A 461,373-nucleotide genomic window follows, 5' to 3' on the forward strand; every position below is an offset into this window, starting at 1 on the left:
AAGCGGCCACCTGGTTGCCGGTGGCGTGCAGGATGCGCACAACCTGATCGCTGCGTAGCCCCAACGCCTGCACCACATGATCCAGGCCGCCGCCGGAAGCCTGATGCGGCACAAGGTAGCGCAGCTGCGCCGCGGTGAGGCCGGCATCGTGCAGCAAGTGTTCCCAGAACACCGGCAGATGGCGCGCCGCAAAGCGATAGGCGCTGCGCCCATCCATCCAGAACGCGCGCGACGCATCGGCTGCGCCGTGCTGGTCGTGCGCTGCGCGGGTACCGCCGCCGCGAATGCGGCACACGTCCGCGCCGTTGCCGTAGCTGGACAGGCGACTGGACAGCAATGCTGAGCCGTCATCGGCGCTGCTGCGCCCGACCACCACGGCCGCGGCACCATCGCCGAACAAACCGGCGGTGGCTGGTACGGCATCGTCCAGCCCGGCCGAGGCCACTTCGCTGGAGACGATCAACACGCGCCGATAGCGGCCCAGCGCCAGCGCATTGGCGGCCATGTCCAGCGCCACCAGGAAGCTCAGGCAGGTGGCATTGACATCGAATGCGGGAATGCCGGAATCGCCCAACCCCAATGCGCGCTGGATCAGCACCGCCTGGCAGGGAATCGGTTGCTCCATGACCGCACAGGCCGAGATCAGGCAGTCGATCTGGCTGCCGTCGATGCCGGCGTTGTCCAGTGCCTGGCGCGCCGCGGCCGCTCCCATCGACGATGCGGTTTCGCCCTCGCCCACGTAGTAGCGGGTGACAACACCCAGGCGTGCGGCCGTGGTGCCGGCCGGCAACTGCCAGCGCGCGTCCAGCTCGCCGGAGGTGACTTCGCGCGCCGGGACATGGCGTCCGGTGCCCAGGATGCGCAGCGGCAATGCGTTCAACACGGAGCTCTCGGCAAAGAAGGCGCGCAGGATACCTTGGCAGGAACGGCCGGCCTAACCCCAGCACGGACCGTCGCCCTGCTCGACCGCAGTGTCCTCCGGGCGGCGCGCGACATGGCTCCGGCGACCGGGCGCGGCAAGCACCGCTTCAAACGGCTGCAAGCACTGCACGATCCAAATCGCGAGCGACCGCGGCAGCCACTGGCGCGTGCAGACGTGGCTGGGACGCGTGCCGCCCCATGCGTCAGGCGATCAAGGCGCCTCCACCTCATAGCCGAGCGCCTGCAAGCGCGCCAGATAGCCGTCGGACGCGGTCAAGCGACTGATCGGCAGCACCGCGAAGGTGTTGCGATTGCGTTGCAGCGCAGTGGTGGCGATGCCGAGCCAATGCTCGCGCATGCGCCGCTCCAGATCGTCGATACCGCGCTTTCTGGCCGCTTCGGAACTGGCCATCGCACTCATGCACGCCGCCTGCGGATCTTCGCGCGGCAACTGGCGCAACGCCTCGATGTCGCCCACCGACCAGGCATTGGCGCGTTCGACCATGGTGGGGAGATCGCGCTCCACCGTCATCAGGATGCTGCGAAAGCAGGCAATGTCGTCCATGCCGCCGGCGCGAAACTCCTTGAGCGCCTGCCGCGGGTCGGTGATCTTGTAGTCCAGCGCGGTCGGCGTCGGCTTGATGCCTGCGCGCTTGGCGGCGCGCTCCACCACCGACCAGATCACCGGCGAGCGGGCCAGGCCCGACCGTTTCAACGCCGCCTGGTACAACTCGCCAGCGGCCAGGATCGGGCGCTTGCGCTCCACGCCGCGATCGTTGCCGATGTAGCGGGCCTTGGCCACGCTCCAGCGTGCGTAGAGATCGGGCGGCAGCACCTCGCGCAGTTCGCGGCCGTCGGCGTTCTTCATCGCCTTCATCGCCGACGGCAACAAGGTCAGCTTGCCGAAGAACCCCATATCGACATCGAGCTGTACGGTCGGCGCCATCAGTACCTGTTGGGACTGGCCGATGATGGTTTCCACTTCACTCGCCTGCCATTGCAGGCGCTTGGGCAACGGCGACTGCGTGCCCAGGATCCACAAGACATGCTCGCCCTTGCGGACCTTCCACAGGCCGGGCCCGGGCTGCACGCCGCGTACCACCATCGCTTCCAGATCCACTACCGGCGGTGGTACCGGCGCCGTCATCGGCGGCGCCGTTTCGCTGGCCGCCGCCAGCAGCGACACCAACATCAACCCCACGCCCCACCCCACTGCCCTGTGTCGCATCGTGCATCGCCCCCTGTGTGAGGCGGACATTACGTGAAGCCGGCACCCGCCGCGTTAGGGAAGCGTTGCGCTGGGGCAGGAGCGCATGACTGGCATCAGCGCGGGGCCAACGTGGCCAGATGCGCGGCCAACGGCGAAGCGGCATCGAGGAGCGCAAACCCTTCCCAGACGAAGCCCGGCGAGACCGTGCATCCCACCAGGGTGAAGTCGCCCAGCGAGCGTGCCGCCTGCCACTGTCCTGCGGGAACCACCTGCATCGGCTCGCCGCGTTCGGCCGCGTCCAGGATCAGCCGCTGCAGTTGCCCGCTGGCTTCGTCGTAGAGCAGCAACTCCAGGGCGTCGCCCTGCTGCCACTGCCAGGTTTCCTCGGCATCGACGCGATGCCAGGCGCTGCATTCGCCTGCGGCCAGCAGAAAACGGATGGCCGTCAGCGCCGGCCGGACGCGTCCATCGTCGATCACCTGACGGGCGGAGGCGTAGACGCGGCGGAAATGCCCGCCTTCCGGGTGCGGGGCCAGGTCGAGCGAGCGGATCAGGTCAGCGGCGGTCGGATGCATGCATGACATGCTAAGCCCGGAGGCCGCCGCGATGCATCAAGGCAGATGCTTGCCTGCGCGCAGACAGGTGCGGAAAAACACCAGCAAGTCCCAGCTATAGCGCTTGAGCAGGCGACGCGGCTCGTTGAGCAACCGGTACATCCACTCCATGTGCAGGCGGCGCACCCAGTCCGGCGCGCGCCGCGCCGTGCCGGACAGGAAGTCGAGCAGCGCACCGACGCCGAACACCAATGGGACACGCAGCGCGTGGCTGTGGTCCAGAATCCAGCGCTCCTGCAAGGGGTTGCCGAACGCCACCAGCAGCACATCGGCGCCGGAGCGGTTGATGCGCTCGGCAAGGCCGTCGCCGGCGGCGGCAAACTCTCCGTAGCCGTCGCACATGCCCACCACCTGCTGCCCCAACGTGCCGGTCAAGGTGGCAGCGGCGGTCTTGCCCACGCCGGGCCGTCCGCCAAGCAGGAAGAACTTGAGCGGTTGTGCGCTGTGGCGGCACAGATACGGAATCAGATCGGTGCCGTTGAGATTGCCGGCAAAGCGGCGGCCATGAATCAGCCGCGCCGCCAGATCCATCCCGATGCCGTCGTTGACGATGCGCACGCTGGGTTCGCGCATACGCATCCGCAACGCCTGACACTGCACCACGAAGTTGGTGTTGGCGAAGAACACCCGACGCGGCTGTTGCGCTGCCAGTGCGTGGAACAGATCCAGCGCGAAGGCTTCCTGGGTGGTGGACAACACCGGGAACCCGCCCAGCGGAATCACCACGCCCGGCGGTGTGTCGACAGCGGAGACGGTCGCTGTTTCGCTGTCCAAGTGCTGGCCCTGCATCATCGAATCACCAAAGGTCGTAGGGGAATGCAGCCAGCAGACCGGCCTGCAGCTTTTCCAGATCGAATGCGCCGTTGCCACCCAGTGCCAGACATTCTTCGACGTTGTTGCCCGCATGCCACTGCATGCGCCCGGTCCCGTGGTAGTAATCGTCGTACTTGAAACGGTCTTCGCCATTGCCCCAGTCCAGATACACCGCCGGGATGCCGTACGCCTCGGCAAGGATGAGGCCGTGCAGCGAACTGCTGACCACCAGTTCGGCACCCAGCAGCTGGCTCATGAAGGTTGCCGGCTTGACGTTGGGAAACACCAGGTGGTCTGCGTAGGCGCTGTACTTCTCGACCGGTTCGTTGAAATGCGGAACGATGGCGAACGGACGCTTCTCAGCCGTGCCCAATGCCTCGGCCGGGAAAAACATCGGGGTCAGCAGACCCGGGTCGCCATAGACTTCCGGCACCGCGATGCCGCGGTCCAGCAGAAATTGACGGGTCTTGGGCCCGCGCACCGCCCGCACGTCGAGCGTGCTGAAGGTATTGCGCTCGGCCGGAATCTTGCCGTTGATGCCGCTGCCCCAGACGGTGTCGCCATCCTTGGCAAAGTGCAGCACCGAACCGATCGCGATCAGCTTTTTGCTGAGATCGCGCTTCTCGATCAGCGTCTTGTCCTGCAGGGAAAGCACACAGGACACGATCACCTTGGACAGGTGATCCCCCATGTTGACGCCAGCGTTCTTCGGCTGCCACCAGAACAATGCGCGACGTTCTGCGTGTTCTATCCACTTCTGCAGCAAAGCGTTGGCCATAAAGGGAGGTCTCCTGTCTTGAACGGGCGAGGTGCGCTGCATCAATGCGAGAGCGCGGCCTCCGAGGAAGCACGCGCGGCTGCGCCGGTGTGCTGCGGATACAAACGGGTTTCCGGATACGCGGCTGGATCCAGTACACGGTCGGTGGTGTCGGACCAGTTCAGACACTGGCGGTAACGCACATGCGGCGCGTCCAGCGCCTGCCCGATTGCAGCGACGATCGAATCGGCATTGCCGGGCGTATAACCAAAGCGCGACTGCTGGTACGGCCCGACCACTGCATTCGGACACACCGCAGGCAACCCGAAAAAGTCGTACTGCAACAGCTTCATCGAGCTATCGGCCAGATACACCGGCACTTGTTCCGACGCATACGGCGCGATGCCGAACCGCGCGTGCTTGATATAGCCGATCGTCTCGACGTGCTTCATTTCACCATAGACCACGACATTGTCGCCATAGCCCGGGTGGCGCCCCATGCCCGACCCGATCACATGAAACGTGACCTGCGGAAACGCCTTGCTGGCAACGACGAAGAAGTCCGGATCGAACAGCATCGACCCCACCGCCACCGCATGGATTCCTTCGCCATACGGCGACGGATCGCCCAGCTGATCCAGGTTGTGATCCACGCCATGCCCGACGTGATAGACGTTATCGCGGCTTGCGATCTCTTCGGCCATGGCCGGCGACACCAGCGCGATGACGTCCAGGGCGGGCGCAACCCGGTCGAACTCGCGTTCGATATAGGACGCAACATTGATCGTGCTCAATCCATCGGAGGCGCGATACACCAGCTTGGCGGTGGGATTGGTGCGCTTGGCCAGTTCGATGAAGGCCACGGCAATGCCGCTTTCGAACACGATGACATCCGCCTCGCGCATCCAGTCCAGCAGTTGCCTGGGGGGATGTGCGGCATACCAGCGGAACATCGCGTCTTCGACAGACTGCAGCCACGCTCGACGCGTATTGAACGGATGCACGGTGGTGCGCCAGAGATAGCATTCCACGCCCTTGTGCGACACCACGGTGTTGGCGGTGTCGTCCAGCGGCAGCCGCATATCGCCCTTCATCCGCGACAACCGGCTGTAACGCAGCGAGAAAAATCGCGTCGTCCCGCGCAGCGCAAGCTGATCGGTGATGAAGTGGATGTTGGCGCGGCGCGGGGTGCGGTAATCGTGTGCGGACAAGACCAGATAGCAAGGCCGGCGAATGCCGGAAGCAGCGGCGGCGGGTGTGTCGCTCATGGGCCGTGTCCTATGAATGAGTGAGAGAAAGCATGCCCGAATGCAGGCGAAGACGATGTCGATCTCATCGACGCGCCTTGGCCTGGCTCAACAACTTGCGGATGTTGACGATGGAGATCACGTCGCGACGGAACGACGGCCAGATACCCAGCATCAGCAGGCAGACTGCAGCCATCGCCGCTGCACCTGCGGCCAATTGCTGCCATAGCGGGCCGCCGACGCTGATCGAGGCGTAATACGCGCAGGCGCCGGCGACGCCGTAAGCCACCATCGCGCGTACTGCATTGGTGAACAGCATGCCCACCGGCGTATCGGAAATCTTGCCGACCCAGACCAGCGACATCGGCCAGGTCACCAGCAGGCCGAACGAATAACCGATGGCCACCCCCATCGCCCCCCAGCGCGAACCGACGAAGATGCAGGCGATCAGCACGATGCGGCTGACCAGCGAGAACAGCAATTGCTCGCGCATCAAACCGCGCGCCAGGAACACCCAATACGTGGCGTAGGACGCAGTCTGGAAAATACCGCCCAACGCGAGCACCTGGAACAAGGGCACTGCCTCGCGCCATTGTTCGCCCAGTACCAGAACGATCAACGGCATCGCCACCGCACAAGCGAACGAGAACAGCGCCACGATCAGATGCACCATCACCGTCTGCCCGCGCAGCAGAAACGCACTGAAACGCTCGCGATCGTCCTGCAACTGCGACAGCACCGGCAACGCCACGCTGGTCGCCGGTGCATTGATCTGGTTCAACGGCATCATCAGCAGCTGGAATGCGCGGTTGTACAGACCCAGCGCATCGGGCCCGGCGCGCCAGCCGATGATCACCTGCCCCACATTGCGGCTGGCATATCCCAGCAACTGCGCCGCCATCAGGTTCCAGCCGAAACTCATGAAATCGCGCATCGGTGCGGAACGTTGATAGCCGCCGGGCAGCCAGCGTGCGCAGCTGCCCGCGATCACCAGGTTGACTACCGCCTGCACCACCTGTTGCACCACCAGCGCCCAATAGCCCCAGCCCAGCAGCGCGGCGGCCACGGCCGCACCCAGCCCCAACACCTGCGAGCCCACATCGCTCAGTGCCACCTGCCCAAAGCGCAGCCCGCGGCTCAGATGCGCGCGGTATTGGGTGGTCATGCCGTTGATCAGGAACGTCACCGCAAGCGCTTGCGAGATCGTGACCAGTGCCGGCTCTTTGTAGAAGTTGGCGATCAGATGCGCCGATGCGAACACCACCACCGACAACGCCAGGCCGATACCGCTATTGATCCAGAACAGGTTGTCGCGTTGTTCGCGGCTGACGTGCTTGGCCTGCACGGCAGCGGCAGACAGCCCGAAATCGCGCAGGATCTCGGCGGCACCGACAATCGCGGTGACCATCGCCATCAGGCCGTAGTCGTATGGCGTCAGCAGCCGCGCCAGCAGGATGATGCCGCCGAACTGCACGACCATCTTGGCCGACTGGCCGAGCATGGTCACCGCGGCCCCGCCGGCAGCGCGCGAGCCGAGGCTGCGCTGCGGAGGCGGTGTCGGAGAGGACGTCGTGGGGGGCTGGGCGGTCACAGTGCAGCGTCCCCATCCTTGCCCAGCGCGTCGAGGTAGGCGCGGTAGTGCAGCTGCCCGATGCGCGGCCAATCGCGTTGCGACAGATCCGGCGCCGGCCCGCGCGGTGCGCAGCGCACCGTATCCAGCATGCCGGTCAACAGCGCCGCGTCGAACTCGCCTTGGTAGAGAAACACCCAGCCTGGCCCCACTTCTTCGGCAATCGCCGCGTTGGATTCGCTCCACGGCGCCAGCACCGGGCGCGCCAACGACAACGCCAGCAGCAGCGTGCCGGAGTTGTGCATCTGCCGGTATGGCAACACCACCAGCTCCGCTTGGCTGACCTCGCGCGCCAGCACCAGCTCTTCGACATAGGCGAGCAATGCGCTGATGCGCGGATCCTGCGCGCTGGCCTCTTCTACCAGCGTGCGCATCTGCGGCGTGGCCGGGTTGCCGACGATGCGCAGGCTCAAGCGTGGGTCGCTAACCTCGCGCATGACCTCCAGCAGCGTTTCCACGCCCTTGTACGGACGGATCAGCCCGAAATGCAGCAGCCGCCCCGGTACCGTGCTGCCTTGGGGCATCGTCGCGAACCAGTCGCGGTAGTGGCCGTGCAGGATGGTGTCGGTAAACGGCGGGCGCGCCGGCGTGGTGGCGTTGATGCGGATCCAGCGACGCGTCAGGCGATCGACCCAGCGCAACAGGCTGCGCTCGCGCCAACCGCGATCTTCGTGCGGGGCCAGGTTGTGCAAGGTGCGCACCACCGGCGTGCCGGTGAGCTGCAACTTCAACAGCAGCAACGCTGCGCAAAACTGCTTGGCCAGCGTGCCCACGGCGCTGGGATGGCGCAGCAGGTATTCGGGCCAGTGCAGATGCAGCACGTCGTAGCGCGACAGCAAGGCAGCGCGCATCGAGAAGAAGCGCGGGTGCACCGCGTCGGGCAGCGCGTCGTAGAGCTGGGTCAGGTACGGGTTGGTGCTGGCGTTGGGCTTTTCGGTGGAAAACAACACCGTGACCTGCGGCCTTGCGGCCGCGCGTGTCGTCTGTGCGGATGCGAGCGCGCTCATCGCAGCGTCTCCTGCGGGCGCGGCGTGCCAAGTGCACTGTGGTACTCGTCGATGTAGCGACCCACCACATGCTTCCAGTCGTAGCGGCTCACATAGGCCATCGATGCCGCACGACGCGCTGCGAAGTCGCCATCGGCCGTCAGTGCGAGCGCCTGCACCTGGTCGGCCGCCGCCTCGATCCTGTCGCGGTTGACGATCACCCCCTGCCCCGACTCGCTGGCCAGCCGCACGAACGGCGGGATATCGCTGAGGATCGGAATCAGGCCCGCACTCATCGCCTCCACCGCAGCAATGCCAAACCCTTCATGGCGCGACAGACAGACGAAGAACTGCGCCTGCTGCATCAACGCGCGCAGCTGTTCCTGCGACGGCGACATGCTCAGCTGCACCTTGTCCTGCAACCCCCGTTCGGCGATCGCCTTGCGCAAGTCGGCCTCGTTCAAATCGTATTCGCGGCCGGCGATGATCAGCTGCCACTGCGGATCGCGCGCGAGCATCGCCTTCAGCAGTTCCAGCGTCTCGATCAGCCCCTTGTTGACCGACCAGCGTCCGAAGTAAAGCATCGTCCGCCCCGGCGCGGCCGCGCCCTGCCCCGCATATTTCTGCACGTCCACGCCGTTTTCGATCACCCGCAAGCGGGCCGGCGATACTACCTTGGCAAACAGGTCGCCATCGTTCTCGCTGGTTGCGATCACCCGCGCATACGCCAATGCAGAGGTGCGCGTGAGGGTCTGGAACCACAGCTGTTTCATGCGCGACGCATACGCGGTGTGGAAGAACCCACCGTGCGTGGACACCACCATCGGCTTGCCGTGCAGCGGCTTGGTCAACGCCAGATAATCGTAGAAAAAATCGATCCCGTGCAGATGCACCACATCTGCCGAACCAATCGCGCCCAGCACCGACGGCGCAAACGGATAGCGCGACGAACCGCGATAGCCGATCCGCCGGATCGGCAGACCTTGATGGGTCTCCTGCGGCGCAAGCTGCGCGTCCGGATCGGTGAACACCCGATCCAGCGTCACCACTTCCACCGTATCGGCGCTAGTGGCCTGATGCTGGCGGGCAACGTTGAGGACGACCTCTTCCATGCCTCCGATCGAGGGATGGAATTGGCGGACGACATGCACCACTTTCATTACGCCAATCTCCTGTACCAGCCGCGCGCACGCAGGTGCCGCGACAGCTGATGATTCTTGAACTGCGTCATTGACTCTTCAACCCCAACATCCATGGCGCGCTACGTACCAGCACAGCGCGCATCGGCACCGCGCAGGCGATCGCAACTGCGCTGAGCCCCATCGCCCACATCGGGGTTCCGACAAGGCCGCGATCGATCACCCCGGTGCGTGCAACCACGCTGGTGACCACCAGGAACACCAGCGTATGCGTGCACAAGATCAGCAAGGTGTTGGTGCCGATCCATTGCACCCATTGCCAGTCCCGGACGAAGTACGCGACGCACAGCGTCATCGCAGTCCCCAGCAGACTCACCAGCAGGAACAACGCGGCCGATTGCCCGAACAGCAGGTTATTCACGTCCACCTGCCCGTTCACTGAGGCCAGCAGCCACCATGCCGTTGCGACGACGGGTAGCCCCAGTGCCCACACCCATGCCCCGAGCGCGCGTAGCGTATCGGCAAAGCGCGACAGCCAGCCACCCACCGCGATGAAGAACAAGGCGATCGGCAACACGTCCAACGCAAGCGGCAAGCGCAACTGCAACGAGGGAAACCATCCCGCCCATGCCAATGCGATCGGCAAGCTGAGCGCCGCTACCACCGTCGTGCTCAAACGCGCACGCAGTGCAATGTAGGCCAGCGTTGTGACAAACAAGGCCGGTAAAAACCACAATGCCGGCAACACGTAGAGGCGCGTGCCGTTGGCCCAGAACACGCCGAGAAACGGGTCCCACCACGCGCGCGCGCCGGGCTGCCCGAACGCATGGTTGAGCACCGCCGTCCGGAGCCAGAGCCCATAGGCCACCAGGAAAAACGCCAGATACGGGATCAACAGCGTCCGCGCCAGCTTTTTCACCGTCGACACATTCAACCCGCGACGCCCGAAACGTTCGCCGACCCAGCCGGAGAGCACGAAAAACAACGGGACATGGAAGCTGTAGGCAAACAGCTTGTAGGCCGGCGGCATGCCGCTTGCGTGCCCCAGCACCACCAGCACGATGGCCAACGCCTTAGCCGCATCGATCTGCCAATCGCGGGCCAGCGCCGGCGCCCGACCGGGGGTTGCCACGCTCGTGTCGTGCTCGGCGCGCGGGAAAGAAGGAGCAGTCGTCATGCCGCGGCGCCGGTCATGCCGCCACCGTGCGCGCACCCAGGGCCCAGGGGGCAAAACGCATCAACACCCAGCGCATGGGCACGCAGGCGACCAGCGCAAAGACCGTCACGAAAAGCGCCCAACCCAGGCCCGGCCGCCCTGCACCGAATCCACCGGCTACTGCCGCAACGCCGGACAGAACGAAGAACACCAGCATATGCGTGCACAGGATCAGCAAGGTGTTGCGGCCGATCCACTGCACCCACGCCCAACTCTGCACCAGCCGCGCCGCGCAGATCACCATCAACGACCCCAGCACCGCACTGAGCAGAAACACCGCATGATCGCGCCCGAAGCCGAGCATGTTGACGTCGACACGCCCGTTGCGTTGTGCCAACCACGCAACCGCAACCGCCAATGCCAAGGTCACCAACGCACTGACCGGCAACGAGGTCGGCAGACGCGGCGACACGTAGATCAACAAGGCACCGAGCGCGTAGAAGCACAACGACACCGGTAGCACATCGAGACCGAAAAAAAGCCGCACTCCCTGCGCCGGGAACCAGTTCATCCAGAACCACGCCAGCACCAGTGATACAGCCGCAATCGCCAACGGGGGCAGTACGCGCCGCAGCACCACATAGCTCACCACGGTTACCAGCATCACCGGCAAAAACCACAGCGGCGGCTGCACATACAGGTCCGGACCGATCCCGGTGAACAACGAGACGATCGGCTCCCACCACGGATGACTTCCCCAGCGCGCGGCCTTCTCGCCGATATTGCGGGTCAACAGCCAGTACGCGTAGCCCAGCAGATAGAACGTGACATACGGCAGCAGCAGGCTGCGCGCCTGTTTGGTGATGGTCTGCGTCATGCTGGTGGTACGCGACGCATAGCCGGCTGCCAACCAACCCGACACCAGGAAAAACAGCGGCACGTGGAAGCTGTATGCGAACAAGGTCATGCCATGCGGCACGCCCTTGGCATGGCAGAACACCACCAGCAAGATCGCGATCGCCTTGGCCGCATCGATCCGTGGATCGCGTGCGCGCCCACCGGCCGCGATCCGCACGCCTGCATCAGTCGCAACCGACGACGACACCGTCGCCGCCGAGTTCATCGCCCCGCTCCCGCAGGCAATGGCAACTGCGCGCCATCAGCCGTTGGATCATCCTTGATCGAAGTAGTGGAGAGCGCCGACGCAGACCAGGTCGGATGCATATGCCACAGGCAGCCGCACACGAACCACCACAGCGCCGAGGTCTTGATCGAGAAGTAGCCGTTGGACACCAGCAAGCTCAGCGCAAACGCGAAGATGGCCAGGTTCTTGAACAGTTGGCCTTCCTTGCTCGGCATCAGCAACAGGAAGGAATACGACAACAGGAACGCCAGCACCCCGACGATCGACTGCGATGCGATGAAATACGAAATGCCGCTATCGAAGTAACGGTAGGCCTGCGCAAAATCCAGCCCCAGCCACGACTCGAACGACAGGTTGTTCATCGAGTAAACCGTGAAGAATATCCGGCCCATGGTGGTGTCCTGGTATGCCGTGATCCCGGTGATCCACACCAGCAGCCAAGCACTCATGATCACCAGCAAGAACACCAGAAACGCCAATCGCTGATCCAGCCGTTTCAATAGCGGCGTCAGCAACACCATCAGCACGCAGGTGCCGGCCGCCAATCGTCCATCCGAGGCGACGATCATGAACCCGATCAAGCCCACCGACAGCACCAGCGCCGCGGGCCGCATCCAACGCCAGAACACCAGCAGGATGGCGGTGAAGAAACAGATGTAGTTGCCCATCGTCACCGGCTCGATGAACATCGAGGAGGCGCGCGGGAGATTGGAACCGGGCAGGAAGTTGCGCTCGCCCGGACGCGTGGCGCTGACGAACAGGTTGCTGTCTTCGTTCCAGAACCCTTCGGCGCTCATGCCACGCGCATTGACGAAAAAGCTCTTGGGATTGACCAGATCGCCATACGCACTTGGCATTGCCAGCTCGAAGGCGGCAACCAGCGAGACGATGATGGTCATGCGGATGAACAACTTGGGCACCGAGCCGGTATAGGCAGAGCCCAGCACCACGAACGCGAACACCACCAGGGCATCGCGGAAGAATTTCGGATCGATCTGCCAGTTCACCAGGAACCGCACGAACATGAGCAGGACGATCAACCCGAGCCCGCTGACGATCAGGGCAATGCGCTTGCGGCTCAGCGAACCGAGGCCCAGCACGAAGCAGGCCGCGTAGACGATGAACTCCACTGCGTAGGTGATCACCGGACGCACGGTGAACACGTTCGCATTGATCAGTGCCAGCACCAGGTTGTAGCCCACGCCGACCAGCAGCGTCAGTTCGATCAGCAGGTTGTGCCAGCGAACGCGGGTTTCCTCGCTCATTCGAATCAGCATGCACATGCCTGCCTGAAAAGGGCGGCTGCGATGCAGCCGCCCGCGACGCCTGACGCGCCAGGTCGCACGCTCCCCGCCATCATCAGTACGCGGTCTTCTGTCCGAGCACGCGCACCGCCGTCAGCACGATGATGCGGATATCCAGCCACAACGACCAGCGACGGATGTAATCCAGGTCGTACTGGATACGCTTCTTCATCGTCCGCAGCTCCGGGGTCTCGCCACGGAAGCCATTGACCTGCGCCCAACCGGTGATGCCCGGCTTGACGTAGTGGCGCTGCATGTAATGGTTGATCAGCTTTTCATAGTGCGTGTTGTGCTGCGCCGCGTGCGGGCGCGGGCCCACGATCGACATGCTGCCGCCCAGCACGTTGAAGATCTGCGGCAACTCGTCCAGGCTGCTGCGACGCAGGAACGCACCGAAACGGGTGATGCGGGTGTCGTTCTTGGTCGCCTGCTGGATCGTGGTGCCATGATCGTCATGCACGCGCATCGAGCGGAACTTGAACATGTAGAACTCGCGACCGCCCAAGCCGTGACGGCGCTGGCGGAAGAACACCGGGCCCGGCGAGCTCATCTTGACGCCGACGGCAATCGCAGCCATCAGCGGCCACAGGCCCATCAGCGCGATCACGGCCAGGATCTTGTCCTGCAGCGCCTTGGCAACCACGAAGTAGTTGTCGCGGTCGACCCCGCCCTGGCGCAGGTTGATCACCGGCGTATTGCCGATCTGCTCACCGGACTGGTTCAACAAGCCGAAGTCGAACAGATCGGGCACCAGCTTCACGTTGATCGGGTAACGATCCAGACGTTGCAGCAGCTGCTTGATGTGATCGCGCTCGCCCAGCGGCAGCGAAATCCACACCTGCTCGACCTGGTTCTCCTTCAGGTAGTCGATCAGCGCTTCCGGCTCGCCCAGGCACGGCAGCGACTGGCGCTGTTCGGTCACGGCGATGTCGTAGGGCGTGCGGAAGTAGCCGACCAGATTCATGCCGACCCACGGATTGCGGCTCAGGTAGTGATTGATCTTCATCACCGGATGCCGCAGGCCGACCACCACCACGCGCTGGACGTCCACGCCCTGCGCACGCAGGTGGTTCAGGAAGCCGCGCAGCAAGGTACGCGCCGCCACCAGCGAAGCCAGCCCGCCGACGAACCACAGGCCGATCCAGCCGCGCGAGACCTGCTCGCCCACCTGCACGATCAGCGCATGCACCGCAAACAGCGCAAACACGCCGCCGAAGGCACCACCCAGCACCATCAACTCGCTCAACAGTCCGCGACCGCGCCAGCTGCGATACAGCGGGAACAGCGCGAAGCAGATCACCGAATACAACAGCGTCGTGGCGATCGCGACCCGATACGGCGCAGCAGGCACCCAGGAGCCGAACACGATGCGGTAGGCGATCAGGCCCGATACGACCACCATGGTCAGGTCGAACACACGCAGGACCAGGTCGGCGGCCGCCGAGTACTTGGACAACAATCGCGGCGAGGATGTCGTGTAGGTCGCGCTACTCAAGTCTGCCAAAAGCATGGGGATGTCCTCCAAACTCGATACGGCGCATGCGGGGGAACATACGAATCGCACGCGAGCTTTCAATCATCTCCGTCGAACGATCACCGCGGTAATACCTACCGACCCCAGATCGCACGACAGCCCTTTGTTTCAACAGAGACAAACTTTCAAAACGAGGGAGCCCGAAACATACGGGATCCCACTTTTTCTACGCTGAATCGGTTGTCACTTTAATTAACCACTGTTTTGCAACATCACGATGTCAGTTCAATCGTGTTTCCGGCCCAGTGCCCCGCAGGAAGTAACGCACAAGCGCCACAGCCAACCCAAGGAATACGCCAAAGATGAAGCCCAAAGCGAGGTTCAATTTGAGTTTCGGCGAAGTCTTCGACGTAGGCACATCTGCAGTGTCGACGATGGTCACGTTGTTGGCGCCGACATTGCTTGCCACACCGATTTCCTTGTAGCGCTGCAGGAGCGCATCGTAGAGCTGACGGTTGGTGTCGACGTCGCGCTTGAGCATGTTGTAGCGGATGCTGCGGCTCTGCAGGTCCAGTTCGTTGGTACGCAGACCGGCGATGCGTTCGTTGAGCAACTGCTCCTGATGTACCGACGCGTCATAGGTCGCCTTGAGCGACTGGCGGACGTTGACCACCTCACCATTGATCTGGCGGCGCGACTCTTCGATCTGCGCCTTCAGGCGCTGCATTTCCGGGTAATCCGGCTTGAAGGTCGACAGCTTCTGCTGATATTCGCTGGTCAAACGCACCTGCTCGCCGCGCAAGGTCTGGATCAGCGGGCTGCTCAGCACCTGCGGCAACGACATGGCATCGCCGCTAGCGGCCTGACGCCAGGCGGCCTCGGCCTTGATGCGTGCATCCTGTGCCGACGCCAGCATCGCGTTGAGGTCGGTCAGGTTCTGCGCCGGCAACGACGGCTTGTCGTCGCCCACCGATACGATCTGCTCATCGGTCGAGTACGCAACCAGCGTCTTTTCCGAATCTTCCACCTTGTCGCGCAACTGCTCCAGGCGCTCGGCGAGGAACTTGGTCGCGAACGAAGACGCCTTCATGCGGCGCTCCTGCGTGCTCACGATGAACACCTTCGGATAGGTGTTGGCGATCTTGGCCGCAAGTACCGGGTCCGGCGAATCGTAGTTGACGTAGACCAGGCGCGAATTGAGGATCGGCTCGACGACCAGGCCTGCCAGCAAGGTGTCGGTCAGGCTGCGCTCGATGATCGCCTGACGCGAATCCACCGACTTGCCTGCTTCCGGATTCTTGGCCGCCGCCTTTTCCAGCGCTTCTTCGACCTGCTGCTTGAACGCCGGCTCCTGATCGAGCTTGGCTTCACGAATCACCGCACGTGCCAGCGAACGGCTCTGCAGCAACTGGTACTGAGTCTGGTAGAAGTCGCGATCCTGCGGCGACTCGACCGGCATCAGGTTGTCGACGTTCACCACATTGAGCGAATCGCGCTCGATCTGCAGCGTGCTGGTGGCGCGATACTTTTCCGGCATCAGAAAGGTGATCACCAGCGCCAGTAGCACGGCGGCGATGGTGATCATGATGATCAGCCAGCGTTGCGACACCAGGGCACGCCAGTAGTCGAGCAAGCTGACGTCGGCCAGTTCGAGATGCCCGTGACGCTGCGACGGCGAGGAACGATTGTCGGAATTCATACTCATCGGTAAGCGCGCCACACCATCACTAAGGGGGTCAGTTCCAGCATGGTGCGCAACCAGACGCGCGCATCCGAGCGATACACCACGACGATATCGCCGCCATAGATCTCAGGGTCCGGATTGGTGCCCTTCTCGATCTCGGTCAGGTCGAAGCGGGCGATCATCTTCTGCCCGTTGACCATGCGGAACACGATGACGTTGCCGCGGCTTGCCACGGTGCTGACGCCCTTGGCCTGTGCCACGGCCTGTTGCAGCGTCAGATTGGCACCGATCACCGGATAGATGCCGGGCTCGGTGACGGCGCCGGTCACGGTCACCCGACGGCCATTGGATTCCTGCACGAACACCGACACCTGCGGATTCTGCAGGTAGCCGCTGCGGTAGCGATCGGCAACCATCTTTTCCAGCTCGCCGACACCCATGCCGGCGGCGTTGACGTCGCCGATCAACGGCAGCGAGATGTGGCCATTCTGATCGATGCGGACCTGCCGTTCCAGATCGTCGACCTGAAACACCTTCACCAGCAACAGGTCGCCTGGGGAGAGTCGATACTCGGGCTGCACCGCGGACATTGCCAGCGGATCGGGAAGCGGCAATGACCTCGCCATGTCCTTCCCGGTGCTGCAGGCACCCAGTGTCATCGAGCAGATCAACGCCAGGCTGAGGCCTTGGCAAAATCGTCCGATCAGTTTCTTCATGCGTGTGGCTGGCTGCCTCGGTTGGGTGGGACAGGAGCTCGCGCAGCATTCAACCGGCCAAACACGCCAGCACGAACGTACGACAGAGGGTTCATCCCGGAACACCGGGATCACGACGGGTATGACGTGTTGCACTGCACTATGGCACAGAACGATCGCATCGCAAGACGCGGCACGCCATTTTTTTGACGGCGTTGGCCTATTGATTCAAGTTCGTCGTTACCGCGTTAACAAACCGTGATCCACGTTCTAATCCGTTGCTAATGATTTGGAGCGTTTCCGGATACTTAGCATCGTTGTGTGACCTTCGTCCATAGCGAACTGAACCGAAAAAACTGACCGCTAGCCTTCGGTTCATGCTGCACTGCGATATGCCGATCTGCATATCGAGCGGACGCTGCCAGGACACAAAAATGCAATGGTGCGGCGCAACAAAAAAGCCCATGTCGAACCGACATGGGCTTGATGTTTGGTCGGGGTAGCCGGATTCGAACCGACGACCACTAGTCCCCCAGACTAGTGCGCTACCAGGCTGCGCTATACCCCGAAGATGCTGCATCCCGTCGCGAGGACGGCCTGCGATTATAGCGGCTTTGTGAAGCGTTTTCCTAGCGGCGCAGCAGTTGCAGCACTTCTTCCAGTTCCATGCGCACCTGCTTGATGATCTGATTGCTCAGCGCCGACTCGCTTTTGGCGCCATCGCCCTCCAACCGCAGACGCGCCCCGCCAATGGTATAGCCCTGCTCGTAGAGCAGGCCGCGGATCTGCCGAACCATCAGCACATCGTGGCGCTGGTAGTAACGGCGGTTGCCGCGCCGCTTGACCGGCTCCAGGCTCGGAAACTCCGTTTCCCAGTACCGCAGCACATGCGGCTTGACGTCGCACAGTTCGCTGACCTCACCGATGGTGAAATAGCGCTTGGCCGGAATCGGCGGTAGTTCGCGATTACTGCCCGGATCCAGCATAAGCCTCCACCCGCTCCTTGAGCTTCTGGCCAGGACGGAAGGTCACCACCGTCCGGGCCGAGATCGGAATTTCCTCGCCGGTCTTGGGATTGCGACCGGGCCGTTGGTTCTTGCGCCGCAAATCGAAGTTGCCAAACCCCGACAGCTTGACCTGACGCCCCTGCTCCAGCGCATCGCGCAGCACATCGAAAAACGCGTCGACAAATTCCTTCGCCTCACGCTTGTTCAGGCCGACCTCGTCGAACAGACGCTCGGCCATCTCCGCTTTCGTCAATGCCATGCCAATCCCCTGGTTACCGCCTCAACTCCGGATCCGGGCGCGGTGCTCGCGCTCGATCACGGCCACCACATCGGTAACGACCGCATCCACGTCCCGGTCGGTGAGAGTGCGCGAGTTATCCTGCAAAATCAAGCCCATAGCAAGACTCTTGAAACCTGGCTCGACCCCCTGCCCGACATAGCGGTCGAACAGCTGCACCTCGCGCAGCAACGGGCCAACCGTGGTCTGCACGCTGGCCGACAGCGCCGCCCAACTGACCGCCTCCGGCACCAGGAAGGCCAGATCGCGACGCACCGACGGGTACCGCGACAGCTCGCCGGCACGCGGCAGCGCCCGCCGCACCAGCGGCTCCAGCTGCAGTTCGAACGCGATCACCTCGACGTCGATCTCCAGCGCCTTGGTCAGCCGCGGATGCACCTGGCCGATCCAGCCGATGCACACGCCATCGCGATAGATATCGGCCGACCGGCCTGGATGCCCGAATGGCTGACTGGAAGACTGGAACTCCAGCACCGCGCCGCTGGCTGCTGCCAGTGCCATCAGGTCGCCTTTCACATCGTGAAAGTCCACCTTGCGCGCCGGCTCGCCCCATTGCAACGCCAGCGCATCGCCACAGACCGCGGCAGCGACATGCTGGGATTCCCGAGGGGCAGCGCCTGCCTGCGCGGCGGCGGCAAACACCTTGCCCAGCTCGAACAGCCGCACTCGGCCTGCCTGACGGGCAGCGTTGCGGCCCAATGTGGCGACCAGGCCAGGCAACAGGCGCGGGCGCATGATGGCCAGCTCGGCGCTGAGCGGATTGGCCAACGGCACCAGGCCGTCGGTCAACTGCCAGCGCTCCAGCAAGGCGGCATCGACAAAGGCGTAATTGATGGTTTCCTGCAGCTCGCGCGCCACCAGCTGGCGACGCACGCTGAGCTCATCGAGCTGGGTTTCGCTCGGCATCGCAATCCGGCTTGCCCCGCCCGGCAGCGTGGTCGGCACGCGGTCGTAGCCGTGGATACGCGCCAACTCTTCGATCAGGTCTTCTTCGATGGCGATATCGAAGCGACGGCTCGGCGCCATCACCTGCCAGCCTTCGGCAACTGCCTCGATCCGCATGCCGAGCGCGCCCAGGATGCGCGCGACCTCGGCGTCATCGATCCGGATGCCCAGCACGCGCGCGATCCGCGCACGCCGCAGCAGGATGTTTGCAGGCTGCGGCAGATGTTGCGGCAGTTGCGCATGCACGACCGGGCCCGGCGTGCCACCGGCCAGTTCCAGCACCAGCCGCGTCGCGACTTCAATCGCCTGCGGCGCCAGCGCCGGGTCCACGCCACGCTCGAAGCGATGACCGGCATCGGTATGCAGCCCGAGCTTGCGGCCACGGCCCATGATCGCGGCCGGATCGAAGTACGCCGACTCCAGGAACACGTTGCGCGTGGTCTCGGTGACGCGCGTGTCCAGCCCACCCATCAGACCGGCCAACGCCACCGGGCGGTCGGCATCGGTGATGGTCAGGAAGCTATCGTCCAGCGTGACCTGCCGCCCATCCAGCAGCGCCAGCTGCTCGCCACCGCGCGAACGGCGCACCCCGATCGGGCCCTGCAAGGTATCCAGATCGAAGGCATGCATCGGCTGGCCCAGCTCCAGCATCACGTACTGGGTGATATCCACCAGCAACGACACCGGGCGCACGCCGCTGCGGCGCAGCCGCTCGGCCAGCCATACCGGCGTTTTCGCGGCCGGGTCGATGCCCTCGATCACCCGCCCGCAGTAGCGCGGCGCTTCCTTGCCGGCATTCAACTCCACCGCGAGCGTGCGTGTGGACGCCGACGCAACGGCCCCGGCATCGAATGCCACCACTTCGCTGGCGCACGCTGCGGCCACGTCGAAGGCGATGCCACGCACGCTGAAACAATCGGCGCGATTGGGGGTGAGCTTGATTTCGATGCTGGCATCCGGCAAGCCCAGGTAGTCCGCCAGGGCCTGCCCCACCGGCGCATCGTCCGGCAACTCGAACAGCCCGGACGCATCGCCATCCAGGCCCAGCTCCTTGGCCGAGCACAACATGCCGTTGGACGGCACGCCGCGCAAGGTTGCGGCCTTGATCGTCAGCTCGCCGATCTGCGCGCCAACCAGCGCCAGCGGCGCCACCAGACCGGCACGCGCATTGGGCGCGCCACACACGATCTGCAGCAACTCGCCCTGCCCGGCATCGACACTGCAGACCTGCAGGCGATCGGCTTCCGGGTGTCGCACGGCGTCGACGATGCGCGCCACCACCACCTGACCAAGTGCCTCGCCCAACGGCGTGACGTCTTCGACTTCCAGGCCGATCGCCGTCAGCGTGGCGGCAAGTTCCTCGCGCGAGGCCTGGATCGGAACGTGGCTACGCAGCCAATTTTCAGAGAATTTCATGAGGGGCCGGGATTCGGGATTCGGGATTCGTAAAACCTGTTGACGGGGGTGATGCGAGACGAGGGCGCTGTTGCGAATCCCGAATCCCGAATCACCAATCCCCGCCGTCAGGCGAACTGCCGGAGAAAACGCACGTCGTTTTCGAAGAACGCGCGCAGGTCGTTGACGCCATAGCGCAGCATCGCAAAGCGCTCCACGCCCAGGCCGAAGGCAAAGCCGGTGTAGCGCTCCGGGTCGATGCCGACGCTGCGCAACACGTTCGGGTGCACCATGCCGCAGCCCAGCACTTCCAGCCAACGCGTGCTGCCATCGGGCTGCTGCCAGGCGATGTCCACTTCCGCACCCGGCTCGACGAACGGGAAATAGCTGGGACGAAAACGCATCTCGAAATCGCGCTCGAAGAACGCACGCACGAACTCGGACAACGTGCCCTTGAGATCGGCGAAAGTCGAATGCTCGTCCACCAGCAACCCCTCGACCTGATGGAACATCGGCGAGTGGGTCTGGTCCGAATCGGAACGATATACCTTGCCGGCTGCGATCATGCGCAGCGGCGGCTTGTGTGCGTCCATGTAACGCACCTGCACACCGGACGTATGCGTACGCAGCAGGCGCCCGTCGCCAAAATAGAAAGTGTCGTGCATCGCACGCGCCGGATGGTGCGGTGGGAAGTTCAGCGCCTCGAAGTTGTGCCAGTCGTCCTCGATTTCCGGGCCATCGGACAACTCATACCCCAGCCGCGCGAAGATTTCGACGATGCGCTCGAGCGTGCGCGTGACAGGATGCAGACCGCCACGTTCGCTGCGGCGGCCTGGCAGGGTGACGTCGATGCGCTCCCCGGCAAGACGCGCGTCCAGCGCTGCGGTTTCCAGGGTCGCCTTGCGCTCCGACAACGCTGCGGTCAGCGTATCGCGGGTCTGGTTGATCGCCTCACCGGCGGCCTTGCGCTGGTCGGGCGGCAACGTACCGAGCTGCTTGAGCTGGGCAGTGACGCTGCCGCTCTTGCCCAGCAAGGCGACCCGCAGGGCTTCCAGCTGGTCCGGCGTCTGCGCGGCGGCGACATCGGCCAGCGCGCGCTCGGTCAGGGATTGAATCTCACTCATTGCACTCGCGCCTCAACTGCTCAGCCGAACGGTGTTTCCGGATGCACCGGAATGCATTGCTACTCAAATCGCGTCCTGCCAGGCATCAACTCAACGATGCCGGCCATCTAAAAACGCAAAAGGGGAAGGACTCGCGCCCTTCCCCCTGCATATCTGCTTGCCCTCGCCGGAGGCCTGCACACGAATGCGCAAACCCCGACAAGAAACTACCCTTTCAAAAGTCCGCACATGGATGTGCGAGCTCTTGCAGAGGGACCTGCATTTACGCCGCCAGCGCGCCCTTTGCCTTCTCAGCCAGCGCGGCAAAGCCGGCGGCGTCGTGCACGGCGATATCAGCCAGCACCTTACGGTCCAGGGTGATGCCAGCCTTGAGCAGGCCGTTCATGAAACGGCTGTAGCTCAAGCCGTTGATGCGGGCAGCCGCGTTGATGCGGGTGATCCACAGCGAACGGAAATTACGCTTCTTCTGCTTACGACCAATATAGGCGTACTGCTGCGCCTTGATGACCGCCTGTTTGGCAACGCGGAACACCTTGCGGCGAGCGTTGTAGTAACCCTTTGCCAGGGTCAGAATTTTCTTGTGGCGGCGACGCGCCTGTACGCCACGCTTTACTCGTGCCATGGGTCAGTCCTCAGAGGTAGGGAAGCATACGGTCAAGACGGCCAGCGTCCTCGGCACGGACGTGATTCGTCTGCCGCAGGTTGCGCTTCCGCTTGGTCGCTTTCTTCGTGAGGATGTGGCTACGGTTGGCGTGGCCGCACTTGTACTTGCCGGAGGCGGTCTTGCGGAAACGCTTGGCCGCCGCCCGGTTGGTCTTGATCTTGGGCATTGCAATGTCCTTGATGGTGTTTTGTCACTGACACGGGCGGCAGTCTTGCGACCACACTTTCCATCCTTGCCCTTGCCTGCTTGTAAGTCCTTGATCGAACACGATCCGGACAGGTCCTGTACCGCTTGCGCGGCGCCCCGGCAAAACCGGGCCGCGCAGTCTACCCGTTGCCGGGACTTCTTGCAAATCGCTGCTGTCGCCAGTCGGACCGACCCTACCAGGGCCGGTCGCGGTGGAATCAGATCTTTTTCTTGGGCGCGATCATCATAACCATCTGCCGCCCTTCCAGGCGCGGACGGGACTCGATGACGATGTCTTCGCCCAGGTCGGCCTCGATGCGTGCCGCCATCTCGCGACCCAGCTCCTGGTGGCTCATTTCGCGGCCACGGAAGCGGATGTTGACCTTGACCTTGTCGCCCTCTTCCAGGAAGCGGCGCATGTTGCGCAGCTTGATCTGGTAGTCGCCCTCGTCCGTGACCGGACGGAACTTGAGTTCCTTGATCTCGACCTGCTTGGTCTTCTTCTTGGCCTCGTTGGCCTTTTTCTGCTGCTCGAACTTGAACTTGCCGAAATCCATGATCTTGCAGACCGGCGGATCGGCCTGCGGCTGGATTTCGACCAGATCCAGGCCTTCTTCCTCGGCCTTGGCGAGCGCTTCGTCGCGCGACAACACGCCGACCATCTCACCGTCACTGCCGATCACGCGGACGCGCGGCACACGGATTTCTTGGTTCTTGCGGTTCTGTTTGTTGTCAGGGGTACTGATATTGCAATCTCCCAGGGGAATCGAACCGGCGCATCCGGATCATCCAGACCGGCCGGGGTTGGCTCACGCTGCCTGCTCTGCCTGCAGGCGTTCGATGAAGGCGGAGACCGACATGGTCCCGAGGTCCTCCCCCGAACGCGTCCGCACAGCGACCGCGCCATTTTCCTTCTCGCGGTCACCGACCACGAGCAGGTAAGGCACGCGTTGCAGCGTATGCTCGCGAATCTTATAACCGATCTTCTCATTACGCAAATCGGCGTTGACACGGAAGCCTTGATTTGCAAGGGTTTTCCGAACCGAGTCCACATATTCAGCCTGAGCGTCGGTGATATTGGCGACAACGACCTGGACCGGGGCGAGCCAGGACGGGAAGGCGCCGGCATGGTGCTCGATCAAGATACCGATGAACCGCTCCATCGAACCGACGATGGCCCGGTGCAGCATCACCGGATGCTTCTTCTGGCTGTGCTCGTCCACGTACTCGGCGCCGAGGCGGCCCGGCATCATGAAATCGACCTGCATCGTCCCCAGCTGCCAGGTGCGGCCGATGGCGTCCTTGAGGTGGTACTCGATCTTGGGGCCGTAGAAGGCGCCCTCGCCCGGCAGCTCCTGCCACTCCACCCCGCACACGCCCAGCGCGCTGCGCAGCGCGGCTTCGGCCTTGTCCCAGGTGACGTCGTCGCCCAGGCGCTTTTCCGGGCGCAGCGCGATCTTGATCTCGATGTCGTCGAAGCCGAACGCGGTGTAGACCGCCAGTGCCTGCTGGTGGAAGGCGGTGACTTCGGCTTCGATCTGCGATTCCAGGCAGAACACATGCCCGTCGTCCTGGGTGAAGCCGCGCACGCGCAGGATGCCGTGCAGCGCGCCGGAGGGCTCGTTGCGGTGACAGGCGCCGAACTCGCCGTAGCGGATCGGCAGGTCGCGGTAGCTGTGCAGGCCCTGGTTGAACACCTGCACGTGGCCGGGGCAGTTCATCGGCTTGACCGCGTAGGTGCGCTTTTCCGACTCGGTGAAGAACATCGCATCCTGGTAGTTGTCCCAGTGGCCGGACTTCTGCCACAGCGACACGTCCAGGATCTGCGGGCAACGCACTTCGCCGTAGCCGCTGTCGCGGTAGACCTTGCGCATGTACTGCTCGACCACCTGCCACAGCGACCAGCCCTTGGGATGCCAGAACACCAGGCCGGGCGCCTCTTCCTGCAGATGGAACAGGTCCTGCTGCTTGCCGATGCGGCGATGGTCGCGCTTGTCGGCCTCTTCCATGCGCAGGATGTAGGCGTCCAGCTGCTTCTTGTCGGCCCAGGCGGTGCCGTAGATGCGCTGCAACTGCTCGTTCTTGGCATCGCCGCGCCAGTAGGCACCGGAAATGCGGGTCAGCTTGAAGGCCTTGAGGAAGCGCGTATTGGGTACGTGCGGGCCGCGGCACATGTCCACGTATTCCTGGTGGTAGTACAGGCCCATCGCGGTGATGTCCTCGGACATGTCCTCGATCAGGCGCAGCTTGTACTCCTCGCCGCGCTGGGCGAACACCTCGATCACCTCGGCGCGCGGGGTGACCTTCTTGATCACGTCGTAATCCTGCGCGATCAGTTCCTGCATGCGCTGCTCGATCGCGGCCATGTCGTCCGGCGTGAATGGGCGCTCGCTGTAGATGTCGTAGTAGAAGCCTTCGGCGATGACCGGGCCGATCACCATCTTGACCTCCGGGTACAGCTGCTTGACCGCATGCCCGACCAGATGCGCGCAGGAGTGGCGGATGATCTCCACGCCTTCGGCGTCCTTGGCGGTGATGATGCGCAGGCTGGCATCGTGGTCGATGACGTCGCTGGCGTCGACCAGCTGGCCATCGACCTGGCCGGCGATGGTGGCCTTGGCCAGGCCGGCGCCGATCGACTGGGCGACCTGCATCACCGAGACGGGGGATTCGAATTCGCGGCGGCTGCCGTCGGGGAGCGTGATATTGATCATGGGCAAGAATGGGGTCTGGGCTGGCTGCAGCGGTCCGCTGCCATGGGAGATCTGCCCACTGCTGGACAGGCTCGGAAAGAGAAGAACGAGAAGTGCTGCGGAAGACAACGGCACGCGGGCGCTAGCTGCGCAGGGGCCGGTCCGGGTCAACGGTGGGCGGTGGTAGTGCTCATGTCGCACGCTGGGCCGGCGCGGAGCGCGGGCCACCTTCTCGCAAGGGGTCTTGGGCATGAATGGTAAACCAATCAGGCGGCCACTGTGCAGGGCGGCACGGCGCCGCCGGGCGCGTGGCATGATGCCGGCCACTTGTCCTGCCGTTGCCGACCATGACCATCAAGGGTAAAGCCACCTCGCTGGATATCGCCTATCTGGCCGGTGTATCGCAGCCGACCGTCTCGCGCGCGTTGCGCGGCAGCCCGATGGTCAACGAGGAAACGCGCAAGCGCATCCTGCGCATCGCGCGCGAACTGAACTACAAGGTCGACAAGAACGCCTCCTCGCTGCGGCTGCGCAACGCCGGCACGCTGGCGCTGCTGTTCTTCGAAGACCCCACCGCCGACGATTCGCTGATCAACCCGTTCTTCCACTCGATGCTGGGCTCGATCACCCGCGCCTGCGCGCTGCAGGGCTACGACCTGCTGGTATCGTTCCAGCAGCTGTCCAAGGACTGGCAGGCCGATTACGAGGACAGCAACAAGGCCGACGGCATCATCTTGCTGGGCTATGGCGACTACCAGCAATCGCGCCAGCGGTTGCAGCTACTGGTCGAGCAAGGCACGCATTTCGTCCGCTGGGGCGCGGCGCTGCCGGGCCAGCCGGGCATTTCGATCGGCAGCGACAATTATCAGGGCGGGCTGGACATCACCGAGCACCTGTTGGCGCAGGGGTGTCGACGGATCGCGTTTCTGGGCCACGCGTCCAACCACTATCCCGAATTCGAAGAACGCTACCGGGGCCATGTCGCGGCACTGGCGCAGCAGGATCTGGTCGCCGATGCCGGGCTGCAGTTCGATGCGATCACCACCGAGTCGTCCGGGCATGCGGCCTGCCTGGCGCTGCTGGACAGCGGCAAGGCATTCGACGCGGTCTGCGCGGCCAGCGACCTGATCGCGATCGGTGCGATGCGTGCCCTGCGCGAACGCGGCCTGCGCGCGCCGCAGGACGTGGCGATCAGCGGTTTTGACGATATTGCATTGGCGGCATCGGTTGCGCCTGCCTTGTCCACCGTGCAGCAGGACACCAAGCAGGCCGGCACGCTGTTGGTGGAAAGCCTGGTCGCGCTGATCCGTGGCGAAGCGGCGCAGAGCCGCACGATCCCGGTGCGCCTGGCATTGCGCGATTCCTCGCGCAGCAGCGGGCTGCAGCCGCCGCTGGGTTGGACTCCGTCGCCGGCAACGGAGTCCGGTGACGCGATGTGCGGACAGGCGGCCAGCAGAGTTGCTGGGCGCTGAGGATCGGGAATCGGGAATCGGGATTCGGGAATCGTTAAAGCATGCATGGCTGGCTGCAGGATCGATCGCGATCCGCCGAACCCGTTGTAGGAGCGCGCTGGCGCGCGATGAAGCACTACCGGTGACGCCCCATCGCGCGCCAGCGCGCTCCTACCGGTTGCGAGGGTCGCGCGCAGCTTGCTCGGTGATCGGCGTATCCAAAGAAGATACGCCAATGCATGCGTGGCGGGCTGCAAATCTCGTCGCGGCCATCGAATGCTTCGTAGGAGCGCACCCGGGCGCGACGGGGCGTTTCCGGTAAGCCCCGGTGCGCTCCTACCTGTTGCGGGCGTCGCGCGCGGCTTGATCGGCCATCTGCGCGTCGAGTTGCTTGCGCAATGCGGGATCGGTGATCGGCGCATCCGACAGCAGTACGCGCACGCCGTGCGCGGTAACCGGAAGCCGCAAGCGCCCCTGCACCGGCACCTGCTCGCCGCTCATCGCGTCGCGCCAGGTACCAGGCTGCAGAAAGCGCGTCACTTCGATGTTCGCCGCCGCATCCCCCTTGTTCAGTAGCACCAGCGCGGTCTGGCTGGTACCCGCGTGCTGGTAGACGCGAAAGAACGCCGCCTGGTTTCCGCGTAGCAGCACATCCACCTGCACGCCGCGCTGCAGTGCCGGAGTGTCGCGGCGCAGGCGGGCGATCTGTTGCAGCGGGCCGAAGATCGGGCTTTGCGGTGCGGCCTTGATGCGCTCCACGCCGAAGTAATTACGGTTGCCCGCATGCTCGGCGCGTCCACGCATGAAGCCGATTTCCGAGCCGTAATAGATCACCGGGATGCCGCGCGCGGTGAACAACCAGTTATGTGCATCGATAAAACCGGTGTCGCTGGCGTCCAGCCGCGCCATGTCGTGGTTGTCGTAAAAGCTCATCAGCTCGTACGGGTTGGCGTAAGGCCCCTGACGCAGAAACAACGGCCCGGCGAGCTGTTCGAAGCCCGCCTGCGCGTGGCCGAAGACGTCCGACAGCTGCTGCTTCAACGGAAAATCCAGCACGCTCACGCCGGCGTTGCGTACCCAGGTGTGGCCGGCAATCTTGTCGGCGTCGTAATCGAACGCTTCGCCGAACATGAAAAATCCCGGGCGTTTTTCGCGGATGCGCGCAACGAAGGCATGCCAGAAGCGGTCCGGCATCCAGCCGATGGTGTCGATACGGAACGCATCGGCCCCTTGCTCCATCCATTGCAGATAGGCACCGGCCAGGTAATCCAGCACCGCCGGATTGTTCTCGTTGAGGTCGGACAATTCCGCCAGACCACCCCCGGTGTTGTAGAAGGCATGCAATGGGTTGTGCTGCGGGTCCAGTTGCGCGGGGGGCAGATTCTGATGGTCGGCAACCAGGCGACCGCGCGCATCGTAGAGCTTGCCGAAACCTGGCTGCGCCACCGGCATGGTGTAAGCCGGCGAGCCATGATTGCCGACGATATCCAGCACCACCTTCAGCTGGTTGGCATGCATGGCGCGAGTGAAGCCGGCAAAATCCAGGCCCGGGCTAGGAAGATGCTCGTCGAGCTTATAGAAGTTCACGCCCCAGTAACCGTGATAGCCGGTCTTGCCGTGGTCGCTGAGCGTGCTGCCGCAGGTGATCGGCTTGCCGCCGGTAAATGCCTGGTCCGGGTTGTCGACGATCGGCGTGATCCAGACTGCGCCGAACCCCAGGTCGCGAATGTAGTCGGCGTGATCGACGATGCCTTTGAAATCGCCGCCAAGGTAGCCGATGTTGTCGTCGCTGCCATCGGCGCACGGCGTGGGCACATCGAAGGTGCGATATGCCCCCCCCTGCTCGCGCTGATCGTTGCCCAGGTCGCCGTTGACGAAACGGTCGGTGACCACGAAGTACACCGCATCGGCGGCGAACGGCTCCAGGGTGCCGTAATACTCCCTGGAGGCAGGTGCGGCGCATGCCACGCCCGCATACATCGTCAACGCCACATAGATCGCACTACGCATCACTGCCCTCCCGAGGCGACGGGGACCCGCACCACGCATACGCCCGCGACCAACAGGCTGAGCCCGCCGATGGCCAATGCATAGATCGGCTGGCCGCCCAACCAGACGCGCAGCACAAAGCCCAGCGCACTGGCAGCGACCAACTGCGGAATCACGATAAAGAAATTGAAGATGCCCATGTACACGCCCATCTTGGCGGCGGGCACGCTGTCGGACAGCAAGGCGTAAGGCAGCGAGAGAATCGATGCCCAGGCAAAACCGACGCCCAGCATGGACAGCAGCAACCAGTGCGGGTCGCGGATCACCACCATCGACAACAGGCCGGCTGCGCCCAGCCACAGGTTGCACAGATGGCTCCAGCGCAGCCCGATCGCGCGGACCAGCAGGGGGATGACCAGCGCCGCCAGCGCCGCGAAACCGTTGTAGGCACCGAACAGCACGCCCACCCAGTTGGCCCCGTCGTTATAGGCCGCCGATGCGGTATCGATGGTGCCGAAATGCACCTGGGTCACTGCAGCAGTGGTGTAGATCCACATTGCGAACAGGGCAAACCAGGAGAAGAACTGCACCCAGGCCAGCCGGCGCATGGTGATCGGCATGCTGCACACATCCTGCACGATCGCCACCAGCATGCTGCCCGCCGGCAGCACCCGCACCAGCGCCAGCAGTGCGCCGTAGGCGATGCACAGGCCTGCCAGCACATAAAGCATGCGGTCGCCCTGGTGCCAGGCGATGGCGACAGCCAGCAGTACACCCGCGCCGCACCACACTGCACTGGCAGCGGGCGGCGGCAACAGGCCGGCCATCGCTGCGGTCGCAGCAGGTGGATGCGCATCGTCAAAGGCAGCCAGCTGGCGTGGGCTGTATTCGCGCGTGCGCAGCACTGTCCAGCCGATCGACAGGAACAGTACCGCCGCGCCCAGATAGAACGCATACCGCACGCTGTCGGGTAGCTGCCCCGCGGGCGCGGTGTTGGCCACGCCCCACTGGGCCAGCAGCCAGGGCAGGAAGCTGGCGACGATCGCGCCGATGCCGATGAAAAAGCTCTGCATCGCATAGCCGGTGGGCCGCTGCGCCGGTGGTAGCTGGTCGCCGACCAGGGCGCGGAACGGCTCCATCGAAATATTGATCGAGGCATCCAGCACCCATAGCGTGCCGGCAGCGATCCACAGCAGCGGCGCGTTGGGCATTACCAGCAACGCCAACGTGGTGAACACCGCGCCCACCATGAAATACGGGCGCCGACGGCCCCAGGAGGTCCAGGTGCGGTCGGACAGGTAGCCAATGATGGGCTGCACGATCAGCCCGGTCAGCGGTGCGGCGATCCACAGCCCCGGCACGTCGTCGACCTGCGCGCCCAGGGTCTGGAAGATGCGGCTGGCATTGGCGTTCTGCAGCGCAAACCCGAACTGGATGCCGAGAAAGCCGAAGCACATGTTCCAGATCTGCCAGAAGCTCAGGCGTGGTTTGGCGGTCATGGTGCGATCTCCCCGATGGCTGCCGGCCCGACGATCAACGCGCTGATCTGTGCCGTGTTGACCACCCCGTCGCGACCGCCACGGCCGCCGTTGTACTGCGCAAAGTGCGCCAGTGCGCTCATGTTGAAGCCATCGTCCAGCCGAAATGCGCAGGCCTGCCCGGCCACCACATCGAACGTCGCCTGCGTGGACACCTGCTCGCCCACGCTATGCGGCATCACGATGACGTGCGATTGCGCGGGTTTGCCCGGGCATTCCAGCACCAGCCGTTTCACCGCCGCAGTGACGCCGGTATTGATCGGGCCATTGTCGTTGCGATAGCGCAGCGACACCCGATGCGGGCCGCTACGCGACGGCTTCCATTTCCAGGCTTGGTTACCGCGCAGTTCCTGCGCCGGCCCGAGCGTCAACGAAGGACCGTGCAGCGATTCGATGCCTGCAGCACGTCGGGTCAGGCTGAGCACATGCAACACGCCGTCACCGGCAAGATCCCAGTGTTCACTTGCATCCAACGCACGGCCATCCATGTACAGCGTCGTGCCTGCGGGAATGGCGATGCGATGACCACCGCCCTGCCGTAGCGCAACCGGCAGCGCAGGCGTTTGCGGTGCAAACACCTGCACCGGCTGCGGCGGTGCGGCCAGATCGGCCTTGCGACCGACCAACTGCACCTGCGTTGTCTGGCCCTGCCGGGTAACGCGGCCGGCCACCAGCAAGTCGCCTTCTTCGTTGATGGGGCGCTGCAAGACATAGCGCCGTGCGCCCTGCTCCAGCACGATCTGCTGGCGCTCGCCGAACAGCAGCGGCAGCAGACTACCCGGCAATTTCGGGGTGACGCTGCCATCGGCAGAGACACCGAACACGCCTTCCAGCACTGCGGAGAGATAACCCGCAACCGACCACAGCTGACGTGGCGAATTCACCACCGGGCCGCTGCGTGCGCCATCTTCCACATGCACGGCCAGGCTTTGCATCTCGTAGTTTTCCATGTTGGAGCCGGCCAGCGCACTGCCGCGCATCAGCGATTGCAGCTCCACTGCGATGCGTGGCGCATCGTCCAGCGCACGCGCTGCACGCAAGGCGTAGGCGCTGACGAATGGCCAGATGGCGCGATTGTGATAAATCGGCTGCGCCGCCTCCTGCGGCCACACCACCGGGCTGCCACCGGTAACCATCGGATAATTGCGCAGCGCCGTGCGTGCCCGCTCTGCGGGGAACACATCGGCCAGCACGCCCAGCGACACACCCAGCAGATCGACCTTGGCGTAGCGCACCGGATGCGCCGCCGTGCCGAGATAACTCACATACTGGCTGCTGTCTGCATCCCAGAAGCGTGCATCGATGGCCCGACGCAAGGCATTCGCCCACTGCGCGTAATCGGCAGCGCGTGCGCCGCCATGCTGGCGTGCCAGCTGCTCGGCCAGACGTAGCGCCTGGTAATGCAACACATTGGTCGATAGCGCAAACGAGTCGGCGATGAAGCCTACGTTCTCGCGCGTCCACTCCGGATAGGTTTGCTCGCGCCAGTCCAGAAACGAGGTTTCTCCACGGTAGAGGCCGATCTGCGCATCGAACACCGCATCGCGATCCTGCGCAATGGTGGCCTGCAGCGCCTGCCAGACGTCTTGCGCAAAGTCCTTGTCGTCCAGCAATCCGCGCGCGGCCAGAAACCACACCACCCGGTCGCTGCTGATCGGCCAGCTGCCACCGGAGCCGGTGTCCTGCGCAACGAACACGCCAGGCGTGCGTCCGTCGCGTGCGGCCGACAGCTTGAAGCGCAGTGCATTGCGTGTGCGCTCCGGCTCCAGCCGCGCCAGCGCAAGATCGGCGGCAAAACTGACATCGCGGGTCCACACATACGGCCAGCGTTCGCCGGTCTCGAAGCACTTGCATGGCACCGGCTTGCCAGCGTTGAAGGCCGGATCGCGGATCGCATCGACACGGTCGTCGGCCAACTCCTGCTGGGCCAACGCGAACAAGGCGTCGAACATCGGGCTGGCGGTGTGCGTGCGCATCGGCTGCGCCGCAATGCGGCGCTCGCCCTGCGGCCATCGCAACACGAAACCGCCATCGTCCAGCGCCTGCGCCTGTGCGCGGCGCCCCTGAAATTCCAACTCATCGGCCAATACCGCCGAGCTTGCCGCAACGCCGAACGTTGCAGCCATGCAGATCATCTTCAGCATCGAAGCGGCGAGACGGCTCGCGCCGTCAGCCTTCCTCCCTCGTTGCACGCGTTGTGGTGCGCGGCACGGGCGTGCCACGGTCGCGGACCCTCCCAGGTGCCGTACGCCATGGTAGACGCGCACCCTGCCCCGGCGCACCACTGCATACGTATTCATGGCAGCAACGGGCATGCAGCACGGCGCTTGCACGGCGTAGCGCTGCATAGTCGCCGCTTCTGCATCGGTCGCCTTGGGAGGGGATATGCCGCTGTCTTCATGTCGAGCACGCTCGACGCTGGGCGCGCGCTGGATCGCGCGCCTGCTGTTGCTCGCCTGCATCGCGAGCGTGGCGCCAATGCTGCATGCCGAGGTCACCACGATCGATGTCGCCTCGCCCGGCAAGATCCTGCAGGTGAGCCTGGAGCTGGATGGCGGCACGCCGTACTACCGCGTGCAACGCCTGGGCCAGCCGGTGCTGCAGCGTTCACGGCTGGGTTTCAATCTGCGCGACGGACGCCTGGACCGCGGACTGGTGGTGCTGTCGCAGACACGCCAGAGTCATGACGACACCTGGGAGCAACCCTGGGGCGAAACCCGCCTGGTCCGCAACCACTACAACGAATTGCGTGTTCGCCTGGGCGAGCGTGACGGTGCGCAGCGTAGCTTCGAGGTCGTCTTTCGCGTCTACGACGATGGGCTGGGCCTGCGCTATCACTTTCCCGAACAAGCCGGCCTGCGCGAAGCGATCGTCGACGACGAACTCACCGAATTCGCCATTGCTCAACACGCCGATGCATGGTGGATTCCGGCGGGCGAACCGATCCATTACGAGTATCTCTACAACCGCACGCCACTGAATCAACTCACCCTGGCCCACACGCCGCTCACGCTACGTACCGACAGCGGGCTGCATCTCGCACTGCACGAAGCGGCGTTGGTGGACTACGCGGGAATGTGGCTGCGTCGCACCGACGACCAGCGCCTGCGCGCACAGTTATCGCCCGCAGCCGAAGGCTGGAAGGTGCGCCGCACCCTGCCGTTCGATACGCCGTGGCGCACGCTACAGATCGCCGATCAGGCCACCGGCCTGGTGGAATCCAACCTGATCCTCAACCTCAACGAACCCAATGCGCTGGGCAATGTGGACTGGGTCAAGCCGTCCAAGTACGTCGGTGTGTGGTGGTCGATGCATCTCAACCAACAGACCTGGGCCACCGGGCCCAAACACGCGGCTACCACCGCCACGACCCGGCGCTACATCGACTTTGCCGCCGCACACGGATTTCGTGGTGTGCTGGTCGAAGGCTGGAACCCGGGCTGGGACGGCGAATGGTTCGGCAACGGAGGTAGCTTCGATTTCACAAGATCCACGCCGGACTTCGACCTTCCCGCATTGAGCACGTACGCCGCGGGCAAAGGCGTGCATCTGATCGGCCATCATGAAACGGGGTGCGCAGTGGACCATTACGAGGACCAGATCGCCGAGGCGATGGACCTGTACGCACGCTTCGGCGTGGACTCGGTCAAGACCGGCTATGTCTGCGACGACGGCCAGGTGGAGCGACGCAACCCTGCAGGCGGCGCGCCGCTGCGCGAGTGGCACGACGGCCAGTGGATGGCGCGCCATCATCTGCGCGTGGTGCGCGAGGCCGCCGAGCGGCATATTGCGGTCAATGCGCACGAGCCGATCAAGGATACCGGCCTGCGCCGCACCTATCCCAACTGGATCTCTCGCGAAGGTGCGCGCGGCATGGAATACAACGCCTGGGGGCAGCCGCCCAATCCGCCGGAACACGAGGTCAACCTGGTGTTTACGCGCCTGCTCGCCGGACCGATGGATTACACGCCGGGTATCGTCAGCCTGAAGGGCCGCAACGGCCAGGCCATCCCCAGCACGTTGGCGCGGCAACTGGCGCTGTATGTGACGCTGTATAGCCCGATCCAGATGGCCGCCGATCTACCCGAGCATTATCTGCAGCATCGCGACGCATTCCGCTTCATCGAAGACGTCGCAGTGGACTGGGACCAGACCCGCGCATTGAATGGCGAAGTGGGCGACTACGTGACCATCGCGCGCAAGGATCGGCATAGCCGCGAATGGTTCCTGGGCAGCATTACCGACGAATACGGTCGCCTGCTGCAGGTGCCGCTGGGCTTTCTCGAACCCGGCGTGCGCTATACCGCGCAGATCTATCGCGATGGCGACGGCGCCGATTACGTGAGCAACCCGTTCGCTTTCGTGCGCGAAGAGCGCCAGGTCGGCAGCACCGACACCCTCGAGGTGCGCCTGGCCCCCGGTGGAGGCCAGGCCGTTCGCTTCGTACCGATGGATGGCAACCGTTGAGTGATGCCCCGCAACACGTTGCCCCGCATCCATCGCCATTGATTGCACGTCGCTGCGGCGCCGGGCTGCTGTAGATCCCGTGTCGCACGATGGGCGCCCGGCGGCGACCGTTTCGTGCGCGGGATATGCCGTGTGGAATCGATTTCATTGCCGTTGCGCGGGTTGAATACGTATGCAGCAGCCGTTTGCATGCGGGTGCGGTGTCTACCATACGTTGCAGTCGTGACGTCCGTCCGGGCGTGCGACGCATGACATCCAGGCGTCTGCCGGATCAAAAAATCAAAGAACAACATGTACCTGGGAGGGGAAAATGTTGAAGCACAAGCGCTCCGCGCTGAGTATCGCCCTGGCCGTTGCCATGGCACCGACGCTGGCTGCCGCGCAATCGGCAACGCCTGCACAAGCCACCGGCACCGAACAACCCGCGTCCGAGCAAGCAACCGGCGCAGTCACCGAGTTGGACAAGGTCCAGGTCACCGGCCTGCGCCGCGCGATCGAAGGCGCCATCTCGGTCAAGCGTGATTCCACCTCGATCGTGGAAGCCATTTCGGCCGAAGACATCGGCCGCCTGCCCGACGTCAGCATCGCCGAATCGCTTGCGCGCCTGCCTGGCCTGGCCGCGCAGCGCGTGGCCGGTCGCGCGCAGGTGATCAGCGTGCGCGGCCTGTCGCCGGACTTTTCCACCACCCTGCTCAATGGCCGCGAAGTGGTCAGCACCGGCGATAACCGCAGCGTGGAATTCGACCAGTATCCGTCCGAGCTGGTCAGCGGCGTTACCGTCTACAAGACCCCGGATGCCGGCCTGGTCGGCCAGGGCCTGTCCGGCACCGTCGACATGCAGACCGCACGCCCGCTCAGCTACAACGAGCGGGTGATCGCCATCGGCGGCCGTTACCAGCGCAATTCGCTGGGCAAGGCTGCCAATGTCGACCCCTACGGCAACCGCTTCAATGTCAGCTACATCGACCAGTTCGCCGACCGCACCATCGGCCTGACCATCGGCTACGCCCACACCGACATGCCGATCCAGGAGAACCAGGTGGGTTTGTACGAACCCTGGCAGCCGGTCAACGCACAGCGCCAGCGCCCCGGCGTCGCCGATGGCGTGTATTTCTCCGACGGCATCAAGGCGCTGCGCCGCACCGGCAACCAGAAGCGCGATGGCGTCATGGCCACGCTGCAGTATCGCCCGTCCAATGCCTGGACCAGCACACTCGATGCCTTCCACACCAAGGCCGAGCAGATCGACACGGCCAACCAGTTCGAGCTCAACCTGAGCAACTACAACGGCGGCTACACGCCGGGCCTGAACATCACCGACGTGCGCGTCAACGACCGCAACACCTTCCTGGGCGGCACAGCCAGCGGCGTCTATCCGCTGGTGCGCGGCATGTACAACAAGCGCGAAGACAAGATCGAAGCATTTGGCTGGAACAACGAAATCACTGCCGGTGCGGTCAAGATCATCGCCGACCTGAACTACTCCAAGGCCACCCGCGACGAACTGAACCTGGAGAACAACCTCCAGCGGGCGCCCATGCCGCAACTGGACACGGTGGGAGTGTCGGTCGCCGGCAACGGCTTCTCGCAGCTGGCGCCGGGCATGAATTATTCCAATCCGGACGAGCTGTTCCTCACCAACACCATCTACGGCTCCGGCTACGGCAAGGTGCCACGCGTGGAAGACGTGCTGAAGGGCGCGCGCCTGCAGGCAAGCTTCCCCATGCCCGAAGCGCTGCGCTGGTTTTCCGATCTGGACGTGGGCGTCAACTACGCCAATCGCGAAAAGCAGAAGACCCAGCCGGAAGGCAACATCACGCTGGGCGCGCAGGGCGAAGCCACGGTGGCGGCGGACCTGCAATACGCCCCGGTCAACCTCGGCTTTGCCGGTCTCGGATCCCTGCCAGCCTGGAACGTACCGGCCGCAGTATCGCGCTACATGCTGTTCAACCCCAGCGACGATGCCTCGTTCCTGGTGTCCAAGGCCTGGACGGTCGAAGAGAAGATCACCACCGCCTGGCTGCGCGCCAACATCGATACCGAATGGGGCGAGGTTGGCGTGCGCGGCAATATCGGCGTGCAGCTGCAGAGCGCCGACCAATCCTCGCAAGCCAATTACTGGGATGCCTCGCAACCGCCTGGCAGCGAAGTGCGCCCGATCGACGACGGCAAGAAGTACCGCGACTGGTTGCCCAGCCTGAATCTGGCCTTCCAGTTCCCGTACGAGCAGACGCTGCGCTTTGCGATGGCCAAACAGGTCGCGCGCCCGCGTGTGGACCAGCTACGCGCCTCGCTGGAGTTCGGCGTGGACACCTCCACCGGCCGCCCCGGCGCCAGCGGCGGCAACCCGATGCTCGACCCCTGGCGTGCAAACGCCATCGACCTCTCGTACGAAAAATATTTCGCCGAGCGCGCCTATGTGGCAGCTGCGTTCTTCTACAAGGACCTGAAGAGCTACATCTACACCCAGAGCCGCGACAACTACGACTTCTCCGCACTGGTTGCCGGTTACGTGCCGCCGCCGGGCTCGGCCCCGGTACTCACCACCGGCACCTTCAGCGCACCGTTCAATGGCAAGGGCGGCACGTTGCGCGGCGTCGAGCTCACTGCATCGCTGCCGCTGGACCTGCTGTTCGCACCGCTGGAAGGCTTCGGCATCCAGGCCAGCGCCACCTTCAACGACAGCGACGTCAAGATCCGCGACCCGGAAAGCGCCTCCAGCGTGGGCGATGGCGAAATCAGCCTGCCCGGCCTGTCCGAACGCGTGTACAACCTCACCGCGTATTACGAGCACAAGGGCTTCGAAGCGCGCGTCAGCCAACGTCGCCGCTCGGACTTCATCGGCGAGATCGGCAACTTCAACGGCAACCGCACCCTGCGCTACGTGGTCGGCGAAAACATCACCGACGCGCAGATCAGCTACAACTTCAGCGACAACAGCAGCCTGACCGGCCTGACCCTGCTGCTGCAGGCCAGCAACCTCAGCAACTCGCCGTATCGCACCTATGCAGAAACCAAGGACCGCCCGCTCGAATACATCGAATGGGGCCGCACCTTCGTGCTGGGTGTGAACTACAAGTTCTGATCTGCTGCAGCACCAAACAGTGGCGCTATAGCCCTTCTCCCCCGGGAGAGGGGTTGGGGCGAGGGTACGGGGTTCAGGGAAACACAATCAGCTCCAGGTGTACTGCTTTCATAATTCCCCAGATTATTCAGAAGTGGCTGCTCTCCAATCCGCGCAATGCAACCCAAAGCGCGCCGCTCCAGAACCTCAAGATGGTGCCTACTCAGAAGCCGCCGGTCAAAGACCCGCGGCTTTTCTTTTGAATGAGTACCACCGCCATTCGGGTAAACGCGATCACCACGGGAGCAGCTAGTAACAAGACCATGCATACGCCAAACGGGCGATACCGGAGCTCAAGAGGGGTATGTGCCGCTCGTGCACTCCGATTCAGAGTACCCCACCCACACCAATTGACGCCTGCTGGCTGCGTTCTGTCAGCCGCTTTCAATCGAGGGGATCGGGTGCTGAGCGCCACATGCGCACCTGACTTCTCGAAATTCCCATGCGCACCAGACGCCGTGACACGCGAGCCAGTGCGTCGACTGGCGATGTCGCGATCACACTCAGCTTCATCAGGCACCCGGCTCCTGCAGCTTGATCGGGCCGGCGCGCACGCATTGCCGTTTCCTGCAACAGCACCACCCATTTGACGCATCTTGAGTCGCTTGCCGGGCACAGCGCTCGGCGCAAGCACTGATTGGTAGCAGACACCGCATACAAAAAAAACGAGGCATCACGATGGAATGCCTCGCCTGTCTCACTCAATCACAGCTACCCGCCTGTGAAACGGTGCTATCGGCCCTCGCCCGTGGCGCACACCACCGCGTGCCCAGGCAAGCTCACGCGTCCATCCTCGATCACGCCCCGCTCCACCCCCGGGACATCGAGCTGTACCCATGCGCCTTCAGGCAGCGCAAGCTCGGCAACAGCGGACGACAAATTGAAGACCAACAGCATGACCCGGCCTGCATGCTCACGACGAAACATCAGCACCGGCTCGGCGGTGTCGTAGAACGTAATCGCTCCTTCGCACAAGGCCGGCATGCGCCTGCGCCAGGCAAGAAACGCACGCACCGCGCTCAACACCGACTGCGCGTCGCCCTGCTGCACACTTACCGCGGCCAGGCGATGCGGCTCGGCCAACGGCAGCCACGGCTTGCCACTGGTGAAACCCGCTGACGGCGCATCGGTCCACGGCATCGGCGTGCGGCACCCGTCGCGCCCCTTGAAGGTTGGCCAGAACGTAATGCCATACGGGTCCTGCAGATCCTCGAATGCCACATCCGCCTCACCCAGCCCAAGCTCCTCGCCCTGGTACAGGCAGACCGAACCACGCAGCGAACACAGCAGCGCCACCACCATCCGCGCCAATGCGGGCGACGCATCTTCGCCGCCCCAACGCGTCACCGCACGCACCACGTCATGATTGGAAATCGCCCAGCACGGCCAGCCTTCCAGCATGGTCGCCTCGAGCCGACTGACCGTCTCGCGGATATAGGCAGCGCTGTAATCCTGCACCAACAGCTCGAAGCTATAGCCCATGTGCAAACGGCCCTTGGCGGTGTACTCGGCCGTGGTTGCCAACGAATCTTCCGAAGAAATCTCGCCCAGGCTTACCGCATTCGGGTAGCGATCGAGCAACGCGCGCAGGCGCTCCAGGAACGGCAGATTCTCCGGCTGCGTGTTGTTGAAGTAGTGGTATTGGTACGCGTACGGATTGTCCGCACTGAAGCCACGCCCCACCCGCTTGTCCGCCGGCTTGGCCGGGTTGTCGCGCAGCTGCGCATCGTGGAAGCAGAAGTTGATCGCATCCAGACGGAAGCCATCGACCCCGCGATCCAGCCAGAACCGCACATTGTCCAGGGTCGCCTGCTGCACATCGGTGTTGTGGAAATTGAGATCCGGCTGATCCACCAAAAAGTTATGCAGGTAGTACTGCTCGCGCCGCGGCTCCCACTGCCACGCCACCCCGCCGAAGATCGATAGCCAATTATTGGGCGGCGTGCCGTCCTCGCGCGGATCGGCCCACACGTACCAGTCCGCCTTTGCGTTGGTCTTGTCCTGCCGGCTCTCCTGAAACCACGCATGTTCGATCGAGGTATGGCTCAGCACCTGGTCGATCATCACCTTCAGCCCGAGCGCATGCGCCTTGTCGAGCAGGCGATCGAAATCTTCCAGCGTGCCGAACAGCGGATCCACCGCCCGGTAGTCCGCGATGTCATAGCCGAAATCGGCCATCGGTGACTTGAAGAACGGCGAGATCCAGATCGCATCCACGCCCAAGCCGGCGATGTAGTCGAGCTTGGCGATGATGCCCGGCAGATCGCCCACCCCATCGCCATTGGAATCCAGAAAACTACGCGGATAGATCTGATAGATGACGGCCCCGCGCCACCATGGTGTCTGCGACATGTATACCCCCTCCCGGGCCACTGCGGGCAACCAACATGGCCGCCAGCCAAGGGAGTTAGCCTAGCGGCGCAATGCGCGACAGGCGCGCGCGTGCATACGTATTCATCGCTATTGCTGAGAGATCGCTAGGCGTTGATTACCCACCGCACACCTCTAATTTTAGTTGGAACTGAATTAAGGGAGTCGACACCATCGCTGCATACGGCGTAAACGCTCCAAGCGTTCCTTGGAAGAACATCGCAGCCATGGGAGGTGCGGTCAAGATCAATGTGGTCAGGATCAGGCCCATACCCCCTTGCCGCAGGGCTTGGCTGCTGATACTCGAGTTGAAATCCTGACCTAAAACACCCCCTATCAGCAAGAAGCCTCAATGGGCATATGACACCTTAGCAACCACTGCCAGCGCGGCTACGTAACAGCAGCGACTTAGCGGGCACTGTGAGGACGCCATCGGCAAGCAACCTTGGCTCCAAATTCAGTGAATGGCCACCCGTCTTAATCGACGGGTTAACAGGTTGACGAGATTTGACGCATATGCCGCCAAAATCCTTACCAATCATCAACAGATACTTTAAAAACCCACACGCATGGTTCCAAATTTATCGTTGATACGCTTACCCTCGCCTGTCGTTTCCGAGCTGCAGGAGTCTAGATATGCCTGCCGGGCATTTTTTGTCTTACTTTCACTGTAACCATGACGATCAAATCTGACGATCTTGAAGTAATCCGCCATGGGGCCGGCACAACTTTTACCGATACTTGCACCAACCAATTTTCCAGACATACACATCAATGTTGAGCATGAATCTCCCGCATAAGCTGGTCCAACACCAAACATTACTAATAAAAGCGCTACATGCAAAAGCCTCATAAGAAAAACTCCGAGTTTATATTCGTTATACCGAAAGCCCTGATGAAGTATTTTAATATTTAAAAAAAACAGGCTGACTACAGGCAGAATATATTACTTTGCAATCTCCACCACTCTCATTACAATTATCGATGGCACGGATCTTCGCATAATTTTCCTCTTTTGCCAGCCCGGTTGAAGCAGGCCTTCCCTTAACAGATGGCCAAGCTAGCGCAATGCATTGATTACTATAAGTTGTTATAAGCTTGCACTTTTTTGAATCTTCCACCGCACACGTGCTAATTGCTTCGGAAGCCGCAGCTGACTTACTTTTCAGGTCAAATGAAGTCCCGACACTTCCAGTCAGACTGTCGATAGCAATAGCACCCCAACGCGACTCCCACTTACCGGTAGGCACAGCCCTAGGAGCAGGCACCTCATTATTATCGTAACCACCGCCACCAGTTTCGGTAGGGCCGCACACTGCTGAGCCTGCTGCAGTGCCAATTGGACAAGCAGTTTGCGCGTCCGCATCACCAATTAAAAAGGCGCAAAAACCAATGATGCAAAAAAAACAAAAAAAACCATTCATATTAAACCACCGGTTTATGAAATTTTATTAAGCTTGATCATTGCGATTATAAACGCCTTTCGAACCAGCTAACATTTCCTGGCCTCCCTGTCGACCTCTAACGACTGGCGAATTCATTCCAGAGTTGACATTTCGCTCTTCTCGGCCCACATCAGCCGGCTGCTGGGGATTATAGCCATACGACCCCGGCGGTTGCCCCTGCGGACCCGGTCGACTTGCAGCACCAGAAGCTGCTCCCATCGCTGCATACGGCGTAAACGCTCCAAGCGTTCCTTGGAAGAACATCGCAGCCGGGAGGTGCGGTCAAGATCAATGTGGTCAGGATCAGGCCCATACCCCCTTGCTGCAGGGCTTGGCTGCTGATACCCGAGTTGAAATCCTGGCCTAAAACGCTGCCTATCAGCGAAGAGCCCCAGAAGGCCAAAGACACCTTGGTGACCATGTCCAACGCGGCGCCGTAACCGCAGCAATGTTAGCGGACAGGGAATCGCCTTACTCCAATCCCTAAGGCTCAATAGAAGGCTGTGGGGACGCAGACAAGCAACGTTCGCTCCGAATTGAGCAATTGGTCACCCACCGCGATCGACAGGTTGACGAGATTTGGCGGCCTATGCCGCCAAAATCCTTACCAATCATGAACAGATACTTTAAAAACCCACACGCATGGTTCCAAATTTATCGTTGATACGCTTACCCTCGCCTGTCGTTTCCGAGCTGCAGGAGTCCAGGTATGCCTGCCGAGCATTTCTGGTTTTATTTTCGCTATACCCGTGGCGATCAAATCGAACAATTTTGAAATAATCTGCCATCGGACCTGCACAACTGTTGCCCGTACTGGCACCAACTAATTTTCCTGACATGCACATTAGTGTTGCACAAGAATCTCCCGCATAAGCTGGTCCGACAGCAAGCATTAGTCCTAGAAAAGCTGGGCGCGAGAATTTCATCAGATAAGCTCCGAATTAATAAACAATAGGCTGAAAAAATTATTACCAGAAAATTCTAAAGACCTAGTATTTATGGAAAACAGGGCTACTACAAGCCGAATAAACATTCTTACACTCTCCGCCATGCTTGTTACAATTTTCAACCGATCTACTAATTGCAATTCCTTCGGATTTTCCAAGCCCAGTGGCAATTGCCTTATTCTGAACCGAAGGCCAAGCCAATGAGACACATTGATTGCTGTAAGTCGTTATCTCCTTACAACCTTTTGAGCCATCAGATGCGCATATTTTCTTGGCTTTTGCTACCGCGGTTGCTTTGTTCGGATTATTTTCAGAAGTACCCACTGCGGACGTCACTGGATCTAACCAGATTGAGCCCCATTTGGATTCCCACTCCCCTGTTGGAACTGCTCGAGGTGGAGGAGCTTCTTGCACTGCATCATACCCGCCCCCGGCCGGAGACGGACCGCATGTCGCGCCACCAGCAGCAGTACCTATTGGGCATGCTGTTTGTGCAGAAGCACCAACAATCGAGCATAAAAATAAAATTATAAAAACGAAAAATTTATGCGAGCCAAACATAAGTCATCTCCAATAGTGCCGGAATCACGGTTTAAATTTTTGCGCAAATATTCAATGGGGATCCAGCTGCAAAAAATCCAATCCAAATTAATTACACGCGATCCTTGTGAGCTCCCTTGGCGCCAGCTAGCATTTCACCTTGATTATTCAGAATCCGCGGCCCAGGACTAGAGACCCTAGTGCCACCAGTAGAATCTTCCCTGCCATTATCGGAAGGCATTGCAGGAGCGTAGCCATACGACCCCGGCGGTTGCCCCTGCGGACCCGGTCGACTTGCAGCACCAGAAGCTGCCCCATCGCTGCATACGGCGTAAACGCTCCAGGCGTTCCTTGGAAGAACATCGCAGCAATTGAAGGTGTGGTCAAGATCAAATTGGTCAGAATAAGGCCCATACTTCCTTGCTGCAGGGCTTGGCTGCTGATACCCGAGTTGAAATCCTGGCCTAAAAGGCTGCCTATCAGCAAGAAGCCTCAAAGGGCATAAGACACCTTAGCAACCACTGCCAGCGCGGCTACGTAACAGCAGCGACTTAGCGGGCGAATGTGAGGACACCATCAGCAAGCAGCCTTCGCTCCAAATTCAGTGAATGACTACCCGTCCTAATCGACGGGTTAACAGGTTGACATGATTTGGCGCCCATGCCGCCAAAATCCTTACCAATCATCAACAGATACTTTAAGAACCTACACGCATGGTTCCAAATTTATCGTTGATGCGTTTACCCTCGCCTGTCGTTTCCGAGCTGCAGGAGTCCAGGCATGCTTGCCGGGCATTCTTTGTTTTATTTTCACTATAGCCATGACGATCAAATCTGACGATTTTGAAGTAATCGGCCATAGGCCCGGCGCAGCTTTTACCGGTACTTGCACCAACTAATTTTCCTGACATGCACATTAGCGTGGCGCAAGAATCTCCAGCATCTGCTCCAAACGAGGTTGTGAAAAGAGCTATAAAAATAATTGCTACGCTTTTCATGTATGATCCTTTAAAGCTAAAAGCTTTTAAATTTTGGCTCAGAACAGTCTGAAAAAGTCAATTTACAGGCCCTTCCTGATTTCTCACAATGTTCACGAGCGATCTTCTCTGCAGTTTCTATAGACGATGCATTAGCAATTGCCCCACTCGCACTACCGTCAGTTGGGTTAACGGAGGCAATGCATTGATTCCTGTACGTCACTATAACTTTGCAGTCTACCGCCCCCCAATTTGCACACTTATTTAGCGCATCTACGGAAGCCTCTCTTTTTGAAAGAAATCCCTTACTTAAACCAGTATCCCCAGTACTAGCTTGCGCAACCGCCCCCCATGTCTTTAACCATTCACCGTTTGGCCTGGGTGCTGGAGCCGGAATAAAATCATTTGAATTTGAATTCGCGTCACTTCCCGACGTTGGGCCGCACATTGCACTACCAGCTGCGGTCCCAATCGGACATGCAGTTTGAGCAAGCACCGTGGACGTTGACGGTACCCATAATAAACAAAGGCATAGAAGAATTTTTTTACAAAAGATAAATTTATCCATTGTTACCTCCCGGCCGCTCCGATAATGGAGCGTTTGCAAACTTTCCGCTCCCTTGCTGAGAGAGACTTGGCGCATCACGCATTACCCTGGTGGGCGATACGGTGCCAGCTACCATATCAGAATTGGAATCCCGACTGATTTGGGGCGGTGAATACGTTTGTGGGGCATAAGATCCCGGCGGTTGCCCTTGCGGACCCGGTCGACTTGCAGCACCAGAAGCTGCTCCCATCGCTGCATACGGCGTAAACGCTCCAAGCGTTCCTTGGAAGAACATCGCAGCCATGGGAGGTGCGGTCAAGATCAATGTGGTCAGGATCAGGCCCATACCCCCTTGCTGCAGGGCTTGGCTGCTGATACCCGAGTTGAAATCCTGGCCTAAAACGCTGCCTATCAGCAAGAAGCCTCAAAGGGCATAAGACACCTTAGCAATCACTGCCAGCGCGGCTACGTAACAGCAGCGACTTAGCGGGCGACTGTGAGGACACCATCGGCAAGCGGCCTTCGCTCCAAATTCAGCTAATGACCACCCGTCCTAATCGACGGGTTAACAGGTTGACAAGATTTGGCGGCCTGTGCCGCCAAAATCCTTACCAATCATCAACAGATACTTTAAAAACCCACACGCATAGTTCCAAATTTATCGTTGATGCGTTTACCCTCGCCCGTCGTTTCCGAGCTGCAGGAGTCTAGGTATGCCTGACGAGCATTTCTGGTTTTATTTTCGCTGTACCCGTGGCGATCAAATCGAACGATTTTGAAATAATCTGCCATCGGACCTGCACAACTGTTGCCAGTACTGGCACCAACTAATTTTCCTGACATGCACATTAGTGTTGCACAAGAATCGGCCGCATTGGCAGACCCGCTAATAACTTGAAGAAAGAAGATAAAAATAATGCCGGATTTCATAGGATCTCCAGTGAACTTAAAAAATGCTTACGCAATCAATATTTATGAAAAATCGGCGAACTGCATGCTGAGTAAACACTTCTACACACACCTCCGAATTTATTACAATTAGAAACAGACCTCTCTATTGCGACGCTCTCATCGTCGTTTAGACCAGTAGAAAATTTCTTATTCTCTACTGAGGGCCACGCCAGTGAAATACACTGGTTACTATACGCGGCAACCGTTTTGCAATCTTTAGAGCCGTCAGATTCGCAATCTCTTTTTGCTCGAGATACAGCTTCTGATTTACTCCCTAGATTATTAGAGGTACCAACACTCCCTGTGGAGCCATCAACAGATATTGAACCCCATCTGGACTCCCACTCACCATTCGGCACCGCGCGCGGTGGAGGATTTTCTTCGACGCTGCCGCCTACCGAGCCAGGTGACGGGCCGCATGAAGCGGACCCTGCTGCCGTCCCGATCGGGCAAGCAGTCTGCGCCCAAGCATACGGGGTGCCTATGACGACAATAAAAAATATTAGAATCAACAATTTGAGATTTTTCATAGTATCTCCCATGCAACGAGTCCGCTACCGCACGCTGCGATTAAACAACTCCACGATCCTGATGCGCTCCCTTTGAACCCGCTAACATCTCGCCTGAAGATGTGGTGTTCATTCTAGGCACATTGACCCTAGTGTTGTTAGATTCTTCTCTACCTACATCAGATGGTTGAGACGGAGAGTATCCATAAGACCCCGGCGGTTGCCCCTGCGGACCCGGTCGACTTGCAGCACCAGAAGCGCCGGTGGCTGCTCCCATCGCTGCGTACGGCGTAAACGCTCCAAGCGTTCCTTGGAAGAACATCGCAGCCATGGGAGGTGCGGTCAAGATCAATGTGGTCAGGATCAGGCCCATACCCCCTTGCTGCAGGGCTTGGCTGCTGATACCCGAGTTGAAATCCTGGCCTAAAACGCTGCCTATCAGCGAAGAGCCCCAGAAGGCCAAAGACACCTTGGTGACCATGTCCAACGCGATGGACGTCATGACCGCCAGGACTGACATTGAGAAAAATGTGCCGATCCCATAGAACAACCACCGTTGAAACAAGGATTTTGTCTGCTCGAATAACAGGCACAAAATGAACAACGGCCCAAAGCCGACAAACAATGCCATCGCAATGCGATACAGCAACATCATGGAACCGGCAACGACCGCAGGCCCCCCGGTTCCAACACCGACCATCCACATTGCGCGGGACTTCTGCGAGTCCAATGTCGGGTCCTGTACAACGTCAAGCACGTCAATGCTAGACAGAGCTACCTGCATCCACCCCAAGCTTTCGTCGACCTGATCTTCCGGAGTCTTGTTTTCACCAGTGATCGCATACGCAATCTCTTTCTTGACATCGTCGTTGACGAACTTCTGGATAAAGGGACTCGACATGCCGATCGAAGCGGCTATCGTGACGATCAGTGCGCTTTTACACATCGTCACAATGAAGGCAGCCATCGATTCCCGACTACGGCCTGTGATCATATTGAAGCCTTGGATCATTACCCAAATCGTCAACACGATCATTGCAACGCCCGAGACCCAGAGGGTAAACCGCCCCAGAAGATCCGCCTCGAATTCGGAAATTCTATTCGTCAGATAACTCATGATCTGGCGATAGAAGACGAAGTCACCGACCGACGAGACACCAGGATAAGGACTGAGCGCTTGCACACTCAGATTATTCATCCATTGCCCAAAATTTGAAATTCCATTTGCCATTACAACACCTCAATCAACGATTCGGGCAACGACGAACATCTTGACAACTCCATTCACTAATCTTCAAGCGCTTTAGCAAGAGCGGCTGTTTTCACTACCGTACCCAATATATTCTGTTTTCCACGCAACATATCCTGCGTAAGTGCGCGCTGGTTATCTTCCAACGCAGCGATATACGTATCATAACCCTTGACTTGATTATTCACTTGCTCAAAAGTCTTGGTCATGCGCGTATTCGTATCATTTAGAGAATACATGGAAGCATTAAGATCACCTGGCTTCATACTTAAATTGCGCAGGGACATCAGCTTGTTCAAGCTCTGATCCATGGTCGGCATAGTTTCAGCCAGAAAGCCAACGACATAGTTATAACGCTGATTTTTCATATACTGAATAGCCACGCAAAGCTGCTTTTGTTGCTCACGCGGATTACTATTCGCAAATCCAGTAGAACTACTCAGCATGCTTGTGATGGACGACAAGCTAAAGCTGATACCGCCACCGCAACGCTCGAATCCAAAATTAGGCGACACCGGCTCAAGTTTAACGCCACTTGGCAGCCCGAACGTATTGATCATAGACTGCAACTGAACCAGGTTTTTCTGAAGAAGCTCAAATTGTGCAGTGTATTGACTGTACTCCACGCCCCACTGTTGAACTGTTGCAAGCATATTCTTGATCGACTCTCCGATCGCGGCTAGGTCTATGACCGGAACGCCACTAGCTCCAGCGTTAAGCGGCACCAAGGTCAGGCCGAGACTGGCATACAAGGAAACGGCCAAAATCCGGGCTTTTAGTTTTGGAAATCCAACTTTCAACTGACGACTCATGGAAATTCTCCTAGCATTCAGAGTTGCGACAACCGTGACAAAATCAAGCTACAAACGATCGATTACATTCTAAACTACTGCCTTTCTTTTACCAGAACCCTTTCTATTTTCGTAAAACGCGGGCAGCCACTCTTCAGGTGGTACATCGTTGGCGGACACATGCAGCCGGGAGGCAGCATCGTTGACCGATGCATGCATGATCTCGATATTGTCAGTGGACGCTGAGATAACCGCCAGCGCATCGTCCATTCCACGTAGGTTGAGCTGGCAGACGCTGGAAGCGTGCCCTTGCTTGACCAGGAAACACCGTGAGCGCTCGTCCAACCCAATCACAACCTGATACTCCGCCTCGCTCAACTTCAACCCATTGATGTAATCTTCGCGATCTGCGTTGGGATTAGGCAGAAGGATCAACGTCGCTGTCTGTTCGATCAACGCAGCCGAAATATCGCTTTTCAATGCATCTTCAGGACTTTGAGTCGCGAAGATACCTAGGCCGTTCTGCTTACGAATGGTCTTTTGCTTGTTCTTCGCGAACTCCTTCAAGGCACCGCCCCCATCAAGGATTTTCCAGAACTCATCCATAACGTAGATCAGCGGACGCCCATCGATCAGAGTCTCCAGCTTGTGAAGCAAATAATTAATCACTGGCACACGCACTTCAGGGTTGTCGATAACATCCGTATAGTCGAAACCAATGATATTGGCTCGGGACAAATCAATGGTATCGACAGGATTATCAAACACCCACCCAAGAGAATTACCGGAAGTCCATCGACGCATACGCGCAAACAAGCCATCATCCCCCATATTGGGCAAGCTTTTTTGGAAGTTAGTCATGCTGCGCAGATGCATTGGTGTGTCAAGCATATTCTCCACAGCACGGAAAATGTCCTCTTCTTCTCGCGAGCTGTATTCACGCTTACCCGCCAGCACCTTGATCAGATCTGCCAAAAATTGAACATTACTTTCATTTCTTTCGCATTGAAATGGATTGAAACCGGTAGGCATTCCGTTGTCGAGCGCCAAATAATTACCACCACAGGCACGCACAAAGATCTCGGCACCGCGATCTTTGTCGAAGAAGAAAATTGTCGGCGCAGGCTCATACTTTTGCACCTGACTCAGCAAAAAGTTGATAAGCGCAGTTTTGCCCGTACCAGACTTACCAATCACCATCGTATTGGCAATCGCCTTCTCTCCGAGCGAATTTTCGCCTGGGTGAGTCGCATGAAAGTTGAAAAAGTAAGGCTGACCATTCGTGGTCTGGAGCGTAGTGACACAATCTCCCCAGGGGTTATTGCTTCGTTTGCCCGTCGCAAAATTATGGAGTGGAGACAAACCGAGAAAATTCAATGAACTGACATTGGCAATGCGTGTGCGATACCGCCAGTTACCCGGCAGCTGCGAATAAAACGATGATGCGACTGCAAGATCTTCCTTGGCAGAAACAAACCCACCGTTCGACAGTTCCGCGCGCGTGGCAGCGATATTCTGCGTCAAAGAGTCCTGACTGTCTGCATAGACGGCCATTGTGAAATGATACTCGCCAAGGACAAAGTTACCGGAGGCAATCTGGTCCATCGCCATATCCAACTCTATGATCTGGCTAACAGCTTTATCTCCAGAGGAGATCATCATGCCCTTCGTCCGGTCCAGCACGCGTAGAGCATCCTGACGTCCAATCGGACTAAAGGAATGCGTAATCACATACTCGAAGTCCAAGTACTTCAGACCATTCAAAATTCCTGGGTATGTCCCCTCAGCATACTCTTTGACATTCAAAAGCGCACCAAAATGGTTAACGCCATTGGGAGTATTAATTACATAATCGCCACTTTTGGATGAAAACATATGCCGGCTGACAGGCAAGTATTCATTAACCGGCGCAGTCAAAACGGGAACCGGCTCATCAATCCTGTTGATAAGATAAGCAAAGAATTCAAGGGTCTCTGAAAAGACCACTCCATTTTTTGCTTCATAGATACCGAGGCGATAGGGAGCATAGTCACGAATGACCGCCTCAACGTTTCCCGCGAGCTCGATCAGCTTCGCTACTGCCTGTTCCTGCGCAGCCTGCAACCGTTTGATATCTTTAGATTTCTCTGCAAATCGCTTACCGGCAACCATTGGGCGATAAAGCATCGTCAAGTAGAGCTCATTCTGCATGAGCCGCTGCGACGACAGCATTTCAAAATACTTTTCAGATAATTGCTGGTTGAACAAGTTACTGTAGCTGCCTTTGTGCGTCAGTTTTCTTCTACGCCGCACGTCATGCACCCAGAAAGCAACATTTACGAAATCTGGCGCCCGCAAGGTCTGAAGTAACCTATTAAAGGTATTATGCCGATGTTCGAGCTCCCATTCATCACGACCAACAAACGGCAGACCTTCAAGGTGCCATGTCAGCAGATAGTCTCCCCCAGTCGTCTTGACTACATTCGCCGCAACGTGTGACGAGAAAGGAATAAATTCGCTTATGGAAGTATCTGGGTTAAACATCAGCTTGACCTGACCCCTGTGGGTAATCCTGAAAACACGAGGAAGTCGGCGTCTTGCGACGCCGACTCCTAGACTATCAAAAGCCAACCGATTTCACGGGGGCGGGCTTTTCCGATAACTGTTGGGTGAAAAAATCCATTTTCCTGAATTGGCGCGCACATTCCTGACTCTGAATTTGAACTGCCACCGCAACCCTAACAGGCGAAATATCATCTCATCACGCCGCGCCATTTGGCGCATTATGAAAATAATGACGGGAATGAGAAAAAGATATAGCAAATTTGTATACATGGAGAAAACAAGCGTCCCGCCTGCACCGATAAAAAACGGCACATAAGGCACCCCCAAAAACATTGCGGGCCTGGTGCAACCGCGGAAGACGACGTTTTTCTTCATGTCAGGCGGTCAAGAACGGCAGGCTGTGGGTGACAAAAGCGTTCACCGCTCCGCAGGAGCCACCAGCTCCCGTACCCAAGAGCATGCGGGCAATCTGACCAGCTGCTCCGATCAGTACGCCACCGATCAAGATCGGCGCTACATCACCAATCCGCTTATGTGCAAACGCGATTTGGTAACCTGCAAAAATCACCGCAATGGTGACCACTGCGATGGAAGCGATGTTAAGGAGCCCGGTGATACTTGTGAAGAATTCACAGGTCTTTGTGTCGGTGCCACCAAAATTTTGCGCGAAAGCTGAAGATGCAGACAAGGCCGCTACAAATATCGCAGACTTGAAAACGGTTTTTACTGTGCGCTGGATCTCGGGGGAAGTGAGTTTGGCATGCTTCATTGTAAATCTCCTTATTAAGGCCCAACATGGTGGTGCACCTACCGGATCGGCCATGCCGGAGGCTAGAAAACAAACGCCGAATCCCCTACTTGCACGCTTTGCTGCTGTGAAGGGGCGGCTGCAGGAGCTGGCTTGTTTGTGGCAGCTTGCTTTTGAGGAGCACCTAGTATCACCGGTACCCGTGAACTCATCAATACGGCAACTTCTCCGTCACTCGAGATATTTGGGGATGCTGGGGAGCCATTGGGCGATCGTGAAGAGTTTGCATGCTTTGAGTCAGACACTTGCGTGTCTCTCCCCGCGCTTCGGAGGACTTGGGGCATCGAGCCTAGTGGCCCACCTTGGCCTGAACGCATCGACCCGGCTTCCATGCCCGCGGCGCCTTGTGGAAAGACCTGAGCCGCATCTTGCTGCGACAGCGGGTTATCGTTCTGCAGACGGTCATCTATTACACGTGACAAGAGCCGATCCGGCAACGACTGGAGAGATGCTTTGACTGACTTCACCGGGTGACGGACTTGGGCCTGAGCTTCGCCTACCAAAGGAATAGGAGCAGCGCTCGGCTGCGCATTGGCTTGTGCCATCGAATTGAACACTTTTTGCACGTAGCCATGCCGAAAACCAGTTACAAAATTTCCTGAATAGTAGCAGCTAAGCGCTTTCCCCCAATCCTTCCCAGATCGCTGATAACATTCTGAAAGTATAGCGGAGCCAGCTTTCAGGTTTGGGCACTGCTGAAACGCTTGCTCATAAGATTGCAAACCATATTTCGACAGATTGTAGCGATTTACTTGAGCGAGTCCCAGTGAAAAGTTGTAGCCCTTTTCCTGAAGCATCTGAACAGTGGAAAGCGCTTCACCCAGATTCTTTGGCTGTCGCATAAGCCTGCCACCCACAACCCCAATAGCATAGGGATTATGAGAGGACTCGACGTGGACGACGTGCTGCATCACCGAAAGCGGAGCAGCCATTTCTCCACATGCCATCATTTCAATTCCGGGGAGCACGCTACACCCCTCTCTCTTCATCAAAATTCAAGCAAACCGTCGATTCACGCAAGGAAATATTTGAAGCGAATTCAGTCGAGGCCGGAAAAGGCGAGGTCCTTCTTTTGATCATGACTGAAAACCCCTCTCTGGATTAAAATCAATGCCTGTGATGTATCTACGACCTTCGTGTGCTTTAATATGGACCACGACATCGATTGTCATCATCAACAATCGTTTTATCACATTAAACTCCAAACCAGAACCCTCGGCTGAAGCCTTTACCATCAGCGCCAACTGGTCCCAAGTCTGCTCTGGACTACCGGCATGACAACTGGTTATGGATCCAGGATGTCCAGAAGCACAATTTCTTATGAAATAAAACGCTTCATCGCCGCGCAACTCAGCTAAGATGATGCGATCAGGCTTCATACGCAAGCAGGCCTCCATGCAGCTCTTGGCTGTCACGTTGCTAGCGCTCTGCCCGCCCTTTGAGTAGAGGAGATGAACTACATTCGGCTGCGAAATAAACAATTCGCGTGCGTCCTCGATCGTCACAAGACGCTCGCTTCCAGGAATGTGGTTGACCAGCGACTTCATGAACGTCGTTTTACCGCTACCGGTCGCTCCAGACACAACAATATTTTTCTTATAGAGAACAGCCTGCCTAAAAAACTCGGCATACTGCCGGCATTGGCGGAGCATTAGAAGCTCTTTGTCATGCTCACTGATCTCTCCGCAGTGCTCCAATATCTGATCGAAGAATCCATCCTCTTGATATTGAGATAGTGTTTTTGTGTGTTTCGAGGGCAGGCGAATTGTAATCGAGACTTTACCGGCATCACATGCGGGAGGAACCACAAATTGTGCGCGCTGACCCGTAGGAAAGGTTAGTGAAACAACCGGATCAGCGTCGGTGATGCGCTGACCCGTGTTACTTTCATTCACCACCGCTGTACAGAATTGACGCGCACGCTCGAACGTCAAGCTAGGCACCTCTACCCGCTCCCAACCACCACGGGTCTCCAAATACACTTCTCCCGGACGATTTATGCAGATCTCGGTCACTTCTGACGACAGCATATATTCCTGAATACCAAGCACACTGTACTGGTATTCAAGAAATTCGCTGGATGCCTTTGAGACGGGCGAAACTTCTACGTCCACGTGCGCTCTCGTTACCTTCTTGGCAATACGTTTGTAAAATCGACATCTTTGGCAACATACACATTAACCAGCGAACCCTGGTTGATAGTTACAGTGGCTGGCCGCCTCATGCTTTCTGTTGCCGCATCATTCGCAATACGCTCCATCGTTCTGGCGGTAGCGCTTTCATAAGGCGACTGAACTTCAACACCAGTCTGGGATACCGTGGTCTGTTCGGGGCCGTATTCAGCAGCAGCGTATTTGAAGGCATCTGCCAATAGGCTAATCATCAACGCCGAAGACAATCGCTGCCCCCAGTGCGCATCGTACTGCCCCGGATGTCCAGCACCACCCAGGCCGTCTATACCTGGGCTCGACATAGATACGTCGATGCCTGTTGGTGTTGTGATGCGATCCCAGATAACGGAAACACGCCGTCCGGTCGGACCTCCACTATAGCTACCGTAAATTTTTGAGCCCTTGGGCAGCAGCAACGTTCGACCATTTATTGAATAAACCGGTTCAGTGATAAGACACGACGTGAAACCCGGGATGTCGGTAATCACCCTCGTTTCCAAGATGCAGCGCAAATAAGTTCCACGCACAAGCAACGCATCCGGATGTCGAATGAATTGTGCGCTTGTTGCTTTCTGCTTGTCAGCCTCGCTACCGTCTTCCGAACCAGCCGCCCCTGCTTCGCCTGCAGGATTGAGACCAGCCAAGATCGAATTGGAATACTCCTCGGCACTCATCGGACTGCTGCCGCCAGAACCGGCAGCTCCAGCACCTCCAGCAGAGGCCATACGCCGCTCAGCAAGTGTCGGACCAGCTGGACGGTCATTTGCGGGATAAACTGGCTGCGGATAATCTGGAGTTTGCGGAGGCGGAAGGGGTGGCGGCGCGAGCGAAATGGGGGGAACGTCTTGTTGAACTTCCGCCTGCGCCGGGGCATTTGCCATTTTGGGAAGGCTGGGCGCGGTCACAGTAGCCGTAGGTTCCTTCTTCGCTTCCGCTTCATTTCGGTTAGTAGCGCTCTTGTAAAGAAAAAAAGCGAGCACAAGTAAAACCAGCACGATCGCACCAAGGAAAAACAGCGCTTTTCTATTCAGCCGCTGATCTTCTACCGAACGAAGCTCAGGCGCTGAAGCATCCAGATTTGGCAGCGGCTGCGCTTGAGTACGAGCAAAGTAAGGGTTATTGGGATCCTGACCGCTACTTTGGGCCTGGGGGCGATCGTTCTCGCCATTGTCCTGGCGACCTTCATTATTCTCGGGAGGATTATTCTGGCTCATTTCTTTACATTCCTCCGAAGACCGACGACATTACTTCCATGTCTGATAACCAAATAGGGATAGGTACCATGGACAATGAGTACATTCCCTTCGACTGTGGTGTTGACTACAAAATCTTCGCCATGCTCTTTCTCACGACCGAACACTGCCGGAAAATTTCCCGTCTGGAACTTGCTTGAATCAGTAAGCTTTAGGTACGTAAATCGACCGTCATCATATGCACTAACTGGTACAAGCCACCCCAGACGACTACGCGTGGCGTAGGAATAGTCGAAATAGTACTGCCTATCTTTAGATAGCTCAGTACTGAGCAAAGGCTTCGCATCTTCTTCAACTGCGTCTTTTGCGACCGAAAACTGCGAATCGCTAGGATAGTTGAAAACCACCTTGTACTGAACGCCAGCGCGACGCGCCTGCTCAAGTTCGCGCCAGTCAGTAGCAACAACCTTGAGCTCAAAAATATATGAGTGCGTTTCGGTTCTGACCATCATGTTGGTATCAACATCGACGTTCTTCGGCTTTAAATAAAAAACATTATCTCGCCGAGTCAGCTCCCAACCGCTACTGAAACCAGTACTGTAGTCGAGAATCTTCTCGTTAGGATTCAACTCGATCTGAGTTGTAATCCCCAAACCAGTGCGGATCGGATAGATCTGATCAGCTTTATAGTCGTAATAGTCGACCGCTTGCGCATGAACGCTAACCGACGACCCGACTGCTGATATGCCGGCCAAGAGCCACACTATCAATTTATTCCTATACTTCATTGACCTCTTGCTCCGTCAGTTCCAATCGAAATCCCTTCGGCCGACCTTGCCGCATCAGGCTCTGTCGTTGTCGGTACTGCAACGCCAATCGCCGGAGCAGCCAGGTCTGGACTCGGGGTTGCAATAACCTGAGGCTGGACGCCACTAGCCGACGCACTGGGGCCAGTAGCAGGCGACCCGACGTCTGGCGGGGCCTTGTCGTAGTCATTGTCGACGCGATACTCGGTCACTTGGAATCCTAGAGGATTTTGCAACCTATCTTGCTCATCCAATTTTAGATTATTATTGTAATCAAAAGCCAGGGTAATCAACTTGTTGTCGATAAAAGTCGAGATGCCAGTAGTTTTTTCATACAGGTTACGCTGTATTCTGACAGCAGCCCCCCTAAATCCGCCGGAAGCTCGCTGCCCCAGAGGAGTGATGCTGAGAATTTTAACGCGAATCGACTTTGCCTTTCCGTACTTCAGAAAAGGGTTATCCGGGTTATTTTCCATATACAATTGCTTATGCCCTGCGCCGACTTGCGTAGTAGACATGATAAAAACGAGATTCCAATCACGCAATGTCATAATCTCTGAGTCATAGGACTCGCGCGCCGTTACATATTGCGCAACATTACTCCGATTGATCGCCTCGCTAGATGTAATCTGCTGGTTATAGAAATCCCCCTGAAGTCTGGCAACAGTAGCAGTCCCGGTGGAAGCATCGGCCATTACAAGATACGGAACTTTTTCTTTAAGCGGCAGCATGTAGTAATAACCACCCGCCAACATGACAGACACCGCCAAAGAAGTAGTTGCAACCATCCAGGCACGCCGCTGGCTACGTTGCGCAAGATCTGCAATTGTCAGCTCATAGTTGACCGCTTTCGCAACCACTTGATCAACTTGGTGACTGGGTTCTTTCTTACGGAACATAAGTAATCCGCTTCCACCTATTTTACAAAGGTACTGCGTATTTTATTAGCGCAGAGACGAGGGCTAAAGCATCAACCAGCCGACTTAGAAACAGGCTGGACGACTATCTGGTTTCCAACAATCGCTACGTGCACTCCTTGTGTTGCATAAACAGCACTGAGCTCATCCACCGCTTGCTTTACGCTAGTTGTTTCTATTTTTGCGACTGCGGCGTATAGCGTGTAATCAGAGGTGATGTTGTAAGCAAGCGTCATATTGGAGTCCTTGACCCAACGCTCCAACATTGTTTTTAGCGTACCGTCCATCGGAGTAGCTTGATAAACGTAGGACGCATGCAGCGGCAACTCCATCGGCGTCTCTGCAAAACGATTCACTGGCTTCCATCGCCCGCCGAAATCCGCAGCAGGCTTTGTTGCACATGAAACCAGCGCGAGCATGGTCAGCACAAGACATGTAATTTTCAAGGTATGAACCTTCTTCACGCCCCAATCTCCATAACTAATAAGCAATTTTTGTTTCGCGCCTGCGACGTCATACATTTAGCGTCCAAAGGACTATTTCTAAAACCGAGGAATCGTCGAAATATTTCAGGCACAGCAAATCGCCCGCCAAGAAGGCGAACGAATTTGAGAGATCCAGGCAAGAATGTTCGTCACACATAAACATTTTTACGCTCCATGTAACCCCATTCCTAAGCAACCTGCAGATCAGACTATCGTCAGGGTGCCACTACATCGTGCAATCTGCCTCCTTGGCGACCAACAGTCAAGCTGAAAGTGATGCAAGTCTCTAATTTATGAGAATTTATCATAAAATCGTGATTTTCATCACACTTTTAGATCGAGAACTGGCGTCTTCACCTTGTCTAAAAGACGTGAAGTAAAGTGCTTATCTTCGTAGTACTTTATTTTCTGGCATTTGACCGGGTGCGGGATTCCTTCGTAGAGGAACACTTCATTGTCGTTCCCCATCGCTTTCAGCTCCTGCGGCAACATCAATGCACGCCGCTCCTCCGACACGCTGCGCGTTGTTTCGCGCCCCCTTGTGATGTTTTTCTTCTTGATCGTCGTGTAGCCCAACATCTCCGAGTAGTCGTTCGCGTCCTGTTGTTCGCGCGGTGCGTACAGGATCTGCAGGGCGTGGTTGGTGATGATGGTGCGCGACAGGTCCTTGCCATAGGTCGCGTCCAGCTGCGCCATGCTCTGGATGATGGGCAACAGACGGATGTTGTAGCCCGCCATGTAGGCTACTGCCGTCGCGATGATGTCCACTTTGCCGATCGAGGTGAATTCGTCCATGAGCAGCAAGCATTGATACTTGAGCTCGGGGTTGGACTTCGGCAGTTCGCGGGTGTTGAGGTTGATGATCTGGCTGAAGAGCAGGTTGATGATCAGGCGACTCTCGGCCAGCTTGTTGGGCTGGATGCCGATGTAGATCGTCATCTTCTTCTTGCGTAGATCCGTTAACATGAAGTCGTCGGCGCTGGTAGCCGCATCCAGCACGGGGTTGATCCACGCGTTGAGCGGTTCTTTCAGGGTCCCCATGATGGACGCGAAGGTCTCATCCGCCTGTGACAGCATGTTGGCAAAGGCCGACTTGGCGTTGCTGCTCAGGAACCTGCGCTCGGACAGCGACTTCAGGTATTTCTTAAGGTCGGTACCGTCGCCCGAAGACAGGCGGTAAATTCCGCCCAGCGTGGGCGCCCCTGCCCCGCCCGGGAAGCCAAGCGACAGCTCCTCATCCCAGTTCTCAAACAGATACAGAGCAAAAGCCAAGAATGCATTGCGCGCCTGGCTGACCCAGAATTTTTGATCGTCGGAGCCGTCCGGATACAGCATGGCTGCGATGCTCATCAGGTCCGACACGCGGAATGCGGGATCGTTCGACACGTAGGTCAGTGGATTCCAGCGATGGGTACGCCGATCTTCCGCAAACGGATTGAAGAGAAAGACCTCGTGCCCCTGGCTGGCGCGCCAGCCGCTGGTCAGATCGAAGTTTTCCTGCTTGATGTCCAGGACGACGATCGACTCCTGGTACTCAAGCAGGTTGGGGATGACAACACCCACGCCTTTGCCTGAGCGGGTAGGCGCAGCGAGGATCACGAATTGCTGCCCGCTCAGACGCACCAGCTTGCCGTTGAATTTACCGACGACGATGCCGTTTCCGCTTGGCTTGAAGAGGCCGTGCTTGGCGAGATCGGAAGCCCCGGCGAAGCGCGCGTCGCCGTGCAGTGCGCGCGCTTTGGGCTTGAGGATCAAGGCGATTCCGATGACCCAAACCAGCCCCGGAAAACCGAAGCCAATGGCGCCTGCCATCTTGATCTTGGCAACGTAGGGGGCAACTTCCGGCAATCCCAGCGCACTGTAGTAGCGATAGTAGGTATCCCAGCTATACAAGCTGGTCTCGAGCCGCAACAGGAGCAGGGTCACATAGCCGGACAACAGATATCCGGCGAGTAGTGCCACCACAGTGGCAATCGCGATAATTTTGGCTTTGGACATTCGCCCTTCTCCTTAGGCTTGCATCTGGACGGCGGTCTAGCGACGGACAATGGGCTTGTGGTCAATCAAGTCCGCCTTGCGCCCCCCATTCTCGCTCTCTACGAGAGAGTCGATCCAAACATTGGCTTGATCCAAGGAAAGATCCGGCGTGATTCGCGCCCCCGCATCGGTCACGACCGCATACGCCACCACCGCATCGGGCGCATACACCTCGTCGCGCGTGATCGCCACAATGCGATATCCCCCCCTGGTCAGCACGGTGTGCTGATACTCGTCCATCGCCAGCCTTCCTTTCCGTCAGCGCGGAGGCGATGCTAAAGCAAGACGTGTGATGGAGAAAGCGGTTTCGTAGGCGTCCGTGACTGTCCGCGTCGAGCCGCCCCATCTTTGAGCCCGATTCGGCGAGCTTGGTTTGGCCCTTCCGACGGTGCGGAGGCAGACAGATACGCGCTGGCCGATAGCTCCACTGCTGCCAGCACTAGATCCTTCATCGCCTGCGCCGAGCTATTGAGTGATGTCGCGAGCCAACGGCTGCCTGGGGCATGACGTGGGGTCGCGTGGCGAAAGGTGCGCCTTGGCTGGCGCTGCAGGCGACAGGGTTCGTGCCCAGAACATTCCGACACATCATCGCCACGTGGCTACGCAAGCTCGGTGTTGTCGCGAGAGTGTTCCACTTGCTCGGTCACCGTGCAGCAGGCACAACTGACCGCTACGCGAAGTTCGATCCGACGTATCCGCACCAAGCGAATGAAGGGGTTGGCGTTGATCGCCGAGGACTTGGCCAAGCACGCGCCCAAGTTGAAGAAGCTCCTCATTGGGGTCACTTTGAGTTATTGGCAGACATCGCTGCCGACCATGTAACCACTCAAGTCGCCGTGCCATCTGGACTTGGAGTGGTGGGCGGTACAGGGTTCGAACCTGTGACCCCTACCATGTCAAGGTAGTGCTCTACCGCTGAGCTAACCGCCCGAATCCTGCGCCAGCATTGCGCTGTGCAGGGCGCGCATTCTAGCGCAGGGTTTCGCCGACCACAAGCCCTCCCCCGCGCTTCGTACCACTTCGCCCTACCCCAGGCTTGCGGCCTTCAACTTCTGGATCTGGTCGCGAATCTGCGCCGCTGCCTCGAACTCCAGATCCTTGGCATGCTGATACATCTTCTGCTCCAGGCTCTTGAGCTTGCCGGCAATTTCAGCAGGCTTCATGGCGCGATAATCGGGGGTCTCTTCGGCGACCTGGCGCGACTTCGAGCGCCCCTTGCCCGCCTTCTTCTCGGCCGCATCCTCGCGCGCACCTTCCATGATGTCGGAGATCGGACGCGCCACCGACTTGGGGGTGATGCCGTGCTCGAGGTTGTACTCCACCTGTTTCTCGCGACGGCGGTCGGTTTCGTCGATCGCGGCCTGCATCGAACGCGTCATCTTGTCGGCATACAGGATCGCCTTGCCGCGCAGATTGCGTGCGGCGCGACCGATGGTCTGGATCAGCGAGCCGGTAGAACGCAGGAAGCCTTCCTTGTCCGCATCCAGGATCGCCACCAACGACACTTCCGGCATGTCCAGGCCCTCGCGAAGCAGGTTGATGCCGACCAGCACATCGAACTTGCCCAGGCGCAGATCGCGGATGATCTCCACACGCTCGACCGTGTCGATATCAGAGTGCAGATAGCGCACGCGAATGCCATGCTCACCGAGGTATTCCGTCAGGTTCTCGGCCATGCGCTTGGTCAGCGTCGTGACCAGCACGCGGTCGCCGAGCTTGATGCGCTCGTGCACCTCGGACATCAAGTCGTCGACCTGGGTACCGACCGGGCGAATCTCCACCACCGGATCGATTAGCCCCGTGGGACGCACCACCAGTTCGGTGATTTCGCCGGCAGACTCGCGCAATTCGTAAGGCCCCGGCGTTGCGGAGACATAGATGCTGCGCGGCGAACGCGCCTCCCACTCCTCGAAGCGCAGTGGCCGGTTGTCCAGCGCCGACGGCAGCCGGAAGCCAAACTCCACCAACGTTTCCTTGCGCGAGCGGTCGCCTTTGTACATCGCACCGATTTGCGGAATGGTCACGTGCGACTCATCGATGACCAGCAGCGCATCCGGCGGCAGGTAGTCGAACAGCGTCGGCGGCGGCTCGCCGGGCGCTTTGCCGGTGAGATGCCGCGAATAGTTTTCGATGCCGTTGCAGAAGCCCACTTCAGCCATCATCTCCAGATCGAACTGGGTGCGCTGCGCCAGACGCTGCGCCTCGACCAATTTGTTCTGCGAATACAACTGCTCCAGCCGCTCCTTCAACTCGTCCTTGATCGTATCCACCGCGCTGAGCGTACGCTCGCGCGTGGTGGCGTAATGGGTCTTGGGATACACGGTGTACCGCTGCAGCTTGCGCAGGGTTTCGCCGGTCAACGGGTCGAACAAGGTCAGCTGCTCGACGTCGCCATCGAACAACTCGATCCGCAACGCCTCGGTATCCGACTCGGCCGGAAACACGTCCACCACCTCGCCGCGCACCCGGAATGCGCCGCGTGTGAGCTCGAACTCATTGCGGGTGTACTGCAGATCGGTCAGATGGCGGATCAACTGGCGTTGATCGATGTGCTCGCCCACCGACAGGATCAGGCGCAGCGACAGATAGTCCTCCGGCGCACCCAGACCATAGATCGCCGACACCGTGGCCACCACCAGCGAATCACGACGCGATAGCAAGGTCTTGGTCGCCGACAGACGCATCTGCTCGATGTGCTCGTTGATCGAACTGTCCTTCTCGATGAAGGTGTCCGACGACGGCACGTAAGCTTCGGGCTGGTAGTAGTCGTAATAGCTGACGAAGTACTCGACCGCATTGTTCGGGAAGAACGACTTGAACTCGCCGTACAACTGCGCCGCCAGCGTCTTGTTGGGCGCCATCACCAGGGTCGGCTTTTGCACCTGCTGCACGACATTGGCGATGGTGTAGGTCTTACCCGAGCCGGTCACCCCCAGCAGGGTCTGCTTGGCCAGGCCGGCCTCGAAGTTGGCCACCAGCTTGTCGATGGCCGCTGGCTGGTCACCAGCTGGGGAATACGGGGATACGAGCTCAAAACGATCGGTCATGGAGCGGATCTCGGGGGGAAGGCTGCACGAAAAAACGGAGGTCACCTTTGGTAAAAATCTGACATCCCGCCACGTAGGGACAGACGTTACCTGAGATGTGATCACCTTAGAGACTGCTTGCTCCAACGAAGGAGCAGGAAGAATGCAAGCAGCGACTCGTTCGTGCGAAAAAGGGTACACCGCGCTTCAGTCACTGATCGTGATGGCGATCCTCGGCATCCTGACGACCATCGGCCTGCCCAGCTTCAGGGCGTTGATCGAATGGCAGCGCGCACAGGCGCGGGTCCACCTGCTCACCGCGCATCTGGCGACGGCCAGGAGTCTGGCAGTCACCCAGCGCCTGCCTGTCAGCATCTGTCCATCGGCCGATGGGGCGAGTTGCCGATCGGACAAGAACTGGAGCCAAGGATGGATCCTTTTCAAGGATCCGCTACGCGATGGGCGGCCCGCAGGCGCAGACTCGATCTTGCGAGCCGAACGCTATGCAGCGAGCGACAACATCAGCATCACCGGAACGACTGGCAGACCTGTGGTGCGCTTCCTTCCAAACGGTCGCAACAGCGGCACCAACATCACGATCAGCCTCTGTGCCGGCGCGCATCGCCTTGCGGACGTCATCGTCAACAACTCAGGACGAACGCGATCCGTACGCTATAAGCAGGCAACCAGCTGCTCGATGCACTGAGCTTTCGCCAAAAAAAGAGGCCGCGACTAGTCGCGGCCTCTTCAACATCTTGGCGCCCGAAGTTGGACTCGAACCAACGACCCCCTGATTAACAGTCAAGTGCTCTAACCGGCTGAGCTATTCGGGCGGGGTCCGCATTGTAGCCAGCGGCCAGCGAATCTGCAACCCCCCAAGTTGCACTCGATTGGCTACCAACATTCCGACCGAGCTGGTGTCTTGCGACTGGCTTGATCGATGGTCAAAGTTCCACACTTATCAGCTGACTGAGCGGCCCCCGGAGTAGCCGTTATCACGAACGTGGACTGAGTCTGCTGGGATGCGCCAAGGCTATACGCAGCCGTACCCCCCTCGCGAGGCGAGAACGTCTTAGGCAACTCGAACCCCACATACGTGTTCTGCACCGTATGGAATCGCTCAGCAAGCTGCATGTACTCCACAAGATCGGCCTTTGCCTGCGCCCTTCGAGACTTACGTACATAGTCGGTATAGCTCGGATAAGCAATCGCAGCGAGGATCGCGACAACCGCAACCACGATCATTAACTCAATCAGGGTAAACCCGTGGCTGGCTGATCGACTACTTCCTCTTAGCATCCCACGCCCGTAAAAAACTTGACCGAATACCATCATTGGATCTGCCTCCAAGACTGTCTGCCGCATGGATATGGAACATAAAGTGGCGCCGATCCCGCCGCCGTGACAACCATCCAGCACGAACTCCCTCCCGGCGGCGCACCTGCTGCATTTCCAGCCGGCGAGAGCCGAGGAATGGCAGAGATGCCAACGTCCTTGACCGGAGCACTTCCCGACGTCGCCAATGGAGTACCCGCGACACCGGAGTCAAAGCGCGCTCCAGTCGGCGACCCCTTGCGGGCATTGAACAATCCACCGTTACCGGTACGAGTATCAATGCCGAATAGCCAGTTTGTACCGTCCAGGGAGCAACCAGCACCACGAAGGCTAGGCGTATAAGTCGGCATAAAAACCACCCCCGACACTATTGCCGGATTACCTACCATGCGCTCCTTGGCCGGAAGATCCACAAACCATCCTTGAGCGTTTGAAGGTGCAGCACTGCGGCTCAATATCCTGTCACCATTTAGCGAGGAAACGGTGCTGCCCTGCAAATTTGCTCTTGTGAGCGTTGTCACTACTGCGCCGCGTGAGACATCATTGATCCCGTAAAGGGATTGAATCGCTTCATCGCCAGGGTCGCCGACAAAAGAGAAACTACCGGTGCCAAAGAAAAGCATTACACCACCCGAATCACCAGCGCTAGCAACAAGTCCACCCATAATTGGTTGACGATATGTTTTGTCAGCTTCCACTGAAGTTCGTCCGGTGAACAATGGCACGGTCACTGATCCAGCAGAGCTTCGGAGGTCAAATTTCCAGATTGCACCTTTTTGATCTGCACCATAGACAGTATCTGCATAGCCATCGCGGACCCCGTCCGTCAGCGACGCACCACCCCAACGATCTAGAACGACAATACTTCCCAAACCATTGCTACCAGCAACGACATTACTTGCCTCACCAGCTTCAATCATTGTTACAGTAGGCGTGCCAGTCTTGATATCCACCATAAACAAAACAGCCTTTCCGCTTTGACTGTTATAGCCGTTACCAAAAATAGCTTTCCAAGTAACAGTGCCAGCAGAATTCTTAACTGGAACAACCACGGGCTTACTTAAAACATGACCAATGTTATTTCGAATTGCCGACGATAAGCTGGAGTCAAGATCACTTATCTCCCAAAGCCTGCTAGATGGCGAAAAGCTTGAAGGATCAGACACGTCCAAGGCAAACACACTGCGCCCACCTGCACCTGCAGTGCCAACCGCGATAGTTTTCCACGATGCCCCGTAGTATGCATCGGCAGTAACAACAGGCCCGTCCACAAAGTAGCGATGCGCAAACTTTTGATCATTCAGTCTTGTGGGATCATTAGGAATAAGCAAATTCCCCAAGTGACCCAGGGCTGTAGAAGGTATATAAGCAAAACGCTCGGCACCCCCATTCACGTCCATCGCTCCCGTAGCACCCATACCCCCATCAAACGCATGCAGCATACCGTCATTTGCGCCCACATATACCATGTAGCGCTTTGATGCGGCTTTAGACGTTAGATAAGCATCATAACTTGTCCCAAGCACACCAGGCAAAGCACGATATCCAAAGTCGTCAGTCGGCGAACTAATTACAGGTGTTGAATTAACGATATCACCCAACACAGTCGTCCGATCTCGGAATTTGCCCTTCATTCGAACTTCACCACTTGAATCACCCTTTAGATATGCAATTGCCGTAGCGGCAGTTGCCCCCAAAGTAATTAGCCCAGATTCGCTACATAACGACATCCCGGGATAAAGCGAAGTGGGCTTAGTGCAAAGGTCAGCCAGAGAAACGTTTGCAGAGCTAAATATAGACGCGGCCCCGGCCTTATTAACCACGACATTACGTGAATTAAAGTTAGGCATCCGGGCGCTAGCCTCCCACGCGGCGGTTGTTGTTGCCAACCGCGTGATCGGATCAACAGCAACCTGACTTCCGACAAGGCGTCCGAACCAATCGGTACCGTCACCTTCAATTCGGTAGGACGGAGCAACAGAAAATGAGCCCGTACCAATGCGAGCGCCCGTCTGCGCCGCAGTTCCCGATGGGGAGTTTCCACTGGTAACGGACGTAAGCACTCGCCTCATTGCGGAAGTAATATCAGCCGGAGTACGCGCATTAATATATTCCCCCCTAGTATTCACTGCCGCATGCCATATATCATCAATCGTTGACGGATTATTATCCGAACGAGCTGGCCAATTATCATAAATAGAAGATGTGACATAAGGGTCTTGAACAACGTCGGGATTGAATAAATTCCCGCGCGCACCCAGTGTTACGCCATAGAAATTTATATGAAGATTCTTCTGGCAATCCAAACGGACACCTGGAGCGGAGGCACAAGCGGCCGCAACAGGAACCAATCCTGCCGGCAAGTCAGGACGAATAGGAGAAGCACCGTCAATGTTGTTGTAATACTTCGCGGCTATATCCGCCATCGTATTCGAGTAAGTGTCACTAAATGGCACCCCCATCCCGCCGTCACCTTTCTCATTATCCACAGTCGCGCCATTTCCATTACTATATCCATCAGTAAATAGCATGACTGCATTTTTTTGACATGCCAGTTGGACAGGGGCGGCAGAATCTGTTCTGGTGAACTGAATGCCAGCTGCATTTACTGCCTCGCGATTCGGCGTGCCGCCAGATGCAGTTAGCGCAATGAGATCCTTATATAGCAAGGACTTTTCTGAATCTGCCGCCATATTTCTCATTGGCAGCAAATCACTAGTTGAATCAAAACTTGCATTCTGATTAATACGGAAATATCCAACACGCAAATTACTAGTGTCCGCCAGAGAGCGAGTCATACCGGCGATCATTGCCTTATTGCGATTTCCGTAAAAAGAAAACCAATTGGCGAAATTTTGCAGGGCAGCAGTTGCACCTGTAGCGGGAATCGTATATTTCCAAAGATCACAACCCGAACCACAGGCATTAAGAACTCGCACGCGAGGCACCGAGCCATAGGCGTTAGACTCCCCCGGCAGAGAAGGCAGCGGGTCTGAATCCGATGTGTAGGGCGTAAAAAATACAGAACGCCTCGTTGAGATCAAAACGTCTACAACTCCACCATCCCAGGTACCGCCGTTCGAAGTCTGAATTGCACCATAATCAACCCTTCTAAGAGTTCCGTTATTGTTATAAACATAAGACACCGTTCTGAAAAGAACTCCCCGCGGGATAACCATGCCATTCTGCATTGTAGATGCATCAAACCAGTTACCCCACAAAGAGTCTGCGGTCAGATTCACAGTGTCAGTGTTCGTCGGCCTTGGATCGATTCGAGTAGCTGCAGTACTAGCGGCAGCATAAGACTGCCTATTCTCGTCAACCCACGGCTCATATCTGACCTGAGGATCATAATACGTTGGGTTATATGCCGAAGACCGCGCAAATCCGTACAAATCGATTGGGGGCACACCACTCCTTGTAGGATCAATACGAGGCCCCACTATAACGTGGTTATATCCGCAATCGCTGCCTGACGTATTTAACACTCCACGAGAAAGAAAGAAACTTTGCCGCGCGTTGCTCCAACATCCCTCACCATCCGAACCGGGAAATTGAGTCTGGAATGTCATTGAGCCAGAATCATCAACCGCCATAATGAAGGCGGGAGGAACTGTCACCTGGTTGTTTAGGGGCTCCTGCGCAAGATTCCCCTGCCCTTGAGCAGCCGTCAGGATATAAACCAATCCAAGCCCGATCAGACCGACGGCGCACGAGGCAATTGAAATTCTCGCTTTACGTGATGGCATTTGATTCATCCTCAAAGCTTAAAAACAGTATCGACTACCGATTTGGATGAACCGTTTGTCCGGTCGTCCATCGAAGAACCTGTAATCTGAAAGACAGGGGAAGCAGAATCTAATGGCTGGCCCATACCAATGTTTGCCTCTCCCTGAATGCACTGATCTATTTGCCGCACGTTAGTTGACTGATATGACGATTGCTGCTGCCCCCACTGCACTGGGTCAAAACCATCATCGCAACCTCTTTGAATGCTTCCAGATGAAACAACACTCCCATCGGGCAAGGTAGTTCTGTTAGAAATGGCTTCTACAGAGGCTTCGGCATTACGCACAACACCTTCAGCCAGTTGGAACGAACGGTTCACCACTCGATAATTAGAAGCCATTTTTTCTTGCATTCCCGCAACCTGCATTGCAGAAATCCCGATCAATGCGAGCAAAATTAACATTATAAGAGCAACATAAAGGACAGCACCACGCTGCGCTTTACGTGGATATAGAAACTTTCGGCTGCGAGGAGAAAAATGAATATAGATCATGGTCAGTTACCAAATAAACGATTACGAAGAGCAATTGTCAGCTCATAGCTTGCTCTATAACGATTATCTGAATTCGCCGGCTGGACAACAGTTACACCAAGGACACCAAGGCGGCTTTTTTCTACCGTAGATGGGGCGTTAGCGGGCAGCGGGCTACGCGCAAGGACCCCCACCTGCACCTGCCCTACCCGTCGCCACTGATTAGCCGCTGCAGCATCCGCCCCCGTTGTTACTGCAGACGCGATGCTTTGAGAAGTAATATTCCCAATGGGGGGCGATAAGCGAGAAATATCTGCCGTACTGTCCAAACCATAAAGAATTTGCAGGCTCTCTATCCCTTCAACTAACTCTTCATTCTGCGTGTACGCACCGTCGCTCCCAGCACGAGCGCGGCGAAGCGAGGGTTCACCTGAAGTTCCATTACCAATATAGTAAACAAGCGACTCAGCGCGATACAGCATCGTTTGACCGGTTGGCTGAGCGGTATATCTAGAGAGATCTACTGCTGCAGTCACTGACGAGTTAGTAGATGTTCCAGCAAAGACATCTGCATGAGAACAATCAGCAACTCCAAAAAGTGTTGGCGTAGCGACGCCATTGCTTGTCAATCTTGACCAACGACCTGCCTCCACGCTCACCACTGAATTTCCGCCGGTTACCGCTAGAGCTGTGACCGGCGCGCCCTCAGCGGAAAGGTAACGCAGGACGATGATGTCGCTGCCAGGACGAGGAGCCGGACTGAGTGCTTGGATCTCAGCGGGAAGCCCAGTAACCGCTCCCCAGGTCCCTCCTATTGTCAGCTGACTGCCTGGTGCGGTTCCGGCAGCTTCATAACCCTGAATCGAAACTGAGAAATCCAGCGGACTACCACTTCCAGTGGAAGTGGAAAGATTCACTTTAGGGTCGCCCTCACCCTTCACGAAATGCGCTTGATCGTTGATACAGCCGAAATGTCCTGCCATGCGAATGTCATGCGCAAGAAAATCCAATGCAAATCGAGCATTCTCTTGCGCTCGCGACGCTCCTTCCGAAAGCTGAAAAGCTGAGCGGGACGCTGAGAAAATCTGGATAACGCCCAACAAAAGAATTAGACCAATGACCAAGGCGATCATCATCTCGATAAGGGACAAACCCGCAACTTTGGTACGTGCAGTCATCAACTTAGATCTCAGTTTGCAATGCGAAAGTAGTGGAAGCATCGGGGTTATCCGAATTCCATCGCTGATCCCCCCAGCTTATCGACACCGACACTTGCCCTTTGACGTAAGTAACGTTTGCCGAAGCACGCTCTCCTAATGCTTTCGCTACCTGACATTTCCAACGAGTCACGTTATCGCTGACGGCGAGTGCTGCGCCCACCGGTCGATTGCATGCTCCGTCAACATTAACAGACCCTGCACTGAAAGTTGCGGCAGTATATTGGCTCGCTTGAAAACGATTCGACCTCATTTGATCGATCAAATCGTATGCCAGATTTGTTGCCTGTGTCCGATAGTTTGCACTCTGTACGAAGCGAACACTCATCGTTTGCAAAAGTGCAAATCCCAGCAGACCAAATGCAAGCACCAGAATTGCAATCAGAACCTCAAGCAATGTGAATCCCTGATTATGCCTCTTACTTAAATACCTCCTCATTGGCACGCATCCTTTCTGGTTCGCACTTGTCCAGAGGCATTAATCAGCAAGGTACGCATCACCTGCCCAGAACACTGATCAGGACGCACTGTGATTTGCTGATCTCCGGCTGACACACGCCTTCCACGTGAATCGAAAGCTATAACACCAGAAGAAGGCCCCTGAAGAATTAAGCGGGCATTGCCAAGCCAATAGCGCAGCACAGTCTCGCCACCATCCAATGCTCCATTCGCATTAGCGTCTCCCCATGCGAGTACTCCAGCATTCCAGTTGCCATCGCAAGAAGTTCCATTAGAGCTACCGCAGACTCCTCCACCCTGAGCACTTCGGAGTGCTTCACTTCTGGCTAGATTAAGTATTCCAAGCATTTCATTATTCGCGGACGCAGCGCGATTGGATCGAATAACGCCCTGAAAGCTTGGATATCCGATCGCAGTAACAATGGCAATGACCGCTACCGTAGTCATCAGCTCCAGCAACGTGAATCCGCGAGTACGACCTGCAAACATCAGTACGCTCCCCAGCGTTAGTACTGGGGAGCTTGAGGGGTCACACGCCTTCTATCAAGTGTTGGTCTGACAAACGGGGCTCTAGGCCGACAAGCGTCGAAAGGGCTGGCCTGACCTAGGTCACCACCCGATAACAAGGCCGGTAATCCCCAGAGATCTTCATCCGGCGTTGTTCGACGAAGCCGCGCAGCAGTTCGTCCAGAGCCTGCATGATGTCCGGGTCGCCATGGATCTCGAACGGGCCGAACTCCTCTATGCGGCGCATGCCGTCCTCCTTGACGTTGCCGGCGACGATGCCGGAGAAGGCACGGCGCAGGTCGGCCGCCAGGGCGGGCGCCGGGCGGCCGTGGTGCAGGTCCAGCGCAGCCATGGCTTCGTGGCTGGGCACGAACGGCTGCTGGTACTCGAGCGGGATATGCACCGACCAGTTGAAGTAATACGAGTCCTTCTGGTCCTTGCGGTGCGCGCGCACCTCGTGGATGCCTTCTGCCATACGGCGTGCGACGGCGACCGGGTCGCCGACGATGATCTCGTAGCGCGACGCAGCCGCCTCGCCGAGAGTGAGGCGGATGAAGCGGTCGATCTGTTCGAAGTACGGCGCGGCGATGGTCGGCCCGGTCAGGATCAGCGGGAACGGCAGGTCGGCGTTTTCTTCGCGTAGCAGGATGCCGAGCAGATAGAGAATTTCTTCGGCGGTACCGACGCCCCCCGGAAACACCAGGATGCCATGACCGATCCGGACGAAGGCTTCCAGGCGCTTCTCGATGTCCGGCATGATCACCAGGTGGTTGACGATCGGATTCGGTGACTCCGCCGCGATGATGCCCGGCTCGGTCACGCCGATGTAGCGGGTGTGGTGCTTGCGCTGCTTGGCGTGGGCGATGGTGGCGCCCTTCATCGGGCCCTTCATCGCACCCGGGCCACAGCCGGTGCAGATATCCAGGCCACGCAGGCCGAGCTCGTAGCCGACCTGCTTGGTGTACAGATATTCGTCGCGCGAGATGGAATGCCCGCCCCAGCACACGACCAGATTTGGGTCCGACGGCTGCAGGATGCGCGCATTGCGCAACTGGCCGAAAACGGCGTTGGTGATGCCTTCGCTGGTGTCCAGATCGGCGCGCTGCGCCTCCAGCTCGATCGCCATGTAAGCGAGATCGCGGACGACGGCAAACAGCAGCTCGGCAACGCCGCGGATGATCTCGCCGTCGACGAACGCCATTGCCGGCGCGTTGCTCAGGTCGATGCGGATGCCGCGATCCTGCTGATTCACCTGGATGTCGAAATCCGGATACAGGTCGCGCGCGGCGCGCGGGTCGTCCGAGGCGCTGCCACTGGTCAGCACCGCCAGCGCGCAACGGCGCAGCAATTCGTGCATGCCGCCGCTGGATGCATCGCGCAACCGGGCCACTTCCGCCTTGGACAATACGTCCAGGCCACCACGCGGATAGATCCGCGCATCCACCACCGGCAGCGCCCGTGCTGCCGTACTGCTGAGTTCCATAGCTTGCTCCTGTCGTATCTCAGAACTTTAGCGTACTCACCCCCACAAAAGAAAACGGCCGGGAGAACCCGGCCGTTTTTGCAAGCTTCGAGCCGCTAGCCAGCTTTAGAACTGGTAGCGGAAGCCCAGCTGCAGCGCCCAGCGGGAGATGCCGCGATCGTCATATACGGTGGATTGATCCGGCGTATTGAAGCGATACACGTATTTGCCGCTGGCCGCATCGATACCACCATACTCCGCGACACCGCGCATGCCGGGGAAGCCATACTCTTCGACGCGGCCCCACTTCTTGTTGAGCAGGTTGCCGACGTTCATGACGTCGAGCCACACAGATGCCTTGTTGTCCTTGAAGAAGCCAGGAATCTCCTGCTCGATGTGCAGATCGAACTGGTTGATCCAGGGGTTGCGTGCCCCGTTGCGCTCGGCAACCTGACCACGGCGGGCAGCCAGATACTCGTTCCCTTCGATGTAGTTCCAGAATGCCTGCTCTTCTGCCGCGCTACCGAACAGCACATCGCCACGACCGGCCGGAATGTAAAGCAGGTCATTCAGGCGACCATCGCCATTAGCGTCGTTATCGAACGTGTAACTGTACGGACGGCCATTGCGGCCTTGGTAGATCAGGCCCAACTTGGTCTCGTAGTCGCCAAAGAACGCGTGCTTCCAGTTCAAGGTACCGAGGATGCTGTTCTTGACTTCGTACGCGGCAGTCGAGGCGACGTTTTCATTGGCTTGGAAGACGGCGTTGTTACCCAGCTGCGAGCCTGAGGTCGAACTGGTCAGACCGCTGACTTCATCGGCATCGGTGTACGTGTAGTAAAGGCCCCAAGACCAGTCGCCGCCGTTGAACGGCTTGTTCAGGCCGATGGTGAAGCTTTCACTTCCGCCCTTGTCGGTTGGACGAGCAATCAGCGCATCGTTGTACCGGCGGTCACGATTACCGCGTGCATCCACCGAAACGCCGCTCGGCTGCAGGCCATTCCTATCCCAGCTGCTAGGACGAAGACCGTTCGCATTCCAGTAGATGTTGCGGCCATCCTGTCCGATTGCACTCGCCGCACCCAGGTTCAACTGCTGGTAGTAGATAGCCTCGTTAACCTGGGTCACTACGGCTTCGGCAGATGCAACGATGCCATACCAGGGAAGCTCGGTATCAAAGGCGAGGTTCGCTTTCCACACCGAAGGCTGGCCCAACTTGCCATCAACGAAATCGACAGACTGCGTGCTGCCCGCAACCGTCGTGCCCGTCGGCTGATTGTTGATATCCGGGGTGAAACGGATACCGTTATCACGCACCAGTGCTGGGCTGGAGAAGTTGTAATCCGTGTAGGCCAAACCGGTATTGGAATACGGATTCGAAAGCCACACGGTTGCTGCGGCGCCCTGGAACAGGCCGACGCCGCCACGCAGCTGCGTCGGGCGATCACTATCAAACGTGTAGTTGAAACCAAAACGCGGCTCGAACAGGCCATTCCCGTCAATGGTTTGATCGTTGCGGAAGCCAAACACGGACGATGCCGTCGCGTTATAGGCAGGGCTGTTTTTCACCATCGGCTCGTCGTAACGCAGACCGAAGGTCAGCGTCAGGTTGTTATTGACTGCCCAGGTATCCTGCACAAATACACCTACGTTACGCATACCCCACTTGGCAGCAATATCGTCAATGTTGCCGCTGTTGGAACGCGAGTAGCGATAATTCTGGGCAATATTGTTGCGGTAATCCGAAATCGAATTGAACGTATAAGAACCGAAGACACGCTGACCGAACAGGTTGAACAGATCGTTGTCTTCGTAGTCGAAGCCGAACTTGACAGTGTGATCGTTCAAAAACAGCGTACCTGCGAAGAACGCATTCCAGGTTTCGGTACGCAGCTCGTTGGCCTGGGTGCTCTGCTCGGTACCCAAATTGACGGTGTTGTTACCAATACGCACTGCTACGGCCGGCAGCTGCGAAGCTGCGGTACGCACTGCGGAGTAATCGCGATACGACACCTTCGCTTCGGTGGAGAACGTATCGGTCCAATCGCTGAACAACTGGGCGGTGTAGGTCTTGAGGCTGAAGTCGCGGACGTAGTGATACGAATTCAGGGACAGCGCCTGATTGCCAAAACCATTGAGGTTGGCGGTGCTCTGCTCGCTCTCGCCATAGCGGAACGAGCCGCGATGCTTGTCGGAGATGTTCCAATCGAGCTTGAAGCCCTTTTCTTCGGAATCAGAGTCCAGGGCCGGCAGAGCGAGAGTTCCCGGATCGAAGCCATAGACATTGCGCGAGATGTCGATGATCTCGTCGACCTGCGCCTGCGAGATCGGAACGATATTGCTCGCGCCCGAGCCAGTCGGGCCGTAGCCGGAAGCGCCGGTGAACACGCCTTTGCCCTTGTACTTTTCGTAGTTGGCAAAGAAGAACAGCTTGTCTTTGACGATCGGGCCGCCGAGGGTCAAGCCATAGGTGGACTCGTTATCGAACAGCTGCGGTCGAATATCGTTCTGGTTCTTGCCCGACCAATCGTTCTCGCGATAAGTGCCATAGACCGAACCGTGGAACTCGTTGGTACCGGACTTGGTGACCGCATTGATCACACCACCAGTGGCACCGGTAATGGTGACGTCGTAATTGGCAACGTCGACGGAGATTTCGTCGATGACATCCATCGAGAAGGGCTGGCGGGGCGTCGGCAAGCCATTGGACTCAAGGCCGAACGCGTCGTTGGTGCTGATACCGTCGACTCGGATCAGATTGAAGCGCGGATTTTGGCCACCAACGGAAATTTCATTACGCGCCTTGTCGGTCTGCGCAACACGCGGATCCAGACGTACGTAGTCCTGCAGGTTACGATTGATCGACGGAAGCGATTCGATCTGCTCGCGGGTCACGTTGGTGCCGGTACCCATCTTGTTGGCGCTGAACAGCGCCGAGCCGTAGTCGCCACCAATAGCCTGCACAGCACCCAGCGTGGTGACGTCGCCACCCAGGGAAGCATCGACGCTGTTGACCTGATTGAGGTTGAGGTAAACGCCCTCTTCGGTCTTGGTGCCTTCACCCGGTTTGGTGATGGTGATGGTGTACGGCCCACCCACACGCAGGCCGCGCGCGTTGTAGCGTCCGCTGGCATCGGTGGTGGCGCGGCTGACGGTACCCGATTCGACGTGGGTGATCGTGACTTCGGCATTCGGCACCGGCTGACCGCCGCTGCTGGTGACCAGGCCAGCGACGCCGGCGGAGGTGCTCTGCGCAAATACGGGAGCGGCGGCGAGTGCGGCAACGAGACCAAGCGTGAGCTTGGACATGCGGAGACAACGGGGGTGGGTCATTTCGGTGGCCTCGATACAGGTTGGGCAGTGACAAAAGCGCAGTCAGCCCAACCGTTCCCGGGGGTGGGCTGCCGATGATCTGGGGTCCCTCGCCGGGCGGCTGGTTGCTGCCGCAACGGTTAACAACAGATTAACACGCTAAGGCCTGATTGTGACGGCGGCGTGACAAAGTTCGCGCACTGCAACATGAACTTCGCATGTGAAGGCGCAATGGCCTTGTTGCGCAAGATCGCAGCGGGAGCGAGACCTGCGTCTCGACTGAGCCAAATTCGGTCGTCAAAAGCGGGCCGGACTGCGGCTGGACCCGGTTTGCGCAAAGGAGCGCGCGTCGCGCCAAGGCCAGTGCCAGCCCCTGATATGACAGCGCCCTTAAATCGACACCGGCAGCTTGAAGTACGTCCCCAACCCATCCAGGAACATCTGCACGGAAATCGCGACCAGCAGCATGCCCATCAGCCGCTCGATCGCGGTCAGTGCACGGTGGCCGAGCAGTTTGTACAGCAACGGGGCCGAGGCCAGGATCGTGGAGGCGCCGATCCAGGCGATCATCAGCGCCAGGCTCCAGTCCCACAGACGCGTGGGTTCGTTACTGCCCATGAGCATGACCGCGGCCATGCCGGACGGTCCGGCCACCAGCGGAATGGCCAGCGGCACGATGAAGGGCTCGCCGTCCGGGATCTCGCCCATCAGGCCTTCCGGGCGCGGGAAGATCATGCGGATGCCGATCAGAAACAGCACGATGCCGCCGGCGATCGCCACCGATTCCTGCCGCAGATGCATCAGTTCCAGCGCATATTTGCCGCCCCACAAAAACGCCATCAACACGATCAGGGCGATCAGCAGCTCGCGCGCGAGCACGAAGCGCTGCCGCTTGGGCGGCAACGGTTTGAGCACGCTGAGAAAGACCGGGATGTTGCCCAGCGGGTCCAGGATCAGGAACAGCAGCAAGGCCGCCGACAGAATGGTCATGCGCAAGGGCTCCAGATCGCACCGCGGTGCGGGGCACCTGCCATGGACAACAAGGTGACACAGGCAGACGCGTAACGGACGGGGTCGGCCGCCTCGCCGTCTTCCTGATGGGTAAAGGCGCGCGCGCGCAATGCGGTGCGCATCGGCCCTGGTTGCAGGCCATGGACGCGCACCGGGCCGGCTGCGGTTTCGTGATGCAGGCTGGCGATCACGCCGAGCTGCGCGTGCTGGGCGGCGCCGTAGGCGCCCCAGTAGGCCTGACCGACGCGCCCGGCATCGTCGACCACGAAGACCACGGCCGCGTCGTCCTGCTGTCGCATCAGTGGAAGGCAGGCCTGGGTCAACCAGGCGCGTGCGGTGAGATTGACGTGGATGCTGCGTGCGAAGTCCGCAGGTGCCGCAAGTTCGGCCGGCGTCAGCCCGCCGAAATCGGCGGCGCAATGCAGCAGCCCATGGACACCGCCCAATTCGGACTGCAGCCGTTGCGCCAACCCAGCGTAATCATCGGGTGTTGCGCCAGCCAGATCGAGCGGGTACAGCAACGGCTCCGGACCCAGCGTTGCCACCGCATCGTAGACGCGCTCCAACGGACGCAGCTTGCGCCCCAGCAGTACCACGGTCGCCCCTGCCGATGCGCATGCCCGTGCGGCGGCGGCGCCCAGCCCACCGGCCGCGCCGGTGATCAGCACCACCCGCCCGGCCAGCGACTGCGGCGGACCCTGGTCCTGCAACGCACTCACGGCTGATACGCTTCGGTGACGATGCGCTTGAGTTCGCCGGCTTCGAACAGTTCCAGCGTGATGTCGCAACCGCCGATCAGCTCGCCATGGATGAACAACTGCGGGAAGGTCGGCCAATTGGAATAACGCGGCAGGTTGGCGCGGATTTCGGGGTCTTCCAGCACATTGACCGTGCGCAGCTGATCGGCGCCGGCGGCGATCAACGCCTGCACTGCGCGACTGGAAAACCCGCACATCGGAAACTGCGGGGTGCCTTTCATGAACAGCACGATCGGGTGTTGTTCGACTTCGGCCTGGATCCGTTCCATCACCGGCATTGGACTCTCCTGACTGGGAGCGGCAGGCCCGACCGCCGGGTCGGATAGACTTCCGCAAAGGCGCGCATTGTAAGCCTTCACGCGACCTGCCGCCGGACTCCCTTCGCTGCCTTGCACATCATGCCGATCGAACACGCTGCACTGCCCTACTCCCGCGCCGCTCTGGAGCCGCATCTGTCTTCCGCGACCCTGGAGGCGCACCACGGCGTCTGTCATCGCGGCGAGGTCGAACGGCTCAATACGCGCATCGAAGGCAGCGAATTTGCCGAGCTGACGCTGGAAGAGATCATCGCGCAGGCGCAGGGCACGCTGTTCCATCTGGCCGCGCAGGTGTGGAACCACAATTTCTATTGGCAATGCCTGCGGCCACGCGGTGGCGGCGAGCCGCTCGGCAAGCTGGCCGACGGCATCGGCAGATCGTTCGGCGATTTCGTGCACTTCAAGCAGGAGTTCAATCGCGTCGCCCTGAGCAGCTTCGGCTCGGGCTGGGTCTGGCTGGTACAACGCCCGGACGGCGCATTGGCCGTTGTCGCCACGCCCAATGCGTCCACGCCACTGACCGGGCCGGACACGCCGCTACTGGCATGCGACCTCTGGGAACACGCGTACTACCTGGATTACCAGCAGGACCGTGCTCAGTACCTGGAGGCGTTCTGGAAGCTGATCAACTGGGATTTCGTAGCCAGCCGGCTGAGCTGACACGCGCACCTGGATGTCGATGGACCGCCGACCGGCGGACCGCGTCAGTGCTCTGCGCCCAAGTGCAGGCGACCATCGCGCCGCCTCACTGCTGCGTCGCGATGTCTCGGGATCGGCTGACAACTCAGCCTTCGCGCAGGCGCGCAATCACCGGTTCAACGTGCGCAGTGCGCTGCAGTGCCACCCCGGCTGCGACGAGCGCTTCGTCCAGCGCCTGCGGGGTATCGGCACGCAGCGTTGCGTGGCCCACCTTTCGGCCCTCGCGCGACTGCTTGCCGTAGTCGTGCCAATGCCCACCGGGCACTGCCAGAAATGCCGCAGCGTCCGGCATCGCGCCCAGCCAGTTGAGCATGCAGGCATGGCCACGCATCGCGGTGCTGCCAAGTGGCAGGCCGAGCACGGCGCGCACATGATTTTCGAACTGCGAGGTCTCGGCGCCTTCAATGGTCCAATGCCCGGAGTTGTGCACGCGCGGCGCCATCTCGTTGGCGAGCAACTGGCCATCGCGCACGAACAGTTCCAGCGCGAACACGCCCACGTAGTCCACGCGCTCGGCGATCGCACGCGCATGTGCCTGTGCGGTGGCCTGCAACCCGGCATCTACACGCGCCGGCGCCAGACTGGCCGAGAGCACGCCGTCCACATGCCAGTTCTCGGTCAGCGGCCACGCGCGAAATTCGCCATCGCGCCCACGCACGGCCACCACGCTGACCTCGCGCTCGAACGGCACGAAGGCCTCCACGATCAGCCCGACCTTCGCCGCCTGCGCGCCAAGCGCGTCCCACGCGGCATCGGCATCGGCCAGCGTCTTGATGCGGAACTGGCCCTTGCCGTCGTAGCCGAAGCGGCGCGTCTTGAGCACGCAGGGCGTACCGATACGCGCCAAGGCCGCGTCGAGCCCGGCACGGTCGTCGATGGCGGCAAACTCCGGCACCGGAATGCCGAGCGCGCGGAACAAGGTTTTCTCGCTCAGCCGATCCTGCGCTACCGCCAGGGCATCCGGGCGCGGCAACACCGGCAGCTGCGCGGCAAGTTGCTGCGCGCTGGCAGCAGGCACGTTCTCGAAATCGAAGGTAATTGCATCCACCTGCGCGGCGAATGCCGCGAGCGCGGCAACATCGTCGAACGCGCCCACCTGCAGCGGTGCCACCTGCCCTGCGCAGGCATCGGCCGCCGGGTCGAATACCGCAAACCGCAGCCCAAGCGGAACGCCGGCCAGCACCAGCATGCGCGCCAACTGGCCGCCTCCCAGAATACCGACCGTGGTCATTGGCGCGGGTCGTCGCTGGCCATCACATCGTCGGTCTGCTTGGCACGGAACTGCGCCAGCGCCTGACCGATCTGTACCTGCTCCGGCGCCAGCATCGCGGCCGCAAACAACGCCGCGTTGGCGGCACCGGCGTTGCCGATCGCAAATGTGGCCACCGGGATGCCGGCCGGCATCTGCACGATCGACAGCAATGAATCCATGCCGTTGAGCGCCTTGGACTGCACCGGCACACCCAGCACCGGCACCGCCGTCTTGGCCGCCAGCATGCCTGGCAGGTGCGCTGCACCGCCGGCACCGGCAATGATGGCGCGCAAGCCGCGCTCGCCAGCTTGTTCTGCGTAGGTGAACAACACATCCGGGGTACGGTGCGCCGAGACCACCTTGACTTCGTACGGCACGCCCAGCGCATCGAGCTTCTGAGCTGCGTGTTGCATGGTCTCCCAATCCGAACGGGAGCCCATCACGATGCCGACCAGCGGCGCGGAGTGGTTGGAGGTCATGGCCCTGCCCTGCGGTAAAGACGTATTCTAGCCAATCTCCACGCAAGACAAGACTTCGATGGATCGCAAACTGCTCGACCTGCTGTGCTCGCCCGACACCCGTCAGCCGCTTTCGCTGCTGGACGGCAAGGGCCTGGAAGCGCTCAACACCGCCATCGCCGCCGGAGCCCTGCAGCGCGCCGACGGCACCGCGCAAAGCCAGCCGCTGCGCGAGGCCTTGATCACCCGGGACCGCAAGCAGGTCTTCCGCGTCGACGACGGTATTCCGGTGCTGCTGGCCGAAGAAGCCATCGCCACCGCGCAGATCACCGACTTCCCCGAAAAGTGAGTTCGTCCGTGCGTACCGTGCCTGCGGCTCCGCCAGCGGCGTTGGTCGATGCCGATGTGGCGCGCGCGCTGGCCGAAGACATCGGCTCTGGCGATGTGACTGCCGCGCTGCTGCCCGATCAAGCCGACAGCGCCTATCTGTTGTGCAAGCAGGACGCGGTGATCGCCGGCCGACCCTGGTTCGATGCCACCCATCGTGCGCTCGACCCACAGGTACGCATCGACTGGCACGTACACGAAGGTCAGCACGTCAGCGCCGGCACGGTGCTGGCCATCCTGCAAGGCCGTAGCCGCAGCCTGGTCAGTGCCGAACGCACATCGCTGAACTTTCTGCAGACGCTCTCCGCCACCGCCACCGCCACCGCGGCCTATGTGGCGGAAGTGGCAGGCACCGGCGCCCACATCCTGGACACGCGCAAGACGCTGCCGGGCCTGCGCATGGCGCAGAAATACGCGGTACGCTGCGGTGGCGGCGACAATCACCGCATCGGCCTGTTCGATACGGTGATGCTCAAGGAAAACCATATCCGCGCCGCCGGCTCGCTCGGCGCAGCCGTGCATGCGGCACGTGCGCAGCAACCGCAGTTGCCGCTGGTGGTGGAGGTGGAAACGCTGGCGCAGCTGCGCGAGGCCTTGCAGGTGGGCTGCACGCGCATCCTGATCGACGACTTCGACCCGGCGATGCGTCGCGAGGCGGTGCGCATCGTTGCCGCACTGCCGGTGGATCAGCGCATCCCGCTGGAAGTCTCCGGCAGCGTCGACCTGGCCGGCATCCGCGCAATTGCACAGGACGGCGTGGACTGCATTTCCATCGGCGGGTTGACCAAGCATGTGCAGGCGGTGGATCTGTCGCTCAAACTCGGCCCGCCGCCGCACTGATTTCACGTCTGCGCGCAGGCCGCTCTGGCAGCCTGCTGCGATTGCTTTCGTGCAGGATGTTCGATGACCGTAAGACCCTGGCCGTGGATGTGCCTGTTGCTTGCAGGATTGGGAGGCGGCGCTGCGGCTGCGGAAGTGTGCGATGTGCCGCCGCGGTTCGGCACCAGCCCCGCCGCTATCGCCATCGTGCGCTCGGCCTGCAATGAGCATCGTCTGTGGCAACACCCGTTCATCGATGCCAAAGGGCGCCTTGCCAGCCTGGGCGTGACCGAAGCCGAATCGGGCTATCTCGCCGACCATGGTGTCGTCGCCTGGCAGCGCGTGGCAGGCTATTGGCGCGACAGCGGCACGCTTGCTTCGATGGGCGGCCGTCCCGGCGCGTCAAGTTGCGCTGCATTGGATGGCACCCGCTACACCGCCAGCGATTGTCGCGCGTTTCTGATCGACAACCCGTGGTCGGCCGCTTTCATTTCATGGGTGATGACGCAAGCCAGACTGAGCGGATTCCACCGTTCAGCGCGCCATCTGGACTACATTCGCAGCGCGTACAACGACGGTGCCACCGGCCCGTACCAGTTCGCCGACCCTGCCGTCGAAAAGCCTGCACCCGGCGATCTGCTCTGCCTGCTCCGCGGGCGCAGCGTGGCGCTTGGCTACGCAGGATTGAAGGCCGCGTTGGGCGGTAGCGCATCGATGCCATGGCAATCGCATTGCGATGTGGTGGTGGCTGCCAATGTCGGCGGCGATCGCACGCTGTATCTGATCGGCGGCAATGTGTTCAACACCGTGATGATGCGCAAGATGCCGCTGGACCGCGCCGGTCGGGTGGTATTGCCGACGCCGCAGTCCGACAACGCGCAGGACCAGAACGAAGACAGCCTTGGCGCCGCCAGCGAATGCACGCCGGCACACGAAGAACTATGCGACTTCAATCGTCGCGACTGGGCTGCGTTGCTGAAGCTGCGTCCTGATGCGGCGATGCTGGCGCCACCGCCGACCGAACCACTGCCTGCGCCCACCGCACCGCCTGCCGAGCAGACGATGCCACCAGGTTTTCCACGCGTGGTGCCGCCGCGCCCGGAAACGCAGCCTGCGACGCAGCAGCAGCCTGGGTGAGGCACGAATCAAAAGCCCCTCTCCCTGCGGAAGAGGGGTTGGGGTTGGGGTGAGGGTACGGACGCGTAGCCCTGGCGCCGTTTTACCTGCATGAGACTGCGACCGCACCCTCATCCGCCCCTTCGGGGCACCTTCTCCCGGTGGGAGAAGGAAAAACAGATGCGTGGCGTCACGCTCTAGCCCCTCTCCCTGCGGGAAAGGGGTTGGGGTGAGGGTACGGAGGCGTAGCCCCGGCGCCGTTTCATCTGCATGAGACTGCGACCGCACCCTCATCCGCCCCTTCGGGGCACCTTCTCCCGGTGGGAGAAGGACAGACAGATGCGGGGCGTCACGCTCTAGCCCCTCTCCCTGCGGGAAAGGGATTGGGGTGAGGGTACGGAGGCGTAGCCCTGGCGCCGTTTCACCTGCGTGAGGCTGGGCCCGAACCCTCATCTGCCCCCCTTGGGGCACCTTCTCCCGGTGGGAAAAGGAACAAGGCATGGGCTATTGCGAACCGACAACAAAAAAGCGGGCCGAAGCCCGCTTTTTCGTGACGTATCAACCAGCGGCGATTACTCGGCCGACGGCGGAACGCCCTCGCCTTCTTCCACTGCCTTGATCGACAGACGGATACGGCCCTGCTTGTCCACTTCCAGCACCTTGACGCGGACCAGATCGCCTTCCTTCAGCTTGTCGCCGACCTTCTCCACGCGCTCGCTGGAAATCTGCGAAACGTGCACCAGGCCGTCCTTGCCCGGCAGGATGGTGACGAACGCGCCGAAGTCCATGATCTTGGCGACCTTGCCTTCGTAGATGCGGCCCGGCTCCACGTCCGAGGTGATCTGCTCGATACGCGACTTGGCAGCTTGCGCGGCGATCGCGTTGACCGAGGCGATGATGATCGTGCCGTCGTCCTGGATGTCGATCTGCGTACCGGTTTCCTTGGTGATCGCCTGGATGGTCGAGCCGCCCTTGCCGATCACTTCGCGGATCTTGTCCGGGTGGATCTTGATGGTCAGCAAGCGCGGCGCGTAGTCGCTCAGCTCCTGACGCGGGGCGGTCAGTGCATGCGCCATCTCGCCGAGGATGTGCAGACGGCCGGCCTTGGCCTGCTGCAATGCCTGCTTCATGATCTCTTCGGTGATGCCTTCGATCTTGATGTCCATCTGCAGCGCGGACACGCCTTCGGCAGTACCGGCCACCTTGAAGTCCATGTCGCCGAGGTGATCTTCGTCACCCAGGATGTCCGACAGCACCACGAAGCGGTCGTTTTCCTTGACCAGGCCCATCGCGATACCTGCGACCGGGGCCTTGATCGGCACGCCGGCATCCATCAGCGCCAGCGAGCTGCCGCAGACCGATGCCATCGAGGAGGAACCGTTGGACTCGGTGATTTCCGAGACCACGCGGATCGTGTACGGGAATTCTTCCAGGCTCGGCATCACGGCGAGCACGCCGCGCTTGGCCAGACGGCCATGACCGATTTCGCGACGCTTCGGCGCACCGAAACGACCGCACTCGCCCACCGAATACGGAGGGAAGTTGTAATGGAACAGGAAGTTTTCCTTGTACTCGCCGCTGACCGCATCGATCACCTGGCCATCGCGGGCAGTGCCCAGCGTGGTGACCACGATCGCCTGCGTCTCGCCGCGGGTGAACAGCGCCGAGCCGTGGGTACGCGGCAGCACGCCGGCCTGCACCGCGATCGGACGCACGGTATCCAGCGCACGACCATCGATACGCACCTTGGTGTCGAGCACCGAGTCGCGCATGGTGTGGTATTCCAGCTCGCCGAATTCCTTCGACAGCTCGGCGCTGCTCCAGCCCTCGGAGGCGACGCGGCCGGCCAGCGACTCCATCACGTCCTTCTTGATCGCCGAGATGGCATCGCGACGCTGCAGCTTGTCGCGCACCTGGAAGGCGCTCGCCAGCTGCGTGCCGACGGCTTCCTTCAGCGCGTTGATCAGCGCGGTGTTCTTGGCAGGCGCAACCCAGGTGCTGGGCTTGGTGCCGGCTTCGACGGTCAGCTCGTTGATCGCATTGATGACCTTCTGCAGTTCGCGATGACCGAAGGTCACTGCGCCCAGCATCACTTCTTCGGACAGCAGCGCCGCTTCCGACTCCACCATCAGCACCGCATTGGCGGTACCGGCGACCACCAGCTCCAGCTGCGAATCCTTCAGCTCGGCGATGGTCGGGTTGAGGATGTACTCACCGTTCTTGTAGCCCACCTTGGCGGCGCCGATCGGGCCATTGAAGGGGGTGCCGGCCAGCGACAGTGCAGCCGACGCACCGATCAACGCGGCGATGTCGCCGTCGATGTCCGGGTTCATCGACATCACGGTCGCGATGATCTGTACTTCGTTCTTGTAGTCCTCCGGGAACAGCGGACGGATCGGACGGTCGATCAGGCGCGAGATCAACGTTTCCTTCTCGGTCGCACGTCCTTCGCGCTTGAAGAAGCCGCCCGGGATGCGGCCGCCGGCGTAGAACTTCTCCTGATAATCGACCGTCAGGGGGAAGAAGTCCTGCCCTTCGCGCGCGGTTTTTGCGGCGACGGCGGTGACCAGCAGTACGGTGTCGTCCATCTTGACGATGACGGCACCGCTCGCCTGGCGAGCGACTTCGCCCGTCTCCAGGGTGACGGTGTGCTTGCCGTACTGGAAGGTTTTGGTGATTTTTGCCACGGAGGTTTTTTCCTTAGGTGTAACTGTCTTCGTTGGACCGTCGTCGACCCATGCCGAGAACGGGCGGCCGGGAGGCTCCGGCCCATGAACTTGATAATGCGATGACGCGTTTGCGAACGACCAAAACAAAGCCGCGGCGCATCGCTGCGCCGCGGCGGTAGGACTCGATTAGCGGCGCAGGCCGAGCTTCTCGATCAACGACTTGTAACGATCGTTGTCCTTCTTCTTCAGGTAGTCGAGCAGGCTGCGGCGACGGTTGACCATCTGCAGCAGACCGCGACGGCTGTGGTGATCCTTCTTGTGGGTCTTGAAGTGGCCGGTCAGCAGCTCGATGCGTGCGGTCAGCAGAGCGACCTGCACTTCCGGCGAACCGGTGTCCTGGGCGCTGCGCTTGTTGTCTTCAATAACTTTCTGGGTGTCGACGGACATGATGTTTACTCGATAGATGCGTGGTCGACAGGAACGTGCATGACGCACCGTCGGACTCGCCGTTTGCTAGGGATGAGCGCGCTTGGCGCTGAGGTGCCCCGATCGGGGCCGCGAAATTGTACCGTCGCACGACGCCGGGAACAAGTTGACTAAACCTTAACAACCTGGAGTTTCGTTCAGTCCATTGAACAAGCGCTGCGGCGACAGCCGGCCGTCAGCGTCAACAAGGCCAAGGCCTGACGGGCTTCCATCCGGGCCGAAAACGGCGACCTGGCCGGCCGGAAACGCCGGATCGCGCAGCCTTTGTCCCATCCGGAAGCGGATCGCATGGGCGTGATCGAGGGTGATCTGCGCAAAATCGGCCAGCCCTGCCTGGATCGGCAGCAGCAGATCCTCCGCCCGCGCGCCCGATTCCACTGCTGCGCTCAACGCTTCCAGGGTCATCATCTGGGGCGAGCGGAACGGCTCTACCCAGAGCCGGCGCAGCGCGGCGATATGCGCACCGCAGCCGAGACTTTCGCCCAGATCGCGGGCCAGGCTGCGGATGTAGGTGCCGGAGCCGCAGGTCACGCGCAACTGCAGGCGCGGCGCGTGGTAGCCGATCAACTCGATCGCATGCACGTCGACCTCACGTACCGGCGCCTCGATAGCTTCGCCCCTGCGCGCCTTGGCATACAGCGGCTCGCCACCCTGCTTGAGCGCGGAATAGATCGGGGCCTGCTGCTGGATGCGCCCGATAAACGGGGCCAAGGCCGCGCGCACTGCCTCTTCGCTCAGCGCAGGCACCGCACGCTCGCGCAGCGGCTCGCCGTCGGCATCGTCGGTATCGGTGGTGACGCCCAGTACCACCTCGGCGTCGTACGCCTTGGCCGAACCCAGCAGCAAGCCGGCGATCTTGGTCGCCTCGCCCAGGCATAACGGCAGCAAGCCGGTGGCCAGCGGGTCCAGGCTGCCGGTGTGGCCGCCCTTTTCGGCACGCAACAAGCGGCGTGCGGCCTGCAATGCAGCGTTGGAACTGAGCCCGGCCGGTTTGTCCAGCAACAGGATGCCGTGCAGCGGGCGATAGACGATGCGGGGTTTCAAAAGATCGGTGCTCGAATCGGGCGCTGTGCGCATCCGCGGGAATCCAGGGGCGCGGCCATCTCGCCCAGCCGACACAGCGCTCAGCGCTGCTCGGCGTCCTCATCGCTGGACGTGGCCTGCGGACCGACATCGTCCAGGTCACGCAGCAGGTTGTCGATACGCTCGCCGCGGTCGACCGAGTCGTCGTAGTGAAAGTGCAGCTCGGGCACATGACGCAGCTTCATCGCGCGCGCCAGTTGCGTGCGCAGCTGACCGGCGATTTCCTTGAGCCCCTTGACCGCTTCGGCCGAGCGCTCCTGCTGCAGCGCGGTGACGAACACCTTGGCGTGCGCCAGATCGCGGCTGATTTCGACATCGGACACGCTGACCGACGGCAGGCCGTGGTCGCGCACGGCCGCGTGCACGATGGTGCCGAGGTCGCGACGCACCTGCGCAGAGACGCGGTCGGTGCGATGGAATGATTTGGTTGGCATGGTCGTGGACCTGGTTGATTCGGAGGGCCAGATGGCACCGAAGCCAAAAACGAACGCGGGCGGCCATGCCGCCCTCGCCTTGCAGAACTTGCGTGACGCCATGCGCCAGCGCGGTAAATCGGGGCCCGCAGGCCCCGATTTCCATTACAGCGTGCGGGCAACCTCGATACGCTCGAAGCACTCGATCTGATCGCCGGCCTTGACGTCGTTGTAGGCCTTCACGCCGATACCGCACTCGGTACCGTTGCGCACTTCGTCGACGTTTTCCTTGAAGCGACGCAGCGATTCCAGCTCGCCCTCGAACACCACGACGCTGTCGCGGAGCACGCGGATCGGCTTGCTGCGCTTGACCACGCCTTCGATGATCATGCAGCCTGCGACCGCGCCGAACTTGGAGCTGCGGAACACATCGCGCACCTGCGCGATACCGATGATCTCTTCGCGGATTTCCACGCCGAGCAGACCGGAGGCCACCTGCTTCACCTGGTCGATCACGTCATAGATGATCGAGAAGTAACGCAGATCGATGCCGTTGGACTCGACGATCTTGCGCGCCGAGGCATCCGCACGCACGTTGAAGCCGATCACCGTGGCCTTGGAGGCCGCTGCCGAATTGGCATCGGACTCGGTGATGCCGCCCACGCCGGAGTGGATCACGTTGATGCGGATGTCGTCGTTGGACAAGGCCACCAGCGACTGCTTGAGCGCTTCCACCGAACCCTGCACGTCGGCCTTGATCACCAGGTTCAACACCTGCTGGCCTTCGCCCTTGCCCATCTGGGCCAGGATGTCTTCCATGCGGTTGGTGGCCGAGGCGACCAGACGCGACTCGCGACGCTTGGTTTCGCGCTGCTGCGCCACGTCCTTGGCCAGACGCTCGTCGTCGACGACCACGAAGTCGTCGCCGGCTTCCGGCACGCCGGACAAGCCGAGCACCTGCACCGGGATCGACGGGCCCGCCGAGGCCGGCTGATGGCCGGTTTCGTCGAACAGCGCACGCACGCGGCCGTACTGAATGCCGCACACCAGGTAGTCGCCACGCTTCAGCGCGCCCTGCTGCACCAGCACCGTCGCGACCGGGCCGCGGCCCTTGTCCAGCGACGATTCGATCACGGTACCGCTGGCGCGGCCATCGGCCACGGCCTTGAGTTCCAGCACTTCGGCCTGTAGCGAAATCGCGTCCAGCAGCGTGTCCACACCGGTACCGACCTTGGCCGACACTTCGATGAACTGGGTATCGCCACCGAACTCTTCGGCCACCACGTTTTCGGCCAGCAACTCGTTCTTGACCCGCAGCGGATCCGCGCCGGCCTTGTCGATCTTGTTGACCGCCACGATCAGCGGAACGCCCGCCGCCTTGGCATGCGCCACCGCTTCCTTGGTCTGCGGCATCACGCCATCATCGGCTGCAACCACCAGCACCACGATGTCGGTGATCTTGGCGCCGCGCGCACGCATCGAGGTAAACGCGGCATGGCCGGGCGTATCCAGGAAGCTGATGACGCCACGGCCGGTTTCGACGTGGTACGCACCGATGTGCTGGGTGATGCCGCCGGCCTCGCCAGAGGCGATCTTGGTCCGACGGATGTAATCCAGCAGCGAGGTCTTGCCATGGTCGACGTGACCCATGATGGTGACCACCGGCGGACGCGAGGTGGTTTCGCCCTGCGCATCCTCGGCATGCGCCAGCAGCGCATCCTCGAAGTCGGCATTGTCGGCACGCACAGCCTTGTGGCCGAGCTCTTCGGTCACCAGCGCAGCAGTGTCATGGTCGATGCTCTGGGTGATGGTCGCCATGACGCCCATCTTGAACAGCGCCTTGACCACGTCGCCGCCCTTGAGCGCGAGCTTCTGCGCCAGGTCGGCCACGGTGATGGTCTCGCCGATCGCCACTTCACGCACCACCGGTGCGGTCGGACGCTCGAACCCGTGCGGGCCGCTATTGCTCTGGTTGCTGCCGCGACCGCCATCGTTGCCACGGCGCGACGACGACGAACCCGGACGGCCGGTCGGCTTGCCACGCACGTTGGAACGACGCGCACGATCGGCCGCAGACAGATGCAGCTGACCGGCAAAGCGCTTAGTCGCATCGTCGTCTTCGACGCCAGCCACCATGACGTGCGAACCGCGCGTCTTGTGCTTGGCGGCGTTGTTGCGGTCGTCCGGGCGGGCCGGCGTCGCCGGACGCGAGGCGGGCGACGCGCCAGCCGGGCGGGCCGGACGCGGTGCCGAAGACGGCGAGGACGGAGCACGCGCGGCAGGCGCAGACGACGGCGTCGGCGCAGCAGCAACCGGGGCCGGCGCACTGGCAGCCGCAGCGGCTTCCTCGGCAGCCTTGCGCTCAGCTTCTGCGCGGTCTTTTGCGGCCTGCTCCTCGTCGCGCTTGCGCTGGATTGCTTCATCGCGCACACGATCGCTTTCGGCCAGGCGCTGCTGCTCGTCGAGGTTGCGCTTACGCGACTCCTCGAGCTTGCGCAGGATGTCGGCGCGCTCTTCGTCCGGCGTCATCGGCGCGGCGCGGCCGCCGCCTTCGTTCTCGGACTTCACGTAAGTACGCTTCTGCCGCACTTCCACGTTGACCGTGGTCTTGGTGCGGCCGGCGTTGACCGTGACTTCCTGCAGCTTGCGCCGATTGAGCGTGATCTTCTTGGCTGCCTCGCTCGCCGCTTCGGCGGGCGTGTCGGCCTTGCCATGCGTGCGACGCAGGAAGCCAAGCAGTTTCATCTTCTCGGTGCTGGTCACGACCTGGTCGGGACCGCTGAACTTCATTCCGGCCTCGGCCAGTTGAACCAGCAGTTTATCGACCGGCGTATTGACCAGTTCGGCAAGCTTGCGGATGGTGGTTTGCTGCGACATTCGGATCCTATGATCTGGTTGGCGCCCCCTCGCCCAGAGCAAGGGAAACGCTGATTCTAAGCCCTGATGGGGTCAGGGCGCGGTTCATTGCCGGCTCATTCGCCGCGCTCCAAACGGGCGATCTCCTCGGCGCGGGCCGCCAGGATCAGCGCCGCGGCGCGCTCCTGGGTCATGCCCTCGATGCCGAAGTCGACGATCTCGTCCGCTGCCAGGTCGGACAAATCCTCGCTGGTGCGCACGCCGTGCTCGGCCAGAGCAAAGGCCGTTTCCTCGTCCATCCCCTCCAGCGCCAGCAGGTCCTCGGTGGGCTGAGTTCCTTCCAGGCCTTCTTCCTCGGCCAGCGCGGCGTTGAGCAACGCATCGCGGGCACGGGCACGCAGTTCTTCGACGATGTCTTCGTCGAAGCCTTCCACCGCCAGCAGTTCACCGACCGGGACGTAGGCGATTTCTTCGACCGTATTGAAGCCTTCGGATACCAGGATCGCGGAGATTTCTTCGTCCACTTCCAGGCGGTCCATGAACAGCTGCCGCGCCGATGCCTGTTCAGCCTCGGACTTGGCGGCCACCTGGTCGGCGGTCATCACGTTGAGCTGCCAGCCGGTCAGGCGGCTGGCCAGGCGCACATTCTGGCCGCCCTTGCCGATCGCCTGCGCCAGGCGGTCTTCGGCCACAGCCAGGTCCATCGAGTGCTTGTCTTCATCGACGATGATCGACTGCACTTCGGCAGGCGCCATTGCGTTGATGACGAAGTTGGCCGGGTTCTCGTTCCACAGCACGATGTCCACACGCTCGCCATTGAGCTCGTTGGACACCGCCTGCACGCGCGAACCACGCATACCGATGCAGGCGCCGATCGGATCGGTGCGGGTGTCGTGCGCGATCACGGCGATCTTGGCGCGATCGCCCGGGTCGCGGGCGCAGGCCTTGATCTCGACCAGGCCCTGGCCCACTTCCGGCACTTCGAGCTTGAACAGCTCGATCATGAATTCCGGCGCGGCGCGGCTGATGAACAGCTGCGGGCCACGCGGCTCGGAGCGCACTTCGGCCAGATACCCGCGCACGCGGTCGCCCGGGCGCAGCACGTCGCGCGGAATGCCCTTGTCCTTCGGGATGAAGGCCTCTGCATTGCCGCCCAGATCGACAAAGATGTTGCCGCGCTCGGCGCGCTTGACCACGCCGGTGATCAGCTCGCCCACGCGATCCTTCCAGGCATCGACCACCTGCTGGCGCTCGGCCTCGCGCACGCGCTGCACGATCACCTGCTTGGCAGCCTGGGCGGCGATACGGCCGAAATCCGGGTTTTCGATCTGTTCTTCGATGTAGTCGCCCACATCCACGCCGTCGGCCTCGTCGATGGCATCCATCAGGCGCACCTGGCGATCCGGCGACTCCATCACCACGTCGTCGGCCACCACTTCCCAACGGCGGAAGGTTTCGTAATTACCGTCCTTGTGGTCGATGGTCACGCGCGTCAGCACGTCCTGGTCGGGATAGCGCTTCTTCGCTGCGGAAGCCAGCGCGGCCTCGATCGCATCGAAGATCACTTCGCGCGGCACGCCCTTTTCGTTGGCCACCGCATCCACTACCAGCAAAAGTTCCTTGCTCATTTAGTCACTCCGCGCGCGGCTTGCCAGCCGCCGACTCGTTGGATGGTTTCTTCTTGTCGTGCCCGGGTTTTTTCGGGCCGGGCTTATTCGGTTTTTGCGGCGCAAGGCCCAAGGCGACCCAATCCGGCAGGATGCGCGCCTTGTCGATGTTGTCGAAGCCGATCTGCACGTCCTTGCCGTCGACCGAAAACACCACGGCATCAGCTTCCGGCTCGGTGCGCAGGATCTGACCCTGAAAGCGGCGCCGACCATCCTGCGCAAGCTTCAACACGATCTTTGCGGACTCGCCGACATGGCGCGCGAATTGTTCCAGGGTGAACAACGGACGGTCCACACCCGGCGAGGACACTTCCAGGGTGTAGTTGCCACTGATCGGGTCTTCGACGTCGAGCTGGGCGGAGACTTCACGGCTCACGCGCTCGCAATCGTCGACGTTGATGACACGCTCGGGCTGTTCGGCCAGCGGCACATCGATGTAAAGTCGCAACGTGGCGCCGCCTGGCGCGGGAAGATACTCCACGCCCAGCAGTTCCAAGCCCAGGGACTCAACCGTTGGACTCAGCAGATTCGCGATTTCGGTCGCTTTTTCGCTCACAGACTGCCCTGATCAAATGATTGCCAGTAGAACCCCGGCAACCGGCAGCAAACTTTCCGGTTCCGGAAAAAACAAGGGGCCCGATGGGCCCCTTGCGTGAAAAAAGCCCGACCTCTCAGGGTCGGCGCAAGGACGGGAACATGCGTCCTTACGATCCAAGAAGTTGAATCACTGCGATAAAGCGGTAATTCGAAACTTGGTAGCGGGGGCAGGATTTGAACCTGCGACCTTCGGGTTATGAGCCCGACGAGCTGCCAGACTGCTCCACCCCGCAGCAGAAGCGGAATTATGAAGAACTTGAGCGGCAATTGCAAGCCCTAAGTTTTTCATCTGTTGGACACTTTGGCGAGTGTCCAACGTCGCGGCGAATGATAACCGCAATGCAACAAAAACGAAACACCAATCACAACTTTATTTCATATCCGCGCCATGCGCGGGCAACAGGCGTCGCGACGAACGCAACACCTGACCGTGCCCGCTTCTTATGCGAGACCGGCAAACGCGCGCTGGCACCACACCATGATCGGGTTCCAGGCCAAGCCAAGCGCGAGCAACGCAAGTGCGTTGACGCCCAGCACGGTCCCCAGCACGCGGTCGTTATTGGCTGGCAACGGCTCACCGACCGGCTCATCGAAATACATGACCTTGATGACACGCAGGTAGTAGTACGCACCGATCACCGCGCAGATCACACCCACCAGCGCCAACCACAGCATGTCGCCGTTCACCGCCGCGCCCAGCACGGCCAGCTTGGTCCAGAAGCCGAGGAACGGCGGAATACCCGCCAGCGACGCCATGATGCACAACACCAGGCCGGCCATCCACGGATTGCGCGCGTTGAGGCCCTTGAAGTCGTCGATGTTCTCGGCTTCGAACCCATTGCGCGACAACGCGATGATGGCGCCGAACGACGCGGTCGACATGATGGTGTAGCTCACCGCATAGAACATCGCGGCGGCGTAACCCTCTTCGCCGCCGCCGGCGACGCCCATCAGCAGGAAGCCGATATGCGAGACCGTCGAATATGCAAGCATGCGCTTGAGATTGCTCTGCGCAATGGCCATCAGGTTGCCGACGACCAGCGACAGTGCCGACAGGCCGCCGATCAACAGATGCCACTGCGGCGACAACGGCCCCATGCCCACCTCCAGCAGGCGGTAGGTCATGCCGAACGCAGCCAGCTTCGGTGCGGAGCTGATAAACAACGCGATTGGTGCCGGTGCGCCCTGATAGACATCCGGCAGCCACATATGGAACGGTGCCGCGCCCAGCTTGAACGCCACGCCAGCGATCATGAAGATGGTGCCGGTCAGCAGCAGCGTACGCTCGCCGGAGCCTTCGATAGCTTCGTGGATGCCAGCCAGGCTCAAGGTGCCGGTAGCGCCATAGACCAGCGACATGCCGTACAGCAGCAGGCCCGACGCCAGCGAACCCAGCACGAAATACTTCATCGCCGCTTCGGTGGCCAGGCCGTTGTCGCGGTTGGATGCGACCAGCGCGTACGAGCACAGCGCCAGCAATTCCAGACCCAGGTAGACCATCAGCAGGCTGCCGGCCGACGCCAGCAGCATCATGCCGGCGGTCGCGAACAACACCAGTACCGGGATTTCGCCTTGATAGAGATTGCGCTCGCGCAGGTAGGTCCAGCCATAGACCAGGCTCAACCCGCTGACGAGCACGATCACCGTCTTCATCACGTCTGCGGCGGTATCGCGCACGAACATGCCATTGAAGATATCGCCCTGCCCGCCTGTGCCGGTGGCCAGCAACGCAAACACCACGGCGAGAACAGCGATGGAGAACAAGTGGGTCCAGACCTTGTTCCGCTGGCTCATGAACAGGTCGAGCATCAGCAATGCGAAGGCGCCGCCGATCAGCACCAGCTCCGGAACGAGCGGAGCCAGGTCAGCGGTGGTCAACGGCGCGAGCGTTGGCGTGGTCATCATCAAATCCTGAAAATCAAAACGTACGGCAAGCGGTCAAAGCTTGCTCGCGGCGATCTGGGTAGCCAGCTTGGCGATCGATGGTTCCATCAGATCGGTCAGCGGCTTCGGATACAGGCCCAGGGCCAGCACGCCAGCAGCGAACACCCCCAGCACGAAAGCCTCGCGGCCATTGATGTCCTTCAGCTCGGCCACGTGGGCATTGGCCACTTCGCCGAAGAACACGCGCTTGTAGAGCCACAGCGTGTAGGCGGCCGTGATCACCAGGGTCGTGGCGGCGGCGAAGGCAACCAGCGGATGCTTCTGGAAGCTGGCCAGGATCACCATGAATTCACCGACGAACCCGCTGGTACCCGGCAGACCGGCATTGGCCATGAAGAACAGCATGGAAAAGGTCGCAAACCACGGCATCACATTGACCACGCCGCCGTAATCGGCGATGCGGCGCGTGTGCATGCGGTCGTACAGCACACCGATGCAGGAGAACATCGCGCCGGACACGAAGCCGTGCGAAATCATCTGCACCATCGCGCCCTGCAAGCCGAGGCGTGCTGCGTCGGTGCTGCCGTACTCGCGCACCAGGGTGAAGGCGATGAAGGTGCCCAGGGTGACGAAACCCATGTGCGCGATGGACGAATACGCCACCAGCTTCTTCATGTCGTCCTGCACCAACGCCACCAGGCCGACGTAGATCACCGCGATCAGCGACAGCGTGATCACCAGCCACGCAAACTCATGGCTGGCATCGGGAACGATCGGCAGGTTGAAACGCAGGAAACCGTAGCCGCCGATCTTCAGTGCGATCGCGGCCAGGATCACCGAACCGGCGGTCGGTGCTTCGACGTGCGCGTCCGGCAACCAGGTATGCACCGGGAACATCGGCACCTTGACCGCGAACGCGATCAGGAACGCGAAGAAGATCCAGGTCTGCTCCTTGGCGGTCAGCTGCAGCGCATACAGGTCGGCGAGCTGGAAGCTGCCGCCCTTCAGATACAGATACACCAGACCCACCAGCATCAGCACCGAGCCGAGGAAGGTGTAGAGGAAGAACTTCATCGCCGCATAGATACGCCGCGGACCGCCCCAGACACCGATGATGAGGAACATCGGGATCAGCATGGCTTCGAAGAAGACATAGAACAGCATCGCATCGGTCGCGGCGAAGATGCCGACCGTGACGCCTTCCAGGATCAGGAAGGCAGCGACGTACTGATTGACGCGCTTGTCGATCGAGCGCCAGGCACCGATCAGTGCCAGCACAGTCACCAGCGTGGTCAGCACGATCAACGCAACCGCGATGCCATCCACGCCCAGGTTGTAGCCGATGTTGTAGGCCGGAATCCAGGCATGCAGTTCGATGAACTGCATCGCGTCATTGGCCGTGTCGTAGCCCAGCAGCGGCAGACTCAGCACAAAGGTCGCCACCGCCACCGCCAGGGATGCCCAGCGGGCAGTCTCGGCGTTGCGCAACGCAAGGATCAGGGCGCCACCGATAATCGGCAGCCAGATCAAGATAGACAGTAAAGGCCAGTTCGACACGTTTTCTTATTCCGTACAGGTCAACGCCAGAAATGCATCAGTACCGCCAACAAGGCGATCAAACCGATGATCATTGCGAAGGCGTAGTGATAGAGGAAACCGGATTGCGTGCGACGCAGCAGATTTGCAGCCAGGTCGATCAGTCGGGCAGAACCATTGACGGCCACGCCGTCGACCACATGGGTATCGATTGCGCGTGACGCCTTGCCAAGGACAACACCGCCACCGGCGAAGCCATTGATCCACAGCTTGTCGAAGCCGTATTTGTTTTCCAGCAGCCACACGATCGGCGCGAACGCCTTGCGCGACTTGGTAGCCAGTTCCGGCTTCCACAGGTAGAACAGAGCAGCGAGCACTAGACCGGCAAGCGTCAGGAAGAACGGTGCCGCCATCATGCCGTGCAGCGCGAACGCGACCGGGCCATGGAACTCCTCGGCCAGGGCACCCACGGTATCGCGTGCCGGGTCGTAGAAGTCAACGATGCCGGTGAAGAACGACACAGCCTGCCCTTTAAGCGCGTGCGCCGCGTGATGGCCCTGCCAATCGGTGCCGAACAACATCGGGCCGATGGTGAAGAAGCCGATCGCCACCGAGGGAATCGCCAGAAGGATCAACGGCAACGTCACCACCCACTTAGACTCGTGCGGCTCGTGTGCGCCATGGTGGCCGTGATCGTCGTGGCCATGTGTGTCGTGTGCATGTGCGTCGTGCGCATGGCTGTCGTGCACGTGGACCTGCGCCTCGGCGTCGGTGTGCGCGCTGTCGTGGTGGGCATGGGCGTCGTGCGCATGCGCATCGCGGAAGCGTTCCTTGCCGTGGAAGGTCAGGAACAGCAGACGGAAGCTGTAGAAGCTGGTCACCAGCACGCCGCCGAGCACCGCCCAGTAGCCATAGGTCGCGATCCAGCTATGCGACTCATGCGCGTGATGCGCAGCGGCCTCGATGATGGTGTCCTTCGAGTAGAAGCCCGAGAAGAACGGCGTACCGACCAGCGCCAGCGTACCGATCACACTGGTCCAGTAAGTCACCTTCATGTACTTGCGCAGGCCGCCCATCTTGCGCATGTCCTGCTCGTGGTGCATGCCGATGATGACCGAGCCGGCCGCCAGGAACAGCAGCGCCTTGAAGAAAGCATGCGTCATCAGGTGGAACACTGCGGCCGAATAGGCCGATACGCCCAGCGCCACGGTCATGTAGCCGAGCTGGGACAGCGTCGAGTACGCGACCACGCGCTTGATGTCGTTCTGCACGATGCCGATCAGGCCAGTGAAGAAAGCCGTGGTCGCACCGATGAACAGGATGAAGTTCAGCGCGGTTTCGGACAGCTCGAACAGCGGCGACATGCGCGCCACCATGAAGATGCCGGCAGTTACCATGGTTGCAGCGTGGATCAGCGCCGAGATCGGGGTCGGGCCTTCCATCGAGTCAGGCAGCCACACATGCAGCGGCACCTGCGCCGACTTGCCCATCGCACCGATGAACAGGCAGATGCAGATCAGCGTCATCACGCTCCACTCGTGGCCTGCGAACAGCTGCACCTTGGCACCGGCCATGGTGGTCGCGTTGGCGAACACGGTGGAGTAATCCAGCGAGCCGAACCACAGCAACACACCGGCGATGCCGAGAATGAAGCCGAAATCGCCGACGCGGTTGACCAGGAACGCCTTCATGTTGGCGAACACGGCGGTCGGGCGCTTGAACCAGAAACCGATCAGCAGGTACGACACCAGGCCCACCGCTTCCCAGCCGAAGAACAGCTGCAGGAAGTTGTTGCTCATCACCAGCGTCAGCATGGAGAAGGTGAACAACGAGATATAGCTGAAGAAGCGCTGGTAACCCGGATCCTCTTCCATGTAGCCGATGGTGTAGATGTGCACCAGCAGCGACACGAAGGTCACCACCACCATCATCATCGCGGTCAGGCGATCGACCATGAAGCCGACATGCGCGGAGTAATTACCGACGTCGAAGAAGGTGTACAGGTTCTGGTTGAACGGGCTGGCACCCTGCTCCACCAATTGGTACAGGGTCAGGCACGACAGCACGCAGCTGACCGCCACACCGAGGATGGTGACGTACTGCGCGCCCTTGCGTCCTACCTGGCGCCCGAACAGGCCGGCGATGATGCTGCCGACCAGCGGTGCAAGCACCACTGCGATCAACAGACTCTTGGAGAGAGTGATTTCCATCTACAGGTCAGCCCTTCAACGTATCGACTTCGGCCACATTGATCGTGCGGCGCGTGCGGAACAGAGTCACCAGGATCGCGAGGCCGATGGCGGCCTCCGCGGCGGCAACGGTCAGGATGAAGAACACGAACAACTGACCGGCGGTGTCGCCGAGCTCGCGCGAGAATGCGATGAAGTTGACGTTGACCGACAGCAGCATCAACTCGATCGACATCAGCAAGACGATGACGTTCTTGCGGTTGAGGAAGATGCCGGCCAGGGAGATGCAGAACAGCACCGCGCCAAGCCCAAGCAGGTGGCCCAAGGTAATCAAGACTTCGCCTCCTGTCCGTCGGCCGCGTCGATCTGCGGCGCAACCTGTACCGGCTTTTCAACCGCCATTTTGACCATGCGCAGACGGTCGCCCGCCTTGACCCGCGACTGCTCGCCGGCGTTCTGCAGCTTGATGCCGGTGCGCTTACGCAGGGTCAGCATCACTGCAGCCACCACCGCCACGGTCAGAATCACCGCAGCAAATTCGAACGGCAGCAGGAACTCGGTATACAGGCTCTTGGCCAGCCAGGTCAGGTTCGAGCTGTCGGCAGCCTGCGCTGCTGCATTGTCGACCGGGAACGGCGTGGCAGTGCGCGACTTGACCCCGATCAAGGTGACCATCTGCGCCAGCATCGCCACCGCAACGATCACGCCCAGCGGCATGTACTTGACCCAGCCCTCGCGCAGCCGGCTGGTGTCGATGTCCAGCATCATCACCACGAACAGGAACAACACCATCACCGCGCCGACGTAGACCAGCACCAGGGTGACGCCGAGGAACTCGGCCCCGACCAGCAGCCAGATGCAGGCCATTGAGAAGAAGGTGAGGATCAGGCACAACACGGCATACACCGGGTTACGCACGCTGATCACCGCACCGGCGGACACCACCGCGATTGCGGAGAAGGCGTAAAACGCAATAGAGACCCAGTCCATCATGACCTCAACGGAAGGCGGCATCGGCAGCGCGACGCTCGGCGATCTCGGCCTCTAGCCGGTCTCCGATCGCCAGCAGCTGCGGCTTGTTGACAATGTTCTCGCCACGCTTCTCGAAGTGGTACTCGAGGATATGCGTTTCGACGATCGAGTCCACCGGGCAGCTTTCTTCGCAAAAGCCGCAGAAGATGCACTTGAACAGGTCGATGTCGTAGCGCGTGGTGCGGCGCGAGCCATCCTCGCGCTTGGCCGAGTCGATGGTGATTGCCAATGCCGGGCAGACCGCTTCGCACAGCTTGCAGGCGATGCAGCGCTCTTCGCCATTGGGATAACGACGCAGCGCATGCAAGCCACGGAAACGCGGCGACTGCGGAAACTTCTCCATCGGATACAGCACGGTGTACTTGGGCTTGAACGTGTATTTCAACGTCAGCCACAAGCCTCCGAGCAGTTCGAGCAGGAGCAAGCTCTTGAAGTAATGGGTGATCTTGTTCATCAATTACACGCCCTTCTGGATCACGCCGTAAAACACCATCAATGCCGTCACTGCGATCCACACGATCGTGAGCGGAATGAACACCTTCCAGCCCAGACGCATGATCTGGTCGTAGCGGTAGCGCGGGAAGCTGGCACGGAACCAGATGTAGGCGCTGGCGAAGAAGAACACCTTCATCAGCAGCCACGGCCAACCGCCCTTCCACACCCAGTCAATCCACGGCGAGATGTCTGGGCTGCCCCACACCTGGGGCCACGGGCTCAACCAGCCGCCCAGGAAGAAGATCGAGATCAGGAAGCTGACCAGGATCATGTTGGCGTATTCGGCCAGGAAGAACAGTGCGAATGCACCGCCCGAGTATTCCACCATGTGGCCCGCGACGATTTCCGACTCGCCTTCCACCACGTCGAACGGCGCGCGGTTGGTTTCGGCAACGCCGGAGACCCAGTACACGATGAACAACGGGAACAGCGGAATCAGGAACCAGTCGAAGAAGCCGGAGTTACCCGCTTGCGCAAACACGATCTGGCTGAGGTTGACGCTGCCGGAAGCGATCATTACGCCGACCAGCGCAAAACCCATCGCAATCTCGTAGCTGACCACCTGCGCGGCCGAGCGCATCGCACCCAGGAACGCATACTTGGAGTTGGAGGCCCAGCCGGCGAGGATGATGCCGTACACGCCCAGCGAGGTCATCGCCAGCAGATACAGCAGACCGACGTTGGCGTTGGACAGCACCAGCTGCGCATCGAACGGCACTACCGACCATGCCGCGAATGCCGGCGCCAGCGTCAGCAGCGGCGCGATGATGAACATCGCCTTGTGCGAACTGCTCGGTTGCAGGATCTCCTTGAACAGGAGCTTGAACACGTCTGCGAAGGCCTGAAAGATGCCCATGCCCACGTACATGGGCCCGTGACGCACGTGCATCCAGCCGATCAGCTTGCGCTCCCAGACCACGTAGAAGGCCACCGATACGATCACCGGCACGGCGATCAACAGGATCTTCAACACGGTCCACAGCACGATGCCGCCATCGCCCAGTCCGAGGAACCACTGGTGCAGGGGATCGACCACGTTCAACAGCAATTCGTTCATGCAGCCACCACCGTTACGCGACCGGCGCCGAGCGGCGCGGTAGCGCCATGACCGGATTCGATCCACACCGTGCCCGGTGCGACGCGCTTGTCCAGCACCACCGGCAACGTCGCCTTACCAGCGTCGGTGCCGACCTTGACCATCTGGCCTGCGCCAATCTGCAGCTGTGCAGCCTGCTCCGGATGCATCGCCACGCACGGCGCGACGTTCAGCGGATGCGACTGCAACGCAGCGGCGCGACGCACCACCGCGTCGGTGCGGTAGATCGCGGCGGTTGCCGCAACCTCCAGCCCGTCGGTGGTCGCCTGCGGCTGGGCAGAAGCTACCGGGCGCACGTCGCGGTTCTGCATGCCGGCGCGCAGGCCGACCAGATCGATGAACTCGAAACCGGCCAGACCCAGCTCGCCGCCCAGCGCACGCAGCACACGCCAACCTTCGCGCGCTTCGACCGGCAGGCGGCCTGCGGCACGCGCCGTCTGCACGCGACCATCCAGATTGGTCAGCGAGGCGTCGATTTCCGGCAGTGCGCCGATCGGCAGGATCACATCGGCCACATCGCGCGTCGAAGCGCAGGCGAACTGGCTGAATGCAACGACCTTGGCACCGGCGAGCGCGCTGCGTGCAGCGGCGGCATCGGCAAAATCCAGACCCGGCTCGATGCCGTACAACACGTAGGCCTGACGCGGCTGCGCCAGCATGCCGGCCACATCGCGTGCGGTCGGCAGCACGCCTTGCGACACCAGACCCACCGCGTTCGCACCCTGCGGGATACGGCACAACGAGGCGCCCGTTGCGGCAGCGAAGTCACGTGCGGCAGCACGCAGTGCCGCAGCCTGCGGATGATTTTCAACCAGTGCACCAACCACGATTACGGCGCGCGTCGCGCCCTTGACCGGATCGCGCAGCGCGGCATCGTCGAGTGCAGCAGCCAGTTTCGACGGCGCGACGACGGTGCGGCTGGCCTGGGTAAATGCGAAATCGAAATCGACCGGATTGACCGAATGGATCTGTGTGCGGTTCTGAATGTGCGCCTTGCGCAGACGCGCATGCAGCAATGGCAGCTCGTGACGCACGTTGGTGCCGAACAGCACCACCACATCGGCCTGTTCGATCTCGGCCAGCGGCGTTGCAAACGTCTCGGCCACCGCAGCGTCGGAGAAATCGCGATTGAGCAGACGGTGATCCAGATTGCCGCTACCCAGACCTTCGGCCAGACGTGCGAGCAACGCGCCTTCCTCGTTGGAAGTGGACGGATGCACCAGTACGCCAAGCTGATCGCCAGCGTTGTCGCGCAGGATCTGGGTCGCAGCGGCCAGACCTTCGGTCCAGCTCACTTCGGTCCACTCGCCGTTGATCTTCTTCAACGGCTTGACCGCACGGTCTTCGGAGTACAGACCCTGATGCGAGTAACGGTCGCGATCGGACAGCCAGCACTCGTTGACCGCCTCGTTCTCGCGCGGCACGGTGCGCAGCACTTCGCCGCGACGCACGTGCAGGAACAGGTTCGAGCCCATCGCGTCGTGGTAGCCCAGCGACTCGCGCGCCATCAGCTCCCACGGGCGGGCACGGAACTGGAACACCTTGTTGGTCAGCGCGCCGACCGGGCACACGTCGATGACGTTGCCGGAGATTTCGGTGGTCAGCGGCTTGCCGTCGTAGGTGCCGATCTGCAGGTTTTCACCGCGATACATGCCACCCAGTTCGTAGGTGCCGGCGATGTCTGCAGTGAAGCGCACGCAACGGGTGCACTGGATGCAGCGGGTCATTTCGGTGGCGACCAGCGGACCGATGTCCTCGTCCGGCACCACGCGCTTGCGCTCGTTGAAGCGGCTGACCGAACGGCCGTAGCCGAGCGAGACGTCCTGCAACTCGCACTCGCCGCCCTGATCGCAGATCGGGCAGTCCAGCGGGTGATTGATCAGCAAAAATTCCATCACGCTGCGCTGGTACTTCAGCGCCTTTTCGCTACGCGTGGTGACCTTCATGCCGTCCATTACCGGGGTGGCGCAGGCCGGCGACGGCTTCGGGGATTTTTCGACGTCCACCAGGCACATGCGGCAGTTGGCCGCGATCGGCAGCTTCTCGTGGTAGCAGAAGCGCGGGATCGGGATGCCGGCCTTGTCGGCGGCCTGGATGATCATCGAGCCCTTCGGAACCACCAGGCTCTGCCCGTCGATTTCGACGGTGACATGATCCGGCGGTACGTTCGGGTTCACTGGTTGGGCGCTCATGCGGCCACTCCGACTTGCGTGTCGACGATCGAACGACCGTTGACGATGTAGTACTCGAATTCGTCCCAGAACTGGCGCAGGAAGCCTTGGATCGGCCACGCCGCCGCTTCACCGAACGCGCAGATGGTGTGCCCTTCGATCTGGCCGGCCACGGTACGCAGCTGGTGCAGGTCTTCCATCGTGGCCTTGCCGGCGACGATGCGCTCCAGCACGCGGTGCATCCAGCCGGTGCCTTCGCGGCACGGGGTGCACTGGCCGCAGGATTCCTTGTGGAAGAACTGCGAGATGCGGCAGGCAAAACGCACGCAGCAGACGCTGTCGTCCAGCACCACGATGGCACCCGATCCCAGACCGGTGCCCAGTGCACGCAAGGTGTCGTAGTCCATCTGCAGGCCGGCCACCTGGTCGGCCTTCAGCACCGGCATCGACACACCGCCAGGTACAACGCCCTTGAGCTTGCGGCCCGGACGCAGGCCACCGGCCATTTCCAGCAGCTCGTCGAAGGTGGTGCCGAGCGGCACTTCGAAGTTGCCGCCCTTCTGCACGCAACCGGACACCGAGAAGATCTTCGGGCCGCCGTTCTTGGTCTTGCTCAGCCCAAGAAACCACTCCGGGCCGTTGCGAATGATCGCCGGCACCGACGCATAGGTTTCAGTGTTGTTGATGGTGGTCGGCTTGCCGTACAGGCCGAAGTTGGCCGGGAACGGCGGCTTGTAGCGCGGCTGACCCTTCTTGCCTTCCAGCGATTCCATCAATGCGGTTTCTTCGCCGCAGATGTAGGCGCCTGCACCCAGCGCACCGTAGATATCGATATCCACGCCGCTGCCGAGAATGTTCTTGCCCAGCCAGCCGTTGGCATACGCATCGGCCAGCGCCAGCTCGAAGTTCTCGAACGGCTCGTGGTGGAACTCGCCACGCAGGTAGTTGTAGCCCACGGTCGAGCCGGTGGCATAGCAGGCGATCGCCATGCCCTCCACCACCGAATGCGGGTTGTAACGCAGGATGTCGCGGTCCTTGCAGGTTCCCGGCTCGGATTCGTCCGAATTGCACAGGATGTACTTCTGCATGTTGCCCTTGGGCATGAACGACCACTTCAGACCGGTCGGGAAGCCTGCGCCACCGCGGCCGCGCAGGTTCGATGCCTTGACCATCTCGATGACATCGGCCGGCGCGATCTTCTCTTCGAGGATCTTGCGCAACGCGGCGTAGCCACCGGTCTTGAGGTAGCTCTCGTAGGACCACGGCGTGTCGTAGTGCAGGGTCGTGTAGACGACCTGATGCGGCAACGGCGCCGGACCGACCGGACCTGTAGGTGCGTGATGATGTGCCATGTCTTATTCCAGCCCGTCCAGCAGCGCGTCGACCTTCTCTTTCGTCAGGTGCTCGTGGTAGTGGCCGTTGATGACCATCATCGGCGCTGCCGAGCAGGCCGCCAGGCACTCTTCTTCGCGCTTGAGGTAGACGCGGCCATCGGCCGTCGACTGCCCCAGCTTGCAACCCAGCTTCTTCTCGGCGTGCGCCAGCAGATCTTCGGCGCCGTTGAGCCAGCAGCTGATATTGGTGCAGAACGCCACGTTATGGCGGCCAACCTTCTCGGTCTCGAACATCGAGTAGAAACTGGCGACCTCGTAGGCCCACACCGGCGGCAGTTCCAGATACTTGGCCACGCCGACGATCAGCTCATCGGTCAGCCAGCCCTGGTTCTGCTCCTGCGCAGCATGCAGGCCCTGCAGCACCGCCGAACGCTTGCGGTCGGGCGGAAACTTGGCCAGCCAATGATCGATGTGCGCGCGCGTCTTGTCGCTCAGCACCACCTGCGGATCGACGTCGCGCGCCGCTTCGAAATTACCCGTCGCCTTCATCGGTCAACCTCACCGAAAACCAAATCGTAAGTACCGATCATCGCCACGACGTCGGCCAGCAAATAGCCACGCACCACCGCGTCCATCGACGACAGATGCGCAAAGCCCGGCGCGCGCAGATGCACGCGGAACGGCTTGTTGGCGCCATCGGACATCAGGTAGCAGCCGAACTCGCCCTTGGGCGCTTCGACCGCGCTGTAGGTTTCGCCGGCCGGTACGCAATAGCCTTCGCTGAACAGCTTGAAGTGATGGATCAGCGCTTCCATGTCGTCCTTCATGCCTTCGCGGCTTGGCGGAGCGACCTTGAAATTGGTGACCATGACCGGGCCGGGATTGGCCTTCAGCCATTTCACGCACTGCTTGATGATGCGGTTGGACTCGCGCATCTCGGCCACGCGGACCAGGTAGCGGTCGTAACAGTCGCCGTTGGTGCCGACCGGGATATCGAACTCCACCGCGTCGTACTTGGCATACGGCTGCTTCTTGCGCAGATCCCATTCGATGCCCGAGCCACGCAGCATCGGGCCGGTCATGCCCCAGGCGCGCGCCAGATCCGGGCTGATGATGCCCACATCCACGGTGCGCTGCTTCCAGATGCGGTTATCGGTCAGCAGCGTTTCGTACTCGTCCACGCGCGCCGGGAAGGTGTTGGTGAATTCCTCCAGGAAGTCCAGCAGCGTGCCCTCGCGACCGGCGTTGCGCTTCTTCAGCGCCCCACCCTTGTGCCAGCGGGATTCCTTGTACTGCGGCATGCGATCGGGCAGATCGCGATACACGCCACCGGGACGGTAGTAGGCCGCGTGCATGCGCGCGCCGCTGACCGCCTCGTAGACGTCCATCAATTCTTCGCGCTCGCGGAACGCGTACAGCATCACCGCCATCGCGCCCAGATCGAGTGCGTTGGAACCCACCCACATCAGGTGGTTCTTGATGCGGGTGATCTCGTCGAACATGGTGCGGATGTACTGCGCACGCTCGGGCGCCTCGATGCCCATCAGGGACTCGATCGCGCGCACGTAAGCGTGCTCGTTGCACATCATCGACACGTAATCCAGACGGTCCATGTACGGAACCGACTGGTTGAACGGCTTGGACTCGGCCAGCTTCTCGGTACCACGGTGCAGCAGGCCGATATGCGGATCGGCACGTACCACGGTCTCGCCGTCCATTTCCAGGATCAGGCGCAACACGCCGTGCGCCGCAGGGTGCTGCGGGCCGAAATTCATCGTGTAATTGCGGATTTCCTGCTTGCTTTCGACAGGATTGCTCGCGAAGGCATCGGTTGCCTGGCGGAACTCACTCACTTGGCAGTCTCCGACTTGCCCACTTCACCAGCGGCAGTCTCATAACGGGCATCGTCGCGAATCACGCGCGGCACACCGACGCGCGGTTCGACCGAGGTCACCGGCTCGTACACGACACGCTTGCGCTCTTCGTCGTAACGCACTTCGACGTTGCCGATCAGCGGGAAATCCTTGCGGAACGGGTGGCCGACGAATCCGTAGTCGGTCAGGATGCGGCGCAGGTCCGGGTGGCCGTCGAACACGATGCCGAACAGGTCGAATGCTTCGCGCTCGAACCAGTTCACGCCCGGCCAGATATCGGTCACCGACGCCACCACCGGCACCTGCTCGTCCGGTGCATAGCAACGCACCCGCAGACGCTGGTTGTGCTGATAGGAAATCAGCTGGGCGACCACCGCAAAGCGCTGCTTGGGCATGTGCTGCGGATGGGCGCCGGTGGAGCTTTCCTGGCTGGGAAACTCTCCCCAACCGAAGCGACCGACGGCCTTGCCTTCGACGCCGCGACTGAAGCCCTGCGACGACACGTCGGCGGTATCCCACTCGTCGCTGCCATAGCCCAGGTAATCGACGCCGCACAGATCGCTGAGCTGCTCGAAACCGAGCTCGTCGCGCAGCGCCAGACAGGTGGCGTGCCAATCTGCCGCAGCGACTTCCAGCGTCACTTCGCCGCGCGGCAAGGCCACGGCGATCTGCGCACCGGCGAAACGTGCCGCAAGTCGGTCAGTGAAGGAAGATGCTTGCTCTGCCATGGGGGCTTGGCTGCTCTCGTTAGGAGAAGACGGGTGTCAGCGCGCGATGGTCTGGGTACGCCAGATCTTCTTCTGCAGCTGCAAGATGCCGTAGACCAGGGCCTCGGCGGTCGGCGGGCAGCCCGGGACATAGATGTCCACCGGCACGATGCGGTCGCAACCGCGCACCACCGAATACGAATAATGGTAATAGCCGCCGCCGTTGGCGCAGCTGCCCATCGAGATGACCCACTTCGGGTCCGGCATCTGGTCGTAGACCTTGCGCAGCGCCGGGGCCATCTTGTTGACCAGGGTGCCGGCCACGATCATCACGTCGGACTGGCGCGGCGACGGGCGGAACACCACGCCGTAACGGTCCAGGTCCAGGCGCGACGCGCCGGCATGCATCATCTCGACCGCGCAGCAGGCCAGACCGAAGGTCATCGGCCACATCGAGCCGGTACGCGCCCAGTTCAGCAGTGCGTCGACGCTGGTGGTCACATAGCCCTTTTCGAGCAGCGGGTTTTCGCCGTCCGGGCGCAGGATGTCTTCCACCCGGCCTTCCGGCATCGGGTTGGTCATCAGACGATCCAGGGTCTGAATCACTCCCATTCCAGCGCTCCCTTCTTCCACACGTAGATAAAGCCGAGGAACAACATGCCGACGAACAGGCCCATGGTGACCAGCGAACGTGCGCCGATCTCCATGAACACCTGCGTCCACGGCACGATGAAGATGATTTCCAGGTCGAACACGATGAACTGGATCGCGATGAGGTAGTAGCGCACATCGAACTTCATGCGCGCGTCTTCGAAGGCCTCGAAGCCACACTCGTACGGAGAAAGCTTGCGCGCGTCCGGGCTGCGCGGAGCGAGGAAGCGACCAATCAACATCAGCACGATGCCGATGCCGGTGGCGACGATCAGAAACAGCAGACTCGGCAAATATTCGGCCAGCACAGCGATTCTCTCTTGCCTCTGCCCGCACGCGCCGCGTGCCGGCATGGGGTATAGGCAGACCCTGCGCGCGACACGTCGCGATGCGCAGAAACTGCAGCCAAACAATGGTGCCCAAGAGGGGACTCGAACCCCTACGACCTAAGTCGCTACCACCTCAAGGTAGTGCGTCTACCAATTCCGCCACCTGGGCATACGTTGCGCCGCTGGGCATCCCAGTGCGCAGCGTATTGTAACCGGCTTCAGCGTTTTTGTGCTGGTTCTGAAGCGTTTTCTTCGCTGGCGGCGGGCGCCGACGGCGCAGGCGCGGACTGTGCCGGTGCAGCAGCCGGCGCAACTGCAGGAGCAGGCTGCGACGGAGCGGTCGGTACCGCACCAGCGGCAGGCGCCTGCGGCAACGGCTTGGTCAACTCACCGGCTGCAGCCGGGGCCGGAGTGGCGGACTGCGACATCACACCCAGGTTCTGGTCGGTCGGACGGGCACCGTGGGTGGCGTACCAGGCCATGAACAGGCTGATGCTGAAGAACACCACGGCCAGCCACTTGGTCGACTTGGACAGGAAGTTCGACGCACCCTGCGAACCGAACACCGTGCCCGACGCGCCCGCACCGAAGCCGGAACCGGCCGCCGCACCCGCGCCACGCTGCATCAGGATCAGCGCAATCATCGCCAGCGCGACCAGCACGTAGACCACATTGAGGATCAACATCAGCATTTCGAAATCCGTCCCCGGACAAAACTTAATGGGTTAACAAGCGGCCGCCGCACGCGCAATGGCCAGGAAATCTTCGGCCACCAAGGAGGCGCCTCCGACAAGCCCGCCGTCGACATCGGGCTGTGCGAACAGCTCGCTGGCGTTGTCGGGCTTGACACTGCCCCCGTACAGGATGGGCAGAGAGTCGGCGATTCTAGCATCCGCCTTCGCGACTTCGCCACGCAGGAAGGCGTGCACGGCCTGAGCCTGGGCCGGACTGGCGGTCCGCCCGGTGCCGATCGCCCAGATCGGCTCGTACGCGAGCACGGCCCGTTCGAAGCCGTCGCTACCGACCAGGGCAATCACCGGCTCGAGCTGGGCACGTAGGATTGCCTCAGTCTGACCGGCTTCACGCTGCTCCAGCGATTCGCCCACGCAGAGCACCGGGATCAGCCCGGCATGGATGGCGGCGGCAAATTTGCGCGCCACCAGCTCGCTGCTTTCCTGGTGATACTGACGACGCTCGGAGTGGCCGACCAGGCCGTATTCGGCGCCGACATCCACCAACATCGTTGCCGAGACCTCGCCGGTGTAGGCGCCCTTCTCGTTGCTACTGACGTCCTGGGCTCCAAAGGACAGGTGATGGGCCTCGAAATCCTCGATCAGGTCGCCGAGGTAAGGCAGTGGCGGCAGGATGACGACATCGACACCCTCCAGGGGCATGTGCGCGGCGATCCGGTCCACCAGTTCGGTGGCGAAGGCGCGGCTGCCATGCAGCTTCCAGTTTCCGGCAACGATCTTTCGACGCATCAGGCGCAGGTTCCTGAGTTGAAGACAGGCGACAGAATAGCCCATGCCCTGTCGGCAACCGGCACACTTCTGTCTGCCGCATGTCCCATCCCTCCCCACCAGGAACCTGCCATGTCCGTTTCGCCTGTCTTCGCGCTGGTCACCGGCGCTTCCAGCGGCATCGGCCGCGAGATTGCGCGGGCGTACGCTAGGCGGGGGGGGCCGTTGATCCTGACCGCGCGCCGGGTAGATCGACTGCAGGCGCTGGCCGCCGAACTGGGCGCGCAGGTGCGGGTGGAAGTGCTGCCTGCCGACCTGGCCGAGCCTGCGGCGGTCCAGGCGCTGGTGACGCAGATCCAGCGCAACGGCTGGACGGTGGGCACGCTGGTCAACAACGCCGGTTATGGCGTGCCGGGGCGCTATCTGCACAACGACTGGGCCACGCATGCACGCTTCCTGCAGGTGATGATCGGCGCGGTATGCGAGCTGACCTGGCGGTTGTTGCCGATGATCCGTACCAGCGGCCAGGGCCGCATTCTCAACGTCGCCTCGTTTGCCGCACTCACACCCAGTGCCGACGGCCAGACACTGTATGCGGCGAGCAAGAGCTTCATGCTGCGCTTCAGCGAATCGCTGGCGCTGGAAAACGCCGACTGCGCGGTCAAGGTCTGCGCGCTGTGTCCTGGCTTTGCGTGGTCGGAGTTCCACGATGTCACCGGCACCCGCGCGGCGATGTCCACCCTGCCCGGCTGGGCCTGGCTGCAGGCCGATGCGGTTGCCGAGTACGGCATTGCCGCATTGGAGCGCGGCCAGGTGCTGGCGGTGCCGGGCTGGCGCTATCGACTGGTCAATGCCGGCCTGCGCCTGCTTCCGCATTCGGTTGCGCTGCGACTGATGGCGCGCGGCTCGCATCGGGTGAGACCGCTGGACTGAAACGCTGCCAGTTGGCCGTTGCCTCGCGACGCGCGTCCTAAACGGTCGCTGTCGATGGCATGCAGCTGTACGACTCAGTGATTGACGATCTCGCCGTGCATGGCGGCCAGCCGCGCCAACAGACGGTTCTGGGTGCGGCGCGGGATCTTTTGCTGGTCCATTGCCCAGTTGAGATCTTCGACCAGGGCGTTGAAGTCGCCCTCGCGGATGGCCAGATGCGCATGCGCCTGCTGCATCGATTTGGCCGTGTCCGGGCACGGGCCGTCGGCGACGTGGCAGAACTTCTGCACCAGGCGTGCGTTGAGCATGACGATGTTGACCCGTGCGAACTTGTCGACGATGCGTTGATCGTCGGCGATGCGCGACAACATGGTTTCCACCAGCGCCTCGATGCCGGCCTGCCCACCGAGTTCGTCATAGAGCGTCCGCGGCTGCGTGGTGGCGCAGGCACTCAAGCTCAGCGCGCACAGCAGGGACCAACGCAGCCATCGATTCATCAGAACGCTACCTGCAAGGAAAGATACGGGCCGCGCTGATCGGTCAGCGTGGCGATATCGCCAAGATCGGCCCAGGCGGCGGTCAGCGACACGTGCTTGTTGGGGAACCAGGCGACAAAACCGTCGGCCCAGGCCTGTTCGCGCGCAAAGCCCAGATTGTCCGGCTTGTCGCGATATTCCACACCGACCGCCCACGATGGCGACAGCACGACCGCAGCGCTGGCCTCGGCGACCAGCCGGTAGCTGTTGCGACGGTCGCCGCCAAAGCCGAGCAAGCCGGTCTGATTGGCACGGGTTGCGCGCAAGGTGCCGTTGAGCAGCAATTGATAGCCACCGGCGCCTTGCAGCAACAGTCTGCTGGCGCTGACAAAGACATCTGTGCCGTGGTCGTCGCGCGCACCGATCGCCAGCGGCAGCGTGCCATCGCGCAACCGTTTGTACTGCACGCCGACGCTGACTTGCGGGGCGCGCCCATAGACCAGATCGCCAGATACGCGCAGCTTGGCGCCGAAGACATCCTGGCCGAGCGCGCTCCATGGCAACGCAAGGCGATCCTGCAAGGTACCCAGGTCCAGGCGCTGACGCGCGAGCGACAGTTCCAGCCGGTTGCCGACTGTCAGCGCGGCGCCTTGCACGTCGAGCCGGTAATCGCCGCTGTCCACATGCGTGGCGAACAGCACGGTGCCGAGTTCGTCGCGCGTGCCATACCCGGACAACGTGGCCCACGGCACGATACCGCCACCGCTGCTGCCTTCGATCATCGACACGCCGCCGGTAGCGAGCAGTCGGCCGTCGCCGGCAACCGCAAGCGCTGGCATCAGTACGAAACTGCACACCGCAAAAGCCAGAGGAGCACGCAGACGATGCTTCATCCTTGCGCTCCTGTCTGCGCGGGCGAGGTCATTCCGAGCTGACGCATGCACCACGCAACGAAGGGGGCCTGCTCCAGCGGCGGTGCGTAGAGATAGCCCTGCACCATGTCGCAGCCGTAGCCGCGCAACAGATCGAGCGCGGTGTCGTTTTCGACGCCCTCGGCGATCACGCTCAGGCCCAGGTTGTGACCCAGATCGATGGTGCTGCGCACGATGAAGGCATCGTCGGTGCCTTCGGCCAGCTGCATGACGAAGCTCTTGTCGATCTTCAATTCGTTCACCGGCATGCGCTTGAGTTGGGCCAACGAGGAATAGCCGGTACCGAAGTCGTCGATGGACAGGCGCACGCCGACGTTGCGCAGTTGATGCAGCATGTGCAGCGCGGATTCGACATCGCGCATCAACGCGCTTTCGGTCAATTCCAGCGTGACCGACTGCGCAGGCACCGCATGCAGTTCCAACCGTGCCCGCACGTAATCGGGCAGCCCCGGATCGGCAAGATCCAGCGCCGACAGGTTGATCGCCATGCCCAGCTCCAGCCCTTGTGTGCGCCAGCGCGCCTGGCAGCGCAGCGCCTCGTCCAGCACGAAACGGGTCAATGGATGGATGACGCCGGAATGCTCGGCCAGCGGAATGAATTCGTCCGGACCGATCGGGCCCAGCGTCGGGTGATGCCAACGCACCAGCACTTCGACCTGTTCGACGCGATCGCTGCGCAGGCAGATCTTGGGCTGGAAGCGCAGGGTCAATTCGTTGCCTCCGATGGCCTGACGCAGATCGCCGGTGAGACGCAGCCGCCGCAGATGCTGTTCGTCCTGGCCCATGCGGTAGACGCTGGCGCCGATGGTGGAGACATCGTCCATCTGCCGGCGCGCGATGTCGGCACGGCGCAACAAGGTGTCCGGGTCGGCACCATGCTCGGGAATCAGGGCGATCCCGATACTGGCCTCGAGCTGGATGCGTGCCTGCGGCAGCACCAATGGACGGCGCAGTTGCAGCAGCAGGCGTTGTGCGTCCTGCTGCACGGTGGTCGCATCGGCGTGCGCCACGATCACCATGAACTCATCGCTGCCCAGCCGCCCGACCAGGTTCGGCTCCTGCACCACCTCGGCGAGCCTGCGACCGGCCTCGACCAGCACCTGGTCGGCGAAATCATGACCGAGGCTGTCGTTGAGTTCCTTGAAGCGGTCCAGATCCAGGATCAGTACCGCCGCAGCCCCGCCGGAGGCGACTGTCTGCTCGGTCACTTCCTTCAGCCGTTCCAGCAACCAGACCCGATTGGGCAGCCCGGTCAATGCGTCGTGCCGCGCCTGATGCAGGATGTGCTGCTCGCGGCTGGCGATCTGATGCTGCATGCGTCCGAAGCTGTCGGCCAGCTCGGCGAGCTCGCGACCGGGCGGGACGTCCACCGCCGTCTGATAATCGCCGCGCTGGATGCGGCGCGCCGCCTGCACCAGTTGCGCGACCGGCTTGCTGACGCCGCGCGCCAGAAAGATCGCCACCGCCAGCGCAGCAGCAGTGGCCAGACCGGCCAGCAGCAGGATGCGCAATTTGAGAATGCGATACGGTGCCACCGCGCGATCCAGCGATGCCTGCAACGCAACCCGCACATGACTGTCGCCCTGGATCGCCTGCAGTTTGACCAGGTAGCGCGACTGCCCGAGGTTGAGCGGAATCGCCGCCCCCGGCGTGTGCTCGGCAGCCGGCAACTGCTGCGCGAACTCACCACGCAGTGCCGGCTCCAGGGTGGATGCCAGCACGCGCACCGGCGGTCCATCTGCAAAAAACGTGGCATCCAATCCCGTCGTGCTGCGGAAATCCTGTGCCAGGCCGTCGCCGGATTCGTTGCCGATCGCGATCCAGCCAACGCGGCTGGGCGCCAGCACCTGCACCACGGCCAGGCGCACGATGTGTTGATCCAGGGCAACCACGCCGACCGCCCGCCCATCGCGCTGCGCCTGTTGCAACAACGCCTGTACCGCACGCAGTTGTTCGGCTTGCGGAAGGTCGGCCAGTCCGGTCAGGAATTGGCCATCTGGCGAGAGCAGCAAGGCGGTCTGCGCAGACATGCGCGCGGCATGGTTGCGCAGCGCCGATTGCATGGTGGGCACATCGCCGCTGGCCACTGCGGCACGAAAACCGAAGTCGTCTGCCAGCACCGACGCCGACTGCAGCAGTTGCTCATCGCGGCGCAGATTGATGCGCTGCCAGACGCGCTCGCCGATCTGCAGTTCTTCGCCCAGTTGCGCCTTGACGCTGCGCTCGGTCGCCAGCTGCACGGCGATGAAGGTCAACGCCTGCGTGGCCAGCACGACCAGCACCAGCAAGGCCGCGATGCGCGTATGCAGGCGCATCGCCCTCATGGGTGCGGCTTCTTGGGATCGGCGCGGCGGAACTTGTCCTGCAGCGCGCGCACGCGCTCGTCCGGCGACGCGACGACCGGGGCGGCGCCGGTAGTCTGCAAGGTGAGCTTGCGTTGCACGGCATCGCGCGCAATCACCAGCGGCTCGCCCACTGCAGCGCCCTTGATGCGTGGATGCCAGACGCGCAGCGTGTACGTTCCTGCCGGGGCATCGAGCTGCACGCGACCATCGCTGCCGGTCTTGCCGAAGTACGGCGTTTCCAGCACCACGATATAGCCCAGCATCCAGTCGTGGATATTGCAGCCCACCGTGACCAGACCGGCCTGATCGAACCGCACCGGCGCGGCGGTGGTGCCCTGAAACAGCGGCAATTCAAAGCGTTTGGCAGGCGAGAACGAATACACCTGATGGCGGATCTGATCGTTGTTCGGGAACCGCACCGAGGTCCCGGTGCGCACCACCAGGACCGCCGGCACGAATTGCGAGTTGACCTGATCCATCTCCAGCATCTTGCCCGCGCTGGCTGCGGCGGGGTGCGGCAGTTCCAGACTGACTACCGCATCGACCAGGACGCCGTTGGCATCGGTCACGGTGACGCTAACCGGCGTCGCTGCGGCAGGTGCCACTGCGCCACTAAGCGCCAGCAACGACACCGAACCTAGTTGTTGTAACCACCGCATCCGCATGCGCGCCCCCTACGTCGTGCAATCGGTAGCGGGCGCCAGGTGATCCGACGTCACGCTAGCGATCAGCCTGTGTTATCGGCGCCGGTGAACGCAAGCTTTAACCAGACAGGAGAGGAATTTTATGAACAGAACTGTGGGCTCAGTCATGGCGCATGTTGCGGACGCGGCCATGCGCGGCATGGGCAACGTGCGCGCATGGCGCGTTGGGCGATGAGTAACCCGATCGCCAACGCTCACGACATCGGAGTTACTTGAGCTTGATCTCGCGCAGGCGCTCTTCCAAGAATCCATGCGCGGTGATCGGCTCGGGATAGCGGCTGGGGTTGTCGGCGCTGATGCACGAGGGCAGCACGTCGATCAGGAAATCCGGATTGGGGTGCAGGAAGAACGGCACCGAATAGCGCGGCTTGCGCGCCGCTTCGCCCGGGGGATTGACCACGCGATGGATCGTGGACGGATACACGTGGTTGGTCAGCCGCTGCAGCATGTCGCCGATATTGACCACGATGGTGTCGGCGTCGGCGGTGAACGGCACCCACTCGCCGTCGTTGGAACGCACTTCCAGACCGGCAGCGCTGGCACCGACCAGCAAGGTGATGAAGTTGATGTCGCCATGCGCACCGGCGCGCACATTGGGAATGTCGTCGCTGGTGATCGGCGGGTAGTGAATCGGGCGCAGGATCGAATTGCCGTTATTGGTCTTGTCGACGAAATAGTCCTGCGGCAGGCCGATGTGCAGCGCCAACGCCGAGAGCACGCGCGAGCCCAGCTGGTCGAGCTGCTGATACAACTGGTAGCCGCGCTCGCGGAATCCGGGCACTTCTTCCGGCCACAGGTTCGGCGCCATCACATCGCGGTACGGCGAATCGTCCGGAATCTCGCGACCGATGTGCCAGAACTCCTTCAGATCGAAGTGCTTGGAGTCCTTGGCGGTTTCCACGCCAAAGGCGGTGTAGCCCCGTGCGCCGCCGCTGCCCGGCACGTGATAGCGGCGCTTGGCCTCATCGGGCAACGCAAAAAATGCCTTGAACACGTCGTAGGCCGCATCGATATCGGTCTGTGCGATGCCGTGATTGCGGATGCCGGCAAAGCCCCATTGGCGATAGGCCGCACCGAGCTCGGCGACGAAGGCGTCGCGATCGGTGTCGAAACGGGTGATGTCCAGGGTCGGGATGCGGGCGCTCATACGAATGTCTTGGTCGAAGTGAGGGAAGGCCTGCCGATCAGATCAGCAGGCGATACAACAGATAGAACGTCGCGGCCTTGGCAAAGACCACGCAGACGCCAATGATCAGCGACTCACGCCGCGTCACGCACCGCTCCGGACAGCCGGTCGAGCGTGTCCTGCATCAGCCCGGCGTCGTCGGCCTCCACGGTCACGCGTACCACCGGCTCGGTGCCGGACGGACGCAGGAACGCACGCCCACGCCCCTGCACGGCGGCTTGCGCCTGCTGCAGCGCCTGCTGAACGCCGGGCGCTTCGACGACGGCCTTGGCCGCGCCGCCATCCAGACGCACATTCACGGTCTTCTGCGGCACCTTGGTCAGGCCGCTCAGCGCGTGGCGAAGGCTGTGCCCATCGCGCCCCAGCGCTTCGAGCACCTGCAGCGCGCTGACGATGCCGTCGCCAGTGCTGGCGCGGTCCAGGCACAGCAGATGGCCTGACGTTTCACCACCCAGCGTACCGCCACCTTCGACCAGCGCCTGATGCACGTAGCGGTCGCCCACCTTGGCCCGCTGGAACGGAATCCGCAGCGCGGCCAGTGCCGGCTCCAGGCCGTAATTGGTCATCAAGGTGCCGACCACGGTGCCGGTGAGCCGGCCGCTGGCCTGCCACGAGCGCGCCAGGAGATACAGCAGATCGTCGCCATCGACCGGATTGCCCTGGTCGTCGGCCATCAGCACGCGGTCGCCGTCGCCATCGAAGGCAATGCCCAGATGCGCACCACTCTCACGCACCTTGGCGGCGAGATTGTCGATATGGGTGGAGCCGACACCGTCGTTGATGTTGAGCCCATCCGGCGCAGCGCCGATCACCACCACCTCGGCGCCCAGCTCGCGGAACAGCATCGGCGCGATGTGATACGTGGCGCCGTGCGCGCAATCGAGCACCATTTTCAGGCCGTGCAGGGTGAAGCCGCGCGCCACGCTGGCCTTGCAGAATTCGATGTAACGGCCGATCGCATCGCGGGTGCGGATCGCCTTGCCCAGGCGCTCGGATTCCACGGTGTGGAACGGCTCGTCCAGCGCGGCTTCGATCGCCGCTTCGGTGGCGTCGTCGAGCTTTTCGCCTTCGGCGGAGAAGAACTTGATGCCGTTGTCGTAATGCGGGTTGTGCGAGGCGCTGATGACCACGCCGGCATCGGCGCGCAAGGTGCTGGTCAGGAACGCGATGGCCGGGGTCGGCATCGGGCCGATCATCTGCACATCGGCGCCCGCAGCGACCAAGCCGGCCTCCAGGGCGGCTTCGAACATGTAACCGGAAATGCGGGTGTCCTTGCCGATCAACACCAGCGGACGCTTGCTGCGACCCTGGGTGAGCACGCGGCCGAGCGCATTGCCCAGCCGCAGCACGAAGTCGGCAGAAATCACGCCCTGCCCCACACGGCCGCGGATGCCGTCGGTGCCGAAATACTTGCGGGCGCTCACAGCGCAGGCACCGTGCAACGCGCGTCGCAACCGCGAGACTGCGCGCCGCTGGCGGACGTCCGGGCGCAGATCCGCAGTGCTGCGGTCATGACACCGCTCACGCCACCGCCTCTTGCGGACGTGCCTGACGCATCATCATCGTGGTCAGTTCGGCAATGCGGTCGCGCATTTCACGACGGTCGCAGATCTGGTCGATGGCGCCGTGATCGAGCAGGAATTCGGAACGCTGGAAGCCTTCCGGCAAGGTTTCGCGCACGGTCTGCTCGATCACGCGCGGGCCGGCGAAGCCGATCAAGGCATGCGGCTCGGCGATGTTGATGTCGCCCAGCATGGCAAACGATGCAGACACGCCACCGGTCGTAGGATGGGTCAGCACCGAGATGTACGGCAGGCCGGCTTCGCGCAGGCGACCGAGCGCCGCGGAGGTCTTGGCCATCTGCATCAGCGAGAACAGGCCTTCCTGCATACGCGCGCCGCCGCTGGCGGAGAAGCACACGAACGGGCAGCCCACTTCCAGCGCCACCTCGGCCGCACGCGCAAAGCGCTCGCCGACCACCGAGCCCATCGAACCGCCCATGAAGGCGAAATCGAAGGCGGCAGCGACCAGCGGATTGCCCTTGAGCGTGCCGCGCATGGCGATCAGCGCGTCGTATTCGCCGCTGGCCTTCTGACTGGCCTTGATGCGTTCGCCGTAGCGCTTCTGGTCCTTGAACTTGAGCACATCGACCGGGCCCAGCTGCGCGGCGATTTCGGTGGTCGCGGTTTCCGGGTCGAACAGCGAATTCAGGCGCGCGCGCGCGCGAATGGCCATGTGGTGGTCACACTTCGGACACACCTCCAGGTTCTCCTCAAGCTCCGGGCCGTACAGCGCGCTGCCGCAGTTGCTGCACTTTTCCCACAGACCCTCGGGAACGCTGCGCTTCTTGGCCGGGGTGTTCTCGGTGCGGATGCCGGAGGGCATCAATTTGCTGAGCCAACTCATGCGTGTATGACAATCCATGCAGGGCGGCGATGCGGGCCGCAGAGGGGCGACAGTCTAACGCGCCGCGGGAATGCCAAGGTAGCGGGCGTCATGAATGCACGCTCTGAGTCTGTGCCCGATGCCGGCGGGTTCGAGGGCAGGATGTTCTGTGGAATGCCAGATGCGGGGGTGATTGCCGGCTGCTTCAGCGCTTTTGATGATGCAGCGCAGTCTGATGGTTGCGTGTGGCTGCACCTCTATCCCTCCCCCGCCCGCGCCGCGCCCAGGCCCGCGCTTGCGACGCGGGCGCTCCAGGGCACGCGCGCCAGCGGTACCTTCTCGCCCCGCCGGGAAGGGGCTCTGTGTTCTTACGCCTGGTCCAGCGCCTGTCGCAGCGGAGCCAGGAAGGCTTCGGCGCGTTCGCGGGCGCTGCGTACATCCTCGGCGTCGGCCAGGGCCGCGACCAGGGCGCTGCCGACAACGACACCATCGGCATCGACCGCCATTGCAGCGGCACTGGCAGCGTCCTTGATGCCGAATCCTGCCACCACCGGTGCGCCGGCGCGTTGACGCAGCTGGCGCAGGCGGTCGCTGGCGGCATGGGTATCGAGCAGGTTCGAAGCGCCGGTCACGCCGGCAAAGCTGACGTAGTACAGGTAGCCCTGCGCGGTGCTGCACAGCATGTCCAGCCGCTGCTCGCTGGTGGTCGGCGAGGCCAGCGCGATCAGCGCCAGCCCGACCTCGGTAAAGATCTCGCGGGTCTCGTCGGCCTCTTCCGGCGGCAGGTCCACCAGCAGCAGGCCGTCCACGCCGGCGGCAACGGCGGCTTCGGCAAAGCGCCGCGTGCCGTGGATTTCGATCGGGTTGAGGTAGCCCATCAGCACCACCGGGGTAGCGCCGTCTTCGCGGCGGAATTCGTGCACCGCTTCCAGCACGTAGGCCAGGCCGGCGCCGCGACCCAGCGCGCGCTCGGAGCTACGCTGGATGGTGGGACCGTCGGCCATCGGGTCGGAGAACGGCACGCCGAGTTCGATGACGTCCGCTCCGGCGCGCACCAGCGCATGCATCACCGGCACGGTGGCTTCCAGCGATGGATCGCCGGCGGTAATGAAGGGGATCAGCGCCTTGCGGCCGGCCTGACGCAGGACGTCGAAACGCGTAGCGATACGGTCTGGCGCGCTGCTCATGCGCAACCCTCCACCAACTGCACGGCATCCCAGCTTCCCCAGTACATCGATGTCACAGTGCCTTCTCCGGTTTCGTAGCGAACGGCGAACTCGCTTTGCGGGTCGCGCCAAGTCAGATAAAGATCGTTGCCGCCGTCGCGGCCGTACTTATGCGGCTGGACGCTGTAGCCCGACGGCAGGCGCGCCCGCGCGGCAGCTTCGCTGTCGCCTACCTGGATGCCGAACGGGCCCACCGCGCCTCGGTCGCTGACATCGAACCGGACGATGCGATCGTCTTCGACCATCATCGACACCGCATCGGGTAGCAGCCCCGCTTCCACATAGCCGCACGGCCCCAACGGCCCCACATTCAGAGGTACCCAGCGCGCGCGTGCCTGCAACTCACTGAAGCGCTGGCCGACCCGCACGGCGCCGCTGCGATCCAGCTCGGGCGCAGGCGTCGCGGCCAGGGCGAGCGCAGACATGCACAGCAGTGCCGCACCGCCGCCCAGCGTGCGCAGCTGCGCCGCGATCACAGCACCATGCCTTCGCGTGCGGCGATGGTATGCACGTCCTTGTCGCCACGCCCGGACAGGTTGCACAGGATCAGCGCATCCCTGGGCAGCTCGCGCGCCAGCTTGATCGACTGCGCCACCGCGTGGCTGGATTCCAGCGCCGCGAGAATGCCCTCGGTGTGCGCAAGCAGATGGAACGCCGCCATTGCCTCGTCATCGGTGATGCCCTGATACACGGCGCGACCGCTGTCGGACAGGAACGCGTGCTCGGGCCCGACGCCGGGGTAGTCCAGGCCGGCGGAGATCGAATGGGTTTCGGTGATCTGGCCGTCGTCGTCGCAGATCACATAGGTGCGGTTGCCGTGCAGCACGCCGGGGCGGCCGGCGGCGATGGATGCGGCATGCCTGCCGGTCGCGATGCCGTCGCCGGCGGCTTCGGCGCCATAGATCCTGACGCCGGGGTCGTTGAGGAAGGCGTGGAACAGGCCGATGGCATTGCTGCCGCCCCCGACACAGGCGCTGATCGCGTCCGGCAGCCGGCCATAGTCCTGCAGCATCTGCTCGCGCGCCTCGCGGCCCACGATCGCGTTGAAGTCGCGCACCATGCGCGGGTACGGGTCCGGGCCGGCCACCGTGCCGATGATGTAGAAGGTGTCGCGCACATTGGTGACCCAGTCGCGCATCGCTTCGTTGAGCGCATCCTTGAGCGTGGCCGAGCCGGACGTCACCGGAACCACTTTCGCGCCCAGCAGCTGCATCCGGTAGACGTTGATCTTCTGCCGTTCGATATCGGTGGCGCCCATGTAGACCACGCATTCCAGGCCCAGCCGCGCCGCCACCGTGGCACTGGCCACGCCATGCTGGCCGGCACCGGTCTCGGCAATGATGCGGGTCTTGCCCATGCGGCTGGCCAGCAGGGCCTGGCCGATGGTGTTGTTGATCTTGTGCGCGCCGGTGTGATTCAGGTCTTCGCGCTTGAGCAGGATCTGCGCGCCGCCCACTTCGCGGCTGAGCCGCTCGGCGTGATAGATCGGGCTGGGCCGGCCGACGTAATGCTTGAGGTCCTTGTCGTATTCGGCGATGAACGACGGGTCCTGACGCGCCTGATCGTAGGCGGCAGACAGTTCCTGCAGCGGGCCGATCAAGGTTTCGGCGACAAACCGGCCACCGAACTTGCCGAAGTGGCCGGCAGCATCCGGATAGGCATAAAAGTCACTGATGGGCTGGGCCGACATGGAGATCCTCTGCAGCGATGCGGTCATACGCGAAGCCGCCACCTTACCGCAGCCGGGCGCCGCGATAAATCGATAAGATTGCCGCAACCTGTGATCTGGACTCACACATGAGTACCACTCTCCCGCCACTGGCGGCGTTACGCGCCTTCGAAGCCGCCGCACGCCTGCAAAGCGTCAGCCGCGCCGCGCAGGAACTGCACGTCACCCATGGCGCCATCAGCCGCCACGTCCGCTCGCTGGAGCAGGCCTTGGGTGCGGCGTTGTTCGCGCGCCAGGGTCGCGGCCTGGTACTGACGGCTGCCGGTACCCGCCTGCGCGATGCGACCGGCGAAGGCTTCGCATTGATCGCCGACACCTGGGCCGCGTTACGCCGCCCGGCCAGCGAGGCGCCGCTGGTACTGGGCTGCTCCGGCAGTCTGCTGGCGCGCTGGGTCATTCCGCGGCTTGGCCTGCTGCAGCGCGACCTGCCCGACCTGCGCCTGCACCTGTCGGCCAACGAACAACCGCCAGGCCCGGATCTGGATGGCCTGGACGCGGCCTTGCTGCTGGACACCCCGCCGTGGCCCGGCGAGTGGCAGGTGCATGAGCTGGGCGTGGAATGGATCGGCCCGGTGCTGAGTCCGCAGCTGGGCAGCGCCCTTCAGATCGAGGCAAAATCCCCAGCCGCCCTGCGCGATCAGCGTTTGCTGCACACCCGCTCACGGCCGCAGGCCTGGCCGGAGTGGGCACAGGCACATGGCCTCGCACCCGACGCGCTGCGCTTCGGGACCGAGTTCGAGCATCTGGTGTATCTGCTGGAAGCTGCCGCTGCCGGCCTGGGAGTCGCAATCGCCCCCTACCCACTGGTTGCCGCGGACCTGGCCGCCGGACGCCTGCTGGCACCCTGGGGCTTCGCCGCCACACGCGGGCGCTGGGTGCTGTGCGCTGCCAGGCGCAATCCGGACCCACGCATCGAACGCCTTGCCGGCTGGCTGGTCGATGCATTGGCCCGGGATCAGTACACGCCAACCACGCCGGATACGCGAGGCGCCTGAGCTTGCATCGCGCACCGGCATCGCCAAACAACGCTCACGCGCAGCGGACAGACAGTCACGCACGATCGTGCGAGATTGGTAGGGACGGTCCGTCTGGAAGCGGATATCACGCGTGTCACATGCCGCGACCAGGACCGGCCGCGCCAGCCCGACGGTGGACGCGGCCGCGTTGAAGGCAAGTGCCCGCGTTACAAGGCGGGCACGGCAGCGCAGGGGATATGCAGGGAGGCAAGCGTCCGGGCGAACCGCAGGGCGGCAAATGGACAGATACGTGGAGTACGTGGATGCAGCCGCTCGCCGGCCTTCAAAGACCGATCAACACGCGCGACCCGCTCGCAGCCATCCATAGCCAATCACAGCGCAGCAAACCCGCTCTTGCCACTGCCTAATCCCAACTCCCCAATCGCCAACCTACGCCATCTCGTGGCAGTCGGCCCGGCGCACTTCTTCCACGAATTTGCGCATCTTGTGGCCGTCCTTGATGCCGGGGGCAAGCTCCACCCCGCTGGACACGTCCACCCCCCACGGCAGCGTGGCGACGATCGCGTCGAACACGTTGTCGGCGGTGATGCCACCGGCGAGCAGGAACGGGCGATGCAGGCCGGTGGGCAGGCGCGACCAGTCGAAGGTCTTGCCGGTGCCGCCGCCTGCGCCAGGCGCGTGGCTGTCAAACAGGAAGCCGGCGGTGTTGGGATAGGCCAACTGCAAGGTGCGTGCGTTGGCGTCCTCGCCATTGACCCCGGCGCTGCCCATCGGCACCGCCTTGAGGTAGGGCAGATTGAAGCTGCGACAGAATGCGTCGTCTTCCTCGCCGTGGAATTGCAGCAGCGTCGGGCGCACGGTCCGTACTACTTCGCGCACTTCTTCCTTGGAATTGTTGCGGAACAACGCCACTACATCGACCATCGGCGCGGTGGCCTGGCGCATCGCGCGCGCCTCGGCCGGCGCCACGCGGCGCGGACTGCCGTGCGCAAAGATGAAACCCACCGCGTCCACACCCAGCTCCCCGGCCAGCCGGATGTCTCCGGCGCGGGTCATGCCACAGAACTTGATGCGGGTGCGGTACAGCGATCGATTCATTGGGTCACCTCGGCAGGCAGATGCCACTCTGCAGGATACAGAGGCCCGATAAACACCAGGCCTTGTGGCGGCGCTGTCGGCCCGGCAACCGTGCGGTCGCGCCCGGCGAGCAACGTCGCGATCCAGTCGATCGGCTGCTCGCCAGTACCGACCAAAATCAGCGAGCCCACAATATTCCGCACCATGTGATGAAGGAATGCATTGGCTTGTACCTGCACCTCCACCACCTCGCCGGTGCGCTGTACGGTGATGGCCTGCAGGTTGCGGCGCGCATGCAGGGCCTGACACTGCACGCTGCGAAACGCGCTGAAGTCGTTTTCGCCCAACAACGCCTGCGCCGCAGTGTGCATGGCCTCGGCATCGAGCGGCCGACGTTCCCAGCTCAGCGTTTGTCGATACAGCGCCGGGCGGATCTGCCGGTTCAGCAGGCAGTAGCGATAGCGGCGCGCGCGTGCGGAAAACCGCGCATGAAAATCGGCGGCGGCCGGCACGCACCAGCGTACCGCGATCGACGGCGGCAGCCGCGCGGTGGTGCCCAGCATCCAGCCACGCGGCTGCCGCAGCGCATCGCTGTCGAAATGCACCACCTGGCATTGCCCATGGACGCCGGCATCGGTGCGACCGGCGCAGACCACCTGGATCGGCGCGTCGGCGACCGACGACAATGCCGCCTGCAAGCTGGCCTGCACGCTCGGCCCGCCGTGCTCACCCAGCTGCTGCCAGCCCTGGAACTCGCTGCCGTCGTACTCCACGCCCAGCGCGTAACGCATCGGTACCTGCCTGTTGATCGAATCGGTGAAGCGTCTGCATCAAACGTCGCAAAGCGCAAATGCGCAATCGAACAGCGACACCGATAGCGCGCTACGCATGCTGCGACCACATGGTACAGCCGGCGAAGAAGATGCCGACAGCGCCTGCCGGCAACACGTCATCGGGCGTTGGCCTCAGGCCGCAGCGCGCTCGGACCACACCGCCAGCGTGCTGCCGCCGGGCTCGCGGAAATGAAACCGGCTGCCACCGGGAAAGCCGAAGACCGGCTTGACGATCTCGCCGCCTGCCGCGCGCACGCGTTCCAGCATCGGCTGCAGGTCGTCGGCATACAGCACCACCAACGGCCCGCCTTCTGCCGGGACGGGTACCGTGGCGCGATAAAAGCCCCCGTCCAGACGGCCATCGTTGAAGGCCAGATAGTCCGGGCCATAGGCCTGGAACTGCCAGCCGAACACGGTCTCGAAGAAGGCCCGGCTGGCATCGGGATCGATAGACGCGAACTCCACGTAATCGATCCGGCGTTCGCGCACCGCCATGCGCTCCATCGCGGGACTCACGCCAGCTGTTCCAGCAATTGGGCCGCTTCGGCGCGGGTGGCGTCGTCGCCGGTGGCGGCCACTTCCAGCAACAGACCGCGCGCGGTGTCCTTGTCGCCCAGGTCCATGTACGCAACCGCCAATTCCAGGCGATCGCGCCCTGCCGAGGCGAACTCCCTGTTGCCGACCGCCGTGGGCGACTCCACCGGGACAGCCGGCGCCTGCTCGACATCTTCGGGATGCTGCAACACATGCTCGAAGTCGAAGCCGTCCTGGACGGAGGCTGTCGTGGCGGGCGCCGGGCGCTCGCCAGGCGCGTGCTGCGGCTCGATCTGCTGCGACGGCAGCTCGGATTGCTGCGCAAGCCAGGATTGCGGGCCGTCCAGTTCGGGCCCCGTCGCGGGCGCCGGCGGGGCCGCGCGCAGCGCACGCCATTCGTCGCTATTGACCACCGGTGCTGCCACGACCGGTTCGGACGGCAACGGCTCGCGCCGCAACATGTCCGACAGCGGCGTGGGCGCGTCGTGGACGCGCTCGTCTTCGCGCAGGTTGGCGTGTTCGAACTCGGTTTCGTGCAGCACCTCGTGCTCGCTGGGCTCGGTCGCCTGCGGGTCGTCCTGCTGCCCGGCAGCCTCCGTCGCAGCGATCGGCGGTGCGAAGTCGAACTGGCGGCGCGGCAACGGCGGCAGCGGCGATGGCTTGCGACGACGCGCTGCCAGCCACGCGACCACCGCCGCCACGATCAACACCAGCGCCCCGATCAACCACAGCGGGAAGCCGCCGCCTTGCGGGGCAGCCTGCGGCGCCTCGGCCAGGCGCTTCTGCGCGGCTGCCAGGTCGGTGTCCTTCATGGCGATCAAGGCTTGCTGTTGCTGCTTGAGCTTTTCCAGGTCTGCCACGCGCGAGCGCAGGTCCTGCAATTCCGCATCGCGGGTGGCGATGTCTTCCTTGGCCTGTTGCAACTGTTGGTTGGCCGCCATCTCGCCCTCGCCTTCGGCACTGGTGCCGGACGTGGCGCCGGCGGTGTTGGTCTGAGTCGCCACTGCCGGGGCGATTTCGAGCCGCGCGCCGCTACCGGCCGCGGTGGACGCAGCCGGTGCGGCAGGCGTTGCTGCAGCAGCGGCACCGGCATCGGCCGGTTGCGGAATGGCCGAGCGCGCCTGCCGCCATTGGGCAGCCTGCTCGCGCACCATCACCGCCGCTTCGGCCGCGTTGACCTGCGCCAGCGCGTCTTCCTGCGGCGTGCGCAGCACGGCGCCCTGCTTGAGGCGATTGATGTTGCCGTTGACGAAGGCATCCGGATTGGTCCGCAGCAACGCCAGCATGGTCTGATCCAGCGAGTGGCCGCTGGAGCGGGCCAGGCCTGCTGCAATTTCCGACAGGGTCTGGCCCGAGCGGACGGCCGGCAATGCATCGCCAGCCTGCGTGGCGGCGGGTGCGGTTGCCGCGGCCCGCGTCGGCGCCGCAGCGCCAGCATCCCCTGCCGCGCGTTCTACCGCCGGAGCCGCCGCTGGTTCGCGTGCAATCGTGTTGCTGGCGCCGGCACGCGGCGCCTCGATGGCCGGTTCGGCCACGGCGGCAGCGGTGTTGGGCGCGTCGACCAGTGCGGCATACTCGCGCACCAGACGGCCCTGGCCCCACTCCACTTCGATCAGAAAATTGATCGCTGGCTGGTCCACCGGCTGGCTGCTGGTCACGCGGATCACCGCACGCCCGCGCGCGTCCTGCGCGAACTGGAACTGCAGGTTGCTGACCAGACCTTGCGGCCTCTCCAGCCCAACCCGCGCAAAGGTAGTCGCCGATGCCAGCGCCACGCGCGCGTTGTCGAGCTCGCCCGGCTCGTTGGAGATGACCGGAATCTCGGCCACCAACGGCTGCCCGGGTTTGGACAGCACCCGGATATCGCCCAAGCCCAACGCCATCGCGGCGCCGCTGCAAGCCATCAGCAGCAACGCGCCTATCCCTTGTATCGGACGCATCGCGCCCCTGCCCCTATGTCTCATGGGTAGCAATATAGCCGCTGAATGAGCGAAAAAGTCGTTCGCGCGTCGCACGCGCGCCGCCCCTGCGATGCCGCACCGCGACATCGGTGCACAGGCGCAGCTGTCGACCGCGAATCGGCAGCCCCACAAGCCCGGGACACGAGAACGAAGAACGCGTAGTGCAGCTGTTACGGAGCGCGCACGCGGAACCGGCTCCGCTGCTGGCGTGATCGCTATCGGCTCATGTGCAGATCGATCGTGGGAAGCGCCTTACGTGCCGGGCCAAGCTGCGCTTCATTGGAAAGGCACGCAGTGCAGGCGATCGGCCTTCGCAGGGAGACCGGTGACATACAAGCGCCCTTTACGGCAGGCACATTCTTGACCCAGGCACCAGGGAGTTCGACAGCCTCAGGCCATCGGCACGTGTAAGGCGCACCCGTGCGCGACGGGGCGTCACCGGGACAGCCATCGCGCGCAAGCGCGCTCCTACGCGGGACGTAAATCAGCCGTCCTGTGCGACCAGTTCGATCAGCTGGACGGCGTTGCCTGCAGTTGCAGGGGAAGCCCATGCCACCCGCAAGGCCCTTCCTGCGAAGGGCGCTTGGTGACTGCAGCGCTGCGCTTATCGCGAACGCGGGCGATCAGCCCTTGTAGGAGCGCACCCGTGCGCGACGACGGGGCGTCACCGGGACAGCCATCGCGCGCGAGCGCGCTCCTACGCGGGAGGTAGATCAGCCTTCCTGTGCGACCAGTTCGGTCAGCTGGACGGCGTTGCCTGCAGTTGCAGGGGAAGCCCATGCCACCCGCAACTCCTTCCTGCGAAGGGCGCTTGGTGACCACGGCGCTGCGCTTATCGCGAACGCGGACGATCAGCCCTTGTAGGAGCGCAGCTGTGCGCGACGGGGCGTCACCGGGACAGCCATCGCGCGCGAGCGCGCTCCTACACGGACGTTGATCAGCCTTCCTGTGCGACCAGTTCGGCCAGCTGCACGGCGTTGAGTGCGGCGCCCTTGCGGATGTTGTCGGAGACGATCCACAGATTGAGACCACGCGGGTGCGAGAAGTCTTCGCGGATGCGGCCGACGAACACCGCGTCCTTGCCCGAGGCATGCGTTACCGGCGTCGGGTAGCCGCCCGGCTTGCGCTCGTCCACCACTTCCACGCCCGGCGACGCTTCCAGCAGCGCGCGCGCGGCTTCGACGGTGATCTTGTCGCGGGTCTCGATGGCCACCGCTTCGGAGTGCCCGTAAAACACCGGCACGCGCACCGCGGTGGGGTTCACCTGGATGTTCTCGTCGCCCAGGATCTTGCGGGTTTCCCAGACCAGCTTCATCTCTTCCTTGGTGTAGCCGTTGTCCTGGAAGTCGTCGATGTGCGGGATCAGGTTGAAGGCGATCTGCACCGGAAAGCGCTGCGGGTCGATTTCCTGGAAGCTGAGCAACTCGCTGGTCTGCTTGCCCAGTTCTTCCATCGCCGAGCGGCCGCCGCCGGACACCGACTGGTAGGTCGCCACGTTGATACGTTCGATGCCGTACTTGCGGTGGATCGGGCCCAGCGCGACCAGCATCTGCATGGTCGAGCAATTGGGGTTGGCGATGATGCCGCGCGGGCGCTGCTTGAGCGCTTCGGGATTGACTTCCGACACCACCAGCGGCACGTCGTCGTCGTAGCGGAAGGCAGAGGAATTATCGATCACCACCGCGCCGGCAGCGGCAAACTTGGGGCCGTACTCCTTGGACACGCTGCCGCCTGCGGAGAACAGCGCGATGTCCACGCCGGTCGGGTCGAAGTCGGCCAGATCCAGCACGTCGACCTTGCCGCCATTGAACTCGACCTGCCCACCGGCCGAACGCGCCGAGGCCAGCGCGTACAGGTTGGCGACCGGGAAGTTGCGCTCGGCCAGGATGCTCAGCATGGTCTCGCCGACAGCGCCGGTGGCGCCCACGACCGCGACATTGAAACGACGGTTTTCGTTGCTCATGAGGATGTCTTTATCGAAAGAGTGAAAAGGGGAATGCGCTGCGCGTGGGTTCGGGGAACCTCCAATGCTGGCCGCGGAGGTTCCCTATCGTTTGGTCGCGCCGGTTTTGCCGGCGTCCACGATCGTGCCGCCGCGTTTGGCAGCTGCGATCGCATCGGCATTGAGCGCGCTCGGCGGACGCCCGGCGTCGGGGCCGTGGCCGAGTGCGGCAATCAGGTTATCCACCGCCAGCTGCACCATCGCGCGGCGCGTCGCCAGGCTGGCACTGCCGATATGCGGGGTAAGCACCACGTTGTGCAGCGCCAGCAGCTCCGGGCGCACCGCAGGCTCGCCTTCGTAGACGTCCAGGCCGGCGCCGGCAAGACGCCCATTGGCCAGCGCGTCGGCCAGCGCGAGCTCATCGACGATGCCGCCGCGCGCGATGTTCACCAGCGTGGCGGTGGGCCGCATCTTGCCCAGCGCGGCGGCATCGATGATGTGGTGCGAGCCCCTGTTGTACGGCAGCACCAGCACCAGGTGATCGGACTGCGCCAGCAAGCTGTCGATATCGACATACTGCGCGTTGAGGTCCTGCTCGATCTGCGCCGGCAACCGGCTGCGGTTGTGGTACAGCACGCGCATGCCGAAGCCGTGCGCGCCGCGGCGTGCGATACCCTGCCCGATCCGGCCCATGCCCAGGATGCCGAGCGTGCTGCCATGAATGTCGGCACCGAGCATGGTCTTGAACGACCACTGCCCCCACTGGCCGTCGCGCAACCAGCGCTCGGCTTCGGTGACACGGCGCGCGGTGGCCATCAACAACGCAAAGCCCAGATCGGCGGTGGTTTCGGTCAACACGTCGGGCGTGTTGCTGGCCAGGATGCCGGCAGCACTCAGCGCGTCGATATCGAGATTGTTGTAGCCCACGCCAACGTTGGCGATGGCGCGCAACTGCGGCGCCGAGGCGATTTCTGCCGCGCCCACGCGCTCGTTGAGCGTGATCAGTGCGCCATCGACGCCGGCCAGGTGCGCGGCCAGCTCGTGCGAGGAATACGCGGTGACGCGCTCGGTAGTGGTCAGCGCGAAATGCGCGCTCAGCTGCGCGACGACATCGTCGAACAGCGGCTGGCTGACCCACACCTTGGGGCGCGTTGCTTCAGACATCGAGTTGACCGGGAATGCGCGGCGACACTTCGCCAACATCGCCGCACTGGGCGCGATGACGCAAGGCCTGGTCCATCAGCACCAAGGCCATCATCGCCTCGGCGATCGGGGTGGCGCGGATGCCCACGCATGGGTCGTGCCGACCGGTAGTGATCACATCCACCACCGTGCCGTCCGCATCCACGGTCGCGCCCGGCAGGCGCAGGCTGGAGGTCGGCTTGAGCACCATCGACGCGGTGACCGCCTGCCCGGTGGAAATGCCGCCCAGGATGCCGCCGGCATGATTACTGAGGAAGCCTTCCGGGGTGATCAGGTCGCGGTGCTCGGTGCCCTTCTGCGCGGCGCTGGCGAAGCCATCGCCGATTTCCACGCCCTTGACCGCATTGATGCTCATCAACGCAGCAGCCAGCTCGGCATCGAGCTTGCCGTAGATCGGCTCGCCCCAGCCGGGCGGTACGCCACCGGCCACCACGTCCACGCGCGCGCCGACCGAATCGCCGGACTTGCGCAACGCATCCATGTAGGTTTCCAGCTCCGGAACCTGCTCGGCGTGCGGCCAGAAGAACGGGTTGTCTTCGACCGCATTCCAGTCGAAGCCGGTCGGGCGGATCTCGCCCAGCTGCGACAGATAACCGCGCACCAGCACGCCGTAGCGCTGCCTGAGCCACTTCTTGGCGATGACGCCCGCAGCCACGCGCATGGTGGTTTCGCGAGCGGACGAGCGCCCGCCGCCGCGTGGGTCGCGGATGCCGTACTTCTGCCAGTAGCTGTAGTCCGCATGGCCGGGGCGGAACTGCTGGGCGATGTTGCTGTAGTCCTTGCTGCGCTGGTCGGTGTTGCGGATCAGCAGCCCGATCGGCGTGCCGGTGGTGCGGCCTTCGTACACGCCGGACAGGATTTCGATCTCGTCGGCTTCGCGGCGTGCCGAGGTATGCCGGCTCTTGCCGCTGGCACGGCGCTGCAGGTCCGGCGTGAACTCCTCCGGCGCCAACTCCAGGCCCGGAGGGCAGCCATCGACAACGCAGCCGATCGCCGGCCCATGCGACTCGCCGAAGGTGGTGACCGTCAACAGGCGGCCGAAACTATTACTGCCCATATCGGCATCCTCTTAACATCGCAGCGGGTGGCGTGGCGCGAAACATGCGCAGCAGATGACGTACTGCCACCAGCATCGGCGCCATCGCAAACAACCCGCTGAACACCATGAAAAACACGTCCAGCTCGACTTTACGAATGAGCATCCAGTCGGCAAGCAGGTAGAGCGCAGCGCTGATCCCGCACAGCAAGCCGATTGTCACCACCAACGTACGCCGCTGATGCGTGCGCAGCGACGCATCCGAGCTGGCGGCCACGATCCAGGCCGAAACAAGGCCGAAAAACGCCATCAAGCCGAAGCCGATTTCTGCCGCTGCGCTCAACCAGCGCTGCGCCGTCGGGCCGCCGTACATCGGGTCGAACAAGCGAAACACCACGTCGAGCAAGCCGAATGGAATGGCCGCACCGAAGAGCGACACCGGCGCCAGCAGCACGATATCGATCAGCTGCGGACGCGCGGCGGGCGCTTCAGCGCGCACCGGCCAACTCGGCGATGCGCGCGCCGTGCGCGATCAGCTCGCGGCATTCCACCGCAAAGATGCCCATCTGCCCGACCTTGAACTCGACCCAGGCCAGGTCCACTTCCGGCAGCAGCTTGATCAGGTGCTGCTCGGACTCGCCTACCTCGCAGATCAGCAGGCCGTCTTCGCTCAGGTGCTGCGGTGCATCGCGCAGGATCTTCAGCACCAGGTCCAGACCATCGTCGCCGGCACGCAAGCCCAGCTCCGGCTCGTAGGAATACTCCTGCGGCAGCGCATCGGTCTCGTCGTTGGTGACGTACGGCGGATTGGTCACGATCAGGTCGTACTGACGCCCGCCCAACCCGGCGAACAGATCCGACTTGAGCAGGGTGACGTTGTCGGCATGCAGGCGCGCCTTGTTTTCGGCGGCCAGCGCCAGCGCGTCGTCGCTGATGTCCACGCCATCAACATCCCACTGCGGGTTGTAGTGGCCCATGGCGATGGCGATGCAGCCCGAGCCGGTGCACAGGTCCAGCGCGCGGGTGACCTCGCGGCCGCCCAGCCATGGCTCGAAGCCGGCCTCGATCAACTCGGCGATCGGCGAGCGCGGCACCAGGGCGCGCGCATCGCTCTTGAAACTCAGGCCGGCAAACCAGGCTTCACCGGTCAGATACGCCGCCGGCACGCGCTCGGTGATGCGGCGCTCGAACAGGCCCAGCACGCGTTCTTTTTCGTCGCGCAGCAGGCGCGCCTGGCCATAGGCCGGGCCCAGGTCGTGCGGCAGATGCAGGCTGTGCAGCACCAGTTGGGTGGCTTCGTCCAGCGCATTGTCGTAGCTGTGACCGAAGGTGAGACCGGCTTCGTTGAAACGGCTGGTGCCGTAGCGGATCAGGTCGATGATGGTGTGCAGTTCGTCGGCCGCGGCGGCAGTCATGGCAACAACTAAAAAGGAATCGGCCCCCGATTATAGAGGTCGGATCGGTATCATGAGCGTCCGTTGCACTGGAAACCGCCATGTTCAATCGCAATACCGGCATCGTGCTGCTGGTGGCGCTGGCCGCCGGTCTTGGGTTGTTGCTGGGCCAGAAGTTCTTCGGCGGAGCGCCCCGCTCGCCCTGGCCGCCCACCCAGACCATCACCTTCTACCCGCAGCCGCGCCCCTTGCCGCAGTTCAGCCTGCGCCAGTCCGATGGCACCCAGCTGGTGTCTGGCGAACTGAGAGGGCATTGGACGCTGGTGTTTCTGGGTTTCACCTTCTGTCCGGACGTCTGCCCGACCACGCTGACCGATCTGGCGGTGGCGCAGAAGCAGTGGGAAAGCATTCCCGACGGGCTGCGCCCGCGCGTGCTGTTCGTGTCGGTGGACCCGCAGCGCGACCCACCCGCACGGCTGGGCGAATACGCCCACGCCTTTCATAAGGACACGCTGGCGGCCACCGCAGACGTGCCGGCACTGGAGCGCTTTGCCACTGCGCTGGGCTTGGTGTTCCAGAAGGTGCCGGGCAAGAACTTCGATCAGAACCCCAACGACTACAGCATGGATCACTCGGCCGGCATTGCCTTGCTCGACCCGCAAGGTCGCCTGACCGGCCTGATCCGTCCGCCGCTCGACCCCAAGGCGATTGCCGCCGACCTCCAACAGCTGACCAAGGTAACCGCTCCGTGAGTTTCGTCACTTCCCTGACCTACGTTCTGCCGCATCGCTTGCTGTCCTCCATGGCGCGCGCGCTGGCGTACTCGGACACGCCTGCGACCAAGCAATGGTTGATCGACACGGTGACGCGCAAGTTCGGCGTGGACCTGAGCGAAGCGCAAGAGCCGGATCCGCGCGCGTATCCCACCTTCAATGCCTTCTTCACCCGCGCGCTGAAGCCGGGCGCACGCGTGCCCGACGCCGACCCGTCAGCCGTGCTGATGCCGGCCGACGGCCGCATCAGCCAGCTCGGCCCGATCGAGAACGGGCGCATTTTTCAGGCCAAGGGGCAGTCGTTCACCGCTGCCGAACTGCTCGGCGACGCCGAAGCGGCGGTGCCGTTCAACGACGGCCTGTTCGCAACGGTGTATCTGTCGCCCAAGGACTACCACCGCGTGCACATGCCGTGGACCGGCACCCTGCGCGAAACCGTGCATGTGCCCGGCCGCCTGTTCAGCGTGGGCCCGGATGCGGTGCGCAACGTGCCGCGGTTGTTCGCCCGCAACGAACGCCTGGTGTGCCACTTCGATACCGAGTTCGGCCCGATGGCCTCGGTGATGGTGGGCGCGCTGCTGGTGTCCGGCGTGGAGACGGTCTGGAGCGGCGTGGAGATTCCGCGCTATGGCGATCGCATCACGCGCAAGGACTACCGCGGCCAGGGCATCGTGCTGGAGAAGTTTGCGGAGATGGCACGCTTCAACTACGGCTCCACCGTGATCGTGCTGCTGCCGCCGGGTGTGGCGAAGCTTGAAAGCGGACTTGCTGCAGAGACATCCGTTCGACTGGGGCAAGCGCTCGCACGTCGGCAAGTGCGCTGACGCGCAGCGGCGCGCCCAGTATCCAGGCGAAGCATTTGAATGAGGCGCGGCGCGCTTCAACTACGGCTCGACCGTGATCGTGCTGCTGCCGCCAGGTGTGGCCAAGCTCGATGGTGGACTGGCTGCGGAAACAGCGGTTCGCTTGGGTCAAACGCTCGCGCGTCGCCAGGTGGGATGATCGCAGCGGTGCGCCGATTGCCGCGGCGTCCCCTATCCCCGCGGCAATCGGCGGGAGACGACGACGCCGTTGTAGGAGCGGGCCTGACCGCGACAGGGCATTCTCGATAGCGTTCGTGCGCAGACGCGTGGTGCACCCCCGCCTCCGATGCGGAGCGCTATCGCCTACGTTGGAGCTATGGGGACGGCTTTGTCGCGGCCAGGTCCGCTCCTACGAAGGGCGCCATTCTCGATAGCGTTCGTGCGCAGACGCGTGGTGTACTCCCGCCTTCGATGTGGAGCGTTGTCGCCTACGTTGGAGCTAGCCGGACGGCTTCGTCGCGGCCAGGTCCGCTCCTACCGGGCACGGGCCGGCGTAGCTCGCCGCGGCGGCTGGCCGATGCTCTAACCGGCGAGGGACTGCTTGCGCTGGTCAGCGATCGCAGCCGGCCAGCTTGATGCTCTGCCCCGGCTTGAGCGCATACGACGGCGCCTTCAGGCCGTTGGCCTTGGCCAGCTCCTTGATCTCGCACTGGTACTTCTGCGCGACGCGGCCGAGCGTGTCGCCCTTGGCGATGGTATAGCTGCGCACCTGCCTGGCCTTGGGCTTGGCAACCGCCGGCTGGCCGGTGGCCACGGTGGTCGGCACGCCGGCCATCGGGCTGACATCGCCCACTGCCACGCTGGGCACGTACTCGGGGGCGCTGCTGCTGCGCACGATCGCGCTATTGAGATCGGCGGTGATCAGCGTGCGTGCCAGGTCCGCGCGCGGGCCGTTGACGCAGTAACGCGTGTACAGGCTGGCAATGCGGTTGGTGGCGTTGATCACGGTGCCGGCCGGAATCCAGCCATCGGATTCGTAGCGCGGGTTGAGGTTGCGCAACGCGCGCATGTAGCCGTCGCGCGTGCCCATGCTGCCCAGGCAGATGGTCAGTTCATAGATGGTGGTCGACTTGGCCAGCTTCAGCGTGGCTGGTTGCGCATCGAGCTTGGCGAAGTCCACGCCGTACTGGCGCGGGTGCAGGAAGATCCACGCCGCCGCGATCACCATCGGCACGTAGTCCTTGGTTTCGGCCGGGAACTGGTTGTACACGTCCTGCTCCCAGAACCCACGTCCGCCGCTCTGGGTAAATACGCGCGCGGCGCGGCCCTCGCCACCGTTGTAGGCGGCTAGCGCCAGTTCGATGTTGCGGTTGAGCCCGGCCATGCGCTCGTTGAGGTAGGCGGCGCTGGCTTCGGCGGCGCTGCGTGCATCGAAGCGCGTGTCGAAGCCGGTGCCGTCCGGGCCCAGCCCGAAGCGACGCCCGGTGGCCGGCATGAATTGCATCAATCCGGCCGCGCCGGCACGCGAGCTGGCGTGCACCTTGCCGTTGGATTCCTTGGCCATGATGCCGAACAGCAGCGCCTCGGGCAGGCCGCGCTTCTGCCATTCCGGCCACATCACCCCGCGCAGGTTGCTGTAGTTCTCGTAGCTGGTCAGCAACGCCGGGCGCATGTCGGTCAGCCAGCGGCGGATGCCGGCCTGCACTGCCGGGTTGTATTGCACCATCTTGTCGAAATCGTGGCGCTGGTCGTTGAGCAGCGTGGCGGCACGCGCCGCCTCGGGCACGCCGTTCGCCGCCGGGCCCAGGTGGTCCGGGTCGGCCTGCAGCAGCGTGTCGTCGTCTTCGGGATCTTCGGCCGCCGGCGCTTCGGCATCGGCGCGTGCCTTCAGCAGGCGCTTGTAGGTGGCCAGCTGGTTGGCGACCAGGCAGCCGCGCTGCTTGATACACGCATCGATGACGTCTTCCATGTCCTCCAGCGCGGCATCGCCTTCGGCGCTGCCCTTCGGGTCGGAGTTGTTCACCAGCACCAGCGCATCGCGATAGCGCTTTTCGGCGGCGGCCATGCGGACATCGAGCACGGCGGCCTTCTCCGTGTCGCGCTTGGAGATGGCGTGGGCGGCGGGGACGACAGACATCAGCGCCACCACAGCCAGGACAGGCCATGGGCGCAAACCAAAATGAGCGAGCGGCATCGGAGACAGTGCAGCGGAAAGTCAGGCAGGGTAGCCGCCGGGGCGACACCGGGGCAAGGCAACGCCGCCGGCAGGTCAGTGGCGCGTTAGCTTGGGGTGCCCGCCCGATGCATTGAAGACTGGCGGAACCGGTTGTCTGGCACCTGCGCGCATGCGGTCGATCGTGCTGGATCCCGGTGCCGGCGCGTCGCACAGGCTGACCGTCACGCCCCAGCCGTCGCTCGCCGATTTGCGCGACAAGCTTGCCCGCTAGAATCCGGTCTTTCCTCACTGGATCTGCCCAATGGCCTCGTTCCTGCTCGGCAAAGGCGTCACCGACGATATCCCGGTCGTGCTCGAAGGCCGCTTCGGCAACCGTCATGGCCTGGTGGCTGGCGCCACCGGCACCGGCAAGACCGTGACCCTGATGACCCTGGCCGAAGGCTTCTCGCGGCTGGGGGTGCCGGTGTTCCTGGCCGACGTCAAAGGCGACGTGGCGGGCCTGGCCGTGGCCGGGGACGGCGCGCCCGGCGTGCTGCAGCGCGCCACGGATGTGGGCATCGCCGATTACGCGCCGGCCGCCAGCCCGGTGGTGTTCTGGGACCTGTACGGGCAGCTCGGCCACCCGGTGCGCACCACCGTGAGCGAAATGGGCCCGACCCTGCTTGCGCGCATCCTGGAGCTCAACGACACCCAATCCGGCGTGCTGGACATCGTGTTCAAGCTGGCCGACGACCGCGGCCTGTTGCTGCTGGATCTGGACGATCTGCGCGCATTGCTGGCGCTGGTGATCGAAGAACGCAAGGAGCTGTCGACCAGTTACGGGCTGGTCTCGGCGCAATCGGTGGCCGCGATCCAGCGCGCCCTGCTGCGGCTGTCGCAGGATGGCGGCGAGCAGTTCTTCGGCGAACCGGCGTTGGAGCTTTCCGAGCTGATGCGCGTTGCACCGGACGGCCGTGGCGTGATCGGCATCCTGGCGGCCAACCAGCTGGTGCTCAAACCGAAGCTGTATTCCACGTTCCTGCTGTGGCTATTGTCCGAGCTGTTCGAGGGCTTGCCGGAAGTGGGCGACCTGGAACAGCCCAAGCTGGTGTTCGTGTTCGACGAGGCGCATTTGCTGTTCGACGATGCGCCGGCAGCGCTGGTGCAGCGGATCGAGCAGGTGGTGCGGCTGATCCGCTCCAAGGGCGTGGGCATCTATTTCTGCTCGCAGTTTCCCGATGATATTCCCGACACCATCCTTGGCCAGCTCGGCAACCGCGTGCAGCATGCGTTGCGTGCCTACACCCCGCGCGACCAGAAAGCGGTCAGGACCGCGGCGCAGACCTTCGTGGGCAACCCCAAGCTCGACGTGGCCACTGCCATCTCCAGCCTGGGTACCGGCGAGGCGCTGGCATCGCCACTGCAAGGCAAGGGCGTGCCGGCCCCGGTACAGCAGACCCTGATCGCGCCGCCACGCTGCCGCATGGGCGCCATCAGCGCGCCCGAACGCGCGCAGGTGCGCGCAACCAGCCCGGTCGGCACCCGCTACGACACCGCAGTCAACCGCGAATCGGCCGCCGAGCTGCTGGCGCGCCGCGTCGAACAGGTGGCCGAGCAGACCGCCGCCCCGCCTGCACGCACCCGCGAGGACGAGGACGCGCAGGACAGCGGTTTCGGAAAAGCGGTCAAGGACGCCGTATTCGGCACTGGCCGTCGCCAGGGCATGCTGGAAACGATGGCCAAGCAGACCTCGCGCACCATCGGCAGCAAGATCGGCCAGCAGATCGTGCGCGGCATCTTCGGCAGCATTTTTGGTGGGAAGCGTTGAGTAAAACGAATAACCACAGGGACGAACACTATGCGCAAGATATGGATGCATCTTTGTGGGATTGCCATGCTTGTTCTGACTGCAACTTGCGGAGCACAGGAGAAAACACGCAACCCCAACTACGACTACCACGATCCTGGCTATGGCCCAATCAAGTGGCCATTGCGCAGCCAACACCTTCTCGCCGGCCATTACTCAGGCCTCTTGCAGATAGAGGGCGAACGCCCTGAATGCGCAAGTGCACACGCTGACTTGTGGCTGGAAGCCGCCGTCAAGGATCAGAAAAGTCATCGCTATACGTTGAAGTACACCTGTCTGTCTGGACAAGATCCTAAACATCACAGACAGACAGTGACCTTGCGTAGTACCTGGTGGGTGGATGAGATCGCGGGCAGCTGCTTGATCTTGCAAGCAGAGCCCGACCCACGCTTTTCCTATCCCTCTCCGCTCTACGGATTCCGGATTGATGAAACCGACAACCCCAAACCCGGTGTTGCTGAGTTCCTATCCCAGGATGGCGGAAGCTGTCAGAGCGGCGGAGCATCCGAATACCAGGACAAGTTCCTGAAGCGCGTGCATTGAGTTGCAAGCGACCTAGATCTTTGGCAGCCGACTCTGAGGCGCTACCGCCATAGCGCAACGTGCTGCTCTATGCCAACACACCATGCAACTTGGCGTACTGCAACAGCATGATGGTCTTGGCATCGGCGATTTCGCCCGAGCCGATCATCGCCAGCGCTGCATCCAGTGACAGCTCGAGCACCTCGATCTCTTCGCCGTCTTCTTCGAGTCCGCCGCCCTCGCTGACCTTGTCGCCGTCGAAGTATTCGCCGATGAAGAAGTACAGGCGTTCGGTGACCGAGCCGGGGCTCATGAAGGCCTCGAATACCTTGCGCACGTTGTCGATGCGGTAGCCGGTCTCTTCTTCGGTTTCCTTGCGGATGCAGGTCAGCGCATCGTCCTGGTCGAGCAGGCCGGCGCAGGCTTCGATCAACATGCCGTCCGGGTTGCCATTGAGCAGCGTCGGCAGGCGGAATTGGCGGGTCAGCATCACCGTCTGCCTGGCGCGGCTGTAAAGCAGGATGGTGGCCCCATTGCCGCGGTCATACGCTTCGCGCGACAAGGTCTGCCAGCGGCCATCCTTGCGCTGAAAGTCGAAGGTGACCTTGCGCAGCACATACCAGTTGTCGGACAGCACATCGATGCTGCGAATGCGAACCTGCGGGGTGTCGGCGACGGATGGATTCAAGCGAATTCCTTGCAATGGGGGGACCGGCCGCACCTTCGCGATTGCACGCAAGCGCATGCCGCCGGCAGCACCATCGCCACATGGCGGGCGGCCGACAGGTAGCGAACCACAGGTTCTGCGCAGAAGTCCATGCGCGGCTGACGGAAATGATGGCCCATGGCCCGCCGAATGCAATGATCACGATCATCGCAATCGGCGCAAGCCCTGCGTGTGCCTGCACCATCGGTGGGCCTTCGCACGGTCGACTGCGCAGGCCCGCCTCCGCCAGCGGCCTGCGTCACACGCCATCCATCGCTGCGCGCAGGGCAGCCGCCTGGTCACAGGCGGGCGCCCCGCCCCCACTCGACTGCACCTCCGCGAGCCAGACGCGACCCCCAATTGCACCCGGCCGCGCATCGCCTCACAATCCCTTCACATCACACGCCTGGGGAGCGTCATGGAAGATCGTTTTCGCGCACGCAAGGCTGCCGCGCAGGCTGCGCCTGCACCGTTCTGGACCCGCATTCCGGCGATCGCCACCTATCCGCTGCGCGGCCCGGCGCTGTATGCGTTGATTGCGCTGACCCTGTGCAGCGCGTTGCTGGTGTTGCCGGGCATCCTCAAACTGGTGGTCATGGGCGTATTGGGCATGGCGACCTACACCTACGCCTTCGACATCCTGCGGCATACCGCCGATGGCCAGCCCGATGCGCCCCGGCTCGGCTATGACAGCTTCGACAGCGCGGTGCTGCGCCTGATCCTGCTGGCCATCGCATTGGGCATCGTGATCGGCGTCGCCGCCGGGATCGCAGGCCCCTTCGGGCTGACCATCGCCTACCTGGGCACCATGTTGCTGCTGCCCGGCATGCTGATCTCGCTGGCCATCGACGGCAGCCTGCGCCGCGCGCTCAACCCGGCGGTGTCGATCGACATGGCGCTGCGGATCGGCTGGCCGTATCTGGCCGCCTACGGGCTGCTGTACGTGATCCAGGGCAGCGGCACGGCAGCGGTCTTCGTCGCGCTGAAGTACCTGCCGCCGCTGGTGCGCGAAGCGACGGTGATGATGACCTCGATCTGGACCCTGTTCGCCAGTTTTCATCTGCTCGGGTATCTGGTGTACCAGTACCACGAAGAGCTGGGCTACGTACCCAGCGGCGGGGCTGCGCACGAACGCATCGACCCGGACCAGCGCCTGCTCGACGAGGCCGAACAATACGTGCGCGACGGCCATTCCGACGAGGCGTTCCAGGCCCTGCGCGGCGCGGTGCGCTCGCGCGCGGTGAGCCTGGCGGTGCACGAGCTGTATCAACGCCTGCTGCGCCAGCATCATCGCAACGACGAGCTGCGCGAGCATACCCGGCAATACATCAACCGCTTGTTGCAGGAGAAGCAGGAGCGTCGTGCGCTGGCGCTGCAACGCGAGGCACTGGATCTGGATGCGGCATTTACTCCGTTGACGCCGGAGCAGGCCACCCTGCTGGCCGAGCGCGCCAAGATGGCCGGCCAGTTCCAGCTTGCGACCGATGGGCTGCTGGCCGCCATCGCGGGCTGGCCACGCGATCCGATGTGGCCGGGCTGGTCGCTGGATGCTGGCCTGATGCTGGCCGAGCGATTTGGCCGCGACGAGCAGGCCCGCGCCATCCTGCAAAACGCCGCGGATCGCTGCGACGACGACGCACAACGGGCGAAGCTGGATGCAGCATTACGGGCGGTTGCGATCCAACCGGCCTAGCGCATCCCAGACACCGCCGCGAGCGGTCGCGAGCCGTATGCGAAACGTCTTGACGCGCTGCATAAACCGCCTGTACGGCCGCACGGCGGACGCCGTCGGCACTGCCGACGGCATGCATTGGGATGCCGAGCGCGCCATCCACGCGCAACGACGACCGCTCGCCAGGTTCCGCAGCCGCTCCTGATGCGGCTTCAGACCCCCGCCGTCGATGCCCGGAATCTGGTCGAACGCGCCGCCGCGTCAACCATTCTCAAGCAGGAAACGGGCCTTCGCCGCCTGGCCCTGCTCCGGAAATTGATCGCGCACCAGCTGCAGCAACCGCGTGCGCTGCTCGCCGGCCTGCAGTTCGCCATGCCGCAGCGCCAGCACAAACCAGTGCTGGGCCAGCTCGGCGCGTGGCGCATCGATGTCGCACTCCTTCAATAACCGTTCGGCATCGGCCAGCAGCCCGTTACGCAGGCACGCATCGACCAGAGCCATGCGTGCCGGTAGCGCAACGGCGATCTTGTCCTTGCTCAGTTCTGCTGCCACGCCCAGCTGCACGCGCGTCTGTTGCGCGTGATGGCTCGGCAGGTGCAACAGTGTCTGCGCATGACGCACGACGTCCTGGGTGCGCCCGGCGTTGCGCGCAACGCGGTAACGGGCCAGCGCGACGTCCTGGCTGTGTGGCTGCTCGCTGGCCAGCTCGGCAAGCAGCCGCTCGGCTTCGAGGTTCTCCATGCGGCCCAGATGGCGTTGCGCACGCTCCCAGCGGTCGTCCACCTGCGCGGCGGCGTCCTCGTCCATGAAGGCCGGGCGGGTTTGCCGCACTGCCACCAGCAGCGCGCCGAGCAGCGCACCGCTGATCAACCCGCCGGCATGCGCCTCGAACGCGACACCGCCGTTATCGCTCCCCAGCAGGCTGTAAAGCTCCCAGCCCAGCCACAGTGGCAGCAACAGGATCGCCGGCCCGCGCACGTAGTTGAAGACCACAAAAAACCAGTAGAAAAACCGCACACGACGGCGGCCCCACACCACGCAGAACGCCCCCATCAAGGCGGCGATGGCACCGGACGCGCCCAAGCCACCGCCGGGCTCGCCCCAGCGCCACCACAGGCTGGCTGCGCTGGCGCCAAACCCGCCCAGCAGATACAGCAGCAGGAACCAGCCGCTGCCGATCGCCCCTTCCAGCAAGGTGCCCAGCGCCAACAGAAACACCATATTGCCGAATAGATGATCGAAGTCGCCATGCAGGAAGGTGGCGGTGAGCATGCGTGCCGGCGACCACTCCGAGCTGCGTTGCAGATGACGCAGCGTGAACACCTGGGACAGGCGGGCATCGTAGGGCGCACGCAGGCCGCGCCATTGGCGCATCTGCGCTTCGTCCTTGAACAGCGTGCCTTCGCGCAAGGCCTGCGCGAAGGCGACATCGTGCATGGTCAGATGCGCCAGGTACGCGGTGCGCTGCGGCGCCGGCACGCTGTCCAGCTTGCCCTGCCGCGCAGCGCGTCGCTTGGGGTCAGCGGTCTGCGCCAGGTAGCGCGCGTGGGCCTGCGCTTCCAGCGTGCCCAGCCCGGACTCGACGTAGTAGTGCACGGCGTTGTCGACCAGGTCGTCGTCCCTGCGCTGATAGCCGAGATAGACGACGACATTGATCAGCACCAGCAGCAGGGTCACCCAGGGGATGTTGTGGCGCGACCAGGGCTTGTGCAGCGGCATGAGCAACATGACGACGTCCGTGTCTTGAGAATGGCGCAAAGCTTCGCCGTGCGGCGACAGATGCGCAAGTGGAGCATGCGCGCTAGCATCGCGCCCCACTCCCTCGCCCCCCAAGCCTGTCCATGAGCCGCTGGCGCCCGCCCGCCGAAAAAAGCACTGCCTTGATTACGCCCGAAGGTCACGCCCGTCTGAAGGTCGAACTGGAGGATCTGTGGCGGGTGCGTCGACCGGAGGTGGTACGCGCGCTCGCCGCAGCTGCTGCCGAGGGCGATCGATCGGAAAATGCCGAGTACACCTATCGCAAGAAGCAGCTGGGCGAGATCGACCGGCGTGTGCGCTATCTCAGCAAGCGGCTGGAAGCGCTGCGCGTGGTGGATACCGCGCCCACCGACCCGCACGCGGTGTTTTTCGGTGCACAGGTGGAGCTGGAGGATGCCGATAGCGGTGAGCTGTTGCACTATCGCATCGTCGGCCCGGACGAAACCGATGCCGGCCTGGGCTGGATCAGCATCGATTCGCCGCTGGCGCGCGCGCTGCTGAAAAAACGCGTGGACGACGAGTTCGAAGCGCAGCTGCCGGCAGGCAAGCACACCTTTGTGGTGGTGTCGGTGGATTACGGCAGCCCGTAGGCATCCATTGGCAATCTGCTGCGGCGTAGGAGCGCACTTGTGCGCGATGAGGCGTTATCGATAACGCCTCATCGCGCACAAGTGCGCTCCTACGGACCGATGTGTACGGGCCAGCGCCCAGTTACACCATCTGCAGATTCAACGACCGCCCTGGCTGGATTGCGACATTGGCCGGCAATGCATCGCCGAACAGATCGTGCTCGTCGCTGTCGGTGATTTCCACATCGACCAGGTCGCCGACCTTCAGCCCAAGCTCGCCGCCGTTCTGGATATGCACCAGGCCGTCGATTTCCGGCGCGTCCGCACGCGAACGGGCCACTGCGATGTCGTCTTCGACCAGGTCGACCAGGCATTGCTGCACGCTGCCGATCTTGGCCTCCAGCCGCATGGCGGAGATTTCCGCCTGCCTGGCCATGAAACGCGCCAGACGCTCCTGCTTCACTTCTTCCGGCACCGGGTCCGGCAGCGCGTTGGCGCTGGCGCCGTCCACCGGCGAATAGGCAAACGCACCGACGCGATCCAGCTGCGCCTGATCCAGAAACTCCAGCAGCGATTCGAACTCGGCATCGGTCTCGCCGGGGAAGCCGACAATGAAGGTGGAGCGCACCGTGATCTCCGGGCACATCGCCTTCCAGCGCTGCACGCGCTCGAGGGTTTTTTCCACCGCACCGGGCCGCTTCATCAGCTTGAGGATGCGCGGGCTGGCGTGCTGGAACGGAATGTCCAGGTACGGCAGCAGCTTGCCTTCGGCCATCAGCGGAATCACATCGTCCACGTGCGGATACGGATACACGTAATGCAGGCGCGTCCACACCCCCAACTCCGACAAGCCTTCGCACAATGCCTTCATGCGGGTCTGGTACGTGCGGTCGCGCCAGGGACGCTCGGCGTACTTCAGATCCACCCCATAGGCCGAAGTGTCCTGCGACACCACCAGCAGTTCCTTGACACCGCCGCGTACCAGCCGCTCGGCTTCGCGCAGCACCTCGTCTACCGGACGCGAGGCCAGATCGCCACGCATCGAGGGAATGATGCAGAAGCTGCAACGGTGGTTGCAGCCTTCGGAGATCTTCAGGTATGCGTAATGGCGCGGGGTCAGCTTGATGCCGTAGTCGGGCACCAGATCCACGAACGGGTCGTGGCGCGGCGGCAGCGCCGCGTGCACCGCCTCCATCACGCTCTGGTAGTCCTGCGGGCCGGACACCGCCAGCACCTGCGGGTAGGCCTCGCGGATCTGCTCCGGGCGCTTGCCCAGGCAACCGGTGACGATCACCTTGCCGTTGGCGTTCATCGCCTCGCCGATGGCGTCCAGCGACTCGGTCACCGCCGAATCGATGAAGCCGCAGGTATTGACCACCACCACGTCGGCCGCGTCGTAGCTGGGCACGATGTCGTAGCCCTCCACGCGTAGCTGGGTGAGGATGCGTTCGGAGTCGACGAGCGCCTTCGGGCAGCCAAGGCTGACGAAGCCGACTTTGGGGTTCAGCTGGGACATGGAAGCAGGAGCCTGGGAAACGGAGCGGCCTGGGGCCTGGGCAAGGCCAATTATAGCGGCGTGCGGGCGGCGCTCTGAACCGCCTGGCCTCGCCAGCCCGGCCGGCTTTGCGAAACCCTCACTTTTCGCGATGCCGGTCCGGTCGATAATGCGCGTCTCCCTCGCTGCACATCAGGAATTCCCATGGGTCACTGGACCACGCTCGACACCCCCGACGGCCAGGTTGCCGCCTGGCACGCCACCCCCGCCTCCAGCCCGCGCGGCGGCCTGGTGGTGATCCAGGAAATCTTCGGCGTCAACGAACATATCCGTGCGGTGGCCGACGACTACGCCGCACGCGGCTACGAAGTGCTGGCGCCGGCCTTCTTCGACCTGGAAGAGAAGGACGTGCAACTGCCGTACGACCAGCCAAGCGTGCAACGCGGCCTGGCGCTGGCCAACGCGGTGGGCCTGGAGCGCGCGGTGGAGGTGGTGAAATCCGCCGCCACCTTGCTGACCCGCGCCGGCAAGGTCGGCACGGTGGGATATTGCTGGGGCGGCTCGGTGGCACTGCTGTCGGCCATCCGCCTTGGGCTGCCGTCGGTGAGTTATTACGGTGGCCGCAACACCCAGCTGCTGGACGAAACACCCAAGGCCCCGGTGATGTTCCACTTCGGCGAACAGGACGCCAGCATCCCGCCGGAAGCGATCCAGGCGCACCGCGAGAAACTGCCGCAGATGGAAACCTTCGTGTATCCCACCGGCCATGCCTTCAACCGCAGCATCGACCCCACCCACTACGACGCCGACAGCGCCGAGCGTGCGCTCGAACGCAGCCTGGGCTTCTTCGAGGCGCATCTGGGATGAGCGCACCGGCCTCCCGCGCGTCTGCAGCAAGCGACTTCCAGCTGGATCCGCGGCTGGCGGCCGACAGCGTGTTCGTCGCCGACGGGCCGCTGTCGCAGGTGCGCCTGATGGACGACACCCGCTTCCCCTGGCTGGTGCTGGTGCCGCGCGTGGCCGATGTCAGCGAATGGATCGATCTGGATGGCGGCCAGCAGCGCCTGTTGCTGGCCGAAATCAACCAGCTCTCGCAGCTGCTGCGCGTCGAGCCTGCCGTGACCAAGCTCAATATCGGGGCGCTGGGCAATATCGTGCAGCAACTGCATGTGCACCTGGTCGGCCGTCATCCAGGCGATGCGGCCTGGCCGGGGCCGGTCTGGGGCAGCGGCCCGGCGCAGCGGTTTGCGGCCGACGCACTGCAGGAGCGTGTCGCGGCATGGGCGCAGCGGCTACGATAGGCGCCCGTTCGCCAACCTGCCTTCTCGCATGAAATCCAATGTCGTCGCTGCCCTGATCCTGATCCTTGTCGGCCTGCTGTTTTTGGCCAACAACCTGGGCTGGACCAATCTCAGCCTGGGCAAGCTGATCGCCACCTGGTGGCCGGCCGCGCTGGTGGCCTGCGGCATCGGCATGCTGTTCGGGCGTGGCAAGTAGGTAGGGCTGGGATTGGGGAGTCGGGATTGGGGATTGGTAACAGCGGTGTGTCTCGGTGCTGGTGACTGGGGTGGTTGTCCAGCGGCATGTCGCTGCCCTGCCCTTTGCCCCTCGGGAGAAGATGCCCCGAAAGGCGGCTGAGGGTCCGTGCGAGGACTCATGCCTTCGATGACGCGTTCTGATCCAGCACCATCCCTTGATGCAGTAACGTCTGCGGCCATTGCATCTTCGCTCCCACAGCGTGCGCCTTGATTGCTCCTCACGATCGATGCGCACCCGGCAGCGGCGCGACATGACGACTGTCACCTGCAACTGTTGACTTCCGGCACCTGATTGGCGGGGCCATCGCGCGCAGCATGGCCTCACACCCAACGAGGACGCCGCCATGCACAGCCGCCTGATTCCCGCCCTGTTCCTGATCACCCTGGGAACGCTGTTCCTGCTGAACAACCTCGGCCTGACCAGCATGGACCTGGGCGGCCTGATCGCAACCTGGTGGCCGGCCTTCCTGGTCGCTGCCGGGGTGCGCCAACTGCTGCGCTACCGCGAGAAGACGAGCGCGACCTGCTGAAGAGCACGGCCACGCCCGGGGCTCAGGTGCGCGGCAAGGTCACGCCGGTCTGGCCCTGGTACTTGCCGCCGCGGTCCTTGTACGAGGTCTCGCAGACTTCGTCGGACTGGAAGAACAGCATCTGCGCCACGCCTTCGTTGGCATAGATGCGCGCCGGCAGCGGCGTGGTGTTGCTGAATTCCAGCGTCACGTGGCCCTCCCACTCCGGCTCCAGCGGCGTCACGTTGACGATGATGCCGCAGCGCGCGTACGTACTCTTGCCCAGGCATACCACCAGGGTGTCGCGCGGGATGCGGAAGTATTCCACCGTGCGTGCCAGCGCAAAGCTGTTCGGCGGGATGATGCACACATCCGATTCGATATCGACAAAGCTGCCCGGGTCGAAATGCTTGGGGTCGACGATCGTCGAGTTGATGTTGGTGAAGATCTTGAACTCGCGCGAGCAGCGCACGTCGTAGCCGTAGCTGGAGGTGCCGAAGCTGACGATGCGCTGGCCGGCGGCGTCGTGCTTGATCTGGCCGGGCTCGAACGGCTCGATCATCGCGTGCTGCTCGGCCATGCGCTTGATCCAGCGGTCGCTCTTGATGCTCATGCGGTGTTCCTTGAAGACGGAAGGCGGCGGGCCGAGCGGCCCGCGCGAAGACGGCGAATTCTACCAGCGGCCGGCACCGGAGGCCGGCCGACGCATTACAGCAGCGAGGCGGAAATCGGGATGCTGGCGCGCGGACGCTTGCCCAACTCTTCCGACAAGCGCCTGGCTGCCGCCAGGTAGGCCTGCGCGGCCACCGAGTCCGGCGCGGCGATCACGATCGGCTGGCCCGCATCGCCCTGCTCGCGGATCGCGATTGCCAGCGGCAACGACCCCAGCAACGGCACGCCGTACTGCGCCGCCATGCGCTCGCCGCCACCTTCGCCGAACAGATGCTCGCGATGCCCGCAGTTGCTGCAGGTATGCACCGCCATGTTCTCGACGATGCCCAGCACCGGCACTTCGACCTTCTCGAACATCTTCAGCGCCTTGCGCGCATCCAGCGTGGCAATGTCCTGCGGGGTGGTCACGATCACCGCGCCGGCCACCGGAATCTTCTGCGACAGCGTCAGCTGGATGTCGCCGGTGCCGGGCGGCAGATCGATCAGCAGATAGTCCAGGTCGTCCCACAGCGTGTCGTTGAACAGCTGGGTCAGGGCCGAGGTGGCCATCGGCCCGCGCCAGATCATCGGCGTGTCCTGGTCGACCAGCAGGCCGATCGACATCGCCTCGATCCCGAACGCACGCAGTGGTTCGATCGACTTGTTGTCCGGGCTGTCGGGCTTGCCGCTCAGGCCCAGCATCGCCGGCACGCTCGGCCCATAGATGTCGGCGTCCAGCACGCCCACGCGCGCACCCTGCTGCCGCAGCGCCAGCGCCAGATTGACCGCTGTCGTGGACTTACCTACCCCACCCTTGCCCGAACCCACCGCAATCACGTTGCGGATGCGCGGGTGCGGCGCCAGCGCGCCCTGCACCGCGTGCGTGGCGATCCTGCGTTCGCCGCTCATGCCTGGCCGCCCGGTACTGCGCCGGCTCCTGCGCGCGGAGTGTTGTCCCACATCGTTGCCATTACCTGTCCTATCCCGTGTGCGAGCTACGCGGGCCATGCCCGCCGCAGCGCGAAAGACGCCCAGTTTACCGGCTCGTGTAGACCGGCTCCGCTATTGCATTCGCTGCAAAGCAGGCAATGGCAGCGGCTGTGCCCGCCAGAAGCCAATCCATTCACAATTATGAATAGATGAGGGCGTTTCATCTGCCGAAATCGATGCAGCCCGTACCCAGCACGCGCAGCTACAGGTCATGGCTAGACGAAGCAATTGGACTCTGACATCAACTCGGCGATGTACGACAACGTCTGTCGAAGCTTCTATCTGGGACGACGATGGGAGTGAACGGAATGGCCGCTTGAAAAGAAGCCTTGCTTGTCGGGGCCTCTATTGCCGACATGGCGGGCGCGCCCGCTATTCTTCTCGCCAGCTATCGGCCTGCTCATCGCTGTCGCGACCGCTTCACCCCCCCCCCCCAAAACAGCCCTGTCGCCGGATTATCTGTATCGAATGTAACTACTAAATGTTCGCCATTGTTGAGGTTGTTTCTTTCTCTGTGTCGCAGTCACTGGAATTGTGCCGAGTTCCTCACTTTCGATGCGGATTTCAGTTATTTCATTAACAAATCATTTCGTTTGCTTGCGTTGCAGTGCAGACATTCATTACGTTCGAGTTAAGGCCATCTGACTCCCCGATGACCGCCCCTTATTCGCACTCCCAGTTGAAAGGTCAGGAATGAGCAATCAGTTTCGTCGCCAAGTCCTCAAGCGCACCGCGTTAGCCGTCGTACTCGGTGCTTGCCTAACCAATGGCGCGGTCTACGCGCAGAGCACCACCGGCAGCATCTATGGCAGCGCCCCCTCCGAAGCCGGCAGCACGATCGTCGTTCAGAGCGACACCGGCCTGAGCCGCACCATCACCGTCGACGCGAACGGCCGCTACAACCTCGGCTCGCTGCCGGTGGGCGCCTACACCGTCACCCTCAAGCGCGGCGACCAGATCGTCGACACCCGCAAGAACGTGCAGCTGCGCGTCGGCTCGGGCACCGAAGTCTCGTTTGCTGGTGCCAGCGCCGCAGGCAGCAACGCAGATGCGACCACGCTTGGTGCGATCACGGTCACCGCTGCCAACGCACCGAAGATCGATGTCAGCTCCACCAGTTCTCGCTCGGTGATCACCTCCGAGCAGTTGGCCACACTGCCGCTGGGCCGTAGCGCCGAAGCGATTGCGTTGCTGGCGCCGGGCGCGGTATCCGGTAGCGGAGCCTTCAGCAATGGCTCGCGCTCGGTCGTCTCTTTTGGTGGCTCGGGCGTAACGGAAAATGCCTACTACATCAACGGCTTCAATGTCAGCAACCCGCTCAGCAATCTCGGCGGCGTCAGCTTGCCTTACGGAGCAATCGACCAGCAGGAAACCTACACTGGTGGCTACAGCGCCAAATACGGCCGCTCCACCGGCGGTGTAATCAACCAGCTTGGTAAGCGCGGCACCAATGAATGGCATTTCGGTGTGCAGGCCATTTGGGAACCGGATTCGCTGGCCAGCTCGCCTGGAGACGTCTGGTTCCCGAACAAGTCGCTTCCTGCAAACTACAACTACACCAACCCCGACCAGCCGGGCACATTGTTCCGTCGCTCCAAAGACGACACCCAGACACGAACGGTGTATAGCGCTTATGCAGGCGGCCCGTTGATCGAAGACAGACTGTTTATTTTTGTTGCCGGTGAAAGCGAAAAGACCGAGGGCGTCTCCACCAACTCGGTAATTTCCAGTATCCAGGGACGCAACAACTACGACTACAGCACGCCGAAGTTCTACGGCAAGTTGGACTGGAACATCAACGACAACAACATCCTCGAGTACACCCGAGTGCAGAATACCGATCGACGTGCCGGTTACTACACCGCATTCGATTACGACGGTCTCGTTGGTGGAAACGCGACTGGCACTTTCCCTGATACTTACAAGATCAAGGACACCTACGACATCTTCAAGTACACCGGTTATCTAACCGATGACCTGACCTTGAACGCCACTTGGGGACGCAGCAAACAGCATAACCAGCAGTTCAATCCATTTATTTCGGATCTACCATTTCTGGGCAACGTCACCAACCAGAATCCTGCATACAATGGCGGTACGCCGATCCGCAATGATCAGGCGACAAACCGGGCCAAGGCCGAAGACCCGATCAATAAGACCCGCAGTCTGCGCCTTGAGCTTGAGTACCGCCTCGGCAGCCATGACCTGACTGCAGGTGTGGACAACATGTACTTCAACGCCTACGACGAAGGCGTGCGCACGACTGGCCCAGGATATCAATGGATCTATGGCAAGCAGGCCAATCCGAACGTCCCCATCAACGGAGCACTTGGAGTCGGCCCATCCGGTGGAGAGGGCTACTATGCCCAGCGCCGTATTTTCACAACTACGACCAGCATGGCCGTCGAGCAGAAGGCCTATTACCTGGAAGATCGCTGGCAGGTAAATGACAATTGGCTGGTGACGCTGGGCATTCGCAACGACCAGTTCACCAACTACAACAGCGATCACGTCGCCTACGTCGATAGCGGCGATCAGTGGGCCCCACGCTTGGGCGCCAGCTGGGACGTCTTCGGCGATTCGTCGCTGAAGGTCTTTGCGAATATTGGCCGCTATTATCTCGCCCTGCCAAACAGCGTCGCAGTCCGCGGGGCATCCGCATCGACTTACACCGACGAATATTTCACCTACACCGGTATCGACGCCAACGGCGAGCCTATTCTGGGCACCGCGCTTGGTCCCGGCCCGGTTTCCAGCAACGGCGAATACGGCCAGGCTCCCGATCCAAATGCGTTTGCTCCGACCGATCTGAAGTCGCAGTATCAAGACGAGCTAATTCTTGGCTTCGAAAAGACGCTGGGCGACAGTTGGAATTCTGGTGCAAAATTCACGTATCGTAAGTTGCAGACCGCTATCGACGACGTTTGCGATACCGGCCGCATTGCAACCAAGCTCACGGCGGCGGGCATCGATTCGGATACGGTAGCGATTCCGGGCTGCGTAATGTTCAACCCCGGCGAAACCAACACTTATAATCTGGCTAATGTCGATGGCTCGGGCTACACATCTGTCCGTATGTCGCAGACTGATTGGGGCTTCACGGATAAGGCGAAGCGTAGTTACGTTGCCGTGGACCTATTCCTCGAACACCCGTTCGATGAGAAATGGTACGGTCGCGTCGATTACACCTGGTCGCACAGCTACGGCAACACCGAAGGTCAGGTAAAGTCTGACATCGGTCAGTCCGACGTCTCAAAGACGCAGGACTGGGACTCGGCTGAGTTGATGTACTACGCGGGCGGCAGTCTGGCGAACGATCGCCGTCACCAGTTGAAAGCCTTCGGCGCTTACCAGATCACACCCGAATGGATGGCATCGGCTACACTACGAGTGATGTCGGGCACACCAAAGTCTTGCCTGGGTTACTTCGGAGCTGACGCAAGCGACCCAATTGGATACGGCTCGGGCTACCACTATTGCGCCGGATCGCCGTCTCGACCCGGTGACGCAGGGCGGACACCGTGGATCAAGAATCTCGATCTTGGGGTGACGTATCGCCCATCCTTCGCAGATCACAAATTGGCGCTGGGTTTGCAAGTCTTCAACGTTGTCAACGATCGCTCGGTGACACGTATCGACAGCACCTACGAAGACGACAGCTTTACGGTTTCCAATACCTATGGAATTGGTACGCAACCATATTTCTACAACACTCCACGCTACGTGCGTCTGTCGGCATCCTACGACTTCTGATCGTAGGCGCCGGAAGCGTTGTCACGACGCTTCCGGTGATGTGATTCATGACTCCAAGGCCCTGGTCTCCAGGGCCTTTTTTCATGCGTCAGCCTGGGGGCACAGATCTCACCTACCCAAAATCACCTGCGCCGCATTATGCCCAGGCGCACCAGTGACCCCGCCACCAGGATGGGTTCCCGCGCCGCAAAGATATAAGCCGGGCACCGCGCCGCGATACGCGCCCTGCCCGAGCATCGGTCGTGCGCTGAATAATTGGTTGAGGCTGAGCGCGCCATGGAAGATGTCGCCGCCAACCAAGCCAAAGATACGCTCCAGGTCGACGGGACTCAGGACCTGGCGGCCCAGGATCGATGCAGCAAAACCCGGTGCATACCGCTCCACGGTGGCGATCATCAGGTCGGCGACTTCGTCGCGATGGTCGTCCCAATGGCGGCCATCCGACAGCGTCGGTGCAACATGCTGGCAGAACAGGCTGGCCACATGCTGCCCGGGCGGTGCCAGCGAGTCGTCCAGCTTGCTGGGTATCAGTAGTTCGACCACCGGTTCGCGCGACCATCCCGACGCACGCGCGTCGAGCCAGGCGCGGTCCATGTAGTCCAGGCTGGGGGCCAGAATGATGCCGGCGGTGAGATGGTCGCCAGCGCCGGGAAGCGCCGTGAAATCGGGAAGACGCGACAGTGCGACGTTCATGCGGAAGGTGCCCGAGCCGCAGCGGTAATGGGCGATGCGTTCGCGCGTGGCCTGCGGTACGTCTTCGGCCCGCATCAGGCGCTGGTAGAGCAACTTCGGGTTGACGTTCGCCACCACGGCACGCGCGCGGAGCGTCGCGCCATCGGCCGTCACCACGCCCACCGCACGCCCCTGCTCCATCAGTACCCGCCCCACCGCACAGCCGGTGCGAATCTGCGCGCCGTATTCGCGCGCACTGGCGGCCATCGCCTGGGTGATGGCGCCCATGCCGCCGATCGCGTGGCCCCAGGCGCCCTTGACGCCGTTGCTTTGCCCGAACACGTGATGCAACAACACATACGCCGTCCCCGGCGTGTAGGGGCTGGCGTAGTTGCCGACGATGCCGTCGAAACCGAAGAGCGCCTTGATCGGCGCGCTTTCAAACCAGCGATCCAGGTATTCGGCGGCCGAAATGGTGAACAGGTCGAGCAGGTCCTGCCGCAATGCGATCGGTAACTGCTGCAGCTGCAGCCCCAGCTTGCCCGCACGCCACAGCTGCGGCAACGCACGCAGCCATCCGGCATCGGTGACATCGGGTGGCGGCTGCAAGGCCAGCGCACGCAAGACATCAGCAAGTTGCTCCAGGCGCGCTTCATAGGCTGGCAATGCAGCGGCATCGCGCGCGGAGAACTTGCCGACTTCCAGGGCCGTGCGCCCTGCGCCGGCCAGCAGGTACTCGCCATCGGGCAGCGGCAGGAAATTGTTGATGCGGCGCGCCACCACGCGCAACCCGTGCCGCTCCAATGCAAGATCGTCGATGACCTTGGGCTGCAGCAACGACACCGTGTAGGACGCCACCGAGTTACGAAATCCGGGATGAAATTCTTCGGTGACGGCTGCGCCGCCAACCACATCGCGCGCTTCCAGCACCAGCACGTGTTTGCCGGCCCTGGCCAGATATGCAGCGCACACCAGGCCGTTGTGGCCGGCACCGATGATCAAAGCGTCCAACGGTTCGGAAGCGGTAGGCATGCATTTGTATATAGCACCGCTTGCGCCGCTGGACCATTCGGGCCTTGGCCCCAACTCGCTATCGGCACATCGACATTGACGACCAGGCCACCTGACCACGAGCATGGCAGGCAGCCGCAGCGCCCAGGACGAGAAGAACTCCGGACTGCCGCCACGCACAGCGCCTTGACGGTAACCGTCGCCTACCAGAGCGCGCCTAGCCAGCTCTTCTACACACCCCGCACCCATGACCTTCGACACCATGCCTGTCGGCTGAGCAGGCGTAGAGTGCCGGCCACGGCCCCGTGACGGGGCTCCCCAATCGACTGTTGCTCCTGGAGCCTTTGTGATTCGAACACCTCATCTATTGACGCTGACCCTGGCCGTGGCGGCCGCGCTGAGCGGTTGCAAGAAGTCCGACGACGCCGCGCCTGCGGCCCCGGCGGGCGATACCGCGGCGGCAGCGCCCGCCGCACCCAAGACCCTGACCCTGGACCAGAGCAAGCTGCCGGCGGTGAATCAGTTCACTGCGGCCGACCTGGACCCCAACGGCAACGCCTGTACCGACCTCAACGCCTACGCCAATGCCAAGTTCCTGGCTGCCAACCCGGTGCCGGGCGACCGCACCAGCTGGGGCGCGTTCGAGATGCTCGATGAGCGCTCCAACGCGATCCAGCAGCAGCTGGCCGAACAGGCCGCCGCCGACACCGGCACCACCGGCGTGGAAAAGATCGTCGGCGACCTGTGGTCCACCGGCATGGACGAAGCCAAGATCAATGCCCAGGGCATCGAGCCGCTGAAGCCGGAACTGGCCGCCATCGACGCGATCAGCGACCAGGCCAAGCTGGTCGACTATCTGCGCAGCAGCGCGGCCAAGGGCAACAACGATCTCTTCGGCTTCGGCGCCGAAGCAGACTTCAAGAAGTCCAGCCAGAATATCGCCTACGCGATGCAGGGCGGGCTGGGTCTGCCGGATCCGGAGTACTACACCAGCGCCGGCAACAAGGCCAAGCTGGAGGCGTACCAGGCGCATATCGCAAAGGTGCTTGAGTTGTCCGGCGTGGCTGCTGCCGATGCCGCGGCGCAGGCCAAGCAGGTGGTTGCGTTCGAGACCCGTCTGGCCAAGGTCTCCAAGACCAGCACGCAGATGTCGCGCGATGCCTCGCTGGCCTACAACCCGATCTCGCCGGCCGATGCCGACAAGCTGACCCCGAACTGGTCGTGGACCGAGTTCTTCAAGTCGCAGGGCGTGGCCACACCGGAGATGTTCTCGCTGGCAATCCCCGCCTTCCACCAGGAAGTGAGCAAGATGATCGCCGATACCGACCCGGCGATCTGGCGCGCTTATCTGCGCTTCCACACCGTCGATGGCGCCTCGCCGTTCCTGAGCCAGCCGTTCGTGGACGAGAACTTCGCGTTCTACAACAAGACCCTGCGCGGCCAGAAGGAAATCAAGCCGCGTTGGAAGCGCGTGCTGGCCACCATCAACGGCCAGGCCGGCGAGACGCTGGGCCAGATGTACGTCAAGGTCGCCTTCCCGGCCGATTCCAAGGCCAAGATGGAGACCCTGGTGAGCAACCTGCGCACCGCCTTGAAGGCGCGCATCGAGAAGCTGGACTGGATGAGCCCGGAGACCAAGGCCAAGGCGATCGCCAAGTGGGAAAGCTTCACCCCCAAGATCGGCTTCCCGGACAAGTGGCGCGAGTGGAACGGCCTTGCCACCAATCGCGATAGCTACCTGGGCAACGTGCTGGCCGCGCAGGAATTCAACTACAAGTGGAACCTGTCCAAGATCGGCAAGCCGGTGGACAAGACCGAATGGGGCATGAGCCCGCAGACGGTCAACGCCTATTACAACCCGCTGCAGAACGAGATCGTGTTCCCGGCCGCGATCCTGCAGCCGCCGTTCTTCGACCCGAATGCGCCTGAGGAAATGAACTACGGCGGCATCGGTGCGGTGATCGGCCATGAAATGACCCACGGTTACGACGACCAGGGCAGCCGCTTCGGTGCCGATGGCAACTTCATCCCCGATCCGGGTTGGTGGACGCAGAAGGATCTGGATGCGTTCAAGGCCCGCACCGGTAAGTTGGTCGCGCAGTTCGACGGCTACCGCACCCCGGCCGGGGACAAGGTCAAGGGCGACCTGACGCTTGGCGAGAACATCGCCGACCTGGGTGGCCTCAACACCGCCTACGACGCGATGAAGACTGCCACCGCCGGCAAGGACGACCCCAAGAGCGACGGCATCACCCGCGACCAGCGCTTCTTCCTCAACTGGGCCACGGTGTGGCGCCGCAACTTCACCCCGGAAGAACTGGTGGTGCGCCTGAAGACCGACCCGCACGCACCGGCCAACTTCCGCGCCATCGGTGCACCGTCGAACATGCCGGCGTTTGCCGCGGCATTCTCGTGCAAGGCAGGCGATGCGATGGTGCGCCAGGGCGATCAGCAGGTCGTGATCTGGTAATTGCGCAAATGCGGTAAATCAGGCGGGCGGCGATCCAAAGATCGTCGCCCGTTTTTTTTGGATTCTTCGGATCTTTCTTTTGGTTGACAGGTGACTCACGCTGGCCTGCCAGGTTTATTTCTAGTCACAACATTTCAACCAACGCCGCCCCAGCGGCGCGCTGTACGCCACTGGGCCTGCATGCACGACGGTATCGGCACACAAGCCTCAACAAAGCTCAACGCGTGCGCAGGCAAGGCCGCGCCCGCTTATGCTCAGCGTCCTTGTCCCTCACTGCGGCTGACGTTCATGCCATTGCTCAAGACTTCCACGCTCGCCTTTGCCCTGGTTGTGGCCCTGACATGCTGCAAGCGCAACGCCGAGGACACCGGCACGCAGGCAGACACCGCGCCCCGGACACCTGCGGCTGCCCCTGCTACTCCGGCAACGCCTGCGTTCGACATCAGCGAACTCGGCCCAGCAGCCAGCGCATGCCAGAACCTCGACGAATTCGTCAACGGCAAATGGGCGAACACCAATCCGATTCCGCCCGATCGCACCAGTTGGGGCGTGGACGAGATCCTGACCGAAAAAAGCATGGCCATTCAGCGCAACCTTGTTGAAACGGCCGCGCAGCCGGGAAAACCGGCAAATTCGCTGGAGCAAAAAATCGGCGCGCTCTATGCCGCCGGCATGGACGAAGCTGCCATCGAAGCGGCAGGCGCCCAGCCGATCCAGCCACAACTGGACACCATTGCCGCGTTGAAGTCAGGCAAGGATGTCGCCGGTTACATCATTGACCGTCATAGCGAAGGCGATGGACAGGTGTTCGGATTCGGTGCCGGCGCAGACTTCCACGATGCCGACATGCAGATCGCATTCACCCAGGAAGACGGCCTGGGCCTTCCAACCAAGGACTACTACACCGACGCCGAGCACGCATCGATCCGCGCCGCTTATCTTGCCTACATCGCCAAGTCGTTCGAACTCACCGGCAGTTCTGCCGACGTGGCCAAGACGCAGGCAAACGATGTGTTGGCACTCGAAACACGTCTGGCTGCCGCGTCGATGAAGCCGGTGGAGGCTCGTGAGCCGAAAAACCAGTATCGCCTGGTCAGTCTCGCCGAGGCAGACAAGCTCACGCCGCACTTTCCGTGGAAAGACTTCTTCGCCACCCAGGGCGTGGAGGTCGGCAAGGGCTTCTCGCTGGCGCAGCCGCGCTTTTTCGCTGCGTTCGATCACGAACTGGCCACTGCGCCGATCGCGCAGTGGCAAGCTTATCTGCGCTTCCATGCGATTGATGAAGCAGCCGCGCAGCTCAGCAAGGCATTCGTCGACAATCGCTTTGCTTTCTACGGCAAGACCCTCTCCGGGCAGCCAGAGCAACTTCCGCGCTGGAAGCGCGTCCTGCGCGCGGTCAATGGCGCAATGGGCGAAGGCGTGGGTCAACTCTACGTTGCCAAGGTATTTACGCCCGAGGCCAAGCAACGTGCCAGCGAACTGGTGGACAACGTCCGCGCCGCACTCAAGACACGCATCGAGAACGTCGACTGGATGAGCACGGAAACTAGGGACAAGGCCATCGCCAAGTGGAACACCTTCCTGCCCAAGATCGGCTATCCGGACGCCTGGCGTGACTGGTCCGGGTTGGAGATCGTCCCCGGCGCGTATTACCGCAATCTGCAGGCAGCGGCCAAGTTCAACCATCGCTACGACATCGCGCAGATCGGTAAACCGACTGACCGCAAACGCTGGCAGATGACCCCGCAGACGGTCAACGCGTATTACGACCCCAGCACCAACTCCATCAATTTCCCCGCGGCGATCCTGCAACCGCCGTACTTTGACGCCAGCGCGGACGATGCGTTGAACTACGGCGGCATCGGCGCGGTGATCGGCCACGAGGCGACCCACGGTTTCGACGACCAGGGCAGCCAGTTCGATGGTGCAGGCAATAACGTCAACTGGTGGACGGCCGAGGATCGACGCAAGTTCGAGCAGCGCAGCGCGCAGCTGGTCAAGCAGTTCGATGCCTATACCCCACTACCCAAACACCCGACGCTGCACGTCAACGGCAAGCTCACCCTGGGTGAAAATATTGCCGACCTGGGCGGCACCAACGTGGCTTACGACGCGCTGCAAACCGCCCTGCACCAGCATCCCGAGCGGGCAAAGTCGGTCGACGGCTACAGTCCCGATCAACGTTTCTTTCTGGCCTTTGCGCGCAGCTGGCGTCAACGCGTACGCGAGCAACAGCAGATGGTCTACCTGGCCTCGGACCCGCATGCGCCCAGCAACCTGCGCGCCATCGCGCCGCCTTCGAACATGCCGCAGTTCGCCAGCGCATTCGCCTGCAAGCCGGGCGATGCGATGGTGCGGCCCGAGAAGGACCGCGTGGTGATCTGGTAAGCCCGCGCAGCCAGCAGCTGCAAGCGCTTCCAGCACAGTGGCAGCACGCACAGGCCCGCACACGCGGGCCTGTCGCATTCATGCAGACGGCCGGTACCGATGACAAACGGCGGCGGGCGCCCGCCTGTACGAGGCGCAGCCTTGCTAAACTCCGCCGACTTTACTCTGGCCACCCTTCTTCTCGATGCCCACCATTCGCCCGCTTGCCCTCGCTCTTGGCTTCAGCCTGATCACGCTGCTGTCCGCTCCCGACGCCGACGCCGCTCGCAAGAAGAAGGCAGCTCCCAAGGCCCCGGCCGTCTCCGCGGCCTGCACCGATTTCTACGACTACGCCAACGCCGGCTGGCTGAAAGCCAATCCGGTCCCGCAGGCTGGCGCCGTGACGGCGCTGGGCCAGCTGTCCGAGCGTGCCCTGCAGCAGCAGCGCGAACTGCTGGACGCCTCGATGAAGGCTCCGCAGGGCAACGTGCAGAAGCTGCTCGGCGATTTCTGGGCCAGCGGCCTGGATGAGGCGGCGGTGGAAAAGGATGGCTCCAATCCGATCGCCCCCTTGCTGTCGCGCATCGACGCGATCAAGAAGGCCAAGGATGTGCCCGCTTCGATCGCCGCGTTGCATCAGGTCGGCATTCCGGTCGGCTTCAACTTCGGTCCGGACGTGGACCTGAAGGCGCTGGACCGCCACATCGGCTATTTCATGCAGGGCGGCATGGGCCTGCCGGATCCGGCGTTCTACACCCGCACCGATGCCGACACCCAGGCGCTGATGGGCCGCTACCGCGCCTACGTCAAGCAGATCCTGGCGCTGACCGGCACACCGGCCGACAAGCTCGACGCCGATGCCGCCTCGGTACTGCAGATCGAAACCGCATTGGCGCGTAGCGCGCAGTCGGTGCAAGGCATCAACAACCCGTTCAACAACTACGCTCCGATCGCCACCAAGGAGCTGACCAAGCAGTACAAGAACCTGCGTCTGGCCGACTTCCTGGAAGCGCAGGGCGTCAAGGACGACCTGGTGTCGATGGCCGACCCGGCCATGTTCAAGCAGCTCGACAGCATGATCGTCAGCATCAAGCCGGAACAGTGGAAGGCCTACCTGCGCTGGCGCGTGGGCGATGCGATGGCGCCGTACCTGTCCAAGAGCTTCCACGATGCCGAATACCAGTTCCGCGGCCGTCTGCTGCGTGGCGATGCCCTGCCGCCGCAGCGCTGGCAGCAAGTGCTGGACGCGATCAATATCGCTGCCGGCCCGATGCTCGGTCGCGAATACGTGGCGCGTTACCTGAGCAGCGACACGCGCCGCCAGGCCGAAGCCATCGCCGACCAGGTGCGCGACGCGCAGCTGGCCGCGCTGGAGCGCACCGGCTGGGGCAACGGCGAAGTGATCGCCGAAGCCAAGGCCAAGCTGGCCGCGATGAAGATCGAAGTCGGCGCACCGCGCCGCGATCTGGATTACACCGTGCAGCCGATGGGCCGCGGCAGCTTCGGCGGCAACATGCTGATCGCCTCGACCTGGCGTCACCGCGAGGAGATGAAGCGCATCGGCAAGGGCAACGCCGACCGTCGCTGGGACGTGCTGCCGCAGCAGCCGGCAGTGGCCTACGACATTGCACAGAACCGCCTGATCGTCACCGCGGCCGTATTGCAGGCACCGGTGCTGACCACCGGCAGCACCCCGGCGGCCCAGTACGGCGCCTACGGCGCGCTGGTCGCGCACGAACTCACCCGTGCGATCGATGCCAAGGGATCGCTGGTCGACGCCAAGGGCGAGCTGCGCAGCTGGTGGACACCTGCCGAAAAGAGCAGCTGGAGCCAGCTGACCGGCAAGGTCGCCAACCAGTTCGCTGCCTATCCGTACCCGGGCGTGCCCAACGTCAAGGTCAACGGCGCGCAGACCGCCGAAGAAAACCTTGCCGACCTGGCCGGCGTCGAACTGGCCCTGCAGGCCTTCAGCAAGGCGCAACCGGCAGCCACCGAGGCCGACAAGCAGGCGTTCTTCACTGCCTGGGCCGGCCTGTGGGCACAGCAGCTGTCGCCGAACGAAGCGGTGCAGCGCGCAAGCGCCGACATCCGCGCACCAGGCCAGTGGCGCAGCAACGGCCCGCTGTCCAACCTGCCGGAATTCGGTGCAGCCTTCAGCTGCAAGGCTGGCCAGCCGATGCAGCGCGTGGACGCAGACCAGATCAAGATCTGGCGCTGAGTCCCGGCACGATCGGCAAAAAGTCGGCAACAAAAAAGAGCGCGGATTCCGCGCTCTTTTTCTGTTTTGGGCATTCGTGACGGAAATGCTTGATCTGTCTTTCGCTTGATCTGCTTCGGATTGATTTGCGCTTTGCTCAATCCATCTTTGCTTGATCTACATGGCTCGATCTGCTTTTCGCCTGATCGCCTTTCGCTGATCCGCTTTCCGCTAGATCTGCTTTCTGCCCAGCCAAATCTCCCCTCTGACCAGCATTCCAGCCAGCCCTTGCTCGGGGTGCATTCCGACCTGCACGCTGCCCGGCCCACTGGTCGCCCTATGCAGCAGCGGCACACCTGCTTCCGACGACATGCCGCCCGCCATCTTGCTCTCGTAGGAGCGGCCTTGGCCGCGATGAAGCATTACCGGCAACGTCAATCGCAGCCAGCGTCACTGCCACGAATCAGGCCGCCCCGGTAAACCGTCGTCTGACTCAGCGCACCACGCGCAGCGGCGGCTTGCGCCCCTTTCCGCCACCACCCTTGCGGCCACCGCTGCCGCCAAACGGTGACTGGCCGCGCCAATAGCGGATCATCAGCCAGCCGAACAGCATGCCGCCCAGGTATGCGAAATACGTTATCGCCGATCGCTGACCCAATAAGCCCAGCATCACTTCGGTAATGCCAACCACGATGACCAAGGTCCTGGCCTTCATGGGAATCGGCGGAAACAACAGCATCACGCGCTGATTGGGGAACAGCATGCCATAGGCGAACAACAGCCCAAACACGGCACCGGACGCGCCCACGACCGGTGCACCGCCTCCGGTGATCCACGCCATCAGCAGCTGGCACACGCCCGCGCCGGCCACACATACCAAGTAGTAGGTCAAAAAGCGCTTCTGGCCCCAGGTCAGCTCCAATGGTGCGCCGAACATGAACAGTACCAGCGCGCTGAAAAACAGTTGATTGAAACCGCTTTGCAGAAACGCATAGGTCAACAACTGCCACGGCATGAAGCTGGCGCCCGGCGAGAACGCATCAAAGCCGTCGGAAATCGGCCACAGCATGAGCCACGACAAGGTGGAGTCCGATGGCAACACCCCAACCCCCAGATCGCCCAGGGCCCATTGCAGCAGGAACAGGCCGATATTGGCGATCAACAGTGCTTTGGTAACGGGCGGCAATTGAGGCATGGCGGCATCCTTCTGAATGCTGCCAATGATAACGGCAGCGTTATGAAGGACCCCACACGGCCGCATCCAGCCGCTGCGCAGCGCTGGCTCGGCGCACCCGCCCCTGTACCACCGGCACCCCCTCGGCACGCAGCCGCTGGCATTGCTCGTGGTAGCCAGGCGACCCCGACGGCAACGCAATGCGACCATCGCTACGAAGCACGCGATGCCAGGGCAGATCCGGATCGTCATTGCCACTGAGCACGCGCGCCACCAGGCGCGCACGCCCAGGCAACCCGGCACGTGCAGCGACCTCGCCGTAGCCGGCAACCTGACCGGCAGGAATGGCGCCGATGACGTCAAGAATCCGCAGCCGCGCCTGCTCACCTGAGGGCGCTGCCGGCGTTGACGCGAAACAGGCGGCGGACTTGGCAGATGCGAACGGACGCGAAGATGGCTGGCGGGGTCTGGACATCAGACAAGAATGCCAGCAGACGCGACTCAATGCCGGCCGGGCCGCCGCGCTTGTGCGACCAAGCGCGTCATCCAAGGCTGTCTCGACGAAAACGCTCAACGGCCCCTCTCCCGCCGGGAGAGGGGTTAGGGTAGGGTGCGGGCCAAGCGATGCAGAGCAAAACGGCTAGCCGCTCAACACAGCGCGCAACAGTGCATGAGCACAAGGCCGGTCTCGCCAAACGCAGAGCCAGTGTTGCCTACCACTTTCTTGATGGCCAACCCTCACCCCAATCCCGCTCCTGGCTGGAGCCGGGCCCTAGTTGCGGTTGGCGGTTGGCGCTGCGCCCTCTGCTTGCACTCGCGCCCCGCCTGCCTTCCTTTGCGCCACTTCCACCGTTGCCCTGCCGCAGACAGCTGACGCTCCCACCCACTCCACACCAATGCATCAATGCATCAACACGATCTCTTCCGACGAGGTAGGGTGGATCGCCACGGTCTCGTCGAAGTCGCGCTTGGTGGCGCCCATTTTCACTGCCACGGCAAAGCCCTGCAGCATTTCGTCGGCGCTTTCGCCAAGCAGATGTACGCCGACCACACGCTCCTCGTCGCCCACGCAGACCAGCTTGAACAGACTGCGTTGCGGCGCATCGGCCAGCGCATGCAGCATCGGGCGGAAGTTGCTGCGATACACGCGTACCGCGCCACCGTAACGCGCGCGCGCCTGTTCTTCGGTGAGTCCGACATGGCCAAGCGGCGGATGCGAGAACACCACGCTCGGCACGCCTTCGTAGTCCATGCGCGCATCCGGTTGATTGCCGAACAACCGGTCCATCAATTTACGCCCGGCCGCAATCGCCACCGGCGTCAGCCCGACCTTGCCGCCGACATCGCCGATGGCATGGATGTTGGGCACCGTGGTGGTCTGACCGTCATCCACCACCACCTCGCCCTTCTCGCCCACCGCCACACCCACGGCGTCCAGACCCAGACCTGCGGTGTTGCCGCGTCGGCCGATGGCGAAGAACACCTTGTCGAACACGTCGTTTCCCTGCTCGCGCGGGTGCGCCGGATGGCCATGCACGCGCAGCCCACCTCGAGCATCGCGCTCAAGGCCGGTGGTGGTGAAACCGAAGTGCAGGCGCACGCCCAGGTGGCGCAGGTTGTCGGCCAACTGCTGCGTCAGTTCCGCATCGAAGCGTTCCAGCAACCGGTCGCCCTGTACATACAGATGCACACGACTGCCGAGCGCCTGCAGCAGGCCGGCGATTTCCACCGCGATATAGCCGCCGCCGATGATCGCCACGTGCGCAGGCGCATGACAGAGATTGAAGAAATCGTCGGAGACCTCGCCATGCTCGGCGCCTTCCACATTGGGGCGCAACGGATGCGCACCGGTTGCGATCACAATGTGCTCGGCCGTCACCGCCACCCCATCGCCCCCCATGATGGTATGGCGGTCCTGCAGCACGCCGCGTTGCGGAATCAGCACCACGCCGTCTTCGTCGAGCCGACGCCGATAGCTGGCGTGGATGTTGGCGATATAGCCCTGCCGATGGGTGACCAGCTCCTGCCACTGCAGCGCCGGCCGCGGCACGTCGAAACCGAGCGCGCTGGCGAGCTCGATCTTGCCGGCCAGATCGGCTGCCAACCACATCGCTTTTTTCGGCACGCAACCAAGATTGACGCAGGTGCCGCCCAACGCATCAGGCTCCATGATCGCCACGCGTGCGCCGTGCTTTGCCGCGCGAAATCCCGCCGCCAAACCACCGGAACCGCCGCCTAGAATCACCACGTCGTAGTCGTAACGCGCACTCATTCGTAGCGCTCCGCCCGGTAGGGATGCGGGTCCAGCGCAGGTGCGCGGCCCGTGATCAGGTCGGCCATCAGTTGTCCACTTGCAGTACTCATGCTGATTCCGAGCATGCCATGTCCAGCTGCGAGCCAGACGTGAGGACGGCCAGGTATTGCGCCCAGCACCGGCACATCGTCCCAGGTCATTGGCCGCCATCCATACCAACGCTCGATCACCGCCGGCCCGCGGGGCGCATGCAGATAGTCGGCCGCCGCGCGCTCCAGCGCTGCCAGGCGGGTGGGATTGAGCTGCGTGTCATGACCGGAAAATTCCATCGTGCTGCCGATCCGCAAACGATCACGCCAGGGCACCACGAACACCCAGCGATCCTTCAGCACCACCGGGCGACGCGGCATCAGAGGTGGCGCGCTGTAGGTGATCGAATAGCCCTTGCCGGCCTGCACCGGCAGGCGCAGGCCAAGCCGTGCCGCCAGCAACGGCGACCACGGCCCGGTGGCGATCACCACTTCGCGTGCGTACAGCGTGCCATGTGCGGTCCGCACGCAGACCGCCGAGGGCTCGGCAACCACAGCCTCCACGCGACAGTGCTCATCGAGTTGCGCACCTTGCGCGCGCAATATCCTGACCAGCTCGGCGGTGTAGCGCTCCGGGCGCAGATGCGCGTCTCCCGGAAAGTGGATCGCGCCGGCAATCCCCTCGCGGAACGCCGGATCCTGCCGCGTGTAATCGGCGCCTTCGATCACCTGTGCCTGGATTCCCCACTGCGCCAGCAGCGCGCATTCTTCCCGATACTTCGCAAAGCGGCGCGCATCGCCGAACACATAGTCCAGCCCGTCGGTGCGGAACTCGCACTCCAATGCATAGCGCGCCACCCAGTCGTCCAGGCGCTGGCGCGCATCTTGCAGCAAGGCCGCACGCGCCTGTGCACTGGACTGCCAGTCGCGCGCATTGCACCGCCGCGCAAACCGCAGCAGCCAGTGCCACAGCGCCGGGTCCAGACGCGGTGGGATGTACAGCGGCGCATCCGGCGTCAGCATCCATTTCAGCGCCTGCGCGATCATGCCCGGTGCCGCCAACGGCGGCGCATGGCTGGGCGTGATGGTGCCGCAGTTGCCATGCGAGGTGGCAGCGCCCAGCGCTCCGGCATCGAGAACACGCACCTGCCGGCCCGCCTCCAGCAACGCCAGCGCCGTGGCCAGCCCGATCGCGCCGGCGCCGATCACCACAACGTCCTCGCGCCCGCCAGCCATTGGGTGCTAGTGGCCGCGCGCGTTGCTGCGCCGCATCGGCGGGACCCGCAGATAGGTTGCGCTGCGCCACACCCACTCCACCGGCCCGAAGCGGAACCAGTGCAACCACGCCTGGCTTGCCACCACCTGCAGGGCAAACAGCCCCACCGCGAACGGCAGCTGCCACAGGCGCGGCAGCTGTTCGAAATAGCCCAGCCCGTAGCCGTAGAAGATCCAGCTGCACAGCAGCGACTGCAACAGATAGTTGCTCAATGCCATACGGCCGGCCGGCGCAAGCCAGGCCAGATGCGAGGCAAAGCGCACCACCCACGCGGCGTAGCCCAGGCTCATCAGCGGCCCGGCTACCAACGCCAGCGCGAACGCGCCGGACAGGCGCATGCTCAACCGCGCCGGGTCCATCCAGGGCTCCACGGCATAACTCAGCAGCATCACGCCCAACCCAAGCGGTAAGGCGCCGTAGCGCAGCACCCGGAACAGCCGTGGGAAGCGCTCGGGCGCGGCAATCGCGCCACTGCGCACGAACCAGCTGCCCAGCAGAAACATGCCGAGCATGGCCGGGCCGTTGATGCTCAGCCCGCTCATCGCTTCGCGCAGATCGTGCCAGCGCTGCGCAGTGGCCTGCAGGTAAGTGCCGTGTCCAAGTGCAGCGCGCTGTGCCTGCACATTGGCCACGGCCTGCTGCGCAACATCGGCCATGGCCGATTTCCAGTCCACCGCCGATGCCGGAGCGGCCTGCATCATCGCACCGGCAACGCCGTACAACAGCACCAGGGCCGGCGCGCACAGGTACACCAGCGCGGCAAGCCACGGCAGCGTCACGGTCGGCGCATTGCGAGCGCCCAGCAGCAACACCGCCAGCAAGGCATAGGTCACCAGAACGTCGCCCGACCACAGCAGCACCGCATGCGCCAGACCGATGACCAGCAAGCCGGCCGTGCGCCGCAGATACATGCCGAAAAACCCGCGCCCGGCACGTTCGGCGCGCTGCGCCATCACCGCAAACCCCATGCCGAACAACATCGAAAACAGCGGGTAGAACTTGCCCTGCACAAAAATGTAGACCAGCGCATCGGCTACGCGATCGGCGCCGTGCCAATGCGGCTCCACGCCGCTCAGCGCCAGATCCAGCGGACCGACAAAGGCCTCGATGTTCATCAGCAAGATGCCGAGCAACGCAAAGCCGCGCAGGACGTCCAAGACGACGATGCGCTCGGTCGCGGCAATGGGTAACAGCAGATCGCGTGGTGTCATCGCAGCTCGGGCAACCGGATGCGGCGTTGCGCACCGCAGAAAGCAGACGGCCCGCCGAGGAGCGGGCCGTCAGGAAGACAGCCATCGCGGGCTGCGGCCACCACCACGTTGGGCGTCACCACCAGCCGGCTGCAGGTGGCATGCAGACCTCAGCGTGCGCCCGCAGTGCTTGCTGGCGGCTGGCCGGGCGTACCCAGCCAGCGGCCGCACAGTGGCATTGACCGCCGCGCTTAGTGATGATGACCGCCGTCGCCGTGCACGTGGCCATGGTCGCGCTCTTCCTGCGTGGCTTCGCGCACTTCGACGATTTCCACGTCGAAGTGCAGGTCCTTGCCGGCCATCGGGTGGTTGAGGTCGACGTCGACCACGCTCATGCCGACCTTCTGCACGGTGACCGCGCGCGGGCCGAAGTTGGTCTGCAGCACCACCTGGGTGCCCGGGACCAGCTTGGTGGCGCCGAAGTGCTTCTTGGGCACGCGCTGGCTCAGGCCTTCGCGGTATTCGCCGTAGGCCTCGGTGGCCTTGACGTCCACGCCGAAGCTCTCGCCGGCTTGCTTGTCCATCATGGCCGCTTCCAGACCCGGGATGATGTTGCCGTGGCCGATCATGATCGCCAACGGGTCGCGCTCCTTGGAGCTTTCGATCGGCTCCTGGCCAATCTCCGAAACGGTGTAGTGGAAGCGGACGACGCTGTCTTTTTCGATCTTCATGCCTGGCTCTGGATAGGCTGCCCGGTGGCAGACGGTGGAGGACGGCTTGTCGGCCGCCGGGTGCGCCGCCATCATGGCGACCTTTCGAACCGCCCATTATCCCGGCTCCATGCATATCACGCCAGTTGTCGCCGCCCGCGCCCATCGCGCCGCGGCCTGTCTGTTGCTGAGCCTCGTCCTGCTGGGCGGCTGCTCGTCGAAGGCGCCGGTTCGGCGACCTTCTGCCCCGCCGCCGTCGGCACGCGTGTGGCCCCAGGTACCGCCTGCCGATCCCGCTGCGGCCAACAACATCCTGATGCGTGCGCTGGGGCTGGTCGGCACCCCGTACCGGTTCGGCGGCAATACGCCTGAGACCGGTTTCGACTGCAGCGGCCTGGTCACCTATGTCTACAAGGATGTGCTGGCGCTGTCGTTGCCGCGCACCTCGCGTGACCTGGCCGCGATTCAGGGCCCGCGGATCCCGCCCGAGAAGCTGGCCACCGGGGATCTGGTGTTCTTCGGCGCCGGCGGAAACGTGAGCCATGTGGGCATTTATGTGGGTGAAGGCCGCTTCGTGCATGCGCCGACCACTGGCGGTACCGTCCGCTTGGATTTTCTCGATGGCGCCTATTGGCGTGACCATTATTCAGGTTCAAAGCGGGTTTTACATTGAAATGTGATGCCCATCACAAGTAATAAAACGGAAAGTTAACTTTTTTTGAACGTAACGATTCGTTCACCAGGGCATCATCCCGCATCGACAGCAGAATTGTGATTCCCGCGTGACGAACGACGAACAGATCAAAACTGGCGCCGCACCGCTTCCGCTCCGGAAACCGCTCCGCCTGCTATGCGTCACCGCTCTCTGGATTGCCGCGCTGCCCGCTCTGGCGCAGACCGCCACTACCGCCCCATCCGCTCCGCAGACAACCACGCCAGACAGCGCCGTCGCCGCCGAGAAAGCCGCAACCCGCAGCCGCGCCGACGCCGCTGCCACCGCTACCCTGGCCGCCCTGCTTCCGCACCTGGCCGCCAATGACGCCATTCCGCTGATGGACCGCTCGGCGATGTTCGCCGGGGACCTCAGCCGCCTGCTCGCCAATTACGATGTCTCGCAGAGCGCGGCCAATGCTGCGCAGAACGCCGTTGCCGACAGTCGCGTGCAGGTGATCCTGCAGCGTGCCATGGCCCTGCTCGGCACCCCCTATGTGTGGGGCGGCGAGTCCACCGAAGGTTTCGATTGCAGCGGTCTGGTCGGCTACGTCTTCAAGACGGCGCTGGGCATCGACCTGCCGCGCGTCTCGCGCGATATCGCCCGCGACGAATCGGCCGAACTGATCAAGGACCCGAACGCACTGAAGGCCGGCGATCTGGTGTTCTTCGGCAAGCGCGGCCGCATCGATCATGTCGGCCTGGTGGTCGGCGACGGCAAGTTCCTGCACGCGCCCAGCCGCGGCAAGGACGTGCGCGTGGATTCGCTGGCCAGCGGTTACTGGAGCGAGAAGTTCATCCAGGCGCGCCGGGTGCTGTGACCCTGCCTGCCGTGAACGCCTCAGAAAGCCGCGGCAGATCCGCGGCTTTTTTTGTGCCCATTGTCACCGAGACGGTCATGTGACTGCCGCGTGGCAGCCGCGACTGCCAACGTTCCCGCAGCTGGCCTGTCAGCGCTCGTAACAGCACCCGGCGTCGGCGGCGTCGATGCATCGGGCCAATCGCCAGGTCCAGCGCTACTCCGCCTGGAGCAGCCAACAAACGGCTGTGCTGCCGCCGAGCGGATGTTGCCGGGGCTCGTTGCGGCATCCACCGCTCGTCCCCGCCGGTCTGAGCGCGTCGTCCGCACTCACCTGTCCCTGCGCGCGCCGTTCTGTTGGCCGTTCTCAGCCGGACGTATCGGCTTTGTAGTGGGCCATGGTGTCCTCGATGCCCTTGCTCAGCTCCATCACCTTGAGCGCGTATTCGGCCAGGCGCTGATCCTCGGGCGTGTCAGGCCGCCAGGACGGCACTTCCACCGGCGTGACACCATCCGGGTCCATTGCCACGAACACGATGATGCAGTGGGTGCACAAGCGCGAATCGCCGCCCATCGGGCTGCGCGCACGCACATCGATGGCGAAATGCATGCTGCTGCGCCCGGTATAGACCAGCTTGGCCGACACCGCGACCAGATCGCCGATCCGTACCGGCGCCACAAAGCGGATCCCGCCCACCGCCACCGTCACGCAGTAATGCCCACTCCAACCGCTGGCCGCAGCAAAGCCGACCTGGTCGATCCACTTCATCACCACCCCGCCATGCACCTTGCCGCCGAAGTTGACGTCGCTGGGCTCGGCCAGAAAACGAAATGTCAGGTCACGTTGTTGGCCAATCACTGCACGCTCTCGCAAGGGGATGAACCGAAAGTGTGCCATGCGCGCGGGTTGAAGGGATTCGCCCCGCGTACTCGGATGCGCCAACGCACAGCGCCTCCCTGCGCTTGCTTTGCAGGTTCCCACGCCCGCAGCATGTGGTGACGAAGCCTACACAGCCCCCAGGCCGTTGAGCAATCGCTTGCGCGCTCCGGACCGGCAAGCGCCGCATCGACCACCGGTCCCTGGACATGTGGCCTGTCTGCAGCGGAGCGCGTGCACGCGTCATCGAAAGTCACTTACCCTCGGCATCCGGGCAAGGCTGCCGGCAGCAGGAGGCATCGCGTCATGTCGGACCGAAGACGATTCACCATCGAGCATGCAAGGCGGCATCTGGAACGCGACGGTTGGCCGCGCCTGCAGATGAGCGCCATCGTGTTGATCACGGCAACAGGCGGGATGCTGGCCTCGTTCCTGCTGCGCAATGCAGGCGTGAACGCGATGGTGGTGCGCTACCCGATGGCGACGCTGGTTGCCTATGGCCTGTTCCTGCTGCTGATGTGGGCATGGGTGCGCTGGCGCAACGAGGTGGATGGCGAGTTGGTGAGCGACTGCGTCGACCTCGGCAGCAGCGTGGCGCAGGACACCTCGGGATGGGCCGGCCACGGCGGCAACTCCGGCGGCGCAGGTGGTTCCGGCACGTGGAGCGCGCCATCCGGATCCACCCCGGATGTTTCGGGCGACAGCGAACTCACCGACGTTGTCGATGGCGAAGCCGGACTGCCGATCCTGGCGATTCTGGCAGTGCTGGCCGCCGCCGCGGTCGCCATCGTCGCTGCCGCCTGGGTGGTATGGTCGGCGCCGGTATTGATGGCCGAGCTTCTGGTGGACGCGGCGCTGGCAGGCGGGCTGTATCGACGCATGCGCGGCGTGCAGGCGCAAGGCTGGTGGTGGTTGTGCGTTCGCCACACGCTATGGCCGCTGATCGGCGTGCTGACGTTCTTCATCGTGGTCGGCGCGGTCGCGCAGCACCGGGCGCCTCCAGCAACGACGTTGCTGGAGGCCATGCAAGGGCGATGACCCCGCCGAGTTACCGTCCCCGGTTGTCCTGCTTGCGAAGACACAACCATGGAAAATGCGGCTGGCGCAGCTTGAGCATGCGGCGCACACGCGCACGCGCACGACGCGGATCGAACAACCATTGCACTGCGAACGCGTCGAAGGCGGCGTAGGTGTGCTGGTGATAGTGCCCGGCCAATGCAGGCACGCCCAGGCCGGTGAAATAGCGCAGGCTGCGTGCAGCGCTTTGGTCGGCGCGGTGCCGGTCTGGGTACAGCGGGCTGTCGAGGATGTGCAACTCGCCGCCGTCGCGCAGCTGCGCAAGCAGGTGGCGCACCAGGGCGGCAGGATCCGGGAAATACTGGATGCACGCCGGCACCACGATGACGTCGAAGACATCGTGCGGCAGCGCAAAGGTCTGGATATCGGCAGCGACAAAACTCAGCCGTTGGTCGTGGCCGAACACGCGCGCGGCCTGCGTGAGTTCGGTGCGATTGACGTCCACGCCGCACACGTCGCGCTGCAGCGATTGCGCCAGCAGCTGCGATAGCCAGCCGTTGCCGCACCCCAGCTCGAGAATGGCGCCCTCACCGCCGCGTGCCTGCAGGTGCCGCACCAGCAATCTGCTGGACAGCGCGCGCACCTGCCATTCCAGGCTGGCACCGAGCTTGCCGCTGGGGCGCGGCAGGCTGCGCACCTGCGCATCGGTATACAGCCGGCCTTCCTGGCGCCGCACCTCCAGATAGCGATCCTCGAACGGATCTTCGGCAAGCGTGCGTTGAACGAACACGCCATCCACGCTGTCAAGCTCGGGCAGTTGCGCCAGGCGCTCACGCAATACGGGCAATCCAACCGTCATGCGTTGCGCTCAGCGCAGCGGCTTGGCGCTGTCGGCCGGCGGATCTTCCAGCCCCACGTTGGTGGATGCCGATTCATAGACCGCCTTGTCCAGCAAGCCGGTTTCCTTGGCCACCAGCACCGGCACCAGCATCTGCCCGGTGACGTTGGTCATGGTGCGCATCATGTCGAGGATGCGGTCGATGGCGTACAGATACCCGATCACTTCCAGCGGCAGGTTGGCCGCGCTCAACACCACCGTGGCCATGATCACCGCAGTGCCTGGCACACCGGCCGTGCCGAAACTGCCCAGCACCGAGGCGATCAACACCACGAAGTATTGGTTGGCCGTCAATGGCACGCCGGTGTATTGGGCGATGAATACCGCACACAGCGCCGGGTAGATCGCGCCGCAGCCGTCCATCTTGATGCTGGCGCCCAGCGGTACCGCAAACGCGGCATAGTCCTTGCTGACCCCCAGATTGTGGGTGATCGAACGCATCGCCACCGGCATCGCGGCAAAGCTCGACGAACTGACGAAGGCCACCTGCATGCCAGGCGCCGCACCACGGAAGAACTTCCACGGGTTGAGCCCATGCGCCAGCAACAGGCTGCTGTAGACCACCAGGATATGGATGGCGCAGGCCACATACAGCGCGAGCACGAAACTGCCGAAGGGCAGCAACTTTGTGAAGCCGTAGCTGCCCACCAGGCCGGCAATCAGGCCGAAGGTGCCCAGCGGGGTCATCTCCAGCACGAAGCGCGTCACCTGGATCATGATGTCGCTCAACTGCCCGGTGAGCTTGCGCGCCTCGGCCACCCGCTCGCCGAGCTTGACCATCGCAAAGCCGAGCAACGCGGCGAAGAAGATCACCGGCAGGATCGAGCCGCGCCCGGCCGCCAGCACGGTTTCGCCGGCCGCATTGGTCTTGGTACCGATGCCGGTCAATGCATAGAACGGGTTGGACGGCACCACGTCCAGCAACACCTTGATCGGGCTGGGCACATCGCGCGGCTTCCACGCCGAGTCCACGCTCAGGCTGAAGTGCCCGGCACCCGGCTGCATGATCGTGCCCACCGCAAGCCCGATGCCGACCGCCAGAGCGGCTGTGATCACGAACCACAGGAAGGTGCGGCCGCCGAGCGCGGCGACGGATTTTTGCCCGTGCAACGAGGAGATCGCATTGATCACCGCGAAGAACACCAGCGGGATCGCGATCATCTTGATCAGGGTGACATACAGATCACCGAGGGGGCCGAACCACACATCGGCCGCCGGGCCCATCAACGCCCCGGCAATCGCGCCGAGAACGAAGCCGGCCACCACGCGCTGCCAGAACGGAATGCGCAACCAGGCCGCAACCAGTCTCATGTCGTCGAATCATCCGGGGGGAGAGTGCATGCACCTTAGCGCAGGCCTGCCTTGCCCGCGAGGCCACGACTGGAACAGCGGCGTGTCATCTGTGCGACGGACCCGGGCCGGCATAATGGGGGCCGATTCAGTCACGAGTTCGAACCCGATGCGTTACCGCCTGCCTGCCCTCGCCGCCCTGACCACCCTGTGCGTGGCCGCCTGTGCCTCCACTGCCGGCACACCCGTGTCCGCACCGGCCGCCGTCCGCGTGGACGTGCCGCCGGTGACGCACCCGGCCGGCGAGACCCCGCAGTGGTGGTACCGCTCCGGCGCCGCACGTGCGGCCGGCAATGGCGCCATGGCCGGCAAGGCGCGCAACGTCATCCTGTTCCTGGGCGACGGCATGAGCCTGACCACGGTGGCGGCCGCGCGCATCCTGGATGGCCAGCGCAAGGGCGGGCCCGGCGAAGAGAACCTGCTGTCCTGGGAGCAGTTCCCGGCCACCGCCTTCAGCAAGACCTACAACACCGATTCGCAGACCCCGGATTCGGCCGGCACCATGACCGCGATCACCACTGGCGTGAAGTCGCATATGGGCGCGATCGGCGTCAGCAGCGGCAACCGCAGCGACTGCGCCGACAGCTTGAACAAGGGTCTGCTGAGCTGGTTGCAGCTGGCCGACAGCGCCGGCATGGCTACCGGTGTGGTCACCACGACCCGCCTCACCCACGCCACCCCGGCGGCGACCTATGCGCATTCGCCGGATCGCAACTGGGAAAACGACACCGACCTGCCCGAGTCCGCGCGTGCCGCCGGCTGCCAGGACATCGCCCAGCAGCTGTTGTCGACCGCCCGCTACGGTCGCGGCCCGCAGGTGGTGCTGGGCGGCGGCCGCAGCCAGTTCCAGACCGTGCAGGAGCGCGATCCCGAGTACGACGACAAGGTCGGCCTGCGCCTGGACGGCCGCGACCTGGTGGCCGAATGGAAACAGGCGCATCCGCAGGGCGCGTATGTCTGGAACGAGCAGCAACTGCAGGCCGCGGCCGGCGCACCCGCGCTGCTGGGCCTGTTCGAGCCGGACCATATGCAGTTCGACCACGACCGCAAGCGCGGCCCGCAGGGCGAGCCCAGCCTGACCGAAATGACCCGCACCGCGATCCAGGCGCTGTCGCGCGATCGCAACGGCTTCGTGCTGATGGTCGAAGGCGGCCGCATCGATCACGCCAACCACGCCGGCAATGCCTATCGCGCGCTCGACGAAACGGTGTCGCTGTCCGATGCGGTGCGCACCGCCGTGCAGACCGCTCCGGCCGACACGCTGATCATCGTCACAGCCGACCATTCGCACACGCTCAACTTCGTTGGTTACCCGGTGCGCGGCAACCCGATCCTGGGCAAGGTGCGCGGCACCGGCGGCGAAGAAGGCGACCGCAGCCAGCTGGCTACCGACCTGGCCGGACAGCCCTACACCACCCTCAGCTATGCCAATGGCCCCGGCCACACCGGCGCGACCAATGCACAGCCGGCCGGGCCGAAAAAGTACCCGCACGAACCCAGCAGCAGCGAGCCGGCCCACGGCCGGCCCGACCTCACCCATGTCGACACCGAAGCGCCCAGCTACATGCAGGAATCGCTGGTACCAACCAAGTCCGAAAGCCACGGCGGCGAAGACGTCGGCATCTGGGCCACCGGCCCGGGCAGCGCGGCGTTCCGCGGCACGCTGGAAGAGAACGTGATCTACCACGTCATCGTGCAGGCCACCCCGCGTCTGCGCGAGCGCCTGTGCAAGGCCGGCACCTGCGACAGCGCCGGCGTGCCGGTGCAGTTGCCTACCCCGGCCACGTTCGAGGCAGCGGCAACGCGTTGATGTGCAGATGGCCGCGCGATGGCGACGGATGGGTCTACCAGCAACGCCACCTTGCCGGACACGCCTCCCGCATGGGCGGAGCGCGTCCGAGATGATGCGCGGCGGTCTGATCGTTCTGCTGCATGATCACGTGGTGCCCAGTGCACCGCGTGCTGCGATGACGAGCACGACGATGGGCCGCCGTTCCCCATCGCGGGCGATGCGATCCAGCGCCCGCACCGTTCGCGCACAGCGGTGGCGGGCCCCTCCAGCAACGCTCCGCATCGAGTGAGCACCCGGTGACCGACACGCCGCCACTGCTGCCCGCCACCCCGCCCGGCCCGGTGCTGGTCGCCTACAGTGGCGGCATGGATTCGCAGGTGTTGCTGCACGCGCTGGCGGCCATGCCGGCGTACCGCGAACGTGGCCTGCGTGCGCTGCACGTGCACCACGGCCTGCATGCCGATGCCGACGCCTGGGCGGCGCATTGCCAGCGCAGCTGCACGGCGCTGCAGGTGCCGCTGCACATCGTGCGGGTGCAGGTCGCGCGCGATAGCGGCCTGGGGCTGGAGGCCGCCGCGCGGCAGGCGCGCCACGGCGCCTTTGCCGACAGGCTGGCGCCCGGCGAATGGCTGGCGCTGGCACACCATCGCGACGATCAGGCCGAAACGTTTCTGCTGCGCGCACTGCGCGCATCGGGCCCGGACGGCCTGGCGGCAATGCGGGCACAGCGCCCGTTTGCCCAGGGCATCTTGTGGCGCCCGTTGCTGGCGCATACACGCGCGCAGCTGCAGGCCTATGCACGCCTGCACGGCTTGCACTGGATCGACGATCCCAGCAACGCCGATGCCCGCTACGACCGCAACTTCCTGCGCACGCAGGTGCTGCCGTTGCTGCAGCAACGCTGGCCGCAGGCCGCCGATGCCTTGGCACGCAGCGCCCAGCTGAGCGCCGACGCCAGCGACCTGCTGCTGCACGACGATCTGGCCGTGCTACCCGGCCTGCAGACCGAAAGCGGCGCCCTGGACCTGCACCTGTTACGCGCGCAGCCCGCCGCACGTCGGCTACGGTTGCTGCGCGCATGGGCCACCGCAGCCGGTGCGCCGCCGCTGCCCGCGCAGGGCGTGGCTGCGCTGGAGCGGGAAATCGACAATCACGCACCGGATCGGCAAGCCTGCTTTGCCTGGCAACAGGTCCAGGTGCGGCGCTGGCGACAGTGCCTGTACCTGCTTCGCCCAGCACCGGCATGGCCGGCGCAGTGGTGCGCGCACTGGGACGGCGCGAAGCCGTTGCGGCTGCCCGACGGCGCGCAGCTGCACCTGCAAGGCCCCGCGGGGCTGCGCTTCGCGCAACCGTTGGCGGTGCGCGGCCGGCACGGTGGCGAGCGCATCGTGCTGCCGCAGCGCAGGCATTCGCATCAACTCAAGCATGTCCTGCAAACCGCCGATCTGCCGCCATGGCAACGCGATCGCCTGCCGATCCTGTGGGCCGACGACCAGGTCCTCGCCGCCGGCGATCGCATCGTCTGCGCTGCGTTAAACGACTGGCTGCAAGCCCATGGCGCACGTCTGCAGTGGCGCGTCGATGCCGACGCGAATTGACCCGCCTGCGTGCGCGCCGCACACTTTAGCGATGGCCAAGAAGTCCTTGAACGAAACATCCCCGGTTGCCCGCTTCGAACAGTCGCTGGAAGAACTCGAGCAACTGGTGCAGAAAATGGAAGTCGGCGACCTGAGTCTGGAGCAGTCGCTCAGCGCTTACGAACGCGGCATCGGCCTGTACCGCGATTGCCAGCAGGCGCTGGAACAGGCAGAACTGCGCGTCCGCATGCTGACCGACCCGGCCCGCCCCGAGCTTGCCGAAGCCTTCGAACCGCCGTCGCCGGACGGCGGCTGAGGTGAGTTCCGCGTTGTTCGAACACTGGATCGCTCGCACCGAACGCAGCCTCGACGCAGCCCTGCCCAGCGCTGCGCTGGCGCCGCAGCGTCTGCACGCGGCGATGCGGCACGCGGTGCTGGGTGGCGGCAAACGCATGCGGCCGCTGCTGGTGTACGCCAGCGGTGCGCTGTTTGGCGCCGAAGAAGAGCGATTGGATACCCCGGCCGTGGCGGTCGAACTGATCCACGCCTATTCGCTGGTGCATGACGACCTGCCGGCGATGGACGACGACGCGCTGCGCCGCGGCCAGCCCACCGTGCACATCGCCTTCGACGAGGCCACCGCCATCCTGGCCGGCGATGCCCTGCAGACCCGCGCCTTCGAATTGCTGGCCACAGCGCCAGTCGGTGCCGAGCTGCGTGTCGGCTGGTTGCAGAGCCTGACCAGCGCGGCCGGTGCCGCCGGCATGTGCGGCGGCCAGGCACTGGATATCGCTGCCACCGGTCAGTTGCAGTCGCTGCACGCTCTGCAGCGCATGCACGCGCTCAAGACCGGCGCGCTGATTCGCGCCGCAGTGCGCATGGGCGCGCTGACCGGTAGCGCCGCCGCGGCCGACCAGCAGCGCGTGGACGACTTTGCCGACGCGCTGGGCCTGGCCTTCCAGGTGCGCGACGACATCCTGGATGTGGAGTCGAGCTCGGCGCAGCTGGGCAAGACCGCCGGCAAGGACGCCGCGCAAGCCAAATCCACCTACCCCGCCTTGCTCGGCATGGACGGCGCCAAATCCAAGCTGGCCGAACTGGCCACACGCATGCGCGACGTGCTGCAGCCCTATGGCCAGCCCGGCGAAACCCTGGCCACCCTGGGCCGGTTTGCGGTGGACCGCGCGCACTAAACGCGTCTAACCAGGCGTTGCGAGCGGCTGCCAGGCGTGTGATCGGCGCGTGGGCAGCGAAGTGCGTGAGCGGCGTGCCGATTCTGAGCGACGGCTGCGCCAGCCTGCTGTCGGCTGGTCGTGCAGACGCCTTGCCAGTCGCTGCGTGCGCCACGGGCAAGGCGACGGCACGATCGCGGTGCGGGCGCATCCGTCGCCTGGGTCCAGCGCCCTGCATGCGTGGATCACGCTTGCGGGCACTTCTCACGCGCACCAATCGCCGTCCCGACATGTACCCAGCGCTGAGGTCCCGCACCGGCAGGCTGGGGACGACAACCGCAGGAAGGCAGGCCTGGAGGCCCGACCCCGGCACTGAGTGCGTCTGCCCCGGAGTCCGAGGCCGACACAGTCAGCCCGCGTGTCACCGCCATTGCCCGACAACGCCCCGGCCCCGCTGCCGCCCGCACTCGATGCCGTCCGTCGACATCCAGCGCCGGCCCAATCGACACCACGGCAACTTCCAGGGCCAACGCACTGACAGCGGATGCCGTCCGCAGGTTCGCTTTGCACGACACAGTTGCGCATTCCGTGCGCCACCGCACGGTCGACCGCACAGGTCCATTCAGGCAACGAGCGAGCCCGATCACAAAACGGCACATTGGTCGCCGGACTTTGTGTCAGCCGGCGACACACAACCGACAACATTTCATGACGGCCGGCACGCTTTATTGCTGAATTATATGCACCGGTGATGTATCGGGATGCATAACCAATGCATGACATCCAGAAATATCGCTAATTGAATGACTTGTCGCGCCCGCTCGCTCTGCCTAGGTTTGGCCTGCCCGCGCTTGCGGGCATCCCCCGACCAAGGAGAGTCACTGGTGAAGAATGTTTTTCTCGCATCGTTTGCAGCAGGCACGCTTGCCGTCGTCGGCGTGCTCGGTTCGGCGCAGGCGCAGTCCGTGCGCGGACCGGTTCCGTTGACCATCGAACTGGCGCCAGTGGCCGACCAGGCCGGGCGACATCAAGGCAAGATCGCGGTCACCGTCACCAACAATGGCAGCCAGGTTGCCCGCGTTCCGACCTATCAGCTGCCGCTCAAGTCGCTGGACAATGGCATCCTGGACGTGAGTCGCGACGGCAAGCCGGTGGACTACACCGGGCGGCTGGTCAAGCGCGGCCTGCCCAAGGCCGCCGACTTCACCATTCTGCAGCCGGGCCAGAGCGTCAAGGGCGAGGTGGATCTGGCCGGTGCCTATGACCTGTCCACCAGCGGCAACTACACCATCCAGGTGCGCTCGTCGCTGCAATACGCGTCGCTGTCCGACGGCAGCCTGATGAAGGCGGCCAACGGCCTGCCGGCAGTCGCCACCAGCACCCCGCTCACCGTCTGGCTGGACGGCGCACGGCGTGGCGTACAGCGCCAGCTCGCAGTCGGCCCGACCGCCGTGGTCAACGGCATCAACTATCTCAACTGCAGCACCACGCGCACCAACCAGGCCGCCAGTGCCGTCACTGCCGCGCGGAACTACTCGCAGAACGCGCGCAACTACCTCAACGCCGGCAGCACCGGCGCGCGCTACACCACCTGGTTCGGTGCGTACAACGCCTCGCGCTATAGCCGGGTCAGCTCGAACTTCGTCAACATCGACAACGCGCTGGACCAGAACAACGGCCAGCTGACGATCAACTGCAGCTGCGAGGCGGATCTGGCCGATGCCTTCGCCTACGTCTATCCGAACCAGCCGTACGAGATCCATGTCTGCAACGCGTTCTGGAGTGCGTCGACCACCGGTACCGATTCCAAGGCCGGCACGCTGGTGCACGAGACCAGCCACTTCACCGTGGTGGCCGGCACGCAGGACCGCGTCTATGGTCAGTCCGGCGCGCGTAGCCTGGCGATCAGCAACCCGGCCCAGGCGATCACCAACGCCGACAGCCACGAATACTTCGCCGAGAACACCCCGGCGCAGAACTGATCGCGTCATCGTCTGAAACGACAAAGGCCCGGCAGCGATGCCGGGCCTTTTTCATCTCACCATGCCGGATTACTTGATCAGGCGCAGCGTGAACGGGTAGCGGTAATGCTCGCCGTTGTTGGCCTTGACCGCGGCCAGGATGCAGAACACCAGGCTGCCGATCCATACCAGGGTCGGCAGGAAGAACAGCATGCCGAACGACACCATGGCCAGGATCACCGCCACGATCATGGCCAGGACCACGGTGATCTGGAAGTTCAATGCCTCCTTGGCCTGATCGGTGGCAAACGGCTTGGACGGGCTGGCGTCCTTGCTGATCAGCCAGATCACCAGCGCGCCGACGAAATAGGTCAGGATGCCCAGCAGATGTGCGGCCAGCGCCAGGGTGCGCTCCTCCGACGGCGTGCTGGTGCCGACCGGCGGCGGTGGCGGCGCGGCATGTGTCTCGAATTCGCTCATCTGTCTCCCCAAACATGATTGTGGTGCGGCGGACTATAACAACGATTCAGCCAGCCACCAGTGCGGGAAGACATGGTCTGGTTTTGCTCACCTGGCAGGAGCGATATCACGCACGCTGCGTGGAGGCGATGCCGCCAGCGATAGCGCTGCCGCATGGCGCAAGCGGCGCCGGGACAAGCTCCTTGTTGCTGCGCGCCGGGCAGGTCCACCCCGTGCGCCTTTGGCGGGGAATCGAGACAGCACGCACGCAGGCCGCCCGCAGGGCCAGCGCTGCGACAGCCCCTGGCCCGGCCCATCGACCATGCCTGTCAGGCATGGCCGGCCTAAGGCCGTCCCCTCAACTATCGCCGGCCACGGTCATCCGGTTGACCAGCACAGAGCCGATCTTGACGTGCGAGCGTGGGTCGACATCGCTGCCCACCGCTTCGATGCCGGCAAACATGTCGCGCAGGTTGCCGGCGATGGTCAGGCCATCGACCGGATAGGCGATGACGCCGTTCTCGATCCAGAAGCCGCCGGCGCCGCGTGAGTAATCGCCGGTCACCGGATTGACGCCGTTGCCCATCAGCTCGGTGACCAACAGACCACGCGACATGCCGGCAATCATCGATGCCAGATCGCCGGCGTTGGCGCTGACCTGCAGGTTGTGCACACCGCCGGCATTGGCGGTGGTCTGCAGGCCCAGCTTGCGTGCCGAGTAGCTGCCCAGCACATAGCGCTGCAGCACGCCGTCGGTGATCAGGGCCGAGCGCCGTGTCGCCACGCCTTCGCCGTCGAAGGCGGCCGAGCGCAGCCCGCGGCGCAGATGCGGCAGTTCTTCGATGTTGAACCAGTCCGGGAACAGCCTGGTGCCGACGCTGTCGAGCAGGAAGCTGGCGCGGCGATACAGCGCGCCACCGGAAACCGCACCGAGCAGATGGCCGACCAGCGAGCGCGCCACTTCCGGCGCGAACAGCACCGGCAGCTGGCCGGTGGGCAGCGAGCGAGGCTGCAGCCGCGCCAGGGTGCGCTCGGCAGCATGGCGGCCGATCGCCTCGGGCGCTTCCAGGTCCTCGCGCGCCAGGGCGCTGCTGTACCAGCCATCGCGCTGCATGCCATCGCCCTGCCCGGCGATCAGCGCGCAGCTGATCGAGTGGTGGGTGCCGCGCTCGCGTCCGATGAACCCGTGCGAATTGGCGTACACCGACAGGCTGAGCCCGGTGCTGGCCGAGGCGCCATCGGAATTGCTGATGCGTGCATCGGCATCCCTGCCGGCGGCCTCGCAGGCCAGCGCCAGGTCCACCGCGGTGTCGGCGTCCAGCGCCCACGGGTGCCAACTGTCCAGATCGGGGAAGTCATGCGCCATCAACTCCCGGTCGGCCAGGCCGGAGGCCGCATCGTCTTCGGTATAGCGCGCAATCGCGCAGGCCTGGGCCACGGTGGACTCCAGGCTGGCGTCCTGCAGGTCGGCGGTGCTGGCACTACCCTTGCGCTTGCCGAAGTACACCGTCACCGCGATGCCGCGGTCGCGGGTGGACTCGACCGTTTCCACATCGCCCAGGCGCACGTTGACGTCCAGGCCGCGCTCTTCGCTGCAGCTCACTTCGGCCTGGGTGGCGCCGGCCGCGCGGGCGCGCTCGAGCAGGCGTTGCGAGATATCGGTCAGCGCATCCAGACGCTGCAGGCTGTCGTCGGTGACACGGGTTTCGGAGGAGAGTGCGTTCAATGCTTTATCCTTTGGATGCGGATCCGTCCGCGAAAGCCCGGCCATCGTGGCCGGGCTGTCTGAATTTGGATGCGGATCCTCCGCAGAAAGCTCGGCCATCCCTGGCCGCAGTGTCTGAATTTGGTGCGGAGTCTTCCGCCGGAGTCCGGCCGTTCACGGCCGGAAATTTAACTAACCAAGTTTCGGGATGTAGTGGCAATGCGCGGACGCGATGAAGAGACCGGTGAATTTCGTGGCGCCAGCCGCAGCCAGCAACGGCGCGAGGCGCTGGAAATTTTCGACCTGGGCGAAAAGCTGGTGGCGCTCACCCCGGCGCAGCTGGCCAAGCTGCCGGTGCCCGAGTCGTTGATCCCGCATATCGAAGAGAGCAAGCGCATCACCTCGCACATCGCGCACAAGCGGCAGCTGGCGTTTCTGGCCAAGCACATGCGCCGCGAGGACGATGAAACGCTGGCTGCCATCCGCGACGCGCTGGATGCCAACAGCGACACCGCGCGCCGTGAAGTGGCGGCGATCCATCGCGTCGAGCGCTGGCGCGAGCGCCTGCTCGCCGAAGGCGACGTCGCGCTGGCCGAGTTGCTGGAAGCCTACCCGGCCGCCGATCGCCAGCAACTGCGCCAGCTGGTGCGCAACGCGATCCACGAACGCGCCAAGAACAAACCGCCGCGCGCCTACCGCGAGCTGTTCCAGGTGCTGCGCGAGCTGTCTCAGGAGCCGGGATTGGGGAGTGGGGATTCGGGATTGGAAGAAGACGACCGGAATCTGGAAGACGACGAATAGGGCCTGGCGGCCGCAATCGCGGAGCCGCTCAACGAGCGCCTCCGCCGCAGCCAAACTGGGCAGCATGCGTCCAACATCTGCAACCTGGGTAGGCGACACCTGCGCGCCGAGAACGCTGCGCGCCTCTCCTGCTGCGCTTCCCGATGCCCTGATCCCGATTCCCGGTATCAAGACCGACGCGGCGCAAGCCTCTGACACGCGATAGCCCGCTCCTGCCGTTGCGACTCCCCAATCCCGATTCCCGAATCCCCGCATCTCAGGCCTGCGTTCCGCCAACCGTGATGCCGTCGATGAGCAACGATGGCTGGCCCACGCCGACCGGCACGCTCTGCCCGTCCTTGCCGCACACGCCCACGCCTTCGTCCAGCGCCAGGTCGTTGCCGATCATGCGCACCTTCTGCATGGTTTCCGGGCCGTTGCCGATCAGCGTGGCGCCCTTGACCGGCGCGGTGACCTTGCCGTCCTCGATCAGGTAGGCCTCGGTGGCCGAGAACACGTACTTGCCGCTGGTGATGTCGACCTGGCCGCCGCCGAAGTTCACTGCGTAAATGCCCTTCTTGACCGAGCGGATCATCTCTTCCGGGTCGTGCTGGCCGGCGCGCATGTAGGTGTTGGTCATGCGCGGCATGGTCAGGTGCGCGAAGGATTCGCGACGGCCGTTGCCGGTCGGTGCCACGCCCATCAGGCGCGCGTTGTGGCTGTCCTGCATATAGCCGACCAGCACGCCATCTTCGATCAGCGTGGTGCACTGCGTCGGCGTGCCTTCGTCGTCGATATTGAGCGAGCCGCGACGTCCGTCCAGGGTGCCGTCGTCGACGATGGTCACGCCAGGCGAGGCGACGCGTTCGCCCATGCGCCCGGCGTAGACGCTGGTGCCCTTGCGATTGAAGTCGCCTTCCAGCCCGTGGCCGACCGCTTCGTGCAGCAATACGCCGGGCCAGCCCGGCCCGAGCACCACCGGCATCACGCCGGCCGGCGCGGGAATCGCCTCCAGGTTGACCAGCGCCTGACGCAGCGCTTCGCGGGCGAAGCCTTCCGGGCGGCCGTCGGCGAACAGTTCGGCATAGCCGTAACGGCCGCCGCCGCCGGAATAGCCGGATTCGCGCCGCCCACCCTGCTCGACGATCACCTGCACGTTCAAGCGCACCAACGGGCGCACGTCGGCCGCCAGCACGCCATCGCTGCGCGCGATCAGCACCGTGTCCACGCCACCGGACAGGCTCACCATCACCTGCTTGACGCGCGGGTCGGCGGCACGCACGTACTGGTCGATCCGGCGCAGCAGGTCCACCTTGGTGGCGCTGTCCATGTCGTCGATCGGGTCGGTGGCCGGATACAGCGCGCGGCCGTTGCCGCGCACCAGCGCGCGGCTGGATTGCGCGCCGCCGTCGCGCGAGATCGCACGCGCCGACTGCGCCGCTTCCAGCAAGGTGTCGCGCTGGATGTCGTCGGAGTACGCAAAGCCAGTCTTCTCGCCGGCGATCGCACGCACGCCCACGCCTTGTTCGATGGAATGCGCACCGTCCTTGACGATGCCGTCTTCCACGCTCCAGCTCTCGCGTCGCGAATGCTGGAAATACAGATCGCCGAAGTCGATGCCGGGGCCCAGCAGGGCGCCGAAGGTGCGGTCCAGATGGCCGGCATCCAGGCCGGAGGGGAGCAGCAGCCGGGTTTCGGCCAGAGTGAGAGCGTTATCGGTCATGCGGTCAGGATGGGGCCCGCGCGCCGGGGAGACAAGTCGTCCGGCTGAACATGCGGCGCGGCTATCATCGCCGGCTCGCTCTTCCAATCACTGCCCGCGCATGAAGCTCATCGCCCACGTTCTGGATGGCCACACGCTGGACATCCGCCCTGCCCCGCATGCGCGCGACTGGATGGACGCCACCGATCAACGCTATGCATACCGCTGCCTGCCACTGGCGATCGCGAACGCGCATGGCTGGGAGCTGCTGTGCCAGTCCGGTTTCGAGGCCAGTTGGGATGGGCGCGATGGGCTGGATGCGCTTCGGATCGTTGCCGATGAAGGCAGCGTGGCGCCGGCGATCAGCCACTTCGGCTACGGCGTGCTGACCTTTCATGTGCCCTGCCTGTTTCGCACCGACGCAGGCGTCGACCTGTTCGTCACTGGCCCGTTGAACCGGCCCAAGGACGGCATCGGCGCGTTGAGCGGCCTGGTGGAAACCGACTGGAGCCCGTACACCTTCACCATGAACTGGCGCTTCACCCGACCCGGCCAGGTGCGCTTCGACGCAGGCGAGCCGTTCTGCCATCTGTTCCCGCTGCAGCGGCAGCTGATCGAACAGGTGCAGCCGCAGTGGATGCCGCTCTCCGAGGCGCCGGAACTGGCGCAGCAGCACGCCGACTGGACCCGCAGCCGCACGCGCTTTCTGGATGAGCTGCCGGATACGCAATCGGCCGCGGCGCGCGAGAAATGGCAGCGGGGGTATTTCCGCGGCGTGGCCGGACCGGAGCAGACGGTGGTACCGGGCCATCGCGCGCGGCTACGGCTGCCGATGTTCAGGCGTGCCGGCAGCGACGACGACGCTGCAGCCGACTGAGTCCCTCAGCGCGGCGGCGCGGCGGGCTTGCCAGCTGGCACAGGTTTGCTCGGCGCACGCTCGCGCGCTTCGCGCTCGACCACGTCCACCTGCGGGTCCTTCCATGGCCCGGTGACGTGGTAGGTCTTGGCGCCGATCGCGCCCAGCGGCTTGCCGAGCACGGCGTTGGCGGCCGCGCCCACCGCCGCACCCACCGGCCCGCCGGCCACTGCACCGACCACGGTCAGCAGGTTGCCGGCCTTGGGGTTCACATCCACGGTCTGGTCGAAGGTCTGCGCGCGCAGATCGGTCTGGCCGCGGATGGCGATCTCGGCCGCGGGGCCTGCGATGCGGATGGCGTCGGTGCGCGCAAAACCGTCGCCGAAGCGCACCTCCCCGTCCAGCGTGTTGAAGGCCAGGCCCTTGGAGAAGAAATCGCGGAAGTCGAACATCAGCCGGCGCGGCAACTGCGCCACGCTGAGCAGGCCCAGCACGCGGCCGGCACCCGGATCCACTTCCAGCAGCTGGCCGTTGCGGATATCCACCTTCAGGTTGCCGTCCAGCGAGCCGAGCGCAAAGCCGGTCGGCGACCCCTGCCAGCCGGCGTTGAGTTCCAGTTGGCCTTCGCCGCCACGCAACTGGCCGCCCAGGGTGAGGTTCTGCAGCAGGTTGCCGAGGTTGCGGCTATCCACACGTGCCGACAGCCGCGTGCTGGCGGCATCGCCCTTGCCGCGCCAGGCGCCGGTCAGGCCGATGCTCTGGTCGTCCGAGCGCAGCTGCAGCTGATCCACCTGCATGCCGTCGGTGAGCCGGCTACTGCGCAGGATCGCCGCACCCAGGGTCATCTTGCCCACGCGCAGGTCGTCGATATCCAGCGCCAGCGGCGGGATCGAGACCGGGTCGAACTCGGCGACCGCGCGGCGTGCCGGTTCCGGCAGGGCACCGGCCAGCGGGTCGCCGGGCTCGGGGGCCGCAGGCTCGGGCGCATCGGCCACCGGCTGCCAGCGCACGGTGCTGAGCTTGCCCTGCACGATGCCGCCGTCGGCGTTGGGCACGGTGAGTTGGCCGGCCAGCGAGGGACCGTCCAACGTGACCGCCACCGCATCGCGGGTCGGGCGCAACCGCAGCCGGGTCTGCGGAAACACGCCGCCGATCATCAGCAGCCTATCCGCCTGCACGTCCACCTGTTGCAGCGGTACAGCATCCTTCCTGGGCGTGGCCGGCTGACCCGGCAGCGGTGGCATGTCCGCATCGCTGCTGCCGCGCGCCAGGCTGATCCAGTCGATCGCGTCCAGCGAGGCGGTACGGCCGGTCACCACCAGTCCGTTGGCCGGCGGACGCTCGGTCACCGTGTCGGTGCCCATCACCACGCGCACGCCGGTCTGGTCGCCATGGCTGCTGGCCTTGAGCGCCACCAGCTTGCCGAAGGCCACATCGATATCGCCATCGCCGACCGGCAGGGCCAGCTTGACCTGCGTGTCCAGCGGTTGGGAGGCGGCCTTGTCCAGCGGCGCGGGCAGATCCAGCGTGGTGCCCACCAGCTCCGAGCGCAGCGTCAGCAGCGCCTGCGCATCGGCCTGCCCCGGCGTCGGCAGCGGCACATCCACGCCCACCTGCCATGGCGCGCTGCCATGCACGTAGGGGCGCAGCCACTCCATCTGCGGGGCGCGGTCGAACAATTCCTTGACATCCACGGTGGCGCCAAAGCGCGCCTCGAAGGCCTGCCTGGGGTCCTGCACAAAGCCACCGGCACGCAGCGCCAACTCGCCGGTGCGGCCCTGGTGCTGCACGCTCAGATGCTCGGCCGCAAATCCGCTGTCGCGATACTCGGCTTGCCCGCTGACCTGGTCGAAGGCCAGATTCCAGCGCGCGTCGGCCAACTTGGCGCCCTGCAACGCCACCGTGCCCTGCAGATGGCCACCCACGCCGTTGGTGCGCAACGGGCGCAGCAAATCGAAGCGCACCGTCGCCGGGCCGGACACGCTGAGGTTGCGCAAGGTATCGCCATAACGTTGCTCCAGCGGGCTCTTGCGCAACATGCCCAGCAGTTGCGCCGCATCGGCCTGGGTGGAAGCGCGCACATACAGCTCGGAGGTCTTGAAGCTGGGAATGCCGGCGTCCAGCTGCGCGATCGGGGTGCCGGCCAGATCGCCGCTGCCCTGCAACGAAAATCCATTGCCGACGAAGCGCAGATCGGCCTGCACCTGGTCCATCGCCGGCCAGTCCGGACTGAAGCGAATCGTGCCCTCGCGGATCTGCCCGAACGCCTCGAAGCGCCCGTCGTTGTCGTCGAACGGCCACTGGTCCAGATCGCCGCTGACCAGGCCGGTGCCACCGGTGATCACGCCGCCGGCCACGGCCATGTCCAGCCAGTCGATGGCCGCCTTGCTCATCTTGGAGCGGATCCAGAACTTGCGCGCCACCGGCAACGCCACATCATCCAGTTGCGCGGCCAGTTGCATGCGCGGGCGAGTGCCGTCGTTCTGGAACCACAGCCCGCCGCGCACGTTGGCGCCATAGTCCCTGGCCTGCACGCGCAGGGCCGGGGTGGCGACCTGCCAGCCCGCACCTTCGCGCCAGCCGACGATCTTGCCGGCCAGTTGAATCTCATGCACCACGCCAAAGCCGGTGGGCCAGTCGAAGCGCACCGTGGCGCCCGGCGCGGTTTCCAGCTCGCCGCCCTGTGCGTCGCCGTCGATGCGGCCGCGCAAACCGCTGATTCCGGGCGAATTGCCCACCGGCAAGAAACCGAGTTCTTCGATCTGCCCTTGCGCACGCACGGCGCCACCCTGCTCGCCGGCGATCTGAAGATCGGCCACACGCAGCTGCGGTTTGGACAGGGTCAACCAGCGGCGCAGCGCAGGCGACAGTTGATCGCTCAATGCGGCGGCGGCAATCAGGCCGGAGACTTCGCCCTGCCTGGCAACCACCGCATAGTGCCGCCCGCCGGCGATGCTCAGCCCGTCCAGATGCTGCAGCGCGGCCGCCTGGCCCAGCCGCAGCACCGGTGCATCCAGCCGCCAGCCGCCGTCGATGGTGTGCCAGCGCGCACGTGCCTGCAGGCGCTCCCAGCGCAGCGTGCGGCGTGCGGTTTCGTCCGGCAACGGCGCGCCGGACAGCGCAATCTGGGTGAGATCGGCATCGACGGTGACCCCAGTGATACGGCGGGCACGCAGCTGCGCCCAGGCCTGCAGGCGCCCACCGCCACCGTCCACGCGCATGCCGCCCACCTGCAGCAGCGACGCCCATGCGGCCAGATCGGCAGGATCGGCCTGCGCATAGGCACTGCCGTCGCCGCTGTCGCGGTCGAATTCCAGGACTGCGGTCAGCGGGGCACGCTTGAGATCGATCCAGCTACGGCTGCCTACCTTGACCGTCGAACCGCTCACGCGCAGACGCAGGTCGATCCGCGGCAAGGCGGTGTCCAGGCCGATCGATGGCGCGTTCACCTTCAGCCGCGCCTCGGCCAGCTGGATCTCGCCAAGCCGACGCAATGCCTCCAGCGGGTCGGAACGCTTCCCGCTCGGCAGGCCCTGGACAGACCACACGCCGTCGTCGCTGCGTTGCAGGGTCAGCGCCAACCCGCGCAGGCGCACCTCGGTCAACGAATGCCCGGGCAACAAGCCGGCGTACATCGCCAGCAGTACCTCCGCCTGGCCCACACGCACCTCGCCATGCGGGCCGATCCGCAAACCGTCCAGCCGCAGCAGCGGGCCACGCCGGGTCCACTCGGTGTCCAGACGATCGAAGGCGATCGGCTGCCCGGCGCGCTGACTCAACCAGTCGGCGATCTGCTGCGGGTGCTCCTCGGCCAACGGCAATGCCTGGCTCGCCGCGCCCACCAGCAACGCGACCGCCACCACCGCAAGCGCGCAGGCAGTGATCGCATAGCGGCGGAACAGGCGCAGACGGCGGCGCAGCGGGGTGGGCATCAGGAGCGGAGATTGGGCATTGGAGAGTGGGGATTGGTCAAAGCAAGGCCGCGCACACAGCCTTCAAGCGCCATTATCGGACCAAGCCACGCTAACAGAGCCGGCTTTGACCAATCCCGAATCCCGACTCCCTACTCCCGGCCTCACAGCAGCACCACGTCGAACTGCTCCTGCAGATACTGATCGTCGGACTGGAAACGGATGCTCTTGCCCAGGAATTCTTCCAGCTCGGCCACCGCTGCGGATTCTTCGTCGGTGATGCGTGCGACCACCTTGGACGAGGCGATCACCAGCAGCCGTGCGGCATCGAACTGGCGCACTGCACGGGTGATCTCGCGGAAGATTTCGTAGGTCACCGTTTCTGCGGTCTTGATGGTGCCGCGCCCGCCGCACTGGCCGCAGGTTTCCGACAGCTGCCGCTCCAGGCTCTCGACGGTGCGCTTGCGGGTCATTTCCACCAGGCCCAGCGGCGAGAACTCGTACACCGTGGTCTTGGCGTGGTCGCGTGCCAGCGCCTTTTCCAGGGTGCGCAGCACCTGGCGGCGGTGCTCGGGATCGTCCATATCGATGAAGTCGATGATGATGATCCCGCCCAGGTTGCGCAGCCGCAGCTGCCGCGCCACCGCCTGCGCCGCCTCCAGATTGGTGCGGAACACGGTTTCTTCGAGATTGCGCTGGCCGACGAACGAACCGGTGTTGACGTCGATGGTGGTCATCGCTTCGGTCTGGTCGATCACCAGATAGCCGCCGGACTTGAGTGGCACCTGCTTGTTCAAGGCGCGGCCGATCTCGTCCTCGACCCCGTACAGGTCGAAGATCGGCCGGTCGCCGGTGTACAGCTCCAGCCGCTCGGCCAGCACCGGCATGTACTTGGCCACGAAGGCCTGCAGCTGCACGAAGGTTTCGTTGGAGTCGACCTTGACCTTTTCCACGTCCTTGCGGATCAGGTCGCGCACCGCCCGCAACGGCAGGCTCAGGTCCTCATAGATGATGCTGCACGGCGGCGCTTCGCGCCCGCGCCGCTCGACCACCGTCCACACCCGCGACAGATACGCGATGTCCTCGGCCAGCGCCTCGGCTGGCTGGCCCTCGGCATTGGTGCGGATGATGTAGCCGAAGCCGCCGTGCTGGGCCGACACCTCGCTGACGATGGTCTTCAGGCGCAGCCGCTCGGCCTCGTCCTCGATCCGTGCCGACACCCCGACGATCTTGGACTGCGGCAGCAGCACCAGGTAGCGCGAGGGAATGCTGATCTGGGTCGTGAGCCGCGCGCCCTTGGTGCCGATCGGGTCCTTGACCACCTGCACCACGATGTCCTGCCCGTCGCGCAGCAGCTCCACGATCGGCACCGCTGCGGCCGGCGGCGGCGGGATCGGGGTTTCTTCGGTATCGACCACGCTGGCCGGTGCCGGTGCCGGGCGCACCACGTCGTTGGCGTGCAGGAACGCCGCACGCTCCAGCCCGACCTCGACGAATGCCGCCTGCATGCCGGGCATCACCCGCTGCACCTTGCCCTTGTAGATGTTGCCGACCACGCCCCGGCGCCAACCGCGCTCGATATGCAGCTCCTGCAGCATGCCGTTCTCGATCACCGCCACGCGGGTTTCGCGCGGGGTGACGTTGACCAAGATCTCTTCCGACATCAATGCGCTCCGAAGGCTGTGAGCAACTGCGAGGTGTGGTGCAGCGGCAATCCCATCACGCCGGAATAGCTGCCGGACAAATGGCTGATAAAACGTTCTGCGCGCCCCTGGATCGCATAGGCGCCGGCCTTGCCCATGGGCTCGCCACAGGCCGCATACGCGGCGATCTGCGCCTCATCGAGCGTGTCGAAAGTCACCTCCGACACCACCAATACCTGCGCAGGGGCGCGCTGTGCGCAGACTAGAACCACCGCCGTGAGTACCTGGTGGGTGCGCCCGGACAACACGCGCAGCATCGCGATCGCGTCGTCGACATCGACCGGCTTGCCGAACACGCGCTCACCCAGCACCACTTCGGTATCGGAGCCCAGCACGATCGCATCGGGGTCGCGCGCCTGCACCTGCGCAAGGCCGGCATGCGCCTTGTCCAGCGCAACGCGCCGCACGTATTGTTCGGGCGACTCAGCGGGCGCGCGCAGCTCGGGCACATCCAGTTCCAGGGTCTGGAATGGCACATCCAGGCGTTGCAGCAGTTCTTGTCGGCGTGGCGAACGGGAGGCGAGATAGAGCATCCGCCCAGCATACCTGTTGGCCGTGCTCGCCCGCTGACTTCGCACCCCGCGCGGCGGTTGCGCGGCAGCGTTCGACTCACAACATATTCATCCACCTCCCAACACGCTCGCAGCACAGACAAGGAGATCCCATGCGTACCACCTTCAAGCCGTTGTTGCTGGCCCTGTCCATCGCTGCCGGAACCGCCATGACCGCACACGCCCAATCCGCGTCCAACTACACCATCCCCAGCGATGGCACCCTGCTCAACATCTCGGCCGAAGCCGAAGCCAAGCGCGTGCCGGATATCGCCACGTTGTCCGCAAGCGTGGTCACCCAGGCTGCCGACAGCAACTCCGCGATGCGCCAGAACGCCGAACAGATGAGCAAGGTCATGACGGCGGTAAAGGCCGCCGGCATCGCCGACAAGGACGTGCAGACCAGCGGCATCAATCTGAGCCCGCAGTACACCTATAAAGAAAACGAGGCGCCCAGGATCAACGGCTACCAAGCCAGCAACACGGTCAGCCTGAAGGTGCGCGATATCTCCAAGCTCGGCAAGGTGCTCGACACCCTGGTCGCGCAAGGCGCCAACGACATCAACGGGCCCAGCTTCTCGGTCGACCAGCCCGAGCCGGCCTACGACGAGGCCCGCGTGGCCGCACTGAAGAAAGCCCAGACCCGCGCCGACACCTATGCCAAGTCGCTGGGCCTGAAGGTGCGCCGCATCGTCAGCATCTCCGAAGGCCGCAGCGGTGGCGGCGTGATACGCCCGATGATGATGGCCGCCTCGATGCGCTCGGCCAAAGCCGAGATGGACACCCAGGTGGCGCCCGGCGAGAGCACGCTGTCGATCACGCTGGATGTGACGTTCGAACTGGGTCGCTGAAGAAGCAATCCCATTCCGCAGCTTGTCGCTCACTGCCCTCCTCGGAGGGCAGTGTCGTTTTCGCAGTCCCATCGGAAGACGTGCTGCTTTGTCGTCTTCATGCGAACCATTAAGTTTCTTTTAAAACCTTAAAGACCGCCGGCTGGCAAGTGTCCAAAGTCACATCACTTGAACATGAATACGCGGATATGTGCATTTGTGCTTAAAAAAACATGAAATTTAGAGAAAACGTTCTTTAAGCAGCCTCTACAGCGCTCTAGCATCGGTTGTCAGCGCACCGTCATATTCGTGATGGCGCTCCTCTGGAGAGAGATGATGTCCGGCAACGTTGCTTCAAAGCGCACCTTCCATCCAGCGTCGCGGGCACGCTATGCCCGCATCAGCGTGCTTGCGCTCGCGCTGAGCGGCGCCGTCGGCGTGCTGGCCTCAGGCACTGCCGCCGCACAAAGCACCACTGCGGGGATTTACGGCAGCGCACCCGCTGCCGCCGGTGCAACGGTCACGGCACAAAGCGATACCGGCTTTGCCCGGACCGCGATCGTCGATGCCAACGGGCGCTACGCGATCGGCAATCTTCCCGTCGGCACTTACACGGTCACCTTGCAACGCGACGGACAATCCGTAGAGACACGCAAGAACATCGCCCTGCGCGTCGGCGCAGGCACCGATGTGTCCTTCGGCGGCGCGGCCGCTGGCGACACCGCCACCCTGGGCACGATCACCGTGACCGGCAAGAACATCTCGCCGGTGGATGTGTCCGCCACCGCCTCGCGCACCGTGATTACCGCCGAGCAGTTGCAGCGTTTGCCGCTGGCGCGCTCTGGCGAAGCCATTGCACTGCTGTCGCCAGGAGCCGTGCAGGGCAGCGGCTATTTCGGCAATGCGATTTCCTTCGGCGGCGCTGGTGTGACCGAAAACGCCTATTACCTCAACGGCTATCTCAGCTCCAATCCGCTTTCCAACATCGGTGGCGTCACCTTGCCGTTCGGCGCGATCGACCAGCAGGAAACCTATACCGGCGGCTACAGCGCCCGTTACGGGCGTTCGGCCGGCGGCGTACTCAGCCAGGTCGGCAAGCGCGGCACCAACGAATGGCATTTCGGCGCGCAGACCCTGTGGCGCCCGAAGTCGCTCTCCAGCACGGACAAGAACGTGCTGTATCCCGACACTGCGCCGCCGGACGGGTACGAATATAGCGACCCCACCCTGCCCGGCACCCTGTACCGCAGCCGCAAGGACGACCGGTTCTGGAACACGGTCTACAGCGCCTATGCCGGCGGCCCGCTGATCGAGGACCGCCTGTTCGTGTTTGTGGCTGCAGAACAGGAACGCAGCGAAGGCGTTTCCACGGCGCGTCGGGACGACCCGGTCATCGGCCGCAACAACTACCGCATTGATGAGCCCAAGATCTACGCCAAGATCGACTGGAACATAAACGACAGCAACATCCTCGAACTGACGGGCGTCAAGAACAACTACCGCGAGGCCGGCAATTACACCGACTTCACCGGCTACTCCGGCGTCGACGGCGACGCCAACGGCGCATTCGCCGATACGGTCAAGGTCAACGACCGCTATTACATCGGCAAGTACACCAGCTACATCACCGACGATCTCACCTTGAGCGCCACCTACGGCAAGAGCCGTCAGACCGATTTCCGCAACAACCCCAGCACCGCACCGCTGCTGACCAACACCAATCTGCAGGACCCGGCCATCACCGGTGGCAGCGAGATCCGCAACAACCAGACCTCCAGCCAGGCGCGCGATGGCGAAAACAAGACGCGCGGTCTGCGCATCGACCTGGAATATGTGTTGGGCAGCCACACCCTCACTGCAGGTGTGGACAACATGTATTTCAATGCCAACAACGAAGGTGTCATCACCACCGGCCCGGGCTTCCGCTGGATCTATGGGCGCTCGTCGCGCCCCACCTCGCCCATCAGCGCTGCGCTGGGCGTGGGGCCGGCCGGTGGCAATGGCTACTACGCCTATCGCTCCGTGTTCAATACCGCGACCAGTATGTCGGTCGAGCAAAAGGCCTACTTCCTCGAAGACAAATGGCAGGTCAACGACAAGCTGCTGCTGACGCTGGGTATCCGCAACGACAAGTTCACCAACTTCAACGACGCGGGTGCGCCTTACGTAACCAGTGGCGATCAGTGGGCACCGCGCCTGGGGCTGAGCTGGGACGTGTTCGGCGACTCCTCGCTCAAGGTCTACGGCAATGCCGGTCGCTACTACCTGGCGTTGCCTAACAGCGTGGCCATCCGTGGCGCATCGCCGTCCACGTTTACGCGCGAATACTTCACCTACACCGGCATCGATGCGCAGGGCAGCCCGACCGGGCTGACGCCGGTCGCGGTCGATCCATCCGCCGGATTCTCCTGCTCGGGCAACATCGTCTCCTCCAATCTGGAATGCGGTCAGGCACCGGATGCCGCCGGCATCGCCGCCACCGACCTGAAGTCGATGTACCAGGACGAGTTCATGCTCGGCTTCGACAAGACCCTGGGCGAGAGTTGGGTCACCGGTGCCAAGGCGACCTACCGCACGCTCGGCGCCACCATCGACGACGTCTGCGATGCCGACCGGATGCGCACCAAACTGACTGCATCGGGTATCGACCCGAGCACCGTCAACGTGCCCGGCTGCATCATCTTCAACCCCGGCGAAACCAACTCCTTCAGTCTGGCCAACCTCAACGGCTCCGGCCGCACCTCGGTGTCGATGTCGCCCTCGGACTGGGGCTTCGACAAGGAGGCCAAGCGCACCTATCTGGCAGTGGACCTGTTCCTGCAGCATCCATTCGACGGCAAATGGGAAGGCCGCATCGATTACACCTGGTCGCGCAACTTCGGCAATACCGAGGGCCAGGTTAAATCCGATATCGGCCAGACCGATGTCTCCAAGACCCAGGACTGGGATGCCGCTGCGCTGATGTGGTACGCAGGTGGCTACCTGGCCAACGATCGTCGCCATCAGATCAAGATCTACGGCTCCTACCAGATCGCACCGGAATGGCTGATTGCAGGCAATATCCGCGTGCTGTCCGGCACACCGAAGTCCTGCCTGGGCTATGTCAGCATCAACGGCATCAGCGAAGATTCCGATGCCGGCGACCCGGTGGGCTATGGTTCCTCCTACCACACCTGCAACGGCCAGCCGTCGCGTCCCGGCGATGCCGGCCGGTTGCCGTGGACCAAGATCGTCGACCTGGGCCTGACCTATCGCCCGGCGTTCGCCGGCAACAAGCTCGCCATGACCCTGCAGGCCTTCAACATCTTCAACGAGCGCAAGCCGCTGCAGGTGGATTCGACCTGGGAAGACGACACCTTCACCCTGTCGAACACCTACAACATGGGCAGGTTCTTCACTCAGCCGCGCTATGCCATGTTCTCGGTGTCGTACGACTACTGACGCACTCTCCCGTCAGCGTCGTTTCCCCAGCCCCGCAACGGGCTGGGCTTTTCTACCGCAAACGCCCAGCTCCGGCTGGGCGTTTGCTTACGAGTATTCCTGTCTGTTTGCGCCTTGAAGCCGGCCAGCGATCGATATCGACATGATCGCGGAATCACTCCGGCATCCTTCGCGATGCGCAACGCCCTTCGCAGACACGCGCCGCGCTTGTGCAGCCGCGCGCGCTGAGGTAAACCTACGCTACCGGATGGTGTAGTGCGTCCGGGCCGCGCTGGTCCTTTCCGCAGTTCCGTTCTGGAGGTGGATGATGGTTCGCACGCAATCGCAGGTTTCTTCCCGTCCCTTTGGCATCGATACCTCACGCGTGCTGGCGATCAGCACGGCCGTGGCGCTGCATTTGCTGGCCGGCGGCTTGTTGCTGATCCCGCTATCGCACCGGGCGGTTCCGCAACCGCCACCCGAGCCGCGCTGGGTCATGCCGATCACGATACCGACCGCACCGCCGCCGCCCTTGGTCCCGGTCGATGTGAAGTTCAAGCCGCAGACGCATACACCACCGAAGACCGTACCGGTCCCGGTACCGGTGCCGACTCCTCTCATCGACCATACACCGGTGCTGGATAGCGCAACGGCTGCCCTACCGGCAGCCAACACCGCGATGGACAGCGCGCCCACCATCGCTGCGCCCAGTGGGCCGATCGAGGCAGGTCAGCTGCAGTATCTGAGCTCGCCCGCACCGAGTTACCCGGTGGCTGCATTGCGTGCGGGGCAACAAGGCACGGTGCTGCTGCGCGTGCTGGTCGGTACCGATGGACGCCCGGCCGAAGTCAGCGTGCAGACCAGCAGCGGGCATCGCGCACTCGACCTGGCCGCACGCAGCCAGGTGCTGCGCAGCTGGCGCTTTCAGCCGGCGATGCAGAACGGCCAGGCGGTACAGGCCTACGGCCTGGTGCCGGTGAGCTTTTCGTTGAATTGAATGGCGACCCGATGCGGCGGCCTGCAACCGCCGCCGCATCGATACAACCGCCCCCACGCGAACGAATACTGCCGGCCATGTCGCTACGCACGAGCACGTTCGGGTTGGCAGGCAGACTCAACATCGCCGCGGCGTCCGTCGATAGACGCATCCGCCATCGATCGCCGGTAACGGCACATCGCGTCAGCAGGCGCTGGACATACCGCACCGCTTGCAACCTGGAACGCTCATGACGCGCCGGCCCCGTCATCAGGAGGCGCAGCCGGTGTTCGGCATCGGCATGCGCCATTCGCACTGTGGTCGGTCCGCGCCATCCAGACACACCTGGCGACTGCTCGCCAGGTCGTGTTGGCTACCCGGTTGCGTCCCTGGTGACGTACGGCGACCACCGCAGCTTGCTGCGGGATCAGCACGACCTGCGCGCCTTGCTATGCGCGGTGATACGGATGATTGGCCAGCATCGCCGCAGCGCGGTACAGCTGCTCGGCCACGATCAGCCGCACCAGCATGTGCGGCAAGGTGAGCGGGCCGATCGACCAACTTTCATTGGCGTTTTTCAGTACCTCGGCGGCATGGCCTTCCGGGCCGCCGATCAGGAAGGCCAGATCGCGCCCCTGCCCGCGCCAGTGCTCCATGCGCTGGGCAAGCTGCTCCGAACTCAGCGGCCGGCCTGGCACATCCAGTGCCACTACATGCGCGTTCTTGGGGAGCGCGGCGATGACGCGGCGGCCTTCGTCGTCGATGGCGCGTTGCCCGTCGCGGCCCTTGCCGCGCAGCCCGGGTTCGATTTCGACCAGCTCCAGCGGCATCCAGTGCGACAGACGTTTTTGATATTCGGCAAAACCTTGCGCCACCCAGGCCGGTGCGCGCTCGCCGGTGGCGATGAGTCGGCATTTCATCGGCACATGATATCCGCGTCACAGCCTGTGCAGTCCGTGACGATTTGTCGTTGCGTGTCATGGCGTGGTTACAGCCGGCAATTAGTGTCGCCCGACCACCCAGCCACGCAGGAGTCGTTCGATGCCGATTTTCGATCCCGCCCGCCGCCAGGTCCTCAAGGGCAGCGCCGCCGTCATGGCCGCCGGCGCCCTTGGCAGCTTGGGCGCCTTGCAGTCGCGCCAGGCCCAGGCCGCCACGTCTGCGTCGGTGCGCCTTGCACCGGTCCCCAGCCGCTACGGCCCGCTTGCACCGGTCGCCGACCAGAGCACCGGCTTGCCCTTGCTGCAGCTGCCGCGCGGCTTCAGCTACCGCTCGTTCGGCTGGAGCGGCGACCGCATGGACGATGGCCAGCCCTGCCCCGACCGTCACGACGGCATGGCCGTGGTCGGTCTGCGCCGTCCCGACTGGCGGCCGGGCAGCGACCCGCTGCGCGGCCTGGAGTACGTGTTGATCCGCAATCACGAGCGCGGCGCAGGCAGCCCGTTCCGCGCACCGGCGATGTACGACACCGGCATCGTCAGCGGCACCCAGTCCGCCGGCGGCGGCACCACCACGCTGAGTTACGGCCGCCGTGGCTGGGGCAGCCTGGAACCCAGCCTGGGCGGCACCCTGGTCAACTGCGCTGGCGGGCCGACTCCGTGGGGCACTTGGCTGAGCTGCGAAGAGATCAAGACCAATGCGGTGTCCAGCACCGGCCGCAAGCACGGCTATGTGTTCGAAGTGGACCCGGACAGCCACCGCACCACCGGTCGTCCGCTGGTGGGTCTGGGCCGCTTCAGTCATGAGGCGGTGGCGATCGACCCGCGCACCGGCATCGTCTATCTCACCGAGGACGACCGCAACAAGGCCGGCCTGTATCGCTTCATTCCCAACGACCGCCGCGGCCGCAATGGCTCGCTGGAAAACGGCGGCCGCCTGCAGGCCGCGCGCGTGCGCGGACGTCGCAATGCCGACCTCACCGTGGCCAGCATCGGCCAGCAGTTCCAGCTGGAATGGGTGGATATCGAAGAGCCGGATCTGGACAGCATCGCCGCACCGGCCGGCTTTGCCGACATCGGCGCAAGCGACACCTTGAGCGGACCGTTTGCACAGGCCTGGGCCGATGGCGCGCTGCGCATGAGCCGTGGCGAAGGCATCTGGTACAGCTACGGCAAACTCTTCATCGTCGATACCAGCACCGGCGTGGATGCGCAGGGCCGGCGCGGTTACGGCAATGGCGCAGTGTGGGTGCTGGACCTGTTCACCCAGCGCCTGAGTGCGCTGTTCGTCAGCGGCAATCAGCTGGCCGCGCACAATCCGGACAACGTCACCGTCAGCGCGCGCGGCGGCGTGGTGCTGTGCGAAGACGGCGGCGAAAGTCCGGACGACTACGGCCCCGGCGCGCGATTGCTCGGGCTGACCCGCGGGGGCGAATCGTTCTACCTGGCCAAGAACAACGTGCAGCTCACCTCGCAGCAGATCGCCGCTGCCGGCAAGACCATTGCCGAAGGCGATTACCGCGATACCGAGTTCTGCGGCGCCTGCTGGGATCCGCTGGCGCGTACCTTGTTCGTCAACATCCAGACCCCGGGGATCACCCTGGCCATCACCGGCCCGTGGGAGCGCGGGCCGCTTTAAGCCGCGCAGCGGTGAGCGATGGCAGACACAAAAACGGCGCCCCAGGGCGCCGTTCGTGTGTTGCGCAGTGCACACCGTGCAGTGCGTGACTCAGGGCTGCTCGTCGGCGTCGTCCTGGTCGGAGGGACGCTGATCGCCCACTGTCCATAGGCGCTCCAGCGCATAGAACTCGCGGACGCGCGGCAGCATCACGTGCACCACCACGTCGCCCAGGTCGACCAGCACCCATTCGGCTTCGCGCTCGCCTTCCACGCCCAGCGGCATCACGTCCAGGCGCTTGGCGAACTTGACCACTTCGTCGGCGATCGATTTGACGTGGCGGGTCGAGGTGCCAGAGACCACCACCATGTAATCGCAGACGCTGGACTTGCCGCGTACATCGATCTCGACCACGTCCTTGGCTTTCAGCTCTTCGACAGCCTCGCGCACGGTGGCCAACAGGGCCGGCACGGACGGCGGCGGATTCGGAATGGAGGTCTTGATGACTTGGGCTTGGCTGGTCAAAGCGGCAACTCGATGGAATTGGCGTGAATTATAGGCCGGTCCGGGCGGACGCGTGTTCAGCTAGCCGGGCGGGCGCAGCCGTACAGGCCTTCCCGGGCAATGAAGCTGGCCACTGCTGCCGGGACCAGCGCCTGCCAGGCGCCGCCGACAGCGATCTGCGCGCGCACGGCGCTGGCCGATTCGCCGCGCAGCGGGTGGTGCAATTGCCACAGCCGGCCGGCCGGCGCGGCGACCAACTCGTCGGCATTGGCAGACCAGCGGCCCTGCACAGCGGCGGCCAGTTGCGGCGCGTCGCGCAGGTCCAGGGACGTGCCGGGCCGCGCGGCGATGACGAAGTGCGCCAACTCGAACAGCGCCTCCCACTGGTGCCAGCGATGCAATTCGACGAAGGCGTCGGCACCCAGTAACCAGGCGATCGGCGTGGCGGGGCCAAGTGCCTGGCGCAGCTCGCGCAAGGTCTCCACGGTGTAGGACGGGGCCAGCTGTTGGCGGGCGCGCTGCAGCTCGCGGCGGTCCAACTGCAGCGCGGGTTGGCCGGCGAGCGCCAGCTCCAGCATCTGCGCACGCTGCGCGGCAGTGGCGCCGGGTGCGGCGCGATGCGGCGGATCGGCAGCCGGCACCAGGTGCACAAGCGCTGCGAGTTCGTCGCGCGCTGCGCAGGCGATGGCCAGGTGACCCAAGTGGATCGGATCGAAGGTGCCGCCGTAGTAGAGGTGGAGCCGGGAATCGATATGGGACCGGGATTGGGGATGGGGGAGTGGGGAGTCGGAAAGAAGCGGGTCTGACGCGGCGGCCTGAGCATCGGTGGCTGGTGACGTTGCAGCCACACCGGTGGGAGCTGCCGGCTTTGCGCGTTGCCCTGCGGTTCCACTGGTTGCAGGCTCCCGCTCTCCGGCGCCGGTGCCTGGCTCAGCGGTTCCGGCCTGCCCCGCGCTCACGCCAGCAATCTCACCGCGCGCGCTTCGGCCACTGCGACCAGCAGGCGTTCCAGGCCGACCCAGGCATCGCCGTCGGCGCGGCCCTTGGCCATGCGGTCCACCAGGCCGGCTTCGGCGACGAAACGTTCCCAGCGGCGCGGCTCGGGATGGCGCTGCAGCGCGCGCTTGAACGGGGCCTGGCGGGATTCCCAGATGCCCTGCGATTTCATTTCCGCAGCCAGGTTGCCGCCATTGGCCTGCACCTTGGCCAGGGCAGCGGTGCGCAGCAGTTCCTTGATCAGGATCGGCATCAACGCCGCCACCGCTTCGCCTTCGGCACGCAGTCCGGCCAGCATGCGGATCACCGCAGCGGCCTGACCGGAGAAGGTGGTTTCGGCCAGCCGGAACACGTCGTAGCGCGCGGCATCGGCCACCAGCGATTCCATCGCCTCCAGATCCAGCGTCTTGCCATCGGCCAGCAAGGCCAGCTTGTCGATCTCCTGCGCGGCGGCCAGCAGGTTGCCTTCCACCCGCTCGGCCAGGCGCTGCACCGCAGCCGCATCGGCACGCAGCCCCTGCGCGCGCAGGCGGCGCTCGATCCAGTCGGACAGTTCGTGCGGCTTGATCGCCCAGGCCACGGCAATGGTGCCGATACGACCGATCGCCTCGGCCCACTTGCCCTGGTGCGCCTTGCTCCAGTCGTTGGCAGTGATCAACAGCACCACGTCCGGCGGCGGGTTGGCGCAGAAGCGGGTGATGACCTCGGCGCCGTCCTTGCCCGGCTTGCCGCTGGGCAGGCGCACTTCCACCAGCCGGCGCGGGCTGAACAGGCTGGGCGCGTTGAAGCTGGCGTCGAGCTGGTTCCAGTCGAACTCGCGACCATCGGCATCGAATACCTCGCGCTCGCCGATGCCTTCGGCGCGCGCACGTGCGCGCACCGCATCGGCCGCTTCGAGCACCCGCAAGGTTTCAGGGCCGGCGATCAGATAGGCCGGCTGCAACGGCTGGCTGGACTGGCCGGCCAGCTGTTCGGGGCGAAGTTCCATGACTACGGAAATTCCATCACTACAAGGGCACGCGCGACTGAAGCGTCACGGACAAGACAGCGTCTGCAGCACTCGCCGGGGCATGGCGACCGCGCAGCAAGCGCACCATGCGCCTGGCGCAATCCAGTTCCAGACTCCGGGCGCGCTTGCCCGGCAGCTGCGCGGACGGGCTGATCACGACCCGCTCAGTTGTTCGACGAAGAGGCGGGCGGCAGCGACGCCGGCACGCTCGATTCCGGCGTCGACGGCTGCACGGGCGGTGTGGCGGCCGGCGGCAGCGGCGCGGTTGGCGTGCTTTCCAGGCTCTCGCCGCGCTGTACGCGCGCGCGCACCACGCTATCGATACGCCGCAGGATCGAGGCCGACATGTCCTTGCGCAATTCGTCGGCCAGGATCTCGCGCTCGGTCGCGGTACCGGTGGCGTCCACCGGCGGCGACACGTAGTCGCGCGACAGCTCGATCACCTGCTGCGGCACCAGCACCGCCCCGTTGGCGGTGGTGACGGTAAAGATGGCGGCGTAGCGCAGGCTGTATTCCTGCGCACGTCCCTGGCTGTCGATGGCGATCGGCAGATCGCCCCAGCGCTCGGACAACACCTGCACCTGCGCAAAGCCGGTCTTGGCGTCTTCGTCGGCCAGCGTGGCACCGGCCGCCCTGAGGCCACGTCGCAGCAATTTGGCCAGTTCGCTGTACTGCACTGCGGACTGCACCTTCACCGCCGGGGTATCGGGTGGCAACGCAAGCGAATTGCGCAGGTGGAAGCCGCAGGCGGTGAGGCTGGAGACCAGCACGAGGGACGCAGCGAAAGCAGTAGGAAATCGAATCATGGGCACAGTCTGGATGAGCGCCCCGGCGGCGGCAACAGGCGGCTAGCCTGACGCAGCCCGCGTGAACGGGGCTTGATAGGCGCCGCGAAACCACCCGGCGCCCAGGAATGACAAACGCGTCGCCACGCGCCGGTGAAACGGATGACCGCAAGCCACCCCGACAATCTCGCCTGCACGTCGCCAGGCGCGACTGACCTGAAGTCCCGGGAACCATCGCGGAAACGTCACCCTGCGTCGCGACGCATCAATGCAGTCAATCGCAGAGAACCACTGCAGCAACCTGACCCGCGCAGCACCACATGCCAGTGCAGCACATTGCCAATACAGCCGCAGCAAGCTTGCACCGCGCCGCCACGCCGATCCGGGAACTGCCCGGATCGGCAATGGCAACCCGAGCGATCACCCCGCCACGATGTTCACGATCTTGCCCGGCACGATGATGATCTTGCGGATCGTCAGCCCATCCAGGAATTTCGCGGCATTGGGCTCGGCCTGGGCCAGCGCTTCGATCTGCTCGCGTGCCGCGTCCGCGGCCACCTCGATGGTGCCGCGCAGCTTGCCGTTGACCTGCACCGCCAGCGTCAGTGCATCGCGCACCAATGCGCTGGCGTCGACCTGCGGAAACGCGACATCTTCCAGCAGCGTTTCGCCACGGCCCAGCACCTGCCACAGGGCGTGGCTGGCGTGCGGGGTGATCGGGTTGAGCAGCAGCACCATCGCTTCCAGCGCTTCCTGCCGCACCGCCCTGCCCTGGTCGCTGGCGTCGTCGAACTTGGCCAGCGCGTTGGACAACTCCATCACCGCGGCGATGGCGGTGTTGAAGCTGTGGCGGCGGCCATAGTCGTCGCTGACCTTGCCAATGGTTTCGTGGGTCTTGCGGCGGATCGCCTTCTGCTCGGCGCTCAGGCTGGCGGCGTCCAGCGCCGCTGCGCTGCCCTCGCCCACATGCTTGTGCACCTGCACCCACAGCCGGCGCATGAAGCGCGCCATGCCGTCCACGCCGGCTTCGTTCCACTCCAGCGATTGCTCGGGCGGCGCGGCGAACATCGAGAACAGCCGCACCGTATCGGCGCCGTACTTGGCCACCATCGACTGCGGGTCCACGCCGTTGTTCTTGGACTTGGACATCTTCTCGGTGCCGCCGATGTGTACCGGCTGGCCATCGGCAATCAGCACCGCACCGGTGACGCGGCCGCGCTCGTCGCGCTGGATCTCCACGTCGGCCGGGTTGATCCAGTCCTTGCCGCCGTTGTCGGCATCGCGATAGAAGGTGTCGGCGATGACCATGCCCTGGGTGAGCAGGTTGGTCACCGGCTCGTCGCTGTCCACCAGCCGCGCGTCGCGCATGAGCTTGTGATAGAAGCGGAAGTACATCAGGTGCAGGATCGCGTGCTCGATGCCGCCCACGTACAGGTCGGCCGGCATCCAGTAATTGGCGCGGCGATCGACCATGTCGCGTGCGTTGGGGCTGGTGTAGCGCGCCACGTACCAGCTCGACTCCATGAAGGTGTCGAAGGTGTCGGTCTCGCGCTCGGCCGGGCCGCCGCAGTCCGGGCAGGTGGTCTGGCGCCAGGTGGGGTCGGTCTTGATCGGCGAACCGGTGCCGGCAAATTCCACGTTTTCCGGCAGCACCACCGGCAGCTGGTCTTCCGGCACCGGCACCGCGCCGCACTTGGCGCAGTAGATCACCGGAATCGGGCAGCCCCAGTAGCGCTGGCGGCTCACGCCCCAGTCGCGCAGGCGGTAATTGATGCGGCGCTGGCCCTGGCCCTTGCGCTCGAAGCGCTCGGCCAGCGCCTCGAAAGCGCCGCCGAAATCCAGCCCGTCGAACTCGGCCGAATTGATCAGCTCCAGCGGGCGGCTCTTGTCGGTGTACCAGTCGCGCCACTGGGTGGCATCCCAGGTCTGTTCGTCGTCGTTGCGCGGCTCGCGCAGCTTGACCACCTGCACGATCGGCAGCTTGTACTTGTTGGCGAACTCGAAATCGCGCTGGTCGTGGCCGGGAACCGCCATCACCGCGCCGGTGCCGTAGCCCATCAGCACGAAGTTGGCCACCCACACCGGCACCTGCTCGCCGCTGATCGGATGCACCGCGGTCAGGCCGGTGGCCATGCCGCGTTTTTCCTGGGTTTCCAGCTCGGCTTCGGAGACGCCGCCGTGCTTGAGCGTTTCCAGCAGGGTGGCCAGCTCGGGATTGGATTTGGCCGCATGCAATGCCAGCGGATGCTCGGCGGCGATCGACACGAAGGTCACGCCCATCAGCGTGTCCGGGCGGGTGGTGAACACGCGCAACGGATCCAGCGCGGTGCCGTCGGTGTCGCGCACGTCGAACTGGATCTCCAGCCCTTCCGAGCGGCCGATCCAGTTGCGCTGCATGGTCTTGACCGAGTCCGGCCAGCCGTCCAGCTGGTCCAGGCCGTCGAGCAGTTCCTGCGCGTAATCGGTGATGCGCAGGAACCACTGCGGGATCTCGCGCTTTTCCACCAATGCGCCGGAGCGCCAGCCGCGGCCATCGATGACCTGCTCGTTGGCCAGCACGGTCTGATCGATCGGGTCCCAGTTCACCACCGCATTGCGGCGATAGGCCAGGCCCTTGCGCATCAACCGGGTGAACATGCGCTGCTCGTGCACGTAATAGTCCGGCGTGCAGGTGGCGAACTCGCGCGACCAGTCGATGGCGTAGCCCAGCGATTTCAGCTGGCCGCGCATGTGCTCGATGTTGGCGTAGGTCCACTTGGCCGGCGCGGTCTTGTTCTTGATCGCGGCGTTTTCGGCCGGCAATCCGAACGCGTCCCAGCCCATCGGCTGCATCACGTTGTGGCCGGTCATGCGCTTGTAGCGGCTGACCACATCGGAGATGGTGTAGTTGCGCACATGGCCCATGTGCAGCGCACCGGACGGGTACGGCAGCATCGACAGGCAATAGAACTTGGGTTTCTCCGAGTTCTCGTCGACCTGGAAGGCGCGGGTGGCATCCCAGAACTGCTGGGCGGAGGATTCGACCTGCTGCGGGTCGTAGGCGTTCGGTTCGACGGTGGACATTGGGAGCGGATGCTCGGGCGGTGCAAAGCGGTACAGGGTACCGCAGTGCAGCAGGTGCACCAAACCGCTCGCTCAGATCGCCGGCTTTGCCGGCCAGATCCAGGCGGCGACCGCCAGCCAGCCGACCCAGGCCAGAAACGCCAGGCGCTGGGCGATGGCCTGCCGCAGCAGGCCGGGCGGGCCGAACGCCAGCACCGCCACCATCAGCCCGGCCGCCAGACTGAGCCAGGCCAGCGCGCGGGTCTCGGCGGCATTGAGCAGCGCAGCGGCAATCAACAGCATGCCGGGCACAAAGGCCACCGCCCACAGCAACCAGGCCGTGGCATGGGCCTGACTGGCGCGGCCGTCCAGATCGGTGGGATCCAGCGGCAGCATGCCCATGCCGACGAAGGCCAGCCCGGCCAGCACGATCAGCTGCCCGCCCACGCGCAGGCCCCAGCCGGCCCTGGGCGGCATGCGCGCCAGCAGGCTGACGCCGGTGACCATGCCCAGCGCGCCGACCAGCACGAACGCCAGCAGGTTGAAGCCCAGCGCATGCGGCACGCCTTGCGCGCCCAGCAGCGCGACCGGGTGGCTGGCCTGCAGATAACCCGGCAACGTGGCGCCGAACCCGGCCAGCGCCAGCACGAACACGCTTGCCGCGATCAGCCCCAGGTAGCGCTGCGCGCCGTCAGTCCTTCCCATTATCGTGCTCCGCTGCGGGGCGCGCACGCCACCAGGACGCGGCATTGTCGTGCCGGGCGGGCGCGCCGTGAACCCCCTCCGGCGTCCCGGACCGGCCTTGTGTCAGCCGGGTTTGCCACCATTACCTCCCACTGTTGCCGTCACCCCATCAGGAAGCCCATGTCCGACAAGCCGCATGTATTCGATGCCACCACCGACACCTTCGAGACCGAGGTCCTGCAGAAATCGTTGACGACACCGGTACTGGTGGACTTCTGGGCCACCTGGTGCGGGCCGTGCAAATCGCTGACGCCGATCCTGGAAAAGCTGGCAGGCGAGTACAACGGCGCATTCGAGCTGGGCAAGGTCGATGTGGACAAGGAACAGCAGATCGCCGCAGCGTTCCAGATCCGCTCGGTACCGACGGTGTTCCTGGTCAAGGGCGGCGAGATCGTCGACGGCTTCCCCGGCGCGATGCCCGAGGGCCAGGTGCGCGAATTCCTGACCCAGCACGGCGTGCTGCCGGCCGAGCCACAGGCGCCCGAAGCGCTGCAGCCCGAGGCGCCGCTGGACCCGCAGGCACAGGCCGCCGCATTGCGCGAGGCGATCGCCGCCGACCCGGACAAGGACGAGCTCAAGCTGGACCTGGCGCTGGCGCTGCTCAAGACCGGCGACACCGCCGAGGCCGAACAGCTGATCGACGCCCTGCCCGCCAACCTGGCCACCGATGACCGCGCGGTGCGTGCCAAGGCCCGCCTGAGTTTTGCCAATGTGCTCAAGGACGCCCCGGACGCGGGCGCACTGCAGGCCAGCGTGGACGCCAACGGCGCCGACCTGCGCGCCCGTCACCTGCTGGGCGTGCGCCATCTGCTCGACGGCAACGACGAAGCGGCGCTGGAGCAGTTCCTGGAAATGCTGCGCCAGGATCGCGCCTTCGAGGAGAACCTGCCGCGCCGCAGCCTGATCGATGCCTTCCGCGTGATCGAAGACGAAGACCTGGTCGGCCGCTACCGCCGCAAGATGTCGGCGCTGGTGTTCTGATAGCCGGTGGCGCTGCAGCGCCACATGGACACGTAGCAGCGGACCTGGATGCGACGAGGCACTGTTTCCGCGTAGGAGCGGACCCGGCCGCGACGAGGCATCCCCTGGTCGCGACAACGCCCCCAGGTATCAGTGACGCACCGTCGCGGCCAGGTCCGCTCCTACGAGGGTCGATGCCCTGCTGCCTACCGCGCACAAGCCGCACCCGGCACAGCGCTGACCTCTTCAAACCCCCTCCTAACGCGTAGGAGCGGACCCGGCCGCGACGAGGCATCCCACGGTCGCGACAACGCGCCAGGTATCGGTAACGCACCGTCGCGGCCAGGTCCGCTCCTACGAGGGCTGCCCCGCCGCAGCGGGCCCTCGCGCGGGTGCACCAAGCGGCGAGACACACTGCGCGAGCGGCGACGCGTCGCCTGGCCCGACTCGCAGCGCGGACACGACCGCCCCATGTCGACCTGCGGCAATGTCACCATACGCATGCGAATGTTATGCTATGGGCTCCACCCGCCATGGAACCAAGGCCCGCATGCGCGCTTCACTGTTCAAGCTCGGCATCAACCTGTGGCCGCCCTATCTGTTCTCGGGGATCCACGTCACCGTGTTGTCGGCCGACTATCGCTTCGCGCGGGTGGAACTGCGGCAGCGCCCGTGGAATCGCAACTACGTCGGCACCCATTTCGGCGGCAGCCTGTTTGCGATGACTGATCCGTTCTGGATGCTGCTGGTCATGCAGAACCTGGGGCGCGACTACTACGTCTGGGACAAGGCCGGCAGCATCGAGTTCGTCAAACCCGGGCGTGGCACGGTGAGCGCGGACTTTGTGATCGACAACGCCATGCTCGCCGACCTGCGCCAAGCCACCGCCGGCGGAGAGAAGCATCTGCGCTGGTTCGAAAATGCGGTACACAACCGCGATGGCGAGGTCGTTGCGCGCGTGCGCAAGCAGCTCTACGTCAAGCGCAAACCGGCGCGGTAATCGCAACCCTGTCGACCTGACTGCAAGACAGACGCTCGCCACATCCACGTGCCGCTCGCTCGTCACGCGTCCGCTCGATGTCGGTGTCATGGCTGCACTGCGGGCGGCGCAACCGCATGCAGTCACCGCCGACATGACGCCCGCGTAGTACGGCGACGTCGCGATGTGCGAATCGCCGCTTTGCGTCCTTGCGCGCCTTGGTCAAGAATCAGGCACCTCTCCTCGCTGGTTGCCTTCATGCTGCTGCGCACTGTTGTTTCTGCCTGCCTGCTCGCTCTGGTCTTGCCCGCTACCGCCCACGCGGCCTATCGCAGTCCGCAACAGATCCTGGACAGCTCGCCGGCCGACGCGTGGCGCGTGCTAGACCCCGATCGCACGCTGTACCTGGAGCTGGATGGCGGGCGGGTCATCATCGAGCTGGCGCCGCAGTTTGCGCCCGAGCACGTGGGCAACATCCGCACGCTGGCCCACGAGCGCTTCTGGGACGGGCTGAGCATCTACCGCTCGCAGGACAATTTCGTGGTGCAGTTCGGCGACCCCGACGGCGAGACGCCCGGCAAGGCCAGATCCCTGGGCTCGGCCAAGACGCATCTGCCGGCCGAATTCGAACGCCCTGCGCAGGGCCTGGATTTCCAGCGCCTGCCCGATAGCGATGGCTGGGCGCCGCAGGTCGGTTTTGTCGAGGGCTTCCCGGCAGGCCGCGACAGCGCCAGCGGCAAAGCCTGGCTGGCGCATTGCTACGGCACGCTGGGCGCAGGCCGCAACAACGACGAAGACAGCAGCATCGGCGCCGAGCTGTATGTGGTCACCGGGCAGTCGCCGCGGCAGCTGGATCGCAACATCACCGTGGTCGGACGCGTGGTCAAGGGCATGGAATTGCTCAGCGTGATCCCGCGCGGCCCCGACCCGATGGGCTTCTACGAAGACCCAGCGCAACGCTCGCCGATCCGTGCGATCCGCCTGGCCAGCGAGGTGCCGGTGCCCGAGCGCACGCCACTGCAACTGCTGCGCACCGACAGCCAGACCTTCCGCGACGTGGCCGAAGCACGCCGCAATCGCAGGGACGATTTCTACAAGCGCCCGGCCGGGCATATCGATCTGTGCAATGTGCCGTTGCCGGTGCGGGCGCCGCCTGCTGGTTGAATCGAGATCGGGGATTGGGGATTCGGAATTGGGGATTCGTAAAGGCGGGCTGCGCGTGGTTTAGCCCGGCCAACAGGACGTAGCCAGCGGCCATCAAGCGGTCGGCGGACGCGGAACCGGAGTGTTCAGTGGTCCACGCCCACCGAATACCGAGTACAGGCCGCGCGTCCTGTCGGCGAGCACAGTGGTCTTGCTAGCTGCTCTCAGCGCGCGCGCTGGCTGAAGGCGACGCTGCCCAGGATCAGCACCGCGGCCAGCAACATGGTCCAGGTCAGCGGTTCGCCCAGCAGCGACCACGCCAGCAGCGCACCGAACACCGGCACCAGGTAGGTCACGGTGGATGCACGCGCCGGGCCGATGCGTTGGATCAAGCGGTAATACATCAGGAACGCCAACCCGGTGCAGACCACGCCCAACGCGGTCGCGCAGACCCAGGCCACTGCCGGCACCGGCGTGGTCGGCCACTGCAGCCAGGCCAACGGCGCCAGCAGCAACGCACTGCAGCCCAGCGTGGAGGCCGCCGATGCGGCCGGTGGCAGGTCGCCCATGTGGCGCTTCACCAGGTTGTAGCCGATGCCGTACAGCAGCGAGGCGGTGGCCCCTGCCAATGCCGCCGGTCCCACGCTCAACCCGGCCGATTTGCCGGTCGCCAGCACCAGCACGCCGATGAATCCGACCAGCAAGGCCAGCGCGCGCCGCGTGCCGATGCGCTCGCCAAAGAACAGGAACGCGATCAAGGCGGTGAACAACACCGTCATCGCATTGCAGATCGCACCGACGGCGGCCGGCGCGTGCTGCGCGCCCCACGCGAACAGCAAGAACGGCAGGGCGGAGTTCAACACGCCGATCGCGGCCAGCATCGGCCAACGGTGCAAGGGGAAGCGGTCGCGCGCCAGCCACAAAAACGGCAGCAGCACCGCCGCACCCAGTGCCAGGCGGATTTCCACCAGGGCCACCGTGCCGAACTTGGGCGCCGCCACGCGCATGAACAGGAACGAGCAGCCCCATACGATGCCAAGAAACCCCAGCTCCAGCGGGGTCCGCCATTCGCGCGTCGCAACGACCGGCTGCGTCGACGAGTGCGCACTCATGGGCGTGCTCCGGCACCATGCCGTGCGGTACTGAAACGGCAGCAGACAAGCGCGGGCAGACAGCTGGGCATGGCACGATCATCGCAACGGGATGGCGCAGCATCGGCTGCCACTGCGGGCGCGACAAGCGCGTAGTATCGCGGTCAGCCACAAATCTGACTCATGTCTCGATGAATCTGCGCCCGACCCTGTTGCCCGCGCTGGGCGTGTTCGCCGCCGCCGCGCGCCACCAAAATTTCGCGCATGCGGCCGAAGAACTGCATCTCACCGCCAGCGCGGTCAGTCACCACGTGCGCAAGCTCGAAGCGTTGCTGGGCGTCACCTTGTTTCAGCGGCTGCCGCGCGGGGTCAAGCTCACCGCCGAAGGCCGCCAGCTGGCCGACGCCGCCACCGCCGCCCTGGCCGAGATCGCGGCGGTGGCCGGCAACCTGCACCCGCGCGAAGACGCCATCCCGCTACGCGTGACCACGCTGCGCTCGCTGTCGTACTGCTGGCTGTTGCCGCGGCTGCCGCGCTTTTGCCGCGCCCATCCGCACATCCGCCTGGACCTGCAATCGGACCCGGCGTTTTCGCGTTTCGAAGAAGGCGGCCCCGAACTGGGCATTCGGTATGGGCAAGGCGCATGGCCCGGACTGACCTCGCAGCATTTGATGGACGATGAGTTGTTCCCGGTGGCCTCGCCTTCGTTGCCGGAAGTGGCGGCACTGCGCACACCGGCGCAGATCGCCCAGCTGCCGCTGCTGAGTGACATGTCGCCGCAGGGCTGGCGCGACTGGTTTCGCGCCGCCCAGGTGCGCGGCACCACGCTGCCACCGATGCATACCTTCAACGACAGCACCGATGCGATGCGCGCGGCGGTCTACGGCCTGGGCGCGGTGCTGGCACGCAAGCACATCGCCCAGCCCTACCTGCAACGCTACGAACTGGTGCGGCTGCCAGGTCCCACGCTCAAGGCCCGCTACGCGTATTACATTGTGCACCCCAGCCACCGCGAGCCCAGCCCGGCGGCAGCGTTGTTCATCGACTGGCTCAAACGCGAAGCCCTGGACGAACGTACCCCGATGCCCGCATTGCCGGCAGAACTGATGGCAATGCCTGGTGCCTGAGGCGGCTGGCTTGACCACTGCGGTGTTGCTGGCCGGGCTTCGCTGGCCTGCATGACGTAAGCGCGGTGCGCGACCTGCGCGCAGGTGCTGGCGGACCGATGCGGCACGCCAGTGCGACAGGCGCACGACAACACACTCCAGCGTCAGCAACCGGCAGCGGCCTGCATCGCAACGCTGGCAGATCCCTTGCGCGCTCGACGTCGACAGCGCCCCCATCGCCAATCACGGCAAGGCCCGCGACGGGCGCCAGCTGCATCCGGCCGTGGACGGGCGGCGCAGCCCCGGAAAAAACACTTGACATCGGCCGCCACAAAATCAATTAATTAGCTAATTCGTTAATTACTTAAGCCCTTATGTCCATCGACCGCATCTTCGAAGCCCTCGCCTCCCAGCCCCGCCGCAAGATGCTGGCGTGCCTGGCAGACCAGGAACTCACCGCCGGCCAGATCGGGCAGTTGTTCGAAATGAGCGCGCCGGCCATCTCACGGCATCTGTCGGTACTGGAAAGCGCCGGGCTGGTGTCCAGCGAGCGGCGCGGCCAGTTCGTGGTCTATCGGCTCACCCCGGACAACATGGTCAACACGCTCAGCAGCTTTGCCTTCGAAGTCTGCCCGGCCTCGGCGCCGCTCAAGCGCAAGGCGCGCGCCCTGACCAAGAAGACCTCCTGACCCTCCTCCGGCCGCAAAGGACTCATGCCGATGTTCAGCACGCCCCAGCAACGCCCTGCCGATGCACACGCAGGTTTTCCGTCAGTCCGTCTGGAGTCCTACAGCGGCGGTCTGCCGGTGGAGGTCACGCTGATCGCACAGCTGGGCGTGGGCGCAGGCAACCCGTTGATCGAACAGGCCTGTCGCCGCCAGCGCGCGCATCCCAGTTTTCACGATGCGCTGGACGAGCCATCGGCACGCCTGGCCGGCACCGACTTTGCGCACGGCGAATCGACCGCGCTGTTCTCGTTTGCGGTGGGCGCCAACGGCCACCCGTTCCATCGCCACGCCGGCCATCGCATGTTCACCGCCATCACCGGCAGCAGTGGCGCGCAACTGCGCTTCTGCACCGCCTCGATGGAACAGATCGAACAGGATCCGCAGCACTTCCTGGCGGCGTTGCGGCATATCGATCTGCCGGCCGACTGCCTGTTCACCGTGCGCTTTGGCGGCGGCACCTGGCATCAGTTCGCACCGCTCAAAGCGCAAGCCGCACACCCGGCATTTTTCGCATTGTCCTGCCACAGCGATGAGGCCGGCGGCGACTTGAGCGATGCGGTGCGCGCACGCGTGCTGTCCGGCACTGCCGATATCGCCACGCTCACCGAAACCCTGCCCGAGGCGGTGCTCGGGCTACTGGCCTCGGCGCAGGCGCGTGCGCTGCAGATCCCCACCGTGCGTCTGTCGCTGGCCGCATCGCCAGGCAGCAGCAGGTTTGCCTGGTGCGGCCGGCTGCGCTCGCTCAGCGGCAGGCTGCGCCAGGCAGTGAGCCGGCTGCGTCGGCCGGTGGGGTTTGTTGCGCTGGCACCGCAGCTGGCGCAGGTCAGCGTGCATGCCCAACCCAAGCCCGGCTCGCTGCTGACCCGGCACCTGCAAGGCTTCGATCATCAGGACAGCGTACGCCTGCGCCTGCAGCCGCATCAGTTGCGTCAACGCGGTGCGCACACCTTGATGGCCTTGCTGCTGGAGGGGTTCACCGAGCGCGCGCCGCGCGGCGTCACCTGGTTGATGCGGCTGCGCAATGCGCTGGTGGCGCCGCTGCAGTTGCGGACATCTCCGCTGGGCTGCCCGGTGTCTTCGTTGCTGTCGGCACAGCGCGACTGCCTGTTCGCAGGGCGATTCCCGGTACTTGCGCAAGACACTGCGCCACTGGATCGACGCGTGCAGGTGTTGCTGGGCGCCGACGACCGCCACCTGGTGTTTCGCAGCAGCGTCGGCGTGGAAGTACTGGAGGATGGCGGTGTGGAGCTCAGCCTGGAGACGCGCGTGGCCTGCCGCAACCGCTTTGGCCGCATCTACATGGCCTTGGTGGACGGCGTGCACCATCGCTACATCGCACCGGCGCTGCTGCGCACTGCCGCCCAGGCCCTGCTGGTGCCGGTATTGGATACCACTGCGACACAGGCAAGCGCGCGGCGCCCGTGAGCGGCCGGCGCACGCAGCCATCACCCGATCTTGCCTGACGGCTGCCTAGGCTTTGGGTCCCCAATCCAAGGAAGCTCTCCCATGCCGACTCTTCGCATGCGTATCACCGGCACCGACGACGACGCGCGTGCCATCGCCAACCTGCTGCAGAGCATCGAAGGCATCGAGCACGTCGAAGAAGTGGACGATCTGATGCCGCATCTGGACGACGACGATTCCAGCTCGGCCGGCCTGTCCGACGACGAAGGTCCGGGCAGCCACGAGTTCGAAGTGGAAGCCGGCAACGACGCCACCGCGCAGAAGGTGCGCGACGCCGTGCAGGAACTGGCATTGCAGCTGGACGTTTTTGTCGAGTACGAGTTCGACGAAGGCTGAGCTTGCGTTAGGCGCGACTGCAGTATCGATCGACGCCTGCAGTCGGCCTGCCCTCCTGCCAGATCGCATGGCTTGCTGCGCCCTGCACTGTGCAGGCACCGCCGCATTCCAGGCAGCGGTGAGTTCGAGGGCGCACGCTGCTGGCCACAACATGCGGCCAACGCGGCTGGGCCGCCCAGCCGCGCGCAGGTCAGGACGTCCTGCGCCGCCGCGCGCGCCAGCGCCACGCCTGCAACAGCAGCCAGCCGGCGATCGCCGCCAGCAGCGCCACTGGCAGCAACGCCGCGATCGCACGGATCACGAATGCCACGCTGGAGGAGAACACCTGCCCGAACTCGGCAGTGGCCTGCGCGATCTCGCTTCTGCCCTGTTCCCCACCCGTACTGCGGAAGTTGAGCGTCAGTAACTGCGTGCGGATACGCCGTTGCTGCTGCGCGGATTCCTGCTGGGTCTGCTGCGCCTGGGCTTCGATCTCGGCCAGGCGCTTGGACAATGCAAGCAGATCGCTTACCGCCAGATCGCGGCGCTGCTGCAACTCCAGCAGGCGCGCGTGCTCCTTTTGAAGACGTGCCTGCGCCAGGCCGGTATCGGCAATCTGCTGGGCCAGATCCTCGGCGCGCGTGCTGCGTGCCGCGACCTCTCCGTGCTGGCCGGCCAGTTGCACCAATGGCTCGACGCCGTCGGGCACCGTGCGCACGCGAACGCTGCCGCTGGGCTCGCGTCCGCCATCCTGTTCCACCGCCAACAGTGCGCAGGTGCCGAACTGCGCGCTCTGGCAGGCAGTGCGCACGGCCGCGATGCGCTGGCCGATCTGATCGGCGGGCAACTCGATCCGCACATCGTGTTCGTACGCAAGCGCATCGCCTTGTCCGGCTGGCGGCGCTGGCGGCGCCGGGGCACCGCCATCTGCGGCCATCTCCCCCTGAGGCCGCGCACACCCGCACAGCGCCCAGCCGACCAGCAGCGCGATGCCGGGCCAGCGCATGCCGCGCCTCATCGGCTGGCTCCGTCGACCGTTTGCACGTTCAAGGTGGCCAGATCCAGCGCGGGCAGGCAACGTACGTTGACCGCCACGCTGGCTTCGCCGGTCTTGGGGTTGGCCCCCTCGCTGAAGGGCGCGATGCCGCACTGCGGGCAATGATGATGATCGATATGGTGGCGATTGAAGCGGTAGGTGCCGACCGCGTCCGGGTCCGCCTGCAGGCGCAGCTGGGTACGCGTGCCGAACCAGAGCAGGCCACCCCGACGGCGGCACAGCGAGCAATTGCAGTCGTAGACCTCGGTGATCGGGGCATCGGTCTCCAGCTCGAAGGCGATGCGTCCGCAATGACAGCTACCGGCATACAACATGGTGTTCCTCCTTGGAATGCGCCACCTCGCTGTGGCGTGCAACAGGCATACGGTGGCGACATGAAGGCGGGCCAGGCGCCAGCCAGGGCCTGTGCCGCAGACCGGCCGATTCAGCATGCCGGCAGCACCCGCTTGGCGCGCGACGCACCGCGTCGACCGCCACTCTAAACCAATGGCGGATGCGGACAACCGCGCAGTTGCCTATGCTGGCAGATTGACTCCACCAGGACCCACCATGCGTCAACGCCTGCTTGTCCTCGCCCTGATCGCCGGCCTGAGTGCCTGCCAGCAGCAGCCCGAATCGCCGCGCGCCGATACCGCGCCGCCCGCCGGTGCGCACGATGCGCAGACCCCGGATGCGCGTTTTGCCGCGCTGTCCAAACAAGCCCTGGACACCTGGATGCAGCTGTCGCCGGTCACCGCCACCCAGACCGGCGATCACCGCTTCGATACGCAGATCGACGATCTCAGCACCGCCGGGCGCCAGCGCAGCCTGGAGGCAGGCAAGAAGCTGCTGAGCGAGCTGGATGCGATCGACGTCGCCAAGCTGTCGCGCGAGAACCAGGTCGATGCGGCGATCCTGCGTAACCAGCTGCAGTCGGAACTCTGGAACACCGAGGTCCTGCAGAGCTGGGCCTGGGACCCGCAGGTCTACAACGGCCTGGCCGGCAGCGCGTTGTACGGCCTGATGGCGCGCGAGTTCGCGCCGCTGCCCGAGCGGCTGGCGTCGGCCACCCAGCGCATGGAAAAGATCCCCAGCATCTTCGCCCAGGCGCGCGCCAACCTGGACCCGGCGCGCGTGCCCAGGATCCACGCCGAGACGGTGGCCAAGCAGAACAAGGGCATCCTGAGCATCGTCGATACCTTCATCGCGCCCAACATCAGCCAGCTCGGCCCGATCGAAGCGGCGCGCGCGCAGGCGGCCATCGACAACCTGCGCAAGGCCGTGACCGAGCAACAGACCTGGCTGGACACCGTGCTGGTGCCCAATGCCAAGGGCGACTTCCGCGTCGGTGCGGACAAGTATGATCAGAAGCTGAAATTCGCGCTGCTGTCGTCGCTGTCGCGCGCCGACATCAAACAGCGTGCGGAGTCCGAACTCAAACGCGTGCGCAGCCAGATGTACGACATCGCGCGTACCGTGCTCAAGGACAAGCCGGGCGCACCGAAGCTGCCCGCCTCGCCCAGCGACGACCAGCAGCAGGCTGCGATCGAAGCCGCGCTGGAACTGGCCTATGCCGACAAACCCGCGCGCGACAAGGTGGTGGACGATGCCAAGGCCGCGCTGGCGCAATCCACCGAATTCGTCCGCCAGAAGGATTTGATGACGCTGCCGGATTCGCCGGTGGACATCATCCTGATGCCGGAATTCCAGCGTGGCGTGGCGGTGGCGTATTGCGATTCGCCTGGCCCGCTCGACAAGAATCTCAAGACCTTTTACGCGGTCTCGCCGATTCCCGACGACTGGAACGACCAGCAGGTCGATTCGTTCCTGCGCGAATACAACACCCGCATGATCCATCTGCTCAGCATCCACGAGGGCACGCCGGGCCATTACCTGGAAGGCTGGCACTCGGCCAAGTTCCCCTCCACGCTGCGTGCGGTGCTGCGCTCGGGCATGTTCGCAGAAGGCTGGGCGGTGTACACCGAACGCATGATGCAGGAGCAGGGCTATCTGGAGAACGACCCGCTGTTCCACCTGGTGCAGCTCAAGTTCTACCTGCGCACCATCGCCAACGCCATCCTCGACCAGGGCGTGCATGTGGACGGTTGGGATCGCGACAAGGCGATGCATCTGATGACCCACGACACCTTCCAGCAGGAAAGCGAAGCCTCGGGCAAGTGGGTGCGTGCGCAGCTGTCGTCGGCGCAGCTGCCGACCTACTTCGTCGGCGTGCAGGAACACCTGGATACACGCAAGGCGGTGCAGGACAAATTGGGCAAGGACTTCAACCTGAAGGCCTACCACGACAAGATGCTGTCCTATGGTGCGCCGCCGGTGCGCTTTGCACGCGAGCTGATGCTGGACCAGCCGATCGAGTGATCGATCCTTCTCCCGCGCGCGGGAGAGCGGCTACTGCCTGGTTTGATGCATGTTCCTTCTCCCGCGCGGGAGAAGGTGCCCCGAAGGGGCGGATGAGGGTGCGGGCGAAGCCTCTTGTGGCTGAACCAGCGAGCGGCTTCGCCCCGTACCCTCACCCCAACCCCTCTCCCACAGGAGAGCGGGCTTGCCAACGCCGTTGCTGCCCTTTTTTAAACAATCCCCCCAAGCAAGCTCATCACCCATCCGCCGCCACAAACCCGCCGGTCTGCCGCGCCCACAGGCGTGCATACAGCCCGCCCTGTGCGATCAATTGCGCATGCGTGCCGGTCTCGACGATGCGTCCGGCGTCCATCACCACCAGCCGGTCCATGCGCGCGATGGTGGACAGCCGGTGCGCAATCGCAATCACCGTCTTGTTGCCCATCAACGCGTCCAGGCTGTCCTGGATCGCCGCTTCCACTTCCGAATCCAGCGCCGAGGTGGCCTCGTCCAGGATCAGGATCGGTGCGTCCTTCAACAACACGCGCGCGATGGCGATGCGCTGCCGTTGACCGCCTGACAGCTTGACCCCGCGTTCGCCCACATAGGCATCGAAGCCGCGTCGGCCTTCGCCATCGACCAGCGTGTCGATGAAGCCTTCCGCGCGCGCCTTGCGCACCGCTTCCAGCATCTGCGCATCGCTGGCCTGCGGCCGGCCGTACAGCAGGTTGTCGCGGATCGAGCGATGCAGCAGCGAGGTGTCCTGGGTCACCAGGCCGATCTGCCCACGCAGGCTTTCCTGGGTGACCTGGGCGATGTCCTGCCCGTCGATGAGGATGCGTCCCTGCTCCAGGTCGTACAGGCGCAGCAATACGTTGACCAGGGTCGACTTGCCCGCACCCGATGGCCCGACCAGGCCGATCTTCTCGCCGGCACGCACCTGCAGATCCAGCCCGGCGATCACCCCGCCGCGCTTGCCGTAATGGAAATGGATGTGCTCGAACTGCACTTGTCCTTGCGTCACCTGCAGCGGCACCGCATCGGGCGCGTCCTGCACCAGCACCGGCTGCGAAATGGTCTGCATGCCGTCCTGCACGCTGCCGATGTCTTCGAAGATGCCGTTGACCGTCCACATGATCCAGCCGGACATGTTGTGGATGCGGATCACCAGGCCCGTGGCCAGGGTGATCGCGCCCACGCTGATCTGCCCGCGGCTCCACAGCCACAGCGCCAGTGCGCAGGTGCCGACGATCAGGAAGCCGTTGGCAACGGCAATGGCGGTGTCCATCGCCGTGGTCACGCGCGTCTGCCTGCGATGCTTGACCGCCAGTTCGTCGATCGCGTCGCGCACATAGGCTTGTTCGCGGCCGGCATGGGCGAACAGCTTGAGCGTGGAAATGTTGGTATAGCCATCGACGATGCGTCCGGTGGCCTTGGAGCGCGCATCCGATGCCACCCAGGCGCGCGCCTTCATGCGCGGCACGAAGAACGCCATCAACCCGACATACACCACCAGCCAGATCAGCAGCGGCGCCATCAGCCAGGGGTCGGCCTGCGCGAACAACCACAGCGCGCTGCCGGTATAGACCACGATGTACCAGAGCGCATCGACCATCTGCACCGCCGACTCGCGCAACGAGGTACCGGTCTGCATCACCCGGTTGGCGATGCGCCCGGCGAAATCGTTGTTGAAAAAGCCCAGGCTCTGCCGCACCACGTAGTTGTGCATCAACCAACGCGAGCGGTTGCTCAGGCCCGGCACGATCGCCTGGTTGACCAGCAGATTGTGCAGCCCGGTGAACAGCGGCCGCGCCACCAGCGTGATCGCCGCCATCCAGAGCAGTTCGCCGGCATGACGGCGGAAGAAGTCCGCCCCGGGCCGCTCGGCCAGCATGTCCACGATGCGCCCGAGGAAGTCGAACATCGCTACTTCCACCAAGGCCAGCAACAGTCCGGCGATCAGCGTGGCCAGCAGGATCGGCCATAACGGCCGCAGATAATGCAGATAGAAACGCCACACACTGCGGGGCGGCATCTCCCGCTCGATGGGCGGGAAGATATCGATCAGGGACTCGAACCAGCGGAACATTGCAGACACTTTCGGGAAACACCGGGCGATCAGGCTAGCTGATCGCGCGTCAAGCTGCAGTGGCGCTGGCGTTGGACGTGTGCATCATCGCGTCCACGGCAGGCTGCCATGCACGCGACGGGCAAGCGGGTCCGTCGCATCGGACTGCCCAGGCCATGCATGGCCTGGATATCACGGCAGGTCAGGAGGCGTCAGTCGCGAACACGTGCAAGCAAACGATTGATCTCGTCCAGCTCGAAATAGCCCGGATCCAGGCGCCCACCCAGGGTGGCCAGCTCCTGCACGTGTTGCGCATGATCCGGGTCGGCGATGATCTGCAGCAACGCCTGGTAACTGTCGATTCCTTCGCTGCTGTCCGGAGGACAGGCATTGGCGCCATCCACGCAACGCGCCGCGGGCAAGCCCGCATCAGGCGGCAGGATCGCCTCGACCTGGATGCGGTGCTGCCAGCCCTCGCCGCGACCGTAGAAATAGTCGAACCGCTCCAGCTCGCCCACTGCGCTTTCCAGCGTGGCACGGGCCGCATGCTTGAGCCGCGGTCGGTCCGGAACATCCAGCCCGGACTCGCCGTAGCGGCCGCCGCCCAGGTCGAATTCGTAAGGATGCGCAGCGTTCCAGCCCATCACCGGTTGCAGCACGCGATGCAGCGTGGCCAGGCGCAGCGCCCCCGGCACCAGCACGCGCCGCCAGATCAACGGTGCGCTATCCACCAGCGAAACATGCAGCTGGTACACCGGCGCGGGCGCGGGCACCACCTGCTGCGCAGCTTTCTTCTTGGCCTTGGTCATCGGGTCTTGGTCGCCTGTTTCGACGCCAAGTATGGCGCGAGCAGGCCGCGCCTGCATCGCAGTGGCACGGTCAGGCGCCAACGGCGCAGCAACCTGCCCGCACAACCGCTGCATGCAGCACGCTGCGACATGCTGCCCGACCGATGATGGACGATGCCGCAGACCGCGTTGCCAGCACCGTCCAGCGCACGCCACCGAACACCTTTGCCGACCCTGATTTACGCCGCATCCGCTCCACGCCCCGGCAGGTGCAGGCCGAACAGCACGTCGTACAGGATCGGAATCAAGCCCAGCGTCACCAAGGTGCCCAGCGCCAGGCCTCCGATCATGGTGATGGCCATGCCGGTCCACAGCGGGCCTGCGAACAGCATCAGCGGGATCAGGCCGACGATGCAGGTGAGCTTGGTCATCACGATCGGACGCAGGCGCTTGACCGCTGCAGTGACCACCGCTTCGCGGCGCGGCAGGCCATCGGCCAGTTCGGCCTCGATGCGCTCCAGCAGCAGTACCGCGTTGTTGACGATGATCCCGGCCAACGCCAGCAAGCCGAAGGTGGCCATGAAGCCGAACGGATACCCGGTGATCACCAGCGCCAATGCCGCACCGATCAGCACGAACGGCACCGCCGACATCACGATGAACAGCTTGCGGAACGAGTTGAACTGCCACACGAACAGCAGCAGGATGGCGCCCAGTGCGTGCGGCATGTATTGCAGCAGGGCCTGATTGGCCTCTGCAGAATCCTCCAGCTCGCCACCGATCTCCAGCCGATAGCCGGGCGGCAGCTTGAGCGCGGCCATCGGCGCCGACAGCCGCTCGACGATGTCGGTCGCGGTCAACCCTGGATTGCGTGCGGTGACCGTGATCGCTCGACTCAGGTTGCGCCGCTGGATCGCCGAAGGCTCGCTGTCGCGCAGCACCGTGGCCACCGCCGCCAGCGGCACCGGCGCACCACCGGCTTGCGGGTACACCAGGGTGTCGCCGGGCGTGCCATCGGCGGCGCGCTCCTGCGCACTGCCACGCAATACGATCGCCACCGAGCTGCCATCGTCGCGCAGCAACGAGGCGTCCACGCCGCTGTAGCGTGCCTGCAGCGCTTGGGCGACATCTTCGCTGCTCACGCCGGCACGCCGCGCCCTGAGCTGGTCCACCTGCACCACGTAGCGCGGAATACGCGCCTGCCAGTCGTCCTGTACATCCACGGTGCCCGGCACTGCGCGCAGCGCCTTTGCAATGGCCGCCGCACTGCTGCGCAGTACCGCTTCGTCGGGGCCGACCACCCGATACACCGCCATCCCGGCTTCGGTCGCGCCCAGCGAAAACCGCTTCGGTTCGGCGCGTACCGCGGGGAAGGCGCTGAGGACATGCGCGCGTACCCGTGCAATGACTGCATCGATGTCGGTGCCAGGCCGCACGCTCACGGTGAAATACGCCATATTGGCCGCCGGCAATGGTGGATTCAGGCCCAAGACGATGCGCGGGCCGCCGTCGGCGACATAGCCGATGCTGTCGGCAACTTCCGGGTTGGCGCGGCGATCGGCCAACCAACGGCTCAACTCGCTCACCGTGCGCAGGGTTTCACGCGAATCTGTGCCCGCCTGCAAGGTCACCGGCATCTGGAACTGCAGACGATCGGACTTGGGCAGGAAATCGTAAGGAATCGACACCAGCACCGTGACCGCCACCGCCAGCATCGCCACCATGCCGGCGATGAACAGCGTCTTGTGCATCAGCACGCGCTCGATGAGGCAGCGGTAGCCGCGATAGAACCGCGACGGCGCCTGCTCGCTGCTGTACGCGACGTGCACCTTGGCGAAATACATGCACAACAGCGGCGTCACCGTGATGCTGAGCAGCCACGACCCTAGCAAGGTCACGCCGAGCACGGTCGCCAGCGAGCGCAGGTATTCGTTGGTGCTGGTCTGGCCGAAGAAGAACGGCGAGAACGCCAGCACGATCACCAACGAGGAGGTCAGCAACGGGGTGGCCAGGGTGCGGCCGGCAGCGATGCACGCCTGACGTCGCTCTTCCCCGGCAACCAGGCGGCGCTCGATGTCTTCGGCAATGACGATGCCGTTGTCCACCAGCAGGCCCAGCGCCAGGATGATCGCCGCGATCGATACCGTCTGCAGTTCCACGCTCAGCACTCGCATCACGATCAGCGAGGCGAAGATGGTCAGCGGCACGATCGCGCCGACGATCAAGCCAGTGCGCCAGCCCAGGAACAGCATCACCACGGCCATGACGATGACAATGGTTTCGCCCATGACGTGGTGCATCTTGTCCATCTCGCGCTCGACCACGTCGGCCTGGAAGGTGACCACGTGTTGCGCGAACCCTGCGGGTAGCTGGTGCGCGGTCTCGTCCAGCTTGGCGCGCAGCGTTTTACCGAACTCGGCGATATTGCTGCCAGGCTTCATCGCCACCGACACCACCACCGCTGGCTGGCCCTGGTAGACGGCCGCGCTTTCCGGCGGGTCGGCCGGCATCACCTGCACCTGCGCCAGCTCGCCCAAGGTCACCTCGCGCGCGCCGGTGGCGTCAGCTGTCGGCAAGGTCAGCAGCAGGTTCTGCAACTGCGCAGGCGTGCGTATCTCGCCGGAAGTCGCAACCGTCATCGCCAGCCCCGACACCGTCGTCTGCCCGCCGGAGGCCACCACATTCTGCGAGCGCAACTGCGCCATCACGCCGGCCGGGCTCAGGCCGGTGGCCAGCAGCCGCGCGCGATCGAACGCCACGTAGACACGCTCGTCCTGCAGCCCGTACAACCTCACCTGCTCCACGCCCGGCAAGGTGTACAGCTGCTCGCGCATGCGCCGCAGCGGCGCACGCATCTCGCTCATCGAAAAGCCCGGCGCCGTCACCGCAATCGAGGCCACCGACACCCGGCCGAAGTCGTCGTCGATCAATGGCCCGAGCGTACCCGCAGGCAGCTGCGCACCGGCCTCGGTCGCCTTGGCGCGCACGCGCTGCCACAACGCCGGCAGATCCTGCACGTCGTCGTAGGCGGTCAGCTGCACAATCGCGTTGCCGGGCCGCACCGTGGTCACGATGCGCTTGATGCCGGCCAGTTCGCGCAAGCGCTCTTCGATCGGGCGCGCCAACAGGGTTTCCACCTGCTCGCTGGGCATGCCCGGAAACGACGCCGACACGACGGTGTCGCGGACGGTGACCGACGGTTCTTCCTGCGAGGGAAAGCCGAGAAACGCCACGATGCCGCCAACCAGGATCATCACTGCCGCAAACAACGTCAGCCGGCTCGACGTCATCGCCATCCGGGTCAGCATCATGGCGCCGGCACTCCGCCCAGCTGCGTCTGCGCCTGAAACGGTATCACCGGCTGGCCATCGATCAAGAAGCCCACGCCCGTGCTGACCACCTGTTCGCCTGCCTGCAATCCGCGCTGGACCTGGATCCGGCCGCCGACGATCGACCCGAGCTCGACCGCACGCTCGACCACGATCCGTTGTGCCGGCCGATACACGAACACGCTGGCCTGTTGACGATTGAGCCTGGGCAATACCGCCGACAGCGGCACGCTGGGCGCGCCTGCGGCATGTGCAGGCAATTGCAGCAGGACACTGCCGCCGCTGCGCAACGCGTGTGGCGCGCGCACCACCTCAAGAATCGCCAACGCAGTGGCGCCGTTATCCAGGCGGCTGGACAGGCTGCGCAGTCGCAACGTCAGCGGCACCGCAGGCTCGTCGGCCAGTGTGGCCTGCACGGTTTGCCCTGGCGTCAGCCCGGCGGCAACAACAGGCGGCAGATTGGCCAGCAATTGCAGATGCGCCTGCCCTTCCACCTGCAGCACCGCCTGCCCCGCCGCCACATCGGCCTGCGGTTGCTGCAGGCGTGCGATCACACTGCCATCGAACGGTGCGCGCAACTCGCCCAGACGCGATGCGCGGCGCGCAAGCGCCAGGTCGGCCTTTGCCACCTGCAGCTGCGCGCTTGCCGCATCCGCCGCCGCACGTGCGGCGGTCAGCGTGGCCGCAGAGCTGGCGCCATCGTCGAACATGGCCTGCTGCTGGCGCAGTTGCAGCTGCCGCTCGCCAGACTGTGCCATCGCTGCACGCAGGTTCGCGTCGGCCTGCTGCTGGCGCAGCTGCAGCGGCTCGGCATCCAGACGTGCCAGTACCTGCCCTTTCTGCACGCGATCGCCCACATCCACCAGCACGGCGGCGATGCGTCCGCCGCTTTCGAATGCCAACTCGGCGCGCTGTTGCTGACGCACCATCGCCGGCACCTGCAGCCAGCCGTCGTGGCCGGCACCGAAGCGCTCCAGCTTGACCGCCCGCGGTGTCTCGGCAGCCGGTGCATCCGCTTGGCTGCAACCGGCCAGCACGAGCGACAGAACGCACCACGCCATGCTGCGAAAAAAATCCTTCATCACGCTCTCCCCTGCCATGCGCCGCTCAGCGGCTATAGGTCACTGCAACCGTGCCGCTGACGAAACTGCGGCGTACAACCAGTGGGCTATCCTCAGCGTTGTCGGCATAACGTGTTCCGGTCACGCCCACCGTGGTGGCCCAGTGATCGCCCAGCGAGTGCGTCCAGCTGCTCCCCACCGCAGCGGCATAGACACCGGACCCTGCATTGAAGCCCTGCAAGCCCGAACGTGCCGCCTGCGCATCGGTGACACCGAAGTACGCCTGATTGAAACGACGGTCACCGGCATGCACGTCCAGATCCAGCGTCACCGTGTCGCTGGCGCTGTGCAGCAGGGTGAACTCCATCCCGGCGCGATAGCGATTGCGCCGCGCATCGTCCTTGAGCGCAAATTCGGCTTCGGCATTGATGTTGAGGTACGGGGTGATCTGCTGCATCACCAGCGTGCGCGCCGTGACCGATCCCGGCACGTCGCCCATGCCGGCCAACAGCCGCGAACCCGCACGCCAGTCGTTGTCGCGTTGCAGACGGCCCAGGTCGTAATACACCGATTGCGACGCATAGAAGCCGGAGTCGCTCTGGAATTGCAGCCCCGCGCCACGCGCGGTATCGAAGAACAGCATCCCGCGCTGGACCACCAGCACCGGGTTGGCCTGCACGCGGGCGCGCTCGGCGCCGGCATAGCGCGGCGCCGCAACCGCCGCCGCGCCCACGGTGATCTCGGTACGGTCGCCCAGCAGCCGCGAGCTGCCGGTCAGATCGGTCTGCGCGTGCGCAAGGCACGGTGGCAACAGGCCGGAAGCCAACAGCGACACGTGCAGGGCAGCGCGACGATGCAGCCGCGTGGAAAACACAATGGCCATGAAAATCTCCGTCAGCAATCAGCAAAAGGGGGCAGGCAAACGCCGTAGAACGCCTGGAACAGCGCGATCCGGCTCAGCACGAGCTGGCGTGCGGTGGTCAGGTAATCCAGTTGTGCCTGCGTCGTGCGCAGGCGCTCGGTCAACAGCCTGGTGCGGTCTTCCAGGCCTGCGTCAACGCGCCTGGCCATCCGCGTCACGCGTAACTGCTCACGCTCGGCCTGCGCACGCACGCGTGGCTCGGACTCGGCCAAGGTGGCGTGTGCGTCGAGCGCATCGGCAACCTCGCGGAAGGCGGATTGAATCGCCTGTTCGTAGGCAGCGACATCGGCGCGCTGGCGTACCTGCGCCAACGCAAGATTGGCGCGATTGCGGCCGCCATCGAACAACGGCAGATTCAATTGCGGGCTGAAGCTCCACATGCCGTGGCCGGCGGAAAACAGCCCATTCAAGCCGTCGCTGGCGGTGCCCACGCTGCTGCTCAGGGTGATCGATGGAAAGAACGCAGCGCGTGCGGCGCCGATATCGGCGTTTGCCGCGCGCAGTTCCAGTTCCGCCTGCTGGATGTCCGGGCGTTGCAGCAACAGCGAAGAATCCAGCGCACGCCATGCCGTGCTGGACGTGTCTGCGGCAACCAGGCGCTGCAGGTCGCCGGGCACCGGCGCGCTGTCGTAACCGGCCAGCAACTGCAGCGCACGCAACGCCGCAGCGTGGTCGTCGGCCCCCTGCAGTGCCGCGACGTGCGCCTGGTCGGCCTGATGCTGCTGGCCATCGCGCTGCTCGCGTGCCATCAGCCCGATCCGGTACTGCTGCTGTGCGATCGCCAGCAGCGCAGCGCTGTCGGCATCGGCAGCCTGCAACTGCTGCAGCGCCTGGGCGCTTGCCCGTTCGGCGGTGTATGCGCGCAGCACCTCGGCAATCAGCGCGCCGCGCGCCGCATCGCGTCCATAGGTGCTGGCCAGATAGCGCTGCCGCGCCGCCTCGGACATCGCCTGCAGCTTGCCGAAGAAATCCAGCTCGACATTGCCGATACCCGCGTTGGCGACCACCAGATCCTGCTGATAGCGTGCGTCCAGGGCCGGATCGTCGAAACGCTGCCGCAGCTGTTGTGCGCCCACGCCGATGGTGGGTACGCGCGCCGCCCGCTCGATGCGGTAGTGCGCCCGTGCCTGCTCCACCTGCAAGGCGGCGCGACGGAAGTCGCTATTGTGCGCAAGCGCGCGTTGCAGCAGCGGCCGCAGATCGCGATCCGGCGCGAACGCCTGCACAAATGCGCGTTCCTGCAGAGTCAGCTCGATACCCACCGGCGCGCTCGGTGCCGCGGCGGCCACCGCCTGCCCGCTGCCGAAGGTGCCCGGCACGGTCACCGCCGGTCGCTGGTAAGCAGGCGTCAATGAACAGCCGCCCAGCAGCACGGCAACTGCCGCAAGATGCAGGGCGCGGGAACAACGATGCGCAGTCATTTGTGGAATCATGGTGTCGGAGTAAACGAGCCAATCTCGACCGACATCCTCGACCTGCAGCGTCCAGGTTGTTTTCGGGATTTATCCAGATTTGATCGAGACGACAGGCACCACGCCATGACGGGCAAAAAGGTTCTGCTGGTGGAAGACGACGCCGATAGCGCCAGCATCCTGGATGCCTATCTGCGTCGCGACGGCTTCGACGTTGCCATCGCCGGAGACGGCGAGCGGGCGATACACCTGCATCGCCAGTGGGCGCCGGATCTGGTGCTGCTGGACGTGATGCTGCCCAAGCTCAGCGGGATCGAGGTGCTGTCGGCGATCCGTCGCGCCGGCGATACGCCGGTCATCATGGTGACCGCCATCGGCGACGAGCCGGAGAAGCTGGGAGCACTGCGTTACGGCGCCGACGATTACGTGGTCAAGCCGTACAGTCCCAAGGAAGTGGTCGCGCGCGTGCATGCGGTGCTGCGCCGAAGCGTGGCAGTGCGTGCGCCGGGCGAGCCGTTGCGGCACGGCCGCTTGAGTGTGGACCCGGCCGCGGTCGTGGCCACCGTGCAACGCGAAACCGGCGACAGCGTTGCACTCGACCTGACGCCGACAGAATTCAATCTGCTCGCGTCGTTGCTCAAGACCCCGTTCAAGGCATTTACCCGCAGCGAATTGCTCGACGCCTGCCTGCCCGACAGCGATGCGTTGGAACGGGTGGTGGATTCGCACATCCACAACCTGCGCCGCAAGCTGGAAGTGCATGGCATCACCGGCGTGCTGGTCACCGTGCGTGCAGTGGGATACCGCTTCCAATGAACGCCCTGCGGCGCTTCATTGCCCGGCGTCGGCAAGCGCCGCTGTGGATGTGGGTCGGCTTGCGGATGAGCGCGCTGGCGGTAGTGACCGTGGTGGTGATCGCCTTCGGCATGTGGTGCTATTTCAATCTGCGCGACAACCTGATCCTGCGAAAATTGCCAGCGGCTGCACGTACCGAACTCGAACAACTGCGCGAACAGCCCACTGCGAACGAGGCGCGTCTGTGGCAGTTGTTCCAGCAATACTACGATGTGGAAAATTTCCTGCCCGGACTGGCCAACCCGGATTGGTGGATGCTGTGGGCCATGGTGACGCTGTCCATCCCGGTGATTGTGGTCTGCGGCCTGCTCGCATCGCGTCCGCTCTCGCGGCAATTTTCCCAGGTCGCCAGCGCCGCGCACCGGGTCAGCGATGGCGATTTCAGCGCACGCGCGCAGCTGGTGGCCGGCGCACCGGACGAGCTCACCGCGCTGGCGAACGACTTCAACGCCATGAGCGGCAAGCTTCAGCAGTACGAACGCGAATTGCGCGACTCCAGCGCAATGCTGGCGCATGAATTGCGCACACCGCTCAACGCCGCCATGGGCCGTGTGCAAGGCATGCTGGACGAGGTCTTCCCACGCGACCCCGAACAACTTCGACTGGTGCATCGTCAGCTGGAACAGATCAACCGACTGATCGGCGATCTGCACCTGGTGTCGCTGGCGCGCGCCGGTCAACTGGTGCTGGAGCCCGAAGACTTCGATCTCCACGAGCTGATGGCCGAGCAGGTGGAATGGGCTGGCCCGACAATCCATGCGTTGCAGATGACGATCACCGCTCCTGCGCCTTCCGGACTCCGCGTCTACGCCGACCGTCATCGCCTGGGCCAGGTGTTTTCCATCCTGATCGACAATGCGCTGCGTTATGCCGCCGCGGGCAAAGCGCTGGACATCCAGATGGGTCGCGATGGCGGGCATGTGATCGTCACGTTCGGCGACCGCGGCCCCGGCGTGGAGCCTGCGCATCTGCCGCACCTGCTGGACCGCTTCTGGCGCGCGGACAGTTCACGCGCGCGGCACTCCGGCGGCAGCGGCCTGGGCCTGGCCATCGCCTCGGCCATCTGCCAGGCGCACGATGGCTACCTGACCCTCAGCAATCGCTCCGGCGGCGGGCTGTTGGCCAGCGTGCGATTGCCACTTTCGCGCTGAGGCGTTCTCGCTTGCGTTGTACCGCTCGCAGCGGCCTGGCACCCCAGGCGGCTGCGCGCATTCACCGCTGTTGCAGACTCGGCACCGCGTCGGTCACGTTGGCGTGGCGGCGCATGATCCAGTTGAACAGCGGCGTGGCCATCAAGGTGGACAGGATCGCCATCAGCACCAGCACCGAGAACAACCCCTGCTCGATCACTCCGGCCTGCAAGCCGATATTGATGATGATCAGCTCCATCAAACCGCGTGCGTTCATCAACGAGCCGATCGCCATCGCATCGCGGTTGTTTTCGCCGGTGGCGCGCGCGGCGGCCCAGCAGGCCACGCCCTTGCCGATGAACGATGCCGCCAGGATGGCCACGCCGGCCAGCATGATCTGCGGCTGCAGCAAGACGCTGAGCTGGGTTTTCAGGCCCGAATAGGTGAAGAACAACGGCAGCAGCAACACCACCACGAACGGCTGCATCATCTCGCGCAGCTTCTCGGTCAGTGCGCCCTTGGGCAGGCACACCCCCAGCAGGAAGCCGCCGAACACGGCATGGATACCGATCGCATCCATCGCCCAGGCGCTGACGCAGAACAGCATCAGCACGATCGCCAGCACGCTGTTGCTGAGCGGCCGATCCGGCGCCACGTGATCGGCCAGGCGACGCAGCAGGTGCCGGCCGACAAACAGCATGAACAACGCATACGCGACGCCGCCGCCGATGGCCAGATACGCGCTGCCCCAGCTGCCGCCGAAGCTGGCCAGCACCACCGCCAGAATGCACCACGCCGCCGCATCGTCGAATGCGCCGGCGGTCAGTGCCAGCGTGCCCAATGGGCTATTGGTCAGGCCGCGCTCGTGGATGATGCGCGCCAGCATCGGGAAGGCGGTGATCGCAATGGCCGCGCCCAGGAACAGCGAGGCTTCCATGAGCTTGGCCTTCTCCGAGAACAGGCCTTGCACATTGAGCAACCACGGGCACATCGCAAAGGCCAGCGCAAACGGCACCGCGATGCCGGCCAGCGACACGCTCATCGCGCTGCGATAGCGCGCACGGAAGTGATCGCCGCGGAAGTCGGTACCGACCAGAAACATGTACAGGCCCACGCCGAACTGCGCGAACACGTACAACACATCCATGGTCTGCTTGGGGAACAGCGACGCTTGCAGCTGCGGCAACACCAGGCCGAACAATGAGGGGCCGAGCATCACCCCGGCAATCATCTCGCCCACCACCTGCGGCTGCCCGATACGCTTGGCCAGCATGCCCACCAGACGGCACACCAGCAAAATCGCTGCGGCCTGCAAAAAGAAGTACACCGACATCTGCGGAGTGGTCATGGGCCCGATGAGGTCCGAGTGAAGAAGCAGCGGATCATAGCGGTCTGCTCAAGCGGCCGATAGCCAAACGTGCCGTGCCGTGCCGATGCCGGCCATCGAATCGGCGCAGCGCAGCGTGCCCACCGGCGCAGGCATCGCGGAACCGCAACGGGCCGCAACGTCGCTTTGCTCGAACGCAGATCACACAACCAAGGCAGCGGCTCTACGTACCATCTACTGGCCCGGTTCGATTCGCATCGGCGCTAGCGTGGTGCAAGCGGCAGCGGACGGTCCTGCACCACATGCTTCATCACCAAGGTGGAGGTGAGGCGTTGAACGCTGGGCAGTGCCGACAGGCGCGTGTCGTAGAGCTGCTGAAAGGCGGCCAGATCGCGCACCAGCACATGCAACAGGTAGTCGGGATCGCCGAACAACCGCTGCGCCTGCACGACCTCAGGCACCTGCGCAACCGCAGCTTCGAACGCTTCGACACCGTGGCGGTCGCCCTCACGCAGGATCACGAAGACGATGGCGGAAAAATTCAGCCCCACTGCGCTCGGGTCCAGCTGCGCACGATAACTCTTGATCACGCCGGACTGCTCCAGCGCACGCACGCGCCGGTGGCACGGAGACACGCTCAGACCGATGCGCTCGGCCAACTCGGTCACGCTGAGCCGGCCATCGGATTGCAGTTCGGCAAGAATGTGTCGATCGATCTCATCCATGCGCAATATCCTGCCTCAATCACGGGATTCTTCGCAAATAATTGGAAGCACTTTGCCGGTCATCAACGATATCATTTCGCACTCTAGCGTTTGACGACCCGTTTCTGCCGTTGAAGGTCGCGGTCCGACACGCTGGTCGGGCAGCCCATGCAAGCGCCGCCGCACGACAGGAAAGACCGCGCGCGTGTCGACGTTTGCCGACCGGTCGGCCCTCCCAACCCAACGTCATAAGGTCTCCCGATGCAACCGACTACGCGCGAACATCCCGCCCCTTACGGCACCGCACCCACTGCCGGCGTGCCGCTGCCGCGCGTACGCATCCCGCACTTGCTGCAGATGAAGAGGCGCGGCCAGAAGTGGGCAATGCTGACCGCCTACGATATGTACACCGCAGCGATCTTCGAAGACGCCGGGATCCCGGTGCTGTTGGTCGGCGACTCCGCGTCCAACAATGTCTATGGACACGACACCGCGTTACCGGTGACCGTCGACGAGCTGCTCCCGCTCGTTCGTGCGGTGACGCGCTCCACCCGCAGGCCTTTGGTGATCGCCGACCTGCCGTTCGGCTCCTACCAGGCCTCTGCCGAGCAGTGCTTCCATACTGCGGTGCGCTTCATGAAAGAGGGCGGCGCCCACGCAGTGAAGCTGGAAGGCGGCATCGACATGCTGCCGCAGGTGCGCAAACTCGCCAGCAGCGGCATTCCGGTCATGGCCCACATCGGCTTCACCCCGCAAGCCGAACACCAGCTTGGCGGCTATCGCGTGCAGGGCCGTGGCGAGGACGCACAGCGTTTGATCGATACCGCGCTTGCGTTCGAATCTGCCGGGGCATTCGGCCTGCTGATCGAAATGATTCCCGGCGATCTTGCCGCGCAGATCACCGCCGCGGTGTCCATCCCGACCGTCGGCATCGGTGCCGGCAACCGCTGCGATGCGCAAGTGCTGGTGTGGCAGGACATGGCCGGCTTGCGCAGCGGTCGCCTGCCACGCTTCGTCAAGCAATACGCAGATCTGCACGGCGTGCTGGGCAAGGCCGCACGCAGCTATGCCGCCGATGTGGAAGCCGGCAGCTTTCCTGCAGCCGAGCACACGTTTTAGAACATGCCCGCGCGCACCACCATCGGGTCGCAGGCATGGCGCACTGAAGCCCTGTGCGATCTGGACGATGGTTCGCTTGCACAGGTCGCGACCGACGCGGCGCCCTACTTCACCGGCGTCAGCAGCAGATCCTGAAAATCGAAGCTGAAATCGGTCAACGGCGAGATTGCCTGCATGCGCATCTCGCGCACCGCGCCGTCGGCAGTGAGCGCGAAATTGACGAAGGCATCGGCATTCAAGCCGCGGTCGTCCCAGCGCACGATAAAGCTGTCGTGCTGCCAATGTTCCAGCGTGCCAACCAGTTGCGCCGTCCTGGAAAACTGCATTCGCAGGCGCTTGCCGTCCTGACGGATCACCACATCGCCGTACCATGGGTCACGATAGGTCGCTGCATAACTGCGCAACGGCAACGAGGGCGTGGAGCGTGACGCGCGCGCGTCCAGATGCTTCTTCCAGCTGGCATCCGCATCGCCGTCGGCTTTTTCCAAGGCCTTCGCATAGGCAGCAGTCCAGTCGGTTGCCGGCACCTGCAAGAGCGCATCCAGCACCTGCAAGGTCACCGCATTGAATGCCGCACCCACTTCCTGATTGGTCAGCACCACCACGCCCAGCTTCTGGTCGGGTACCAGGGTCAACCGCGACACCATGCCCGGCCAGCCGCCGGTGTGCCACACCAACCGATGGCCACGATAATCGCTCAGAGTCCATCCCTCGCCATAGCCGGCAAAATTGGGACGCGCGCCAGCCAGTTCGGGCACCGGCGGCTCGGTAATGGCGATCGGCGTGATCATCGACCACATCTCCTGCTGCCGCTTGGCGCTGAACAGCGGCGTGCCATCGGCTAACACGCCACCGGCCAGCTGCACCTTCATCCACAACGCCATGTCGTGCGCACTTGCGTAAATACCGCCGGCACCGGAATTGTTGGACCAGGTCAACGGCGCAACGGTGCGCAGCTCGGTGAAGTCGTACTTGGCATGGCCCACAGCGGCGTTGTCGCCGGGCTGCAGATGGTCGGCGTTGAAGCGCGTGCCACGCATGCCCACCGGGGCGAAGATGCGCTGCTGCAAAAACGCGGCGTAGGACTGCCCGGAGACCTGCTCGATCACCTTCTGCGCGACGGCGTACAGGATATTGTCGTACGCATAGCGGTCGCGAAACCCACCGTTCAACGGCACCTTGGCCAGGCGCTGCACGACCTCTTCGGTGCTGTAGCTGGTGGTCGGCCAGAACAACAGGTCGCCGGCGCCCAGGCTCAGCCCGCTACGGTGCGCGAGCAGATCGCGCACGCGCATCTCGCCGCTGACGTAGGGGTCGGACATCCGAAACCACGGCAGATGGTCGATGACCTTGTCGTCGAGCGACAGCTTGCCTTCGTCGGCCAGAATCGAGAGCGACGCTGCGGTGAACGCCTTGGTGTTGGAGGCGATCGCAAACAGCGTATCTGCCTGCACCGGCTCGGGCTTGCCGATCTCGCGCACGCCGTAGCCGCGTTCCAGCACCACCTGGCCATCCTTGACGATGGCTACCGCAATGCCGGGCACATCGAATTGCTTGCGCACCCGTTCCATCTGCGCATCGAATTGCTGCATGCCGGCCGGCAGGTCGGCCGCGTGCGTCGTTGTCACCAGGGTCGCCAGCATCAGCACGCCTCCCGTCAGCCATCGGTTCAAGATCACCGCCACACCTCTTTGTTGTCGATCAGATTGCGCCGCCGGCACTGTCCAGCGGCAGCGGCGCGACCAGCACGCCGTTGGTATCGGCGTACAACCAATGACCCGGCACGAACGGGACGCCGGCAAAATTCACCGGCACATCCACCTCGCCCAGATCGCGCCGCTCGGTGCGCCGCGGGCAGGCGGCCAGTGCCAGCACGCCCAGCGGCAGCGTGGCCAGGATCTCGACGTCGCGCACGCAGCCATGGATGAGCACTCCGGCCCAACCATGGGTAACCGCGTGCGCCGCGATCTGGTCGCCCAGCAGCGCATGTTTCAACGAGCCCTGGCCATCCACCACCAGCACCCGCCCCTCGCCCGGCGTAGAGGCCAGTTCGCGCACGCGCGAGTTGTCTTCAAAGCAGCGCACGGTCGCGATCGGCCCGCAGAACACGCTGCGCCCACCGAAGTGGCGGAACAACGGCTCGGCAACGGTCACCTCGGGAAAACGGTCACACAGATCGGGCGTGGTCCAGGTCATCGGTGCGGTCTCGATCGGCTGAGCAGGCATGGTAGCCGGCTGCGGTGGCGTCTGGGTGTCGCCAGGCGACATCGCCCGCTGGCAGCGTCGCTGTCACGCCCCATCCAACCCCGCTACGCCAGGCTATGGCGGTGGCCGCCGCCAGCCACATGCAATCGTGCATACCTCATGCCAGCGAGTATCCCTAAGATGACCGATCTGTTCGCTTCCGCGCCGCCCGCCCTGAACGGCATCCATGTCGGTATCGGCGGTTGGGTGTATGCGCCCTGGCGTGCAGGCATGTTCTATCCCGACGGCCTGGTGCAGCGGCGCGAGCTGGAATACGCCAGCCGCCACGTCACCGCCATCGAAATCAACGGCACCTATTACGGTGCGCAAAAACCGGCGACCTACGCGAAATGGCGCGATGAGGTGCCGCCCGGCTTCGTGTTCTCTGCCAAGGCGCCGCGACGCATTACCCAGTCACGCACGCTGGCGGGCACCAAGGCGCAGGTGGAGGACTTCGTCGGCGGCATTGTCGAGCTCGGCGATACCCTGGGGCCGCTGGTGTGGCAATTCGAACAGGGGCATCGGCTGCAGGCCGACGACCTGGATGCCTTTTTGACGCTGCTGCCCAGACGCGCAGGCCAACGCAGCCTGCGGCATGTGCTGGAGATTCGCGACCATGCAGCGGTGGATGCGTCGCTGCTCGCATTGGTGCGCCGCCACGGCGTGGCCACCGTGTTCACCGATTCGGACGAGCATCCCTCCTTTGCCGATCTTTCCACCGACTTCGTCTACGCGCGCCTGATGCGTAGCCAGGCGCGCCTGCATGCCGGCTATCCGGCGCCGGCATTGAAACGATGGGCCGAGCGGATCCATGCCTGGCGACGCGGCGAAAACCCGGCCGATCTGCCGCATGTGGGTCCCATGTCACCGGCGGCAGGCACGCCGCGCGAGGTGTTCGTGTTTTTCATCAGTGCGGCCAAGGAGCGCAATCCGGCGGCGGCAATGGCCTTGCTGAAAGAGCTGTCCGCTGCATAACGCGTTACCGGCATCGCTGCCTGCCCGGCGGATGCGTTGACCGAACGCGTTCGGGAGCAGCCGGCAACACGGCTGCGCTCACCGCCAGGCAGGCCGGACCAGTGCCCGGCGCGGCATGTTCCACTCGTACACTTCGGCTCTGAGTACGCAGTCCAAGCCCGCCTGGCGGCTGCTCGCCAGGTTTTGTCGGCCGCTCCAGGCACGGCGCCGACCTGCGGTTTTTCGGCGACAATGGCGCATGCCCACGACCGACCTGCGCAAGGCGCAACTGCAAATTCATTTCTGCGTGCTGCTTTGGGGCATCACCGCGATCCTGGGCAAGTTGATCACGCTGCAGGCATTGCCGCTGGTGTGGTGGCGCATGTTGATCGTGGTGGCGGCCCTGGCGCTGTGGCCGCGGGTGTGGCGAGGCTTGCGCGGCCTGTCCGCGCGCGTGGTGCTGGGCTATTGCGGCATCGGCGCCTTGGTGGCACTGCACTGGTTGACCTTCTATGGCGCGATCAAGCTGGCCAACGCATCGGTGGCGGCGACCTGCATTGCCCTGGCGCCGGTGTTCACTGCCGTGATCGAGCCATGGGTGACGCAGCGGCCGTTCCGTCCGCGCGAGTTGCTGTTCGGCCTGGCTGTCTTGCCGGGGGTGGCGCTGGTGGTCGGCGGCGTGCCCGATGGCATGCGTGCCGGGGTGGTGGTCGGCGCGATTTCGGCCGTATTCGTCGGGCTGTTCGGCTCTCTCAACAAACGCATGGTGACCCATGCCGACCCGCTCACCGTCACCGCCCTGGAGCTGGGTGCCGGCACGCTGACCTTGACCGTGCTGGCACCGGCCATGCCGCTGCTGCTGCCATCCCTGCATGGCGATCTGTTGATGCTTCCCAGCCTGCACGATGGCGTGTTGCTGCTCGCACTGTCGCTGGCCTGCACCCTGCTGCCGTTTGCGCTGGCGCTGGTCGCGCTGCGCCATCTGAGCGCGTATTCGGTGCAGCTGGTGACCAATCTGGAGCCGGTCTACGCCATCGTGCTGGCCATCGCGCTGCTGGGCGAACAGCGCGAGCTCACGCTGCAGTTCTATCTCGGCGTGGCGATCATTCTTGGTGCGGTGTTCCTGCATCCGGTGCTGGAACGCCGGCGCAAGGTGGTGCACCCGGAAGTGCTGGGCACGGCCGAAGCCAAGAACATCGTCGACTGAGAGCGGCCAACACCACCATTGCGCTCACCGCCACGCTGGCGCAGCCGGTGCCCGGACTCGGCAGGGGTCACCGCTATGCTCCGGTTCCGGGCGCGCCGTCGCCAATCCAGCCGACGACGGTTCGCTATGGTTTATCCGCTACTGCAAGTAGCGCGGCATCACGCGACCGCGCATCCACCGGCAGCGGTTGCAGTGCCGCGTAACACCTGAGCCAGGGCTCCGCAGCGAAGGGGGCGTCTTGATGCCTGAGCGTCAACCGACCTGCAGTCTCCAGTCCGCTGTCAGGGGCACGCTCGAAACCTCGAACGATGCAGTGGTGCTTACCGACCATCGTCAAGCCCGCGCCAAAGCGCACCGCCCTGGCAGCGCCCCGCACCTGACGTGCAGGCGACAACGCCCACCCCTACTCCAGCGCAACTACCTGATCGCGGCCGCCGCGCTTGGCGGCATACAGGGCCTGGTCGGCACGCTTGATCACCGCTTCCACGCTTTCGTGCGGATACAACATGGCCACGCCGATGCTGACCGTCACCGGCAGCGCAATCGTCATTGTCGCCACGCTCTGGCGCAGATATTCGCACTGCACCCGTGCCTGCTGCAGGTCCACATTGGGCAGCAGCAACACGAACTCTTCGCCGCCGTAACGCGCGATGGTGCCGGCACCGGCCACATGCGCACGCAATAGCGCCGATAGCTCGCGCAGCACCAGATCGCCCTGGTCGTGCCCGTGCACGTCGTTGACCACCTTGAAGTGATCCACGTCCAGCAGCGCCACCGACAGCGGCTGGTTGGCGATGCGCGTCTGCTGCGTCGCTGCCGCCAGTGCCGCGGTGAAGGCGCGGCGATTGGGCAGGCCGGTCAGCGGGTCGGTACGCGTCTGCTCGACCAGATCGGCGTTGACCGCTTCCATCGCGGCGTAATACTGCGCCATCTGCTGCTCGTACCATTCGCGCTCGCGCAACTGCCGACGCAGCTGCTTGCCGGCCAGACGCAGCTCCAGCAGATGCGAGGCCTGCCGCGACAACGCCTGCAGCGCGGCACGTTGGTCCTCGCGCAACTGCGCCGGCGCCTGGTCGAACACGCACAACGAACCCAGCGGCATGCCTTCGCTGGTGACCAACGGCGCGCCAGCATAAAAGCGTACGGCGCCATCGCCGGTGACCATCGGGTTGTCGAAAAAGCGCGGGTCCAGCAAGGTGTCTTCGACGGTCATCACCTCGTCCGGGCGCAGGATCGCATGCGCGCAGAACGAGATATCGCGTGGCGCTTCGCTACGCGGCACGCCGTGGGCCGCCTTGAACCACTGCCGATGTTCGTCCACCAGCACCACCGCCGCCATCTGCGTCTGGCAGACGGTGGACGCCACCAGGGTCAGGTCGTCGAAGGCGCGCTCGGGTGGCGAGTCCAGCAACTCGTACTGGCGCAGGGCGATCAGCCGCTCGGCTTCGTTTCCCGGCAATTGCGGTTTGATCACGCGCTCAGCCCCCTGCTGACTCGTTAGTGGCGGCGATATGCCTAAACCCCGTGGAGCGATCCATCCGCGCGAGCACCATTGGCCGCTCGCACATCCGGCAGTTCATCCAACCGGCTTACCAATCGGTGCGCTGCGGCAACAAGCCGCGCAGTTCCGCATCGCTGAGGTTGCGCCATTGCCCCGGCTTGAGTGCGGCAAGCTTGATGTTGTCGATACGCACCCGCCGCAGCTGCGTGACCCGATAACCGAATTCGGCAGCCATCAGGCGGATCTGCCGGTTCAAGCCCTGCTCGAGCACGATGCGGAAGCCGAACTTGGCGATACGCGCCGTGCGGCACGGCAAGGTGGTCTCGTTGTGGATGCGCACACCACGCGCCATGCCACGCAGGAATTCGTCGGTGACCGCCTTGTTGACCGCCACCAGATATTCTTTCTGGTGGCGATTTTCCGCGCGCAGGATCTCGTTGACGATGTTGCCGTTGCTGGTCATCAGGATCAGCCCTTCGGACTCCTTGTCCAGGCGGCCGATCGGAAAGATGCGCTGCTCGTGGCCGACGAATTCGACGATGTTGCCCTTGACCGAACTCTCGGTGGTACAGGTGATGCCCACCGGCTTGTTGAGCGCGATATAGACATGCTTGCGTCCACCGGGCTTCTTGGCCTCGCGCGCGCGCAGCGGCTGGCCATCCACCAGCACGGTGTCTTCCTCGCCCACCACCGCGCCGGTGCCGGCCACCATGCCGTTGACGGTGACGCGGCGCTCGCCGATCAGGCGGTCGGCCTCGCGACGCGAGCAGAAGCCGGTATCGGCGATATGTTTGTTGAGTCGGATTGTCATCGTTGGATTATCGGCCATTTGCAGCCTGCGACGCACACTGGCGCAGTAACGGCCCGGCGCGCAGCGCTGCCGGCGCGCCCTACCCGGTTACCGCCAGCATGGGCTGCGGCATGACCAGGTCTTCCAGCGGGCACGGGCGATGCAGGCTGAAGCCCTGCACCTGGCCCACGCCGGCGTCGCGCAGGCCGGGAATATCCGCCTCCGACTCCACCCCTTCGGCCACCACTTCGATACCCAGTGCCAGGCCAACCTGGGCGATGGAATGCACCGCAGCGCGGTCCACCGCGTCATGCGCGTAATTGCGCACGAAGCCGCAATCGATCTTCAACACATCGACGGTGAATTGCTTGAGGTAGCCGAACGAGGCCAGGCCGCTGCCGAAGTCGTCCAGCGCCACATGGCAGCCACGCGCGCGCACGCTCTGCACAAAGCGCTGCGCATGTTCCAGGTCGCCGATGACGGCGGTTTCGGTGATTTCCATGCACAGCTTGGACACCAGCGTGGGATAGCGCTCGAACAGGGCGCAGACGAAATCGAGAAAATCCGGCTGCGCGATCGATTGCGCGGACAGATTGACGTGGCACAGGTCCAGGGTCGCCACATGCAGCGGGTTGTCGGCCAGCTGCGCGCACAAGGTTTCCAGCACATGGGCATCGACCATGCGCCCGAGCCCGTAGCGCTCCACCGCAGGCAGGAATTCGCCCGGGCTCAGCACCCGCCCATCGCGCGCGCGCATGCGCACCAGCACCTCGTACTGCAGACGGCCGGGGTCGCTCAGCACCTGGATCTTCTGCGCGTACAGCAGCAGCCGGTGTTCGGCGATCGCCTGCTGCACGGCGCTGATCCAGCCACCGTCATGCCGACGCCGCGCCAAGGCCAGATCGTTCTCGCCAAGACACCGGATCCGGTTGCGCCCTTCTTCCTTGGCGGCGAAACAGGCCAGGTCGGCCGCGGTCATCAATGCGTTGACGTCGTTGGCGCCCCGGCGGATTTCCACCACGCCAAAGCTGCAACTCGGCGTCAGCGGCCGGCCGCCCTGATGGCTCCACGGCTGCCCCAGCACGCCATGCATGCGCTCCAGCAAGGCCTGCGCCTGCACCAGGTCGGTATTGGCCAGCAGGATCGCGAACTCGTCGCCACCCAGCCGCCCCAGCCAGTCGCCCGGACGCAACTGCATGGTGATGACGTCGGCGAAGTGGCACAGGAACTTGTCGCCGACCGCATGTCCGAAGGTGTCGTTGACCAGCTTGAAGTGATCCAGGTCGACGAAGCACAGCGCATGGCACAGCTGCGGCGATTGCGGCGGCTCGATCAGATGCAGCAGGCGGCGCTCGATCTCGCGCCGGTTGATCAAACCGGTCAAGGCGTCGTGGCGCGCGTGGAAGGCGACCTCGTCGGCCAGTTCGTGCGCGTGCGAGACGTCTTCGATCACCGCCAGCACCAGCGTGGGTTCCTCCGGGCCAGGCTCCACCAGCGAGGCGCTCCAGCGGCCCCACATCACTTCGCCATCGGCGCGCAGGAAGCGCAGCTCGCCGGACTGCATCAGCCGCGGCCAGTCGATCGTGCCACGGCTGTCCAGCACGATGTCGTCCGGGTGCACCAGCTGGGCGAGCGTGGACGCCTGCAACTCTTCCGGGCGGTAGCGCAGGATATGGGCCATCGATGCGTTGGCGTCCAGCACGTGGCCGCGCAGGTCGAACTTGACCATCCCCAGCGCAGCCTGCTGAAACGCCGTGCGAAACCGGCCCTCGTGCGACAGCAGATAGTCGCGGATGCGGCGTATCGCCAGCACGCAGGTGATCAGCACCAACAACAAGGTGGCCAGGCTGCAGACCACCATCACGTCGTGCAGCAGCCGTGCGCAGCGGATCAGCTGCGCCTGGAACTGCGCTGCATCGCTGCGCATGCGGGCATCGAGCAGATGCAGTTCGTCGCGCAGGTCCTGCAGCGCGCGCGCATCCGGTCTGTTGGCGGCTTGCACGGAGGCAGCACGGTCGGCCAGTGCACTGAGCTTCAACAGATCGGCATCGGTGTGCTTCCACAGCGTGATGGCATCGCCCAGATACGGAATCATCTGGCCGTAGCGATACAGCCTGACCATTTGCGGCATGTCCTCACGGGCATTGCGACCGGCCGCAAGCCCGGCATACACCGCCGTCCAGGCAATCACCGGCTGTTCGACCGCATCGCGCGCCGCGCGATCGCCGAGCGGCACCTCCAGCGCACGGCAGGCGGCCTGCAGATCGCTCGGATCGCCGCTCACCAGATAGCGCTCCAGCCAGTAGACCGACTCTTGCTGGGCATTGGACCAGTGGCCCTGACCGACAATCCAGGCGGTTGCTCCGGATTGGATTTCGATCGCCAGTGCAGAGAGCACGGCCATGCCGACAGCCATCGCCATCAGCAGCGCCAGAGGGAGCGTTAGCCAGCCGCGCACCATGTGCATGGTTTGGCCACTGCGTGTGCCGCGTGCTGACTGCGCCATTGCCATCCGTCCTTCACCGCCCCAGTGCGATTCAGGCGCCCAGTGGGCGCCTGAAGGCTGTAGCGGCCGCAATGGCCGAGTCTGTATGGCGGCGTCCGTTTGCCGGACGGCCGGCGGGAAACGTCAGCCTGGCTGACGATCCGCCGTCTGCGGTCCCGATCGGGACAGGCCTGGCTGCATCACTGCTATGTCCTGAAAGGAATAACAGCACGTGGATGGCTGCGCATGCGCCTGGCTGCGCAGCCGATTGTCAGCCTGGCTTACTCGCCGCGCGGCTTGGGCGGACCCTTGCGATGCGGCGCGCCGGCGCGATCCATCGGACGCCCCGGGCCGTTCGGACGCCCGGACGGCTTGCCACCGCGCGGGAAGCGCGGCTTGGACGGCGACGCCGCGGCCTCGCCTTCTTCCAGCTTGCGCATGTTGAGCTGCTGGCCGGACACCCAGACCTTCTTCAGGTGTGTCAGCAACTCGCGCGGCATGTCGGCCGGCAGATCCAGGATCGAGTAATCGTCCTGGATGTCGATCCGGCCGATATAGCGGCTTTCCAGACCGGCTTCGTTGGCGATCGCACCGACGATGTTGGCCGGCTTCACGCCGTGGGTATGGCCCACCTCGATGCGATAGCTCTCCATGCCGAACTCCGGCTCGCCGCGCGGGGCAACCGGATCGCGACGCGGACGCTCTGCGCCGGCGCCATCACCTGCGAATGCCGGACGTTCTGCACGCGGCGGGCGTGCCGCGCGCTCGCCATCGGCACGCGGACCACGCTCGAACTTCGGCTCGAAGCGCGGACGCTCGCCACGATCGCCGCGGTCGGCACGCTCGTTGCGCTGCGGAGTGAACTCCTCACGCGCACCACGCACCGGCGGGGTCAGCAGGAACGGCGCATCGCCTTGCAGCAACTTGGCCAGCGCGGCGGCGATCTCGATCGCCGGCACGTTGTTTTCTGCCTCGTAGCGCTGCAGCAGATCGCGGTACATTTCGATCTGGCCACCGGCCAGGGTCTCGGTGATGCGGGTCATGAAGCGCGCCACGCGGGTGTCGTTGACCGCATCCACGCTCGGCAGCTGCATTTCTTCGATCGGCTGACGGGTGGCGCGCTCGATCGAGCGCAGCATGCCCTTCTCGCGCGGGGTGACGAACAGGATCGCATCGCCATTGCGACCGGCACGACCGGTACGGCCGATGCGGTGCACGTAGCTTTCGGTGTCGTACGGGATGTCGTAATTCAGCACATGGCTGACGCGCTCCACGTCCAGGCCGCGCGCGGCCACGTCGGTGGCGACCAGGATGTCGAGCTTGCCGTCCTTGAGCTGGGCGATGGTCTTCTCGCGGGCGGCCTGCTGCATGTCGCCATTGATGGCCGCCGCGGCCATGCCGCGTGCCTGCAGCTTCTGCGCCAGCTCTTCGGTGGCCGCCTTGGTGCGCGCAAAGATGATCATGCCGTCGAACGGCTCGACCTCGAGGATGCGGGTCAGTGCGTCCAGCTTGTGCAGGCCGCTCACCCACCAGTAGCGCTGGCGGATATTGGCCGAGGTGGTGGTCTTGGCCGCGATGGTGACTTCGGCCGGGTCCTTCAGGTAGGTCTGCGCGATGCGGCGGATGGCCGGCGGCATGGTCGCCGAGAACAACGCCACCTGGCGCTTTTCCGGCAGTTTCTTCAGCACGGCTTCGACATCGTCGATGAAGCCCATGCGCAGCATTTCGTCGGCTTCGTCCAGCACCAGCGTCTTGAGCTGGGACAGGTCGAGCGTGCCGCGGTCCAGGTGATCGATCACCCGGCCCGGGGTTCCCACCACCACATGCACGCCGCGCTTGAGCGCGCTCAGCTGCTGGGCATAGGGCTGGCCGCCGTACACGGGCAGCACGCGGAAGCCGGGAATGGCTTCGGCATATTTCTGGAACGCCTCGGCGACCTGGATGGCCAGCTCGCGGGTCGGCGCCAGCACCAGCGCCTGCGGCTTGAGCTGGTTGAGGTCGGCGTTGGAGAGCACCGGCAGCGCGAACGCGGCGGTCTTGCCGGTACCGGTCTGCGCCTGGCCGAGGACGTCGCGGCCGGACAGCAGCGCGGGAATGGTGGCAGCCTGGATCGGCGACGGCGACTCGTAGCCGACAGCGGCAACGGCTTTCATCACAGCGTCCGAGAGGCCGAGGTCTGCAAACAGCAGCGGCGCGGAAGATTCTTGGGTCATGGGTAACTCCGGAGGCGCCGCACGGAGCCGGCAGGCGCAAAGCAGCATAGTGTGCGCCCTTACCCCCCTTCGTGTCGAAGGGTCGTGACGTTTTGTTCAGGTTGTGAGGATCCGCCCGCTGTGGCGAATCATCCTGGCACGCCCTTCCCTACCCTGTGCCCCCCCCGCCATCGCCATGCCCCCGGACACAGACCAGCAAACCCGCTTCAGCGCCCTGCTCCAGCAGCACCAGGGCATCGTGCTGAAGGTGGCCGCCAGCTATTGCCGTCACCGCGACGACCGCGACGAGCTGGCACAGGAAATCGCGGCACAGCTGTGGCGCGCTTTTCCCGCGTACGACCCGGCCCGACGTTTTTCCACCTGGATGTATCGCATTGCGCTGAACGTGGCGATCAGCGACTTGCGCGGTCGCAGCCGTACGCCGGATGCGGCGATCGCACTGGATGCGGTAGTTGATCATCTTGCCGACCCGACACCGCACGACCCCGCACGCGAGCAGCAGGTCGCCGCGCTATACGCCTTCATCGCGCAGCTGCCCGCGCTGGAGCGTGCGTTGCTGCTGCTCTATCTGGACGACCACAGCTACCGCGAGATCGCCGAGGTGCTCGGCATCAGCGAAACCAACGTCGCCACCAAACTCAGCCGCCTGAAGGCGCGCATCCGCAACGAACTGTGACCCACGACCTTACCGGAGCTGCAATGGAACTGGACGACATGAAACACGCCTGGCACACCCTGGAACACCGATTGGATCGCCAGGCCGCAGACGTGCACCGACTGCTCGGCGACATTCGCAGCGACGCAGCGCATGCCAGCCTGCGCCCGCTGTGGTGGCGCCAGTGGGCACAGCTTGTGTGCGCGCTGGTACTGAGCGTCGTGGTCGCGCGTCGCTGGCTGGGCGCACCCGATCAGCTCACGGCCATCGTTGGCGGCGTGCTGCTGCAGCTCTGGTGCGTGGCGCTGGCACTCTCGGCGGGGCGCCAATTGCAGCTGCTGTCGCAGCTGGATTTCAGCGGGCCGTTGGTGCAGACGCAACAAGCGCTCGCCCAGCTGCGGCGTTGGCGCACGCGCGTCGCGCCGTGGCTGGGCATCGCGTTCTGGGTGCTCTGGGTGGCCGTCGCCGACAGCGCCTGGCGCAGCCTCACCGGCGCCTCGCTGCCGCAGGCCTGGCTGCTGCTCAACCTGTTGGTCGGCGCGATGGGCGCCCTGGGCACCTGGTACGGCTATCGGCGCTTGCAGCGCGCGCAGCACCCCTGGCTGGACCGCATCGACGATGCGCATGCCGGCCGCAGCATGACCCGCGCGCAACGACTGCTGGAGGAACTTGCGCAGTTTCGCCGCGAATAGGCTGCCGGCCTGCCGAGGCGGGCAGCGCCAGCAGCCCGGCAGCGCTACAGCCTGGCTGCGCGCCCATGCCTGTGTTGCTGACATGCGGCTGGTGGTGCTGGCAGCGACTCCGGGCGGATAATCGATTTCTTTTTGACCGAGCGCAGCATGCAATTCCTGGAATTCGACCTGGACGGCGAGTACATCGAACTCAACCAGCTGCTCAAGCTGGCCGGCATCGCCGATAGCGGCGGACAGGGCAAGGCCATCGTCGCCAGCGGCGCGGTCAGCGTCGATGGCGTGCAGGAACTGCGCAAGACGGCGAAGATTCGTCCCGGCCAGCTCGTGCAACTGGACGACGTGGAAATTCGCGTCATGGCCATGGACCCCGACGCCGAGTCCGGCGAATGAGCGTGATCGAGATCGGCCAGCGCAATATCGCGCCGTCCTCCGAAGATCCCAAGCATGACGTCTATATCTTTTCGATCGAACCCGGCGCAGCGCGTCCGTTCTGGCTGGAGCAATCCATCCATGGCGGCCATGCTGACCGTGGCGGCTGCATCATGCTGGCGTTGCACGAGTTGGACGGCTGGCGGGGCGACTGGCGCCTACATCTGACCCATGCGGGGTGCGCCTGGGCGATCCCGCTACTGGAAGAGGCAATGCGCAACGGCGATGTGCAGGCGGCGATCGATGCGATCGTAGCGCGGGTGCGCGTGCCGGGCTGAGGCGGCCCCGTGCGGCGGAATGCTCGTCTTGCCCACCTGTCGCACTTCCATGCCCGCCAGCAACCATCGGATCACGATATCCGTCGATCGCATGCCGCGCACCCGCTGCCATGGATGCGCCCGGCCTGGAACCAACACATGGCGCGGCGCTTGATCAGGATCGAGCGCGATGCACGGCACACGTGCACGCGTCCGGACCCTCATGCATTACCACCCCAGCAACGCACGCACCAGCTTGACGATGCCCCAGAACGACACCACCCAGATGGCGCTGCGCAGGTAAGGGATGCCGGCCGCGTAAGCCGGCACGTAGGCCACGCGCGCCCACAGATACAGCTGCACGCCCAGGGCGGTTTCGGCACTGGTGCGTCCGGCCACGCTCACCGCCAGCACTGCTGCGGCAAAGATCGGAAAGGTTTCCAGGTAGTTGCGAAACGCGCGATCCAGGCGTGCGGCGACGCCGGTCAGCGGCTTGGTATCGCCATCGCGCGCACTGGCATTCCACTTGGTGCCGCGCTGCGCGGTCATGCTGGCCGATGCAGCCAGCAGCTGTACCAGGCCGAGCACCATGGCCCAGCCCAGCATCTGCAGTTCGATCGTCAGTTGCACGCAATTCTCCTGGCAGGCTGCCGCATCACTTGGCTGCCGAGCGCAGGCTGTAGCCCGCAACGCGCCAGGTCTTGTCTTCATCCAGACGGAACGACACCAGCTCGCGCACCGGTTGCGGCGCGTTGGCGAACCGGGTCGGGAAGCTGACGTTGACGTACAACCCTTCGGGCACCTGCGCGCCGGGGCCGTACTTCACCCGCGTCACCGAGCCCTGGCCACGCCCGACCATCGCACCCAGACGTGTACGCTCGCCGGCGAGCTGGGCGACGAAGGCATCGCGCTTGACCGCAGTCTTGGCCACGCTGGAGGCACCATCCCACAGCGAGGCGGCCTTGTTGGCATCGACCATCTGCGCCACGCGCAGGGCGGCCTGGGTCATCTCGACATCCTGCTTGGCGACCTGCGCCTGCTGGGCCGCGCTCAGCGCCGGTGCCGGCTGGCCTGCAGCCGGCCGCGACGCCGAGGGCGCCGGCTGGGCAGTGGCCGTGCGGGAAGGCTGCGGTTGTTGAGCGAACGCCAGCGCTGGAGCCAACACCAACGCGACAAGCAAACGGGGACGGAGCATGGGACAGCACCTTGAACGGGTTGGAAAGCGATGGACCGCACAGATTGCGGCGGGTAGCGCAGTCTATGACGGGACGTGCGCAACACAAGCGGCGCGCGATTCGGGTTGCAGCGGCTGGCTGCATGATCGGGAAGGCAGTGTCGCGCTGGCGTGTAACCGGCTGTCAGCGCAGTGCGTGCGCATGCCCGAAGCTTGCACAGCCAGCGGGGACCGCGCCTTCAAGCCGGTGCCCGCCGCACGCAGGCTTGCTTGGTCTGGATCGCCTAGCTAGAGCTCGCCGCCGGGCGCAGGCGGTACCGCCGCCACGCCGCGCGGGCGCCACAGCCGCCAGCTGACCCAGAACGCGCGGGCGATGGCCGCCACCAGCGCCACCAGGCTCAGCCACGTCGCCAATGTTGCCGGCCATTGCGCATGCAGGTGGGCAGCGGACAGGCGCAGCAGCTCGGCCACACCGAAGCCCACCAGCACCAGCAGTGCCGATGGCAGATACGCCAGTAACACACCCTTGGTCTTGCCTCGCATACTGCCCCCCCCGGCCCGGTTGTCATGGGGCGACCATAGGCAGCGCGCAGTGCGATACGCGTGAAACCTGTCGCCGCGCTCAACCCTTCGCGTGTGCAGGCGTCGACGACTCGGGCTCCGCCTCTGTCGCGTCCGGCACCGGCGCTGCATCCGGTTCTGCCGGTGGCCGCTCGTCCGCTGCGGCATCGGCCTGTGCCTGGGCCGCCGGGGTAGCCGGCAGGGCGGCGGCGTCGGTCTCGGCGAGCGGGCTCTCTTCCGGGCAGGCCGCATCCGGAAAGCCGAAACGCTGCTTCAGTGCCAGGCCACAGGCGTTGACCGCATCCAGGTCGGCGCCCTCGCCCTTGCACTTTTGATCGAACGCCACCAAAAACGCATCCTTGCGCCGCACGAACGCATCGCCGCACTTGCGCATCTGCCGGATGCGCTCCAGGTCGTCCTGTACCGCATTGGTGCCATCCAGGCCGTACTCGCGCAGCTCTTCCATCGTCAGCAGCCGCAGGCTGCGGTTGGGCACGGTCATCATCAGATCGGCCACTGCCACCGCCACACCGTTACGCTCCAGATAATCCTTGACGTTGCCGTAGACCTCGCGCAATTCGCGATTGAGCTCCGCACGCGAGGTCGCCTTGGAGCTGATCCGCATCATGCGGTGGATGCCGACCTTGCCGGCCACCAGCCGGTTGTCGCCGGCCGCCAGCACGAACACGCAGGCGCTGTGGCAGATCGAGCCCTCGCGCACCCAGATGGTCCAGTTGGATTCGCCGATGGTGTCGCCGGCGCGGATCGCCGCCTCGACCTGCCCGCCACTGGAATCCAGATCCAGGATGCGATGCGGCAGCCGCAATTGTTCGGCCACCGCCGCCAGGCGCCACACCAGCGCGGCAAACCCGGCGTTGATCTTGCCCGCATACCGCACCCGCACCAGCCCGGTCTCGCGACACGGCGCCAGCGCCGCCTCCACGCTGGCCCGATCCAGCGCCTGCAACAGCGTGCCGTCGCCGGCCTCCTTGCTGTAATCGGTCGCGCAACTGATCCACGCCTGGCCCGCTTCCAGCTGTGCCTGCGGCCAGCCCGCCTCGCCCGCCTGCGTGCGCGGACGGGGCGGCGGCGGCGCCGGCTCGGGCGTATCCACCGACACCATGTGGTCGCCGTCGCCGGCCTGCGCCACTCCGGTCTGCTGCGCCCCGGCAGCATCGGCGGATGTGCTGCTGCGGTCGCAGGCAACCAGCAGCAGTGCACAGGCAAATGACAGACAAAGCGGCTTCAGCATCGAGATGAGCACCAGACAGCAGCGTGAGCGGGCTCTCAGTCTAGGGCGGACGCGCACCACGCCCCGAACCCTGCCTTAACCCGCGACCTGTCAGGCCAGTTGCAGGTGTGGCTGATCCGCACGGCACCAGGCGTCGTGGCGTTCCTGCACCTGTCGAGCAGCCTCGGTCACATTGCGCTCGTCGCCAAATGAGGCGATGTACCTGCATGCTGCGAAGGCGGTACTGGCGCACTCATAGTCTGCAATCCACCGCAGACGCTCCGGCAAGGCTGCGTGCTCGGCGCGCCACGCGGCATAGGGGGGACGAATGCGATGAATGCCCACACGCCACGGCTTGGGGCTTACCCGAGCACGAAAGCATTGCTGCATACGACACATCCGAGCGTAGACCGCGTCAACGCCGAGTTGCGAAAAACAAGCGGCGACCTCTGCGTCATCCGGCTCAAAACAGCGGTGCAACGCCAGCAGACGAAACCCGGCAGGCGTTCGATACAGCCGCAGATGCCACTGCGGGTGTGCGGCTGCGAACGCATCGATACGCCGCCGGGCCTGCTGTTCTGGTGTGCCTGCGCGACAAAACCGATGACGGCGCCAACACCTCGCCAGACGGTTCGATAGCCAGGTCACCGCCGTCGCCAGTATCACCCCGCCGAACAGATGGAATTGAAACGTACCAAGCACCATCACGCTCACCAAGAGCAGCAAGCCCCAACCAGGCCCAGGCCCCTACGCGGCAAATGTGCAAAATCCACATCCGCAAACAGCACGTTGGGGGTGTTCAGGCACAAGGCGCCATAGCTGTTGCGGGTAAGCACCAGGCTACCTTCCTGCGCAACGATCTCTTCGCGAATCGGCAGGCCTTCTCCATAGGCCGCGAGCCTTTCCCTACGCGGCAGCGGCGTGCCGCTCAGGATCTCGTCGAGCGCCTCACCGGCACGACCACGCGCATGCAGCTCGGCCGCAGCGTAGCTTTCATCGGACCATCCGAATCGGCGGACGGTGATGCTGCGCTTGCCTTCCCGATGCTGGATACGGGCCTCGGCCCAATGTCTGGGAACAATCATCCCTGCGTCCTGTTTCACGTCTTGGTTGACCAATCCGGCAGAGAATATCCGGGCGGGAACATCCAGGCAGCAACCCTGTCCGAAAACGGCCAGCCGCGGCGCAAGCCAGCGCTTAGACTGGCGTCATGCAAACGATGACGCCCGATCGAATTCAATGCGACCGCGCCCGCCTGGCGCGCGATGCGCGCTTCGACGGGCTGTTCTTTACTGCGGTCCGCAGCACCGGCATCTATTGTCGGCCGGTGTGTCCGGCGCCACCGCCCAAGCCGGGCAACGTCAGTTACTACCCGAGCGCGGCGGCGGCCAGTGCGGCCGGTTACCGGCCGTGCCTGCGCTGTCGGCCGGAACTGTCGCCGCAGGCGCAGCAGCATCTGGGCGAAGAGAGCGTGCAGCGTGCGCTGGCGATGATTGCCGAAGGCCTGTTGCAGGAGCAGCCGGTGCAGACGCTGGCCGATGCGGTGGGCATGAGTGCGCGACAGTTGCAACGGCAGTTCGTGCAGCAGCTCGGCGCCACCCCGATCCAGGTGCATGGCACGCGCCGGCTGCTGTTGGCCAAGCAGTTGCTCACCGAAACCGCCTTGCCGGTCACCGAGGTCGCGCTCGCCGCCGGCTTCAACAGCCTGCGGCGTTTCAATGCGGCCTTTCTGCAAGGCTGCGGCATGCCACCGTCGGCGCTGCGCAAGCAGCGCGCCGACGTTCCGGGCGGCCAACTGTGCCTGCGCCTGGGCTATCGCCCGCCGCTGGACTGGTCGGCGATGCTGGTGTTTCTGCAGCGCCGCGCGATTCCGGGGATCGAGCAGGTCGATGCCAGCGGCTACCGGCGGGTGATCGGCACGCCAGGACACGCCAGCTTGATCGAGGTGGTCGCCGCGCCGCAGCGGCCCGAGCTGCTGCTGCGCATCGGCGCCACCGACCCGCGCCAGATTCCGCAGATCGTGCGCCGTGTGCGTCGGCTGTTCGATCTGGATGCGGACCTGCAGGCCGTGCACGCCACGCTGGCATCCGAACCGCTCCTGGCCGAGGCGATCGCGCGCCGGCCCGGCCTGCGCGTGCCGGGGGGATGGGACGGCTTTGAAGTGGCGGTGCGTGCGGTGCTGGGCCAGCAGATCAGCGTGGCCGGCGCGGCAACGCTGGCGGCGCGGTTGGTGGACCGCCACGGCGGCCATCATGCCGACATGCAGCCCGGCCTGGATCGCAGTTTTCCTACGCCCGCACAGCTGGCCGACGCGCCGCTGGAACAGCTCGGGCTGCCACGCGCACGCGCGGCCACGTTGCGCGCGCTGGCATCGGCATGCGCACAGGGCCGGCTGCATTTCGGCGCCGGCCAGCGGTTGGCGGACTTTGTCGCCACCTGCACCGCGTTGCCCGGCATCGGGCCCTGGACCGCGCACTACATCGCCATGCGCGCGCTTTCGCATCCGGATGCGTTTCCGGCCGGCGATCTGATCCTGCAGCAGGTCCTCGGCGCGCCGGAGCGTCTGAGCGAACGCGCCACCGAAGCGCGTTCGCAGGCATGGCGCCCATGGCGTGCCTATGCCGTGTTGCACCTGTGGCATCTCGCCGTCGACCGCAAGGACACCCGCCCATGAACACGCTGTACTACGACACCTTCCACTCGCCGATCGGCGCCCTCACCGTGGCCGCCGATTCCACTGCGGTGCGCCACATCCTGTTCGCACAGAACCGCTACGACGCGCCCGGACGTGCGAGTTGGGCGCATGACCCCGATGCCGCCCTGGTGCGCGCAGCGCGCGAGCAACTGCTGGATTATCTGCATGGCGGGCGACGCCGTTTCGACCTGCCGCTGGCACCGGCCGGCACGCCGTTTCAGCTGCAGGTCTGGCACACGTTGGCGCGGATTCCGTTCGGCCAGACCTGGAGTTACGCGCAGCTTGCGCAGGCGGTAGGACGCCCCGCCGCCAGCCGCGCGGTAGGTGCTGCCAATGGTCGCAATCCGTTGCCGATCGTGCTGCCCTGCCATCGCGTGATCGGCGCCAATGGCACCTTGACCGGCTTCGGCGGCGGCCTGCCGACCAAGCAGGCGTTGTTGCAGCTGGAAGGCTGGTCGCCGCGCCAGATCGCACGCGCCGACGACCTGTTCGCCGATCAACGCGCAGCGCCGCTGCGCTGACTCCGCGTCGTCATCGCTGCACCGTAAACTGGCGGCATGATCGATCGACGTCTTGTGTCTGCCGCGATGGCCACCGCGCTGCTCGCGGCCTGCTCCACCCAGCCTGGCGTGCGTGAGGCCTCACCGCCGCCCAGCGCATCGTCGCCACTGTCGGCCGCCGCGAGGTCCGACGACGCGCCGCATCCCTTGCTGCTGATTTCCATCGATGGCCTGCGCGCGGACATGCTTGATCGCGGCATCACGCCGACGCTGTCGCAGCTTGCACGCGATGGCGTGCGCGCGCGCTGGATGACACCCTCGTACCCGTCGCTGACCTTTCCCAATCACTACACGCTGGTCACCGGCCTGCGCCCGGATCGCCACGGCATCGTGCACAACAGCATGCGCGATGCCGGGCTGGGCAATTTCTGGCTGAGCAAGCAGGACGCGGTGACCGATGCGCGCTGGTGGGGCGGCCAGCCGGTCTGGGTGGGCGTGGAAAACGCCGGGATGCACGCGGCAACCTGGTCGTGGCCCGGCAGCGAGGCCGCCATCCAGGGCGTGCGCCCGACGCATTGGCGCCATTACGAGGAAGGCGTCGCCATGGACGCGCGCGTGGACACTGTCCGGGCCTGGCTCAAGAGCTCCGGCGCCGACGCCAACCGCCTGGTCACGCTGTACTTCGAACACGTGGACGAAGCAGGCCACGACCACGGCCCGGAATCGCGCGAATACGCCGACAGCGTGCGCGCAGTGGACGCCGCCATCGGCCGGCTGCTGGCCGGCATGCAGCGCGACGGAACCCGCGCGCGCACCAACATCATCGTGGTCTCCGATCACGGCATGGCCGAGGTGGCGCCGGGGCATGCGATCAGCGTGGAAGCCATCGCGCCGCCGGCGATTGCCACTGCGGTCACCGACGGCCAGGTGATCGGCTTCGAACCCAAGCCCGGGCAACAGGCCAATGCCGAGGCGATGCTGCTCGGCCCCCATGCGCAGTACGACTGCTGGCGCAAGGCCGAGCTGCCGGCTCGCTGGCATTACGGCACGCACCCGCGCATTCCGCCGATCATGTGCCAGATGCACGAAGGCTGGGACGCATTGTTCCCCGACAAACTGGCCAAGCGCTCGCAGCACGGCATGCGCGGCTCGCACGGGTTCGATCCAGCCCTGCCCTCGATGCGTGCGGTGTTCGTGGCGCAAGGCCCGGATCTGGCGCAGGGCAAGCGCTTGCCCGGGTTCGACAACGTCGATGTGTATGCCTTGCTGACGCGGTTGCTGGGCATCGCCGCAGCGCCCAACGACGGCAACCCGGCCACGCTGCTGCCGGCATTGCGCGTGCCGCCGGACATTGCGCACTGAGCACTGCGCACACCGGCTGCAGCGCGCCGATGCGACAATGGGGCCATGTCTGCTTCTGATCCCTCGCCGCGTCGCTTGCGGCCGCTGTTGTCCAGCGAAGGCTGGCGTCGTCGCGCCGCACTCTGGGGTGGCGCCATTGCGGTGGCCCTGGTCGCCATCGTGTTCGCCAAGGCCAGCGATGCGGCCTTCCAGTTGTTTCAACGCATCACCGCACACTCGATCTGGTGGGCGCTGCTGCTGACGCCGGGCATTTTCGCCCTGCTCGCCTGGCTGACCTCGGGGGCCATGCGGCCCACCCGCGGTAGCGGCATTCCGCAGGTCATCGCCGCGCTGGAGCATCCGGACCCGGCGTTTCGCGACACCAACCTGTCGCTGCGCGTGTCGCTGGGCAAGCTTGCGTTGACCACGCTGTCGCTGCTCGGTGGTGCATCGGTCGGGCGCGAAGGACCGACCGTGCATGTGGGCGCCAGCCTGATGCATGTGTTCGGGCGCTGGTTCGGCTTTCACGATCCGCGCGAGCTTTCGCATTTTCTGCTTGCCGGCGGCGCGGCCGGTATCGCAGCGGCATTCAACACGCCGCTCGCCGGCGTGGTCTTTGCGATCGAAGAACTGAGCGGTCGCTTCGAGCACCGCTTCTCCGGCACCTTGCTCACGGCGGTGATCGTCGGCGGCGTGGTATCGCTGGGGTTGCTGGGCAACTACACCTATTTCGGCAAGGTGGCGGTGGCCTTGCCGTTGGGCCAGGCCTGGCTGGCGATCGCACTGTGCGGCAGCGTGGCCGGGCTGCTCGGCGGGATCTTCGCGCGGCTGGTGCTGGCCAGCGTCAGCGGCAAACCGCGCTGGCTGGGCGCACTGCGCCAGCGCCACCCGGTGCTGCTGGCGGCGTTGTGCGGCGTGGCGCTGGTCGGGCTGGCGCTGGTGTTCGGGCAAGGCGCCTTCGGCACCGGCTACGAGCAGGCGCGCAGCCTGGTGCAGGGGCATGCGGTGGTAGGCCATGAGTTCGGCCTGATGAAGCTCATCGCCAACCTGGTCTCCTACCTGGCCGGCATTCCGGGCGGCCTGTTCTCGCCCGCCCTGGCAGTGGGTGCCGGTATCGGCCACAACCTGTCGGTGCTGATGCCGAGCGTGGACCCGCGCACCTTCGTGCTGCTGGGCATGTGCGCCTACCTGACCGGTGTCACCCAGGCACCGCTGACCTCGGCGGTGATTTCGCTGGAGCTCACCGACACCAGCCAGATGCTGCTGCCGATCCTGGCCACCGTGTTGATCGCACGTGCGGTGTCCGGGCTGGTGTGCAAGACGCCGATCTATCGCGGACTGGCCGAGCAGTTGCTGACCCCAGCTGCAAAGGCGCCGGCGCCGGACGCCACCCACTAGAAACGCTGCATGATCCAGGCGCGCACGCCTTATCCGATGCACCACGGACGGCGCCTGGCGATGACAGGGCGCCAGCCGCCTTGGGGAGGTCTTGCACCGACCCGCGACGGCTGCCGATAGCGATGAGGTGCTACCGCGGCCACTGCCCAGAGCTGCGGCACCATGGCAAGCAGCTATGCCAGCGTTTGCACTGACGTCAGACATAAAAAAACGCGGCGCAAGCGCCGCGTTTTCAGATCGCAAAGCGGGCTGAGATCAGCTGGCCTTGGCGACGGTCTTCTTGGCAACAGCCTTCTTGGCCGGCGCCTTGACCACGCCCTTCTTGGCAACCGGGGCAGCTGCACCCACGACAACCTTGCTCACCGCGTGCGAACGCGAATTGCCGTAGCTGGCGTTGTAGCGCTTGCCCTTGGCGGTCTTACGGTCACCCTTACCCATTTCGTCGACTCCTGAATGTGAATACAAATTCCCGTGCTGGCACGGGTCTGGCGAGGTTTGCACCGGCGGCGCCCTCGCGCAAGGCCGGCAAGCCTACCACGTCGGCCCGGGGCCGCGCAGCCGCGGGGCCTGCCACGCTCTGAACAAGCCTGCCGTGCATCAGGCCTGCCATCCACGAGCACCCGGCGGTCAGCTCGGCGACCGGGGCCAGCCTGGCACCTGTGTAAAACGATCTTCCGAATGACCGCCTGCACCCAGCGCGCGCTGGTGTATCAGCGCTTGGTCAATGCGCGCAGCTCGCGTCGTGCACGTGCGCATGCCCGTGATTCAGCCGCAGATTGACCAGATGGGCGATGCCGACCAGGGCGCCGCCCAGCGTCATCACCACCGCGTGCGGCACCACCGAATGGTGCAGCGGGTCGTACAACAGGCCCAGCCACAACAGCGCCAGGCCCGGCAGCAGCAACGCCAGCGCATGCAGCGCCTTGTGCCGGCGATATCCCAGGACCAGGCTGAAAAGCCCGAGCAGGGTCACGAACACGACGATCGCCAGCTCCACCCCGTCGCCCAGCCAGAACGACAACCCGAGCGACGGCGCCAGCGCCAGGACCAACGGCAGCACCGCACAGTGCACCGCGCACAGCAGCGAGCCGGTCGCACCGAAGCGGTCCAGCAGATGGCGAAGTGTGGGTAGAGGCATGACTTCCAGCAGGTGCTCGCGGCGACGTGGAATAATATAACATCTTCCTTGTTCCAGGCCCGCACCACTGCATCGCACAGCGCGGGCCTTGCCGTCGGCACAGCAGGCAAGCTGCGCCATCCCATTGATATATAGTAACAATCAGAGAGTCCGATCCACATGGCCCCCACGCTCATCCCCTCGCTGCGCCGCTCCGCCCTCTCGCTGGCACTGGCCAGCCTGCTGACTCCTGCCCTGGCCCTGGCCGAAGACACACCAGAGGTTGCCGACCCACAGACGCCGCCGACATCGGACACCCGGCATGACGCCACCCATTCCAGCGGCCGGCATATCAAGGACCTGGACAAGGTGGTGGTCACCGCCAGCCCGCTGCGCGACGCGGCAGGCGAGCTGAGCCGTCCGGTCGAGGTGCTGGCCGGCGAGCGTCTGGATGAGGTGCGCAGTTCGAGCCTGGGCGAAACCGTGGCCAGCCTGCCGGGCGTGCAGAGCTCCAACTTCGGCCCCGGCGTGGGCCGGCCGATCATCCGCGGCCTGGATGGCCCGCGCGTAGCGGTGCTGCGCGACGGCCTGTCCACCCAGGACGTGTCCACCGTCAGCCAGGACCACTCGCCGGCGATCGAGCCGTTCCTGGCCAACCAGATCGAAGTGCTCAAGGGTCCGTCCACGCTGCTGTACGGCTCCGGCGCGATCGGCGGCGTGGTCAACGTGGTCGACGGGCGCATTGCCGAAACCCCGGTGGACGGCTTCAGCGGGCGCGCCGAAGTGCGTTTTGACGGCGGCGACAAGGACGGCAATACCGACATGTTCCGCGTCGATGCCGGCAACGGCAGCGGCCTGTCCATCCATGCCGACGGCGTGTACCGCAACCAGAACGACTACGACACCCCGCAGGGGCGCCAGCTCAACAGCTGGATCGATTCCAAGGTGGGCTCGATCGGCGCCTCGCTGTCCGGCGACTGGGGCTTTGTCGGCCTGTCGGCATCGCGCTTTCGCGACAACTACGGCAACCCCGGCGAGCCGGGCGACCCGTCCATCGGCGAGCGCGGCGTGTCGTTGAAGCTGCAGCAGGACCGCTACGACCTCAAGGGCGGGCTGACCGACCCGTGGGGCGAAGGCAGCGCGCTGCGCTACAGCTTCGGTCATACCGATTACGCGCATACCGAATTCGAAGGCGAGGAAGTCGGCACCGTGTTCACCAAGCGCGCCAACGAAGGCCGCGTGGAGGCCTCGTTTACCTTCGGCGGCGGCTGGCAGACCGCGTTCGGCCTGCAGGGCAGCGATACCACGTTCCAGGCGGTGGGCGAAGAATCCTTTGTGCCCAAGACCGATACGCGTTCGCTCGGCGCATTCGCCGTGGCGCGCAACAGCTGGGAACGCGTCACCGCCGAGATCGGCGCACGCGTGGACAAGGTCAAGTACCAGACCGACATCGGCGTGGACCGCGATTTCACCCCGACCAGCTTCTCGGCCAGCGGCGGTTTCCGCTTCAACGAGCAGTGGCGCCTGACCGCCAACCTGGACCACGCCGAACGCGCACCGGCCGAAGAAGAACTGTTCGCCAATGGTCCGCACATCGCCACCCTTGCCTTCGAGATCGGCGATGCCGATCTGAAGACAGAAAAGGCCAACCAGGCCGAGCTGGGGCTCAACTTCCAGAACGAGTGGGTGGATGCCAAGGTGGCGGCGTACTACAACCGCTACAACGACTTCGTCTACATCGTCGACACCGGCGGCCAGTGGTTCAACGAAGAAGACAACGACTTCCTGCCGATCCGCCAGTGGACGCAAGCCGATGCGATCTTCCACGGCTTCGAAGGCGAAGCGACCTTCCACCTGGCCAACAACGACACCGGCGCGTGGGACCTGCGCGTGTTTGGCGATACCGTGCGTGCGCGCTTGAGCGATGGCGGCAATCTGCCACGCATCGCGCCGGGCCGCTTCGGTGCGCAGATGCGCTGGAATGCCGATGCGTGGCGCGCCTCGCTCGGCGCCACCCGCACCCTGAAGCAGGACAAGGTGGCGGTGAACGAAACCGCGACCGATGGCTATACCTTCGTGGATGCGCATCTGGCCTACCACGTGGACCGCGGCAGCAATGCGTGGGAAGTGTTTCTGGACGGCAACAACCTGACCAATCAGGACGCACGCGTGCATACCTCCTTCCTCAAGGACGATGTGATGTTGCCTGGCCGCAGTGCCTCGTTCGGCGTGCGGATGTTCTTCTGACAGCGGTCTCTCTCCCCCGCTGGGTAGAAGCGAGGCCGCCTTCGGGCGGCCTCTCTATTTGGGATCGCCAAGCTCCGCGCGGCAGCGAAGATGTGTTGCCTGTCCCCGACCCGGGGGGCGCTTACGCTCCGCTCGGCAGCCGGCGCGGGCTCGGCATCACCACTTGATCGCGCAGGCAGCAGCGTCGTTGCGGCGGCATGCGTTCTGTCGCAGTGCCAATGGATTTCGCAGGCGAAAACCGCACACGGCACACGATCGACTGCGCGACAACCGGTCACGGTCATGGGTGTCGGGCCCAGGTGCGCTGCTACGTGGTTGGCTGGGGATGACGGTTTCTGAGGCAAGCGGCCTTCGCCCGGGTAGCGGGCACACATCCGGCCGCTTGTAGATAGGTGCATATGCACGCAATATGCAGCCATCCTGCGGAGCGCGTCCATGTCCAGCACGTCCAACTGCACCTGCTTTCATCTGCGCCGGGCGGCGCGTCGGATGTCGCAGCTTTATGACCACGCACTGGCGCCGGTCGGCCTGAGTCTCAACGCGTACTCGATCCTGCGCCGACTCGACGCAGCGCAGTCGCTGGGCATGCTGGCACAGGCCTTGGGCATGGACCGCACCACCCTCACCCGCAACCTCAAACCCTTGCTTGCTGCCGGATGGATCACCACCCGGCGCGGCGACGATGCCCGGCAGACCTGGCTGATCCTGAGCCGCAGCGGCCGCGGGCTGCTGCGGCGCGCACAACCGCACTGGCTGGCAGCCCAGCAACGGATAGAAACGCTGTTTGGTGCAGCGCCGACCGCGCAGCTGCATGCCACGCTGGGCCGCCTGGATGCCGTGCTGGAGCACGCCGCATGAGCGCGCCGGCAACCGCGCGCGCAAGTGCGCAATGGGGCCTGCTGCTCACCGCCTCGGCGATGCTGATGCTGACCATGGGGGCGCGCCAGACCACCGGGTTGTTCGTCGAGCCGATCCATCGGCAGACCGGGATCGGGATCGCCTCGATCAGCTTCGCGCTTGCGATCGGGCAACTGGTCTGGGGTGCGGTACAACCGGTGTTCGGGGCGATTGCCGACCAGCGCGGGCCGCTGCCGGTGCTGCTGTTCGGCGGCATGCTGCTGTCGTTGGGATTGGCCTCGACGCCATGGCTGGCCAGCGAATGGGGCTTGATCGTATCGCTGGGCGTGCTGGCGGCGGCCGGTGCGGGCGCTGGCAGTTTTTCGGTCCTGATCGGTGCCACCACCAGCCGCATCGCACCGGAACGGCGTTCGTTCGCGGCCGGATTGATCAATGCCGGCGGCTCGCTGGGCCAGTTCGTTTTCGCCCCGTTGGTGCAGCTGATGATCGATGCGGCCGGCTGGGCCAGGGCGATGATCGGCCTGGCGCTGGTGTCGCTGTTGACCTTGCCGCTGGCCTGGCCGCTGCGCCGCGTGCCATCCGCATCGGGTAGCCAGCCGGCGCGCGCGGTCGACGACATCGGTCTGCGCGCGCAATTGCGGTTGGCGGTGCGCGATCGCAGTTATTGGTGTCTGCACCTGGGATTTTTTACCTGCGGGGTGCATATCGCCTTCCTGGTCACGCATCTGCCCGGCGAGGTCGCGCTATGCGGGCTGCCGGCCAGCGTGTCGGCGGTGTCGATCGCGCTGATCGGCCTGTTCAATGTGGCCGGCAGCCTGGTCGCCGGCAAACTTGGCGAGCGCGTACGCATGAAGTGGTTGCTGTGCGCGATGTATGCCAGCCGCGCGGTGCTGATCGGCCTGTACCTGCTCGCACCGCCCACACCGCTGACGTTCTATCTGTTTGCGGCCGCACTGGGTTTCACCTGGCTGGCCACGGTGCCGCCAACCGCAGGGTTGATCGGCAAGCTGTTCGGCCCGCGCTATCTGGGCACCTTGTTCGGGCTGACCCTGCTGTCGCACCAGCTCGGCGGTTTCTTCGGTGCCTGGCTGGGCGGGTTGGTGCTGGAACACAGCGGCGACTACAGCTGGATGTGGTACGGCGACATGGTGCTTGCGGTTGCCGCGGCGCTGGTCAACCTGCCGATTCGCGAGGCCGCGCCGGTGCGCACTGTTGCCGCGACCTGAGGCAGGCGGGGACAGCGTAACAATCAATTCCGCGCTGCGCGCAGCGACGCTCGCACCTCTGCCACCGCATGGTGCGAGTGTTCATGCGCACCAGGAGCGGCTGCCAACAGCTGGCGAGCGGTCGCCGCAGTGTGCGAATGGCACACAGGGATTCGCGTACCGGCCGCGCCCGCCTGGCGGCTGTACCGTCGTCTTGCGGGCTGCACAACAGCCGCTCGATCCATGCATCACTGCGACCAGCACGCCCGCAGCAATCACTGCATGTGTTGACGCGGCGCACAACAGCTTTTCTGCGCGACTCCGTTAGAACTGCAATACGCGCCGTGCAGGTCCGTTGCGCCATCGATGCAGTCCTGTGCGGCATATCACTTTTCGGGCAGTACGTCGTTCGCTGCGGCGGGATCTGCCGGTTGCTGCGACAGCAAGGACATCGCCATGACCTCACCCATGCCCCGCTATGCGTTATCGCTGACCATCGCCACCTTGCTTGCGCCGATGGCGCACGCACAGACCGCACCGCAAGAGACAGCCAGTCAGGATGCCACCACGCTGGATGCGGTGATCGTCAGCGGCACCGCGCGCTTCAAGGGCCTGGCCAAGCGCGATGCCAGTTTTTCGATCACCACCGCCAGCCCGGAGCAGATCCAGCAAGCGGTGCCGCAGAGCACCGCCGACCTGTTGAAGATCGTGCCGGGCGTATGGGCCGAGCCCAGCGGCGGCGGCACCGGTGCCAATATCTTCGTGCGCGGCATGCCCTCCGAAGGCGACGCGCCGTTCGTGACCATGCAACTGGATGGCTCACCGCTGTTTCCACCGCCGACCCTGTCGTTTCTGGAAAATTCCACACTGTTCCGCGTCGACGACACCGTCGAACGCATGGAGGTGTTGCGTGGCGGCTCCAGCCCGATCTTCTCCAATGGGCAACCCGGTCTGACAGTCAATTTCATCCAGAAAAAGGGCCAGGACGAACCGGAGGGCAGCGTGCGCCTGACCGGCGGCAACAACGACTTGCGTCGCATCGACGTGTTCAACAGTGGGCCGATGGGCAACGGCTGGTACTACAGCGTGGGCGGCTTCTTCCGCGAGACCGATGGGGTGCGCGACCCGCAGTTTTCGGCTGACAAGGGCGGCCAGTTCAGCGCTACCTTGAGCAAGCGCTGGGACAGTGGCGAGCTATCGTTCTACGCGCGGCATACCGACGACAACAACGCGTTCTACACCGCCATTCCGCTGCTCTCGCGCAATAACGGCAACGACCTGTCCAGTTTCCCCGGCTTGAATGCGCAAACCGGCACCCTGCTCGGCCGCGACTTCCGCAATGTCGATCTGCTGGTCGGGCCGAACGGACAGACCATCCGACGCGATCTGGCCGACGGGCGCGGCGTCAACATCGATGTGTTCGGTGGGGAACTGAACTGGGAAACCGGCGCCTGGACCATCGCCGACCGCTTCAACGTGATGAGCGGCAGCGCGCCGACCTATGCGTTGTTCACCGGCGATGCGCCGCTGCGATTGAGCGATTTCATCGCTGGCTACGGCAGTGGCGGCACCGCGACGTACACCAATGGCGGCGGCGCAGTCGACCCGAATCAACAGGTGCTCGAAGCCGGCTGGTGGTCGGTGGACAAGCGCCTGAATTCCTTTACCAACGATCTGCGACTGAGCCGCGAGCTGTTTGCCGGCAATACCTTGACCGTGGGTGCGTACTACGCCAGGTATTCCTCTGCCGACACCTGGTACCTGGGCAACACCATGTTGCTTACCGCGCAAAACAACGCACGTCGCATCGACGTGGCATTGGACGATGGACGCCAGGCAACGCGCCAGGGCTTCACCAGCACCGCGTTCTTCAATCTGCGCGCCAACTACGACGGCGAAAACATCGCGGCCTTCGTCGCCGACGAGTGGGAACTCAACGACAAGTTGCGGCTGGACCTGGGTGCGCGCTACGAGCGCCAGAGCGTGACCGGCAATGTGCACGACACCGCCACGATCGACCTCGATGGCAACCCCGCCACCCTGTACGACAACGCCACCTCGCTGGCCCTGGCGACCACACGCCGTATCGATCAGGACGACGAGGCATTCTCGTGGACGGCCGGGCTGAACTTCAAACTCAACGACAGCAACAGCCTGTTCGCACGGATCAACTCGGGTGTGAAGTTCCCCGGCTTCGATAACCTGCGCGATGGGCAGAATCGCGTACAGGAAGTGGACCAGTACGAGCTCGGCCTCAAGTCCGGCGCCAGCGCCTACGACCTGTATCTCACCGCCTTCTACAACACGTTCAAGAATTCGCCGTTCCAGGCGTTCCTGGCCAATGGCGAAAATTTCACCGCCGTTGGCGATTCGCGCGCGCGCGGCCTGGAGGTGGAAGGCGCCATCCGCCCGTTCGGCGGTTTCGAGCTGGCCGGCACCGGGGTATGGCTGGATGCGAAGTACCGCAACTATCGCGAGTTCACCGGCAACCAGGTGATGCGCCAGCCCAAGCGGCAGTTCCGGCTGACGCCGAGCTATTACTGGATGCTGCCGTTCGGCGACCTCAAGGTGTTCGCCACCTATTCGTACATCGGCGATCGTTTCGCGGACCTGGCCAACAGCCAGCGCCTGCCCTCCTACGACATGCTGGATATCGGCGCCAACCTGCATGTGGGCGAGCATTGGGAAGTGACCGCCAGCGGCAGCAATGTCACCGATACGCTGGGGCTCACCGAAGGCAACGTCCGCGTGCCGGGTGCGGCAACCGGCGGGGTATTCATGGGCCGGCCGATCGCTGGACGGCAGTACCAGCTGTCGGTGGCGTATCGCTGGTAGGCGGCAGGATCAATACAGCGAAACATCGAGGCGTCGATTCCTGGACACATGCGGGATCGGCGCCGTTTCCGTTGCGACAGCACCTGCGGTCACCGGGGCCACACGCGCCTACGGTGCATTGAACGATGCGGGTTGCATGGCGCAGCACAGGCGACCCCGGTCGCACGCCCTCGTACAGCATCTGGATGCCGAGTCGTATGGCATCGCCTGGCTGTGCCCCTTGCGCACACCTGTCGCAGTCGCATGGTGTGCCGTGCCGGATGCGAAGCAAATCCGCGCATCGCGATGCTTTCTGTCAATGCATAATCGCTAGATCGCAATGGATCGCGACCAATCCTGTGCGAAAAACATCGCATCGCGTGCGTGAATCGGCATGTCTTGCATAAATTGCGCAACGGGTCACGCGTCTGTCATCTGACGCTCAGCTTGCGAGCGCGGAGTGCGCCATCTCTAATCGGATCGCTGCCGATGCATTCGCATTGCCAGCGTCGGCTGCGCGGACGCGCACAGGGGAGCCGGCTGGTGCCCCGGTCGCATCCGTCCGGCGTTTCGGACCGATGCGTGTCACTGGCTCTTTCGGGATACACGGACATGGACCCTGTTGCTGCCTCTTCGCGTTGTTCTCCTGCACGCCCCCCCAATCCCACCTGACGTTGATGGCGTGCTCGGACGGGCCAGCGCATCTGTTCGGCGCTGCCTGATCGGTTTTGCTCGCCGCGGCCGCTGCCGCGTGGAGTCACCTGGATTTCTCCCGACGCTTCTGATTCGGGCTCGATAGGCACGGCCTGAATCTGTTGAAGCAGTTACGCCGGCCGATCGCATGATCGGCAGGACGGGAGACTGTGTCGTATCGACCGTGCCTACCCTTGACTGGACTCAAACGGAATGAACCCTTACCGCAGGCGCCCTCTCGCGCTGTTGATCGGTGCCCTACTGATCACAAGCGCACCACTCTCGGCACTGGCCGACACGCCAGTGACCGCTACCACCACTGCCAACTCCAAGGCCAGTCCCAAGGCCAGCGATCCGCTGCTGCGCTACCAATGGCACCTCTCCAACCAGGGACAGGCCGTGATCGGCGACAGTCGCCCGGTGCCCGGCGTCGATATGGATGCGGACATCCTGCATGCCATCGATATCCGCGGCCGCGGCGTGCGGGTCGGTGTGGTGGACGACGGACTGGAATTGGGTCACGAAGATCTGTCCGACAACATCCTGCCCAACGGCTCCCACAACTTCGGCGATGGATCGCACGACACCACGCCGATCGACCCGGATCGTGCGCATGGGACTTCGGTAGCCGGCATCATCGGTGCGGTCGGCTGGAACGGTCGTGGCGGGCGCGGGGTGGCGCCGGATGTCCTGCTGGCAGGGTTCGATTTCCTGGCGCGCGGTTCCTCCAACAACGATGCGAGCGTGCGTTATGCGTGGGGTGACGGGCCGGAGGCGCGCAACATCGATGTCTTCAACAACAGCTGGGGCTCGGTTGCGCCGTTCTACGTCGACTTCTCCGCAGAAGAGCAGCGCTCCTGGGAAGCATTGATGCGCTCGACCCGCAGCGGTCTTGGCGGCATCTACGTCAAGTCGGCGGGCAACAGCTTCGGGGACCTGCTCGGCAGCGATGAGCAAGGCAATACCATCGATCTGTGCAATGCGACGACACGCGCATTGAATGTCGGCTGCGCGCTGGCCAACGTCGACCCACTCAGCAACCTGATCGGCACCATCGTGGTCGGTAGCGTCAACGCGAAAGGGGTGCGTTCGTCGTATTCCTCGTCCGGCTCGGCGCTGTGGGTCTCCGGCATCGGTGGCGAATACGGGTACCAGCGCAAATTTGCACCAGGCATCGACGATCCGAACGTTTATGCGCCGGCGATTGTCACCACCGACCTGACCGGTTGCTCTGCAGGCTTCAACTACGACGGCTCCGATCCCGTCAATGCATTGGACACCAGTGCCTCCAGGATCGATGGATCGTGCAACTACAACGGGATCATGAATGGCACTTCCGCCGCGGCTCCAACGGTTTCCGGGGTCGCGTCGTTGATATTGAATGCCAACCCCAGTCTCAGCGCACGCGATGTCAAGTACATCCTGGCCACCACGGCGCGTCAGATCGATCCCTGGCAGCCGCGCGCGGTCTACCAGGGCAGCGTGATCGACCCGGGCTGGATCACCAATGCGGCCGGACATCGCTTCAGCAATTGGTACGGGTTCGGCCTGGCCGATGGCGCAGCAGCGTTCTACAAGGCGAGCTACTTCACTCCGCTGCCACCCATGCGCGACACGCAATGGGTCGCCTCCACTAACCCGGCCAGCCAGATCGGCGGTCCGGCACGACCTGGCACGCTGCGCATCCGCATCAAGCAGGCGATGAAGATCGAAGCGGTGCAGTTGTCGTTGCGGTCTGCGCATCTGACGCCGAGCAATCTACGCGTGGTGCTCATCTCGCCCAGCGGCACCCGCAGCGTGGTGGCCACGCCGTTCTCGGTCCTGGACCCCGCGGCCTACGCCAAGACCGGCTTCTACATCGACCTCACCTCCAGCAACGCCTTTCTGGACGAGTCCTCGCGCGGTATCTGGACACTGGAAGTCACCGACATGAGCGAGCCTGGCAAGACCGCAGCGCTCAAGGCGTTCAACCTTCGCATCGTGGGGCACTGACATGAAGATCGCGCTTTTTGTTTCCTTGTTGATGGGCTGCAGCGTTGCAAGCGGCGTAGCGCATGCAGCGCAATCGGCCGCTCCGCAGGCCGCGCTGGCAGCCGCCACCGGCGCACGCTTCCGCTCCGGAACGGACACCTTCCGCATGTTGCCTGCTACGGTCATCGAGCAGAAGACCTCCGCGGTCGACGCCAAGCGGAGATCGGGACCTGGCGGCGTTGCGCGTAAGGGCTCTGCCACGCCGCCGCCGGGCGGCAAGGTGATCGCACGCATCGGCAGCTTTCTGGTGGTGCTCGACCCGCCTGCCGGCGCGGCGCGCAACCAACCCCTCGCGCCTGAGCGCACGCTCGCCGCGGCGGTCAACGAGCGGACGGACCGGGTGGTGCTGGTCAGGCCGCAGGTGAAGCTGACCGGCACAACCCCCGCCACGACGACCGCGCTGGCCGGAGGCACCGGTGGGAGCATTGCCTACGCCTCAACGGTGGATGGCAGCGCAGTCATCAGCTACGCCTCGATCGAGCAGGCACAACGCGCAGCGGCCCAACTGCAAGGCAGCAGTGGCATCGCGCAGGCATCGCTGGTGGTGACGCAGGCGGTCATGCAACCGATGTGAGGTCAACGGCCGCAGGCAGACGCTTGCGGCCTTCGCATCTGGTGCGCCGTCACTGGCGCCATCTCCGTAGTTCCTCTTTCTGACCAGAGGTCATGATGATTGCTTCTTCGCAGAGCTCCGTGCTGTCTTCTGCCGTGCTGCTGGCACTGTGCGTATGCGCTGGTGCTGCCAGTGCTGCCGACGTTGTCGCGCAGCGCGGTACCGGCGCAGTGCACCGGCACAAGACACAGCAAGGCGACGACCCGCTGTTCCGCTACCAGTGGCATCTACTCAATCAGGGCCAGCCGGTGTTCGGCGATGGACGCCCGCTGCGCGGCGTGGACCTGGACGTGGACATCCTGCACGCGTTGGGCATCCGCGGCGCGGGCGTCAAGGTAGCGGTGATCGATGATGGCCTGGAGCTTGCCCACCCGGACCTGGTCGACAATATCGTCGCCAACGGCTCGCGCAATTTCCTGACCGGCTCCAACGACCCGACGCCACCAGCGAGCGAGATCGATAGCGACCACGGCACCGCCGTTGCGGGCATCATTGCCGAGCGCGGATGGAACGGGATCGGCGGACGTGGCGTCGCACCGGAGGCCAAGCTGGCTGGCTTCAATGCAATTGCAGAGACGGATGGCAGCAAGCAGTACGTCGACATTCGCTACGCCTGGGGCGATGGGCCGGAAGGGCGCGCCATGGAGGTGTTCAACAACAGTTGGGGCGCTGGGTCGCGCGTGTATCCCTACACCGAAGTCAACGAACAACAGTCGCTCGAAAGACTGATGCAGGCGCAGCGCGGCGGAAAAGGCGGGGTGTATGTCAAAGGCGCCGGCAATGACTTCTTTGCCCTTATCGAGAGCGATGCACAAGGCAATCCGGTGGATCGCTGCGCAGACCAGACCCGCAAGCTCGGTGTCGGCTGCGCACTGGCCAACACCGACCAGTTCAACAACCTGATCACCACGATCGTGACCGGTGCCGTCAATGCCGATGGCGTGCGAGCCTCGTACTCATCTCCCGGCTCTGCGCTGTGGGTCTCCGGGCTGGGTGGCGAGTATGGGTTTCAGCGCGCCTTCGATCCGCACCCGGAAACAGCCCGGCCCTCTTATGGGCTCACCAACCTGCTGCCGCTGCGGCGCTTTTATAAAGCCGCAATCGTCACCACCGACCTCAGCGGCTGTGCAGCGGGCAACAACCGTGATCGCAGTCGCCAGATGCAGAACGCGCTCGACAGCAGCCGCTCCAGGATCGATGCATCGTGCAACTACACCGCGCGCATGAACGGCACCTCGGCGGCATCGCCTACCGTGGCGGGCGTGGCGGCGTTGATGTTGGGCGCCAATCCGCAGCTGACCCTGCGAGATGTCAAATACATCCTGGCAACCACCGCGACCCAGGTCGACCCGACTCAACCCAAGGCCCTCTACAACGGCACCGTGATCGACCCGGGTTGGGTCACCAACGCGGCGGGCCATCGTTTCAGCAACTGGTATGGCTTCGGGCTGGTCGACGCCGCTGCGGCTGTCGAGCGTGCAATGCACTTCACCTCGCTGCCCGCCCTGCAGGACACGACCTGGAAAGTGTATGAAGGCAACAGCAGCACCATCGGGGGTGTCGCGGCACCGGCGAGGTTGTCACTGAACATCACCCAATCCTTCAAGGTGGAAGGCGTGCAACTGTATTTCTCGGCCACCCACAAGGACCCAAGTCATCTGCGCGTGGTGCTGGTGTCGCCCAGCGGCACGCGCAGCACGGTGATGACGCCGTTTTCCACACTCGATCAGGCCCCCGACGGCACCGTGGTCTGGCTGACATCGAGCAACGCCTTCCTGGACGAACCCTCGGCCGGGCGCTGGACCCTGGAGGTGGACGACATGCTCGCCGACCAGGGCAAGGAACAACTGGAGGAATTCGAAATGCGCGTGGTGGGTCACTGACATGAAGACATCCTTGCTCACTCTGCTCGTTGTCGTTGCAGCCGGCGTCTGCGCTCCCGCATCGGCGCAGCTGGTCGACAGCAAACGCCTGCACGCTGCGGCGACCGGACCGACCATCGCTGCAGGACGTAGCAGCTTCCGGCTGATTCCCGGCGCAGTGGTCAGGCTGGCCGAGGGCGCGCCTGCAACGACCGCCGCACGCGCGATGCCGGCGTCGCAAACCACCACAGACGCCCCGGTTGCACGCTTCGACCGCTACGCGATCTATCTCGATGCCGGCACCGCCGCACGCACGGCCGCCGCGGTTCCGGCCGGGCAAGCCCCACGCGTGGCCGCAGCGCTCGAAACCCGCAGCGGCCAGCTGATCTTGCTGGGCGCCTCGATCAAACTCTTCGACACCACGCCCGCCATTGCGCATGCATTGGCAACGCGCACTGGCGGCAAGCTGATCTATGCCTCGGCCATCGATGGCAGCGCGATGATCGGCTACGAATCGGTGACCACTGCACTGGACAACTGCAAACAGCTGCAAGGCAGCAAGGGCGTGGGAGCGATCATGCCCGAGGTGATTCCGCGCGCGGCACGGCCGTTGTGAGGCGGCAACAGTGAGGTATGCCACGCTGTCGCCATCCGGCAGCAGCGTGGCGCAATGGCGCAGCCCGCCTCACACCGGTAGCGGGCTGCGTTCGGCAAAGTGCCCGCGCCAGTACGGGTAATACGGATACGGCGGCTCCACCGCGCTCACTGCATCCAGGCGCGCGCGTTGCGCGTCCGTCAGCGACCAGCCCACCGCACCCAGGTTCTGGCGCAACTGCGCTTCGTCGCGTGCGCCGATCAGCACCGTGCTCACGGTGGGCCGTTGCAGCAGCCAGTTGATGGCGATCTGCGGCACGCTGCGGCCGGTCTCTGCGGCAATCGCGTCGAGCACATCGACGATGTCGAACAGGCGCTCGTCGCTGATCGCCGGCCCGGCGGCCGCAGTGGCATGCAGGCGACTGTGTTCGGGCAATGCCTGGCCGCGGCGCAGCTTGCCGGTCAGCCGGCCCCAGCCCAGCGGGCTCCACACCACCGCACCCACGCCCTGGTCGATGCCCAGCGGCATCAGCTCCCATTCGTAGTCGCGCCCGGCCAGCGAGTAATAGCTCTGGTTGGCGACAAAGCGGCTCCAGCCCTGTGCGTCGGCCACGGCCAGCGATTTCATCAGCTGCCAACCGGCGTAATTGGACGCGCCCAGATAACGCACCTTGCCGGCGCGCACCAGCCCATCGAGCGTGGACAGCGTTTCCTCCACCGGCGTCATCGCATCGAAGGCATGCAGCTGCAGCAGATCGATATAGTCGGTGCGCAAGCGTCGCAGCGAGGCATCCACTGCACGCAACAAGCGAAAGCGCGAGGCGCCGGCATCGTTGGGCCCATCGCCCAACCGCAGGCCGGTCTTGGTCGAGAGGATCACCTGATCGCGGCGGCCCTGCAGCGCCTGGCCGAGGATCTCTTCAGAGGCGCCATCGGAATACACATCGGCGGCGTCGAACAGGTTCAGCCCCGCTTCCAGGCACAGGTCGATCATGCGCCGCGCCTGTGCCGCATCGGTATCGCCCCAGGCGGAAAACAGCGGCCCCTTGCCGCCAAACGTGCCGGCGCCCAGCCCCAGCACCGGCACCTTGAAGCCCGAACGGCCTAGAAAACGTGTCTCCATTGCAATGCTCCTTGAAGCCGAAAGAACGTCTGCGGGCAGTGCCAGCGGGTCCTGCAACCAGCGGCGCCAGGCCCTGCTCGCCCAGCACAGGCGCCGATCGCGCACGCCCGCGGTTGCGCGGCCTACTCACCACGCCTGAAGAACCGCATCAACCCACCTGCGCGCATGCCTCCGGCGCAGCGGCACGCCGGCGCTGCAGGTGCATGCTCCACAACGCGATCCCCAGGCCGACGGCGCTCAACAGCGCGGCGACCCACGGGGTGGCGACCAGGCCGGCGTGGGTGGCGATCGCCACGCCGCCCAGCCAGGCACCCAGGGCATTGCCCAGATTGAACGCGGCGATATTGAGGCTGGAGGCCAGGTTCTGGCCGGCACCGCGTGCATGTTCGAGCACACGCAATTGCAGCGGCGCCACGGTGGCGAAGGCGGCCACGCCCAGCAGCCCGACAACCACCACCATCGCGGTCTTGTTGTGCAGGGCCAGGCCCATCGCAGCGAGCACCGCCACCAGCGCCGCCAGTGTGCCCAGCAAGGCGGCGGTGGCGCGCCGGTCGGCCAGCCGCCCGCCCAGCAGATTGCCCACGACCATGCCGACGCCGAAGACCAGCAAGACCGGCGACACCGCCGCCTGCGCGAACCCGGTCACCTGCACCAGCAGCGGCTGGATATAGGTAAATACCGCGAACACGCCGGCATAGCCCAGCACCGTCATCGCCAGCGCCAGCAGCACCTGCCCGCGCCGCAGTACCGCCACTTCCTGTCGCCACGACACCGGCGCCGCCGCACCTGCGGCGGCCGGCACCCATAGCGCAACCGCAGCGGTGGCCAGCACCCCGATCACCGTTACCGCCCAGAAGGTGGACCGCCAGCCAAGTTGCAGGCCGAGCCATGCACCGGCCGGCACGCCCAGCAGGGTCGCCACGGTAAGGCCTGCAAACATCAACGAGATGGCCGAGGCACGCCGCTCGGGCGGCACCAGCGAGGTGGCCACCACCGCGCCGACGCCGAAGAACGTGCCATGCGCCAGCGAGGTCAGCACCCGCGCGACCATCAGGCTGGCGTAGTCGGGCGCCAGGGCACAGGCGAGATTGCCCAGGGTGAAGACGATCATCAGGCTCACCAGCACGGCCTTGCGCGGCCAGCGGGCACTGAGCAACGTGAGCACCGGCGCACCGATACTCACGCCCAGCGCGTAGCCGCTGATCAGCAGGCCGGCTGCGGTGAGCGAGACGCCCAGGTCGGCGGCGACCTGCTGCAACAGGCCCATGATGACGAATTCGGTTGTTCCGATGCCAAAGGCACCGATGGTCAGCGCCAGCAGGGCTGGTGGCAGACGGGACGCAGGGGAGGACATGACAGAAACCGGGGAAGGACTGTGCATAGCCTGCGCCGGACAATCCTCTTCAAGAAGCCTTGTTATGCTGATTCACTTTCAATGCCAGATTGATAATGCATGGACCGTCTCGGAGATATCGCGCTGTTCCTGCGCGTGCTGGACCTTGGCTCGATCACCGCCGCCGCCCACACCCTGGACCTGTCGGTCGCGGTTGCCAGTCAGCGCCTGAAACGGCTTGAACGCGACCTCGGCGTGCGCCTGCTGCACCGGACTACCCGCCGCCTGCATCCCACGCCGGAAGGGCAGCAGCTGGCGGCGCGCGGCCGGGTGCTGGTGGACGACCTGGAAGCGCTGGCCGACGACCTGCGCGAGAGCGCCCACGACGTCGGCGGGACCTTGCGGGTCACGCTGTCGGCCTCGTTCGGGCGTCAATACATCTCCCCGCTGCTGCCCGCCTTCCAGGCACGGCACCCGCGCCTGCGCATCAGCGCGCATCTGAGCGACGATCTGGTGGACCTGGTCCAGCAGGGCTTCGACCTGGCGATCCGCATCGGCGCGCTGGACGACTCCGGCCTGGTGGCCAGGCGCATTGCCGATAACCGCCGCACGCTGGCTGCCTCGCCTGCGTATCTGCAGCGGCACGGCATACCGCGCACTCCCGCGGATTTGATGCAGCATCCAGGCGTGCTGCTGATGGGCCGCGATGGCCGCCAGGACCTGTGGACGCTGCAGACGCCGGAAGGCGGCCAGGTGCGGGTACGCATGCAAAGCCGCTTCGAGAGCAACTTCGGCGAACTGGTGCGCGATGCGGTGCTCGCCGGGCAAGGCATCGCGATGCATTCGTACTGGCATATCGCCGACGACCTGCGCGCCGGTCGCCTGGTCGATGTGATGACCGACTACCCGCCTCCCACCTCGCAGATCAGCGCCGTGATGCCCGCGCGCCAGCTGCAGCCGCCGCGGGTGCGTGCGTTTGTGGACTTTCTGCTCGAACACTTCGGCCAGACGCCGCCGTGGGAATCGGCAACGGGCGCATGAGCGCCTGCATGGCGGCTAGCTAGAAGATCGTGTGGGCTGCGCACAGGCCGCACGCGCCGTGCCGCCGTCCGCAGGCCCGGGCCAACTGTGCGCGCAGCGCGGCTGCGGGTGGCGCCACGGCGCGGACGCCTTACTTGCCGCTGCGTTGCAGGCGTTTGCCGAGCGCGCGTCGCTGGGCGTCGCTGAGCAGATGTCCGTGCGTACTCAGCAGGCCGACGATCTGCTGGTGCGCCAGCTGCGTGCGCTTGGCAAGCTCGGCAGTCGCCGCCTGCTCGATCGCCTTCCAGTCGGCAGGGGTGGAGGCAGCTAAGGGACGGGGTTTGGCAGGCATGACGATCGAGGCACCGGAGACAGGTCGCAAGAATACGGAATGTGCGTGAGCGATCGATCAGCGGCATTGCCTCGATGGCCAGGGCTTCACTGGCACGCGCACGCATCGGCGGCATTGTCGAGTCTGCCACTGCTGGGCGCACCACGGTGTCCCTTGTAGGATCGCGCTACCGCGGCCGTGCCGCATAGCGCCAACGCACGAGCGTCCCGCATGCCCTCTGCCACCGCCGACCTGACCGACATCCTGCTGCGCCACGCACCGGCCGATGGCATGCACGCCACGCCGATCGCCGGGTTGCATGTGATGCGCAGCGCCGTCGCCACCGACTCCATCCCTACCGTCTACACGCCGATGCTGTGCCTGGTGGCGCAGGGCCGCAAGCGCGCGATGCTGGGAAACCAGGCCTATCACTACCACCCGCAGATGTACCTGGTGGCCTCGGTGGACCTTCCCATCGTCGGCTCGGTAATCGAGGCCAGCGCCACCCACCCTTACCTGTGCTTCTGCCTGGACCTGGACACGGCGGTGCTCAGCGAACTGGCGATCCACCACGCGGAACTTGCCGAGCCGCAGCGCGACACCGCGAGCGCCGGCCTGTTGCTCAACCGCAGCACGCCGCAGCTGTACGACACCGCGGTGCGGCTGGCAGGCCTGCTCGACCGACCGCAGGAGATCGCCGCGCTGGCCCCGCTGGTCACGCGCGAATTGCTTTATCGCCTGATGGCCGACCCCGCCAATGCGGTGGTGCGCCAGATGGCGATTGCCGACAGCCGCCTCAACCAGATCTCCAAGGCCATCGTGTGGCTGCGCGAGCACTACGCGCAGCGTTTCAGCATCGAGCAGATCGCCGATCTGTCGGCGATGAGCCGCTCCACCTTCCATGCGCACTTCAAGGCGGTGACCTCGATGACACCGCTGGAGTACCGCTCGCATCTGCGCGTGCACGAGGCGCGCCGGTTGATGGTGGCCGAGGCGCTCACCGCCGCCGACGCCGGGTTTCGGGTCGGGTATGAGAGCGCATCGCAGTTCAGCCGCGACTACGCGCGCCTTCTCGGCGAGCCGCCCGCGCGCGATGCACAACGCTTACGCGCAAGCGCGCCCGACGCGACCGAGGCGGCATGAGACTGCCGGCCTGACCACCGCGGTCTTCTGCACCCGCAGATCGCGCCGCGCGCAACAGCTGCGGCGCTCCTGCAGCGATGGCGATGCAGTCGTTGCAGTCGAAGACGGAGTTCCCAATGCGCCATTCCCGGTCACTCAATCGGTCTTGTACTGCGCATCTGTCACCTGTTCGAGCCAGGTCACCGGCGAGCCATCCACCGACTCGGCAATGGCGATATGCGACATCGCCACCGTCGCGTTCGCGCCGTGCCAATGCTTGACGCCCGGCGGAATCCACACGATGTCGCCGGGGCGGATCTCCTGCGCCGGCTTGCCCCACTCCTGCACCCTCCCCGCACCGGCGGTGACGATGAGCGTCTGCCCCAATGGATGGGTGTGCCAGGCGGTACGCGCGCCCGGCTCGAAGGTCACCGTGGCACCGCCCACGCGTGCTGGTGCATCGGCCTGAAACGGCGCATCGATCCGCACCTTGCCGGTGAAGTAATCGGCCGGGCCCACCGCCGACGCCGCACCGCCGGCACGGCTCACCCTGATCGGCGCCTGCGCGCCCCCGTTCCCCTCGCCACCCGGCGCGGTGGTCGCGGCCATCATCGACAACGACATTGCAGTTGCGAACAGATTCATTGCGGTACTCCTTGAGTGTGGTGAAACAACGTAGCAATGGCTTGCCAGGCCGCGCGGGGTGCCTCGCAGGTCGAAGCGGACCAGCGGCCGATGCGCTATCGGGCCGCCGCCGCATCGGTCTGGCAATCGACAGCAGAGCGCCACCCTGCCCTGCATCCGGTTGCCTGCACTGTAGCGCGCATGCGCAGACACACTCCCCCTGCAAATCCGCATGCAGCTAGAAACCCAGCGCATCAATGCGGCTGCGCTGCGGGCCACCGGCATTGAGGCCATCAAACTCCATCGCGCATGATGCTGGCCGCATGAATCGCATGCCTGGAGCGGCACTGGCAGCAATGGCTCGGGAAAACCTCAACGACCTGCAGGTCTTCGTCACCGTCGCGCGCGAGGGCAGCTTTACCCGCGCCGCCGCGCAACTGGGCGTCTCGCAATCGGCGTTGAGCCATACCGTGCGTGCCCTGGAAACGCGGTTGGGCATCCGCTTGCTGACCCGCACCACGCGCAGCGTTTCGATGACCGAAGCCGGTGCGCGCCTGTTCGAAACGGTGGCACCGCGGCTGCAGGAGATCGACGACGAGTTGTCCGCGCTCACCGACTTCCGCGACAAGCCGGCCGGCACCATCCGCATCACCACCGCCGGGCACGCCGCCGATGCCTACGTGTGGCCGGCGCTTTCGAAAATATTGCCAAACTATCCGGACCTCAAGATCGAAGTCACCGTGGATTACGGCCTGGCCGACATCGTGGCCGAGCGCTACGACATCGGCATCCGCTTGGGCGACCAGGTCGCCAAGGACATGATCGCGGTGCCGATCAGCCCGCGCCAGCGCATGGCGGTGGTCGCGGTCCCTGGGTACTTCGTGCATCACACCATCCCGAGCGTTCCGGCCGATCTGGCGCAGCACAACTGCATCGGCCTGCGCTTGCCAACGCACGGCGGATTGCTGGCCTGGGATTTCGAAAAAGACGGGCGTGAGGTCAAGGTGCGCGTGGATGGGCAATGGACCTTCAACGGCAGCAGCGCGATCCTGCGCGCCGCGTTGGCCGGCGCTGGACTGGCGTTCCTGCCGGATACCATGGTGCTGGACCATATCGCCGCCGGCCGCCTGCGCCGCGTACTGGAAGACTGGTGCGACCCGTTCGACGGCTATTACGCCTATTACCCCAGCCGCCGCCAATCCTCGAGCGCACTCAAGGTGGTGATCGATGCATTGCGGCACGATCTGGTGCGTTGACGCACCTCCGTAGGAGCGCGCTTGCGCGCGATGAGGCCTTATCGGTAACGCCCATCGCGCGCGAGCGCGCTCCTACGACAGCTTCGGTTTGCGGCGAGGGTAAAGGTGGCGGTCGATGCGCTGCGGCACGATCTGGTGCGTTGACGCACTTCTGTAGGAGCGCGCTTGCGCGCGATGAGGCCTTATCGGTAACGCCCCATCGCGCGCAAGCGCGCTCCTACGACAGCTTCGGTTTGCGGCGAGGGTAACGGTGGTGGTCGATGCGCTGCGGCACGATCTGGTGCGTTGACGCACTTCTGTAGGAGCGCGCTTGCGTGCGATGAGGCCTTATCGGTAACGCCCCATCGCGCGCGAGCGCGCTCCTACGACAGCTTCGGTTTGCGGCGAGGGTAAAGGTGGTGGTCGATGCGCTGCGGCACGATCTGGTGCGTTGACGTACTTCTGTAGGAGCGCGCTTGCGCGCGATGAGGCCTTATCGGTAACGCCCAATCGCGCGCGAGCGCGTTCCTACGACAGCTTCGGTTTGCGGAACGTTTAAGATGCGCTGCGGCACGCCTTGCCGCGGTGACACGCTCGTGTAGGAGCGCGCTTGCGCGCGATGAGGCCTTATCGACAACGCCGCATCGCGCGCAAGCGCGCTCCTACGATTGCGGCGGTGTGCGGTCGCTTGCACCGCTGGGGCATTGACCGACCAGCTTCTGTCGCTCCGGGCTGTAACGCTCGCCGACAATCGCCACCGCATCCAGCGCCTGCTGGATGCGCGCAAGATCCTCGCTGCTCAGGGTCAACGCAGCGCCGCCCAGATTTTCGTCCAGGCGATGCAGCTTGGTGGTGCCGGGAATCGGCACGATCCACGGCTTGCGCGACAGCAGCCACGCCAGCGCGACCTGCGCCGGGGTGGCGCCCTTGTCGGCAGCGATGGCCTGGATGCGCCCGACCAGCGCCTGGTTGGCCTGACGGGCTTCGGCTGCGAACCGCGGCACCTGATTGCGGAAATCGTCGGCGGAAAATTGCGTGTCGGCCTGGATGGCGCCGGTCAAGAAGCCCTTGCCGAGCGGGCTGAATGGCACGAAGCCGATCCCGAGTTCTTCCAGCGTCGGCAACACGACGGTTTCCGGCTCGCGCCACCATAGCGAGTATTCGCTCTGCACTGCGGTCACCGGCTGCACTGCATGCGCGCGCCGGATGGTGTCGGCACCGGCTTCGGACAGCCCGAAATGCGTCACCTTGCCCTCGGCAATCAAGTCCTTGACCGTGCCGGCCACCTCCTCGATCGGCACCGCCGGGTCCACGCGATGTTGATAGAACAGGTCGATGCGGTCGGTCTTCAGGCGCGTCAGGCTGGCCTCGGCCACCGCACGGATCCGCTCGGGACGACTGTCGAGCCCGGCATCGGCATGTCCGTCCTTGAAGCCGAACTTGGTTGCAATCACCAACTGGTCGCGGTGCGCCGCCAGCGCCTCGCCCAGCAATGTCTCGTTGGCGAAGGGCCCGTAAGCCTCGGCCGTATCGAAGAAAGTGACGCCACGCTCCACGGCCGCCTGCAGCAAGGCGACGGCGTCCTTGCGCTCGGTCGCCGGCCCGTAGCCATAACTCAGGCCCATGCAGCCCAAGCCCAGTGCCGAAACCTGTAACCCGCTGTTTCCCAACTGTCGTATCTGCATCGCTTGCTCCCGCGGCAATGGCCGCATCGAATGGATCGACCGCAGGCGGCAATACCGCTGCAGCACCGATGCGCCACGATAGTCCGGTGCCGCAGGCTCATTGCACAGCGGGCGGCGCTAACGCTTATGAGCGACCCTCATCAACGCGCAGCGCGCCTGATGCAGTGGTGGCCCTGCATGCGAACGCAGACAACGCACCAGCGACTACTGCCATCCATCGCGCAGTCCTGCTGCTGCAACTAGAACCCGCCAGGCACTTCGCGCTTGCCTGCCGTGCGCACCGCCGACGGTTGCGGCCGATACGCGCGCAGGAACAGCGCTACCGCACTGGCGACATACACCTGCTGCGCTGCAGCCGGTGCCTGCAACAGGTCGCCACGCATCGTCGCGTTGGCGGGCAGCCCGGTCATCAACCCGAAAAAATGGACCGATGCCTCCGGCAGATCGTCGATCGCCAGCGCTCCGGCGGCCACCTCGCGCGCCAGCAAGGTAAGCATCATGCGGTCGTAACGCTCGAAGCACAGCATCCACATCTCCTCGCGCATCTGGCTGGGCAATACCGGCGGGCGCACCAACGCGTACGCGGCATCGTCCAATGCGCTGCGGCTCGCCACGCGCAGCAGCGCATTGGCAACGGCAATCAGGCGCCGATCCAATGGACCTTGCGCCTCCAGCAACCCGTCCCAGTGACTGCGCGGCGCATGCGCCAATGCCTCCAGCGTGGTGCGGAACAGCACTTCCTTGGACGCAAAGTACGCGTACAGCGTGGCCTTGGACACCCGCGCCTGTTGGGCGATGGTGTCCATGCTGGTGCCCTCGAATCCGTAGCGCTCGAACAGCGCACGCGCCGCCGCCAGGATGGCACCGCGCTTGCCGGGTGGCGCAGGCGCACGCAGTGCAGCGTCGGCCGGGGTCTGGTCATCCATGCGGCTGCCCCGTCGCGACGCTGGCCACCTCCGGCTCTGCCGTCTGCAACCAGCCGCCACCCATCGCCTTGTAGAACGTCACCAGATTGGTCAACCGCGACAGCTGCGTGCCGATCAAGGTCTGCTGGGCGCTGTACAGCGAGCGCTGCGCATCCAGTGCCTGCAGATAACTGTCGACGCCACGTTCGAAACGCGCCTGCGACAAGCGATAGCTATCGGCGGTCGCATCGACCAACGCCTGCTGCGCCTGCAACTGCCGGCCCAGCGTATCGCGTTGCGCAAGCGCATCGGACACTTCGCGGAACGCACTCTGGATCGATTTCTCGTAGCGGGCCACCTCGATATCGCGGTTGGCCTTGGCCATGTCCAGATTGGCGCGATTTCGCCCGGCATTGAAGATCGGCAAGGTCAGCGTCGGTACGAAGCTCCAGGCGCGCGTGCCAGAATCGAACAGGTTCGACAGGCTGCTGCTGGATGAGCCCACCGAGCCGGTCAGGCTGATGCTGGGAAAGAACGCCGCACGCGCCGCACCGATGTTGGCATTGGCCGCACGCAGGTTGCGCTCGGCTTCCAGGATGTCCGGGCGACGCTGCAGCAGCTGCGACGGCAACCCGGCCGGCACGCTGGCCAGCACACTGCCTTCCACGCTGGCGCTATCGGGCAACGCACGCGGCAACAAGGCGTCCGGCACAGCCGTGCCGACCAGCAGCACCAGGGCGTTGCGATCCTGCGCTACCTGCGCGGTGTAGCGCTCCACGTCCACGCGTGCGGTTTCCACCGTGGTCTGCGCCTGGCGCAGGGTCAGCTGCGAGGCGACGCCCAATTCGAAACTGCGTTGCTGCAGGCGATAACTGTCGTCTTGGTTACGCAAGGTGGACTGCGCCAATTGCAGCGACGCCTGGTCGGCGGCCAGGGTCAGATACGCGGTGGCGACTTCTGCGACCAGGCTGATATGGGTACTGCGGCGGGCTTCGGCGGTGGACAGGAACTGTTGCAACGCCTGTTCCTTGAGGCTGCGCACGCGCCCGAACAGATCCAGTTCGTACGCGCTGATGCCGATGTTGGCACTGTAGGTGCGAAACACCGCCGGCTGCCCGGGGATGGCAAGCTCGCTCGGCGTGCGCGAATTGTTCGCCGTGCCGGTGCCATTGATGGCCGGCACCAACGCAGCGCGCTCCACCCGGTACTGCGCACGCGCCACTTCGATGTTGAGTGCGGCCACGCGCAGGTCGCGGTTGTTCTCCAGCGCCAGCGCGATCACCTGCTGCAACGCCGGGTCGGTGAAGACCTCGCGCCAGCCGATATCGGCCACGCTGCGCGCCGGTTCGCTTGCAGCCGCGTCGGCCGTTGTGGTGGACCCGGCACCGGCGAAGTGTTCCGGCACCGGAGCGTCGGGACGGGTGTAGCGCGGCATCATGGTGCAGCCAGACAGCGCGCTGGCCACCGCGATGGCGGCAAGTGTCATGCGAATCGGTGTCATGTCAGTGTCCTGTCGGTTGCGCAGTGGCGGGCGTGGCAGGCTGCGCGCGACGCTTGAACATGCCGCTGACCAGCACGAAAAACAGCGGTACGAAAAAGATCGCCAGCACCGTGCCGGACAACATGCCGCCGATCACCGCCGTACCCAGCGCATGCTGCGCGCCGGCACCGGCACCACTGGTGAGCACCAGTGGCACCACGCCCAGGATGAAGGCCAGCGATGTCATCAGGATCGGCCGCAAGCGCATGCGCGCCGCTTCCAGTGCCGACTCGATCAGGCTCTTGCCGCTCTCATGCAGCTCCTTGGCAAACTCCACGATCAGGATTGCGTTTTTCGATGCCAGACCAATCGTGGTCAACAACCCCACCTGGAAGTACACGTCATTCATTTTCCAGGTCAGGATCGCGCCCAGCAGCGTGCCGAACACACCTAGCGGCACCACCAGGATCACCGAGAACGGAATCGCCCAGCTTTCGTACAACGCAGCCAGACACAGGAACACGATCAGGATCGACAGGCCGTACAACAGGCCGGTCTGGCCGGTGGAGGATTTTTCCTGTCGCGACAACCCGGTCCATTCAAAGCCGATACCCGGCGGCAATTTTGCCGCCGCCGCTTCCACGATCTGCATCGCTTCGCCACTGGACGCCGCGCCGGGCAGCGCCATGCCCAGGATCTCCACCGACGGCACGCTGTTGTAACGCTCCAGCCGCGGCGAACCCGATTGCCAGCTGGCGGTGGCGAAGGCGTTGAACGGCACCATGGTGCCCGCGCTGTTACGCACGAACCAGCGGTCGATGTCCTGCGGATTCATGCGGTACGGCGCGTCGGCCTGCAGCAGCACCTTCTTGACACGTCCCTTGTCGATGAAGTCGTTGACGTACACGCTGCCCCATGCGCTGGAGAAGGTGTTGTTGATGTCGGAGATCGACACCCCCATCGCCTGCGCCCGGTGCGGGTCGATCTCCAGCTTGAATTCGGGCGTGTCTTCCTGCCCGTTCGGGCGCACCGCCACCAGCCGCTTGTCCTGCGACAGCTCGGCGAGCAATTGATTGCGCGCCTGCATCAAGGCGTCGTGGCCCAGGTTGGCGCGGTCCTGCAGCATCAGATCGAAGCCGGTGGCATTGCCCAGTTCCGACACCGCCGGTGGCGCGAAGGCGAACACCTTGGCATCGCGAATACTGGCGAAATACGCCCCGGCCTTGGCCGCCACGTCGGTGACGCTCTGGCCCTTGCCGGTACGCTCGTCCCACGGCCGCAGCTTGACGAAGGCAAGCCCCACGTTCTGCCCGGTGCCGGCGAAGCTGAAACCGGAGACCGCAAACACGCCGGACACCGAGTCCTTCTGATCCACCAGGAAGTGATGCTCCACCTGCCGGATCACCTCGCCGGTGCGCGCATCGCTGGCACCCGGCGGCAGTTGCACCAGCACGAACAAGGTGCCCTGGTCTTCATCCGGCAGGAAGCCCACCGGCAATTTCATGAACCCCACCACCACCAGCGCCAGCAGCACCGCATAGGCAAGCATGTAGCGCCAGCCCTTGCCCAGCATGTGCCGCACCACGCCCTGGTAGCGGGTGTTGCCGCGATCGAACAGGCGGTTGAACCAGCCGAAGAAGCCGGTGGTGGCCATGCCATGGCCCTTGTGCACCGGCTTGAGCAAGCTGGCGCACAGGGCCGGGGTCAAAATCATCGCCACCAGCACCGACAAGGTCATCGCCGACACAATGGTGATCGAGAACTGCCGGTAGATCACGCCGGTGGACCCGCCGAAGAACGCCATCGGCACAAACACCGCAGCAAGCACCAGCGCCACACCCACCAGCGCACCGGAAATCTGGTCCATCGATTTGCGGGTGGCGTCCTTGGGCGACAACTGCTCCTCGCCCATCACGCGCTCGACGTTTTCCACCACCACGATGGCATCGTCCACCAGCAGGCCGATCGCCAGCACCATCGCGAACATGGTCAGCGTATTGATGGTGAAGCCGAACGCGGCCAGCACGCCGAACGTACCCAGCAATACCACCGGCACCGCAATCGTCGGAATCAAGGTGGCGCGGAAGTTCTGCAGAAACAGGTACATCACCAGGAACACCAGCACCACTGCCTCGACCAGCGTATGCACCACCTGCTCGATGGAGATGCGCACGAACGGCGTGGTGTCGTAGGGCTTTTGCACCTTCATGCCCGGCGGGAAGAACTTCTCCTGTTCTTCCAGGCTCTTGTCGATGGCGCGCACCGTGTCCAGCGCATTCGCACCGGTGGCCAGCTTGATCGCCAGGCCCGCTGCGGGCTTGCCGTTGTAGCGACCCACCGTGTTGTAGCTTTCGCTGCCCAGTTCGACCCGCGCCACATCGCGCAGCCGCACCTGAGAGCCATCGGACTGCGTGCGCAGCAGGATGTTCTCGAACTGTTCGGCGGTCTTGAGCCGGGTCTGCGCGGTGATGGTGGCATTGAGTTGCTGGTTGGCCACCGCCGGCAATGCGCCGAGCTGGCCGGCCGACACCTGCGCGTTCTGCGCCTGGATTGCGCTGCGCACATCCACCGGGGTCAGGCTGAAATTGCTCAGCTTGTTCGGGTCCAGCCAGATGCGCATGGCGTATTGCGAACCGAACAGCGTGGTGTCGCCCACGCCTTCGACGCGGCTGATGGTTTCCTGCACATTGGCCGCCACGTAATCGGACAGGTCCGAATCGCTCATGCTGCCGTCTTCGGAGGTGAAGGCCAGCACGTTGACGAAGTTGGTGGCCGACTTGGTGACCGTCACGCCCTGCTGCTGCACTTCCTGCGGCAGCAACGGCGTGGCCAGCGACAACTTGTTCTGCACCTGCACCTGCGCGGTGTCCGGGTCGGTGCCGTTGTCGAAGGTCAGGGTGATGGTCACCGTGCCGCTGGATTCGCTGGTGGAGGCCATGTAGCTGAGATGGTCCAGGCCCTTCATCTTCTGCTCGATGACCTGGGTGACGGTGTCTTCCAGGGTCTGCGCCGAGGCGCCCGGATAGTTGGCGGTGATGGCGACAGCGGGCGGCGCGATGCTGGGGTATTGCGCGATCGGCAAGGTGGCGATGGACAGGATGCCGGCCAGCATCACGATGATGGCCAACACCCAGGCGAAGATCGGACGATCGATAAAGAAGCGTGCCATGACGTGTGATCCCGCCTCAGTTGGCCGCACGCGGTGCGGTCGGGGCGGAAGAGTTGCCAGCAGCACCGGCAGCATGACCAGCGGCAGCGGGCGTGCCCTTGGGCTGCCATGGCACGGTCTTGACCTCGATGCCGTCGCGCGCACGCGAGGCGCCTTCGACCACCACCTGTTCGCCGGGCTTCAGGCCACTGCGCACCAGCCACTGGTCGCCGACTTCACGGTCGGTCTCCAGCACGCGCAACTGCAGCTTGTGGTCGGCGCCCACCACGAATGCGGTCGGCTTGCCGGCACCATTGCGCGAGACCGCCTGCTGCGGCACCAGCAGGCCATGTTGCTTGACGCCCTCTTGCAGCACCGCGCGCACATACATGCCCGGCAGCAGATCGGCGTTCGGGTTCGGGAACACCGCGCGCAAGGTGATCGAGCCGGTGTTCTGATCGACGGTGACATCGGAGAACGCCAGCTGGCCCTGCAACGGATAGGCGCTGCCGTCTTCCAGCAGCAGCGAGACCTTGGCCGCGCCCTCGCCGGCCTTTTCAAGGTCGCCGCGCGCCATCGCCTGCTTCAGCCGCAATACCGCCGCGCTGGGCTGGGTGACGTCGATGTAGATCGGGTCCAGCTGCTGGATGGTGGTCAGTGCAGTGGACTGGTTGGCGGTCACCAACGCGCCCGGCGTCACGCTGGAGCGGCCGATGCGGCCGGAGATCGGCGCGTCCAGGCGGGCGAAGGCCAGATTGATCCGGGCGGTCTCCACGCTGGCCTTGCCGGCAGCCACATCGGCTTCGGCCTGGCCCAGCGCCGCGGCGGTGTCGTCGCCCTCTTGCTGGCTGATCGCCTTGATCTGCGCCAGCTCGGTGTAGCGCTCGGCCTTGAGCCTGGCGGTGCGCAGATTGGCCTGCGCTCTGGCCAGGGTGGCCTGGGCGCTGGCGTAGCTGGCGCGGTAGGTCGCCGGATCGATCTGGTACAGCGTCTGCCCGGCCTTGACGTTGCCGCCCTCGGTGAACTGACGCGACTGCACGATGCCGCCGACCTGCGGGCGGATTTCGGCAATCAGGTACGGCACGGTACGCCCCGGCAGCGCGGTGGTCAGCGACACCGGCTGCTGCTGGACGGTCAGCACGGCCATCTCCGGCGTGCCCTCTTCCGGTGGCGGTCCGCCCGGCGGGCTGCCGCAGGCACTCAGCAGGGCGGTGACGACAACGGCGAGCAACGGCAGGCGGAACGAAGCATGAGAACGCACGAGGATGTCTCCGGAGGGACAGTGAGGGTTAAATCTAAACGGTACGGTTCGGTATCCTAATAAGCGTGTCCGTGGCCGTCAAGCATTTCTGCCCAGTCGGTATACTTAAACTTCAAAAGTGGAGTGAGTTGATGCGGGTCAGAACCGAAGAAAAACGCGACGCCATCGTCCAGGCGGCCAGCGAGGTGTTCCTCGAACTGGGCTTCGAAGGCGCCTCGATGTCGCAGATCGCCACCCGGGTCGGCGGCTCCAAGCGCACGCTCTACGGCTATTTCCCGTCCAAGGAAGAACTGTTCATCGCTTTCGCCAGCGACATGTCCGACAGCTACATCGACCCGATGCTTGACGCGCTGGCACAGAGCCGCGGATCCGTCGCACAGACCTTGCAGCGCTTTGGCGAAGACATCCTGGCCTTTCTGTGCGCGCCGACATCGATCACGATCTGGCAGACCATCATTGGGGTGTCGGGGCGATCGGACGTGGGGGCATTGTTCTTCAACGCAGGCCCCGAAGAAGGCATGCAACGCATGGCCGACTACCTGCAGCAACAGATGGAAGCGGGATTGATGCGGCGCGGCGACCCGCTGCTTGCATCCAGGCAGCTGGGTGCGCTGCTGGAGTCGGAAACGCTGATGCCCTGCCTGTTCGGCGCACTGAAAGACCCCTCGCCTGATTACCTGCGCGGCGCCGCGCAGCGTGCGGTCAAGATGTTCCTGGCGGCGTATACGCTCGAGTCGGCACCGGGCTGACGCATCGGGCAGGCATGGCACCAAAGCGCACTCCCGCACTGCGCACACTGGTCATAGGTCGTCGCCCGATGCAGCAATGCCTCTGTGCATGGCATTGGCTCTCAGCTGACCCTCGCCGGGCGCAGGCGCTGCCACCAACGCAACGCCTGCCTCACCTCAGCGATCAACAGACACGCGCCACTGGCCGTCTGCCATCGGCAGCCAGGTGATCTCCACCGGCAGGAACTTCTCGATCAGCCGGGCGTTGCTCGCCAGATGCTCACTGATGGCATCGGTGGTGAACCCGCCACCGCCGGCCAGCGCCATCGGCAGCAACAACTGGTCCGACAGATACTCGCCAACGCAGGCGCCAGCATCGAGATACCGCTGCACCTGATCGGCAAGGCGCTCGCCCACCTGCTCGGCGGCCACACCGCGCTCGCCGTAGCCGGCAAAGGTCTCGACATGCGCTGCATGGCGCACATGCACAAGCGCGACGTTGCCCGGCCCCAACGCAGGACGCACGCTCTCCACATGGCGCGGGCTGGGGTCCACGCCCAGACGTGCAGCCAACACGCGTAACTCGCGATGCCCGATCTTGGTCGACAACCCGGAGATCAGGATCGTCGCCTCGATCGACTCCAACGTCCCGCGTGCATCGAACACGGCACGCTGGAGCTGCGCACAAGGCTCCACCGCCACCTGCAGCACTCCGCCGCCGGCCGGATAAAAGCCATGCCGCTCCAGTACCGCCGACACGCGCACGCCCATCCGCTGCAAGGCAGGCAGATAGCAGTTGGCGATGAAATCGGCACTCGGCGCCAACGGATTGTGCGTCCCGCCTTCGAACGTCAGGCTCGAAGGTGCCGCCGCCTGCCAAAGCGCAGGCAGCACAGTCTGCAACACCAAGGTGGCAGAGCCCGCACTTCCGGTCGCGAAGCGATATGTCCCCGGCAACACCTGGCCCGGCTCGAACCGCAACGCCGTCGCACCGATCTGCGCACCATGCGTACGCGCCTGCCCAATCGCCGCCGCCGCATTGACGGCCGTCAGGTGCTGACGCATCAAACCCGGGCGTGAACGCGCTCCGCGGATATTGTGCATGACAAAGCCGGTCCCGGTGCACAGGCTCAACGTCAATGCGGTGCGCAACAACTGTCCACCGCCTGCCGCTCCATCGATTTCAATCATGTCCATGACGCACATCCATTCAAATAAACGCCCCGATGCCCAGATCGGGGCTGTCAATGCCATGCCGGCGCAGTGTAGTTGGATCCAATGCCCAGGCGGCGCCCGCTGGTTGCACCTGCGCTGCAGCGGTGTCCGATGCCGCAGCGTCGACGCAACGCATCGCTAGCGCTGCGGAAACCAATGCGCAGGCCTATCCCTTGACGCATACCACCTGCCGAAGCGTATGCACGATTTCCACCAGGTCGCGCTGTGCATGCATCACCGCCTCGATCGGCTTGTACGCCGCGGGCGACTCGTCCACCACGTCCTGATCCTTGCGGCATTCCACATGCGCCGTGGCCTTGATGTGGTCGTCGAGGCTGATGCGCCGCTTGGCCTCGGTGCGGCTCATGACCCGTCCAGCACCATGGCTGCAGCTATGGAAGCTGTCGGCATTGCCGAGTCCGCGCACGATGAAACTCTTGGCGCCCATGCTGCCGGGAATGATGCCCAGCTCGCCCTTGCGGGCACTCACCGCACCCTTGCGCGTCACGAACACGTCCTTGCCGAAGTGGTGCTCGCGGCTGACGTAGTTGTGGTGACAGTTCACCGCCTCCGCCTGCGCCTCGAACGGCTTGGCGATGACAGTGCGCACGGCCGCCACCACGTGACGCATCATGATTTCCCGATTGATCCGCGCATAGCGTTGCGCCCAGTCCACTGCAAACACGTAGTCGGCATAGTGCTCGCTGCCTTCCGGCAGGTAGGCCAGGTCCTGGTCCGGCAGGTTGATCATCCAGCGCCGCATCTCGTTCTTGGCCAGCTGGATGAAATGGTTGCCGATCGCATTGCCGACGCCGCGCGATCCGGAGTGCAGCATGAACCATACGCGCTGCGCCTCATCCAGGCAGACCTCAACAAAATGGTTGCCGGTTCCCAACGTTCCCAGGTGCTGCAGGTTATTGGTCTTGTGCAACCGCGGATGGCGCTCGCAGATCAACGCAAAATCGCTCGCCAGCTGCGACCAGCCATCGATCGCATGCCCCGGCGGGGTCTGCCATGCCCCCTTGTCGCGCGCACCCGGCGTGCGCCCATGCGGCACCGCGCGCTCGATCGCGCTGCGGATCGCGGCCAGGTTGTCCGGCAGGTCGCTGGCCACCAACGTGGTGCGCGCGGCGATCATGCCGCACCCGATATCCACGCCGACTGCGGCAGGCACGATCGCACCGATGGTCGGCACCACCGACCCCACCGTGGCTCCCTTGCCCAAATGCACGTCGGGCATGACCGCGATCCAGCGGTGGATGAAAGGCAGCTTGGCGATGTTCTGCAACTGCTGGCGCGCTTCGTCCTCAAGCGGAACGCCGCGCGTCCACAGCTTGATGGGGGCCGCACCCGGCTGGGCAATCACATCGTAGTGTAGGTCGCTCATTGAAAGACTCCTTGCAACAAAACAATGAAAAGGCGCGGTGACAAAGTGGCGGAACAGACTGCAGTGCGACAGCCGCCGCATTGCACTGGGATTTGAACCCACCCATTGAAGGGACACCGATGTAGTTCCAACCGCATTCACCGCAAAGAACGGCATCCCGCGGGCGAGCCGCAGAATGCTTTGACGCAAGACCATCGCCCACCCGAGGCAGGCGCTGGAGCCCGCCAGCGAACCCAGCAGCGAGGCAACGGACCGAAGGCCGATGCGCACGCGTCATAAGCGGCGATGACGGAAAAAAGCGCGGTGACAAAAGTGATGGAATGCTCTGCGTGGCGGCGGCCGGAGCCGCAGCAACGCAGTCGGGATTTGAACCCAACCCAATGAAGGGGATCGATGTAGTTCCACCGGCATTCACCGCAAAACCAAGCCACGCTGCCTGCGACAAGATCAATGAAACGCGCGCTCTACCACTGAGCTACCGTCATGACGGGCGGGATTCGAACCCGCGACCATGGAGTTTCACTTGCATTCGCACGACAACGCAGACAACAAGACCGACGGCGACCACGACAACGGAGATGAAACATCCTGCTCTAACCAGCTGAGCTACCACCCCACACAGGGTGGGCGGGACTCGAACCCGCGACCTGGAGCGTAAGAGGCTGTAGTTTCATCGGCATTCGTGACCGCCGACGGTGAAACCTGTAGGTGGCAACCAGACCATGGCACTGCTGCCAGGTCAGTCGCTACCGCTTAATCACCACATGGCATTTCTGCCACCACCCGGCGGGCCCCATTGCCCGCCGGGTCTGCACACGTCCGTGTGCTCACAGCTCGATCGAGCCGATCCGCTCGACCCAGCGCGTCGCACCTGCACCCTGCGCTGCGAACGTCGCGATCAGGTCGAACACCGCATCGCTGAAACCGCCGACATGCAGGATGTCGTCGCGCTCCAGCGTCTGGCTGGTCGCGACCGGCTGCAGGTCGATGCACACCATGCGGGCCTGCGGACAACGCGCCTTCAACCGCGTCCATTCCTGCATGGTTGCCGTTGCTACACCACTGCGGGTATCGCGCCAGCTCTCGTTATCCGACACCATCACCAGCACATCCACCTGGGCCCGCATCGCATTCAAGTGCGCCAGCGGCGCACTGATGCTGGTGCCGCCCCCGCATTGCGCCGCCAACTGCTGCGCCTGGGCGAGCACGCTGTCGCGTGGATTCAGCCGCAGCGAACGCACCTGCGTATCGAATGGCAGCACCGCGGCTTGCGGGTTCGTACGCTGCATGCACGCGGCAATCAACGCCGCCACATCCACGCAACGCACGCTGGTGGTCGCCCCCTTGCGGTAGCCGGTGACCGGCGATGCCATCGATCCTGAGACATCGACCGCCACCACCACCTTGCCCTCCAGCACCGGCACCTGCCGGGTCGCGATCTCCATCGCGTCCTGCAATGCCCCACCGATCTGCGGGGGCAAGCCGCTAGCCGCGGTATAGGCCATCTGCAATTGATAAGGAAACACGCGGGCACGCTGGATCTGCTCCGGATCACGCAGACGCGCAGCCAGCTTGGCCACCATTGCCGCATCGGCAAACACACCATGACGCGCAAACGTGTTGAGGTTCAACCGCAACGTCTGCCACGACACCCGCTCCGCCAGCAGCGCCCAGTGCGCCCGGGTTAACGGCAATGCCGTGTAGTACTGGAACGGCAGATCCGGCAACGTCTCGCCCGGTGCACGCTTGAACGCCTCGTACGCCTGCAGCACGGCCGGCAATGCGGTTTCCTGGTAGGGCTTGCCGATGACCCACGCATACAGGGCCTCGCGCTCGGCATCGGCCGGCTTCGGGTGCACCATGCGGATCACGTCTGCCAGCGACGGCTGCTGCCCGATCGCCGCCTGCACGATGGTGGCCACCGACGCCTGCTGCAACCACTGCCGCACCATGCGCTTGGGCAGCGAACCCAGCGACTTGCGCCCGACCTGGCCACTGCGCACGATCTGCACGAAGTTGCGCAATAGCCGGCCGTTGTCGACCACGCGGGGAAACGCACGGGCAAAGACCTCAGCGTCGCGGGTGGTCAACGTCGCCAGCAACAATGCCGGCATGTCCTTCATGTGCGCTACCTGACGGGCATAGATCGCGGTCTGCGCAACGAATGCCGGCGGAACCTGTTCGCACAAGGTCAGCACCTGCTGCAACTGCGCGTCGGCGCTCGCATAGTAGGTGCCGTTGAAGCAGCCGGTGGCCGCATACAACGCCAGCGCACCACGCGGCGTGCGCTCGTAGGCGCAACCGCCGGCCTCGTTTCGCGCAGTCGCCTTGGTCCGCAACGCGCCACGCAGCGAGGAGAAGAGTTGAAGATTGGCCATGTCAGGCTCCTGGCGGGAACTGCCCGCAGTGGGTGATGAGCCCTGTACAGCAATGCGCGTGCCAACTTTGGTCATTAGTTCATAAGCCACTGTTTCATAAAAGATTATTTTTATTTTGATGGCACGGCCCTACAGCGTATTTTCTGTTTTTCGTATACTTCAGGCGCGCTTTTTATCTGGATAGATATGGACAGGACCAAGGTCATTTTCGGCATGCTCGGCGTGCAGCTGGATGCCGGCACCGGGCCGGGCCGCTGGGAAAAATGGCGCCCCACGGTGTCGCTGGGCATGCATGACGACTTTCTGGTCGGCCGCATCGAACTGCTCGCCGATGCACGCCGCCATGCAAGATTGGCGAGTGTCGTCCGCAACGATCTTGCCCAGGTGTCGCCAGACACCCAGGTGCAGCAGCACGACACCTACCTGGCCGACCCTTGGGACTTCGAGGGCGTTTACGCCACCCTGCACGACTTCTTCGCCAGCTATACGTTTGCGCCGGAAGAAGAGGACTACTACCTGCACATCACCACCGGCAGCCACGTCAGCCAGATTTGCTGCTTCCTGCTGACCGAGAGCCGGCACTTCCCCGGCCGGCTGCTGCAGACCTCACCGCCTCGCAAGCAAGGCAGCGGCGAGGCGGGCAGCTATGCGGTGATCGATCTAGACCTCTCCCGCTACGACCGCATTGCGCAGCGTTTCGCGCAACAGCAGATGCAGGACCGCGCCCTGCTCAAAAACGGCATCGCCACGCGCAACCTCGCGTTCAACCGGATGATCGAGCAAATCGAGACGGTGGCCACGCGCTCCAGGGCGCCGATGCTGCTGATGGGACCCACTGGCGCCGGCAAGAGCCAGCTGGCCAAGCGCGTGTTCGAGCTGAAAAAACTCAAGCACCAGCTGGGCGGACGCTTCGTGGAGGTGAACTGCGCCACGCTGCGCGGCGACGGCGCCATGAGCGCCCTGTTCGGCCACACCAAGGGCGCCTATACCGGGGCGATCAGCGATCGCCCCGGACTGTTGCGATCCGCCCACCAGGGGCTGCTGTTCCTGGACGAAATCGGCGAACTCGGGCTCGACGAACAGGCCATGCTGTTGCGCGCCCTGGAGGAGAAGCGCTTTTTGCCGGTCGGCAGCGACAAGGAGGTGGACAGCGAGTTTCAACTGATCGCCGGGACCAACCGCGACCTGCAGCAGCAGGTACTGCAAGGGCGCTTCCGCGACGACCTGCTGGCACGCCTTAATCTGTGGACCTACCGCTTGCCTGGACTGGCCGAGCGCATGGAGGACATCGAGCCGAACATCGATTTCGAACTGGAGCGGTGGTCGCGCGAACAACATCAGCGGGTCGCCTTCAACCGCGAGGCGCGTGCGCGCTACCTGGCCTTTGCGACCAGCACAGAGGCGCGCTGGAACGGCAACTTTCGCGACCTCAGCGCCTCGGTCATGCGCCTGGCGACACTGGCCAATGCCGGCCGTATCCAAAGCGAACTGGTGGAAGAAGAAATCATCCGCCTGCGCCAGCAGTGGAAGGGCGCCCACGCGACGTCGCCGCTGGAGGCCTTGCTGGGCGATGGCGTGGAACAGCTGGATCGCTTCGATCGCGTGCAACTGGAAGACGTGGTGCGCCTGTGTGCGCGCAGCAAGTCGCTATCGCAGGCTGGCCGCGAGCTGTTCGCGGTCTCGCGCGGACAGCGCGCCAGCACCAATGACGCCGATCGCCTGCGCAAGTATCTGGCGCGCTTCGGCCTGGACTGGGAACAGGTGCGAACGAGCCCAGACACCACAGCGCAACCCTGAGGCCGCAAGGCCTCAGCGTTGCAAGGAAAGCTACTGCCCGAGCATCCCTCGCCGTGCCAGGCGCATGTTCTTTCCGGGACGCGAACGCGCGCTGCCCGCATGCCGTGCCCGGAGTCGCCCGCCATCTGCCCGCATTGCCAGGGCAGAACCAGGCAACGTCTGCCCGCGACAACGATCACCGTGCCGGGCAGTGACTGCCGCCCGCGCGCGATTAGTCGGCCACCGCGCACTTGGCGCACAGGCCGTGCACTTCCAGCGTCTGCGCCTGCGGCTGGAAGCCCAGCGCCTTGGCGCGGGCTTCCAGTTGCGCCACCACGTCGCGGTCTTCCAGCTCCACCGCGCTATGGCAGCGGTCGCAGATCAGGAACGGCACCGAGTGCTGGGCGCTGTTGGGGTGGTGGCAGGCGACGAAGGCATTGACCGATTCGAGCTTGTGCACAAAGCCATTCGCCATCAGAAAATCCAGCGCGCGGTACACCGTGGGCGGGGCATCGGCGCCCACGCCCTTGCCTTCGCGCACCCAGTCCAGCAATTCGTAGGCCTTCACCGGCTTGCCGGCATCGGCGATCAGCCGCAGCACGTTGGCGCGGATCGGCGTCAACCGCAGGCCGCGTTCGCTGCAGGCGCGCTCCACCGCGCGCACGAAGCTGTTGGCATCGTCGACGTGGTGATGCGGGGCCGTGCAGGCGTGTTCCTGGTCGTGCGTTCGGGTGTGCGTGTGCTTGGTCATACAGGCTCCGGCGTCAGGCCGCTCCTATCTTGATGAGTGCCGCATCGATACGTTTCAAGGCACCCTCGCGACCGGCCAGGTACACCGTCTGCGAAATGTCCGGGCTGACCTGGGTGCCGGTGATGGCCACGCGCAGCGGCTGGGCGACCTTGCCCATGCCCAGTTCCAGCGCCTCGGCGGCGGCGTGCAGCGCCGCCGACACGCTCTCCACACTCCACTCGCTCAGCGCAGCCAGCATCTCGCGCGCCTTGCCCAACGGCACTTCCGCACCCAGTTTCAGGTGCTTGATCACCGCCGCTTCGTCGTACGTTTCCAGCGGCTGGTACCAGACCACGGCCTTTTCGGCCATTTCCTTCAGGGTCTGCACGCGCTCGCGCAGCGCCACCACCACATCGGCCGCGGCAGGGCCGGCGGCGATGTCCAGGCCGAGCTTGGCGAGCTGATATTCCAGCTGCGGCGCGATGCTGGCCGGGTCGTCGGTCTTCAGATAATGCTGGTTGACCCAGCCGAGCTTGGCCATATCCAGGCGCGCCGCCTTGGAATTGACGTCGGTGACGTCGAACAGGTCCAGCAGCTCCTGCTGGGTGAACAACTCCTGGTCGCCATGCGACCAGCCCAGACGGGCCAGGTAGTTGATCAGCGCATGCGGCAGATAACCGGCGTCCTTGTACTGCATCACGTCCGCCGCGCCGGTGCGCTTGGACAGCTTGGCGCCCTGCTCGTCCAGGATCATCGGCATATGCGCGAACTTGGGCACCGGCGCGCCCAGCGCTTCGTAGATGTTGATCTGGCGCGGGGTGTTGTTGATGTGGTCGTCGCCGCGGATCACCTCGGTGATGCCCATGTCCCAATCGTCCACCACCACCGCGAAGTTGTAGGTGGGAAAGCCGTCCGGGCGGAAGATCACCATGTCGTCGAGCTCGCTGTTGGCGATCTCGATGCGGCCCTTGATCAGGTCGTCGAACACCACCGTGCCGCCGAGCGGATTCTTGAAGCGGATCACCCGGTTCGGGTCGTCCCGATACGGCAGCTGCTGCTCGCGCGCGGCGCCGTTGTAGCGCGGCTTTTCCTGCCTGGCCATCGCGGCCTCACGCATGGCGTCGAGCTCTTCGCGGGTTTCGTAGGCGTAATAGGCCTTGCCCTGTGCCAGCAATTGCTCGGCCACCTCCTGGTAACGGGCGATGCGCTGGGTCTGGTAGATCGGGCCTTCGTCATAGCCCAGACCCAGCCAGTCCATCGCCTCCAGGATGGCGTCGATGGCCGCCTGGGTGCTGCGTTCGCGGTCGGTGTCTTCGATGCGCAGCACGAACTGCCCGCCACGGTGGCGCGCCTCCAGCCAGCAATACAGGGCGGTGCGGGCGCCGCCGATGTGCAGGTAACCAGTGGGGCTGGGAGCAAAGCGGGTGCGGCAGGTCATGGAACGCTCGGCGAAACGGGAGTGCGCCGATTTTACCTTGCGCAGCGCGGCCCTGCCCGGCCGGGTGCTACGGCAGTGCTGTCGGGGGCGCATCGGCCCTGCGGGACCCTGGCCGGCGCTGCCGGCACGCCCGCACCCTGCCGCGCAGCGCCTTCCGCCGCGCGCATCTGCGCTGCGACCAGGGCGGTTGCAGATCCACCCGCCGGCTGCACCACGGAGGCTGCAGCCGGCGCGTCGGCATGGCTTAGCGATTGCGCAACAGGTCGCCGTACACCACGCATTCGCCATCGCTGCGCGCCGGGCCGGGTGCGTCGTACAACACCAGCCAGCTGGGGACCTTGCCGGCCAGCTGCGGCGGCAGATTGCAGATGGCCTCGGCGCGGTCGCTGTCGGTGCCATGCGGCAGCACCGCCGATTCCAGCAGTGCATGCTGAAAGCGCACCGGCTCGCGGTTGGCAGCCAGCACGGTGCGTGCATCCGGCCACTTGAACAGGCGGATCTCGCCGTTCAACACCATCGTGGGGCCGGCCAGCAGGTACAGATCGTCGCCGGAATAATGCAGATCGCGGATACCCAGCCCGCCCAGTTGCAGGAAATGCTTGCGCAGCAGTGTGCCGTCCTCGTCCAGTGGCGCCAGGCGCAGATGGTCGCCATGCGCCTCCACCTGGATTTCCAGCAGCGCCGACCAGCCACGCAGCACCGGTCCGCGCAGGCCCAGCAGCAGGCGCTTGCCGTCGGCCACGATGCCTTCGATATCGAAGCCGTTGTCCTTGCCGGGAATCTTCAGGAACGGGCCGAAATGCGCGTCGTCGGCCAGCAGCTCGGTGAGCTGGTTGTGCTTGGCGTCGCCCTTGAGCCGCAGCGCGCGGCGGCCGTCGGCCGCTTCGCGCACCAGACGCGGAGTGCCGTCGGCATCGCGCTCGATCGGCAGGCAGGCCAGCAGACGGCGGTTGGCGTCGAGCTTGAGTTTGGTCAGGCGCTTGGCGTTGTCGGCGTCATCGCGGCCGGGCTTGGCGTTCTTGCGCTTCAAACCATGCGAGCCGATCACCCACAGATAGCCGTCCGACAGGCCCATGCCTTCCAGGTCGGCCTCCTCGGCGGCCTCGCCCGGAAGATCCAGCAGCTCGGCCAGCGGGAAGCTCTGGCCCTGCCCGAAGCGCAGCGTCTCGCGCTGGCCGGGCTGCAGCTTGCGCAGGCGATCCACCGCGCAGGCTTCGTCGCCAGCCACCCACAGCCAGTCGTCGGTGAACGCCGCGCCGGACAGATTGCTGTGCACCAGCGCGCCGGGTGCGAACTCCAGCCGGACGCTGTGCGGAATCAGGGTTTTCTTGGGCATGGGAACCTGGTGGGTGGTATTGCAAGGCTGGGCGATTGAACACCTGTGCAGATGGCTGCGCGGTCGCGGCCGACGGCGGCAGGGGCCAAGGCCCCCGTCGCGTCTGCAGCCGCCGCGCCTGCGCACACTGCAGGTCGCAATCAATCGTGCTTGGTCAATCGAACGCGGCCAGCTTGGCACGCGCCACTTGCGGCGCCAACTGGCCCGGCCAGTCGCGGTCGTTGGCCACCTGCGCGTGCGCGCGGCTGGCCTCGAACGCATCGAAGTCCAGCGCGGCATATGCCCAGACGGCGTCGGCGTCGGTTTGCGCCAGTACGCCGTCGGCGGGGAATCCCACATCCATCGGCGCAAACACCGCCGCCTCGCCGGTGTTGACGTCCAGCGCCGGGCTCCAGGGCGCCTCGCCGGCGGTGACCGATTGCGCGACGAACATGCGGTTTTCCAATGCCCGCGCCAGACACCCGACCCGCACCCGGGTGGCGCCGGCGGCAGTGTCGGTGCAACTGGGCACGATCAACAGGCGCGCGCCGGCTTCGTACTGGGCACGTACCGGCAACGGAAATTCGCTGTCGTAGCAGATCGCAATCGCCGCACGTACCCCATCCAGGTCGAATACCTTCAACGCATCGCCCGGCTCGATCAGCCCGGTCGCCTTTTCGAAGCCGGTCAGTTGCAGCTTGTCCTGCCAACCGTGGCCGCCATCGGGCGTGAACCAGTCACTGCGATTGCGGTAGCGCCCCTGACCCAGATCCAGCAGAAAACTGCCGGCAATCACATGCAAGCGGTGCTGCCGCGCCAGGCCGGCAAACAGCTCCAACCAGGCAGCGCGCAGCGTCTGGATGGCCGCCAGCGACTCCGGCAGGCCGGCCGACACCTGCGTGCCGAAACTGGCAGCCAGCTCCAGCGACAGATATTCCGGCAGCACCGCCACCCGCGCGCCGGCAACCGCGGCCTCGCCGATCACGGCCGACATGCGCGCCGCGAAGGCGGCAAAATCCGCGGGTTTGCCGATCGGATATCTGGCAACGGCAACGGTGAGGGGAGCATTCATCGGCAAGATTCCTCTAACGGCGCTGGAGTGAGGCAATGGTGCACACCACCATGATCGGCTACGCCACGCTCAAGGGTTCAGCGCACGCGTCCACACACTCAAGCTGTGGTCGATCTGCCCGTGTTGCAACTCCGCCCACTCCAGCCGCACCTGCATGCCCGGCTGCGGCGCGTAGCCGCGCTTGCGCCAGAACGCATCGTTGGGCCGATAGTCGGCAGGCTTGCGCGGGTCGTCCGCTGTGCGCTCCACCGAACAGAACGCGGTGCGCGCAAAGCGGCCCAATGCGCGGGCATGCGCCTCGCGACGGTCGAAGAAGGCGTGGCCGATACCCTGCCCGCGATATGCCGGCAACAACACCGACTCGCCAAAATAGAACACGCTGGCCGGGTCGATGCCGCAGGCGCGAAACGGCGCATGGAAGGCCTCGCTGTCGTCGAGCAGCGGCAGGCCGGTGGAAGCGCCGATGACAGCCTCGCCATCGCGCGCCAGCACGAAGACGCTGTCGGGCGAAGCGGCATAGGCGGCCAGATAATCGCGCTCGTAGCCGGCATCGCCGTCGTACAGGTATGGCCATGCGCGGAACACCGCGATGCGCAGCTGCGCCACCGCATCCAGATACGGCAACACCGCGTTGCCGTGGACTGTCTCAACCATCAGGGAGGTGCCGGTCATGCGGCCATGGTAAGCCAGGCCGCGTCGCGCTGCTGCGCTGCCACGGCTCAACGCAGCCAGCCGCCGTGGTCTTGGGTGGCGTTGTCGGGCTGCTGCCACATCAGCCACACCGCCGCGTCGTCCTGGGCCACCAGCACCCCGAGCAGCGCATCGACGCTGCGCGCCCAGTAACTGCCGTTGCTCAAGCGCTGCCACGGCCCGTAGCCACGAACCGCTGCGTCCGCTGAAGGCGCCTGCCGCCGCGCCGCCTGCAAAAACCCGCACCCATCCACGCGCAATGCCTGCGCAGTGCGCGCATGCAGGCGCAGGCCGATCACACCACGGCGGCCCTCGCGCGCCAGCGGCAATGCCGACAGCGGCGAGCATTCCCATTGCGGTAGTGGCGCTGCGGGAAGCAGCGCCACCGTGTCGATTCCGGCGGGCAACAGACGCTGCGCCCGCCGGTACACCTGTGCATGTGCGCGCATGCCGACCTCAGCGCAGGCTGTTGCCAAGCTCGTACCAGTCGACCTTGCGCGTCACCCACATGATGCTGGCCAGGATGCCGAACAGCAGCAGCGAGCCCATCAGCAACGCGTTGTCTTCGGAGACCAGCAGGCTATAGAGCACGCCATACAACGCCGTCAGCATCACCGAGAACCCGGCAGCGCGCACCCAGCTGCGCAACACACCGGACAGGTAGAAGAACTGCAGGCCGATGCACGCCGCCGCCGACACCAGATACGCCTGCCAGAACGCGATGTGCTCGGAAAGGCTCAGCAGCAGCAGGAAGAAGATCGCCAGCGCCAGGCCGACCAGCAGGTATTGCAACGGATGGATCGGCAAGCGCTTGATCAGTTCGAACAGCACGAACGCCACGAAGGTCAGCACGACGAACAGGATGCCGTACTTGCTGGCGCGATCGGCCTGGGTATACACATCCACCGGGTCGACCAGACGCACTTCCAGCGTATCCAGCGACGACTGCGACGACTGCAGCTGCGTTTGCGCACCGGTCGCCAGCGAGGACAACGACCAGCTCGCATCGAAACCGCGCTCGCCGATGGTCGGCGCATTCGGCAGGAAGCGCCCACCGAACAGCGGGTGCGGCCAGGCCGAGCGCAAAGCGATCTCGTTGTTGTCGCCAATCGGCGCGATGGCCAGGCTGCGCGTGCCATCCAGCACGAATGCCATGTCCAGCGTATTGCCATCGACCAGCTTGCCGGCCAGCGGATCGCCCAAGGGCTGCAGATCGGCGTGAATGCCGGCCGAGCGCGATGCCAGGCCGCCAGCGCCGCTTTCCAGCGCAAGCGTGCGGCCGTCCACCCGCAGCGTTGGCGTGCCGACCAGGCCACGTACGTCCGAAATGCCCACGGCCAGATGCGGCTGACCATAGCTGCGCCCGGCCACGGCCGGATACTCGAACGGGTCGAATTCGGCCTTGAGCTTGGCCTTCCAGGAATACACCTGCACGCGGAACAGGCCGATCTTGCGCTCGGACGGGGTCAGCTCGCCGCTCAGGTTGAGCGTGCGCGGGGTCTGCAGCAGTTGCCCATCGCGCTTGCGCCAGACCTTGTGTGGCTTGCCTTCCTCGTCCGGCTCGGTCACCTGCACGTCTTCGGTGTACGGCAGCACCCGCACCGGCGCGATGAACTGCTGCTCGCCGGCCTTGCTCTGCGCCACCCGCTCCACCGCCTGGTCGCGGTATTGCGCGCGATCCTGCACGGTGCCGCGAATCAGCAACAAGGGAATCAGCAACAACAGGATCAGCCCGCCGATGGTGGCGAACCGCAACAACAGTTTCAGGGATTTCATCGGCCATCCTCGTTCTGGGAGGTGGCCAGGGTGCAAGGCGCCGGTGTCGGGGGTTTGAGGTCAATTTGAAGCGAATGTGAAGTGCCACCTCTGCACGGGCGGCGGCCGACACTGTGACGCACACGGAAAATCCAGGCTTCCAGCATCAAAACTGCAACGCAGGCCCGCCGTACGCTTCCGTTTCACCGATGACACTTCGCATCACCGCCGCGCCCGTTCGCGCCAGGCGCAAGGATGGGCACGCAGTTGCGCACTTCAAAGCCATCCAATCGTGTTCTGAGTTGTCGGGCTCACGGCTTTCCGATTGTGTCGTTCGTCCTCGTCCTTTGCGTGCACCGCATTGGTGCCATTCCACCCGCGTGCCAGCTTGCCGGCAGTGGTTTCAAACGTGCGCGCAACTGCATCCCTCTTTTCATCTGGAGTCTGCCTTCCATGAACAAGCAACGTTCACTTGCGCTTTGCGTGCTCGCCGCCCTGAGTTTGTCCTCCGCTGCGGCGCAGGCGGCAATGCACGGAATGGGTTTGAAACCATCGGCGTTGATGCAGCCGGTCACCCCGTTGTTCGGATCCGCGAGTGCGGCCAAACCCCTTCCCGCATCGGTGGACCTGACTGCCTGGGCGATCGCACCGGGCGATCAAGGCCAGGTGGGATCCTGCGCATCATGGGCCACCGCGCACACCCTGACCGGTTGGTATGCCAACGCCAGCAAACAGGCGCAAACCCGCTTTGCGCCGATGTATCTCTACAGCCAGGTCAACGGCGGTGTCGATGAAGGCTCCACGCTGGAAGCTCCACTGGATGTCGCACTGGCGCAAGGTATCGACACCGAACAGCATTATTCGTGGGGCAACTACAACTGGAAGAACCCGCCCACCGCCGCCGACCGCGCCAACGCGGCCAGAAACCCCACGCCTTATCGCAAATACACCGTGCTGTATGCAGGCGATGGCAATGGCGGGCGACCGCTGATCGAGCAGATCAAACTTGCACTGGCCGCGTCCACGCCGGTCGCCATCGGCTTCTATGTCCGGCAGGGTTTCGAGGACCTCACACCCAGCAACCAGGTCGACTACGACATCAAGACGCCGATCCTGGGCGGGCATGCGGTGATTGCACTGGGTTACGACAGCGATGGGCTGATCGTGGAGAACAGCTGGGGCACCGAGTGGGGCAACAAGGGGTTTGGCAAGCTGTCTTGGTCAGTGGTTGCCAAGGACGTCATCGGCGCCGACGTGGTGCATTAGCGCGTTGCGGATGCGCGCTGTGATGCGCGGCTGATACGGATACGGCATGTGCGCTGGCGCATGCCGCATTCCGCACCGGGAGGCCGCTGTTCTCAGCGAGATACTGCTGCACGAAGTTCGACCGGGCCGCTACCAGCCGTTGCCAAGACGACTGCACAGCCGGCGCGTGCAATCAGCATGTAGCACGTGCACTTCCTGGCTCCTGCGCATTGGCCATCCCATCTGACCAGGCTCGCGTCGTGTCAGCTGCGCTTAGCCGATCGGCAAGCGCAGGGTCGCAATCGCACCGCCACCGTCGCGATTGCCCAGCGCCGCATCGCCGCCGTGCAGGCGCGCCACCTCGCGCACGAAGGGCAAGCCGAGGCCGGAACTGCGTTGCCCGGTCTGTGGGCGCGCCAGCGAGTAAAAGCGTTCGAAGACGCGTTCGATGGCGTAATCGGGCACACCACTGCCCCTGTCTTCGACCGACAGCCGCCATTGCCCTGCGTCCATCTGCGCACGCAGCAGCACGCTGCTGCCCTGGGGCGAAAACGCAATTGCATTTTCCAGCAGATTGATCAACGCCTGACGCAGTAGAAACCCGTCGCCGGATATGTACTGCTCGCCGGCCGAATCGGGCAGCGCGGCAACCTGCAGTTGCACGCCCGCCGCGGTGGCGCGCGGCGCCACTGCCTCCGACGCCGCCTGCAGCACGCCGGCCACGGCAATGCGCTCGCGCGTCTGCAGCCAGCCGTGCTGTTCCACCTCGGCCAGCGCGAGCAGCTTGTCGATGGTTTCGGTCAGCCGTTGTTCCTGCGCGCGAATGCTGGCAACAAAATGCTGGCGATCGGCTTCCGGCAACGGTTCGGTCAACAGCTCCGATGCGCCACGGATCGCCGCCAGCGGGCTTTTCATTTCATGCGTCAGCGACTGCACGTAATGCTCGACGTAGGCCTTGCCTTCCAGCTTGCGGCGCATGGTTTCCAGCGCCTGACCGAGGTCGCCGATTTCATCGCCGCGCGGTTTGGGCGGCGGCACCGGGATGCCGGCGCTCACGGCCTGCGCATAGCGGTTGAGCCGGCCGATGCCGCGCATCAACCACCACGTCATCAGGACGCCGATCAATGCAGAAATGCCGATCAGCCAGGCACCGCGCTGCAGGATGTTGCGTTGGCTGGCCTCGATGAACGGGTCGATGCTCCGATTGGGCTGGGCGAGCGTCAGCACGCCGATCAACTTGCCGGGCTGGTCGGGCGCGTAGATCGGGGCAGCCACATGCATCACCGTTGCGGCCGGATCGCCATCGAGTTCCGGGCTGGAACGCGCGCCGTATTCCCCACGCAAGGTGCGGTAGACATCGTTCCAGCGCGAGTTGTCGCGGCCCACGTCGCGGCCCAGCGAATCGAAGACCACCACGCCGCGCGCGTCGGTCACGGTGACGCGGTAATCCACATGGTTCTTGCGGAAGCGCCACACCCAGGCCTTGGGGTCGCGCTGCTGCGCCTGCGCCAGGTTGCGCGCAAAACGGCCGTCGACGATGTGCCCTGCGGCCAGGTCGCTGCTGGCCATTTCCGCCAGCACGTTGGCCGCATCCACCAACGTCGATTCCATCGCCTGGCGCACGCCCGGTTTGACCTCGTTGACGAACACCCGCATCACGAAGAACGCGGCCAGGCCCACGATCAGGAAAAACCCCAGAAACAGCTTGAGACCTAGCCGCATGTCAGCGCGCCGCTCCGCTCAACCCAGCATGCGCAGACCGGCCCATCGCCTACAGCTCCAGTGCGTAGCCAAGGCCACGGTGGGTGCGGATCGGGTCGGCCGGCACGCCGGCCAGGCGCAGCTTGCCGCGCAGCGTCTTGATATGGGTATCGACGGTGCGATCGGCGCTGTCGGCGCTGGCATCCCAGCCGCGATCCATCAACTGCGCCCGGCTCAGGATCGCACCGGGCCGTTGCAGCAACGCGGCCAGCAGCGCGTATTCGTAACGGGTCAGCGGCAACAAGGCATCGCCATAGCGGATGCGGCTGCCTTCGCGGTCGATCGCGAACGCGCCATGCGGCTGCCAGCCCGGCTCGGCCACTGCCGCCACGCTGCGGCGGCGCAGGCGTGCGCGCACCCGCGCCACCAGCTCGCGCGGGGAGAACGGTTTGGCCATGTAGTCGTCGGCGCCCAGTTCCAGCCCGAGCACGCGGTCGATCTCGTCGTTGCGCGCGGTCAGGAAGATCACCGGCACCTCGCTGAAACTGCGCAGGGTGCGGCAGACCTCGAAGCCGTTGATGTCCGGCAGGCCGACATCCAGCACCACCAGATCGGCCGGGTCGGCACGCAGCCGCGCCAGTGCCTCGCGGCCCAGCAGGCAGTGCTCGGCCGCATAGCCTTCGCTGCGTAACGCGTAGAGCACGGTATCGGCGATGGCGGCTTCGTCTTCGACGACGAGCACGCGGACGGAAGTGTCGGACATGGCGCGCAGCATAGCCGCATGCCGGTGCGGCCAATAGCGCGCGTGCGGCCAGGCCGTAGAAGCCCCCAGGCCTTGGCGAAAGCTGGCCGGGGCGCCGCCGCCATCCTGGCGTGCCGCCCTCACGGCCATGCCGCCGGCACATCCCGCCACGCCGCATACCAGCGCGCAGCGCAAAGGGCCGCGCACGCTCTACACTTCCCGGATGAACTATCGCCACGCCTTCCATGCCGGCAACCATGCCGACGTGCTCAAGCACATCGCCTTGCTGGCGCTGATCGACACCCTCAAGCGCAAGGACACGCCGTTCTTCGTGCTCGACACCCACGCCGGGCGCGGCCGCTACCAACTCGGCGGCGAAGAAAGCCGCAAGACCAACGAGGCCGATGATGGCGTGATGCGACTGATGGCCGAATCCACCTTGCCTGAAGTGGTCGAACGCTACCTGCGCGCCGTGCAGGCCGACAACCAGAGCGTTGCCCGCCCCGCCACGCCCGGACAGAAGCCGGCGCGCCCCACGGCCGGCATCCAGCTCAATCATTACCCCGGCTCGCCGCTGCTGGCCGCCCAGGCCCTGCGCGAACAGGACCGCATGGCGTTCTGCGAGTTGCAGCCGGACGAGGCTCAGGCGCTCAAGGGCCTGTTCGCCAAGGACAGCCGCGTGCGCGTGCATGCCGGCGATGGCTATGCCGCCATCCGCGCGTTTTTGCCGCCGCGTGCCGGCGACGCCAGGATCGGCCGTGGGCTGGTGCTGATCGACCCGCCCTACGAGTCGCAGGACGCCGAGTACCAGCAGATCATCCACAGCGTGCGCGAGGCACTGGCGCGCTGGCCGCAGGCGATCTGCATGGTCTGGTACCCGATCAAGCTGCGCCGCAGCCTGCAGCCGTTCATGCGCAAGGCCGCCACGCTGCCGGCCAAGTCGGTGCTGGTGGCCGAGCTGCAGGTACGCCCGGACGACTCGCCGCTGCGCCTGACCGGCAGCGGGCTGTTGATCGTCAACGCGCCCTGGCAGTTCGACCAGGTGCTGGCGCCGGCCTTGCCGGTGCTGAAGAAGCACCTGGGCGAACCCGGCGCCTCGACCCGGCTGGAGTGGCTGCGGCAGGACGCCTGATCCGCCGCCGGCCGTCGCCGTGGCCGTGGCGGCCAGGTAGCGGGACGGCATGCGCCGGCAGGCCGCTGACTGTCACCACGCCAGGCCCCTGGTGCCGACTCGCGGCATGCGCTGCATGCCAGCGCGGGCTGTTCCGGACTGACTGCCCGGCCGCCGGGATGGCGCGCAGAATCGCCGGTTGCCGCGTCGCCGCCCGGACGTGGATTGACCGCACCGGGCCAGCGCCTGTCCCGACACTCTCACGACTGGCTCACGGCTCGGCTCGTTACAGTTGCGTGGGAAGCACTGCCACCCCCTGTTGGCCCTCTGCGGCGCACCGGATTCATTCACGGTTGCGCGCCGGGCTGGTGCCAGAATCTTCCGATCTTTAAGGAACACCGGTCATGGCCATTCGCAATCGCATGCCCCCCTGGCATGAAAACTTCAGCCTGCCCAATGGCCGCACCCTTCTGCTCCGCCCGATCCGTCCCGAGGACGGCCCGCCGCTGCAGGGGGCTTTCAGCCTGCTGGGACCGGAGGAAATCCGCGCGCGCTTCGTGCGCTCCTCCGCCGAAATCACCCCGGAGATGGTGCAGCGCCTGACCCATCCCAATCCCAAGACCGAGATCGTGCTGGTCGCCGCCGAGCAGTTGCCCCCGGGCGAAGCCCTGGTGGGCGCAGTGGCGCGTGCGGCGCTGGTGCCCGGCACCCGCCAGGCCGAATACACCATCCTGGTCAGCAGCTTCGTCGCCGGCCAGGGCCTGGGCCGGCAGTTGATGCGCAAGCTGGTGAAGTGGGCGCGCCGCAAGTATCTGGACTGCCTGTTCGGCGACGTGCTGCAAAGCAACGTGCCGATGCTGCAGCTGGCCGAATCGCTGGGCTTCAAGCCGCAGGCGCATCCGGATTCGCCGGAGCTGGTGCGCATGGTGCTCGAGCTGGATGCCTGAGGGGCTGGGATTGGGGATTCGGGATTTGGGATTCGTGAAGCGGCTTGGAGCGGTTGATCTGCGGCTTGGCTGCCGGGCCCTTGCCCGCCACCATCGCAGGACACGCCGTGAATCCGTCCATGGAGGCTCTTACGCGACGGTGGGCGGGCAAGGACCCGTCGAGATGGTCGGTGTGCCTAATTTAAGAGCAAGGCATGACATGCGCTGGTTGGATCCGTGTGCGTCGACCGGCTTCCCACCACCTTCCCACCGCAAGCCGAGCAACAGACAGGCTTTTTAACGCGCAACCTGAAAACGTCCCGCCTGCCACCGCAGGCCGAACAACACGCCTTCAAGAAAGCCGCCGACCAACTGTCTGGTGCGGTGCCCTCGCCGCTTGCGGGACCGTGTGGCGGCATGGATGCCGCCACCGAGCCTACAGGGACGTAATTGCGGCGTGTCCCGCAAGCGGTGAGGGCACCGCGCTCTCGACCGACCGGGATTTTGACTAGGCTTTCGACTGCGCTCCCGCCTGCATCTGGTCCAACCGGTTGCTTGCCAGGGGTGCCCGCTACAAGCAGGTCGATGCGTAAGGCAGGGCTCTGTGGCGCGCTTGCGCGCAGGCGGCCGGGGCCGGGTTTCACGCCGGATGGACCGGCCGCAGCGGCCGCTCTGATAAAATCGCCGGCTGATGCCGTCGCCAACCACTTTCCCCTCTCCGCCGCTGCCCAAGTCCGGCCAGCTCCGCGCCTATTGGCGCGCTCCGTCTTCGCCGACTGCGCTGGCCTGGTCGATCGCGCGGGCCGCCGAGGCGCATACCGGTCCGCTGCTGGTGATCGCACGCGACAACCAGAGCGCGCATCAGATCGAGGCGGATCTGCATGCCTTGCTCGGCGAGCATGCGACGCTGCCGGTGGTTCCGTTCCCCGATTGGGAGACCCTGCCCTACGACCAGTTCAGCCCGCACCCGAAAATCATCAGCCAGCGCCTGGCCGCCCTGCACCGCCTGCCCGGCCTGACCCGTGGCGTGGTGATCGTGCCGGTGCAGACGCTGATGCAGCAGCTGGCACCGCTGAGCTACATCGTCGGCGGCAGTTTCGATCTGAAGGTCGGGCAGCGGCTGGATCTGGATGCAGAAAAACGCCGACTGGAAAGCGCCGGTTACCGCAACGTGCCGCAGGTAATGGACCCGGGCGATTTTGCCGTGCGTGGCGGTTTGCTCGATGTGTTTCCGATGGGCGAATCCACGCCGTTGCGGGTGGAGCTGCTGGACGAGGATATCGACTCGATCCGCGTCTTCGACCCCGAATCGCAGCGCTCGCTGGACAAAGTCGATGCCGTCAAACTGCTGCCCGGCCGCGAAGTGCCGATGGACGATGCCAGCATCGAGCGGGTGCTGGCCTGCCTGCGCGAACGTTTCGACGTGGATACCCGCCGCAGCGCGCTGTATCAGGATCTGAAATCAGGCCTGGCGCCGTCGGGCGTCGAGTATTACCTGCCGATGTTCTTCAGCAAGACCGCCACCTTGTTCGATTATCTGGACAAGCGCGTATTGCCGCTGGTCGCCACTGGCGTGTCCAATGCAGCCGATGCGTTCTGGGCGCAGGCGCAGAATCGCTACGAGCAGCGCCGCCACGATGTGGAACGCCCGCTGCTGCCGCCGGACGAGCTGTATCAATCGCCAGACGCATTGCGCGAGCGGCTCAACAAGCTGGCGCGTATCGAGGTGTGGGCCAGCGACCACGCGCGCATCGACGAGGCCGCCGCGCTCGGCGAGCAACCGTTGCCGCCGCTGCCGGTTGCCGCAAAGGACGCGCCGGCCGGCCAGGCGCTGGCGTCGTTCCTTGGCCATTACCCGGGCCGTGTGCTGGTTGCCGCCGATTCGGCCGGCCGCCGCGAAGCGCTGATGGAAGTGCTGGCCGCCGCCCAGCTCAAACCGGATGTCGTTGCCGATGTGCCGGCTTTCCTGGCGGCGCCCAAACTGCGTTTCGGCATCACCGTGGCAGCGCTGGAGGACGGCTTTGCGCTGGACGACCCGCAGATTGCGGTGCTGACCGAGCGCCAGCTGTTTCCCGAGCGGGCCAACCAGCCACGCCGCACGCGCCGGGTCGGGCGTGAGCCGGAAGCGATCATCCGCGACCTGGGCGAACTGTCCGAAGGCGCGCCGATCGTGCACGAAGATCACGGTGTGGGCCGCTACCGCGGGCTGATCGTGCTCGACGCCGGCGGCATGCCCGGCGAGTTCCTGGAAATCGAATACGCCAAGGGCGACCGGCTCTACGTGCCGGTGGCGCAGCTGCACCTGATCAGCCGCTATTCCGGTGCCTCGGCCGAAACCGCGCCGCTGCATTCGCTGGGCGGCGAGCAATGGACCAAGGCCAAGCGCAAGGCCGCCGAAAAGGTCCGCGACGTGGCAGCCGAGTTGCTGGAAATCCAGGCCCGCCGCCGCGCGCGCGCCGGTCTGGCCTTGCAGGTGGACCGGGCGATGTACGAGCCGTTCGCGGCCGGCTTTCCGTTCGAGGAAACCGCCGACCAGCTGGCGGCCATCGATGCGACGCTGCGCGACCTGGGCAGCAGCCAGCCGATGGACCGCGTGGTCTGCGGCGATGTCGGCTTCGGCAAGACCGAAGTGGCCGTGCGCGCCGCCTTTGCCGCCGCCAGCGCCGGCAAGCAGGTCGCCGTCTTGGTGCCGACCACCTTGCTGGCCGAACAGCATTACCGCAATTTCCGCGACCGCTTCGCCGACTACCCGATGAAGGTGGAAGTGCTGTCGCGCTTCAAGAGCACCAAGGAAATCAAGGCCGAGCTGGAGAAGGTCGCCAGCGGCGACATCGACGTCATCATCGGCACGCACCGCTTGTTGCAGCCCGATGTGAAGTTCAAGGATCTGGGCCTGGTGGTGGTCGACGAGGAACAACGCTTCGGTGTGCGGCAAAAAGAAGCGCTCAAGGCGATGCGCGCCAACGTGCACCTGCTCACGCTCACCGCAACGCCCATCCCGCGCACGCTCAATATGGCCATGGCCGGCTTGCGCGATCTCTCCATCATCGCCACCCCGCCGCCGAACCGGCTGGCGGTGCAGACCTTCATCACCGCCTGGGACAACGCGCTGCTGCGCGAGGCCTTCCAGCGCGAGCTCAGTCGCGGCGGGCAGCTGTACTTCCTGCACAACGATGTGGAAAGCATCGTGCGCATGCAGCGCGAGCTGTCCGAACTGGTGCCGGAGGCGCGCATCGGTATCGCGCATGGGCAGATGCCCGAGCGCGAGCTGGAGCGGGTGATGCTGGATTTCCAGAAGCAGCGCTTCAATGTGCTGCTGTCGACCACGATCATCGAATCGGGCATCGACATCCCCAATGCCAACACCATCATCATCAATCGCGCCGACCGCTTCGGCCTGGCGCAGTTGCACCAGCTGCGCGGCCGCGTCGGCCGCTCGCATCACCGCGCCTATGCGTACCTGGTGGTGCCGGATCGTCGCTCGATGACCTCCGATGCGGAAAAGCGCCTGGAGGCGATCGCCTCCATGGACGAGCTCGGCGCCGGCTTCACCCTGGCCACCCACGATCTGGAGATCCGCGGTGCCGGCGAGCTGCTGGGCGAAGACCAGAGCGGGCAGATGGCCGAGGTCGGTTTCAGCCTGTACACCGAGCTGCTGGAGCGCGCGGTACGTAGCATCCGCCAGGGCAAGCTGCCCGACCTGGATGCCGGCGAAGAGGCGCGTGGCGCCGAGGTGGAGCTGCACGTGGCCTCGCTGATTCCCGAGGATTACCTGCCCGACGTGCATACGCGGCTGACGTTGTACAAGCGCATTTCCAGTGCGCGCGACCCCGATGCGTTGCGCGAATTGCAGGTGGAGATGATCGACCGCTTCGGCTTGCTGCCCGACCCGGTCAAGCACCTGTTCGCCATTGCCGAGCTCAAGCTGCAGGCCAACGCGCTGGGCATCCGCAAGCTGGATCTTGGCGAAAATGGCGGGCGTCTGGTGTTCGAGGCCAAGCCGTCGATCGACCCGATGACCATCATCCAGATGATCCAGAAGCAGCCCAAGCTCTACACCATGGATGGCCCGGACAAACTGCGCATCAAGCTGCCGCTGCCCGAAGGAGCGGATCGGTTCAATGCCGCACGCGGCTTGATGGCTGCGCTGGCACCGGGCTGAAGCGCAACGCTGCGTTTGACGGCGTTGCAAACAGACTCGACAACACCGGGCACCATGCAGGCCGGCAAGCGCCACCGTCTGCATGACGTGCGCGCGCGACTCTTCCCACGTCGCGCCCATCTGCATTACCCGCAACGGGCTCGCAACCCTTGCCCTTGCTAAGTGCACTGCCCTGCCGTGCGTCTAGACACGCGTGCCTTGTCCAGGGGACTGTCCGGGACAAACGCCTTATGAGTCTGGTTGCGACAAAGCTGAGCAGTTAATTCAAAAACTGCTGATGATTTCGCATTTCCGTCATTCGGCTGAATTTGTCCTAAATATTCCAGCTAGGCGCCGATACCTGCATAGACCGGCATGACCCTGCGTGCAGACCCATACGCAGTTCCATGTCACCGCGCCCTTCTCCCCCGCGTCATCGCACCAACGTGCGCCATCGCTCGAGGCACCAATGAACACTCCATCTCCCGACCTGCCCGCGCCATTGACGCTTGCCCTTGAGGGCGAGATGACCATTCGCCGCGCTGCCGAACTCAAGCCGCTGTTGCAGCCGGCGTTGGCGCATCCGGGTGGCGTGCATCTGGATCTGGCGGCGGTGAGCGAAATCGACACCACCGGCCTGCAATTGCTGCTGGCCACCAAGCAGGCGATCCAGGCCGATGGACGGCCGTTTTCGCTGACCGATTCCAGCCGTGCGGTGGTCGATGTGATCGAACTGCTCGGCCTGCTCGAAGCGCTGTATCCGCATGCGGTTGCCGGCCTCGGCGAACACATTCACTAACGGACTGGTGACGCGCGCATGGACATGAACCAACTGATGCAGACCTTCCTGGCCGAGAGCCGGGACCTGCTCGAAGACATGGAACGGCATCTGCTCGAAGCCGAGCGTGGCGCCTCCTCGCCGGATGCGGTCAATGCGATCTTCCGCGCCGCGCACACCATCAAGGGGTCGGGCGGTTTGTTCGATCTGCCGCAGCTGGTCGGCTTTACCCATGTGGTGGAAAGCGTGCTCGATCTGGTGCGCGAGGACGCGCTCGTGTTGAGCTCGGAACTGATCGGGCTGCTGCTGGTGTGCTGCGATCATATCCACGCGTTGGTGGAGACCGCCGCCGACCCCAGCCATGCCGATGCCGATGCGCTGGCTGCCGAAGCCGAACCGCTGCTGGCGCAATTGCAGACCTACCTGCAAGGCAGCGCCTGCGGCGTCACCGCCGCCGCCATCCAGCACAGCACGCCCGAAAAACAGAGCGGTTACTGGCGCATCTCGCTCAAACTCTTCGCCGATGCGCTGCGCTTCGGCAACTCGCCGCTCAAGCTGATCCGCAATCTGCGTGGCCTGGGCTCGGTGGAATCGATCGGTACCGACTACAGCCAGTTGCCACGATTTGAAGACCTCGACCCGGAAGCCAATTACCTCGGCTTCCAGATCCTGCTGCGCAGCGACGCCGACCGCGCCGCGATCGAAGACGTGTTCGAATTCGTCCGCGACGATTGCGACCTGGACATCGCTGCAGTGCCTGCACCGACCGATGCCGCCACGCTGCTGGTCAGCGAGCCGGTGCTTGCCGCAACACCGGCCGGCGCGCTTGCGGCCGTGCCCAATGCGGCAAATGCCGCTTCGGCGCCGGCCCGCAATGCGCCTGACGCCGGCGGGCGCAACAACGATGCGCGCTCGATCCGCGTGGATGCCGACAAGCTCGATCGCATGATCGATCTGGTCGGCGAACTCATCATTGCCGTGTCCAGCACCAACGCCAATGCACAGCGCACCGGCGATGCGCAACTGCTGGAATCGGCCTCGATCCTGGCCGGGCTGGTGGAAGAGGTCCGCGAAAGCGCCCTGCAGCTGCGCATGGTCAAGATCGGCGGCACCTTCAGCCGCTTCCAGCGCGTGGTGCACGATGTTGCGCGCGAACTCGGCAAGGACATCGCGCTGGTCGTGGCCGGCGAAGACACCGAACTGGACAAGTCGGTGGTGGAAAAGATCGGCGACCCGCTGACCCACCTGGTGCGCAATGCGATGGACCACGGCATCGAGCCGGCGGACGTGCGCGTGGCGCGTGGCAAGCCCGCACGCGGCACGGTGGGCCTCAACGCGTATCACGACTCCGGCAGCATCGTCATCCAGATCACCGACGACGGCGGCGGCTTGAACCGCGACCGCATCCTGGCCAAGGCGCTGGAACGCGGCCTGATCGAACCCGGCCGCCAGCTCAGCGACCGCGAAGTGTTCGCGATGATCTTCGAGCCGGGCTTTTCCACCGCCGAAAAGGTCACCAACCTGTCCGGCCGCGGCGTCGGCATGGACGTGGTCAAACGCAACATCACTGCGCTGCGCGGCACGGTCGAGATCGACAGCGCTGCCGGGCTGGGCACCACCATCTCGGTGCGCCTGCCGTTGACGCTGGCCATCATCAACGGCTTCCAGGTGGGCGTGGGCAAGTCCGTGTTCGTGGTGCCGCTGGATGTGGTGGAAGAGTGCGTGGAATTCATGCCCGACTACGCCAGCGACTACATCGACCTGCGCGGCAGCGTGCTGCCGTATGTGCGCCTGCGTGAACTGTTCGCCCTTGGCGGCAGGACGCCGGCGCGCGAAAGCATCGTGGTGATCCGCCAGGGCACGCAGCGCTTCGGCCTGGTCGTGGACACCTTGCTGGGCGAATGGCAGACGGTGATCAAACCGCTGTCCAAGGTCTTCGCACAGGTCAAGGGCATCAGTGGCTCCAGCATCCTGGGCAGCGGCGATGTAGCGCTGATCCTGGATGTGCCCAGCCTGATTCAACAGTTGCATCCCAACCAGGACGCGTTGGCGGCCTGAGCGTTCGTCGTCCCGCTCCCACAACCCGCGTCGTTCGTTGTTACCTGACTCCAGGAATCATCGCCATGTCACACCGTCTTCCGATCGCTACCCAGTTATGGTTCACCGCCGCGCTTGCGGTGGCCCTGCCCGTCCTCGTGATCGTCGCCGGCTTTGCGCTGACGCTGTCGCACGCGGCCCTGCTCGGCGCCAGCGTCGTGGCAGCACTCATCAGCGGCGCACTGCTGGTGTGGGCGATCCGCATCGCCGGCGGCGCGCTGGACCTGGCGACGACCACGCTGGACGCATTCTCGCGCGGCAACTTCGATGTCGCCCTGCCGCAGACACGCGACGAGCATGCCGGCGAGGTGCTGCGCGGCTTGCGCAAGCTGCAGGGCGGCATCCGCCACGTCAATGAAGAGATCAATCGCGTCTCGCGCGAACACGATGCCGGCGAAATCGATGCACGCATCGATGTGGCACGTTTCGACGGCGACTTCCGCACCATGGGCGAAGGCATCAATCGCATGGTCGCCAACCATATCGCGGTGAAGAAGCAGGCCATGGCCTGCGTGGCCGAATTCGCCCGCGGCAATTTTTCCGCCGAGCTGGAACGCCTGCCGGGCAAGAAGGCCTTCATCAACGAGGTGGTGGACCAGATCCGCGGCAACCTCACCGGCCTGGTCGCCGAGGTCAACCGCATGGCAGCCGAGCACGATGGCGGCGATATCGACGTGGTCATCGACACGCAGCGCTTCACCGGCGATTTCCGTCGCATGGCCGAAGGCATCAATGCGATGGTGGCAGGGCATATCGCGGTCAAGAAGCAGGCCATCGCCTGCGTGGCCGAGTTCGGTCGCGGCAACTTCACCGCACAACTGCCGCAGCTGCCGGGCAAGAAGCGCTTCATCAACGAGACCATCGACCAGGTGCGCGGCAACCTCACCGGACTGATCGCCGAGATCAACCACATGTCGGCCGAGCACGAAGCCGGCGATATCGACGTGATCATCGACAGCGCGCGTTTCGATGGCGACTTCCGCAGCATGGCGCTGGGCATCAACCAGATGGTCGGCGCGCATATCGCGGTCAAAAAGCTGGCGATGGGCGTGGTGGCCGAGTTCGGCCGTGGCAACTTCGATGCGCCGCTGGCGCCGCTGCCGGGCAAGAAGGCCTTCATCAACGACACCGTGGAACGGGCGCGCGGCAACCTGCGCAGCATTTCCGAAGTCATCCAGGTGATGGGCGCGATGGCCGACGGCGACCTCACCCATACCGTGGAAGGCCGCTACGAAGGCGCGTTTGCCGACATGCAGCGCTACGTCAACACCACCATGAGCCGGCTCACCGAGATCGTCGATGAGGTCAACCGCAACGCCGAGAACCTGGCCAGTGCCTCGGAAGAGGTCAGCGCCACCGCGCAGGCGCTGGCGCAGGCCGCCAGCGAACAGGCGGCCGGCGTGGAAGAAACCAGCGCCTCGCTGGAACAGATGACCGCCTCCATCGCGCAGAACACCGAGAACGCACGCGTCACCGACAGCATGGCCGCCAAGGCCGCCAGCGAAGCGGCCGACGGTGGCGACACCGTGCGCGCCACCGTGGTGGCGATGAAGGACATCGCCAAGAAGATCGGCATCATCGACGACATCGCCTACCAGACCAACCTGCTGGCGCTCAATGCTGCGATCGAAGCGGCGCGCGCCGGCGAACACGGCAAGGGCTTTGCGGTGGTGGCCGCCGAAGTGCGCAAGCTGGCCGAGCGCAGCCAGATCGCCGCGCAGGAAATCGGCGAGGTGGCCGGCTCCAGCGTGGAACTGGCCGAAAGCGCCGGCCGTGTGCTCGGCGAGATGGTGCCCTCGATCCGCCGCACCTCCGACCTGGTGCAGGAAATCGCGGCAGCCTCCGAAGAACAGACCGCCGGGGTCAGCCAGATCAATACCGCGGTGGGTCAGTTGAACCAGACCACGCAGTCGGCTGCCGCCAATGCCGAAGAACTGGCCGCCACCTCCGAGGAAATGAGCGCGCAGGCCGAGCAGCTGCAGCAATTGATGGGCTTCTTCCGCCTGGGCAATGGCGGGCGCGGCGCAGGCACCAAGAGCGGCCCACGCCGTGTCGTGCAGGCCAGCCACTCCGCGCCGACCAGCGCACCGCCACGCCGCACCAACGTGCGTCAGCTCGGCGTGGTGGCGGCAACCGCCGACACCATCGACGAATCGCAGTTCGCCAGCTTCTGAGGAGCCGACGATGCACGCGCACAGCACCAGCACCGCACCGTCGCCGACGGCACCGCAGCAGTACCTGACCTTTTTGTTGGCCGGGGAAATGTTCGGCCTGGGCATCCTGGGCATCAAGGAAATCATCGAATACCGCGTCCCCACCGACGTGCCGATGATGCCGGCGGCGCTACGCGGGGTGATCAACCTGCGCGGCGCGGTGGTGCCGGTGGTGGACCTGCAGCAGCGTTTCGGCCGCGATGCCAGCGCCATCACCAAGCGCAGCTGCATCGTGATCGTGGAGATCGCGCAGGGCGATGCACACCACGTGCTCGGCCTGCTGGTGGATGCGGTCAGCGAAGTGCTGGAGATCGCACCGGGTGACATCGTCCAGACGCCCAGCTTCGGCGCCGGCATCTCGCGCGATTTCATCCATGCCATGGGCAAGATCGGCGAGCGTTTCGTGATCCTGCTCGATGCCGATGCCGTACTGGGCCGCGATGCGCTCGCCCAGCTCCCCGCCGCCACGTTGGCGGCCTGACTGCCGCATGCACGCAAGGATTCCCATGCGCCCCGCCCTCCTCTCCTGCAACTGCACGCTCACCGGCCCGGTGCTGGTGGTCGACGACAGCGTGGTGCAACGCGAGCACGCCATGGCCTTGTGTCGCCAGCTCGGCGCCAGCACGGTCGACGGCGCCGTCGATGGCCACGCCGCGTTGGCCTGGCTGGTCCACGCCACCGCGCCCTCGCTGTTGCTGATCGACCTGGAAATGCCTGGCATGGACGGCGTGCAACTGCTCGATGCGCTGGCGCGCGGCAAGCACAACGTGCCGGTGGTGGTGGTGTCGCAACGCGGCGGCGCGCTGATCGATGCGGTGATGCAGCTCAGCCGCAGCGCCGGCGTGCGTGTGTTGGGCGGCATCGAGAAACCGATGAACCTGCAGGACCTGGCCACCGTGCTGGAGTGCGAACCCGAATCCAGCGCCAGCGTGCCGAGCTTCGTGCAAACGGCGATCTCGCCGTTGATGTCCAGCGGCGGCGCGGCGGCCTCGCGCCTGGACCGCGCGATGCGGCGCGGCGAAATCCGCGTGGCCTATCAACCCAAACTCGATCTGAAAGATGGCCGCCTGCGCGGTGTGGAAGCGCTGGCGCGCTGGCGTCGTCCGCAAGGCGACATGATCGGGCCGGATCGCTTCATTCCGCTGGCAGAGCGCGAAGGCTTGATCCACGCCCTGACCCAGCAGGTGATCGACAAGGCGATTGCGCAACTGGTGGATTGGCGCAGCGAAGGTTTTCAGCTGAGCCTGGCGTTGAACCTGTCGCCCCGGTTGCTCAGCGAAGAGGATTTTCTCGAACAACTGTGCGCCAAGCTCAGCGACAACGGACTGCGTCCGGCGGATCTGGTGCTGGAGCTGACCGAAAGCGCCATCGTGGAACCGGCCAATGCGCTGAGCATGCTCGCGCGCCTGCGCCTGCACGGTTTCGGGCTGTCCATCGACGATTACGGCACCGGCTTCTCGTCGCTGCAACGTCTGGCCAGCATTCCGTTCACCGAACTCAAGCTGGACCGCAGCTTCGTGCAGGCCGCGCATCGCAGCCGCAGCCAGCGTACGGTGCTCGAATCCACGCTGGAGCTGGCCCATCGCCTGGAACTGACGGCCGTGGCAGAAGGCGTGGAAACCCCGGACGATTGGCGCCTGCTGCGCGAGCTGGGCTGCGATCTGGCGCAAGGCTATCTGATGGGGTCGCCGATGCCCGGGCCGATGCTGTCGGACTGGTGGCGCGAGCATGCCGTGCGTATCGCCCGATTGAGCGACACCACGCTCAGCAGCGATGCGGATGTGGCCTGAGCCGATGAGTACCGCTACCGCCATCACCGAGCAGGAGTTCGGCCGCTTCCAGCGTTTCATCTTCGAAGCCGCCGGCATCAGCATTTCGTCGGGTAAAAAAGCCATGTTGTGCGGCCGCCTGGGCAAGCGCCTGCGCGAACATCAGTTCAGCAACTACACGCAGTATCTGCAGTTGCTGGAAAGCCGCCAGGACCGCGCGGAGATTCAGACCGCGATCGACCTGCTGACCACCAACGAAACCTATTTCTTCCGCGAGCCCAAGCACTTCGAGCTGCTGCGCAAACTGGCCGGCGAACATCGCGGCGGGCTGCCGTTCCGTTGCTGGAGCGCGGCCAGTTCCAGCGGCGAAGAGGCCTACAGCATGGCGATGGTGCTGGACGACACCTTGCAGGGGCGCCCGTTCGAGGTGGTCGGCACCGACATCAGCACGCGCGTGCTGGCCAAGGCGCGCACCGGGCATTACGCGCTGCAACGCATCGACGGCATTCCGCAGGCGTATCTCAAGCGCTACTGCCTGCGCGGCCAGGGCGAGTATGCCGGCACCTTGCTGGTGGAACGGCGCCTGCGCGAGCGGGTGCAGTTCGTGCACGCCAACCTCAACGCCGCGTTGCCTGCATTGGGGAGCTTCGATGCGATCTTCCTGCGCAACGTCATGATCTATTTCAATGGGCAGACCAAGCGCGAAGTCATCCTGCGCGTGCTCGCCACCCTCAAATCCGGCGGGCATTTCTGCATCGGCCATTCGGAGAGCCTGAGCGAACTCGACATCGATCTGGTCCAGGTGGCACCCTCGATCTTCCGCAAGGCCTGAGCCAAGGATTCACTGTGTCCACAGCCTTCAACCGCCCTGCCGCCAGCCCTGGTGCCCGCACCGATTCCATCAAGGCCATGGTCGTCGACGACTCGGCGGTGGTGCGCCAGGTATTGGTGGGTGTGCTCAACGACGCGGCCGACATCGAGGTCATCGCCACCGCGGCCGATCCGCTGCTGGCGATCGAGAAGATGCGCAAGCAATGGCCGGACGTGATCGTGCTGGATGTGGAGATGCCGCGCATGGACGGCATCACCTTCCTGCGCAAGATCATGAGCGAGCGCCCCACCCCGGTGGTGATCTGTTCGACGCTCACCGAAAAAGGCGCGCGCGTCACCATGGATGCCCTGGCCGCCGGTGCGGTGGCGGTGGTGACCAAGCCGCGCCTGGGACTCAAGCAATTCCTGACCGATTCTGCCGACGAACTGGTCGCCACGGTGCGCAGCGCCGCACGCGCCAACGTCAAGCGCCTGGCCGCACGCGTGGCCGCCGTGCCGCTGGAAGCGGAGGTCAAGCACACCGCCGACGTGATCCTCCCCGCGCAAAGCGGACGTGCGCTGGCGCAGACCACCGAGCGCATCGTCGCCATCGGCACCTCGACCGGCGGCACCCAGGCGCTGGAAGAAGTGCTCACTGCCTTGCCGCGCGTGTGCCCCGGCATCGTGATCGTGCAGCACATGCCGGAGAAATTCACCGCCGCCTTCGCCGCGCGCCTAAACGGCCTGTGCCAGATCGCAGTGAAGGAAGCGGCCAACAACGACCGGGTGATGCCGGGGCGCGCGTTGATCGCGCCGGGCGGCAAACATCTGCTGCTACGCCGCAGCGGCGCGCAATATTTTGTCGAAGTGATGGAAGGCCCGCCGGTCAACCGGCACCGTCCGTCGGTGGATGTGCTATTCCGCTCAGCCGCGCGTGCGGCCGGCAGCAATGCGCTGGGCATCATCATGACCGGCATGGGCGACGACGGCGCCGCCGGGCTGCTGGAAATGCGCCAGGCCGGCGCGCGCACGGTGGCGCAGGACGAACACACCAGCATCGTGTTCGGCATGCCCAAGGAAGCGATCAAACGCGGTGGTGCGGATCGCATCCTGCCGCTGGGTGCGATGGCGCGGGAGATCGTGACGCAGCTGCAGTAGGCACCGCCTGCGGCGCCCAGGTAGCGTCGACCGCGGGCGTGCACAACGCGGCCCACGCCTGGCGCCTGGCGGCGCATTCAAGACCGCGATACACGCGGCAGTCCGGCGCCCGCCACGCGGGCCGGGTCTTCCGGCCACAGCCCGCGCTGCCGCTGCGTTGGCGTCCACGACGGCCTAAAGATCCGCCGTTGCTGCCGCTAACCTGGTTGAAGACCCAGCATTGCGCGGGTCACCCGAAGCGGCGGCATCGCCGTCCCGGGACCGGAGGTGCAACATGACGACGCGCGATCTTGACGATGGCCTGTTTATCGATCCGGTCAGTGTCGACTCGGTGATTGTCGACCCCGTCATCGCGGCAGGTGCCACCATCGGCTGTGCTGCATTGCTGGCACCCGCTGTCCGTGTGGTCGACGACGCGCACTGCGGCCAGCCACCGCTGCAACTGCTGCCGGCCGTGCATTGCCCGCAGGCAGCGCCTCGCCCCGACTGGGCACAGGCACGTGCAGCCTTGCTTGCACAGCCCGTTTCGCAACGCGCTGCAGGCGATGCGCGGGCGCGCGCGGAGTCTCCCCTTTCCCGTTCCCGTATGCACTAAGCGCGGCAACGCCCCCTAGCGCGCAGTCGTCAGCCAGGTGTGGACGGCACGATCCAGTCGGTGCGTCCGCATGCCATCTGCCGCAGCGGGCACCGGCCGCGCCGGGCCGGCGGCGAGCGCAGCGGTTTTGTCAGCCGCACCACATCACCGTAAGCGTTCGACATGCGTGACCAGCGCAGGCGCCGCCAAGCCTTACAGCTGCGAATCCAGCGGTAACCAGCCAAGCAGCTTCGCAGCGCTGCGGCGCCAGACACTGGCCTCCGGCTCGCGCGTCCAGACGCGCGGCGGCTGCGCGGCATCGTCGTGCCAGCGCAGCGCGCCCTGTTCCAGGCTGACCCGATAACTCACCGCCGCACTGACCTTGTGGTTGTAAAGACGCTCGAGCTCCGCAGTGACGGTGCGGTCCTCGAACAGCAGGCCCATCTCGGTATTGAGATTCATCGAGCGCGGGTCGAGATTGAACGAGCCGATGAAACCGCGCGTGTCGTCGACCACAAACGCCTTGGTGTGCAGGCTGGCGCCGCTGGACCCGAACAGGCTTCCATCCGGCTTGCCCATCGGCTTGAGCTCATGCAGGTGCACGCCCTGCTGCAACAGCGGCACGCGGTAATCGGCATAGCCGCTGTGCACGGCCACCACGTCGTTTGCCGCCAACGAGTTGGTGAGGATGTTCACACGTACCTTGTGCCGACGCAGATCGCCGATCCAGCGCATGCCCTCCTCGCCCGGCACGAAGTACGGCGAGATCACCTTCAACTCGCGCTGCGCATGCGCCATCTCGCCGATCAGTACCGGCGTCATCCAGTCCGCTTGCGGCTGCGCGCCGTCGGCTTTTTCCGGCGGGTCGGACACGATGTGCGCATGCGCGAGCCAATGCACCGGGCGGTCGCCCTGCATCAACGCATGCACGCCGGGCGAGCGCCGCAAGCGCTCCACATACGGATGCGCGCGTGCCGACGCCATGCCGGCATCCAGGCTGCCGCGCAACGCTTCCAGCGCCTGCGGTTTTGCGGTCACCAGCGCGGCCAGCGGCAAGGCATTCGGGCTGTTCCAGTAGGCATCGAAGTTGCGCTCGGCCTGCTGCACCGTCGGCCCCAGTACGGCAGCGTCCATGTCCATGAAATTGGTATCGCGCGCGGCATCGAAGTATTCGTCGCCCACATTGCGCCCACCGACCACCGCAATCCGTCCGTCGGCAATCCAGGCCTTGTTGTGCATGCGCCGGTTGATGCTGAACATGCGCAGCACCATCTCCACCCCGCGCATCAACGTGCCTTCGCGCGCGCGGGTGGGATTGAACAGACGGATCTCGATCATCGGGTGGCTGTCGAGCGCCGCCAGGACCGAATCGCTGCCATGGATATTCATGTCGTCCAGCAGCAACCGCACGCGCACCCCGCGATCGGCCGCGCGCAGCAGCTCGTTGTGCAGCAGGTTGCCAGTGAAATCTGCGTGCCAGATGTAGTACTGCAGATCCAGGCTGCGCCCGGCCGCACGCGCGGTCAGCGCACGCACGGCAAACGCATCGATGTTGTCGGACAGGATCACCATGCCGGTCCGGTCGGCATGCGCCTGCTGCAAAGGTGCAACCGCCTGGTCGATCGACGTGGTCACGGCCGTCGCCGGCAGCGCGTGACTCACCGGCCCGCGTTGGCGATCGGCAAAACGGCCATAGCCGTACAGCGACAGCACACTGCCCAGCACTAGAACCAGCATGCCGATGCCGATCCATTTGAAGACGTTACGCTTGGTCACTGCCGGGCCCGAAATTGCCAGCGCCGCAGTGTAGATGCAGCGCTGGTAGCTGCGTGTGCACAGGCTGGCACGCGAGCGGCCCCAACAATGCTGCAAACAAGCGTTTTGCGTTGAAGATCGTCGCTGCGACCGCTCGCAAGCCACGTCGGCGCCGACGCGCAGGCAGCGATTCCGCCGAGATTTTCTGACGCGCCTCGACGATTGTTCTCTGCGCTGGAAACAGGCGTCTGCTCGATCGATGCCGGCACCAGGAAAAACGATTGCGCCCACCACGGCGAACGCAATCGTTCCAACGCCTGCTTACCAGATCGCCACGCGATCCTTGTCCGCACGCACCATCGCATCGCCGGGCTTGCATGCAAACGCCTGTGCAAATGCCGGCATGTTCGACGGCGCGCCATTGGCGCGAAAATTCGCCGGTGCATGCGGGTCGGTGTTCAGCCGCACACGCAGTTCGCCATCGGTGAAATTACGACGCCATACCGTTGCCCAGTTCATGAAAAAGCGCTGATCCTGCGAATGGCCGTCGATGTCCTTGTTGGCATCGGGTTGTTCCTTCAGCGCCATCTGCAAGGCGTCGTAGGCCACCGTCAGGCCGCCCAGGTCGCCGATGTTTTCTCCAAGGGTCAGCTTGCCCTTGACGTGCACGCCGGGAATCGCTTCGTAGCCATCGAACTGCGCCACCAACTGATCGGTGCGCTGGGTGAACAACTTGCGGTCCGCATCGGTCCACCAGGTAGCGAAGTTGCCCTTGGCATCGAACTGGCTGCCCGAGTCGTCGTAGCCATGCATCATTTCGTGCCCGATCACCGCGCCGATCCCCCCGTAATTGAGCGCCGGATCGGCCTTGGGATCGAAGAACGGCGGTTGCAGGATCGCCGCGGGGAACACGATCTCGTTGCGGGTGGCGTTGTAGTACGCGTTGACCGTCTGCGGGGTCATATGCCACTCGCGCTTGTCGACCGGCTTGCCGATCTTGTCCAGCATGTAGCGGTAGTTGAACGCCTGCGCGGCCTGCATGTTGGCCAGGAACCCATCGCCGCGCGTCTCCAGGCCGGACCAATCCCGCCATTGATCCGGGTAGCCGATCTTGGGCGTAAAACTGGCCCACTTTTCCAGCGCGCGCTGCTTGGTGCCCGCGCTCATCCAGTCGAGTTTTTCCAGCCGTGCCTTCAGGGCGACCGACAGGTTCTGCACCAGCTGCTGCATCTGTTCCTTCGATTCGGCGGGGAACGCGGACTGCACATACAGCTGGCCCAGCGCCTCGCCCATCGCTTCGTTGACCGCATTCAAGGTGCGCTTCCAGCGCGGCAGCATGTCCTGCTGGCCGCGCAGCGTCTTCGAGTAGAAATCGAAATTGGCCTGCTCGAACGGCTTGGCCAGATACGGCGCCGCCTCATCCACGCTGTGGAAACGCAGGTACGCCTTCCAGGTCTCCACCGGCGTGTCGGCCAGCATCGCATCGAGCTCGGCGAAATAGCCTGGCTGGCTCAGCGAAAACGTCCCGGCCGGCACCTTGAGCGCGGTGAAGAACGCCTGCCAGTCAAAGTGCGGCGTCACTGCATTGGCACCGGCCACATCGACCGGGTTGTAGCGCTTGGCCGGGTCGCGCAACTCGATGCGCGAAAGCGAGGCGGCCGCCAGGCGGGTCTCGAACGCCATCACGGCCTTGGCTTGCGTGGCTGCCTGCGCGGCGGGAATGCCGGACAACTCCAGCACGCGCGCGATGTAGGCCACATACTGTTCGCGGATCCTGGCCTGCGCCGGATCGGTGTAATAGCCCTTCTCGGGCAAGCCCAGGCCGCCCTGCCCTGCATAGGCGATCATCTGTTCGGAATTCTTGTAGTCGGCATTGGCACCGAACGAGAACACGAAACCCTGGCCCTGCGCGTAGCTGTCGCGCAGCCATGCCGCGATGGCAGGCGCGTCGGTCAGCGCATCGATGGCCTTCAACTGCGGCTGCAGCGGGGCAATGCCGGCCTTGTCGATGGCCACCTCGTCCGAGCCGGTCCGCCACAGGTCGGCGATCTTGGCATCCACCGAGCCGGCCGACAGATTGCCGCGCGCCAACTGTTCCACCAGCGCGTGCTGGATGGTCAACGAGCGCTCGGCGAGTACTTCGAAACTGCCCCAGCTGCTGCGATCGGACGGCACCGGGTGTGCCTTGAGCCATTTGGCGTTGACGAAGCCGTTGAGGTCCTGGCACGCGTTGATGGCCGGATCCAGATCGGCGCTAGCGAACGCCACGATCGGCGCATCGAGCTTGGAGACATCCACCTTGGTCGGTACCGCCCGCGAGGTGGTGGGCGCCGCCTTGGCGGAGTCGTCGGAGGCGCCGCACGCAGATAGCGCAACCACACTGGCCACCGCAAGCGACAGCGGGGCGAACTTGCTCAACTTCATTGAATTCTCCAAGGCACAAGACCGCGTCGTACGCAGTCGAAAAAAGTAGGTGGCCGTCTGGGAGACAACCACACAAATGCTTGCAGCGGCACCAGAACAGCGTGACGTTGGATGCCGCGCCTTATCGAAAACACATCAACGCCGTCGACAGATCATCTGCGCCCCATCCAGGCGGACATTCACCATGTTCTATCGTCGACCGATCAAGCACTGCACTCCGGCGCATGGACGCGCAGCCGAGTGCAGTCATTTCCTCGCGTAAAACGGCGCCATCAGCAGATACACCGGATACGCCAGCAGCATCATCACGAACGCGACTTCATGCCCGGAGGCCGCGCCCGCCCAGGATTCCATATGGCGCGAAGGCCCAAACAGCCCGAACGCCAGCAGCAACACACCCATGATGCAGATCAGCAGCGCCACCAGCAGTGCGTCGCTGGAGACGCTGCCGGCGGCCACTATCCCGAATGCAGCGCTGGCGCCTGCCAGCAAAACCCCTACCGTGACCAGGTAGGCACGGCAGTAGGTGGCGCTCACTTTCTGGTGCCTACGTCTGGCGGACATCCTGTCGTCCCTGCATGCGTGAGACGCCGGGCGCTGAACCACGCAGCACCCGGCGTACCGGATGGAAGTGCCGCAACGCGCTCGCTGCGCCGTGGATACTCCACGCCGCGCCTGCACGCGCCGCATCGGGCATAGGCCTACTTCGCCTTGCCTTGGTTGGCTACCGCCTCGGCCGCACGCTTGGCCGCTTCTGGATCGCCGAGATAGCGGTAGCTCTGCACCTGCAGGTTGTCGTCCAGCTCGAACAACAGCGGGATGCCGGTGGGGATGTTGAGCTCCAGGATCTGCTCATTGGAGACGTCATTGAGGTACTTGTACAGCGCGCGCAACGAATTGCCGTGCGCGGTCACCAGCACGGTCTGCCCGGCTTTCAGCTGCGGCGCGATGGCGTCGTGCCAATACGGCAACACGCGCACCAGCGTGGTCGCCAAGGACTCGGTGCCCGGCAATGCATTGCGATCCAGCGTGGCGTAGCGACGGTCGTGGCAGGGGTGGCCCGGATCGTTGACGTCCATCGTCGGCGGCGGGATGTCGTACGAGCGGCGCCAGATCTTGACCTGCTCTTCGCCGTGCTTGGCCGCGGTTTCGGCCTTGTCCAACCCCTGCAGGCCGCCGTAATGGCGTTCGTTGAGGCGCCAGCTCTTGGACACTGGCAGCCAGTCCTGATCGAGTTCCTTCAGTGCGCCCTGCAGCGTGTGGATGGCGCGCTTGAGCACCGAGGTGTGGGCAACATCGAACTGCAGCCCTTCGTCCTTCATCAGCTTGCCGGCCGCGGTGGCTTCCTGGCGGCCCTGCTCGGTGAGTTCCACGTCCACCCAGCCGGTGAAGCGGTTGTCCAGGTTCCATTGGCTCTGGCCATGGCGCAGCAGTACGAGTTTGCGGGTCACTACGGTTCTCCGATTGGGGGCCGATCAGCCTGCGATTGTAGCGGCAGCCGGCGCATCGCTGGCGTGCACGATCTGCCCACGTGCGGGGCGCGATGCTGCTGCCATGTCCAGCATCGCTCCCGTATTCGCCGATTGGGACGGCAGCGCCGCACAGGCGCGACAGTTGCAGCAGCAACTGGCACACCGCGTGGTGTTGCAGGACGAAGTCGTCGCCACGCCACAGTTCCTGGCCGGTTTCGATGTCGGCTTCGAAGACGATGGCCAGACCACACGGGCCGCCGCCGTGCTGCTGGACGCGCAGACCTTGCGTCCGCTGGAAACGCATGTGGCGCGCGTGCCCACCTCGATGCCGTATGTGCCTGGCCTGCTCAGCTTTCGCGAATTGCCGGCGTTGCTGCAGGCGCTGGCACTGCTGTCGCGTACGCCGGATCTGGTGTTCGTCGATGGCCAGGGCATCGCGCATCCGCGCAAGCTCGGCATCGCCGCGCACTTCGGCGTGGTGACCGGGCTGCCCAGCATCGGCGTGGCCAAGCAACGGCTGGCCGGGACATTCGTGGAGCCCGGTGCCGACCGCGGCGACCACAGCCCGATCCTGCTGGGCGGCACGCAGATCGGCTGGGCACTGCGCAGCAAGCCGCGCTGCAATCCGTTGATCGTCTCGCCCGGGCATCGCGTCTCGATGCACGGGGCACTCGACTGGACCTTGCGCACGCTGCGCGCCCATCGCCTGCCCGAGCCCACGCGCCTGGCCGATCGGCTGGCCTCGCGGCGTGGCGAGATCGACCTGCCCGCACAGGCAAGCCTGCTGTAGCACCGACCCGGCGCACCGGCGCAGCGCAGTCGACTCCGGCACCGATGCAATCTCCAGGCGGTGCTCACAGAACATTCCGTCTTGATCGGCGGCGCTGCGACGGCGTGGCGTGCATGCGAAGCTTTGGCTCCCACCCGTCACGAGCTAACGCCATGACCACCCTGATCGCCCCACGCGTCCACGACATCGGCGGGCTGCAGGTGCGTCGCGCCGTGCCCACCCTGCAGGCGCGCAGCATCGGCCCGTTCGTGTTCGTCGACCACATGGGTCCAGCGGTGCTGGAGCCGGACCACGGCATCGACGTGCGCCCGCATCCGCATATCGGCCTGGCGACCGTGACCTTCCTGTGGGCGGGCGAGATCGGCCACCGCGACACGCTCGGCTCCGATCAGGTGATCCGCCCGGGCGACGTCAACTGGATGACCGCCGGCCGTGGCATCGCCCATTCCGAACGCACGCCCGGCCCCGAGCGCGCACGCGAACATGCACTGCATGGCATGCAGACCTGGATCGCGCTGCCGCGTTCGGCCGAAGAGACCGCCCCGGCGTTCCATCACCACGCCGCCGCGAGCCTGCCGCAGCAACGCCGCGAGGGCGTGTGGCTGCGCGTGATCGCCGGCCGCGCCTATGGCGAGGAGTCGCCGGTGCAGGTGTTCAGCGGCACCCTCAATGTGGCACTGGATCTGGCGCCCGATGCCGAGATCGATCTGGACACCGGCTACGCCGAACGCGCGTTGTACATCCTGGAAGGCGAGGCGCAACTGGATGGCGCCGATGTGCCGTCGCGCCACCTGATCCTGCCCTCGTCCGGCGCGCGTGGGCGCCTGCGCGCCAAGACGCCGCTCAAGGCCATGCTGCTCGGCGGCGAACCGCTGGATGGCCCGCGTCATTTGTGGTGGAACTTCGTGTCCAGCTCCAAGGAGCGTATCGAACAGGCCAAGGACGACTGGCAGGCCGGGCGCTTCGGCAGCATCCCCGGCGACGACAAGGAGTTCATTCCGCTGCCGGAAACACCGGCACCCAATCCGGTCAATTACCCCTGAAACCATGCGCGGATCCGGCCTGGCGACCGCGACCGCTCCAGGTCTCGCAACGGGAGTGCCCCGTCACACAAGCGATGCCAGGCAGGGATGCGACCCATCTTGAGCACGCCCACAGAATTGTGGTAGTGATACCCCCGTAGTCGGAGCACGTCGCGTGGACGGCACGCTCGAGCGGGGAGCTTGGGACGGTGCAGCGGCACGAAAGACGACGTCGCCCCGCATTGTCATCCATCGCCGGGGAACACTTGAATGAAGTCCGCATCCTGCCTGTTCGGCCTGTCCTTGCTGTTGGCCGCCGCAACCGCCCACGCCCAGACCTCGCCGGTCTGCCCGCCCTTGCCGCCCGCATCGGGATTGCAGTGGAACGAGCTGGCCGGTGCCGACTATCTGGTCTGCAAGGCGGTCACCGCCGACGGCCGCCAGGTGGTGGGCGTGATGCTCACCACCCGCGACCCGGCCATGACCCTGGCCCGCGACCGCCGCGCCGAGAAGGGTCAGATCCAGCAGGAAGACTTCTACTGGTACAAGCTCGATCTGGGCGGGCGTGACATTCCGGGCATGGAATCGCGCCGCGTCACCGTGGTGGAACTGGGCAAGAAGCGCTATGCGCAGCTGTGGATCGACGGCGCCAGCACCGAAGAACTCGCCTCAATGCAATCGCTGGTGCAGGCGATGGATCTGCAGCCGGCCAGTCTTGCGTTGCAGCGCTAGAGGTAATGCCAGTTGCCGCGCGGCGTGAATGCCGCGCGTGCACCACGCATGAGCGCCTCGGCAGGTCTGGCGCTTGCCGTGCTGATGGGCTGACTGCTGGCCGCAGGTCACCGCATCCCGGACCGAATGCGATGACCTGTCGACACCCTCAGGGCGCAGGATCGGCAGCGTCCGACGCCTGCAGCCGACTGGAAATACGCACCTCGCCAGTCAACAGCCGATGGATCGGGCATTTGTCGGCCACTTCCATCAAGCGCGCGCGTTGCGCGTCGTCCAGCGCGCCTTCGAGCACGATCTCTCGGCTGATGTCGGTGCCTGCTGCACCACGTTGGGTGTAATGCAGATGCACGTGCACCGCCGTCAACGGCCACTGTTTGCGTGCCGCCACCATCGACACCGTGATCGCGGTGCACGCGCCCAATGCGCCGAGCACTTGCGACTCCGGATCCGGCCCGGCATCGCTACCGCCATTTGCCGGTTGGGTGTCGCCGACCCAGCGATGCTGCCCATCGTGGATGCTGACGGTGTACGGCACCGCTTCGGTACTGACATGGACGGGGCGGTCACTCATGGCACTCTCCTGCGATGCATGACGTCGACACGGTTAGAACCGCCCTTCCTGGAAATCGACGAACGCCTGCATCAATTCCTGCTTGGTATTCATCACGAACGGGCCATGCCGCATCACCGGTTCATTGAGCGGGCGGCCGGCAACCAGGATCAGTTGCGCGCCCTGTGCGCCGGCGCGCAGCGTCAGCCGCTCGCCACCGCCCAGCACGGCCAGTTCCTGCGCCGGCAGCGCGCGGGACGCATCGCCTTCGCCCACTGCGACCTCGCCTTCAAACGCGTACGCAAACGCGTTGTGCCCGCCGGGCAGCAGGTAGTCCCACACCGCACCCGGTGCCAGCGCGATATCCAGATACACCGGGCTGGTGGCAGGTTGCACGATCGGGCCGACCACCTCACCCACGGTGCCGGCGATCACCTTGACCGTCACCCCGGGCGCCGGCTGCGCCACCGGAATGTGGTCGGGCGCGTACTCTTGGTACTTGGGCTCGGTCATCTTGTCGCGCGCAGGCAGGTTCACCCACAGCTGAAAGCCGCGCATGCGCCCGGATTGCTGCTCGGGCATTTCCGAATGGATCAGCCCGCGGCCGGCGGTCATCCACTGCACGCTGCCCGGTGTCAGCAGGCCTTCGTTGCCGTGGTTGTCCTTGTGCCGCATGCGCCCGTCGAGCATGTAGGTCACCGTCTCGAAGCCGCGATGCGGATGGCTTGGAAAACCGCCGATGTAGTCCTCGGCCTTCTCGGTGCCGAACTCGTCGAGCATCAGAAACGGGTCAAGATCCGGCAACTGCTGGGTGCCGATGACGCGGGTCAGCTTGACGCCGGCGCCGTCGGAGGTCGGCATGCCGCGGATGGTGCGCAGCACATGCGCCGCTGTCGTGGTGGTGGTGCTCATTGCGTTGTCCCTGTGCAGTGGGTCGGTGCGCCAATGATGGGTGCGCATGCTGCACCGCCCAACCACGGCGGTTGCAACCGATCGTTCCAATCGTCGGCCTGGTATGGCGGGCGCTAGCGCATCATGTCCCCGAATACTCTACGACCAAAGTTTTACCCTGCCGCAGAACGTCGCCATTGACCGCAGCCGGGGCACGGGGGGACCCTTGAGCGAATCGTTCCTGAGGGGCATGCATGAAAGGGTTCTCGAAGCTGGCCTGGGGCGCGCTCGCGCTGCTGGCCGCGTTCTGTCTGGGTACCGTGGCGCTGCGGCGTGGCGAGCACATCAACGCGCTGTGGATCGTGGTGGCGGCGGTGTCGATCTATCTGATCGCCTACCGGTTCTACAGCCTGTTCATCGCCGACAAGGTGATGCAGCTCGACCCCACCCGCGCCACGCCGGCGGTGTCCAACAACGATGGCCTGGACTACGTCCCCACCAACAAGCACGTCTTGTTCGGGCATCACTTCGCTGCCATTGCCGGTGCCGGACCGTTGGTCGGCCCGGTGCTCGCCGCGCAGATGGGCTACCTGCCCGGCCTGCTGTGGCTGGTGGTGGGCGTGGTGTTTGCCGGCGCGGTGCAGGACTTCGTGGTGCTGTTCCTGTCCAGCCGCCGCAACGGCCGCTCGCTGGGCGATCTGGTGCGCGAGGAAATGGGTCAGGTGCCCGGCACGATCGCCCTGTTCGGCGCCTTCCTGATCATGATCATCATCCTGGCGGTGCTGGCGATGGTGGTGGTCAAGGCGTTGGCCGAGAGCCCGTGGGGCATGTTCACGGTGATCGCCACCATGCCCATCGCGATCATGATGGGCGTGTACATGCGCTACATCCGCGTCGGCAAGATCGGTGAGATCTCGGTGGTCGGGCTGATCCTGCTGCTGGGCGCGATCTGGCTGGGAGGCAAGGTCGCCGCCGACCCCACCTGGGGGCCGGCGTTCACCTTCACCGCCAAGCAGATCACCTGGATGCTGATCGGCTACGGTTTCGTCGCCTCGGTGCTGCCGGTGTGGCTGCTGCTGGCGCCGCGCGATTACCTGTCAACCTTCCTCAAGATCGGTACCATCCTGGCGCTGGCGATCGGCATCCTGGTGGTCATGCCCGATCTCAAGATGCCGGCCCTGACCCAGTTCGCCTCCACCGGCGACGGCCCGGTCTGGAAAGGCGGCATCTTCCCGTTCCTGTTCATCACCATCGCCTGCGGTGCGGTGTCCGGCTTCCACGCGCTGATCGCCTCCGGCACCACGCCTAAGCTGCTCGCCAACGAAGGCCACATGCGCTACATCGGCTACGGCGGCATGCTGATGGAATCGTTCGTGGCGGTGATGGCGCTGGTGGCGGCCTCGATCATCGAGCCGGGTATCTACTTCGCCATGAACAGCCCCGCTTCGCTGGTTGGCACCGACACCATCGCGGTTGCGGCCAAGGTCTCCGAGTGGGGCTTTGCGATCACCCCGGACGTGCTGGAAGCCACCGCCAGGGACATCGGCGAGCACAGCATCCTGGCGCGTGCCGGCGGTGCGCCCACGTTGGCGGTGGGCATCGCACAGATCCTGCACCAGCTGCTGCCGGGCGAAGACACCATGGCGTTCTGGTATCACTTCGCCATTCTGTTCGAAGCCTTGTTCATCCTCACCGCAGTGGATGCCGGCACGCGTGCAGGCCGCTTCATGCTGCAGGACCTGCTGGGCAACTTCATCCCGGCCCTGAAGAAGACCGAATCGTGGGCCGCCAACATCATCGCCACCGCCGGTTGCGTGGCGCTGTGGGGGTATCTGCTCTACACCGGCGTGATCGATCCGTTCGGCGGCATCCAGACGCTGTGGCCGTTGTTCGGCATCTCCAACCAGATGCTGGCGGGTATCGCGTTGATGCTCGGTACCGTGGTGCTGTTCAAGATGAAGCGCGACCGCTATGCATGGGTCACCATCGTGCCGGCACTGTGGCTGTTGCTGTGCACGACCTATGCCGGGCTGATCAAGATCTTCGACAGCAACCCGGCGCAGGGCTTCCTGGCGCAGGCGCACAAGTACCAGGCCGCCATCGCCAGCAACACCATCACCGCACCGGCCAAGACCGTGCCGCAGATGCAGCAGATCGTCACCAATGCCTACGTCAACACCGGGCTGACCGTGCTGTTCCTGTTCGTGGTCGGCTCGATCCTGATCTATGCGGTCAAGACGATCGTGATCGCGCGCCGCACTCCGCAACGCAGCGACCGCGAAACTCCGTACGTGGCCTTGCAGCCACACCAGATGGCGGATCTGTAATGGGCACCCAACTCGTTCTTGCCAGCCAATACCAGGTGCATCGCCGCATCTGGCGCCGGCTCATCCAGACCGCGCGCCTGTGCTGCGGCATTCCCGATTACGACAACTACGTGCGCCACATGCTGGAAAAACATCCCGACAAACCGGTGATGGACTACCCCGCGTTCTTCCGCGAGCGGCAGGACGCACGCTACGGCGGCAAGAGCGGGTTTCGTTGCTGCTGATCGGACGCGTGTCTGATCCGCGAGTGTCCGATCGTCTAGTGGAAACGCAACAGGGCGCGATGCGAATCGCGCCCTGTTGCGTTGATGGCTTGGGGTTGGCTGCAACGGGGCCTCTCGCACTCATCACCGCAGACACGCCGCAAGGCCGGGCGGCTGATGGCCGGCCTTGCCAATGGATCAGTTGTAGAGCGGGTGATCGGCGGCCTGGCTGCAGGGCCCTTGCCCACCCACCGCTGCGGGACACGCCGCGAGGCAGAGCGGCTGATGGACGGCCTTGCGAATGGATCAGTTGTAGGGCGGTTGATCTGCGCGCTGGCTGCAGGGCCCTTGCCCGCCCACCATCGCGGGACACGCCGTAAATCCGTCCATGGAGGCTCTTACGCGGCATCCATGCCGCGTAAGGTCCCGCGACGGTGAGCGGGCAAGGACCAGTCGAGTTGGTCGGTGCGCATGGAAGCGCCGTGCTGGATGCGCCTGTTCGATCATGACGTATCGGCTCCATGTCTGATGGGGCCGCCGCACTACAGACAGCTTTTCAAACGAGCGCCGACCAACTGTCTGATGCGGTGCCCTCGCCGCTTGCGGGACCGTGTGGCGGCATGGATGCCGCCACCGCGCCTACATGGACGTACTTGCGGCGTGTCCCGCGATCGGTGAGGGCACCGCGCGCACGACTCATCGGGCTTTTGACATCCAAGAGACCCTGTCAGCGCCTCAGCCAGCGCGTTTTTGCGCAAGCCGCTCGAACAACGCAGGCAGATCGCGCATCTCGTCGAACACCGCCAGCACACCAAGGCGACGCAAGGTGTCGGCATGTCCCTGCGGGATATGGCTGGCACCGGTGAAACCCAGCACCTGCATGCCGGCCGCCAACGCGGCAGTCGCACCGGTGGGGCTGTCCTCGATCACCAGGCAGCGCTCCGGCGCAACACCCAGGGTGCGGGCAGCCAACAGATAGACATCCGGCGCCGGCTTGGGCCGCTCCACCATATCGGCGGCGAAGATGTGTCCCGCCGCGCGCGCAGTGAGCCCCACCCGTTCGACCGAAGCGATCACATTGTGGCGGCGACTGTTGGAGGCTACCGCCAGCGGCAGCGGGATCTGCTCCAATGCCGCGCGCACACCCGCAATCGGCTGCACCTCGGCGGCGATCAAGGCCTCGCTGCGCGCCTGGATCTGTGCCAGCAAGGTCTCGGGCAACTGCAGCGCAAAGTGTTCCTCCACCCGCCGCAATACCTCGCGTGTGGTCTGCCCGAACGTGGTTTCCAGCAGATGTTCCAACGGCTCGGCCGGCACGAACGCTGCCAGCGCCTCGCGCATCACCCGGTCGGCCAGTATTTCGCTGTCGACAAGAACCCCATCGCAGTCACTGATCAGTAGCTCGTACGCCATTGCACCCATCTGCTTGCAAAGCGCCATTATGCCGGCCCGGTCGTGACCGTCGGCTGTGGCCCGGCGCTAGTACAGGTAACAACTACGCACACGCATTCGCCTGGAAGGCCCGTCGTCAAGCAGTCCCGACCAGACGCCCCGCCTCCGCGCCGATGTCACGAAATCTTACCGCTTGCGATTTTTACAGCTGGTAGGATCAGGCCCGCTGCGGAAGGACTTGCCGCAGCGCCATCAGGAATGCGATCAGGAGAAGGAGATTTCGATGCAACCGCGATTCCCTGCCCTGCTCGTTCTTGCGACCTCGTTTTTCGCGGTCTCATGCACCGCCTCGCCCGGTGCCAAGGAGCAAACCACCATGTCAGCTACGCTGCAGGACCACGCCGTCGCCTTCCGCGACCCCGGTCTGACCGACATCGCCAACGCCGTCGCGCACGGCGATGTTGCGCGGATCAAAACGCTCGCCCCCACCGTCGATCTGGCCGCACACGGCGATCAGAACGTGACCTTGCTGGAATGGGCGATCTGGAACGAACAACCACGCGCCCTGGACGCCCTGCTCGACGCGGGCGCCGACCCCGCGTTACCGGGCATGGACCAGGAAACGGTCGTGCACATGGCTGCAATGGCGCAGGATCCGGAGTACCTGAAGATTCTGCTGCAGCACAAGGCGCCGATCGATGTGGTCAGCGCACGTGCCGGCTGGACGCCGCTGTTCCGCGCGGTGCAAAGCAAGCGCGATGCGCAGATCGGCCTGTTGCTCGATGCCGGCGCCGACGTGCAGCGTGTCGACCACACTGGTAACAGCCTGCTGCATCTGGCCGCGCAGAGCGGCGCCGCCAGCCCGGCAGTATTGCAATTGCTCAAGGCCGGCGTGGACCCCACGGTGCGCAATGCACAGCAGAAAACCTTCCAGGCGTATTTCTTCACCACGCCGGACCGCCTGCTCAATGCCACCGGACAGCAGGTCAGGTCGGATGTGCGTGCATGGTTGAGCGCCCACAACATTCCCGTGGAAAGCAGCCGCTAAGCGCGCTTTCCGTACGACGCACGCAAGGAGCCGCGCATGCCCACGTCAGCATCCACCTCTTCCACTGCCGCACCCACTCCGTTCGCAGAGTCGATGCGCGGACAACAACCGCAACCGCAGGACCGGCAGTTTCCGGAGCTGTTGCAAGATCTCTACGCCACTGCAAACCAACGTCGCGAAGGCGGCGCCGAAACCTTTGCGCCACTGGCCAACGGCTGGTCGCGCATGGACGACAGTGCGCTGCAGCAGGCCGGCATCGATCCGGCCCTGCTGCACGATGCCAAAAGCGGCTTCGATGCCGCGTTCTATCGCAACGATCAAGGCCAGGTGGTGCTCGGTTTTTGCGGCACCGACGAAGGCAAGGACTGGAAACACAACATCGGCCAGGGCCTGGGCTTTGCCGATGCGCAATACGCATCGGCAATCCAGCTCGGCAGCCAGGCCAAACAGGCCTTTGGCGACCAGGTGGTGATCTCCGGCCATTCGCTGGGCGGTGGTCTGGCGTCTGCATCGGCCATGGTCAACGACATTCCCGCAGTGACGTACAACGCGGCCGGCGTCAACGACCGCACCCTCGAACGCGAGGGCCTGGATGCGGCGGCAGCCAAGCAATATGCCAGCGATGAATTGATTCGCGGCTACCACGTCAAGAACGAAATCCTCACCCATCTGCAGGAAGACAGCATTCCGCTGAAGTGGACGATGCCCAACGCGGCCGGTCACCAGATCCAGTTGCCGGAGCCGGACCCGCTTTCGTTCGGGCAGCGTCTGGTGCCCGGCATGATGCTCAAGCACCGACTGGACCTGCACGGGATGGACTCGGTGATCAAGGCGCAGGACATGCAATCGCCCGACCAGGCACGCGGCGCATCGCTGCAACCCGGCAGCCGGTTGTTCAACGACGCGGTCGTGCAACTGGATGGCCAACGCGAGCGGCTGGGGCTGCGTGACGACACCGCGTTTCTCAACACTGCTGCCAGCGTGGCCGCGCGTGCAGGCAACGACGGCCTGCAGCGGATCGATCACCTGGTCCCCAACCGCGATGGCGACAGCCTGATTGCTGTGCAAGGCCGCATGGACGACCCGGCGCATCTGCGCAGCCATGTGCAGACCGCATCCGCTGCCAATGAGCCTGCGCAAGGCAATGTCAGCCAGTTGCAGCAGCACAACCAGCAACCTGCCCAGCAGCAGGAAGAGCAGCGCCGCGTGATGCAGCACTAGAGGGCCTGGCAAACCGTGCCGCACGCAGTCCTTGCCCCATGGACGCGTGCGGCGCGGAAAGCGTCGGGGAAATGGGCGACGGCTCTGCTGCGGTAAACCGACCGGGAAAGCGCATGCAGCTGTTCCAGGCAGCAGCCCCATGACGCCGGCCGCACAGCGCAACGCGGCACTAGCCTGCCCCGGCCATCGCCCGCAGGGTGATGCCGACCAGATAGGCCAGATAGGTACCGGTGGCGTAGCCCATCGTGCCCAGCAGCACACCCACCGGTGCAAGCGCCGGGTGGAAGGCCGCAGCGACGACGGGCGCAGACGCCGGGCCGCCGATGTTGGACTGCGAGCCGATCGCAAAATAGAAGAATGGCACCCGCAGCCAGCGCGCCAGCGCCCACAACAAGGCGATGTGCACGGCGATCCAGATCAGCCCGAGCAGGAACAGCCACGGCCGATCCAGCAGCGCCAGCAGGTCCATCTGCATGCCGATGCAGGCGATCAGGAAATACAGCAGCAACGCGCCGATCCTGGAGGCGCCCGCGCCTTCCAGGGTCCGTGCGCGCGTGAAGCTGAGCAGCAGTCCCAGGCTGGTCGCCAGCACCACCACCCACACGAACGGCGCATCCAGACTGAACTGGCCAGCCCAGCTCAGCTGCGCCTTGCACCACGCCGCCAACGGGTTGGCCAGCGCGTGGGCCAACCCCACCCCGCCAAATGCCACTGCCACGATCACCATCAGATCGGCCAGGCTGGGGATGCGCGCATGTTCGGCCTGGAAGCGCGCCATGCGCTCCTGCAAGGCGTCCAGCGCGCGGGTGTCGGCACCGCTGCGCTGATCGATCTTGCGTGCGCGTCCGGCCAGGAAGATCAACGCCGCCATCCACACGTAGCCGACGCCGACATCGACCACCGCAAACTGCCCGAACGTGGTCGCATCGACATTGAACACTTCGCGCATCGCCAGCATGTTGGCGCCGCCGCCGATCCAGCTGCCCGCCAGTGCCGCCATGCCCGCCCAGGTGTCGCCGGCGACGGTTGCCGGGTGCAGCCATCGCATCACCCAGAAGGCGACCACCGCGCCCAGCATGATGCTCAGTGACGCGCCCAGGTACATGGCGACCAGCTTGGGCCCCAGCCCCAGGATCGCGCGCAGATCGATGCTCAGGGTGAGCAGGATCAATGCGGCCGGCAGCAGCACATCGCGGGCGATGGGGTTGTACAGGCGCGTGTTGGCGCCATCGATCAGCCCGACGGTGTTGTAGATCCCGGGCAGCAGGTAGCACAGCAACAAGGCCGGCACCACGGCATAGAAGCGCCGCCACGGGCCTTGCTCGCGCGAGGAGGTCCAGAACACCGCCCCCAGAGTGGCGGCGATCAGGCCGAAGACGACGATATCGTTTTGAATCAGTGCAGACGCAGGCGCATTCACCGCGGGCGGTCATCCGGACAGAGGGCCGCCGACGCGGATCGGGCCAGGAGCGGCCGATGACCACGAATCTAGCCGACCGCGGCGGTCGCGCAAACCCTGCGGACAATCTGACCGCGGCGGGTCTGGCGATCGCAACCGGTCCATCTGCGGCGCGCCGCATTTCCATGCCAGGCGGATGGGCGGTTGAACAGTCCGTCGAGCGCGCGCCTGTTCGTTACCGGCAGCTTGCTGCCGCGACCGGTCGGTTGGCAGAAGCCGACACAGCCTCGCAGTCGCACAGCCGCAGCCAGACTGAAATGCGGCCACGCGGCCATCGCGATCGATGCCGGGCGCCGGACCAGCGCTTAACCGTAGCGCCGCACCACGCGTTCGCCGTCGGCGGTATCCAGGACCACGCCGCTGGGCTGGCCGGTGGTCAGGCAGTGCAGCTTGGCCATCAGCTCGGCATTTTCCAGGGCGCCCTGCTCGCGCAGATAGCGCAGCGGTGACCATTCCGGGCGGGTCACCCACCAGCTGCCTTGCTCGGGACGAATGCGTACGACGTAGCGGGATTGGTCCATATGGCCTCCGGCCGGTGAGTACAGCGGTCAAACACAGCGGGCGCGCCGGACGGGCGCACCACGCCAGGGATTGGGGCAAGCCACGCCACTTCCGGTAGCCAACATGCCCTTACTCAAGGGGCCGCGGGAGAGTGGCCGATGGCTCCGCGTTTGGCATAGCGAGCATGCGGTTTTACGCATGGCGACACCGTCGGGCGGACACTGGCATCCGAGTAGGAAAATTCTTACGTGACACAGTTCACGCTGAGCGCTACATTCCGCGACGAGGGGTGAAGAAATCTTCACAAGCAGCCGCCACAGGAGCGCCGACGGCTTGCAGGAATCAGGGCGCGCTCGTACCTGGCCTTGGGGAGGGTTGGCATGTATCTGCTCAGAAAGTTCCAGTTTCCGGTCAAGACCGCGATGGTGGTGGGCTACGTTCTGGTGGTCAGGGAAGCCTTGGTGCTCTGGACCTGATCGGCATCGGCGGATTGCGCAGCAGGCTGTCGGAAATCGGTGGCCGATACCCGTCATCGCGTCTCAATCCCGGTCTACCCACCCGCGTTGTTGCGCTGCCGCAAGATCCGCAGGCGTGTCCACGTCCAGCGCCAGCGCCGGTGCGCTGACGCAGCCCAGCGTCTGCACATCCAGACTGGCAAACAGCGCGCGCAGACCGCTATCGCCCTGCAGCGCAACGTCTGCCCAGGCGGTGTGGGTCACCACCGCGGGAATCCCGCGCACGCCCGCATAGCCACTGGTGGCACACCGCGAAGTGGCACGCTCAGCTTCGTCCAGCAAGGCGCGTAAGTGCGGCGCCTCCAGTGCCGGTTGGTCGCACCCCAAAATCAGGCTGCGTCGCAGCGTCGGATCGTCCTGCACATGCCGGCGCAGTGCGGACAGGCTGGAGCCCATTCCGGACGGCCAGTCGGCATGCCGCAGCACTTCCACCTCCAGCCCCTGCAGGACGTCGGCCAGCCTGTCGGCATCGGCGCCCAGCACGACGACGCAGCGCAGTGGTGCGGTCTGCAATGCGATGCGTGCAGCACGCCGCAGCAATGGTTCGCCGTCCCGCATCAGCAACTGCTTGGAGCGGCCGAGCCGGCTCCCCGCGCCTGCCGCCAATATCAATGCGGCATGGTCGCTGCTCATGCGCAGGACCTGCCAGGCGCGTGACAACCGACGCACGTAGCGCGGCAACTGCGTGCCGGATGCAAGCTGCGTGCGTCGCCAGGCGTTGCGTGCATGCACACGGCAACGCGTGGCGATCCGGCAACTGGCACATCGCACGACACAACGTCACAAAGCGAGAGAACAAGGGGCATGGCGACGTCGTGCGTGATGGAGACCGGCTCAGCGTAGAGGCCGCGCTGTGCGTGCGGAGTGACTGCGCAACGCATCGACCGCATGCGATGCTCGCGCTGGTGCGTAGCAGGCGTCAACGCACCATGCGGAGTGCGGATTAGTGCGGAATGCGTGCACGCACACGGCGTTGTGTCGGGATGGATTACCTGCACGAAGCAGCGCTGCGGGCAACCGCCAAGGCCTACGAGGCGCGGCACGACAAACCATACGACAGATGCACGACGACCTAAGTGCTGGCTGCACCGATGTGCAGGTCCGTCACTGCCTGCGTGGCTTCGGCGATGATGCCCAGCGCGATGGTATGCGGCGATGAGCGCCCCATTCGCCAACCCGCCGGCAGGCGCAAACGCGCAAGCGCAGCCTTGTCGTAGCCCAGCGCACGTAACGCCTGCAGGCGGCTGTCGCGCTTGCTCCGGCTGCCCAGGATGCCGATGCATGCTGCATCGGTTTCCAGGCCGCGGCACGCGACCTGCAGATCGATCTCGCTGTCGTGCGCCAGGCTGTACAGAGCCGTGCCGGCGTCCAGCTGCAGATCGCGTAACGCATCGTGCAAGCTGCGGCGATCGTAGTGTTCCGGCGCCAGGCCGGGCGGCGGCTCGCTGGGCCCGTGCGGACGCAGCACACGCGCCTCGATCCCCATTTGATTGGCCAACGCCACCAGCGCCAGCAATGCAGGATCTGCACCCACCAGTACCAGCCGCAAGGGCGGGCGATGGACGCGCAGAAATTCGCCGGCACGCACGTCGTGCACATGGGCGGGATAGCGCACGCTCCCGGTCCTGCGGTCCAGCGCAACATGAAACGCGCGGCGGTGCTGACGCGCATTGCGCCAGCGTGCGAGATGCTCGGCCAGATCCGGCACTGGCCAGACCAGCACGCCAATGCGCCCGCCACAGCTGAGCTGGATGTCCAGCACATCGCTGCCCTCGCCATAGTCCAGCCATCGCGGTTGCCCATCGCGCAATACGCCCATGGCTTCATGCGCAACGGCCGCTTCCACGCAACCGCCGGAGACGTAACCGGCAACCCGGCCATCGGCCGCGATCGCCATCTCGCTTCCCAGCGGGCGCGGCGAGGAGCCCTGCACGTCGATCAAGGTCGCGATCGCCACCCGCTGGCCGGCGCGGTGCCAGGCGGTCAGCACCGGCAGCAGATCGTCGTGCAATGCGTAGCTCGGCCATGCCGGCCACGCCGGCTCGGCCGGCGCTGCATGCGTGGCAGGAGCGACGACTGCACTCACGCGCGCAGTTGCTCGGGCAGATGCGGCAGCAGCTTTTCCAACGTCACCGGGTAGTCGCGCACGCGCACGCCGGTGGCGTTGTAGACCGCGTTGGCAATCGCTGCCGCCACGCCGCAAATTCCCAGCTCGCCCACGCCCTTGGCCTTCATCGGCGAGGACATCGGGTCGCTTTCTTCCAGGAACACCACGTCCTGATGCGGAATATCCGCATGCACCGGCACTTCATAACCGGCCAGGTCGTGATTGACGAAGAACCCGAAGCGCTTGTCCACCGCCAGTTCCTCCATCAACGCCGCACCCGCACCCATGGTCATGCCGCCGATGACCTGGCTGCGCGCGGACTTGGGATTGAGGATGCGTCCGGCCGCGCACACCGCGAGCATGCGGCGGATACGCACCTCGGCGGTGGTGATATCCACGCCAACTTCGACAAAGTGCGCACCGAAGGTCGACACCTGATGGGTCTTGGACAGGTCGCCGAACTCGATCTTGTCCTCGACCACCAGGGCGCCATTGGACGCAGCATCGCCCAGTGGAATGCGCTTGCCGCCGGCACGTACATGGCCATCGGCAAATTCGGCCTTGGCCGGGTCCAGGCCCAGCTGCTTGGCGACGGTTTCGCGCAGCTTCACCGCAGCTGCGTAGACGCCAGCGGTGGAACTGTTTGCGCCCCACTGCCCACCAGAGCCCGCCGATGCCGGGAAGTTGGAATCGCCCAGGCGCACGTCCACCCAGTCCAGCGGCACGCCCAGCATCTCGGCCGCGGTCTGCGCGATGATGGTGTAGGAGCCGGTGCCGATATCGGTCATGTCGGTTTCCACCACCACGCGACCACCCTGCTCCAGGCGCATGCGCGCCCCGGAGGTCATCACCGGCGCGTTGCGAAACGCGGCCGCCACGCCCATGCCGACCAACCAGCGCCCATCGCGGTTGCTGGCCGGCTTGGATTTACGCTTGGACCACTGGAAACGCTCGGCACCGTCTTGCAGGCACTTGACCAGCTGGCGCTGCGAGAACGGGCGCTGCGGGTTTTCCGGATCGACCTGCGTATCGTTGACGACCCGGAACTTGACCGGATCCATCGCGAGTTTTTCGGCCATTTCGTCCATGGCCACTTCCAGTGCCATCAAACCGGGCGCTTCGCCGGGTGCACGCATGGCATTGCCTTCCGGCAAATCGAGCACGGCCAGCCGGGTCGCGACCAGCCGGTTGGCCCCGGCGTAGAGCAACTGCGTCTGCGCGGCGGCGATCTCCGGGCCGCCCTCGGGCAGGTCGCCCGACCAGCTTTCGTGTGCGATCGCGGTGATCTTGCCATCGCGCTCGGCACCGATGCGGATGCGCTGCACGGTCGCCGGACGATGTGTCGTGTTGTTGGCGATCAGCGGGCGCGGCAGCATCACCTTCACCGGACGCTTGACTTCGCGCGCAGCCAGCGCAGCCAGGACTGCATCGGCCCGCAGGAACAGCTTGCTGCCAAAACCGCCACCGATGTACGGCGACATGATGCGCACGTTTTCGCGCGGAATGCCCAAGGTCACTGCCAGGTCGCGCGCACCCCAGTTGATCATCTGGTTGGACGTCCACACGCTCAGCTTGTCGCCGTCCCACATCGCGGTCGACGCATGCGGCTCCATCATCGCGTGCGAGTGATCGGGCGTGGTGTACTCGGCATCCAGTTGCACCGGCGCCGCGGCGAAGGCGCCATCGAAATCGCCGACGGCGCTATTGGGGGCCCCGCCCTCCTTGCTGACCTTGGCGCCATCGCGCGCTTTCTTCAGATCGTATGCGCCGACGTGGCGGCCGTAGTCGACCTTGATCAACTGCGCCGCTGCGCGGGCCTGCTCGAAGGTTTCGGCAATCACCACTGCAATTGCCTGGTGGTAGTGCTGGATTTCCGGGCCGCCCAGCAACTTGGCGGTGTTGAGCTTGCCCTTGTGCAGTTTGCCGGCGTTCTGCGCAGAGACGATCCCGAGCACGCCGGGCGCGTTGCGCGCGGCGCTCAGGTCGATGCTGCGGATGTTGCCCTTGGCGATCCCCGCCCCCACGACATGGCCGTAGGCAGGGCGGCCCGGCAGGTCATGATGTTCGTAGGCATACGGCGCTTGGCCGGTGGTCTTGAGCGGCCCGTCGATGCGGTCGACGGGCTTGCCGACGACCTTGCCTTGATCGATGGGGTTGGAACCGGCAGGAGTGTCGAATTTCATATCAGGCCCTCGCCTCGGCCAGGATCGCGGTCAAGGTGCGTTCCACCAGCGGCACCTTGAATGCGTTGTGTTCGGTGGGCTGTGCGCCATCCAGCAGCACAGAAGCGATGGCGCGTGCGCCCTGGCGCGATTGCGCTTCGGCCGCTTCGCTACGCCATGGTTTGTGCGCCACACCGCCAACGCCGATGCGCGCGGTGCCGTCGCGCTGCACGACAGCGGCGACCGAGACCAGGGCAAACGCATACGACGCGCGGTCGCGCACCTTGCGATAGACATGCGTGCCGCCAAGCGGCTTGGGCAAGGTCACCGCAGTGATCAGCTCGCCACGTTCCAGCACGGTTTCCAGATGCGGTGTGGTCCCCGGCGCACGATAGAACTCGGCCAGCGGCACAGCGCGCGTCTGTCCATCCGGCCGCACCGTTTCCACCGTAGCGTCCAGTACACGCATGGCGATGGCCATGTCGCTGGGATGGGTGGCGATGCAGGCGTCGCTGGCGCCGATGATAGCCAGCTGACGGTTGAAGCCGCCGATCGCCGCGCAGCCGCTGCCTGGCAGGCGCTTGTTGCACGGCTGGTTGGTGTCGTAAAAATACGGGCAGCGCGTGCGCTGCAGCAGATTGCCGGCTGTGGTGGCGCGATTGCGCAGCTGGCCGGACGCACCCGCCAGCAATGCGCGCGACAGCACGGCGTAATCGCGGCGAACCCGCGTATCGGCGGCAAGATCGGTATTGCGTACCAACGCACCGATCCGCAAGCCGCCCTCCGGCGTTGCGTTGATGGTGTCCAGATTCAATCCGTTGACATCGATCAGATGCGATGGCGTTTCGATCTGCAGCTTCATCAGATCGAGCAGGTTGGTACCGCCGGCGATGAACTTGGCGCCTGGCTGGCGCGCGGCCTTGACTGCGGCATCTGCCGCCGAGGTGGCGCGCTCGTAGCTGAAAGCCTTCATGCGCGTTCTCCGGCAACTTCGTTGATCGCTTCGACGATGTTGGAATACGCACCGCAGCGGCAGATGTTGCCGCTCATGCGTTCCTGCAGTTCCGGCGTGGTGAGCCGGGTCTTGGCGGTCAGATCGTCGGTTACATGGCTGGGAATGCCGCGCTTGACTTCATCCAGCACGGCCACTGCCGAACAGATCTGGCCAGGTGTGCAATAGCCGCACTGATACCCATCGTGTTTGACGAAGGCCGCCTGCATCGGATGCAGTTTGTCCGGTGTGCCCAGGCCCTCGATGGTGGTGACCTTTGCGCCCTGATGCATCACCGCCAGCGACAGGCAGGAATTCATGCGCTGCCCGTCGACAATGACCGTACACGCGCCGCACTGGCCGTGATCGCAGCCCTTTTTGGTGCCGGTCAAGTGCAGGTGCTCGCGCAATGCATCAAGCAAGGTGGTGCGGTTATCCAGTGTCAGCGTCACCGGCTTGCCATTGATCTCGAAGGCGACCTGGCTGGACGCGTTGGCCGGCTCCACCGCCTGCCGTTGCGACACGGCAGTGGCCGCCATCGAGTGGGTTGCGGCAACGCTCGCTGCCGACGCCGTGCCAGCGATCAATACTTCGCGACGGGTCATCTTGATGTCTCTCATGGCTGGCATCTCCAACAATGCTGGCTAATACAGTTCTTTATCAATGTGCAGGGCCGTCAGTCACAAGCGCGTGAGTGCGGGCTTGAGAACGGTGCAATCGGTGGTTGCCCGATTCTAGTTGTCGCCTGCGCATGCATTGGCGTTGGAGGCAGCATGCGTCTATGAAACGTACTCATCACTGTGCGGCGTCATTAGATAGCGCCGTGGCGATGACGCGCTCGATGCAGCATCGATTGCGGGCGCGGTCACATGCCGACCGGGATGCGCAAGTCAAACCAGCCGCTGCAGAGCAACATCGCTGGACCAGCCGCGATACGAGTGCTGCGGCAGCAACACCTGCAGACCTGCTTGGCCTGGCGCGCCGGCCACCGTCATGAGGCCAGCGCGCCCGGTCAGCTGGTATCAAAACTCCAGCACGATCTTGCCCAGATGCCCACCGGCCTTCTGCAATGCGAACGCCTCGCCGATCTCTTCCAGCGCATAGCTGCGGTCGATGACCGGACGCAGCGACAGACTGTCCAGTGCACGCACCAGCTGCTGCTGATGCCGGCGACTGCCGACCACCAGGCCTTGCAGACGCTGCTGACGTCCCATCATCTCGGCAGTCGGTATCGGGCCAGCCGCACCGGTCAGCACGCCGATCAAGGCGATGTGCCCGCCCACCCGCGCGGCACGGATCGATTGTGCCAGCGTGCCGGGTCCACCGACCTCGACCACATGGTCCACGCCGCGTCCGTCGGTGATCTCCAGCACCTGCCGCGACCACTCGGCGTGCTGCCGATAGTTGATGACGTGATCGGCACCGAGTGCGCGGACCTTTTCCAACTTCTCGTCCGACGAGGACGTGGCGATCACGATCGCGCCCATCGCCTTGGCGAACTGCAGCGCAAAGATCGACACACCGCCGGTACCCAGCACCAGGACGGTGTCGCCCGCCTTCAGGCCGCCATTGGCCACCAGCGCGCGCCAGGCAGTGACGCCGGCAGTGGTCAAGGTGGCCGCCTGCGCATGGCTGTAACCGGCCGGCGCGTGTGTAAATGCCTGCGCAGCAGCTACAACCGCGCTGCGTGCATACCCATCGACGCCATCGCCCGGCGTGGTCGCAAAGCCGGCATGCAGCGGTTCGCCGTCCAGCCACTGCGGGAAAAAGGTCGACACCACATGGTCGCCGACGGCGAACTCGGTGACGTCCGCACCGACCGCTTCGACCACACCGGCGCCGTCGGACATCGGAATGCGTCCATCGGCCGTCGGCATCTGCCCCGATACCACGCCGAGGTCGTGGAAATTCAACGAGCTGGCATGCAGCCGCACTCTGATCTGGCCGTGTGCCGGCTGCCCGGGATCGGGCAGCGCAACAATATGTAATGCATTCAAGCCTGCAGGATGAGCCAAACGAACGGCGCGCATGAGGTGTTCCTTGCTGTAATCGGCGTTTGGGATAACACGCCGGGCGTTATCCGAATGCAGTCGAGCCGGCTTTCGGCTTGCTTGTCGGCTGCCGTCTTTTTCGCCGAGTCGAGCGCGGTGACAGCAACCAACCGGCGGGCGCCAGACCGGTCAGACAGCTCATCCGGTGCAGTCACCGCAGGAACCTGGCGTCACCCTGCAGATGCGACGTCCATCAGCGCATTACCGCGATCCATCCCGGCACCAGCTTCGGCAAGCCTTGCGAATATCTGCCGACGCATGGCTACCGCCACTGCCGCAGCCATTCGATGCAGGTGCAGCGTACAGCCCTGCCTCCTGCCACACGAGGACGCCCGGCCGAACCAGACTCGAGCAATGCCTCCGCTGCTTGGCTGCTGATAACCTGCCGACGTCTACACGGCCGGCTTCCGGAACGCCATGGTTTCTGCCCTCCGCTTTGCATGCGCAGTGTTGGCGAGTCTCGCCCTGGCGCAACCGGTTGTCGCGCGCGCATGGCAGCTTGCCGCCGCCATCACTCCGACCAGTGCTGCCGCGTCCACCCCAACGGCGGCAAACGGCGCACCGGCTGCGATCGATGTCGCCGACATTCCGTCACTGGCCGACGTGGATCAGCGGCTGGCCGAGCGCGCCCTGGAGGCGAATGCAGAGCCCGGCGCACCTGCTGCCTCGTTCGCACGTCGACTGGCGAGGATCGAAGCCGCGGTCGAGGATCCGTTCTGGCGCATCACCTTTGCCGAGATGCGGATGCTGCCGATTCCGCGCCTGGAAAGCCTGTCGCGCCACTGGCGATTCCAGGCACGCCAACTGGCGCGCTGGCAGTCGGATCTGGCCATCGCAACCACGCATCGAGCCAGCGACGCGGCAGGATTGGCGTCCCGCCGCGAGGCCTGGGTGACGACCGCAACATCCGGGCAGGAGCTGCCCATCGCGCTACGCCAAAGGGTGGACGAGGTCGTGGTCAACCTGGCCCAGGCCGAAGCGGGATTATCGGATCCGCTGGCACGGCTGATCGCACTCGGCCGACGCGGCAATGCGGTGGACGCGCGCATCGAAAGCGCGCAACGTCGCGTCGCAGAGGCGATCGCGGCGTACGACACGCGCCTGCTGCGCGTGGATGGGCCGCCACTGTGGCAACTGACCCCGGCCAGCGTCGTGTCCGTGGCCGATACCAGCGATACCGTCCGCAGCGGCCTGGAAATCGAATCGCGCTTTGCCGAAGAGTATGTCAAGGGCGATGCGATGGTCGGCCGGCGCGCCTTGCAGACACTGCTGAGCTGTTCGCTCCCGTTGTTGCTGTGGCTCGCCTGGCGCAGTCGCGGGCCAATCAAGGCTGGCCAGATCAGCCGGACCGAGGCGAGCGTGCTTTCGCGCCCTCTTTCGTGCTGGCTGCTGCTCGTCGTCATCGGCGCCTTTGCCTTCCAGCCCGACGCGCCGATGCTGACCCATCAGCTGGCGCTGGTGATTGCGGTCATCCCGGTGATGCGGTTGCTGCCGACCTCGCACCGACGCCTGCTGGGGATAACGCCACACGTGGCCAGTGCGTTGTTTCTGCTGCTGCGGCTGGGCTTCGTCTTCCTGTCCAGCCCGGTCCCCTATCGTCTTTATATTTTCTCGCTGACATTGCTTGGCCTGGCCGCAGCGGGCTGGCTGCTGTGGCGCGCACATCGCCATGGTCATGCATCGCAGAACGGGCGCCTCGGCAATGCACTGCGCGCCGCAGTGCATGTCGGTGGGGTACTGCTGGGAGTGGCACTGGTGGCCAATGCGTTCGGCAACGTGTCGCTGGCAGAGACATTGACCGGCGGCGTCATCGACAGCCTGTATTTCGCCCTGCTGCTCGCCGCCGGCATGACCGTCCTGGCAACCTGGGTCCAGCTGCTGCTGAAGCGCCCCGGCGTAGCACGCTTCCGGCTCGCACGCGAGCATGCGGGCCCCGCGGTGCAGCGATTGCTCAAACTGCTGACGGCCGCGGCCATCGTCGGTTGGATCGTCTACGCGCTGGATCGCTTCCGTGTGCTGACCCCGGTCGACGACTCGCTGTCGGCGTTGCTGGGACACAGCTGGGCGCTTGGGGATCTGCGCGTGAGCCTGGGTCATGTGTTGCTGTTCGCACTCAGCGTGGTGATCGCCTTCTGGCTCGCCAAGACGGTACGCCTGGTGCTCGATGGCGAAGTGCTGTCGCGGCTGTCATTGCCGCATGGTGTCGCCAACAGCATCGCCTCGTTGAGCTATTACGCGGTGTTGATGCTCGGCCTGATTGGAGCGCTGTCGGCGGCCGGCTTCAAGACCAGCCAGCTGACCTTGGTGCTTGGCGCCCTGGGCGTGGGCATCGGGCTGGGCCTGCAGAACGTGGTCAACAATTTCGTCTCTGGCCTGGTGCTGATCTTCGAGCGGCCATTCCAACCTGGCGACGTGATCGAGGTCGGAGGGACCACTGGCCGGGTGCGCGACATCGGCATGCGCGCGACCCGGCTGTCGACGTTCGACGGTGCGAGTGTCGTGGTGCCGAATGGTCAAATGATCTCCCAGCAACTGGTCAACTGGACGCTCTTCGATCGCAACCGCCGGCTGGAAGTACGTGTCGCCGTGGCCTATGGCAACGCGCCAACAGAGGTGGAAGCCCTGCTGATCGACGTGGCGCGCGCCACGGAGGGCGTCGCGGCCACCCCCGTACCGATCGTGCTGTTCGACAACATGGGCAACGTGGCGATGGAATTCATCGTGCGCGCCTGGACACTGGAATACGACAATGCCGGCGCCATCCGCAGCACGCTGGTCGGGCGTATCTACGAGACGCTGACCGCGCGCGGCATCGGCCTGGCGCATGCCGCAGCGGAGGTCTATCCGCCGCCGTCGCGGACCACGCTCTGATCATCGCGCCTTCGCCACGGCAGTCGAGCGCGTTGATCGCAGACCTGCGTTCGATACGAGCGAGTGGCGCGCCTTTCGCGTAGAGACATCGTCGCCCGACCGTGGCGGCAGTCGGTACGTCAGCCGGTGGTGATCGCCATGCTCGGATCTGCCGTGTTGCCGGCGATCGGCCTCTGATTGCATCTGCAATTACGCCGCATGCATCGCAACGAGGCAAGGCTCAGCGCGCAGGCCTGGATGGATGCGCTGAGCGGCATCGCGAACCGGCGTGCACTCGACCATCGCCTGTCGCAGGCACTGCAGCACGCCTGCAAACGCCGTTGTCGGTGCTGATGATCGATGTCGACCACTTCAAGCTGTACATGGCGGGCTTTCTAGGCCGCCACAGACGCGGAAGCGTGTTGGACACGCTTGCGCCGGGTCACCGCGCAACGGCGTTCGCCATCACGTGTGCGGCAAGGCGTTGCGCGTGGGCCGATCGGCCGATGCAAACGCGTCGGGGCATTGCGCGGAGCGTGGAGCGTGGAGCCACAGGCTACTCGCCGCCAGCGGGGTCAAGCGCCGCAAGCAGCTGCGTGCGACAGGCGAGCAGGATTTCATCCGCCAGCGGGGCATCGTCCGGGCACGCACGCGACAGGACGACCGCGCCCAGCATGTGCGCGAACATGTCGAGCGTTTTCGCCCGGACACTGGCCTGCGACCCAGCATCAGGCAGCACGCCTTCGCGTTCGACGGTCTCCAGCATCCGTTCGAGTCCGGCTGCGAACGTCGCCTTGATCTCCACCGACTGACGCGCCGCGTCGCCACTGAGCGCCGCCATGGTGCAGCCATCGCTCCTGCCGTCTCTGTGCGTTCTTGAGACGTAGAAGTTGATGAAGTCCCGGATCTCCAACCCCTCCACCTGGCGGGAGATCTGTTCAAGCCCGTGCTGGGCCGTCTCGGCGATCAGGTCGGCCTTGGACCCGAAATGCTTGTAGAAGCCGCCCTGGGTGAGCCCGGAGGCAGCCATCAGATCGGCCACGCTCACCCTGTCGTAGCCACGTTCACGGAACAACGTGGAGGCCGTTTCGACGATGCGGGCCCGGTTCTCCAGCGATTGCGCTTTGGTGATTTTCATTGTGTTCCAGGGTCGACGGCAGGCCGTCAATTTACATTGATGTCGACCACAATCAAAGTTGTTGACATTTTTGAGTTCGGTCGACATCATAAATCCACACGGTCGAACGCCACCCGTCGACCACCGCCGCCTCACCTCACCAAGGACACTTCATGAAGACACATAAACCTGTGGCGCTGGTCACCGGCGCTTCCTCGGGCATCGGCGAAGCGGCTGCCCGGCAACTCCTCGCGGCCGGCTATACGGTCTATGGCACCAGCCGGCGCGGTGCGGGAGCCGGCCAGGCGGCGTTTCCGCTGCTGGCGCTGGACGTGACCGATGACGTGTCGGTCGCCGCTGCGATCGCCGAGCTGCAGCAGCGCGAAGGCCGTCTGGATTTGCTGGTCAACAATGCCGGCGTCGGTGTCCAGGGTGCGGCGGAAGAAAGCTCGATCGAACAGGTCCGCTCGCTGTTCGAAACCAACTTCTACGGCGTGGTCCGCGTCACCAACGCGGTCTTGCCCCTCATGCGCAAGCAGGGGAGCGGACGCATCCTCAATGTCGGCTCAGGCCTGGGTCTGATCCCTGCGCCATTCAACGCCTATTACTCGGCCACCAAACATGCGCTGGAGGGATATTCCGAATCCCTCGACCACGAAGTGCGCGGGTTCGGTGTGCGGGTGGTGGTGATCGAGCCGGGCGCGACCCGCACCGCATTCGAGACCAGCACCGTCTGGTCGGATCGGCCACTGGCCGATTACGACGCGCTCCGCGCCAAGTATCGGGCGGCATACGAAAGCGCGATTGCCGTCGCGGCCACCGCCGAGAGCGTCGCCGACACCATCGTCCTGGCCGCACGCGAGCAGCGTCCGCAGTTGCGCTACGCGTCGGGCAAGGACGCCAGACAAGGCGCATTCGCCCGTCGGTTCCTGCCTCGCGCGTTGTTCGACAAGGTGCTGCACAAGCAGTTCGGACTGGCGTAATTCCCGGGCATCAGGCCCATCAATCCACGACATGAAGGATGTGACATGAAAGCTGTTCGATTTCACCAGACCGGCGACGCCGATGTCCTGATCTACGAGGACGTTCCCGATCCGACGCCGCAGGACCACGAGGTGCTGATCCGGATCGAAGCGACCGGCCTCAACTTCGCCGACGTCATGCGACGCCGGGGAGACGATTATCCCGAGCCGTCGCCAGCGCCCTTCATTCTGGGCGCGGAAGTTGCCGGCACGATCGTTGCGGTCGGCAAGGCGGTGACTTCGCTGCAAGCCGGCATGTCGGTACTGGCAACACCTGGCGCCGGCGGCTACGCGCAGTACATCTGTGTGCCGGAGGCGATCGTGGTGCCGCTGCCCGATGGCGTGCCGGCGGTCCAGGCCGCGGCCGTGATGGCCAACGGCTTGACCGCCGCGCTGGTGTTGCGCAATGCCGCGCGGCTGGCGCCAGGTGAAACCGTGCTGATCGAAGGCGCGGCCGGAGGCCTGGGCTCCCTCGCGGTGCAGCTGGCCAAACTCTATGGCGCCGGCAAGGTCATCGCCGCAGCCAGCACGCAGGAAAAGCGGGACATGGCGATCCGGTTGGGCGCTGACGCGGCGGTGGACTACACCGCTGCCGACTGGGCCGAACAGGTCCGTGCCCTCACCGATGGCAAGGGTGTGGACGTCATCGTCGAAATCGCTGGCGGCGACAACGTCGCCGAGGCGTTCAAGGCCCTGGCGCCGTTCGGGCGCCTGATCTTCGTCGGCCAATCCAGCGGCAACACCGCCCTGATCGACCCATGGCAGTTGATCGTTCCCAACCACACGCTGACCAGTTTCTATGTGGGTAGCTACCTGGCGTTCCCGCAACTGATTCAGTCCACGCTGACGGAAATCATGGGCTTGATCCTGTCCGGACAACTTGCATTGCAAGTCAACACCGTGCTGCCGTTGTCACAGGCGGCCCAGGCGCATCGGCTGCTGGAAAGCCGCCAGACGACCGGCAAAGTGGTGCTGCAACCCTGGGTCGAGGCTTGAGTCGATACCGGAACTGAAACAGCAAATGCCGGCATTCAATGCTGTATTGGGTGAACCTGCGACCTGAGAAACTCCTCGAACGCCCGAGGATCCAGCCCAGTCGACACCGGGACAAGAGCATCCAACCGCCCGGCCAGCGGCGCCGCACTGCCGAACGTGCTACGAGGCGACACCGTCCTGGTGCGCGTTGCGCATCTGCAGCGTCTCGGCGCCGCTGCCTGGGCAAACCCGACCGTCGGCGTCCAGCGTCGACAGTCTCTGCAGCTGGAAGCGCGCGCCCGCACATCAGGCCGCCACGGCCTGCATATAAAAAAACCCAGCAGGCGCGAAGCGTTAGCGGGGTTGATCTATTTCAACGTTGCTGATGATCAGAACGGCTGCGCACATCTACCGGATACCCGACTACGTGGCCTGGAACGCCTAGATGGTTGACTCCGAGGGGGCGTAAACAGCCGGCGGCAGGGATATCAACCGACTGCAGGAAGTCGGTCAAGAAGACGGACGAAAGCCGGGGCGCTTGCGGGATCTGCGCCAACGGTCGCGGTTGCCCCACGCCTGCGGTCACCTACCCTTGGGGGCAGCAGTGGATCCACGCAACATCAAACTGAAATCCAGCGTCTGCTGAAGCGGCACGTCCGCCCTTTCGATGATGGCGAGCAGCAGGTTGACCGCGCGGACACCGATCTCCCGCATGGGTTGCCGAATGGTCGTCAATGGCGGCGTGAGGTAACTCGACGACGCCAGGTCGTCGAAGCCGACAATGGACAGCGCATCCGGCACGCGGATGCCCAGGTCCCGGCAGGCGGCCAGGGCGCCCAACGCCATTTGATCGCTGAAGCAGAAGATCGCGGTCGGCGCGGGCGTACGCGCCAATAGCGCCATCGCAGCCGCATGGCCGGATTCCACGGAGAAGTCGCCCGGCACGACGGTCAGGTTGCGCAGACGGCCGCGTGCCTTGCCGGAGGCCCGGGCCCCTTCCAGTCGCTGCTGGTGCAGCGGATTGTCGGGCGGACCGCCCACTACGGCGACGCGCTCGTGCCCCAGTCCATACAGGTGTTCCATCATGGCGCGCGCGGCGGCCGCGTTGTCGATGTGGACGCTGGGGATGCCCAGCGCCGGGTCGAACTCGCAGCCGTTGACCACCGGCGCGGCGGCGCCCAGTTGCTTGACGATCTCACGCGCCGTCGGCGGAAGGCCGTGCCCCAGCACGATCAGGCCGTCTGCCTCGTTACGTCGGAGCATCTGTGCGTAGCGCTCCTCGCGATCGGGCTGGTGTTGGGTATCGCCTAGCAGGACGGCGTAGCCGACGGCTTGCGCCGCGTCCTCCGCACCCTGCAGGATCTGGGCGAAGAAGGGATTGGCGATGTCCGGGACGGTGACCAGGAGCTTGCCGCTGCGCTGGGTCTTGAGCGTCCTGGCCACCGTGTTGGGGACATAGCCCAGCGCGGCGGCGGCCTGCTCGATGCGCGTGCGCGTGGCCGGCAAGACCTTTTCCGGCCGGGAAAGCGCCCGCGACACCGTGCCGGCGGTGACGCCGACGTGCTTTGCGATGTCGTAGATGGTTGTTGCCATGAGCTCGGTTCTTCTTTCCGCTGTGCAGCGCACAACGGGTCTTGCGGGTGGCCCATGCTAGGATGATTCAATCGATTGCATGAGGGCGAATCACGTTGAAGACGCTCAAGGGTCCGGCGCTGTTCCTGGCACAGTTCATCGCCGACACACCTCCCTTCAATCGCTTGGACACACTGGCCGGTTGGGCTGCAGGGCTCGGCTATTCTGGCGTACAAGTGCCGACCAGCGCGCCCCACCTGTTCGATCTGGCCCAGGCTGCGCAGAGCCAGGCGTACTGCGACGACGTCGCCGGCATGTTGGCCGGGTACGGCCTGCAGGTCACCGAGTTGTCGACCCACTTGCAGGGGCAGCTGGTTGCCGTCCACCCCGCCTACGATCAGTTGTTCGACGGATTCGCACCGTCGGACAAGCGCGGCGATCCCGCCGCCCGCCAGGCCTGGGCAGTTGAACAACTGCTGTTGGCGGCCAGGGCCAGCCAGCGCCTGGGGCTGACGGCACATGCCACGTTCTCCGGCGCGCTGGCCTGGCCCTACTTCTACCCTTGGCCGCAACGCCCGCCGGGGCTGGTGGACGAAGCCTTCGCCGAACTCGGCCGCCGCTGGCGCCCGATCCTGGATGCCTTCGACGCCTGCGGCGTGGACCTGTGCTTCGAGATCCACCCAGGCGAGGACCTGCACGACGGCGCGACCTTCGAGCGCTTTCTCGATATGGTGGACCACCATCCACGCGCCAAGATCCTGTACGACCCCAGCCACCTGCTGCTGCAGCAGATGGACTACCTGGGCTTCATCGACCGGTATCACGCCCGCATCGGCATCTTCCACGTCAAGGACGCGGAGTATCGCGCCAGTGCGCACAGCGGCGTCTACGGCGGCTACCAGGACTGGATCGATCGTCCGGGGCGGTTCCGTTCGCTCGGCGACGGCCAGATCGACTTCAAGGCGATCTTCTCGAAGTTCGCGCAATACGATTTCCCGGGCTGGGCGGTGCTGGAGTGGGAGTGCTGCCTGAAGCATCCGGAAGACGGCGCACGCGAGGGTGCCGCGTTCATCCGCGACCACATCATCCGCGTGACCGAACGCGCCTTCGACGACTTCGCCGACAGCGGCGCCGATCCGCCATCGCTGCGCCGCATGCTGGGGATCTGAGCCAATACCGCCTGGGAGGGCAAGCCATGAGGCACACCATGTCGCGCTTGGGCGCGATGATGTTTCTGCAGTTCTTCATCTGGGGAGCATGGTTCGTGACCCTGGGCACCTACCTGGTGCAGGGCCCCCTGCAGGCCAGCGCGAGCCAGGTAGCGACGGCCTTCCTCAGCCAGTCCATCGGCGCCATCGTGGCGCCGTTCCTGGTCGGCCTGGTCGCGGACCGCTACTTCGCCGCGCAGCGCATCCTCGCGGTGCTGCACCTCGCCGGCGCGGTGCTCATGTGGCTGGCGTCCACGGCGACGAGCTTCGGCCTGTTCTCCGCCTGCGTCATGCTGTACATGCTGCTGTTCATGCCGACGCTGGCACTGGTCAACAGCGTGGCGATGCGGCACATGCAAGCGCCTGAAAAACAGTTCCCGCCCGTGCGGGTGGCCGGCAGCGTCGGCTGGATCGTGGCGGGCGTGCTGATCGGCTGGCTGGGCTGGGAACAGGCACACCGGCTCGAACTGACGTTCCGGATGGCGGCGCTGGCATCGCTCGCCCTGGGCCTGTATGCCTTCACCCTGCCGCACACCCCGCCGCTGGCGCAACAGCGCGACGCCGGGCTGGGACAGATGCTGGGACTGGACTCGCTGCGGCTGCTGAAGTCGCGCTCCTATCTGGTGTTCTTTCTGGCCTCGATCGCCATCTGCATCCCGCTGGCGTTCTACTACAACTTCACCAACCCGTATCTCAACGATCTGGGCGTGCGCGGCGCGGCCGGCCTGCAATCGCTGGGCCAGGTGTCCGAAGTGCTGTTGATGCTGGCCATGCCGTTCCTGTTCGTGCGGCTGGGGGTCAAGACGATGCTGGCGCTGGGCATGGCGGCGTGGGTGCTGCGCTACGCGATGTTCGCCTTTGGCGATGCGGGCGGCGGTTTTTCCTTGCTGGTGATCGGTATCGTGCTGCATGGCATCTGCTACGACTTCTTCTTCGTCACCGGCCATATCTACACCGATGCGCATGCCGGCCCCGCCGCGCGCAGCAGCGCGCAGGGCTTCATCACCCTGGCCACCTACGGCGTGGGCATGCTGATCGGCACGTTCCTGTCCGGTGCGGTGGTCGAGCACTACACCACGGCGGCGGGCCCGGACTGGCAGCAGATCTGGCTGTTCCCGGCAGGCGTGGCGCTGGTCGTGCTGGTCGCCTTCCTGCTGCTGTTCCGCGACCGGCCGGTCGCCGCGGCCATCCCCTCCACACGCTGAGAACCCCACCCGATGAGCAAGCTTGGAATCGCCATCGTCGGCACGGGCATGATCGGCGCCGTGCATCGTCGCGCGGCGCTGCTGGCCGGTGCGCAGGTCCGCGGCATCGCCGCCTCATCCCCGCAACGCGCACGCGAGGTTGCGCAGTCCTGGAATGTGCCGCGCGCCTATCGCGACATCGAGGACGTGGTCGCCGATCCGCAGGTGCAGGTGGTGCACGTCTGCACACCCAATCATCTGCACCGCGCCATGGCGCAGGCGGCGCTGCAAGCCGGCAAGCACGTGATCTGCGAGAAACCCCTGGCCACGACATTGCAGGACGCCCAGGCAGTGGCGGCTCTGGCCGCCGCGACCGGGCTGGTTGCCACGGTGCCCTTCGTCTACCGCTATCACCCGGTGGTGCGCGAAGCGCGCGCGCGCATCGCGCAGGGCGACCTGGGGCCGCTGCGCTTGATACACGGCAGCTATCTGCAGGATTGGCTGCTGGATCCCGCCAGCAACAACTGGCGCGTGGACCCGGCGCTGGGCGGCGCATCGCGCGTGTTCGCCGACATCGGCTCGCACTGGTGCGACCTGGTGGAATGGGTCGGCGGTGAGCGTTTTGTCGAGGTCAGCGCTGCCTTCGTGACCGTGATCGCCGAGCGCGGCGCCCTCACCGGGCAGAGCTTCAGCACGCCGACGGCGGGCGGCGCGATGCAGGCGGTAGCGAGCGAGGACGTGGCCGCAGCGATGTTCAGGACCGGCGCGGGCACGCTGGCGTCATTGACGGTCAGCCAGGTCTCGGCGGGGCGCCGCAATCGCCTCTGGTTCGAGATCGACGGCGCCAGGGCCAGCGTGGCGTTCGACCAGGAGGATGCCGAACGGCTGTGGATCGGCCTGCCCGACCAGCGCGAGGAAATCTTCGTGCGCGGGCCGGGTGCCGGCAGTGCCGAACAACGCCGGCTATCCACATTGCCGGCCGGGCATGCGCAAGGCTACGGCGATTGCTTCGAGGCGTTCGTCGCCGACACCTATCGCGCCATCGAAGGCGAGCGGCCGGACGGCCTGCCGACCTTCGAAGACGGGGTGCGCTCGGCGCTGATCGTCGATCGCGTCATCACATCGGCCAGGTCGCGTGCCTGGACATCCATCGATTGAATCCCGGGAGGACTTCCTGATGCATCTGCCTACACGCAGGACCGCGACCCTCGTCCTGCTGCTGCTCGTCGCCCTGCCCGCCTTCGCACGTGACGCCGCCGGCCCGAAACAACCCATCGCGGTGCAGATGTACTCCCTGCGCAACGCCGGCTCGCTCGACCAACAGCTGAAGATCGTCCACGACGCGGGCCTGGGCGCGGTGGAAACGGTCGGCACGCAGAACGTCAGCGCTGCCGAACTCAAGCAGCTGCTGGACAGGTATGCGATCAAGGCGATCTCCTCGCACGTGCAACTGGCCGATCTGCGCAAGGACCTGGACGGCGCGCTCGCCTTCAACCGGTCGATCGGCAACACGACACTGGTAGTGCCCTACCTGGACGAGAAGGATCGGCCGACCGATGCCGCGGGCTGGACCGCATTGGGCCAGGAACTGGGCCAGATCGCCAAGCGGGTGCGGGCCAAGGGCATGCACCTGGCCTACCACAACCACGACTTCGAACTGGTCGACTTCGATGGCAAGACCGGCCTGGAGCTGCTGTTCGCAGCGGCCGGACCCGATCTGGAGACAGAGTTGGACCTGGCATGGGTTGCGCGCGCCGGCTACGACCCGGCGGTGATGCTGGGCAAGTTCAAGGGCCGCATGTTCGCGGTACACGCCAAGGACAATGCCCCGAAAGGCCAGGCCGAGGACGAGGGCGGCTTCGCCGCCGTCGGCCGGGGCGTGCTGGACTGGAACGCGATCCTGCCTGCCGCAGCGGGTGCCGGCGTGCGCTGGTACATCATCGAGCACGACCGTCCGCGCGATCCGGCCACGGTCATCCAGATCGGTGCCGATTACCTGCGTGAACACCTGCCCGCCGGCACCCATCGCTAGCGCGCACAGGAGCCCCGCTTGAAACCGATCCTGACAATGGCCGTGGCTTTGCTCGGAACGACGCTTGCGACCACGGCATGGTCCAAGGACGACCCGACGGCCGGCGCGCAGCTCTACGCAACGCACTGCACGGCCTGCCACGGCGCGACTCGCGCGGGCGTCCCGCCCACGTTTCCTGCGCTAACCGACGTGGGCAAGCGGCTGCAACCCGCGCAGATCAAGGAGAAGATCGTCAAGGGCGGCGGGTTGATGCCGCCCTTCCCTCAGCTGTCGCAAGAGGATGTCGACAACATCGCAAGCTTTCTGGTGCAATAGGGCGTGCCACCGATGCCCGAGAGGTCGCGTTGGGTTTGTCGGATTGCCAGTCAGGCCAAGCCGCGCGGCGCCGGCTGGCGGCCTGACGAGCCCAATCCGCAGGTCAGCTCTTGCGCGCCTGGCGCTACGCCATCACCCCAGCCGCATCCGCCACACATGCGCGCGCTTCTTGCCTGCGTGCATGCGCAAGAGCGGCGCGATCTGCGCGGGGATTGATGGCACACCCCAAGATGCCGGCGACAGCGTTGCGCCGGCGCTACAGCGCGCGCACCCAGATGTTGCGATAGCTGACTTTGGAATCGTGCTCCTGCAACAAGATCGGCGCGCACCCATGCGGCGCATACGACGGCGCGCCGATGTACTCGGTCTTGCCCGACAGGACGGTGTTGTCCTGCACCAGTACGCCGTTATGCAGGACGGTGATGCGGGCAGGTGAGATGAGTCCGCCCCCCTGCGAAAAGCGGGGCGCCTTCCAGACGATGTCGTAGGCCTGCCATGCGCCCGGCGCACGCGAGGCGTTCACCAGCGGAATGGCCTGCTTGTAGATCGCGCCGGCCTGGCCGTTGGCATAGGTCGGATTGTCGTAGCTGTCGAGCACCTGGAGCTCATACAGTTCCTGCAGGAAGATCCCGCTGTTTCCCCGCTGTTGGCCTTCGAACCCCCGGGTCGCGGCAGGCGTGCGCCACTCGACATGCAGCTGGATGTCGCAGAAGCGCTGCCTGGTGCGGATGCCCTTGCTGCCCGGGACCACGGTCAGCGCGCCGTCGGCAACGCTCCAGGGCGCCCGTCCGCCCTGCTCCGACTCCCAGGCGGAGAGATCCTTGCCATCGAACAATACGATGGCGTCGGAAGGCGCGCCGCCCGGGGGCGTGGCCACGGTCGCGGGGACGGGCGTCCAAACCTCGGTCTTGGCCGGATCGCGCGACGGCTCGCCACTGGTCTGCGCGAATGCAGGCGCCGCGGCCAGCAGGCAGGCTGCCATCAGGAGAAGTCTGGTCATGGTGTTACCGGGGAAGTGGCGCAGGGGCGCATCGTCGCAGCCCATCAGTTCGTCGCCCAGGCAGGCGTACCGGGGACATAGGCCATGTCACCGTCGTAGCGGCCCGGCACGGCCACGTAGCGCAGCACGTCGGTCGCGGCGACCTTCGAGGTGAAGAAGCTGAAGATGGCCAGCTGCTTGATCATCGTGAAGTAGTGCGGCATTGCTTTCGCCTTTTCGGCGGTGCCGATATCAGTGGTTTCGACGACATGTTTCCTGGCTTCCGCATCCAGCGCGCGCAGCAGCTCGGTGCGCGCCTGCGGCGCGAGCGACACGAAGCGGCCGCCGGCGCGTTTGTCGATGTCGGCCAGGCCGGCGCGGAACGCCGCCTGCTGCTTGGCGGTGTAGCAGTCGGTGACGAATTGCGCCATGAACGGGCCGGCGCTGGCATCTTTGGCCCCCGGCGTTTTGGTCCGCGGCAGGATGGTCTCGGCGATCTCGTCCAGCGTGCCGACATCGGCGGCGGAGAAGATGGTCTTCGCTCCCTCGGCCGGCGCCTGTGCCTGGCCCAGCGCGGGCAGGCCGATCATGGCCGCGCCCGTGGCGGCGACGATCATCTTCAGCAGTTCGCGGCGTTCCATCACAGGTTCCCCGCTTTCAGTTCGCGCACCGCATGGTCCGCCGCGCGTGCCGTCAGCGCCATGTAGGTCAGCGAAGGATTGACGCAGGCGCTGGACGTCATGCAGGCACCGTCGGTCACGTAGACGTTCGGCGCGTCCCAGACCTGGTTGTGCTGGTTCAGCACGGAATTCTTGCGGTCGCGGCCCATGCGCGCGGTGCCCATTTCGTGGATGCCCTTGCCGGGCGCGTAGTCGTCATCGTGCATCTGCACGTCCTTGACACCGGCGGCCTCCAGCATCTCTGCGGCATCGGCGGCCATGTCCTTGCGCATGGCCTTTTCGTTCGCGCGCAGGGACACATCCATCGCCAGCACCGGCAGCCCCCATTTGTCCTTGCGCTGCGGGTCCAGGCGAATCGTATTGTCGTGGTGAGGCAGCATTTCGCCGAATCCGGTCATGCCGATGCGCCAGTCGCCCGGTTGCGTCAGCGCGTCCTTCAGGTCGGCGCCGATATTCAGCTCGGCGATCTCGCGCGACCACCCGGTGCGGCTGGCGCCGCCCTGGTAGCCGAACCCGCGCAGGTAGCCGCGTCTGTCCGCGGCGACGTTACGGAACCGCGGAATGTAGAAGCCGCAGGGACGCCGGCCGAAGTAGTACTTGTCCTCAAAGCCCTCGACCCGGCCGGAGGCGCCCGCGCCGAAATGATGGTCCATCACGTTGTGCCCAAGCTCGCCGGACGAAGACCCCAGCCCGCCGTCCCAGACATCGGTGGCCGAGTTCATCAGCAGCCAGCTCGAGTTGAACGAAGACGCGTTGAGGAAAATGACCTTGGCCGTGTACTGATAGGTCTGCCCGCTCTCGGCATCGACGATCTCCACGCCGCGTGCTCGCTTGCGGTCCTTGTCGTAGAGCACTTCCTTGACGATCGAGAACGGCCGCAAGGTCAGGTTGCCGGTCTTCATCGCCGCCGGCAGCGTCGCCGACTGGGTCGAGAAGTAGGCGCCGAAAGGACAGCCCAGGATGCACTTGTTGCGATACTGGCAGTTGACGCGGCCCTGCTCGACCATGGGCTGGGTGATGTTGGCGGTACGCGAGTGGATCAGGTGCCTGGTCCCGCCAAAGGCCTTCTTGATCCGCGCGGCCACGTCCCTTTCGACGATGTTCAACGGGATCGGCGGCAGGAACTGGCCATCGGGCAACACGTCCAGGCCCTCGCGCGTGCCGGCGATGCCGGCGAACTTCTCCACGTAGTCGTACCAGGGCGCGATGTCGGCGTAGCGGATCGGCCAATCGGTGGCGATACCGTCCTTGAGGTTGGCCTGGAAGTCCAGGTCCGACAGGCGATAGCTCTGCCGTCCCCACATCAGCGAGCGGCCGCCCACGTGATAGCCGCGGTACCAGTCGAATCGCTTGAGCTCGGTGTAGGGCGATTCCTTTTCGTTGGCCCACATGCCCTGCAGGTTCTCGACCAGGCCGTAGTCGCGCTTCAACACCGGATAGTCGGCCTTCATCGCCTGGGTCGGCCGGTTGTAGTGCGGGAAATCCCACACTTCCTTCATCGCGTTGACATAGTCCTTGACGTGCTCGATGTTGCGTCCGCGTTCCAGCATCAGGACCTTGAGGCCTTTCTCGGTCAGTTCCTTCGCCGCCCAACCGCCACTGATTCCCGAGCCAACGACGATGGCGTCGTAGTGATTGTCTGCCATGGGTTCTACTTCACCTTGGTGGATAGCGTTTCAGACGTCGCAGAGGCGGATCGCCTCGCGCAGCGAGCCGACGGGATCGGGCGCGGAAGGAATGAATTCCTGCGCCAGATAGCCATCGAAACCGGTATCGCGGATTGCGCGACAGATGGCGGGATAGTGCAGTTCCTGAGCGTCTCCGATCTCGTGCCGGCCAGGCACGCCTGCGGTGTGGTAATGCTTGAAGAACGCGTGATGCTTGCCGATGGTGGCTATGATGTCGCCCTCCATGATCTGCATGTGGTAGATGTCGTACAGCAGACCGAAATGGTCCGAGCCGATCCGTCGGCACAGCTCCACGCCCCATGCCGAGTGGTCGCACAGGTAGTCGGGGTGATCGACCTTGGAGTTCAGCAGTTCCATCACCAACACGACGCCGCGCTTCTCGGCGTGTCCGAGGATGCGCTTGAGTCCGGCTTCGGCGTGGGCCATGCCCTCCTGGGGGTCCATGCCGTTGCGATTGCCGGAAAAGCAGATGAGGTTGCGATAGCCGGCATCGGCCACCAGGTCGATGTGCCGCGTGTAGCGCTCGACCAGCTGGTCGTGGAACTGACTGCCGGCGAAGCCCTTGTCCAGCCCCATCTCCGCGCCGTTGCACATCGAGCTGTAGACGCCGTTGGCCTTCAGCGCGGGCCAATCCGCAGGACCGACCAGATCGATGGCGGCGAACCCGATGCCCTTCACCGTCTGGCAAAGCTGGGCGATCGACTGCTGCGGAAACGTCCAGCGGGCCACGGAATGCTTCAGGTTGCCCTTGCGCGGCGCAGCAGCGGCAGCAGCGGCAGACGCAGGCAACATGCCCACGACGCCGAGGCCAACGCTACCGGCGACGGCAACGCGCAGCGCATCTCGCCGCGTGAACCCCGCGGCCGGCGCCGGCCCGCTCGATTGGATAGACATCCGTTTTCCGGCCTCCCAACCGGTATCAAATGCTAGGCATTCGCCGCAATTCAATCGATTGCACCATAAAGTAGACAATCGCGGTTTTGCAAGACGCAGTGCACGAAATCCCTGCTGCAGGGCAAAACCCCTGTCGCGCCAGACGCTGCATCACGGTGATGGAACCTCGGGCGTCGCAGGAGGTGGACGGCCAGACGATCTCAGCCCATTGCGGCGATGTCGACCGCGGCCTTTTGTAAGCAACTCCGCACGCAAGCAGGTAACTCGTTAACGCCTGCCATCGCGCTAGCGCCCGTTTCTCTGTCGATCATCCAGCGTATTCCAGAGGACCCAGTCAGTCGTTCCTGACTCGCATCACGGCAAGCCTGGCATGCAGCGACAGTCTGTCCTGCTACGCATGCGCAGAAGCAAAGTGATGCAGCAGCCTGCGCGGCCCCGGGTTCGCGCACTGCAATCGTCTTGAGCGATTCGGCACCCATCCGCATGACCCCATCTTGCAGTGACGGTAGCCGACTGAATCAGGTAAACGTACCCGTAAGCGTCTTTGGGCGCCGGCTGTGGCGGTCGAACTTGCCAACGCACGGCCCCACTCCGGCCAACCGGCCGTTGCCGTAAGTCTTGCGGCCCACCCAAGCGGTCGGATGCCTGAGCGCGCAGGTGTTCGCTCTCGTCGCTTGGCAACACGGATCAGCAACCGATCATCGCCGATGCGTGTTCCAGCAACCACAGTCGCATCAGCCATTGGTACCGGACAGATCGGCACCGCAGTGCGTCACCGAAAATTGCGCCGGCCGAAAACATCGCTGTGCCGACTTGGATCGCGAGCAGGATGCATCGTCACTTCCTGGGGCGCCAAGAGCGCGCCGACATGTCTATCCCACCGGTCCGGTTTCTTCACGCTGGACACAATAAGGGCGCAAGCACCCAGCAACTCGGATAAAAAAAGGCCCTTGGCAAATGCGCCAAGAGCCCTTGTTTACATCTTTAAAAATGTATTCGCTTAGAACGGAATATCGTCATCGGCAAAATCGTCCATCGGCGGCGCCGACTGCTGCTGGGCCGGCTGCTGACGACGCGGGGCATAGTCCTGGCCACCGCCGCCGCCACCGTAACCGCCCTGGCCACCACCACCGCCACCGCCCTGCTGACGCGGGGCCTGCGCGCGCTGCGGGCGATCGCCGCCCATGCCACCGCCGCCGCCTTCACCACGGCCGCCGAGCATCTGCATCTCGTTGGCGACGATGTCGGTGCTGTACTTTTCCACGCCGTCCTGACCGGTGTACTTGTCGTAGCGCAGTTCGCCTTCGACATACACCTGCGAGCCCTTGCGCAGGTACTCACCGGCGATTTCGCCCAGCTTTCCGAAGAACACCACGCGATGCCACTCGGTGCGCTCCTGGTTATTGCCTTCGCGATCCTTGCGCATGCTGGTGGTGGCCAGGCTGACGCGGGTGATCGCCATGCCGGCCTGGGTGTACTTGGTGTCGGGATCGTTGCCGAGGTTGCCGACGAGGATGACTTTGTTGATGCCGCGGGCCATAGCTGCTTCCGAAATGATGCGCTGGCGCCGGAGGCGCGCAGCGATGAATGTCTGTGCGGCAATGTTACCGCACCTGCCCACCGACGGTCGTGGCAGGTTGCCGCGCCCGGCTGCCGGGCAAGCGCCCCGCCCAGGGTCGGAAATCCAGCCCGCACGGGCCTTTGCAGCCGCGCGACAGCGAATATGAAGGCCGCGGTTGCGCCCGGCGGGACGGATCCTGCCGGTACACCTATAATCGGCGCTCATCACGAACGCCTGCGCATGACCATCGCCGAAGACCTCCCCACCGTGCTGGGCCTGCCCCAGATCCAGTCCCTCGCCGCGCCCGACATGGCCGCGGTCGATGCACTGATCCGCCGCCGTCTGGCCTCGGACGTCGTGCTGATCAACCAGATCGCCGATCACATCATCTCCGCCGGCGGCAAACGCCTGCGTCCGATGCTGGTGATGCTGGCCGGTCACGCGGCGGGCGGCTCCGGCCCGGAGCATCACCAGTTGGCGGCGATCATCGAATTCATCCACACCTCGACCCTGCTGCACGACGACGTGGTGGACGAGTCGGACCTGCGCCGCGGGCGCAGTACCGCCAATGCGCTATGGGGCAATGCACCCAGCGTGCTGGTCGGCGACTTCCTGTATTCGCGCAGCTTCCAGCTGATGGTCGAGCTGGACCGCATGGAAGTCATGCAGATCCTGGCCGACACCACCAACCGCATCGCCGAAGGCGAAGTGCTGCAGCTGCTGCACGTGCATAACCCCGACACCGACGAAGCCGCCTACCTGCGGGTGATCGAGCGCAAGACCGCCGTGCTGTTCGCCGCCGGCACCCGCCTGGGTGCATTGGCCTCGGGCGCGGATGCCGATGTGCAGCAACGGCTTTACGACTACGGCATGCAGCTGGGCTTTGCGTTTCAGATCGCCGACGACGTGCTCGATTACGCCGCAGATGCCACCGACCTGGGCAAGAACCTGGGTGACGACCTGGCCGAAGGCAAGGCCACGCTTCCGCTGATCCATGCGATGGCGCATTCGGACGCGGCCACGCAGCAGCGCCTGCGGCAGATCGTCGAACAAGGCGATGCAGCCGCGATGCCGGAAGTATTGGCCGCCATCCACGCCACCGGCGGGCTGGACTACAGCCGCCAGCGCGCCGCCGAATACGCTGCCGCCGCCGAACAGGCGCTGGACACCCTGCCCGCCAGCCCAGCGGTTGCCGCGCTACGCGGCCTGGCGCGCTACGCGGTCGAACGCACGCACTGATCCGGAGCGCTGGGCGCTCCGGACGGGATTTGGGATTGGAGATTGGGGATTCGCAAAAGCGGCCTTGTTCGCACTCTTACGAATCCCGAGACTTGATCGCCGAACGATTGTTAGGCACAGATCGCTGAGCACAACCAGGGATTGATTGATTGATTGATTGAAGGACGGAACCGCGCTGTTGCGAATCCCGAATCCCGAATCACCAATCCCTGCTACTGACCGAACCGCTCATCGAAAAAGTCGCCAAGCATGCGGTACGCACGCTTGGCCGCGCGCGGGTTGTACAGGCAACCGGGCGGGCTGTTGGCATCGGCTTCGGCAAAGCAGTGCACCGCGCCGCTGAAATTGACGAACTGCCAGTCGGCGCCTGCGGCATTCATCTCGGTCTCGAAGGCGGCGATGTCCGTCTTGCTCACGCTCTTGTCGTCGGCGCCGTTGAGCACCAGCAGCGGCGTTTTGGCCGCGCCGGCAGCCGCCGGGCTAGGCGTGGCGATACCGCCGTGCAGGCTGACCACGCCGGCCAGCTGCGCACCGGCACGCACCAGCTCCAGTACCGTGGTGCCGCCGAAGCAGAACCCCACCGCGCCGATGCGCGATGCATCCAGCGGCGCCTTGCCGGCCTGCGCCTTGAGCACATCCACCGCTTTCAGCGCGCGGGCGCGCAACGTCGGCGGGTCCTTCTTCAGGGCGCCGGCAAACTGCCCGGCCTCGCTGTCGTTGGCCGGACGCTTGCCCTTGCCGTACACATCGGCTACCAGCACCACATAGTCGTCGCCGGCCATCTGCTTGGCCTTGCTCACTGCCGAGTCGTTGACGCCGCGCCAGTTCGGCACCATCACCAGGCCGGGGCGCTTGGCGTCGCCGGCATCGTCGTAGACCAGCACGCCGCTGTAGGTGTCCTTGCCGACTTTCCATTCCAGTGGCTTGGCCTGCATTGCGGCCATCGCTGGAAATGCCAACGAGGCCAACACGCCGACCAGACCCATACCGCTCCACGACCGTTGCTTGTGCATGCGCTTGCTCCCGGGATTTGCGCGAGTGTAGGCCCAGCCGGCGTGCAGGATTGGTCGCGGCGCACGGAAGCGGCATAGCAGTGGCTGCGGCCGCCGGAGCGGCGTTGGTGTGGCGCACGCCCGCCTTGCTCACAGAATTGGCGCACGATGCCTTGAAGCGGCTGACAGAAATTAGCGAACAGTCTTCAGCTGGGTGTGGGTGGTGCGCGCAGCACCGGAGTGTACGCGTGGCCCCTGCCGCACCGAGCACCGGCCGCGCCCGCCTCGGCGGTGAGCACAGTCGTCTGATAGCTGCTGTTGACAGCCAGAGGCCTCACTGCACGCCCAGCCCCGGGATGGCACTGATCGCCGCCGGGTCGAATCCGGCCAGCTGGGCGAAATGCCGCCCGCGTGCGACGTAATCGCTGTACGCACCGAAGCTGGGCGCGCCCGGCGACAGCAGCACCACACCGCCCTGCACGCCCAGCGCGTCGCGTGCCAGCTGCATGGCATGCTCCAGGTCGGTGGCGGCATGCAGGCCGAAGCGACCGGTCTCGGCCAACGGCGCAAGCAGCGCATGGATGCGTGGCCCGTTGGCGCCCATGGTGACGATTTCCAGCGGTGCCTGCTGCGCCATGTGCTTGGCAAAATCCTGCCAATCCAGCCCGCGGTCGTGTCCACCGACCAGCAAGGCCACACGGCGTTGCGCAAAGCAGGCCAGCGCGGCCAGCGAGGCATGCGGTGTGGTGCTGATCGAATCGTTGACGTAGCTGATGCCGTCCACGCTGCCGAGCAACTGCAGGCGATTGGGCAATGGACGGAAGCTCAATGCGGCCGGTGCCAGTGCTGCGGCATCCAGGCCCAGCGCCTCTACTGCAGCCAGTACCGCGCACAGATTACGGCGGTTATGTTCGCCAGGCAGCGGCACGTTGGCGGTATCGAAGATGGCCTGCTCGCCGCGATATACCACATCGCCATGCAGGTGCCAGCCGTCGGCATGGTTGAACCAGCGCACCTCGCTGTCAGGCAGCTGCAGCCCGCGCAACAGCGGATCGGCAGCATTGAGCAGTGCAATCCGCGGCCGGCCTTCGGTCACCAGCGACAGCTTGTCGCGCACGTAGCGCGCCTCGTCGCCGTGCCAGTCCAGGTGTTCGGGAAACAGGTTCAACACCAGCGCCAGTTGCGGGCGCGCGCCACTGCGCCCGACCTCGCCGGTCTGGTAGCTGGACAGCTCGATCGCCCAGTACGCAGGCGGCGGTTGCGGTGCCAGCACTTCCAGCAAGGGTTGGCCGATATTGCCGACCAGGGCGGTGCGATGTCCGGCGCAGCGCAGCAGGTGCGCCAGCAACGCGGTGGTGGTGCTCTTGCCCTTGGTCCCGGTCACGCAGATCGCGCCGGACACGCTTCCGTCGGCCTGCGCGTGTTCGGCAAACCACAGCGCCGTACCGCCGATGAACTGGGTGCCGTGCGCGGCAGCGGCCGTCAGCGCTTCGGCACGATACGGACTGATGCCAGGCGACTTCACCACGACCTCGAACCGGCCCAGCGCCTGCGCACTGGCTTCGGTTTCCACCTGCAACGCCGCATCGGCCAATGCATCCAGCTCGCGCGCTTCTTCGGCGTTGCAAAAGACGGTCAGCGGTTGCGCGGGCAATGCGCTGCGCAGCGCGCGATAGGCAGCGCGCCCCTCGCGCCCCCACCCCCACAATGCAACCGCCCTGCCCTCAAGCTGCGAAATTCGCACGCACGCGCTCCCACAGCGCCGCCGGGATACGGTGCTCGCCGTCGATGGCCATCAACGGCTCGACCTGCAGGTCCTGCGCATCCAGCTGCGGCTGGATCTCGCGGATGAAACGCTTCACCAGCGCGTCTTCCTTCCACTCGGCACGCGTTGCCAGCACCGCCATCGCCGCACGCGATTCGCGGCCTTCGCCCACGCATTCGAACGGCTTGTGGTCCTGGAACTCGAGCAGCGCATCGTAGCCGCCGGCCTGGCTGGCATCGTCGAGCAGATTCCGCCCGAAGATCTTGACCAGGCGCGTCTTGGGCATGAACGGTGCCAGCGCCAGGAACACGAAATGACACTTGGGGCAGACGCCGCACCAGCGATGCACCGGGCGCTCGCCCATGATGTGGAAGTTGCGGTTGCAGCTGGAAAAATGCGCGTCGTAGTGGTCGGTCTTGGCGAACTGCCGCGCCACCGCCAGCTCCGACAGCGGCCGCAGCAGCGAGTAATAACGCAGATCGTCAGCCACGTGGCGCTGCACATACGCACCAAACGCCTGCTCGAATGCCCAACCCTTGGACCACTGGTGATTGACCTCGCCGGTGCCGGGAATCTGGCTGCCGTAACTGGCCGAACGCTCGTTGGAGAACACCACCTGGTCCACACCGGTCAGCAACGCCGACAGCACCAGAATCGCCGAATTCACCGCAGTGACCGGGATATGCCCGTTCCACGCACCCTGGCGATTGAGCTCGAACAACTCCGGCGCCAGCACGCGGCCGATGTTGAGTACCGGCAGGCCGGTACGCTCGGCACAGGCGCGGATCAGTTGCGAGCCGCCGATCCAGCTGACGGTCTGCTCGATGCCGGCATGTCGCAGCGCTTCGATACTGACCAGCGAATCCTTGCCGCCACCGATCGCCACCAAGGCATGCTCGCGCAAGCCCAACACAGGCGCCTGCGCAGCTGGCTGCGCAGCCACCGGGAAGTTGATCTTGCCGTGCAGGTTCAAGCCATTGCGGTAGGCGAATTCGCCCAGGCCATGCAGATAAACACTTTCCACCAGCGCGGCGGTTTCGGCATCGATACTGTAGCTGTCGATGGCGATGGTCGGCGGCACGGCGGCCTTGTAGTAACTCACGCCCGCGATGAGGTGCAGCAACTGCAAGGCCTGTTGCACGGCGGCGGCACGCGCGCCGTCCAGCACGAATGGCGCGCCGGGCACGGCAACGGTTTCCACCAGTTCCGGTCCCTGGTCGAAGGCATACACCAGCGTCGCCACGCCGGTCTGCGCGTCGAGCGCGCAGCGCACGAAACGGAAGGTGGACATCTGGTGTTTGTCGAAAGCGCTCATGGACTACCTGCAAGACCCCGTTGCCGACGCAGGTAGCGTCGGCACAGGGCATATTCAATCATGGAAAACGGCACCGCAGCCCACAGCAGCGGCAGGCAGCCGATGACGAACAACAGCAACATCACTTGCGAGCCAATCACCTGCGCATCGCCGGTGGCCGCCAATGCAACCAGCAGATACAGCAGCAATGCCGGCAGATAGCTGAGCGCACTCAACACCACCGTGCGTACTGCCATGCCACCAGCGTGCCAGGCGGACGCGGGCGCTCGCGTATCGCGCCGACGCTGCCAGCGCGCGGCGCTCCATGCGCCAGCGCCCGCCGCAAGCAGCGCCGGCAGCGCCCATTTCAGGCTATCGGCCCACGGCATCCGCTGGCCGGCCATGTCGATGACAGTGGAAAACACCATCGACACGCCGCCGGCCAGGGTGCTGAGCAGCACGAACTCAGCCAGCGGGCGCATCGATCACCTCTTCGCGCGGCAGCTCGCGTTGGTTGTAGGTGCTGGCCATCGAATAGCCGTACGCGCCCGCGTCGGCCACCAGCACCACATCGCCCGGGGCGGTGGCAGCCGGCAGGCGGCGGCGCTTGCCGAACACGTCAGACGACTCGCAGATCGGCCCGACGATGTCGAAGCTGCAATCGGCCGGCGCGTCGAGCTGGCTGAGGTTTTCGATGTCGTGCCAGGCGTCGTACAGCGCCGGGCGGATCAAGGTGTTCATGCCCGCATCCAGTCCGACGCGTTGCACGCCATCCTTTTCGATCACCTGGGTGACGCTGGCCAGCAACACGCCGGCCTCGGCCACCAGGTAGCGGCCCGGCTCGATCGCCAGCCGATAGCCCGGATGCACGGCCTTGACCTCGGCCAGGCCCTTGGCCCACACATCGAGATCGAACGGTTCGTCCTCGGCGCTGTACGGAATCGGCAGACCGCCGCCGATATCGATGGTTTCCACTGTGCCGATACGGCGGGCGAACCCGGCCAGTTCGTCGTACATCATGCGCCAGTGCTCGCCGGTCTCCACGCCACTGCCCAGGTGCGCATGCACGCCGGTGATGGTGACCTCCAACGTGCGCGCCACTTCAACGAACTCATCCACACGCGTGGACGAGAGACCGAACTTGGAGGCCTTGCCGCCGGTATTGACTTTCTCGTGATGCCCATCGCCATGCCCCAGGTCGATACGCAACCACACGTTGCGGCCGCGGAACACCTCCGGCCAGCGCCGCAACGCTTCGACGTTGTCCACGGTGACGGTCACGCCCAGCGCGAACCCGGCTTCGTATTCGGCCTTCGGCGCGAAGCTCGGCGTAAACAGCACCCGGCGCGGCGACAGCTCCGGCAAGGTGTCGAACACGCGGCGCAGCTCACCGTGGGAGACGCATTCCAGCCCGAACCCGGCCTGTTCCAGCGCCATCAGGATCGCCGGATGCGCATTGGCCTTGATCGCGTAATAACGCTGATCCACTGCGGCAATCTGCGCCAGTGCGTGCGCCCGCGCACGCACGGTGGGCAGGTGATATGCATAGCGCGGCGTGCCGGCCTTGGACAGCGTCAGCAGATGCGCGCGCTCGGCATGCCACCACGGCGTGGGCCGCGGGCGCACCGAGCCGATGATCTGCCGCCAGCGCGGGCCGAACACCTCGCCTTCGCTCACCGGCATCGCGCCGCTGTCGATCAATTCCGCATGCAGGATCGGCAGCAAACCGTCGGCATCGGCTTCGTCGATGACGAAGGTCAGGTTCAGGTCGTTGGACGACTGCGAAATCATGTGCACGCGTTCCTGCCCGAACGTGGCCCATACGTCCGACAGTTTGTGCAGCAGCGAGCGCATGCCGCGCCCGACCAGGGTGATTGCCGCGCAAGGCACGATGATCTTGACCTTGCAGATCTGCGACAGGTCGGCCGACAGCGCAGCCAGCACATCGGTGTTGACAAGGTTCTCGGACGGGTCCAGCGACACGGTGACATTGGTCTCGGCCGAGCCGATCAGGTCCACCGACAAACCGTGCTTCTTGAACAAGGTAAACACGTCGGCCAGAAAGCCCACCTGCTGCCACATGCCGATGCCTTCCATCGACACCAGCACGATGCCGTTGCGGCGACTGATCGCCTTGACGCCAAGTACCGGCTCGGCATTGCCGTCGATGCTGGTGCCCGGCAGATCGGGGCGCTCGGTATCCAGGATCGCCATCGGCACGCCGGAATCGCGGCATGGCTTGATCGAGCGCGGGTGCAGCACCTTGGCGCCGGTGGTGGCGATTTCCTGCGCTTCGTAATAGTCCAGGCGGGTCAGCAGGCGCGCGTCCGGCACTTCCTTCGGGTTGGCGCTGAACATGCCGGGCACGTCGGTCCAGATCTCCACCCGGCTGGCGCCGAGCAACGCACCGAAATACGCCGCCGAGGTATCCGAACCGCCACGCCCCAGGATCGCGGTGCCGCCATCGGCGTGGCGCGAAATGAAACCCTGGGTGATCAGCAGGCGCGTGGGCTGCGCATCGAAGCGCGCGCGCCAGTCGGCATCGGACTGCCACTGGCACGACACCGACAGGCGCTTGGACCATTCGCTCTGATTGGGCTGCGGCGGTAACGCCGACAACCACTGCCGCGCATCCAGCCAGCCCATGTCCAGGCCACTGGCATGCAGATACGCCGCACCGATGGTGGAGGACAGCAACTCGCCCTGCCCCAGCACCTCGGCCTGCCAATCGAGCGTACGCGTGGCAGCGCGCGCATCGGCAACCAAGGCGTGCAGTGCGACCAGCCGCTCGCCGAGAACCGTATCGGCATCGAGCTCGAGCTCGGCCAGAAAGTCGCGATGGCGTTGTTCCAGCGCTGCCACGCGCTGTGCGCTATCGGCAGCGCCATCGGCGATGGCGGTCAGTTCGTTGGTCACGCCCGAGAGCGCGGACACCACCACCAGCACGCGGCCGCCGGTTTCGTTCGCCCGTTTGCTCGCCAGTTTTCCAATCGTGTCCCAGCGATGACGACGCGACACCGAGGTGCCGCCGAACTTGAGGACGATCCAACGATCGGTAGTGTGGGGAGCTGACATGGAGTAGGCGTTTATGATGGGGGAAAGAAGCCGGGATGCCGGGCGGAACCTCCGATTCTACTGCCAATGGCGCGCATCTGACCCCGCGTGCGGTCGCACTCCGCAGCGCCGCTTTGCATCGCGGCAACGGTTTGCGCTGCAACCATCCGCACTTTTCACACCAACGGGATCGCATCGAGCATGAGCAAGCACCGTTACCTGCAACTGGATGTCTTCGCCAGCCGCACCGGCTCCGGCAATCCGCTGGGCGTGGTGTTCGACGCTGGCGCGTTGTCGGCCGAGCAGATGCAGCAGATCGCCGCATGGCTGAATCTGTCGGAGACGATTTTCTTTGTGCCCGTCAGCGCGCCGGATGCCGACTATCACATCCGCATCTTCACTCCACGCGCAGAGCTGCCGTTTGCCGGCCACCCCAGCGTCGGCGCGGCGTGGGTCGCGTCAACCCATGGATTGACCGGCTACAAGGCCGACGGCCGGCTGCACCAGCAATGCGCGGCCGGCGTATTGCCGGTGGACGTGTTCGACCGCCACGGCGCGTTGCAGGTGCGGCTGCGCGCGCCACGCGCACGCGTCATCGCAACCGGCGACACCCACACGACCGCATTGCAGGCGGCCTGCGCCGGATTGCGGGTGACAGCGCAGCCGGCAGCGCTCTGGAACAACGGCCCGAACTGGTGGCTGCTGGAGCTGGCCGATGCCGCGGCGGTGCGTCAGGCCGCGCCGGATCTTGCCGCCATCACCCGCCTGACCCAGGCCAGCGCCGCCACCGGGCTGGCCATTTACGCAGCCGCGCAGGACGGCGACGCAGATCTGGTGGTGCGCGCGTTCTGCCCCGGCGACGGCATTCCCGAAGACCCGGTGACCGGCAGCGCCAATGCCTGCATCGCCGCGCGCCTGCATGGCGAAAACCGCCTGCCGGGCGAAGCGGCGCGTTATGTCGCCAGCCAGGGCCGCGAGGTCGGCCGCGATGGTCGCATCCACGTGGAAGTGGACGATGCAGGCGAAATCTGGATTGGCGGAACGACGCTGCAGGTGATCGACGGCCGCATCGATTGGTAAGCTGCCGCGCCCTGTTCGCGGATCCGCCACCATGACCACCCGCCGTTTCCTGCAACTGGATGTGTTCTCCGCCCGCCCCGGCAGCGGCAATCCGCTGGCGGTGGTGCTGGATGCGCAGGGTCTGGACGATGCGGCCATGCAGGCGATCGCCCGCTGGACCAAGTTGCCGGAAACCACCTTCGTCTTTCCTGCGGCCGATGCGCACAGCAGCTACCGGCTACGGATGTTCTCGCCGCAAAAAGAGGTCCCGTTCGCCGGACACCCCAGCGTGGGCACGGCGCATGCGGTGCTCGACGCCGGACTCGCCGCGCCGGACGATGGCCTGCTGGTGCAGGACGGCATTGCCGGGCAGTTGCCGCTGCGCGTGGAGCAGATCGATGGCCACCGCAGCATTGCCATCCGCACGCCGCGCGCACGCGTTGCCGAACAGGTGGACGTCGACGACCCGCGGCTGCGCGATGCGCTGCGCGGCTGGCCGCTCGGCACCCTGCCGCCTGCGTTGATGGATGGAGGGCGCACCTGGTGGGTGGTGGAACTGGCCAGTGAAGCGGCATTGCGCAGCCTGCAACCGGACTGGGATGCGATCGCGACACTGGCCGAAGCCACTGGCAGCATGGGTGTATTCGCCTACGCGCGTGCCGCTCAGGCAGGCAGCTACGATCTGGCGGTGCGCGCCTTTGTCGGCAACGGCCGGCGTTTCGAAGATGCGGCCTCCGGTGCGGCCAATGCCGTGCTCGCGGCCTGGCTGGACAGCCGCCACGCACTGCCCGGCAGAGACCGGCGTTACGTGGTCAGCCAGGGCCGCGAGATCGGCTTCGATGCGCTGCTGGAACTGCGTATCGACAGCAACGGCGACGTGTGGTCGGGCGGCCAGGTACAGACGGTGATTCGCGGGACCTTGGACTGGGGCTGAGCGCCACGAACTGCGTACTCCGGGCGTCGCCGTATCCGCCAGATCTGACGCGGGTGGTTCGACGGCAACCCCGAAAGGAATTCTTCTGCGCCGGGAACTCGGCCCGATCACCATCCATCGCATGACGCGCCTGCGTTCGGCAGTCAAAGCCGGGGAAGTTTGCTAACTGTCGAATGCGACGCACCAGCGAACACTCTGCGCAAACGCTTACCTGCCCCATCTCCGGCAAGAAAAAACGCTGCGGTCTCCCGCAGCGTTTTTTACAAGAAGCCTGGACGCAATCAATCAGTCGGGGCGTACATCCACGCGTACACGGATCCGGTCGCCCGGGTTGTAGTCGCTGCGCGTGTGGTAGGTGCGGCCGGCATATTCGTACGTCACGTCGTAGCCATCCACACGCTCGCGCGTGGTGCGGTACGACACAGGCTCGCAGACGCTGACATTGCCCTGGTAGGTACGGTGATTGGCTTCGTAGATCGAGCGACCCGCCGCCACGCCGGCCATGGTGCCGACCGCCGTCCCGACCAGGCGTCCGTTGCCGCCGCCGACCTGACTGCCGAGCACCGCGCCGGCGATACCGCCGATCACGCTGGCGACGCCGCGGTTGGAGGCATTGGGCGCGCCATAGCTGCCGCCGTCGCGATAGTAGCCATCATTGCTGGTGTAGTACCCATCGGAAGGGCGGTTGTAGCAACGCTCGCTGCTGCGCTCGTTGTAGGAGTCGGAGACGATGATCGGGTCTACGCGTACGACGCGCGCGTATTCGTAACGGCCGTCCTCGTAGCCGCCGCGATCGTTGTCGCGGTAGCCGCTGTCGTAGCGCTGCGCCGTTGCATTGCCCGCCACGGCCAGACCCATTACCAGAGCACCAAGCACAAGAGTTTTCATTGCGGCAGCTTCACAGGGAGGACACGCTGCCGATGCTCGGCCTGTTGCGGTGAAACCGCCCTGAACCGAACAGGCCGTGCAAAGGCCTATTCAGGTTGCCGCCAGCTGCGCCCGCCGGCATGGTCCGCCGACGCGCGCAGCTTCACGCTGGATCAGTTGGAAAATTCGCTTTCCAGACTGATCGGCACGGCGCTCAGTGCCTTGGACACCGGGCAATTCTTCTTGGCGGTGTCGGCCAGCTCGCGGAACTTGGCTTCGTCGATACCGGGCACCACGGCCTTGAGTTTCAGGCGGATCTGCGACAGTTGCGGGCCGCCCTCCATCGACAGGTCGACGTCTGCACGGGTGTCCAGCGAGGTCGGCGGGAAACCGGCTTCGGTCAGCTGCGCCGACAGCGCCATGGTGAAGCACCCCGCGTGCGCGGCAGCGATGAGTTCTTCCGGATTGGTGCCCTTCTCGTCGCCGAAGCGGCTGCTGAAGGCGTAGCGGGTGTTCTCCATCAAGCCGCTCTGCGGCGTGCTGAGCTGACCCTTGCCGGTCTTGAGGTCGCCTTCCCAGTGAGCGGTGGCGTGACGCGAAATACCCATTGCGATCTCCTGCGATTGAAAGGGACCGTCACCATAGGCGAGCGGGTGTTAGGGCTTGGTGCTTGCTGCCGGGATTGGGGATTCGGGATTGGGGATTGGCAAGAGCGGGCGCTGCTTTGAGCGACTGGCTGCGCTGCCAACGCGCAGGCTGGCGGGGCTGACCACAAATTGCTAACGACAACCTAGACGATGTAGTTGGCGCGAACGAGCCTGTGCGTCTGCGCGGTGGGGCTCGATTCGGGACACTGGCTGCGCGCGGCCAGTGGCTGCGTGGCGATGGTAACGGGGCTCTTGCTCAGACCCCGGCGTGCTGCCGCGATGCGCGCCTGCGTGTTGGTAAAAACAAACGGGCACAGCGACCGCTGTCGCTGCGCCCGGGGCGCCACGCATCTTTCGCACGCACCGCATGTGCGATGCGTGCGAGCGTACGTACGAGCAATCAACCCAGCAGGGTTTCCAGCACCGCCATGCGCACGGCGACGCCGTTGGCGACCTGCCGCAGCACGCACGATTGCGCGCCGTCGGCGACCTCGTCGGTGATTTCCACGCCGCGGTTGATCGGGCCCGGATGCAACACCGCGGCGTCGCGGCCGGCGCGCGCCAGACGCTCGCGGGTCAGGCCGTAGTCGCTGTGGTATTGCTCCAACGACGGCACCAGGCCTTCTTCCATGCGTTCGCGTTGCAGGCGCAACATCATCAAGGCGTCGGCACCTTCCAGCATCGCGTCGAAATCCTGGCCGACCACGCAGCCGTCCAGCATGTCGTCATCGGGCAACAGACTCGCCGGGCCACATACGCGGATCTCGCCAGCGCCCAGCGTGCGCAGTGCGTGCAGGTCCGAACGCGCAACGCGCGAATGCTTCACGTCGCCAACGATCACGACCTTGAGCTTGGAAAAATCGGTGCCTTTGGCCTGGCGCAGGGTCAGCATGTCGAGCAGGCCCTGGGTCGGATGTGCGCTACGTCCGTCGCCGGCGTTGATCAGTGCAGTGCCCTCGCCTGCGGCCTCGGCCAGCGCCTGCACCGCGCCGTCGTCCGGATGGCGCACCACGAAGCCGCGCACGCCCATCGCCTCGAGATTCTTCAAGGTGTCGCGCGCGGTCTCGCCCTTGCGCGTTGAGGAGGTGGACGCGTCGAAATTAAGCACGTCCGCACCCAATCGCTGCGCGGCCAGATGAAATGAGCTGCGCGTGCGCGTGGACGGCTCGAAAAACAGCGTGCAGACCGCAGTGCCGGCAAGCACGTTGCGCTTGCCGACCCGGCCGACTGCGGCATCGCGGATCTGGCCGGCACGGTCGAGCAGCTGCAGCAGCGTCGTGCGCGGCAGTCCTTCCAGGGTGAGCAGGTGACGCAGGCGTCCGTCCGAATCGAGTTGCATGGTGGTCGTCATCGCAGGTCGGGAATCAAGGGAGAAGAGTGGCTTGGTCGGGCGCGGCCAACCAGCGTTCGACGATCACGGCCGCCGCCATGGCGTCCAGCGCGTCGGCATCGCGGCGGCGCTTGCGCCCATCGGCGCGTTCGCGCGCGAACCGCTGCGCGGCTTCGACCGAACTGGAGCGCTCGTCGATCAGGACGACCGGCAACGCATAGCGCGCGCGCAACTGCCGGGCGAAGGCATGCGCGCGCTTGCGTGCGGGTTGATCCTTGTCGTCCAGCGTGAGCGGGTCGCCAACCACCAGACCGTTTGGCCGCCACTCCTTGTGCACGCGATCCAGCGCGACCCAGTCCGGGCCGTTGGCATGAACATTGATGACCGCGACTGCACGCGCACCGGCACCCAATGCGGTACCAACCGCCACGCCGATCCGGCGCGACCCCACGTCGAAGCCCAGCACCGTGCCGTCGGAGCGGATTGCGCCCGCCTCAGGCATGCCCGGAATAATCCGTGAGCCGGAACAGGTCCACACCGATGCGCCCGGCGGCGGTCTGCCAGCGATCTTCCAGCGCGGTGGCGAACAGCACGTTGGCATCCGATGGCGCGGTCAGCCAGCTGTTTTCGCCCAATTCGAACTCCAGCTGGCCCGCCCCCCAGCCCGCGCAGCCGAGCGCCACCAGCGCATTGCGCGGGCCTTCGCCGGCGGCCATGGCTTCCAGAATGTCGCGCGAGGTGGTCAGAAACACGCCCTGCCCCACTTCCAGACTGGAATCCCATTCGCGCGCATCGTCATGGATCACAAAGCCGCGCTCCGGGTGCACCGGCCCGCCGCTGAGCACGATCTGCTCGCGCAGCTGCGCGTCGTCGGTGTCGATGCCCATCTGCGACAGCACTTCGCCCAGCGTGTACTCCGATGGCCGGTTGACCAGCACGCCCATTGCGCCGTTCTCGTCGTGCTGGCAGATCAGCGCGACGCTGCGCGAAAAGGTGGGATCGGACAGCGCCGGAAGCGCGATCAGCAGTTGGTTGGCCAGAGGCGTGGGCAAAACGGACATGGCCGCATTCTAGCCGTTCGTTCCGCCGCGCGCAGAGCCGCTGCCATAATTGCCGCTTGCCGTGAACAAGGACCGTGAATGCAAACGCCCCCGCCCCACACCCCCGGCCCCGCAGAGACGCCGCTCCCGCGCCAGACCCGGGCGTTCATCGTGCTGGTGGCGCTACTGCAGGGCGGGCTGCTGTATGCCGCCGAATGGAGCAGCACCCACACGAGCGGGCCGCTGGCAGCACTGGGGCCACGGGTATGCTGGTACACGTTGGTGCTCACCGTGCCCAGCATGCTGCTGCTCAGCGTGCAGCAGTTGCACGACCGCCGCCTGTGGCAACACGTTGCTGTAGTCAGCGCCGTGTTCGCCGCATTGGCTGGCTGGGCGGCCTGGAGCGCCACCGGCGCGCCCGGCCTGGAAAGCCACAAGCTGCTGACGCCATTCGGGCTGAGCGTGGCGGCCGGGCTGTTTGTCGCACTGCCGTGGCTGCAACATCGCCAGCAGCATGGCCGTTGGCGCGCGGCGTACACCGCACTGTTCGAGCATGCATGGCAAAACGCCCTGACGCTGGCGCTTGCCCTGCTGTTCGTGGGCGTGTGCTGGATGGTGCTGTCGCTGTGGGCCTCGCTGTTTGCGCTAGTGAACATCACCTTTTTCCGCAGCCTGTTCCACGAAGATCCCTTCATCTACCTGGCCACCGGCACCATGGCCGGCCTGGGCATCCTGATCGGGCGCACCCAGCATCGCGCGGTGCAGGTGATGCGGCAGATCCTGTTCGCGATCTGCACCGGCCTGTTGCCGCTGCTGGCCTGCATCGCGCTGCTGTTTGCACTCACCTTGCCGCTGACCGGGCTGCAGGCGTTGTGGCAGACGCGGTCGGCCGCGGCCATCCTGTTGTGCATGGTGTTCGCGCTGGTGCTGTTCGCCAATGCGGTCTATCAGGACGGCCGCGCACAGCCGCCTTACCCGCGCTGGCTGCGCCGCGTGGTCGAGGCTGGTTTACTCAGCCTGCCACTGTATGCCGGCTTGGCTGCGTACGCGGTGGCCCTGCGCGTGGCTCAATACGGCTGGACCGGCGAGCGTTTCTGGGGAGCAACCCTGACCCTGGTGGCAGTCGCCTATGCGCTGGGCTACGCAGCTGCGGTGATGCGTCCGCAACGCGGACGCTGGCTGGGCCATCTTTCCAGCAGCAATATCGCCTTGTCGTGGCTGGTGATCGCGCTGGCGGTACTGGTCAATACGCCGATGCTGGATCCTTACCGCATCGTTGTCGGCAGTCAGACACGGCAGCTACTTGCGCGCACCGGCACAGTGAACCCGGATGCCGAGCGCGATGATCTGGAATTCCTGCGCTTCGACAATGGCCGGCGCGGCTATCAGGCACTCCAGTCGCTGCGCGCCACACCCGCCTTTGCCAAAGATGCCAGGCGCAGCAAACGGCTGGATCAAGTGCTGGCACGCCAGCAGCGCTGGGAGATGGAAGCCGCGCCAGACACTTTGCTCCGCGCACGCATCAGCGACCCGGATGCACTGCGCACGCATCTAGCCGTTGCGACGGGCAGCAAGGCTCCCGCCCCGAACTGGTGGCAGGCATTGGCACAAGGCAAGCTCGACGCTGACGGCTGCCTACAGCCCGATCGCGAATGCATTGTCAGCAGCCAGGACATCGATGGCGATGGCCAGGACGACGCGCTGCTGTGCGAGGTTTCGGATCGCTTTGGCGTCAGCTGTTTTCTGTACACGCGTGACGCACAAGGGTGGTACGAGGTGGACACGCTACAGAGCTTCCCTAAACGCCGTCAGGATCAGGAAGCGCTGCGCGAGGCGGTGCGTCACGGCCGCCTGACCATCCACCATCGACGCTGGCCGGATTTACAGTTTCCCGGCGCCGGGCAGATGCACATCGCACCGCCGGCTACTGCACGCATACGGGAGCAACGACCATGAGCGGCTACTGCAGCATCGCGCCCGGCCACCCGGTACACGGGCATTACCACGACCACGAATATGGGTTCCCGCAGCGCGAAGAACGCGAGCTGTTCGAACGCCTGGTGCTGGAAATCAATCAGGCCGGATTGAGTTGGGAAACCATCCTGCGCAAACGCGGCAACTTCCAGCAGGCCTACGACGGGTTCGACGTGGATACCGTCGCGGCCTACGGGCAGGCCGACGTTGCGCGCCTGATGAGCGACGCCGGCATCATCCGCAACCGCCTCAAGATCCTGGCCGCCATCCACAATGCGCAGGTCATCCAGACCTTGCGCCGTTCGCATGGCAGTTTTGCGCAATGGCTGGATGCGCAGCATCCGCTCGACAAGCCGGCCTGGGTCAAACTGTTCAAGAAGACCTTTCGCTTCACCGGCGGCGAAATCACCGGCGAATTCCTGATGAGCCTCGGCTACCTGCCCGGCGCACATCATGCGCAATGCCCGGTGTTCAAACGGATCGCCAAACTCAAGCCGGCCTGGATGCAGGTGAAATAAGCGCGGCTGACAACACCTAGCGAGCAGTCGTCCGGTGGGAAGGGACGGCGCACTCAGAACCGGCGTGTGTGAGGGGTACATGCTGCACCGGGCAGCGGCCGCGCCCGTCTGCCGGTGAGGACTGTCGTTCTGCTGCCCGCTCCAAGTCGGCGGCATTGGCTACGGGTGTCTGACAACACGCCTGGGCGATGCAACAGGCAGGGTCACGTCGCTGGAGGAGGCCGGCGCTGATTCGGCTCCCTGCGCCTCCATGGCGATACGCCGCGTTACGCCGCGTTACGCCAGCGGTTAGCGCGATGCCATGCAGAGCCCTTCGCGGCATGCATCGATGCCCCGGACATGGCGGCAAACAGGAGGATGCGACCCGCCTCGGTGCATGCGCACTCAAGCGTGCAACGCGAGCCATGTCGCTACTTCGACAACGACATGAGGTGCATGCGCCGTTCGACAACGCATGCCAACCGATTGCCCGGAGCGCATCCGGGCGCGACTGGGTGTTGCAGGCAAGGCGTCATCGCGCCCGGGTGCGCTCCTACGTGGGGAGCGAGGACCTCGCCAGACCGGTCACACTCCCATATAGCGGTGCGGGCGGTGGTTGAACATCAACACCAGGCTCAGCATCAGCGCACCCAGCGCCGAGTACAGCACCTTGTCCGGCTTCAACACGAAGAAGGCCACCACCATCAGCATCGCATCGAAGCTCATCTGCACCTTGCCTGCGCTCAAGCCGCGTTCGCGCTGCAAGTACACCGCCAGGATGCCGATTCCGCCCAGGCTGCCGCGGTGACGGATGAAGAACAGGATGCCCAGCCCGGCCAGCGCGCCGCCGACAATGGCCGCAAACGCGGTGCTCATGTGCGCATACTCGGCCCAGTGCGGAAGCAGATCGGTCAAGGCGCCGCAGGCACCGACCGCGGCGAAGGTCTTCAAGGTGAACTCCCAGCCCATGCGGCGCACGCTCAGCCAGTAGAACGGCAGATTGACCAGCACGAACACCACGCCAAAATTCCAATGCAACGCGTAGTGCAACAGGAAGGCGACGCCGGCCATGCCGCCGATCATCAGCCCGCCCTTGGCGAAGATCGCCAGGCCGAGCGAGGCGACCAACGTGGCCAGCACCATGCCCTGCACGTCCTCGGCCACCGAGTGGTGATACGCATGGTCGTCGGCCGTGGTCCCCGCCGAATCCGGTGGTGGCGTCAACGGCCCGGAGGTGACCACGGTGCCGTCGTCGGGCAACGGTTCTTGCTCCGGACGGAGATCGGAATCGGGAAGGCTCACGGGTCTGGGCACTGCAGTGGGGTGCGATATTAGACACTATCGGCCACCGCGCTTACATCTGAAACAGCAGTGCTTGCCATGCAAGCGTGAGGAAGCGGCGGAAGAACTGGCACGCCCGCGTCGGCCGGCCAGCAAACCACTGCGCACCACGACCGGACGCAATGCCGGGCTCCGGACGGGAGGTCTTCACCGGGTAACTGGCAACACGCGATCCGCCACTGCGGATCGGCTCAGCGACTCAGCTGCATCAGCGCAATCGCCAGCGCAGCAAGCGCGCTGAGCGTGAACAACAGTCCGCCACTGACCAGCCATAGGATGCTCAGCAGGGTGAAACGCTCGCGGTGCCATTCCGGAATGCCCTGCGCACGCTTGAAGCGTCGCAGCCGCGTATTGACCACGGCAATCGGCAGCCAGCCCAACACCAGGAAGAACGGGCGCGATTTTTCGGAGAACGTCAGCAGCAACAACGCGATGAAGACCACTGCGGACAGCCGGAAAAGCCAGCGGGATCGTCCCTGCAGTCCAATAGACTGCCCCAGCAGCCTGAAGCAGCTCATCACCCAAAGCGGCGCAAGCCCCGCCCGCCAGACCGGCCATATGCTCGGGCGTCCTGTAATCGCGCGTAACGCAATCCAGTTGCGGTAGAACCAGTAGCCGCCGTAGGCCCCGAAGCTGGCGACGAACATCGCAACCAGCTTCCAGTTGGAGGGCGCAAACAGCAGCGCCAGCGGATCGTGCGCCCAGCGCTGCGCCAGCGGATCGTCGACATCGTGCGTTGCGCTGGCAGCTTCCACGACGTGTCCCTGCGTCATTCCGGAAGACCTCACCGAACCTCGGCGATCTCCACTCCATCGAGCCCCTGCGACAGCGTCTTGGCGTCGCCGCCCTGCGAGAGCTTGATGCGCAGGCGCACCTCGTTCTGCGAGTCGGCGTAACGCAGCGCGTCTTCGTAGCTGATTTCACCGGCCTGGTAGAGCTCGAACAGGCTCTGATCGAAGGTGCGCATGCCCAGGTTGGTGGACTCCTTCATGATCTCCTTGAGCTTGTGGATCTCGCCATCGCGGATGTAATCCTGCACCAGCGGCGTGCCCAGCATGATCTCCATCGCCACCCGGCGACCGCGCCCATCCGGGGTCGGAATCAGCTGCTGCGCCACCACGCCCTTGAGGTTCAGCGACAGATCCATCAGCAGCTGATTGCGGCGATCTTCCGGGAAGAAGTTGATGATGCGGTCCATCGCCTGGTTGGCGTTGTTGGCATGCAGCGTGCACAGCACCAGGTGGCCGGTCTCGGCGAAGGCGATCGCGTGGTCCATGCCCTCGCGGGTGCGCACCTCGCCGATCATGATCACGTCCGGCGCCTGGCGCAGGGTATTTTTCAGCGCATTTTCCCAGCTGTCGGTATCGATGCCGACTTCGCGCTGGGTGATGATGCAGCCCTCATGCTTGTGCACGAATTCGATCGGGTCTTCGATGGTGATGATGTGCCCGGTGGAATTCTGGTTGCGGTAACCGATCATCGCTGCCAGCGAGGTCGACTTGCCGGTACCGGTGGCGCCGACAAAGATGATGATCCCACGCTTGGTCATCGCCAGCGTCTTGATCACCGGCGGCAGGCTCAGCTCTTCGACCGTAGGGATGCGCGTCTCGATCCGGCGCAGCACCATGCCTACCTGGTTACGCTGGTAGAAACAGCTGACACGGAAACGCCCGACCCCGGACACGCCGATGGCGAAGTTGCACTCGTGGGTCTTTTCGAACTCTTCGCGCTGCGAGGGCGTCATCACGTTCAACACCAGATCGCGGCTCTGCTGCGCGGTCAATGGCGTCTGCGTGATCGGGCTGATCTTGCCGTGCACCTTGATCGCCGGCGGCATGCCGGAGGTAATGAACAGGTCCGACGCCTTCTGGTGCGCCATCAGCTTGAGGAAGGAGGTGAAGTCGATGGTGCTCATGGCGTGCTCCTCTGGAGCCGGGATGCGGAAGTGGAGATTCGGGATTGGCAAGAGCGGGGTCTGGGACGGGAGTCGCCGTTGCGAATCCCCAATCCCGAATCCCGAATCCCGGCTACTCGAATATCCGCTTGTCCTTGGCGTATTCACGGGCCTGGTTGCGCGTGATCAGGCTACGCTTGACCAGATCCTGCAGATGCTGGTCCAGCGTCTGCATGCCGTACTGCTGACCGGTCTGGATCGACGAATACATCTGCGCCACCTTGTCCTCGCGGATCAGGTTGCGGATCGCCGGGGTGCCGACCATGATTTCCCAGGCTGCGGTACGCCCGCCGCCCACTTTCTTGAGCAATGCCTGCGAAATCACTGCGCGCAGCGACTCGGACAGCATCGAGCGCACCATCGGCTTTTCGCCGGCCGGGAACACGTCGATGATGCGGTCGATGGTCTTGGCCGCCGAGCTGGTGTGCAGGGTACCGAACACCAGGTGACCGGTCTCCGCAGCGGTGAGCGCCAGGCGGATGGTTTCCAGGTCGCGCAACTCGCCAACCAGGATGATGTCCGGGTCTTCGCGCAAGGCCGAGCGCAGCGCTTCGTTGAAGCCGTGCGTATCGCGGTGCACCTCGCGCTGGTTGATCAGGCACTTCTGCGAGGTGTGCACGAATTCGATCGGATCCTCGACGGTGAGGATGTGGCCGTATTCGTTCTTGTTGATGTAGTCGATCATGCCGGCCAGCGTGGTCGACTTGCCCGAACCGGTCGGCCCGGTCACCAGAATCAGGCCCTGCGGCTGGTCGATCAACTGGCGGAAGATCGGCGGGCAGCCCAGGTCTTCCAGCGTCAGCACTTCGGACGGAATGGTGCGGAACACCGCACCAGCGCCACGGTTCTGGTTGAACGCATTGACGCGGAAGCGCGCCAGCGAGGGAATCTCGAACGAGAAGTCGACCTCGAGGAACTCTTCGTAATCGCGCCGCTGCTTGTCCGACATGATGTCGTACACCAGCGCATGCACCTGTTTATGGTCCAACGCCGGAATATTGATGCGACGGACATCGCCATCGACACGGATCATCGGCGGCAGCCCTGCAGACAGGTGCAGGTCCGATGCCTTGTTCTTGACAGAAAACGCCAATAGTTCAGCGATATCCATGCGCTGCTTGTCCCCTAGGCTGCGATTGGAAGGTACTCCCCGGTCGGCAGTATAGCGTTCTGGCTGCTGGCGGGAAGCGGCTTGCCACCGGTTCAGGCCGGCGGCGCCACGCGGGGCTGAAGGCGTTGGTTTCTGGTCTTGGCAGGGGGCGGCGACTGCCCGCTTCAGGCCCAGCCAGGCTGGGTGGCTCACAGGAATCGACCGCACCGCCCGCCTCACCGCGGCACTGGGGGCTGGTGCGCGCTGCCGCGGCCAGCGCGGTCACGGCGCTGGAAGCAAGCCACCGGGGGCGTCACACTAGCGCTCCTGCTTCTTTCTGGATCGCCACGTGCCGGCTTCGTCGCTGCAGCAGATTCTCGATGCCATCCATGCCGCAGCAGCCGAGCATGCGCGTGCCGACGTCCGCTTGCTGGCGGTGTCTAAGACCAAGCCGGCCGATGCCGTCGCCGCGTTGGCTGCGCAAGGCCAGCGCGCCTTCGGCGAAAACTACGTGCAGGAAGCGCAGGCCAAGATCACCGCGTTGCGCGAGCTGGGGCTGGAATGGCACCTGATCGGCCACCTGCAATCCAACAAGGCCGATATCGCTAGCCAATGTTTCGACTGGGTGCAGACCGTGGACCGCGCCAAGTTGATCCCGCTGCTGGCGCGCCATCGCCCGGACGACTGCGCGCCATTGAACGTGCTGATCCAAGTCAATATCGACGATGAGGACAGCAAGTACGGATGCGCCCCCGACGCCATCGACCGCCTGGCCGACGCCATCGCACTGCAGCCGCGGCTGCAATTGCGCGGCCTGATGGCGATCCCGGCACCGTTCCCGGACCAGGCAAGACGCAATGCGGCGTTCGCGCGCATGCAGGACCTGTTCGCGCAGCTGCAGCAGCGCCATCGGCAGGTGGATACCTTGTCGATGGGCATGAGCGCGGACTTTGTCGAAGCGATCGCGGCCGGGGCCACCATGGTGCGCGTGGGCACGGCGCTGTTCGGTGCGCGTGCTCCCTCGCCCGCTGCCTCCGCCTGAGCTGCCTCGCGGGTCTCCCCATCCATTCCCAATGACTAGAGGTGCCGCAATGACCCTGCCCACGCCGCCTGCGCCGTCGTCCGCCACTGCCGGACTGGTCGCCTTCATCGGTGGCGGCAACATGGCGCGCAGCCTGATCGCCGGGCTGACCCGGCAAGGCGTGCCGGCTGCCAGCCTGCGCGTCGCCGAGCCGGTCGCCGAGTTGCGCAGCGGGTTGTCGCGCGACTTTGGCGTGCATGTGGTCGAAAGCGCACGCGACGCTGCCGATGGTGCGGCCACCTGGGTGCTGGCGGTCAAACCGCAGGTCATGCCAAGCGTCTGTACGCAGCTGGCCGAGCTCGCACAAGCGCAGCAGCCGCTATTGCTGTCGATTGCAGCCGGCATCACCGCAACCCAGTTGCAGCGCTGGAGCGGCGGCAACACGGCGGTGGTCCGCGCGATGCCCAACACCCCCGCGCTGCTCGGCGCCGGCGTCACCGGGCTGTATGCCACCGCACGCGTTTCCGATGCGCAGCGCGCACAGGCAACCCGGTTGCTGGAAAGCGCCGGCGTGACGGTGTGGATCGACGACGAGGCGCAAATGGACGCGGTGACTGCCGTCTCCGGCAGCGGCCCGGCTTACGTCTTCTTACTGGCCGAAGCGATGGAGGCGGCAGCACTGGCGCAAGGCCTGCCGGCCGATACCGCGCGCACCCTGGTCCTGCAAACCCTGCTTGGCGCCTCGCGCATGCTCACCGAATCGGGTGAAGCACCGCAGGTCCTGCGCCGTCGCGTGACCTCGCCCAACGGCACCACGCAGGCGGCGATCGAAACATTCCAGGCAGGTGGATTGGAGGCGCTGACAGCGCGCGCAATCGCCGCAGCGACCGAACGCGGCCGCAGCTTGTCGGCGGCCAACGATTAGTCGGCAGCGGCTTGCGCGAGCGCTTCGCTGGCTGCATGGGCAATCGCGACGGGTCGCGCTAATCGACGGCCTGACCCGCAAGTCGCCACCCGCCGCAGGCATCCAGCGTCAGGCACCAGGCGGCTTCCCACGCAACGTCGCGCGCTTTGCAATCGATGCCAATACACGCTTGCCAAGCGATCGCCCGCGGCTTTTTCGACACCTTGCGGCGATACAGCCGCCGCCGGCAGCAGAGCGGGTCGATCAATGCGCAGCCGGTTGGCGCGCGCAGTGCGACCGTAGCCTTGCGCGACGACCTGCTGCCCTGCGTCAGATCCGACACATGCCTGCGCGCTGCACGCGTGCCGCACCGCGTTTTACGCAGGTTTTTACGCCGCTGGTGAACGAACCCCCGTCGAAAGACGCTTTTTTGTGTTGTTTCATCGTTTGCCTATTGGCGGCGCGCAGCAGTTGCCCTACATTTCGCGTTGCCGACTGGGTCGGCAGACCCAACACCACCAACGAATACGGAACGTATACCTCATGGCAAAAACCGCCGCTAAGAAGGCTGCCCCCAAGAAGGCAGTGAAAAAGGTCGCCGCCACCAAGACCGCAAAGCCGGCCAAGGCCGCTACGTCGGCCGCGCCGAAGCCGATCAAGGAAGCCCTGAGCAAGACCGGTCTGGTCGCGCACATCGCCGAATCCACCCAGCTGGCTCCGAAGGACGTCCGCGCCGTGCTGGCTTCGCTGGAAGCCGCTGCGCATTCCTCGTTGAACAAGAAGGGCGTCGGCAGCTTCACCCTGCCGGGCATGCTGAAGATCACCTCGGTCAACGTGCCGGCCAAGCCGAAGCGCAAGGGCATCAACCCCTTCACCAAGGAAGAGCAAATCTTTGCTGCCAAGGCCGCAACCCGCAAGGTCAAGGTTCGCCCTCTGAAGAAGCTGAAGGATGCCGCGCTCTGATCGAGCGCGTATCCGGTGTCATCGAGACGGCCTTCGGGCCGTCTTTTTTTTGCGCGCGCATTGCCGCATGCGCCCCCACATTGCGCTCATGACCGCTTGCCTACCCTACGTGCTGATTTGCGACGCAGCAGGTGCATGTGACCGATCCATTGCCCCACACTTCGACAACGCCGCCATCCACGAAACGCAGCCCCGCACGTCGCGTGCGCCGCCTGCTGGTGTCGATCGCCCTGCTGTGCGCTTTGGGTGTGGCAGCGCGCTGGGCCTGGCAGTCGCCGATGGCCGAGCGCCTGCGCACCAGTTGGGAGCTGTCACGGATGCCGCCGCCTACCCATTTGCACATTCCGGTGGACGGAGTACGTGCCCGCCAGATCGCCGACACCTTCGGTGCCCCACGCGGACGCGACCGCAGCCATGCGGGCGTGGATATCTTCGCGCCGCGCGGCACGCCTGTGGTCGCCGCCACCCGCGGCGTGGTCAGCGCCATTCGCGACGCCGGGCTGGGTGGAAAGCAGGTCTGGGTGCTGGGGCCGGCGTTGGAGCGGCATTACTATGCGCATCTGGACGACTGGGCAGCCGGGCTGGCGGTTGGCGATGTCGTCGAGCCAGGCACCGCGCTGGGCATGGTGGGGACCACCGGCAACGCACGTGGCACGCCGCCGCACCTGCATTACGGTATCTATGGGCGCAACGGTGCGTACGATCCGCTGCCGCTCCTGCGTAGAACCGGGCCGCAAGCTGCCGACTGAGCACGTTGGAACACTGCGTCATGGCCTGCGCTATCGAGCGCGCGGCGGCCTGCGCCTATGGTGGACGCAGCCCAGGAGTGACGCGACCAACCATGTCCCGAAAACGCTATCGCATTACGGTCACGCCCATCGAGAATGACGGGCGCCCGTGCGACGACCGCTGCACCATCGAGTTCGAACAGCGCTCGCGCGCGGACTGGATGCGCCTGCTCGAAGAGTTGCATCGGCGCCGCGATCTGAGCAGCGACGAATGCGCCGCACTCACCGTCGGCTCGCAATTGCTGGAAGACCTGGCCGCCCGCCCACGCGCGCACCCCAGCGATGCGCTGGATGCATTACGGCCCAGGCTGCAGTTGCTGCTCGAGCGCCTGCAGCGCGTACACCCCGGCGCCTGATTACCCCGCAGCGCACATGCCGGCTACACTGCGCTCCCTGGGGACGGGAGAGGCGCCATGCGCTGGATCGTAAGTGCCATAGCGGTAGCCGCGCTCGCAGGCTGCAGCTGTCACCGCAGTGCAGACCAAGACACGGGCGCGACAACCAACGTGCCTACAACACGTGCGCCGGCAGCATCCGCTGCTGCGAGTGCCAACCAGGCATCTGCGCAGCCTGCGGCTGAAGACTCCAGTGCTGCGCAGGCGCGCGCCAGTCTCGCCCAAGCAAGCGCCACCGTGCAGCGTTATCTGGGCGCACTGCCTGGCGCCGCACGCGCCGATGCCGATGCATTGTGGGCCGGTGGCCGGCCATCGCCGGTGCCGGACGATGCGGTACTGCGCGGTATCGGCGATATCCGCTCGATGCGCATCAACAACGACCCACCGGTACCGTTGGATCAGGAACATCCGCCGCGGCGGATCGAGGTGCCGGTGCGCATCACCGTGCGCACCAGCGCTGGCACGCAGCAGCTGGCCGGCGCCTATCGCCTGCAGCCGCGCGTCGGCAGCGACAGCTGGGAAATCTACTCCGCCAGCTTGCATCCGGTGCTGCGCTAACCCGTGGTTCACCGGCGCTGACTAAGGTTGTGTCACCTGTTGCCGGAGTCACCCGATGAAACTGCGTTCGCTTGCCGGATCCGTGCTTGCCCTCGCCTTGGCGCTCCCCGTGACCAGCGCCTGGGCAGCGCCGCAGATCCAGGGACATCAGATCAGCGTGCAGGCCAGCGACCTGCAGCAGTATCTGGGCGGTCGCTTCCCGCAGACACACGACACGCTTGGCGGCCTGATCGCAATGACGGTCAGCAATCCGGCGCTGTCGCTGCCGCCGGGCGACCGGCTCAAGATGGCGTTCGACCTGGCTGTGGCCACCGCTGGCGGCGCGCCGGCCCCGGTGGGCAATGTGACCCTGACCAGCGCGCTGCGTTACGACGTCGCCAAACAGGGCTTCTATCTCGACCAGCCCAGCATCGACGATTTCCGCCCGGCCAATTCCGGCGCAAAGCTCGATCACAGCACCCGGCAGGTCCTCAATACCTGGCTGGCCGATTACGCACGCAAGGAACCCATCTATCGCATCGACCCGTCGATTGCCGCAGTGATGGGCGCCGTGCAGGTGGAGTCGGTAGGCATCCAGAACGGACGCGTGGCGGTCAACTTCAATCAGAACATCGAACAGCTGGTGCCGGCGGCGGCGCTATCGGGTAAGTAAAATTCGTACGCTGGCCGGCAGACGGCGCAGCCGCTTACTCATCCGCACACGACGCGCCCAACGTTCATCGTGCAAAGGCCCGACGCACCAGCGCCGGGCCTTTCGATTGACGCGGGGTGGAACGTAGCGACTAGCGCGCCTTATGCAGCCAGGGCCTTGGCCACCGCCGCGCTGAATGCCGGAATGTCGTCCGGCTTGCGGCTGGTGATCAGCTGCCCATCGACCACCACCTCGGCATCCTGCCAGCGCGCGCCGGCATTGGTCAGATCGGTCTTGACCGACGGCCATGAGGTGACCTTGCGGTCGCGCACCAGATCGCTTTCCAGCAGGAGCCACGGCCCGTGGCAGATCGCCGCGACCGGCTTGTGGGCCGTGGCGAATGCGCGGATGAAGGCAATCGCCTGGGTGTCCGTGCGCAACGTGTCGGGATTGAGCACGCCACCGGGCAGCACCAGCGCGTCGTAGCTGTCGGCGGTTGCCTGTTCAAGATGCTGGTCGACAGCGACCGAGTCGCCCCAGTCGGTGTGATTCCAGGCGCGGATCTTTGCGCCATCGCCGGGTGCGATCACAGCGACCTTGGCACCCCACGATTCCAGCAGGCGCTTGGGTTCTGTCAGTTCGGATTGCTCGAAGCCATCGGTGGCCAGGACAGCGATGGTCTTGCCGGAGAGCGAATAAGACATGTAGGGCTCCTCGATGAAAGAAGCCCGCACCCTAGGCAGCGCGCTGTTGCGTACCGGTGAACCGATGTGTGCGTCGCGTCAGCGCGCAACGCGCTCGCGCAGGCTCAGCGCTTGGGCTGCAGCATCGTGCCGGTGCAGTTCTTCGACCCGCAGCGGCATTCCCAGATCTTCTTCAAGCGCGGCGTATGCCGCTCGGCCAGGGTGATGCCGTAATTGTAGGTGAGCTCTTCGCCAGCCTTGATGGCGCGTTTGGCCTCGATGAAGATCTTGTCCTTGCTGCGGTCGTCGCCTTCTGCCTCCTCGATCACCGCTTCGCAATTGGGGTTGCAGCTGTGGTTGATCCAGCGCGCGACATTGCCTTCGTAGTTGGCATCCAGCACATAGTCGTCGCTGAGCGTAAAAAGGAAAGTGTGGCCGCTTTCCACGTCGCCGGTGTCGTCGGCATCCACTTCGGCATGCGTGCGCAGGCGTCCCTTGTATTGAATGATGCGCTCGCCCTTGCGGAGCGGGGCGAGGGCGAACATGCCATTGCCGTGGATACGTGACTTGCGGGCGGCAACTTTGCGCGACATGTAAGGGTCCAGTGATGGGGCCGCTCATTGTGACCGCAGCGCGCCCATGCGCCAAGCACAAGCGCACCATCGCCCGCAACGGCCTGCGCTTGCCGGCGGCTGAACCGGGCGGTTGGCCCTGCCCGGCGGGAAAGAGTACAATTTCGGTCCGCTTTAAGGTTTCCTGCTCGCTCATGTTGCGCGTCACCAAACTCACCGATTACGCCACCGTCGTGCTGACCGTGCTTGCCGCACGCAGCGGCGAGGTGCTCAGCGCCAGCGAACTGGCCGAACAGGCGGGCCTGGAAGCGCCGACCGTGAGCAAGATCCTCAAACCGTTATCGCAAGCCGGGCTGGTGGAAGGTCTGCGCGGCGTGCACGGCGGTTACCGGCTGGCGCGCGATGCCGGCCAGATCACCCTGGTGGAAATCGTCGAGGCAATGGAAGGCCCGTTGGCGATCACCGAATGCAGCCAGGACCATAGCCAGTGCGGCATCGCGCAGACATGCGGGGTGCGCTCCAACTGGCGCCTGATCAACGACGTGGTCGGCGACGCATTGCGTCGGGTCACGCTTGCGCAGATGTTGCAGCCTCTCTCTCTCCCTGGCGACAGCCGTCGGCGTTCCATCGCCGCACGCGTCGCGACCACCTGACCTGTAGGCAGCCCGATGGCCACCGAACTTGCTCCCCCGCAGAATGCGCAGATCCTCGAACGATTGGGCCGACGCTACGACGCCGGCTTCATCACCGAGATCGAATCCGATTCGCTCCCGCCCGGCCTGGACGAAGACACCATCCGTGCGCTGTCGGCCAAGAAAGACGAGCCGCAATGGATGACCGACTGGCGTCTTGAGGCCTACCGTCATTGGCTGAAAATGCCGATGCCCGAATGGGCCAAGCTCAAGATCGCGCCGATCGATTTCCAGTCGTTGAGCTACTACTCCGCGCCCAAGGGCCCGAAGTATGCCTCGCTGGACGAGGTGCCCAAGGAACTGCTCGACACCTACGACAAGCTCGGCGTGCCGCTGCACGAGCGCGCCCGGCTGGCCGGCGTGGCGGTGGATGCGGTGTTCGACTCGGTCTCGGTCGGCACCACGTTCCGGAAGGAGCTGGCCGAAAAGGGCGTGATCTTCTGCTCGATGTCCGAAGCCATCAAGGAACACCCGGAGATCGTCAAACAGTACCTGGGAAGCGTGGTGCCGGTGGGCGACAACTACTTCGCCGCGCTCAACTCGGCGGTGTTCTCCGACGGCAGCTTCGTGTTCATCCCGAAGGGCGTGCGTTGCCCGATGGAACTGAGCACCTATTTCCGCATCAATGCCGGCCACACCGGCCAGTTCGAGCGCACCCTGATCGTGTGCGAGGACAAGGCCTATGTGTCGTATCTGGAAGGCTGCACCGCGCCGATGCGCGACGAGAACCAGCTGCACGCAGCAGTGGTGGAGCTGGTGACGCTGGAAGACGCCGAGATCAAGTACTCGACCGTGCAGAACTGGTACCCCGGCGACGAAGAAGGACGCGGCGGCATCTACAACTTCGTCACCAAGCGTGCCGAATGCCGTGGCGCGCGCAGCAAGGTCACCTGGACCCAGGTCGAAACCGGCTCGGCGATCACCTGGAAGTATCCGTCCTGCGTGCTGCTAGGCGACGATTCAGTCGGCGAGTTCCATTCGGTGGCGCTGACCCATCACCGTCAGCAGGCCGACACCGGCACCAAGATGATCCATATCGGCAAGCGCACCAAGAGCAAGATCGTCAGCAAGGGCATCAGTGCCGGGCGTGGCCAGAACACCTACCGCGGCCTGGTCAAGGTGGATCGCAATGCGGACGGCGCGCGCAATTACACCCAGTGCGATTCGCTGTTGATCGGCAAGCAGTGCGGCGCGCACACCTTCCCCTATATCGAGGTGAAGAATCCCGGCGCCACCGTCGAGCACGAGGCCACCACCTCCAAGATCAGCGACGACCAGCTGTTCTACTGCCGTGCACGCGGCATCAGCCAGGAAGACGCGGTGTCGTTGATCGTCGACGGCTTCTGCAAGCAGGTGTTCCGCGAGCTGCCGATGGAGTTTGCGGTGGAAGCCAAGAAGCTGCTGGAAGTCTCGCTGGAAGGCAGCGTCGGCTGACGCTGCCTGCTGGGATTCGGCATTGGAGATTGGAGATTCGCAACGTCTCGCTCCCTGCCTCCCTGCCTCCCTGGCTCTTCTGCTGTTACCAATCCCAAATTTCGAATGACCAATCCCATGCTTACGATCAACAACCTCCACGCCAGCATCGCCGGCAAAGACATCCTCAAGGGCCTGTCGCTGGACATCCAGCCGGGCCAGGTGCACGCCATCATGGGGCCCAACGGCGCGGGCAAGTCCACGCTGGGCAATGTGCTGGCCGGGCGCGACGGTTATGAGGTCAGCGCCGGCACCGTACAGTTCGAAGGCAAAAACCTGCTCGACCTGCCGCCGGAAGAACGCGCGGCAGCAGGCCTGTTTCTGGCCTTCCAGTACCCGGTGGAAATTCCCGGCGTCAACAACACCTATTTCCTGCGCGCCGCACTCAATGCACAGCGCAAGGCGCGTGGCGAGGACGAGCTGGATTCGATGCAGTTCCTCAAGCTGGTACGGCAGAAGCTGGCCGTGCTGCACCTGAAGGACGAGCTGCTGCATCGCGGCGTCAACGAAGGCTTCTCCGGCGGCGAGAAGAAGCGCAACGAGATCTTCCAGCTGGCCGTGCTCGAGCCCAAGCTCGCCATCCTGGACGAAACCGATTCGGGCCTGGATATCGATGCGCTCAAGAGCGTGGCCGACGGCGTCAACGCGTTGCGCTCGCCGGAGCGCTCGTTCCTGGTGATCACCCACTATCAGCGTCTGCTCGACTACATCACCCCGGACGTGGTGCATGTGCTGTCCGAAGGACGCATCGTGCAGAGCGGCGGCCCGGAACTGGCGCTGGAGCTGGAAAAACATGGCTATCACTTCCTCAAGGACCGCGTGGTGCCCGAGGTTGCCGCCTGATGAGCGCCCTGCTCGACTCCCTGGCCCGCGGTTTCTGTGGCAACGATGCGCGCCGCGCCGAGCTCGATGCTGCGCTGCAGGCCGGCCTGCCCGGCCCGCGCGCCGAAGCGTGGAAATACACCTCGCTGCGCCAGCTGGAACGGCGTAGTTTTCAGCCGGCCCCGCTGGTGCCGACGTTGATCGATGCTGCGCTGCTGGACGAGATCCCGTCGCCGCGGCTGGTATTCGTCAACGGCCGCCCATCCGACGCCTTGAGCGACCTGTCGACGCTCCCGGATGGCGTGCAGCTGGACACCTTGTCCGCGTCGCTGGCTGCAGGCGATGACGCCCAGCAATTACTCGGCCGCCGTTTCGAAGGCAGCGACGAAATCTTTGCGCGCCTCAATGCAGCACTTGCCGACGAAGGCGTGCTGGTGCGCGTGCAGGAAGGCGCGCAGATCGAGGCGCCGCTGCATCTGGTCTTCATCGGTGTGGCCGGCGAGCACGACCTGTCCTGGCACCACCGCCACCTGATCGAACTGCGCGCCGGTGCGACGCTGAACGTGGTCGAGCACCACCTGCATGTCGGCGATGCCGCGCATCTGCACAACAGCCTGATGCATGTCCATCTGGCCCAGGATGCGGCGCTGTCGCATGCGCGCGTGCAGGCCGACAGTGCGCACGCAACGTCGCTGTTGCGCACCGATGCGGTGCTGGCGCGCAACGCGCGCTACCAGCGCGTGGATCTGGAACTGGGTGCCAACCTGTCGCGCCACGAGCTCAACGTGCGCCTGGAGGGCAACAATGCCCAGCTCACCGCCAATGGTGTGCTGCTCGGCAACGGCCGCCGCCATATCGACACACGCCTGGGCATCGCGCACATCGCACGCGACACCAGCTGCGAGCTGGTCTGGCGCGGCGTGGGCGCCGATCGCAGCCGGGTGGTCTTCCACGGCGGCATCAACATCCGTCCCGGCGCAGACGGCACCGACGCGCGACTGTCGAACAAGAATCTGCTGCTGTCGGCCAATGCCGAGATCGACACCCAGCCGGTGCTGGTGATCGATGCCGAAGAAGTGCAGGCCGCGCATGGCGCCACCGTCGGCCAGCTCGACGACAACGCCTTGTTCTATCTGCGCTCGCGCGGCCTGCCGCAGGCAGAAGCGCAGCGCCTGTTGAGCGCCGCGTTCTGCCACGAGCCGCTGCGCATGCTGCCCAGCGCACTGGGAGCGGTGCTGGCGCTGCAGCTGGACCGCGCACTGATCTCGGCAGGCGTGGCATGAACGCGCCCGCCGTCACGCAACTGGCCGCGCCGGACTGGGAGCGCGTGCGCTCGGATTTCCCGCTGCTGATGCGGCAGGTGCATGGCAAGCCGCTGATCTATTTCGACAACGCCAACACCGGGCAGAAGCCGCTGCAGGTGATTGCCGCGACCGATGAGTTCTATCGGCGCCAGAACGCCAACGTGAGCCGCGCAGTGCATGCGCTGGGCACCGAGGCCACCGATGCCTTCGAAGGCGCGCGCAGCAAGCTGGCGCGCTTTCTCAATGTGCGCGCCGACGAGCTGGTGCTGTGCAGCGGCACCACCTTTGCGATCAATCTGGTGGCCTATTCCTGGGCGTTGCCGCGCCTGGGCGCCGGCGATGTGATCCTGATCTCACGCATGGAGCACCACGCCAACATCGTGCCGTGGCAGCTGGTGGCCCAGCGTACCGGTGCCAGCATCCGCGTGGCCGAAATCACGCCGGACGGTGCGCTGGATCTGGACGCCTTGCGCCAGGCGATGACGCCGGAGGTCAAGCTGCTGGCGATCACGCATGTGTCCAATGTGCTGGGCACGGTCAATCCGGTGCGCGAGATCTGCCGCGAGGCACGCAAGCGCGGCATCGTCACCGTGGTGGATGGTTCGCAGGCGGCGCCGCATCGTCGTATCGACGTGGCCGGCATCGGCTGCGATTTCTACGCCATCACCGGCCACAAGATGTGCGGCCCCACCGGCACCGGCGCGCTATGGGCACGCCGCGAACATCTGCAGGCCATGCCGCCGTTCCTGGGCGGCGGCGAGATGATCAAGGAAGTCAGTTTCGAGGGCACGGTGTTCAACGATGCCCCGCACAAGTTCGAAGCAGGCACGCCCAACATCGCCGGCTTCATCGGCCTGGGCGCGGCGGTGGATTATCTTGACTCGCTCGGCCTCGATCACGTGGAAGCGCGCGAAGCCGAGCTGCTGGCGCACTTCACCGAAGAGCTGCAGCGGATCGATGGCCTGCGCATCTTCGGCACCACGCCCGACAAGGCCGCAGTGGTGTCGTTCCTGATCGAGGGCGCGCATTCGCACGACCTTGCCACCCTGCTCGACCTGGAAGGCGTGGCAGTGCGCTCCGGCCAGCACTGTGCGCATCCGCTGCTGCAGTACTACGGCGTGGCCGCCACCTGTCGCGCATCGCTGGCCTTTTACAACACGCACGACGAGATCGAGCGCTTTGTTGCCGCGTTGGTGAAGGTGCGTCGCCTGCTGGGTTGAAGGCGGGGATTGGGGATTCGGCATTGGGGATTCGCAAGACCCCTTCGCTACCCTGCAGCGCGTGCGCCAGACCTCCGTGCGTTGGCGCACGTACCCATGACAAGACTCAGAGCAACGCCCCAGTCCCAACATCCCACACCGCGCAAGAAACAGCGTTCTTGCGCTTTTACGAATCCCCAATCCCGACTCCCGCTAAACTGCTCCCATGCAGACCACCACCTTCCGCACCGCTACCGTCGATGACATCGACGCCCTCGTCCAGCTGGTGACCTCGGCCTATCGCGGCGACAGTAGCCGCGTGGGCTGGACCACCGAGGCGGACATTCTCGATGGTGCCCGCATTGATCCGGCCGTGCTGCGTCAGGACATCCTGCGCGAGCGCAGCCTGGTGTTGCTGGTGGAACAGGACGGGCGCCTGCTGGCGTGCGCCCATATCGCCGACGACGATGGTGCGGGGTACTTCGGCATGTTCGCGGTGGACCCGTCGCTGCAGGGCAGCGGCCTGGGCAAGACGCTGCTGGCCGAGGCCGAGCGCATCGCCGCCGCCGAATGGCAGCTGCCGGTGATGCGCATGACCGTGATCGATGTGCGCAACGAACTCATCGCCTTCTACGAACGACGCGGTTACCGCCGCACCGGCATCGTCAAACCGTTCCCGTATGGCGATGAGCGCTTCGGCGTGCCGCTGCGGCAGGATCTGCGGTTCGAAGTGCTGGAAAAGTCGCTGGCCGACGCCGCGCCATGAGCCAGACCTGGACCTTCGTCTGCGCAAGCGACGCGCTGCTGCCCGGCGAACTGCAGACCGTCTGGGATGAGGTCACCGACGCGCCGATCGTGGTGTTCAACCTCGACGGCCAGCTGTACGCGCTGGAAGACCGCTGTAGCCACGAAGACTACGAGTTGTCGCCCGGCAGCTTCGACCCGGTCGCCGGCACCATCGAATGCCAGTTGCACAGCGCGCGCTTCGATGTGCGCGATGGCCGGCCCTTGTGCGCGCCCGCCTACACCGCCGTGCCCAAGTTCCCGGTCAGGCGCGAGCACGACGGCATCTGGACCCGCGACGACCGCTGAGACGGCGGTTTCGGCTCGCGACCGGGCAGGCTGGGGGCCGCCATCTGCTTCAGCGCCTGCGCGTGCGTTCGGTAAGGATTGCAAAGAAGAATGATTTGCATTTAAGATCGCAGCCCTTCAGGTCTTCTTAACATCTGACCTGCCCTGCGATCCCATGCGCCCTGCACTGTCCGACATCTTCGATCTGCGTCCTGTTCGCCTGCGCTTTCCAGCGCGGCGCGCCGGCGTGCACGGTGGACGCCAGCCGGACGCGACGGGCTAGCGACGCACGCACACCCTTCCGCATCCGCCGAGCCGCCGCCAGGCCGGAGCATCGCTTTCCTTTTCGAGACGTCTCATGACTCCCAGGATTTCCCCGCTCACCTCGGCCGTGCTGTTGACCCTGTCCGCTCCCGCGTTCGCCCAGCCCGGCGATGCGCCAGCGCCTCCGGGCGCGGTGGATCTGGATGCCATCCGGGTACAGCAGGAACGTGCGCAAAAACCGTCCTCGCCCAAGTACACCGAAGCGCTGCGCGACACGCCGCAGACCATCACGGTCGTCACCAAGCAGACCATGGACCAGCAGAACCTGCTGTCGCTGCGCGATGTGCTGAGCACGCTGCCCGGTATCACCTTCGGCGCGGGCGAAGGCGGCGGCGGGTATGGCGACAGCATCAACCTGCGCGGCTTCACCGCCAGCAGCGACATCACCACCGATGGCGTGCGCGACAGCGCGCAGTACAGCCGTAGCGACACCTTCAACCTCGAGGCCGTGGAGCTGATCAACGGCGCCAACTCGGCCATGTCCGGCGCCGGTTCGGTCGGTGGCAACATCAATCTGGTGACCAAGACTGCCGGCCAGGGCGATTTCACCAACGTCGTGGTCGGTGGCGGCAGCGACCGCTATGGCCGGCTGACCGCCGACAGCAATTACGATTTCGACAACGGCACGGCCGTGCGCCTGAACGCGATGGGCCACACCCAGGACGTGCCGGGACGCGATGAGGAATTCCGTCATCGCTGGGGCTTTGCGCCGTCGGTGGCGTTCGGCCTGGGCTCGGATACCCGCTTCACCCTGAGCTACCTGCACCAGCACGACAACAACCTGCCGCAGTACGGCGTGCCGTTCGCGCTCAGCCCGTTCAACGACGGCCCGCTGCCCGGCGTGGACCCGGAGACCTTCTTCGGGTATCGCAATACCTCGCGTCAGGAAATCGACGTGGACATGCTGACCGGCGTGCTGGAAATGGATTTCGACGACAACGTCAAACTGCGCAGCCTGGCGCGCGTGCAGCGCGTCGACCAGACCACCAATGCCACTGCACCGCAGGGCACCTGGTGCCTGCCCAACGGCACCGACCCGTACACCGGCCGCGCCTGCGTCGGCCAGCCAGCGGCCAGCTGGAACCCCAACAGCGGCCCGCGCGGCCTGGTGCGCGAGACGGAAAACTTCATCGCGCACAGCCAGACCGACCTGACCGCCACCTTGCACACCGGCGCCATCGAGCACCGCGTGGTCGCTGGCGTGGCCTTCAGCAAGGAAGACTTCGAACTCGATAGCGGCACCACCTTCCGCAATGCCGATGGCTCCACCACCGGCATCACCTACCCGGTGCAGTCCTTCGACAATCCGTACAACATCTGGACCGGGCCGCAAAATTACTTCCGCACCGGGCACAGCAAGGGCAGCCTGACCAATCAGGCGGTCTACCTGTTCGACACGCTGCAGTTCAACGAGCAATGGATGCTCAACCTGGGCGGCCGCTACGAACACAACGAAGGCGACAGCACCACCTACACCGTCAATGCCGCCGGCAACGTCACCGGTGTAAGCGCGGGCTTCCCGGCCGGCAGCGAAGAGGACCTGTTCTCGTATCGCGCCGGTCTGGTGTTCAAGCCGGTCGAGAACGCCAGCCTGTATCTGTCCTACGCCAACAGCAAGACGCCGTCCAAGGCCTCGGTCAACGGCTCGTGCACGCCGATCGCCACCGCCACCGCCGGTGCCAACTGCAACGTCGCGCCGGAAACGGCGGTCAACATCGAGCTGGGCGGCAAGTGGGACGTGCTGAACCAGCGCCTGGCGCTGACCGCTGCGCTGTTCCGCAACGAGCGCGAAAACTACAAGGTCAACAGCGGCGATCCGCTGATCCCCGAGCAGGTGCTGGACGGCAAGGCGCGTGTGGACGGCATCGCGCTCGGCGCGGCCGGTTACCTGACCGAGCGCTGGTCGATCTTCGCCAACTACACCTTCCTCGACAGCGAAGTGCTGCAGAGCGTGTCCAACCGCACCGAGAGCCTCACCGGCGACCCGGTGGCCGGACGCGAGCTGGTGCAGACCCCGCGCAATGCCGGCAACATCTGGACCACCTATACGCTCAACCAGTGGACCTTCGGCTACGGCGTCACCTACCAGGGCGGTTTCTATCCGAACAATTCCTCGGCGGCCGCGTACATCAAGACCGACGATTACTGGGTGCACCGCGCGATGGTCGGCCTGCGTGTCAACGACTGGCTCAGCCTGCAGTTGAACGTCAACAACCTGTTCGACGAGGAGTACTACACCAGCGTGCGCAACAACCTCACTGTCAACGCGGCCGGCACCGTGACCGCCGGCAGTGGCTGGGCGCTTCCGGGCGAAGGTCGCTCGGCGGTGTTGAGCGCCACCTTCAGTTTCTGACCCACTGCCCCACTGACACGCCGTCCGCATGCTGCGGGCGGCGTGGAGACCACCGCATGTTGCTGCCCATTCCCGATGTCCTCACTCCCGCACAACTTGGCGCGTTGCGGGAACGGCTGGACGCGGCCGACTGGGCGGACGGCCGCATCACTGCCGGCCATCAATCCGCGCAGGCCAAGGACAACGCGCAGCTGCCCGAAGACAGCGCGGTCGCACGCGAAGCCAGCGCACTGGTACTGGACGCACTTTCGCGCAGCAGTACGTTCTTTTCCGCGGTGCTGCCGCGTCGGATCTATCCGCCGTTGTTCAATCGTTACAGCGGCGGGCAGTCGTTCGGGTACCACGTCGACAACGCGGTGCGTTACGACCGCAGCCGCGGTGGTGCCGAGCCGGTACGCACCGATGTCTCGGGCACGCTGTTTCTCAGCGACCCGGACAGTTACGACGGCGGCGAGCTGGTGATCGAAGATACCTTCGGCACGCAGTCGGTGAAGCTGCCGGCCGGGCACCTGGTGATCTATCCCGGAACCAGCCTGCATAAGGTCATGCCGGTAACGCGCGGCACCCGCGTCGCCGCGTTCTTCTGGACCCAGAGCATGTTGCGCGACGATGCGCAGCGCCGCCTGTTGTTCGAACTGGACGTGTCGATCCGTCGTTTGACCCAGGACACGCCCGGGCATCCATCGCTGATCCAGCTCACCGGCGTGTATCACAACCTGCTGCGGCAGTGGGCCGATGTCTGAGCCTGTGATCGACCCGGCCCTGTTGATGGCGCTGTTGCAGACACAGCCCGATCAAGCGATCGCGCTGCTGCGCAAGGCAGCCGCCGGGCACGAATTGAATGCACAACTGCTGCTCGCGCAGCTGTACGCGGAAGGTCGCGGCGTTCCCGCCGATCCGGCCATGGCGATGCTGTGGTACGAAGTGGCCGCCAATGCCGGGCATCCGGAAGCGATGAATCAACTGGGGCGTTGCCACGAACTGGGCTTCGGCACGGCGTGCAACATCGTGTTGGCCGCGCTGTGGTATCGCCGCGCCGCCGAGCATGGGCTGGATTGGGGCATGTACAACCTCGCGCATCTGTACGGCTCCGGGCGTGGCGTGGCGCAGGACCACGCGCAGGCATTGGCGTTGTATCGCACCGCGGCCGAGCGTGGTCACGCCAAATCGATGAATTTCGTGGCGCGCTATCTCGACCAGGGGCTGGCCTGCGATGCCGATCCACTCGCAGCGCGCAACTGGTATCGCCGTGCTGCCGAAACAGGCGATTTTCGCGGCCAGGCCAGTTACGCCACCTTGCTGGCAGACGATGGCGACATCGATCAGGCCGAGCACTGGATGCGGTCTGCGATCGCAGGCGGACATGCCGGCTTCCTGCAACAACTCACGCCGCTGCTGACGGGTGCAACGCAGCCACGTCTGCGTGCATTGCTGAGCGACGTGGCGAGGCGACAATCGCTACTGCAGGCATCCGTCGCAGCAACCGCGGCCTGAGCACGCCATGTCGACGTCGAACCAGACCCTTGCCACCACCCAGCAACGCCGCGGTTTCTGGCTGCGCCTGCTGCATCAATGGCACTGGATCAGCTCGGCGCTGTGCCTGATCGGCATGCTGCTGTTTACGGTCACCGGGCTCACCCTCAATCACGCCGCGCGTATCGAGGCCAGCCCGTCCACCGAACACCGCACGCTCACCCTGCCGCCAGCGCTGCTGAAGGCCTTGGGCACGCGCCAGGACGGCGATGCACCGCTGCCGCCGCGCGTGGCGCAATGGCTGGGACGCGAGCTGGAGATCAGCATCGGCACGCGCAACGGCGAATGGTCGCCCGACGAGGTCTATCTCGCGCTGCCCCGCCCCGGTGGCGATGCCTGGTTGAGCCTGGACCGCAGCAGCGGCGCGATCGAATACGAGCGCACTTCGCGCGGCGCCATCGCCTATCTCAACGACCTGCACAAGGGCCGCAACGCCGGACCGGCCTGGGGCTGGTTCATCGACGTGTTCGCCATCGCCTGCCTGGTGTTCTGCATCACCGGCCTGTTCCTGCTGCACCTGCATGCGCGTCAGCGCAGCATGACCTGGCCGCTGGTCGGCCTGGGCCTGCTGATTCCGCTGCTGATTGCCTTGCTGTTGATCCACTGACCTTTTACCGGAGACGATCATGCGCGCCACCCTGACTATCGCTCTGAGCGGCCTGCTCGCCATGCCGGCGTATGCGGCCACGCTCGACATCAACGTCGAGATCCCCAAGCTCACTGTCGCCGAATACCACCGCCCGTACGTGGCGATCTGGCTGGAAGGCGCAGACCAGAAGGTCGCCGCCAATCTGGCGGTCTGGTACCAATCCAAGGACACCGCCGAAGGCCACGGAACCAAGTGGCTGCCGGATCTGCGCCAGTGGTGGCGCAAGAGCGGCCGCACGCTGGAGGTACCGGTCGACGGCGTGACCGGCCCCACCCGGCCTGCCGGCGCGCACGCGTTGTCGTTCACCGATACCAAGGGCGTGCTGAAGTCGCTGCCGGCCGGCCAGTACACGCTGGTGGTGGAAGCCGCGCGCGAAGTCGGCGGCCGCGAACTGGTCAAGGTGCCTTTCAGCTGGCCGGCGAAGTCTGCGCAGACCGCCAAGGCCAGCGGCAGCAGCGAACTCGGTGCCGTCAGCCTGGTCGCCAAACCCTGAGCGTCACCTGCTGGTGGCGGCCGCACGCAGCGTACGCGGCCGACCACGGCGCAACGGCGCAGTGCATCGCGTTGCCAGATACATATCGCTTTCCACGCATCCACGCAGCGCCACACCTGCGCGCTGATCAGACACGTGACCCACCGTCCTCATCGTCCTTCAAGGAGTTGTCATGAAACGTTCGCTCGTCCTGATCGCCATGCTCGCCGCACTACCGGTCAGCGCACTCGCCCACAAGGCCTGGTTGCTGCCGTCGCAGACCGTCATCGCCGGCGAGGCGCCGTGGATCACCGTCGATGCGGCAGTGTCCAACGACCTGTTCTACTTCAACCACGTGCCGCTGCGCCTGGACAACCTGAGCATCACCGCGCCCGACGGCAGCGCGCTCAAGCCGGAAAATCCGGCCACCGGCAAGTACCGCAGCGTGTTCGACCTGCAGCTCACCCAGCCCGGCACCTACAAGCTCGCCATCATCAATGCCGGGCTGTTCGCCAGCTGGAAGGAAGACGGCAAGCCCAAGCGCTGGCGCGGCAACGAGGCCAGCTTTGCCACCGAAGTGCCGAAGAACGCGCAGGAATTGCAGGTCTCGCAATCGCTCAATCGCGTGGAAACCTTCGTGACCCGTGGCGCGCCGACCACCACAGCGCTCAAGCCCAGCGGCAAGGGCATCGAGCTGATTCCGGTGACCCACCCCAACGATCTGGTCGCAGGTGAAGCGGCGCAGTTCACCCTGCAGCTGGACGGCAAGCCGGCAGCCGGGCTGGAGATCGAGATCGTGCGCGGCGGCACGCGCTATCGCGATGCGCAGAACGAGATCAAGCTCAAGACCGACGCCAAGGGCGGCTTCAGCGTGACGTGGCCGGAACCGGGCATGTACTGGCTGGAAACCACCAGCGAAGACAGCAAGACCTCGCTGCCGCAGGCAAAGCAACGCCGTCTTGGCTATGTCGCCACACTGGAAGTGTTGCCGCAGTAATCGCCGCACGCACGCCACTGCGTTGACCGGATGGTCAGTGTAGTGGCGCTGTGGTGGCGACACATGCCATTGGCGGGTGCACAGCGCGGAGCATCAGCCTGCGCATCCCTGCTGCCTCAAGGACAGACCGCGTGATGCAAACGGCACGTTCGCGCGTCACCATGGCTGCTTCAGGCAGCGCCTGCTCGAACGGTCCACACATGCATCCAGTTTCTTCCGCAGACGACGCCGTTGCCTCCCTGGGCGGGCGCAGCATGGGCACGACCTGGAGCGTCAAGCTGGTAGCGCCGCGTGCGCGCGACCTGCATCCCCTGCATGCGCGTATCCAGGCGGCGCTCGACCGTGTGGTCGCGCAAATGAGCACCTGGGAAGCGGACTCGGATATCAGCCGCTACAACCGTGCCGCAGCAGGTGACTGGCAGACCTTGCCCGACGACTTCTTCAGCGTGCTGCGCACCGCGCTGCAGATTGCCCAGGCCAGCGACGGCGCGTTCGATCCTACGGTCGGGCCAATGGTCGAGCTGTGGGGCTTTGGCGCCTCTGGCGGCCGGCGACGCGTACCCTCGCCCGAGCAGATCGCGCAGGCGCGCCTGCGCTGTGGTTGGCGACGCCTGCAACTGGATGGCAGGCGGTTGCTGCAACCCGGCGCTGTCGCACTGGATCTGTCCGGCATCGCCAAAGGCTTCGGAGTGGACTGCGTACACCATGCATTGCGACAGGCCGACATCGAGGACGCCTTGATCGACGTGGGCGGCGAACTGTTCGGCTATGGACGCAAACCCGATGGCAGCGCATGGCGTGTACTGGTCGAATCCGCGCCCGATGAGGACGCCGGCGCTGCCTTGCCGACACGTGTGCTTGCCTTGGACGGGCTGGCAGTCGCCACATCCGGCGATCGTTGGCACCGCTTCGATGCCGACGGCATGCGCTACGCGCACACCTTCGACCCACGGACCGGAGCGCCGATTCCGCACGCGCCTGCCGCCGTCACCGTCCTGGCACGCGACGCCATGCAGGCCGATGCCTGGGCCACCGCGATGACCGTGCTCGGCACCGACGCCGGGCTCGCCCATGCCGCCAGGACCGACCTGGCAGTGCGCTTCCTGACGCGCCACGATGGCAGCTTGCACGAAGCGATGAGCCCCGCATTCGAGCGGAATCTGGCGGCGTCATGAGTGTCGCGAGCCCACGCGTGTGGATGGGTAACGGGATGGCGCTGCTCCTATTGGCCGCGCTTGTCGGATGGCTTGCCCGCCTGCATGACGGTGCGTGGTGGGCCGCGCCCACACCGCATCGTTGGCAATGGGCCGCTGTCGGGATGGCCGCGTATGCCGTGCTGTGCGCTGCGGTCTTCCTGCGCCGCCGGGCTCGCGCCGACACCTCGCACGGCGACAGCAGCGGCGTGTTGATCGTGTGGGCAAGCCAGACCGGGTTCGCACGCGAACTGGCCGAACGCAGCGCCGCTGCCTTGCAATCGGCAGGCATCGGCGTCCATGCATTGCCGCTGCAAGCAGTGGGTGCAGAGCAGCTCGCGCGCGTGCCACGTTTGCTGTGCATCGTCAGCACCACGGGCGAAGGCGACGCCCCGGATCACGCGCAGGCTGCGGTGCGTCACTGGTTCGCCGACAACGGGCAGGATCTGGCCGCCATGCAATACGCGGTGCTGGCGCTTGGCGATCGCCGTTATACCCAGTTCTGCGCATTCGGCAGGCAGGTCGACGACCGCCTGCAGGCGCGCGGCGGCACCCGCCTGTTCGAGCGCATCGAGGTCGACAATGCCGACCCGCGCGCATTGCAGCAGTGGCAACAGCGCCTGTCGGCATTGGCGCCTGCCCTTGCGACGCAGCCCGACTGGAGCGTGCCGACTTATGCCGCCTGGCAGCTGCGCGAACGCGTCCACGTCAATCCAGGCAGCGCAGGCGCACCGATCCATCGACTGCGTCTCACGCCGATCGATGGCACACTGCCGCCATGGGTTGCCGGCGACATCGCCGAGATCGCACCGGAAAACGCTCCGGAAAGTGTCGAGGCATGGTTGCAGCGCCATCGACGCGACGGCGCAGACATCGTCGACGGTCGTACGCTGCGCGCCTGGCTTGGCCGCTCGCACCTGCCGACCGATGCACAGATGGCGGCCACGACGTCATCGGATGCAACCGCCTTGGTGCATCGCCTGCTCGCGCTGCCGCATCGCGAATACTCGCTGGCATCGATCAGTGAGGAAGGCTACGCCGAACTGCTGATCCGCGAACACCGGCATGCCGACGGGCATCTTGGGATCGGCAGTGGCTGGCTGTGCGTGCATGCTCCCGTCGGCGCGACGATCGCCTTGCGCCTGCGCAGCAATCCGGGGTTCCATCCGCCAGCACCCGAGCACCCCATGCTGCTGATCGGCAATGGCACCGGCATCGCCGGCTTGCGCGCCCATCTACGCGCACGCATCGCGGTCGGGGCGAGCGACAACTGGCTGATCTTCGGCGAACGCAATGCCGCGCACGATGCGCTGTATGCCGAAGAACTGCAGCAGTGGCAACACGCTGGCTGGATCGCGCGTCTGGACCTTGTGTATTCGCGCGACCACACCCCAGCGGTGCGTTACGTACAACATGCATTGGCCGCTGCCAGCGATAGCCTGCGCCAGTGGCTCGACCGCGGTGGCTGCATCTATCTCTGCGGCAGCCTGCGCGGCATGGCAGCCGACGTGGACAGCACCCTCGATATCCTGCTGGGCATCGACGTCAGGCAAGAACTGCTACGCAGCGGCCGCTACCGTCGCGACGTGTATTGAACGGCAACCATGCAGGCTGAGCATCGCAACTTGGCACCGTGGAGCGCTACGATCGGTGGCAATCGGTGCGCGGCAGCGACGGCATCCGACACCGCCCGCGATGCTTCCCTCAACGTTGCAGCTCATGCAATCGGCCACTTTCAAGGTCTCTGAATCCGACATGCAGCAATACTCGTTCGCCGGTAACCATGCTCCGCACTGTCACGCTGCTGCATGCATGCATGCAAGATCGCTGACGCCTGGAGGCAGGCAATGCGGAAGAGGCGCGTCAAATCCGACGTGCTAGCCACTGGGCCCAAATCGGATGTACTTGGACTCGCACCCCCAGCCGTTCGATGCATGTACGAACATGCTTGGCTGCCCGGACCAGCTAATCAGAGGTTCCGGCACGCGGACTGACGCGGATCGCCAGCAGCTCGCCGCCGCCCTCGAGCACGTAACGGGTGCGCGTCGATGCACTCAGCCATGCGGTATCGCCGGCAGCCAGCGGCGGCAGTTCACTGTCGCGCCCAAAGCTGGCCTGGCCCGCCAGCAGGTGGATGGCCCAGGCGCTGCCCGGATCCGCGAAGAACAGCATCGTGCCGACCAAGGGGCGATGCAGGAGCTCGGTATGCAGCAGATCGCGGCGCCACATCAGATTGAAATCCTGCGTCGGCCCATCGAGCAAGCGCGCATCGACGGCCTCCTCGCCAGCGAATCGGACGCGCTGGTAAGGCGGCAGCAACTCGACCACGCGCGCGGCGCCGGCAGTGCCTGCGTCGACACCATCGCCATCGGTTGTGCCGGTGATCAGGCCATCCTCATGAGCAGCGCCATCACCCGGATCGAGCACGCCAGCACCAAACTGCAGCCGCATCCCGTTTCCGTGCAGCAGCACCAGTTCGCGATCGATCCCCGGGAATGCAGAAAACGCAGCATCGCGTTCAATCTCGGCAATGGACAGCCGCAATACCCAGGCCTCGGGTTCCCCGAGCCGCAGGATCTCGCGTGTCCAACCCAATTGATTGCGCCACCGCTCGCGGCGGTACTCGGTGGCCGGGATCACCCGGCTGCTCAGGTCTGTCAGCTGCATCGGCGCATTGTGCCCGAAGCCCGGCACTCAAGCCCTGCCAAGGCCACGTGGCAGAGCGACACACCCTGAAACGAAAAACGCCCGGCTGCACATCCAAGTGCAACACCGGGCGATTCCACGTCCTTGTCGGCTTCCAGCCATCCCCCGGACATCCTGTCCAGTTAGGTTGCGGCCACGCATCCTCGCGTCGAACCGTATCTCGGATCCCTTCCCCTTAACGCCGTCCCACCGGTTTCACCGCCGCCCCCTTGGCAGCCTTCTTGGCGGGAGCCATCGTGGCTCCTACTTCGATCAGGTCTCGATTCCGTTCGACCGTCTTGAGTCCGATGCCCTTGACCAGTGCCAGTTCCTCGGCACTTTTGAAGGGACCGTTTGCCTGACGGTGCTCGACGATTGCCTCGGCTTTTGATCGCCCGACATTCGTCAGCACCTTGTCCAATTCCTCAGCAGACGCGGTGTTGATATCGACCTTGTCGAGCGCGTACGCATTCGAGGACAACAACAACGCCAGTAGCAGGGACTTCAGGACTACGGTAAATGACTTCATTGCAACGCTCCTTGTGGCTTGGGTGATGGTCCTAGCCAGCATTCCTGCCGGCGGAGCCAGTGTCCCGCGCCACATGCAGCAATCCTATCGCCAACGAACTTTTCACACAGCCGGTGAACTGCGCGCCGCCTTGTAGGGAAATCCCTACCCCTGGCCTCGGGCGTAGAATGTGTCATTACGTCACGCATTCGGAGCCTTCATGGACAGCGCCAAGATCGACCAATTCATCAGCGATACCTGGGACCGCGAGATCGTCCCGCAGCTGGTCGATTACATCCGTATCCCCAACAAATCGCCGATGTTCGACGCCGATTGGGTGGCCCACGGCTATATGGAGCAGGCCGTGACGCTGATGGAAACCTGGGCGCGTGCGCAGGCCATCGATGGCATGCAGGTAGAGGTGGTGCGCCTGGACGGCCGTACGCCGCTGATCTTCATCGAGATCCCTGCCACGGGTCCGGAGTCCGGCGACGACACCGTGTTGCTGTATGGCCATCTGGACAAGCAGCCGGAGATGACGGGTTGGGACGCCGACCTGGGCCCCTGGGAGCCGGTGCTGCGCGACGACAAGTTGTATGGCCGCGGCGGCGCCGACGACGGTTACGCGATCTTCGGTTCTCTGGCTGCGATTCTGGCGCTGCGCACCCAGGGTCTGCCGCACGCGCGTTGCGTGGTGCTGATCGAAGCCTGCGAGGAATCCGGTAGCTACGATCTGCCCGCGTATGTGGATCATCTGGCCGAGCGCATCGGCAAGCCGTCGCTGGTGGTGTGCCTGGACTCGGGCTGCGGCAATTACGAGCAGCTGTGGTGCACCACCTCGCTGCGCGGGCTGACCGGTGGCAACCTCAGCGTGAAGGTGCTGGAGGAAGGCGTGCATTCGGGCGATGCCTCTGGCGTGGTGCCGTCCAGCTTCCGGCTGCTGCGGCAATTGCTTTCTCGCATCGAAGACGAGGCCACGGGCCGCATTCTGCTGGAGGGGCTGCACGTGGAGGTGCCGGAGGAGCGACTGACCCAGGCCAAGGCCGCGGCAACAACGCTGGATACCGCCATCTTCGACAAGTTCCCGATGGTCGATGGCCTGGTGCCGATGCATGAGGACCTCACCGAGCTGGTCTTGAACCGGACCTGGCGCCCGGCGCTGTCGATCACCGGTGTGGACGGCATGCCGCCGCTGGCTTCGGCCGGCAATGTGTTGCGTCCGCAAACGGCGGTGAAGCTGTCGCTGCGGCTGCCGCCCACCGCCGACGGAAAGGCCTGCGGCGAGCTGCTCAAGCAGGCCTTGCTGCGCGACCCTCCGAATGGCGCGCAGGTCACGCTGGAATTGGAAAAGGCCTCGTCCGGCTGGAATGCCCCGGCCATGGCGCCTTGGCTGGAAAAGGCCATCGACGATGCAAGCCAGGCGTTCTTCGACAAGCCGGCGATGTACATGGGCGAAGGCGGCTCGATTCCGTTCATGGGCATGCTGGGCGAGAAGTTCCCGGGCGCGCAGTTCATGATTACCGGCGTGCTGGGGCCGCATTCCAATGCGCATGGCCCGAACGAGTTCCTGCACATCCCGATGGGCAAGCGCGTCACTGCCTGCGTGTCGAAGGTGATCGCCGAGCATCACGCGGCCTGCCTGCGCGGCGAAACCAGCGGCTCGCCGGTGGCGGCCGACAGCGGTACCCGTCATGGTGGACATGGTTGCTGTTGAGGCCGTGAGACCGCTGCGGGCCGAGGGCGTGCGCTGACGTCAGGCCTGGTATTGCAATCGCATCGAACCAGGCAGCAGCGGCGAGGGGGCAGCGGCCCCTTCCCCAGCTCCCGGCCCGCCAGGACCGGAGCTGGGGGATCGAGCATCCGGTTGAATGCCGATACCTGCACCGGCACTGTGGGGCGGCGCTGCTGCGGCATTGCGAAAGCCCTTGCTGAAGGCATCCCATCAGCGTCGCCGGCACTGCGCTTGCGGCGCAGGTCGCCGCCATCCGAAATGCTAGTCTGCCGATCCCTCTCGCCTTCGGTGCTGCGATGAACACCTTGTTTGGTAGCGACAGCTGGCTCTACATTCTGCTGGTGGGATTTGTGGTAGGCCTACTGGCGCGTTTCATCACGCCGGGCACGCAGCGCCTGGGTTGCCTGCTGACCATCGTGCTGGGCATCGCTGGAGCGGTGGTGGCGAGCTGGTTTGGCCGCTACATGGGCTGGTATCACGCCGGCGAGCCTGCCGGCTTCCTCGGCGCATTGCTCGGCGCCATCGCCATCCTTGCACTGCTGCGCTTGTTCAGCGGCAGCAAACGCTGACCGCCGCAAGACGCGCTTTGCCCTCTACTCCCTGATGCAACCACGACACATGACGGTATCGCCTTCTGACCCTGCGCGCGACGCGCTGCGCCTGCAATGGGCGCGACGCGCGCTGGATGATCCATCTGCCACCTTGCAACGCGCGTCGGTCGACGCCGGCTTTCGCAGTTACTGGCGTACGCAGGGGCGCGGCACCGATCGCATCCTGATGGATGCGCCACCGGAGCTTGAAAACGTGGCCCCATGGTTGCGCATGCACGCCCTGTTGGGCGAGCACGGAGTCCGCGTGCCGCACGTGCTGGCACAGGACCTGCAGATCGGCTTGCTGCTATTGGAAGACCTGGGCGTACCGACGCTGGCGCAGGTGCTGACCGACGCCAATGCCGACGCCCTGCTGGATGGCGCAATCGCGCAATTGCTGTTGCTGCAACGGATCCCGCCGCCCGCCGACAGCGGCGTGTTCGGTGAGGCGTTGTTGCAGCGCGATGCCGGCCTGTTCGAAGAATGGTTCCTGGGCCGCCATCTTGGCGTGCAGCTGGACTGCAGGCAGGGCGAGCAGTTGCAACTGGTGCAACGGCGTTTGATGGACAACGCACTGGCGCAGCCCCGCGTGTTCACCCATCGCGACTTCATGCCGCGCAATCTGATGCCGGTGCCCGATGGCCCGGCAGTCCTGGACTTCCAGGATTGCGTGATCGGGCCGATCGCCTACGACCCGATCAGCCTGTTCAAGGACACCTCGGTCAGTTGGCCGATCGCACGCGTCGACGGTTGGCTGGCGCGCTATCACGCACGTGCGCAGGCGGCCGGCTTGCCGGTGCCGCCGCTGCAGCAATTTCTGCGCGACGCGGACTGGATGGGCGTGCAGCGACACCTGAAAAACCTGGGTATTTTTTCGCGCCTGAGCCATCGCGACGGCAAGCATTGGTATCTGGACAACGTGCCGCGCTTCATCGCATATCTGGACGAAGTACTGCCGCGCTACGCCGAGCTGGCTCCGCTGATCGCGCTGCTGGACGAAGTAGTCAAACCCGCACTGGCAGCACGGGCAGCGAAGGCAGACGCATGAAGGCGCTGATTTTTGCAGCAGGCTTTGGCGAGCGCATGCGCCCGCTGACCGAACACATGCCAAAGCCCTTGCTGTCGGTCGGCGGCACGCCATTGATCGTCTGGCATCTGCGCAAGCTGGCGGCGTTGGGCGTGGACGAGGTGGTGATCAACACTTCATGGCTGGCCGAGCAGTTTCCGCAAACGCTGGGAGACGGCAGCGCATTCGGTCTGCGTCTGACGTATTCCTTCGAGGGCGCCACTCCGCTGGAAACCGGCGGTGGCATGCTGCATGCGTTGCCGTTGCTGGGCGACGCCCCATTCCTGTTGGTCAATGGCGATATCTGGACCGATTTCGACTTTGCCCGCCTGTCGCATGCACCCGAAGGACTGGCGCAGTTGGTGCTGGTCGATCGCCCCGCGTATGCGGAGCGCGCAGACTTTGCGCTGGACGCCGATGGCAAGGTACATGCAGATTTGCCCGCAACGCTTACCTATTCCGGCATCGGCATGTATCGACCGGCGCTGCTGCACGACTGGCAATCGGTGATTGGCCACTTGCCAGAGCAGACCGGCGCGGCGCCGCGGTTTGCATTGGCGCCGATCCTGCGCGCGCAAATGGCGGCAGGGCTGATCGATGGCATCCACCATGCCGGGCGCTGGACCGATGTCGGCACGCCGCAGCGATTGGCGGAGCTGGATGCGCAATTGCTGCGCGACGGCGGCTGATCGCAACCAAGCGCCGCAACCAGCCAGCCAGCCGCGCATCGTGCATTGCTTGCACCACGCACACCGACCATCTCGATCGCCCTTGCAGCCAAGCCGCAGATCAGCCGCTCCGCAACCGATCTATCTGCATTGCAGGCGCCCGCGAGACACAACGCAGACCATGCGCACCAACCAACGTGACTGGTGCTTGCCCGCTCACCGTCGCGGGACCCTGAGCGGCATGGATGCCGCGCCGGAGCCTACATGTACGTACTTGCGGCGTGTCCCGCGATGGTGGGCGGGCAAGGGCCCTGCAACCAGCCCGCAGATCAGCCGTACTACAAGCTTTCAGGTGTAGTGCCTCAAGTGCCTGGACACTGATTTAGATGTGCTGAAGCGAAGTGCGAAGCAACCCGCGCCTACCTTGCGCTGAGCGTCGTACTTCCGTCAGCTGATCGAAGAGCCGCGATCCTCCAGCACCCGCCGCAGGAACGGCACGGTGATGCGGCGCTTGGCCGCCAGCGATTCGCGATCCAGCCGATCCAGCAAGGCCACCAACGTGGCAAGTTCGCGCTCGCTATGCGTCAGCAACCAGTCGATCGCTGCATCGTCCAGCGCCAGCCCACGCCGCTGCGCACGGTCGCGCAGCACGGCCGCGCGCGCCGCGTCGTCAGGTACCGGCAGTCCGATCCGGACGCATTGCGACAACCGCGAACGCAGATCCGGCAGCACCAACGCCAGGCCATCGGGCATCTGCCGTGCGGTGTAGAGCAAGCTGATGCCGGCGGCGCGTGCGCGATTATGGAAATCGAACAGCGCCACTTCGTCGTCGCGCTGGCCGGCGATGCTGTCCACGCCATCCAGTGCAACCAGGCTGCGCCCCTCCAATGCTTCGAGCGCATCGCGCAGGCGGCCGGCTGCTGCATGCAGCGGCAGATACGCGGTTGCGCGCCCGGCCTGCTCGGCCGCCGCGCACACCGCCAGCGCCAGATGCGTCTTGCCGGTGCCGGCGGGGCCGGCAAGATAAAGCCAATCGCTCACCTGCCCGGCCGCCAGGGCCTGCAGCTGCGCAAGCAGGCCCTCGGGCGCGGCGATGTAGCTATCGAAACGCTGGTCGGATGGCGCGCGCAACGCCAATGGCAACTGCGGCACGCTCACGACCGATCTGCGTCCTTGGTCGGGTCGACGATGATGACGCTGCGCTCGGCGGTGCTGGGCTGCAGCACGATGCCCGCGCGCTCGCCGGCATACAGGTCGCTGCGGGTGTACTGCTCATGCGCATACCGCAGCAGCACGTTGGCCACCGCTGCCACCGGCAACGCCAGCAGCATGCCGAGAAAGCCGAACAGCTGGCCGCCGGCCATCACCGCAAAGATCACCGCCACCGGATGCAGGCCGATCTTGTCGCCCACGATGCGCGGTGTCAGCACGTAGCTTTCCAGCAACTGGCCGACGGTGAACACGACGCCCACGCCGATCAGCAGCTTCAGATCCAGCCCCTGCGCCTGCACGACCGCAGCCAGCAGTGCCAGCACAATGCCGGTGGTTGCGCCCAGATACGGAATGAAGCTGATGAAGCCGGCGATGATGCCGATCAACAAACCCAGGTTGAGTCCGATGATCGAAAGGCCGGTGGCGTAGATCGCGCCCAGCGCCAGCATCACCAGGAACTGGCCGCGGATGAAGCCGCCGAGCACGTCATTGGATTCCAGCGCCAGCCGGCTCACGGTGCCGATATAGGCGCGCGGGATGACCGCCGCCACACGCTCGACCAGCCGGTCCCAGTCGCGCAGGAAGTAGAACGCCAGAATCGGCAGCAGCGCCAGGTTGATCACCCAGGTCACCATCGCAAAGCCCGAGCGCTGCACGTAGCCGAAGAAGGTCTTGGCAGCGCCGCCGGCTTGTTCCCAATGGCTGCGGATCCAGTCGATCAGGCGCTCAGGGTCCAGCCAGCCCATCAGCTCCACGCCGGTCTTGGCTTCCAGCCATGGAATGGCGGTACTGATCGCCCAGGTGCGCATCTGCGGCAAGGCGTCGATCAGGGTCATGATCTGGCGCTCGATCATCGGCACCAGAATCATCAGCGCCAGCACGAACAACAGCAGTGCCAGCACGAACACCAGCGACACCGCCATGTTGCGCGAGCGACCGGCACGTTCGATGCGGTCCACCAGCGGGTCGCCCAGCCAGGCCAGCAACAACGCCAGCACGAACGGCGTCAGGATCGGGGATAGCAGCGATACCACCCACAACACGCCGACAATCACCGCCACCCATTTGAGGCGGCGCAGGAACAGGGCGATTTCGGCTTCGGGAGTCAAGGTCATTTCAGGCGGTACTCGGCGTGCTCGTTTTCGAGAATGATCGGACCCTCGGTCGGTACCGACACCGAGACCAGCGGGCTGTTGTCGCCGAGCATACGGTTGAGGCCGGAAATGCCCGTGAGCAGTTCCAGATCCACTTCCATGCGGTCGCCGTTGGCGCTGACCGGGCGAATGCTGCGCACTACCGACACGCCCTGCAGCGCAGCGGCAACCCGCAGGTAATCGTCGGCGCTGTGGATGCCGGTGATCACTGCGCGATACACGCCCGGCACGCCCGAGTCCACGCGCTTGGCGTAGCGCTTGACCAAGGCATCGGCAGCGCCATCGGCACCGGCAGCCATCGCGCGGCGCGCGTCGCCGTCGCTGCTGGTCCAACTGGACAGCACATTGCCGTTGTCCACGAACACCCAGTCGGCGGTCCAGCCGGCCGCATTGCGGTAGAGCTTGCCGATCAGCTGCATCGGCGGGCTGTATTTGGCCGACGCGCGCGACACCGCGGCGGTGTCCTTGCGCCAGATCGCACCGGCCAGCGCCTGCTCGGCCGCCGCACCGCCCGGCAGGCCGAGCCGGTACCCGCGCTCGATCGCACGGTCCAGCACGCTGCGTGCGGCATTGGCCTGGGCGACACCTACCAGCCGTGGGCCGCTGCCATCATCGATGGCCAGCCACAGCACCGGCTTGGGGCGCGGCAGCGGCCACACCGGCAAACCGAGGGCAGCGATCAAGCCATCCACATCGGACTGGCGAAAACGCGCGACCAGGGTGGTACGAAAGGTAGGCGCACCTGTACGCGAGGTGCCCTGATCCTGGCGGTAGTCGTAGTGTTCGACGTAGTTAGGCGCATTGCGCAGCGCCTGCGGCACACCGGGGCGGCTCATCACCGAGCGATCGCCGGAGACCTTGCCCAGCACCGCGCCCAAGGCGCGCGCCAGGGCACCGGGGCGATCGGATTCGCCCTGGCTATTGACCGGCACTTCGGCATCGTAGGCACTTTGCGCCTTGGCGACGTCGCCTTCGGTGCGCAGGTCGGCCTGCGCAAGGGCCGGAACCACAGGCATGGCGACCACGAGGGCGAGAAAGAAAGCGAGACTGCGGCGCATCGACGGTTCCATGGCGTAAGCGTATCCAGGTGAATTGTTGCCCGAATGGGGCGCTAGCGCCAACGTGGCTGTTAAAATCGCCGCCTTTACTGCCGAGCCACCCACGCCCGTGACCAGCCCAACGCCTTCCACTCCCTCGCCCATGACCTACCGCGACGCGGGTGTCGACATCGATGCCGGCAATGCCCTGGTCGAACGCATCAAGCCATTGGTCAAGCGCAGCTTCCGGCCGGAGGTGATGGGTGGCCTGGGCGGCTTTGGCGCGCTGTTCGACCTGTCGGGCAAGTACAAGGAGCCGGTGCTGGTCTCCGGCACCGACGGCGTGGGCACCAAGCTCAAGCTGGCCCAGCAGATGGGCCGCCACGACACCATCGGCATCGACCTGGTCGGGATGTGCGTCAACGACGTGCTGGTGCAGGGCGCCGAGCCCTTGTTCTTCCTGGATTATTTCGCCACCGGCAAGCTGGACGTGGATACCGCTGCAGCGGTGGTCGGCGGCATCGCGCGCGGCTGCGAGCTGTCCGGTTGCGCGCTGATCGGCGGTGAAACCGCCGAAATGCCCGACATGTACCCGCCGGGCGAGTACGACCTGGCCGGCTTTACCGTGGGTGCGGTGGAAAAGTCGCAGCTGCTCGACGGCGCGCAGGTGCGCGAGGGCGATGTGCTGCTCGGCATTGCGTCCTCGGGCCCGCATTCCAATGGCTACTCGCTGATCCGCAAGATTTACGAACGTGCCGGCGCACCGGCCGAACATGTGCTGGACGATGGCACCCGACTGATCGACGCGCTGATGGCGCCAACCGCGCTGTACGTCAAGCCGGTGCTGGCGCTGCTCAAGTCGCACGGCGAAGCGATCCATGCCATGGCGCACATCACCGGTGGCGGGCTCACCGAAAACATCATCCGGGTGATTCCCGACGGCCTGGGCCTGGACATCGATGCCAAGGCCTGGACCTTGCCGCCGGTGTTTGCCTGGCTGCAGCGCGAAGGCGCGGTGGCCGATGCCGAAATGTGGCGCACCTTCAACTGCGGCATCGGCTTTGTGCTGATCGCCTCGCCCGAGCAGGCAGCCACGCTGGAACAGGCGCTGGACGCGCAATCGCTGGCGCATTGGCGCATTGGCCAGGTGGTCGCCGCACACGGCGACGAACGCGTACGCATCGGCTGATCGAGGACTGCATGGACGCTCCCCCCCCTGCCCTGCCGACGCCGGCCAGCGCCAATGACCTGCAGCACCTCAAGCTGCTGTCGACCTTCCATTACGTGCTGGCCGGCATCACCGGGCTGTTTTCGCTGTTTCCGCTGATCCACCTGTTCATGGGGCTGGCCATCGTCACCGGACAGTTACCGATGAACGGCAGCAATGGCGAAGCGGCACCGGACCAGATGCGGATGTTCGGCTGGATCTTCGTGGTGTTCGCGGCCGCACTCATCATCGGCGGGCTGACGTTGGCGGGCTTCATGGCGTATGCCGGCCGCTGCATCGCACGGCGCAGGCGGTATCTGCTGTGCCTGATCGTGGCCGGCATTTCGTGCTCCTTCATGCCATTCGGCACCGTGCTTGGCGTGTTTACGCTGGTCACCTTGCTGCGCCCTCAGGTCAAGGCACTGTTCGGCCCTGCCGCAAGCGCCGCCTGAGGGAGACGTGATCATCAGGGCCCTGCGCCGCGCCAAATCGGCTGCGTTGATCGTCACCCTCGCCGTGTTCCTGGCGAGCTGGATCGCGCCGCTGTGGCCGGTCGAACAGGCCTTGCACAGCTCACTGACGGTGCTCGGGTTGTTCGCGCTGGTGTGGGCCGATCGTCGCTGGCCACTGGGGAACGCCGCGTTCGTGGCGATCTGCGTGTTTATCGCCTTGCACTGCGTCGGCGCGCGCTGGCTGTATTCCAACGTGCCTTACGAGCAATGGAGCATGCAGCTGCTGCACTGGTCGCCCAACGCGACGTTCGGCTGGACGCGCAATCATTTCGACCGGCTGATCCATCTGCTGTTCGGGCTGTGTTTCACGCCGGCCATTGCGCAACTGGCGCTGCGGCTATGGCCCCGCCTGACGCTGCGGCAGGTCTTCGCGCTGACGGTGATGAGCATCATGTGCGTCAGCCTGGTCTACGAGTGGTTCGAGTGGGGCATTGCGCTGCTGCTGTCACCACAGGCCGCCGAAGCCTATAACGGCCAGCAGGGCGACCCCTGGGACGCGCATACCGACATGCTGCTGGCAACCCTCGGCAGCCTGGCTGCCTACCCCGTGGTGAGGACATTGTTCAATGCACGCGACTGAACCGCGCCTGCGCCTGGCCGTGCTGGCCTCCGGCCGCGGCAGCAATCTGCAGGCCATCCTTGACGCAATCGACAGTGGGCGCCTGCACGCGGAGGTGGTCGGGGTATTTTCCGATCGCCCGCAGGCGCCGGCACTGCACAAGGTGGACGCGGGGCACCGCTGGAGCGCCAGTCCACGCGACTTTGCCGACCGCGACGCCTTTGACGCCGCGCTGGGCGATGCCATCGCCGCCGTGCAACCGGACTGGGTCATCTGCGCCGGCTACATGCGCATCCTGGGCGAGCCATTGGTGCGACGCTTCGCCGGCCGCATGCTCAATATCCACCCGTCGCTGCTGCCCAAGTACCGCGGATTGCACACCCATGCGCGCGCGCTGGAGGCCGGCGACACCGAGCACGGCGCCAGCGTGCATCTGGTGGTGCCGGAACTGGATGCCGGCAACGTGATCGCGCAGGCCCGCGTGCCGGTGCTTGCGGGCGACAGCGCCGAGCAACTGGCCGCCCGCGTGCTGGCGCGCGAGCACCTGCTGCTGCTCGCCACGCTGGACCTGCTGGCCAGCGGGCGCCTCCAGGTGGACGGCGATGCGGTGCATGTGGACGGTCAGTGCCTGTTTACGCCACTGCGACTAGAGTCCGCTGACACCGCATTCGCCTGAATGCAGATACGCCCTCCTCATCCTGTCTCGGACATCCTTGTGGCCCCGTGCCTCAACTCCAGCGCATGAAAGCCCTCCCGATCGCCGCCGCGCTGTTGACCACGGCCCTGCTCTGCCAGGCCAGCCCGAGCCGTGCGCACCAGGCAGCCGCCCCCCCGATGGCCACGCCTGCCACGCCTGCTGCCCCTGCCGCTGCAGCCGCACTGCCCGCAAGCACCTGGACGCCGCCGCCGCTGGAGCCTTTTGTGGCGACCTACCAGGCGTTCTACCGTGGCAAGGAGGCCGGCGATGCCACCATGCAGGTCAGCCACGGCGACGCAAGCCAGTGGCGGATCGACATGTCGGTGCGCGGCCGCAAGGGCTTCGCCAGCATCCTGGGCTTGAACCTGGAACAGAGCACGGTGTTTCGCGTCGATGGCGACACCTATGTGCCGTTGAGCCAGAGCACCGTGCGCAAGGCGATGTTCTTCGGCAAGAAGGTCACCGGCGTCTACAACTGGCAAGCCGGCACCGCGCAATGGGACGGCGACCTGAAGGAAGAGCGTCAGCAACCCATCCCGCTGCAACACGGCGATCAAAGCGCGCTGTCGCTGAATCTGTCGCTGATGCGCGACGCGCAGCCGGGCCGCAGCCTGAGCTACCGCTATGTCGATGTGGGCCGGGTGCGCAAATACGATTACAAGGCCGCCGATGCCACCGAGGTGGTGCAGGTCGGCGACCTGAGCTACGACGCGTTGCGCGTGTACCGCGTCAACAGCGGCGACAACGAAACCATCCTCTGGATCGCCAACGGAGTTCCGACCCCGGTGCGCATCCTGCAACGTGACAAAGGTGAGGATCAGGTCGATCTCCGCCTGGTCGAATACCAAGGAGTCTGACCATGAAAACCCTCTCCCGCACCAGCGCCTTGATCGCCGCCGCCGCACTGGCCGTGGCCAGCCTGCCGGCGTTGGCCGTGCAGCCGTTCCAGGCTGATTACTCCGCCAATTACATGGGCATGCAGGCCAACGGCACCATGACCCTGGCCGCGGCCGGCGCCAATCAATGGCGCTACACGCTGACCATCCAGAACCAATTGGCCAACCTGACCCAGAGCACGGTGTTCGAGGAAGCCAATGGCCAGCTGCGCCCGGTCAGCAGCAACGATAGCTCTTCGATGATGGTCAAGCGCCGCAACGTCACCGCCAATTACGACTGGAAAACCAGCCAGGCGACCTGGGGCGGCGATATCAAGCCGGACCGTCGCGGCCCGGTCAAGCTGCAGCCCGGTGACATGGATGCATTGCTGATCAACCTGGCGATCACCCGCGATCTGGCTGCCGGCAAGCCGCTCAACTACCGCATGGTGGACGAAGGCCGCATCAAGCCGATGAGCTACAAGGTGGTCGGCAAGGAAACCATCACCGTCAACGGCAAGCAGGAGCAGGCCACCAAGGTCTCGCGCGTGGATGGCGACAAGGAATTGATCGCCTGGGTGGTCAAGGACCTGCCGGTGCCGGCGCGCCTGCTGCAGAAGGAAAAAGGCCAGGATGCGCTGGATCTGACCATCAAGGGGCTGCGCTGAGCGAGATGCAGCTGCCATTTTAAGAGCGCGCCAAGGCGCAAGGCTTTAGATGAGCCAGTGGGTCGAGGGCGCGGTGCCCTCGCCGCTCGCGGGACACGCCGCAAGTACATCCCTGTAGGCTCGGTGGCGGCATCCATGCCGCCACACGGTCCCGCGATCGGCGAGGACACCGCACCAGACAATTGGTCGGTTGTTCGCTTAAAAGCTTGTCCGTTGATCGGCTTGCGTGTTGATCGGCTCGGGTTAGGAGATTAGCGGACGCTTGCTTGTCAGAACTGCAGGGCACGGTGTCTGCTCTTACCATGCACACCGACCATCTCGACCGGTCCTTGCCCGCCTACCGTCACGGACCTTACGCGGCATGGATGCCGCGTAAGAGCTTACAGGGGCGTACTTGCAGCGTGTCCCGTTGGTGGGCGGGCAAGGGCCCCGCAACCAGGCCGCAGATCAGCCGCTCTCCGACTGATCTATCCGCACCAACCCCTCATGCCTCAGGGCTTTGCTGCGGCCTTGTCGTCGCCAGTGCTAAACACCGTACGGCAGTCCACGCGGATCTGTTCGTCGTTGCTGCGCCAATAGAACAGATCGCAGTGGCGCTTGCCTTCGACGGTCTTTTTCACTGCCACCGCATAGAACGACTGCGCGATCTCGTCGCGGCTGGCGGTGCCGTCGCCGTTCCAGTCCATGTCCTTGAACTCGACGCCCTGGGTGATCGCCATGCCGACCGACCAGGCGTAGGCCAGCCACGCCAGGATCAGCACGATCACGCCCAGCAGGATCTTGCGACGGGTGGTGAAGCGTCCGCGCAGGATCATACGGTGCGCCGGATGGTCGCGCCCAGCGCCCCCAGCTTCTCCTCGATGTTTTCGTAGCCACGGTCCAGGTGGTAGATGCGATCGATGATGGTGTCGCCGTCGGCGACCAGCCCGGCCAGGATCAACGAGGCCGAGGCGCGCAGATCGGTCGCCATCACCGGCGCGCCGCTTAGACGCTCGGCACCGCGCACGATGGCGGTGTGGCCTTCAACCTGGATGTCCGCGCCCAGCCGCAACAGCTCATTGACGTGCATGAAGCGGTTTTCGAAGATCGTTTCGTTGATCACGCCCACGCCATCGGCCACACAGTTGAGCGCCATGAATTGCGCCTGCATGTCGGTGGGAAACGCCGGGTATGGCGCGGTGGTCAGGTTGACCGCGCGCGGGCGCTTGCCATGCATGTCCAGGGTGACGCTGTCGGCGGTGGTGGTAATGGTGGCACCCGCCTCGGTGAGCTTGTCCAGCACCGCATCCAGGGTGTCCGGGCGCGCGCGGCGCACGGTGACGCTGCCGCCGGTCATGGCCGCGGCGACCAGGAAGGTGCCGGTTTCGATACGATCCGGCAGCACCGCATGGTGCCCGCCGCCCAGACGCTGCACGCCCTGCACCACGATGCGCGGCGTGCCGGCGCCTTCGATCTGCGCACCGAGCGCGATCAGGCAGTCGGCCAGGTCGGTGACCTCCGGCTCCATCGCCGCGTTTTCCAGCACTGTGGTGCCTTCGGCCAGCACCGCGGCCATGAGCACGTTCTCGGTGCCGGTAACGCTGACCATGTCGAACACGTAGCGCCCGCCCTTCAGGCGGCCGTTGCTGGTGGCCTTGATGTAGCCGTTTTCCACGCTGATCTCTGCACCCAATGCCTGCAGGCCCTTGATGTGCTGGTCGACCGGGCGCGAGCCGATCGCGCAGCCGCCGGGCAGCGACACTTCGGCGGTGCCGTAGCGCGCCAGCAGCGGGCCCAGTACCAGGATCGAGGCGCGCATGGTCTTGACCAGCTCGTAGGGCGCGACCTGGTGGGTCACCGAGCGCGGGTCGACCAGGATCGAGCGGCCCTTGGCCAGGGTGCCTTCGTCGATGGTGACCTCGGCGCCCAGCTCGCTGAGCAGCTTCACCGTGGTGATCACATCGTGCAGGTGCGGCACGTTGCTGATTTCAACCGGCGCATCGGCCAGCAAGGTGGCGCACAGGATCGGCAGCACTGCGTTCTTGGCGCCGGAGATATTGACTTCGCCGTGCAGCGCTTGGCCGCCGGTCACTACGATTTTTGCCATGGGAATCTGAGAAATCCAAAAGTAGAAGGGATGTCGGGGGAATGAAGTGAGGGAAGTATCGACCGTGGTGCACGCGGCGCGCGTCGGAACCGGGGGATCGAGCGGCGCCGGGTACGGCCCGGGACGCGCTGGACACAGTCACTGCGTGAGCGTGGACGACGCCAGTCGAGGCGATTCAGATGCCTACTGACCGACCCTGCTCCGCGCGCCGCGCCGACCCAGCCAGCCTGATGGCGAGCGCGGCGATTGCGCTCAGCCTTCCTCGGGCGTCAGGGTCTTCAGCTGCAGCGCGTGGATCGCCCCGCCCATCAGCTCGCCCAGGGTCGCGTAAACCATGCGGTGCCGCGCTAGCGGGGCCTTGCCGGCAAAGGCCGGGCTGACCACGGTCGCCTCGAAGTGCACGCCGTCGTCGCCGTGCACGTCGACGCGGGCTTCGGGCAAGCCGGTTTCGATGAGTTTACGGATGGTTTCGGCGTCCACAGGGTGTTTCCTCATAAAATGAGCGCACATTCTACTCTTCACCCGAGTCCCGTATGGCCGTCTCGCACCTGCCCACCGCCACCGTCAGCGACGCCAGCCTGGTCGCCAGCGGCCAGCGCGTGCTGGAGATCGAGCGTGAAGCCTTGGCGAGTGTGGGCGCGCGCATCGGCAGCGCGTTTGCCGCGGCCTGCCGGCTGGTGCTGGCCTCCCGTGGGCGGGTGGTGGCCACCGGAATGGGCAAATCCGGCCACATCGCGCGCAAGATCGCCGCCACCCTGGCCTCCACCGGCACGCCGGCGTTCTTCGTGCACCCCGGCGAGGCCGGCCATGGCGACCTGGGCATGATCACCGAGGCCGACATCGTGCTGGCGCTGTCGTATTCGGGCGAATCGGATGAAGTGCGCATGCTGCTGCCGGTGCTCAAGCGCCAGGGCAACCCGATCATCGCCATGACCGGGCGCCCGAGCTCGTCGCTGGCCCAGGCCGCCGACGTGCACCTGGATGTGAGCGTCTCCGCCGAGGCCTGCCCGCTGCATCTGGCGCCTACCTCCAGCACCACCGCCTCGCTGGCGATGGGCGATGCGCTGGCGGTGGCGCTGCTGGACGCGCGCGGCTTCACCGCCGACGACTTCGCCCGCTCGCACCCGGCCGGCAGCCTGGGCCGCCGCCTGCTGCTGCACATCACCGACGTCATGCACGGCGGCGACGACCTACCGCGGGTACGCAGCGATGCCAGCCTCAGCGAAGCGCTGATGGAAATGAGCCGCAAGCGGCTGGGCATGACCGCGGTGGTCGACGATGACGGCCGCCTGATCGGCCTGTTCACCGATGGCGACCTGCGCCGTGCACTGGACAGCGATATCGACGTACGCAGCGCCGGCATCGCCGAGGTGATGACGCGCAACCCGCGCACCATCGGCGCCGACCAGCTGGCCGCCGAGGCCGCGCGGCTGATGGAGGACTACAAGATCAATGGCCTGATCGTGGTGGACGCGCAGCAGCGCGCGGTCGGCGCTCTGAACATTCACGACCTGTTGCGCGCCAAGGTGGTTTAACAGGTTCAGTTTTCACTGCGGAACCCCGTTCTCACCGATTCGTGCCGATGCCCTACTCTCCCATGCTGCACCTCCCCGCCGAGCTGATCGAACGCGCCGCGCGTATCCGCCTGGCCTGTTTCGACGTCGACGGCACCCTGACCGACGGGCGCCTGTACTACGACCATGCCGGCAACGAGAGCAAGGCGTTCAACGTGCTCGACGGCCAGGGCCTCAAGCAGCTCGAATACGCAGGCATCCATGTCGCGCTGATCACCGCGCGCGCCAGCCTGTCGGCGGAAAAGCGCGGCCAGGATCTGGGCCTGCATGTGCAGATCGGGGTCAAGAACAAGCGCCTGGCCGTGCTGGCCTTGTGCCAGGAGCACGGCCTGTCGCTGGACCAGGTGCTGTTCATGGGCGACGACCTGCCCGATCTGCCGGCGCTGCTGGCGGTCGGCCTGCCGGTCGCGCCGGCCAACGCGCATCCCTGGATCGCCGAGCGCGTGCAGTGGCACACCCAGGCCCGTGGCGGCGAAGGCGCTGCGCGCGAGGTCTGCGATGTGGTGCTGGCCGCGCAGGGCCAGGTCGAGGGCATCATCGAAAGGTTCTCCGCATGAGCTGGAACTGGCGCACCACCCTGGGCGTGGTGCTGTTTGCCGCCGCCGTCATCTCCGGCTGGTCGGCGTGGCAGCAGCGCGCACGCCCGGTCGCGGCCGTGGTGGATGAGTCGAAGGCCGACTACGTGCTGCGCGACTTCGAACTGATCGCACTGGACAAGCAGACCGGCAAGGAATCGATGACGCTGCGCGCGCCGGAGATGCACCGCAACCGCGCCGACCAGACCTCCGACATCACCACGCCGGTGTTCCTGCTGCCCGACAACGCCAACCAGCCCTGGACGTTGCGCGCCAAGACCGGCTGGGTCAGCCCCAAGGGCGACGAACTGCGCCTGCGCGGCGATGTCGAAGGCGACAGCCCCACCGGCGGCGCGACCCCACCGACCACGTTCCGTACCCAGAGCCTGGACGTGTTTCCGCAGCAGAACCTCGCCAAGACCGCTGCTCCGGTAACCATGAGCCGGCCGGGTATCATGCAAAGCGGGGTCGGCTTCGAAGCCGATCTCAAATCGCGCCAGTACAAGCTCCTCTCTCAGGTCAAGACCCGCTATGAACCGAATGCTGCCCGCTAAACTGGCGTTTGCCGCGCTGCTGTTGCCTGTCATGGCGATGGCCAAGACCAGCGACCGCAATCAGCCGATGGCGATCGACTCCAATGCCAACGACTGCAACATGCTCGACGACAGCGGCAAGTGCCGCTTCAGCGGCAATGTGGTCATCACCCAGGGCACGCTGGAAATCCACGCCGATACCGCCGACATCTTCCAGAAGAACGGCCAGACCGACCGCGTGGTGCTCACCGGCAAGCAGGCCACGCTCAAGCAGCAGATGGACGACGGCGCGATGATGAACGGCCAGGCCGACAACATCGAATACAAGGTGGCCGACGAGATCATCATCCTGACCGGCAACTACAAGGTCGACTCGCCCAAGGGCACCAACGCCGGCCAGCGCATGGTCTACAACACCAAGACCGGCAACATGCAGAGCGGCGGCGACGGCAGCCGCGTGCGCACCATCATCCAGCCCAAGAACGCGGCGCCTGCGGCGGCAACGCCTGCTCCGGCACCAGCCGCCAAGCCCGCCGCGGCCAAGCCGCAGGGGAAGAAGTAATGCTGGTCGCCACCGGTCTGCGCAAGAAATACAAGCAACGCGAAGTAGTCAAGGAATTCGGCCTCACGCTCGAGGCCGGCGAAGTGGTCGGCCTGCTCGGCCCCAACGGCGCCGGCAAGACGACCTGCTTCTACATGATCGTCGGTCTGGTCGAAGCCGATGCCGGGCGTATCGAACTGGACGGCCGCGACCTCACCGCCGAGCCGATGTACGCCCGCGCCAAGCTCGGCGTGGGATATCTGCCGCAGGAGCCGTCGATCTTCCGCAAGCTCAGCGTGGCCGACAACATCCGTCTGGTGCTGGAACTGCGCGAGGAACTGGACAACGCCGGCCGCGAGAAGGAACTGGTGTCGCTGCTCGAAGAACTGCAGATCACCCATGTGGCCGACCAGCTCGGCGCCAGCCTCTCCGGTGGCGAGCGGCGCCGCTGCGAGATCGCGCGCGCGCTGGCGGCCAAGCCGCGCATGATGCTGCTCGACGAACCCTTCGCCGGCGTCGATCCGATTTCGGTCGGCGAGATCCAGCGCATCATCATTCACCTCAAGGAACGCGGCATCGGCGTGCTCATCACCGATCACAACGTGCGCGAGACCTTGGGAATCTGCGACCGCGCGTATATCCTCGCCGAGGGGGGCGTGCTGGCGCAGGGGGCACCGGACGCGCTGCTAGCCAATCCCGACGTCCGTCGCGTGTATCTGGGGGAAACTTTCCGCCTTTGAGCGCGTCGCCGCGCCATCGATTCTTCCAGTCAGTGCCCGCATGAAAGCCCGGCTTCAGACATCGCTAGGACAGCAGCTGGTCATGACGCCGCAATTGCGTCAGGCGATCAAGCTATTGCAGATGTCCACGACCGAGCTGGAACTGGAAATCGCCGAAGCGGTGGAGACCAACCCGCTGCTGGAATGGGCCGACGAGGCCGCGCATGCGGCCGGCGACACAGCGGTGGAATCCTCGCCGTCCTCGTCCAGCGAGGAACCCCAGCGCGAGGAACCGGCCCCGGCCGAGCGCGACGACGACTGGTCGCAGGACGAGTTGCAGTGGACCGGGTCGGGCAGCGGCGGCAGTTTCGACGACGACGAGTCCGGCGATGCCGCCGAGCGCGTGGCCGAATCGGAAACGCTGGCCGATCACCTGCTGTGGCAGCTGCACCTGTCGCCGCTGTCGCCACGCGACCGCCAGATCGGCGCGCTGTTGATCGATGCGCTGGACGAAGACGGCTACCTGCGCGAACCGCTGTCGGCCATCCTCGAAACCCTGGCGCTCGGCACAGCGGTGGACGAAGCCGAAGTCCTGACCGTGCTGCACCAGATCCAGCGCTTCGACCCGGTCGGCGTGGGTGCGCGCACCCTGGGCGAGTGCCTGGCCTTGCAGCTGGCCGTGCTCGACCCTGCCACGCCAGGACGCGAGCTGGCGTTGCAGATCGTCGCCGGCCCGCTGGAGCGCCTGCCGCGCAGCGGCGTGGCCGGTCTGGCGCACGAACTCAAGCGCTCCGCCGCCGATGTCGAACAGGCCGTGCAACTGGTGCGCTCGCTGGACCCTCGCCCGGGCAAGCAGATCGGCGATCTGTCGCAGGACACCTATGTGGTGCCGGACTGCGTGATCTGGCGCCAGCGCGGCGTGTGGCGGGCCTCGCTGGCCGGCCGTGCCCAGCCCAAGGTCACCATCCACCGTGGCTACGAGAACCTGATCCGGAGCTGCGGCGAGTCCGATGCCGGCTATCTGCGCGGCCAGCTGCAGGAGGCGCGCTGGCTGCTCAAGAGCCTGGAGGCGCGCGGCGAGACCTTGCTGCGAGTGGTGCGCTGCCTGCTGCAGCACCAGGCCGGGTTTCTGGAATTCGGTGCGCAGGCCTTGCGCCCGCTGACCCTGCGCGAGATCGCCGGCGAGCTCGGCCTGCACGAGTCCACCATCTCCCGCGCGATCGCCCGCAAATACGTGCGCACCCCGCGCGGCACCATCGCGCTGCGCTCGTTTTTCGCCTCCGGCATCGACACCGATAGCGGCGGCGAGGCCTCCAGCACCGCCATCCAGGCCATGATCCGGCGCCTGATCGATGCAGAAAACCCCCGTAAACCCTTGTCGGACGCCAAGTTGGCGGATCTGCTGAAAACTTCCGGCGTACCAGTGGCGCGGCGCACCGTTGCGAAGTATCGTGAGGCCATGAACATTTCCGCCTCCCACGAACGCGTACGCATCGCCTGACGTTGCAACCACCGCAACGCCGGCCTGTGCCGGGTTTGTCGGATCACCGGAACGGTTCATTGGCCCACCGACCAATGGAGGTATCCGATGCGCATCGAGACGTATGGCCACCAGCTTGAAGTGACCCCCGCCCTGCGGGAGTACGTGGCAAGCAAGCTGCAGCGACTGCAGCGCCATTTCGACCAGCACTGTGAAGTCCGAACCCAGCTGGCCGTCCGCAAGCCAGACCATCACGTGGTCGCCACCGTCAACCTTCCCGGTCGCACCCTGCACGCAGACGCCAGCGGCTCCACCATGTACGCGGCCATCGACCTGCTGGTCGACAAGCTCGACCGCCTGGTGCTCAAGCACAAGGAAAAGAAATGTAACCACCATGCACGCGAGGTGCGCGACAATCTCGCATGACGCTTCCCGCTTGATGCCCTCATGCCCTTAACCGATCTGATGGCGGCCGTGCGCACCGTGGTGTCGCCGGCCGCCGATCGCGACACCGTCCTGCACACCGCCGCCGCCCTGCTGTCCTGCCGTCAGGCCGGCGCCGACGAGCTCTACGCCAACCTGTGCGAACGCGAGGCCCTGGGCAGCACCGCCATCGGCCACGGCATCGCCATTCCGCATGGCCGCTGCCCCAATCTCACCGAGCCACGTGGCGCATTGCTGCGCTTGGACACCCCGGTGGCCTTTGGTGGCGATGAGCCGGTGGACCTGATCTTCGCGATGGCGGTGCCTGCGCACTACACCCATCAACATCTGATGCTGCTGTCGGAGCTGGCCGAACGGTTTTCCGATGCGCAGTTTCGTCAGCAGTTGCGCGCCGCCCCCGATGCGGACGCCCTGATGGCGCTGCTCACCGACGCCCCGCCACCACAGGCCAGCGCCGCATGAATACCAGCATCACCGCACGCGAACTGTTCGACCAGCAGCGCGACAAGCTGGCGCTGCGCTGGGTGGCGGGCCAGAAAGGCGAGCACCGCGAGATCGAGGCCGGCAGCAACAATGCGCGCCGCCCGTCGCTGGCCGGCTATCTCAATGTGATCTATCCCAACAAGGTACAGATCCTGGGTACCGAAGAGCTGGCCTGGCTGGATTCGCTGGACGCGCGGCAACGCTGGGAAACCATCGAGAAGATCATCCAGGTGCAGCCGCTGGCGCTGGCGATCAGCAAGAACCAGTCCTGCCCGGAAGACTTGCGCGCGGCCGCCGACGAATCCAATACCCCGCTGTGGATCTCGCCCAAGCGCGGCCATGAGCTGCTCAACCATCTCTCCTACCACCTGGCGCGCACGCTGGCGCCGCGGGTCACGCTGCATGGCGTGTTCATGGAGATCTATTCGATCGGCGTGCTGATCACCGGCGAGGCCGGTTCGGGCAAGAGCGAGCTGGCGCTGGAACTGCTCAGCCGCGGTCACCGGCTGGTGGCCGACGATGCGCCGGAGTTCACCCAGATCGCGCCCGACGTGCTCGACGGCACCTGCCCTGAACTGCTGCAGGACCTGCTGGAAGTGCGCGGCCTGGGCGTATTGAACGTGCGCGACATGTTCGGCGACACCGCGGTGAAGAAGAACAAGTACCTGCGCCTGATCGTGCACCTAACCCGCCCGATGACCGAGCCCACCCCGTCCGGCTACGAACGCCTGACCGGCGATTCCGGCAGCCGGCACGTGCTGGATCTGGACGTGCCGCTGATCACCCTGCCGGTGATGCCCGGCCGCAACCTGGCGGTGCTGACCGAGGCAGCCACCCGGCTGCATATCCTGCGCACCAAGGGCATCGACCCGGCGGCGATGTTCATCGCCCGCCACAGCAACCTGCTGGAGCGACGCACGCCATGAGTACCGCGCCCTCCACGCTGATGATCGTGAGCGGGCTGTCCGGCTCGGGCAAATCGGTTGCGCTGAAGACCTTCGAGGACCTGGATTACTACTGTTCGGACAATCTGCCGGTGGAGCTGCTGCCGGACTTCGTCAAGAGCCGCCTGCGTGGCAACCCGATCGGCGACCAACGCCTGGCGGTAGGCATCGACGTGCGCAGCCGCAGCGACCTGACCCAGCTGGCGCAATGGCGCCTGGCGGCGCAGGAATACGGCATCGAGGCACGGCTGCTGTTTTTCGAAGCCAGCGATGAAGCGCTGATCAAACGCTATGCCGATACCCGCCGCCGTCATCCGCTGAGTCATCTGGGCTTGGCCTTGCCGGAGGCGATCACCCGCGAGCGCCAGTTGACCGAGCCACTGCGCGCGCAGGCCGATGCCATCATCGACACCAGCACGCTCAACGTGCACCAGTTGCGTCGCCGGGTGGTCACCGAATTCGCGCTCGGCTCAAACGACCGGCTGTCGCTGCTGTTCGAATCCTTCGCCTACAAGCGCGGCGTCCCGGCGGAGGCCGATTTCGTGTTCGATGCGCGCGTGCTGCCCAACCCGCATTGGGACCCGGAGCTGCGCCCGCTGACCGGCCGCGATGCCGGCGTGCGCGACTATCTGGACAAGGAACCGGACGTGGTGCGCTACAGCGCGCAGATCGTGGATCTGCTCGACACCTGGCTGCCGCGGCTCCGCAACGACACCCGCAGCTACGTGACCATCGCCTTCGGCTGCACCGGCGGCAAGCATCGCTCGGTCTACATGGCCGAACGCATGGCGCGGCATGCGCGCGAACAGGGCTGGCCGGAAGTGGCGACGTTTCATCGCGAGCAGGATTGAGTTGGGGCTGGGATTTGGGATTCGGGATTGGGGATTCGTAACGGCGGGGTCCTGCGTGCTGGAACGTGCGTGGTTTGCTGGTGTGTACTGATGCGTTTGCCGGGGCGCGCATTGCCTGGGCTTGGCCGGGGTTGATCGCGGGACTCGATGTATCTGGCGCGCTTTGTTGCGGCTTCGCTGGCTTGATGCGGTATCGCAGGCTGCACCGCTGCGACACGCGGATGCGCCTTTAAACGTCCGCAGACCTTCGCTGCATCTGGACGTGTATGCGGCTGCGGGGTGCGAACTGCAGCGCTCGCTTGCGCTGCGTCCGGTAGCGACCTGATGCGCGTCACGGATCATGCGTCATATCCGCTACACCGCGCCTGCTGCGCGCCGCGCATACGCCCGATTGCCGCGGTCCTAAACGGCTATTCAGTTCGCAACGCATCGGTGCAGGCAAACGCTATCGCGCGGTCATGCCGACCTGTTAACGTTTCAGCATGGCCTGTGGCATTCTCCTCATTACTCATCCCGGCATCGGCGCAGCGTTGTTGAACGTGGCGACGGGGCTGCTGCGGCATTTGCCGTTGAAGACCGAAGCATTCGATGTGCCGTTCGATGCAGACCTGGACGCATTGTTGCCCCAGGCCTCGGCGGCGATGCGCCGGGTCGACAGCGGCGACGGCGTGCTGGTCATGACCGACCTGTATGGCGCAAGCCCCAGCAATCTCGCCAGCCGGTTGGCCAAGCTCGGCACGCCGGTCCGTCGGGTGTCCGCGCTGAGCCTGCCGATGCTGCTGCGGGTGATGAATTATCCCGAACAAGGTTTGCAGGAGCTGCCCGCCACCGCGGCGGCAGGCACCCGCAACGGAGCGATCATCGACGATGCTTGAACGCGAACTCATTGTGTCCAACCGACTCGGACTGCATGCGCGGGCGACCGCCAAGCTGGTGCAGACGTTGTCGTCCTATCGCAGCAACGCCACGCTGGCGGCCAAGGGCCGCGAGGTGAATGCCAAGAGCATCATGGGCGTGATGTTGCTGGCCGCAGGTCAAGGCACCAGCGTGGTGGTACGGCTGGATGGCGAAGACGAAGCGCAGGCCTTGCAGGCGTTGGTGGAGTTGTTCGAGCGTCGTTTCGACGAGGACAGCTGAGCATGCGCGGCGTCGGTGCCAGTGCGACCGACACGGCGCCGCTGCGCCAGGCACGCGCATGAGTCTGCGCCTGCGCGGACATGGCGCCTCGCGCGGCAATGCGCTCGGACGCGCGCGCGTGCGCCAGAGCCATACGCTGGAAGTGGCCGAACAGCGCGTGCCCGCCAACCAGGTGGAAACGCAGCTGCAGCGTCTGCACGTGGCGATCGAGGCGGCACGCACCGAGATGCAACAGCTGCGCGACCGCCTGCATGGCGCGCTAGCGCGCGAGGTCGGCGAGTTCCTCGAACTGCATGCGCTGCTGCTCGACGACCCGGAGCTGCTGCAAGGCCTGGACGAGTTGATCCGCACCCACCGCTACAGCGCCGACTATGCCCTGCGCGTGCAGCGCGACCGGCTGGCGGCAGTGTTCGATGGCATGGAAGACGCCTATCTCAAGAGCCGCATGGACGATCTGGATCACGTGATCGGCCGCATCCATGCGTTCTTGCACAAGCGTGCACCCGACCTCAAGGGCGTGGCTGGCGAAATCCTGGTCTGCGACAACGTGGCGCCGTCCGAGCTGGCGCAGTTGCAGGCGCAAGGCGTGGTCGGCATCGTCACCACCGCCGGCAGCGCGCTGTCGCACAGCGCGATCCTGGCGCGCAGCCTGCATCTGCCGCTGGTGGTCGGGGTCAGCGATGCGGTGCAGCGGATCGACGATGGCGATGTGTTGATCGTCGATGCCGGTTCCGGCCAGGTCATCGTCGATCCCACGCCCGAGCATCTGCGCGACTACCGCGAGCGCCTGCGTGCGCTGGCCAAGGAACAGCGCGAACTCGGGCGACTGCGCTCCAAGCCCACGCGCACCCGCGACAACGTCGATATCACCCTGCTGGCCAATGCCGAGTCGCTGGAAGACGTGGCGCGCGCGCATGCGCTGGGCGCCAGCGGTCTGGGGCTGTATCGCACCGAATTCCTGTTCCTGCAGCGCAACGAGCTGCCGGACGAAGACGAACAGTTCCACACCTACCGCGCCACCGTGCTGGGCATGAGCGGCCGCCCGGTCACCATCCGCACGCTGGATCTTGGCGCCGACAAGGCCGACCGCACCGGCCTGACCTTGAGCGACGAAGACAACCCGGCGCTGGGGTTGCGCGGCGTGCGGCTGTCGCTGGCGCGACCTGTGGTGGCGCAGGCGCAGTTGCGCGCGATCCTGCGCGCATCCGGCTATGGGCCGGTGCGCATCCTGGTGCCGATGGTCAGCGGCCGCGAAGAAATCCTGTTGCTGCGCAAACAGCTGAAAAAGCTCACTGCGCAGCTGCGCGACGAAGGCCACGAGATTGCCGAGCACATTCCGCTGGGCGCGATGATCGAAGTGCCTGCTGCGGCCCTGGCGCTGGATTGCTTTATCGACGACATCGACTTCCTGTCGATCGGCACCAACGATCTGGTGCAGTACCTGCTGGCGGTGGACCGCAACAACGAGGCGCTGGGCGAGTTGTATTCGCCATTGCATCCGGCGGTGTTGCGGCTGATCGCGCAGGTGATCGCCACCGGGCGCGCCTACGCCAAGCCGGTGGCGGTGTGCGGCGAGATTGCCGGCGACCCGCGCTTCGTGCCGATGCTGCTGGCGTTGGGGCTGACCGAATTCAGCCTGCATCCGGCCACCTTGCTGGAGGTGCGCCGCGCGGTCCGCGACATCCATCTGGCCGAGTTGCGCGTACAGGGCGAAAAACTGCTGCGTGCCCGCGACCGCAAGGGCATCGAGAAGTGGCTGGCCTGCAATGCGCAGGCCGTATTGCGTTAGCGCCACAGGCGACTGATCGCCAGGATGCAACGCGTACGGCGACACGCAGAGTCGGCCACGCATGGCAGCTTGCACACGCTCCACGTCGTTCGTCCGCTGCGGCAAGCTCCCGCGCAATAGGCTCACCAATGCAAGGTGCATCCGGCATCGCTTCGGCAATCCGCATGCGCCTGGTCACGCCGCTGTATGTTTCGTCACCATGCGCAAGCGATAATGCGGTGCTGATCCAGCACCGCGTCTTCCACTGACGGCGCGTCCACTCTTCCGGGGAGCCGCGCATGGCCGAAGCCGTCCGCCACGACAAGACTGCGCGCCAGCTGCGATTGCTGTCCGACGCGCTGGATAGCGGACGCTTAGGGCCGGTACGCCGGCTGGTCAACACGCTGGCGCCGGCGGAGATCGGCAACCTTCTCGAATCGCTGCCGCCCGGCAAGCGCGAAGTGGTGTGGGGCCTGGTCGACCCGGAAGACGACGGCGAAGTGCTGCTGCATGTCGGCGATGAAGTGCGCGAAAGCCTGCTGGCCGACATGGACACCGACGAGATCGTCGCCGCGGTCGAAGATCTGGACATCGACGATCTGGCCAACCTGGTCGAAGACCTGCCCGACACCGTCATCGACGAAGTGCTCAAGTCGATGGACCGCGAGAACCGCGAGCGCCTCGAGCAGGTGCTGTCGTATCCGGAAGACACCGCCGGCCGCCTGATGAACCCGGACGTGGTGACGGTGCGCGCCGACGTCAACGTCGATGTGGTGCTGCGCTATCTGCGCCTGCGCGGCGAGCTGCCCGATCACACCGATCACCTGTATGTGGTGAGCCGTCGCCACCAGTATCTGGGCCGGGTATCGCTGGCCGCGCTGGTCACCCATGAAGACAGTACGCCGGTCAACCGCCTGATCGACGACGAGCAACCGGCGATCGATGTGGGCGATGGCTCCGACGAAGTCGCGCGGCGCTTCTCCGACCACGACTGGATCTCCGCGCCGGTGGTGGACGACAACAACATCCTGCTCGGCCGCATCACCATCGACGACGTGGTCGACATCATCCGCGAACAGGCCGAACACCAGGCCATGAGCGCAGCCGGCCTGGACGAGGACGAGGACATGTTCAGCCCGGCGCGGCGCGCGTTCCGTCGCCGGCTGATCTGGCTGGGCATCAACCTGTGCACCGCGTTTCTGGCCTCCAGCGTGGTCAGCCGTTTCGAAGGCACCATCGAAAAACTGGTGGCGCTGGCGGCATTGATGCCGATCGTGGCCGGCATGGGCGGCAACGCCGGCACCCAGGTGCTGGCGCTGATGGTGCGCGGCCTGGCGCTGGGGCAGATCGGCTCGTCCAACGTGATGACCCTGCTCAAGAAGGAGCTCACCGTTGCGCTGATCAACGGGCTGTGTCTGGGCGTGGGGCTTGGGCTGATCGTACTGGCCTGGTTCGGCCAGCCGATGCTGTCGCTGGTGATCGGCACTGCGCTGACCTTGAACATGCTCACTGCTGCCTTCGGCGGCGTCCTGGTGCCGGTGACGCTCAAACGGCTGGGCTTCGACCCGGCCCTGGCCGGCGGCGTGATCCTGACCACGCTGACCGACGTGATGGGCTTTTTGAGCTTCCTGGGCCTGGCCACATTGATCCTGATGCCGTGAGCGCGTGCGCCCGGCCGCATGCACATGCAGTGCATGCGCCACCAAGAATGAAGGGCCGCATGACGCATCCACATCTCCCGCCGCACCGCGACGTGCCAGCACACCTGCATGCGGCGATACTGCAGCCTGCTGATCGATGGGGAGTGCTGCGTGATCGTTCGTTGCGTCTTGTTTGGAATTCTTGCGCTGGTGCTTGCCGGTTGTTCCAGCATGGCTGAGCGCCAGCACGAAGGGCGGCGCGGCCACTTCGTCGCCCGCACCCTGCAGCTGGAGGGCCGGCTATACCGCTACCAGGTGTTCGTGCCGGCTGCCAAGACGCCGCAGCCACGGCCGATCGTGCTGTTCCTGCACGGCTCGGGCGAGCGCGGCGACAACGGGCGCGACCAGGCCGAGGTCGGCGTCGGCCCCTACCTCAGCGAACACACCGCCGACTTCCCGGCGCTGGTGGTATTGCCGCAGGTGCCCGACGACGAGGAATGGCTGGGCGTCAATGCACGCATGGCGATCGCCGCGCTGGATGCGGCCAGCGCCGAGTTCGCTGCCGACCCGCAACGCACCTACCTCACCGGCATTTCGATGGGCGGCTACGGCGCGTGGGAAATCGGGCTGATGCAGCCGCAGCGATTTGCCGCGATCGTGCCGGTCTGCGGCGCGCTCAAGGCGCCACGCGACGAGCGCCGCACGCTGTATGTCAGCCTGGTCGCCAAGGAAGCCGACCCGTACACGGCAGCGGTCACCCAGCTCAAGCACGTGCCGATCTGGACGTTTCATGGCGCCAAGGACACCTCCGTTCCACCGCACGACGATCGCGCGCTGTACCGCGCCGCAAAGGGCGTGGGCGCCAACCTGCGCTACAGCGAGTATCCCGAAGGCAACCACAACGTCTGGGACGTGACCTATGCGGACCCGGCGATGTGGGAGTGGATGTTCAAGCAGCGCCTGCGCTGAGCGTATTGCGGCGGGCGCGCCCCCCGCGCGCTCGGCCGCGTGGGGGGCGCCGCAGCGAAGGCGAAGCCCGGCCGCGATCATGCCGGCACTTGTCCGGGGTCATCGCACGCTGCGCCTGCCGCTGGGTTCTACCGGCGCAGCACGCGACGCGACAACCGCTGCCATCAATGGTGGTAGCCGGTCTCGGCGGTGATCTTGCCGCGGAACACCCGGTACGACCACACCGTGTAGCCCAGGATCAGCGGCAACAACATCACCAACCCCACCAACGCGAACAGTTGCGAGGACGGCGGCGCTGCCGCCTGCCAGATGGTGTACACCGGCGGCACCAGATACGGCCACATGCCCAGCACCAGGCCCAGGAACCCGAGGACGAACAGGCCCATCGCCAGCAGGAACGGCGCCGTGTCCGCTCGCTCCGGCGCGGTCGAGCGCCATAGCGCATAGCCCACCACCGCAACCAGTACCGGCACCGGCATCAGCCACAGGTAATGGGCGTCGTTGAACCAGCGATCCATCACATGCGATTGCAGCGATGGCAGCCACGCGCTGACCAGGCCGATAAAGACCAGTACGCTGAGGGTCAATGGCCGGCTCAACTGACGCGCAAGCGCGTGCACATGGCCTTCGGTCTTGAGGATCAACCAGGTGCTGCCGAGCAGCGCATAACCGAACACCAAGGCCGCGCCGGTCAGCATCGCGAACGGGCTGAACCAGCCCCAGATCCCGCCGACATAGCGGTCGTTCTCGATCGGCAGGCCCTGCACCAGCGCGCCCAGGATCACCCCCTGCGCGAAGGTGGCCAGGATCGAGCCGGCAGCAAACGCATTGCTCCATAACCGCCGCGAACGCTGCGCCTTGAAGCGGAACTCGAACGCCACGCCGCGGAACACCAGCGCCATCACCATCAGCAATACCGGCAGGTACAGCGCCGACAGGATCACCGCGTACGCCTTGGGAAACGCCGCCAACAACCCTGCCCCGCCCAGCACCAGCCAGGTTTCGTTGCCGTCCCAGATCGGCGCGGCGGTGTTCATCATCAGGTCCAGCTGTGCCTCGTCGCTGCGAAACGGCGCCAGGATGCCGATGCCGAGCACAAAGCCGTCCAGCACCACGTACATCAGCACCCCGAAGCCGATCACTGCGAACCAGGCCACGGGCAGGAAGGTCGTCATGTCCATCACGCAGCTCCATCGATCGTTTCGTCGGCTGCAGACAGCGGCCGTGCGGGTGTGTGTTCGCCGTGGTCCAGCTGCGGCGCATCGTGCGGCGTCGGCCCGATCTTGCCGATCTTGACCAGGTACCAGATGCCCCAGCCGAACACGAACGCATAGCCGGCCACGTACACCGACAACGAGATGGCGGTCATCAGCGCCGACTGCGGGCCCACGGCGTCGGCAGTGCGCAGCAGCCCGTAGACCACATACGGCTGGCGGCCCATTTCGGTAACGAACCAGCCGGAAATCAGCGCAATGAAGCCGCTCGGCAGCATCCAGCGCCAAGTGGCCAGCAACCAGCGCCACTGCACCAGCGTGCCGCGCCACAACGCGAACGCCGACACCCAGGCCACCAGCAGCATCAGCGAGCCGATCCCCACCATGATGCGGAAGGCGAAGAACACCGGCGTCACCGGCGGGCGGTCGGCCGCTGGCACCGAGGTCAGCGGCGCGATGTTGCCGTCCAGGCTATGGGTCAGAATCAGGCTGCCCAGGCGCGGAATCGCCACCTCGTAGTCGTTACGCGCGGCCTGCGCATTGGGCACCGCAAACACCACCAGCGGAAATCCCTTGCCCGGTTCTTCGGCGTGCCAGTGCGCTTCCATCGCCGCGATCTTCATCGGCTGATGCTTGAGCGTATTCAAGCCATGCATGTCGCCAACGAAGATCTGCAACGGCACGGTGATGGCCGCAAACACCACCGCCAGCTTGAGCATGCGCAGGCCAGCCTCGCGGTGCACGCCCCGATGCAGATACCACGCTCCCACCGCACCCACCGCGAAACAGGTGGTGATGAACGAGCCCAGCGCCATGTGCGCGAGCCGATACGGGAATGAAGGATTGAAGATGATCTTCAACCAGTCGACCGGGTGCACGATGCCGTCGATCACCTCGTAGCCGGCCGGCGTCTGCAGCCAGCTGTTGGAGGAGAGGATCCAGAACGTGGAAAACAGCGTGCCCAGCGCCACCATGCAAGTGGCAAAGAAGTGCAGGCGCTCGGAAATGCGCCCCCAGCCGAACATCATCACGCCCAGGAAACTGGCTTCGAGAAAGAAGGCGGTGAGCACTTCGTAGCTCAGCAGCGGCCCGATCACCCCGCCCGCAATGCGGCTCAGCTCCGGCCAGTTGGCGCCGAACTGGAAGGCCATCACGATGCCGCTGACCACGCCCATGCCGAACGACACGGCGAAGATCTTCTGCCAGAAGAAATACAGCTCGCGCCAGACCGGCAGGCGCGTTCGCAACCAACGCCATTCCAGGAAGGCCAACAGGCTGGACAGCCCGATGGTGAAGGCTGGAAACAACACGTGGAAGGCGATGACGAATCCGAACTGGAGACGCGACAGCAGCAGGGCGTCCATGGAGAGTGCTCCAGGAAAAAGGAAGGCAGCCACGCCAGCGAGGCGGCGAGCGAGCCCCGACGATTTGCGCCGTCGGGGAGCATCACCGCAACGCTGTCGCGCCACACCGCAATGGTAGTGACGCTCGCGTCCGTTCCCGATGCGACACGGCGTCGCATCTGCGGCAAAAGGTCGCGCTTGCGCTACCGCCCGATGCCACTTTCCAGCCTGCGACACCTACATATCTTCCCGGCCGCGCCAGGCAGTCGGGCGACCAGCGTCCGCAGCAGCGCGCCTGCGCGCGATGAGCGCTACCGGTGATGCGCTGTCGCGCGCAAGCGCACTCCTGCGTAGCGCTGCGGTCGCTTACTGCCGGTGACGCATCCGCCGCGCCAGCTCGCTGATCAGCGCGATGCCGGCCGTGAGCCCCACCATCGACAGGAATTGCGCGCGGGTGTCGGCAGAAGACGCCAGCAGCGCGAAGATCACCGCCAGGATCGCCAACGCCAGCAGCGTCAACACCGGATACCCACGCATGCGGAACGGCAAGGCGATACCGGCACGGTCGGCGCGCGCGCGCAGGATCAACTGCGACAGCAGCGAGATGGTCCACACCAGCAGGCAGGTGGCACCCACGATGTTGAGCAGCATCGGCAGCACCTTGCCCGGGTACAGCAATTCCAGCACCGCTGCAGCAAAACCGAACAACACGCTGGCGATCACCGCCACCAGCGGCACCTGCTGGCGGCTGGTGTTGCCCAGCCAGCGCGGCGCCTCACCGCGCTGGGCCAGCGAGAAGATCATGCGCGAGGCACCGTAAAGATTGGCGTTGAGCGCCGACAACAACGCCACCACTGCCACCAGCGTGATACCGGTGGCCGCGCCGGGAATCCGCGCCACGTCCAGCACCGCCGCGAACGGCGAACTCAGCGCGGCGCTGGTCCACGGCACCACCGCCACGATGACGCTGATCGAGCCGATATAGAACACCAGGATGCGCCAGGCCACGGTGCGGATGGTGCGCGCCAGGCTGCGCCCGGGATCGGCGGTTTCGGCCGCCGCCACCGCCACGATCTCGGTGCCGCCAAACGCGAACACCACCACCAGCAACGCGGTGCCCACGCCGGCCAGGCCCTTGGGCGCGAACCCGCCGTGCTGGGTGAAATTGGACAGCCCCGGCGATACCACGCCCGGCAGCAAACCGGCCAGCAACGCGCAGCCGATCAACAGGAAGATCACGATGGCGACCACCTTGAGGATGGCGAACCAGAATTCGAACTCGCCGAAATTGCGCACGCCCAGCAGGTTGATCACGGTGAAGGTGGCCATGAAGATCGACGCCAGCATCGGCACCGGCAATGCCGGCCACACGGTCGCCAACAGGCTCGCCGCGCCCACCGCCTCGGCGGCGATCACCACCACGATCTGCAGCCACCACAGCCAGCCGACGGTTGCGCCGGCGGTCGGCCCCATCGCATCGGCCGCATACACCGAAAACGCGCCGCTGGCGGGCTTGGCCGCTGCCATCTCGCCGAGCGCGTTCATCACGATGATCACCAGCGCACCGGCAATCAGGTAGGACACCAATACCGCCGGGCCGGCCGCATGGATGCCCACCCCCGAGCCGAGAAACAACCCGGCGCCGATTGCCGTGCCCAGGCCCATCATCATCAACTGCCGCGGTTTCAAGGCATGGCGCAAGGCAGGCGCAGCGGTCTCAGCAACAGGATCGGTCGGAAGCGACATGGACGGAATCGGGAAGGTGGTAACGCGACACGATACCGCGTCATGACGCCCGCCGCGCCTCTTGACGAAGACGCCTGCGCCAGGCTGAAGGTATGGCCCTGCCGTCGGCAGCGAGCCCTCCGCTCCGAGGCAATGGCCCAAGACCGCGGCGGTGCACGACGAGCACGCGTCATGCTGCAGTGCACACTCACCGCAGCAGCAGAAGCGCCGACGGCGGTGTTTGCCCTTCCAAGCCAGCACCGCGCGCTGATCGGTCTGCAGACGGCGCTGCAACGTGGCGCCCTGGCCCGGGATGTGCCTGCATCGAGCGCGGCCTGCCCATCGCGCACTATCACGAGCCGCAGAAATGTCCGCGCGCCATCCGGGCCAAGCAGGCGGCGCGACGCGGCCGTCATCATCCCTTCTTCGTCCAGACGGCACGTCGCTGCGGAACACGGCCAGGTCAGACATGCGTAAAAGACGTGGCCGACGACCTCGCTGCACATAAAAAATCCCCGGCATTGCCGGGGATCTGTGGATGCAATACTGCGCGGACGCTTACTCGGCCAGATTCTTGCCCGCGCCTGCGGTGGCGATCACCTTGGCCTTGACCTGCGCGGCCGGCGTGACCGTGTAGATGTAGCCCAGCGATTCCGGGAAAACCTTGGAGCTGACCCAGTTGGTGGCATTGGCGTAGGGCTTGCTGCCATCCGGCGTCCCCCAGGTGATGCCGCTACCGACGTAATTGTTGATCAGGTCCCAGTAGCCGATCTCGCTGCTGTCGCGCGAGGTCACCGGGTTCTTGATGTTCTCGAAGTAGTTGGATTCGATCTTGGCCACGCCGCCCATGCGCACATTGATGCCCGAGGTGCTGACGTTGTTGAAGTAGTTGTTGTAGATATGGCTCAGCCCGCGCCGCTGCAACGGCACGCGCGAATCCACGTTTTCGAAGCGGTTGTGGTGATAGGTGGTACGGGCGGCCGAGTTCTTGGTGTCGCTGTCGCTGTAGCCGTTGAGCGCGACCTTCTGATAGTTGTACACGTAGTTGTAGGACACGGTGACGTGGTGCACGCCCTTCTTCATGTCGATGCCACCATCGAACGAGGCATCGCCGGCGCCGGAGCACTTGGTCAATGAGGCGAACACGGTGTTGTGGTCGACCCAGATCTTGGACGGTTCGCCACTGGAATTGCCTTCCAGCGAAATCGAATCGGCGTCTTCGCCGCCTTGCAGCAAGCCGATGGTCATGTTCTGGATGATCACGTTATGCGCGTTGCCCACCACGCGCACACCGAAGTTGGCCGCCGAGCCGTTCGCCCCCCTGATGGTGACATCGCTCTTGTTCTTGATCTGCACGGTCTTGGCCGGCAGCTTCCACTGCGCGCAGACGTCCTTGATGGTGCCGAAGTCGAACTTGCCGGTGTAGTTGAGCACCAGCCCGCCACTGCCGGAATAACTGTCGATGGCAGCCTGCATCGCTTCGAAGGTGGCCACGTTGACGGGGGTCTTGTTACCGCCGCCGGTGGTGGCGGCGCCGTACCCGACCGGGCCGGCGATGGCGCTTGCAGCGCAGGCGGACAGTGCGAGCGCGAGTGCGCCCTGGAGCATCTTGCTGGTCATGCAGCCTCTCCCAAAGAAGACGATAGGCAATGCGCGACGTCTGCGTGATGGCAACGACGTCGGCAAAGCAGTGCGTGGGGGCCGCATTCTTCGCGCGATTTAAAACATAAAACAATTATCCATCTTTGAAAGTTTGACGCACCACGGTGTTCTCTTTGCAGGACATGCAAAAGAGACAGCAAGAGACACGCAGGACAGGACACCGCTGCGCATGCCGTGCATACGTGATTGACAACGTCCAGTTGATGGCGATGCGCAGGCTATGCACGGCAGTCGCGGCGTCAGGCACTGACGACGATGCGGTTGCGTTGAATCGACGCGTTGATTCGAACCGGTGTTGCAGTGCGACACCGCCATCGCACACCGCAGCAAGGCGGTAGCGGCACGGCGCCACATCCCTGCTGTGCAGTGCGGCAGAGAGACGTCCATGCAGCATCGACGCATCGCACCTGCAGGTGCAGCGCTGAAGTGACGCACGATTGCCGCCGACACGGCTCGCTGCGGCGAATACCGACGACACGACTACGCAGGCCGCACGGCATCGGATAAGCCAGGGCGTCTGGCGATACCAGGCTGACTCAGCCAGCGCGAGAAGCGCGGCCAGCAGTGCGTGGATCGCGGGCGCCAGCATGACACGGCGGGTGCGCAACCCGGTTGGACCTGGACTAATGCGGCCGGCAGCGTATCGATCGAGCAGCGCAATCGCACATCATCGATTCACGCGGTCGACACATGGCCGAGCGGTGCTGGTGTGGTGCTGCTGCGGCGCTCCCGGGCCACGGGCTGCCTGCACGGTGCACTACGCCTACAAGGCACACTCGCCGGCAATGCGCGCGGTTCCGAGGGTCACCAGGAACCAGCGCGACGACCACCAAACCGCAACGCAACAGATCAGCGCCTCCAACCGGGGCCGCGCCTCACAAGGCGCGATCGACCAACCCCGACGCATGCGCCAGCTCGCCGCCCGGCCAGGGCGTGTGGTCATCGAGAAAATCGCCGACCAGACGCATGCAGGCAGCGCGTTCTTCCACGTGCGGCATATGGCTGGAGTTGGCGAACACATGCCAGCGCGCATCGGGAATCAGACGCGCGTACGGCTCAACGGTTTCCGGCGTAGCTTCGTCGTACTTGCCCGACAGCACCAGCGTGGGCGCCATGATGCGGTGCAGCCGCTCGATGATGCTCCAGTTGCGCAGGCTGCCCACCACGTGGAATTCGGTCGGCCCGTTCATGGCGTGATACACCGTCGGGTCGGCATCGATGGCGGCGAAGGTGCGCGCCACCTCGTCAGGCCACGGAACCAGCCGGCACACATGCTGGGCGTAGAACACGTCGCTGGCCGCGCGATAGGCCGGATGATCCAGCGTACCGGCCGCCTCGTGTTCTTCCAGCGCGGCCTGTACCTGCTCGGGCAGGCCGGCGCGCAGGCGCAGCGCTGCGGCACGCCACAAGCCCATCGACGCCGGCGAATTGGCGATGACCAGCGCACGCAACCCGCTTGGCCGACGCACCGCATGTTCGGCCGCCAGCATTCCGCCCCACGACTGGCCCAGCAGCGCGTATTGCGCCAGGCCCAAGTGCTCGATCAGCGCCTGCAATTCGTCCAGAAACAGCCCGACCGTCCAGAACGCGGCACCCGCGTTGGGAAGATGGGTGGAGCGGCCATTGCCCAGTTGATCGTAATGAATCACCGCACGGCCGTTGCCGGCCAGATCCTTGAAGCTGTCGACATAGTCATGCGTGCAACCCGGCCCCCCGTGCACCACCACCAGCGGGCAGGCATCGCTGCGCAGGTCGCCGCTGATCCGGTACCAGGTGCGATAGCCGCGGAATTGGACGTACCCCTCGGTGGACTGCATGACCTGCGCCTGCTCGGCAATGATGAGCGCCGAGACTAGCGGGCAGCCGCGCCTGGGTTAACTGGCAAATCTCACAGGTTTGCAGCGGTTTGCAGGCCTCCGCATTCATCGCTTATGTCTCAGACAGGCGGCGGATCAACGCCTGACCGCACAGGTGATTGTGCAGACCAATCGCAAACCTGGTGTTCAGGGTCGGCGACTATCGGCTGCCTCACTGCACCTGCCGCGGCCTGCAACGGAAGGGCCTTCTCTCAATGCCATCGCTGCACTGCAGCGCGTAGGCCCTGCCCACCCTCCAGCAGCACCATACGGGCCTGCGTAACGCGGCGCTGGCCATTGGAAGCGCCGATCACCGCGCATCGATGCGTCGTGTGACGTCAATGCCGCAGGCGGCGACCGTAATCCGCTTATGGTTCCAGCAGTCGATAATGCATACCGCGCACTACCGCTTCCACGCGATTGCGCGCGCCCAGCTTGCGTGCGGCCGAATTCAGATGCAGGTTGACCGTGGCGGTGGACCGATTGAGCGCGGCAGCGATGCTCTTGGCGGTCAGCCCCTTGGCCGAATACTGCAGGCATTCGCGCTCGCGCCGGGTCAGCGCGATGTGGTGACAGCGCCGTTCCTGCGGGTCCAGCAGCTCCTGCGCACGCGCCTGGAACGCATGTGCCAGCAGCAAAAACGGAGAAAGCTGTGCTTCGGCCAGGCGCGGCGCCTCGGCGGCAACCGCATCGACCGCGCCGCTGAACGTGGCAAACGCGCCACCGGGCAGATGCAGCGGCACGGTGACACCGGTACCCATTCCGCTGTCGCAGAGATAGCGCGTCACCTGGCGGTGCTGCGCGCCCACGTATTCCACTCCCGGATGGTTGCCGTCGGTGCGGTACGACCAGACGAAGGGCGTGGTGCGTCGCGTGGCGCGCTGCTGAACGGGGTCATGTTGGTAGTAGCCGTGCTCGCACCAGACATGCTGCATATCCCCGGGCGCATTGCGCTGCATGAACACGCTGGGGGTGATCAGCGCGCCCTCCATGCTCAGCGGCACCGGCGCGTAGTCGTATACCAGCGACTGGAAGCCGAGCGTGCAGACGTCGCCAAACACCCTGTCCAGGCAGGCATCGAGCGTGTGCAGTGCCTGCAGATCGCGGCCCAGGCTGGCCAAAGTGTCGAACATGGGGGTCCTTCGTCGCGGTTGACGCCGCTGGATGACATCCAGCACGGAAAACCTAGCACTTTTACCAATGGATGGGCTTGTCGGCCACATTATCGTCACAATGCCGGTCACACAGCTGCAGCGCAGCATCGGCTCCCCCGGACCGCGCACCTGCGCTGGACGTGCCTTCCCCACAGCGGATACCTGCATGACCGAGACACCACGCCGCGACGATGCGGCCGCGCTGGAACGCTTTGGCTACGCGCAGGAACTCAAGCGCCAGCTCACGCTGAAGGATCTGCTGATCTACGGCCTGGTGTTCATGGTGCCGACCGCGCCGTTTTCGATCTTCGGTGGGGTGTTCGACATCAGTGCGGGCATGGTGCCATTGACGTATCTGGTCGGCTTCTTGGCGATGCTGTTCACCGCCCTGAGCTACCAGCAGATGTCGCAGGCGTTCCCGGTGGCCGGCTCGGTGTACGCGTACGTCGGCCGTGGCTTGAGCAGCGGCATGGGTTTTCTTGCCGGCTGGGCGATCCTGCTCGATTACCTGCTGGTGCCCACCCTGCTCTACGTGGTTGGCGCCAACGCCATGCACAACGTGTTGCCGGCGGTGCCGCAGCCGGCATGGATCGCGTTCTTCGTGGTGCTCAATACCGTAGTCAATCTGCGCGGCATCGAAACGACGGCGCGGGCGAATCGGTTTTTCCTGTTTGCGCAGCTGGTGGTGTTGGCGGTGTTCGTGGTGCTGGCGACGCTGGCCATCCAGCGCGGCGTCAACGGCGCGCACTGGAACCTGCGCCCGTTCTACAACCCGCAGGCGTTCTCGCCGCAGCTGATCTTCAGCGCGTTGTCGGTGGCGGTGGTGTCGTTTCTGGGCTTCGATGCGATCTCCACGCTGTCGGAAGAAGCGCGTGGTGGCAACCGCGTAGTTGGCCGTGCCACCTTGCTGGCCTTGGTGCTGGTGGCGGGCCTGTTCGTGCTGCAGACCTGGCTGGCCGCCTTGCTGCAGCCGGCTCTGCAGCGTTACCCAAGCGCGCAGGCATCCAACGATGCGTTCTTCGAGATCGGCCGGCTGATCGCCGGGCCCTGGCTACAGATCGTCATTGCGCTGACGGTGGCGATCAGTGCGGCAATCGCCAATTCATTGGTGGCGCAGGCGGCAACCTCGCGGCTGTTGTTCGCCATGGCGCGCGACCGCCAGCTGCCGGCGTTCCTGCGCTACATCCATCCACGCACCGGCGTGCCGCAGCGCGCCATCGTGCTGGTTGCCGCGTTGAGCATGGTGCTGGGGGAGGTGTTCGTCGGGCAGATCGCGCTGCTGTCGTCGCTGTGCAACGTCGGTGCGTTGACGGCATTCGTGCTGTTGCATATCGCGGTGCTCTGGCACTTCCGTAACCAGGGCCGGATCGTATTGCATGGCGTGGTGCCGCTGATCGGCATCGTGATCCTGGCCTATGTATTGATCAACGCCGACCGGCACGCGCAGCTGGGCGGCAGCGCATGGATGGTGGTGGGATTGGGAGTGTTGGGGTTCCTCAAACTCAGTGGCCGCTCGACCGAATTCCGCGCCAGCGACGCACTGGAATAGCGCGATACGCACAGCGTTAAGCGCATGCGCGGGCAGGTGGTCGCCAGCCTGCGCGCGCACCGCGTGTGCGCCGCACCATGCACGGTGCCTGCAACCATCAAGCGCCCGCTCGAACGCGGCATGCAGTGCTGCATGACCACCCGCGTCTGGTTCATCGACCTGCGTGGTCGCGTTGCCAGTGGTCCTAACGTGCCGCTCGAATAGCGACATGCACGCAAGCGTGCTTGCGTGACAGGTAGGCACCCGTGCGGTATTGCCGCGCCCATCGCGCATGCGGCGCAACTCATCGATGTGTGCGAAAGCGATTGTATTTTCTCTGACCGTCCATCTCTGAACGAGATTTTCAGCACATATTCAGTTGTAAACATTCGCTAGTCTCGTTCGGCGCCAACGATGGCGCCGCGGGTTGTGGCCCCCGCCGCAGCCTGCCGTTCCCTGACGAGAAGGACTACCCATGAATCGCAAGAATGCGTTGTACCTCGCGCTGCTCTCTGCTGTGTCCGGCGCTGCGCTGGCTGCGCCGCCCACCGAAATGGATGCCGCACCGGTGAGTAGTGCGCCGCAGGCCGCCAAGCTCGGCGCGGCGACGTTGCAGTCGGCCAGCCTGCGCGGCGGCATCATGCCAACGCGCGTGGCGCAACTGGCTGCCCCGAGCAGCAAGGAACTCGGCGCCGTGCGTGAGCGCCGCATTGCGCAGGTCAAGCATGGGCAGCCGCTGCAGATCGGCTTTTCGCGCGCGCTCGCGCAGCCGTTGGTCAACCTGGCCAAACTCGATTGGCAAATGGCTGGCGACGGCTCGCGCGTGGCCACCTTGAAGCTGGGCTCGGCGCAGGCGGCATCGTTGCGTGCGGCATTGGTGCTGCGTGGCGCCGGCGCAAAACCGGGCGACCCGGCCAAGGTGACACTGCGTTTTGCCGGCGACGACGGCCGCGTGTTCGAGCAATCCGGCGCCAGCTTCGTCGGCACCGGCGATGCGATCGGCTGGTCGCCGACGGTGAGCGGCGAAAACCTGCTGGTCGAACTGTCGCTGCCGGCAGGCCTGTACCCGGAGAACTTCAGCCTCAGCGTTCCGCAACTGTCGCATCTGGATATCAGCCCCACCGCCAGCCCGCGTGACATGATGACCATCGCCATCGGCGAAAGCGATTCCTGCCAGAACGACATCGTGTGCCGCGCCAATCCCACCGCCGGCTTCACCAGTGCGGCAAAGGCCGTGGCGCGCATGGTGTTCACCACCAGCCAGGGGTCATTCCTGTGTACGGGAACCCTGCTCAACAACACCAACACGCCCAAGCGCAATCTGTTCTGGACCGCGGCGCACTGCATCAGCACCCAGACGGTGGCCAATACCTTGCAGACCTACTGGTTCTACGACGCGGCCAGTTGCAACGGCAACACCGCCAGTTCGCAGGCCACAACGCTCACCGGCGGTGCGTTCCTGCGCCATGCCAACACCACGCGCGACACCGCGCTGCTGGAACTGAAGACCGCACCGCCGAGCGGCGCGTTCTATGCCGCATGGAACAGCGCGGCGATCGCATCCACCAGCACCTCGATCGTGGGCATCCACCACCCATCGGGTGACGTCAAGAAGTACTCGCTGGGTACGGTGAACGCGTTGAATACCTCCATCGACGGCAAGAGCCCGTTGTATCGCGTGGTCTGGAACGACGGCGTCACCGAAGGCGGCTCGTCCGGCTCGGGGTTGTTCACCATCGCCAATGGCGGTGCGTATCAGCTGCGCGGCGGCCTGTACGGCGGCTACTCGTTCTGCACGGCGCAGACCGATCCGGACTATTACTCGCGCTTCTCCGACGTGTATTCGTCGATCTCGACGTTCTTCGGGCAGTAAGCGTCCAGGCGTTGTCGAGCAAGGCGTGGCAGGCGTTGGAGCGCCTGCCACGTCAGGCGGCGCGAGGCTGCGCATCGTCACCTGCATGATCGACATGCGCAGCGTCCTGCCTGGCGCAATGACGGCAACGCGGTAATGCGTTGCCGCGCTGGGGCGTTCTACAACTGTCTCTTGCTGGCATCGCTCAATCGCGTGGTCGGGTTGCTGTTGCCGGTGCGATGCGTATACAGAATCCAGTTCGGCAGACCCGGCAATGCGCGGTTGGCTTGTATCGCGCGAGTACCCCGAAAGCGCATCAACCGATACACCCAGAACGTATGCCAGCGATGGTCACCGGTAGCCGCCGGGCTGGCGGTGATGACCGACAGCTTCCGCGCCGTACCCAACTGACGGCTGCTCGCTACGTCGTGCTAGCCGCTCCAAACGCCACCAGGCGCAGCCTCGCGTGCCAGGTAAGCGCACGCTCTGGTGGCTGCCTGCCGACGCTGCTGTGGTGCTACGTGCTGCCATGCCCCCGCCAAGTCCTAAGGACGTTCAAGCGAGCAAAGCGCAACGCGATCCTGCAGACTGCAAGCACCTTCATCATCAGGATCGGCATGTCTGCCCACCATCGCTGCCGCTGTCGCCGTGCCGTCACCGCAGTGCTGCTTTCCGCAGTGTCCGCTGTCTCCACTGCCGCGATGGCGGCAACGCCGGCGGCCACGGAGGACGTCAAGGCCTACGCATTGCAGCTGTGCCTGGACCAGAACTACGAACGCAGCGGCCGGCTGGAGTCCGACCAACTGCGCGACCGCTCGTATCTGCTCACCACCTACGCACTGGATAATGCCAAGCCTGGCGCCACCGCACGTTTACAGGCCTTTGTCGCGCAACAGACGGCGGACTACCACCGCGGCGAGGTGCCGATGAAGGACGAAGCACGCCGCGGGCCGTTCACCAGGATCTTTGCGCAATGCATGGCGTTCTATCGCTCACCGGCGCTGCGTGATTTTGTAGCAAGACAACGTTGAGGCGTGCCGAAGCGTGGTGTTTCGTTCGTTGCCGACATGCAGCCCTCCCCAGTATCCCGGAACCGCGATGACCGCATTGACCAAGCTCCGTAGCCGCCGCGGCATGCTCAAGACCGCACTCGGTGCCGGCGCGCTGCTGGCGGCAGGCCAGCTCGCCGCCACTCCACGCAACAACGCTGCAAGCAACGGCGCGGCGCCTGCTCCCTTCCCGGCCAAGGGCAGCGTGCTGGTGCTGCTCGGCACCAAGGGCGGGCCGACACCCTCGCCGCTGCGTGCGGCGGCGGCCAATGCGTTGGTGATCGACGGCCAGCCGTACCTGATCGATTGCGGCAACGGTGTCGCCCAGCAACTGGCCAAGGCCGGCATCCGGCTCCCCGCGCTGCGCGATATCTTCCTGACCCATCATCATTCAGATCACAACGCCGACCTGCTCAATGTGGTGTGGCTGGCCTGGGCCAGCGGCTTGCAGACGCCGGTGCATCTGTATGGGCCACCGGGCATCGGCAGGATGGTGGACGCGTTCGTCGAGATGAACGCCATCGACATCGATGCGCGCATCCGCGAGGAGGGCCGCCCGCCGTTCAAGCAGCTCATCCATGTGCACGAGTTCGACCAGGCCTGCACCGTGTTGCAGAACGCGCAGGTCACGGTGACGGCCACGCTGGTGGATCACTACACGCTCAAGCCTGCATTCGCCTATCGCTTCCAGGCCCGCGACCGCACGGTGGTGTTCTCCGGCGATACCCGCTACCTGCCGGCGCTGGCCGAGTTTGCCAGGGATACCGATGTCCTGGTGCATGAAGTGATGTATCTGCCCGCGCTGGAAACCATGCTCAAGACCAACGACAACGCCCCCACCTTGCTGGACCATCTGCTCAAGAGCCATTCCACCAGCGAAGAGGTCGGACGGATCGCCGCCGCCGCCCATGCGAAACTGCTGGTACTGACTCATTTCGTCCCCGGCGGCGATCCCTCCATCACCGATGCGATGTGGCGCGAAGGCGCACGCAAGCACTACGCCGGGCCGATTGTGGTCGGCGCCGATTTGATGCGGCTGTAGCCGGCAAAGAGTTGCAGCACGCGGGCGGAAGCATGTTGCGCATGGTTTGGGTCGACACGGGATCCAGATCGTCATCGTGTTGACGGCGCTGCCGTTTCTGCGTCGCCCATGCCCGAAACACAGGCGCGCCCATCATGGTCCGGCAGCGCTGCTGCGCTCTACCGAGCAGCCAGCGGCTTGCAGGCATTGCGGCCTTCAGATCAATCGACAGATTTTCCGGTACTTTTGAAACGCAATGCACCAAGCGCCTTGATGTCGTGACGGTCGCCTGGAGCGCGCCGGCGCCTTCAGGTGTGGGTAAAGCGCACTGCACAGCCCTACATCGCCACCCGACTGCGCCCACCCCATACCTGTTCGCCGGCCTGGCAATAGCGCTCAATAAACGCTTGCTGCGAGGGCATTTGTTCCACCACGCGCTGGATCGGCTGCGCAATGCCATCCAGCAGGCGACGCAGATCGGCGTCCGACAATGCGGCAGCCAGCGGATGATGCTGCTGCGGCACGATGCCCTGCCCCAGCAGTACGTGCGTCCAGGAATCCACGCGAAACAGTTCGTCGGTGCCTTGCCAGGCGTGCGCGCGCTCGCGCCAGGCACGCAGACGCAGGCGCAGCGATTCGGGCAATTCCATGTCGCGGCACTGCTGCCACAGCGGCTCGTCGCGCTGCGTCGCGTGGTAATGCAAGATGACGAAATCGCGTACGTGCTCCATCTCGGCGCGGCTGATGTCGTTGAAGACCTCGACCTGCGACGGCGCGATGCCATCGGCCGGGAACAGGGTGATCAGCCGTACCACCGCGGCAATGGTGAGATGGATGCTGGTGGATTCAAGCGGCTCGATAAAGCCGCTGGCCAGGCCCAGCGAGACCACATTCCTGTTCCAGGCCTTGAGCCGTCGCCCGGTACGGAACGGCACCAGCCACGGGTCCTTGACCGGGGTTGCGGCGGTGTCGCGCAGCAGTTTGGCGTGCGCCTGGTCATCGGACATGTGCTGGCTGGAGAACACCAATCCATTGCCAACGCGATGTTGCAAGGGAATATGCCAGCGCCAGCCCGCCTGATGCGCGATGGCGCGCGTGTACGGCACCGGCGGGCCCACTGCTTCGGTCTGCACCGCCACCGCGCGGTCGCATGGCAGCCAGTGGCTCCAGTCCTCGTAGCCGGTGTGCAGCGTCTGCTCGATCAACAGGCCACGGAAGCCGGTGCAATCGATGAACAGGTCGCCTTCGATCACCTGACCGTCTTCCAGCACCAGCGCGGCCACATCGCCGCTATCGGGTTGCAGCGTCACCTGCTGGATCCTGCCTTCGACACGCGTGACCCCGTGCGCCTCGCTACGCGTGCGCAGGAACCGTGCGTACAGCGCCGCATCCAGGTGGTAGGCGTAGTTGACGGCTGGCTCGCGCGGCAGCGCGAAGCGGTCCACGCGCGAGGCCACCGTTTCCAGGCAGTAATCGCCAAATGCGCCGGAGATGCCGCGGCGCTGACTTTCCAGCCACAGATGATGGAAGGCGCACACCAGCGTGCTCTGGCCGGTAATGCCGAACGGGTGGATATAACGCTCGCCCTGCCGGCGCCAATGCTCGAAGGAGATCGACAGCTTGAACGTACCAGCCACCGCGCGCAGAAACTCCTGTTCGTCGATCTGCAGGAACCGGTGGAAGGTGCGAATGGGCGGCACGGTGGATTCGCCCACCCCCACGGTGGCGATCTGATCGGACTCGACCAGGGTGATGTCCAGCAGGTCGCGGAACTGATGCGACAACGCGCAGGCCGCGATCCAGCCGGCGGTGCCGCCACCGGCGATGACAACCTTGCGAATCCTGGCCTGGTTCACTGCGTTCTCCTGTAAGTGGGACCACACGACGGCGGAGCGCTCAGCGATTGAGCTTGCCGATCAGCATGGCGCGCAGCTGGCGCGCCAATGTGGAATCGATCGGGCCCAGCACCTGACGCGCGTGCTCGGGCAGATGTTCGCCGGCCCGCTCTGCAGGGCCGAACACGTAGTAGTCGAACAACGCCCGCCAGGCGGCCTTCTCCGACTCCGGGCGGTCGCGGATGGCCCATAGCGCGTGATACAGCGCCTGCATCGGTGCGGGCAACTGCGCAGGGGCCGTGCTCCACCAATAATTGACCAGCACATTGAACGGTTGCAGCGACTGCACGTGGTGCCACCACATGCTGGGGATGAAGATCGCATCGCCCGGCTCGAGCACGGCCGTGCGCGCCTGCGACAACGCATCGGCCATGCGCGGGTAGCGTGCAAGATCCGGATTGCCCACATCCACCATGCTCACCACCTGGCCGCCGGGCGTGGGCTCCAGCGGCCCCGGATACAGATTGGCCACCTGCCCGGGCGCAAACAAGGTAAAGCGCCGCTGACCTACCGCGCATACCGCCAGGTTATTGGGCGCATCGAAATGGCAGGAGGCGATGACCCGGTTGCCGATCCAGATGCTGGGCGGCACAGCCTTGCCGTCTGCACTGACATCCAGGGCATTTCCTGCAGCAAAACCGGGCAGATGCGCATCGATCGGCAACGAGGCCAGGTAATACGTGGGCGGCTGCTCATCGTCCAGATGCGCCTGGATCGCATCCAGCAGCGCGCCCAGGCTGCCGCGTTGCACGTCGAAGTTGAGATCGCTGCAATCGTCGCGATAGAACGGCCGGCCGCCGATTTCGGGAGCGCCATACGAGTACTGCAATGCCCGGCCGGTGTCCATGCTGCGCAACTGCGCCATGGCTTGCGACGTGCCACGCTGCGCGGCCTGCACCAGCGCCCAGTCGCGCGCAACGCCGCGCAGCACCAGCGGCTGCGCGGACGCACACAATTGCGCCAGCAATGCCGCATCCGGCTGGCAGTCGCTGCACTCGGGCAGCGGGGCGATCGATGACGGTGCGCTCATGCGATCAGGCGCGTGCTGCGACTGCCGCAGCGGCCTGCGTGTGCTGTAGCCGACGCTGCTTTTCGCCCATCAACCGGCGCAGGTTGTGGTGCGAGGCCAGCATCAGGAACGCGCCTTCCAGGTACCCGGCATGATGCAGCTGCTGCAAGGCAGCGCCGTCCAGCGCGGCCAATCGCTCGCGGTCGATGCTGTGCAGCCCTTCCAGGTGCACGCCATGGCTGTCGTCGAGCACTACATCCAGTTTCACCGGTTGGATCAGACCCAGCGCATCGAAGGCCGCGCACATCGCCTGCCCTGCATCCATGCCGTCACGGATGCCGCGCAACACGCTGATGATGTGTTCCAGATAGGCACTGTGCCCGCCTTGCGGCAGGAAGACCGCCTCGCCTTCGGCACGGCTGACGCGCGGATGCTCCAGGTCGACATGAATCACCGGCTCCTGCACCAGCGCGCCATCGATACGCTGCTCCTGAAACCCGATCAAGAATGGCCCCTTGGCGACGATGCCCGGCAGGTAGCCGGCATTCCAGCGTCCGTCCTGCAGAAACAGGTTTTCATCGGGCGCAAAACCCAGCAGGGCCACCGACTGGTAGGCACCGGTGGCCGCATCCTTGCGAAAGAACAGCGGGTATTCGCGTTGCAGCTCGGCGTACTCGGTGACGAAGGCCGGCACGAAGCCCACCGCATCGCCGAATGCGGCACCAAACCGCAGAATCACGCGCAGATCGTGGTGCGCCACATTGTTGAGCACTGCATATCGCGACATCTGGAGCTCCAGCAGTGGCCGGCGATGGCCACTGCACCGGTCGGGGGATCGATCACGCGACGACATGCCGCGTCCGCTGCCCGCGAGCATTGCCAAAAAGTACGACACCGGCAAGCGGCAGGGCAGCATGCGCCGGTGCACGACGGACGCAGGTATCTGGATGATTGCACGCGTCATCCGCATCCCGCTTCCCTTCGATGACGCCGCGCAACCCTGGCGCCTGTTGCGTTCGCCTGCGATGTCGCTGCCGGATGACCTACGCAGCCCGTGTAGCTGCTGCGGTAGCGTCTGGCAGACGCATCCGGACTGATACAGCCCGGATCGCACAGAGAAAACGACGCGGCAGCCGGCGTGCACACCAGGCACACACCGGCTGCATCCATAGGACGCACTGGCGTCGGAACGTCGCCGCCAGTGCGATGCCCTCAGAACGCGTACCGCACACCCAGCGTGTAGCGCGGCTGCTGGTCGATCAGGCGGACAATCTGCTTCTCCGATCGCCCATGCCAACGCACGTCTTCGCCGGTGAGGTTGATCGCCTCAAAGCCCACCGACAGCTGCTTGTTGAACGCGTAGCTGAGGCTGAGGTCGAACTGCTGGTACGCCTCCACGTAGTACGGGTTGCGGTTGGAGGCATCCTGGTTGGCCGCGATCAGGTACTCGTCGCGCCAGTTCCAGGCCAGACGCGCGCTCCAGCCGTATTTTTCGTACATCAGCATCACGTTGGCGGTATCGCTCAGGCCCAGCAACGCGAACTGGTCGCGGTCGATGACGTTGTTGTCGAACGCCACATCGCCTTCGACGATGGTGTAGTTGGCGTAGATGCCGAAGCCGGTACTGCCGAAGAAGTACTGCCCGCCAAGCTCCCAGCCATGGATGTTGGCCTTGTTCTGGTTGATCGGCCGCGACACATCGAACTGGTACAGCGGGTCGGCGGCGGTGCCGACCAGGTCGTATGCGTTTTCCAGCGCCAGGCTCTGCGCGGAGCTGCCGTTATAGGCACCCAGTCCACCGGTGGCCGCGGCGTTGCGCAACAAGGCGGTGGCAGCGAACAGGGAGGTATCGTTGGCCGAACAGGCCGCCGCCACGTCGTTGCCGGCCGCACCGACCTGCGCGGCGCAGGCACCACTCTGCAGGAAGGCCAACGCGGCCTGCGCATCCGGCCCCGAGGTGGGATCGGTCAGCCCGTACAGCGTTTCGCGCGAGACCGTGGTGCCGATGAAATTGCTGACGCGCTTGTTCCAGAACGTGGCCGACACATAGCTGGCATCGGCGAAATACCATTCCAGCGCCAGATCCAGGTTGTCCGATTCCAGCGGGTCCAGCGTGGGCGTCTGCGAGTCACCGCTGGCGCGGTTGGACGGGTTGATCAGGATCGAGCCAGCCGGCGTATTGGGCGTCGGCCCGGCGAGCAGGTTGTTGTACGGCGCGCGCGCGATGGTCTGGCCGAACGAGGCACGGCCTTTCAGCGAATCGGTGATGTCGATGCTGAAATCCAGATTCGGCAGAATGTAGTTGTAGCTGGTCTTTTCGCTGAAGGGCTGCTGTTCGGTAGAGCGCAGCAACTGGAAGTCGTTGTTGGCCTGCCATTGCAGCGCGACGGGCGTGGCCACCTGCGAGGTGGATTCCACATCGGTGCGCTCGTAACGCAGGCCCAGGCGCGTGTTGGTGGTCATGCCGGAGATATCGCCGGTCAACTCCAGTTGCACATACGCCGCCCGGGTCTTTTCTTCGACCTGATTGTCCGCGCTGTACAGCGGGTTGTAGCGCGTCGCAGCGCCGTACTGGCTTCCACCCCATAGCGCCAGCTGGCTGGCATCGCCGCGCCATGCATTAGGCGCCGCGCCATTGGCGTTGAAGTCATCGAACATGCCGACGATGCTCACAGGCCGTAGCAGGTCGGTCATGCCCGGCTCCCTGCCGGCATTGGCCACGCCCCAGTCGCCCAACGTGGAGTAAGTGTCGCTGGTCAGGCGGTGCATGGTGGTATTGGACGAGCTGACGCCGAACTGGAAACGCCCGTCGTCGAAATCGAACTTGCCATCCAGGCGGCCTTCCTTGGTCTCGGTCACCTGCTTTTGATAATAGATGCGCTGCACCTGCGAACCCAGATTGTTCTTGGTGAAATCCGGATTGACCACACCATTGGTGCCAGCCAGCGAATCGGCGACGGTGGGATACCAGGTCCGCGCGCCGATGGGCAGCGAATTGTTGAACCACAGCTCCTGTGCCCATTGCCCGCCGCAGGACGGACCGTTGGTGCAGTTGTTGGTGCCGGCAAAGCTGAAATAGGTCGCGCTGCCGCCGGTGACCGGATCGTTGGGCAGGCTCTGGGTCTTGGAGTTGTGCGCATCGAAGGTCAGCTGGAAGCGGTCGCTCACCTGCCAGTCCGCATTGAAGCCGAGCGAGCCGAGCGTGTACTTCTGCTCGTTGCGCTGCTGCTCCATGCCGAAGTCCTTGGCGCCGTTGGGCACATCGCGCAGATACACCGGCGTGGCCACGGTCTGACCAGTGTCGAACGTCAGATCGGTGAAGCTGTTGGCGCGTTGCAACCAGATGCCCTGCTCGCCGCGTTCCTCGCGGATTTCGTTGGACGAATAGGTGTAATCCAGGGTCAGGGTAAGGCTGTCGGTCGGTGCGAACTGCATCACCGCCTGGCCGTTCATGCGCTCGCGCTGAAAGTCAGCGAACGCGTAGCGGATATCGTTGGGCAGGCCATACAGCTGGCCGATCGCCGGCGCGTTGGTCACCACGGTATCCGGGCGCAGTGCCGGGTCGGTCCCGGTCCAGCGCTGGATGTTCCAGCGGTTTTCGGTGGCCTGCACCGAACCGCCGTGACGCTTCTGGTAGCTGGCGCTCAGGCCGATACCGAAGGTCTTGTCCGGGTTGGTGTAACTGAAGATGCCCGACACTTCCGGGGTCAGCGAATCGCCGAAAGGCTGCGAGCGGTCGGAGACCATCTTGGCGCCGGCATTGGCCACCACGCCCTCGTGATTGAACGGCTTGTCGGTCTGGATGTTGATGGTGGCGCCGATGCCGCCGCTGGGCGCAGTGGCACGGCTGGTCTTGAACACCTCGATGCCGGTGATGGCTTCGGAGGCGAGCTGGGCGAAGTTGAACGCGCGCGTGCCCACGTCCACGCCGCCGATCGGCGTCTGCCCGGGCGCACCGAAGGCGTCGGCACCGGGAATCAGGCGGCCATTGAGCGTGACCGTATTGAATTGCGGGCCGAAGCCACGTGCGGTGACCTGCGCGCCTTCGCCATCGCGGCGTTCGATCGAGATGCCGGTGATGCGTTGCAGCGATTCGGCCAGATTGGTATCGGGAAACTTGCCGATATCTTCCGCGCTGATCGCATCCACCACGCCGGCGGCATCGCGCTTGATGCCCATCGATTGGTCCAGGCTGCTGCGGATACCGGTGACGGTCACGGTGTCGAGCGTGGTGGCGGCGTCGCTGCTGGACTGCGGCGCGGGTGTCGGCGGCGCGAGGTCCTGCGCAAACGCGGGATTGATGACCAACAGGCCACCGACGAAGGTGAACATGGCCTTCGACTTGAAGCTGTTCAACGTACGACGCATCGATGTGTCCTCGGGAGTGGAGTCCAACCGTTTACGGCAAATGTCGCGGCATGCGACACGGCGAAGTCATGACCACCGCCGGGTCGGCGATGGAACAGCCCTGCTCTGAATAAGGTCCCCTAGCGCGCATGCTGCCGATCGCCCCTTCGATCGTCGGCCTGCGTTGTGCGTTGCGTGCCTGCGGCAGACATCGCCGACAAAGGTGGTGTCGGCGACAGGTGCGCAACGCATGCCCTGCACGGCGTGCCGGCCAGTGATAGCGCTAACACGCCGCGCAGCCTAGTCAGGCGATAAAGCGCTTGTCACCGTGCGTTGCAGCATAGTGATGGGCCTGCACTGTTACAGCCGATACAGCAGTCGCTTGAGTCCGCATGCCGTCTTCAATGGCGGCGCGGCTGTAAGCGTTATCATTCAATTGCGCAAAAACCGGCAGCAGCTGCGGCGAAATTCGCACAATCAAACTGCAGCACCATGGTCGCGCAAGACGACTGCGCAAACTGCGCATCGACGACGACGCGATCGACTCGGACGCGCGAGGCACACGATCGTCGTGTGCGACCTCGTGGCGTGGGAAACCGGCACGGAGCCGACGGATGCGCAAGGAAAGCTGCGCAATCGTCGCAATCGATTGCGCCGTGGGTGGCGGTTGCAGCGCGCAGCGATTGCGCGCATCGGCGCGCGTGATCTCGCCGCGGCTGACAAGGTAGCGAGCCGTCCTCGGGTGGCGTGGACGGCGCGGAGGACCCGGCGTGTACGAGTGACACACGCCGCGCCAGGCACCGGCCGCGCCCGCCTGGCGGTGAGCACAGTCGTCTTGCTGGTTGCGCTCGAGCCAGCCTGCGCTGGCGACGGTTAGCCGATCACATCCACGCGATCGTCGCTGCGGTCGGCATCCGGCAGCGCATGATCCGGGTCCAGGGTCACGTGCAGCACTTTCTGGGTGGTGGGCAGGGTCAATGTCGGGGCAGTGTTCTGCAGCCAGGTCTCCACCGGCACGCGACGGTCCAGATGACTGCCATCGGCCAGATCCACGCGCACGGTGACCGGCATGACCAGTTTTTGCCGGCTACGCAAGGTCAGCTGCAGCCCCTTGCCCGGGTCGTGCTCGACGTACTGCGCGCGGGCGATACCCATGTCCAGCTGCCAGTTGTTGAGATACCAGCCGCGCCACCACCAGCTCAGGTCTTCGCCGCTTTCGCTTTCCATCAGCCGGAAAAAATCCGAGGGCGTGGGATGCTTGTAGGCCCAGGTGGCGATGTATTTGCGAAACGCCGGATCGAAGCGCGCAGGCCCCAGAATCTGCTCGCGCAGCAGCACCAGCCCCAACGCGCCCTTGAAGTACGTCAGCGGGTGACGGTAGGTTTCGCTGGTGGCATCGGCGATATCCATCAAGGTCGGCGCACTGCGGTCGGCGAGCAACGGCAGGATTTCATCGACCGGATTTCCGCCCTTGGGCGCATATTCCGAATCACGCTTGGGCGCATATTCGCCCTTGTTGAAGGCATCCGATGCATACACATCGATGAAGGTATTGAAGCCTTCGTCCATGAAGGCGTGGCGACGCTCGTTGGAGCCGACGATCATCGGGAACCAGGTGTGACCGATCTCGTGGGCGGTGATCCAGAACAGGTCCTTGCCGCCGTCCTCGAAGCCGTCGAACACGATGCCCGGATACTCCATGCCCGCACCGTAGCCGCCCAGGTTGATGGCAGCCGGCCATGGATACGGATACCACTGCGAAAAATGCTCGATCGCGCCCTTGACGTATTCGGTGGAGCGATCCCATTTATCCGCGCCCCCCCCCTCCACCGGGTACACCGACATCGCCAGCGACTGCTTGCCGCCCGGCAGCTTGATGCGTGCGGCGTCCCACACGAACGCAGGCGATGCGGCGAACGCGACATCGCGTGTGTGCTGCATATGGAAGCGCCAGGTGCGCGTGACGTTGCCCGCCGGTGCCGCCGCACGTGCGGCCACCTCTGCCGGGGTGCGGATCAGCACCGTGCGATCGCTGTCGCGCGCCTGTTGCAGGCGTTGTTGCTCGGCGCGGCTGAGCACCTCGGCCGGGTTGGTCAACGCACCGGAGCCGGCCACCAGAAATCCGTCCGGCACCGTCACCGCATAATCGAAGTCGCCGTACTCCAGGTAAAACTCCGAGCCCAGATATGGTTGCGTGTCCCAGCCACGCAGATCGTCGTATACCGCCATGCGCGGATACCACTGCGCAATCTCGTAGATCTCGCCCTGCTTGCTGGCGCTATAGGCGGTGCGGCCGCCCCAGGTGCCGGGAATTCGGTAGCGGTAACGGATCTGCAGCGTCAGCGCCTTGCCCTGCCCGGCCAGCGGCTGCGGCAGATCCACGCGCATGCGGGTGTCGTCCACCACGAAGTGCGCCGGCTGGCTGCGGCCGTCGCGCTCGATCTCCACGCTGGCGATCTGCATGCCATCGGTGAACTGGGTGCGCCGCGATGGGCGGCTGGCAGCCGCGCGCGCATCGGCGCGGTACATGTTCTGGTCCAGCTGCAGCCATAGCACGTCCAGCGTATCCGGGCTGTGGTTGGTGTAGTGGATGGCGGCGGTGCCGGTGAGCGTGTGGCTGGCCGGATCGATGCGGGCGTCGAGCTGGTAATCGGCACGGTTCTGCCAGAACAACGGCCCGGGCACGCCACTGCCGCTGCGGTAGGCATTGGGCGCGTCGGGCAATTGCAACGGCGCGAACAACGCCAGTGGGTCGAACTTGTCCGGTGGCGCGACGGTTTGCGCGCCCGTGGCGGCTAGCGCGGGCGCGCTGACGCACGCCAGGGAGAGTGCAACGGTGAGCGAGCGGCGCATGGCGGGGAACATGCTGTGGTCCTGCGACGGGGGGAGTTTCATCCTACGGCGGCGCTCGCCGGGCGTGCACTGCCATTGGTCCCGGTTGGCGCCAGGTCACGCCACATGGCTGGCCGCATTGATGGCGGCACGTGCGTGTCAGCGGAGCGGCCATGCCGTGATGCTGTCGCCCACCCGCGTCGTACTGACGCACGATGCACTGCGATGCCCCTGCCGCTGCATGCGACGACCGAAGACATCGGCGGACGCCGATCGCCCCATTAGCACTCGGCAAGTCCTCGCGCCAAAGCCGCCTGAAAGCGCCGCGTCCCATCCGCCGCGCGCAGTGCTCGACCGGGTGGGGGATGCGCCGGGTGCAGCATGCACACCCGGCGCAGGTCACTTGCAGGCGATTCCCGCACCGGCCAACGGTCTGGCTGCGGCTTGTCTTCGCCGCCAGCTAAGGCGGCAGGCTTCCCAGCCGCACCGCACCATCAGCGCCCTCGCCCAACGCGTCGTCCGGATTGCTCAAGCGGCAGCGCCGCAGCGACAGGCAACCACAGCCGATGCAGTCGGTGAGTTGGTCGCGCAAGGCCTGCAGTTCGCTGATGCGCGTCTCCAGCTGCCCGCGCCAGCGTGCGGACATGCGCGCCCATTCCGCGCGCGTGGGCGTGCGCTGATCCGGCAGTACCGAGAATGCATCCAGCACCTGCTGCAGGGGAACACCGAGCCGTTGCGCGACACGAATCACTGCGATGCGCCGCAATACATCGCGCGCATAGCGGCGTTGATTGCCCGCGGTGCGCAGGCTGCGGATCAGGCCCTTGCGCTCGTAGAAATGCAATGCCGACACCGCCACGCCACTGCGCCTGGCCACCTCGCCCACCGACAACTCATGCTGCATTGCCTTGACCTCAACCTTGGTTGAGGCAGGATGCTGCGCGGCCATGACCGACGCAAGCGCCGGTTATGCCCCTGCTCCCTCGCTCTGGATGTTCGATGCCCACCGATACCGCCCTGCCCCCCGCAACGCTGCACGACACGCCCCCACCGTCGATCCTGGCAGCGCCGTATCGCGCCGCCACACTCGGCATGGTGGCGCTGGTGTCGCTCAATGCCTTCGAGTCGCTGGCCGTTGCCGCCGCCATGCCCACCGTGGCGCGCGAGTTGAACGGCTTGCCGCTGTACGCGCTGGCATTCGGCGGCACCCTGGCCACCAGCGTGGTCGGCATGACCGCTGCCGGGCGCTGGAGCGACCGTCGCGGCCCCGGCGGTGCGCTGGGCTTGGGGCTGCTGTGTTTTGTGATCGGGCTGTTGATCGCCGGCCTGGCGCCGAGCATGCCCGCGCTGATCGCCGGGCGCCTGCTGCAGGGGCTGGGCGCCGGCGCGTATTCGGTGGCGTTGTACGTGATTGTCGGGCGGCTGTATCCGGAAGCGTTGCGGCCACGCGTGTTTGCCGCGTTTTCCGCAGGCTGGGTGGTGCCGTCGTTGGTCGGGCCGAGCATCAGCGGGCTGATTGTTCAGCACGTGGGTTGGCGCTGGGTGTTTCTGTCGGTACCGCTGCTGGCGATCCCGGCCGGGCTGATGCTGTGGCCGGCCTTGCGCGGGCGGAGCTGGACCAACGCAGATCCCGCCGAGCCGGCTGCGTCGCTGGGCTGGGCGATCGGCGCGGCATTGGGCGTACTGGGCGTGTATCTGGGCGGTCAACTGCATGGCACAACTGCGCTGGCCGCGATGCTGCCGCCGCTGCTGCTGACGGTGTATTGCGCGTGGCAGCTGTTGCCGGCCGGCACCTTGCAGCTGGCACGCGGGCTACCCAGCGTGATCGCGCTGCGTGGCATCGCGGCGGCGGCGTTCTTCGGCTTCGAGGCGTTTCTGCCATTGCTGCTGTCGCGCGAACGCGGGCTCACGCCGCTGCTGGCGGGCGTGGCACTGAGCGTGGGCGCGCTCGGCTGGTTCAGCGGCTCGTGGTACCAGGGCCATAGCCGCGCCGGTTGGTCGCGACCGCGCCTGCTCAAGACCGGGGCGCTGCTGATGACACTGGGCATCGTGATCGGCGCAGGCGCGGTGTGGCCGGCGATTCCGGTGCCGGTCGCAGTCGCCGGCTGGGCACTGACCGGCCTGGGCATGGGCTTGCTGTATCCCAGCCTGTCGGTGCTGACGCTGGCCTTGTCGCCACCGGAGCAGCAAGGCGCCAACAGCTCTGCGATGCAGCTGAGCGAAGCGATTGCCGTCGCCGGCATGCTGGCGCTGGCCGGCGCGCTGTTTGCTGCGCTCCTGGCGTCGGCACCGGTGGCGGCCTACCTGAGCGTGTTCGCGCTGGCCTGGCTGTTGGCGGTGGCAGGCTTTTTTGTGGCGCGGCGAGTGTAGCGACTGCTGTGCGGCGATCGCACGGCGTCGGGGTGCCGCGCCATCCCGATACGACGTGCCGCCTCGGTTCGACACGAATGGGGCTTGCACTGTGCCGATGCAGTGCAGACGATCACGCCTGCCGACCGCACTTGCGGCGACATCGTGACGCAGAGCGTTTCCAGGACTTTGCCGATCCTGTCCGGATCGCCGAGCAAGCTGCATCTGCTTGCCCTGCGCGGACGGGTGGTCATTTTTTCGCCACCCATCTTGACAGCGTTACGGGCCGGGGCCTGCGCGCAGTTGTCCACAGCCTTGTGCAAGTTCCATCCACAGGGGGTGTGGAAAACCTGCGCTGCATCACGCGGCCCGCAGGGCTTGCGCGCAACTGCGACGTATGCGAAGCAAACGCCGCAGTCGCACGCAAGCCGTGATGCTGATCGTCGCTACGACCACCTCGCCGGTCTGCAACGCGTCGATGCCTTGCGCTCAGTCCACGATCACATGCGGCACGAACCGCGAGGTGTCGCGGGTGATCGGGCCATCGTCGTCGCGCATGCCCAATCCGGCGGGGCGATCGGCGACCACCCAACTGCCCACCAGCGCATGGCGGCCATCGAAGACCGGCAGCGGATGATGCGCCTGCAGGATCGCCGGGCCGTCCACGTAAGGCCCGTCGGTGTGTGCGGCCTCGCCTTGCGCAGTGACCAGCGCGATGTTGGCGCCCTCGCGCGACAGCAGCGGCTTGCGCACCCAACCGGCACCAGGTGCTTCACCGGCGTGCGCAAACCGGGCTGCCAGCAGATTGGGATGGCCTTGATGGCGCTCCCACAGCAGCGGCAGAATGCCCTTGTTGCTCAACACCGACTTCCATGCCGGTTCGATCAGGCGCACGCGGTTGGCGATCAACGCCGGGCCGAAGCGCTCTTCCATCATGAATTCCAGCGGATACAGCTTGAACAGGGTCTGGATCACGCGGTCCTGGTCATCGGTGAACCAGCCTTCGGCGCTCAGGCCGATGTCCTGGATGGCGACTTCCTCGGTCGCGATGCCGACCTGGTGCGCGCAATCGCGCAGATAGCGCACGGTGGCGCGATCTTCCAGCGAGTCGCGCACCGCCGAAAAATGCATCTGCGCACCCAGCGCGCCATCCACTGCCAGCGCGCCCAATGTTTCGCACAACAGATCCTGGATCAGGTTGTACTGGTCGGTGCCCGCCGGCAGCACGCCGGCGGCGATCTGCTGCTCCAGCCACAACCACTGGAAATACGCAGCCTCATACAGCGAGGTGGGCGTGTCGTAATTGAGCTCGTACAACTTGGCAGGGCCGTTGCCGGAGTACGCCAGATCCATGCGGCCATACAGGTGCGGGTCGCGGTTCTTCCAGGAGCTGGCGATCCAGTCCCAGTAAAACGGCGGGATGGCCAGCTTGCTCAGCAGCGCCTCGGAGCCGACCACCTCGTCCACCAGCTGCATCGCCATGTCGTGCAGGTCTTGGGTAGGCGCTTCGATGTCGTCTTCGATCTGCCGCAACGAAAACGCGTAATACGCGCGCTCGTCCCAATACGGCTCGCCCTCGATGGTGTGGAAATGAAAGCCGAGCGACTCGGCCTGCGCGCGCCAATCCGGGCGTTCGGCACTTGCGATGCGTTGCATGTCAGCCGCCAAACCCGGAGCTGCGCCCGCCGCTGCCGAACGAGCTGCGTGCCGCCGCGCTGGAGCCGAAGCCCGAGCGCGACACGGTGATCGCACGCGACGGCATGTCGATCGCGCCACTGCGCCCGCGCACGGTGCCGATGCGGTTGCTGGCCAGATCGCCATTGGGCTTGTAATAGCCGCCGCTGCGGTAATCGCGGTACAGCGGAATCGAGCCGCCATAGCGATAGCCACCACCACCGCTCATGTTGCCCAGCGCGTAGCCCAGCAGGAACCCGCCCATCGGCGGGATCCAGCTCTGCTGGCCCTGCGCGGTCTGCACCGCCGTGCAACTGCCGAACTGCTCGTCGCACTCGTAGCGCGTATTGAAGCGCGGCGCGGCCTGCTGGTGCTTGGTCACCGCCTCGTCATAGGCCTTGAGGCATTGCTGGATGTCGTTCTGTTCCTGCTTGACCTGGTAGCAGTCGGAAGCCGACTGCAGCACCACGCCGGTTTCCGGCTCCGAGCCGCAGCCGGTGACCAGCGCGGCGGGCAGTGCCGCCATCAGGGTGAGCTTGAGATTGCGTGATCGCTTCATGGCGCAGCCTCCGTTACGGCGTAATCGCCGCGGCGTTGATCAGGCCGACGGCGATCGACACGCCGGCAGAAAAGATGCCGGCGGCGGTGACGTTGTCGGTGATCTGCCGCGAGATGCGCCCGGCCACCAGGTTGGCCAGCAGATACGCCACCACCTGGATGCCACAGGCGACCACGCCCCAGATCAAGGCATCGATCAGGCTCACCGAATGAGTGATGGCC

Annotated in this window: 396 protein-coding genes, 5 tRNA genes, 6 other RNA genes and 4 pseudogenes (2 of these 411 only partly in view); 162 read left to right on the forward strand and 249 right to left on the reverse strand. The window is 64.7% G+C overall.

The genetic code is table 11. The annotated features are described in order from the left end of the window. From FHY18_RS02835 to thrS, 24 genes are all read right to left on the reverse strand, one after another. A protein-coding gene (locus FHY18_RS02835) for a 3-oxoacyl-[acyl-carrier-protein] synthase III C-terminal domain-containing protein (protein WP_259152467.1) crosses the window boundary here: on the reverse strand, positions 1 to 913 show its 5' portion. 119 nt of this gene lie to the left of the window's left edge; only the first 913 of its 1,032 coding nucleotides appear in the window; it begins with the start codon at positions 911 to 913; its stop codon lies beyond the left edge, outside the window. Between the two features lie 219 nt (positions 914 to 1,132). Next, positions 1,133 to 2,149, reverse strand: coding sequence for a TraB/GumN family protein (locus tag FHY18_RS02840; protein WP_259150893.1), 1,017 nt, complete (start codon positions 2,147 to 2,149; stop codon positions 1,133 to 1,135). A 95-nt stretch (positions 2,150 to 2,244) separates the two neighbouring features. After that, complete coding sequence (locus FHY18_RS02845) at positions 2,245 to 2,706, reverse strand: cupin domain-containing protein (protein ID WP_259150895.1); 462 nt, start codon at positions 2,704 to 2,706, stop codon at positions 2,245 to 2,247. Between the two features lie 36 nt (positions 2,707 to 2,742). Further along, positions 2,743 to 3,537, reverse strand: coding sequence for a WecB/TagA/CpsF family glycosyltransferase (locus tag FHY18_RS02850; RefSeq protein WP_259150899.1), 795 nt, complete (start codon positions 3,535 to 3,537; stop codon positions 2,743 to 2,745). Positions 3,538 to 3,541: 4 nt separating this feature from the next. Further along, positions 3,542 to 4,336, reverse strand: coding sequence for a polysaccharide pyruvyl transferase family protein (locus FHY18_RS02855; protein WP_259150900.1), 795 nt, complete (start codon positions 4,334 to 4,336; stop codon positions 3,542 to 3,544). Between the two features lie 41 nt (positions 4,337 to 4,377). Then, the gene (locus FHY18_RS02860; RefSeq protein WP_259150901.1) at positions 4,378 to 5,583 is read right to left on the reverse strand and encodes a glycosyltransferase family 1 protein; all 1,206 of its coding nucleotides are present in this window, start codon (positions 5,581 to 5,583) and stop codon (positions 4,378 to 4,380) included. A 64-nt stretch (positions 5,584 to 5,647) separates the two neighbouring features. After that, positions 5,648 to 7,153 (reverse strand): lipopolysaccharide biosynthesis protein, encoded by a 1,506-nt coding sequence (locus FHY18_RS02865; protein WP_259150903.1) that lies wholly within the window; start codon positions 7,151 to 7,153, stop codon positions 5,648 to 5,650. Continuing rightward, positions 7,150 to 8,199, reverse strand: coding sequence for a glycosyltransferase (locus tag FHY18_RS02870; protein WP_259150905.1), 1,050 nt, complete (start codon positions 8,197 to 8,199; stop codon positions 7,150 to 7,152). The genes FHY18_RS02865 and FHY18_RS02870 overlap by 4 nt, the downstream gene beginning before the upstream one ends. Further along, positions 8,196 to 9,338 carry a glycosyltransferase family 4 protein gene (locus FHY18_RS02875; RefSeq protein WP_259150906.1) on the reverse strand — a complete coding sequence of 381 codons (1,143 nt, stop codon included), beginning with the start codon at positions 9,336 to 9,338 and terminating at the stop codon, positions 8,196 to 8,198. Before FHY18_RS02875 ends, FHY18_RS02870 begins: the two co-directional genes overlap by 4 nt. 67 nt (positions 9,339 to 9,405) lie before the next feature. Next, positions 9,406 to 10,530: an acyltransferase family protein gene (locus FHY18_RS02880; RefSeq protein WP_259150908.1), complete on the reverse strand. Its 1,125-nt coding sequence runs from the start codon at positions 10,528 to 10,530 to the stop codon at positions 9,406 to 9,408. Next, on the reverse strand, positions 10,508 to 11,596 hold the full coding sequence (locus tag FHY18_RS02885; protein WP_259150909.1) for an acyltransferase family protein: 1,089 nt from the start codon (positions 11,594 to 11,596) through the stop codon (positions 10,508 to 10,510). The genes FHY18_RS02880 and FHY18_RS02885 overlap by 23 nt, the downstream gene beginning before the upstream one ends. Further along, positions 11,593 to 12,882: a polysaccharide biosynthesis protein GumE gene (locus FHY18_RS02890; RefSeq protein ID WP_259150912.1), complete on the reverse strand. Its 1,290-nt coding sequence runs from the start codon at positions 12,880 to 12,882 to the stop codon at positions 11,593 to 11,595. Before FHY18_RS02890 ends, FHY18_RS02885 begins: the two co-directional genes overlap by 4 nt. Positions 12,883 to 12,976: 94 nt before the next feature. Then, the gene (locus FHY18_RS02895; protein WP_259150914.1) at positions 12,977 to 14,431 is read right to left on the reverse strand and encodes an undecaprenyl-phosphate glucose phosphotransferase; all 1,455 of its coding nucleotides are present in this window, start codon (positions 14,429 to 14,431) and stop codon (positions 12,977 to 12,979) included. A 244-nt stretch (positions 14,432 to 14,675) separates the two neighbouring features. Next, on the reverse strand, positions 14,676 to 16,115 hold the full coding sequence (locus tag FHY18_RS02900; RefSeq protein ID WP_259150915.1) for a GumC family protein: 1,440 nt from the start codon (positions 16,113 to 16,115) through the stop codon (positions 14,676 to 14,678). Continuing rightward, positions 16,097 to 16,795, reverse strand: a complete 699-nt coding sequence (locus tag FHY18_RS02905; RefSeq protein ID WP_259150916.1) for a polysaccharide biosynthesis/export family protein — start codon at positions 16,793 to 16,795, stop codon at positions 16,097 to 16,099. Before FHY18_RS02905 ends, FHY18_RS02900 begins: the two co-directional genes overlap by 19 nt. A gap of 470 nt (positions 16,796 to 17,265) precedes the next feature. Further along, a tRNA-Pro gene (locus FHY18_RS02910) sits at positions 17,266 to 17,342 on the reverse strand. Between the two features lie 61 nt (positions 17,343 to 17,403). Beyond that, positions 17,404 to 17,760 carry a MerR family transcriptional regulator gene (locus FHY18_RS02915; RefSeq protein WP_005995911.1) on the reverse strand — a complete coding sequence of 119 codons (357 nt, stop codon included), beginning with the start codon at positions 17,758 to 17,760 and terminating at the stop codon, positions 17,404 to 17,406. Then, positions 17,741 to 18,040 (reverse strand): integration host factor subunit alpha, encoded by a 300-nt coding sequence (locus FHY18_RS02920; RefSeq protein ID WP_002811076.1) that lies wholly within the window; start codon positions 18,038 to 18,040, stop codon positions 17,741 to 17,743. The genes FHY18_RS02915 and FHY18_RS02920 overlap by 20 nt, the downstream gene beginning before the upstream one ends. A gap of 21 nt (positions 18,041 to 18,061) precedes the next feature. Next, the gene (pheT, locus tag FHY18_RS02925; protein WP_259150954.1) at positions 18,062 to 20,440 is read right to left on the reverse strand and encodes a phenylalanine--tRNA ligase subunit beta; all 2,379 of its coding nucleotides are present in this window, start codon (positions 20,438 to 20,440) and stop codon (positions 18,062 to 18,064) included. Between the two features lie 107 nt (positions 20,441 to 20,547). Continuing rightward, positions 20,548 to 21,543 (reverse strand): phenylalanine--tRNA ligase subunit alpha, encoded by a 996-nt coding sequence (gene pheS / locus FHY18_RS02930; protein ID WP_259150955.1) that lies wholly within the window; start codon positions 21,541 to 21,543, stop codon positions 20,548 to 20,550. Positions 21,544 to 21,805: 262 nt separating this feature from the next. Then, positions 21,806 to 22,165, reverse strand: a complete 360-nt coding sequence (rplT, locus tag FHY18_RS02935; protein WP_003484828.1) for a 50S ribosomal protein L20 — start codon at positions 22,163 to 22,165, stop codon at positions 21,806 to 21,808. A 10-nt stretch (positions 22,166 to 22,175) separates the two neighbouring features. Next, positions 22,176 to 22,373, reverse strand: coding sequence for a 50S ribosomal protein L35 (rpmI, locus tag FHY18_RS02940; protein ID WP_002811096.1), 198 nt, complete (start codon positions 22,371 to 22,373; stop codon positions 22,176 to 22,178). Between the two features lie 238 nt (positions 22,374 to 22,611). Continuing rightward, on the reverse strand, positions 22,612 to 23,139 hold the full coding sequence (gene infC / locus FHY18_RS02945; RefSeq protein ID WP_074052463.1) for a translation initiation factor IF-3: 528 nt from the start codon (positions 23,137 to 23,139) through the stop codon (positions 22,612 to 22,614). Between the two features lie 63 nt (positions 23,140 to 23,202). Continuing rightward, positions 23,203 to 25,107, reverse strand: coding sequence for a threonine--tRNA ligase (gene thrS / locus FHY18_RS02950; RefSeq protein ID WP_259150962.1), 1,905 nt, complete (start codon positions 25,105 to 25,107; stop codon positions 23,203 to 23,205). A 326-nt stretch (positions 25,108 to 25,433) separates the two neighbouring features. Here thrS and FHY18_RS02955 point away from each other — a divergent pair, with 326 nt between their 5' ends. Next, positions 25,434 to 26,558 (forward strand): LacI family DNA-binding transcriptional regulator, encoded by a 1,125-nt coding sequence (locus FHY18_RS02955; RefSeq protein WP_259150963.1) that lies wholly within the window; start codon positions 25,434 to 25,436, stop codon positions 26,556 to 26,558. 315 nt (positions 26,559 to 26,873) lie between these two features. Here FHY18_RS02955 and FHY18_RS02960 read toward each other — a convergent pair whose 3' ends face one another. The 3 genes from FHY18_RS02960 to FHY18_RS02970 are packed head-to-tail and all read right to left on the reverse strand — an operon-like array spanning position 26,874 to position 32,208. After that, entirely contained in the window at positions 26,874 to 28,547 is a 1,674-nt protein-coding gene (locus FHY18_RS02960) for an alpha-amylase family glycosyl hydrolase (RefSeq protein WP_259150964.1), read from the reverse strand. Beyond that, positions 28,547 to 30,025, reverse strand: coding sequence for an MFS transporter (locus FHY18_RS02965; protein ID WP_259150965.1), 1,479 nt, complete (start codon positions 30,023 to 30,025; stop codon positions 28,547 to 28,549). Before FHY18_RS02965 ends, FHY18_RS02960 begins: the two co-directional genes overlap by 1 nt. Continuing rightward, complete coding sequence (locus FHY18_RS02970) at positions 30,022 to 32,208, reverse strand: Six-hairpin glycosidase-like protein (RefSeq protein ID WP_259150966.1); 2,187 nt, start codon at positions 32,206 to 32,208, stop codon at positions 30,022 to 30,024. The genes FHY18_RS02965 and FHY18_RS02970 overlap by 4 nt, the downstream gene beginning before the upstream one ends. Positions 32,209 to 32,449: 241 nt before the next feature. On the opposite strand from FHY18_RS02970, the gene FHY18_RS02975 reads away from it, so the two are divergent. The 3 genes from FHY18_RS02975 to FHY18_RS02985 all read left to right on the forward strand — a co-directional run bounded on the left by FHY18_RS02975 (position 32,450) and on the right by FHY18_RS02985 (position 38,035). Beyond that, on the forward strand, positions 32,450 to 34,531 hold the full coding sequence (locus tag FHY18_RS02975) for a glycoside hydrolase family 97 protein (protein WP_259150967.1): 2,082 nt from the start codon (positions 32,450 to 32,452) through the stop codon (positions 34,529 to 34,531). A gap of 310 nt (positions 34,532 to 34,841) precedes the next feature. Further along, a complete protein-coding gene (locus tag FHY18_RS02980; protein ID WP_259150968.1) occupies positions 34,842 to 37,616 on the forward strand; it encodes a TonB-dependent receptor in 2,775 nt (924 codons plus the stop codon). 343 nt (positions 37,617 to 37,959) lie between these two features. Continuing rightward, positions 37,960 to 38,035, forward strand: a non-coding RNA gene (locus tag FHY18_RS02985) — sX9 sRNA. Between the two features lie 352 nt (positions 38,036 to 38,387). On the opposite strand, the gene FHY18_RS02990 is transcribed toward FHY18_RS02985, so the two are convergent. The 23 genes and pseudogenes from FHY18_RS02990 to uvrB all read right to left on the reverse strand — a co-directional run bounded on the left by FHY18_RS02990 (position 38,388) and on the right by uvrB (position 61,988). Beyond that, the gene (locus FHY18_RS02990) at positions 38,388 to 40,007 is read right to left on the reverse strand and encodes an alpha-amylase family glycosyl hydrolase (protein WP_259150969.1); all 1,620 of its coding nucleotides are present in this window, start codon (positions 40,005 to 40,007) and stop codon (positions 38,388 to 38,390) included. Positions 40,008 to 40,197: 190 nt separating this feature from the next. Continuing rightward, a pseudogene (locus FHY18_RS02995) lies at positions 40,198 to 40,413 on the reverse strand (hypothetical protein); the annotation flags it as partial. Between the two features lie 165 nt (positions 40,414 to 40,578). Further along, positions 40,579 to 40,878, reverse strand: a complete 300-nt coding sequence (locus FHY18_RS03000; RefSeq protein ID WP_259150970.1) for a hypothetical protein — start codon at positions 40,876 to 40,878, stop codon at positions 40,579 to 40,581. A gap of 52 nt (positions 40,879 to 40,930) precedes the next feature. Further along, the gene (locus FHY18_RS03005; RefSeq protein WP_259150971.1) at positions 40,931 to 41,449 is read right to left on the reverse strand and encodes a DUF4189 domain-containing protein; all 519 of its coding nucleotides are present in this window, start codon (positions 41,447 to 41,449) and stop codon (positions 40,931 to 40,933) included. A 27-nt stretch (positions 41,450 to 41,476) separates the two neighbouring features. Further along, a pseudogene (locus tag FHY18_RS03010) lies at positions 41,477 to 41,900 on the reverse strand (hypothetical protein); the annotation flags it as partial. A 559-nt stretch (positions 41,901 to 42,459) separates the two neighbouring features. Next, positions 42,460 to 42,978 (reverse strand): DUF4189 domain-containing protein, encoded by a 519-nt coding sequence (locus FHY18_RS03015; protein ID WP_259150972.1) that lies wholly within the window; start codon positions 42,976 to 42,978, stop codon positions 42,460 to 42,462. A 676-nt stretch (positions 42,979 to 43,654) separates the two neighbouring features. Next, on the reverse strand, positions 43,655 to 43,954 hold the full coding sequence (locus tag FHY18_RS03020) for a hypothetical protein (protein WP_259150973.1): 300 nt from the start codon (positions 43,952 to 43,954) through the stop codon (positions 43,655 to 43,657). A gap of 1,156 nt (positions 43,955 to 45,110) precedes the next feature. Then, positions 45,111 to 45,410: a hypothetical protein gene (locus FHY18_RS03025; protein WP_259150975.1), complete on the reverse strand. Its 300-nt coding sequence runs from the start codon at positions 45,408 to 45,410 to the stop codon at positions 45,111 to 45,113. Between the two features lie 591 nt (positions 45,411 to 46,001). After that, on the reverse strand, positions 46,002 to 47,171 hold the full coding sequence (locus FHY18_RS03030) for a type IV secretion system protein (RefSeq protein WP_259150976.1): 1,170 nt from the start codon (positions 47,169 to 47,171) through the stop codon (positions 46,002 to 46,004). Positions 47,172 to 47,227: 56 nt separating this feature from the next. Continuing rightward, on the reverse strand, positions 47,228 to 48,001 hold the full coding sequence (locus FHY18_RS03035; RefSeq protein WP_259150977.1) for a hypothetical protein: 774 nt from the start codon (positions 47,999 to 48,001) through the stop codon (positions 47,228 to 47,230). Between the two features lie 69 nt (positions 48,002 to 48,070). Further along, positions 48,071 to 50,503, reverse strand: a complete 2,433-nt coding sequence (locus FHY18_RS03040; RefSeq protein WP_259150979.1) for a VirB4 family type IV secretion/conjugal transfer ATPase — start codon at positions 50,501 to 50,503, stop codon at positions 48,071 to 48,073. A 93-nt stretch (positions 50,504 to 50,596) separates the two neighbouring features. After that, positions 50,597 to 50,899, reverse strand: a complete 303-nt coding sequence (locus FHY18_RS03045) for a VirB3 family type IV secretion system protein (RefSeq protein ID WP_084725979.1) — start codon at positions 50,897 to 50,899, stop codon at positions 50,597 to 50,599. Between the two features lies 1 nt (position 50,900). Continuing rightward, positions 50,901 to 51,293 carry a TrbC/VirB2 family protein gene (locus tag FHY18_RS03050; RefSeq protein ID WP_259150981.1) on the reverse strand — a complete coding sequence of 131 codons (393 nt, stop codon included), beginning with the start codon at positions 51,291 to 51,293 and terminating at the stop codon, positions 50,901 to 50,903. Positions 51,294 to 51,355: 62 nt separating this feature from the next. Further along, complete coding sequence (locus tag FHY18_RS03055; RefSeq protein WP_259150983.1) at positions 51,356 to 52,300, reverse strand: lytic transglycosylase domain-containing protein; 945 nt, start codon at positions 52,298 to 52,300, stop codon at positions 51,356 to 51,358. A 108-nt stretch (positions 52,301 to 52,408) separates the two neighbouring features. Further along, positions 52,409 to 53,446, reverse strand: a complete 1,038-nt coding sequence (gene virB11 / locus FHY18_RS03060; protein ID WP_259150984.1) for a P-type DNA transfer ATPase VirB11 — start codon at positions 53,444 to 53,446, stop codon at positions 52,409 to 52,411. Positions 53,447 to 53,457: 11 nt separating this feature from the next. Further along, the gene (locus FHY18_RS03065) at positions 53,458 to 54,717 is read right to left on the reverse strand and encodes a TrbI/VirB10 family protein (protein ID WP_259150986.1); all 1,260 of its coding nucleotides are present in this window, start codon (positions 54,715 to 54,717) and stop codon (positions 53,458 to 53,460) included. Beyond that, complete coding sequence (locus tag FHY18_RS03070; protein WP_259150987.1) at positions 54,714 to 55,484, reverse strand: TrbG/VirB9 family P-type conjugative transfer protein; 771 nt, start codon at positions 55,482 to 55,484, stop codon at positions 54,714 to 54,716. Before FHY18_RS03070 ends, FHY18_RS03065 begins: the two co-directional genes overlap by 4 nt. Further along, a complete protein-coding gene (locus FHY18_RS03075) occupies positions 55,481 to 56,401 on the reverse strand; it encodes a type IV secretion system protein (RefSeq protein ID WP_259150988.1) in 921 nt (306 codons plus the stop codon). Before FHY18_RS03075 ends, FHY18_RS03070 begins: the two co-directional genes overlap by 4 nt. A gap of 71 nt (positions 56,402 to 56,472) precedes the next feature. Continuing rightward, positions 56,473 to 56,838 (reverse strand): toxin co-regulated pilus biosynthesis Q family protein, encoded by a 366-nt coding sequence (locus tag FHY18_RS03080; RefSeq protein WP_259152478.1) that lies wholly within the window; start codon positions 56,836 to 56,838, stop codon positions 56,473 to 56,475. Positions 56,839 to 57,228: 390 nt separating this feature from the next. Next, positions 57,229 to 58,902 (reverse strand): type IV secretory system conjugative DNA transfer family protein, encoded by a 1,674-nt coding sequence (locus FHY18_RS03085; protein WP_259150989.1) that lies wholly within the window; start codon positions 58,900 to 58,902, stop codon positions 57,229 to 57,231. A 36-nt stretch (positions 58,903 to 58,938) separates the two neighbouring features. After that, positions 58,939 to 59,181: a hypothetical protein gene (locus FHY18_RS03090; RefSeq protein ID WP_259150990.1), complete on the reverse strand. Its 243-nt coding sequence runs from the start codon at positions 59,179 to 59,181 to the stop codon at positions 58,939 to 58,941. A gap of 615 nt (positions 59,182 to 59,796) precedes the next feature. Further along, a tRNA-Val gene (locus tag FHY18_RS03095) sits at positions 59,797 to 59,871 on the reverse strand. A 95-nt stretch (positions 59,872 to 59,966) separates the two neighbouring features. After that, entirely contained in the window at positions 59,967 to 61,988 is a 2,022-nt protein-coding gene (uvrB, locus tag FHY18_RS03100) for an excinuclease ABC subunit UvrB (RefSeq protein WP_259150991.1), read from the reverse strand. 142 nt (positions 61,989 to 62,130) lie between these two features. Here uvrB and FHY18_RS03105 point away from each other — a divergent pair, with 142 nt between their 5' ends. Further along, complete coding sequence (locus FHY18_RS03105; protein ID WP_259150992.1) at positions 62,131 to 62,673, forward strand: GspH/FimT family pseudopilin; 543 nt, start codon at positions 62,131 to 62,133, stop codon at positions 62,671 to 62,673. A gap of 50 nt (positions 62,674 to 62,723) precedes the next feature. On the opposite strand, the gene FHY18_RS03110 is transcribed toward FHY18_RS03105, so the two are convergent. The 12 genes from FHY18_RS03110 to grxD form a co-directional block, all read right to left on the reverse strand. After that, positions 62,724 to 62,800: transfer RNA gene (locus FHY18_RS03110), tRNA-Asn, on the reverse strand. Between the two features lie 61 nt (positions 62,801 to 62,861). Continuing rightward, on the reverse strand, positions 62,862 to 63,266 hold the full coding sequence (locus FHY18_RS03115) for a type IV pilin protein (protein WP_259152480.1): 405 nt from the start codon (positions 63,264 to 63,266) through the stop codon (positions 62,862 to 62,864). Positions 63,267 to 63,298: 32 nt separating this feature from the next. Beyond that, positions 63,299 to 67,051 carry a PilC/PilY family type IV pilus protein gene (locus FHY18_RS03120; protein WP_259150993.1) on the reverse strand — a complete coding sequence of 1,251 codons (3,753 nt, stop codon included), beginning with the start codon at positions 67,049 to 67,051 and terminating at the stop codon, positions 63,299 to 63,301. A gap of 11 nt (positions 67,052 to 67,062) precedes the next feature. Next, positions 67,063 to 67,584, reverse strand: coding sequence for a PilX N-terminal domain-containing pilus assembly protein (locus FHY18_RS03125; RefSeq protein ID WP_259150994.1), 522 nt, complete (start codon positions 67,582 to 67,584; stop codon positions 67,063 to 67,065). A gap of 2 nt (positions 67,585 to 67,586) precedes the next feature. Then, complete coding sequence (locus tag FHY18_RS03130) at positions 67,587 to 68,741, reverse strand: PilW family protein (RefSeq protein WP_259150995.1); 1,155 nt, start codon at positions 68,739 to 68,741, stop codon at positions 67,587 to 67,589. Positions 68,742 to 68,745: 4 nt separating this feature from the next. Beyond that, the gene (gene pilV / locus FHY18_RS03135) at positions 68,746 to 69,219 is read right to left on the reverse strand and encodes a type IV pilus modification protein PilV (RefSeq protein WP_259150996.1); all 474 of its coding nucleotides are present in this window, start codon (positions 69,217 to 69,219) and stop codon (positions 68,746 to 68,748) included. After that, a complete protein-coding gene (locus tag FHY18_RS03140; RefSeq protein WP_259150997.1) occupies positions 69,216 to 69,728 on the reverse strand; it encodes a Tfp pilus assembly protein FimT/FimU in 513 nt (170 codons plus the stop codon). Before FHY18_RS03140 ends, pilV begins: the two co-directional genes overlap by 4 nt. A gap of 115 nt (positions 69,729 to 69,843) precedes the next feature. Next, on the reverse strand, positions 69,844 to 71,229 hold the full coding sequence (gene ppnN / locus FHY18_RS03145; protein WP_259150999.1) for a nucleotide 5'-monophosphate nucleosidase PpnN: 1,386 nt from the start codon (positions 71,227 to 71,229) through the stop codon (positions 69,844 to 69,846). Positions 71,230 to 71,334: 105 nt separating this feature from the next. Then, positions 71,335 to 74,541 (reverse strand): TonB-dependent receptor, encoded by a 3,207-nt coding sequence (locus FHY18_RS03150; protein ID WP_259151000.1) that lies wholly within the window; start codon positions 74,539 to 74,541, stop codon positions 71,335 to 71,337. 369 nt (positions 74,542 to 74,910) lie between these two features. After that, the gene (locus tag FHY18_RS03155; RefSeq protein ID WP_046963961.1) at positions 74,911 to 75,510 is read right to left on the reverse strand and encodes a YhgN family NAAT transporter; all 600 of its coding nucleotides are present in this window, start codon (positions 75,508 to 75,510) and stop codon (positions 74,911 to 74,913) included. Continuing rightward, entirely contained in the window at positions 75,507 to 76,250 is a 744-nt protein-coding gene (locus FHY18_RS03160) for an SDR family NAD(P)-dependent oxidoreductase (RefSeq protein ID WP_259151002.1), read from the reverse strand. Before FHY18_RS03160 ends, FHY18_RS03155 begins: the two co-directional genes overlap by 4 nt. Next, positions 76,247 to 76,567 (reverse strand): Grx4 family monothiol glutaredoxin, encoded by a 321-nt coding sequence (gene grxD, locus FHY18_RS03165; RefSeq protein ID WP_259151003.1) that lies wholly within the window; start codon positions 76,565 to 76,567, stop codon positions 76,247 to 76,249. The genes FHY18_RS03160 and grxD overlap by 4 nt, the downstream gene beginning before the upstream one ends. A 120-nt stretch (positions 76,568 to 76,687) precedes the next feature. Here grxD and FHY18_RS03170 point away from each other — a divergent pair, with 120 nt between their 5' ends. Further along, positions 76,688 to 77,266, forward strand: a complete 579-nt coding sequence (locus FHY18_RS03170) for a Fe-Mn family superoxide dismutase (RefSeq protein WP_259151004.1) — start codon at positions 76,688 to 76,690, stop codon at positions 77,264 to 77,266. Between the two features lie 124 nt (positions 77,267 to 77,390). Here FHY18_RS03170 and FHY18_RS03175 read toward each other — a convergent pair whose 3' ends face one another. Together FHY18_RS03175 and purE are read right to left on the reverse strand one after the other, a co-directional pair. Continuing rightward, positions 77,391 to 78,536, reverse strand: coding sequence for a 5-(carboxyamino)imidazole ribonucleotide synthase (locus FHY18_RS03175; protein WP_259151005.1), 1,146 nt, complete (start codon positions 78,534 to 78,536; stop codon positions 77,391 to 77,393). Further along, the gene (gene purE / locus FHY18_RS03180) at positions 78,533 to 79,036 is read right to left on the reverse strand and encodes a 5-(carboxyamino)imidazole ribonucleotide mutase (RefSeq protein ID WP_259151007.1); all 504 of its coding nucleotides are present in this window, start codon (positions 79,034 to 79,036) and stop codon (positions 78,533 to 78,535) included. Before purE ends, FHY18_RS03175 begins: the two co-directional genes overlap by 4 nt. A 58-nt stretch (positions 79,037 to 79,094) precedes the next feature. Here purE and FHY18_RS03185 point away from each other — a divergent pair, with 58 nt between their 5' ends. From FHY18_RS03185 to FHY18_RS03195, 3 genes are all read left to right on the forward strand, one after another. Next, positions 79,095 to 79,364: a Trm112 family protein gene (locus FHY18_RS03185; RefSeq protein ID WP_259151008.1), complete on the forward strand. Its 270-nt coding sequence runs from the start codon at positions 79,095 to 79,097 to the stop codon at positions 79,362 to 79,364. Continuing rightward, complete coding sequence (gene nadC / locus FHY18_RS03190; protein WP_259151009.1) at positions 79,361 to 80,242, forward strand: carboxylating nicotinate-nucleotide diphosphorylase; 882 nt, start codon at positions 79,361 to 79,363, stop codon at positions 80,240 to 80,242. The genes FHY18_RS03185 and nadC overlap by 4 nt, the downstream gene beginning before the upstream one ends. 63 nt (positions 80,243 to 80,305) lie before the next feature. Continuing rightward, entirely contained in the window at positions 80,306 to 81,358 is a 1,053-nt protein-coding gene (locus tag FHY18_RS03195) for a DUF2272 domain-containing protein (RefSeq protein ID WP_259151011.1), read from the forward strand. 551 nt (positions 81,359 to 81,909) lie between these two features. Here the strand turns inward: FHY18_RS03195 and pnp are convergent. The 25 genes from pnp to tpiA all read right to left on the reverse strand — a co-directional run bounded on the left by pnp (position 81,910) and on the right by tpiA (position 107,887). Next, positions 81,910 to 84,024, reverse strand: coding sequence for a polyribonucleotide nucleotidyltransferase (gene pnp / locus FHY18_RS03200; protein ID WP_046963953.1), 2,115 nt, complete (start codon positions 84,022 to 84,024; stop codon positions 81,910 to 81,912). 168 nt (positions 84,025 to 84,192) lie between these two features. Next, a complete protein-coding gene (gene rpsO / locus FHY18_RS03205) occupies positions 84,193 to 84,453 on the reverse strand; it encodes a 30S ribosomal protein S15 (protein WP_005991399.1) in 261 nt (86 codons plus the stop codon). 156 nt (positions 84,454 to 84,609) lie between these two features. Further along, positions 84,610 to 85,536 (reverse strand): tRNA pseudouridine(55) synthase TruB, encoded by a 927-nt coding sequence (truB, locus tag FHY18_RS03210; RefSeq protein ID WP_259152481.1) that lies wholly within the window; start codon positions 85,534 to 85,536, stop codon positions 84,610 to 84,612. A gap of 80 nt (positions 85,537 to 85,616) precedes the next feature. Next, a complete protein-coding gene (gene rbfA / locus FHY18_RS03215; RefSeq protein WP_005991395.1) occupies positions 85,617 to 86,009 on the reverse strand; it encodes a 30S ribosome-binding factor RbfA in 393 nt (130 codons plus the stop codon). Between the two features lie 144 nt (positions 86,010 to 86,153). Then, complete coding sequence (infB, locus tag FHY18_RS03220) at positions 86,154 to 88,865, reverse strand: translation initiation factor IF-2 (RefSeq protein WP_259151024.1); 2,712 nt, start codon at positions 88,863 to 88,865, stop codon at positions 86,154 to 86,156. 95 nt (positions 88,866 to 88,960) lie between these two features. After that, positions 88,961 to 90,472, reverse strand: coding sequence for a transcription termination factor NusA (gene nusA / locus FHY18_RS03225; RefSeq protein WP_046963949.1), 1,512 nt, complete (start codon positions 90,470 to 90,472; stop codon positions 88,961 to 88,963). Between the two features lie 4 nt (positions 90,473 to 90,476). Then, positions 90,477 to 91,067 (reverse strand): ribosome maturation factor RimP, encoded by a 591-nt coding sequence (gene rimP / locus FHY18_RS03230; RefSeq protein WP_259151031.1) that lies wholly within the window; start codon positions 91,065 to 91,067, stop codon positions 90,477 to 90,479. Positions 91,068 to 91,264: 197 nt separating this feature from the next. After that, positions 91,265 to 91,341 (reverse strand) — tRNA-Met (locus FHY18_RS03235). Positions 91,342 to 91,549: 208 nt separating this feature from the next. Beyond that, a complete protein-coding gene (nuoN, locus tag FHY18_RS03240; protein ID WP_259151033.1) occupies positions 91,550 to 93,010 on the reverse strand; it encodes an NADH-quinone oxidoreductase subunit NuoN in 1,461 nt (486 codons plus the stop codon). A gap of 36 nt (positions 93,011 to 93,046) precedes the next feature. Continuing rightward, positions 93,047 to 94,549 carry an NADH-quinone oxidoreductase subunit M gene (locus tag FHY18_RS03245; protein WP_259151036.1) on the reverse strand — a complete coding sequence of 501 codons (1,503 nt, stop codon included), beginning with the start codon at positions 94,547 to 94,549 and terminating at the stop codon, positions 93,047 to 93,049. 20 nt (positions 94,550 to 94,569) lie between these two features. Then, positions 94,570 to 96,738, reverse strand: a complete 2,169-nt coding sequence (nuoL, locus tag FHY18_RS03250; protein ID WP_259151038.1) for an NADH-quinone oxidoreductase subunit L — start codon at positions 96,736 to 96,738, stop codon at positions 94,570 to 94,572. 7 nt (positions 96,739 to 96,745) lie between these two features. After that, on the reverse strand, positions 96,746 to 97,051 hold the full coding sequence (gene nuoK / locus FHY18_RS03255) for an NADH-quinone oxidoreductase subunit NuoK (protein WP_005914274.1): 306 nt from the start codon (positions 97,049 to 97,051) through the stop codon (positions 96,746 to 96,748). Further along, positions 97,048 to 97,710 carry an NADH-quinone oxidoreductase subunit J gene (locus FHY18_RS03260; RefSeq protein WP_259152482.1) on the reverse strand — a complete coding sequence of 221 codons (663 nt, stop codon included), beginning with the start codon at positions 97,708 to 97,710 and terminating at the stop codon, positions 97,048 to 97,050. Before FHY18_RS03260 ends, nuoK begins: the two co-directional genes overlap by 4 nt. Positions 97,711 to 97,714: 4 nt before the next feature. Next, the gene (nuoI, locus tag FHY18_RS03265; RefSeq protein WP_039407442.1) at positions 97,715 to 98,203 is read right to left on the reverse strand and encodes an NADH-quinone oxidoreductase subunit NuoI; all 489 of its coding nucleotides are present in this window, start codon (positions 98,201 to 98,203) and stop codon (positions 97,715 to 97,717) included. Between the two features lie 3 nt (positions 98,204 to 98,206). Beyond that, positions 98,207 to 99,301: an NADH-quinone oxidoreductase subunit NuoH gene (gene nuoH / locus FHY18_RS03270; RefSeq protein ID WP_259151150.1), complete on the reverse strand. Its 1,095-nt coding sequence runs from the start codon at positions 99,299 to 99,301 to the stop codon at positions 98,207 to 98,209. Further along, positions 99,298 to 101,532 (reverse strand): NADH-quinone oxidoreductase subunit NuoG, encoded by a 2,235-nt coding sequence (gene nuoG / locus FHY18_RS03275; RefSeq protein ID WP_259151152.1) that lies wholly within the window; start codon positions 101,530 to 101,532, stop codon positions 99,298 to 99,300. Before nuoG ends, nuoH begins: the two co-directional genes overlap by 4 nt. Next, positions 101,529 to 102,863, reverse strand: a complete 1,335-nt coding sequence (gene nuoF / locus FHY18_RS03280) for an NADH-quinone oxidoreductase subunit NuoF (protein ID WP_039563617.1) — start codon at positions 102,861 to 102,863, stop codon at positions 101,529 to 101,531. Before nuoF ends, nuoG begins: the two co-directional genes overlap by 4 nt. 3 nt (positions 102,864 to 102,866) lie before the next feature. Continuing rightward, positions 102,867 to 103,394 (reverse strand): NADH-quinone oxidoreductase subunit NuoE, encoded by a 528-nt coding sequence (gene nuoE, locus FHY18_RS03285; protein ID WP_005991372.1) that lies wholly within the window; start codon positions 103,392 to 103,394, stop codon positions 102,867 to 102,869. Further along, entirely contained in the window at positions 103,391 to 104,698 is a 1,308-nt protein-coding gene (locus FHY18_RS03290) for an NADH-quinone oxidoreductase subunit D (protein WP_039420572.1), read from the reverse strand. Before FHY18_RS03290 ends, nuoE begins: the two co-directional genes overlap by 4 nt. Further along, the gene (locus tag FHY18_RS03295) at positions 104,695 to 105,447 is read right to left on the reverse strand and encodes an NADH-quinone oxidoreductase subunit C (protein ID WP_005991368.1); all 753 of its coding nucleotides are present in this window, start codon (positions 105,445 to 105,447) and stop codon (positions 104,695 to 104,697) included. The genes FHY18_RS03290 and FHY18_RS03295 overlap by 4 nt, the downstream gene beginning before the upstream one ends. A gap of 36 nt (positions 105,448 to 105,483) precedes the next feature. Beyond that, positions 105,484 to 106,038, reverse strand: coding sequence for an NADH-quinone oxidoreductase subunit B (locus FHY18_RS03300; RefSeq protein ID WP_039420570.1), 555 nt, complete (start codon positions 106,036 to 106,038; stop codon positions 105,484 to 105,486). Beyond that, on the reverse strand, positions 106,029 to 106,385 hold the full coding sequence (locus FHY18_RS03305; RefSeq protein ID WP_005991364.1) for an NADH-quinone oxidoreductase subunit A: 357 nt from the start codon (positions 106,383 to 106,385) through the stop codon (positions 106,029 to 106,031). The genes FHY18_RS03300 and FHY18_RS03305 overlap by 10 nt, the downstream gene beginning before the upstream one ends. A gap of 105 nt (positions 106,386 to 106,490) precedes the next feature. Next, positions 106,491 to 106,575: transfer RNA gene (locus tag FHY18_RS03310), tRNA-Leu, on the reverse strand. A gap of 49 nt (positions 106,576 to 106,624) precedes the next feature. Beyond that, positions 106,625 to 107,098, reverse strand: a complete 474-nt coding sequence (gene secG / locus FHY18_RS03315; RefSeq protein ID WP_259151170.1) for a preprotein translocase subunit SecG — start codon at positions 107,096 to 107,098, stop codon at positions 106,625 to 106,627. A 33-nt stretch (positions 107,099 to 107,131) separates the two neighbouring features. Beyond that, positions 107,132 to 107,887, reverse strand: coding sequence for a triose-phosphate isomerase (gene tpiA / locus FHY18_RS03320; protein ID WP_259151173.1), 756 nt, complete (start codon positions 107,885 to 107,887; stop codon positions 107,132 to 107,134). A 111-nt stretch (positions 107,888 to 107,998) separates the two neighbouring features. On the opposite strand from tpiA, the gene FHY18_RS03325 reads away from it, so the two are divergent. Beyond that, positions 107,999 to 108,799: an SDR family oxidoreductase gene (locus FHY18_RS03325; protein WP_259151174.1), complete on the forward strand. Its 801-nt coding sequence runs from the start codon at positions 107,999 to 108,001 to the stop codon at positions 108,797 to 108,799. Between the two features lie 74 nt (positions 108,800 to 108,873). Here the strand turns inward: FHY18_RS03325 and FHY18_RS03330 are convergent, their stop codons facing one another. From FHY18_RS03330 to trpB, 10 genes are all read right to left on the reverse strand, one after another. Then, positions 108,874 to 109,296: a group 1 truncated hemoglobin gene (locus FHY18_RS03330; RefSeq protein ID WP_259151176.1), complete on the reverse strand. Its 423-nt coding sequence runs from the start codon at positions 109,294 to 109,296 to the stop codon at positions 108,874 to 108,876. Beyond that, on the reverse strand, positions 109,296 to 110,114 hold the full coding sequence (locus tag FHY18_RS03335; protein WP_259152483.1) for a DUF3034 family protein: 819 nt from the start codon (positions 110,112 to 110,114) through the stop codon (positions 109,296 to 109,298). The genes FHY18_RS03330 and FHY18_RS03335 overlap by 1 nt, the downstream gene beginning before the upstream one ends. A 50-nt stretch (positions 110,115 to 110,164) precedes the next feature. After that, positions 110,165 to 112,531, reverse strand: a complete 2,367-nt coding sequence (locus FHY18_RS03340) for an EAL domain-containing protein (RefSeq protein WP_259151177.1) — start codon at positions 112,529 to 112,531, stop codon at positions 110,165 to 110,167. Next, a complete protein-coding gene (locus FHY18_RS03345) occupies positions 112,528 to 113,211 on the reverse strand; it encodes a methylamine utilization protein (protein WP_259151182.1) in 684 nt (227 codons plus the stop codon). The genes FHY18_RS03340 and FHY18_RS03345 overlap by 4 nt, the downstream gene beginning before the upstream one ends. Before the next feature lie 253 nt (positions 113,212 to 113,464). Continuing rightward, on the reverse strand, positions 113,465 to 114,403 hold the full coding sequence (locus FHY18_RS03350; protein ID WP_259151183.1) for a 2-oxoglutarate and iron-dependent oxygenase domain-containing protein: 939 nt from the start codon (positions 114,401 to 114,403) through the stop codon (positions 113,465 to 113,467). A 113-nt stretch (positions 114,404 to 114,516) separates the two neighbouring features. Further along, positions 114,517 to 115,866: a phosphoglucosamine mutase gene (gene glmM, locus FHY18_RS03355; protein ID WP_259151184.1), complete on the reverse strand. Its 1,350-nt coding sequence runs from the start codon at positions 115,864 to 115,866 to the stop codon at positions 114,517 to 114,519. A 97-nt stretch (positions 115,867 to 115,963) separates the two neighbouring features. Continuing rightward, positions 115,964 to 116,848, reverse strand: a complete 885-nt coding sequence (gene accD / locus FHY18_RS03360; protein WP_259151187.1) for an acetyl-CoA carboxylase, carboxyltransferase subunit beta — start codon at positions 116,846 to 116,848, stop codon at positions 115,964 to 115,966. Between the two features lie 347 nt (positions 116,849 to 117,195). Continuing rightward, on the reverse strand, positions 117,196 to 118,014 hold the full coding sequence (trpA, locus tag FHY18_RS03365) for a tryptophan synthase subunit alpha (RefSeq protein ID WP_259151189.1): 819 nt from the start codon (positions 118,012 to 118,014) through the stop codon (positions 117,196 to 117,198). Further along, positions 118,011 to 118,529, reverse strand: coding sequence for a hypothetical protein (locus tag FHY18_RS03370; protein WP_259151193.1), 519 nt, complete (start codon positions 118,527 to 118,529; stop codon positions 118,011 to 118,013). The genes trpA and FHY18_RS03370 overlap by 4 nt, the downstream gene beginning before the upstream one ends. Beyond that, a complete protein-coding gene (trpB, locus tag FHY18_RS03375; RefSeq protein WP_259151196.1) occupies positions 118,526 to 119,743 on the reverse strand; it encodes a tryptophan synthase subunit beta in 1,218 nt (405 codons plus the stop codon). Before trpB ends, FHY18_RS03370 begins: the two co-directional genes overlap by 4 nt. A gap of 107 nt (positions 119,744 to 119,850) precedes the next feature. Between trpB and FHY18_RS03380 the strand changes: the two genes are divergently transcribed. Beyond that, complete coding sequence (locus FHY18_RS03380; RefSeq protein WP_259151198.1) at positions 119,851 to 120,777, forward strand: LysR family transcriptional regulator; 927 nt, start codon at positions 119,851 to 119,853, stop codon at positions 120,775 to 120,777. Between the two features lie 411 nt (positions 120,778 to 121,188). On the opposite strand, the gene FHY18_RS03385 is transcribed toward FHY18_RS03380, so the two are convergent. From FHY18_RS03385 to prmB, 9 genes are all read right to left on the reverse strand, one after another. Next, on the reverse strand, positions 121,189 to 121,857 hold the full coding sequence (locus tag FHY18_RS03385) for a phosphoribosylanthranilate isomerase (RefSeq protein ID WP_166748936.1): 669 nt from the start codon (positions 121,855 to 121,857) through the stop codon (positions 121,189 to 121,191). Further along, entirely contained in the window at positions 121,854 to 122,627 is a 774-nt protein-coding gene (truA, locus tag FHY18_RS03390; protein WP_259151204.1) for a tRNA pseudouridine(38-40) synthase TruA, read from the reverse strand. Before truA ends, FHY18_RS03385 begins: the two co-directional genes overlap by 4 nt. Before the next feature lie 174 nt (positions 122,628 to 122,801). Next, positions 122,802 to 123,185 carry a VOC family protein gene (locus FHY18_RS03395; RefSeq protein ID WP_259151206.1) on the reverse strand — a complete coding sequence of 128 codons (384 nt, stop codon included), beginning with the start codon at positions 123,183 to 123,185 and terminating at the stop codon, positions 122,802 to 122,804. Next, positions 123,182 to 125,143, reverse strand: a complete 1,962-nt coding sequence (locus tag FHY18_RS03400) for a FimV/HubP family polar landmark protein (RefSeq protein ID WP_259151209.1) — start codon at positions 125,141 to 125,143, stop codon at positions 123,182 to 123,184. Before FHY18_RS03400 ends, FHY18_RS03395 begins: the two co-directional genes overlap by 4 nt. Before the next feature lie 958 nt (positions 125,144 to 126,101). Further along, positions 126,102 to 127,127, reverse strand: a complete 1,026-nt coding sequence (locus FHY18_RS03405) for an aspartate-semialdehyde dehydrogenase (protein ID WP_259151212.1) — start codon at positions 127,125 to 127,127, stop codon at positions 126,102 to 126,104. Between the two features lie 84 nt (positions 127,128 to 127,211). Further along, positions 127,212 to 128,270, reverse strand: a complete 1,059-nt coding sequence (locus FHY18_RS03410; protein ID WP_259151214.1) for a D-glycerate dehydrogenase — start codon at positions 128,268 to 128,270, stop codon at positions 127,212 to 127,214. After that, on the reverse strand, positions 128,263 to 129,366 hold the full coding sequence (gene aroC / locus FHY18_RS03415) for a chorismate synthase (RefSeq protein ID WP_259151217.1): 1,104 nt from the start codon (positions 129,364 to 129,366) through the stop codon (positions 128,263 to 128,265). The genes FHY18_RS03410 and aroC overlap by 8 nt, the downstream gene beginning before the upstream one ends. Further along, the gene (locus FHY18_RS03420) at positions 129,356 to 129,844 is read right to left on the reverse strand and encodes a hypothetical protein (protein ID WP_259151219.1); all 489 of its coding nucleotides are present in this window, start codon (positions 129,842 to 129,844) and stop codon (positions 129,356 to 129,358) included. Before FHY18_RS03420 ends, aroC begins: the two co-directional genes overlap by 11 nt. Next, complete coding sequence (prmB, locus tag FHY18_RS03425) at positions 129,834 to 130,760, reverse strand: 50S ribosomal protein L3 N(5)-glutamine methyltransferase (RefSeq protein ID WP_259151220.1); 927 nt, start codon at positions 130,758 to 130,760, stop codon at positions 129,834 to 129,836. The genes FHY18_RS03420 and prmB overlap by 11 nt, the downstream gene beginning before the upstream one ends. 80 nt (positions 130,761 to 130,840) lie before the next feature. Between prmB and FHY18_RS03430 the strand changes: the two genes are divergently transcribed. From FHY18_RS03430 to FHY18_RS03440, 3 genes and pseudogenes are all read left to right on the forward strand, one after another. Further along, positions 130,841 to 131,491, forward strand: a complete 651-nt coding sequence (locus tag FHY18_RS03430; protein WP_259151223.1) for an SCO family protein — start codon at positions 130,841 to 130,843, stop codon at positions 131,489 to 131,491. Further along, the gene (gene asd, locus FHY18_RS03435) at positions 131,488 to 132,336 is read left to right on the forward strand and encodes an archaetidylserine decarboxylase (protein WP_259151225.1); all 849 of its coding nucleotides are present in this window, start codon (positions 131,488 to 131,490) and stop codon (positions 132,334 to 132,336) included. The genes FHY18_RS03430 and asd overlap by 4 nt, the downstream gene beginning before the upstream one ends. A gap of 49 nt (positions 132,337 to 132,385) precedes the next feature. Then, positions 132,386 to 132,514: pseudogene (locus tag FHY18_RS03440) on the forward strand (phosphatidylserine decarboxylase); the annotation flags it as partial. A gap of 411 nt (positions 132,515 to 132,925) precedes the next feature. Here the strand turns inward: FHY18_RS03440 and FHY18_RS03445 are convergent. Beyond that, positions 132,926 to 134,509 carry a transglycosylase SLT domain-containing protein gene (locus FHY18_RS03445; RefSeq protein WP_259151227.1) on the reverse strand — a complete coding sequence of 528 codons (1,584 nt, stop codon included), beginning with the start codon at positions 134,507 to 134,509 and terminating at the stop codon, positions 132,926 to 132,928. A 283-nt stretch (positions 134,510 to 134,792) separates the two neighbouring features. Between FHY18_RS03445 and FHY18_RS03450 the strand changes: the two genes are divergently transcribed. Together FHY18_RS03450 and FHY18_RS03455 are read left to right on the forward strand one after the other, a co-directional pair. Beyond that, positions 134,793 to 136,298 (forward strand): DUF853 domain-containing protein, encoded by a 1,506-nt coding sequence (locus FHY18_RS03450; protein WP_259151229.1) that lies wholly within the window; start codon positions 134,793 to 134,795, stop codon positions 136,296 to 136,298. A gap of 66 nt (positions 136,299 to 136,364) precedes the next feature. Further along, a complete protein-coding gene (locus tag FHY18_RS03455; protein WP_115511298.1) occupies positions 136,365 to 136,880 on the forward strand; it encodes a hypothetical protein in 516 nt (171 codons plus the stop codon). 67 nt (positions 136,881 to 136,947) lie between these two features. Here the strand turns inward: FHY18_RS03455 and nudK are convergent, their stop codons facing one another. Further along, the gene (gene nudK / locus FHY18_RS03460; RefSeq protein ID WP_259151235.1) at positions 136,948 to 137,547 is read right to left on the reverse strand and encodes a GDP-mannose pyrophosphatase NudK; all 600 of its coding nucleotides are present in this window, start codon (positions 137,545 to 137,547) and stop codon (positions 136,948 to 136,950) included. Between the two features lie 436 nt (positions 137,548 to 137,983). Between nudK and FHY18_RS03465 the strand changes: the two genes are divergently transcribed. Then, on the forward strand, positions 137,984 to 139,258 hold the full coding sequence (locus FHY18_RS03465; RefSeq protein WP_259151236.1) for a hypothetical protein: 1,275 nt from the start codon (positions 137,984 to 137,986) through the stop codon (positions 139,256 to 139,258). A 240-nt stretch (positions 139,259 to 139,498) separates the two neighbouring features. On the opposite strand, the gene FHY18_RS03470 is transcribed toward FHY18_RS03465, so the two are convergent. Beyond that, the gene (locus tag FHY18_RS03470) at positions 139,499 to 140,965 is read right to left on the reverse strand and encodes a rhomboid family intramembrane serine protease (protein ID WP_259151237.1); all 1,467 of its coding nucleotides are present in this window, start codon (positions 140,963 to 140,965) and stop codon (positions 139,499 to 139,501) included. A 113-nt stretch (positions 140,966 to 141,078) separates the two neighbouring features. On the opposite strand from FHY18_RS03470, the gene greB reads away from it, so the two are divergent. Then, positions 141,079 to 141,585, forward strand: coding sequence for a transcription elongation factor GreB (greB, locus tag FHY18_RS03475; RefSeq protein ID WP_259151238.1), 507 nt, complete (start codon positions 141,079 to 141,081; stop codon positions 141,583 to 141,585). Between the two features lie 121 nt (positions 141,586 to 141,706). Here greB and rimO read toward each other — a convergent pair whose 3' ends face one another. Then, on the reverse strand, positions 141,707 to 143,080 hold the full coding sequence (rimO, locus tag FHY18_RS03480; RefSeq protein ID WP_259151239.1) for a 30S ribosomal protein S12 methylthiotransferase RimO: 1,374 nt from the start codon (positions 143,078 to 143,080) through the stop codon (positions 141,707 to 141,709). 183 nt (positions 143,081 to 143,263) lie between these two features. Here rimO and FHY18_RS03485 point away from each other — a divergent pair, with 183 nt between their 5' ends. The 4 genes from FHY18_RS03485 to FHY18_RS03500 all read left to right on the forward strand — a co-directional run bounded on the left by FHY18_RS03485 (position 143,264) and on the right by FHY18_RS03500 (position 145,127). Continuing rightward, entirely contained in the window at positions 143,264 to 143,926 is a 663-nt protein-coding gene (locus FHY18_RS03485) for a dienelactone hydrolase family protein (RefSeq protein WP_259151240.1), read from the forward strand. After that, positions 143,923 to 144,360 (forward strand): HIT family protein, encoded by a 438-nt coding sequence (locus FHY18_RS03490; protein WP_259151242.1) that lies wholly within the window; start codon positions 143,923 to 143,925, stop codon positions 144,358 to 144,360. The genes FHY18_RS03485 and FHY18_RS03490 overlap by 4 nt, the downstream gene beginning before the upstream one ends. A gap of 28 nt (positions 144,361 to 144,388) precedes the next feature. After that, positions 144,389 to 144,556 (forward strand): DUF5668 domain-containing protein, encoded by a 168-nt coding sequence (locus FHY18_RS03495; protein ID WP_005994260.1) that lies wholly within the window; start codon positions 144,389 to 144,391, stop codon positions 144,554 to 144,556. 385 nt (positions 144,557 to 144,941) lie between these two features. Then, positions 144,942 to 145,127: a DUF5668 domain-containing protein gene (locus tag FHY18_RS03500; RefSeq protein WP_259151244.1), complete on the forward strand. Its 186-nt coding sequence runs from the start codon at positions 144,942 to 144,944 to the stop codon at positions 145,125 to 145,127. A 22-nt stretch (positions 145,128 to 145,149) separates the two neighbouring features. Here the strand turns inward: FHY18_RS03500 and dcd are convergent, their stop codons facing one another. Then, positions 145,150 to 145,719, reverse strand: coding sequence for a dCTP deaminase (gene dcd, locus FHY18_RS03505; protein WP_010366727.1), 570 nt, complete (start codon positions 145,717 to 145,719; stop codon positions 145,150 to 145,152). 95 nt (positions 145,720 to 145,814) lie between these two features. Further along, entirely contained in the window at positions 145,815 to 146,666 is an 852-nt protein-coding gene (gene apbC / locus FHY18_RS03510) for an iron-sulfur cluster carrier protein ApbC (RefSeq protein WP_259151255.1), read from the reverse strand. A 774-nt stretch (positions 146,667 to 147,440) separates the two neighbouring features. On the opposite strand from apbC, the gene FHY18_RS03515 reads away from it, so the two are divergent. Beyond that, a complete protein-coding gene (locus tag FHY18_RS03515; RefSeq protein WP_259151257.1) occupies positions 147,441 to 150,500 on the forward strand; it encodes a TonB-dependent receptor in 3,060 nt (1,019 codons plus the stop codon). Positions 150,501 to 150,608: 108 nt separating this feature from the next. Here the strand turns inward: FHY18_RS03515 and FHY18_RS03520 are convergent, their stop codons facing one another. Next, complete coding sequence (locus FHY18_RS03520; RefSeq protein WP_259151258.1) at positions 150,609 to 152,204, reverse strand: NAD(P)/FAD-dependent oxidoreductase; 1,596 nt, start codon at positions 152,202 to 152,204, stop codon at positions 150,609 to 150,611. Between the two features lie 346 nt (positions 152,205 to 152,550). Between FHY18_RS03520 and FHY18_RS03525 the strand changes: the two genes are divergently transcribed. From FHY18_RS03525 to FHY18_RS03535, 3 genes are all read left to right on the forward strand, one after another. Continuing rightward, positions 152,551 to 154,653, forward strand: coding sequence for a M13-type metalloendopeptidase (locus FHY18_RS03525; RefSeq protein WP_259152484.1), 2,103 nt, complete (start codon positions 152,551 to 152,553; stop codon positions 154,651 to 154,653). 288 nt (positions 154,654 to 154,941) lie between these two features. Then, positions 154,942 to 157,041, forward strand: coding sequence for a M13 family metallopeptidase (locus FHY18_RS03530; protein WP_259151260.1), 2,100 nt, complete (start codon positions 154,942 to 154,944; stop codon positions 157,039 to 157,041). A 184-nt stretch (positions 157,042 to 157,225) separates the two neighbouring features. After that, positions 157,226 to 159,238, forward strand: coding sequence for a M13 family metallopeptidase (locus tag FHY18_RS03535; RefSeq protein ID WP_259151262.1), 2,013 nt, complete (start codon positions 157,226 to 157,228; stop codon positions 159,236 to 159,238). A 472-nt stretch (positions 159,239 to 159,710) separates the two neighbouring features. On the opposite strand, the gene FHY18_RS03540 is transcribed toward FHY18_RS03535, so the two are convergent. The 6 genes from FHY18_RS03540 to FHY18_RS03565 form a co-directional block, all read right to left on the reverse strand. Beyond that, positions 159,711 to 160,412 (reverse strand): rhomboid family intramembrane serine protease, encoded by a 702-nt coding sequence (locus FHY18_RS03540; RefSeq protein WP_259151264.1) that lies wholly within the window; start codon positions 160,410 to 160,412, stop codon positions 159,711 to 159,713. A 40-nt stretch (positions 160,413 to 160,452) separates the two neighbouring features. Continuing rightward, a complete protein-coding gene (locus tag FHY18_RS03545; RefSeq protein WP_259151266.1) occupies positions 160,453 to 160,866 on the reverse strand; it encodes an MGMT family protein in 414 nt (137 codons plus the stop codon). Between the two features lie 426 nt (positions 160,867 to 161,292). After that, a complete protein-coding gene (gene gorA, locus FHY18_RS03550; RefSeq protein WP_259151267.1) occupies positions 161,293 to 162,663 on the reverse strand; it encodes a glutathione-disulfide reductase in 1,371 nt (456 codons plus the stop codon). Then, positions 162,660 to 163,910 (reverse strand): FAD-dependent oxidoreductase, encoded by a 1,251-nt coding sequence (locus tag FHY18_RS03555; protein WP_259151268.1) that lies wholly within the window; start codon positions 163,908 to 163,910, stop codon positions 162,660 to 162,662. The genes gorA and FHY18_RS03555 overlap by 4 nt, the downstream gene beginning before the upstream one ends. Positions 163,911 to 163,916: 6 nt before the next feature. Beyond that, the gene (locus FHY18_RS03560) at positions 163,917 to 165,161 is read right to left on the reverse strand and encodes a DUF418 domain-containing protein (RefSeq protein ID WP_259151269.1); all 1,245 of its coding nucleotides are present in this window, start codon (positions 165,159 to 165,161) and stop codon (positions 163,917 to 163,919) included. A 230-nt stretch (positions 165,162 to 165,391) separates the two neighbouring features. Beyond that, positions 165,392 to 165,871 (reverse strand): peptidylprolyl isomerase, encoded by a 480-nt coding sequence (locus FHY18_RS03565; RefSeq protein WP_259151271.1) that lies wholly within the window; start codon positions 165,869 to 165,871, stop codon positions 165,392 to 165,394. Positions 165,872 to 165,980: 109 nt separating this feature from the next. Here FHY18_RS03565 and FHY18_RS03570 point away from each other — a divergent pair, with 109 nt between their 5' ends. Both FHY18_RS03570 and FHY18_RS03575 read left to right on the forward strand, forming a co-directional pair. Next, positions 165,981 to 166,523, forward strand: a complete 543-nt coding sequence (locus FHY18_RS03570; RefSeq protein ID WP_259152485.1) for a C40 family peptidase — start codon at positions 165,981 to 165,983, stop codon at positions 166,521 to 166,523. A 109-nt stretch (positions 166,524 to 166,632) separates the two neighbouring features. After that, positions 166,633 to 167,382, forward strand: coding sequence for a C40 family peptidase (locus tag FHY18_RS03575; protein WP_259151273.1), 750 nt, complete (start codon positions 166,633 to 166,635; stop codon positions 167,380 to 167,382). A gap of 345 nt (positions 167,383 to 167,727) precedes the next feature. On the opposite strand, the gene FHY18_RS03580 is transcribed toward FHY18_RS03575, so the two are convergent. Further along, positions 167,728 to 168,219, reverse strand: a complete 492-nt coding sequence (locus tag FHY18_RS03580; RefSeq protein ID WP_259151275.1) for an acyl-CoA thioesterase — start codon at positions 168,217 to 168,219, stop codon at positions 167,728 to 167,730. Positions 168,220 to 168,543: 324 nt separating this feature from the next. Between FHY18_RS03580 and FHY18_RS03585 the strand changes: the two genes are divergently transcribed. After that, complete coding sequence (locus FHY18_RS03585; RefSeq protein WP_259151276.1) at positions 168,544 to 169,275, forward strand: hypothetical protein; 732 nt, start codon at positions 168,544 to 168,546, stop codon at positions 169,273 to 169,275. 10 nt (positions 169,276 to 169,285) lie between these two features. Here FHY18_RS03585 and FHY18_RS03590 read toward each other — a convergent pair whose 3' ends face one another. Both FHY18_RS03590 and FHY18_RS03595 read right to left on the reverse strand, forming a co-directional pair. Then, complete coding sequence (locus tag FHY18_RS03590; protein WP_259151277.1) at positions 169,286 to 170,113, reverse strand: class I SAM-dependent methyltransferase; 828 nt, start codon at positions 170,111 to 170,113, stop codon at positions 169,286 to 169,288. Positions 170,114 to 170,122: 9 nt separating this feature from the next. Then, entirely contained in the window at positions 170,123 to 171,463 is a 1,341-nt protein-coding gene (locus FHY18_RS03595; protein WP_259151278.1) for a dicarboxylate/amino acid:cation symporter, read from the reverse strand. Between the two features lie 148 nt (positions 171,464 to 171,611). On the opposite strand from FHY18_RS03595, the gene FHY18_RS03600 reads away from it, so the two are divergent. The 5 genes from FHY18_RS03600 to FHY18_RS03620 all read left to right on the forward strand — a co-directional run bounded on the left by FHY18_RS03600 (position 171,612) and on the right by FHY18_RS03620 (position 178,025). Then, on the forward strand, positions 171,612 to 173,312 hold the full coding sequence (locus FHY18_RS03600) for an alkaline phosphatase (protein ID WP_259151279.1): 1,701 nt from the start codon (positions 171,612 to 171,614) through the stop codon (positions 173,310 to 173,312). Positions 173,313 to 173,590: 278 nt separating this feature from the next. Beyond that, positions 173,591 to 174,892, forward strand: a complete 1,302-nt coding sequence (gene tilS, locus FHY18_RS03605) for a tRNA lysidine(34) synthetase TilS (RefSeq protein ID WP_259151286.1) — start codon at positions 173,591 to 173,593, stop codon at positions 174,890 to 174,892. A gap of 31 nt (positions 174,893 to 174,923) precedes the next feature. Continuing rightward, positions 174,924 to 175,187 carry an exodeoxyribonuclease VII small subunit gene (locus FHY18_RS03610; protein WP_259151291.1) on the forward strand — a complete coding sequence of 88 codons (264 nt, stop codon included), beginning with the start codon at positions 174,924 to 174,926 and terminating at the stop codon, positions 175,185 to 175,187. Position 175,188: 1 nt separating this feature from the next. Beyond that, positions 175,189 to 176,064, forward strand: coding sequence for a farnesyl diphosphate synthase (locus tag FHY18_RS03615; RefSeq protein WP_259151294.1), 876 nt, complete (start codon positions 175,189 to 175,191; stop codon positions 176,062 to 176,064). An 863-nt stretch (positions 176,065 to 176,927) separates the two neighbouring features. Further along, positions 176,928 to 178,025, forward strand: a complete 1,098-nt coding sequence (locus FHY18_RS03620; protein ID WP_259151295.1) for a M35 family metallo-endopeptidase — start codon at positions 176,928 to 176,930, stop codon at positions 178,023 to 178,025. Positions 178,026 to 178,094: 69 nt separating this feature from the next. On the opposite strand, the gene FHY18_RS03625 is transcribed toward FHY18_RS03620, so the two are convergent. Further along, positions 178,095 to 178,484 carry a DUF4870 domain-containing protein gene (locus tag FHY18_RS03625; RefSeq protein ID WP_259151298.1) on the reverse strand — a complete coding sequence of 130 codons (390 nt, stop codon included), beginning with the start codon at positions 178,482 to 178,484 and terminating at the stop codon, positions 178,095 to 178,097. Between the two features lie 337 nt (positions 178,485 to 178,821). Next, on the reverse strand, positions 178,822 to 180,189 hold the full coding sequence (gene pmbA, locus FHY18_RS03630; RefSeq protein ID WP_259151300.1) for a metalloprotease PmbA: 1,368 nt from the start codon (positions 180,187 to 180,189) through the stop codon (positions 178,822 to 178,824). Between the two features lie 198 nt (positions 180,190 to 180,387). Between pmbA and yjgA the strand changes: the two genes are divergently transcribed. Further along, positions 180,388 to 180,969, forward strand: a complete 582-nt coding sequence (gene yjgA, locus FHY18_RS03635) for a ribosome biogenesis factor YjgA (RefSeq protein ID WP_259151301.1) — start codon at positions 180,388 to 180,390, stop codon at positions 180,967 to 180,969. A 256-nt stretch (positions 180,970 to 181,225) separates the two neighbouring features. Here the strand turns inward: yjgA and tldD are convergent, their stop codons facing one another. Beyond that, a complete protein-coding gene (gene tldD / locus FHY18_RS03640; protein ID WP_259151304.1) occupies positions 181,226 to 182,671 on the reverse strand; it encodes a metalloprotease TldD in 1,446 nt (481 codons plus the stop codon). Positions 182,672 to 182,771: 100 nt separating this feature from the next. On the opposite strand from tldD, the gene FHY18_RS03645 reads away from it, so the two are divergent. Next, positions 182,772 to 183,527 carry a DUF6065 family protein gene (locus FHY18_RS03645; RefSeq protein ID WP_259151307.1) on the forward strand — a complete coding sequence of 252 codons (756 nt, stop codon included), beginning with the start codon at positions 182,772 to 182,774 and terminating at the stop codon, positions 183,525 to 183,527. A 5-nt stretch (positions 183,528 to 183,532) separates the two neighbouring features. Here FHY18_RS03645 and FHY18_RS03650 read toward each other — a convergent pair whose 3' ends face one another. The 3 genes from FHY18_RS03650 to FHY18_RS03660 form a co-directional block, all read right to left on the reverse strand. Then, complete coding sequence (locus FHY18_RS03650; RefSeq protein WP_259151309.1) at positions 183,533 to 187,438, reverse strand: YhdP family protein; 3,906 nt, start codon at positions 187,436 to 187,438, stop codon at positions 183,533 to 183,535. 143 nt (positions 187,439 to 187,581) lie between these two features. Then, entirely contained in the window at positions 187,582 to 189,081 is a 1,500-nt protein-coding gene (rng, locus tag FHY18_RS03655; protein ID WP_046963876.1) for a ribonuclease G, read from the reverse strand. Beyond that, positions 189,081 to 189,653, reverse strand: a complete 573-nt coding sequence (locus FHY18_RS03660; RefSeq protein ID WP_259151314.1) for a Maf-like protein — start codon at positions 189,651 to 189,653, stop codon at positions 189,081 to 189,083. The genes rng and FHY18_RS03660 overlap by 1 nt, the downstream gene beginning before the upstream one ends. A gap of 131 nt (positions 189,654 to 189,784) precedes the next feature. On the opposite strand from FHY18_RS03660, the gene FHY18_RS03665 reads away from it, so the two are divergent. From FHY18_RS03665 to FHY18_RS03680, 4 genes are all read left to right on the forward strand, one after another. Continuing rightward, a complete protein-coding gene (locus FHY18_RS03665; RefSeq protein WP_259151316.1) occupies positions 189,785 to 190,522 on the forward strand; it encodes an SIMPL domain-containing protein in 738 nt (245 codons plus the stop codon). Between the two features lie 315 nt (positions 190,523 to 190,837). Continuing rightward, positions 190,838 to 193,942: a TonB-dependent receptor gene (locus FHY18_RS03670; protein ID WP_259151317.1), complete on the forward strand. Its 3,105-nt coding sequence runs from the start codon at positions 190,838 to 190,840 to the stop codon at positions 193,940 to 193,942. A 304-nt stretch (positions 193,943 to 194,246) separates the two neighbouring features. Further along, positions 194,247 to 194,918 carry an energy transducer TonB gene (locus tag FHY18_RS03675; protein ID WP_259151319.1) on the forward strand — a complete coding sequence of 224 codons (672 nt, stop codon included), beginning with the start codon at positions 194,247 to 194,249 and terminating at the stop codon, positions 194,916 to 194,918. 280 nt (positions 194,919 to 195,198) lie between these two features. After that, positions 195,199 to 195,272: non-coding RNA, sX9 sRNA (locus FHY18_RS03680), on the forward strand. Between the two features lie 74 nt (positions 195,273 to 195,346). Here the strand turns inward: FHY18_RS03680 and rlmH are convergent. Then, on the reverse strand, positions 195,347 to 195,817 hold the full coding sequence (rlmH, locus tag FHY18_RS03685; protein ID WP_055849938.1) for a 23S rRNA (pseudouridine(1915)-N(3))-methyltransferase RlmH: 471 nt from the start codon (positions 195,815 to 195,817) through the stop codon (positions 195,347 to 195,349). Positions 195,818 to 195,938: 121 nt separating this feature from the next. On the opposite strand from rlmH, the gene FHY18_RS03690 reads away from it, so the two are divergent. Beyond that, the gene (locus FHY18_RS03690) at positions 195,939 to 197,474 is read left to right on the forward strand and encodes an alkaline phosphatase PhoX (protein WP_259151328.1); all 1,536 of its coding nucleotides are present in this window, start codon (positions 195,939 to 195,941) and stop codon (positions 197,472 to 197,474) included. Positions 197,475 to 197,564: 90 nt separating this feature from the next. Here the strand turns inward: FHY18_RS03690 and rsfS are convergent, their stop codons facing one another. The 6 genes from rsfS to FHY18_RS03720 form a co-directional block, all read right to left on the reverse strand. After that, on the reverse strand, positions 197,565 to 197,978 hold the full coding sequence (rsfS, locus tag FHY18_RS03695) for a ribosome silencing factor (protein ID WP_259151331.1): 414 nt from the start codon (positions 197,976 to 197,978) through the stop codon (positions 197,565 to 197,567). Between the two features lie 56 nt (positions 197,979 to 198,034). Continuing rightward, positions 198,035 to 198,916, reverse strand: coding sequence for a nicotinate-nucleotide adenylyltransferase (nadD, locus tag FHY18_RS03700; protein WP_259151332.1), 882 nt, complete (start codon positions 198,914 to 198,916; stop codon positions 198,035 to 198,037). Then, positions 198,913 to 199,941: a DNA polymerase III subunit delta gene (gene holA / locus FHY18_RS03705; RefSeq protein ID WP_046963866.1), complete on the reverse strand. Its 1,029-nt coding sequence runs from the start codon at positions 199,939 to 199,941 to the stop codon at positions 198,913 to 198,915. Before holA ends, nadD begins: the two co-directional genes overlap by 4 nt. Positions 199,942 to 200,126: 185 nt before the next feature. Next, a complete protein-coding gene (gene lptE / locus FHY18_RS03710; RefSeq protein WP_259151336.1) occupies positions 200,127 to 200,768 on the reverse strand; it encodes an LPS assembly lipoprotein LptE in 642 nt (213 codons plus the stop codon). 399 nt (positions 200,769 to 201,167) lie between these two features. Further along, positions 201,168 to 203,810: a leucine--tRNA ligase gene (gene leuS / locus FHY18_RS03715; RefSeq protein WP_259151338.1), complete on the reverse strand. Its 2,643-nt coding sequence runs from the start codon at positions 203,808 to 203,810 to the stop codon at positions 201,168 to 201,170. Between the two features lie 72 nt (positions 203,811 to 203,882). Then, a complete protein-coding gene (locus FHY18_RS03720; RefSeq protein WP_259151341.1) occupies positions 203,883 to 204,494 on the reverse strand; it encodes a DUF998 domain-containing protein in 612 nt (203 codons plus the stop codon). Positions 204,495 to 204,653: 159 nt separating this feature from the next. On the opposite strand from FHY18_RS03720, the gene trxA reads away from it, so the two are divergent. The 3 genes from trxA to FHY18_RS03735 all read left to right on the forward strand — a co-directional run bounded on the left by trxA (position 204,654) and on the right by FHY18_RS03735 (position 207,636). After that, positions 204,654 to 205,514, forward strand: a complete 861-nt coding sequence (gene trxA / locus FHY18_RS03725) for a thioredoxin (RefSeq protein WP_259151343.1) — start codon at positions 204,654 to 204,656, stop codon at positions 205,512 to 205,514. 529 nt (positions 205,515 to 206,043) lie between these two features. After that, positions 206,044 to 206,493: a DUF4442 domain-containing protein gene (locus FHY18_RS03730; RefSeq protein ID WP_259151347.1), complete on the forward strand. Its 450-nt coding sequence runs from the start codon at positions 206,044 to 206,046 to the stop codon at positions 206,491 to 206,493. Between the two features lie 171 nt (positions 206,494 to 206,664). Beyond that, complete coding sequence (locus FHY18_RS03735) at positions 206,665 to 207,636, forward strand: peptidylprolyl isomerase (RefSeq protein ID WP_259152486.1); 972 nt, start codon at positions 206,665 to 206,667, stop codon at positions 207,634 to 207,636. Between the two features lie 203 nt (positions 207,637 to 207,839). Here FHY18_RS03735 and FHY18_RS03740 read toward each other — a convergent pair whose 3' ends face one another. Beyond that, complete coding sequence (locus FHY18_RS03740) at positions 207,840 to 208,727, reverse strand: DMT family transporter (protein WP_259151349.1); 888 nt, start codon at positions 208,725 to 208,727, stop codon at positions 207,840 to 207,842. 170 nt (positions 208,728 to 208,897) lie between these two features. On the opposite strand from FHY18_RS03740, the gene FHY18_RS03745 reads away from it, so the two are divergent. The 4 genes from FHY18_RS03745 (at position 208,898) to FHY18_RS03760 (ending at position 212,340) form a co-directional block, all read left to right on the forward strand. After that, on the forward strand, positions 208,898 to 209,833 hold the full coding sequence (locus FHY18_RS03745) for a LysR substrate-binding domain-containing protein (protein WP_259151351.1): 936 nt from the start codon (positions 208,898 to 208,900) through the stop codon (positions 209,831 to 209,833). A gap of 353 nt (positions 209,834 to 210,186) precedes the next feature. Then, positions 210,187 to 210,501, forward strand: coding sequence for a metalloregulator ArsR/SmtB family transcription factor (locus FHY18_RS03750; RefSeq protein ID WP_024939743.1), 315 nt, complete (start codon positions 210,187 to 210,189; stop codon positions 210,499 to 210,501). A gap of 30 nt (positions 210,502 to 210,531) precedes the next feature. After that, positions 210,532 to 211,965, forward strand: a complete 1,434-nt coding sequence (locus FHY18_RS03755; RefSeq protein WP_259151362.1) for a DUF2867 domain-containing protein — start codon at positions 210,532 to 210,534, stop codon at positions 211,963 to 211,965. 81 nt (positions 211,966 to 212,046) lie between these two features. Further along, on the forward strand, positions 212,047 to 212,340 hold the full coding sequence (locus FHY18_RS03760) for a hypothetical protein (RefSeq protein ID WP_005994696.1): 294 nt from the start codon (positions 212,047 to 212,049) through the stop codon (positions 212,338 to 212,340). Positions 212,341 to 212,530: 190 nt separating this feature from the next. On the opposite strand, the gene FHY18_RS03765 is transcribed toward FHY18_RS03760, so the two are convergent. Together FHY18_RS03765 and FHY18_RS03770 are read right to left on the reverse strand one after the other, a co-directional pair. Further along, entirely contained in the window at positions 212,531 to 213,337 is an 807-nt protein-coding gene (locus tag FHY18_RS03765; protein ID WP_259151379.1) for a DUF4349 domain-containing protein, read from the reverse strand. Further along, positions 213,334 to 213,690, reverse strand: a complete 357-nt coding sequence (locus tag FHY18_RS03770; protein WP_259151381.1) for a GFA family protein — start codon at positions 213,688 to 213,690, stop codon at positions 213,334 to 213,336. The genes FHY18_RS03765 and FHY18_RS03770 overlap by 4 nt, the downstream gene beginning before the upstream one ends. Positions 213,691 to 213,925: 235 nt before the next feature. Here FHY18_RS03770 and FHY18_RS03775 point away from each other — a divergent pair, with 235 nt between their 5' ends. Beyond that, the gene (locus tag FHY18_RS03775) at positions 213,926 to 215,734 is read left to right on the forward strand and encodes a DUF885 domain-containing protein (RefSeq protein WP_259151383.1); all 1,809 of its coding nucleotides are present in this window, start codon (positions 213,926 to 213,928) and stop codon (positions 215,732 to 215,734) included. A gap of 235 nt (positions 215,735 to 215,969) precedes the next feature. Here the strand turns inward: FHY18_RS03775 and FHY18_RS03780 are convergent, their stop codons facing one another. The 6 genes from FHY18_RS03780 to FHY18_RS03805 form a co-directional block, all read right to left on the reverse strand. Next, positions 215,970 to 217,802, reverse strand: a complete 1,833-nt coding sequence (locus FHY18_RS03780) for an ABC transporter ATP-binding protein (protein ID WP_259151384.1) — start codon at positions 217,800 to 217,802, stop codon at positions 215,970 to 215,972. Positions 217,803 to 217,993: 191 nt separating this feature from the next. Further along, complete coding sequence (locus FHY18_RS03785) at positions 217,994 to 218,590, reverse strand: plasmid pRiA4b ORF-3 family protein (RefSeq protein WP_259151386.1); 597 nt, start codon at positions 218,588 to 218,590, stop codon at positions 217,994 to 217,996. A gap of 218 nt (positions 218,591 to 218,808) precedes the next feature. Then, the gene (locus FHY18_RS03790; RefSeq protein ID WP_259151388.1) at positions 218,809 to 221,880 is read right to left on the reverse strand and encodes an efflux RND transporter permease subunit; all 3,072 of its coding nucleotides are present in this window, start codon (positions 221,878 to 221,880) and stop codon (positions 218,809 to 218,811) included. Beyond that, positions 221,877 to 222,980 (reverse strand): efflux RND transporter periplasmic adaptor subunit, encoded by a 1,104-nt coding sequence (locus tag FHY18_RS03795; protein WP_259151391.1) that lies wholly within the window; start codon positions 222,978 to 222,980, stop codon positions 221,877 to 221,879. Before FHY18_RS03795 ends, FHY18_RS03790 begins: the two co-directional genes overlap by 4 nt. Positions 222,981 to 223,005: 25 nt before the next feature. Further along, complete coding sequence (locus tag FHY18_RS03800; protein WP_326521192.1) at positions 223,006 to 223,842, reverse strand: MipA/OmpV family protein; 837 nt, start codon at positions 223,840 to 223,842, stop codon at positions 223,006 to 223,008. An 11-nt stretch (positions 223,843 to 223,853) separates the two neighbouring features. Beyond that, positions 223,854 to 225,314 (reverse strand): efflux transporter outer membrane subunit, encoded by a 1,461-nt coding sequence (locus FHY18_RS03805; RefSeq protein WP_259151392.1) that lies wholly within the window; start codon positions 225,312 to 225,314, stop codon positions 223,854 to 223,856. Between the two features lie 105 nt (positions 225,315 to 225,419). Here FHY18_RS03805 and FHY18_RS03810 point away from each other — a divergent pair, with 105 nt between their 5' ends. After that, the gene (locus tag FHY18_RS03810; RefSeq protein ID WP_259151393.1) at positions 225,420 to 226,109 is read left to right on the forward strand and encodes a response regulator; all 690 of its coding nucleotides are present in this window, start codon (positions 225,420 to 225,422) and stop codon (positions 226,107 to 226,109) included. After that, positions 226,106 to 227,299, forward strand: coding sequence for an ATP-binding protein (locus tag FHY18_RS03815; RefSeq protein ID WP_259151396.1), 1,194 nt, complete (start codon positions 226,106 to 226,108; stop codon positions 227,297 to 227,299). Before FHY18_RS03810 ends, FHY18_RS03815 begins: the two co-directional genes overlap by 4 nt. Before the next feature lie 61 nt (positions 227,300 to 227,360). On the opposite strand, the gene FHY18_RS03820 is transcribed toward FHY18_RS03815, so the two are convergent. Further along, the gene (locus FHY18_RS03820) at positions 227,361 to 228,626 is read right to left on the reverse strand and encodes a cation:proton antiporter (protein ID WP_259151398.1); all 1,266 of its coding nucleotides are present in this window, start codon (positions 228,624 to 228,626) and stop codon (positions 227,361 to 227,363) included. A 242-nt stretch (positions 228,627 to 228,868) separates the two neighbouring features. After that, positions 228,869 to 229,330, reverse strand: coding sequence for an Lrp/AsnC family transcriptional regulator (locus FHY18_RS03825; protein ID WP_259151399.1), 462 nt, complete (start codon positions 229,328 to 229,330; stop codon positions 228,869 to 228,871). Positions 229,331 to 229,570: 240 nt separating this feature from the next. Here FHY18_RS03825 and panB point away from each other — a divergent pair, with 240 nt between their 5' ends. After that, positions 229,571 to 230,428 carry a 3-methyl-2-oxobutanoate hydroxymethyltransferase gene (gene panB, locus FHY18_RS03830; RefSeq protein WP_259151400.1) on the forward strand — a complete coding sequence of 286 codons (858 nt, stop codon included), beginning with the start codon at positions 229,571 to 229,573 and terminating at the stop codon, positions 230,426 to 230,428. A 104-nt stretch (positions 230,429 to 230,532) separates the two neighbouring features. Here the strand turns inward: panB and FHY18_RS03835 are convergent, their stop codons facing one another. Together FHY18_RS03835 and rraA are read right to left on the reverse strand one after the other, a co-directional pair. After that, the gene (locus FHY18_RS03835; protein WP_259151402.1) at positions 230,533 to 232,107 is read right to left on the reverse strand and encodes a serine hydrolase; all 1,575 of its coding nucleotides are present in this window, start codon (positions 232,105 to 232,107) and stop codon (positions 230,533 to 230,535) included. Positions 232,108 to 232,129: 22 nt separating this feature from the next. Continuing rightward, a complete protein-coding gene (gene rraA, locus FHY18_RS03840) occupies positions 232,130 to 232,624 on the reverse strand; it encodes a ribonuclease E activity regulator RraA (RefSeq protein WP_259152488.1) in 495 nt (164 codons plus the stop codon). 189 nt (positions 232,625 to 232,813) lie between these two features. Between rraA and FHY18_RS03845 the strand changes: the two genes are divergently transcribed. The 3 genes from FHY18_RS03845 (at position 232,814) to FHY18_RS03855 (ending at position 234,833) form a co-directional block, all read left to right on the forward strand. After that, a complete protein-coding gene (locus tag FHY18_RS03845) occupies positions 232,814 to 233,647 on the forward strand; it encodes a DUF72 domain-containing protein (protein ID WP_259151403.1) in 834 nt (277 codons plus the stop codon). Positions 233,648 to 233,762: 115 nt separating this feature from the next. Next, a non-coding RNA gene (locus tag FHY18_RS03850) (sX9 sRNA) lies at positions 233,763 to 233,839 on the forward strand. A gap of 46 nt (positions 233,840 to 233,885) precedes the next feature. Next, positions 233,886 to 234,833: a DMT family transporter gene (locus tag FHY18_RS03855; protein WP_259151404.1), complete on the forward strand. Its 948-nt coding sequence runs from the start codon at positions 233,886 to 233,888 to the stop codon at positions 234,831 to 234,833. Between the two features lie 403 nt (positions 234,834 to 235,236). Here FHY18_RS03855 and FHY18_RS03860 read toward each other — a convergent pair whose 3' ends face one another. The 4 genes from FHY18_RS03860 to FHY18_RS03875 all read right to left on the reverse strand — a co-directional run bounded on the left by FHY18_RS03860 (position 235,237) and on the right by FHY18_RS03875 (position 241,822). Beyond that, on the reverse strand, positions 235,237 to 236,307 hold the full coding sequence (locus FHY18_RS03860; RefSeq protein WP_259151405.1) for a sensor domain-containing diguanylate cyclase: 1,071 nt from the start codon (positions 236,305 to 236,307) through the stop codon (positions 235,237 to 235,239). A 115-nt stretch (positions 236,308 to 236,422) separates the two neighbouring features. Then, on the reverse strand, positions 236,423 to 237,145 hold the full coding sequence (locus tag FHY18_RS03865; RefSeq protein WP_259151406.1) for a pseudouridine synthase: 723 nt from the start codon (positions 237,143 to 237,145) through the stop codon (positions 236,423 to 236,425). 79 nt (positions 237,146 to 237,224) lie between these two features. Further along, the gene (locus tag FHY18_RS03870) at positions 237,225 to 239,630 is read right to left on the reverse strand and encodes an EAL domain-containing protein (RefSeq protein ID WP_259151410.1); all 2,406 of its coding nucleotides are present in this window, start codon (positions 239,628 to 239,630) and stop codon (positions 237,225 to 237,227) included. Between the two features lie 260 nt (positions 239,631 to 239,890). Continuing rightward, the gene (locus FHY18_RS03875) at positions 239,891 to 241,822 is read right to left on the reverse strand and encodes a DEAD/DEAH box helicase (RefSeq protein ID WP_259151411.1); all 1,932 of its coding nucleotides are present in this window, start codon (positions 241,820 to 241,822) and stop codon (positions 239,891 to 239,893) included. 175 nt (positions 241,823 to 241,997) lie between these two features. On the opposite strand from FHY18_RS03875, the gene FHY18_RS03880 reads away from it, so the two are divergent. The 4 genes from FHY18_RS03880 to FHY18_RS03895 all read left to right on the forward strand — a co-directional run bounded on the left by FHY18_RS03880 (position 241,998) and on the right by FHY18_RS03895 (position 243,876). After that, a complete protein-coding gene (locus tag FHY18_RS03880) occupies positions 241,998 to 242,498 on the forward strand; it encodes a sigma-70 family RNA polymerase sigma factor (protein ID WP_259151413.1) in 501 nt (166 codons plus the stop codon). A 23-nt stretch (positions 242,499 to 242,521) separates the two neighbouring features. After that, positions 242,522 to 243,169 carry a hypothetical protein gene (locus tag FHY18_RS03885; RefSeq protein ID WP_259151415.1) on the forward strand — a complete coding sequence of 216 codons (648 nt, stop codon included), beginning with the start codon at positions 242,522 to 242,524 and terminating at the stop codon, positions 243,167 to 243,169. A gap of 147 nt (positions 243,170 to 243,316) precedes the next feature. Then, on the forward strand, positions 243,317 to 243,559 hold the full coding sequence (locus tag FHY18_RS03890) for an RNA-binding S4 domain-containing protein (RefSeq protein ID WP_259151416.1): 243 nt from the start codon (positions 243,317 to 243,319) through the stop codon (positions 243,557 to 243,559). Continuing rightward, complete coding sequence (locus FHY18_RS03895) at positions 243,556 to 243,876, forward strand: hypothetical protein (protein WP_259151417.1); 321 nt, start codon at positions 243,556 to 243,558, stop codon at positions 243,874 to 243,876. The genes FHY18_RS03890 and FHY18_RS03895 overlap by 4 nt, the downstream gene beginning before the upstream one ends. A gap of 207 nt (positions 243,877 to 244,083) precedes the next feature. Here FHY18_RS03895 and FHY18_RS03900 read toward each other — a convergent pair whose 3' ends face one another. The 6 genes from FHY18_RS03900 to FHY18_RS03925 form a co-directional block, all read right to left on the reverse strand. Then, positions 244,084 to 244,485, reverse strand: coding sequence for an MAPEG family protein (locus FHY18_RS03900; protein WP_259151418.1), 402 nt, complete (start codon positions 244,483 to 244,485; stop codon positions 244,084 to 244,086). A 25-nt stretch (positions 244,486 to 244,510) separates the two neighbouring features. Further along, positions 244,511 to 245,050, reverse strand: coding sequence for a DUF4019 domain-containing protein (locus FHY18_RS03905; RefSeq protein ID WP_259151419.1), 540 nt, complete (start codon positions 245,048 to 245,050; stop codon positions 244,511 to 244,513). A gap of 267 nt (positions 245,051 to 245,317) precedes the next feature. Further along, a complete protein-coding gene (locus tag FHY18_RS03910; RefSeq protein ID WP_259151420.1) occupies positions 245,318 to 245,572 on the reverse strand; it encodes a hypothetical protein in 255 nt (84 codons plus the stop codon). A gap of 79 nt (positions 245,573 to 245,651) precedes the next feature. Then, a complete protein-coding gene (locus tag FHY18_RS03915; RefSeq protein ID WP_259151423.1) occupies positions 245,652 to 246,842 on the reverse strand; it encodes a hypothetical protein in 1,191 nt (396 codons plus the stop codon). 90 nt (positions 246,843 to 246,932) lie between these two features. Then, complete coding sequence (locus FHY18_RS03920; RefSeq protein WP_259151425.1) at positions 246,933 to 247,547, reverse strand: hypothetical protein; 615 nt, start codon at positions 247,545 to 247,547, stop codon at positions 246,933 to 246,935. Beyond that, the gene (locus FHY18_RS03925) at positions 247,532 to 247,924 is read right to left on the reverse strand and encodes a hypothetical protein (protein WP_259151428.1); all 393 of its coding nucleotides are present in this window, start codon (positions 247,922 to 247,924) and stop codon (positions 247,532 to 247,534) included. The genes FHY18_RS03920 and FHY18_RS03925 overlap by 16 nt, the downstream gene beginning before the upstream one ends. A gap of 107 nt (positions 247,925 to 248,031) precedes the next feature. Between FHY18_RS03925 and FHY18_RS03930 the strand changes: the two genes are divergently transcribed. Genes FHY18_RS03930 through FHY18_RS03945 form a run of 4 tightly spaced genes read left to right on the forward strand, consistent with a single transcriptional unit; the run spans position 248,032 to position 252,755 of the window. Next, positions 248,032 to 249,495 carry a DNA-3-methyladenine glycosylase 2 gene (locus FHY18_RS03930; RefSeq protein WP_259151429.1) on the forward strand — a complete coding sequence of 488 codons (1,464 nt, stop codon included), beginning with the start codon at positions 248,032 to 248,034 and terminating at the stop codon, positions 249,493 to 249,495. Continuing rightward, positions 249,492 to 250,037, forward strand: a complete 546-nt coding sequence (locus tag FHY18_RS03935) for a methylated-DNA--[protein]-cysteine S-methyltransferase (protein ID WP_259151431.1) — start codon at positions 249,492 to 249,494, stop codon at positions 250,035 to 250,037. The genes FHY18_RS03930 and FHY18_RS03935 overlap by 4 nt, the downstream gene beginning before the upstream one ends. A 36-nt stretch (positions 250,038 to 250,073) precedes the next feature. Further along, positions 250,074 to 251,378, forward strand: a complete 1,305-nt coding sequence (locus tag FHY18_RS03940; RefSeq protein WP_259151433.1) for an ectonucleotide pyrophosphatase/phosphodiesterase — start codon at positions 250,074 to 250,076, stop codon at positions 251,376 to 251,378. A gap of 45 nt (positions 251,379 to 251,423) precedes the next feature. Continuing rightward, the gene (locus FHY18_RS03945; RefSeq protein ID WP_259151436.1) at positions 251,424 to 252,755 is read left to right on the forward strand and encodes a chloride channel protein; all 1,332 of its coding nucleotides are present in this window, start codon (positions 251,424 to 251,426) and stop codon (positions 252,753 to 252,755) included. A gap of 255 nt (positions 252,756 to 253,010) precedes the next feature. On the opposite strand, the gene FHY18_RS03950 is transcribed toward FHY18_RS03945, so the two are convergent. Both FHY18_RS03950 and FHY18_RS03955 read right to left on the reverse strand, forming a co-directional pair. Beyond that, positions 253,011 to 253,193 carry a 30S ribosomal protein THX gene (locus FHY18_RS03950; RefSeq protein WP_003487537.1) on the reverse strand — a complete coding sequence of 61 codons (183 nt, stop codon included), beginning with the start codon at positions 253,191 to 253,193 and terminating at the stop codon, positions 253,011 to 253,013. Positions 253,194 to 253,476: 283 nt separating this feature from the next. Next, entirely contained in the window at positions 253,477 to 253,893 is a 417-nt protein-coding gene (locus FHY18_RS03955; RefSeq protein WP_046964950.1) for a MerC domain-containing protein, read from the reverse strand. Positions 253,894 to 254,052: 159 nt separating this feature from the next. Here FHY18_RS03955 and FHY18_RS03960 point away from each other — a divergent pair, with 159 nt between their 5' ends. From FHY18_RS03960 to FHY18_RS03995, 8 genes are all read left to right on the forward strand, one after another. After that, positions 254,053 to 256,119: a TonB-dependent receptor gene (locus tag FHY18_RS03960; protein ID WP_259151501.1), complete on the forward strand. Its 2,067-nt coding sequence runs from the start codon at positions 254,053 to 254,055 to the stop codon at positions 256,117 to 256,119. Positions 256,120 to 256,554: 435 nt separating this feature from the next. Beyond that, positions 256,555 to 256,977 carry a MarR family winged helix-turn-helix transcriptional regulator gene (locus FHY18_RS03965; RefSeq protein ID WP_259151503.1) on the forward strand — a complete coding sequence of 141 codons (423 nt, stop codon included), beginning with the start codon at positions 256,555 to 256,557 and terminating at the stop codon, positions 256,975 to 256,977. Further along, positions 256,974 to 258,203 (forward strand): MFS transporter, encoded by a 1,230-nt coding sequence (locus FHY18_RS03970; protein WP_259151505.1) that lies wholly within the window; start codon positions 256,974 to 256,976, stop codon positions 258,201 to 258,203. The genes FHY18_RS03965 and FHY18_RS03970 overlap by 4 nt, the downstream gene beginning before the upstream one ends. A gap of 435 nt (positions 258,204 to 258,638) precedes the next feature. After that, positions 258,639 to 261,017 (forward strand): TonB-dependent receptor, encoded by a 2,379-nt coding sequence (locus FHY18_RS03975; RefSeq protein WP_259151506.1) that lies wholly within the window; start codon positions 258,639 to 258,641, stop codon positions 261,015 to 261,017. 918 nt (positions 261,018 to 261,935) lie between these two features. Further along, positions 261,936 to 263,681, forward strand: coding sequence for a S8 family serine peptidase (locus FHY18_RS03980; protein WP_259152489.1), 1,746 nt, complete (start codon positions 261,936 to 261,938; stop codon positions 263,679 to 263,681). A gap of 1 nt (position 263,682) precedes the next feature. Then, a complete protein-coding gene (locus tag FHY18_RS03985) occupies positions 263,683 to 264,294 on the forward strand; it encodes a hypothetical protein (RefSeq protein ID WP_259151507.1) in 612 nt (203 codons plus the stop codon). A gap of 92 nt (positions 264,295 to 264,386) precedes the next feature. After that, positions 264,387 to 266,216: a S8 family serine peptidase gene (locus FHY18_RS03990; protein WP_259151509.1), complete on the forward strand. Its 1,830-nt coding sequence runs from the start codon at positions 264,387 to 264,389 to the stop codon at positions 266,214 to 266,216. 1 nt (position 266,217) lies between these two features. After that, positions 266,218 to 266,811: a hypothetical protein gene (locus FHY18_RS03995; protein WP_259151510.1), complete on the forward strand. Its 594-nt coding sequence runs from the start codon at positions 266,218 to 266,220 to the stop codon at positions 266,809 to 266,811. Positions 266,812 to 266,880: 69 nt separating this feature from the next. Here the strand turns inward: FHY18_RS03995 and FHY18_RS04000 are convergent, their stop codons facing one another. Then, positions 266,881 to 267,912: an aldo/keto reductase gene (locus tag FHY18_RS04000; protein WP_259151513.1), complete on the reverse strand. Its 1,032-nt coding sequence runs from the start codon at positions 267,910 to 267,912 to the stop codon at positions 266,881 to 266,883. Positions 267,913 to 268,060: 148 nt separating this feature from the next. Next, the gene (locus FHY18_RS04005; protein WP_259151516.1) at positions 268,061 to 269,266 is read right to left on the reverse strand and encodes an MFS transporter; all 1,206 of its coding nucleotides are present in this window, start codon (positions 269,264 to 269,266) and stop codon (positions 268,061 to 268,063) included. Between the two features lie 99 nt (positions 269,267 to 269,365). Here FHY18_RS04005 and FHY18_RS04010 point away from each other — a divergent pair, with 99 nt between their 5' ends. Further along, positions 269,366 to 270,286: a LysR family transcriptional regulator gene (locus FHY18_RS04010; protein ID WP_259151519.1), complete on the forward strand. Its 921-nt coding sequence runs from the start codon at positions 269,366 to 269,368 to the stop codon at positions 270,284 to 270,286. Between the two features lie 130 nt (positions 270,287 to 270,416). Here the strand turns inward: FHY18_RS04010 and FHY18_RS04015 are convergent, their stop codons facing one another. Beyond that, positions 270,417 to 270,617: a hypothetical protein gene (locus tag FHY18_RS04015; protein ID WP_259151521.1), complete on the reverse strand. Its 201-nt coding sequence runs from the start codon at positions 270,615 to 270,617 to the stop codon at positions 270,417 to 270,419. Positions 270,618 to 270,827: 210 nt separating this feature from the next. Between FHY18_RS04015 and FHY18_RS04020 the strand changes: the two genes are divergently transcribed. Next, on the forward strand, positions 270,828 to 271,739 hold the full coding sequence (locus FHY18_RS04020; protein ID WP_259151522.1) for an AraC family transcriptional regulator: 912 nt from the start codon (positions 270,828 to 270,830) through the stop codon (positions 271,737 to 271,739). Positions 271,740 to 271,874: 135 nt separating this feature from the next. Here FHY18_RS04020 and FHY18_RS04025 read toward each other — a convergent pair whose 3' ends face one another. Next, positions 271,875 to 272,363, reverse strand: coding sequence for a cupin domain-containing protein (locus FHY18_RS04025; RefSeq protein WP_259151524.1), 489 nt, complete (start codon positions 272,361 to 272,363; stop codon positions 271,875 to 271,877). 335 nt (positions 272,364 to 272,698) lie between these two features. Here FHY18_RS04025 and FHY18_RS04030 point away from each other — a divergent pair, with 335 nt between their 5' ends. After that, positions 272,699 to 273,598, forward strand: coding sequence for a LysR family transcriptional regulator (locus FHY18_RS04030; protein WP_259152490.1), 900 nt, complete (start codon positions 272,699 to 272,701; stop codon positions 273,596 to 273,598). A 641-nt stretch (positions 273,599 to 274,239) separates the two neighbouring features. On the opposite strand, the gene FHY18_RS04035 is transcribed toward FHY18_RS04030, so the two are convergent. From FHY18_RS04035 to FHY18_RS04055, 5 genes are all read right to left on the reverse strand, one after another. Beyond that, positions 274,240 to 275,262 (reverse strand): aldo/keto reductase, encoded by a 1,023-nt coding sequence (locus FHY18_RS04035; RefSeq protein WP_259151526.1) that lies wholly within the window; start codon positions 275,260 to 275,262, stop codon positions 274,240 to 274,242. A 239-nt stretch (positions 275,263 to 275,501) separates the two neighbouring features. Next, entirely contained in the window at positions 275,502 to 276,188 is a 687-nt protein-coding gene (locus tag FHY18_RS04040) for a TetR/AcrR family transcriptional regulator (protein ID WP_259151529.1), read from the reverse strand. Then, a complete protein-coding gene (gene adeC, locus FHY18_RS04045) occupies positions 276,181 to 277,668 on the reverse strand; it encodes an AdeC/AdeK/OprM family multidrug efflux complex outer membrane factor (RefSeq protein WP_259151531.1) in 1,488 nt (495 codons plus the stop codon). The genes FHY18_RS04040 and adeC overlap by 8 nt, the downstream gene beginning before the upstream one ends. Before the next feature lies 1 nt (position 277,669). Continuing rightward, complete coding sequence (locus FHY18_RS04050) at positions 277,670 to 280,816, reverse strand: efflux RND transporter permease subunit (RefSeq protein WP_259151534.1); 3,147 nt, start codon at positions 280,814 to 280,816, stop codon at positions 277,670 to 277,672. 16 nt (positions 280,817 to 280,832) lie between these two features. Then, on the reverse strand, positions 280,833 to 282,056 hold the full coding sequence (locus tag FHY18_RS04055; RefSeq protein WP_259151535.1) for an efflux RND transporter periplasmic adaptor subunit: 1,224 nt from the start codon (positions 282,054 to 282,056) through the stop codon (positions 280,833 to 280,835). A gap of 131 nt (positions 282,057 to 282,187) precedes the next feature. Between FHY18_RS04055 and FHY18_RS04060 the strand changes: the two genes are divergently transcribed. Next, positions 282,188 to 282,805, forward strand: coding sequence for a TetR/AcrR family transcriptional regulator (locus tag FHY18_RS04060; protein ID WP_259151537.1), 618 nt, complete (start codon positions 282,188 to 282,190; stop codon positions 282,803 to 282,805). Positions 282,806 to 282,961: 156 nt separating this feature from the next. On the opposite strand, the gene rtcA is transcribed toward FHY18_RS04060, so the two are convergent. The 3 genes from rtcA to FHY18_RS04075 all read right to left on the reverse strand — a co-directional run bounded on the left by rtcA (position 282,962) and on the right by FHY18_RS04075 (position 287,764). Further along, on the reverse strand, positions 282,962 to 283,981 hold the full coding sequence (gene rtcA, locus FHY18_RS04065; protein ID WP_259151539.1) for an RNA 3'-terminal phosphate cyclase: 1,020 nt from the start codon (positions 283,979 to 283,981) through the stop codon (positions 282,962 to 282,964). Between the two features lie 184 nt (positions 283,982 to 284,165). Further along, on the reverse strand, positions 284,166 to 285,386 hold the full coding sequence (locus FHY18_RS04070; RefSeq protein WP_259151542.1) for an RtcB family protein: 1,221 nt from the start codon (positions 285,384 to 285,386) through the stop codon (positions 284,166 to 284,168). 827 nt (positions 285,387 to 286,213) lie between these two features. Continuing rightward, a complete protein-coding gene (locus tag FHY18_RS04075; protein ID WP_259151543.1) occupies positions 286,214 to 287,764 on the reverse strand; it encodes a VWA domain-containing protein in 1,551 nt (516 codons plus the stop codon). A 186-nt stretch (positions 287,765 to 287,950) separates the two neighbouring features. On the opposite strand from FHY18_RS04075, the gene rtcR reads away from it, so the two are divergent. Further along, complete coding sequence (rtcR, locus tag FHY18_RS04080; RefSeq protein WP_259151552.1) at positions 287,951 to 289,561, forward strand: RNA repair transcriptional activator RtcR; 1,611 nt, start codon at positions 287,951 to 287,953, stop codon at positions 289,559 to 289,561. Positions 289,562 to 289,772: 211 nt separating this feature from the next. Here rtcR and FHY18_RS04085 read toward each other — a convergent pair whose 3' ends face one another. The 7 genes from FHY18_RS04085 to creD all read right to left on the reverse strand — a co-directional run bounded on the left by FHY18_RS04085 (position 289,773) and on the right by creD (position 296,561). Then, complete coding sequence (locus FHY18_RS04085) at positions 289,773 to 290,291, reverse strand: transcriptional repressor (RefSeq protein WP_259151553.1); 519 nt, start codon at positions 290,289 to 290,291, stop codon at positions 289,773 to 289,775. Between the two features lie 13 nt (positions 290,292 to 290,304). Then, positions 290,305 to 291,708, reverse strand: a complete 1,404-nt coding sequence (gltX, locus tag FHY18_RS04090; protein WP_259151555.1) for a glutamate--tRNA ligase — start codon at positions 291,706 to 291,708, stop codon at positions 290,305 to 290,307. 244 nt (positions 291,709 to 291,952) lie between these two features. After that, positions 291,953 to 293,044 (reverse strand): DUF3616 domain-containing protein, encoded by a 1,092-nt coding sequence (locus FHY18_RS04095; RefSeq protein WP_259151556.1) that lies wholly within the window; start codon positions 293,042 to 293,044, stop codon positions 291,953 to 291,955. 154 nt (positions 293,045 to 293,198) lie between these two features. Continuing rightward, positions 293,199 to 294,095 carry a carbon-nitrogen hydrolase family protein gene (locus FHY18_RS04100; RefSeq protein WP_259151558.1) on the reverse strand — a complete coding sequence of 299 codons (897 nt, stop codon included), beginning with the start codon at positions 294,093 to 294,095 and terminating at the stop codon, positions 293,199 to 293,201. Positions 294,096 to 294,164: 69 nt separating this feature from the next. After that, on the reverse strand, positions 294,165 to 294,767 hold the full coding sequence (locus FHY18_RS04105; protein WP_259151559.1) for a GNAT family N-acetyltransferase: 603 nt from the start codon (positions 294,765 to 294,767) through the stop codon (positions 294,165 to 294,167). Positions 294,768 to 294,814: 47 nt separating this feature from the next. Beyond that, entirely contained in the window at positions 294,815 to 295,234 is a 420-nt protein-coding gene (locus FHY18_RS04110) for a hypothetical protein (protein WP_259151561.1), read from the reverse strand. Positions 295,235 to 295,241: 7 nt separating this feature from the next. Next, complete coding sequence (gene creD / locus FHY18_RS04115; RefSeq protein ID WP_259151563.1) at positions 295,242 to 296,561, reverse strand: cell envelope integrity protein CreD; 1,320 nt, start codon at positions 296,559 to 296,561, stop codon at positions 295,242 to 295,244. Positions 296,562 to 296,993: 432 nt separating this feature from the next. Here creD and FHY18_RS04120 point away from each other — a divergent pair, with 432 nt between their 5' ends. Then, positions 296,994 to 297,806 (forward strand): C1 family peptidase, encoded by an 813-nt coding sequence (locus tag FHY18_RS04120; RefSeq protein ID WP_259151564.1) that lies wholly within the window; start codon positions 296,994 to 296,996, stop codon positions 297,804 to 297,806. Between the two features lie 252 nt (positions 297,807 to 298,058). Here FHY18_RS04120 and creC read toward each other — a convergent pair whose 3' ends face one another. After that, a complete protein-coding gene (creC, locus tag FHY18_RS04125; RefSeq protein ID WP_259151565.1) occupies positions 298,059 to 299,507 on the reverse strand; it encodes a two-component system sensor histidine kinase CreC in 1,449 nt (482 codons plus the stop codon). Between the two features lie 49 nt (positions 299,508 to 299,556). Then, positions 299,557 to 300,261, reverse strand: a complete 705-nt coding sequence (creB, locus tag FHY18_RS04130) for a two-component system response regulator CreB (RefSeq protein ID WP_259151567.1) — start codon at positions 300,259 to 300,261, stop codon at positions 299,557 to 299,559. A 190-nt stretch (positions 300,262 to 300,451) separates the two neighbouring features. Between creB and rlmJ the strand changes: the two genes are divergently transcribed. From rlmJ to FHY18_RS04185, 11 genes are all read left to right on the forward strand, one after another. Then, entirely contained in the window at positions 300,452 to 301,360 is a 909-nt protein-coding gene (gene rlmJ / locus FHY18_RS04135; protein ID WP_259151568.1) for a 23S rRNA (adenine(2030)-N(6))-methyltransferase RlmJ, read from the forward strand. Between the two features lie 383 nt (positions 301,361 to 301,743). Further along, positions 301,744 to 302,286, forward strand: coding sequence for a GNAT family N-acetyltransferase (locus FHY18_RS04140; RefSeq protein WP_055849802.1), 543 nt, complete (start codon positions 301,744 to 301,746; stop codon positions 302,284 to 302,286). 670 nt (positions 302,287 to 302,956) lie between these two features. Further along, complete coding sequence (gene mfd / locus FHY18_RS04145) at positions 302,957 to 306,427, forward strand: transcription-repair coupling factor (protein WP_259151572.1); 3,471 nt, start codon at positions 302,957 to 302,959, stop codon at positions 306,425 to 306,427. A 448-nt stretch (positions 306,428 to 306,875) separates the two neighbouring features. Beyond that, positions 306,876 to 307,205, forward strand: coding sequence for an STAS domain-containing protein (locus FHY18_RS04150; RefSeq protein ID WP_055849799.1), 330 nt, complete (start codon positions 306,876 to 306,878; stop codon positions 307,203 to 307,205). 18 nt (positions 307,206 to 307,223) lie between these two features. Further along, the gene (locus FHY18_RS04155) at positions 307,224 to 309,242 is read left to right on the forward strand and encodes a chemotaxis protein CheA (RefSeq protein WP_259151574.1); all 2,019 of its coding nucleotides are present in this window, start codon (positions 307,224 to 307,226) and stop codon (positions 309,240 to 309,242) included. 65 nt (positions 309,243 to 309,307) lie between these two features. Further along, positions 309,308 to 311,455 (forward strand): methyl-accepting chemotaxis protein, encoded by a 2,148-nt coding sequence (locus FHY18_RS04160; RefSeq protein WP_259151575.1) that lies wholly within the window; start codon positions 309,308 to 309,310, stop codon positions 311,453 to 311,455. Between the two features lie 10 nt (positions 311,456 to 311,465). After that, a complete protein-coding gene (locus tag FHY18_RS04165; protein ID WP_259151578.1) occupies positions 311,466 to 311,975 on the forward strand; it encodes a chemotaxis protein CheW in 510 nt (169 codons plus the stop codon). 25 nt (positions 311,976 to 312,000) lie between these two features. Beyond that, a complete protein-coding gene (locus FHY18_RS04170; RefSeq protein ID WP_259151580.1) occupies positions 312,001 to 313,284 on the forward strand; it encodes an EAL domain-containing response regulator in 1,284 nt (427 codons plus the stop codon). 4 nt (positions 313,285 to 313,288) lie between these two features. Continuing rightward, positions 313,289 to 314,095 (forward strand): protein-glutamate O-methyltransferase CheR, encoded by an 807-nt coding sequence (locus FHY18_RS04175; RefSeq protein ID WP_259151583.1) that lies wholly within the window; start codon positions 313,289 to 313,291, stop codon positions 314,093 to 314,095. After that, positions 314,092 to 315,231, forward strand: coding sequence for a chemotaxis response regulator protein-glutamate methylesterase (locus tag FHY18_RS04180; RefSeq protein WP_259152491.1), 1,140 nt, complete (start codon positions 314,092 to 314,094; stop codon positions 315,229 to 315,231). The genes FHY18_RS04175 and FHY18_RS04180 overlap by 4 nt, the downstream gene beginning before the upstream one ends. Before the next feature lie 274 nt (positions 315,232 to 315,505). Continuing rightward, the gene (locus FHY18_RS04185) at positions 315,506 to 315,826 is read left to right on the forward strand and encodes a hypothetical protein (protein ID WP_259151584.1); all 321 of its coding nucleotides are present in this window, start codon (positions 315,506 to 315,508) and stop codon (positions 315,824 to 315,826) included. A 192-nt stretch (positions 315,827 to 316,018) separates the two neighbouring features. Here FHY18_RS04185 and FHY18_RS04190 read toward each other — a convergent pair whose 3' ends face one another. From FHY18_RS04190 to gpmA, 4 genes are all read right to left on the reverse strand, one after another. Then, on the reverse strand, positions 316,019 to 317,581 hold the full coding sequence (locus FHY18_RS04190; protein WP_259151587.1) for a phospholipase D family protein: 1,563 nt from the start codon (positions 317,579 to 317,581) through the stop codon (positions 316,019 to 316,021). Positions 317,582 to 317,881: 300 nt separating this feature from the next. After that, positions 317,882 to 319,984, reverse strand: a complete 2,103-nt coding sequence (locus FHY18_RS04195) for a M13-type metalloendopeptidase (protein ID WP_259151588.1) — start codon at positions 319,982 to 319,984, stop codon at positions 317,882 to 317,884. A 246-nt stretch (positions 319,985 to 320,230) separates the two neighbouring features. Further along, a complete protein-coding gene (locus tag FHY18_RS04200) occupies positions 320,231 to 320,548 on the reverse strand; it encodes a hypothetical protein (RefSeq protein WP_259151592.1) in 318 nt (105 codons plus the stop codon). A 137-nt stretch (positions 320,549 to 320,685) separates the two neighbouring features. Continuing rightward, positions 320,686 to 321,435, reverse strand: coding sequence for a 2,3-diphosphoglycerate-dependent phosphoglycerate mutase (gpmA, locus tag FHY18_RS04205; protein WP_259151593.1), 750 nt, complete (start codon positions 321,433 to 321,435; stop codon positions 320,686 to 320,688). 103 nt (positions 321,436 to 321,538) lie between these two features. Here gpmA and nfi point away from each other — a divergent pair, with 103 nt between their 5' ends. The 3 genes from nfi to FHY18_RS04220 all read left to right on the forward strand — a co-directional run bounded on the left by nfi (position 321,539) and on the right by FHY18_RS04220 (position 324,000). Next, the gene (gene nfi, locus FHY18_RS04210; RefSeq protein WP_259151594.1) at positions 321,539 to 322,246 is read left to right on the forward strand and encodes a deoxyribonuclease V; all 708 of its coding nucleotides are present in this window, start codon (positions 321,539 to 321,541) and stop codon (positions 322,244 to 322,246) included. 152 nt (positions 322,247 to 322,398) lie between these two features. Continuing rightward, positions 322,399 to 323,289, forward strand: coding sequence for a pirin family protein (locus tag FHY18_RS04215; RefSeq protein WP_259151595.1), 891 nt, complete (start codon positions 322,399 to 322,401; stop codon positions 323,287 to 323,289). Between the two features lie 249 nt (positions 323,290 to 323,538). Then, positions 323,539 to 324,000 (forward strand): hypothetical protein, encoded by a 462-nt coding sequence (locus tag FHY18_RS04220; RefSeq protein WP_259151596.1) that lies wholly within the window; start codon positions 323,539 to 323,541, stop codon positions 323,998 to 324,000. A gap of 148 nt (positions 324,001 to 324,148) precedes the next feature. On the opposite strand, the gene FHY18_RS04225 is transcribed toward FHY18_RS04220, so the two are convergent. Together FHY18_RS04225 and FHY18_RS04230 are read right to left on the reverse strand one after the other, a co-directional pair. Then, positions 324,149 to 324,571 carry an OsmC family protein gene (locus tag FHY18_RS04225; protein ID WP_259151597.1) on the reverse strand — a complete coding sequence of 141 codons (423 nt, stop codon included), beginning with the start codon at positions 324,569 to 324,571 and terminating at the stop codon, positions 324,149 to 324,151. 33 nt (positions 324,572 to 324,604) lie between these two features. After that, entirely contained in the window at positions 324,605 to 325,462 is an 858-nt protein-coding gene (locus FHY18_RS04230; protein WP_259151599.1) for a pirin family protein, read from the reverse strand. 233 nt (positions 325,463 to 325,695) lie between these two features. Here FHY18_RS04230 and FHY18_RS04235 point away from each other — a divergent pair, with 233 nt between their 5' ends. Both FHY18_RS04235 and FHY18_RS04240 read left to right on the forward strand, forming a co-directional pair. After that, positions 325,696 to 327,768: a carbon starvation CstA family protein gene (locus FHY18_RS04235; RefSeq protein ID WP_259151601.1), complete on the forward strand. Its 2,073-nt coding sequence runs from the start codon at positions 325,696 to 325,698 to the stop codon at positions 327,766 to 327,768. After that, positions 327,768 to 327,992, forward strand: coding sequence for a CstA-like transporter-associated (seleno)protein (locus FHY18_RS04240; RefSeq protein ID WP_005926176.1), 225 nt, complete (start codon positions 327,768 to 327,770; stop codon positions 327,990 to 327,992). The genes FHY18_RS04235 and FHY18_RS04240 overlap by 1 nt, the downstream gene beginning before the upstream one ends. Before the next feature lie 714 nt (positions 327,993 to 328,706). Here the strand turns inward: FHY18_RS04240 and FHY18_RS04245 are convergent. Next, positions 328,707 to 329,411 (reverse strand): HAD family hydrolase, encoded by a 705-nt coding sequence (locus FHY18_RS04245; protein ID WP_259151683.1) that lies wholly within the window; start codon positions 329,409 to 329,411, stop codon positions 328,707 to 328,709. Positions 329,412 to 329,601: 190 nt separating this feature from the next. Between FHY18_RS04245 and FHY18_RS04250 the strand changes: the two genes are divergently transcribed. Further along, a complete protein-coding gene (locus tag FHY18_RS04250; protein WP_259151684.1) occupies positions 329,602 to 330,411 on the forward strand; it encodes an ankyrin repeat domain-containing protein in 810 nt (269 codons plus the stop codon). A gap of 36 nt (positions 330,412 to 330,447) precedes the next feature. Then, positions 330,448 to 331,632 carry an XVIPCD domain-containing protein gene (locus FHY18_RS04255; RefSeq protein WP_259151685.1) on the forward strand — a complete coding sequence of 395 codons (1,185 nt, stop codon included), beginning with the start codon at positions 330,448 to 330,450 and terminating at the stop codon, positions 331,630 to 331,632. A 169-nt stretch (positions 331,633 to 331,801) separates the two neighbouring features. On the opposite strand, the gene FHY18_RS04260 is transcribed toward FHY18_RS04255, so the two are convergent. The 8 genes from FHY18_RS04260 to FHY18_RS04295 all read right to left on the reverse strand — a co-directional run bounded on the left by FHY18_RS04260 (position 331,802) and on the right by FHY18_RS04295 (position 341,397). Next, positions 331,802 to 333,052: a DUF819 family protein gene (locus FHY18_RS04260; protein WP_259151686.1), complete on the reverse strand. Its 1,251-nt coding sequence runs from the start codon at positions 333,050 to 333,052 to the stop codon at positions 331,802 to 331,804. A 344-nt stretch (positions 333,053 to 333,396) separates the two neighbouring features. Then, positions 333,397 to 333,612: a hypothetical protein gene (locus FHY18_RS04265; protein ID WP_046965284.1), complete on the reverse strand. Its 216-nt coding sequence runs from the start codon at positions 333,610 to 333,612 to the stop codon at positions 333,397 to 333,399. A gap of 519 nt (positions 333,613 to 334,131) precedes the next feature. Further along, complete coding sequence (locus FHY18_RS04270; RefSeq protein WP_259151687.1) at positions 334,132 to 334,740, reverse strand: nucleotidyltransferase family protein; 609 nt, start codon at positions 334,738 to 334,740, stop codon at positions 334,132 to 334,134. A 439-nt stretch (positions 334,741 to 335,179) separates the two neighbouring features. Continuing rightward, on the reverse strand, positions 335,180 to 336,193 hold the full coding sequence (locus FHY18_RS04275) for an XdhC family protein (protein WP_259151688.1): 1,014 nt from the start codon (positions 336,191 to 336,193) through the stop codon (positions 335,180 to 335,182). Next, positions 336,190 to 338,397: an aldehyde oxidoreductase molybdenum-binding subunit PaoC gene (gene paoC / locus FHY18_RS04280; protein WP_259151689.1), complete on the reverse strand. Its 2,208-nt coding sequence runs from the start codon at positions 338,395 to 338,397 to the stop codon at positions 336,190 to 336,192. The genes FHY18_RS04275 and paoC overlap by 4 nt, the downstream gene beginning before the upstream one ends. 1 nt (position 338,398) lies before the next feature. Beyond that, positions 338,399 to 339,349, reverse strand: a complete 951-nt coding sequence (locus FHY18_RS04285) for a xanthine dehydrogenase family protein subunit M (RefSeq protein ID WP_259151692.1) — start codon at positions 339,347 to 339,349, stop codon at positions 338,399 to 338,401. Next, positions 339,346 to 339,996, reverse strand: coding sequence for an aldehyde dehydrogenase iron-sulfur subunit PaoA (paoA, locus tag FHY18_RS04290; RefSeq protein ID WP_259151693.1), 651 nt, complete (start codon positions 339,994 to 339,996; stop codon positions 339,346 to 339,348). Before paoA ends, FHY18_RS04285 begins: the two co-directional genes overlap by 4 nt. Before the next feature lie 393 nt (positions 339,997 to 340,389). Then, positions 340,390 to 341,397 (reverse strand): NAD(P)-dependent alcohol dehydrogenase, encoded by a 1,008-nt coding sequence (locus FHY18_RS04295; RefSeq protein ID WP_259151694.1) that lies wholly within the window; start codon positions 341,395 to 341,397, stop codon positions 340,390 to 340,392. 438 nt (positions 341,398 to 341,835) lie between these two features. On the opposite strand from FHY18_RS04295, the gene FHY18_RS04300 reads away from it, so the two are divergent. Together FHY18_RS04300 and FHY18_RS04305 are read left to right on the forward strand one after the other, a co-directional pair. Beyond that, a complete protein-coding gene (locus tag FHY18_RS04300) occupies positions 341,836 to 344,289 on the forward strand; it encodes a mechanosensitive ion channel domain-containing protein (RefSeq protein ID WP_259151695.1) in 2,454 nt (817 codons plus the stop codon). A 72-nt stretch (positions 344,290 to 344,361) separates the two neighbouring features. Further along, a pseudogene (locus FHY18_RS04305) lies at positions 344,362 to 344,651 on the forward strand (diguanylate cyclase); the annotation flags it as partial. A 173-nt stretch (positions 344,652 to 344,824) separates the two neighbouring features. On the opposite strand, the gene FHY18_RS04310 reads toward FHY18_RS04305, so the two are convergent. Next, entirely contained in the window at positions 344,825 to 345,406 is a 582-nt protein-coding gene (locus FHY18_RS04310; RefSeq protein ID WP_259152492.1) for a TetR/AcrR family transcriptional regulator, read from the reverse strand. 152 nt (positions 345,407 to 345,558) lie between these two features. Between FHY18_RS04310 and FHY18_RS04315 the strand changes: the two genes are divergently transcribed. Both FHY18_RS04315 and FHY18_RS04320 read left to right on the forward strand, forming a co-directional pair. After that, positions 345,559 to 346,368: an oxidoreductase gene (locus FHY18_RS04315; RefSeq protein WP_259151696.1), complete on the forward strand. Its 810-nt coding sequence runs from the start codon at positions 345,559 to 345,561 to the stop codon at positions 346,366 to 346,368. A gap of 45 nt (positions 346,369 to 346,413) precedes the next feature. Further along, the gene (locus FHY18_RS04320) at positions 346,414 to 347,403 is read left to right on the forward strand and encodes an NADPH:quinone oxidoreductase family protein (protein WP_259151699.1); all 990 of its coding nucleotides are present in this window, start codon (positions 346,414 to 346,416) and stop codon (positions 347,401 to 347,403) included. 561 nt (positions 347,404 to 347,964) lie between these two features. Here the strand turns inward: FHY18_RS04320 and FHY18_RS04325 are convergent. Then, positions 347,965 to 348,975 (reverse strand): LacI family DNA-binding transcriptional regulator, encoded by a 1,011-nt coding sequence (locus FHY18_RS04325; RefSeq protein WP_259151702.1) that lies wholly within the window; start codon positions 348,973 to 348,975, stop codon positions 347,965 to 347,967. A 95-nt stretch (positions 348,976 to 349,070) separates the two neighbouring features. Between FHY18_RS04325 and FHY18_RS04330 the strand changes: the two genes are divergently transcribed. From FHY18_RS04330 to FHY18_RS04350, 5 genes are read left to right on the forward strand one after another with little or no spacing between them, the layout of a single operon-like run. Then, positions 349,071 to 350,123 carry a sugar phosphate isomerase/epimerase family protein gene (locus FHY18_RS04330; RefSeq protein WP_259151704.1) on the forward strand — a complete coding sequence of 351 codons (1,053 nt, stop codon included), beginning with the start codon at positions 349,071 to 349,073 and terminating at the stop codon, positions 350,121 to 350,123. A 26-nt stretch (positions 350,124 to 350,149) separates the two neighbouring features. Then, the gene (locus FHY18_RS04335) at positions 350,150 to 351,367 is read left to right on the forward strand and encodes an MFS transporter (RefSeq protein WP_259151705.1); all 1,218 of its coding nucleotides are present in this window, start codon (positions 350,150 to 350,152) and stop codon (positions 351,365 to 351,367) included. Between the two features lie 12 nt (positions 351,368 to 351,379). Then, a complete protein-coding gene (locus tag FHY18_RS04340; protein ID WP_259151707.1) occupies positions 351,380 to 352,504 on the forward strand; it encodes a Gfo/Idh/MocA family oxidoreductase in 1,125 nt (374 codons plus the stop codon). 19 nt (positions 352,505 to 352,523) lie between these two features. Then, complete coding sequence (locus FHY18_RS04345) at positions 352,524 to 353,378, forward strand: sugar phosphate isomerase/epimerase (protein WP_259151710.1); 855 nt, start codon at positions 352,524 to 352,526, stop codon at positions 353,376 to 353,378. An 18-nt stretch (positions 353,379 to 353,396) separates the two neighbouring features. Continuing rightward, positions 353,397 to 353,693: a cytochrome c gene (locus FHY18_RS04350; RefSeq protein ID WP_259151712.1), complete on the forward strand. Its 297-nt coding sequence runs from the start codon at positions 353,397 to 353,399 to the stop codon at positions 353,691 to 353,693. A 256-nt stretch (positions 353,694 to 353,949) separates the two neighbouring features. On the opposite strand, the gene FHY18_RS04355 is transcribed toward FHY18_RS04350, so the two are convergent. The 5 genes from FHY18_RS04355 to FHY18_RS04375 form a co-directional block, all read right to left on the reverse strand. Beyond that, entirely contained in the window at positions 353,950 to 354,693 is a 744-nt protein-coding gene (locus FHY18_RS04355) for a DUF1080 domain-containing protein (RefSeq protein ID WP_259152493.1), read from the reverse strand. A 44-nt stretch (positions 354,694 to 354,737) separates the two neighbouring features. Continuing rightward, positions 354,738 to 355,313 carry a gluconate 2-dehydrogenase subunit 3 family protein gene (locus FHY18_RS04360; RefSeq protein ID WP_259151713.1) on the reverse strand — a complete coding sequence of 192 codons (576 nt, stop codon included), beginning with the start codon at positions 355,311 to 355,313 and terminating at the stop codon, positions 354,738 to 354,740. Beyond that, on the reverse strand, positions 355,313 to 356,998 hold the full coding sequence (locus FHY18_RS04365) for a GMC family oxidoreductase (RefSeq protein ID WP_259151714.1): 1,686 nt from the start codon (positions 356,996 to 356,998) through the stop codon (positions 355,313 to 355,315). Before FHY18_RS04365 ends, FHY18_RS04360 begins: the two co-directional genes overlap by 1 nt. Before the next feature lie 30 nt (positions 356,999 to 357,028). Further along, complete coding sequence (locus tag FHY18_RS04370; protein ID WP_259152494.1) at positions 357,029 to 357,934, reverse strand: TIM barrel protein; 906 nt, start codon at positions 357,932 to 357,934, stop codon at positions 357,029 to 357,031. 1,000 nt (positions 357,935 to 358,934) lie between these two features. Next, positions 358,935 to 359,474, reverse strand: a complete 540-nt coding sequence (locus tag FHY18_RS04375; RefSeq protein WP_259151715.1) for a single-stranded DNA-binding protein — start codon at positions 359,472 to 359,474, stop codon at positions 358,935 to 358,937. Between the two features lie 261 nt (positions 359,475 to 359,735). Here FHY18_RS04375 and FHY18_RS04380 point away from each other — a divergent pair, with 261 nt between their 5' ends. Continuing rightward, a complete protein-coding gene (locus FHY18_RS04380; protein ID WP_046962709.1) occupies positions 359,736 to 360,734 on the forward strand; it encodes a polyprenyl synthetase family protein in 999 nt (332 codons plus the stop codon). A gap of 212 nt (positions 360,735 to 360,946) precedes the next feature. On the opposite strand, the gene FHY18_RS04385 is transcribed toward FHY18_RS04380, so the two are convergent. The 6 genes from FHY18_RS04385 to FHY18_RS04410 all read right to left on the reverse strand — a co-directional run bounded on the left by FHY18_RS04385 (position 360,947) and on the right by FHY18_RS04410 (position 367,860). After that, complete coding sequence (locus FHY18_RS04385; protein WP_259151717.1) at positions 360,947 to 361,747, reverse strand: dienelactone hydrolase family protein; 801 nt, start codon at positions 361,745 to 361,747, stop codon at positions 360,947 to 360,949. Between the two features lie 159 nt (positions 361,748 to 361,906). Then, a non-coding RNA gene (locus FHY18_RS04390) (sX9 sRNA) lies at positions 361,907 to 361,983 on the reverse strand. Positions 361,984 to 362,060: 77 nt separating this feature from the next. Continuing rightward, on the reverse strand, positions 362,061 to 363,470 hold the full coding sequence (gene murD, locus FHY18_RS04395) for a UDP-N-acetylmuramoyl-L-alanine--D-glutamate ligase (RefSeq protein ID WP_259151718.1): 1,410 nt from the start codon (positions 363,468 to 363,470) through the stop codon (positions 362,061 to 362,063). Next, positions 363,451 to 364,806 carry a UDP-N-acetyl-alpha-D-muramoyl-L-alanyl-L-glutamate epimerase gene (gene murL / locus FHY18_RS04400; protein ID WP_259151719.1) on the reverse strand — a complete coding sequence of 452 codons (1,356 nt, stop codon included), beginning with the start codon at positions 364,804 to 364,806 and terminating at the stop codon, positions 363,451 to 363,453. The genes murD and murL overlap by 20 nt, the downstream gene beginning before the upstream one ends. Further along, positions 364,803 to 365,267 (reverse strand): hypothetical protein, encoded by a 465-nt coding sequence (locus tag FHY18_RS04405; protein WP_259151720.1) that lies wholly within the window; start codon positions 365,265 to 365,267, stop codon positions 364,803 to 364,805. Before FHY18_RS04405 ends, murL begins: the two co-directional genes overlap by 4 nt. Further along, positions 365,251 to 367,860, reverse strand: a complete 2,610-nt coding sequence (locus FHY18_RS04410; RefSeq protein ID WP_259151721.1) for a bifunctional aspartate kinase/diaminopimelate decarboxylase — start codon at positions 367,858 to 367,860, stop codon at positions 365,251 to 365,253. The genes FHY18_RS04405 and FHY18_RS04410 overlap by 17 nt, the downstream gene beginning before the upstream one ends. A gap of 180 nt (positions 367,861 to 368,040) precedes the next feature. Between FHY18_RS04410 and FHY18_RS04415 the strand changes: the two genes are divergently transcribed. Together FHY18_RS04415 and FHY18_RS04420 are read left to right on the forward strand one after the other, a co-directional pair. Beyond that, the gene (locus FHY18_RS04415) at positions 368,041 to 368,919 is read left to right on the forward strand and encodes a PhzF family phenazine biosynthesis protein (RefSeq protein ID WP_259151722.1); all 879 of its coding nucleotides are present in this window, start codon (positions 368,041 to 368,043) and stop codon (positions 368,917 to 368,919) included. Positions 368,920 to 368,950: 31 nt separating this feature from the next. Further along, complete coding sequence (locus tag FHY18_RS04420; RefSeq protein WP_259151724.1) at positions 368,951 to 369,832, forward strand: PhzF family phenazine biosynthesis protein; 882 nt, start codon at positions 368,951 to 368,953, stop codon at positions 369,830 to 369,832. A gap of 285 nt (positions 369,833 to 370,117) precedes the next feature. Here the strand turns inward: FHY18_RS04420 and FHY18_RS04425 are convergent, their stop codons facing one another. From FHY18_RS04425 to FHY18_RS04445, 5 genes are all read right to left on the reverse strand, one after another. Continuing rightward, complete coding sequence (locus tag FHY18_RS04425; RefSeq protein ID WP_259151725.1) at positions 370,118 to 370,720, reverse strand: glycine zipper 2TM domain-containing protein; 603 nt, start codon at positions 370,718 to 370,720, stop codon at positions 370,118 to 370,120. Between the two features lie 152 nt (positions 370,721 to 370,872). Beyond that, positions 370,873 to 371,307, reverse strand: a complete 435-nt coding sequence (locus FHY18_RS04430) for an OsmC family protein (protein WP_259151726.1) — start codon at positions 371,305 to 371,307, stop codon at positions 370,873 to 370,875. A gap of 439 nt (positions 371,308 to 371,746) precedes the next feature. Then, entirely contained in the window at positions 371,747 to 372,697 is a 951-nt protein-coding gene (locus FHY18_RS04435; protein ID WP_259151731.1) for an aspartate carbamoyltransferase catalytic subunit, read from the reverse strand. Positions 372,698 to 372,710: 13 nt separating this feature from the next. Next, positions 372,711 to 373,178 (reverse strand): Holliday junction resolvase RuvX, encoded by a 468-nt coding sequence (ruvX, locus tag FHY18_RS04440; RefSeq protein ID WP_259151732.1) that lies wholly within the window; start codon positions 373,176 to 373,178, stop codon positions 372,711 to 372,713. Next, positions 373,171 to 373,737 (reverse strand): YqgE/AlgH family protein, encoded by a 567-nt coding sequence (locus FHY18_RS04445; RefSeq protein ID WP_046962721.1) that lies wholly within the window; start codon positions 373,735 to 373,737, stop codon positions 373,171 to 373,173. The genes ruvX and FHY18_RS04445 overlap by 8 nt, the downstream gene beginning before the upstream one ends. 78 nt (positions 373,738 to 373,815) lie before the next feature. Here FHY18_RS04445 and FHY18_RS04450 point away from each other — a divergent pair, with 78 nt between their 5' ends. Both FHY18_RS04450 and FHY18_RS04455 read left to right on the forward strand, forming a co-directional pair. Continuing rightward, on the forward strand, positions 373,816 to 375,672 hold the full coding sequence (locus FHY18_RS04450) for a DUF4153 domain-containing protein (protein WP_259151735.1): 1,857 nt from the start codon (positions 373,816 to 373,818) through the stop codon (positions 375,670 to 375,672). Then, positions 375,669 to 376,208, forward strand: a complete 540-nt coding sequence (locus FHY18_RS04455) for a DNA-3-methyladenine glycosylase I (RefSeq protein ID WP_259151738.1) — start codon at positions 375,669 to 375,671, stop codon at positions 376,206 to 376,208. The genes FHY18_RS04450 and FHY18_RS04455 overlap by 4 nt, the downstream gene beginning before the upstream one ends. A gap of 4 nt (positions 376,209 to 376,212) precedes the next feature. Here FHY18_RS04455 and FHY18_RS04460 read toward each other — a convergent pair. The 5 genes from FHY18_RS04460 to FHY18_RS04480 all read right to left on the reverse strand — a co-directional run bounded on the left by FHY18_RS04460 (position 376,213) and on the right by FHY18_RS04480 (position 380,593). Next, positions 376,213 to 376,289: non-coding RNA, sX9 sRNA (locus tag FHY18_RS04460), on the reverse strand. Positions 376,290 to 376,772: 483 nt separating this feature from the next. Then, a complete protein-coding gene (locus tag FHY18_RS04465; RefSeq protein ID WP_259152496.1) occupies positions 376,773 to 377,447 on the reverse strand; it encodes a YitT family protein in 675 nt (224 codons plus the stop codon). 272 nt (positions 377,448 to 377,719) lie between these two features. Next, entirely contained in the window at positions 377,720 to 378,301 is a 582-nt protein-coding gene (locus FHY18_RS04470) for an MFS transporter permease (RefSeq protein WP_259151741.1), read from the reverse strand. A gap of 11 nt (positions 378,302 to 378,312) precedes the next feature. Then, entirely contained in the window at positions 378,313 to 379,443 is a 1,131-nt protein-coding gene (locus FHY18_RS04475; protein WP_005990431.1) for a PilT/PilU family type 4a pilus ATPase, read from the reverse strand. Between the two features lie 112 nt (positions 379,444 to 379,555). Then, positions 379,556 to 380,593, reverse strand: coding sequence for a type IV pilus twitching motility protein PilT (locus tag FHY18_RS04480; RefSeq protein WP_003489919.1), 1,038 nt, complete (start codon positions 380,591 to 380,593; stop codon positions 379,556 to 379,558). 328 nt (positions 380,594 to 380,921) lie between these two features. Between FHY18_RS04480 and FHY18_RS04485 the strand changes: the two genes are divergently transcribed. The 7 genes from FHY18_RS04485 to FHY18_RS04515 all read left to right on the forward strand — a co-directional run bounded on the left by FHY18_RS04485 (position 380,922) and on the right by FHY18_RS04515 (position 385,853). Then, positions 380,922 to 381,614 carry a YggS family pyridoxal phosphate-dependent enzyme gene (locus FHY18_RS04485; protein WP_259151818.1) on the forward strand — a complete coding sequence of 231 codons (693 nt, stop codon included), beginning with the start codon at positions 380,922 to 380,924 and terminating at the stop codon, positions 381,612 to 381,614. 49 nt (positions 381,615 to 381,663) lie between these two features. Further along, on the forward strand, positions 381,664 to 382,518 hold the full coding sequence (gene proC / locus FHY18_RS04490; RefSeq protein ID WP_259151821.1) for a pyrroline-5-carboxylate reductase: 855 nt from the start codon (positions 381,664 to 381,666) through the stop codon (positions 382,516 to 382,518). A gap of 522 nt (positions 382,519 to 383,040) precedes the next feature. Beyond that, positions 383,041 to 383,460, forward strand: coding sequence for an HU family DNA-binding protein (locus FHY18_RS04495; protein ID WP_039404742.1), 420 nt, complete (start codon positions 383,041 to 383,043; stop codon positions 383,458 to 383,460). A gap of 131 nt (positions 383,461 to 383,591) precedes the next feature. Further along, the gene (locus FHY18_RS04500) at positions 383,592 to 384,209 is read left to right on the forward strand and encodes a M23 family metallopeptidase (RefSeq protein ID WP_259151822.1); all 618 of its coding nucleotides are present in this window, start codon (positions 383,592 to 383,594) and stop codon (positions 384,207 to 384,209) included. A 92-nt stretch (positions 384,210 to 384,301) separates the two neighbouring features. Continuing rightward, positions 384,302 to 384,604, forward strand: coding sequence for a DUF3861 domain-containing protein (locus FHY18_RS04505; protein WP_259151823.1), 303 nt, complete (start codon positions 384,302 to 384,304; stop codon positions 384,602 to 384,604). 276 nt (positions 384,605 to 384,880) lie between these two features. After that, positions 384,881 to 385,201 carry a hypothetical protein gene (locus FHY18_RS04510; protein WP_259151824.1) on the forward strand — a complete coding sequence of 107 codons (321 nt, stop codon included), beginning with the start codon at positions 384,881 to 384,883 and terminating at the stop codon, positions 385,199 to 385,201. Between the two features lie 55 nt (positions 385,202 to 385,256). Continuing rightward, positions 385,257 to 385,853: a DUF1439 domain-containing protein gene (locus FHY18_RS04515; protein WP_259151825.1), complete on the forward strand. Its 597-nt coding sequence runs from the start codon at positions 385,257 to 385,259 to the stop codon at positions 385,851 to 385,853. Between the two features lie 140 nt (positions 385,854 to 385,993). Here FHY18_RS04515 and FHY18_RS04520 read toward each other — a convergent pair whose 3' ends face one another. Further along, positions 385,994 to 386,536 (reverse strand): type 1 glutamine amidotransferase domain-containing protein, encoded by a 543-nt coding sequence (locus FHY18_RS04520; RefSeq protein ID WP_259151827.1) that lies wholly within the window; start codon positions 386,534 to 386,536, stop codon positions 385,994 to 385,996. A 104-nt stretch (positions 386,537 to 386,640) separates the two neighbouring features. Continuing rightward, positions 386,641 to 387,108, reverse strand: coding sequence for an SET domain-containing protein-lysine N-methyltransferase (locus FHY18_RS04525; protein WP_046962733.1), 468 nt, complete (start codon positions 387,106 to 387,108; stop codon positions 386,641 to 386,643). A gap of 173 nt (positions 387,109 to 387,281) precedes the next feature. On the opposite strand from FHY18_RS04525, the gene FHY18_RS04530 reads away from it, so the two are divergent. The 15 genes from FHY18_RS04530 (at position 387,282) to FHY18_RS04600 (ending at position 402,764) form a co-directional block, all read left to right on the forward strand. Further along, positions 387,282 to 387,740 (forward strand): SUF system Fe-S cluster assembly regulator, encoded by a 459-nt coding sequence (locus FHY18_RS04530; protein WP_005990420.1) that lies wholly within the window; start codon positions 387,282 to 387,284, stop codon positions 387,738 to 387,740. A 15-nt stretch (positions 387,741 to 387,755) separates the two neighbouring features. Further along, the gene (gene sufB / locus FHY18_RS04535) at positions 387,756 to 389,213 is read left to right on the forward strand and encodes a Fe-S cluster assembly protein SufB (RefSeq protein WP_259151829.1); all 1,458 of its coding nucleotides are present in this window, start codon (positions 387,756 to 387,758) and stop codon (positions 389,211 to 389,213) included. Between the two features lie 117 nt (positions 389,214 to 389,330). Continuing rightward, positions 389,331 to 390,095 (forward strand): Fe-S cluster assembly ATPase SufC, encoded by a 765-nt coding sequence (gene sufC / locus FHY18_RS04540; protein WP_259151830.1) that lies wholly within the window; start codon positions 389,331 to 389,333, stop codon positions 390,093 to 390,095. Beyond that, positions 390,095 to 391,357, forward strand: a complete 1,263-nt coding sequence (gene sufD / locus FHY18_RS04545; protein ID WP_259151831.1) for a Fe-S cluster assembly protein SufD — start codon at positions 390,095 to 390,097, stop codon at positions 391,355 to 391,357. Before sufC ends, sufD begins: the two co-directional genes overlap by 1 nt. After that, complete coding sequence (locus tag FHY18_RS04550; protein ID WP_259151832.1) at positions 391,354 to 392,598, forward strand: cysteine desulfurase; 1,245 nt, start codon at positions 391,354 to 391,356, stop codon at positions 392,596 to 392,598. The genes sufD and FHY18_RS04550 overlap by 4 nt, the downstream gene beginning before the upstream one ends. A gap of 205 nt (positions 392,599 to 392,803) precedes the next feature. Then, on the forward strand, positions 392,804 to 393,343 hold the full coding sequence (locus tag FHY18_RS04555; RefSeq protein ID WP_259151833.1) for a GNAT family N-acetyltransferase: 540 nt from the start codon (positions 392,804 to 392,806) through the stop codon (positions 393,341 to 393,343). After that, positions 393,340 to 393,669, forward strand: coding sequence for a non-heme iron oxygenase ferredoxin subunit (locus FHY18_RS04560; RefSeq protein WP_259151834.1), 330 nt, complete (start codon positions 393,340 to 393,342; stop codon positions 393,667 to 393,669). The genes FHY18_RS04555 and FHY18_RS04560 overlap by 4 nt, the downstream gene beginning before the upstream one ends. A gap of 337 nt (positions 393,670 to 394,006) precedes the next feature. Next, entirely contained in the window at positions 394,007 to 396,325 is a 2,319-nt protein-coding gene (locus FHY18_RS04565) for a TonB-dependent siderophore receptor (RefSeq protein ID WP_259151835.1), read from the forward strand. 56 nt (positions 396,326 to 396,381) lie between these two features. Continuing rightward, positions 396,382 to 397,068, forward strand: coding sequence for a Fe2+-dependent dioxygenase (locus tag FHY18_RS04570; RefSeq protein ID WP_259151838.1), 687 nt, complete (start codon positions 396,382 to 396,384; stop codon positions 397,066 to 397,068). Then, positions 397,061 to 397,819 carry a tetratricopeptide repeat protein gene (locus FHY18_RS04575; protein WP_259151840.1) on the forward strand — a complete coding sequence of 253 codons (759 nt, stop codon included), beginning with the start codon at positions 397,061 to 397,063 and terminating at the stop codon, positions 397,817 to 397,819. Before FHY18_RS04570 ends, FHY18_RS04575 begins: the two co-directional genes overlap by 8 nt. 7 nt (positions 397,820 to 397,826) lie before the next feature. Further along, entirely contained in the window at positions 397,827 to 398,465 is a 639-nt protein-coding gene (locus tag FHY18_RS04580; protein WP_259151841.1) for a PepSY-associated TM helix domain-containing protein, read from the forward strand. Positions 398,466 to 398,484: 19 nt separating this feature from the next. Beyond that, complete coding sequence (locus FHY18_RS04585; protein WP_259151842.1) at positions 398,485 to 399,000, forward strand: DUF2271 domain-containing protein; 516 nt, start codon at positions 398,485 to 398,487, stop codon at positions 398,998 to 399,000. Positions 399,001 to 399,172: 172 nt separating this feature from the next. Continuing rightward, a complete protein-coding gene (locus FHY18_RS04590; protein ID WP_259151843.1) occupies positions 399,173 to 399,976 on the forward strand; it encodes a DUF4198 domain-containing protein in 804 nt (267 codons plus the stop codon). Positions 399,977 to 400,176: 200 nt separating this feature from the next. Further along, positions 400,177 to 401,151 (forward strand): FAD:protein FMN transferase, encoded by a 975-nt coding sequence (locus tag FHY18_RS04595; protein WP_259151844.1) that lies wholly within the window; start codon positions 400,177 to 400,179, stop codon positions 401,149 to 401,151. Then, positions 401,148 to 402,764, forward strand: a complete 1,617-nt coding sequence (locus FHY18_RS04600; protein WP_259151845.1) for a sulfite reductase flavoprotein subunit alpha — start codon at positions 401,148 to 401,150, stop codon at positions 402,762 to 402,764. Before FHY18_RS04595 ends, FHY18_RS04600 begins: the two co-directional genes overlap by 4 nt. 370 nt (positions 402,765 to 403,134) lie before the next feature. On the opposite strand, the gene FHY18_RS04605 is transcribed toward FHY18_RS04600, so the two are convergent. Together FHY18_RS04605 and FHY18_RS04610 are read right to left on the reverse strand one after the other, a co-directional pair. Next, the gene (locus FHY18_RS04605; protein ID WP_259151847.1) at positions 403,135 to 403,836 is read right to left on the reverse strand and encodes a HutD family protein; all 702 of its coding nucleotides are present in this window, start codon (positions 403,834 to 403,836) and stop codon (positions 403,135 to 403,137) included. A gap of 214 nt (positions 403,837 to 404,050) precedes the next feature. Continuing rightward, positions 404,051 to 404,425 (reverse strand): helix-hairpin-helix domain-containing protein, encoded by a 375-nt coding sequence (locus FHY18_RS04610; RefSeq protein ID WP_006452365.1) that lies wholly within the window; start codon positions 404,423 to 404,425, stop codon positions 404,051 to 404,053. 157 nt (positions 404,426 to 404,582) lie between these two features. On the opposite strand from FHY18_RS04610, the gene FHY18_RS04615 reads away from it, so the two are divergent. From FHY18_RS04615 to murU, 4 genes are all read left to right on the forward strand, one after another. Beyond that, entirely contained in the window at positions 404,583 to 406,076 is a 1,494-nt protein-coding gene (locus FHY18_RS04615; RefSeq protein WP_259151848.1) for a M20 family metallopeptidase, read from the forward strand. A 314-nt stretch (positions 406,077 to 406,390) separates the two neighbouring features. After that, positions 406,391 to 406,663 carry a GlsB/YeaQ/YmgE family stress response membrane protein gene (locus FHY18_RS04620; protein ID WP_005993264.1) on the forward strand — a complete coding sequence of 91 codons (273 nt, stop codon included), beginning with the start codon at positions 406,391 to 406,393 and terminating at the stop codon, positions 406,661 to 406,663. 49 nt (positions 406,664 to 406,712) lie between these two features. Beyond that, complete coding sequence (locus tag FHY18_RS04625) at positions 406,713 to 407,732, forward strand: phosphotransferase (RefSeq protein ID WP_259151851.1); 1,020 nt, start codon at positions 406,713 to 406,715, stop codon at positions 407,730 to 407,732. Then, positions 407,729 to 408,439, forward strand: coding sequence for an N-acetylmuramate alpha-1-phosphate uridylyltransferase MurU (murU, locus tag FHY18_RS04630; RefSeq protein WP_259151852.1), 711 nt, complete (start codon positions 407,729 to 407,731; stop codon positions 408,437 to 408,439). The genes FHY18_RS04625 and murU overlap by 4 nt, the downstream gene beginning before the upstream one ends. Positions 408,440 to 408,865: 426 nt before the next feature. On the opposite strand, the gene hda is transcribed toward murU, so the two are convergent. Genes hda through FHY18_RS04645 form a run of 3 tightly spaced genes read right to left on the reverse strand, consistent with a single transcriptional unit; the run spans position 408,866 to position 411,854 of the window. Further along, positions 408,866 to 409,576, reverse strand: coding sequence for a DnaA regulatory inactivator Hda (hda, locus tag FHY18_RS04635; protein ID WP_259151853.1), 711 nt, complete (start codon positions 409,574 to 409,576; stop codon positions 408,866 to 408,868). Then, positions 409,573 to 410,745, reverse strand: coding sequence for an AI-2E family transporter (locus FHY18_RS04640; protein WP_259151854.1), 1,173 nt, complete (start codon positions 410,743 to 410,745; stop codon positions 409,573 to 409,575). The genes hda and FHY18_RS04640 overlap by 4 nt, the downstream gene beginning before the upstream one ends. Then, positions 410,742 to 411,854: a DUF2066 domain-containing protein gene (locus FHY18_RS04645; RefSeq protein WP_259151855.1), complete on the reverse strand. Its 1,113-nt coding sequence runs from the start codon at positions 411,852 to 411,854 to the stop codon at positions 410,742 to 410,744. Before FHY18_RS04645 ends, FHY18_RS04640 begins: the two co-directional genes overlap by 4 nt. 22 nt (positions 411,855 to 411,876) lie before the next feature. Here FHY18_RS04645 and purM point away from each other — a divergent pair, with 22 nt between their 5' ends. The 6 genes from purM (at position 411,877) to FHY18_RS04675 (ending at position 416,339) form a co-directional block, all read left to right on the forward strand. Next, positions 411,877 to 413,010: a phosphoribosylformylglycinamidine cyclo-ligase gene (purM, locus tag FHY18_RS04650; RefSeq protein WP_259151856.1), complete on the forward strand. Its 1,134-nt coding sequence runs from the start codon at positions 411,877 to 411,879 to the stop codon at positions 413,008 to 413,010. Between the two features lie 11 nt (positions 413,011 to 413,021). After that, positions 413,022 to 413,480 carry a hypothetical protein gene (locus FHY18_RS04655; protein WP_259151857.1) on the forward strand — a complete coding sequence of 153 codons (459 nt, stop codon included), beginning with the start codon at positions 413,022 to 413,024 and terminating at the stop codon, positions 413,478 to 413,480. A 22-nt stretch (positions 413,481 to 413,502) separates the two neighbouring features. Then, complete coding sequence (locus tag FHY18_RS04660) at positions 413,503 to 414,120, forward strand: DUF2238 domain-containing protein (protein WP_259152501.1); 618 nt, start codon at positions 413,503 to 413,505, stop codon at positions 414,118 to 414,120. After that, positions 414,107 to 414,775 carry a phosphoribosylglycinamide formyltransferase gene (purN, locus tag FHY18_RS04665; protein WP_259151858.1) on the forward strand — a complete coding sequence of 223 codons (669 nt, stop codon included), beginning with the start codon at positions 414,107 to 414,109 and terminating at the stop codon, positions 414,773 to 414,775. Before FHY18_RS04660 ends, purN begins: the two co-directional genes overlap by 14 nt. Positions 414,776 to 414,840: 65 nt before the next feature. After that, positions 414,841 to 415,653: a DUF3108 domain-containing protein gene (locus FHY18_RS04670; RefSeq protein WP_259151859.1), complete on the forward strand. Its 813-nt coding sequence runs from the start codon at positions 414,841 to 414,843 to the stop codon at positions 415,651 to 415,653. A gap of 2 nt (positions 415,654 to 415,655) precedes the next feature. After that, positions 415,656 to 416,339 carry a DUF3108 domain-containing protein gene (locus tag FHY18_RS04675; protein WP_259151860.1) on the forward strand — a complete coding sequence of 228 codons (684 nt, stop codon included), beginning with the start codon at positions 415,656 to 415,658 and terminating at the stop codon, positions 416,337 to 416,339. Between the two features lie 491 nt (positions 416,340 to 416,830). On the opposite strand, the gene FHY18_RS04680 is transcribed toward FHY18_RS04675, so the two are convergent. From FHY18_RS04680 to FHY18_RS04690, 3 genes are all read right to left on the reverse strand, one after another. Then, positions 416,831 to 417,154, reverse strand: a complete 324-nt coding sequence (locus FHY18_RS04680; RefSeq protein WP_259151862.1) for an EF-hand domain-containing protein — start codon at positions 417,152 to 417,154, stop codon at positions 416,831 to 416,833. Next, on the reverse strand, positions 417,151 to 418,425 hold the full coding sequence (gene murA / locus FHY18_RS04685; RefSeq protein ID WP_259151863.1) for a UDP-N-acetylglucosamine 1-carboxyvinyltransferase: 1,275 nt from the start codon (positions 418,423 to 418,425) through the stop codon (positions 417,151 to 417,153). The genes FHY18_RS04680 and murA overlap by 4 nt, the downstream gene beginning before the upstream one ends. Positions 418,426 to 418,677: 252 nt before the next feature. Next, positions 418,678 to 418,905 (reverse strand): BolA family protein, encoded by a 228-nt coding sequence (locus FHY18_RS04690; protein WP_104579787.1) that lies wholly within the window; start codon positions 418,903 to 418,905, stop codon positions 418,678 to 418,680. 53 nt (positions 418,906 to 418,958) lie between these two features. Between FHY18_RS04690 and FHY18_RS04695 the strand changes: the two genes are divergently transcribed. From FHY18_RS04695 to FHY18_RS04765, 15 genes are all read left to right on the forward strand, one after another. Next, entirely contained in the window at positions 418,959 to 419,960 is a 1,002-nt protein-coding gene (locus FHY18_RS04695) for a KpsF/GutQ family sugar-phosphate isomerase (RefSeq protein ID WP_259151865.1), read from the forward strand. A gap of 47 nt (positions 419,961 to 420,007) precedes the next feature. After that, positions 420,008 to 420,556, forward strand: a complete 549-nt coding sequence (locus tag FHY18_RS04700) for an HAD hydrolase family protein (protein WP_259151866.1) — start codon at positions 420,008 to 420,010, stop codon at positions 420,554 to 420,556. Beyond that, complete coding sequence (gene lptC, locus FHY18_RS04705) at positions 420,553 to 421,128, forward strand: LPS export ABC transporter periplasmic protein LptC (protein ID WP_259151867.1); 576 nt, start codon at positions 420,553 to 420,555, stop codon at positions 421,126 to 421,128. Before FHY18_RS04700 ends, lptC begins: the two co-directional genes overlap by 4 nt. Next, positions 421,106 to 421,669, forward strand: coding sequence for a lipopolysaccharide transport periplasmic protein LptA (gene lptA / locus FHY18_RS04710; protein WP_259151868.1), 564 nt, complete (start codon positions 421,106 to 421,108; stop codon positions 421,667 to 421,669). The genes lptC and lptA overlap by 23 nt, the downstream gene beginning before the upstream one ends. Next, on the forward strand, positions 421,669 to 422,388 hold the full coding sequence (lptB, locus tag FHY18_RS04715; protein ID WP_259151870.1) for an LPS export ABC transporter ATP-binding protein: 720 nt from the start codon (positions 421,669 to 421,671) through the stop codon (positions 422,386 to 422,388). Before lptA ends, lptB begins: the two co-directional genes overlap by 1 nt. A 40-nt stretch (positions 422,389 to 422,428) precedes the next feature. After that, positions 422,429 to 423,868, forward strand: a complete 1,440-nt coding sequence (locus FHY18_RS04720; RefSeq protein WP_259151871.1) for an RNA polymerase factor sigma-54 — start codon at positions 422,429 to 422,431, stop codon at positions 423,866 to 423,868. 87 nt (positions 423,869 to 423,955) lie between these two features. Next, the gene (gene raiA / locus FHY18_RS04725; protein ID WP_006451270.1) at positions 423,956 to 424,273 is read left to right on the forward strand and encodes a ribosome-associated translation inhibitor RaiA; all 318 of its coding nucleotides are present in this window, start codon (positions 423,956 to 423,958) and stop codon (positions 424,271 to 424,273) included. A 21-nt stretch (positions 424,274 to 424,294) separates the two neighbouring features. Beyond that, positions 424,295 to 424,753: a PTS sugar transporter subunit IIA gene (locus FHY18_RS04730; RefSeq protein ID WP_259151877.1), complete on the forward strand. Its 459-nt coding sequence runs from the start codon at positions 424,295 to 424,297 to the stop codon at positions 424,751 to 424,753. After that, positions 424,750 to 425,700 (forward strand): HPr(Ser) kinase/phosphatase, encoded by a 951-nt coding sequence (hprK, locus tag FHY18_RS04735; protein WP_016904610.1) that lies wholly within the window; start codon positions 424,750 to 424,752, stop codon positions 425,698 to 425,700. Before FHY18_RS04730 ends, hprK begins: the two co-directional genes overlap by 4 nt. Next, positions 425,697 to 426,569, forward strand: a complete 873-nt coding sequence (gene rapZ / locus FHY18_RS04740) for an RNase adapter RapZ (protein WP_259151888.1) — start codon at positions 425,697 to 425,699, stop codon at positions 426,567 to 426,569. Before hprK ends, rapZ begins: the two co-directional genes overlap by 4 nt. A 482-nt stretch (positions 426,570 to 427,051) precedes the next feature. After that, positions 427,052 to 427,444, forward strand: a complete 393-nt coding sequence (locus FHY18_RS04745) for a PTS IIA component (protein WP_005993214.1) — start codon at positions 427,052 to 427,054, stop codon at positions 427,442 to 427,444. After that, positions 427,437 to 427,706: an HPr family phosphocarrier protein gene (locus FHY18_RS04750; RefSeq protein ID WP_039409292.1), complete on the forward strand. Its 270-nt coding sequence runs from the start codon at positions 427,437 to 427,439 to the stop codon at positions 427,704 to 427,706. Before FHY18_RS04745 ends, FHY18_RS04750 begins: the two co-directional genes overlap by 8 nt. A 58-nt stretch (positions 427,707 to 427,764) precedes the next feature. Further along, positions 427,765 to 429,495 carry a phosphoenolpyruvate--protein phosphotransferase gene (gene ptsP / locus FHY18_RS04755; protein ID WP_259151892.1) on the forward strand — a complete coding sequence of 577 codons (1,731 nt, stop codon included), beginning with the start codon at positions 427,765 to 427,767 and terminating at the stop codon, positions 429,493 to 429,495. Between the two features lie 278 nt (positions 429,496 to 429,773). After that, complete coding sequence (gene mgtE / locus FHY18_RS04760) at positions 429,774 to 431,135, forward strand: magnesium transporter (protein WP_005993208.1); 1,362 nt, start codon at positions 429,774 to 429,776, stop codon at positions 431,133 to 431,135. A gap of 108 nt (positions 431,136 to 431,243) precedes the next feature. Next, positions 431,244 to 432,083 carry a prolyl oligopeptidase family serine peptidase gene (locus FHY18_RS04765; RefSeq protein WP_259151894.1) on the forward strand — a complete coding sequence of 280 codons (840 nt, stop codon included), beginning with the start codon at positions 431,244 to 431,246 and terminating at the stop codon, positions 432,081 to 432,083. A 164-nt stretch (positions 432,084 to 432,247) separates the two neighbouring features. Here the strand turns inward: FHY18_RS04765 and cydB are convergent, their stop codons facing one another. The 6 genes from cydB to FHY18_RS04795 form a co-directional block, all read right to left on the reverse strand. Further along, a complete protein-coding gene (cydB, locus tag FHY18_RS04770; RefSeq protein WP_259151895.1) occupies positions 432,248 to 433,264 on the reverse strand; it encodes a cytochrome d ubiquinol oxidase subunit II in 1,017 nt (338 codons plus the stop codon). After that, positions 433,264 to 434,661 (reverse strand): cytochrome ubiquinol oxidase subunit I, encoded by a 1,398-nt coding sequence (locus FHY18_RS04775; protein ID WP_259151896.1) that lies wholly within the window; start codon positions 434,659 to 434,661, stop codon positions 433,264 to 433,266. Before FHY18_RS04775 ends, cydB begins: the two co-directional genes overlap by 1 nt. A gap of 345 nt (positions 434,662 to 435,006) precedes the next feature. Then, positions 435,007 to 436,386, reverse strand: coding sequence for an amino acid permease (locus FHY18_RS04780; protein WP_259151898.1), 1,380 nt, complete (start codon positions 436,384 to 436,386; stop codon positions 435,007 to 435,009). A gap of 537 nt (positions 436,387 to 436,923) precedes the next feature. Beyond that, on the reverse strand, positions 436,924 to 437,985 hold the full coding sequence (locus FHY18_RS04785) for a pectate lyase (RefSeq protein ID WP_046964463.1): 1,062 nt from the start codon (positions 437,983 to 437,985) through the stop codon (positions 436,924 to 436,926). 917 nt (positions 437,986 to 438,902) lie between these two features. Then, complete coding sequence (locus FHY18_RS04790; RefSeq protein ID WP_259151899.1) at positions 438,903 to 439,844, reverse strand: proline iminopeptidase-family hydrolase; 942 nt, start codon at positions 439,842 to 439,844, stop codon at positions 438,903 to 438,905. A gap of 407 nt (positions 439,845 to 440,251) precedes the next feature. Continuing rightward, positions 440,252 to 441,016, reverse strand: coding sequence for a LuxR family transcriptional regulator (locus FHY18_RS04795; RefSeq protein WP_259151900.1), 765 nt, complete (start codon positions 441,014 to 441,016; stop codon positions 440,252 to 440,254). Between the two features lie 187 nt (positions 441,017 to 441,203). On the opposite strand from FHY18_RS04795, the gene FHY18_RS04800 reads away from it, so the two are divergent. Together FHY18_RS04800 and FHY18_RS04805 are read left to right on the forward strand one after the other, a co-directional pair. After that, on the forward strand, positions 441,204 to 442,586 hold the full coding sequence (locus tag FHY18_RS04800; RefSeq protein WP_259151901.1) for an APC family permease: 1,383 nt from the start codon (positions 441,204 to 441,206) through the stop codon (positions 442,584 to 442,586). Between the two features lie 454 nt (positions 442,587 to 443,040). After that, positions 443,041 to 444,438: a trypsin-like peptidase domain-containing protein gene (locus FHY18_RS04805; RefSeq protein ID WP_259151903.1), complete on the forward strand. Its 1,398-nt coding sequence runs from the start codon at positions 443,041 to 443,043 to the stop codon at positions 444,436 to 444,438. Positions 444,439 to 444,596: 158 nt separating this feature from the next. On the opposite strand, the gene FHY18_RS04810 is transcribed toward FHY18_RS04805, so the two are convergent. Then, the gene (locus FHY18_RS04810) at positions 444,597 to 444,824 is read right to left on the reverse strand and encodes a hypothetical protein (RefSeq protein ID WP_259151904.1); all 228 of its coding nucleotides are present in this window, start codon (positions 444,822 to 444,824) and stop codon (positions 444,597 to 444,599) included. 210 nt (positions 444,825 to 445,034) lie between these two features. Here FHY18_RS04810 and FHY18_RS04815 point away from each other — a divergent pair, with 210 nt between their 5' ends. Then, entirely contained in the window at positions 445,035 to 445,448 is a 414-nt protein-coding gene (locus FHY18_RS04815) for a hypothetical protein (protein WP_259151906.1), read from the forward strand. Between the two features lie 67 nt (positions 445,449 to 445,515). Continuing rightward, positions 445,516 to 446,508, forward strand: coding sequence for an MBL fold metallo-hydrolase (locus FHY18_RS04820; protein WP_259151908.1), 993 nt, complete (start codon positions 445,516 to 445,518; stop codon positions 446,506 to 446,508). 317 nt (positions 446,509 to 446,825) lie between these two features. Here FHY18_RS04820 and FHY18_RS04825 read toward each other — a convergent pair whose 3' ends face one another. Genes FHY18_RS04825 through FHY18_RS04835 form a run of 3 tightly spaced genes read right to left on the reverse strand, consistent with a single transcriptional unit; the run spans position 446,826 to position 450,178 of the window. Continuing rightward, positions 446,826 to 448,343 (reverse strand): tryptophan halogenase family protein, encoded by a 1,518-nt coding sequence (locus FHY18_RS04825; RefSeq protein ID WP_259151909.1) that lies wholly within the window; start codon positions 448,341 to 448,343, stop codon positions 446,826 to 446,828. A gap of 40 nt (positions 448,344 to 448,383) precedes the next feature. Then, entirely contained in the window at positions 448,384 to 449,412 is a 1,029-nt protein-coding gene (locus FHY18_RS04830; RefSeq protein WP_259151913.1) for a cupin-like domain-containing protein, read from the reverse strand. Between the two features lie 4 nt (positions 449,413 to 449,416). Continuing rightward, the gene (locus FHY18_RS04835; RefSeq protein ID WP_259151914.1) at positions 449,417 to 450,178 is read right to left on the reverse strand and encodes a SapC family protein; all 762 of its coding nucleotides are present in this window, start codon (positions 450,176 to 450,178) and stop codon (positions 449,417 to 449,419) included. A gap of 64 nt (positions 450,179 to 450,242) precedes the next feature. Between FHY18_RS04835 and FHY18_RS04840 the strand changes: the two genes are divergently transcribed. Next, the gene (locus FHY18_RS04840) at positions 450,243 to 450,488 is read left to right on the forward strand and encodes a hypothetical protein (protein WP_259151915.1); all 246 of its coding nucleotides are present in this window, start codon (positions 450,243 to 450,245) and stop codon (positions 450,486 to 450,488) included. A gap of 115 nt (positions 450,489 to 450,603) precedes the next feature. Here the strand turns inward: FHY18_RS04840 and FHY18_RS04845 are convergent, their stop codons facing one another. From FHY18_RS04845 to soxR, 5 genes are all read right to left on the reverse strand, one after another. Continuing rightward, complete coding sequence (locus FHY18_RS04845) at positions 450,604 to 453,759, reverse strand: TonB-dependent receptor (protein WP_259151917.1); 3,156 nt, start codon at positions 453,757 to 453,759, stop codon at positions 450,604 to 450,606. A 283-nt stretch (positions 453,760 to 454,042) separates the two neighbouring features. Then, complete coding sequence (locus FHY18_RS04850; protein WP_259151918.1) at positions 454,043 to 454,219, reverse strand: hypothetical protein; 177 nt, start codon at positions 454,217 to 454,219, stop codon at positions 454,043 to 454,045. A 233-nt stretch (positions 454,220 to 454,452) separates the two neighbouring features. Further along, positions 454,453 to 454,525: non-coding RNA, sX9 sRNA (locus tag FHY18_RS04855), on the reverse strand. A gap of 86 nt (positions 454,526 to 454,611) precedes the next feature. Beyond that, positions 454,612 to 456,603, reverse strand: a complete 1,992-nt coding sequence (locus FHY18_RS04860) for a M1 family metallopeptidase (protein WP_259151919.1) — start codon at positions 456,601 to 456,603, stop codon at positions 454,612 to 454,614. Positions 456,604 to 457,030: 427 nt separating this feature from the next. Then, positions 457,031 to 457,474, reverse strand: coding sequence for a redox-sensitive transcriptional activator SoxR (gene soxR / locus FHY18_RS04865; protein WP_259151920.1), 444 nt, complete (start codon positions 457,472 to 457,474; stop codon positions 457,031 to 457,033). Between the two features lie 95 nt (positions 457,475 to 457,569). On the opposite strand from soxR, the gene FHY18_RS04870 reads away from it, so the two are divergent. After that, positions 457,570 to 458,940, forward strand: coding sequence for an MFS transporter (locus FHY18_RS04870; protein ID WP_259151921.1), 1,371 nt, complete (start codon positions 457,570 to 457,572; stop codon positions 458,938 to 458,940). A gap of 468 nt (positions 458,941 to 459,408) precedes the next feature. On the opposite strand, the gene FHY18_RS04875 is transcribed toward FHY18_RS04870, so the two are convergent. The 3 genes in view from FHY18_RS04875 to FHY18_RS04885 are tightly spaced (at most 13 nt apart) and all read right to left on the reverse strand, a layout consistent with a single transcriptional unit that may run on beyond the window. Continuing rightward, complete coding sequence (locus FHY18_RS04875; RefSeq protein WP_259151922.1) at positions 459,409 to 460,575, reverse strand: glutathionylspermidine synthase family protein; 1,167 nt, start codon at positions 460,573 to 460,575, stop codon at positions 459,409 to 459,411. A gap of 1 nt (position 460,576) precedes the next feature. Then, positions 460,577 to 461,152 (reverse strand): DUF1190 domain-containing protein, encoded by a 576-nt coding sequence (locus tag FHY18_RS04880; protein ID WP_259151923.1) that lies wholly within the window; start codon positions 461,150 to 461,152, stop codon positions 460,577 to 460,579. Between the two features lie 13 nt (positions 461,153 to 461,165). Then, a protein-coding gene (locus FHY18_RS04885) for a DUF350 domain-containing protein (protein ID WP_039420735.1) crosses the window boundary here: on the reverse strand, positions 461,166 to 461,373 show its 3' portion. 197 nt of this gene lie beyond the right edge of the window; 208 of the gene's 405 nt are visible here — the last part of the coding sequence; its start codon lies beyond the right edge, outside the window; the stop codon is at positions 461,166 to 461,168.

It is taken from the genome of Xanthomonas sp. 3793 (assembly GCF_024806835.1).
Classification (GTDB): domain Bacteria; phylum Pseudomonadota; class Gammaproteobacteria; order Xanthomonadales; family Xanthomonadaceae; genus Xanthomonas; species Xanthomonas arboricola_F.

Excerpts from the sequence above, each read along its gene's own strand:
- FHY18_RS04405 (WP_259151720.1), bottom strand. The coding sequence starts at position 365,267 with ATGCGCCCGCTGGCTGAGTTCGTGCTGCTCAGCACCCTGGCCGGCGGC.
- FHY18_RS03000 (WP_259150970.1), bottom strand. The coding sequence starts at position 40,878 with ATGAGGCTTTTGCATGTAGCGCTTTTATTAGTAATGTTTGGTGTTGGA.
- FHY18_RS04235 (WP_259151601.1), top strand. The coding sequence starts at position 325,696 with ATGAAAGGGTTCTCGAAGCTGGCCTGGGGCGCGCTCGCGCTGCTGGCC.
- FHY18_RS03765 (WP_259151379.1), bottom strand. The coding sequence starts at position 213,337 with ATGAGGCGCGGCATGCGCTGGCCCGGCATCGCGCTGCTGGTCGGCTGG.
- FHY18_RS04000 (WP_259151513.1), bottom strand. The coding sequence starts at position 267,912 with ATGGAGACACGTTTTCTAGGCCGTTCGGGCTTCAAGGTGCCGGTGCTG.
- nuoG (WP_259151152.1), bottom strand. The coding sequence starts at position 101,532 with ATGAGCGCCCAACCAGTGAACCCGAACGTACCGCCGGATCATGTCACC.
- FHY18_RS03750 (WP_024939743.1), top strand. The coding sequence starts at position 210,187 with ATGTCCATCGACCGCATCTTCGAAGCCCTCGCCTCCCAGCCCCGCCGC.
- FHY18_RS04805 (WP_259151903.1), top strand. The coding sequence starts at position 443,041 with ATGAATCGCAAGAATGCGTTGTACCTCGCGCTGCTCTCTGCTGTGTCC.
- FHY18_RS04455 (WP_259151738.1), top strand. The coding sequence starts at position 375,669 with ATGAGCGGCTACTGCAGCATCGCGCCCGGCCACCCGGTACACGGGCAT.
- FHY18_RS03670 (WP_259151317.1), top strand. The coding sequence starts at position 190,838 with ATGTCCGGCAACGTTGCTTCAAAGCGCACCTTCCATCCAGCGTCGCGG.
- apbC (WP_259151255.1), bottom strand. The coding sequence starts at position 146,666 with ATGAGCGGCGAACGCAGGATCGCCACGCACGCGGTGCAGGGCGCGCTG.
- yjgA (WP_259151301.1), top strand. The coding sequence starts at position 180,388 with ATGCGCGGACGCGATGAAGAGACCGGTGAATTTCGTGGCGCCAGCCGC.
- FHY18_RS04625 (WP_259151851.1), top strand. The coding sequence starts at position 406,713 with ATGACGGTATCGCCTTCTGACCCTGCGCGCGACGCGCTGCGCCTGCAA.
- FHY18_RS03650 (WP_259151309.1), bottom strand. The coding sequence starts at position 187,438 with ATGCCCACCCCGCTGCGCCGCCGTCTGCGCCTGTTCCGCCGCTATGCG.
- FHY18_RS03820 (WP_259151398.1), bottom strand. The coding sequence starts at position 228,626 with ATGACCACTCCGCAGATGTCGGTGTACTTCTTTTTGCAGGCCGCAGCG.
- FHY18_RS04515 (WP_259151825.1), top strand. The coding sequence starts at position 385,257 with ATGAAACTGCGTTCGCTTGCCGGATCCGTGCTTGCCCTCGCCTTGGCG.
- FHY18_RS04005 (WP_259151516.1), bottom strand. The coding sequence starts at position 269,266 with ATGTCCTCCCCTGCGTCCCGTCTGCCACCAGCCCTGCTGGCGCTGACC.
- creB (WP_259151567.1), bottom strand. The coding sequence starts at position 300,261 with ATGCTGCGCGCCATGTCCGACACTTCCGTCCGCGTGCTCGTCGTCGAA.
- FHY18_RS04780 (WP_259151898.1), bottom strand. The coding sequence starts at position 436,386 with ATGTCGCTTCCGACCGATCCTGTTGCTGAGACCGCTGCGCCTGCCTTG.
- FHY18_RS03935 (WP_259151431.1), top strand. The coding sequence starts at position 249,492 with ATGAACACGCTGTACTACGACACCTTCCACTCGCCGATCGGCGCCCTC.
- FHY18_RS03125 (WP_259150994.1), bottom strand. The coding sequence starts at position 67,584 with ATGATCTATATTCATTTTTCTCCTCGCAGCCGAAAGTTTCTATATCCA.
- FHY18_RS04775 (WP_259151896.1), bottom strand. The coding sequence starts at position 434,661 with ATGGACGCCCTGCTGCTGTCGCGTCTCCAGTTCGGATTCGTCATCGCC.
- FHY18_RS04105 (WP_259151559.1), bottom strand. The coding sequence starts at position 294,767 with ATGACCGGCACCTCCCTGATGGTTGAGACAGTCCACGGCAACGCGGTG.
- FHY18_RS03780 (WP_259151384.1), bottom strand. The coding sequence starts at position 217,802 with ATGTTCCGCTGGTTCGAGTCCCTGATCGATATCTTCCCGCCCATCGAG.
- paoC (WP_259151689.1), bottom strand. The coding sequence starts at position 338,397 with ATGAAATTCGACACTCCTGCCGGTTCCAACCCCATCGATCAAGGCAAG.
- FHY18_RS03720 (WP_259151341.1), bottom strand. The coding sequence starts at position 204,494 with ATGGGAAGGACTGACGGCGCGCAGCGCTACCTGGGGCTGATCGCGGCA.
- FHY18_RS04870 (WP_259151921.1), top strand. The coding sequence starts at position 457,570 with ATGCCCACCGATACCGCCCTGCCCCCCGCAACGCTGCACGACACGCCC.
- FHY18_RS03195 (WP_259151011.1), top strand. The coding sequence starts at position 80,306 with ATGACCGTAAGACCCTGGCCGTGGATGTGCCTGTTGCTTGCAGGATTG.
- FHY18_RS04385 (WP_259151717.1), bottom strand. The coding sequence starts at position 361,747 with ATGCACAAGCAACGGTCGTGGAGCGGTATGGGTCTGGTCGGCGTGTTG.
- FHY18_RS04245 (WP_259151683.1), bottom strand. The coding sequence starts at position 329,411 with ATGGCGCTTTGCAAGCAGATGGGTGCAATGGCGTACGAGCTACTGATC.
- FHY18_RS04025 (WP_259151524.1), bottom strand. The coding sequence starts at position 272,363 with ATGAATCTGTTCGCAACTGCAATGTCGTTGTCGATGATGGCCGCGACC.
- FHY18_RS04315 (WP_259151696.1), top strand. The coding sequence starts at position 345,559 with ATGAAGACACATAAACCTGTGGCGCTGGTCACCGGCGCTTCCTCGGGC.
- FHY18_RS04415 (WP_259151722.1), top strand. The coding sequence starts at position 368,041 with ATGAGCAAGCACCGTTACCTGCAACTGGATGTCTTCGCCAGCCGCACC.
- FHY18_RS04040 (WP_259151529.1), bottom strand. The coding sequence starts at position 276,188 with ATGGATGACCAGACCCCGGCCGACGCTGCACTGCGTGCGCCTGCGCCA.
- FHY18_RS04880 (WP_259151923.1), bottom strand. The coding sequence starts at position 461,152 with ATGAAGCGATCACGCAATCTCAAGCTCACCCTGATGGCGGCACTGCCC.
- FHY18_RS03810 (WP_259151393.1), top strand. The coding sequence starts at position 225,420 with ATGACGGGCAAAAAGGTTCTGCTGGTGGAAGACGACGCCGATAGCGCC.
- FHY18_RS03890 (WP_259151416.1), top strand. The coding sequence starts at position 243,317 with ATGCAATTCCTGGAATTCGACCTGGACGGCGAGTACATCGAACTCAAC.
- FHY18_RS04835 (WP_259151914.1), bottom strand. The coding sequence starts at position 450,178 with ATGTCGCGATATGCAGTGCTCAACAATGTGGCGCACCACGATCTGCGC.
- FHY18_RS04830 (WP_259151913.1), bottom strand. The coding sequence starts at position 449,412 with ATGAGCGCACCGTCATCGATCGCCCCGCTGCCCGAGTGCAGCGACTGC.
- mgtE (WP_005993208.1), top strand. The coding sequence starts at position 429,774 with ATGGCCGAAGCCGTCCGCCACGACAAGACTGCGCGCCAGCTGCGATTG.
- FHY18_RS04310 (WP_259152492.1), bottom strand. The coding sequence starts at position 345,406 with ATGAAAATCACCAAAGCGCAATCGCTGGAGAACCGGGCCCGCATCGTC.
- nuoH (WP_259151150.1), bottom strand. The coding sequence starts at position 99,301 with ATGAACGAATTGCTGTTGAACGTGGTCGATCCCCTGCACCAGTGGTTC.
- FHY18_RS04170 (WP_259151580.1), top strand. The coding sequence starts at position 312,001 with ATGCGCCCCGCCCTCCTCTCCTGCAACTGCACGCTCACCGGCCCGGTG.
- FHY18_RS04700 (WP_259151866.1), top strand. The coding sequence starts at position 420,008 with ATGCCCTACTCTCCCATGCTGCACCTCCCCGCCGAGCTGATCGAACGC.
- FHY18_RS03565 (WP_259151271.1), bottom strand. The coding sequence starts at position 165,871 with ATGAAGATCGAAAAAGACAGCGTCGTCCGCTTCCACTACACCGTTTCG.
- grxD (WP_259151003.1), bottom strand. The coding sequence starts at position 76,567 with ATGCCGGTGATGGAACGGATCCAGGCCGAAGTCGAACAACACCCGATC.
- FHY18_RS03690 (WP_259151328.1), top strand. The coding sequence starts at position 195,939 with ATGCCGATTTTCGATCCCGCCCGCCGCCAGGTCCTCAAGGGCAGCGCC.
- FHY18_RS04295 (WP_259151694.1), bottom strand. The coding sequence starts at position 341,397 with ATGCGCGCCGTTCGTTTGGCTCATCCTGCAGGCTTGAATGCATTACAT.
- FHY18_RS04445 (WP_046962721.1), bottom strand. The coding sequence starts at position 373,737 with ATGTCCGTTTTGCCCACGCCTCTGGCCAACCAACTGCTGATCGCGCTT.
- FHY18_RS03470 (WP_259151237.1), bottom strand. The coding sequence starts at position 140,965 with ATGTTGCTCATGCCGCTGCACAAGCCCTGGTCGCGCCACAACATCCCC.
- FHY18_RS03335 (WP_259152483.1), bottom strand. The coding sequence starts at position 110,114 with ATGCCAGCGCTTGCGGTTGCCGGCGACGGCCGACTGCTCGCTACCGGC.
- FHY18_RS03905 (WP_259151419.1), bottom strand. The coding sequence starts at position 245,050 with ATGCTCCGTCCCCGTTTGCTTGTCGCGTTGGTGTTGGCTCCAGCGCTG.
- FHY18_RS03070 (WP_259150987.1), bottom strand. The coding sequence starts at position 55,484 with ATGAAGTATAGGAATAAATTGATAGTGTGGCTCTTGGCCGGCATATCA.
- greB (WP_259151238.1), top strand. The coding sequence starts at position 141,079 with ATGAGCCGCTGGCGCCCGCCCGCCGAAAAAAGCACTGCCTTGATTACG.
- FHY18_RS04820 (WP_259151908.1), top strand. The coding sequence starts at position 445,516 with ATGACCGCATTGACCAAGCTCCGTAGCCGCCGCGGCATGCTCAAGACC.
- FHY18_RS03625 (WP_259151298.1), bottom strand. The coding sequence starts at position 178,484 with ATGAGCGAATTCGAGACACATGCCGCGCCGCCACCGCCGCCGGTCGGC.
- FHY18_RS04565 (WP_259151835.1), top strand. The coding sequence starts at position 394,007 with ATGACTCCCAGGATTTCCCCGCTCACCTCGGCCGTGCTGTTGACCCTG.
- FHY18_RS04050 (WP_259151534.1), bottom strand. The coding sequence starts at position 280,816 with ATGGCACGCTTCTTTATCGATCGTCCGATCTTCGCCTGGGTGTTGGCC.
- murL (WP_259151719.1), bottom strand. The coding sequence starts at position 364,806 with ATGAGCGCTTTCGACAAACACCAGATGTCCACCTTCCGTTTCGTGCGC.
- FHY18_RS04520 (WP_259151827.1), bottom strand. The coding sequence starts at position 386,536 with ATGTCTTATTCGCTCTCCGGCAAGACCATCGCTGTCCTGGCCACCGAT.
- FHY18_RS03955 (WP_046964950.1), bottom strand. The coding sequence starts at position 253,893 with ATGCCTCTACCCACACTTCGCCATCTGCTGGACCGCTTCGGTGCGACC.
- FHY18_RS04215 (WP_259151595.1), top strand. The coding sequence starts at position 322,399 with ATGACCACCCTGATCGCCCCACGCGTCCACGACATCGGCGGGCTGCAG.
- thrS (WP_259150962.1), bottom strand. The coding sequence starts at position 25,107 with ATGATCAATATCACGCTCCCCGACGGCAGCCGCCGCGAATTCGAATCC.
- FHY18_RS04240 (WP_005926176.1), top strand. The coding sequence starts at position 327,768 with ATGGGCACCCAACTCGTTCTTGCCAGCCAATACCAGGTGCATCGCCGC.
- truA (WP_259151204.1), bottom strand. The coding sequence starts at position 122,627 with ATGCGTTACGCGCTGGGCGTGGAGTACGACGGCAGCGAGTTCCAGGGC.
- FHY18_RS04070 (WP_259151542.1), bottom strand. The coding sequence starts at position 285,386 with ATGAGCGACCTACACTACGATGTGATTGCCCAGCCGGGTGCGGCCCCC.
- rplT (WP_003484828.1), bottom strand. The coding sequence starts at position 22,165 with ATGGCACGAGTAAAGCGTGGCGTACAGGCGCGTCGCCGCCACAAGAAA.
- FHY18_RS03665 (WP_259151316.1), top strand. The coding sequence starts at position 189,785 with ATGCGTACCACCTTCAAGCCGTTGTTGCTGGCCCTGTCCATCGCTGCC.
- FHY18_RS04450 (WP_259151735.1), top strand. The coding sequence starts at position 373,816 with ATGCAAACGCCCCCGCCCCACACCCCCGGCCCCGCAGAGACGCCGCTC.
- FHY18_RS03745 (WP_259151351.1), top strand. The coding sequence starts at position 208,898 with ATGAATCTGCGCCCGACCCTGTTGCCCGCGCTGGGCGTGTTCGCCGCC.
- lptC (WP_259151867.1), top strand. The coding sequence starts at position 420,553 with ATGAGCTGGAACTGGCGCACCACCCTGGGCGTGGTGCTGTTTGCCGCC.
- FHY18_RS03340 (WP_259151177.1), bottom strand. The coding sequence starts at position 112,531 with ATGAGGGCGATGCGCCTGCATACGCGCATCGCGGCCTTGCTGGTGCTG.
- FHY18_RS03030 (WP_259150976.1), bottom strand. The coding sequence starts at position 47,171 with ATGGCAAATGGAATTTCAAATTTTGGGCAATGGATGAATAATCTGAGT.
- rng (WP_046963876.1), bottom strand. The coding sequence starts at position 189,081 with ATGTCGGAAGAGATCTTGGTCAACGTCACCCCGCGCGAAACCCGCGTG.
- FHY18_RS04550 (WP_259151832.1), top strand. The coding sequence starts at position 391,354 with ATGAACGCGCCCGCCGTCACGCAACTGGCCGCGCCGGACTGGGAGCGC.
- murU (WP_259151852.1), top strand. The coding sequence starts at position 407,729 with ATGAAGGCGCTGATTTTTGCAGCAGGCTTTGGCGAGCGCATGCGCCCG.
- dcd (WP_010366727.1), bottom strand. The coding sequence starts at position 145,719 with ATGAGCATCAAGAGCGACCGCTGGATCAAGCGCATGGCCGAGCAGCAC.
- FHY18_RS03940 (WP_259151433.1), top strand. The coding sequence starts at position 250,074 with ATGATCGATCGACGTCTTGTGTCTGCCGCGATGGCCACCGCGCTGCTC.
- FHY18_RS03535 (WP_259151262.1), top strand. The coding sequence starts at position 157,226 with ATGCCCACCATTCGCCCGCTTGCCCTCGCTCTTGGCTTCAGCCTGATC.
- FHY18_RS04600 (WP_259151845.1), top strand. The coding sequence starts at position 401,148 with ATGAGTGTCGCGAGCCCACGCGTGTGGATGGGTAACGGGATGGCGCTG.
- FHY18_RS04175 (WP_259151583.1), top strand. The coding sequence starts at position 313,289 with ATGAGTACCGCTACCGCCATCACCGAGCAGGAGTTCGGCCGCTTCCAG.
- FHY18_RS03400 (WP_259151209.1), bottom strand. The coding sequence starts at position 125,143 with ATGCGTCCGATACAAGGGATAGGCGCGTTGCTGCTGATGGCTTGCAGC.
- FHY18_RS02845 (WP_259150895.1), bottom strand. The coding sequence starts at position 2,706 with ATGCATCCGACCGCCGCTGACCTGATCCGCTCGCTCGACCTGGCCCCG.
- FHY18_RS04010 (WP_259151519.1), top strand. The coding sequence starts at position 269,366 with ATGGACCGTCTCGGAGATATCGCGCTGTTCCTGCGCGTGCTGGACCTT.
- FHY18_RS04345 (WP_259151710.1), top strand. The coding sequence starts at position 352,524 with ATGCATCTGCCTACACGCAGGACCGCGACCCTCGTCCTGCTGCTGCTC.
- FHY18_RS04365 (WP_259151714.1), bottom strand. The coding sequence starts at position 356,998 with ATGGCAGACAATCACTACGACGCCATCGTCGTTGGCTCGGGAATCAGT.
- FHY18_RS04580 (WP_259151841.1), top strand. The coding sequence starts at position 397,827 with ATGTCGACGTCGAACCAGACCCTTGCCACCACCCAGCAACGCCGCGGT.
- rraA (WP_259152488.1), bottom strand. The coding sequence starts at position 232,624 with ATGACCTGGACCACGCCCGATCTGTGTGACCGTTTTCCCGAGGTGACC.
- FHY18_RS03005 (WP_259150971.1), bottom strand. The coding sequence starts at position 41,449 with ATGAATGGTTTTTTTTGTTTTTTTTGCATCATTGGTTTTTGCGCCTTT.
- FHY18_RS04095 (WP_259151556.1), bottom strand. The coding sequence starts at position 293,044 with ATGCCCAAGAAAACCCTGATTCCGCACAGCGTCCGGCTGGAGTTCGCA.
- ptsP (WP_259151892.1), top strand. The coding sequence starts at position 427,765 with ATGAGTCTGCGCCTGCGCGGACATGGCGCCTCGCGCGGCAATGCGCTC.
- mfd (WP_259151572.1), top strand. The coding sequence starts at position 302,957 with ATGCCGTCGCCAACCACTTTCCCCTCTCCGCCGCTGCCCAAGTCCGGC.
- secG (WP_259151170.1), bottom strand. The coding sequence starts at position 107,098 with ATGCTGATGTTGATCCTCAATGTGGTCTACGTGCTGGTCGCGCTGGCG.
- FHY18_RS03730 (WP_259151347.1), top strand. The coding sequence starts at position 206,044 with ATGCGCGCTTCACTGTTCAAGCTCGGCATCAACCTGTGGCCGCCCTAT.
- FHY18_RS03970 (WP_259151505.1), top strand. The coding sequence starts at position 256,974 with ATGAGCGCGCCGGCAACCGCGCGCGCAAGTGCGCAATGGGGCCTGCTG.
- FHY18_RS03170 (WP_259151004.1), top strand. The coding sequence starts at position 76,688 with ATGCCGATCGAACACGCTGCACTGCCCTACTCCCGCGCCGCTCTGGAG.
- FHY18_RS03325 (WP_259151174.1), top strand. The coding sequence starts at position 107,999 with ATGTCCGTTTCGCCTGTCTTCGCGCTGGTCACCGGCGCTTCCAGCGGC.
- FHY18_RS03430 (WP_259151223.1), top strand. The coding sequence starts at position 130,841 with ATGTTCAATCGCAATACCGGCATCGTGCTGCTGGTGGCGCTGGCCGCC.
- FHY18_RS03450 (WP_259151229.1), top strand. The coding sequence starts at position 134,793 with ATGGCCTCGTTCCTGCTCGGCAAAGGCGTCACCGACGATATCCCGGTC.
- FHY18_RS02860 (WP_259150901.1), bottom strand. The coding sequence starts at position 5,583 with ATGAGCGACACACCCGCCGCCGCTGCTTCCGGCATTCGCCGGCCTTGC.
- FHY18_RS03990 (WP_259151509.1), top strand. The coding sequence starts at position 264,387 with ATGATGATTGCTTCTTCGCAGAGCTCCGTGCTGTCTTCTGCCGTGCTG.
- FHY18_RS03150 (WP_259151000.1), bottom strand. The coding sequence starts at position 74,541 with ATGACCCACCCCCGTTGTCTCCGCATGTCCAAGCTCACGCTTGGTCTC.
- FHY18_RS04255 (WP_259151685.1), top strand. The coding sequence starts at position 330,448 with ATGCCCACGTCAGCATCCACCTCTTCCACTGCCGCACCCACTCCGTTC.
- rpmI (WP_002811096.1), bottom strand. The coding sequence starts at position 22,373 with ATGCCCAAGATCAAGACCAACCGGGCGGCGGCCAAGCGTTTCCGCAAG.
- cydB (WP_259151895.1), bottom strand. The coding sequence starts at position 433,264 with ATGGACATGACGACCTTCCTGCCCGTGGCCTGGTTCGCAGTGATCGGC.
- FHY18_RS03885 (WP_259151415.1), top strand. The coding sequence starts at position 242,522 with ATGGAACTGGACGACATGAAACACGCCTGGCACACCCTGGAACACCGA.
- proC (WP_259151821.1), top strand. The coding sequence starts at position 381,664 with ATGACCCTGCCCACGCCGCCTGCGCCGTCGTCCGCCACTGCCGGACTG.
- FHY18_RS04375 (WP_259151715.1), bottom strand. The coding sequence starts at position 359,474 with ATGGCCCGCGGCATCAACAAAGTCATCCTCGTCGGCAACCTCGGCAAC.
- FHY18_RS03330 (WP_259151176.1), bottom strand. The coding sequence starts at position 109,296 with ATGAATCGATGGCTGCGTTGGTCCCTGCTGTGCGCGCTGAGCTTGAGT.
- FHY18_RS04225 (WP_259151597.1), bottom strand. The coding sequence starts at position 324,571 with ATGAGTGACCGCCCCGTCCATGTCAGTACCGAAGCGGTGCCGTACACC.
- FHY18_RS04595 (WP_259151844.1), top strand. The coding sequence starts at position 400,177 with ATGCATCCAGTTTCTTCCGCAGACGACGCCGTTGCCTCCCTGGGCGGG.
- FHY18_RS03515 (WP_259151257.1), top strand. The coding sequence starts at position 147,441 with ATGAGCAATCAGTTTCGTCGCCAAGTCCTCAAGCGCACCGCGTTAGCC.
- FHY18_RS04675 (WP_259151860.1), top strand. The coding sequence starts at position 415,656 with ATGAAAACCCTCTCCCGCACCAGCGCCTTGATCGCCGCCGCCGCACTG.
- tldD (WP_259151304.1), bottom strand. The coding sequence starts at position 182,671 with ATGACCGATAACGCTCTCACTCTGGCCGAAACCCGGCTGCTGCTCCCC.
- FHY18_RS03410 (WP_259151214.1), bottom strand. The coding sequence starts at position 128,270 with ATGTCTGAAGCAACGCGCCCCAAGGTGTGGGTCAGCCAGCCGCTGTTC.
- FHY18_RS04230 (WP_259151599.1), bottom strand. The coding sequence starts at position 325,462 with ATGAGCACCACCACCACGACAGCGGCGCATGTGCTGCGCACCATCCGC.
- nusA (WP_046963949.1), bottom strand. The coding sequence starts at position 90,472 with ATGAGCAAGGAACTTTTGCTGGTAGTGGATGCGGTGGCCAACGAAAAG.
- FHY18_RS04875 (WP_259151922.1), bottom strand. The coding sequence starts at position 460,575 with ATGCAACGCATCGCAAGTGCCGAACGCCCGGATTGGCGCGCGCAGGCC.
- FHY18_RS04615 (WP_259151848.1), top strand. The coding sequence starts at position 404,583 with ATGGACAGCGCCAAGATCGACCAATTCATCAGCGATACCTGGGACCGC.
- FHY18_RS03080 (WP_259152478.1), bottom strand. The coding sequence starts at position 56,838 with ATGCTCGCGCTGGTTTCATGTGCAACAAAGCCTGCTGCGGATTTCGGC.
- FHY18_RS04325 (WP_259151702.1), bottom strand. The coding sequence starts at position 348,975 with ATGGCAACAACCATCTACGACATCGCAAAGCACGTCGGCGTCACCGCC.
- FHY18_RS03050 (WP_259150981.1), bottom strand. The coding sequence starts at position 51,293 with ATGAAGCATGCCAAACTCACTTCCCCCGAGATCCAGCGCACAGTAAAA.
- FHY18_RS03465 (WP_259151236.1), top strand. The coding sequence starts at position 137,984 with ATGGAAGATCGTTTTCGCGCACGCAAGGCTGCCGCGCAGGCTGCGCCT.
- FHY18_RS04425 (WP_259151725.1), bottom strand. The coding sequence starts at position 370,720 with ATGAAAACTCTTGTGCTTGGTGCTCTGGTAATGGGTCTGGCCGTGGCG.
- FHY18_RS04075 (WP_259151543.1), bottom strand. The coding sequence starts at position 287,764 with ATGGCCAATCTTCAACTCTTCTCCTCGCTGCGTGGCGCGTTGCGGACC.
- FHY18_RS03610 (WP_259151291.1), top strand. The coding sequence starts at position 174,924 with ATGGCCAAGAAGTCCTTGAACGAAACATCCCCGGTTGCCCGCTTCGAA.
- nuoL (WP_259151038.1), bottom strand. The coding sequence starts at position 96,738 with ATGGAAATCACTCTCTCCAAGAGTCTGTTGATCGCAGTGGTGCTTGCA.
- creD (WP_259151563.1), bottom strand. The coding sequence starts at position 296,561 with ATGAAATCCCTGAAACTGTTGTTGCGGTTCGCCACCATCGGCGGGCTG.
- rtcA (WP_259151539.1), bottom strand. The coding sequence starts at position 283,981 with ATGGACATGATTGAAATCGATGGAGCGGCAGGCGGTGGACAGTTGTTG.
- FHY18_RS04785 (WP_046964463.1), bottom strand. The coding sequence starts at position 437,985 with ATGACCAGCAAGATGCTCCAGGGCGCACTCGCGCTCGCACTGTCCGCC.
- FHY18_RS03295 (WP_005991368.1), bottom strand. The coding sequence starts at position 105,447 with ATGGCAGAGCAAGCATCTTCCTTCACTGACCGACTTGCGGCACGTTTC.
- FHY18_RS03755 (WP_259151362.1), top strand. The coding sequence starts at position 210,532 with ATGTTCAGCACGCCCCAGCAACGCCCTGCCGATGCACACGCAGGTTTT.
- FHY18_RS04430 (WP_259151726.1), bottom strand. The coding sequence starts at position 371,307 with ATGGGTATTTCGCGTCACGCCACCGCTCACTGGGAAGGCGACCTCAAG.
- FHY18_RS03520 (WP_259151258.1), bottom strand. The coding sequence starts at position 152,204 with ATGCCTACCGCTTCCGAACCGTTGGACGCTTTGATCATCGGTGCCGGC.
- FHY18_RS03915 (WP_259151423.1), bottom strand. The coding sequence starts at position 246,842 with ATGCTGAAGCCGCTTTGTCTGTCATTTGCCTGTGCACTGCTGCTGGTT.
- FHY18_RS04195 (WP_259151588.1), bottom strand. The coding sequence starts at position 319,984 with ATGAAGTTGAGCAAGTTCGCCCCGCTGTCGCTTGCGGTGGCCAGTGTG.
- FHY18_RS03485 (WP_259151240.1), top strand. The coding sequence starts at position 143,264 with ATGGGTCACTGGACCACGCTCGACACCCCCGACGGCCAGGTTGCCGCC.
- FHY18_RS04575 (WP_259151840.1), top strand. The coding sequence starts at position 397,061 with ATGTCTGAGCCTGTGATCGACCCGGCCCTGTTGATGGCGCTGTTGCAG.
- FHY18_RS03455 (WP_115511298.1), top strand. The coding sequence starts at position 136,365 with ATGCTTGTTCTGACTGCAACTTGCGGAGCACAGGAGAAAACACGCAAC.
- gorA (WP_259151267.1), bottom strand. The coding sequence starts at position 162,663 with ATGAGTGCGCGTTACGACTACGACGTGGTGATTCTAGGCGGCGGTTCC.
- FHY18_RS03995 (WP_259151510.1), top strand. The coding sequence starts at position 266,218 with ATGAAGACATCCTTGCTCACTCTGCTCGTTGTCGTTGCAGCCGGCGTC.
- FHY18_RS04335 (WP_259151705.1), top strand. The coding sequence starts at position 350,150 with ATGAGGCACACCATGTCGCGCTTGGGCGCGATGATGTTTCTGCAGTTC.
- FHY18_RS04200 (WP_259151592.1), bottom strand. The coding sequence starts at position 320,548 with ATGTCCGCCAGACGTAGGCACCAGAAAGTGAGCGCCACCTACTGCCGT.
- FHY18_RS02890 (WP_259150912.1), bottom strand. The coding sequence starts at position 12,882 with ATGAGCGAGGAAACCCGCGTTCGCTGGCACAACCTGCTGATCGAACTG.
- FHY18_RS04525 (WP_046962733.1), bottom strand. The coding sequence starts at position 387,108 with ATGTCGCGCAAAGTTGCCGCCCGCAAGTCACGTATCCACGGCAATGGC.
- FHY18_RS03960 (WP_259151501.1), top strand. The coding sequence starts at position 254,053 with ATGGCCCCCACGCTCATCCCCTCGCTGCGCCGCTCCGCCCTCTCGCTG.
- FHY18_RS03155 (WP_046963961.1), bottom strand. The coding sequence starts at position 75,510 with ATGACCATTCTGTCGGCGGCCTTGCTGCTGTTCCTGATCCTGGACCCG.
- FHY18_RS03380 (WP_259151198.1), top strand. The coding sequence starts at position 119,851 with ATGAGTACCACTCTCCCGCCACTGGCGGCGTTACGCGCCTTCGAAGCC.
- FHY18_RS03185 (WP_259151008.1), top strand. The coding sequence starts at position 79,095 with ATGGATCGCAAACTGCTCGACCTGCTGTGCTCGCCCGACACCCGTCAG.
- FHY18_RS04495 (WP_039404742.1), top strand. The coding sequence starts at position 383,041 with ATGGCAAAAACCGCCGCTAAGAAGGCTGCCCCCAAGAAGGCAGTGAAA.
- FHY18_RS04570 (WP_259151838.1), top strand. The coding sequence starts at position 396,382 with ATGTTGCTGCCCATTCCCGATGTCCTCACTCCCGCACAACTTGGCGCG.
- FHY18_RS04380 (WP_046962709.1), top strand. The coding sequence starts at position 359,736 with ATGACCATCGCCGAAGACCTCCCCACCGTGCTGGGCCTGCCCCAGATC.
- FHY18_RS04140 (WP_055849802.1), top strand. The coding sequence starts at position 301,744 with ATGGCCATTCGCAATCGCATGCCCCCCTGGCATGAAAACTTCAGCCTG.
- FHY18_RS02895 (WP_259150914.1), bottom strand. The coding sequence starts at position 14,431 with ATGCTTTTGGCAGACTTGAGTAGCGCGACCTACACGACATCCTCGCCG.
- FHY18_RS03760 (WP_005994696.1), top strand. The coding sequence starts at position 212,047 with ATGCCGACTCTTCGCATGCGTATCACCGGCACCGACGACGACGCGCGT.
- FHY18_RS04265 (WP_046965284.1), bottom strand. The coding sequence starts at position 333,612 with ATGGACCAATCCCGCTACGTCGTACGCATTCGTCCCGAGCAAGGCAGC.
- FHY18_RS03645 (WP_259151307.1), top strand. The coding sequence starts at position 182,772 with ATGAAGCTCATCGCCCACGTTCTGGATGGCCACACGCTGGACATCCGC.
- FHY18_RS04475 (WP_005990431.1), bottom strand. The coding sequence starts at position 379,443 with ATGAGCACCATCGACTTCACCTCCTTCCTCAAGCTGATGGCGCACCAG.
- FHY18_RS04035 (WP_259151526.1), bottom strand. The coding sequence starts at position 275,262 with ATGCAGATACGACAGTTGGGAAACAGCGGGTTACAGGTTTCGGCACTG.
- FHY18_RS03805 (WP_259151392.1), bottom strand. The coding sequence starts at position 225,314 with ATGATTCCACAAATGACTGCGCATCGTTGTTCCCGCGCCCTGCATCTT.
- FHY18_RS03585 (WP_259151276.1), top strand. The coding sequence starts at position 168,544 with ATGTCGGACCGAAGACGATTCACCATCGAGCATGCAAGGCGGCATCTG.
- nuoE (WP_005991372.1), bottom strand. The coding sequence starts at position 103,394 with ATGAAGGCGACGGGTAATTTCGAAGCGGCGCGCGACGTCGATCCGCAG.
- FHY18_RS04220 (WP_259151596.1), top strand. The coding sequence starts at position 323,539 with ATGAAGTCCGCATCCTGCCTGTTCGGCCTGTCCTTGCTGTTGGCCGCC.
- lptE (WP_259151336.1), bottom strand. The coding sequence starts at position 200,768 with ATGATTCGATTTCCTACTGCTTTCGCTGCGTCCCTCGTGCTGGTCTCC.
- FHY18_RS02970 (WP_259150966.1), bottom strand. The coding sequence starts at position 32,208 with ATGCTGAAGATGATCTGCATGGCTGCAACGTTCGGCGTTGCGGCAAGC.
- FHY18_RS03945 (WP_259151436.1), top strand. The coding sequence starts at position 251,424 with ATGTCTGCTTCTGATCCCTCGCCGCGTCGCTTGCGGCCGCTGTTGTCC.
- FHY18_RS04560 (WP_259151834.1), top strand. The coding sequence starts at position 393,340 with ATGAGCCAGACCTGGACCTTCGTCTGCGCAAGCGACGCGCTGCTGCCC.
- FHY18_RS03490 (WP_259151242.1), top strand. The coding sequence starts at position 143,923 with ATGAGCGCACCGGCCTCCCGCGCGTCTGCAGCAAGCGACTTCCAGCTG.
- FHY18_RS03965 (WP_259151503.1), top strand. The coding sequence starts at position 256,555 with ATGTCCAGCACGTCCAACTGCACCTGCTTTCATCTGCGCCGGGCGGCG.
- FHY18_RS02915 (WP_005995911.1), bottom strand. The coding sequence starts at position 17,760 with ATGCTGGATCCGGGCAGTAATCGCGAACTACCGCCGATTCCGGCCAAG.
- raiA (WP_006451270.1), top strand. The coding sequence starts at position 423,956 with ATGCGCATCGAGACGTATGGCCACCAGCTTGAAGTGACCCCCGCCCTG.
- FHY18_RS02885 (WP_259150909.1), bottom strand. The coding sequence starts at position 11,596 with ATGAACTCGGCGGCGACGGTGTCGTCGTCGGTTGCGACTGATGCAGGC.
- FHY18_RS04555 (WP_259151833.1), top strand. The coding sequence starts at position 392,804 with ATGCAGACCACCACCTTCCGCACCGCTACCGTCGATGACATCGACGCC.
- FHY18_RS03600 (WP_259151279.1), top strand. The coding sequence starts at position 171,612 with ATGCGTTACCGCCTGCCTGCCCTCGCCGCCCTGACCACCCTGTGCGTG.
- accD (WP_259151187.1), bottom strand. The coding sequence starts at position 116,848 with ATGAGTTGGCTCAGCAAATTGATGCCCTCCGGCATCCGCACCGAGAAC.
- nuoI (WP_039407442.1), bottom strand. The coding sequence starts at position 98,203 with ATGAACAAGATCACCCATTACTTCAAGAGCTTGCTCCTGCTCGAACTG.
- FHY18_RS04360 (WP_259151713.1), bottom strand. The coding sequence starts at position 355,313 with ATGGAACGCCGCGAACTGCTGAAGATGATCGTCGCCGCCACGGGCGCG.
- rtcR (WP_259151552.1), top strand. The coding sequence starts at position 287,951 with ATGGACAGGACCAAGGTCATTTTCGGCATGCTCGGCGTGCAGCTGGAT.
- FHY18_RS02875 (WP_259150906.1), bottom strand. The coding sequence starts at position 9,338 with ATGAAAGTGGTGCATGTCGTCCGCCAATTCCATCCCTCGATCGGAGGC.
- FHY18_RS04620 (WP_005993264.1), top strand. The coding sequence starts at position 406,391 with ATGAACACCTTGTTTGGTAGCGACAGCTGGCTCTACATTCTGCTGGTG.
- FHY18_RS04840 (WP_259151915.1), top strand. The coding sequence starts at position 450,243 with ATGCCGCGTCCGCTGCCCGCGAGCATTGCCAAAAAGTACGACACCGGC.
- FHY18_RS03500 (WP_259151244.1), top strand. The coding sequence starts at position 144,942 with ATGCACAGCCGCCTGATTCCCGCCCTGTTCCTGATCACCCTGGGAACG.
- uvrB (WP_259150991.1), bottom strand. The coding sequence starts at position 61,988 with ATGACCGATCGTTTTGAGCTCGTATCCCCGTATTCCCCAGCTGGTGAC.
- FHY18_RS03910 (WP_259151420.1), bottom strand. The coding sequence starts at position 245,572 with ATGCGAGGCAAGACCAAGGGTGTGTTACTGGCGTATCTGCCATCGGCA.
- nfi (WP_259151594.1), top strand. The coding sequence starts at position 321,539 with ATGTCCAGCATCGCTCCCGTATTCGCCGATTGGGACGGCAGCGCCGCA.
- adeC (WP_259151531.1), bottom strand. The coding sequence starts at position 277,668 with ATGACACCGATTCGCATGACACTTGCCGCCATCGCGGTGGCCAGCGCG.
- panB (WP_259151400.1), top strand. The coding sequence starts at position 229,571 with ATGCAACCGACTACGCGCGAACATCCCGCCCCTTACGGCACCGCACCC.
- FHY18_RS04355 (WP_259152493.1), bottom strand. The coding sequence starts at position 354,693 with ATGACCAGACTTCTCCTGATGGCAGCCTGCCTGCTGGCCGCGGCGCCT.
- FHY18_RS03040 (WP_259150979.1), bottom strand. The coding sequence starts at position 50,503 with ATGTTTAACCCAGATACTTCCATAAGCGAATTTATTCCTTTCTCGTCA.
- FHY18_RS04185 (WP_259151584.1), top strand. The coding sequence starts at position 315,506 with ATGACGACGCGCGATCTTGACGATGGCCTGTTTATCGATCCGGTCAGT.
- FHY18_RS04610 (WP_006452365.1), bottom strand. The coding sequence starts at position 404,425 with ATGCTGGCTAGGACCATCACCCAAGCCACAAGGAGCGTTGCAATGAAG.
- infB (WP_259151024.1), bottom strand. The coding sequence starts at position 88,865 with ATGTCGCAGCAAACCACCATCCGCAAGCTTGCCGAACTGGTCAATACG.
- FHY18_RS04150 (WP_055849799.1), top strand. The coding sequence starts at position 306,876 with ATGAACACTCCATCTCCCGACCTGCCCGCGCCATTGACGCTTGCCCTT.
- FHY18_RS02960 (WP_259150964.1), bottom strand. The coding sequence starts at position 28,547 with ATGCGTAGTGCGATCTATGTGGCGTTGACGATGTATGCGGGCGTGGCA.
- FHY18_RS03740 (WP_259151349.1), bottom strand. The coding sequence starts at position 208,727 with ATGAGTGCGCACTCGTCGACGCAGCCGGTCGTTGCGACGCGCGAATGG.
- FHY18_RS02870 (WP_259150905.1), bottom strand. The coding sequence starts at position 8,199 with ATGAGCGCGCTCGCATCCGCACAGACGACACGCGCGGCCGCAAGGCCG.
- FHY18_RS04670 (WP_259151859.1), top strand. The coding sequence starts at position 414,841 with ATGAAAGCCCTCCCGATCGCCGCCGCGCTGTTGACCACGGCCCTGCTC.
- FHY18_RS03985 (WP_259151507.1), top strand. The coding sequence starts at position 263,683 with ATGAAGATCGCGCTTTTTGTTTCCTTGTTGATGGGCTGCAGCGTTGCA.
- FHY18_RS03815 (WP_259151396.1), top strand. The coding sequence starts at position 226,106 with ATGAACGCCCTGCGGCGCTTCATTGCCCGGCGTCGGCAAGCGCCGCTG.
- FHY18_RS04155 (WP_259151574.1), top strand. The coding sequence starts at position 307,224 with ATGGACATGAACCAACTGATGCAGACCTTCCTGGCCGAGAGCCGGGAC.
- prmB (WP_259151220.1), bottom strand. The coding sequence starts at position 130,760 with ATGACTGCCGCCGCGGCCGACGAACTGCACACCATCATCGACCTGATC.
- trpB (WP_259151196.1), bottom strand. The coding sequence starts at position 119,743 with ATGTCGGCCCAGCCCATCAGTGACTTTTATGCCTATCCGGATGCTGCC.
- nuoN (WP_259151033.1), bottom strand. The coding sequence starts at position 93,010 with ATGACCACGCCAACGCTCGCGCCGTTGACCACCGCTGACCTGGCTCCG.
- FHY18_RS04340 (WP_259151707.1), top strand. The coding sequence starts at position 351,380 with ATGAGCAAGCTTGGAATCGCCATCGTCGGCACGGGCATGATCGGCGCC.
- FHY18_RS04795 (WP_259151900.1), bottom strand. The coding sequence starts at position 441,016 with ATGTTCGACACTTTGGCCAGCCTGGGCCGCGATCTGCAGGCACTGCAC.
- rapZ (WP_259151888.1), top strand. The coding sequence starts at position 425,697 with ATGAGTACCGCGCCCTCCACGCTGATGATCGTGAGCGGGCTGTCCGGC.
- FHY18_RS04370 (WP_259152494.1), bottom strand. The coding sequence starts at position 357,934 with ATGTCTATCCAATCGAGCGGGCCGGCGCCGGCCGCGGGGTTCACGCGG.
- pheT (WP_259150954.1), bottom strand. The coding sequence starts at position 20,440 with ATGAAATTCTCTGAAAATTGGCTGCGTAGCCACGTTCCGATCCAGGCC.
- FHY18_RS03785 (WP_259151386.1), bottom strand. The coding sequence starts at position 218,590 with ATGACCAAGGCCAAGAAGAAAGCTGCGCAGCAGGTGGTGCCCGCGCCC.
- FHY18_RS04640 (WP_259151854.1), bottom strand. The coding sequence starts at position 410,745 with ATGACCTTGACTCCCGAAGCCGAAATCGCCCTGTTCCTGCGCCGCCTC.
- FHY18_RS03595 (WP_259151278.1), bottom strand. The coding sequence starts at position 171,463 with ATGAGACTGGTTGCGGCCTGGTTGCGCATTCCGTTCTGGCAGCGCGTG.
- purN (WP_259151858.1), top strand. The coding sequence starts at position 414,107 with ATGCACGCGACTGAACCGCGCCTGCGCCTGGCCGTGCTGGCCTCCGGC.
- rlmJ (WP_259151568.1), top strand. The coding sequence starts at position 300,452 with ATGAACTATCGCCACGCCTTCCATGCCGGCAACCATGCCGACGTGCTC.
- FHY18_RS03345 (WP_259151182.1), bottom strand. The coding sequence starts at position 113,211 with ATGCGGTGGTTACAACAACTAGGTTCGGTGTCGTTGCTGGCGCTTAGT.
- tpiA (WP_259151173.1), bottom strand. The coding sequence starts at position 107,887 with ATGCGTCGAAAGATCGTTGCCGGAAACTGGAAGCTGCATGGCAGCCGC.
- murA (WP_259151863.1), bottom strand. The coding sequence starts at position 418,425 with ATGGCAAAAATCGTAGTGACCGGCGGCCAAGCGCTGCACGGCGAAGTC.
- FHY18_RS04530 (WP_005990420.1), top strand. The coding sequence starts at position 387,282 with ATGTTGCGCGTCACCAAACTCACCGATTACGCCACCGTCGTGCTGACC.
- FHY18_RS02990 (WP_259150969.1), bottom strand. The coding sequence starts at position 40,007 with ATGTCGCAGACACCATGGTGGCGCGGGGCCGTCATCTATCAGATCTAT.
- FHY18_RS04270 (WP_259151687.1), bottom strand. The coding sequence starts at position 334,740 with ATGAGCAGCGACCATGCCGCATTGATATTGGCGGCAGGCGCGGGGAGC.
- FHY18_RS03800 (WP_326521192.1), bottom strand. The coding sequence starts at position 223,842 with ATGGCCATTGTGTTTTCCACGCGGCTGCATCGTCGCGCTGCCCTGCAC.
- FHY18_RS04470 (WP_259151741.1), bottom strand. The coding sequence starts at position 378,301 with ATGACGCAGGGACACGTCGTGGAAGCTGCCAGCGCAACGCACGATGTC.
- trpA (WP_259151189.1), bottom strand. The coding sequence starts at position 118,014 with ATGAGCAGCGCGCCAGACCGTATCGCTACGCGTTTCGACGTCCTGCGT.
- FHY18_RS03880 (WP_259151413.1), top strand. The coding sequence starts at position 241,998 with ATGCCCCCGGACACAGACCAGCAAACCCGCTTCAGCGCCCTGCTCCAG.
- FHY18_RS03385 (WP_166748936.1), bottom strand. The coding sequence starts at position 121,857 with ATGAATCGATCGCTGTACCGCACCCGCATCAAGTTCTGTGGCATGACC.
- FHY18_RS03130 (WP_259150995.1), bottom strand. The coding sequence starts at position 68,741 with ATGACTGCACGTACCAAAGTTGCGGGTTTGTCCCTTATCGAGATGATG.
- FHY18_RS03865 (WP_259151406.1), bottom strand. The coding sequence starts at position 237,145 with ATGACAATCCGACTCAACAAACATATCGCCGATACCGGCTTCTGCTCG.
- FHY18_RS03025 (WP_259150975.1), bottom strand. The coding sequence starts at position 45,410 with ATGAAATCCGGCATTATTTTTATCTTCTTTCTTCAAGTTATTAGCGGG.
- FHY18_RS04165 (WP_259151578.1), top strand. The coding sequence starts at position 311,466 with ATGCACGCGCACAGCACCAGCACCGCACCGTCGCCGACGGCACCGCAG.
- FHY18_RS03870 (WP_259151410.1), bottom strand. The coding sequence starts at position 239,630 with ATGGCGCAGTCAGCACGCGGCACACGCAGTGGCCAAACCATGCACATG.
- FHY18_RS03085 (WP_259150989.1), bottom strand. The coding sequence starts at position 58,902 with ATGTCCAAAGCCAAAATTATCGCGATTGCCACTGTGGTGGCACTACTC.
- FHY18_RS04060 (WP_259151537.1), top strand. The coding sequence starts at position 282,188 with ATGCGGGTCAGAACCGAAGAAAAACGCGACGCCATCGTCCAGGCGGCC.
- FHY18_RS03845 (WP_259151403.1), top strand. The coding sequence starts at position 232,814 with ATGACCGATCTGTTCGCTTCCGCGCCGCCCGCCCTGAACGGCATCCAT.
- FHY18_RS02840 (WP_259150893.1), bottom strand. The coding sequence starts at position 2,149 with ATGCGACACAGGGCAGTGGGGTGGGGCGTGGGGTTGATGTTGGTGTCG.
- FHY18_RS04030 (WP_259152490.1), top strand. The coding sequence starts at position 272,699 with ATGGCTCGGGAAAACCTCAACGACCTGCAGGTCTTCGTCACCGTCGCG.
- FHY18_RS03140 (WP_259150997.1), bottom strand. The coding sequence starts at position 69,728 with ATGTTTGCAGGTCGTACTCGCGGATTCACGTTGCTGGAGCTGATGACT.
- soxR (WP_259151920.1), bottom strand. The coding sequence starts at position 457,474 with ATGCAGCATGAGTTGTCGGTGGGCGAGGTGGCCAGGCGCAGTGGCGTG.
- FHY18_RS03795 (WP_259151391.1), bottom strand. The coding sequence starts at position 222,980 with ATGAAGGATTTTTTTCGCAGCATGGCGTGGTGCGTTCTGTCGCTCGTG.
- FHY18_RS03540 (WP_259151264.1), bottom strand. The coding sequence starts at position 160,412 with ATGCCTCAATTGCCGCCCGTTACCAAAGCACTGTTGATCGCCAATATC.
- FHY18_RS04110 (WP_259151561.1), bottom strand. The coding sequence starts at position 295,234 with ATGCGCGCACATGCACAGGTGTACCGGCGGGCGCAGCGTCTGTTGCCC.
- FHY18_RS04745 (WP_005993214.1), top strand. The coding sequence starts at position 427,052 with ATGGCCTGTGGCATTCTCCTCATTACTCATCCCGGCATCGGCGCAGCG.
- FHY18_RS03855 (WP_259151404.1), top strand. The coding sequence starts at position 233,886 with ATGCCCACGACCGACCTGCGCAAGGCGCAACTGCAAATTCATTTCTGC.
- FHY18_RS03300 (WP_039420570.1), bottom strand. The coding sequence starts at position 106,038 with ATGGGAGTGATTCAGACCCTGGATCGTCTGATGACCAACCCGATGCCG.
- FHY18_RS02955 (WP_259150963.1), top strand. The coding sequence starts at position 25,434 with ATGACCATCAAGGGTAAAGCCACCTCGCTGGATATCGCCTATCTGGCC.
- FHY18_RS04750 (WP_039409292.1), top strand. The coding sequence starts at position 427,437 with ATGCTTGAACGCGAACTCATTGTGTCCAACCGACTCGGACTGCATGCG.
- FHY18_RS04120 (WP_259151564.1), top strand. The coding sequence starts at position 296,994 with ATGAACAAGCAACGTTCACTTGCGCTTTGCGTGCTCGCCGCCCTGAGT.
- FHY18_RS04605 (WP_259151847.1), bottom strand. The coding sequence starts at position 403,836 with ATGCAGCTGACAGACCTGAGCAGCCGGGTGATCCCGGCCACCGAGTAC.
- FHY18_RS03555 (WP_259151268.1), bottom strand. The coding sequence starts at position 163,910 with ATGGCTGGCGGGCGCGAGGACGTTGTGGTGATCGGCGCCGGCGCGATC.
- FHY18_RS04285 (WP_259151692.1), bottom strand. The coding sequence starts at position 339,349 with ATGAAGGCTTTCAGCTACGAGCGCGCCACCTCGGCGGCAGATGCCGCA.
- FHY18_RS03975 (WP_259151506.1), top strand. The coding sequence starts at position 258,639 with ATGACCTCACCCATGCCCCGCTATGCGTTATCGCTGACCATCGCCACC.
- FHY18_RS04160 (WP_259151575.1), top strand. The coding sequence starts at position 309,308 with ATGTCACACCGTCTTCCGATCGCTACCCAGTTATGGTTCACCGCCGCG.
- FHY18_RS03105 (WP_259150992.1), top strand. The coding sequence starts at position 62,131 with ATGCAAGCAGCGACTCGTTCGTGCGAAAAAGGGTACACCGCGCTTCAG.
- FHY18_RS03015 (WP_259150972.1), bottom strand. The coding sequence starts at position 42,978 with ATGTTTGGCTCGCATAAATTTTTCGTTTTTATAATTTTATTTTTATGC.
- creC (WP_259151565.1), bottom strand. The coding sequence starts at position 299,507 with ATGCGGCTAGGTCTCAAGCTGTTTCTGGGGTTTTTCCTGATCGTGGGC.
- FHY18_RS03570 (WP_259152485.1), top strand. The coding sequence starts at position 165,981 with ATGCATATCACGCCAGTTGTCGCCGCCCGCGCCCATCGCGCCGCGGCC.
- FHY18_RS04765 (WP_259151894.1), top strand. The coding sequence starts at position 431,244 with ATGCGGCGATACTGCAGCCTGCTGATCGATGGGGAGTGCTGCGTGATC.
- FHY18_RS03260 (WP_259152482.1), bottom strand. The coding sequence starts at position 97,710 with ATGATGGACTGGGTCTCTATTGCGTTTTACGCCTTCTCCGCAATCGCG.
- FHY18_RS04655 (WP_259151857.1), top strand. The coding sequence starts at position 413,022 with ATGGACGCTCCCCCCCCTGCCCTGCCGACGCCGGCCAGCGCCAATGAC.
- FHY18_RS04020 (WP_259151522.1), top strand. The coding sequence starts at position 270,828 with ATGCCCTCTGCCACCGCCGACCTGACCGACATCCTGCTGCGCCACGCA.
- FHY18_RS03660 (WP_259151314.1), bottom strand. The coding sequence starts at position 189,653 with ATGCTCTATCTCGCCTCCCGTTCGCCACGCCGACAAGAACTGCTGCAA.
- ppnN (WP_259150999.1), bottom strand. The coding sequence starts at position 71,229 with ATGGAACTCAGCAGTACGGCAGCACGGGCGCTGCCGGTGGTGGATGCG.
- FHY18_RS02855 (WP_259150900.1), bottom strand. The coding sequence starts at position 4,336 with ATGGCCAACGCTTTGCTGCAGAAGTGGATAGAACACGCAGAACGTCGC.
- FHY18_RS03560 (WP_259151269.1), bottom strand. The coding sequence starts at position 165,161 with ATGACACCACGCGATCTGCTGTTACCCATTGCCGCGACCGAGCGCATC.
- leuS (WP_259151338.1), bottom strand. The coding sequence starts at position 203,810 with ATGTCCACCGTCGAACCGAACGCCTACGACCCGCAGCAGGTCGAATCC.
- FHY18_RS03790 (WP_259151388.1), bottom strand. The coding sequence starts at position 221,880 with ATGATGCTGACCCGGATGGCGATGACGTCGAGCCGGCTGACGTTGTTT.
- FHY18_RS04695 (WP_259151865.1), top strand. The coding sequence starts at position 418,959 with ATGGCCGTCTCGCACCTGCCCACCGCCACCGTCAGCGACGCCAGCCTG.
- FHY18_RS03175 (WP_259151005.1), bottom strand. The coding sequence starts at position 78,536 with ATGACCACGGTCGGTATTCTGGGAGGCGGCCAGTTGGCGCGCATGCTG.
- FHY18_RS03405 (WP_259151212.1), bottom strand. The coding sequence starts at position 127,127 with ATGAGCAACGAAAACCGTCGTTTCAATGTCGCGGTCGTGGGCGCCACC.
- lptB (WP_259151870.1), top strand. The coding sequence starts at position 421,669 with ATGCTGGTCGCCACCGGTCTGCGCAAGAAATACAAGCAACGCGAAGTA.
- ruvX (WP_259151732.1), bottom strand. The coding sequence starts at position 373,178 with ATGCCTGAGGCGGGCGCAATCCGCTCCGACGGCACGGTGCTGGGCTTC.
- FHY18_RS03530 (WP_259151260.1), top strand. The coding sequence starts at position 154,942 with ATGCCATTGCTCAAGACTTCCACGCTCGCCTTTGCCCTGGTTGTGGCC.
- FHY18_RS03495 (WP_005994260.1), top strand. The coding sequence starts at position 144,389 with ATGAAATCCAATGTCGTCGCTGCCCTGATCCTGATCCTTGTCGGCCTG.
- FHY18_RS03775 (WP_259151383.1), top strand. The coding sequence starts at position 213,926 with ATGCGTCAACGCCTGCTTGTCCTCGCCCTGATCGCCGGCCTGAGTGCC.
- trxA (WP_259151343.1), top strand. The coding sequence starts at position 204,654 with ATGTCCGACAAGCCGCATGTATTCGATGCCACCACCGACACCTTCGAG.
- FHY18_RS02850 (WP_259150899.1), bottom strand. The coding sequence starts at position 3,537 with ATGATGCAGGGCCAGCACTTGGACAGCGAAACAGCGACCGTCTCCGCT.
- FHY18_RS04730 (WP_259151877.1), top strand. The coding sequence starts at position 424,295 with ATGCCCTTAACCGATCTGATGGCGGCCGTGCGCACCGTGGTGTCGCCG.
- purE (WP_259151007.1), bottom strand. The coding sequence starts at position 79,036 with ATGACCTCCAACCACTCCGCGCCGCTGGTCGGCATCGTGATGGGCTCC.
- FHY18_RS04100 (WP_259151558.1), bottom strand. The coding sequence starts at position 294,095 with ATGAATGCTCCCCTCACCGTTGCCGTTGCCAGATATCCGATCGGCAAA.
- FHY18_RS03930 (WP_259151429.1), top strand. The coding sequence starts at position 248,032 with ATGCAAACGATGACGCCCGATCGAATTCAATGCGACCGCGCCCGCCTG.
- FHY18_RS03950 (WP_003487537.1), bottom strand. The coding sequence starts at position 253,193 with ATGGGTAAGGGTGACCGTAAGACCGCCAAGGGCAAGCGCTACAACGCC.
- FHY18_RS02905 (WP_259150916.1), bottom strand. The coding sequence starts at position 16,795 with ATGAAGAAACTGATCGGACGATTTTGCCAAGGCCTCAGCCTGGCGTTG.
- FHY18_RS04720 (WP_259151871.1), top strand. The coding sequence starts at position 422,429 with ATGAAAGCCCGGCTTCAGACATCGCTAGGACAGCAGCTGGTCATGACG.
- FHY18_RS03545 (WP_259151266.1), bottom strand. The coding sequence starts at position 160,866 with ATGTCCAGACCCCGCCAGCCATCTTCGCGTCCGTTCGCATCTGCCAAG.
- FHY18_RS03065 (WP_259150986.1), bottom strand. The coding sequence starts at position 54,717 with ATGAGCCAGAATAATCCTCCCGAGAATAATGAAGGTCGCCAGGACAAT.
- FHY18_RS03445 (WP_259151227.1), bottom strand. The coding sequence starts at position 134,509 with ATGCCGCTCGCTCATTTTGGTTTGCGCCCATGGCCTGTCCTGGCTGTG.
- FHY18_RS03020 (WP_259150973.1), bottom strand. The coding sequence starts at position 43,954 with ATGAAAAGCGTAGCAATTATTTTTATAGCTCTTTTCACAACCTCGTTT.
- nuoF (WP_039563617.1), bottom strand. The coding sequence starts at position 102,863 with ATGGCACATCATCACGCACCTACAGGTCCGGTCGGTCCGGCGCCGTTG.
- FHY18_RS02920 (WP_002811076.1), bottom strand. The coding sequence starts at position 18,040 with ATGGCATTGACGAAAGCGGAGATGGCCGAGCGTCTGTTCGACGAGGTC.
- FHY18_RS04085 (WP_259151553.1), bottom strand. The coding sequence starts at position 290,291 with ATGACCAAGCACACGCACACCCGAACGCACGACCAGGAACACGCCTGC.
- FHY18_RS02975 (WP_259150967.1), top strand. The coding sequence starts at position 32,450 with ATGCCGCTGTCTTCATGTCGAGCACGCTCGACGCTGGGCGCGCGCTGG.
- paoA (WP_259151693.1), bottom strand. The coding sequence starts at position 339,996 with ATGCCAGCCATGAGAGACATCAAGATGACCCGTCGCGAAGTATTGATC.
- FHY18_RS03825 (WP_259151399.1), bottom strand. The coding sequence starts at position 229,330 with ATGGATGAGATCGATCGACACATTCTTGCCGAACTGCAATCCGATGGC.
- FHY18_RS03045 (WP_084725979.1), bottom strand. The coding sequence starts at position 50,899 with ATGAAGAAAAACGTCGTCTTCCGCGGTTGCACCAGGCCCGCAATGTTT.
- sufB (WP_259151829.1), top strand. The coding sequence starts at position 387,756 with ATGGCCACCGAACTTGCTCCCCCGCAGAATGCGCAGATCCTCGAACGA.
- lptA (WP_259151868.1), top strand. The coding sequence starts at position 421,106 with ATGAACCGAATGCTGCCCGCTAAACTGGCGTTTGCCGCGCTGCTGTTG.
- FHY18_RS04015 (WP_259151521.1), bottom strand. The coding sequence starts at position 270,617 with ATGCCTGCCAAACCCCGTCCCTTAGCTGCCTCCACCCCTGCCGACTGG.
- FHY18_RS03090 (WP_259150990.1), bottom strand. The coding sequence starts at position 59,181 with ATGGACGAGTATCAGCACACCGTGCTGACCAGGGGGGGATATCGCATT.
- FHY18_RS04585 (WP_259151842.1), top strand. The coding sequence starts at position 398,485 with ATGCGCGCCACCCTGACTATCGCTCTGAGCGGCCTGCTCGCCATGCCG.
- FHY18_RS04645 (WP_259151855.1), bottom strand. The coding sequence starts at position 411,854 with ATGGAACCGTCGATGCGCCGCAGTCTCGCTTTCTTTCTCGCCCTCGTG.
- FHY18_RS03875 (WP_259151411.1), bottom strand. The coding sequence starts at position 241,822 with ATGACCCAAGAATCTTCCGCGCCGCTGCTGTTTGCAGACCTCGGCCTC.
- FHY18_RS03035 (WP_259150977.1), bottom strand. The coding sequence starts at position 48,001 with ATGAGTCGTCAGTTGAAAGTTGGATTTCCAAAACTAAAAGCCCGGATT.
- FHY18_RS03075 (WP_259150988.1), bottom strand. The coding sequence starts at position 56,401 with ATGTTCCGTAAGAAAGAACCCAGTCACCAAGTTGATCAAGTGGTTGCG.
- FHY18_RS03350 (WP_259151183.1), bottom strand. The coding sequence starts at position 114,403 with ATGAGCGCCCGCATCCCGACCCTGGACATCACCCGTTTCGACACCGAT.
- pilV (WP_259150996.1), bottom strand. The coding sequence starts at position 69,219 with ATGAGGAGGTATTTAAGTAAGAGGCATAATCAGGGATTCACATTGCTT.
- FHY18_RS04815 (WP_259151906.1), top strand. The coding sequence starts at position 445,035 with ATGTCTGCCCACCATCGCTGCCGCTGTCGCCGTGCCGTCACCGCAGTG.
- FHY18_RS03120 (WP_259150993.1), bottom strand. The coding sequence starts at position 67,051 with ATGCCATCACGTAAAGCGAGAATTTCAATTGCCTCGTGCGCCGTCGGT.
- FHY18_RS04790 (WP_259151899.1), bottom strand. The coding sequence starts at position 439,844 with ATGCAGTCCACCGAGGGGTACGTCCAATTCCGCGGCTATCGCACCTGG.
- rpsO (WP_005991399.1), bottom strand. The coding sequence starts at position 84,453 with ATGTCCGTCGACACCCAGAAAGTTATTGAAGACAACAAGCGCAGCGCC.
- FHY18_RS03590 (WP_259151277.1), bottom strand. The coding sequence starts at position 170,113 with ATGACGGTTGGATTGCCCGTATTGCGTGAGCGCCTGGCGCAACTGCCC.
- FHY18_RS03895 (WP_259151417.1), top strand. The coding sequence starts at position 243,556 with ATGAGCGTGATCGAGATCGGCCAGCGCAATATCGCGCCGTCCTCCGAA.
- FHY18_RS02965 (WP_259150965.1), bottom strand. The coding sequence starts at position 30,025 with ATGACCGCCAAACCACGCCTGAGCTTCTGGCAGATCTGGAACATGTGC.
- aroC (WP_259151217.1), bottom strand. The coding sequence starts at position 129,366 with ATGGGCAGTAATAGTTTCGGCCGCCTGTTGACGGTCACCACCTTCGGC.
- gltX (WP_259151555.1), bottom strand. The coding sequence starts at position 291,708 with ATGACCTGCCGCACCCGCTTTGCTCCCAGCCCCACTGGTTACCTGCAC.
- rimO (WP_259151239.1), bottom strand. The coding sequence starts at position 143,080 with ATGTCCCAGCTGAACCCCAAAGTCGGCTTCGTCAGCCTTGGCTGCCCG.
- FHY18_RS04505 (WP_259151823.1), top strand. The coding sequence starts at position 384,302 with ATGTCCCGAAAACGCTATCGCATTACGGTCACGCCCATCGAGAATGAC.
- hprK (WP_016904610.1), top strand. The coding sequence starts at position 424,750 with ATGAATACCAGCATCACCGCACGCGAACTGTTCGACCAGCAGCGCGAC.
- FHY18_RS03770 (WP_259151381.1), bottom strand. The coding sequence starts at position 213,690 with ATGTTGTATGCCGGTAGCTGTCATTGCGGACGCATCGCCTTCGAGCTG.
- holA (WP_046963866.1), bottom strand. The coding sequence starts at position 199,941 with ATGGAACTTCGCCCCGAACAGCTGGCCGGCCAGTCCAGCCAGCCGTTG.
- FHY18_RS04860 (WP_259151919.1), bottom strand. The coding sequence starts at position 456,603 with ATGTTCCCCGCCATGCGCCGCTCGCTCACCGTTGCACTCTCCCTGGCG.
- FHY18_RS03675 (WP_259151319.1), top strand. The coding sequence starts at position 194,247 with ATGATGGTTCGCACGCAATCGCAGGTTTCTTCCCGTCCCTTTGGCATC.
- sufD (WP_259151831.1), top strand. The coding sequence starts at position 390,095 with ATGAGCGCCCTGCTCGACTCCCTGGCCCGCGGTTTCTGTGGCAACGAT.
- FHY18_RS04800 (WP_259151901.1), top strand. The coding sequence starts at position 441,204 with ATGACCGAGACACCACGCCGCGACGATGCGGCCGCGCTGGAACGCTTT.
- FHY18_RS04480 (WP_003489919.1), bottom strand. The coding sequence starts at position 380,593 with ATGGATATCGCTGAACTATTGGCGTTTTCTGTCAAGAACAAGGCATCG.
- FHY18_RS04320 (WP_259151699.1), top strand. The coding sequence starts at position 346,414 with ATGAAAGCTGTTCGATTTCACCAGACCGGCGACGCCGATGTCCTGATC.
- pheS (WP_259150955.1), bottom strand. The coding sequence starts at position 21,543 with ATGAGTGAGATTCAATCCCTGACCGAGCGCGCGCTGGCCGATGTCGCC.
- FHY18_RS03115 (WP_259152480.1), bottom strand. The coding sequence starts at position 63,266 with ATGCTAAGAGGAAGTAGTCGATCAGCCAGCCACGGGTTTACCCTGATT.
- FHY18_RS04435 (WP_259151731.1), bottom strand. The coding sequence starts at position 372,697 with ATGACGACCACCATGCAACTCGATTCGGACGGACGCCTGCGTCACCTG.
- rbfA (WP_005991395.1), bottom strand. The coding sequence starts at position 86,009 with ATGCCAACCAAATCATTCCATCGCACCGACCGCGTCTCTGCGCAGGTG.
- FHY18_RS04680 (WP_259151862.1), bottom strand. The coding sequence starts at position 417,154 with ATGATCCTGCGCGGACGCTTCACCACCCGTCGCAAGATCCTGCTGGGC.
- FHY18_RS04410 (WP_259151721.1), bottom strand. The coding sequence starts at position 367,860 with ATGTCAGCTCCCCACACTACCGATCGTTGGATCGTCCTCAAGTTCGGC.
- sufC (WP_259151830.1), top strand. The coding sequence starts at position 389,331 with ATGCTTACGATCAACAACCTCCACGCCAGCATCGCCGGCAAAGACATC.
- FHY18_RS04420 (WP_259151724.1), top strand. The coding sequence starts at position 368,951 with ATGACCACCCGCCGTTTCCTGCAACTGGATGTGTTCTCCGCCCGCCCC.
- FHY18_RS02980 (WP_259150968.1), top strand. The coding sequence starts at position 34,842 with ATGTTGAAGCACAAGCGCTCCGCGCTGAGTATCGCCCTGGCCGTTGCC.
- FHY18_RS04590 (WP_259151843.1), top strand. The coding sequence starts at position 399,173 with ATGAAACGTTCGCTCGTCCTGATCGCCATGCTCGCCGCACTACCGGTC.
- FHY18_RS04845 (WP_259151917.1), bottom strand. The coding sequence starts at position 453,759 with ATGCGTCGTACGTTGAACAGCTTCAAGTCGAAGGCCATGTTCACCTTC.
- rlmH (WP_055849938.1), bottom strand. The coding sequence starts at position 195,817 with ATGAAATGCCGACTCATCGCCACCGGCGAGCGCGCACCGGCCTGGGTG.
- FHY18_RS04300 (WP_259151695.1), top strand. The coding sequence starts at position 341,836 with ATGGTTTCTGCCCTCCGCTTTGCATGCGCAGTGTTGGCGAGTCTCGCC.